The organism is Peristeroidobacter soli (genome assembly GCF_004138485.1).
Lineage (GTDB): Bacteria > Pseudomonadota > Gammaproteobacteria > Steroidobacterales > Steroidobacteraceae > Steroidobacter > Steroidobacter soli.
Window position 1 is genome coordinate 820,997 of record NZ_ML142848.1, and the last position, 461,373, is coordinate 1,282,369.

The window sequence follows — 461,373 nt, forward strand, 5'->3', positions numbered from 1 at the left end:
AGCCGTTTGTGGGTCGCCGCCCCGAGCTGGCGATGATTCTCGCATCGCTGGATCGATGCATGTCGAGCCGACATGGCCGTGCCATCGTGGTGCGCGGTGAAGCGGGTATCGGCAAGACGCGACTGGTCGATGCGGTCCGCAGTACCGCCGTCGAGCGCGGCGTCGGCGTGCACTCGGCACAGATCTTCGATTTCGGCCAGTCTCCGGGCCGGCGCCCGATCACCATGCTCGCTCTGAGTCTGCTCGGCATTCGTGCCGACGCGCCCGCTACCGAACGCAAGGCGGCCGTGCAACGAATGGCGGCATCGCGAGGCGGCAATATCGATCAAATCATTTTCCTGAGCGACCTGATCGATGCGCCGCTGGATCCGGAGCTGGCGGCACTGGAAAAAGCGATGGAAGTCGCCACGCGTCAGCGAGGCCGCACGCTTGCACTCGCGCAGATCATTGAAACGGCAGCACAGCGCTCGCCACAATTGCTGATCGTCGAAGATGTGCACTGGGCGGACACCGATGAGCTGGCGCGACTCGGAGAGATCGCAGCCGTGGTCGCGAACTGCCAGATTCTGTTCATCATGACGACGCGCCCCGAAGGCGATCCGATCAGCGCGAGCTGGCGCGCTCGTGCGCGCGGTTGCCCGGTAACGACGGTCGACCTCGCTCCGCTGGCAGAAGACGAAGCCCAGGAGCTGGCCGCACACTATCCCGAGCTGTCGAGCGAGACGATCCAGGAATGTATCGTGCGCGCCGAGGGCTATCCGTTGTTTCTGGATCAGCTGTTGCGCTCGGCCAGTGCCGGCCAGCATGCATTGCCAGGATCGGTGCGTTCGTTGGTGCTGTCGCGTGCGGACAGCTTATCTCCGCTGGATCACCTGGCGCTCGAAGCCGCGGCCGTGCTCGGCCAGCGCACCGAACTGGCGATCATTCGCCGCATGATCGAAGACGAGAGTTACGAGCCGGAGAAGCTGATCGCCACCACGCTGGTTCGCAGTGATGGCGTCGAGCTGGAGTTTGCTCACGCGCTGTTCCGTGACGCGATTTATGAGTCGACGCTGAAATCGCAGCGACGCGCCCTGCATCGAGTCGCAGCCGCCTGGTTCGGATCACGCGATCTCTCGTTACACGCGGAGCACCTGGCAGCTGCCGATGACGACGGCGCCGCCGAGGCTTACCTAAGAGCTGCCGAGGCCGAGCGTACGTTGCTTCGTTACGAACGAGCGCTCAACCTTGCGAACAAGGCCAGCGCCGTCGCGCGCGAGCCGATGATGCTGCACAGGACGAGCGTGCTGCTCGGCGAACTGCTCCTGCATCTGGGCCGGACTCACGATGCTCTAGCGGCATTCCGGGAGGCGCTGGACTTCGCCATCGACCAGAGCGGTCATGGCGCCGCGTGGCTCGGCATTTCCTCCGCTCTGCGCATCATGGACCGCTACGAAGAGGCGCTCGAAGCATTGGAGCGCGCGCAGAACATCTTCGGCGACACCACCGATGCGCGGACCCGGGCTCGCATGAGCACGCTCCAGGGCAATCTTTATTTTCCGTTGGGTCGCTTCGATGCGTGCCTGCAGGCACACCAGAAGGCCTATCAATTTGCCCAGGAAGCAAACTCCCCGGACGAACTGGCGCGAGCGCTCGGCGGCCTGGGCGACGCTCACTATCAACGCGGCAACTTGCTGACGGCGCGCAAACATTTCGTACAGTGCGTGAAGGAAGCGCGTGAGCACGGCTTGATCGGCGTGCTGCTCGCGAACTTGCCCATGGTCGGCATTACCCAGGTCTATTGCGGCGAAGTCGCCGCCGGCCGCTCTGCCTTGCAGGAATGCCGGGAGATCGCATGCCGCGTCGGCGACCTGCGCAGCGAAATGATTTCGGTGTTGTGCCTAACCTCCGGCTTGATCCTGCAAGGTAAGAACGAGGAACGCGCCAACCTGGCCAGACAGGCGCTGCAACTGGCCAAACAGCTCGGGGCGCGCCGCTTCCATGCCGAGTGTCTGGGCATCCTCGCCAGCTGCATGAGCGAGCCGGAGAGTCGCAACGAGGCTTTGCAACTGGTCGAGGAAGGACTGCAACTCAGCCGCGAAATGGGCATGTCCTACTGTGGCGCTTCCTTGCTCGGCATATTGGCCCGACTGACGTCCGATCCGGCGCAACGCGCGGCGGCGCTGGCGGAAGGGGAAACGGTGCTGGCGTCAGGCTGCGTCAGTCACAGCTATTTCGAGTTCTACCATCACGCGATGGAAGTGAGCATCGAGCAGAGCGCCTGGCAGGCCGCGCGCCGTTACGCAAACGACCTCGCCACTTATACGGCGGCTGAGCCGCTGGCGCCGACGGATCTGCAGAGCGCGCGGGCACGCCTGTTGGCGGACGTGGGCGAGAACGTCATCACGTCACAAACGCTGCCCGAGCTCGAATCGCTCAAGCAGCGCTGTCATCACATGGACGCAGTGGCGCTCATCCCGGCGATCGACGCGGCGATCACACTGGTTGGACGAGCGCCGACAGCCTGACGCGGCCGATCAAGCCGCGTCCGCATCCGAATCCGGATCGTAGCCCAGGTTCGGCGACAGCCAGCGCTGCGCTTCCTCCAGCGAGATCTTCTTGCGCGCGGCGTAGTTCTGCACCTGATCGACGTCGATCTTGCCGACCGCGAAGTAGTGCGAGCCAGGGTGCGAGAAGTACCAGCCGCTCACCGCCGCCGTCGGATACATCGCGAACGACTCGGTGATCTTGATGCCCGCGTTCGCCTCCGGATCCAGCAGCTTCCACAGCGTCGCCTTCTCGGTGTGGTCCGGACACGCGGGATAACCCGGCGCCGGACGAATGCCGCGATAGTCTTCCTTGATCAACTGATCGTTGGTGAACCGCTCATCGGGCGCGTAACCCCAGAACTCGCGACGCACGCGCTCATGCATGCGCTCGGCGAACGCTTCGGCGAAACGATCCGCCAGTGCCTTGAGCATGATGCTCGAGTAGTCGTCGTGGGCTTTCTCGAAGCGTTCCAGATGCGGCTCGATGCCGATGCCGCCAGTGACGGCGAACGCACCGATGTAGTCGCGACGGCCGGAAGACTTCGGCGCGATGAAATCCGACAGCGCATCGTGCGACTGACCCGTCGGCTTGCCCTTCTGCTGACGCAGGAAATGCAGCCTGTGGAGCACGCGCGTACGCGACTCGTCGGTGTAGATCTCAACGTCGTCGTCATCGACGCTGTTCGCCGGGAACAATCCGATGACGCCGCGCGCGGTGAGCCAGCGCTCACGCACCACCTGCTTCAACATGCGGCGGGCATCGGCGTACAAGTTGCTGACCTGTTCGCCGACGACGGGATCGGTGAGGATGTCGGGGAACTTGCCGCCGAATTCCCATGCATTGAAGAACGGCATCCAGTCGATGTACCGGGTCAGATCTTCCAGCGAGAAATCGTCGAACGTGCGAATGCCGAGGAACTTCGGCACCGGCGGCACATATGAATCCCAACCGCCGTTGAACTTGTTCGCGCGCGCCTGAGCAATCGTCAGCTGCGGCGCCTTGATCTTCTTGCCCGCGTGCTGTTCGCGACGGACCGCGTGCTCCGCCTTGGTCTTCTCGACGAATTCCCGACGCAACGCCGCCGTGACCAATTGCTGACACACGCCGACCGAGCGCGACGCGTCCTTTACGTAGATCACCGGGCCCTTGTATTGCGGATCGATCTTCACCGACGTGTGCGCCGGCGAAGTGGTCGCGCCACCGATCAACAGCGGCTGTTCGAAGCCTTGACGCTGCATCTCGCGCGCCACGTGCACCATCTCGTCCAACGATGGCGTAATGAGGCCGGACAAGCCGATCATGTCTGCATTCTCACGCCGTGCCGTCTCGAGGATGCGCTCGGCCGGCACCATCACACCCAGATCGATCACTTCGAAGTTATTGCACTGGAGCACGACGCCGACGATGTTCTTGCCGATGTCGTGCACATCGCCCTTCACCGTCGCCATGATGATCTTGCCGTTCGACCTGGCAACCTGGCCGGAGCGCGCCTTCTCTTCCTCGATGAACGGAATGAGGTGCGCGACCGCCTTCTTCATGACGCGCGCCGACTTCACGACCTGCGGCAGGAACATCTTGCCGCTGCCGAACAGGTCGCCGACGACGTTCATGCCGTCCATCAGCGGGCCTTCGATGACGTGCAGCGGACGCTCCGCCTTCTGTCGCGCTTCTTCAGTATCGACCGTGATGAACTCGTCGATACCCTTGACCAGCGCATGCTCGAGCCGCTTCTCGACCGGCAGACTGCGCCAGGCCAGGTCTGCTTCCTTCTTCGCCCCGACTTCGCCCTTGAAGCGCGCGGCAATCTCCAGCAACCGCTCGGTCGCATCCGGGCGACGATTCAAAATCACATCCTCGACGCGCTCGCGCAGCTCGGGGTTGATGTCCTCGTAGATGGCCAGCTGACCGGCGTTGACGATACCCATCGTCATGCCTGCCTTGATGGCGTGATACAGGAACACCGAGTGCATCGCCTCGCGCACCGGGTCATTGCCGCGGAACGAGAAGGAAACATTGCTCACGCCGCCGCTGATGTGGGCGTACGGGCAGGTCCTTCTGATCTCGGCCGTCGCTTCGATGAAGTCGACGGAATAGTTGTTGTGCTCTTCGATGCCGGTCGCCACCGCGAAGATGTTCGGATCGAAAATGATGTCTTCGGCCGGGAAGCCGACCTGCTCGGTCAGAATTTTGTACGAGCGCTGACAGATCTCGACCTTGCGCTTCACCGTGTCGGCCTGACCGGTCTCGTCGAACGCCATCACGACGACCGCCGCGCCGTAGGCACGCACTTTCTTCGCGTGCTCGATGAACGCCGCCTCGCCTTCCTTCAAGCTGATGGAATTGACGATGCCCTTGCCCTGAATGCGCTTCAGACCCGCCTCGATGACCGTCCACTTGGACGAGTCGATCATGATGGGCACGCGCGAAATGTCGGGCTCGGACGCGATCAGATTCAGGAAGCGCACCATCGCGGCTTCCGAATCCAACATGCCTTCGTCCATGTTGATATCGATGACCTGCGCACCACTCGCCACCTGCTGGCGGGCGATATCGAGCGCGGCGTTGTAATCGTCCGCTTCGATCAGCTTGCGGAACTTCGCCGAACCCGTGACGTTGGTGCGCTCACCGACGTTCACGAACAGGCTGTCAGGACCGATGTTGCACGGCTCGAGACCCGACAAACGCGCGCGCTTTTCGAGCACCGGAGGCACGCGAGGCTTGACGCCCTCCACGGCTTCACGAATGTGCTTGATGTGGTCGGGCGTGGTGCCGCAGCAACCGCCGACGATGTTCACGAAGCCGCTGGTCGCGAACTCCTTGACGAGCTCGGCGGTCTCGCAGGCATGTTCGTCATACTCGCCGAAGGCATTCGGCAAGCCCGCGTTCGGATACGCGCTGACATAAACATCGGCGATGCGCGACATCTCTTCGATGTACGGGCGCAGCTGCTTCGCGCCCAGCGCGCAGTTCAAACCGATGGCGAGCGGCTTCGCGTGACGCACGGAGTTCCAGAACGCTTCGGTCGTTTGACCGGAAAGCGTGCGGCCCGACGCGTCGGTGATCGTGCCGGAAATGATGATGGGAATATCGATTCCCGTCTCGTCGATCGCCTGTCGGGCCGCATAGATCGCAGCCTTCGCATTCAGCGTGTCGAAGATGGTCTCGATCAGCAGGATATCGACGCCCGCCTCGATCAACGCACGCGCGCCGATCAGATAGGTGTCCGACAGCTGGTCGAAGTCGATGTTACGGAACGCGGGGTCATTGACGTTCGGCGACAGCGACGCCGTGCGATTCGTCGGGCCCAGCGCGCCGGCAACGAACTTCACCTGCCCCGTCTTCGCGAAATACTCATCCGCGGCGTCGCGCGCCACCTTGGCGCCAGCGAGATTGATCTCGCGCACCAAGTGCTCCATCTGGTAGTCGGCCTGCGAGGAATAGTTCGCGGTGAACGTGTTCGTCTCGACGATGTCCGCGCCCGACTCCATGTACTTGGTGTGGATGGCCTTGATGATCTCCGGCCGCGTCAACACCAGGATGTCGCTGTTGCCTTTCAGATCGCACGGCCAGTCCTTGAACCGGTCGCCGCGATAGTCGGCTTCAGTGAGCTTGTAGCCCTGAATCATGGTGCCCATGCCGCCGTCGAGCATCACGATGCGCTCGGTCAACAGACGGTGCAGAGTGGCCAGTCGTTCGGTGCGATTCATGTTTCTTGTTCCTCAACCTGCGGCGGCCTGCGCCAGCACCGGCCGCACGCCGAGCGCATGACAAATGGCATAACTCAGCTCGGCACGATTCAGCGTATAGAAATGGAATTCTTCGACGCCGTGCTTCTGCAGCTCCTGCACCTGCTCGATCGCGACGGCTGCAGCGATGAGTCGGCGCGTATCGGCGTCATCATCGAGACCGTCGAAGCGGTGCGCCAGCCAATCCGGCACGCTGGCTCCGCAACGCTGCGCCATGCGTAGCATCTGCGGGAAACGCGTGATGGGGAGAATGCCGGGGACGATACTGGCATTGATACCGGCCGCCGCGCATTGATCGCGGAAGCGCAGGAACAGACTCGTATCGAAGAAGAATTGAGTGATCGCGCGATCGGCGCCGGCGTCGATCTTCGACTTCAGATTGGTCAGCTCGAATTCCGCGCTCGGCGATTCAGGATGCGGCTCCGGATAGGTGGCCACCGAGATCTCGAAGTTGGCGACCGACTTCAAGCCCTTCACCAGATCGACCGCGTACGGAAAACCCTCCGGGTGCGGAACGTACTTCGTCGCGCCCTGCGGCGGATCACCGCGCAACGCCACGATGTGACGAATGCCGTTGGCCCAGTAGTCACGGGCGATATCCAGAATCTCTTCGCGGGGCGCGCCGATGCAGGTCAGATGCGGAGCTGCGGTCAGCGCCGTGTTCTTCTGAACTTTCGTGACGATGTTGTGTGTACGAGCGCGCGTCGAGCCGTCCGCGCCGTATGTCACGGACACAAACCGCGGCTGCAACGGCGCGAGGCGCTCCACGGACTCCCACAACGTCTGCTCCATCGCCTCGTCCTTCGGCGGGAAGAACTCGAACGACACCGTGGGTCGGCCCCGCAGCTTGCTCAAGCTGTTGGCGACCTGGTCCTTGAGCTTTTCGACTGACATGTTTCTTTCCTCAGTTCCTTTCAGTGACTCAGGCGCAGCTTCATGCCGCCGCCGTACTGCGTGCCACGCGCCGACCGATGGCCACCAGCAGATGCCCTGCTTCGGTGTCCACGGGGCGCACACGGGAAACTTCCAACCCTGCTTTGGTAAACCATTCGCGCAGAGTGGCGATGGGATTCGCGGAGGACACCGAGCTCAGCGAATCGAAGTCTTCGATGACCACGGCGCGTCCGCCGTGCTTCAGTGTTCGTGTGATTTCCGCCAGCGCCACCAGCGGACGCTCCGCGCTAGCCAGCACTCGCTCGGCGACGACGGTGTCGAACAGCGGCGCGGCGAACGGCAGGTCGTACATGTCGCCTCGCTGCAGCTCGCAATGACTCAAGCCCGCGCCGTGCACTTTCGTGCGCGCGAGTTTCAGTGCTTCGCTGGAAATGTCGACGCCTACCGCGCGGGTCGCCTTGGCGCCGAGGAGCTTGAGCATGTGACCGGAGCCGGTGCCTACATCGAGCAGCGCCCCGATCGGCTCACTCGCCAGTTCTTCGACGACGGTGGCGTCGACCAGATCCGAGCTCTTCTCGAGCGAGTCTTCGACGGCGAGATGATCCGCCGCGCGGCGGCCGCGCTCGGCGATGACTTCTTCCATCCGACGACGGTCTCGTCGGAGCACGTCATCTTCTTCGTCCACCAACGCCAGCAGCTGCCAAACCGTGTCTCGCGCCTCACCGGAGGCGGGCGCGCGGTAGTACACCCACAGCTGCTCTCGGAACCGATCCAGCAGTCCAGCGTCGCAGAGGAGTTTCAGATGCCGCGACACTCGCGGCTGACTTTGCCCGATCACCTCGCCGATCTCTCCCACCGTCAGCTCCGCCCGCGCCAATAGCGCAAGCAGCCGCAGCCGGGTGGGTTCGGCAGCAGCTCTCAGAGCAGAAACGGCAGATAAGAAGCTCGGCATTCGGGGTGTCGGCGACTTAAGGATATAAAGATATCTTTATATGGACGCGCAGCACTATACGCGAGCTCGCCCGCCAATGTCACGCTCCCAGCTCACACCTCCGCGAAGAACGCCCCACAGACCCAGCCTGAACAATGACTTAGCTCGCCCCTGAGCTGCCACGCCGGGCGTACTATCCTGGAGTAATTGGATTTTTCAGGACCCCAAAACGCCAGAAGCCGCGACCCGCGCGGCTTCTCTTCAGCTCGAATCCGACGAAAGGCTTTTTTAGGGCAACCGGCGGGTGGGATCGAAGTCCGCAACCCGGGGCGTGTTGACGAACGCCACCACCACGGTGACGACGGACAGCAGAGCCAGCAGAATTCCCTTCGACAGTTTCAGGCTGCCCTGAAACCCTTCGATGAAGGGTTGTACAACGTTCTGAATCATCGACGCACCTCCAAGACTTGCCTGCAGAAATGCACCATCCCGCCAATCAACACCACAGCGCTGAACGCGGCGTCAGCATAAACCAAGTACAGCTCCAGCTCGGTGATCAATTTGAAGATCTCATCTGGAAAAGGGTGGTGACGATGCAGCGCATGTAACACCACGGAGACCAGCCACCCCGTAGCAAACAATGCCGTAAAGATGAAGGCCGCTCCAACCAGGTGCCCGACCAGGGCCATCACAGACCACCAATAGCCGACTCGTCGCTCCCTCGCTCCCCAGTACAACTCGCCCTCTCCTCGGCTTGTTTTGAGACCTCTCGATGGCCCCAGCCTACCCCCGATTTGAGTGGCATCTCGACGCGTTTAGCGCGAGAAATCGTTGATCACAGTGATGCCCGTTCCGCGGAAGCTGTCCATGTCGGCGAGCGCGGCTGGTGCCGCGGAGAGGGAGATAGTCTTTTCGACGAGGAGTTGAGGTTGTACTCGGCCCGTGAGGATCAGGTCGAGCATGGCGTCGTAGCGATGAGCCTGCATGCCATGACTGCCCATGACTTGCAGCTCTTTCGCGATGACCAAGCCCATTGGCACCGGCGGATCGGCGTGCGCGCCGAGCACCAGGCCGACCTGGACGTGGCGACCTTGCGGACGCAGGCAGGCGATGGAGTTGTAGCAGGTGACGCGACTGCCGAGTGCGTCCATGGATACGTGAGCGCCACCGCGCGTGTGCTCGACGATGGCTGCTTTCACGTCGACGTTCGCCAACACGCCGACTTCGGCGCCGAGGCGCCTGGCGAAATCAAGTTTGCTTTGATCGATATCGACGGCGATGACTCGCGCGCCCATGGCGTTGGCGATCATGATCGCCGACAGCCCCACGCCTCCGCAGCCATGAATCGCCACCCACTCGCCAGGCTGCACGCGAGCCTGATCTACGACGGCTCGAAATGACGTCGCGAATCGGCAGCCAAGACTGGCCGCGGTGACGAAGTCGATGGCTTCGGGAAGATGGACGAGATTGATGTCCGCGTAGTCGATGGCGACGAATTCGGCGAACGAACCCCACGCAGTGAAGCCCGGCTGAAACTGCGACGCGCAGATTTGCTGCTGACCCTTCGCGCATTGCTCACAGCGACCGCAGCCACTGACGAATGGCACGGTGACCCGATCGCCCACTTTAAAACGCGCGACGTTGGCGCCGACCGCCGCAACGACGCCAGCCAGTTCGTGGCCGGGGACATGAGGGAGGCGAATATCCGCGTCGTGCCCCATCCAGCCATGCCAGTCGCTGCGACAAATGCCGGACGCCGCGACTTTGATGACCACGCCGCCCGCAGCCGGCGCAGGATCACGAACGTCGACGCAATCGAGAGCACCGCCGAACGATTCGAAGAGGACCGCTCTCACGGAAAATCGACTCAGTGCCGCCGATCGGGTGCGTCAGTGGTGGGCGTGGCCGTGCCGGCAAACAGCTGTTCGACGTCGACCGAATCGAATCGATACGCCCGATTGCAGAAGTCGCAGCGCACTTCGACGTGCCCCTGCTCCGCCAGCACCGAGCGCACCTCTTCCGCCCCCAACGCCTTGAGCATGCCGACGACGCGTTCTCGAGAGCAGCGGCACTTGAAGAACACCGGCGCGGACTCGAACATGCGCACATCGTCTTCGGCGAACAACCGGCGCAGGATGTTTCGATCGCTCAGGGTCTGCAGCTCTTCGGGCTTCAACGTGTCGCCGAGCATTTGCACCCGATTCCACGCGTCGTCGATCTCCGCCCGATTCATTTCATGCGCCCGCGAACCCACGGTGCGTGACTTCACAGAGTCATCCGACAGTCGCTGCAACAGCAGCCCGGACGCGCCATTCTCATCCGCATGCAGCCACAGCCGCGTGGGCAACTGCTCGGACGTCTCGAAATAATTGCGCAAGCAATCGGACAGACGCTCGCCCGTCAACGGCACGATGCCCTGATAGCGCTGCGAGAGGTCCTCGTTCTCGACCGTGACAGTCATGGTGCCTTCGCCGGACAGCGCGGCGAGATCGGGCTGGAATTCGGCGTCCTTGTAGCGGGCCACCGCCCGCACCCCCAGCGCATCGGAGCATTGCGCCAGCATCAGATGCATCGGCCCCTGCCCCTTCAACTGCAGGCTCAGGGTGCCATCGAACTTCATGGTGGCAGCGAGCAGTACCGAGGCTGCGACCGCTTCGCCCAGCGTGTCGCGAATGACAGGCGGATATTCCCGATGCTCGAGCAGCGCGCGCCACGAGGCGTCCAGGTGGACGATGTGGCCGCGAATCGGATAGTGCTCGAACAGGAATCTGTGCAGGCAATCGCGATCGTGCATGACAGGGACTTCGGCCGGGGTGACGGGAAGGCGGATGATGGTACTCATCCGCCGTTACATTAGCCCGCCCCGTTCATTTTCAACAGGCCGGTCGCGCTCGAAAAAATCGCCCTAGCCGGCCAGCTTCTTTTTCAACAGCTCATTGACCTGGGCCGGATCGGCCTTGCCACCGGTGACCTTCATCACCTGGCCGACAAAGAAGCCGAACAGCTTGTCCTTGCCGGAGCGATAGTCCGCCAGCTGCTTGGGATTGGCCGCCATGACCTCGTCGATGGTCTTTTCGATGGCGCCGGTGTCGGTGATTACCTTCAGCCCCTTGGCCTCGATGATGGCATCGGCGTCCACGCCGTCCGACCACATCGCCTCGAACACTTCCTTGGCGATCTTGCCGGAGATGGTCTTGTCGGCAATTCTCGCCAGCAGGCCCGCGAGGCGCGCGGCATCGATGCGCGTCCCGGTGATCTCGACACCGTCCTTGTTGAGCGCCGCCGACAGCTCGCCCATCGTCCAGTTCGCCGCGAGCTTCTCGTTGCCTTCGAGATTCTTCGACTTCAGCGACGCGAGCACCGCCTCGTAGAAATCGCCCATCTCGCGGCTCGCGGTCAGCACGCCCGCGTCATACGCGGACAGGCCGAACTTCTCGACGTAACGACCCGCCTTCTGATCCGGCAGCTCGGGCAGCGTGCCGCGCACACCCTCGATGAAGTCCTTCTCGATCACCACCGGCAGCAGGTCCGGATCCGGGAAGTAACGATAGTCGTTGGCTTCTTCCTTGGAACGCAGCGAGCGCGTCTCGCCCTTGTCGGGATCGAACAGACGCGTTTCCTGTTTGATGCTGCGACCGGCCTCGATCTCTTCGATCTGGCGCGCCACTTCGTAGTTGATGGCCTTTTCGATATACCGGAACGAGTTCAGGTTCTTGATCTCGCAGCGGGTGCCGAACTTCTCCTGGCCCTGCGGGCGCACCGAGACGTTGGCGTCACAGCGGAACGAGCCTTCCTGCATGTTGCCGTCGCAGATCTCCAGGTAGCGCACCAGCGTATGAATCTTCTTCAGGTACGCGACCGCTTCTTTGGCCGAGCGCATATCGGGCTCGGAGACGATTTCCAGCAACGGCGTGCCGGCGCGATTCAGGTCGATACCCGAAGCGCCCTGGAAATCCTCGTGCAACGACTTGCCGGCATCTTCTTCCAGATGCGCGCGCGTGATGCCGATGACCTTGACCGAGCCGTCCTCGAGCAGGATCTGCATCGAGCCCTTCTCGACCACCGGCTTTTCGTACTGGCTGATCTGATAGCCCTTCGGCAGGTCGGGATAGAAATAGTTCTTGCGCGCGAAAATGGAACGCGGCGAGATCTGCGCGCCGATTGCGAGACCGAACTTCACGGCCATGCGCACGGCTTCGCGATTCAACACCGGCAGCACGCCGGGGTAGCCCAGATCGACCAGATTCGCCTGTGCATTCGGCGCGGCGCCGTAGGCGGTCGCGGCACTGGAGAAGATCTTGCTGCGCGTGGCCAGCTGCGCGTGGATTTCCAAACCGATGACGGTTTCCCAGCTCATCATGCGTAACCCTTAGGAATGTCTCTGTGCCACAGCGTCTCGTTCTGGTAGCCGTGCGCGACGTTGAGCAATTTAGCCTCGGCGAAGTGCGGACCGATGATCTGCAATCCCACCGGCAGGCCGCCCACCGTGCCGCACGGAATCGACATGGCCGGCAGGCCCGCCAGGTTGGCACCGATGGTGTAGATGTCGTTCAAGTACATGGTGATGGGATCGTCGACCTTGGCGCCGATGTCGAACGCCGGCGTCGGCGAGGTCGGCCCCATCAGCACATCGACTTGCTGGAAGGCGCGAGCGAAGTCGTCCGTGATCAGGCGGCGAACCTTCTGCGCGCGCAGGTAATACGCGTCGTAGTAACCCGCCGAGAGCACATAGGTGCCGGTCATGATGCGACGTTTGACCTCGGCACCGAAGCCCTCGCCACGCGAGCGCATGTAAAGATCTTCGAGGCCCTGCGGATTCTCGCAGCGATAGCCGAAGCGCACGCCGTCGAAACGTGACAGGTTCGACGAACACTCCGCCGGCGCGACCACATAATAGGTAGGCACGGACAGCGGCAGATTCGGCAAGCTCACTTCGATCAGCTTCGCGCCGAGGCGCTCGTACACCTGCAGCGCCTCGCGGATCAGCTTGGCCGTCGACTCTTCCAAGCCGCTTTCGAAGAACTCCTTCAGCAGGCCGATCTTCAAACCGGCGAGCGGCCGATCGAGGCCGGCGACGTAGTCGGGCACCGGCGTGTCGACACTGGTCGAATCCCGCGGGTCGAAGCCGGCCATGTCACGCAGAACCATCGCCGCGTCCTTCGCGGTGATGGTCATCGTGCCGGCCTGATCGAGGCTGGAGGCGAACGCGATCATTCCGTACCGGGATACGCGTCCATACGTGGGCTTCAGGCCGGTCAGACCGGTGAGCGCCGCGGGCTGACGGATCGAGCCGCCGGTATCGGTCGCGGTTGCCACGGGCGCGAGTCGCGCGGCGACCGACGCCGCCGATCCGCCCGACGAGCCGCCCGGTACTTTTTTCAGGTCCCAGGGGTTTTTCACCGGACCGTAAAAGCTGGTTTCGTTCGAGGAGCCCATCGCGAACTCATCCATGTTCGCCTTGCCCAGCATGACGACGCCAGATTGCGACAACTTCTCCACGATGGTGGCGTCGTATGGCGCGACGAAGTTGGACAGCATGCGCGAGCCGCACGTGGTCAATACACCGTCGGTGCAGAAGATGTCTTTGTGAATCAGCGGCAAGCCGGCCAATGCGCCCGCCTCGCCCGAGGCCAGCAGCTCATCAGCCCGCCGCGCCGCGGCCAGCGCGTACTCCGGAGTGACCGTGATGAGCGCGTTCAGCGCCGGGTTCAAGCGCTCGATTCGCGCCAGAAAATGCCGGGCGAGCTCGACGCTGGAAAAGCGGCGCGCCCGCAATCCTTCGTTGAGCTCCGCCAACGTCAGGTGATGCAGTTCAGTCATGGGTCACTCGATCACTTTGGGCACGAGATACAGATCCGCTTCGACGCGGGGCGCGTTGCGCTGATATTTGGCGTGCTGGTCGGTATCCAGCACTTCGTCCGGGCGCATCCTTTGCACCTGATCCGCGAGCGGATGCGCCATCGGCTCGACCGCCGCGGTATCCGCGGCGTTGAGCTGCGCGACGAAGTCGAAGATCTTCGACAGGCTGTCCACATACACTGGCAGCTGCTCATCGCTGAGCTTCAGGCGCGCCAGCTTGGCGATGTTCTTCACATCGTTATCGGTAAGACTCATGGGCCGAAACTTCCGCTGAAAGACAGATGAGAAATCGCGGCCAGTGAGACCTCACGCTCGCCGCGACCTCAGGCGAAAGCGTAGCGAGGAGCAAAAAAGACCGCAAAAATCCCTGGAAAATTGCGGCGTAATCATACACCTGAAAGCTTGTGCTATGTGAAACCCGTTGCTAGAGTACCGCAACTTTTTTGCCCCTCCTTTCTCCTCGCGCCTCGACCCGTACGCTCGACGCACAACAACCATGTTTAAAAACCTACGCGGGTATTTTTCCAACGACCTGTCGATCGATCTGGGGACTGCGAACACCCTCATCTACGTGCGCGGCAAAGGCATCGTGCTGAACGAGCCTTCAGTGGTCGCGATCCGTGAAGAGCCCGGCCGGGCCGGCAAGAAGATCGAGGCGGTCGGCCAGGAAGCGAAGAACATGCTGGGCCGCACGCCCGGCCACATCACCGCGATTCGGCCGATGAAAGACGGCGTGATCGCCGACTTCACCGTCACCGAGAAGATGCTGCAGTACTTCATCGAGAAGGTGCACGGCAATCGCTTGATGCGTCCCAGCCCGCGCGTGCTGATCTGCGTGCCGTATGGCTCGACCCAGGTCGAACGTCGCGCGATTCAGGAATCGGCCGAAGGCGCCGGCGCCCGCTGGGTGCGACTGATCGAAGAACCGATGGCGGCCGCGGTCGGCGCCGGTCTGCCGGTTCATGAAGCGCGCGGCTCGATGGTGCTCGACATCGGTGGCGGCACTTCCGAAGTCGCGGTCATCTCGCTCAACGGTATCGTGTACGCCTCGTCGGTGCGCATCGGCGGCGATCGCTTCGACGACGCCATCATCAATTACGTGCGCCGGAACTACGGCATCCTGATCGGCGAGGCCACGGCCGAAAAGATCAAGATCGAAATCGGCTCGGCCTATCCCGGCCAGCAGGTGAACGAGATTTCCGTGAAGGGCCGCAACCTTTCCGAAGGCGTGCCGCGCAGCTTCACCCTGAATTCGAACGAAATCCTCGAAGCGTTGCAGGAACCGCTGGCCGGCATCGTCGGCGCGGTCAAGGTCGCGCTGGAACAGACGCCACCCGAGCTGGGCGCGGACGTGGCCGAGCGCGGCATCGTGCTCACCGGCGGTGGCGCCCTGCTGCGTGACATCGACAAGCTGCTGATGGAAGAGACCGGCCTGCCGGTGGTGGTTTCGGAAGATCCGCTGACCTGCGTGGCCCGCGGTGGCGGCCGCATGCTGGAGCTGATCGACGAGCACGGCCCTGCGCTGTTCAATCTGGAATAGCGGTGTCGGCGAACTAGCAGAGGGTTCGCCTGCGCATAACCAATGGTCACGCTGAGCTCCGATAGCCGGAACATCATTGGCCGAGGCCCGCCGCTCGGCGCCGGCTTGTTTTTCCTCGGAATTGTCTCGGTCGGCATGATGATGCTCGACCATCGCAGCAACTATCTGGAGACCGTGCGCCAATGGCTCGGCGCGGCGGCCTCGCCGGTCTATGCCGTCGTGCAGACGCCCGGCCAGGCGTGGGACTGGCTGACTGGCAGTTTCGCGGACCGCGGCCGGTTGCGCACCGAGAACAGCGAGCTTTCTGAACAGCTGCGCGAAGCACGCGTCAAGCTGCTGCAATTCGATTCGTTGCGTGAAGAGAATGTCCGTCTGCGGGCCGTGCGCGAAGCCTCGGCCGGCGTCGGCGGTCGGACCATGATCGCGGAGATCATGCGGGTCGATGTCGATCCATTCCGTCACCGCGTGCGAATCAATAAGGGCGCCGACGACGGCGTGTTCAAGAATCAGCCGGTGCTGGACGCGTTCGGCATCGTCGGCCAGGTCGTTCAGGTGGACAAGTACACCTCGACCATCATTCTGATCAGCGACGCCGAGCACGCCATTCCCGTTCAGGTGAATCGCAACGGCATCCGTTCCATCGCGGTCGGCGCGGGCGATCTGGGCAAGCTCAGCCTGCCCTACATGACCGTGGAATCGGATGTGAAGGTCGAGGACCTGCTGGTGTCCTCGGGTCTGGACGGCATTTTCCCGGCCGGTTATCCGGTCGCCCGCGTGAGCAAAGTGGAGCGCAATCCAGCCGATACGTTCGCGCTGGTGGAAGCCAAGCCGCTGGCCCAGCTCGATCGCGATCGCGAAGTACTGCTGTTGTGGGACGACACGCCGCAGGTGGAAGCACCGGGCGCGAAGCCGAAACCGGCTACAGAATCGAAGCCCGCAGCCGAAGCATCGACTGCGCCCACGCCCCCCGCGCAAGCGACGTCGGGGCAGCCGGCGCCCGCGGCTCAAGCACCGGCGCCAACGCCGGGCGCGCAGCCGCTGCCGCAGCCACAACCACCGACCGAAGACTAAATGACGCCCTTCTCTGCACTCGGGGCCCGGACCAACCATCGTGAGTGACGGTCGTATCAGTCGCCTGCGCGTCACTTTCACGGTGATCCTGGCGATCATTTTCGCGGTGCTGCCGCTGCCCGAGCCGATCAACGCGGCCCGGCCCGACCTGCTGTTGCTGCTGGTGATCTACTGGTCGCTGAGCGCGCCACGCATCGCCGGCCTGCTGTTCGCCTGGTTCTGCGGCCTGTCCATCGACGTGCTCAAAGGCATCATTCTCGGCCAGCACGCGCTGGCGTTTCTGGTGGTGGCCTACTTCACCCACAAGTTTCAGCTGCGCATCCGTATCTTTCCGCTCTCCCAGCAGACGCTCACCGTGTTTGCATTCCTGGCGCTCTATCAGTTCATCGTGTTCTGGCTGGATGGCATCATAGGCCAGCCGGTCACGACCTGGATGCGCTGGCTGCCGGTGATCAGCGGCGCGATTCTGTGGCCCATCCTGGTCGCCGGTCTGGATACCTGGAACCGGCGGAACCGTTAGCGCCCGTCCCCCTTCAGTCATGGCTCGCGCAGTCCGCATCAAGGATCATCACGCCGAAAGCCAGCTGTTCGAACAGCGGGCCATCATCGCGGCCGTGCTCATGGTCATCGCCATGGGCCTGGTGATCTCGCGTCTGGTGTGGCTGCAGGTCGTGAAATACGACTACTTCGCCGATCTGTCGCAAGGTAACCGGATCCGCATCGAGCCGATTCCGCCGAACCGAGGCCTGATCCTGGATCGCAACGGCGTACCGCTCGCGACCAACGCGCCGTCCTATCAATTGGAATTGACCAAGGAGCAGGTCCAGGACATCGACGCCACCCTGAACGGCATCGCCGAGGTGGGGCTGATCGACAAGGACAACATTCCCACCATCAAGCGCGACCTGCGCGGCCGGCGCAGCTTCGACGCGGTGCCGATCAAGCTGCAGCTCACCGAGGTCGAGGTGGCGCGTTTCGCGGCCCGGCGCCATCAGTTTCCGGGTGTCGAGATCCGCCCGCGCCTGACCCGCTATTACCCGCTGGCCGAAAGCAGCGTGCACGCCATCGGCTATGTCGGCGCGATCAGCGAAGACGACAAGAAACGTCTGAACATCGACGAGTACGCCGGCACCACGCTGACCGGCAAGAACGGCGTCGAGTACGCGTACGAAGCTCAGTTGCACGGCAAAGCGGGCATGCAACAGCTCCTGGTGAATGCCCAGGGCCGCAGCGTCGAGCGCATCGGTAACGAAGCCGCCAAACTCGAGCGCAAGGAGCCGGTGTCGGGCAACGACCTGTTCCTGACCATCGACATGCGCACCCAGCAGGCGGCGGAAGAAGCGCTGCGCGGTCAGCGCGCGTCGGCCGTGGCGATCGATCCCAACAACGGCGACGTGCTCGCGTTCGTCAGCACGCCGGCCTTCGATCCGAATTTGTTCGCTCGCGGCCTGACGCGTCCCGAGTACCTGGCGCTGACCGAAAATCCGGATCGGCCGATGTTCGACCGCGTGATCCGCGGCGTGTATCCGCCCGGCTCGACCGTCAAACCCATGATGGCACTGGCGGCGCTCGACAAGGGCGTCGTGACTCCGGAGAACACGGTTTACTGCCGTGGCGCCTATCGCATGCCCGGCGTCAGCCGACCGTGGCGCGACTGGAAGCCCGGCGGTCACGGCCCGGTCGACATGCGCAAGGCCATCGCCACCTCGTGCGACGTTTATTTCTATGGCATCGCCAACGAAATGGGCGTGGATCACATCCACGACTATCTGTCGCAGTTCGGCATGGGCACCCTCACCGGCATCGATATCCCGGGTGAAAAGATCGGCCTGCTGCCCTCGACGGAATGGAAGAAGAAGGCATTCCGTCGCAAGGAAGCGCAGATGTGGTTCCCCGGCGATACGATCAGTATCGGCATCGGCCAGGGCTACATGAACGCGACGCCGCTGCAGCTGGCGCATGCCACTGCGACGATCGCGAGCCGCGGTCATCGCTTCAAACCTCGGCTGGTGCGCGCCATTCGCAACGTGACGACTGGTGAAGTCAGCGAGCTCAAGCCGGCGGAGCTGCCCTCCCCGCACGTCCAGGATCCGCGCGCGTGGGACATCGCGATCGGTGGCATGTACGACGTCGCGAACGCTCCTTACGGTACCGCTCGTGGCGCGACAGCCAACGCGCTCTACAAGATCGCGGGCAAGAGCGGCACGGCTCAGGTGTTCACCGTTGCTGCCAACGAAAAAATGCGTAAGGCCGGCGATCTCGCCGAGCATCTGCGCGACCACGCCTTGTTCGTGGCATTCGCCCCCGTTGAAGCGCCGCGCATCGCCGTCGCCATCGTCGTCGAAAACGCTCCGGGCGGTGGCTCGGCGTTCGCCGCCCCGATCGCCCGCCGCATCCTGGACACCTATTTGCTGACGCCCGAACAGTTGGCGGAACAGGAAGCGAAAAAGAAGCCCGCCCCAGCCGCAGCGCCCCCACCGCGTCGAGGTGAGGAATGAGCATCGATACCATCGATTCATCACGCACTCAGCGCACACTGACCGGCACCGCGCAGCTCTTGCTGGCGTTGCATCTCGACGGTCCGCTGTTCATCGCACTGTGCATGGTCGGCGCGGTTGGCAGCATCGTGCTGTTCAGCGCCTCGGGCAGCAGTCTCGACATGCTCGAAGCGCAGTTGATGCGTTTCGCGCTCGGTCTGATCGCGATGATCATGCTGGCTCAAGTGCCGCCTCGAATCATTCGTAATGCCGCGCCGGTGGCCTGGGTGCTCGGCCTGCTCCTGTTGCTGGCCGTGATGTTCCAAGGCGATATCGCGATGGGCGCGCAGCGCTGGCTCGATCTGGGCTTCGTGCGTTTCCAGCCTTCCGAAATCATGAAGCTGGCGGTGCCACTGGCCTGCGCGTGGTTTCTGCATGAGCGGCCCTTGCCGCCGAGCTTCACATCGTTGCTGGTGCTGGCGCTCGGCATCGGCATTCCGACGTTGATCATCGCCGAGCAACCGGACCTGGGCACATCGCTGCTGGTCGCCGCGGGCGGCGGCATGGTCGTGCTGCTCGCCGGTCTGCAGTTCAAATACATCCTTTCCGTGGTCGGCCTGCTCGTGCCGGTCGCCATCGGCTCGTGGCATTTCCTGCTACACGACTATCAGAAACAACGCGTGCTCACGTTCCTGGATCCGCAAAGCGATCCGCTGGGCTCGGGCTATCACATCATTCAATCGCAGATTGCGATCGGCTCGGGCGGCGTGTTCGGCAAGGGCTATCTCAACGGCAGTCAGGCGCAGCTGGAGTTCCTGCCCGAGCGTTCCACCGACTTCATTTTCGCCGTGGTCGGCGAGGAATGGGGCCTGATCGGCCTGGTGACCATCATTCTGCTGTTCATGTTCGTCATCGGCCGGGCGCTGTATCTGGCCGCGACGGCGCACGACACGTTCTCGCGGCTGGCCTCGGGCAGCCTGGCGCTGACGTTCTGCGTGTATGTTTTCGTCAATACCGGCATGGTCACCGGCCTGCTTCCGGTGGTCGGCGTGCCGCTGCCATTCGTCAGCTATGGCGGTACTGCAATGGTGACCCTCATGGCCGGTTTCGGTATTCTCATGTCCTTGTGCGCGAAGCGGAAACTGGTGAGCCGTTGAGATTGAATCTGCTATCCCTTGCGCCCTTGGTCCTGTCCGCTGTTGCGTCGCCTGCGCTCGCCTTCGATATCAAGCGCCCGGAAGTCCGCTCCTTCATCGACACCATGACGCGCGAGCACGGCTTCGACAAAGCCAGGCTCGAAGCGCTGCTGAAGACCGCTGAGACCAAGCAACCCATTCTGGATGCCATCAGCCGCCCCGCCGAGCGCGTGGTGCCGTGGTGGGAATATCGCGAGCGTTTCCTCACCGACAAACGCATCAACCAGGGCGCCGACTTCTGGGTCGGCCATGGCGAGAAACTCAAGCAAATTCCCGATCCGCAGCTGGCCAACACCGTGGTCGGCATTCTCGGCGTGGAGACCTCGTTCGGTCGCATCACCGGCCGCTACAAAGTGCTCGATGCGCTGGTGACATTGGGTTTCGATTACCCGCCGCGGGGTGAGTTCTTCCTCGGCGAGCTGAAGGAATTCCTGTTGTTGTCGCGCGAAGAGAAGGTCGACCCGGCGACCGTGCTCGGCTCCTACGCCGGCGCCATGGGCGCGGCGCAGTTCATCTCCTCCAGCTACCGCAAGTGGGCGGTGGACGGCGATGGCGACGGGCATCGCGACCTGTGGCACAGCTGGGACGACGTGATCGGCTCGATCGCGAATTATCTGGTCGAGAACGGCTGGGTGAACGGCCAGCCGGTAGCGGTCGACGCCACGCTCGGCAACCCCGACCTGTCGCGGTTTGACATCAAGTTGGCTTTGAACGAAACCGTGCAATCATTACGCGACAAGGGCGTGAAGTTCGAGACCAGTCTGCCGCCGGACGCTCCGGCCATGCTGGTCGTGGGTCAGGGCAAGGACGGGCCGCTGTATCGGGTCGGCTTCAACAACTTCTACGCCATCACGCGGTATAACCGCAGTCCGATGTATGCCATGGCGGTACACGACTTGGGCGAGGCCATTCAGAACTTCATGAGGGATACCGAGAGATGAAGACGCGGGCCTGGCGACCCTCAACGTCTCATCGGCTTCCTTTCCTGCTGGCTCTGATCGTTGCCGGCTGCAGCACGCCGCCTTCGGTCATCAGTCCGCCCAAACATCCGCCGTTGCCCTCGCCCGGCCCCATACCGGCAGACATAGAAAACATTCCTGATCCCGTGCCTCGCGCCGAGCCCCGCTCGGCTCGCGGCAATCCGCCGTTCTACGATGTGCTCGGCAAGCGCTATTTCGTGCTCAACACCGCCGAAGGTTACCTGGAGCGCGGTGTCGCGTCCTGGTACGGCCCGGGCTTTCACGCCGCCAACACCTCCAACGGCGAAAGTTACGACATGTACGCCATGACCGGGGCCCACAAGACCCTGCCGCTGCCCGCGTATGTCCAGGTCACGAACTTGAGCAACGGCAAGCACGTGGTCGTGCGCTTGAACGATCGCGGACCGTTCAAGGAAGGTCGGATCATCGATCTTTCCTACACCGCCGCCGCCAAGCTCGACATGCTCAAGGCCGGCACGACGTTCGTCGAAGTGCGTGCCCTCACGCCGATGCAAAAGTCCGCACCGCCGCCGGCGCCGGCCGCCACCTCGGACTTGTATGTGCAGGCGGGCGCGTTCGGCACCGAAGCCAACGCCACCAAACTGCTCGGACAACTGCGTGCCAAAGGCATCGACAACGCGTTCGTGCGTGAGGACCAGGTCGATGGCAAGGCGCTGTACCGCGTGCGTGTCGGGCCGATTCCGAGCGTCAACGAATTCGATAAAGTGGTGAAGCGCCTGCGCATGCTGGGCTTCCCCGACGCCCGCCTCGCTGCCAATTGACATGAACTGATCCATGCCCGATCCGCTATCGCAGTGCTACCTCAATGGCGAGTATGTAGCGCTGCGTGATGCTCGAATCTCGCCGCTCGACCGGGGATTCCTGTTCGGCGACAGCGTGTATGAAGTGCTGCCGGTGTTCGGCGGGCGGATGTTTCTATTCCGCGAGCACTTCGACCGGCTGGCCCGCAGCCTGCGCGAGATCCGCATCGAGAATCCGCACACTCACGAACAGTGGCGCGGCATTCTCGAGCAACTGATCGCTCGCAATGGCAGCAGCGATTGTTACGTTTATGTGCAGGTGAGTCGCGGCGCCGAGTTCGGGCGCAATCATGCGTTCCCGGTCGTGGCGGTCCCGCCCACCGTGTTCGCGATGGCCTCGCCTCTGCCTGTGTTCACCGATGCTCAGCGTGCGGCAGGGGTATCCGCGATCACTGTCGAAGACTTTCGCTGGGGCCGATGTGACATCAAGAGCACGGCGCTGCTCGCCAACGTGCTGATGAAACAGCAAGCGCTCGACGCGGGCGCCAACGAAGCGATCATCGTGCGCGACGGCGAAGTCATGGAAGGCTCATCGACCAGCGTGTTCGTCGTGAAGAGCGGCGTGGTCGCCACGCCGCCGAACAGTCACCGCATTCTTCCGGGCACGACGCGCGATGCCGCGCTGTCGCTCGCAAACAATGTCATGCCGGCGGAGATTCGCAGGATCTCCACCGATGAACTGCGCTCAGCCGATGAGGTCTGGATTTCCGCCGCGACTCGCGATGTGCTGCCGGTGACCAGTATCGACGGCGCACCGGTCGGCAGCGGTCGCCCGGGCCCTGCGTGGCTGCGTATGGCGGATTCGTTCGTCAAGCTCCGCCAGGACCTGGCCGGCACCCCCGCCTACACGCCCTGAGCGGTGAATTGCGGCTTGACTTGACGCCTTTCAGGCCGCATATCGGGCGCCATGACCGAAACCAGCAAAGACACCCTGTTCGAGTTCCCCTGTGACTTTCCCCTGAAAGTCATGGGCCGGCATACGGACGACTTCCGCAGCATCGTGCTGGGCATCGTGCAGAAGCACGCCGGCCCCATCGAGGCCTCCAACATCGAAGAGCGGCCCAGCAGCAGCGGCAGCTATCTGAGCCTCACCTGCACGTTCACGGCGCAGAGCAAACAACAGTTGGACGAACTGTACCGCGAGCTCACGGCGCACGAGCGCGTGATGGTGGTTCTGTAAGCCGATCGTCAGTCGGCCGCGACGCGAATGACGACCTTGCCGGTCGAGCGCCGGGTGTTGAGCATGTCGAGCGCTTCGGTGAAGCGTTCCAGGCCCTCGAGCTCGGTGACGTGCGGCTTGATCTTGCCGCTCTCGAACAACTCGAACAGCGCTTTCAAGTTGGCTGCATGAAGCGCCGGTTCTTTGCGAGTGTGCGCGCCCCAGAAGACGCCGACGAGTGAGCATCCCTTGAGCAAGGCCAGGTTCAGAGGGATTGCCGGAATCTTGCCGCCGGCGAAGCCGATGACCAGATAACGCCCGTTCCAGGCCATCGAGCGAACGACCTGCTCGGCGAAGTCCGCGCCGACCGGATCGTAGGCCACATCGATGCCGCGATCGCCGGTGAATTCCATCACCTTCGCTTTGATCGTGTCCTGTGTGTAATTGAACACCGCGTCCGCGCCGTGACGCTTCGCCAGTTCCAGTTTCTCCGGCGTGCTCGCGCCCGCCAGCACTCGGGCACCGAGCGCCTTGCCAATCTCGATCGCGGTCAAGCCAACGCCGCCCGCGGCGCCGAGCACTAGCAATGTTTCTCCGGGCTGAATGTTTGCTCGTTGCACCAACGCGTGATACGTCGTGCCGTAGTTGACGAGAAACCCCGCGGCCGCGGCCATGCTCATCGAGCCGGGCAACGGTATCAGCGCGTGCGAGGGAGCGACGCATTCCTCGGCGAGACCGCCCTGCCCTGCCATCGCCAGGACTCTCGCGCCCGGTTTGAAATCCGTTACGTCGGCGGCGACTGCAGTGATCACACCGGCGACTTCGCTGCCAGGGGTATAGGGCACTTCCGGCTTGACCTGATATTTACCCGCCACCATCAGCGCATCGGGAAAGCCGAAGCCCACCGCATGCACTCGAATACGAACGTAGCCCGGCGGCAATGCCGGCGCGGGAATCTCTTTTACGGAAAGATCAGGAGGCGGCCCATAGCTGCTCAGAACGACTGCTCGCATGGCGGAACCTTGGCATGAGGGTAGCTAGCCGGCGCCGGGCGTCAGCTGCAACGATGCAAGCAACCGCGGTGACAACGCATCCGCGACTTCCTGCACACTTGCGTTCACCCCCAGCGAGCGCAGGTCGGTCACTTCCAGACCGCGATAGCCGCAGGGATTGATGCGCTGGAACGGCTGCAGATCCATCGCAACATTGAACGCGAGGCCATGATAGCTGCTGCCGCGGCGGATCCGCAGCCCGATGCTGGCAACTTTGCGTCCGTTTACATACACACCGGGCGCTTCGCGTTTCGCGACCGCCTCGATGTTCCACGATGCGAGCAGATCGATGATGGCGTTCTCCAATGCCATCACCATTTGTCTCACACCGAGCCCCGCTCTTCTCACATCGAGCAATGGATAGACGACGAGCTGTCCCGGCCCGTGGTACGTCACTTGCCCACCGCGATCGATCTGCACCACGGGAATGTCGCCGGGCGCGAGCAGATGCTCCGGCGCGGCGTTCATGCCGAGCGTGAAAACGGGAGGATGTTCGAGCAGCCAGATCTGGTCGGGTGTGTTCGCGTCACGCTCGTTGGTGAACGTCTGCATCGCGCGCCAGGTCGGCTCGTAGTCGACGCGGCCCAACCAGCGCAACACCGGCGGCGTCGCAGTCGACGTGTCGGTGGTGGCAGCTACTGTGGAATTCGACATGAGCGCGACAGTGGCGACGCCACTCGTTTCATCAGGGGTTGCCGACGGCGGGCTTCAAACCAGCGTTGTTTCTTTCCAGCGCGCGCTCGGCACGATAGCTGGAACGCACCAGCGGCCCGGACACGCATTCGAGAAACCCTTTCGCCAGCGCCCACTCGCGATATTTCTCGAACTCGGCGGGCGTCACCCAGCGTTCGATGGCCAGATGATTCGGCGTCGGCCGCAGGTACTGGCCGAGCGTGAGAATGTCGACGCCGACCGCGCGCATGTCGTCCATCGCGGTCTCGATCTCTTCGTCGGTCTCGCCGAGGCCGAGCATCAGACTGGTCTTGGTCAGCACGTCGGGACGGAAACGTTTGGCGTGACCGAGCACGGCCAATGTCTGTTCATAGCTGGCGCGCGGGTCACGCACCGGATGAGTGAGACGACGCACGGTCTCGACGTTCTGCGCAAACACTTCCAGCCCGCTGGCGACGACCGTCTCGACATCGGCCATCACGCCCTGGAAGTCCGGTGTCAGCGCTTCGACCGCGGTGGTCGGATTGAGGCGCTTGATCTCGCGCACGCTGGCGGCGAAATGAGCCGCGCCGCCGTCGGGCAGATCGTCGCGATTCACCGAGGTGAGGACGACGTACTTGAGCTTCATCAGCTGCACTGTGCGGGCGCTGTTGGCGGGCTCCTCGGCGTCTAGCCAACCATGCGGGTTGCCCGTGTCGACGGCGCAGAAGCGACAGGCGCGCGTACAAACGGCACCCATGAGCATGATGGTGGCAGTGCCGGCATTCCAGCACTCACCGATGTTCGGACACTTGGCTTCTTCGCAGACGGTCGCGAGCCGATGTTCCTTGACCGTGTTCTTCACGGAATCGAAGCCACGACCGGCGGGCATCGGGGCGCGCAGCCAGGTGGGCTTGCGACCGAACTCCACGGGAGCGGACTGGGCGGACGCCTTGATCCCGTCCTTGATGGCGCTGAAGCCCTGCGGCGTACGGTACTTGTCGCCGCTACGAACGATGGGGATGCCTTTGAATTCGGTCACTGCGGGCTCGCTTCAGGAAAGCCCCTCATGGGGGCTCGCGGGATGGAATTCTAGCCCAAAAAGAAAACCCGGCCTGGGCCGGGTTTCGAATCAGAACAGGTGCCCGGCCTTTTGGGGGCCGGGCTTTTTGACATTACGTCTGATCGTGTCGATCAGGTCGACTGGGCGCGCACGGCCCACAGGTCGGCCAGGTCGTTCCACTTCGAGGCATCCTTGACGGCGTTGAAGGCCTGCTTGGCCTGGTCCTTCTGGCCCTTCTTCAGGTAAGCCATGCCGAGGCTGATGTTGGCTTCGTCGATGTCGGTCACGCCGGTGCCGGTGCTGATGCCCTTCTGCAGCGCTGCGATGGCCTTGTCGGTCTCGCCGTAGCTCAGATAGGCCTGACCCAGCGCGACGCTCGGCTGGCCGGAGCTGGACTTCTCGGCTGCGCTGGCGAGCTGCGCGAGCTCGGCGCGGTCGGTGTCGGCCTGCTTCTTGGCCTGGGTCAACAGGCGGTCGTAGCGGCCCTGCTCGGTCTTGTCGGCGCTCTTCAGCACGCCCGCGTCCATGCCCTTCTGCATGATGCTCTGGGCTTCGCCCGGCACGCCGGCGTCGATGGCCAGCTGCGCCATTTCGACGAAGTCGCCCTTGTCCTTCAAGGTGCCGACATCGTTCATCAGGCGGTAATAGCCGAGGGTCATGCGATCGCCGCTGGCTTTACGGCGATAGATGTCGAGCAGATTCTCCCAATACTCGGGTTTGGGGTAGTAACGAACCATGGTCTTGAGCGCGTCGCCGATGCCGTCCTTGTCCTGCGGCTGCATCTTGAAGTACGAGCTCATGACGATCTGGATCCAGTTCTCGTCGGGCTTGCGGCCGGCCTTCTCGGCATTCTTGACCACGTTGCTCATGGTCGCGGCGGCGCCCTTGTAGTCGTTCAGCAGGTACTGCGACTGACCGAGCAGGATGCCCATGTCTTCGGTGTTCGGGTGCTTGTCGAGCCACTTCTTGGCCCACACCGACGCCTTGTTGTAATCCTTCATCTGGAAATACAGCTGGGCGACGGTCTTGGTGCGTTCGTCGACCTGTTCGGCCGGCATCAGACCGGAGTTCAGCATGCGCTCGAACACCGGCGCGGCTTCGCCGAACTTCTTCTGCTGGATCAGCACGAAGCCCATGAATTCGTCGATCTGGTAAGCCTCGAATGGAGTCTTCTTCTCGACCGCCGCGGCTTTCTTGATCTCGGTGAGCGCCGCGTCCCATTGCTTCTTCTGCATGGCCTCCTGAGCGGCCTTGAGCGGCACGGCGACAGCCTTGGTCGTGATCTTGTTCTGGGCCTGCTCGGCGGCCTGGGCCGCGGGGGCCAACAAAGTCATCGCGGGAACGACGGCTCCCAGGGCGAGTGAAATCGCGACGGCAATACTTCGTACTCGAGTCATATGGTTTCCCGATCTATAACTAAGGGCGAATCGACCCACAGCCACTCAATTCGTTCAATCGTTCGAGGCGGTTACGCTGCCAGGCTCAAATTATGACCGCGGTCCGGAGCATAAATTCGCTGGCCGCCGCATCCGTACGGCGTGCAAGGGTATACCGAAATCTGTGAGTCTCTGACTACAAACGGTCGGCGGCGGGAATTGTTTCGACTCCCGCCGCCTGAAGAGCTTATCCGAACGGCATCGGTCAGCCCGGGTTCATCCCGGGCTGGACGATTACTCGCCCATGAATTGTTCGTTGCCGACGAAGCCGATGCGCTGCATGCCGTTGCGCTGGGCCAGAGCCAGCACCTTGGCCACCGTGTCGTAGTTGGCACGACGGTCCGGACGCACGTGCAGCTCGGGCTGCGGGTTCTTGGCCGCTTCAGCGCGGAAGTAGCCTTCCAGCTGATCCAGCTGCACCACCGAGCCGTTCCACACCACGCTGCCGTCCCAGTCGATATCGATACGGATCGGCTCCTGCTGAACCTGATTCTCCGGGGGCGGACGGTTGGTCTGGGGCATATCCAGCTTTACCGCATGGGTCATCACCGGCAAGGTGATGATGAACATGATCAGCAGCACCAACATGACGTCGATCAACGGCGTCGTGTTGATGTCCATCATGGGTTCGTCTGAACCGCCGCCGCCTACACTCATTGCCATGGCAAATACCTCTTCTTTCTAGCGCGGCGATCAGCGCGAGTTCGCGCCCGGCTCAGTGATGAACCCGACCTTCTGGATACCGGCACGTTGCGCGGTGAGAATCACCCGACCGACGTACTCGTAACGCGTGGCCTGGTCGGCACGCACGTGCACTTCGGGTTGCGGCTTCAACACAGCGGCGCCCTTCAGACGCTCCAGCAGCGCGGCGGTGTCCGGGATCAGGGACTGGTTCCAGTAGATCTGGCCATCCTTGTTCACCGAGATATTGATGTTTTCCGGCGCGGTCTTGGTCGCCTCGTTACGGACCTTGGGCAACTCGACCGGAATGGTGTGCGTGATCACCGGGATGGTGATCATGAACACGATCAGCAGCACCAACATGACGTCCACCAGCGGCGTCGTGTTGATCTCGGACATGGCCTTTTCCTCGTCTTCCGAGGGAGCGTACATGCCTTGATATGAACTCATAACGTGCTCCGATGAAGAAAGGCCCCGGATCCTTCAGGAGATCCGGGGCCGTTCACATTACTTACGGGTCACCGCGGCAGCGGGGGCAGCGGCCGGAGCGCGGCCAGCGGCGGCCGGGAGCGGGCCGGACTCGACGCGGGCGCCGCTCACCAGGTAGGCGTGCAGGTCCGAGGCGAAGTAACGCAGCTTCTCGATGATGTCCTTGTTACGGCCGAGGAGCCAGTTGTAACCCCACACGGCCGGCACGGCGACGAACAGACCGATGGCGGTCATGATCAACGCTTCACCGATCGGGCCGGCGGTCTTGTCGAGCGAGGCCTGGCCGGCGAGGGAAATCTGGATCAGCGCGTTGTAGATGCCCCACACCGTGCCGAACAGACCGACGAACGGAGCCGTCGAACCGGTGGTGGCGAGCACCGACAGGCCGGTGTTCAGACGCTTGGTGATGGAGTCGACCGTGCGGTACAGCGACGCGGTGATCCACTCGTGCAGCGGGATCTGGTCGGTCAGGCGGCCTTCGTGATGCTGAGCGGCGCGCAGGCCGTCTTCCACCATCATGCGGAACGCGTTGTCCTTGCCGGTGAGCTTGGCAGCGCCGTCACGGATGTTGCCGGCGGTCCAGAAGCCTTTTTCGACTTCCTTGTACTGCTTGAACAGGCGACGCTGATCCCACGCCTTGGTGAGAATGATGTACCAGGACGCGAGCGACAGGATCACCATGATGATCAAGGTGCCGTGCGCGACCACCCCACCCTGCTCCCACAGTGCTTGTAGGCCGAAGGGGTTTTCGACGTTTTCGGTGTTCGGAGCTGCCATGGAACGATGTCCTCTACGATTAAATCAATGACCTTGAGTCAAAGGGGTGGAGTTTTACTTGCCGTTCTTGCCATTACGGGGGCCCGCCGGGCGGGCCCTGGTCGCGCAATACAAGCCTCAGTCCGTGAGTTTGAATGTGACGGCGAACTGCCCCCACATCGGAACCGGTTTGCCATTCTCGGTACCCGGCACCAGGCGCCAGGACCGCTTCACTTCGCGCACGGCCGCTTCGTCCAGGCGGGGGAAGCCGCTCGACTGCTTCACTTTGGCTTCGCCGACACGGCCGTTCTCGAGCACGTAGACCTCGAGGATGACAGTGCCCGCTTCGCCGGCGCGACGCGATGAAGGGGGATATTCAGGCTGCGTCAGCGGGCGACGCGAATCCGACTTCGGCGCCGTGCGCGACACGGGAGCCGGCGGAGCGGCGATCGGCGGCGGCGTGGTCGGACGCACCTGAGTGGTCTGTTGAATGGCGTTGGTCGGCGGCGCGTCCGGCGCGATGGAGATGTCGATCTCCGGCGGCGGCACGAACGGCGGCGGGGTTTCGATCTTGGGCGGCGGCGGCGGCGGCGGCTCGTCCTGCTTCGGCGCCTCTTCGATCATGCGGGTTTCGATGGGGCCCAGCACGACGTCGATGATCTGATGGGACAGGCCGGAATTCAGCAGCCAGAACATCCCGACGTGCAATCCGATGATGATCGCGAGGACGAGACCGCGGCGGGTGAAAAACGACGTGTCCGTGGCTGGTGCGTAGGGCATGCTTTGCAGCTCAACAAAAATAAAACACGGGGATCAAGATCAACCCCGCATAGTTAGTGCGCAACCGTTAGTGGTCGTTCGATGCGTATGCTCATTGGGCATACAACCCCCGTTTCTGCCGGCCCTCACTCGCGCGTCCCCATCCAGGATGGCCGGAATAAGTCCGTAAATTCCGTATTGACGCGTTGTCCTACAGACCGCAGAAACGGCGGGCAAGGTATAAAGTTTCTGCGAGGAAGGCAAGCACTCCGAAACAGAATCTACCTACTTGTAAACTAACTTTGATGATAGGAAACGCGAACCCAAAACCCCTTGCGCACCATTGATGTGCTCGCGCTGCAGGCATTGCAGCACCAGCGTGCAGGCCGCGCCGGGTTACCGTACTGGGCAACGATCACCGTAGTCGATTGTTCCACTCGATGATGAACGAGCGGCCCGGGCTCACCGTGCTCGTACGACAACATTTAGAGACAGCGCGCGCAACGAATAGTTACGCCGAGCCACGATTTAAGGCGAATTCGATGGGTATCAGCACCAGCGCCCGGCGCGGCTCGCCGTCTTCCACGTAGGGGCGGAAGGCCGCGCGTAACACGGCATCGCGCGCGGCATCGTCCAGTCGCGCGTGCCCGCTGGACGTTTCTATTTCGATGCTGCTCGCCTCGCCCTGCTCGTCGATCACTACTCGTAAGACGACCAGTCCCTGTTCTCTCAAGCGCCGTGACTGAGGTGGATAACGGGGTGAAGGCTCGCGGACATATTCAACCGTCGACACTAACTTTGGTGTGCTCCGATCGGCTGCTTGCGTGGCCGGCGGCGGCGGTGCCTGCACGGGAATCGTGATCGCGCGGGTCGACGGCGGAGCGTCGGTGGGAATGTCGATCTGGGGCAGATCGGGCATCTGCAGGATCGGTTGCGGCGTTACCACGGCGACCTGCGGCAACTCCCTGCGTTGCGTGGGTTCAGGCTGAGATACGAAGGTCGCGGTCAGCGGCACTTGCGCAACAGCCAGCCGGATCTGAGGGGCGAAGGTGAGCGCCAGATAGAGTCCGAGCGCATGCACGCCGGCGATAGTGGCGGCGACACACAGTCGCCGCGAATGATCTTCTGCAAACACGGCTGTTCTCGCGCTCGAAAATTTGCTTATCGGAGGAACGACAGCGCGAATCATGCCCTGGACCCTGCTTGGTTGTAAATGAGAACCCTTCTCACTTAAAGTAGTACTCACACAACAACAGCCAGCCAGTGCCCTGCCGCCGCGTGCGTGCCGGGTCCGCCAGCCAGACGTCCAGACCATTCATATAGGGAGACTTCTAGCTATGCGCGACTTCAAGGTTGGGCGCCGCTCTACTCTTGCGGCTGCTGTATTCACCGCTCTGCAGGCTGCAGCTCCGCAGCTGCATGCCGCGGAGAGCGACCCGCAACAGATGCGGAAAATTCAGGTCGACGCGGTCGACGACGCCGTCAAGACGGATGTGGCCTCGTCACCGAAATATACGCAGCCGCTGCTCGATACCCCGCAGACCATCCAGGTGATTCCGCAGTCGGTGATCCGCGACCGGGCCGCGACCACGCTGCGCGATGTCTTGCGCAATTCGCCGGGCATCACGTTTCAAGCGGGCGAAGGCGGCGGTGGGTTGCCGGGCGATCAGAATTTCTCGATGCGCGGCTCCAGCGCGCGCAACAGTCTGTTCATCGACGGCGTGCGCGATGTCGGCAGCTACACGCGCGATTCCTTCAACATGCAGCAGGTCGAAGTGATCAAGGGCCCGACCGGCACGATGGCCGGCCGCAGCGCTACCACCGGCGCAATCAATCAAGTCACCAAGACGCCTCATCAGGGAGATTCGCAAGACTATTCGCTGGGCTTCGGCAGCGACGATTACAAACGGGTCAGCAGTGACATCAATCTCGGGCTCGGCGACAGCATGGCGTTGCGCTTGAACGCGATGTATCACGACGCCGAAGTCTCGAATCGCGACGTGGTGGAGAACAAGCGCTGGGGCATCGCGCCTTCGTTCGCGCTCGGGCTCGGCACCGCCACGCGCTTCACCGCCAGCGCGCTGTATGTCGAGGAAGACAATGTCCCCGACTATGGCTTGCCCTGGACCACGGTCACGCAGAACGGTGTGACATATCCCACCGGCGCGTATGACACGACACCCGCGGTGGATCAAAGCAACTTCTACGGCCTGAAGAATTACGACTTCGAGGACATCGAGACCAAGAGCGGCACGCTGCAGCTCGAGCACGACTTCAGCGACCGGATCACCGCGCGCAACGTCTTGCGCTACCTGGACAGCGAGCGCTCGTCCGCGATCACGGCGCCGCGTCCGCCAAACCGGCAGCTGCAACGTCGTGACATGGAGACCGAGAACATCACCAACCTCACCGATGTCACGATCGAATTCAGCACCGGCGCGATTGAACATACTCTGGTGACCGGTTTGGAACTGTCGCGCGAAACCACCGAAGGCCGCAACAGCGCGAACACGGCCAATCAGCCGCCCATCACGGATTTCTTCCATCCCGATCCGAATCAGCGCCCGCTCGGCCCGATGGCGATCAACGGCGGCAATCCGTCGCAGACGGAGATCAAGAGCATCGGTCTGTACGCCGTCGACACCATCAAGCTCACCGAACAATGGGCGATCACCGCGGGCCTGCGTCGTGACGACGTGGACGTCGACTATGAATTGCGCAACTTCGCGACGCGCGCGGTGACCGAATCGTTGTCGCGCTCGGACACCGAGATCACGTATCAAGGCGCAGTGACGTTCAAGCCTGTCGAAGCAGGCACGCTGTATGTCGCGTACGGCACTGGCTTTGATCCCACGGTCGATGCAGGCACCACCGGCTCGGGGCTCAGCAGTGCGCCGACCCAGGCAAATAACGTCAGATTGCCGCCCGAAGAAAGCAACAATCTGGAAGCCGGCGTGAAATGGGAGCTGCTGGACCGGCGGCTCGCATTGAACGGCGCGGTGTTCCGCACCGAGAAGAAAAACCTGCGCACGCGCAATCTCAACACCGATCCGTTCATTCTCAACGGCAAGCAACAGATCGAGGGTGTGGAGCTGTCCGCTTCCGGCCTGATCACCGATGCGTGGTCGGTATTCGCGGGCGCGAGCTTCCTCGACACCGAATACAAGCTGTCGCGTAACGCTCTGGAGCAAGGTCAGGAGCTGCCGCTGGTGCCGGAGGTCTCCGCCAACGCGTGGACGACGTATGTCTTCCCGTTCGGCCTGACCGTCGGCCTGGGCGTGCAATACATCGACGACATGGTTCGCTCGCGGAGCGCGACGCTCGGCACGCTGACGGTCGACGGCGTGACGCTGTTCGATGTGATGGCGACTTACACCATCAATGACAAGGTGTCGCTGCGGCTCAACGTGCTCAACCTGAGTGACGAGGAATATGTCGACCGGTTTGGCGGCGGTCACTATGTGCCCGGCGCGGGTCGAGCCGCGCAGCTCACCGCGTTCCTGAGCTTCTAAAAAATCGAGGGGTGAGCGCGGATGTCTTTTCGAGGCGACTCAATGTCGCCTCGAACCGCGCGAACGCCGGTACACGGACGCAACGGCTGGTAAACGCTTCAGGGACGACTACTCGAGAAGACCTTCATGCTGTTACATGTCCCCAACGTTCTCACCGCCGGGCAGGTCGCCGAATGCCGTCGCCAGCTCGACGCGGCCGATTGGATCGACGGCCGCGTCACCGCCGGCCATCAATCGGCCAAAGCCAAAGACAACGCGCAGTTGCCCGAAGACTCGCCGGTCGCGCGCCAGCTCGGGCAGATGATTCTGGCGGCGCTGGAACACAACCCGCTGTTTCTTGCCGGCGCGCTGCCGCTCAAGATTTTTCCGCCGCTGTTCAATCGCTACGCCGGCGGCCAATCTTTCGGCAATCACGTGGACAACGCCATCAGGCAGGTGCGCAACACTCCGCATCGGGTTCGCACCGACATCTCCGCGACATTGTTTCTTGCGTCACCGTCCGAGTATGACGGCGGTGAGCTGATGATCGACGACACCTATGGCTCACACAGTGTGAAGCTGCCGGCGGGCGATCTCGTGCTCTACCCTTCCACCAGCTTGCATCGTGTGCAGCCGGTGACGCGGGGCGCGCGGATCGCGTCGTTCTTCTGGATTCAAAGCATGGTGCGCGACGATGGCGAGCGCACGCTATTGTTCGATCTGGACTTGGCCGTGCAACGCCTGGGGGGCGACGTGCCCGGTCATCCGAGCGTGGTGCAGCTCACCGGCATCTATCACAATCTGCTGCGACGCTGGGCCGACGCATCCTGATCGATCCGCTGCAGCTGTTGGGGCGTGCCGACGTTGTGCCACACGCCCCGGTACAGCTCGCCGCTGACCCGATTCTGTCTGATCCAGTCGAACATCAGCGGCGCGAGCGGAAACTTGCCAGGCGCTGAGGCCGCGAAGAACTCCGGCCGCATCACGCCGATGTTGGCGTACGTGTAACGCTCGCCACTGTCGGTGAGCCGATCGCCCGCGAGACCGAAATCGCCGCGCGCATGAAAGTCCGGATTGGGCACGAGCACGAAGTGCGCCATGTCGCCGGCCGCAAGTCTTTTCATGACGTCGCCAAGCGGATACTGGGTCCACACATCGCCGCTGACGACGACGAACGGATCGGTGCCTGACGGGCCCGCGAGCAGCGGCAGCGCCTTGAACACGCCGCCGCCGGTTTCCAGCGCGGCGTCGCCCTCGTCGCTGTAATGAATGCGCACGCCGAACTGCGAGCCGTCGCCAAGCGCCGCGCGAATCTGTTGCCCGAGCCAGGCGAGATTGATGACGATCTCACGCACCCCGGCGGCCGCCAGGGCCTCGATGTGATACTGGATCATCGGCTTGCCAGCCACGGTCAGCAGCGGCTTGGGCGTGTGGTCCGTCAGCGGACGCATCCGCTCCCCCCGTCCGGCCGCGAGAATCATCGCGCGCATGAAGCTGTCCTACAGTCCCGCCATCGCCGGGACGATGCGCTGTTCGATGAAGCCGGTGAGGAAGTCCAGGTCGCCGTAATTCTTCGTGACCTGCCTGACATAACTCAGCGTGCGCGGCAGATCCTTCAAGTACCCGGACTTGCCGTCGCGGTGATACAGGCGCGCGAAGATGCCGAGCACCTTGAGCTGACGCTGCACGCCCATCAGATCGAACCAGCGCTGGAACTGCGCGGGATTGCTGCCCACGTCGACACCGCTGCGCTGACCCACGTCGCGGAAATGTTTGATCCACGCATGCACGCGCTCGAGCGGCCATTGCACATACGAGTCGCGGAGCAGTGACACCAGATCGTAGGTGACCGGCCCCAATACCGCGTCCTGGAAGTCCAGAATGCCGGGGTTGGCACCGTGCCCGCCTTTATCGCGACTCACGCCATCGGTGACCATGAGATTGCGCGAGTGATAGTCGCGATGAACGAACACTCGCGGCTGTTGCAAGGCTTCGGCGACCAGCGTGTCGAAAGTGTTGGCGAGCCCGACCACCTCGGTCTCGCTCAGCTGCAGGCCGAGATGCTTGATACAGAACCATTCAGGAAACAGCCCCATCTCACGACGCAGCAGCGCGTCGTCATAGGGCGGCAGCTGCGCGGCGTGTTGACCGGCGCGCGCTTGAATAGCGACCAATGCCTCGATGGCCTCGCGATACAGCCGCTCGGCATCGGCGCCGGCGTCCAGGTCGGCCAGATAGGTGCGCGACCCCAGATCGGTGTTCAGCAAGAAGCCGTTGGTGTCGTCCCGATGCAGCACCTTGGGCGCATTCACCCCCACATCCACCAGCATGGCGGCGACGCGGATGTAGGGCCCCATGTCCTCCTTACCGGGCGGAGCATCCATGGCAATCCAGGTTTGCCCCTGGCGCGAAACACGGAAATAGCGACGGAAGCTGGCGTCGGCGGAGGCCGTGGTCACCGTGAAATCGCGCGCACCGAACAGCCCGGCGAGCCAACGCTCGAGCTGTTGCAGACGCAGGTCGGAACCATCGTTTGAAAGTGAGGACACGCGGGACGCTGCTCCAATTCTGGTGTGGGACGTAAATAGACGGCCAGCGAAGAACGGCGCTCATTATAATCGCCCCCCGATGCACCGAACTGCGACACCCCTAACAAGCCTTTCAATTGCAATCGCCGCAGTGCTGGCTGCCTCGTCGCTATCGGGCGCGGCATACGCGGCCGACCCTGCAAAGACTGCAGAGCCGGCGGCCTCGCAGGAAGCGCCCAAGTGCCCGGCCCCGAATACGCCGGCCAGCACCTCGGCGAATCGCCGCGAGGTCAAGGCGCCGGCACCACTGCCCGAAGACGTCGAGTTCGAAGCGGACGGCGCCGAAGGCACCCGCGACGGCAATCTGAAACTCACCGGCAAAGTCGAAATCCGTCAGGGCGAGCGCCGCATCGAGACCCGCGACGCCACCTACAACACGCAGGACGAGAGCTTCGACGTCACCGAGGGCGTGAAGTACACCGATGGCGCAGTCACCGTGCAAGGCCAGGGCGCGCACGTCGATCGTGCCGGCGGCGCGGTCTTCGACCATGCCGAGTTCGAGCTGGCGGATCGTAATGCGCGCGGCTCGGCCGATCGTATCCGGGCGACTACCGAGGGCACGCTGTCGCTCGACAAAGTCAGGTACACGACCTGCCCGCTCGGCAACGAGGACTGGATGCTCACCGCGTCCGACATCGACATCAGTCAGCGCGCCGGTATCGGCATCGGCCGCGGCGTGCGTCTGGACTTCAAGGGCGTGCCGCTGCTGTACACGCCGTTCATTTCCTTTCCGGTCGGCAACGAGCGCAAGTCCGGGTTCCTGTTTCCGACCATCGGCACCTCCTCGCGCAGCGGTTATTCGCTGTCCGTGCCGTGGTACTGGAACATCGCCACCAACTACGACGCGACCTTCACGCCGACCTACTTCAGCAAGCGTGGCCTGAAGCTCGACAGCGAGTTTCGTTACCTGAACCAGGCCGGTGAAGGCCAGCTCGAAGTGCAGTATCTGCCGGACGACAACCAGTTCGGCGCCGAGCGCAGCCTGATCCGCTTCGTCGATCAATCCGATTTCACCAGCCGCCTGCGCCTCAACGTCGACGCCGCCAACGTCAGCGACGATGAATGGTTCGAGGACTTCGGCATGGGCCCCGAAGGCACCAGCGTCACGTACCTGAACCGCTCGGCCAGCCTCACGTATCTGGACGATCGCTGGCTGGCGATCCTGCACGCGCAGAACTTCCAGACCATCGACTTCGCCACCGACAACCGGATGCCGATCGCGCCGGTGGATCGCCCGTACACCATGCTGCCGCAGATGGCAGTGCGCGCGAACTTTCCCGATCAGCCGTTCGGACTCACCTACGGCATGGATTTCGAGCTGGTCAACTTCCAGCACAACGTCGAGAGCCTGAACACCGGCTGGCGTACCGACTTCGCGCCGGAAGTCCGCATGCCGCTGCGAGGCGCCGGCGTCTATCTCGAGCCCTCGGCGAGCTGGCGCTACACGCGTTATCAACTCGACCAGTCGGTGCCGATCACGGACAGTCTCGGCAACACGATCAGAACCGACGATGCATTCACGCGCTCGGCGCCGGTGCTGAGCGTCGACGGCGGCATGGTGTTCGAACGCCTGTTCGGCTCGCGCAAACAGCGACTCAGCACCATCGAGCCGCGCTTCATGTATTTGTATGTTCCTTATCGCAACCAGGACAACCTGCCGGTGTTCGACACCGAGCTGGCCGATCTGAATCTGGTGCAGCTGTTCCGTACCAATCGTTATATCGGCGCGGACCGCCTCGGCGACGCCAACGAAATCGCGATCGGCGTCACCTCGCGCTGGCTCGACGCCGACACCGGCGAGCAGTACATCGCCGCGACCATCGGCCAGGCGTATTACTTCGACCAGCCGAAAGTGACCTTGCCCGGCGAAACCCAGAACGACACGGAGACCTCCGACATCGTTGCCGAGCTCGATCTGCGGGCCTACGGCAATTGGAACATCCGCGGCGGCATCCAATGGGATCCGAGCGAGACGCGCTCGGAGCGCGGCCAGCTGGCGCTCCAGTACAAGCCCAGCTACGACCGGGTCATGAATCTGGGCTATCGGTTCCGTCGCGACCGGCTCGAGCAGGTCGACGGCTCGGTGGCCTGGCCGATCAGCAAGCAATGGAGCGTGTACGCCCGCATGGTGTATTCGCTCGAAGGCCATGCCATCGACCCCGCCGCCCAGCCCACCAACGGCTCGCAAACCGTCGACGAAAAAGGCGTGATCGACCAGTTCGCCGGCCTGGAGTATCGCTCCTGTTGCTGGCGTTTCCGCGTGGTCGGGCGCCGCTATGTCAGCGACCGCACCGGCGACCTGGACACCAGCGTGCTGTTCCAGCTCGAACTTAACGGCCTGTCGAATGTCGGAGTGGGGGCCGATACTTTTCTGGAACGGTCGATTCGGGGATACTCCGTCGATTCCCCTAAAGATGAATGACGCCCCGCCCCGGCGGGACGCCCCAGTGGCCTAACCCTGGTTGAGCATGAAACTCCGTCCTACCCGCAAAGTTACTAGCGCGATCCGTGGCTGCCTGCTTGGCCTGAGCCTGTTGGGGCTGGCCGGCGGCGCCCTCGCCCAGACCCGTGAGCTGTCCAGCAACGGCGTCCTGCTCGACCGCATCGCCGCCGTGGTCAACGAGGGCGTGGTGCTGAACTCGCAGCTCGATGAGCAGACCGAGGAGATCACTGCCCGGCTGCGTCAGCAAAACACCGAACTGCCGCCGCGCAACGTCCTGCGCCAGCAGATCCTCGAGCGTCTGGTGATCGAGGAGATCCAGATGCAGCGGGCCAACAAGCTCGGCATTCAGGTTTCCGACGAAATGCTGAACGGCGCGCTCGACGATGTCGCCAAACGCAACAACATCGGCTTCGCCGACCTGCCCCAGGCGCTGTCCCAGCAGGGCATCGACTACCGCACGTTCCGCGACGAGATCCGCCGCCAGATGACTCTGCAGCTGCTGCGTCAGCGCGACGTGATCGGTCGTATCAATATTTCGCCGCGCGAGCTCGAGCAGTTCATGACCCGCCAGCAGGCCGCGCCGGACAAGAATGCCGAATACAACGTTTCGCACATTCTGATTTCGGTGCCGGTGAGCGCGTCGCCGGAGCAGATCGAAGCCCGTGAAAAGCGCGCCAAAGAGGTTTACGACAAAGCGGCTGGCGGCGACGATTTCGCACAGCTCGCGGTCACCTACTCCGACAGCAGCACCAACATCGAAGGCGGCGCGCTCGGCTGGCGCCGTGGCACGCAGCTGCCGTCCATCCTCGCCGAGAACATTGCCAAGATGAAGCCGGGCCAGACGGCCCAGCCGATTCGTACGCCTGCCGGCTTCCATATCTTCCGTCTGAATGAAGTGCGCGGCGGCGTGCAGCAGTCGGTGGTGGCGCAGGTGCATGCACGTCACATCCTGCTCCGGACCACCGAGCTGGAAGACGATCAGACCGTCGAGCAGAAGCTCAACAACATTCGCACCCGGGTGATCGACGGCAAGGAAGACTTCGCCGCCATCGCCGCGGTGACGTCGCAGGACCCAGGCTCGGCCGCCGACGGTGGCGATCTGGGCTGGGCCGGTCCCGGCAGCTTCGTGCCCGAGTTCGAAAAACAGATCGACGCGCTGAGCGAGAACGAGATCTCCAAGCCGTTCAAGACTCAATACGGCTGGCACATCGTGCAGCTGCTCGGTCGCCGTCAGCACGATTCGACCGACGATCTGAAGCGGCAGCGCGCGTTCGCCGAACTGCGTGAGTCCAAGGCCGAAGAAGAAACCGAACTGTGGCTGCGTCGCCTGCGCGACGAAGCGTTCGTGGAATACAGGATGTGATGGCACATGCCGGCGCGCGCCTACCGAGGCTCATCGTAACTTCGGGTGAGCCAGCGGGCATCGGGCCGGATCTGTGTCTCGCCATCGCCGCGCGCGATTGGCCTTGCGATGTCGTCGTTGCCGCCGACATCGAGCTGTTGAAACAACGCGCTCAGCAGCTGCGACTCAGCATCCGACTCCTCCCCTATGTCAGCAGCACCGTGGTGCCGGCTCATCAGCCCGGCACTTTGCGTGTGTTGCATGTACCGACCGCTGCGCCGGTCGAGTCCGGCAAGCTGAACGTCGCGAACGCGCGTTATGTACTGAACCTGCTCGACGCCGCCGCTCAAGGCTGTCTCACTGGCGAGTTCGACGCGATGGTCACCGCGCCCGTGCAGAAGAGCGTCATCAACGACGCGGGCGTGCCGTTCTCGGGACACACGGAATATCTCGCTGAACGAACCGGCGGCTCACATCCAGTGATGATGTTGGCCACTGATACTCTGCGCGTCGCGCTGGTTACGACACATCTGCCGCTGCTCGACGTGAGCGCGGCGATCACCGAAGACACGCTGACTCGTGTCATTCGTATTCTCGATCACGATCTGCGCACCCGCTTCGACATCGCCGAGCCGCGCCTGCTGGTACTGGGATTGAATCCGCACGCAGGCGAGTCGGGCCACTTGGGTCGCGAAGAAATCGAAGTGATCGAGCCCACACTGAAACGGTTACGTGCGGAAGGATTGCATCTCATCGGGCCGGCGCCCGCGGACACCGCTTTCACTCCTCACATGCTCCAGCAGGCCGACGCCGTACTCGCGATGTTTCATGACCAGGGCCTGCCGGTCATCAAATACGCCGGCTTCGGCGACTGCGTGAATATCACCCTCGGCCTGCCCATCGTGCGCACCTCCGTCGATCATGGCACCGCGCTGGCCCTGGCCGGCACGGGCCAGGCCGACGACAGCAGCCTGGCCGCAGCGATGCAGATAGCGCTTCGAATGACCCATGCACCAAGCTCGCAAACGATTCGGCCAGCACTTCCTGCATGACCCGGGCGTGATCGGGCGCATCGTCGCCGCGATCGCGCCTCAGCCGCAGGATCGCATGGTCGAGATCGGGCCCGGCCTGGGTGCGCTCACCGTGCCGTTGCTGGCCCGCCTGAACGAATTGCACGCCGTCGAAATCGACCGCGACGCGATCCGGCATTTGCAGGAAATCACCGGCAACGACCCGCGCCTGCATATCCATTCGGCCGACGTGCTGGAGTTCTCGTTCGCTCATATATATGAAGGCGAGCGACTGAGACTGGTCGGCAACCTGCCCTACAACATTTCCACGCCGCTGCTATTTCATCTGATCGCACAGCGCGAACGCATTCTGGACATGCACTTCATGCTGCAAAAAGAGGTGGTGGACCGAATGGCCGCGGCGCCGGGCTCGGAGCACTACGGCCGGCTGACGGTGATGCTGGCTCCATGGGTGCGCGTCGAGCCCCTGTTCGATATCGGCCCCGGCGCGTTCAAGCCGCCGCCGAGAGTGGTGTCCACCGTGGTGCGACTGACACCCCATGAACAGCCCCTGGCCATCGGCGACCCCCGACATTACTCGACCGTGGTCGGCGCGGCTTTCTCCCAGCGGCGCAAGACCCTGCGCAATTCGCTCAAATCTTTCCTGGACGCCGAAGACATCGTCGCGGCGGGCATCGATCCGGGCTTGCGCGCCGAGGTGCTGTCGCCGGCCCAATTTGTCGCGCTGAGCAGCCGACTGGCCGCCAAGCTCCTATAATCGACCCGGCCTTCGTTGGCTATGGAGGGGACTGCAATGCGCGACTACAAGAACATCCTGCTCGTGGTCGACCTGTCCGACGACAGTCAGATCATCGGTGAACGGGCCAAGGCCATCGCCGCCTGTTATCAATCCGAGATCACGCTGCTACACGTGGTCGAATATGTCCCGGTCGAGCCCATGGGCGAAGCACTGTTGCCGACGGTGCAGATCGAAGGCGAGCTGGTGGAGCGCGCCAAGCTGCGGCTCGCCGAGCTCGCCACCCGGCTGTCACTGTCGAATAGCCGACAGTTGGTCGAGACCGGCGGCATCAAGAGCGAAATCATTCGGGCCGCGCAGCGTCTTCACAGCGATCTCATCGTGCTCGGCAGCCGCGAGCGGCACGGTCTCGCGATTCTGCTGAACTTCACCGAAGACACCATCCTGCACGCGGCGCCTTGCGACGTGCTGGCGGTCCGGCTGCACTAAAGCGGACATAAGATTCGGACAGCACCGGTCGGCCCGATTTTTCCGGCAAGATCCTAGCTCGGGACTGCTAGAATCGTTCCGGCTTAGAGCCAGTCATCCGGATATGACAGACACCACGCCCCCCAAAAGTCGCGCTTCCTCCAGCCATCCGGTGCGCGATGCCGATCCCACATCCGCCGCGCTTCATAAGATTCGCGTCGACGTGAGCGCCAACTATGTCGGCGAACAGTCCAAGCCGGACGAGGGGCACTATGCCTTTTCCTACACCATCACCATCCGCAACGAAGGCCAGGTGCCAGCGCGCCTGCTGACGCGTCATTGGGTGATCACCGACGCCAACGGCAAGGTGAAGGAAGTGCGCGGCGAGGGTGTGGTGGGCGAACAGCCTTATCTGCTGCCGGGCCAGGGTTTCCGTTATTCCAGCGGTGCCGTGCTGGAAACGCCGGTGGGCGCCATGCAGGGCAGTTATCAGATGCTCGCGGACGACGGTGCCCACTTCGATGCGCCGATCGCGCCGTTCACCTTGGCCATGCCAGGGCTGCTGCACTGAGCGACGCAGCCCATGGCCGTCTATGCCATCGGCGACGTTCAGGGATGTGACGAAGAATTCTCGCAGCTCCTGACCCGACTCAATTTCTCCCCGTCGCGCGACACGCTGTGGCTGGTCGGCGATCTGGTGAATCGCGGACCGCGCTCGCTGGCAGTGTTACGTCGAGTGAAAGCGCTCGGTAACTCCGCAATCAGCGTGCTCGGCAATCACGATCTGCATCTGCTCGCGCTGGCGCTGTCGCCGACCGAGCCGCTCAAATCCAAAGACACGCTCAAAGAAATACTCGCCGCGCCCGATCGCGATGAGCTGCTCCACTGGCTGCGCCATCGCCCGATGCTTCATCACGATGCCAGGCTCGGTTACACGATGGTTCACGCCGGGCTGCCGCCGCAATGGGATCTGAAGCTCGCACAGTCGTGCGCGCGCGAGCTCGAAGAAACATTGCGCGACGAGCACAGCTGTCGCGAGCTGTTCGCGAACATGTATGGCGACAAGCCGGATCGCTGGTCGGAGGATTTGCAGGGCATCGAGCGCCTGCGCTTCATCACCAACTGCCTCACACGGCTGCGCTTCTGCCGCGCCGACGGGCGTCTGGATCTGAAATTCAAAGGCGAAGTGAAAGACGCGCCGAAGCATCTGATGCCGTGGTTCCAGGTGCCCGACCGACGCTCGCGCGAGGCTCGCATCGTCTGCGGTCACTGGTCGGCTCTCGGTTATCACGATGCCGACGGGGTGCTCGCGATCGACACCGGCTGCGTGTGGGGCGAGAAGCTCTGCGCGGTGCGGCTCGATCAATCCCCGCCCGCGCCGGTATTCGTGGCGTGTTACTCGTCGGGCCTCAGGGCCGGCAACGACTAAGTCCCCTGTTTGGGTTCCGCTGCGTCGGGCTTGGGAATTTCGATCAGCGCCTCGACTTCCAAGCGCGGCTGCCCCATCGTGAGTTGATTCGGCGAGCACTGCACGTCGTCGCGCACGATGCGCACGGCCAGCTTCGGCAGCACCTTTTTCTGCAGCTCGTCGATCAGCTCGCAATCGCCGGGTTGCAGATCCAGACGGCCGCGGGTCAGCGACACCGGCCGCCACTGGGCCGGAAATTCCTCGAGGCTGTCGAGCGGATGATCGCTCTTCTTGCCTCGGACCCGCTGCGCCAGCTCGCGCACACTCTTGTTCTTGTCCCGCTCGGCCAGCGCCGCTGGCGTCGCCTCGACGGGACTGATGACTTGCATGACCACCCGAGGCATGCGCGCCACCGAGGACGGACATTCCGCCGAGCGCACCTTGACTCTCGCGTGCACCCCGAGCTCGCGCATGATGCGCTCGATCTTCGCTTCCAGGCTGGTACAGGAATAGAACGTGGTGAAACTCTGGAAATAGAAGCTGATTTCCTGCTGCTTCCAGATGGATTGCACCGGGTCCGCGCCCTTCATCTGCGTATCGGGCGTGGCGGCCTGCCCCTCGGCGACTCCGGTCGCGGGCAAGCTGAATAGCAGCGCCAGCCACAATAGTGGCGCTGAAGTTACGCATTGACGCGTCATGAGCGGTGTCCTCCGCATTGGCCGACAAGCATGGTCTGTGCCCGCGCCGGACGCAAGGTATACTGGCCACCCGCGGAGAACCCCAGCATGAGCCCGCTCAAAGCCTTCAATTTTCGCGACTGGATCGACAAGCATCGCGAATACCTCAAGCCGCCGGTCAACAACCGGCTGGTGTTTCGCGACTCCGAGTTCATCATCATGGTGGTCGGCGGCCCGAATTCGCGCACCGATTATCACGAGGATCCGGGCGAGGAGTTCTTCTATCAGCTGGAAGGCGACATGACCCTGCGCACCATGCAGGAGGGCGCTCGGGTCGACATTCCGATCCGCGAAGGCGAAATCCTGCTGCTGCCGCCGCGCGTTCCGCACTCCCCGCAACGTCATGCGAACACGGTCGGCCTGGTGATCGAACGCAAACGGCGGCCCGAGGAACAGGACGGCTTTCTCTGGTTCTGCGAGCACTGCTCCTATCCGCTGCATGCCGAGTACCTGCACGTCAGCGACATCGAGAAGCAGTTGCCGCCGGTGTTCGAGCGTTTCTACAACTCGCTGGAAATGCGGACCTGTCAGGCCTGCGGCGCGGTCGCGCACAAGCGCTGATCAGCATCGTTCGATGCGTGACCCGTCCCCTGCTGCCAGTGCGCTCGCTGTCGAAATCGGCGGTCGACGTTGGCACGTCGCCCTCGATGGTCAATACCGGGGCCACGACATCTCCATTCCGTTGCGATTCAACGAAGCTCAGCCGACTTTCTTCGGCGCGGCGGCCGCGAGCGCTCAACCGATAACGGCCGGTTCGTTCGTCGGCGATGTGCGCCATGGCGGCAGCTGCAATTGCTCCGTTCATACGCTGGCACCTCATTGCAACGGCACGCACACCGAGTGCGTCGGTCATATCACCGCGGAACGCTTGAGTGTGCGCGATCTGGCAGTCCGGCATTTCAGCGCGGCATTGCTGATCTCCGTCACACCTGAGTCATCTGCTGAGATTTCCGGTGATCGAGTGATCTCCCTGGCCGCGCTGAGCAAAGCCGTCGGCACCGCGACGCTGAGCGACTATCAAGCGCTCGTGGTGCGAACGCTGCCGAATGAATCTTCCAAGCTCACCTGCAATTACGACGCTGGCCCGATGCCGCCATATTTCACGATCGAAGCCATGCACCACATCGTCGAGCAAGGCATCGATACGTTGGTCGTCGATCTGCCCTCGATAGATCGCGCCCAGGATGGCGGCAAGCTGGCCAATCACCGGGTCTTCTGGGGCATGCCCGCGGGCAGCACGTCCGCTGCGACTGTCACTCGCAAGCACGCCACCATCACGGAAATGGCATTCATCGACGATGCCGTCGCCGACGGACCGTATCTGCTGAACCTGCAGGTCGCCCCGTTTGTCATCGACGCCGCGCCTGCGCGACCCATTTTGTTGCCTCTGTCACCCGCATGAACGTTCCCGTCGAGCGCACCTTCGCCGAACAGCAGGATGCCGCCGATCCCTTGGCCTCATTGCGCGCCGAGTTTTTCATTCCTCAGCGCGAGCGTGGCGGCGACAGCGTTTATCTGTGCGGCCATTCGCTCGGCCTGCAGCCACGCGGCGTGGCCCGTGTGCTCAATGAAGAACTGAAGCATTGGGCGGAGCTTGCGGTCGAGGGGCATTTCGCCTCGTCGCGTCCGTGGCTGCCGTATCACGAGCAGCTGACGAATTCGCTGGCGAAGTTGACAGGGGCGCAGCCGCTGGAAGTCGTCGCGATGAATTCGCTGACGGTGAACCTGCATCTGATGCTCGCCAGCTTCTATCGCCCACGCCCTGGACGCGCTGCCATTCTGGTCGAGCAAACGGCATTCCCGTCGGATCAGTACGCCGTCGCCTCGCAGATCAAATATCACGGCTTCGACCCGAACACCGCGCTGATCGAAATTGGTCCGCGAGCGGGTGAAGACGTGCTTCGTACCGACGATATTTGCTCGCTGATCGAACGCGAAGGTCAGCGCATCGCCACAGTGATGTTGCCCGGGGTGCAGTACTTGACAGGTCAGCGCTTCGACATCGCAGCGATCACTCGTTGCGCTCGACGACAGGGCTGCACTGTCGGCTTCGACCTCGCCCACGCCATCGGCAACGTGCCATTGCGCCTGCATGATTGGGACGTCGATTTCGCGGTGTGGTGCAGTTACAAATATTTGAACGCCGGGCCCGGTGCGATCGGTGGGTGTTTCGTCCACGAACGTCATGCCCGCGCGCTGGACTTGCCCCGCTTCGCGGGCTGGTGGGGTCACGACAAGCAAAGCCGATTCCAAATGCCGGCCACTTTCCAACCCATTGCAGGCGCGGAAGGCTGGCAGCTGTCGAATCCTCCGATTCTCGCCGCCGCGCCGCTGCTCGCTTCGTTGCCGCTGTTCGATGCGGCGGGCATGGACGGGCTGCGAGCGAAGTCGCTGCGCCTGACGGCTTATCTGCAATCGATCCTTGAAGCACGCTTGTCCCAGTCGCTCACCGTGACGACGCCGAGCGATCCCGAGGCTCGCGGCTGTCAGCTTTCGATTCGTTTGCGCCGCTCTTCGACTGAGGCGCGCGCCGCATTCGATGCACTCGCGGAGCAAGGCATCTTCTGCGACTGGCGCGAGCCCGACATCATCCGCGTCGCGCCGGTGCCGCTCTACAATTCGTTTCTCGATGTGTGGCAATTCGTCGCCGCGCTGGAGCAAGCGCTGCAATGAACGACGGTGGACGTAACGAACCGATAACCGTCGTCGGCGCAGGGCTGGCCGGCACGCTGCTCGCCATCATCCTGGCCCGTCGCGGCCACCGCGTGCGCTTATATGAACGCCAGGACGACATGCGACGCGTCCTGCTCGACGCGGGCCGCTCCATCAATCTCGCCCTGGCGGCGCGCGGCATTCGAGCGCTGGAGCTCGCCGGCGTCATGCGGCAAGTGGAGCCCGAGCTGGTGCCCCTGCCCGGCCGCATGCTCCACGATCTGAGCGGCGGACTGACCTTCGTGCCTTACGGCCAGCGCCCCGAAGAAGTCATTTATTCCGTGTCCCGGCCTGGATTGAACCGCATTCTGCTCGATGCCGCCGAACAGGCCGGCGTCGAGTTGCTGTTCCGTCATGCCGCGGTCGGTGCGGACTTCACCCGCAAGCAAGTCGAGTTCCAGGATCCGTCGGGTCGGGCGCACGACATCGCGATGGAGCACGTGTTTGCGACCGATGGCGCCGGCTCGATCTTGCGCCGGACGATGGTGGAGCAGCTCGGCATCGCCTGCACCGAGGACTTGCTGAAGCACGGCTACAAAGAGCTGACGCTGCCGCCCTTCCCGGACGGCCGCCCGCGAATCGACAAGCATGCCCTGCACATCTGGCCGCGCGGCGGCTTCATGCTCATCGCGCTTCCAAACATCGACGGCAGCTTCACAGTCACGCTGTTCCTGCCGCTCACTGGCCCGGAGAGCTTCGAGACGCTGACGTCACCGGTCAGCATCGAAACCTTCTTCGCTACGCACTTCCCCGACGTGCGACAGCTGATGCCGAATCTGGCCGCGGAGTTCCTCCAGCATCCCACCGGCATCATGGGCACGGTGCGCTGTCAGCAATGGTCTTTCGAAGATCGTTTGTTGCTGATCGGCGATGCCGCTCACGCCATCACGCCGTTCCATGGTCAGGGCATGAATTGTTGTTTCGAAGACTGCAGCGAGCTCGACGCGCTCCTCACCGGCAGTGACAACTGGGCGCGCAGCTTCCGCGAATTCGAGACAGCGCGCCTGCCCAACACCAATGCCATCGCCGACATGGCCATCGAGAACTATCTGGAGATGCGCGATACGGTGCGCGATCCGAAGTTCCATCTGCACAAAGCCCTGTCGCTCGAGCTGGAGCGCCGGCATCCGACGCGCTTCGTGCCGCGCTATTCGATGGTCATGTTTCGAGACGACATTCCTTACTCAGTAGCGTTCGAACGCGGCCGCATTCAAAGCGAAATCCTGTTCGCTCTGACTCAGACGGCCGACACGCTCGCGGCCGTGGACTACGATGCCGCCGCGCGACTGATTGAAGCGAGATTGCAGCCGCTCGGCTGACTATCATCTGTGCCGGCGTCCACGCGCTGGACTGTGCATTTACGTCCAGCCGCGCTGCGCTTACAACAGCGCATCCGCTACGAGGTTTGAGCCATGCGCAGCCTGAATTTCCGCATCGTCAACGTGTTCACATTCAACGGTGGCACGCTCACCGGCAATCCGCTGTGCGTCTTCGAAGATGCCACCGGGCTGGACACCGGGACCATGCAGGCACTGGCACGCCAGTTCAATTTATCTGAAACGACATTCATTCAACCGTCGAGCTCGGCCAATGCGCACGTGCGTATCTTCACGCCGAGTTACGAAATGCCATTCGCCGGTCATCCCACGCTCGGCACCGCGTTTGTTTGTCGGGAGCTGGGCCTAGGCGGCGATCGACTGCGTCTGGAAATGACAGCCGGCATCATTCCGGTCGAAGCAAAGGCCAACCGCTGGACATTGCAGGCCAACGCGCCGACCTGGCGCGCGTGCGAAGCGTCGCGTGAGAAGCTGGCGGCGATGCTCGGGCTCGAGGTCGGCGACATCGGCGAGCAACCGCTCTGGGTGAAGGCAGGCAAGGAACAGCTGATCATTCCTTTGACCAGCGAGGCCGCAGTGCGCCGCGCCACGCCTCGGCCCGATTTGTTTGGCGCGGTTCGCAGCGAAGATGGCCACAGCATGGCCTATATCTTTGCGCCACCCGTCGGCGGCCGCACCTTGTCCCGTTTCTTTTTCCCGGACGGCCCAGCCATCCTGGAAGACCCCGCCACCGGCTCGGCCACCGCGAACTTCGGTGGCTGGTGGGTTGCCACCGGTCAGGCCCTGCCCTGCCAATTGCAAATATCACAAGGCGAGTACGTCGCACGGCCCTCCACACTATTTCTGCACGTGGACCAGGAACGGCGCATTTTTGTCAGCGGCGAAGTCGTGGAGATCGCCCGCGGCACGCTGAATTTTTGACCTCGACGCGGCGATTCTGCCGCCATCTACGATTACTTCCTGATTGGCAAGTGCTTGCACTGTGCCTAAGGTCATGACCGACTGAATCTCGGTAGCGCCTGGGGAATGTAGATGCCAGAGGTCGGATCAGTAATAACGCGTACTAAAAACGACTGGTTGGCCAAGGTCGCACGCTCATGCTGAGCACCTCGTTGTTACTTCCCGATAGCGCATTGGGCGCCGGCGTGAAGTGCGACGCATGGCCGGCCTGGCAACGCTTCAAGCTGCTGTACCTGAGTCACGACGGCCGGATCATCGACGCCAGCAGCGAGGCGCAGATCACCACGTCGGAAGGCCAGTCGTCCGCACTGTTCTTCGCTCTCGTCGGTAACGACCGCGAAGCATTCGACCGCATCCTGCGCTGGACCCATAACAACCTTTCCGGCAGCCAGCTCGAAAGATTACTGCCGGCACGGCGCTGGGGCCGCGACCACGACGGTGCCTGGCGCGTGCTCGACAGTCACTCCGCGACCGATGCCAATCTTTGGATCGCGTACACACTCGGCGAAGCGTCGCGGCTGTGGAACGAGCAACGCTACGCGAGCCTGGGCGCCGACATCGCAGAAAACATTCTGAGACAGGAAGGCGGGCGACTGAACCCCCGCGACCTGCCACTGGTCGTAATCCGCGGACTGCAGCGGCAGACCAAGGATCCGCTGTGGACCGAAATCGAGAGGTTTGCCGAGCAAGTCATCCTTGGCTCGACTCTCGACGGATTCGAGTACGACACGATCCGCATCTATCTCTGGGCCGGCATGTTGCCGGCCTCGGATCCGACGCGCGACAAACTCCTCGACGCATTGAAGCCAGCGCTCGAAGACGTCGCCAAGCGCGCCGCGCCGCTCGAAACGGTGGGCCCACCCGGCGGCTCAGCGGCGCTGTTACCCATGCTGGCCAACGCCAGAATGACCGCCACTCTACAACTGCATCGGCAGAGAGCCGCCGACGGCTCGTTACAAGACAATCAGAGCCATTACAGCGATGCCTTGGCGCTGTTCGGATTGGGCTGGCTGGAGCAGCGCTATCGTTTCAATCGCTCCGGCGTGTTGACCGTGCGCTGGACTCCCGCCTCCGATCGAACGCATTAGCCCTGGCGCGAATACGATGGACCGGAAGTAGCGAATAACCCATTGCGGGCGCGGGCAGCGCGCTATTCCGGTGCGGCGAGGATTGCCGCCGCATGCTGGATTTTCAAAGCCCCGCCCACATACGGGAACCATCCACGCTCGCGGGACATCTATCCCTCGATGTTGTAATGATGAGTGACCACACTGCCGTCGCTCACCCATTGACGCCCGGGTAACTCACGATGACGTCGCGCTCTTCTGGTGCAGCTGTCGCCTCGCATTACGACGACATGCCGTTGTCACTGGTGCTGTTTCGCTACCTGTGGCCCTTCTGGTTGTTCAAGGACGCCAGCCGTGGCGATCGCATGACGCGCGCGGCCGCATATCGCCACAACCGCAGTATGCGAATCTATCTGCCCGGCTATCTGATGAAATGGATGTTCAGTTGTGTCACCGCGTTCGCCATCACCTCGGGTTTCGGCTCGCTGTCGACGGCGCAGGCCGCGGGCACCACGGATTCGCTGGACGTGTTCGCCATCATTGCCGCCGGCTGGGGCATCATTTTCGCGTGCAGCATGTGCGTGCTGTTCGTCACCAGCTACATCTACCTCTACTTGAGCCGCAACGACGCCTGAGCCCCTGCCGCAGCTGATCGTCTCCCGAAAATAAGCTAGTCTTGCCCGAAATCGGGCAGGATTGTTGGGAAATGACGCACGAGTCGGCAGACTTCGCCTCCGCACCGGATTCGAAGGGGGCACAGGACGACATGGGCGAGTTGGTCGACTATCTGGCCCGCTCCAGCCGCCTGACGCCCCAGGAAGCGGCCCGGCTGGTCAATGAAGTCCTGGCCTTCATGAGCGAAGTGCCCGAGGACTTCATCCGCCGCCGCCATCTGGCCCTGCAATCCCAGGGCCTTTCGAACCGTGCCATCTATCTGCAGATCAGCGACGAGCTGGCCGCGCGACGCTTTCGCGCGCCGGAGTTCAGCGAGCGACAGATCCGCAGAATCATTTACGGTTGATTTGCTTCGGACGGGTCTACTCATGTGCGGCATCGTCGGTTACATCGGCAAGCGCGAGGCGGCGCCGATTCTCGTTGAAGGCCTGCGACGGCTCGAATATCGCGGCTACGACTCGGCCGGCATCGCCTGCGCACGCAACGAGAAACTCGCCGTCTTCAAGAGCAAAGGCAAGGTGCGCGATCTCGAACGAGCGCTGCCGGAGCGACTGAAAGGAACGACCGGCATTGCCCATACCCGCTGGGCCACGCACGGCGAGCCTAGCGATCGGAACGCGCATCCGCATACCGATACCAGCGAGCGCTTCGCCATCGTTCACAACGGCATCGTCGAGAACGCCGCACAGCTGCGCTCAAAGCTTCAAGCCAGCGGCGTGAGCTTTCGATCGGACACTGATTCCGAAGTGCTGGCGCACCTCATCGCCGCCATGCCCGCCGACAGCCTGGAAGGGCGTGTGCGGGGCGCGCTGCGACTCATTACCGGCACGTATGGACTGGCCGTCATCGACGCCGAGCGGCCCGACACGATCGTGGTCGCACGCAATGGCAGCCCGGTCGTGCTCGGTATCGGCGAGCGCGAAATGTTCGTTGCCTCCGATCCCTCCGCGCTCGTGCGACACACGCAAAGCGTCGTGCATCTGGACGATGGCGAAGTGGCGGTGGTTCGCGCCGACGGCTTCGAAACATCGACGCTCGATGGCGGCGCCACCGCCAAGAAACCCTCGACGATTCCCTTCACCGACGAATCCTTCGACAAGGCAGGCTACTCGCACTACATGCGCAAGGAGATCGCCGAGCAGCCCGAGTCGATCCGGCGCACGCTGAGCGGCCGGCTCGATACGCGCTTCCAGACAACTCACATCGGTGGCTTGGAAATGGCGGCTCGGGAGCTGCTGGAAATCCGCCGGGTGAAGATTCTCGGCTGCGGCTCGGCGTATATCGCCGGCTGCTTCGGCGCGCATCTGATCGAACAATTGGCTCGCGTGCCGGCGCATGCGGAGCCGGCGTCCGAGTTTCGTTATCGCAATCCTGTGATCGAGCAGGACACGCTGTACATCGCGGTGTCTCAATCCGGCGAGACCTTCGACACGCTGGCGGCCGTGCAGGAAGTGAAACGCAAAGGCGGCCGGGTGCTCGGCATCGTCAACGTCGTCGGCAGCACGATTGCCCGCGAATGCGGCCGCGGCATCTATTTGCACGCCGGGCCGGAGATCGCGGTCGTATCGACCAAGACCTTCACCTCCACCGCCGTCGCCTTCGCACTGCTCGCCATTCACCTCGGCCGCATTCGCGACCTGTCCACCGCACACGGCGCCCGTCTTCTCAAAGCATTGGAAGCGCTGCCATCGCAGGTGGAAGAAATCCTTGCGATGGAACCGCACATCGCAAAGTTGGCGAAGCAATTGGCGGCCCACGAAAGCGCCTATTTCGTCGGCCGCGCCGCCGGCCATCCGGTCGCGATGGAAGGCGCATTGAAGCTGAAGGAGATCAGCTATATCCACGCCGAAGCCTATCCGGCCTCCGAGCTGAAACACGGCCCGCTGGCTCTCATCAGCCCACAGACACCCACCGTCGTCATCATGCCCCGGGACGATCTGTTCCCGAAGAACATCTCCACCCTGGAAGAAATCCGCGCCCGCAGCGGCCAGATCTACGCCATCACCCACCGCGGCGATCCCCTACCCGTCGCAGTCAACGGCACCATCGAAGTCCCCAAGTCCGAGCCCGAGCTCGACCCGCTGCTATTGAACATTCCTCTGCAATTGCTCGCCTATCACGTGGCACTCACCAAGGACCGGAATATCGACCAGCCACGGAATCTGGCGAAATCGGTGACGGTGGAATGAACCAACCAATGTTATTGGCGACTGCGCGCAGCGCACTACTTAGGCCACGCTCACAGCGACTTCATGAGGCCGAAGAGGAATCGGGACTGAGCGTCTAACAATTTCGGCGCGACGCGCCGATCTATTCATCCGGGGAGTATCCCGCCACGGAGATCGATGATGCTCAAGAACCTGACCATTCGCACGCGCCTGCAATTCGCCTTTGGCGTCGTTTGCGTGCTCATGGTGATCGCTGCCGTCGCCGGCGGGATCGGGACGCGCAATATTGTCGCGACCGCCGATCGGACCATGCACGGCGAGTTGCGGCTCGCGCAGCTGGCGACCGAGCTCAGGGTCGATGTCTTGCAGCTGCGCCGCTTCGAAAAGGACGTCTTCATCAATATCGAAGCGGCGACCAAGGTGCAGGACTATCGCGACAAGTGGGCGCAGGCCCTGCGGGATGCGCAGCAGGCGCGCAGCGAAGCCCTTGGACTGGCGAGCGACCAAACGCGTGCGCCATTGATCCAGCTCGAGAAAGAGCTGGAAGGGTACGCGACCGGCTTCCAGAGCACGCTGGCGGAGATTCAGTCGGGATCGCTGCAATCCACGGCGCAAGCCAATGCAGCCATGAGCAAGTACAAGCAGTCCGTCCATCAGGTCGATGAACTCGTCCTCCAGATCGTGACCGCCGCCAATGAGGAAGCCGGCAAGGTCGATGCCGTCATGACAGATCAAAGCGACGCGGTCATGACCACCTTGATCGGACTGACCGTCGTTTCTTTGTTGTTCGCGGCGGGACTGTCGATCGTCATCACCCGGGGCATCGTCGGCCCGGTCCGCTCGGCGGTGCAGCTTGCCCGCAGTGTCGCCGACGGCAAGCTCGGCCACGACTTCCAGATCAACGGCCGCGACGAAGTAGCGCAGCTGTTGCACGAGCTGGGCCGCATGGACAGCAAGCTCTGCGAGATCATCGGCGAGGTGCATGTCGGCGCGGGCAAAGTGCGCTCGACCGCCGCCGAGCTCGCGGAGAATAACGACCAGCTCTCGCAGCGAACGCAAGGCCAGGCCAGCTCGCTGGAGGAAACGGCAGCGGCCATCGAGGAAATGACCGCCGCGGTCAAAGCGAACGCGAGCAGCGCCACCAATGCGAGCGGCCTGGCGCGTAGCGCCAGCGATGTGGCGACCGCCGGCGGGAAAGTGGTGACATCGGCGGTCGATGCGATGTCGGCCATCAACGACTCCAGCCGTCGCATCGCCGATATCATCACCGTCATCGACGAGATCGCCTTCCAGACCAACCTGCTCGCATTGAACGCCGCGGTCGAAGCCGCGAGGGCGGGTGAGATGGGTCGCGGATTCGCGGTCGTTGCCAGCGAAGTTCGCAGCCTCGCTCAGCGCAGCGCCGATGCCGCGAAAGAGATCAAACAACTCATTGGCGACAGCGTGGAGAAGGTCCGCACCGGCTCGCAGCTGGTATCGATGTCGGGCGAGCAGTTACAGCAGATCGTCGCAAGCGTTCGCCGTGTCGCCGGCGTCGTCGATGAAATCGCGAACGCCAATTCCGAGCAGGCGTCGGGCGTGTCGGCGCTGAACGACTCGGTCGCGCAGCTCGATCACATCACTCAGCAAAACGCCGCGGGCACGGAAGAGATCGCCGCCGCCAGCAAGATGCTGCATGAGCAGTCGGAGCGGCTGGCAGCCACGGTCTCTTACTTCTCGATACCGCAGCAGCCCCTGAGTGTCGGCCAGCAGCGCCCGCAGACTAGGACATCGCCTGCAGCCAGCCTCAACGAGGAGCACGAGAGCGAAGCGCGCTACGGCACCTGAGCCGATGCGTCGTCTCAGTGACAGACCTTGTTTCTTCCGGTCCGCTTCGCCTTGTAGAGCATCTCATCGGCGCTCTTGTATAGATCCGCGAGCGACATGCTTTCTTGCAACGAACCGGCGCCGACCGAAATGGTGACGCGGATACTCTTGTCTTCAGCGACGAACGCGTGCGCTTCAACGAGCGAGCGCAACTCCTCGCCGATCTTCGCCGCGTTGTGCAGCGAGGTCTCCGGCAGAATCACGCAGAACTCTTCGCCGCCGTAACGACCCAGCCGGTCGCTGGGACGCAACCGTCGCTGCAGAATGCCGGCGAGACCGCGCAGCACCGAGTCGCCCGTGAGGTGGCCGTGGGTATCGTTGATGCTCTTGAAATGATCGATGTCGAGCATCAGCACCGACAGCTCGCGGCCGTGCCGGCGCGCGCGGGGAATCTCTTCTTCCAGCAGCGAGTCGAGCCGCTTGCGATTGGCGAGATCGGTGAGGCCGTCGGTGACGGCCATGCGATGGATGATCTCGTGATACTGCAGCTCGATATCCGAGCCGGACAGGTATTTGAAAATCGTGTCGCCGATCTTCAGGCGATCGCCCCGCTGCAGCTGACGTTCGCGGACGGTATGGGCGTCGTCGTTGATGAAGGTGCCGTTGGTGGACACCAGATCGACGACGAACAGGTTGCCGCCCCGCTGCTCCAGGCGGGCGTGCCGGCGGGAGACGCAGTCGCTCGGCAGGACGATGTCATTGTCCCGGCCGCGACCGACCGTGGTCTCGGACTTGTCGAGGACATAACGTCGCCCCAGGTCGGCCTGCACGGGCGCATGGATGACGACCAGGCACGCCTCACCGGGCCGCCTGACGCGCAGCTCATCGAGCCCCGTGACCCGGGTTTGTACGTCGTAATCGTGGTCCACGGCGCGCAAGATACTGTGCGCAGTGAGGAAACGTCCAGCTGGCCCGCCGGGCGAGCCGACCGGCGGTGAGCTAAAAATTGAATCCAGGCTTGTGGGGCAACAGACCGCGCACCTCGGCGTCTTTCAGCTCGCGCCATTGCCCTGTTTTGAGCCCGTCCAATGTCAAATTGATGATCCGGACACGTTGTAGCCGCAACACTTTGTAGCCGAAGAACGAGCACATGCGCCGGATCTGGCGGTTCAGGCCCTGGGTCAGGACGATCCGGAAGGTCGCCGGCGCGACCCGTGTGACTCTGCAGGGCCGGGTGACGGTGCCGAGAATCCGCACCCCGCTCGCCATGCCATTGAGAAAGATCTCAGTAACGGGCCGGTCCACCGTCACGACATATTCCTTTTCGTGGGCGTTCTCGACGCGCAGGATCTCGTTGACGATGTCACCGTTATTGGTCAGCAGGATCAGCCCTTCGGACTCCTTGTCCAGGCGGCCGATGGGAAAAATCCGTTCCCGATAGTTGACGAAGTCGGTGATGTTGCCGGGAATCTCGCGGTCGGTGGTGCAGATGACGCCGACCGGTTTATTCAGCGCCAGATAGACATGCTTCTGCTCGCCGCCGACCGGCTTGCCGTCGACACAAACGACATCGCCCTCCTTGACCTGGGTACCCAGCGTCGCGACCGCGCCGTTGATGGTGACCCGCCCCGCCTCGATCCTGGCGTCAGCCTCACGCCGCGAGCACAACCCGGTCTCGCTGATGAACTTGTTCAGCCGCATGTCACATCAGGCGGACGGGATGAACTCGTCGTCGCCCTGGTGCTCGCGCTCGAACATCAAGAACTCGTGATAACCGCAGCGGTTGCCGTACGGATACTTGCGGCACACGTTCGGCCGCGCTTCATACACGGTGCAGCGGCGCTCGTCCGTATCGAAGAAGCGGCAGATGGTTTTGTAGATGTGATCCTTCTGATGCCGCAGGATCTGCTCGTCCACTTCCTTGGTCTTGTAGTTGTAGGTGAACTTCTTCTTGGCCTCGGCATGCGACAGGCCGAAATGCTTCGCCAGGCGCGCGATATCGTGCTCGCTCACCGCGATACGCGAGTGGCTGCAACAATAGCCGGGACAGGTCGCACAGTCGTAACGCATCTTGGTCATGGGGCGACCCTCTCCAGCGTGCTGAAGGTAAAGGCGTGGGCGTGGCGCTCGTCGGCCGGATGATACTCCTTCGCGACCTCGCGCCACTGCTGTTCCTGCAGCGTAGGAAACACCACATCGCCGTCGACGCTGGCATGCACGCGCGTGAGATGGATGACCTGCACCTGCGGCAGGACTTGTCGGTAGATGTCGGCGCCGCCGACGATCACGATCTCCGGCGCCGGCCGCGCGGCCGCAATCGCCTCATCGATCGATGTCACGACGGTGCAGCCCGGAATTTCCAGCCCGGGTTGGCGCGAGATCACGATGTTCAGTCGACCCGGCAGCGGCCGACCGATGGAATCGAACGTCTTGCGCCCCATCACGATGGGTTTGCCCAGACTGAGCGCCTTGAAGCGTTTCAGATCGTCTGGCAAGCGCCACGGCAGCTGATTGCCGCTGCCGATGACGCCGTTCTCGGCCACCGCCACGATGATGGAAAACTTCAGCTCCGTAACACGGCTGCTGAATATCTTGTGATCGGACGTCATCGAGGCATCCCGGCGCGTTTACTTCCGGGCCTTTTTCTTGGCCTTTTTCTTCGCCTTCGCGTCGCGCAGGTCGGTCGGCTCCTTGTCCAGCATGGTGCCGCGGCATTTCTTGGCGCCGCAGCGGCAGGCGTACAACGCCAGCTCGGCCGGATCGTCGGTGCTTTCCCAAGTGAGCTGATAGTCGTAGCCCAGCTCCTCGCCCGGCTTGATGTTACGGATGGCGTCGATGAACACGCGGCTGTTCTCGATCACCGTCTCGCAATTGGGATTGCAGCTGTGATTGATGAAGCGCGCGTCGTTGCCGTCCACGCCGGCGTCGATCACGGTGCGATTGCTGGCGATGAACAGGAAGGTGTGACCGTCGTCGTCGCCCTTCTTCTCGTAGCGGGCATCGGCCTCGCCGTGAGAAATGCGCTCGCCGAGATATTCGATGACGCGCGCGCCCTTCTTGATGGGCATGATCGCGTACACGCCGCGACCATGAATCGGCGAGTTGCGGGCTTCGACCAGCGGCGAGTTCAGCACCACCGGCTTTTTCTTGGCGGCAGGTCTCCTCGCCATCCCGCGGGATGACCCCGGCCGCGCTCCTTGCGTCGCGCCGCCTTTGGGCCGTCGGGTGGATTTGCTGGACGAGCGAGTCTGGGTGCGCGACTGAGTGCGACGGTTCTTCGTAGCCATTTAGACAGCGATGGGCGCTTTGATGGAAGGATGAGCCTGGTAATCGACGATCTGAAAATCTTGGTATTCGTACTCGAAGATCGAAGGCGGCTTGCGCTTGATCACGAGCCTGGGCAACGGCAACGGTTCACGGCGCAGCTGTTCATCGGCCTGCTCGAGATGATTCAGATACAGATGACAATCGCCGCCGGTCCAGATGAACTCGCCCGGCTCCAGATCGCACTGCTGCGCGAACATGTGCGTCAGCAACGCATACGAGGCGATATTGAACGGCACGCCGAGGAACACATCGGCGCTGCGCTGATACAGCTGGCACGACAGCTTACCGTCGCCCACCCAGAACTGAAACAACGCGTGACACGGAGTCAGCGACATCTGCTCCAGCTCGCCCACGTTCCAGGCGTTGACGATGATGCGACGGGAATCGGGATTGCGACGGATCAGATCCAGCGTGCGGCTGATCTGGTCGATGGTCTTGCCGTCCGGCGCCGGCCACGAGCGCCACTGCTTGCCGTAGATCGGGCCGAGCTCGCCGTTCTCGTCGGCCCACTCGTCCCAGATCGACACGCCGTGCTCGTGCAGATATTTGACGTTGGTGTCGCCCCTCAGGAACCACAGCAACTCATAGATGATGGACTTCAGGTGCAGCTTCTTGGTCGTGACCAGGGGAAAACCCTGGCGCAGATCGAAGCGCGCCTGATGACCGAAAACCGACAGCGTGCCGGTGCCGGTGCGATCGGTCTTGCGCAGACCGTGCTCGCGGATCTGCCGGAGCAGCTGCAGGTACTGGATCATGACGCGGTCGCGAGCTGCTTGGCGCCGTAGTTGCCGCTCGCCTGCTGGCTGCGATACGCCCAGACCATCACGATGGCGCCGAGGACAATCATCGGCAGCGACAGAATCTGCCCCATGGTCACCCAGTTGAACAGCAGGTAACCGCGATTCTCATCGGGCACTCGCACGAACTCCACGGCGAAACGGCACACGCCGTACACGATCAGGAACAAACCGGTCGGCGCCAGTCTCGGCCGCGGCGTGCGCGTGAACAGCCACAGGACCACGAACAACAGCAGTCCTTCCAACAGACCCTCATAGAGCTGCGATGCATGGACATGCAACACGCAAGGATCGATGCCAAAGCGCTGACACAGGCGCTGAGCTTCGGCAGCCTGCACGGGATACAGCGGCGCCGGATCGACCATGAATCCCCAGGGCGCGTCGGTGGGCTTGCCCCACAACTCGCCATTGATGAAGTTACCGATGCGACCGGCGAAGATGCCGACGCCGGGCAGCGGCGCCAGAAAGTCGAGCACGTCGGCAAAGCGGCGCTGCCGCTGCCGGGCGAACAACATCGTCGCAAGGATCACGCCGATCAAGCCGCCATGGAACGACATGCCACCTTCCCAGATGCGGATGATGGTGAGCGGATCGGCCATCACCTGTTCACCGCCGTAGAACAGGATCCAGCCCAGCCGACCGCCGAGGATCACGCCGATGGCGGCGAAGAAGATCAGATCGTCGACTTCGGCCGGTTGCCAGGTCGAATCGGGGCGAGCTGCGCGCCGACGCGCCAGCCACCAGCCGGCCGCGAAGCCAATGACATACATGAGCCCATACCAGCGCACGGCCAGCGGGCCCACCGAGAAGATGATCGGGTCGATCGCGGGGTAGGGAATCATGATCGGCGAGTATACCAATGCCCGGCGGTGGGGCCCGACTCCGCCCGCCCGGTGCTTTTAATCGGTCACGACCCGACAGAAGTACGCCTTCAGGTAGCGCGTCTCCGGGATCGCAGGGTGGATCGGATGATCCGGCGCCTGGCCCCCGACTTCCACCACCTGCGCGAACCGGCCGAGATGACGCGCGCCCCGCTGGATCGCGGTCAGCAGGTGATCCGGCTCCAGGTGATAGGAACAGGAGCACGACACCAGGATGCCGTCCTTCTCCAGCAACTGCATGGCGAGCTGATTGAGCCGCTTGTACGCCGCTTCACCCTTGGGCACATCTTTCTTGCGCTTGATGAACGCCGGCGGATCGATCACCACCACATCGAAACGACGGCCCTCGGCATGGAGCTTTTCCATCACGTCGAACGCATCGCCCTTGAGCACCGCGGGCTTCAGGCCGTTGGCGGCGGCGCTCGCCTGCAACTGCTCCAGCGCGGACGCCGATGAATCCACGCAAGTGACTTCGGTCGCGCCCGCCTTGAGCGCGCCCAAACCCCAGGCGCCGAGATAACTGAAAACGTCGAGCACACGCGCGCCGCCGACGTATTTGCGCAAGGCCAGCCGATTCGCGGCCTGATCGAAGAACCAGCCGGTCTTCTGCCCGCTGCCCAGCGGCACCTGGAAGCCCACGCCGCCCTCTTCCACGACCACGAACTGGGGCGCCTCGCCGAATGCCGTCTCGACGTAATGCGGCAGGCCCTCCAGATCGCGCACGCCCGCGTCGTTCTTCCACACCAGCGCCGTGGGGTTGATGACCTTTTTCACCGCCGCTTCGATCTGCGGCCGCAACGCTTCCATGCCCGCCGTGGCGATCTGACCGACGATCACGTCGCCAAATCGATCCAGGACCAGGCCCGGCAACGCATCGGATTCGCCGTAGACCAGCCGGTAGAACGGCTTGTCGTAGAGCGAGTGACGCAGCGATTGCGCCACCTGCAGACGATGCACGAGCAGCGACTTGTCGGGCGGATATTGCGGGCTGCGGCCCAGGATTCGGGCGCTGATCAGCGAATGCGGATTCACATAGGCATAGCCCAGGAACTTGTCGCGATCGGAGACGATCCGGCACAGCGCGCCCGGCTTGAAAGCCGTCAGCGGCGTGCGCGCAGTGTCCACTTCGTTGGAAAACACCCACAGGTGGCCAGCGGCTAGACGACGATCCTCGCCCCGCTTCAGGCGCAACTCCGGCAGCTCAGCGGGCGTAGAGGACGTGGGGGTCGGTGTATCGGGGGAGGTGTTCATTTAAAGTGGGCGCATTCTATGCACGATTCAACACATCGCAACCGTCTCGCTCAGGAGACGAGCCCCTACCTGCTGCAACACGCCGCCAATCCGGTCGACTGGCATCCCTGGAGCGAGCAGGCTCTGGCGCTCGCCCGGCGCGAGAACAAGCCGATTCTACTGTCGATCGGCTATTCCGCCTGTCATTGGTGCCACGTCATGGCGCACGAATCCTTCGAGGATCCGGCCAGCGCGGCGCTGATGAACCAGCTGTTCGTGAACATCAAGGTCGATCGCGAGGAGCGGCCCGACCTGGACCGCATCTACCAGATCGCGCAACAGATGCTGACCCAGCGCGGCGGCGGCTGGCCGCTGACGATGTTTCTGTCCCCCAAGGACCAGCGTCCCTTCTTCGGCGGCACTTACTTTCCCAAGCAAGCGCGCCACGGCCTGCCCGCCTTCACCGACTTGTTACGACGCGTGGCGCAGTTCTATCGCGAGCGCGGCGACGACATTGCCCAGCAGAGCGAAGCGTTACAGCAAGCGTTCGATCAACTGCACTCGCCGCCCGCATCGGACGACACGGCGTTGACGTTGGCGCCGGCCCAAGCCGCACGCCAGCAGCTCGCCGGCGCCTTCGATCCTGAATTTGGCGGCTTCGGGGGCGCACCGAAATTTCCCCATCCGACCAATATCGAGTTCCTGTTGCGCCAGTGGCGCGCCACCGCCGGCGCCGAAGAGCCGGATCTGCACTCGCTCTACATGGCCACGCTGACCCTCAAGCGCATGGCCGACGGCGGCATCTACGATCATCTCGGCGGCGGCTTCGCGCGCTACAGCGTCGATGCCTACTGGATGATCCCGCATTTCGAAAAAATGCTTTATGACAACGGGCAGCTGCTGCGCGTCTATGCGCACGCCGCGTTGGCCACCGGTGAGCCGCTGTTCAGCCGGATCGCCAGCGAAACCGCCGACTGGATGATTCGTGACATGCAAGCGCCCGAAGGCGGTTTCCGGGCGGCGCTCGACGCCGACTCGGAGGGTCATGAAGGCAAGTTCTACGTGTGGCAGCCGAAGGAAGTGGCGCAACTGCTCGACGCGGACGACTACGCGGTGTTCGCACGCCACTTCGGTCTCGACCGCCCGGCGAACTTCGAAGACCAGGACTGGCATCTGCACGTATTTCGGTCGGAAGACGATATCGGCGCCGAGCTGGGCCTCGAGCCGGCGGAAGTCACTCGACGCCTCGAGCACGCGCGCCGCGTTCTGCTCGAAGTGCGCAATCGCCGCGTCTGGCCGGGGCGCGATGACAAAGTGCTCACCTCATGGAACGGTCTCGCGATCAGCGGCCTTGCGGTCGCGGCTCGTGCATTACGCCGCCCCGATCTGGCCGACGCCGCGGCCGGCGCGGTCGATTTCATTCGCCAGCAATGCTGGCGCGATGGCCGGCTGCTCGCGACATTCAAGGACGGCCGTGCGCGCTTCGCCGCTTATCTCGACGACTACGCATTCCTGCTCGACGGTGTGCTGGAACTGCTGCAAACCCGGTGGCGCAGCGAGGATCTGAAGTTCGCGACCGGGCTGGCCGAAGCGCTGCTGGTCCATTTCGAGGATCGCCAGTCCGGTGGTTTCTTTTTCACGGCGGACGATCACGAGCAGCTCATGCATCGCTCCCGTTCGTTCAGCGACGAAGCGCTGCCGGCAGGCAACGCCGTCGCGGCCCAGGCGCTCACGCGTCTGGGTCTGTTGCTGGGCGAAACCCGATTTCTGGACGCGGCGGCGAGAACGTTGCGCGCGGCCTGGCCCGCCTTGCAGCACTATCCTCATGCTCACACGGCGCTGCTGGTCGCGCTGGAAGAGCATCTGGAACCGCCCGAGATCGTCATCGTGCGCGGCGAGCGCGAGGAAGCCGAGAGTTGGCGCGACGAGCTGGCAAGAGTCTACGCGCCGAGACGATTGGTATTCGCTATCGCAGCGGATGCTTCAGGACTGCCGGCCGCGATTGCGGATAAGAAACCTCAGCCGGAGACCGCCGCGTATGTGTGTCGTGGGATGACTTGCTCGGCGCCGGTGCGCTCGCTGTCGTCGCTGGTGGCGCTGACTCGGAGCTGAGGCCGGGCCGCGCCGCGTCTGAATTCAAGTTTATTTCTTTTCTTTGGCGCGCTTCTTCGCCTGCTTCATGTGGCGGGAGCGCTCGATGCCGGCCATTTGTTTGGCGCGCGCCGACTCGATCGCCGCGTTGAGCGCGCGCCCGCCCCAGATCTTCAGCAGCTCGGCGTCGTTGACCACGTCCTGCGGCACTTCGTGATGATCGGTGGTGAGATCGAACGCGTTCGGATACGGCTTGAACTGCGGCATGCCCCGCGCGACATAATCGTCGAGGTTGCTCTTATCGGTGTGCAGGTACAGCTTCTCGCCCATCACGATGGCGAGCAGACGGTCGTCGATGAACACACCGACGCCGCCGAAAATCGCACGACTGGAGATTCGCCCGAGCGGCGCGAGTTGTTCTGCGACGTAACTGGCCAGGCTCGACTTGACCCGCATATCGAGCTACTCACTCTTCCTGATTGCTTCCAAGCAGCGCAGAGTTTACATCGCGAACCTCTACTGTAAACCCGCGATCGTCACTAACTGGCGACACTGTGCGCCAGTCCGCCAAAAAAACGCCGGGGCGGCAGAAAAAGTTATACGGCCGCGCCGAGGCGTCCCAGGTGCTGGCGAATTAAGTCACGCAACGGCGCGTGCGCCCGGCCGTCGAATGCCGGCGCTTGCTGCCAGTCATAACCCCAAGGATTGGCGGTGCGCATGGCCTCTGGCTCGTCGACGAAGCGCGGATGCACGTGAGCATGTAGAGCGGGCTCGACGTTGCCGAAGATCGCATAGTTGATTCGCAGCGCGCCGGTCGCGGCCAGTACGGCGTCGCCCAGCAAGCCGAGCTCGGCAAGGAACAAATCGCGGTCGGCCGGTTTCAGTGCGTTCAGATGCGGCACGACTGGATCGGGCAACAACAGACAGTAGCCCGCGAGCACTTGCCGCTGTCCCATCACCGCCCATCCAGAGCGCAGACGCGCAACCACGGTCGGGTCGTTACCGGTGCGGCAACTCTCGACCAGGCGATGAATGGCGGTGCTCATTTGCGAAACACGAAATAAACCGCCCCCATCATGCAGAGCGCCGCCCACAGGTAATCGAGCTTGAGCGGCTGACGCATGTACAACATCACGAACGGCACGAACACCGTCAACGTGATCACTTCCTGCAGGATCTTCAGCTGCGGCAGGCTCAGCACGGTGTAGCCGATGCGATTCGCCGGTACCTGCAACAGATATTCGAACAGCGCGATGCCCCAGCTGATCAGCGCCGCCACGATCCAGGGCTTCTGACTCAGCTCCTTGAGATGGGCATACCAAGCGAACGTCATGAACACGTTCGACAGCGTCAGCAACAGGATGGTCCGGAGAACCGGGCTCATGACGTTTTGATAGGGGTTTGGGGCACGTCGATCTTGCGTAGACGGGGCGGCGAAGCGCTGGTGTCCCGCTGTAGCACGAAATCGAACTCGTCGACCCGGGTGCACAGATCGAAATCGCGCTCCGGCGCCCAGTCGCACGCCGGATCGAAGAACTTCACGGCGCTGGACACTTTCCGCAGCTGCTCGCGAATGCCACTGACCGGCATCGGCTCGCCCAGCAAGCGAGACCGCAACAGCTCGGCGCACAGATCGTCTTCGTCGCAGTTCTCCCGCGCCTCGTGACCCATGCGAACCAGCGTCACTACTTCCGGCCGAAGTGCCTGGAGGTAGCGAACGATGGCCCCCGCATTGACCAGCGCGCCGGTGAGCGTCTCCACCGAAGCGGGCACGCTGGTGAATCCCTGCGTTCCGGCGTGAGTGGTGTGAATGATGGTGCGACCGGCAACGTCGAGCTTTTCCAGGTCGGCGGGAGAATTGCCGGAGTCGAATCCGGGCAACGGGCGCGCGTGGCGCTCGCCGATCAGCAGCCAGTCCGGATGCTGCCGCTTGAGCTCGCGCGCGTAATCGACTTCGGCGACGGGAATGACGGTCGCCGCGCCACGCGAGAACGCGTACGCGGCGACCGAAAACGCTCGGAACACATCGATGACGACGGCCACGCCCTGCGCCGACTGCGCACCGGCGACGTGATCTACTACGGTGACCTGCAAGCGGCGACCTCGTTCAGGCCGCCGCGCTCAGGCGGCGCGGCCTCGACCGCCAGCAGCCTTGCGCTGCAGGCGAACCACACGTCGCGCGTCGGCGGTCTCGTTCATCACGACGACCTTGGCGCGCTTGAAGAAGTTGAAGTCCGTGGCGCTGGCCCAGGTGTAGGCACCCATCATGCGGCCCACCACCAGGTCGCCCATCTCCAGCTCCGGCAACATGATGCATTCGTCGATCACGTCGATGGAGTCGCAGGTCGGCCCCGAGAGCACGCTCTCGTGCAGCTCGCCACCTTCGCGCAGCACCGACACCGGGTACTTGGCATGGTCGAACATCTGGCCGCTGTACGAACCGTACAGGCCGTCGTCCAGGTAGTACCACCAGCGACCGTCGCGCTTGGCCTTGCCCATCACCGAAGACACGGCGATAGCGGCAGGCGCGGCGATGAAGCGGCCCGGCTCGGCAATCACGCGGACGTGCGGCGGCAGCTTGGCGAGCGCGGCGCGGATCGGACGGCAGAACTCGTCGATCGGCGTAACCGCGTCGTTGTACGACACCGGGAAACCGCCGCCGATGTCGAGCACGTCGAGCGACGGCAGGCCCGCCAGCACGGCTTCCGCCATGATGTTGGTGCATGCCTGGACCGCTTCGACGTACTTCGCCGGGTCGGTCGCCTGAGAGCCGACGTGGAAGGACAAGCCCTTCACGCGCACGCCGAGGCGGCGCGCCTGCTCGATCATGCCCAGCACATCGCCAGGGGCGCAGCCGAACTTCTTCGACAGGTCGACCACGGCGTTCGGGCTGCGGAACGACACACGGATCAGCAGCTCGGCACGCTTGCGGTAGCGCACGAACTTCTTGACCTCTTCCGGGTTGTCCGCGACGAACGTGGTGACGCCGTAACGGAGCGCGTCACGGATGTCGCTGTCACGCTTGATCGGGTGAGTGTGAATGCAGCGGCTCGGGGCAATCCCCTGCTGCTTCACGAGCTCGACTTCGCCGGTGGTGGCGAGGTCGAAATAAGCACCTTCGTCGCGCAAGCAGGACACGACCGCGGCATGCGGCAGCGGCTTGAGCGCGTAGTGAAGATCTACACCCGGCAGCGCGGCCTTGAGGGCGCGGTACTGGCGGCGCACCTGCTCACAGTCCACCACCAGCAGGGGCGAACCAAAGCGGGCGACCAGCGCACGGATTTCGGTTTCCGTCAGCGTGGTGGAATCGAAGGAGTGGGCCGGAGAAACGGCGAGCGATTGCTTGGCTGCGCGGGGCAACACCTGTTGGGCACCTCTCAAAAAGCTGCGAACACTTAACCAACCAACAAGAGCGACAGATTTCTTGAACGTCTGAAGCTCTCACAAGTTCTGGTCGAGCGGCACTGCAGCTTACGCGTGGTGCTCTCTTACACAGGGCGACGCGAAATTTATCAAAAATGTCCGGCGATGCAAGAAGCGCGTCACAGTTTTTATCCCCGCGGGCGAAAAAAATCCGGACGCGCGACCCAGCGCACGGGCTCGTGCACAGCTCGATGGCTCTCTTACGTACGAAACGCAACCCAAGAAATGCCACGACTACCAGGCTCATACCCGACGATCCAGCATCGACGTAGCATTTCGTGAGCGCCGTTTTGACCGTTCAGGGAACTCGATAAATCCTAGCTTCCGTACACCACATGACCGCGACGACCGACACGCGCAGAGAGCTGGACGCGCTGCTGAAAAGCCGCGTACCGCTGATCGTCATCGAAACGCGCGACGAGCCGCGCGCCGTCGCCCTCCTCGCCTCGCTGGCACCTCAGCCCGCGAGCAAGGTGCACACGCCAGTGTTTCAGTGGACTGTCACGGACGGTTTGCGCCGGATCGATCTAAGTCTGGTCACTCCGCCGCAACACAATGACGATCCGACCGCATTGTTAAAAGGAATGCGCGCGACGGCGATGGGGGGCGTGTACATCCTGCTCGACTTCCATCCGTTCCTTGCCGATCCGGTGAACGTGCGACTGCTGAAGGACATCTGTCAGGACTACGACCGCGTCGCTCGCACCGTGGTGCTGATCAGTCACGAAATCCAGCTGCCGCGCGAGCTCGATCACTTGTGCGCGCGGCTCACGCTGGCATTTCCCGACCGAAACGAGCGCCTGGGCATCGTCGAGCGGGTCGCTTCGGAGTGGTCGAGAACTTACGGTCAGCGCGTAAAGACAGATCGCAAGTCTCTGGAACTGCTCGTGGAAAACCTCGGCGGACTGTCCACCGGCGACACCGAGCGACTGGCGCGCAAAGTCATTTTCGACGACGGCGCGCTGTTGCCGACGGATCTGCCGGCGGTGATGCAGGCGAAATATGAATTGTTAAACCGCGGCGGCGTGCTCGCGTACGAGTACGACACCGCGCAGTTCGCCGATCTCGGCGGCATGTCGCGGCTGAAGGAATGGCTGCGATTGCGGAAACCGGCTTTCGACGGCAGCGCGCCTCAGCTCGAGGCGCCCAAAGGCGTGCTGCTGCTCGGTGTGCAGGGCTGCGGCAAGAGTGTCGCGGCGAAAGCGGCCGCCGGCATCTTCGGCGTGCCTCTGCTCCGCCTGGATTTTGGCGCCATCGTGAACAAATACATCGGCGAGTCGGAGCGGAACCTGCGCGAATCGCTGACCACCGCGGAGACGATGTCCCCGTGCGTGCTGTGGATCGACGAGATCGAAAAAGGCGTCTCACTCGGCGACAGCGACAACGGCACCTCCCGGCGGCTCCTCGGTACGTTCCTTACGTGGCTGGCGGAGAAGAAAACGCGCGTATTTGTCGTGGCGACCGCGAACGATATTTCGTCGCTGCCGCCGGAGTTGGTACGAAAGGGCCGTCTCGACGAGATCTTTTTCGTCGACCTGCCGAGCGCCGCCGTCCGCGAGGACGTCCTGCGCATCCACGCAAAGAAGCGAAGCCTCACGCTCGCCGACAACCACGTGCGACAACTGGCCACGGCGTGCGAAGGTTTCTCGGGTGCGGAAATCGAGCAGGCCGTCGTGTCGGCCGTATACGCCGCTCACGCGAGCGGTGCGCCTGCCAGCGGTCAGCACATCCTTCAGGAGATTCGCGCGACCCGCCCGCTCTCGGTGACGATGGCGGAGAAGATTTCAGAGCTGCGATTGTGGGCTGCGGAGCGCACCGTTCCGGCCGAATAGTCGTCAGCGGCTGACACGCTCCGTTATTCGAGTGCCGTCAACGGGCGAATGGGACTGAGTTCCCGGATGAACAGCAACGCGTCATAGGCGGAACCCGGCCTCAGCTCTGAGTAATAACTCGTGCCCTGCCAATAGCTGCCGCGGAACGATTGATCACGATCGAACCACCGACGCCCCAGCGCCTGCGACTGGGAACGCAGATCGAGCGTGAACGACGGCAACCCCGTTGCCGCCAGTACCTCGTTCACGCTGCCAGCCTGTGACGCCGGCAGGATGACTGTCCGATTGCCGCCGTCCTGTATCTGGCCTCGATCATGAACCGAGCCGATCACTCGCAACTCATCTCCCAGCACCCGGCGAAGGTATTGTCCGAGCGAGGCAGGCTCGGCGCCCGCCGCGAGGGCTTCAGCTCGCAGATGGCCGTTGTGGACGAATACGAGCACTCGCGCCCGCGGCCCGGACTCGTGCAGCACCTTCAGCACATTGCCGCCCATCGTGCCGGCCAGATTCTCACCGCGCTTCGGATCGGGCGTCGGCCCGGGGAAGGGATGGCGCAGGTCCATGCCGTAAAAGTGAATACGCCGCGACGGCTCGCAAGCGGCGTTGTAATTGCGCATCCACTCCAGCAGCTGGTAATTCTCCAGCAGCGGTCGCTCGCGCCACGAGAACGTGCGGTTCGCAGAGAACACCCCCTCGACGGCTGCATCGCTCAACTTCCCTTCGCCCTGCACGTAAGCGTCGGCCAGTTGCGCGTGCACCGGGTGCGTCTCGGCCACGATCGCCGTGAAGCCGAGCTCCTCGACGAGATACTGAAACACACGATTCCTGACGATCAGAAATTCGTGCGCACCGTGCGTGCCTTCACCCAAACCCACCACGCGCGCCGAACCCACAATGCGAGTGAGCGCCCCCAGATCGTTGGCCGTCAGAGCGTCGATGTCTGGCGGCAGCGCGACGGCATGCGCCGCGGCCCAGGCGGTCGCTTCGTTTGCTTCGGCCGGTGTCGCTGCCGCGGCTGACGCCGGCTGCCAGCAAGTCAGCAGCGACCATGCCAGTAGCCAGGCACCTCTCAAGGCAGCACCGGTAACACCAGGCGCGAGGAAAACTCGGCCGAATCGCTCTGCACGTACACGCGGAGGGATGACCTTTCCTGCGGGTGTCACGCGCGACGACAGCTCAGCCCGGAGGGCCGCCCTCTTCGCCAAAGTCGGCAACCCAGGCAGCGATGTCCTGGTCGTAGGTGACGATGTTTTCGGCGCTGGCCGAGCGACGCAGCCGGTCGCGCACGGCGTCCCACTTCTCGCCTTCCGGGACTTCCTCGACCAGGATGATCTTCGCCGACGCCTTATCGAGCGTGCGCAGATTCGCGTACAGATTGCGCGCGTAGATATCCGGGCGGATACCGGCGTTGATCCACGTCATGAACGGATTCGCCGTGCCCGGCGGCCGTTGTGCCAGCACCGCGACTTTCTCGTGATTCGCGGTGAACTCGTTCATCACCGTCTCGAGCCGACGGCTCGGCACGACGTTCACCGGCGTTGCCGGCGAGTAATGCCGCGACGTCGAGCCCGGCACGCGCGGCGTGCTCGGATTCGCCCCGACCTGGATGGTCGGCACGACCGCCTGGAGCTGCGACAGACTGATGCTTCCCGGGCGCAACACTCGCGGACCGTCAGCGAGGCAGCTGACGATGGTGGATTCGAGACCGACTTTACAGTCGCCGCCGTCGAGCACGAACTTCAGCTCGTCGCCGAACTCTTCGCGCACGTGCTCCGCCCGCGTCGGGCTGACGTGACCATATTTGTTCGCCGACGGTGCAGCGATGCCGCCGCCGAACGCGTTGAGCAGTTGCTGCGCGACCGGATGATTCGGCACGCGAATCGCGACTGTGTCCTGCCCGCCAGTAATCACGTCGTTGACGGCCGGCGCGCGCTTCGCCACCAGCGTCAGCGGGCCCGGCCAGAATGCATCGGCGAGCTTCTTCGCTTCCGGCGTCATGTCGCGCACCCAGCGCTGCAGATAACGCGGGTGATCGATGTGCACGATCACCGGATGCGTCGAGGGCCGACCTTTGACGCGGAAAATCTTACGCACTGCGTCCGGGTTGTTGGCGTTCGCGCCCAGGCCGTACACCGTCTCGGTAGGAAATGCCACGAGCTCGCCGGCGCGCAGCGCTTCGACGGCCTCCTGGATTTCCTGTTGTAGAACTCGTCCTATAGCCATGGGCGCAATGATAGCAAGAGGGCTCCGGCCTTATTGTCGCGCGCGACGAACGGTCTTATTCGAGTGCCGTCCGGGTCCAGCCTTGCGCCGTCCGGCGCAGCTCGTAGGTCGGCCAGAAGCGCTTGTCGAGCTTCAGTGTCATGACTTCGACCGAGCCGTTCCAGGTCACAGTCCGCAGTCTGAGCGAGCTGCGGTCCTCGCGGCCACTGACGGCCTGGATGAACTGATCCAGATCGGCGACAGGCTTGCCGTCCACCTCGACGATGCGCCGGCCGGCCCACAGCTGATAACGCGTCGCCGGCGAGCCGTACGAGAAGTACGCGACGAACACGCCGTCCGGCTCGATGCCGCGCTGAGCCGCCAGTGCACGATGCGGCTTCTGCAACACCGCGCCGGCCCACACGACGATGCGATCGAGATCGCGGCCGCCGAGCTCCACCGTCGGCACATCGATGGTCTGCACGCCCTTGTCGCGCCAGACGGTCACTTTCACCGCCGGCTTCTGCACGCTTCGCTCCACTTCACGGAAACGATTCACGATGGCGCCATCGATATCCAGAATCAGATCGCCCGAGCGCAACAGCCCGTCCGCCGGCGAGCCGCCGACCGTGCGCACCACGCTGAGCACCTGACGGCGCTCCGGGCTGTGTTGCTCCAGACGGCGGATCCAGTCATCCGGCAAATCCTGCTTGCGGGCGACCGCCAGCGGCACCGGCTGCAGCTCGGCTTCCAGCGAATGTAACGCACGACCCTCGCGCAGTAACGGCAACATCTCCTGCACCAGCTCGGCCGAGATGCCGCGATTCTCCTGCGCAATCTCACGACCGGCTTCATAAGCGAAGCTGGCCCACGTCGCGATCACGGCGCCGCTCTTGTCGACCAGTACACCGTCGTAATCGGCCGGTCCATTGACCAGGGAGATGGTTTCGAGATTCGACTCACGGAACTGCAGCGTGCGCGACAGTGGGAATCCCACAGGGTCCACCGAGGCGACCGTCGCCGAGCGCGATTGCACCTTGCCATCGACACGCATGCCGACCGCCCACACTTCCTGACCCGGCTGCACATCCACCGCCTTCAAGGTCGCGGCCTTCGCTGGCGTCGCACCGATCAGCTTCGGGTCATACGAAATCGCGGCGATATTGTGCAGCGGATGGATATATTCCACTCGACCCGGCACTTCGATCGAGCCGGCGAACGTGATGCGCACGTCGCCCAGCGGCGCCGGCACAGTGTTGCGATCGACGATCACCAGGCCGCGCTCGGCATCGACGATCAGGCCCGTGCCGTAATAGCTGCGCTCGGTGATGCCCGACACCGAATACGGCATGTCGAAATTCACCAGCACCAGCGACGGCGCGAGTTTGTTGATCAACGGGTCGCCGGTCTTTGCGAACGTCGTCGTGGCCGGATCCGGCGCCTTCGCGAGACCGTCCGTTCCCCATGGGGTGCACGGCCAGGTGCCTTGCTTGTCGTCACGCTTGCAGACGCGCGCCGGGAACCAGCGGCGATCCATACGAATGCTTCGCCACTGCGCGGTCTTCGGATCGTCGATCGTGAAGAAACGCAGCGTCACGCGCTCGCCGTCACCGAGCTTCGCGAGCACTTCTTCCAGATCGCCCAGACCGCCGATCTCCTTGCCGCTCGCCTCGCTGATCACAGCGCCGCGAGGCACGCCCGCGGCGCCGAGTGAGTAGCCGGGATTGGCGACATACACGCCCTTGATCGGCACATTGATGTGACGCGCCTGCTGCCAGGACAGGTTGTGAACGACCGCGTCCCCGAACTCCAGGAACTCATCCGGCATCACTTCATACATGTCCTGGATGGGCAACTCGCGCTCGAACGCCTGGCCGCCGCGCTCGATCGACAGCTTCACCGTCTTGCCGACGCCGTCATCCAGCGTTGCGGCGAGCAGTGAGAAATCCGCGGTGAGCTGGCCGTTGATACGCACCAGAACGTCACCGGGCTCGAGCACGTTCTCGGCCTTCGAGCCCTTCTGCACTTCCGACACCACCAGCATGCCGACCGTGTTCGGAAACTTCTTGCGCACCTCGATTTCGGACTCGTTGCGCAGACCAAGCCGACGCACTTCGTCGAACGGCGTGTAGACGAACACCGTCTGCAGCGTGCCGCGAGCGACCGACTTGTTCTTCTGAATCGCTTCCAACGCGCGCGTCACGCGATCCAGCGGCAAATAGAAACTGGAGGCCGCGGCCGAGCTGCCGCCGGCATTGAGCGCCAGCACACGACCGTCGATGTCGATCACCGGCGAGCCCGACGAGCCACCCGAGGTGCTCGACGCCGCCTGGTAATAGAACGTGTTGAAGTCGTTGTACTTGCCGAGGCCGTAGTTCGGCGCCTCGCGATCCAGGCGCGCCAGCGTGCCGGCCAGGATGGAAAGCTGTTCGCCGGCATCGTTGCCGATGACCCGGATCTCACGTCCCACCTGCGCACCCTGCGGGAACAGCTTCAACTCGGTGGGCTTGATGAACCGCAGCTTCGAGGGGTCGTAACGATAGAAGCCGAAGTCGTGCACCGGATCGCGATACACCGGATACAGCGTGACTTCCTCGCGGTTCAGAAACACCGCGGTGGCGGTCACCGGGCCAGGCGTCACGACGTGACGATTGGTGAGAATCAGGCCGCGCTGGGCGTCGACCACGAAGCCGGTGGCCTGGCTCGACATATTCCATTCGGTATCGAAGGCGCGCGCCAGATCGACCTGGATGGTGACCACGCCGCTGGCGACGCGCTCCAGCGTGCGGGTCCAGCGTGAATCCTCGACATCGGGAACCGGCACCGCCGCGGGCGGCACCGGCGAGCCGGCAGCGGGCGCCGATCCGGGCGCCTGGGAATACGAAGGCAGAGCAGTGAGCAGCAGCAGTCCGGCAACGGCGAGAGTTCTATGCATGAGTGAACCGCGTTCGAGGCTGTTGAAGGAGCCGCGACCGGAGGGTTCACTCGAGCCGGGCTCGTTCAGCCCAGCAGCAGGAACCCCCAGATCACGATCAGGACGCCGAAGGATAACAGCACGGCGGTCGAGCCGACGTCCTTGGCCAGCCCGGACAGCTCGTGACGCTCCAGGCCGATCCGGTCGACCACGGTCTCGATGCCGGTGTTGAGCAGCTCCACGATCAATACCAGCAGGACCGAGCTGATCAATAAGGCCTTTTCGATGGGCGTCTTACCCAGGTAGAAGCCCAGCGGCAGCAACACCACCGCCAGGGCCACTTCCTGCCTGAACGCCGCTTCGCTGCGGAACGCGCCCCGGAAACCCTTCCATGAATTGACGAATGCGAGCAATAGCCGGCGCATGCCGGCCAGCTTGGGGCGCTCTGTTATTGTCATTCAGTGCTTCTCATGCCGTAGGTCAGATCGAGTTGCTTGGCGGCGCGCACGTCATCCAGACGACGAACCGGCAAAGTATACGGAGCGCCCTTGACCTTGGCCGCATCCTGTTCGGCCTCGGCCTGAATCGCGATCAATGCGTCCACGAAACCATCCAGCTCCTCCTTGGCCTCGGTCTCGGTGGGCTCGATCAACAGGCACTCCGGCACCAGCAGGGGGAAGTACGTGGTCGGCGCATGGTAGCCGTAGTCGAGCAGACGCTTGGCGAAGTCCATGGCGTTCACGCCCAGCTCCTTGGCCTGGCGCTTCATCGTGATGATGAATTCGTGGCTGGCGCGACGCTCCGGGTAGGCCGCATCGAAACCCGCCTTCTTCAAGCGAGCCAGCAGATAGTTGGCGTTGAGCGCCGAGAACTCCGCGACCCGGTGCATGCCTTCGCGACCGAGCATGCGCATATAAACATACGCACGCAGCAGCACGCCGGCGTTGCCCATGAACGCGGACAGGCGGCCGATGGTCTGCGGCACGTCCTTTTCATCCAGCCAGCGATAGTTGTCTCCATCCTTGCCCACGGTCGGAATGGGCAGGAACGGCAGCAACCGCTGACCGACGCCGACCGCACCCGAGCCCGGACCGCCACCGCCGTGCGGCGTGGAGAAGGTCTTGTGCAGGTTCATGTGGATCACGTCGAAGCCCATGTCGCCCGGACGCACCTTGCCGAGGATGGCGTTGAGGTTGGCACCGTCGTAATAAAGCAGGCCGCCGGCATCGTGCACGAGCTTGGCGACCTCCTGAATGCGACGTTCGAACACGCCGAGGGTCGAAGGATTGGTCAACATGATGCCGGCCGTCTTCGGACCCAGCGCGCCCTTGAGCGCATCGATGTCGATGTCGCCATTGGGCAGCGAAGGAATTTCGACCACCGTGCAACCACACATGGTCGCGGTCGCCGGATTGGTACCGTGCGCGGCATCCGGCACGATGATCTCGGTGCGCTCCAGATCGTTGCGAGCCTTGTGATAGGCACGAATCATCGCGACGCCGGCAAACTCACCCTGCGCGCCAGCCATCGGCGTGAGCGACACGCCTTTCATGCCGGTGACATCCTTGAGCATTTCCTGCAGCTCGTACAGGCACGCCAGGAAGCCCTGACTCACCGAGTCCGGCGCCAACGGATGACGTCCCAGGAACTCCGGCAGCATCGCGAACGCATTACACGCGCGCGGGTTGTACTTCATCGTGCACGAACCCAATGGATAAAAATGGGTATCGATCGAGAAGTTCAGCTGCGACAGCCGAGTGAAGTGACGCACGGCCTGCAGCTCGGAGACTTCCGGCAGCGCGGCGCGCTTGCGACGACGAAACTTCTCCGGCACCTGGGCGGTGGCACCTTGCGGATACTGGCCGACGGCGCTGCGCCCGGTGCGCGAATGTTTGAAAATCAAAGGTTCAGAGATGTGGCTCATCGGTTGCGCTCCACAACGCCGGTCACAATGTCGGTAAGGGCAATGGCATAGGTATCCAGGTCTGCGTCGGTGCGCGTTTCCGTCGCACACACCAGCAGCGCATTGCCCAGTTCGGGATAGAGATTCGACAAATCCAAGCCACCGACGATATTGCGTTCAGCCAAGGCGTCGAGCACCTCGCGCACCTTGACCGGCAGCTGTAACACAGCTTCATGAAAACGGTAACCGTCGAAGGCCAGTTTCACGCCGGGGATGCGCGTGAGCTTCTCGATCAGCTTGCTGGTCTGCCGTTGCGAAGTCGCCGCCACGGATTCCAGACCGGCCGCGCCGAGCAGCGACATGTGAATCGTCGCCGCCGTCACCAGCAGACCCTGGTTGGTGCAGATGTTCGAGGTCGCCTTGCTGCGGCGGATGTGTTGTTCACGGGCCTGCAGCGTCAGCGTGAAGCCCTGCTTGCCGTCCAGATCGACGGTGCGACCGATGATACGTCCCGGCATCTGACGCACGTGTTCCATACGCGTGGTCATGAAGCCGAAGTACGGGCCGCCCGACGACAGCGGCACGCCGAACGGCTGGCCGTCGCCGACCACGATATCGACCCCCTTCGTGCCCCACTCGCCCGGCGGCTTGAACAGCGCCAGCGACAGCGGATTCACCACCGCGATGACCAGCGCATTGTTGGCGTGCGCCCAGTCGGTGATCGCATCGACATCTTCCATCTGGCCGAAGAAGTTCGGCTGCTGGATCACGACGGCGGTGAGATCTTCGCCCTTCAGCGCTTCGAGCGTCGAGAACTGCAGCGTGCCCTTGCCGGACTCATACGGCAGCACCGTGAAGCTCAAGTTCTGACCTTCGACGACCGCGCGCGAGACCGACAGATACGTCGGGTTCAACGTCGACGGCACGACGATGCGAGCCGACTTCGACTTGCGATGCGCGCGCACCGCCATCAAACAGGCTTCGGCGAGCGCCGATGCGCCGTCGTAGAGCGACGCATTCGAGACTTCCATGCCCGTCAGGCTGCTCATCATGGACTGATATTCGTACAACAGCTGCAGCGTGCCCTGGCTCGCTTCGGCCTGATACGGCGTGTACGCGCTGTAGAACTCACCGCGCGTAACGATCGCCCAGACGGCAGCGGGAATGTGATGCTCGTAAGCGCCGGCGCCCAGGAAATTCAGCGGGCGACCGTCCTGGCTGGCGCGCGCCTGCATGAGGCGCCCGACCTCCATTTCGCTCAGTGCGTCGGGAATCGCGGCGAGCGATTTGATCCGCAGCGCCGCCGGGATTTCATCGAACAGCGCATCGATGCTGGGCGCGCCGATGGCGGCCAGCATTTCGCTGATCTCGGTTTCGGTATGTGGGATGAACGGCATGGCGGCACTCAGTGGGCAGCGTCAGCGACGACCTTCTCGTAGGCCTTGGCATCGAGCAGCTGTTGCAGCTCGCCGTTGTTGCTCGGCTTGATCTTGAACAGCCAGCCGGCGCCGTACGGATCGCTGTTGACCAGCTCGGGCGAGCCGCTCAGCGCATCGTTCGCGGCGATCACTTCGCCGGACAGCGGGCTATAGACATCCGAGGCGGCCTTGACCGACTCGACCACGGCGGCGGCGCCACCCTTGCTCAGCGACTTGCCCACTTCCGGCACTTCGACGAACACCAGATCGCCCAGCGCGCCCTGCGCATGGTCGGAGATGCCGATGGTGACGGTGCCGTCGCTCTCGACGCGCGCCCACTCGTGGGAATCCAGGTATTTCAGATCGGCGGGAATGTTCGACATGACGAGGTCCTCAATAACAAAGCGAAAATAAAATCAGAAAAGCTCGAATATTCGAAATCTGGCATACGGCCCGGACGCCGGGGCGCGTTACGAGACCAGCGGCTTGCCGTTGCGCACGAACGGAAACTTCACGACGCGGGCGGAGAGCAGCTTGCCTCGAATGTCGACTTCGACACGATCGCCGGTCGCCACCGGCACGCGCGCGAAGCCGATGGATTTCTCCATGGTCGGCGAGAACGTGCCGCTGGTGAGCTCGCCGTCGCCGGCGGCAGTCACGACGCGTTGATGACCCCGCAGCACGCCACGCTCGTCGAGAATCAGGCCGACGAGCTTGCGCTTCACACCCGCCGCGCGCTGCGCATCGAGCGCGGCGCGGCCGACGAAATCGCGTTCCGGCGGATCGAATGCGACGGTCCAGGTCAGACCGGATTCGAGCGGCGACTGGTTTTCATCCATGTCGTTGCCATACAGATTCATGCCCGCTTCGAGACGCAGCGTATCGCGCGCACCGAGACCGCACTCCGCGACGCCGGCCGCTTTCAGGTCGCTCCAGAATTTCGGCGCTTCGCCGACCGGCAACATCACTTCCCAGCCGTCTTCGCCGGTGTAACCGGTGCGGGCGATGAAGTATTGACCAAGCTCGCGGCCCACGAACGTCTTCAATTGCAGCGCTTCGTCGGCGTGCTTGCCGATCAGCGTCGCGGCCTTGGCACGGGCATTCGGCCCCTGCACGGCGATCATCGCCAGATCGGTGCGCGGCTTGATGTCGACGCCGAACTTGTCGGAGAAGCGCTTCAGCCAGGCGATGTCCTTGTCGCGCGTGCCGGCATTCACGACCACGCGGAACCAGGATTCGTTGATGAAATAGACGATGAGGTCGTCGACCACGCCGCCCTGCTCGTTGAGCATGCAGCTGTACAGCGCTTTGCCCGAGTCCTTCAGCTTGGCGACGTCATTGGCGAGCAGATAGCGCAGGTAGTCACGCACGCGCGCGCCGGTGACATCGGCGATCAGCATATGTGAAACGTCGAACATGCCGGCGTCGCGACGGACCGCGTGATGTTCTTCGATCTGGGAGCCGTAATTGACCGGCATGTCCCAGCCGCCGAAATCGACCATGCGGGCGCCGGCGGCGACGTGTGTGTCGTACAGGGGAGTCTTGAAGCCCATCGAATGCTCCGGATTGGCCGAGTTGAGTCAGGTAAAAAGGTTCGCGCCGAACGGCTGACCGTTCAACGCCCCTCTGTCCTGTGACCTGAGAGATCCGGTCCCCACTTGCAGTGAGACACCTCTCCCCTTCGGTGAACTGCCGACGTCGGCAGCTACTCTCCAGAGCCCTTCGAATGAGCCGCGGCCGCAAGGCCGTCGATTCACAGGGGCACGCCGTTCATTTGCCTGAGCGTTTCCGGGCGGTTGCGCCTTCGGCGGCGGGGTGGTTCCCGCTCTCTCCGGCCGTGCCTTGCGATGGGTGCGCGTATGGTAGCCGAACGCGGCGCCCGGCGCTCAATGGATGTGCGCTCGAAGCGTTACAATGTCCCCATCTATGCGCCCCACCCGACGTCACTCCATTCCCGTTCGTATCGGCTCTGTCACTGTGGGCGGCCCCGCCCCGGTCGTCGTGCAATCGATGACCAACACCGACACCGCCGATATCGAGTCCACGACCCAGCAGATCAAAGCCTTGGCGCGCGCCGGCTCCGAACTGGTGCGCGTTACTGTTAACACGGATGAGGCCGCCGCCGCCGTCCCGCACGTTCGCGACCGGCTCGCACGGATGGGCATTCACGTGCCCATCGTTGGCGACTTCCATTTCAATGGTCACAAACTGCTAAAGGCGCACCCGGCCTGCGCCGAAGCGCTGGCGAAGTACCGGATCAACCCCGGCAACGTCGGTCGGGGCAGCAAACGCGACCCGCAGTTCGCCGAAATGATCGAAGTCGCGATCCGCAACCACAAGCCGGTGCGCATCGGGGTGAACTGGGGCAGCCTGGATCAGGATCTGCTGACCCGGCTCATGGACGAAAACTCCAAGTCCGCCGATCCGATGGACGCTCGCGATGTCACGCGCGAGGCGCTGGTCGTGTCCGCGCTGGAATCGGCCAAACGCGCCGAAGAGCTGGGCCTGGGCTCGGATCACATCGTGATCTCGTGCAAGGTCAGCGGCGTGCAGGATCTGATCTCTGTGTATCGCAATTTGGCGAAACGCTGCGACTACGCGCTGCACCTCGGCCTCACCGAAGCCGGCATGGGTTCCAAAGGCATCGTCGCCTCGACTGCCGGCATGGCGGTACTGCTGCAAGAAGGCATTGGCGACACCATTCGCGTGTCGCTCACGCCCGAGCCCAACGGCGATCGCACCACGGAGGTCATCGTCGCGCAGGAGATCCTGCAGACCATGGGGCTGCGCTCGTTCATGCCCATGGTGGTCGCCTGCCCCGGCTGCGGTCGCACCACCTCGACGTATTTCCAGGAACTCGCCCAGAAGATCCAATCTCACATTCGTCATCAGATGCCGGAATGGCGCAAACAATTCGTCGGCGTCGAAGACATGACCGTGGCGGTCATGGGCTGCGTGGTCAACGGCCCCGGCGAGAGCAAGCACGCCAACATCGGCATCAGCCTGCCCGGCACGGGCGAGCGGCCGGTGGCGCCAGTTTATGTGGACGGCGAGAAGGGCCCCACGCTCAAGGGCGAGCACATCGCCGAAGAGTTTCAGTCGCTGGTCGAGGAGTACATCGCCAAAACCTACGCGCGCCGGGAGCCCGCATGACGGCGCTCACTGAACAACGCTGCAAGCCCTGCGAAGGCGGCGTCGCGCCGCTGTCGCCGAGTGAAGCCCAGGCGTTGATGAATCAGCTGAACGACGTTTGGAAACTCGCCGCCGACGGCCGTAGCATCCGCGCCGAATGGAAGTTCCGTAACTTCTATCACGCGATGAGCTTCGTGAACGCGGTGGCGCACATCGCCAATGCCGAAGATCATCACCCCGACCTGGAAGTCGGCTACGGCTATTGTCGGATGACCTATAACACTCACGCCATTGGCGGGCTGTCGCAGAACGATTTCATCTGCGCCGCCAAGGTGGACGCTCTACCTCGGACTTAGCTGGAGAATCGAATGCGCCGCGTTACGATGGGTCGCCTCCTGGCATGCATCGCCGCCCTCTGCTATGCCGCCAGCGCTGCGGCGATTGCGGTGCTCGATCTGACGTACGACGCGCCGAAAGATCAGCTCGTCATGACCATCGCCTATCGCGGCACCAATCCGGATCATGAATTCCGGGTGCAATGGGAAACGTGCGCAAAGCTCGATGACGAACGGATGCAGATTCTCGGCGTGCTGATCGACGACCAGCCCAACGATCACGCCCGTCAGGAATTCTCAAAGCCGCTGCGCATCGATATGCGCAACTTCAGCTGCCGGCCGGCCAAGGTGACGATCAAGACCTCGGCGGGCTTCTTCACCTCGGTGGATGTCCCGGCGCCGAAAACCAAGTGGAGCCCGCCTCAGCCCGGTACGGACCCGCGTAACGCGCCGTAACTAGGGCCTGTTAACAGGCCCTAGGCGACGCTGGCAACCGTTTGCGTCGCGAGCACCGGCCCGACGGGATGACAAAACTCACGCTGAGCGAACGCGATGCGCTCGGCGGCGGGGGCCGAAAAATTGGCGCGCTCGTCGCAGATCTTCAGACGACGTAACAATCCCTGCCGATTGGCGATCTGAATCGCCAGCCCCGGCCGGGCATTGAGCTCCAGCACCAGCGGACCGAGATCCCGATCGAGCACGACGTCGACGCCGATGTAGCCCATGCCGGTCAGCTCGTAGCAGCGCGCCGAAATATCCAGGATGACGTCCCAGTCCGGAATCTTCAGCCCCGAGATCGCGTGGGTCGTATCCGGGTGATGAGTGACCACCTGCGTTCCAACCACGCCATCCAGAGTCACCCCGGAGGCCAGATCGATGCCCGCGCCGACCGCGCCCTGATGCAGATTCGCTTTGCCGTGCGACTGACGCGTCGGCAGACGCACCATCGACATGATCGGAAAGCCGCGATACACGATCACCCGAATGTCCGGCACCCCCTGATAGCTGATGCGCTCGAACAGCGGCGAGAAACGCACCATGTATTCGACGATCACCACGTCCTGCACGCCGCCCAGACTGAACTGGCCATTGATGGCGTTGGACAGGTGATGAGACAGGAAGTCGTCGTCGAGCAACGTACCGCTGATGGTTCGATAACGGTGCGAGCTGCGCCCGGAGATCACCACGATGCCGTCGCCCGCGCTGCCATGGGCCGGCTTCAAGGCGAATTCCGGATGATCCTTCACGATCTCCGGCAGCCGCCGGATGTCGTGCTGAGTCTCGATCACCCCATACAACTGCGGAACCGCGATCCCCGCCGCCAACGCCAGCCGTTTGGTTTTCAGCTTGTCGTCGACCAGCGGATACAGCCGCCTCGGATTGAATCGCAGGATGTAGTCGCCGTTGCGCTTGTTCAGCCCAAGCACGCCTTCGTCGGCCAGCCCGCGATACCGGCCAAACATTACGGCCCGCTCCGCGACGGCGCCAACGCCTTGAAGCGCCATAGCTCCAGCAATCGATAGCCGGTGTAGCGGCCGGCCAGGATCGACACCGCGATCACCAGCAACAGCAGCTCGGGGAACACGAAGATCAAGTGCTCCAGCCACGCGATGCCCATGACGACATACGCGACCGCCGCGACCAGCAAGCTGCCGATACCCTCCTGGATGGCTTCCGAGGCGCCACGCTCTTCCCAGACGATGGACATGCGCTCGATGGTCATCGACAGAATGACCATGGGGAACAGCGCGATCGACAGGCCCGGCTGCAACTCCAGCTTCTGACTGAGCACACTGATCCCCATCATCAACAACACGACCACCGTCAGCACGGTCGTCAAACGCGGCACCAGCAGCAACCGCAGCTTTTCCAGATAGAACCGGATCAGCAGTCCCAACGAGACGATGACCGCGAACAGCACGATGCCCCACAGCAGCCGGGTCTCGCGAAAGGCCAGCGCGACCAGCACCGGCATGAACGTGCCGAACGTCTTCACGCCGATGAAGTTACGCAACAGCATGATCACCAGCGCGCCGATCGGAATCATCATCAGCACCGCATAGACCGCCTGCGTCGCGATGGGCAGCGAGAACAGCGAGAAATCCATGGCGTGCGAGCCAGTCAGTTCGGCGCGACGTTCCGCGACCACGATCGAGTCCAGCAGGTTCTGCTGAACCGCGAGCGTCACATCCAGATTGCCGCCGCCCTCGAGGCTGGCGATCGGCTCATCGCCACGCCACCAGATCAGGAAATCCGGCGGCAGCCCCTGCTCCAGCGTCTTGGGATCGAAGTACAGCCACTGCACGCCGTCATGCACTTCCAGCAGCTGTTGAGATTGCACCGGGCCCGTCACGCTGCGCAGTTGAATGCCATGGGCGATGCGCGCCGGGATCTGAGCACCTGCCAGGAAGATGGTCGCCAGCTCAGCCGCATCGGCATTGGCGCTGCCACGACTCATGAACAGGCTGACGTACGGATCGCGCTCGGCGTGATTGATGTGACGAAGCAACTCGGTCGTGAAGCTCGCCACGTCCGCCGACTGCCGCCGCACTTCGGCGATCAAACCCTCCATGGCGATACGCGACGGCTCATCGAGCACCGGCCGTTCAGGAAACGGCGGGGTCGTGTCCTCGGCGATACGGCTGGCATCGCGATACACCTGCGCGCGGTAGTACAGCGTCTGCGGACCACTCGCCTCACGCAGCGTCCATTGCGATTCACGGCCTGCCGGCGCGCTGCGGGTCGCATGACCGAAGCCTCGCGAAATGAAATTCTCATCCAGGATGGAGAAGCCCGGCGTCAGATTGGGAATGCGCAAGGTCGCCTTCACCGCCGCCGGTCCCGGATCGAAGCGCACCGCCGCCTCGACGGTCCAGACGCGCGTCTGTTCCTGCGGCTGCAGCGGGAAGCCGAGCACTTGCGACTTGTACGCGAACAGCGTCAAGCCGATCAGCGCCAGCACCGCTGACAGCACATAGATGTGACGATTGTTCATTCGATCAGGCGGGCGGAATCTTCGCTCTTGATATCGACCAGCAAATCCACGGGAACCGTTGCGCACCGGCCAGCTGCAGCCACGTCACCATGCTCGACCAGCAACGCCAGCTCCAGTGCGCGACCCAGAGTCATCGCCACCCGGCGGGCGTTGGCCTGCAGGCGGCGCGGGTCGTCATTGTGACTCAACCAGCTCGACACGTGCTCGACGGCGGCCAGTGCCTGCTGTCCGACCTGGGTCAGGCGCTCCTCATGCTGAGCGGAGATACCCTGCTGAATCCGCTGTCGCAATGCCGGCAATCCGGCGCTGAGCTCTCCACGCAGCACTGTATCCAATGCCAGCACGTTCGTGGTCCCTTCCCAGATCGGCAACACCTGGGTGTCCCTTAGCAGCAGCGGCAGACCGGTATCTTCTACATAACCGGCACCGCCGAAGGCTTCTATGCATTCGCTCACAACGTTGACGGCTTGTTTGGCGGTGAGCAGCTTGGCGATGGGGGTGATCAGTCGCAGCAGCGCCTTCTGAGCATCGTCGAGCTCGCCGGCCTCCTGTCGCCCGATCAGCTCCACCAGTTCGAAGGCCAGCAGGAACGCCCCTCGCGTTTCCGCTTCCAGGCCGGCGAGCGTATCGACGTGCAACGGCAGCTGGTCCAGCTTCGCACCGAACGCGCGCCGCTGACTGGCATAAGCACGCGCCAATGCCATTGCCCGGCGCATGAAGCTGACCGAAGTCACGCTGTTCCAGGCGCGGGTCACGGTCAACATGGGCTCGATGTTTCGAGTGCCATGTCGCGTATCGCCGACCAGCACGGCGCGCGCACCGTCCAATGTGAGCTCGGCGGTCGGGACCTTGCGCGTGCCCAACTTATCTTTCAAACGCTCGACGCGGATGCCGTTCAGGCGGCCCTCGTCGTCGTGCGTTTCGACGTAGAACATGGCGAGACCGCTGCCGCCGGGACCGTTGCCTTCGGGACGCGCGAGCGTGAGCGCCATTTGTGACGTGATGGCCGAGGTGAACCACTTCTTGCCAAACAAGCGCCAGCCACCGGACTCATCGCGCACAGCGCGAGTCAACGACGCACCGACATCGGAGCCGCCGGTCGATTCGGTCATCCATTGTCCGCTGGTCCAGGCCTGCGCCGGATCGCGACTGGTCAACCGGACGAGCGCGCGCTCGATGAGTGCCTGGTTGCCGGAAACGGATAACGTACGGGCGGCACCATCGGTCATGGCCAGGGGGCAGGTATAAACATCGGACGACGCATGGAACAGATACACCGCCGCGAACTGATGGATCCGGGAGAAGCGGCCGTGACGGCGTTCATAGGGAATCGCGATGAGCCCGTGACTCGCCGCGATGTCGGCGGCCCGGCGCCACAGCGGCGAGACCTCGATACGATCGACGCGATTGCCCCAGGCATCCCACTGCGTGAGCGTCGGCTCGTTGAGCCGGTCCTGCAACTGCAGTCGATACAACTCGCCGCCGGCCAGCTCACCGAGCTCGGCCAGTGACGGCTCGATCTGCGCCAGCATCCCGACGGGCAGGCGCCGCTGCAAATAGCCACGCAAAAAGGCATCGTCGCCATACTGGTTGCCCAGCACCGGCGGGGCTTGGATGAAGAGCGTGCTTTGCATCCCCCGGCCTCCAATGTCCCTTCAGCTCAACGATGCGAGCGAACCAACGCCGGCGCCGCCCCGCCAATGCCGAGCGCACGCCCCATCAGGAAACGTTTGGCGAGCATGCTGCCGTCCAGGATGCTCAAGCCGGTGCGACGCGCCCAGCCAAGCGTATCGGCGCGACTGCCAAACAACTTGTTCAAGCCATCGACCAGTCCCAATGCCACGGCGTTCTCGCTCTTGCGCCAGCGCTCGTAGCGACGCAGGACCCGTCGCTCCCCGATAGCGACCGGCGCAAGCCCGGCGTCCAGCTGCTCCGCCAGCACTTCGATCAACGCGGCGCTGTCCAGAAACCCCAGATTCACACCCTGCCCCGCCAATGGATGAATGGCGTGAGCCGCATCCCCGACCAGCACGAAGCGCTCACGGCAATACTCCCTGGCGTGGGTGAGCCGCAAAGGAAATTGACCTCGCGGCCCGGCCAGCTCGACTTTGCCAAGGAGGTTGTCGATAGCTTGCGCCAATTCATTGGCGACCTGCTCGGGAGCTGCGGACACCAGACGTTCGGCGTGCTCGGGCGTGGTGGTCCACACGATGGAACTGCGCCCGTCCGCGAGCGGCAGGAATGCGATCGGTCCATCGGGCAAGAACCGTTGCCACGCCGTTCGGGCATGCGGATGTTCGGTGCGCACGTGAGTCACAAAGGCACGTTGGTCGTAATCCCAACCGCGGGTCTCGATGCCAGCCAGCTTGCGACTCAATGAACCGGAGCCATCGGAGCCGACGATCAGCGCCGCCTCGATACGACGACCGTCGCTGAGAATCGCCGCGGCATGGTCGTCCTCGAACTCCAGACCGGTCAGCTCGCCACGGAGCAACGTCACCCGATTGCGAAAAGCGGCGCAGTCATAGATCGACCACAGCACGCGGCGGTTCTCGACGATGTAGCCGAGATTCGGCTCGCCCGATTCGCTCGCGGAGAAGTGAATCGACCCGGGGCCGCGCGGCTTGCCCTCAGCGTCCCATACGCTCATGTCATCGTACGCGCAGACGTGCCGGCCCGGTATCAGCGGCCATGCACCGATCTCGCTCAGGATGCGCTCAGAAGCACGTGAGATGGCGGAGACGCGCAGATCGATGTCGTCAGCCGCATCGGGCGGTGGCATGGTCGGCGGGTTCGCCTCCAGCACGGCGATGCGCAGGTCGGCGAACTGACGATGACTGGCGGCTAAAGCGGCGACACAGGCGCCGACCATGCCGCCGCCGATGATCAGAATGTGGAAGCCTGTTTTCATCCCTTGCTCAACGGCGCGCCGCGTGCCAGACGTGGCACTCGACCGGCGGCTCCCAGCGACAACTGCGACAATGCATCCTTCGCGGCCGGCATGAGATCGAACGCCAGCATGCCCGCGTTACGCAGCAGCTTGATCGGACCCAACGGCTGCGAGAACAACCTCACCAGGCCATCGGTGAAGCGCACGATGTTGCCGCGATCGGCGGCTCGCCATTCACGATAGCGTTGCAGCCACAAGCCATCGCCCGCGTCGAACTCACCGCCGGCTTGCGCGAGCCCGTCGGCAAGCACCTCGGCAAGGCTCACGGCATCGCGCAGGCCGAGGTTGAATCCCTGGCCCGCGATCGGATGCAGCGTCTGAGCCGCGTTACCGACAATCGCGAGACGCTCGGCGACGTATTCGTCGGAACGAGTCAACGACAACGGGTACAACTGACGTTGTCCCACCCGCGTGAAACGGCCGAGGCGGAAACCAAACGTGTCCTGCAAGCGCGCGAGGAACTCGGCATCGCTCAGGGCCGTCATTTCTTTGGCGGTCTCGGGACTGAAGGTCCACACCAGCCCCAATCGGCCTTCGGTCAACGGCAGCAGCGCGAGCGGCCCCGCATTGGTGAAACGCTCGTACGCGACGTGATCGTGGAAGTGCTGGGAGAGCACGTTGCTGACCAGCGCGACCTGCTCGTAGTCCCAGGTGCTCGAGCCGATGCCCGCCGATTGCCGCACGGTGGAACGAGCACCGTCGGCGGCGATCGCCAGCTTCGCCTCGACGATACGCACGCCGTCGTCCATCGCACATTCGATGCGCCGGGCGTGCGGTTGCAATTGCATCGACTGAACTTTGGCCGGTGCGAGCACGGTGATGGACGGTTCCGCCTGCAACCGCCGCCACAACGCCGCGCCCATCACGCGATTGACGACCACGTAGCCCAGCGAGCTCAGTCCCTGTTCCCTGGCATCGATCCGCGTGAAGCCGAAGCGGCCTTGATCGGAAACATGAATGCGCCGGATCGCGGTGGCCTCGCGTTCGATCAACGACCACACCCCGAGCGCTTCGAAAATGCGACGACTGCCGTTCGATATCGCAGTGGTGCGATCGTCGAAGCTCGGTTGCTCGACGGCACCGAACGGCGCCGCCTCGATCAGCACGACTTTGAGCCGCAGCTTCGCCAGGGCGAGCGCCAGGCTCGCGCCGACCAGTCCACCGCCGGCAATGGCGACGTCGACGGTCGAGGCGGGGGCGTGCGGGTCGCTCATGCGTTCATCAGCTTTTCGATGCCGTCGGCGTCCTTGACCAGGCCCGCCGTCAGCACCTCGTTGCCGTCCTTGGTTACAACCACGTCATCTTCGATGCGCACGCCGATGTTCCACCAGCGCTTCGACACCCCCTTGCTGCCAGCCGGAATATAGATGCCGGGCTCGACCGTCATCGCCATGCCGGGCTCCAGCACGCGCCATTGATCGCCGATCTTGTAGTCGCCGACATCGTGCACGTCCATGCCCAGCCAATGACCGGTGCGATGCATGTAGAAACGGCGATACGCGCCTTCCTTGATCAGATTGGGCACCTTGCCCTTCAGCAGGCCGAGCTTCACCAGGCCTTGGGTGATCGCTTTCACGGCGGCCTCGTGCGGCTCGTTCCAATGATTTCCCGGCCGGGTCTTGTCGATCGCGGCATGCTGAGCCTCCAATACGACCTCATACACCGCCCGCTGCTCCGGCGTGAACCGGCCGCCGACCGGAAAGGTGCGCGTGATATCGGACGCATACAGCTCGTATTCGCAGCCGGCGTCGATCAACAGCAGGTCGCCGTCGCGCAGTTCTTCCGAATTCTCGTGATAGTGCAGGATGCAGGTGTTCGCACCGCCGCCGACGATGGGGTGATACGAGATGTCCGCGTCGTTCATCCGGAACTCGTGGAGCAGCTCGGCCATCACCTGGTATTCCTTGCGACCCGGCTCGACGAACTGCATCGCGCGTCGATGGGCGGCCACCGCGATTCGGGCCGACTCGCGCATCGCCTCCAGTTCGGGGCGCGATTTGTATAGACGCATGTCGTGCAAGAGATGATCCAGCGCCACGAACTCCTGCGGCGGGTGGATGCCGGTGCGTGCCTGCGACTTGAGCGAGTTCACCCAGCCGATCACGCGCTGATCGAACTCCTGATGCAGTCCCATCGTGTAGAAGACGCGGTCACAGTTCTCCATCAGTCCAGGAAGGATGTCGTCGATGTCGTTGATGGGGAACGCATCGTCAGCACCGTAATCGCGCACAGCGCCTTCCGGCCCGGCACGTTTGCCATCCCATGTCTCGCGCGTCAGGTCGCGCTCGCGAGTGAACAGCACATACTCGCCGTGGGCGCGTCCCGGTATCAGCACGGCCACTGACTCCGGCTCGGCGAAGCCGGTGAGATAGAAGAAATCGCTATCGGGCCGATAGTGATAACTGACGTCGCTGTTGCGCGTCTTTTCGGGAACGGCGGGCAGGATGGCGATGGCGCCGCGGCCCATCATTTTCATGAGCTGCCGGCGCCGGCGGGCGAATTCGTCTTTGCGCATGAGCTACGCTGGTTGGATTAGTGCAGAGGGCCGGGATCGGGGTGGGTGTCGTCGTCGTCCAGTTCGAGGTCGCTGTCCGCGCCGGTCTCGATGCGATGGACGGCGGCGGGAATCAGTTCGTCGTGGATCAACTGCACGCCGACGCGCACGTACTCGACCACTTCGGCATAGGCTTCTTCTTCGCTCTCGTTGCCGTCGCCTTCCAGCTCGACGCTGGCGCGGCCGATGTGCGTGAGGTCGTTGAGAATTTCGTTGACGTTGCCGGGCAGCTGTTCCTGCTTCAGCGCCATCTTATTGGCTGGTCCGGCGGTGCCGAATCCATACAGGAAGCCCTGGCACCACTGCGACAGGCCGGCGGCGCGCGTGGCCAGCGAAACATCGTCGTCGGGCAACAGCGCTTCGAATTCCATGTCTTCGCCGCGCAACGCATTGAGCGTGTCGGCGTACAACAGACGCAACGCCTGCTGACTGTCCTCGTCGTTGCGCTGATCGGCGTCGGGAATGATTTCTTCCAGCCAGCGCTCCATCGAATAGTGGGGCGACGTGCACAGCGCGCCGACCAGACAACCGTGGGCTTCCGTCGCCGGCACCGACGAGTCGAGCCCTTCCAGGACGCGAGCGACTTCCGCGAATGTGACTTGCAGCATCGCGTGTATCTTAGCACTGTGCCCCCTGTGGCATTGAGCCGCTCCATGGATTTGACGGATTTCGGCCCTGGTTTGACCGGTCGGAGGGCGGGACGCATAATCCGGCGCATGAATCCACTTTCGTCCACCGGCGCCTCCCGGGCCGTCGTCGATCAAGAGCTGAAACAGCTCGAACGGCGTGTGGACGAGCTGGTCGCGCTGGTCTCCCAATTGCAGGAAGAGAACCGCGCCTTGCGCCAGCGACAGGATTCGATGATGACGGAGCGTGCCACGCTGCTACAGAAGAATGAGCAGGTGCGCGCGCGGGTCGAAGCGATGATTGGCCGCCTGAAGGCGATGGAGCACAACGCATGAGCGACCGCATGGTCCGTGTCAGTGTGCGAATCCTGGAAAAGGAGTACCAGGTCGCCTGCCTGCCCGAAGAGCGTTCCGAATTGCTCGACTCGGCGGAATTTCTCAACGGCAAGATGCGCGACATCCGCGACGCCGGCAATATCGTCGGCCTGGACCGGATCGCGGTGATGGCGGCTCTGAACCTCGCGCACGAATTGCTCAAGCGCAATCGTAACGAGGCCATCGAGAGCGAAGTCAGCGAGCGCGTCAAGCAGATGCGCGAGCGGGTGGAATCGGCATTGAGCCGAGGACAGCAATTGCCGCTGTAGGCATTGAAACCCGACGCTCCGGCCCGGATATGGGGTACGGATGAACTTGGGGCTGCGGATGCGCGTTACGGACGCAGACTCAGAATCGATTTTGTTATGGCGCTGCCTGCGGTGTTCGACATGTGTCGGGTTACCTCTCGACCCTAATGTTAATACCCCCGGGATTCGGCGACGTGGTAGCGGTGTGCAAGTCCGTCTCGAACGGAAAGCCTTAGCTGCCACAGCTGCGTCCCACCTATTGCTCCGTGTCGAGAGCAATGGCTCATGACGGCACAGGCGGGTAGCGCCTCCTCTCCTTCCTCCGGGCCGGCGGCACTGCTGGAACGACAGCAACTGCGCCGGCACATGCGGCAACTCCGTCGCGCGCTCTCGCCAACGACACGTGACGAAGCGCATCGGCAATTCGCCCGCTTCCTCAGCGGCTCGCATCGCTTGCGCCCGCGACAACGGATCGCGGTGTACTTCGCGTACGGTCACGAAGCGGACCTGAGTCACGTGATCGACATCGCACGCCGGCGCGGTTGCCTGCTCTACCTACCGGTCATCACAGACTTTCGTCGTAGCCGCATGCGCTTCGTGCGCTATCGAACCGATAGCGTGATGCGCGTAAACCGGTACGGCATCGCCGAACCCGATCCGCGTCATGCCGAAGTCATTCCGGTGCGCCAACTCGATCTGATCCTGCTGCCGCTGGTCGCATTCGACGAGCGCGGCTGGCGGCTCGGCAGCGGCGCCGGCTTCTACGATCGCAGCCTGCATCACTTGCGCGAAGGACGCCGCTGGCGGCGACCGACGCTCATCGGCGTCGCTTACGAGTGCCAGCGCGTCGCGCGACTGCAGGCCGATCGCTGGGACGTGCCGCTCGATGGCATCGTGACTGAACGGGGACTGCATTGGTTCGAGCGGCACCCTGCTACGCTCTGATCATTCACTCACGGAGTCGCCATGAACTACTGGTTGATGAAGTCCGAGCCCTCGGTGTTCGGCATCGAGCAACTCGCCAAGGCCAAGAACAGCACCACCGGCTGGGATGGCGTGCGCAATTTCCAGGCGCGCAACTACCTCAGGCAGATGCAGCAGGGCGACCTGGTGTTCTTCTATCACTCGAGCTGCGAAATCCCTGGAATTGCAGGCGTTGCCGCCGTACAACGCGAGGCGTATCCGGACCCGACGCAGTTCGAGAAAAAGAACGATCACTACGATGCGGCCAGCGATCCGGACAACCCGCGCTGGTACATGGTCGACGTGAAGCTCGTCAGGAAGTTCGACAGGGTCATCGCGCTCGATGAACTGCGCAAGCATGCCGACGGCAAGCTCAAGGACATGATCGTGCTCAAACGCGGCAACCGACTGTCGATCACACCGGTCAGCAAGAGCGAATGGAGCTTCATCGAGTCGCTCGAGCGAGCTTCGAGATGAGAGGGAGCACAACAAAATTGCACGCGCCTCTTGCTTGCCATTTTTAATTTATGTATATACTGCGCCCGGACTAACTCGACATGGAGATCTAGTATCATGGCAACGAAAGCAAAGAAGTCTGCGAAGAAGAAAGGCGGCAAGAAGAAGGCTGCCAAGAAGAAGTAAGTTCTTCTGAGTAGATGATGATGAAGACTGTGCCCGCGAAAGCGGGCACAGTCGTTTCCGGAGCCTGGAAAAATAGGTCTTTCAGCGCATCCACCCCAACGAGCCGCACACCATGAACGCCGACCAACTCAAGCAGCAAGCCGCCCTCGCCGCCCTCAGCCACGTGCAGGAGGACGCCATCCTCGGCATCGGAACCGGGTCGACGGTGGATCTGTTTATCGATGCGCTGGCTGCGCAAAAGCTGCGCATTCGAGGCGCGGTATCCAGTTCGGAGCGCTCGACGACGCGGTTACGCCGGTACGGTATCGATGTGCTCGACCTCAATACGACGGGTGAGCTGGACCTCTACATCGATGGTGCGGACGAGTCGGATCGTCACCGACGCCTGATCAAGGGCGGTGGGGGTGCATTGACCCGCGAGAAGATCGTTGCCGCCGCATCGCGGCGCTTCATCTGCATCGCCGATGAATCCAAACTCGTCGGCGTGCTCGGCAAGTTCCCGTTGCCGGTCGAAGTGATTCCGATGGCGCGCTCGTACGTCGCCCGACAATTGGTCGCGCTGGGGGGACAGCCGGTCTATCGCGAAGGCTTCGTCACCGACAACGGCAATCAAATCCTCGACGTGCATGGTCTGTCCATCGTCGATCCGGTCACGATGGAGAGCGACATCAATCAGCTCGCCGGCGTGGTGACCGTCGGTCTGTTCGCACGACGGCCGGCGGATCTGCTGATTCTCGGTTCGCCTAGCGGCGTGCAGACGATTTGAACGAGCCGACCGCGGACAGGATCTCCGTGACCAGCTTTGGACCGCGATAAATGAGGCCGGTGTAGATCTGAATCAGATCCGCACCGGCCTGCAAGGCAGCAACCGCCGCCGCACCTGAATCGATCCCACCCACCGCGATCAGCGGCACGTCGTTGCCCAGATGCTCACGCAAGACGGGGATCGACTTCAGCGCCAGCGTACGCATCGGCGCGCCGCTCAATCCACCTTGCTGCTCACTGTTCGGCACACCCTTCACCACATCGCGAGTGATCGTGGTGTTGGTGGCGATCACACCGTCGATGCGCAGCTCGCGAACCAATCCAGCGATCGCGGCGAGATCTTCGCTCGCCAGATCGGGCGACACCTTCACCAATATCGGCAGCGCTCGCCCCGAGCTTGAGGTCAATTGCACGCGAGCTTCGAGAAGAGCATCGAGGATGGGACGCAGTTGATCGACTTGCTGCAGCTGTCGCAGGTTCGCAGTGTTCGGTGACGAGACGTTCACGGTCACGTAGTCGGCGTGCGGAGCGACGACGCGAAAACATTCGACGTAATTTCGCGCGGCATCTTCGAGTGGCGTGGTCGCGTTCTTGCCGATGTTGATACCGCACGGTCCTTTGAACTTGCGCTGCGCCAGACGATGCGCAATCGCCTCGGCCCCTTCATTCGGAAAGCCCATGCGATTGATGAGCGCATTCACTTCAGGCAGTCGAAACAGACGCGGCCTCGCGTTACCGACTTGTGCCTGTGCCGTCACCGTACCCGCTTCGATAAAGCCAAAACCGAGTGCACCGAGCGCGTCGATGTGCTTCGCGTTTTTATCGAGTCCCGCGGCCAGACCGACGCGATTCGGAAAGCGCAAACCCATGAGCGTTACGCCCTCCTCCGGCCTCGACTCATGCGTGCCGAGCATGCCCAGCGAGTGGGCCATCTCGAGCATGGCGAAGGTCACTTCGTGCGCGCGCTCACCCTCGAGGGAGAAGAGGATGGGACGGATGAATGGGTAGAGGGTGTTGATCATTGCTGGCACGCCGGAGGGACTGGGCACCGGCCAATTATCGGGTTTATCCGCCAGCTTTGTACGCCGCTAACATCGACTCGTGGTTTTATTTCCAATTCGGATTGTGGTTGAGTTTCGCGCCGTACGGCCACGCAAGCACCTGCTTGGAATCGGTGGACCGTTTCGCAAACCACCCCGCGGGCAAGTCGCGGCGTGAGTTTCCGCAGTCACAACAGCGCGGCAAGGCGGCGTGAGTTACCAGCCGAAGTCACCCGACCAACTCCGAGAAAGCTTAGCCGGCGCGTGCGTGGTGCCGAGGCCATCCCCAAAAAGCAAAAGCCCGCCGAGAGGCGGGCTTTGCGTGTTGGTTGGGGGACTAGGATTCGAACCTAGGTTGACGGAGTCAGAGTCCGTAGTCCTACCGCTAGACGATCCCCCAATAATCCCAGGACCGCGGTTAGCGCTTCGAGAACTGGGTTCCGCGACGGGCCTTGCGGAAACCGACCTTCTTACGCTCGACTTCGCGGGCGTCGCGGGTCACGTAACCGGCGTCGCGCAGGGTCTTGCGCAGCGTCTCGTCGTACTCCATCAACGCGCGGGTCAGACCGTGACGGATCGCGCCGGCCTGGCCGGTGATGCCACCGCCCTTGACCGTCACTTCCACGTCGAAGGTGTTGTCCATGCTCACGGCTTCCAGCGGCTGACGCACGATCATGCGCGCGGTCTTGCGGCCGAAGAACTCATCCAGCGTGCGGTTGTTCACGCGGATGTTGCCGGTGCCCTTGCGCAGGAACACGCGGGCAGTGGAGGTCTTGCGGCGGCCGGTGCCGTAGTTGGTCGAAATGGCCATGTGATACCTGAATTAAATCTCGAGGGCCTTCGGCTGCTGAGCGGCGTGCGGGTGCTTGTCGCCCGCAAACACGTGCAGCTTCTTGAACATCGCGCGGCCGAGCGGGTTCTTCGGGAGCATGCCCTTGACCGCGAACTCGATGGCGCGCTCGGGGTGCTTGTCGAGCAGCTTTTCCAAGCTGGTGCTCTTCAGGTTACCCATGTAGCCGGTGTGGTGATGGTAGAACTTGTCCGTCAGCTTGCGCCCCGTCACGCGGACCTTGCCAGCGTTCAGGATGACGATGTGATCGCCAGTGTCGCAGTTGGGCGTGTAAGACGCCTTGTGCTTGCCGCGCAAACGCGAGGCAACCTCGGAAGCCAGACGGCCCAGGGTCTTGCCAGTCGCGTCGACGACGAACCAGTCACGACGGACCGTTTGCGCATTGGCGAAGACGGTACTCATTGAAATCTCCGGGAAAACTTATGCGCCCCTGCCAGCCAGGGGGCGAAAAGGCCGGCAAGTCTAATGGACACCTGAGGCCAATGCAAACGCTTAGAAGCGTTGATTTACGGCAGGATTCCCCTAGCCCTCGCCGGGCACCCCGGAGGCCGGCCGGCCGCGGGGGACATATATAATGAATCCCCATGGAATCCTCGAGCCACGCCGAGCCGACCGGCCGCCGTTATACCCTCCTCGACCGCCTGCTGCAGCCGGCCGATCAGACGCTGCGGACCCTGTTCGCCAGCCATGTCGCGGCCCGGCCGAATCCTGCCGACAACCAGCCCGAAACACCCGAAATTGCCGACAACCCGGCCAACCGCCGCCATGTGGCCGCCCTGATGCGGATCAATCATTCCGGCGAGGTGGCGGCGCAGGCCCTCTACCAGGGACAGGCGTTCACTTCCCGGGCCGATGCAACCAGGGCATCACTGATGGAAGCGGCTCGCGAGGAGACCGACCATCTGGCCTGGTGCGCCGATCGCATCCGCCAGCTGGGCGGCCGGACCAGTGTGCTGAACCCGCTCTGGTACGCGGGCTCTTTCACCATCGGCGCACTCGCCGGGCTGGCGGGCGACAAGGTGAGCCTGGGATTCGTGGCCGAGACCGAACGCCAGGTGGTGGAGCATCTCGACGGACATTTGCAACGTTTGCCGGCAGACGATGCGCGCACCCGCGCCATCATCCAGCAAATGAGCGCCGACGAAGAACGTCATGGACGCAATGCTGAACTGGCCGGTGGTGCGGCGTTGCCGGGGCCGGTGCGAACGATGATGAAGCTCACCGCCAAGGTGATGACGCGGATCTCGTACTGGCTGTGAGAGTGTGATCGGGTCGACACATTGAGCTGAACGACATTGATCCTGCCGTCAAATAGTCGACGTAACGATTTGCCGTGCAAGCAAAAGCTTGCGATGTAGGGTCATACTGTATTAAAAGTCGCGGCAAGACATATTGTCGTCAAGTCATCCCACTAAAGTCATTTAGTTACAAGCACAAGGCGAATAGGGGCGGGTTATGGAAGAGGGCGCAAGGCCATTGAGCGATATTCCGGCGATCAACCGGTTCCTGAGCTACTGCCGGATTCGCACGGTGCCTTCCAAGACCGTCGTCATCCACGCCGGCGACCTGCCCGATGTGCTGTATTACATCGTCAGCGGCTCGGTCGAAGTGATGATCGAGGACGAGGAAGGCAACGAGATGGTGCTCGCCTACCTCAACAAAGGGCAGTTCTTCGGTGAGATGGGCCTGTTCTACGAACAGCCCACCCGCAGCGCCTGGGTCCGCACGCGTCAGCAGTGCGAGCTGGCCGAAATGACCTATCCCCGCTTCCGTCAGCTCGCGGCCGAAAGCCCGGGCCTGGTGTTCGAGCTCGCCACCCAGCTCGCCACCCGCCTCGATCGCACCAATCGCAAGCTCGGCGACCTGGCCTTCGTCGACGTGACCGGCCGGGTCGCGCACGCCATCATGGATCTGTGCAGCGAGCCGGACGCGATGACTCATCCGGAAGGCATGCAGATCAAGGTGAGCCGTCAGGAGCTGTCGCGCCTGGTCGGTTGCTCGCGTGAAATGGCGGGCCGCGTGTTGAAGGTGCTGGAAGACCAGGGCCTGCTGCGCGCTACCGGCAAGACCATCGTCGTGTTCGGCGCTCGCCCGAAGATGAAGACCAAGCCGCCGCTGGCCGCCGCCGCGGGCCGCGCTGGCGCCGCTACCGCGGGCACGTCACCCGCGAATCGTCGTACCGATGATGACGACGAGGACGATGAAGACGACTTCGACGACGAGGACGAGGAATAGAACCTCGCTTCAGTCGCGAGACGACTCACTGAAGGCCGCGCAAGCGGCCTTCAGCGTTTCTGGCGCCCGCTACTTCGCAGCCTTCGCGATCTCGGCTCGCATGTCTGAAATCGTTTTGCGGTAATCCTTCGAGCCGAAGATCGCCGAGCCCGCCACGAACGTATCCGCACCGGCAGCCGCGATCTCGCCGATGTTGTCGACCTTCACGCCGCCGTCGATCTGCAAGCGAATATCACGACCGCTCGCGGCGATCATCTCGCGCACCTTCTTCAGCTTGCCCAGCGCAGACGGAATGAATTTCTGTCCGCCGAAGCCCGGGTTGACCGACATCAACAAAATCATGTCGACCTTGTCGAGCACGTAATCCAGCACATTCAACGGCGTCGCCGGATTGAGCACGATGCCGGGATGACAGCCATGCTCGCGAATCAAACCGAGAGTGCGATCGATATGCTCGCTCGCTTCGGGATGGAAGCTGATCCACGATGCGCCCGCGGCCGCGAAGTCGGGAATGATTCGGTCGACCGGCTTCACCATCAGATGCACATCGATGGGCGCGGTGATGCCGTGCTTGCGCAGCGCCTCGCACACCAGCGGCCCGATGGTGAGGTTGGGCACGTAATGATTGTCCATCACGTCGAAATGAATGGTGTCGGCACCGGCGTCCAGCACGGCCTTCACCTCTTCGCCGAGGCGAGCGAAATCGGCGGAGAGAATCGAAGGAGCAATCCAGGGTTGGTGTGTGGGCATGGCGGAAACCTCGTGATCTATCGCATCGCGCGTGCTTCACGCAGCACTTCGTAAGCAGCGCGAACTTGCCGGGTTTTTTCCTCGGCGACTTTCATCATCGACTCCGGCAGGCCGCGCGCGACCAGCTTGTCGGGATGATTTTGATTCATCAAGCGGCGATATGCCTTCGTGACTTCGGCATCCGACGCCTCGGCAGTAACACCCAGCACTTCGTAGGCCTGCGCGACTTTGTCGACTCGGGGGCGCGCCTCGGGCGGTTGACGGGACGACTGCTGCATTCGCAGAAGCGCCTCCATCTGTATCACCTCGTAAGCCGACACGCTCAACGTCGCCGCGACTCGAGCCATCACCTGGCGCGCGGCCGGCGTGAAGCTGCCGCTCCACAATGCGGTCTGCAATTGAATCTGGATGAACATGCGCAGCACGTCGGGGCGGTCGGCCAGCTTGCGGCGCAGCTGTCGCAGTGTCGCCTCCAGCGGAAATTCCTTTTCCTTGCCCTGCGTGAACATCTGGATGGCGAATTCGACTTCGCGATCGCCGAGCCGGAATTCGGCCATGATGGCGCGCGCGGCGCGGATCTCACTTTCCGAAACGTGTCCGTCGGCCTTGGCGATGTGGCCCATGACCTGGAAGGTGGCGCGGAAGAACGCTTCCTGCGCGCCCATGCCGGCCATCTGGGCCGTGGCCGCGTCGTCCTCGCTGTTGCCCAGGCTGCCGGCAAGACCACTCTCGGCCTGCGCGTCGAACAGGTGACCGATGAAGGTGCCGAACAATGCGCCGACCGGACCCGCGGTCACCCCGCCGATCAGCGCGCCCAGTGCTTTACCTTGCCAGAACATCGATGCTTGAAGCCCTCCTCACCCGCTGCGACAATCCACAACTTGGTGACAATGGCCCATTTTGTGGATTCGTCACCTGGCGATATGTTAGCAGCTCGTACCCGCTGCGATTCGTCCGACGGTCAACAGTGTTTTTCCTCTCATTTTTCATCGAGTAATCCAGTGACTCAGCCCTCCCCGCCCATGCACGAGTCGCGCTTGAGCGGCCTCCAGCGCATCTATCAGGGCAAAGTCCGCGACATCTACGCCATCGACGACCGGCAGATGCTGATCGTCACCACCGACCGCCTGAGCGCGTTCGACGTGGTGCTGCCCGACCCGATTCCGGGCAAGGGCGCGGTGTTGACCAAGATCTCGCGCTTCTGGTTCGACCGCACCAGGCACATCGTGCCCAATCACATCCTGGACACGCCGCTGGAGAGCGTGGTCACCGACCCGGCCGAGCGCGCATTGATCGCCGATCGGTACATGATCGTGAAGCGCCTCAAGGCGCTGCCCATCGAAGCGGTGGTGCGCGGTTACATCATCGGCTCGGGCTGGAAGGACTACCAACAGAGCGGCAAGGTGTGCGGCATTCAGCTGCCCGAAGGCCTGCGACAGGCCGATCGTCTGGCCGAACCGCTGTTCACGCCGGCGACCAAGGCCGAGATCGGCGAGCACGATGAGAACATCGATTACGACCGCGCCGTCGCGATCGTCGGTCGTGGCCTCGCCGAACAAGTGCGCGCCACCGCGCTCGCGTTGTATCGCTTCGCCACCGAATACGCACTCACTCGCGGCATCATCATCGCCGACACCAAATTCGAATTCGGCATCGACGACGCCGGTCATCTGACCCTGATCGACGAGGCGCTGACGCCCGACTCCTCGCGCTTCTGGCCCGCCGACACCTATCGGCCGGGCACCAGTCCGCCGAGCTTCGACAAACAGTTCGTGCGCGACTACCTGGAAACATTGACGTGGGACAAGCGCGCGCCCGGACCGAAGCTGCCGCCCGAGGTGGCGCAGAAGACCGGCGAGAAATACGCCGAAGCGCTGCGTCGCCTGACCGCATAGGGCATGACTTCGAGCCGGTTGCATGCCAAGAACGATCGCACTGATCTATCTGGCCGCTGGCGCCCTCTGGATCTTCCTGACCGATCGCTGGCTGGAATGGCTGGACCTGGATCCGCACACGCTCCAGGTCCTGCACACCGCCAAGGGCTGGCTGGCCATTCTCGGCTCGGCCGTACTGCTGTACATCCTGCTTCGACGACACAAGCGGCGCGATGACGCGGCGGTCTCCGCGCTGCTCGAATCACAGCGCGAAGTGCAGCAGATCAATGCCGACCTGGAAAAGCGCGTGGCGGAACGCACGCGTCAGCTGCAAGCCGCGAATCGCGAGCTGGAATCGTTCGCTTACGCCGTCTCTCACGATCTGCGCGCGCCGCTGCGCAGCCTCTCCGGCTTCAGCCAGATCCTGCAAGAGACCGCATCGGAACAGCTGGATGAAAAGTCGCTGCACTATCTGCGACGCATTCACGACGCCAGTCAGCGCATGTCCGGCCTCATCGAGGCCCTGCTCGGCTTGTCTCGAATCAGTACCGCCGAGCTGGCGATCCGGCCGGTCAATTTCACGCAGCTCTGCACCGATGCCGCCGCGGCGCTGCGCGCGAAGTTCCCGGATCACAAGGTGCAGGTCGAGATCGCACCCAACATGCACGTCGAAGGCGATGCCCGCCTGCTTCGCATCGCCATGGACTGCCTGCTCGCCAACGCCTGGAAATTCACGATCAAAGCCGCGCAACCGATGGTGACGGTCGGCGTGCAAACTGGCGTGACCGGCGGCCACATCTACTTCGTGCGCGACAATGGCGTCGGCTTCGATATGGCGTACGCGAACAAATTGTTCGTGCCCTTCCAGCGATTGCATCCGGACGCGGAATATCAGGGCAGCGGCATCGGCCTGGTCACGGCCCAGCGCGTCATCGCGCGCCACAGCGGCCGCATCTGGGCCGAAGCCCAGGTCAACGAAGGCGCGACGTTTTATTTCACCATCAACGCGCCGCTCGCCCCGCCTGCCAGGCCTTGAAGATGGCGTGAATCTCGTTGATGCCGTCGGTCAGCGCCGCCGGCCCCGGCTGCAAAATGATCGGTGACTTGATCTCGTGCAACTGCGCGTCGGCGACGGCCGGCACGCTGCTCCAACCCTCGCGCGCAACGACGTTCTCGGGCCGGAACTTCTTGCCGCACCAGGAGCCGAGAATGATATCGGGCGCACGACGCACCACCTCCTGCGGATCGGCGATGATCCGATGCTTCGCCAGCGACTGGCGCGAATTGTCTTCGAAACAATCGTCACCGCCCGCGACGCCGATCAGTTCCGAGACCCAGCGGATGCCTGAAATCATTGGCTCATCCCATTCCTCGAAATAAACGCGCGGCCGAGCGGTGAACTGCGCCGCCGAGGCGCGGACACTTTCGAGGTTGGCCGCGAGCCTGGTGCACAGCTGCGCCGCCTTGGCCTCGCAACCGATCATGCCGCCGAGAATGCCGATCATGCCGAAGATCCCGGCGATGTCGCGGTGATTGAAAATGTGAACGTTCAGCCCGTGCCGCACCAGGTCGGCGGCGATGTCGGCCTGCAGATCGGAGAAACCCAGCACCAGGTCGGGATTGAGCTCACGGATGCGATCGACCTTGGCGCTCGTGAACGCCGACACCTTCGGCTTCTCCTTGCGAGCGCGCGCCGGCCGCACGGTGAAACCCGAAATGCCTACGATGCGCCAGTCCTCTTCGAGCAGGTACAGCGTTTCGGTGGTCTCCTCGGTGAGGCAGACGATGCGGGAAGGAAAATTGCCGGAGGTGTAGTTCACTGCGCCAACTCGATAAACACTATAGGCACATGGACGTGCCTCGCCGCCACAGGCGGCGGGCGACGGACAAAAATCACATTTTTTGGCCGGTCGCCGCGCGCGTCGTGACAGGAGTCCGATCGCGCGCAACAATATGCCATGATCGCGCCGTTGCTAGCTCGCCTGGAACATTGGCTGTTCGAGCCGCCGGAATCCATCATCGGCCGGCCGCTGTGGAAACTTACGCGCATCCTGCGCTATCCCTACGCGCTGATCCGCGATATCGCCCTCGGCGAGCTCACGCTCCGCGCCATGAGCTTGGTGTACACGACGCTTTTGTCGATCGTGCCCATCATCGCCCTGTCCTTCTCGGTGCTCAAAGGCCTGGGCTATCACCGCGAGCTCGAGCCGGTACTGTACAGCTTCCTGGAGCCGCTCGGCGACCGCGCCTACGAGATCACCCAGCAGGTGATGGCTTTCGTCGACAACGTGCGCGGCGGCGTGCTCGGCTCGATCGGCTTGATCTTCCTGCTCTACACCTTGATCTCGACCGTGCAGAAGGTCGAGGAGAGTTTCAATTTCGTGTGGCGCGTCGAGCAGCCCCGCAGCATCGGACGCCGTTTCAGCGAGTACCTGAGCGTCATGGTGGTCGGGCCGGCCGTCATCGTCGCGGCGTTGGGCTTGATCGCAACCCTCGGCAGCACCAGCTTTGTCGAAACGCTGTCGCACTATCGCCCCTTCGACACCGTGCTGCTGATCCTGGGCCGCATCACGCCCTATCTGCTGGTCTCGGGCGTGTTCACGTTCATGTATGCCTTCGTGCCCAACACCAAGGTGCGATTGCGGGCAGCTTTGATCGGCGGTGTCGCAGCCGGTGCCGCGTGGGCCTTCAGCGGCATGGTGCTGACGCAGTTCTTTTCCCACGCGTCGACCACCATGGTCATCTACGCCGGCTTCGCCATCGTCATCGTGGCGCTCATGTGGCTGTACATTTCCTGGCTCATCCTGCTGCTCGGCGCACAGCTGTCGTTCTATATCCAGAACCCGCAGTACCTGCGGCCCGGACGCGGCGTGATCGCGCTGAATTCGAGCATGCGCGAGCGGGTGGCGCTGTCCATCATGTATCTCATCGTCAACGACTACCGGACGGCCCAGCATCGCTGGACGTCGAATCGTCTCGCCGACCATCTGGATCTGCCGGGCGCGGCGCTGACACCGATCCTGGACGCGCTCGAACATCGCAAGCTGTTGCTGATCGCGGAAGATGACAGCTGGGTGCCGGCACGCGATCCGCATACGATCGAATTGAATGATGTGCTGGATGCCGTGCGCCACGACACCGCGGGCCCGCGCCTCAGCAAATGCAGAGATATCGCACCGGCGGTGGATGCGGCGAGAGTCGCCGAGCAGGCGCTACAGAACAGCTTGAAGGGAAGAACAGTGGCCGAGCTGGTTGAACAACAACCGCCCGTCGGTCATCACTCCCACAACCAGCACGCGCCCGGTCAACACGCCTCGAACCAGGCGTAACTCACTCGCCCGCGATCGTCATCTTCTCCAGCAGCACCGACCCGGTTCGAATGCCGCCGCGCGCATCGACGTCGTTGCCGATGGCGACGATCTCCCGATACATGTCCTTGAGGTTGCCGGCGATGGTGATCTCGTTCACCGGATATTGAATCTCGCCGTTCTCGATCCAGAAGCCGGCGGCGCCGCGCGAGTAGTCGCCGGTGACGCCGTTGATCCCCTGCCCCATCAGCTCGGTCACCATCAAGCCGCGATTCATCTTCTTCAGCAGCGCCTGAAAGTCATCGGAGCCGTGCGACACGATGAGATTGTGAACTCCGCCCGCATTGCCCGTGGTACGCAACCCGAGCTTGCGCGCCGAATAGGTGCTCAGGATGTATCCAGTGAGCACGCCATCCTTGATCAACTCGCGATCGCGCGTGACCACGCCTTCGCTATCGAACGGCGAGCTGGCCATCGCCTTGGGAATATGCGGCCGCTCGGAAATCTGCACCCACGAGGGGAAGATCTGTTGACCCGCCGCGTCGAGCAGGAACGATGCGCGTCGATACTGACTGCCACCGCGAACCGCGCCGAGGAAATGCCCCATCAGCCCGCGAGCCAGTTCGGGAACGAACAGCACGGGTGCAGTGATCGTCGGCAGCTTCTTCGCGTTCAACCGGCGTAACGCACGAGCCGCGGCCGTCTTGCCGATCGACTCGCCATCTTCCAGCTCGCGCCAATCGCGCACCGAGCTGTACCAGTAGTCACGCTGCATCTCGCCGTCATCCTGCGCGACGACGACACAGCTCAAACTGTGGATGCTGCTCGGGAAGCCACCGAGGAATCCCAGTGAATTGCCGAATACGCGCAGACCTTGATGACTCGACAGCGTCGCGCCTTCGGAATTGCCGATGCGCTTGTCCGCGTTGAGCGCGGCCGCTTCGCAAGCCACCGCCAGATCGCGCGCCGCGTCCGGCTCGATGCCCCACGGATGTGACAACTGCAGATCCGGAAACTCACGCGCCAGATCTTCCGGATCGGGCAGACCCGCGCACTCATCTTCCGCCGTGAAGCCAGCGATGCTGAATGCCTTGGCAACGGTCTCGCGAATCGCTTGCGGTCGCAGGTCGGCGGTGCTCGCCGTGCCTTTGCGCTTGCCGCGATAGACGGTGATGCCCATCCCGCGATCACGCTGATACTCGAGCGTTTCGACTTCGCCCAAGCGCGCCGTGACTGAAAGCCCGGTGTCGACACTGATGCCGACTTCGGATTCGGTGGCCCCCAGCTTCCGGCCCTCCTCGATCGCTAGGGCGACCAGGTCCTGCAGGTCCTGTTGCGAGTGGCTGAGCTGGGTGGAGGGAGTGCTGGGAACTTGAGCCATGGCCGGAGTGTATCAGTCAGGGCACACCGACCGGAGTTGGTAGCCGCCGACTTGCATGGGGACCGCCGGGCACGCATCCTTGCGCCCCCAGAAACGGCCTGTCCTGACATGACCGACGACGCCGATGACGACGGCTCCTACGACGAGCGCCCCAGTAAAAGCCTGCGCAAGCGGCAGAGCGACGACCTGCAGCAGCTCGGCGAAGCGCTGATCGAGCTGTCCGACAGCGAGCTGGCAGCCCTGCCCCTGCCCGAGCAACTGCGCGACGCCGTGGAGCTGGCCCGTCGAATCACTGCGCACGGCGGCCTGTACCGGCAGAAACAGTACATCGGCAAGTTGATGCGCAAGCTCGACGCCGAGCCGATCCGCGAGGCGCTGGAGGCCAAACGCACCCGGGAGCGGGTCGAGGCCACCCGGTTTCATCGCATCGAGCAGTGGCGCGACCGCCTGTTACGAGAAGGCAGCGACGGCATCGCCGCGTTCGCCGCCGAATTCCCGCACGCCGACAGCAAAGCCATCGGCAAGCTGACCGAGCGCGCCCGCAAGGAACAGCAGCAGACCTCGCAGAAAGTCACGCCCGCCGGGCGCGAGCTGTTCCGCGTCTTACGCGACGCCCTGTCGAACGCAGCCCCCTGATACAATCCTCCTTATGAAACCGCTAGTTGGCATCATCATGGGCTCCAAGTCCGATTGGGAGACTTTGCAGCCCGCCGCGAACACCCTGGAGCGCCTGGGGATCGCATTCGAGACGCGCGTGGTCTCGGCCCATCGCACCCCGGACTTGTTGTTCGAGTACGCGGAGACGGCGCGAGAGCGCGGCCTGGAAGTCATCATCGCGGGCGCCGGTGGCGCCGCCCATTTGCCGGGCATGACCGCCGCCAAGACCAGCCTGCCCGTGCTCGGCGTGCCGGTGCAGTCGAAGATGCTCTCCGGCATCGATTCATTGCTGTCCATCGTGCAGATGCCCGCCGGCATTCCGGTCGGCACGCTGGCGATCGGCCAGGCCGGCGCGACCAATGCAGCGTTGTTCGCCGCCTCGATCCTCGCCAACAAGTACGAGCCGGTGCGCACCGCGCTCGACCAGTTCCGGGCCGACCAGACCGCGACCGTGCTGGCCAATCCCGATCCGTCCCTCACTGCCCTGTCCCGGCCATGAAAATCGGCATCATCGGTGCGGGCCAGCTGGGACGCATGCTGGCCCTGGCGGGGTATCCGCTCGGCTTGCGGTTCGTGTTCCTCGATCAGAGCAGCGACGCGCCCGGCGGTCAGGTCGGCAAGATCATTCCCGGCGCGTTCGACGATCCGGACAAGCTCGCGGAGCTGGCGGAGGAAGTCGATGTCGTGACCTTCGACGTCGAGAACGTGCCGGTCGCGGCGGTCGAACCCATTGCCAGCAAGAAACCTTTCCTGCCGCCGGTGAAGGCACTCGGCGCTTCGCAGGATCGCTTGCACGAGAAAACATTGTTCCGGCAGCTGAAGATTCCGACGCCGGAATTCATGGCGGTCGACTCGATCGACGATCTGCGCGCGGCCGTGGAAAACATCGGCCTGCCCGGCGTGCTCAAGACGCGGCGTCTCGGTTACGACGGACGCGGTCAGTTCTATTTGAAGAAACCCGCGGACATCGAAGCCGCGTGGCAGACGCTCGGCACCGTGCCGTTGATCTACGAAGGCTTCGTCGATTTCACGCGCGAGGTGTCCATCATCGGCGTGCGTAGCACGCGTGGCGAAACATTGTTCTATCCGTTGTCGGCGAACACACATTCACAGGGCATTTTGCGCTATTCAATCGCGCCCTATCGAAGTGCCTCGCTGCAGAAGCAGGCGGAAACATACATGCGCCGCCTGTTGAAACATCTGGATTACGCCGGGGTACTCACCATCGAGTTCTTCGTGCGCGGTGGCAAGCTGATCGCCAACGAGATGGCGCCACGCGTGCACAACTCGGGGCACTGGACCATCGAAGGCGCGCAGACCAGTCAATTCGAGAATCATGTACGCGCCATTCTCGGTTTGCCGCTCGGAAGCACTCGCCCGAACGGGCACTCGGCCATGATGAACTTCATCGGTAGCATCCCGGAGCTCGGGAACATTCTCCGGGTGTCGGGCGTACACTTCCACAGCTACGGGAAAGAACCGCGGCCCAACCGCAAGCTCGGACATTGCACCATCAACGCCCCATCGCCGGCCGCCAGGGATCGGGCATTGCAACAGTTGCTCCGGCTGAAGATGTAACTCGAGCGGACCGCTGGTCAGCGCCGGAGTGGCAATCGCCAGATTCTGGTGAATTGACGGTGGGATTTTTGTGTCCGGCTACGGTTCTCCGTAAACTTGCCTCGCCTGACAGGTCTGCCGACCCAGATACCCCAACTGCATGTATCTAGAACTGTTCAAACTGCACGAGTTGCCGTTCCGGCTGACCCCGGACCCGCAGTTCCTGTACCTGTCCAAGCACCATGCGCGCGCCAAGGCGTACATGGAGTCCACCATCTGGTTCACCGACGGTTTCGTGGTCATCACCGGCGAGATCGGCTCGGGCAAGACCACCCTGATCGAGACCTTCCTGAAGGAGCTCGAAAAGGACGTGGTGGTGGCGCAGATCAATCAGACCCAGGTCACCGCCATCGAATTCCTGCAGAGCGTGCTGGTGCAGTTCGGCTTTTCGCCGTTCAAGATGAAAAAGGCCGAGCTGCTCGCCACCCTGAACGAGTTTCTGGTCGAGCAATACGCCAACGGCCGACGCGTGCTGCTGATCGTCGACGAAGCCCAGAATCTGTCAAACAAGGTGCTGGAAGAGATCCGCATGCTGTCGGGCGTGGAGACCACCAAGGAAAAGGTCCTGCGCATCATCCTCGCCGGTCAGCCGGAGCTGAACGACAAGCTCAACGCGCCCGGGCTGGTGCAGCTGGCTCAGCGCATCCGCCTGCGCTTCCACCTGACCGCGCTGTCGAAGACCGATATGGCCGCGTACATCCAGCATCGTCTGGAAGTGGCGGGCTCGCAGGGTCGGCAGATTTTCGATCCCGAAACATTCTCGTTGATCTATCGCTACACCGGCGGCGTGCCGCGTCTGGTGAACACGCTCGCCGACACGGCGATGATGGCGGCGTTCGCACAGGATCGCCCCACGGTCAGCGTCGACGATGTGAAAGCCGCCGTCGAAGAATTGCAGTGGGTGGAATACGCCGAGCGTTCCGTGAAGTTGCAGGCGCTGCATGGCATGCCGGGCAGCATGAACGGCGGAATGCACGGTGGCATGAACGGCGGCGAAGAAACATCGACCGGCGCGCGTCGTATCGTGCTCGGCCGCATCCTGGTCGGCTTCAACGGCCAGACCATCGCCGAACGCGAGCTCACCCCGGGCCGGTTCATCATCGGCCGCACGCCGGACAACGATCTGCAGATCGACAGCAAGTTCATCAGCCGTCATCACGCGCAGATCATCACTTCGATTCATACGTCGGTGCTCGAGGATCTGAACAGCACCAACGGCATCTACGTGCGCTCCAAGCGCGTCCGCCGCCGCATGCTGAACGACGGCGACGTGGTGCAGATCGGTCAGCACGAGATCATGTATTTCGACGAGCGCACCAATCGCAGCCGGACGGCGTTCCACGACCTGGACGACGACGCGCAGCCCATGCATGACGGCCCGGATCGCGGTCACGCCGCGACCCTCGCGCAGGACGACGGCACCTCACTGGAGGAACGGGCGGAGCGCGAGGAAGAAGAGGAAGAGCAGCGGGCGAATGAGTTCGGCGGCGGCCGCTAGCGGCGGCCGTTCAGATCTTGTCGTCGAGCGAGCGGCTGTCGTATTCGGCCTGCTTGGTCCGATAGTCCTTCCGGCGCAGCCATAGCACCAGCCCGCCCATCAGGCTCAACGCGCCCACGGCCAGCAACACACTGGGCCAGGCTTTGGCCTCGACCACCCAGGCCGCGGCCAGCAAGGCGATCCCCACCAGCATATACAGGTAGGGCAGCAGCTCGTAGACAGGACGAGAGATCCACATAACAAAGAGTCACAGCCGGCGACCGCAACATCGTAACAGCGCAAGGCCGCCGGCGGGAGCACCGCCCCAGATACATGGACGTACCCCGCCGCCGCAGGTGGCGGGCGAGCGGCAAAAGTCACGCCTTTTACCGCCTCACCACGAGGGTCGTGGCAGGGCTCGGCGGTGCCTCCAGCGAAGCACTGCTTCGCTCCGCCGAGGGGGTGTACACCGATGTATGCGCTGGGCCTACGCGGAGCAGGGACTGCGCAGCGTAATGCCCGATCCCGAGTTATTGAGCAGTGCCGCCGACGGTCAAGCCATCGACCCGCAGGGTCGGCTGGCCGACGCCCACCGGGATGTCCTGCCCTTCCTTGCCGCAGGTACCGACGCCCTCGTCCAGCTTCAGATCGTTGCCGACCATCGACACCCGGCGCATGACTTCCGGCCCGTTGCCGATCAGCGTGGCGCCGCGCACGGGCGCGCCCAGCTTGCCGTTCTCGATCAGATAAGCCTCGCTGGCCGAGAACACGAACTTGCCCGAAGTGATATCCACCTGACCGCCGCCGAAGTTGCGGCAATACAAGCCCTTCTGCACCGAGCCGATGATTTCCTGCGGATCGTGCTTGCCCGCCAGCATGTATGTATTCGTCATGCGCGGCATGGTCATGTGCGCGAACGACTCGCGACGGCCATTACCCGTCGGCGCGACACCCATCAGTCGCGCATTCAGCTTGTCCTGCATGTAGCCGCGCAGGATGCCGTTCTCGATGAGCGTCGTGCACTGAGTCGGCACACCCTCATCGTCGATGTTCAACGAGCCACGACGCGAGCCGAGCGTGCCGTCATCGACGATGGTGCACAGCTCGGACGCGACCTGCTCGCCGATCTTGCCGGAGAACGCCGAAGTCCCCTTGCGATTGAAGTCGCCTTCCAGACCGTGACCCACCGCTTCGTGCAACAACACGCCGGGCCAACCTGGGCCGAGCACCACGGTCATCGTGCCCGCGGGCGCCGGGACTGCGTCGAGATTCACCAACGCGCCGCGCACCGCTTCGTGCACCAGTTCTTTCCAACGATCCTTTTCCAGGAACTTGGCGAAGCCATAACGACCGCCCGTGCCCGCGTAACCCTGTTCGCGGCGACCGTCCTTCTCGACGATCACAGAAACATTCATGCGCACCAGCGGCCGCACGTCGGCGGCAACCGTACCGTCGCTCGCCATCACCAGCACGACTTCATGCGCGCCGGACAAGCTCGCCATCACCTGCGTCACGTGCGGATCGAGCCGACGCGCTTCGCGATCCACACGCTCGAGCAATTGCACCTTGTCGGTGTCGCTCAAACCTTCGAGCGGATCGAACGGCAGATACAACTGATGGCCGGCGGTCGAACGCCAGGCCTGCATGGATTTGTTTGCTCCGCTGCGCGCGATGGCGCGCGCGGCCAGCGAGGCTTCGGTCAGCGCCGGCAACACGATCTCATCCGAGTACGCGAAGCCCGTCTTCTCACCCGCGAGCGCGCGCACGCCGACGCCCTGCTCGATGCTGTGCGAACCGTCTTTGACGATGCCGTCTTCGAGCGACCACGACTCTTCGCGACTCAACTGAAAATACAAATCCGCGTAGTCGACGCTGTAGCCCATCACGCTGCCGAGCACGCTGGCGATGCGCTCGTCATCGAGACCCGAGGGCGCGAGAATGGCCTGACGCGCCACTTCCAGCGGCTGCGAGGCGTTGAAAGCCTTGGGCAACTCCAGATGCAGACGATCGTGAACGGCGGTAACTGTGGTGCTCATGCGCGTGAGGGTTCCTCGTGATCGGTCCGCGGCATCAAAGAGTGGGCGCGATTGTAAAACGCCGGTGCGACAGCGCCGGGAATCGTTCGCGGAGTTCTTGTTGGACAGTGCGGTCGATTTCGGCCACTGCAAGGCCGGGACCGGCGTCGGCGACGCGAGAAAGGACCTGGCCCCAGGGATCCACGATGAGCGAGTCTCCCCAGGTCTCCCGCCCATTGGGGTGGATGCCACTTTGCGCTGGGGCCAGGACGTAGCACAGATTCTCAACTGCCCGCGCACGCATCAACAATTCCCAATGTGCCTTACCCGTGGGTGCGGTAAACGCTGAAGGCAGGCTAAGGATTTCCGCCCCCTGCGCCTGAAGCACCCGAAATAATTCAGGAAAGCGTACGTCATAGCACACCGCCATGCCGATCCTGCCACAGGGGGTAGAGATGACCTTTGCCTGATTGCCAGGCGCGACAGTGGCGGATTCCCGATAGCGCTCATCGCGGGTCGGCGCCTCGCGATTCGGAATGCCTACATCGAACAGATGAATCTTGTCGTAACGGCCGACGCAGCGACCGTGATCGTCGAACAGCAGCGACGCGGCCGCGACCCGATTGGGCTCATTCTCGACGCGCAGGGGAATCGTGCCGCCGATGATCCACAACCCCAGCTCACGCGCGCAGTGGCCCAGGAACGCCTGAATGGGCCCCTCGCCGGGTGTTTCAGCCACCGCGACCTTTTCGGCCTCCTTGCGGCCCATGATGGCGAAGTTTTCAGGCAGCGCGGCCAGCGTCGCGCCCTCGGCGCGCGCACGCTCCAACAAACTGCGCGCCATCGCGAGATTGGCTTCGACCTCGGGCGCCGAGGTCATTTGCAGGACAGCTGCTCGAAATGTGTTGTCAGTCACCCGTCACTTCCGCTTTGGCATCCGCCGCGTCGACACGTTCGACCACGGGGGCATCCCAAGGTCCGGTGATCCGATAGTAGCCGCGGGTGATGCCCTTGAGGGGCTCCTTGAAGACTTGCGAGAACAGCAACACCGCCGCGCCCACCACCGGACCACCGGCGAGCGCGCCGGCGACCGGCAACGACGCGCCGAGATTCCCCGTTACAACGGCCGTTTGGTCGTAATCGCGTGTGCCAAGACCGGTGCGACCCGCGATGCCGATCTCGGCGGCGGGGCCTCTCAGCAACAGGTTGTTGGTGTAAGCATTGCCGTCGCGCAATTCGAAATCGCCGCGCACGGTGTCGAACGCCAGACCTTTCTCGGTGAGATCGCTGAAGTCCAACGCCAGGCGACGCGGCAACGCGCCGACACTGAACAATCCCAGCACGCGACCAGCGCCCGGCTGCAAATTCACGATCTGCCCGGTTTCGGCCTCGATGCGGATCGCACCCGATGCGTGCTCGAGAATGTTGCTGTCGTAGCCGCCATTCCACGCCAGGTCCGCCGTGATCGCGCCACGCTTGGCTTCGAGGAACGGCGTGTAGTTCAGCGCTTTCAACGTCGCCGCAACATCTTTGCTTTCGATGGATGCGTCCAGCGTGGAGCGCGGACCATCCACAGTCTTCAACCATTCTCCCTGCGCTTCGCCACGCACGGACTCGGCGAGGACGGTCGCGTTGTCGAAACGAATGCCTTGCGGGACTCGCGTTGCTTTCAAATCGACTGCGCCAACGGTGCGAGTGCCGAGAAGCAGGTTGCCCACGTAGATCTGCATGTTCGGCAGAATTCGTGGGTCCAGGTCTTGGTCATCAGCTTTCCTGGCCGCATCTGGCTGCTCTTCGTTCGGCACTTTGTCGATGACCAGGCGCTCCATCGTCGCGCGCAGCGGCTGCGTTCCCGTGAACACTTCCGGAATCAACACCTGGCCCGTGGCACTGTCGCCGCTCACGTCGACCCGCCAGCCACTCTGAGTCGATTGCAACACGCCGCGCAGATCGGGGAAGCGATAGCCGAACATTTGAAAGTCGGCGACTCGCACATTCGCGGCCTGCAGATAATCCGACAGCTTCGGACCGTCGTCGTTGCGTGCCGGGGCACCGGGAGCCGGGTCAGGACCGCGCAGCGCGAGCCAGTCATCCAGAACGAAACGTTGCACATTGCCTTCGATCCGGAACCCGCGATGACTGGGAAGCGCGGGCGCAATCGCGTCGGCGCGTACACCGCCACGATCCAGCGTCCAACCATCATCAGACGCACGCAGCCGGATCAACGCTCTCAGGTCGCCGTAGGCGGTACGCGACACCAGCTGTTCATCGTCGATGTCCAAAGCCACTTGCAACGGCCGCTCATCGGCCACGGCCTTGCCGACGGGCTCCGGCAAAATGATTGCCAGCCCACGCAGATTGGAATCGATTTTGATGTTGCGACGCTGAGCGGCTGCGCTGTCGCCGCTCGCGATCGGCATGCTCACGTGATAATCGCTGGCGCCACTGAGTTTCACCGTGGCCGGCAACGAGAACAGCGAGTGCAGTTCGGCGGCCTCCGCGTGACCCTGTGCATCGAGCTGCGAGGCATTGGCATTCTGCTGCTCGATCTTCACGCTCAGCGGCCCGCCGAGGAACCGGCCTTTCAGATCCGCCTCGGCGATCAATGAATTCTTGACCGTCAGCTCGCCGGTCAGCGACTGCACCGGAGCGGAAATCTTTTGCATCGTCACGGTGGCATCGGCAAAGCGCGCCGTGACATCGATCTTGCGATGGTCGAGATTCTTCAGCGGCAGTTCCAACCGCACATCGGCGCTCATCGGACCACGTCCGCCCAAGCGCGCGAATGTTTCGCCGAGTCTTGGACCGATCGGGCTGGCCTTCACGAACGCCAGGCCCGCATCCAGATCGCTGGCGGCCGCCGCCTTGATCGACAGCTGATTCTGTCTGAAATCCGGAATGTCGGCCGTCGCCTGGCTCATGCGCAGGTCGCCGATCATGGCGGAGGTCGCATGCACTCGCATGCCTTGATTGCGGAACTCGACTTCAGCCATCAGATCGCGCGCCGGCTGCCAGCCTTCCTGATAATCGAACAGCGCGTTCTCGACCTGGGCGCGCGCCAGGAAGGTTCCTTCATTCTTACGGAACGGGAACTGACGCATCGGGCCTTTGTAGGTGAACTCGGCGGTGGCGATCCGGCCGTCGACCAGCGCGTGATCGAACCACTCCAGCGTCTTCGGTCCCAGCTTGTCGGCCGGCAGATATTTGTGAGTCGAGCCGACTTTGAGATCTTCGCCCTGCGCGAACAGATCCATGACCGGCGACGTGCCGTCGCTGGGCAAGGTCAGATGCATGCGCGCCACGGCGCGACCGTCATCGCCCTGCACCCGGAACTGATCGGTGCTCACGATCAGACCCGCATCGGTTCGCTGCCACGACAGCACCCCTTCGGCGGAGGACGCCACCAGCACATCACGAAACGTTCGCGGCAGACTGAACTCGATGACCTTGGACGCGAGCCGCAGCTGACCTGCGTGATCGTTGAGATCCACGCTGCCGGTGATGCCCGTGACGCCCGGTGCCTGCAACACCGGCTCGATTCCAATGTTGTCGAGCTTGGTTTCCAGCGAGTAAGTGACGGGCACATCCGGCGCCGTGCGCGCGAACGAAAACTTCACATCCGTCAACGCGCCTCTGGCCTGCATCGCGCGCACCCGCGCCAATGCCTCGCTTTCCGGCGCGTAGGCCAGCCAGGGCCAGATGTTCGCCAGCACGATGCGATCCGCTTCGCCGCTGACCTGGAGCATGCCTCGATCGTTGCGCGACCAGCGCGCGGCGATCTTCTTTGCCTGCCACGACGAGTCGCTGCGAATCGCGTCCACATCCGACAGCGTGACGCTCCACTGGTTGTCGGCCTTCTGGGCATTCAGGGCGAAGGCCAGTCGCGAGTAGCTCAGGATTTGTGGCGCGACCGGCGCGGGTTCTTCTGCAACCACCGCCGGCTCGGGCTCGATCGGATGTTTCGGCGCCGGTTTCGGTGGATCGTCACTCGACACGAATGGCACGAGCGGCGCTGCCTTCGGCAACGGAGTCGTCCACACCGGCAGCTCCGTGGTGAGCTGGCCCACATCGACAGCCGCCGACAGCTGCAACAGCTGCGCGCCTTTCAACGTGCCGCTCACCCGTAACGCGCCGTGGCCACTCTCCGGAGCCGGCCAGGCATCGGGCAACAAATCGGCCCAGCCGGCCAGATCCAGCTTCTGTCCTGCGACGTTGAACGTGGACAGCAATGTGCTGGAGTTTTCGAGCGCGCCTTCGGCCGTGGCGCTGAATTTCAATTCCTCGCCCAGGGTCTTCGGCAAGGACGCCGTGCCCTTCAAGTCCATCGAGTCGGTGCTGCGCTTGAGCTCGAAACTCACGCCCGACAACGACCACGGGCCTCGGCCGGTGATCGCATCCCGGAACGAGACCACGGCGTCGTGCACGACGAAGCGGCCGGTCGGTAATTGTTCCAACGAGATCGGCTTGATCTCGCGTTCGGGCAGCGCGCTTTGCCCGAGCAATTGAATCTTGCCTTCGGTGGTGCGGATCAGCGCGATCTGCGGCGCCTCGAGCGAGAAGCGCCCGCCGGTGATACGACCGTTGGCGATGGAATTCCAGAGATCGAAACCGACGCTGCCCCGGCGCGCAACGAACAAGGTTCGCGTGCGATCCGGCGTGCGCACCACCGCGTCGTCGAACACCAGCTCCGGACCATACAGCCGCAGCCGCGCGCTCAAGGATCGGAACTCGACGATCAGTCCGCTGCGCTCACCGATCCAGTCCTGCAGTTGTACTCGATATTCCGGCACGCGCCCGACGATGAAGCCGAACGTCGCGAACAACAGGCCCACGATCATGGCCAGCACCACCAGAGTGCCGAGCAGCCATTTGAGAATTTTACGTGGGCGGGACATTACTCAGAAGGCATCACACTGCAATCACATCAACACCACATCGTACTGATCCTGCTGGTACAGCGCTTCGGTCTGAAGACGGATGGGCTTGCCGGTGTGCACTTCCAGCTCGGCCAGCGCCGCCGACTCCTCATCCAGCAGCCGTTCGATCACATCCTGGTGCGCCAGTACCATCAGTTCCTGGAACTGGAATTGACGCGACTGTCGCAGAATCTCGCGGAAGATCTCGTAACAAACTGTTTCGGTGGTCTTGACGAAGCCGCGCCCCTCGCAGGTTGGACACGCCGAGCACAGCATATGTTCGAGACTCTCGCGGGTGCGCTTGCGGGTCATCTCGACCAGGCCCAGCGGCGACACCGACGAAATGTGATTCTTGGCATGATCGGCGGCCAGCGATTTCTCCAGCGCCTGCAGCACCTGCTTGCGATGCTCCTCTTCCTCCATGTCGATGAAGTCGATGATGATGATGCCGCCCAGATTACGTAAGCGTAATTGACGCGCGATCGCCACGGCCGCTTCCAGATTGGTCCGGAAAATCGTCTCTTCGAGCGAGCGCTGGCCCACATAGGCGCCGGTGTTCACATCGATGGTGGTCATCGATTCGGTCTGGTCGAAAATCAGATGGCCGCCGGATTTCAGCGGCACCTTGCGCTCCAGCGACTTCTGTATCTCGTCCTCGACGCCGTACAGATCGAAGATCGGGCGTTCGCCGCGATACAGCTCGATGCGTTCGGTCATCTCCGGCATGAAGGTGCGGGCAAATTCGATCATGCGCTGATGCGTCTCGGGTTGATCGACACCGACGTGCTCGATGCCGCTCGATACCACGTCGCGCATGACGCGCACCGGCAACGGCAGATCCTCGTGCACCAGATTGCCCGGCTTCGCCGCCGCCGCTTTCTCGCTGAGCACGCTCCAGAGCTTTTGCAGAAACATCATGTCGGCGCGCAACGCGTCCGGGGTCGCGCCCTCAGCAGCAGTACGCACGATATAACCGCCAGGTTCATCGGCCCGCACGAACAGGTTCGCGGCCTCGCGCAGCCGCTGCCGCTCAGCCTCGTCTTCGATGCGTGCCGAAATTCCGATGCCGCGGCCCTTGGGCATATAAACCAGATACCGTGACGGAATCGTGATGAACGTCGTCAGACGGGCGCCCTTGGTGCCGAGCGGATCCTTCAGCACCTGGACCAATATTTCGCCCCCTTCGCTGACCAGAGTCTGAATATCCGGCGTCCGGCCCTCGTCCACCGGCAGATCGGGGCTGCCGTTTTCACCCACCGCCGGATGCACGATGTCGGAGGCGTGCAAGAACGCGGTGCGCTCCAGGCCGATATCGACGAAGGCCGCCTGCATGCCCGGCAGCACGCGGGATACACGTCCCTTGTAAATGTTGCTGATGAGGCCGCGCTTGTTGGCCCGCTCCAGAAAGATTTCCTGCAGCACGCCGTTTTCGACCAGGGCGGCGCGCGCCTCGCGGGGGCTGATGTTGATCAGGATCTCGGCCGTCATCCCTGAACCTCGCTCGCGTTTCTGTGCGCGCTCAGCAATTCGGCGGTCTCGAACAGCGGCAGGCCCATGATGCCGGAGTAACTCCCAGCGATGTGCCGGATGAACACGGCGCCGCGCCCCTGGATGGCATAGCCACCCGCCTTGTCGGCAGGTTCCCCCGTGCGCCAGTAGGCCCTTATCTCCGCCTGTGTCAGTTCACGGAACGTGACATCGCTGATGCTCAGGCGCACCTCGCTGCCGCTGTCGCTGCGGACCGCGACGGCCGTGTGCACCTGATGAGTACGCCCGGACAGCAATTGGAGCATCCGGACACAGTCATCTTCGTCGGCCGGCTTGCCGAGGATGCTTTGATCGACGACGACAGTCGTGTCCGAGCCGAGCACGGGCAGGCGCCGCTCTTTGGGAAGGCTGCCCCAGAGGGTGTCGGCCTTCAGGGCGGCGAGCCGTGTGACATATTTTTCCGGCGCCTCGGCCCCGCTCACGGACTCGTCGACGGCCACCGGCGCGACCCGGTGCGCGACCCCGATCTGAGTCAGCAGTGCGCTACGGCGTGGCGACGCCGAGGCCAGATAGATCAACGGCTTGGCGGATGAATTTGGGGTTTCTGACATGCGCCGAAGGATACAGGATGAGCTACCTCCTGTACCCTCGAACGGTGCCGGTCAGAATTGCTGGTTGGCCAGGAACACGTCCAGGTCGGCATCCGAGAAAAACACCAGCGACACCTGCTCGATCGCATCGGCTCTCGCCAGCCCCTCGCTGATCGCGGTCGACGCGATCGCCGCCGCCTCGTCCTTCGGATAGCCATAAGCACCGGTGGAAATCGCCGGAAACGCCACCGAGCCCAACGAATGGCTGGCCGCGATCGCCAGGGACTTCTTGTAGCAGGACGCGAGCAGCGTATCGGGCTGCTGATCCCGGCCCCAGACCGGCCCGACGGTATGAATCACGTAACGCGCCGGCAGCTTGCCCGCCGTCGTCAGCACCGCTTCGCCCGCCGGCAAGCCGCGCGGATAACAGGTTTCCCGCAGCTCCTGACAGGCCCGCAGGATCTCCCCACCGCCGCGTCGATGAATGGCGCCGTCGACGCCGCCACCGCCCAGCAACGAGGAATTGGCCGCGTTCACGACCGCATCGACGGGCAGCCCGGTGATGTCGCCGGTGCGCACCTCGACCCGCCCCCCCAGGAATGTGTGACTCATGTTGGCCTCCGGACGGTCCTCCCCACGCACCCAGCGCAGGGCTGCGGCCGGCTCCTCGAACATGCGCAACTTTATGTCAGAGCCGACGGCTTCACTGATCAGAATCAGCACGTGCGCGGCGGCGGCGAGGTTGCCGGGCTTGAAAAGTGCGGCCCAGCGCACTTCGCAAGGAACCGCAATGTGCACCAGGTAGTCGCGGCAACGCTGGATTTCGCTGTAATCCCAGTTGCCGTACGCCTCGCGGTAGTCGGCGATGGCATGCATGCCCGGGACATATTCCGGATCGGCTCGTGCCTGATTCAGCAACTCCATCAACGAATCCGCCGTCAACTCGCCCCAGACTTTGAGTCTGATCAGGTTCGCGCCGGCGTCGATCGAGTAGCTGGACTCCATGACTATCGCCATAACTTCGATCCCATCCTGGCCAATGCCGTGGCCGCTTCCTATCATAACCTCGTCACGTACATTTGCGACTGTGCCGTGGCAATGGATGTGCTGAGGGAATCAACTTAGGATGTTTTATACATCGATGCTACCGATGTCGAGTCAACCGTTCGCGCACACGAATACGAGCAGGGTCACGGATGCGCCCAGAGGATAAAAAATCTCCCGGCAGTCGGCAGCGCACGGCGTTTCCGGTCATCCCCGGCTATCGCTTTCTGCAGACCATCGCGCGCTCGCCGAAGTCCGAGGTGCACGTCGCCTTGTCGGTGGAGTTGGGTCACAACGTGGCGGTGAAGGTGCTGCGCACCGGACCGCTGTCGACCCTCGAAGCCGGCGAGGAAGAACGCTTCGATCGCGAGCGCGAACTACTGATGCGCATCAAACATCCGGCCATCGTCGATGTTTACGACTGGGGGCACGGCGAGGACTTTCGTTACATCGTCACCGAATATTTCCCGGGCGGCAGTCTGGAATTGCGGATTCGCAACCTGATGACAGCGACAGACAGCGTGGACATCTTTCTGCAGATCGCCGCGGCCCTGCAGGTGGTGCACGCCGCCAACCTATGTCATCGCGACCTCAAGCCCGCCAATGTGATGATGCGTCCCGACGGGCGCATCGTGCTCATCGACTTCGGGCTGGCCAAACATTTGGGCACAGCGCACACCAACGCGGGTGAAGTGCGAGGCTCGCCCTATTACATCAGCCCGGAACAGGCGGAAGGCGCCGAGGTCGATCAGCGCAGCGATATCTACAGCCTGGGCATCATGTTCTACGAAATGCTGACCGGTCAGCGGCCCTTCAGAGGAACCTCGGTGATTGGGATCATACAATCACATCGCAACGACCCGATTCCGGTGTTGCCGGAGCCGCTGAGTCGTTTTCAACGCTTGATCGATGGGATGCTGGCGAAGGAACCGTCCGAACGATTCCCCACTGTGGCGTCGGCGGTTGCGGAGATGGCCCGGCTCAAAGTCTGAGCGTCAGGCCCGATGGTACGGATGACCTTTGATGATCATCACCGCGCGATACAGCGCCTCGGCCAACACGACGCGCGCCAAAGCATGAGGCAACGTCAGCCCGGACAGCGACCATCGAAACTCCGCCCTCGCATCAACCTCCGGCGCCAACCCCTCCGGCCCACCGATGCAAAACACGACGTCGCGACCGTCCCGCGCGCGAGTCTGGAGAAACTGAGCGAGCTGCTCACTGGAAACGTTCTTGCCGCCAACCTGGAGGGCCACGACGTACGCGCCCTGGGGGATGGCAGCGAGCATCTTCTCGCCTTCCCTGGCGATGGCTTGCGCCGGGGGGCTGGACCCGGCGCGCTGGCCGAGCGCGATTTCTTTTAGTTCGAGCTTGTAATCGCGCGTGAACCGGCCCGCGTAGTCCTCGAAACCGGCGTTGACCCAGTCAGGCAGCTTCGTCCCCGCTGCTACTACGATCAGCCGCATGAGTGGTTCACAAACCTGGGTTCAAGCGCTCTGCTCGGCCGCCTCACGGCGCGCGGCGCTCACGTCCCACAGGCTCTCGAGCCGATAGAACTCACGCACCTTCGGCAACATGATGTGCACGATCACGTCGCCCATGTCGACCAGCACCCACTCGCCATCGCGCTCGCCCTCCACGCCCATCGGCCGGAAGCCGGCCTTCTTGGCATGCTCGACCACCCGATCGGCGATCGAACGCACGTGACGATCGGAGTTGCCGCTGGCGATGATCATGGTGTCGGTGATGTCGGTGAGCTTGGTCACCGCCAGCACTTTCACGTTCACGGCCTTCATCTCATCGAGCGCATGCTCCACGACCGAAACCACCGGCTGCTGCTTCGCCGCCGTTACAGCGGGAGCCTTGCTCGCGGCGGCCTTCTTCTTGGCAGCGGGAGCCGGGCCTTTACTCGCCATCTTCTTACGGGCGGTGCTCAGCTTGGTCACATTGGCAGGCGCCTTGGAAGGTACCTTCTTCTTGGCGCTGGAGGGTCGGGAAGTTTTTTTCGCTCGCTTGACGGCCATGCTCACCTCTTGGGTTGCGACTTGTAACAGCCGGTCTGCTCGATGATCGCCCGGACCGAATCGGGCATCAGGTAACGCGGATCGCGACCCATCGCGATCAACTTGCGCACCTCGGTGGATGAAATTTCCAGCTGCGTCACCGCGTGAATGTAGATGCACCCGGCGCGTTGCTCGTGCAGATCGTTGATGCGGCCCGTGCCGCGATCCACCAGCAGCTCGCCCAACGGGCCCATGCTCGGCGCGCGCCAGCCGGGACGATGCGCCACGACCAGATGCGCCAGCTCCAGCAGTTCACGCCACTGGTGCCATTTCGGCAAGCCTAGAAATGCGTCCATGCCGACGATCAGACACAGCGAGTGGTCGGGAAAGTCCGCTCGCAAGGTCCGCATGGTATCGACCGAATAAGACAATCCTTCGCGCCGGATCTCGCGATCGTCGACGGTGAAGCCCGGCTGACCTTCGGTGGCGGCCCTGACCATGGCGAGGCGCTGTTCGGCGTCCGCCACGGTCGTATCACGATGCGGCGGCGTGCCGGCCGGCATGAAGCGCATCTCGTTCAGTCGCAGCGCTTGCAGCAACTCAAAGGCGGTGCGCAGATGACCGAAATGAATCGGATCGAAGGTGCCGCCGAAAATACCGATCGTCGTCATGATGAAAGCGTCATGCAGGTCAGGCGGCGGTCGCGAGCCTGAGGCCGGCGAGCCCCGCCACCAGGCGTTCGAACTCCAGCCACGGATCGCTGCGGATCACGCCCTTGATCATGCGATCGGCGCGTTCGGCGCTGAGCAACAGCTCGCGCACGGTTTTCGGCTTGAGTCGTGACAAAGCCTGTTTCATCGCTGGCTGACGATTGCGCCACACGTAGAGTGCATTCATGGCGCTGTCGGCGCTCTGGCCCCGACGCATCAGGTGCTGGCAGCGTGCGATCCATTGCAGATCTTTGTTCAGGGCCCAGAGCACGATGGGCGGCTCGATATCTTCGCCACGCAAGCCTTCCAGCACGCGCAGCGCTCGAGCGACGTTGCCTTTCATCGCCGCGTCACCCAGTTGCAGGACATCGAAGCGCGCACTGTCGGCGACTGCATCGACGATCGTATCCGCAGTGACCGGGCCCGGCGGCAGCAACAGCGCGAGCTTTTCGACTTCCTGATGCGCGGCCAGCAGATTGCCTTCGACGCGCTCGGCGAGCAGCGTCGCCGCCTCGCTATCGGCTTTGAGATTCTGTTTGGCGAGGCGTTCGCGAATCCATGCCGGCAGGCGCGCCAGCTCCAGCGGCCAGATCTGCACGACCACGCCGTGCTTCTCGATGGCGCTGACCCAGCGCGAGTTCTGTACGCGACCATCCATCTTGCCGGTGATGATCAGCACCAGGTTGTCGGCCGACGGCTCGGTCGCCAGCTCGATGATGGCATCGGCGCCCTGCTCGCCCGGCGTCGGATTGGTCATCCGGATCTCGATGATCTTGCGCTCGGCGAACAGCGACATGGCCTTGCTGTTGGAAAGCAACGCCTGCCAGTCGAAGCCGCGCTCGACCACGTTCAACTCGCGCTCGGTGAAACCCTGGCTGCGGGCACGCGCGCGCACGGCATCGGCCGCTTCGTTGACCAATAGGGGCTCGTCGCCAGAGATCAGATAGACAGGCGCGAGCCGCGACAGACTGGCCGCGAGTGTTTCGCCGGAGAGCTTCACAGCGTAGCGCCGGAGCACCGGCGTGAAGTTGCGGCGGACACGGCAGGAAGGATCGAAAACACTCGCGCCAAAATAACTTGCGCCTGAATTGCGGGAGGAACGCGGACTGATTGCGATGGCGGCGATTATGGCCCAAGCCGGTCGCGAAGCGCCAGTTGCGGCGGCCGTTGTATCGCCCCCACAACGGTGCTTTTACTCAGGATTCGGTCAGGACCCGCTGGTATTGTGCTTGGCAAGAGACAGGTCCTCCGTTAGCTTACGCGGCTGAGGGTGTTGCAAACCCCTCGAGTTTCTGACCAGCACATGTCCATTTTCCACCTGGCACGCAATCCACCAGCCTGGCTACGAGCGGCGCTCGTATGCTTGCTGTTGGCGTTTGCCGTGGATTCGATCGCGCACGTCGTCCATCAGCACGACGACACGGTCAAAACAGTCGGCGCTCACGGCCCGGCGTGCGGCTACTGTGCCGCCTTCGACGGGCTGATCGATGCCCCCAAGCAAAGCTACGCCGCCGTCAACGCCGTCACCGTCGTTACTTATGTAGCGCCGGTTGCCGATGTTTCAGTTTCCTTCCGCCCCGCCGTCACCGCGCAGCCGCGCGGCCCGCCTCGATAACTCGCAGTCCCTTAGTCATTCCTCGCCCTGACCGGTGAGGTCGTTGCTCGTGCGATCGAAGTCCACAACACCGGACCGTCGCGCGAGTCGCTGCAGTTATTCAGGAATGTTTGTCATGCGCCGTTCTCATTTGTTACGCGTAGCCGTGGCCGCGTTGATGGTCAGCCACGCCGCTTTGTCCCAGGAATCCAAGACCGAGGAAGTGGTGGTCACATCCTCGGCGCTGCGTGAAAACCCACTCGATGTCGCGCAACCCACTTCGGTCATGTCGGGCGACGATTTGCGCCGTCAGATCGCCGGCAGCATCGGCGAAACCCTGTCGAGCCAGTTGGGCGTCAGCTCGACCTACTTCGGCCCGAGCGCCAGCCGGCCGGTGATTCGCGGTCTGGCCGGAGATCGCGTGCAGGTCCTGCAGGACGGCCTGGCGTCGCTGGACGTTTCCAGTCTCAGCCAGGATCACGCCGTCACGCTGGAAACGGTGGTGTCGCAGCAGATCGAGATCGTCAAAGGTCCGGCCGCACTCCTGTACGGCAGCGGCGCCTCGGGCGGCCTGGTGAATGTCGTCAGCACGCGCGTGCCGACCGAAGTGCCGGCGCAGCCGATCACTGGCGCCGTCGAAGTTCGTGGCGATACCGCCAGTGAAGAGCGCACCGGCGCTTTCAGTCTGGATGGCGGCGCGGGCAACTTCGCTTTCCACGCCGACTACTTCGATCGCGAGACCGACGACGTGGAAATCCCCGGCTTTGCCCAGTCCGACGCCCTGCGCCGTCAGCTGATCGAGGCCGGCGAAGAGCCGGACGACATTCGCGGCCACATTCCGAACACTCAGGGTGAAGCGAGCGGTGGCGCGATCGGCGGCTCGTACATCGGTCAGCAAGGGCTCGCCGGCCTGTCCTATAGCCGTTACGAAACCACCTACGGCATCCCGGGCGAGGCAGAGGCCTTCATCGACATGAAGCAGGATCGCTTCGACGGCAAGGCGGAGCTCGACCTGGAAGGCACGATCAAGAAGCTGCGTCTCACCGGCGCGTACAACGACTACACCCACACCGAGTTCGAAGCCCCCGGCGAACCCGGCACCGTGTTCAACCAGAATGCGTACGAGCTGCGCTTCGCCGCCGATCACGAGTTCGGCAACGGCTGGCGCGGCACGACCGGCCTGCAATACGTCGACGTGGACTTCGAAGCCATTGGCGAAGAAGCCTTCGTGCCCAGCTCCACGACGCAGACGTTGAGTGTGTTCGCGTTCGAAGAGCATCACTTCGAGAGCTGGACGATCGAGCTGGGCGCGCGCGCCGAACAGCAGAAGATCGACGTGAACGCAGCTCTGCCCGACTACGACGAGACTGCCATCAGCCTGTCCGCCGGCGCCGTGTGGGACTTCGCGGAAGATCACGCCCTGGCGCTGAATCTGACCCGCACCCAGCGCAACCCGCAGGCGGCCGAGCTGTACGCCGACGGTCCGCACATCGCCGCGCAACGCTACGAGGTCGGCGATACAAATCTGGATAAGGAAACCTCAGTCACGGCCGACCTGTCGCTGCGTCATACGGGCGACAACCTCAGCTGGGTGGTGAGCGCCTTCTACAACGACTACACCGATTACATCTACGCCTCGCCGACGGGCGATATCGAAGACGATCTGCCGGTGTACGTCTATCTGCAGGACGGCGCGAAATTTCATGGCTTCGAGGCCGAGGTGAACGTGCCGCTGCTGGATGACGGCAATCGCCATCTGGGACTGCGGCTCGCGTCCGACTATGTGCGGGGCAAGCTCGATAACGGCGAGGATCTGCCGCAGATTCCGCCGCTGCGTTTCGGCGCCGGCCTGCACTACGACCAGGATGCCTGGCACATCGGTGCTCAAGCGTTCTACTACAGCAAGCAGGACAAGGTCGCGACCAACGAGCTGCCGACCGACAGTTTCGTGCTGGCCGAAATGGATGCGAGCTATCGGGTGCCGGTGGGATCGACCAGCGTGTTCCTGTTCCTGCGTGGTACGAACCTGCTCGACGAAGACGCGCGCCAGCACGCGTCGCCGCTGAAGGACATCGCACCGCTTGCCGGCCGCTCGTGGCACATCGGCGCGCGCGCGGAGTTCTGACAATCTAGAAAGGGGACAGATTTATAATCTGTCCCCTTCCGGTGGTAGTCGTTACGCAGCCTCGGCGTAAGACTCTTGCTGTTCACCATGACTGACGCTCGGGCCCGCAACGTACGACGCGCGGCCCGATGAACCAAACCGGAAGAACGACACCAGTTCCTGCAACCGCTGCGCCTGCTGTTGCATGGACTTCGCGGCCGCGGCGGACTCTTCCACCAACGCCGCGTTCTGCTGGGTCGCCGTGTCCATGTTCGCGATGGCGTGATTGATCTGATCGATACCGGTCGACTGCTCGGAGGTCGCCGCCGCGATCTCGGCGACGATGTTCGTCACCTTCGCCACGCCACTGACGATATCCGCCAGCGACTTGCCCGAATTACCGACCAGTTGCGAACCCGAGTCGACCTTGCCGACCGAATCGCTGATCAAGCCCTTGATCTCACGCGCCGCCGTGGCGCTGCGCTGAGCGAGGCTGCGCACTTCACCGGCCACGACCGCGAAGCCGCGCCCCTGCTCACCCGCGCGGGCCGCTTCCACTGCTGCGTTCAACGCGAGCAGGTTCGTCTGGAACGCGATCTCGTCGATCACGCCGATGATGTCCTCGATACGTTTGCTGGACGAAGTGATCTCACCCATCGCACCGACCGCGCGCTGAACGGCCACACCGCCCTGGTCCGCCTGCGTGCGCGTGTTCGAGGCGATCTGATTCGCATGTTTCGCGTTCTCGGCGTTCTGTTTCACCGTCGCGGTCATCTCTTCGATGCTCGCGGCGGTTTCTTCCAGCGCCGCAGCCTGCTCCTGCGTGCGCTGACTCAGGTCGTCGCTGCCCTGGGAGAGCTGACTCGCGGCACGATCCACTTCGGCGGCGCTCTCGCTCACTTGCGACATGGTCTCCATCAACTTCGTGTCCATGTCCTTCAGGCTGCGCAGCAGCGCTGAGATCTCGTCGCTGCCGCTGGTATCGACCTGATTGCCCAGCTCACCGCGGCTCACGCGACGGGCCAGATCTTCGGCGCGCGCCAGGCCGCTGGAAATATGCTTCGTCAGCAACACCGCGAACCACACCGCCACCACCAGCGCGGCCACGAAACAGCCGAGCATGACGTTGCGATCGCGGTTCAATTCGCCCTGCGCGCGCACGATCATTTCAGCTGCGGCCGCCTCACGCGCCTTCGCCAACTGCTCGGTCGTCACATCCATGCGATCGATCACCGGCTCGATGGCATCGATACGAATCTTCGCGGCAGCGTCATAGTCACCCGCCAGCAGCAAGTCGATTTCTTTCTTGCCGGCGTCGACGATGGCGGCGCGCTGCGACTTGATGTCCTCGAGCAGGCTGCGCTCCCGGTCGCTCAAGGGATATTTGCTGAACAGCTCGGTCAGCTCGTTGATCCGGGCGCGATTCTGCTTGACCTGCTCGTAGTTCTTTTGGGTGAACGCCGGATCACGATGCGCGTAGCCTTCGAGCCGGTATTGCTGACTCTGCAGCGAGCGCTGGTAGATCTCGTTGATCTGGGTGATGGGCACGAGGTTCTCGGCCTGCAACTGCTCCATGCGCAGCGAGCTGGCGTTGAACGCGCTGAGCGCGACACCGCACACCACCAGCATGGCGACAGCCAGTACGCCCAGATTCACGTACATCCGGGTTTTGATCGTGAGCATCGACATGGACTTTCTTGCCTGTGTTGAGAAACGGGGCGTCCCGCGAGCAAACGCCGGCCGTGGCAAAATGCGGGATATGTCCGACTTATCGACCGATGCCGGCCGGGATGCAGCGTCCCGACATCGATTCAGGGATTGCCTGAAGCGCCACTGGGGCGATGGTCTATGATCCCGGCCACGGTACCGGGGCCTGAAGGGGGAATCGATTTGTCTCTTTTTAGTGCGTCCAGCGCCGCTCTATTGGAGCGCGAGCAACGCCGTTTCATCTCGGAGCATCCCGAAACCCTACGTCGCGACAAGGCCTTGCGACAGCATTGGTTGAATGGCGTGCCCATGCATTGGATGACGGACTGGCAGTTGCCGGCGCCGTTGATCCTGCGGGAAGCCTCCGGATCCACATTCACCGACGTCGACGGACGCAGGTATTCCGACTTCTGTTTGGGCGATACGGGCGCGATGTTTGGTCACTCCCCACCCGCGGTCGCGAATGCGTTGAAACATCAAGCGTCGCACGGCTTGACCTGCATGCTGCCCACGGAACAAACCGCACGTGCCGGTGAGCTGTTGGCCGAGCGCTTCGACCTGCCCTATTGGCAAATCACTCAAACAGCGACCGATGCGAATCGCGCGGTATTGCGTTGGGCTCGTGCGCTGACAGGTCGCAAACACATTCTGGTGTTCGACGGTTGCTATCACGGCTCGCTCGAAGACACCCTCGTCCGACTCGACCACGGCAACGTGGTCACGCGGCCAGGACAGATCGGTCAGGTCGCCGACTTCGCATCCCATGCACGCGTAGTCGAGTTCAACGATCTCGCCGCGCTCGAAGCGGCGCTCGCGGACGGTGAGGTCGCCTGTTTGCTCGCCGAACCTGTCATGACCAACGCCGGCATGGTGTTGCCACGAGACGGCTTTTGGACGGAGGCACGCAAGCTCTGCTCTCGCTATCAGACCCTGCTCGCCATCGACGAAACTCACACACTCAGCAGCGGTCCGCGCGGACACGCGCATCGGCTCGGACTCGCGCCTGACTTCTTGATCGCCGGCAAGGCCATCGCCGGCGGCATGCCAACCGCCGTCTACGGCTTCACTGCCGAGCTCGCGAAACGGATGGAACATCTGCTCGAAACCAAGCCCTCGGGCCATTCGGGTATGGGCACGACGTTGGCCGCGAACGCACTCGCAACCGCTGCGCTCGTCGCGTGCTTGCAGGATGTGATGACGAACGCTGCCTACGCTCACATGCTCACGCTCTCCACAGCGCTGGCGGACGGTTTGACGAAGCGCATCACCGAACGCGCCCTCCCCTGGCATGTCACGAGCGTCGGCGCACGCAGCGAGTTGGTTTTCACGCCGACGCCAGCACGGACCGCACGCGAGTCCCTGGCGGCCGCAGCGCCGATACTCGAACGTCTGTTGCATCTTTACCTGCTGAATCGGGGCGTGCTGGTCACGCCGTTCCACAACATGATGCTGGTGAGCCCCGCGACCACCGCCGACCAGGTGCAAGCGCTGCTCGAGCACTTCGATGAGTTCCTGCATGAACTTCGATAACACCGCAGCCAGAACGTTTCTCGACGCGCACCCCGACGTGGCAGCCATCGAGCTGCTGATCACCGATCCCAACGGCGTGCCCAGAGGCAAGCTGATCGCGCGCGAAGAACTGCTCTCGCTTTACAACGACGGTCGCTGCGTCGCCGGCTCCATTCTCGGCCTCGATGTCACGGGTGAAGATGTGGAAGCGACCGGGCTGGTCTGGTCGGTGGGCGATGCCGATCGTATCTGTCGCCCCGTGCCCGGCACGCTGGTGCGAGCGAATTGGATGTCTCGCCCCGGCGCGCAGGTGCTGATGACCATGTACGAAGCCGATGGCCGCCCATGCACTGCCGATCCAAGACATGCATTGGCTCGCTCGGTACAACGGTTACAGCAACTGGGATTGCGAGCAGTGGTTGCCGCCGAGATCGAGTTCTATCTGGTGGCGAGAGACGCGCAAGGAAAACTCGTGCCCGCCCCGGGACTGTTATCACAACGCGCCCCGCAACGACTCGACTCCTATGGCCTCGGCAAGCTGCAGGACATGGCACCGCTCTTCGACGACATCTATGCCGGTGCTCGCGCGCAGGGACTGCCGCTGCGAACACTCATGTCTGAGTATGCTCCGGGCCAATACGAGATCACTCTGCTCCATCGCGACGACGCGTTACGCGCCATCGACGATGCGATCCTGTTCAAGCGCTTGCTCCGCGCCACTGCTCTGAAACATGGGCTGACCGCCTGCTTCATGCCAAAACCTTTCGCGGATCAGGCCGGCAGTGGCATGCACATGCACGTCAGCGTACAGGACGAGAACGGCAACAACGCATTCGCCGCCGACGATCCTGCCGGCACGCCGCTACTAAGACACGCCATCGGCGGACTGCAAAAGACCATGGCCGAGAGCATGCTGATATTCGCGCCCAACGCGAACTCGTATCGGCGCTTCCGTCATCACAGCTACGCGCCGATGGCACCGACCTGGGGCATCAACAATCGGTCCGTCAGTTTGCGCGTCCCGGCCGGTCCTCCAGCAAGCCGGCACATCGAACATCGGGTCAGCGGTGCGGACGCGAATCCCTATCTGGTCGCGGCGACCGTGCTCGCCGGCGTGCATGCCGGTATCACTGCCAAGCTCGACCCGGGTCCACCCATCACCGGCAATGGCTACGAGAGTGGTATCGCCGCCTCACTGCCGAGAGATTGGCTGGGCGCAATCAAAGCCGCCGACGACTCGATGTTCCTGCGCGAAGCGCTGGGCGAGGAATTCCTGCGGGCTTATCTCGCGATCAAGACCCAGGAATGGGACAAGTACAACGCGCTGGTGCCCCCGACAGACCACGACTGGTACCTCGATAGCGTATAAACTGCGCCGATGCGTTTCGATTTGACCGATCTCAAGCTGTTCCTGCACGTCGTCGAAGCCGGCAGCATCACCGCCGGCGCGGAGCGCATGCACCTCGCCGTCGCCGCCGCCAGCACTCGAATCCGTAACATGGAAATCGAGCTGGGCACGCCGCTGCTGAACCGCGAACGCCAGGGCGTTCATCCGACGCCCGCGGGCCGCACGCTGGTTCATCACGCACGCCAGATGTTGCAGCAGGCGGAGCGCATGCGAGCCGAGCTGGGCGAGTACGCCGACGGGCTCAAAGGTCACGTACGGCTGCTCTCCAACACCAATGCGCTGACCGAATTCCTGCCCGAGCCCCTCAGCAATTTCCTGACCTCGCATCCCCAGGTGAACATCGATCTGGAAGAGCGCTTGAGCGACGAGATCGTCGCCGCGATCGCCGACGGCAAGGCCGACATCGGTATCGTCGCCGGCACCGAGGACGTCACCGGCCTGGAAGTCTTTCCGTTCCGCGTCGACCGGTTTGTTCTAGTGACCGCGCCCACCCATCCGCTCGCCGCGAAGAACAGGATCGCGTTCGCCGACGCCCTCGACAGCGATTTCGTCGGGCTGGATCGTTCCAGCTCACTGCAACGATTCCTGTCCGAGAAGGCCGAACGCATCGGTCGCCGCCTCAAGCTGCGCGTGCAGCTTCGTAGCTTCGACGCCGTGTGTCGCATGGTCGAAGGCAACGTCGGTATCGGCGTCGTGCCGGAGACCACTGCCGCACGCGCCATGCGTACGATGAAGTTGCATGTGATCGAGCTGAGCGACGATTGGGCGCCGCGTAATTTGATGATCTGCGTGCGCAGCCTGCGGGATCTGCCGATCTATGCGCAGGACCTGGTGAAGTCGCTCGCGCAGCCGCTCGATATGGAGATGTGGGTCGCGAAGGCTTAGGCCGTCACAGCGACTGGCCGCTCCGCCCGGCTGGTGATCCACACGCCGAACATCACGACCACCCCGCCGACAATGGCCCGCGCCGACAGCGGGTCGCCCAGCACGACTACACCGGTGAGCACGCCGACGATGGGAATCAGGTTGGTGTAAACGCCGACTTCGCTCGCATCGAGGTGGCGGAGCGACGCGTTGTACAGCAAATACGCAACACCTGAGGCGATGCCGCCCAGATAGAGCAGCTCCACCCAGCCGATCAGTGGCAACGGCGGCAGCCCGTCGCCGGCGAGGTTCGCGGTGACCACTTCGTAGCCGGCCAACGGCAGTAATAACAACGACCCCGTGCCGGTCACCGCCACGGTGATCACCAGCGAATCGAAACCGGCAGCGCGTTTGGCGAGCGCGGTATACAGCCCCCAACACACCACCGAAGCAAACATCAGCAGGCTGCCGAACAGACTGGACTCGCCGCCGTCCGAGCCGCTGCCCGAAAAGACGATCAGTACCCCGCCCACCGACATCGCGATACCCAGCCAGCGCAGCGCCGTGGCCCGCTCCCTCAACCACAGCACCGCGACCAGCGCGGTCATGGCGGGAATGGACGCCTGAACCAGCGCGCCCTGCGAAGCCGACACGGACATCATCGCCATGTTGAACACGAGGTAGTACAGCGCCACGCCGATAAAGCCCATCAACCAGATGGTCGGCCACGGCAGCCGCAGTCCCGGGGTCTTGCGGGACAACGCAAAGGGCAGCAACACCAGGGTGCCGACGATGACGCGCACGAAGGCCACCGTGAACGGCGGCCACACCGCGATCAGCTCCTTGGTCACCATGAAGGTACTGCCCCACACCACCATGGTGAGCACCAGCAACAGCATGGATCGGGTGTGGGTCGCTAACGGCATACGCCATTCTCGCACGTGCGACGCTTCCCTATCTGCTCGCGACAGCCGAGAATTGATCTGTCTAAAGTTGGTCTCCCCGGAGCATTGATGGCTACCAAGAAGCGCAAAACGACCCGGCGCTCTGCCCGCCCCGCCCCCGCCAGCAAACAACGCAATCACGCCCGGCATGCCGTGCTCGCCAAGCGCAAGCGGCCGGCCAAGGCGAAGACCGGCGGTGGCTTGCGCACGTTGTATCCCGCCATCAAGCCCAATAAGAGCGGCATGTTGCGCGTCTCGGATACCCACGAGATCTATTACGAGGAATGCGGCAACCCCAAGGGCAAGCCGGCCGTGTTCGTGCATGGCGGCCCGGGCGCGGGTTGTGACAATCGCGCGCGCAGCTTCTTCGACCCCGATGCCTACCGCATCATCCTGTTCGATCAGCGCGGCTGCGGCCGGAGCAAGCCGCACGCCAGCCTCGAGGACAACACCACCTGGCACCTGGTCGAGGACATGGAGAAGCTGCGCAAGCATCTCGGCATCGACAAATGGCTGGTGTTCGGCGGCTCATGGGGCTCGACGCTCGGACTGGCGTATTCACAAACCCATCCGGAACGCGTCAGCGAGATCGTTCTGCGCGGCATCTTCACGCTGACCCAGTTCGAGCTGCGCTGGTTCTATTTCGAAGGCGGCGCGAGCGCCCTGTTCCCGGATCATTGGCAAAACTATGTGGCCGCCATTCCGCCCGCCGAGCGCGGCGACATGATCGAGGCGTTCTACAAGCGACTGACCAGCGACGATCGCGACACCCGGGTGAAAGCCGCCCGTGCCTGGTCGATCTGGGAAGCCGCGACCAGCTATCTGCACATCAACGAAGAGAACCTGCACAAGTGGAACGAAGAGGACTTCGCGGTGGCCGTGGCGCGCATCGAATGTCACTACTTCGTGAACCGCGGCTTCCTGGAAACCGAAGATCAGCTGATCAAGAACGTGGACCGCATCCGTCACATTCCAGCAGTGATCGTGCAGGGTCGATACGACGTGGTGTGCCCGATGCAAACCGCCTGGAAACTGCATCAAGCCTGGCCGGAGGCGGACTTCCAGGTCTCGCCGGACGCGGGTCACTCAGCGTTCGAGGCCGGCAATACACATCGGCTGATCGAAGCGACTGATAAATTCAGATAGTTCTTCTGCGCCAGGTCGGCCGCGCGTCGTCGTCGATGACGCCGCGGTCGACCAGCCAGGCGCGCGCATCGTCGGCGTCCTGCTCGAACCACGCGCGTGCGGAGCCGAGACGGAACGTGTAGCCCCACGCGTCCATGTCATGAAACATGCGCTCGCGACCGACGCCCGGCAGCTCGCCGGCCAGCACGATCTGTAAATAACAAACGCCGTTTTCTTCGTCGTAATCGCCGCCCGCGTCCTTGTCCAGTTGCTCGCGGCGCGAGTCGTCCATGCAAATGAAATGACCGGCTTCGTGAAGTAACGAATGCAGTGGCGTATCGGCGCGCCAATAAATCTTCGAGCCGACCAGCCCCGCCTCGCTGTCGCCCCAATAGGAACCCGGGATGGTTTCCTCGGCACCGAGCGCCACGCATTCCATGCCGTAACGATCCAGAAGCCCCGTCACGACGTCGACGCCGACGTCAGTGACCTTCAACACCTCTGTCATCAGAGCGCAGCCAGACGTCTCACGACCTGACCCGCCAGATCTCGAGCCAGTGCCTCGCGCAGAACCGCCTGTTCCTTTTGCTTGGCGAGCACGGCGGTTTCGTCGTAGCTGTAATCGCGGGTCAGCTCGAGCTTCTCCGGGGCGATCAGCTCCTCGGTGCGGCCGTTGACCGAGTACTCGATGGAATAGAACACCTCGTATTCCTCCGGCGTGTTGCGGCCGGACACGGTGAGCACTCGCTGCCCGCTCACATCCTTGATGATCTTCACGACCGCGGTCGCTTCGTCCTCATTGTTGGTGAGCCGCGCCCCCGAGGCTTGCAGACTCTCGCGCAACGCCCGGTGGAAATCGGTGTAGCGATCCTTGGTATCGACATAAGTGGTCGCCATGACCGACGACAGCTTGGTCGTGCCCTGCAGGCGCCAGCCGCACCCCGCCAACGACGAGGTCAGGCAGAGCGAAACCAGCAACCAGCAAAGACGACGGGCGGAGGCAGAAAGCGTCACAGGCACTCTCGCGGGAGCGAAACAGGGCCGACATGTTCGCGGGCCCTGGCTTCCGGGTCAATCTGCGCCGGTCAGCGGGCTGCGGTGAACGGCTGGCTCGCGCGCATGGCCGCCGGGCTTTTGAGCACGCATTCGCTGTCGACCACGTAACCGTGACGGCAGACGATGCCCGCGTGCGTGGCCACACTGCGCTGAACGGCAGCCAACTGCTCATTCCCCGAATGGCCGGGGCAGCCCCGGCAATGCTCGGCCACGTTGAGCATTTCGTTCGCGTCGGCCGGCGAGCTGTCATTGCCATCCCGCTCCAGCGCCGCGACGCCATAGCTGAAGGCCAGCGGCACCGAAGCACTGGCGGCATAGCGGGTCAGCCCCACCATCATGCGGTCCTTGATGAGCGGCGCCTCGGTGACGCCCGCCTCGGGCAACACCACCGCGAACACCGCCCCCACCGGCGACTCCATGCGAGCAATCCAGTCCACATGCGCGCGAACCGAGGCGTCGATCGCCTGGACCACGCACTTCAATGTCGTTGCATCGGGCACGCTTTCATCGACAGGCGCACCTTCGATCCGGGCGCCCACGGTCATCAGCGCCAGCTGCCGGCCATAACGCTGACCGCGACGAATCTCTGACAGCAGTCGGGTGTGCAATTCGCTATGTGAGAACGCACCGGACTCGACATCGATGCTCACCGATTGCTCCATCACCGCTTCCTGCGCCTCGCGCAGCGAACGGCGCAACGCCAGCGTGTTGAACGCGGCGTAGATGCGGGCGAACAATTCGGGATCGGAAACTTTCTTGGTGAGATAGTCGTCGACGCCGGCGACGTAGCCCTGCTCGAAGTCAGTGCTGGCGTCGCGCATGGTCAGCATGATTATGTAAGTATCTTCGGTACCGCGCGCGCGCAGCGTCTGCGTCAGCGCCAGACCATCCATCACCGGCATGTGCCAATCGGTGACCACCAGGGGATACCACTGACGGTCGAGCACATCGAGCGCCTCCTGCCCATTGGAGGCATGCTCGACTTCAAAACCGGCGGCAGTCAGCCGCCTCGTGATCAACTCGCGATCCTGCTCGTCGTCATCGACCACCAGGATGCGTGACGGCAACGCTCGCTGCAGTACTGACAGCCGCGTTGCCATGACACCCGCTTTCATCCGCTTATCTCTCGAGACCGTACAAGATTTGCACTACCCGCGTTGCTTTATCATTCACGCGTTCAGGTGGCAACCACGGTTTGTACGTTTACTCCCTATAGCTGGGGTCGATGCGGTCCATTTTGCGCAACAGCGCGGGCCAGACCAGCCCGGTGCCGGCGCCGCGAGTCACCTGTTTCATGTATTCGGGCACGGTGGCGAGCACGCTCTCGGGAATTTCTATCAGCTGCGAATTGCCGCCGGCGGCTTGCGCCATGATCTGGATTTCACAGGCGCGCTGCAGACTGAACATCATCATGAAAGCGTCGGAGACGATGCGGCCGACGGTCAGCAGTCCATGATTGCGCAGGATCATGTGGCGTGCAGCGCCCAGATGCGCCTGCAGACGTCCCTTCTCTTCCGGATTGAGAGCGATACCTTCGTAATCGTGGTACGACAAACTGAGCAGGATCAGCGTCGCCTGTTGTGAGATCGGCAACAACCCGTCCTTCTGCGCCGAGACCGCGATACCCGCCATCGTGTGGAGATGTAAGACACAACCGGCGTCTTCACGCACCTGGTGAATGGCGCTGTGAATGGTGTAGCCGGCGGGATTGATCTCGTAAGGGCTCGGCAATGTTTTGTTGCCGGACAAATCGACGCGCACCAGATTGGACGCGGCGACTTCCTCGAACATCAAGCCATAGGGATTGATCAGGAAGTCATGCGTGCCCGGCACGCGCGCCGAGATGTGAGTGAAGACCAGATCGTCCCAGCCGAAATGCGCGACCAGACGATAACAGGCGGCCAGATCGACGCGCGTCGCCCATTCCTCGGCCGACACCTGTGCACGCACGTCCGCGACGGCACGTTCTGCAGCTGACATATGCGATCCCCCCGATGTATGTCATCGAGGCTACGCCGGCGCCACAAGCCCCCGCAAGTCTCCCGAGCGGAGGCCGTGGTTCACACCACCACGTTGACCAGCTTGCCTTTCACTACGATCACTTTGCGGACCGGCTTGCCTTCGATCCACTTCTGCACAGTGGCGTCGGCCAGGGCGGCCTCGCGGATCTGTTGCTCGGTGGCGCTCGCTTCGACGGTCACCTGGCTGCGTAATTTGCCGTTTACTTGTATGACGACGTCGATGCTGTCGCGAACCAGCGCGGCGGCATCGGGCTGCGGCCAGGAGTGATCGATCAGCGGATCGGTATGACCGAGCGCCTGCCACAGCACGTGTCCGGCATGCGGCACGATGGGCGACAACATCTGCACGACGAACTCGAGCGCTTCCTGGCGCACGGCCCGACCTTGCGGCGTCTGGTCCTCGAACTTCGACAGCGTGTTCATGAATTCCATCACCGCGGCGATGGCGGTGTTGAACACGCGACGACGGCCGAGGTCGTCGGTCACCTTTTGCAACGTGCTGTGCGCGGCACGGCGCACGTTACGCTGCTCGTCGGTCAGCTCGCCGGACACCTTGCCACTCACCAGACCCGCGGTGACATGCTCGTGCACCATGCGCCACAAACGACGCATGAAACGCGACGCGCCTTCGACCCCGTCGTCCGACCATTCCAACGTATCTTCCGGCGGCGCCTTGAACATCATGAACAGGCGCACGCTGTCCGCGCCGTACTGTTCGACCAGCTTGGTGGGATCGACGCCGTTGTTCTTGGACTTCGACATGGTGCGCATGCCTTCCCACTCGACCGGCTTGCCGTCCGAATTCAAGGTGGCGCCGACGCGCGCGCCCTTCGCGTCGACCTGCACGTTCACATCGACTGGATTGAAATATTCGATCGCGCCTTCCCCGGTGCGACGCGAATAGATGTCGTTGAGCACCATGCCCTGCGTGAGCAGGTTCTGGAACGGCTCCTTCACTTTCACCAGCCCCATGTCGTGCATCACGCGCGTCCAGAAACGTGCGTACAACAAGTGCAGAATCGCGTGCTCGATGCCGCCGATGTATTGATTGACCGGCGACCAATAGTTGGCGCGCTCATCGACCATGGCTTTGTCGTTCTTGGCGGAAGCGAAGCGCAGGAAGTACCACGACGAATCGACGAACGTATCCATCGTGTCCGTCTCGCGCCGCGCCGGGCCGCCGCACCGGGGACATTTGCAATCGAGGAACGACGGCGTCTTGTTGAGCGGATTGCCGCTGCCATCCGGCACCAGACCCTCGGGCAACACCACCGGCAGATCCTGTTCCGGCACCGGCACCACGTCGCACTTCGGGCAATGGATCAACGGAATCGGGCAGCCCCAATACCGCTGACGCGAAATACCCCAATCACGCAGACGCCACTGCACGTGCTTCTCGCCGTAGCCCTTGGCACTGAGATCGGCGGCGATGGCGTCGATGGCCGCCGCGTGCTCCAGACCGTCGTACTTGCCGGAATTGATGAGCACGCCGTACTCGCCATACCAGGATTGCCACTCGGCCACGGAGAACTTCGCGATGCCCCCCTCGAGGACGTGTCGATCTTCCGGGCGAATCGGATCGCGCACGGTGTCGTTCGACTGGGCGACGCCGTCTCGCAGCGCGCGGCGATGCGCGTTGCTGGCCGCAGGCTCGATCACTTGTTTGATCGGCAGGCCGTACTTCAACGCGAACGCGAAGTCGCGCTCGTCGTGCGCCGGCACGCCCATCACGGCGCCTTCGCCGTAAGTCATGAGCACATAGTTGCCCACCCACACCGGCACTGGTTCGCCTGAGATCGGATGCTTCACGAACAAGCCGGTCGGCATGCCCTTCTTTTCCATCTGCGCGATCTCGGCTTCCTGCTCGGTGCCGAGTTTGCATTCCTCGATGAAGGCAGCGAGCTGAGGATTCGACTGCGCGGCGTACGTCGCGAGCGGATGCTCGGCGGCGACGGCCACGAACGTCACCCCCATGATGGTGTCGGCGCGCGTGGTGAACACGCTCAGCAAACGTTGCTCGCCCTGCAATTCATACGGAAAGCTCAGGCGCACGCCTTCGCTGCGACCGATCCAGTTCGCCTGCATGGCGCGCACGCGCTCGGGCCAGCCCGGCATGTCGTTCAGCGCGTCGAGCAAGTCGGGCGCGTAGGCGGTGATGCGCAGGTAGTACATCGGGATCTCGCGCTTCTCGACCAGCGCGCCGGTGCGCCAGCCGCGGCCGTCGATCACCTGCTCGTTGGCGAGCACGGTCTGATCGATGGGATCCCAGTTCACGATGCCGGTTTTGCGATAGGCAATGCCCTTCTCCAGCATCTTCAGGAACAGCCACTGGTTCCAGCGGTAGTACTCGGGCTGGCAGGTCGCCAGTTCGCGATCCCAATCGAGCGCAAAGCCCAGCGACTGCAGCTGGCGCTTCATGTAGGCGATGTTCTCGTAGGTCCACCTGGCCGGCGGCACGCCATTCTTCATCGCGGCGTTCTCGGCCGGCAGACCGAAGGCGTCCCACCCCATGGGCTGCAGCACGTTGTAGCCCTGCATGCGCAGGAACCGGGTGATCACGTCACCGATGGTGTAATTGCGCACATGCCCCATGTGCAGCCGGCCACTGGGGTACGGAAACATGCACAGGCAGTAATAGCTGGGGCGGCTCGGATCTTCCTTGACGGCGAAGGCCTGGCGGTCGGTCCAGAAAGCCTGCGCCTCGGCCTCCACGGCGGAGGGTTCGTATTGGGACTGCATCGTTATGGGCGTATTGGGGCCAGGAGGCCCGGTTGAAAGGCGCGAAGGATACCAGAGGCTCACCCCGCGGGCCGGAAGACCCAGGGGGTGGGTCTTCCGCCCTCAATCCATCCCACGCAGGGTAAACCGGAACTCCGCGCCCCGGCCGGGGCTGGCTTCGGCCCAGATGGTGCCGCCATGGCGCTCGACGATGCGGCTGACCGTGGCCAACCCGATGCCGGTGCCCTCGAATTCGTCCTGCCGGTGCAACCGCTGGAACACGCCGAACAGCTTGCGGGCATAACGCATGTCGAAGCCGACGCCGTTGTCCCGCACGTAGATGTACCGCTCGCCAGGCGCAGCCGTCGTGCCGGTGTCGCCCTCGCCGACCACGCCCGTGCCGACCTCGATGACGGTCTTGGCGCGCGGCCGGGAGTATTTGACCGCATTGCCGATCAGGTTCGCGAACACCTGTTGCATCAACTCGGGATCGCAGCTGACGGCGGGCAAGGGATTCAGGTGCCATTCGATGTCACGGCCCTGCGCTTCCTGACTGGCGCGATCGACCGCGTGCTTCACCAGGCCGTCCAGCTTGCACGGCTCGCGACGCATCTCGACATGACTGACCCGCGACAGCGCCAGCAACCCGTCGATCAGCGCGCTCATCTCCTTGGCGCCGCGCTGAATCTGTTCCATGTGAATGGTGGGCTCGCGCGCACCCGGCGGGCCTTTGTGCTCACGAAGCATCTGCACGTGCGCATGAATCAGACGCAGCGGCGCGCGCAGATCGTGGGCGACCGAATAAGAGAACGCCTCGAGCTCGCGATTGGCGATCTCCAGCTCGGCGGTGCGCTCGGCGACGCGTTTCTCCAGGTCCTGATTCAAGCGCCGGATTTCACTTTCCATCTCGGCGCGCCGGTCGATTTCATCCTGCAGCGCCTGATGCTGAAGCGCGTTCTCATAAGCCACGGCGACCTGGGCCGCGATGGCGCGCGCCACCGCCAGATCCTCCTCCGTGAATCCCGGCAGACCGATCCGGTTCAGCACACACAAATAACCATAGGATTTGGTGACCGACGCGATCGGCACGCCCAGCATGGAAACAAACTCGCCGCGCTGAGTGACTGCGTCCGCGGGGAGGGATTCATCCGGCGACATCGGATAGAGCGCCGAACCACCGCTCTCCAGGGACTGCACCAGATCGCGATACATGCGCGAGCCGAGCAAACGTTCCATTTCCTCGCCGGCCAGGCCGCTCGACGTGGTCACCTGACGCGAGCCGCTGTCGCCCACGATCACGAGCTGGGCCACTTGCGCAAGCAGAATGTCGCGCGCGGCGTCGCAAGTGGATTCGAGAATCACGGCAGGATCGGTTTGACCGAACACTCGACGGCTGAATGTCACCAATGCGCTCAATCGTTCCTGAGCACCGCCGTTCACGGAAAGCGCGGGGGGCTGCTGCGTTCCGCCGGCCGGCTTGGTTGCCAGCGCGGCGTTCACGGTCTCGCGCACGATCTCCAGATCGTACGGTTTGGACAGCGTGCTACGAACGCCCAGCGACCGGGCCATCTCGCGCACTTCACGTTCATGATAGGAGGCTGAACAGAAAATCACCGGCGTGCCGGACATGCTCTCGTCCTGGCGCAGCTTGCGCACCAGTTCGTAACCGTCCATGCGCGGCATGACGATGTCTGTAATGAGCAGGTCGGGATGCTCGGTACGCAATAAATGCAAAGCTTCGATACCGTCGGCGGCTTGCAACAGGTCGTAGTCGCCATCCGCCAGCGACAGCATCAGCAGCTCGCGCGCCTCCGCATCGTCTTCCGCGACCAGTATTTTTCCGCCCTTTGCCACGTCCCGTTCCCCGCGACCAAATCTGTGGCCATCGTTGAAATGAAAATCGCCACACGCTGGCGTCCCTCGCCAGCGAACGCAATCAGTACGTTTCACCGCACAACGGCGTTCCTCATCCAAACCCTTTATACGCGGATAGGGCAATCCCTCAAAAGCAGGGGAACGTGAGTCTGTTCACCTGTCCCAGAAAGACCCACCCCCTGACCCCCTCCCGTGCCGGGAGGGGGAATTCAATTTTTGCTCCCTGCGGGAGCACGGCTCATTCGGAGTTGCCCCCACCGCGGATTATTCAGACTGTGCGCGCCAGCAGCTGCCGATTCGAAACATCCATCGGGGGCGAAATCGCGCGCACTTGTTTCGTTGTGAATCAGAACTCCTGCCAGGCGCTGTCGTCGCCGCTGGCTTTGGCCATCGGCATGGGCGCCGGGGCCGGGGCCGGGCGAGCTGCCGGCTTGGCAGCGGGACGCTTGATCGCCGGACGCGCGATCGGGCGCACCGATGCAGCCGGTTTGGTCGACGCGATTCTGCTCGCGATCGGCGACTGATTGCCCGCCGTGCGGAAGAACGAAATCTCCGTCACCAGTTGCTGAGCCTGCTGCTCCATGGACTTGGCCGCCGAGGCCGCCTCTTCCACCAGCGCCGCGTTCTGCTGGGTCGTGTCGTCCATCTGTGTGACAGCATTGTTCACCTGATCGATGCCCTGAGCCTGCTCTTCGCTGGCGGCGGCGATCTCGGCGACGATGTCGCTGACTTTCTTGACGCTGTCCATGATCTCGCCGAGCACCTTGCCGGACTCGTCGACCAGCTCGCTGCCGCTGCGGACCTTTTCCACCGAGTCGCCGATGAGATCCTTGATCTCCTTGGCGGCCGTGGCGCTGCGCTGAGCGAGGCTGCGCACTTCGCTCGCCACCACCGCGAAGCCACGCCCCTGCTCGCCGGCACGGGCTGCTTCGACAGCCGCGTTCAACGCGAGCAGATTGGTCTGGAACGCGATCTCATCGATGACACTGATGATGTCGGCGATCTTGCGGCTGGAGTTGTTGATCTCCGCCATCGCACTGACCGCACGCGACACCACTTCGCCACCGCGCTCGGCCTGACCGCGAGCACCGCTGGCCAGCTGATTCGCCTGCCGCGCGTTATCGGCGTTCTGTTTCACCGTCGCGGTCATCTCTTCCATGCTCGATGCGGTTTCTTCCAGCGCCGATGCCTGCTCCTGCGTACGCTGTGACAGATCGTCGTTACCGCGCGAGAGCTGCGATGCCGCGCCGCCGACCGCGTCCGATGCGCCACGCACGCTGCCGACGATCTCGTGCAGCTTTTCATCCATACGCTTGAGCGCACCGAGCAGCACGCCGAATTCGTCACCACGGCTGGCGTCGATCTTGTGACCCAGATGACCGTCGGCGATGTTCTCGGCGACACTCATCGCCGTGCCGAGGCCCGACATGATGGCGCGCATCAGCAAGAGAGCGAACACGCCGGCGGCGGCGAGAGCGAGCACGATCGCGCCGATCATGATGGCGCGGTTGTGACTGAAATCGTCCTGCGCCCCTTTGAGAGCTTCTTCGGCGCGCTTGAACTGATGAGCCGATGCCACGGTGAGCGCGTCATCCAGGGCATCGAATGCCGGATCCATTTTCTCGACGATGATCTTTCCGGCCAGTTCGTCGTCGTTGGCAGCGACGGCGGCTTCGAACTCGGCGACCAGCGGTTTCAGCGTCTCGTGGGCTTGCTTGACCGCTGCGAATTTCGCCCGTCCTTCCTCGGTGGTCTGCTTGTCGCCGAAGTCCTGCATCATCTGATCGATGGTCTGCAGGTTCTCCTTGCGCTGCTGGTTGTAGCGTGCGATCGCGGCGGGATCGTCGGCCAGCACGGTCAACGAGACCAGCGCCTGCCGGTCGAGCTCGCGGGCCCGCAACTCGCCCAGATCGCCCATCACCAGCACCCGGCGCTGATACATGTCGTCGAGATCGGCGATGACGCCGTTCATGCCATACAGACCGAGGCTGCCGACGATGACCATGGAGGCCGCCAGCACCAGCAACGTGCCGATAATACGCGTGCGAATACTTAATGACCCAAAGCTCATACGAATCTACCAGTGAGTATTTCCTTCGGGTCTATCGACCTTACAGGCCTGACATTGAATACCGGAAGCGCCAAATCAGGGTGCGCCGAGTAGTGCGCTGCGAGTTACCCCGATGACGGATCGAGGCGCGCAAATGAAAACGCCCGGAGGTTCCGAGGAACCGCCGGGCGTGGAATAGCGAGGAAATATCTGTTCAGTCGCCGAGCGCGGTGCGCAGCGCGCTGATCTCATCGGCGCAATCGCGCATCACGTGCACGCACTTCTCGTTGTCGAGGCCCAGGCGCCAGAACGATTTCACGCCCTGCATGTTGAGCTCCAGATCGGCCTCGTGACCGAAGAAGCCGGCCATCATCACCGCCACGGTCAGCACGTCGGTCACGTCGCGCTCATCGTTGATGCGTTCGATGTTCTCGTGCTCGCCGATGGCTTCGGCGATGTGCTCGGGGAAACCCCAGTTCTCCACGATGGCCTTGCCGACGTTGGCATGCCAGTCGCGCATCAGCTGTTGCAGCGTCTGCGGTTCCTTGAAGAACGGATGTTTGTGAGCCCGCGCCAGGATATAGATCTTGCCCACGTTGTGCAGCAGGCCCGCCAGCATGGCTTCATCGGCATTGACGCTGGTGCGCGAAGCAACCGCATAGGCAAGCGCGGCCACGGTGGTCGCTTCCTGCCAGAGCGCTTCGAGCTCCTTGGAAATATGTTTCAGCTCGCTCGCCTTGCGCAGCTGCGCGATGGCGAACGACACGGCCGCGGTACGCACGTTGTTGTGACCGATGCGATTCACCGCGGTCTTCAAATCGGCTACGGAACGGCCGCTGCGATTCAATGCGGCCGAGTTGGCGAGCGTGAAGACGCGGGCCGCGAGACCCGCTTCGGAGCCCACCACGCGGGCGATCTGTTCATTGGAAACATGCTCGTCCGCCAGCACCTTGCGCACGCGCACGGCGACGTCGGGGAACGACGGCAACTCGACCTTGCCGGTGGAAACCTCGGCGGCCAACTCACTCACGAACGCGAACGCGGAGGCATGATCGGTGCCGGCGGTCATCTGAGCTTGTTGGGCGGCCTGGTAGGCGTTATGTGGGGTGCTCATGGTCGCGGTTGTGGCAGTCGGGCGGAATCTGTACAAACTCTACTGCGACGTGCTTCTCACGATCTGCGGCGCTGTTGGCATTTCTGAGCACCGCTGTACATATTTCTCGGCTAACCGTGCGCCAGCTTGCCGCTCGGCTGATCCGCGGTGAGCTGCAACACCTCGCCGGCGACCCGATGCAGAGGCAACACGTGCTGGGCGGCGCCCATTTTCACGGCGGCGCCGGGCATGCCCCAGACCACGCTGGTGGCCTCGTCCTGGGCAATGGTCGACGCACCGGCGTCGAGCATTTCTTTCAGGCCCCGGGCGCCGTCGTCGCCCATGCCCGTGAGAATCACGCCCACGGCGTTCGGGCCGACGTTCTGCGCCACCGAGCGGAACATCACATCCACGCTGGGCCGATGACGGTTCACATGCGGACCGTTGCTCAGTTTGCAGCGATAGCGCGCGCCGTCCCGTTCGATCAACAGGTGCTGATCGCCGGGCGCGATGTAAACGTGACCGGGAAGAATGTACTGACCGTCGCTGGCCTCGCACACCGACATCGGCGAGCAACGATTCATGCGTTCGGCAAACGGTTTGCTGAAAGCCGCCGGGATGTGCTGAGAGATGACCACGGCCGGTGCGTCCGGCGGCAACGCTTCGAGCACTTCGCGAATGGCTTCGGTACCGCCCGTCGACGCGCCGATCGCAATGATTCGATCGGTCGTGCGCAGGAAACGTTTACCGGAGCCAGCGGGCAACACCGCATCGGCACTGTGGCGCTGTTCGGTGTGCAGCGACGTGGCCACTGCCGGCCTCGGCGTCGACACTCGGGCGTTGACGCGAGCCTTGGACGCGACCTTCACTTTCGCGATCAGCTCGTCGGCATATTTCTCCAGGCTGCCGGCCAGGTCGACCTTCGGCTTGGTGACGAAATCGATCGCGCCCAGTTCCAGCGCGCGCAAAGTGACATCGGCGCCCTGCGCAGTCAGTGACGACACCATCACCACCGGCATCGGCCGCAACCGCATCAGGTTCTCGAGGAACGTGACACCGTCCATGCGGGGCATCTCCACGTCGAGCGTGATGACGTCCGGATTCAGTTGTTTGATCTTCTCGCGCGCCGCGTACGGATCGGTGGCGGTGCCGACGATCTCGATGTCGCGATCCTTGCTGAGCATTTCGCTCAGCAGCTTTCGCACCAGAGCCGAGTCGTCGACGATCAGGAGTTTGATAGCCATAAGGGTCGGACCGGTCCTCAGAACAGATCGATCTCGCCGGCCACTGGCGTCTTCTCCAGGCCCTTGAGGAGTTGTTCGTCTTGCGATGCCACGTCCCTGGCCACATCCCTGCCATGACTCGAGGTCAAATGGCGCACTCGAACGCGGCCAGTCAACGGGAAATACTGCACGTGACGCGGGCAGGTATCGCCCACGTCCTCGGACGTCACGCGCAAGCCTTCCTGCTTGAGGAACTCGCGCACGAAAGTCACATTGTGATCGCCGACATCGGTCAGCGTCTTCAGCACGCGGCCACCGCCGAAGATTTTCACTTCGAGATCGGCGCGCGTGCCGCCGGCCTTCAGAATGCGGTTGATCAATTGTTCCATCGAGGCGCTGCCATAACGGGTGGCGCGGCCGGCGGCGCCGGTCTCCCACGTGTCGTGACCGTTGCCGCTCGGCCGGGGCAGCATGAAATGATTCATGCCGCCGATGCCGAGCTTGGAATTGCGGATGCAGGCCGAGACGCACGAGCCGAGCACCGTGTCGAGCACTTCATCGTGAGTGGTCACGTAGAAGTCGCCCGGCAGCAGCTTGGCGATCACCTGGCCCTGCGGATTGGTGTAACGGCGAATGTTCTCGAAGCCCGGCAACACTTTCGCCAATGCTGGTTTCTCAACCATTGGCGCCCCCGTTGCGGCGGTAGATGGTTTTGCCAACCAGCTTGAAGGGCGCGGAGCCTGCATGAATGGATTCCGAGTGGCCGATACACAGGTAACCGCCGGGCGTCAGCAACTCGCTGAAGCGGTTCACCAGCTTCTCGCGCGTCGGTTGGTCGAAATAGATCATCACGTTCCGGCAGAAAATCACATCGAATGGACCTTTCATCGGCCACGCGTGCAACAGGTTGAGCGCTCGGAACGTAATCATCGATTTGAGATCGTGCTTGGCGACGGCGCAGCCTTCATGCTCGCCCGCGCCTTTCTGCCAGAAACGCTTCAGCCGCTCCGGCGAGACACTCGACATGCGGTCGAGAGGATAGATCCCCGCCGTGGCGGCAGCGACCACGTCGCTGTCGATGTCGGTGGCGAGAATCTTGAAGTCGTAACGTGGCGAAGACGGCAGCACTTCGTTCGCTACCATGGCGATACAGTGCGGCTCTTCACCGGTGGAGCAACCCGCGGACCAGATGCGAATCCGGCGCGAAGCGGCGTTGCGCTTCATCGCTTCGGGCAGCATGTACGAGGCCAACGCCTCGAAATGATGGTTCTCGCGGAAGAACGAGGTGACGTTGGTGGTGATCGCGTTGATCAGTCCGACCAGTTCCTCGGGACCGGCGTCGCGCAGATATTCGCAGTAGGACTCGTAGCTCGGCAGTCCGAGCTCGCGCAGGCGTCGCGCCAGTCGCCCCTGCACCAGCTGGCGCTTGTTGGGGCCGAGCACGATGCCGGCGTTCTCGCCGACCACGTGGCGGATGAAGTCGAACTCGGCGTCGCCGAGCTGAGGTCCATAGTGCGCGGAGTCGGCGGAAGGAGCGGATGAAGCTGGAGTCGGCATAGGGACGGATTCGGCGTGTGACCAACGGCTCGCAAGGTGGCCCCTCGCGAGCCGTTACTCACATTCATCGTAAGAAAGTTTGTTGATCAATTTGCATGTTTACTGTCATCAACTTTGATTACCGAAGCATTCCGTTCAGTAGTTCGATGGCTGATGTCAGGGTAGTCGATCAATCAACGCTTCCTCAGGCTGCTGGGCTCAGTGCCACTCCCGTGACATCCGCGCCGATCAGTTGATCGATATCGAGCAGCATTACCATGCGGCCCGACACAGAAGCCAAACCCTCGATGAACTCAGTGCTGACGTGCGCGCCGAACTCCGGCGCCGGCTTCACGTCGCTGGCGGCCACGTCGATCACGTCGGAAACACCATCGACCACCACGCCGAAGTCGCGACGGCCAGTGGCCGACTGCACCGTCAACACGATGATGACGGTGAGCGGGGTGTATTCGGCATGCTGCAGGTTGAAGCGCATGCGCAGGTCGACGATCGGCACGATCGAGCCGCGCAGGTTCAACACGCCGAGCACGTGGCTGGGCGCCTGCGGGATGCGCGTAACCGGCTGCCAGCCGCGAATTTCCTGAACTCGCAGGATGTCCACGCCGTAAGTTTCCTCGCCCAGCGTGAACGTCAGCATCTGGTTGGAACCGGCAGCGGCGGCATCGATCTGCGCGGCAACTTGATTGGTCATGAAACGGGTCTCCTGCTGTCTGTCGCGTTCGACCCCGGCAACCGGCCGGCGTCAGTGACAGCGCTCAATTTATGTATCGGCGTTTATCGGTGCGGGATGAGTAAGACATTCGCTGCATCGACCGTGCGCCGGCTCCGGGCGCTCCCACTTATGTCGTGGGGCGCCCGGCGCCGACTGTTAGAAATCGCTCCACTGGCTGTCATCGCCGCTGGCGCGGGCCAGGGGCGCCGGGGACGAAGCAACCGCCTTGGGCTTGCTCGCCAGGCCCGCCTTGCGGACGGCCTGCGGACGCGGACGCGTGACGGGCTGAGCCTGGCGAACGACCTCGGGAGCCGCATGCGAATGCGAGCCCGAACCCGTGATGCCGCTGCCGTCGGCGCGACGGAAATAGCCGATCTGGTTCACCAGCGTGCCGGACTGCTGTTCCATCGACTTGCTGGCCGCGGACGCTTCTTCCACCAGCGCAGCGTTCTGCTGCGTGACGTTGTCCATCTGGCTCACCGCGTTGTTCACCTGCTCGATGCCCGCCGATTGTTCTTCGGACGCGGCCGCGATCTCGGCGACGATGTCGGTGACTTTCTTGACGCTTTCCATGATCTCGGACAGCGTCTTGCCGGACTCGTCCACCAGCTCGGAGCCGACCTTGACCTTGTCGACGGAGTCGTTGATGAGGCCTTTGATTTCCTTCGCGGCGCTGGCGCTACGCTGCGCGAGGTTGCGCACTTCGGTCGCGACCACCGCGAAGCCGCGGCCCTGTTCGCCGGCACGCGCCGCTTCGACGGCCGCGTTCAACGCGAGCAGATTGGTCTGGAAGGCGATCTCGTCGATGACACCGATGATGTCGGCGATCTTGCGGCTGGAGTTGTTGATCTCGCCGACCGCGGCGATCGCACGCTGCACGACTGCTCCGCCCTTTTCGGCCTGTTCGCGAGCACCCACCGCCAGCTGATTCGCCTGACGCGCGTTGTCCGCGTTCTGTTTCACCGTCGCGGTCATCTGCTCCATGCTGGAAGCGGTTTCTTCCAGAGCGGCCGCCTGTTCCTGCGTACGCTGCGACAGATCGTCGTTGCCATGTGACAGCTGACGAGCCGCCGCGCCGACCGCGTCCGCGCTGCCGCGCACGCCGCCGACGATTTCAACCAGTTTGCCGTCCATGCGCTTCAAGCCTTCGAGCAGGCGACCCAACTCATCGCTGGTCTCGACACGCACATCGTTGCCCAGCTCACCGCTGGAGATCCGGTCGGCGATGCTCACCGCCGTGTTCAATGTGCTGACGATGGAGCGGATGATCAGCCAGCCGAGCAGACCGGACAGGCCGATGCCGACCACGATGGCGCCGATGATGAAGGCGCTGGATTTCTTGAACGACGCGTCCGCTTCGGTGCGCATCACCTGCGCCACTTCGATCTGCGTCTTGAGCAGATTGTCGCCGGCGGTGTTGAGCTTCTCGTAGGCCGGACGGGCCTTCTCGATCAGGGTGCTTTCGGCGGCGCTGAAGTTGCCGGACTGCGCGGCGAGCATCGCCTCCTGCACCAGCCCGAGCACATCGGCGCCGTTGGCGCGGAACTGTTCGACGATCTGGCGCTCCTTGTCGGTCAGCTCGGTGGCGTCGAGCTTGGCGAGCAGCTCTTTCACTTCGCCCTGACGTTCCTGGAGCAGATCGAGCGCGGCCTTGACCGCGGCGCCATCCTGACGGATGACCACTTCCTCGGCCTTTTCGAGCACCGCGCGCTCATGAGTCTCGATGGTGCCGACCCAGCCCGTGGGCATGAAGCGATTGGAGAAAATCGCATCGAGGTCGGCGTTGGAAGATCTAGTGCCGCTCAAGCCGATGCCGCCGACCAGGATCATCACGACCCCGGTCAACGCCAAGGTCGCGAACAGCTTGGCCTTGACCGAAATATTCCACGTGTTCATACGATCGATTCCTTAGCTCGCTTTTGAGCCCCAACTTGCTTTTGTGAACCCCAGACAAAATCCTTGGCGGGCGCCCGGACAATCCGTTGGGCGCACCGGCTCCCCGCTGCCCGGTGTCAGGCAGCCAGCCTCTGCGTCGCGACCCGGATCAGACCCGGCACGTCGAGAATCAATGCCACGGCGCCATCGCCCAGGATGGTTGCGCCCGACACGCCGTCGACTCGACGGAAATTCGTTTCCAGAGATTTGATGACCACTTGCTGCTGACCGAGCAGGTCGTCGACGAACAAGCCGACTTTGCGGCCCTCGCCTTCCACGACCATGATCAACCCTTCGTGCAGCTGGGTCGTGCGCGGCTCGACGCCGAACACTTCATGCAAGCGCACCACCGGCACGTAGCCGTCGCGGAACCAGAACACTTCGCCCGAGCCTGCGACGCGGTTCACCATGCCCTGCTTCAACTGCAGCGACTCGATGATGGTGATCAGCGGCACGATGTAGGTTTCGGTGCCGACCGCAACCGACTGACCGTCGACGATCGCCAGGGTCAGCGGCAGCGTGATGATGAAGCGCGAGCCCTTGCCGTATTCCGAGCGCACTTCGATCGTGCCGCCCAGCTCCTTGATGTTCCTGCGCACCACGTCCATGCCGACGCCGCGGCCGGAAATGTCAGTGGTCTGCTCGGCGGTGGAGAAGCCCGCCATGAAAATCAGCTCGTAGATCTGGTCGTCGGACAGCGTTTCGTTCGGGCCGATCAGGTTGCGCTCGCGCGCCTTCTTCAGGATGCGGTCCTTGTTCAAGCCGCCGCCGTCATCGCCCACTTCGACGGTGATGGCGCCGCCCTTGTGATACGCGTTGAGGAATACGGTACCGGTCTGTGGCTTGCCCGCGGCAGAGCGCACGTCGGGCATTTCGATACCGTGATCGACGCTGTTACGCACCAGGTGCACCAGCGGATCGCCGATCTTCTCCATGACCGTCTTGTCGAGCTCGGTCTGGTCGCCGGTCATTTTGAGTTCAACGTGCTTGCCGAGACGACCGCTCAAATCGCGCACCATGCGCGGGAAGCGGCTGAACACGAAGCTGATGGGCAACATGCGCACGCGCATGACGCTTTCCTGCAGCTCGCGAACGTTTCTTTCCAGCGTCGCCAGGCCCGAGCGCAACTGCTCGGCGGCATGGCCGGTGAACTTCGAGCCCAGCTGAGTGAGCATGGACTGCGTGATCACCAGCTCGCCGACGGTGTTCATCAGCTCGTCGATTTTCTCGGTGCTGACGCGGATCGAGCCGCCGTCGGTGGCACCGGCCTTCGGACCTTCGTGAACCGCTGCGGCAGCGGCCGGATGCGGCGCTTCCTTCGGCGCTTCGGCCGGCTTGGCGTCCGCGATATTCACGACGTTCGAAGGCTTCGCTTCCGACGCGGGCGCCGCAGTGGCGGCCACAGGCGCTGCAGCCTGCACCGGCACTTCTTCTTCGGTGATCTGCAGATCGCAATCGCCTTCGGCCCAATCGAACACGCCATTGACCACTTCGCGGGCGGCGTCGGTGTCGAGGGTCAGATCCCAGGCGAGATAACAGGATTCCGGCTCCAGCGCTTCGAGCGACGGCAACGCGTTGCCATCGAGCTTGACGCTGAGCTCGCCGATCTCGCTCAGCTCACGAATCATGCGCAACGGATCGTTACCGTGCACGAACAGCTGCGGGTACGGACGGAAGCTGATGCGCCAACGATGCGCGACGCGCGGCTTCGCCGCTTCGACGGCGGCGGGAGCCGGAGCGGCTGCGACGACCGGAGCGGGAGCAGGCGCGGCGGCCGGCTGATTCTTCTGTGCGATCGCCAGCTCCAGATCGAACTGCAGATCGGCGACGCGCTGCGCGTCGATCGGTTCCTTACGCTGCACCGAGCGGAGCATTTCGCGCATCACGTCCACTGACTTCAGCAGCAGATCGGTGACGTGCCGCGTCACCTGCATGCGATTGCCACGCAGCTCGTCGAGCAGGGTTTCGCAAGTGTGAGTGAACGAGGCCACTTCGGAGAAGCCGAAGGTCGCGCTGCCCCCCTTGATGGAATGAGCGACGCGGAAAATCGTGCCGATCAGCTCCGGCTCGGGCGCGCCGAGATTGAGCTTGAGCAGGGCGGCCTCCATCGAGTCGAGCGCTTCGAAGCTCTCCTCGAAAAAGGCGTCGTGAAATTGGGCGAGATCGATGGCCACTCTTGTTTACCTCAGCACGCGATGCATAGTCGCCACCAGTTGCGCCGGATCGAAAGGTTTCACGATCCAGCCGGTGGCCCCGGCGTCCTTACCTTCTTTTTTACGGTCCGGGCCCGCTTCGGTGGTCAGCATCAGAATGGGGATGTGGCGATAGGCGGATTCGGCGCGCAGCGCGCGAATCAACTGGATGCCATCCATCACCGGCATGTTGACGTCCGAGAGCACCAGGTCGAAACCCGATTGGCGCGCGATGTCGAGCGCTTCCTGGCCATCGCTGGCGGAAGTCACCTCGAAGCCCGCGCTGCTCAGCGCGATGCGCACCATGTCGCGCATCGAAGGAGAATCGTCGACGGCCAGTATCCGCGTCATGCGGCAACTCCTTTTGTCTCGAAGCCGAGCAACTCACCGACGCCGAGCAGACGCACTGCATCCTGCAGCGCCTCCGACTCGCCACGCCAGGCGACGCTCTGGTTGCGACCGCTGCGATCGCGCACGAAGGCGCACAGCAACTGCATGGTCGCGGTATCGACCCGTTCGACGGCGCTCACGTCGAGGGTCACGGCGTCGCCGTGATTCGAGAAAGCGCACAAGGAAGTCTTGAGGGCAGCGGCATCTTTCACGCTGCAGTTGGAAGCCAGCACCACGATGGGATCGCCAACGACGGCGGGCTCGGAAGATTCAGTGACAGCCACTTCGGCAATGACCTCGGCAACGGACGTTTCTTCCGTCGCCACCTCGGCGACGGCTTCGGCAGCCTGCTCAGTGGAAGCGTCGGCGATCGGCTCGACGGCGGCTTCGGCAACGACAGTCTCTTCAGCAAGCCCGGCGGCGACTGCGGCGACCGGCTCGCTGGCAACATCGGCGACCGCCTCGGCCGCGACGGCCTCGGCAACCTGCTCGACCGACGCATCGACCACCGACTCGGCGACCAGCGCTTCGACCGCGGTCGGGCTCAATTCAACGGCGCATTCCATCGCAGCCTCGGCAACGACCGGCACGTCAGCGCTCGCAACGTCCACGCCCGTCGCCTCGGTGACCGATGCGGCTTTGGCTGAACGTTTGCGCTTGCTTGTTTTCATGACGCTGCTTGTGGGTCGTAGTACTGATTTCACAGATTCGGGATTCATATCGGCATATGAGGGGGCGGCTTTAGGTGAGCTACGTCGCACTACTTAACCGTGGCCGGCTAAAGCTCGGGGATTCCCTGCCGTTAAATTGGTGAAGCAGTTCACGTTGGCACCGAACTCGCACGAGTAGCCCTGTCATGCGTATCGACCTGGTCGACTTTCGCACTACCAGCCCGGCCGGGAGCACCAGCCCCAGCCTGCTGTCGGAGTGGCGCGTTGGCGCGCTCCTGCAGGCTATTGCCGTGCGCGACGCCGCCAGCGGCCAGCTGTACCTGGATATCGGCGGTCAACGGCATAACGCCCGTCTCGCCAACGGCAACGGCGCTGGCCCGGCCAACGGCGAAGTCCTCAATGTCCGGGTGCTGCGTAACAGCCCGGTGCTGGCGTTGGAAACTCTCTCCTCTTCCGCAGCGATCGGCGCCGACGCGGATACCGCTGTCGTTTCCGATGCCATGCGTCGTTTCGTACCTCGTCAGGAAAGCCCCGCGCTCATGCTCGCCAATCTTTCCTGGCTGGCCCAAGGAAAAAATGTGGGCAAGAATGGCTTCGACGAACTGCCGAAGGCCGTGACGCAGGCCGCCGCTCAGCTCTGGCAGTCTTTGCCAGATGCGGAATCCCTCGGCGACCCGAAAACGCTGGCGAATGCCATTCTGCGCTCCGGCACTTTTCTGGAAGCGAATCTCGCCGATGTGTCGGGGGGAACGACCGAGCCGAAAGTCCTCGTCAATGATTTGAAAGCGTTGATGCTCACATTGAGCCGTACGCTGCGCGATAGTGGTGCGCGTCCGAATGCAGCTCGTTCGGATATCGCGATGGATGCCGCCCCTCCGAGCGCTCGCGGGCCGTTGACCTCGCTGAACGCAGCGCCGGCCACCTTCTCGATGATCGACGGGGCCGAGCAGCAGCTCAATGAATTGTCACGTCAGACCGAGGGTGCCATCGCGCGTCTCACGACGACGCAGATCACCAACACCGCGCCGGACCCGGCGATGCAGTCGATGCTCATCGAGCTGCCGGTGCGCCATGACGATCGGGCCTCCATGCTCCGTCTGCGCGTCGAGCACGACGAATCCCGCAAGCGTCAGGGCGGCGGCGATTCGTGGAGTGTCGAAGCCGCCATGGATCTTGGTCCGGTCGGCGCGTTGCATGCGAAAGTGACTCTGAGCGGTCATCGCGTCGGCGTGCAACTGCGGGCCGAATCGCCTGCCATTGTGAATGCGCTGTCCGCGCATGCCGGCGAGCTCGAAGCCATCCTGCGCGACGCAGGCCTCGAGATCGATCGAATCGTTTGTTTGCACGGCATGCCCGTTGGCGACACCGGTGCGCGGGCCGCGCGCTTATTGGACGTACGCGCATGAACGAACGTCCCAAGCCACCGATCGCCGTTGCGCTCCACTACAACGTCAATGGCGGTGGCGCGCCTCGCGTCGTCGCCAAAGGCGCCGGTCAGATCGCGGAAAAGATCGTCGAGACCGCTCGCGAACACAACGTCCCCTTGCAAGAGGACGCGGCGCTCGCCGGCGCGTTGTCTAAACTGGATATCGGACGGGAAATTCCCAAGGAACTGTACGTGGCGGTTGCTCACGTACTCGCGTTCGCCTGGTCGATCGCGGGCAAGAGCCCGCCGCCGGCGAGCTCGTCACGTCCGGAAGATCAGACTTCCCAGACCGCGCGACTGCCGGCGCTGAGTTACTCGCGGTTCAGCTGACCACGCTCAACAGCGAGCCACGCTTGCGGCCAGTGATCTGCGGAGCCGGCGCCTGCTGTTGCGGAGCCTGAGCAACCTGCTGCTGTTGACGAGCCTGCCAGGCAGCCACTTCCGGCTGTGACTTGGCGGCGTGCAGACGAGTCAGCAGCTCGGCTTCATGACGAGTGATACCGCAGTTCGACACCAGATCTTCGACGGCGGAGCCGTTCTTGGCCATGCGCAGCGCCAGGTCGTACCCACGCGCCTGAGCAGTGGCGACGGCAGCCGGCAGTTGCGGACGGCGCGAGTCCGTTTCGGCGCGCTCGCTCATCGCTTCGATGCGCGCGCTCATGACCGTCACGGTCTCGTGCAGGGTGCGCATTTCGGTGAAAGCGCGATCGAGCTGATCCCGCAGCGCCTGGGAATCCCGCTCATCGGCCCGCCGCCAGCGCGTGAACGCCAGCGCGAAAATCCAGAACGCGCCGATCAGCAGCACGGCACGGCCGGCGATCAGCACGGTTTCCAGCGAGGGATTGGGCAGAATTTCAAACATCGCGACTCCCGTCAGATGGCGTCAAACCTTTGGCGCGCGCCGCAGGTCCCGACAGGATAGGAGCAGGATGCGTGCCACCGGCCCGCGCCCGGGTCCGGCCGGGGCAGCTGCAAAGTCCGCTTTTGCGAACCGGTTAACGTTCTGGGGTAAACGGCCTCGCAAGCGTCCAGCCGCCCGACCTCATCCCGGGCCGGCGTGGCGCCATCGAGGACGCTGCCTATTCGCTGGCCCGGCCGGCCGCCTCACGGACTTGCTGAAGTTCCCGACGCATGAAGGCAAAGTTCGACTGGCCCGCGTGCTTCTCCATATGAGCCAGCGCGGCGTCGATCAACTCGACGGCCCCCTGACTGTCACCCATGCGCAGCTTCAGACGCGCGCTGTCCGACGCCAGTTGCAAGTAATCCAGATCGAATTCTTCAGGCACCTCGAGCGCGCCATGCTGAGCCAACGCCCCACGCGCCGTGGGCAAATCGTTTTCGGCGAGCGCCACGTCGATGAGAGCGGCGAGATAGGAATCCGCCTTCTGCGCAGGCACGCCATAGAACGGCGGCAATTCGGGTACATGGGTCAATTCGGCTTTGGCGGCCGCGACCTTTCCCTGCGACGCCAGCGCGCGGGCACGCACGGCCAGATATTGAACGCCGTTGGGAACGAAGCGTTTGCCGAACTCCAGCCACTGTTTCCGATACGGCTCGAGAACGGCCAGCGCCTGATCGGCATGCCCTTCCTCCAGCAGCCCATGCGCCTTGTACACGGCAGTATCGAACTCGACCGCGGTCGGATTCGCGACATGCTCAGGCGTCAGCACCATGTCGAAGTACTCGTGCGCCTGTTTGATCCTGCCCGCCTGATGCAGCGCCTGACCGTACAGACCCAGATGAATGCGCGTGTAGATGGAAACGTCGCCGGCATGCTGACGCAACAGCCCGATGCCTTTCTCGTAGTCGCGCAAGGCATCGTCGACCCAGCCCAGCTGCATCTCACAAAACGCCGCCCACGCGTAGCTCGCGCCCAGATCGCTGTAGGCCTGCAGGCCCGATCGTTGAAACACATCGATGGCGGCCTGGAAATACTCGACGGCCGTGTGCATGTCGCCCTGCGTCCGGTGCAACTGACCGAGCGCATACACCGAGTTGAAGTGGCCGGGATCGTTGGGATACCGCGTCTTGAACAGATCCACCGCCGCGGACATGAGCCGGATCTCCCGCATGGGATCGGTGGAGAACTGCGCGATCGTCGTGCCGAGCGCGCGAGCTCGCAGCAGCGAGGTGTGATCGTTGCGGGCATCGAGCACTCGCAAAGCCTCGTCACGACTCTCGCCCGCCTCCTCGCCCCGACCGAGCAACCGGCCTGAATAGGCGACGCCGATCAAAGCATCGACGTAGGCGTCGCTATTGGTGAGATGCAGCTCGCGCGCGATCTTCACCGACTCGCGCGACAACGCACTGGCCCGCTCGAACTCGTTGATATCGAGCAGCAGCCGCGCGACGGTGTTCATGACTTCCATGCGCACCGCCGGCGTGTCCTTGAACTCGTGCAGGACTTTGTCACCCGCCGCCACCAGCAGCTCGTGCACAGGCATGTTGCGGGCCTTGAGCGCGTCGGGCTGCAAACGCGTGTTCTTTTCGAACAGGGCGGTCATGAACGACTGCACAGCGCGCGTCTTTCTGACTTCCTCCTGAGCGATCAGCGTCTGCTCGGCCGCGATGCGCGCCTGCCATGTGGTAGTCACGATGCCGGCAACCAGCGCGAGCGTCGCCAGCAACGCTGCCGTCACCGCATATTTGTGACGACTCATGAACTTGCTGGCGCGGTATCCCAGCGAATCGCCGCGTGCCCGCACCGGCATGCCATCGAGATAGTTGCGCAAGTCTTCAGAGAACTGACCGACGCTGGCGTAGCGCCGCTCCGGCTCTTTGCGCAAAGCCATCAACAGCACGTTATCGAGATCGCCCTGTAACGCGCGTCGCACTCGTTTGCGGGCGAACTGCGTCTGCGGTGCTGTCTCGCCCGCTGCCTGCCGCACGCGGGTTTCATTGACAGCCGTGCTCGGCTTGCTCGGTGCGGAGTCGCTGAGAATCTCGACCGCCCGCTCGGCGGCATTGTCTTCGCGATACGGACTGCGACCCGTCAACAGCCGATACAGCACCACACCCAGCGAATAAACATCGCTGGCGGTGGTGATGGGATCGCCGCGCACCTGTTCCGGGCTCGCGTACTCCAGCGTCATCACGCGCACTTGAGTCGCCGTCATGTCCGAGGCCGTCGTGGCGGGCTCGGTTTCGAGCAGCTTGGCGATGCCGAAGTCCAACAGCTTCACGGTGCCTTCGGCCGTCACCAGGATGTTGCCGGGCTTCAAGTCCCGATGCACCACCAGGCGCTGGTGAGCGAAGCTGACCGCCGCGCAGACCTGCAGGAACAGCCGCACCCGCTGCTCGACGCTGAGCTGCCGCTCTTCGCAATACACGTCGATGGGCTGACCGGCGATCAGCTCCATCACCAGATAGGGCACGCCCTCGTCGGTTGCACCCCCGTCGATCAGACGCGCGATATTGGGATGCTCGAGCTGAGCGAGGATCTGGCGCTCGGAACGGAACCGCCAGGCGACCCGGGAGGCATCGTGATCGACGCGCACCAGCTTGATGGCCACGCGCGATTGGTAGTGATCGTCGGCGCGCTCGGCCTGATACACCTCGCCCATGCCGCCCCGGCCGATCAACTCGATGAGGCGGTACGGCCCCAGGCGCGATCCGATGCGGAGCTTGGGAAAGATGGGTTCGGTCGACATGCAGCTCGAAAGCGGGCTTTTCTTTTGACCGCTATTCTGCATGAGTTCCGCGTCCCCTTGCGCAGCGCACCCTTAAAAAATCGACAGCGCCGGATTTCTTTACGTTATCGGCCCAGCGTCAGCGGGTAGACCCCTAACATCACCCGTTCGAAGTGCTGTTTGACCGCGTTGTGACAGCGACAGGCGCGCCGTTCGAGCCCGGCCTGATCGGTGATTCGCAAGCCGCCGCGACGGGTCTGGATCAGACCGTGTTGACGAAACACCTGTAGCAGCCGGCTGGCATAGTTTCTTCCGATGCCCACCATCGCGGCCAGCTGTGCATGAGTCAACGGCAGGTCCCGGTCGTCGCGCCGGTCCATCGCGTCGATGATCCATTTCGCCAGCCGCTGTTCGATGGAATGAGCGGCGTTGCAGGCGGTGGACTGAAAGATCTGCGCCAGCAGGCAGTCGGCGTAGCGGGCGAACAGATGCGCGGCGTATCGCGATTGCTGCTGGACCGCCTGCAGGTCTTCCAGACGCATGCGCAGGAACGGTCCGCCGAACTGCACCACGATACGAGTGAACGCCGGCACGTCGCCATGACTGACGATGCCGCCGACCGCCCCCTCCTTGCCGACCAGGACGGTCTCGATCTCTTGCCCTTCCTCGGTGACCACCCGGAATGATGCGACGCTCGGGCCACAGGGAAAATAAACGGTGCCCATCGAATCGCCCGGGCTGTACAGCACTTGATTGGCATGCGCGCCGAACCAGTCGGTGTGCCGTTGAAACAAGGCGAAATCCGGCTCGCTCAGCAGCCGCAACAGATGATTGTCCGGTCGTTGGTACGCCGTCATGACCCCCTTCCCCTACCCTTCGTTGTCAGAAAGAACTGTACAATTTTGTACGCAGCTGCACGCCATGCACTTCGTGCCTGAACACTCTTAGAATCGAGCCATGACCAGTCCCGGCTCATCGATCGGCCCCCGCGTTGACCTCACCAATTGCGACCGTGAGCCCATTCATCTGCTCGGCGCCATTCAACCGTTCGGATTCTTGCTGGCCGTCTCGACGCCCGATTGGTTCGTGCAGCGCGTATCCAGCAACGTCGCTGACTGGCTGAAAGTTGCACCGGCCGAGATGCTCGGCCGTTCGCTGCTCAATTTCATGCATGCCGAGGCCATCCATACGCTGCGCAATCAGCTGCACATCGTGAACATGACCGGCACCGCCGCCCGGCTGTTCGGCATTCATATCGACGACTCGAACCGCCGCTTCGACGTGGCCGTGCACACACTGGACGGCACGGTGCTGATCGAATGCGAGCCCAGTGTCGCCGACAGCTCGGTAAATGCGAGCGCGCTGGTTCGAGGCATGATGAATCGCGTGCAGAGCATGCGAGATCCGCGCACGTTGAGTCGCGTCGCTGCCCGGGAGCTGCGGGCGTTGACCGGCTTCGATCGGGTGATGGTGTATCGCTTCGCCCATGACGACTCCGGCGAGGTCATCGCCGAATCGGCCCACGCCGGCGTCGACTCGTTCCTCGGCCTGCACTATCCGGCCAGCGATATCCCCCGCCAGGCGCGAGTGCTGTACGAGCGCAACTGGCTGCGAATCATCCCCGACATCGAGGCGTTGCCCTCGCCCATCGAGCCGACCCTCGATGCCAGCGGCAAGCCGCTCGATCTGTCGCAGAGCGTGTTACGCAGCGTGTCGCCCATCCATATCGAATATCTGCGGAACATGGGCGTGCGCGCCTCCATGTCGGTGTCGATTCTCAGAGAAGGACGGTTGTGGGGACTGTTCGCCTGCCATCACTATGCTCCGCTGCACGTCAGCTTCGAGCGGCGCACCGCTGCCGAGCTGTTCGGACAGATGTTCTCGCTGCTGATGGAGAACCGCGAGCGCGAGGCCGAGAGCGGTTATGAAAATCGCGCCCGCGAGCTGCACGATAGATTGGTACAGGACATGGTGGGCGAAGAGAACCGCGCCCAAAGCATCACCCGACACCTGGACGACATCGCCGACCAGCTGACCTGCGACGGCATCGGCCTGTCGCTCGGCAGCCAGGTCACATTGCACGGCATGACGCCGGAGCCGCAGCAGTTCGCTGGATTGATCCAACACCTGCGCACCTCACTCGCCTCCGCGGAGAACTACGCCACCAACGAAATTCGCGCGGTCTATCCGCAGGCGGTCAAGTTTCAGGAACGCGCCGCCGGCATGCTGGTGATGCCGCTGTCCAGACTGCCGCGCGATTATCTGGTCTTCTTCCGGCGCGAAGTGGCACGCACGGTGAACTGGGCCGGCAATCCAAACAAGTCGGTCACCGCGGGCCCGCTCGGCGACCGGCTGACACCTCGCAAGAGCTTCGAGCTGTGGCGCGAGACGGTCACCGGTCAATCGGTGCCGTGGTCGCAGGTGGATCGGCGCATCGCCAACGGTCTGCGCGTCAGCCTGCTCGAAGTGATCCTGCGCCTGTCCGATCAAACCGAGGAAGAACGGCGCCGCGCGATGCAGAGACAGGATCTGCTGATCGCCGAGCTGAATCATCGCGTACGAAACATCCTGAGCCTGATCCGCGGCCTGATCAATCAAAGCCGCGATCCCAATCTCACGTCCGTGCAATTCATGGATGTGGTGGGATCTCGAATTCAGGCATTGGCTCGCGCGCACGATCTGATCACCGCGGACCAATGGGGGCCCGCGCTGTTCAGCGCAATGGTGGAATCGGAAGCCGCCGCTTACTTGAACGGCGGCGCCAAACGAGTGCAACTCGTTGGCCCCGACGCTCGCCTGCTACCGCAGGCATTCAACGCCGTGGCGCTGGTGATGCACGAGCTCATCACGAATTCGGCCAAGTACGGCGCACTGACCGACCGGCGCGGCACGGTCACTATCGAAACGCGGCTGGACGATTCAAACAACTTCATCATCGACTGGCGCGAGCGTGGCGGCCCGCCGGTACAGGCGCCGAGCCGTCGCGGCTTCGGCAGCGCCGTGATCGAACGCACCATTCCCTTCGATCTGAAGGGTCAGGCGCAGGTCGATTTCGAGCTGGCGGGCGTGCACGCCTGTTTCCTGATTCCCGGCGACTACGTGCGACGCATCGACAAGACCTCGGCACAACCCGAGACAGCGCCGCCGGTCGCGCCCGAAGACATGCTCATGCCCACGGACATCCTGCTGGTCGAAGACAACTTCATCATCGCGCTCGATGCCGAAGACGCGCTGCGCAGGGCCGGCGCTGGTGAAGTCCGCACGGCGAGCAGCGTCAACGCCGCACTGGAAATGATCGACGAACGCACGCCGGAATTCGCGGTGCTGGATGTGAATCTGGGCATCGAAACCAGTTTCGAGATCGCGAACCGGTTGCTGGTGCTCGGCGTGCCGTTCGCGTTCATGACCGGCTACGGCGAGAATGAGTCCTTCCCCGACGAGCTCGCGCAGGTGCCTCGCATCCGCAAGCCCTTCACGCATCAGAGTCTTGCCGCCGTGCTCGGCCGGCGACGTTGAGCCTCAGCCCGCGAACTCCAGCGCGAACAGCTTCACCTGATCCTTCTCCGCCATCTCGATGAAACGTTGGAAGTGCATGCCGCACTTCTGCAGCACCTGGATCGAGCGCTCGTTGTCGGGTGAAGTGATCGCGAGGATGCGCGGCAGGCGATGCTCGCGATGGCCGTACTTGAGCACAGCGGCCGCGGCTTCCAGCGCATAGCCCTTGCCCCAATGCTCCGGCAGGAACGCATAGCCGATGTCCGGGTCCGGCAATGTGTCCCGTTTCAGCAAACCGCACGAGCCGACTGCCTCGCCGGTACTTTTCAACTCGACGCAAAACATGCCGAAGCCGAAACGCTCGTACATGTCCAGTGGCCCGGTGCGTAGATAGTTGCGCGCATCGTCCAGATTGCGCACGTGCTTATCGCCGATGTAGCGCAGCCATGCCGGCTCGTTGACCAGCCTGAAAATGAATTCAGCGTCGTCGAGCGTCAGCCGCCGCAGCACCAGCCTGTCAGTTTCCAGAACACGCATGGCATCCCCCGTCAACTGCAATGAGACGATGCTACAGGCTTTCCAGAACCTGCATCAATTCGCTGGCGGTATGGGTCCAGGAGAACTGCTCGGCGCGTACCAGGCCCGCCGCGATATTGGCCTGGCGCAACTGCCGGTCGTTGAGCAAGCGATCGATGCCCGCAGCGATCGCATCGACCGACTCCGGATCGACCAGCAGCGCGGCATCCCCGGAAATCTCCTTGGTGCCGAAGCGATCCGAAGTGAGCACCGGACAACTGCACGCCATGGCTTCCATGATGGGCATACCGACCGACTCGTACAACGACGGCAACAGCAACCCCTCGGCCATCTGATAGAACGCCGGCAGATCCTGGTTCTCGATCCAGCCCGGCCACTTCACCCATTCGGAAATATTCTGACGCCTGGGCTCATCCAGCTCGTGCGCGGACAGATAGCGATTGCCGCCCCCGGCGATCACCAGCGGGATGCCTTGCGCCGGACCGACCTTGGCGTAGGCCTGAATCAAGCGCGTGAAATTCTTCGGTGGATAGACCGCGCCACAGTACAGCAGGAAACGCGGCGGCAACGAGAATCGCTGACGGACCTGTGCCAGCTGTTCCGGCGACAGTCGCGTACGAAAGCCCTGGTTCAGTCCGGAGTAGATGGTGTGAATCCGCTCGCGCGGCACCTGCAGATACTTCTGCAAATGATCCGTCGTCACGGCGGACACCGAGATCAACGCGTCGGCCTTGGCTGCGTAGCGCGGCACGAGATAGCGATGACTCATCCGATCGAGGAACGCCGATGCCTGTGGCATCGCGTACCAGTCGAGCCCATGACACACCCACGACGTCTTGCACCTGGCGCGCAGCGGAATCGAATACTTGGGATTGAACAGCACGTCGATGCCGAGCTCAGCCACCGCGCGCGGCACCTTGATCTGATCCCAATACAGAATCGGCCCGCCCTCCAGCAGCACCTCCTGTACACCGTCGAGACCGCTGTAAGTGCCGAGCCGCTGCCGATTCCGGAACAGCAGCACGATCTCATGTTTGCGATTGATTTCGATCAGCGAGCGCACCACTTCGCGGGTGTACACCTTCACCCCGCCCTCGTGCTGATCGAAGTGACGCAACATGATCCCTAAGCGCATGACATCAACTCATCGTGTCTCAATGCCGACGATAAGCAGCGAACTGCTCACGATACTGAGGCAATGACGTCGCATAAAACGCTTCGGCGTAACCCTGGAAGCCCGGCGGATTCATCAGCCCCGCCGAGCGGTGTGCATTCAAGCCGATACTGGCATGCAGGTAATCGCATTGTTGCAATTGGCTGCGGTACTCCTGCAACGCCTGTTTCTTGGTGTCGATGGTGCTATCGATCCGCACCAGGCAGTTCGGGAACAGCGGCGTCCACACTTCATAGCCCATGCACTGGAATTGCAGCGGCGTGCCCGCAACCGCATCGAGCAACACCCGACTCGCGGCCCGGTGATCCGGATGCTCTTCCAGATAGAACGGCAGATAGACGATCTCAGGCCGATGTTTCAACAGCACGTCGCGCAACTGCTCCGCCGCCCGGTCGCATTTGTCGAGCGCGCCGTCCTCCGCGTCCAGGCAAACCATGCGACCGATGCCGAGCCGCTGTAGCGCCGCCCGTGCCTCAGTGATCCGCAATTCGATGAGCTCCCGCTGCTTTCGCTCTCGCTCTTCGCCATACAACGTGTTTACCTCACTGCTGCCGTTGCGCCCATCCGTGAGAAACACCACTGTAATCTGCGCTCCCCGTTGTGCATGCAGAGCCAACGTTCCACCGCAGCCAATCGTTTCATCGTCCATGTGGGGCGCGAGGACCACGATCTTTTCCGCGCCGGGCTGCCACACCATGGCCGAATGGTTGTAGACGCCCGAGACCTGCAGCAGTCCAGACGATTGAAGATAAGGTCGCGCCGCGCGACTCAGTCGTTTCAGCAGGGCCTTGGTCAACTGTTTCATGTCAGACCGGGAGCGTAGCTGCGCCGACGCAGCGCGCCGGCTAAATTGCCGAAATAGAGCAGGTCCACCAACAGATAAGAACCCACCAGCGCGGCGATGGTCGCGCCGATACCAAACACAGGTGTAAAGCCAACCGTCAGTAGCACACAGACCAGCGTGCCCAACGTAATTCGAACCGCGCGCGCCACATTCAGATTCGCGGCCAGCATCAGGCGACCAAGCACGATTTCCAGGCCTTGCGCAAATACGATAGCGGCCATCGCCGCGATGATCGTTTCAGAACCCGCGAAGCGCTCGCCGAGCACCGGCACCAGCAACGGCGGCACCAGCAGATACATGGCCAGCGCCAGCACCACCGCGAGCACCGAGCCGATGATCAGCCCCTGACGTGCCAGTCTTTGAAATCCCACCGGATCCGCGAACGCCAGGCACAGCCGTGGATACACGGCCACGCCGATGAAGACCAACGGCAGACAGGCCACCTCCACCAGCTTGAGTCCAGTGGCGTAGACACCCGCAGCGGCTTCTCCCAATTGCAGCGACAGCACGATCACGCCAATCCTATTCAACAACTGCCCCAGCAGCCCCACTGCCGCGAACGACCACAACCGCCGCGTCCCTTCCAGCACATTCCGAGCGTCGAAATTCGGCAGCAGACGCGCCTCGAACGACGACGCCGAGCGCAACGCCAGCGCCAGCATCAACACACCGCCGGTGGCGAACGCCACCGAAGCGGCGTGCAGCGACCACTCGAACGCCCAGATCAGCAGACCGGTGATGACAAAAGCGAAGCCCCTGCCGAGCAGATTGATGAACGCCGGCGGCAACATCTGTTGCTGAGCCATGGCCGGCACGAACAAAGTCGCCGAGAACGCGGCGCCCAACTGATAGATGGTCATCGAGACGATGATCAGCAGCGTGGTCGCTCTCGGCTGCGTGATCAATAAGTAGCCGAGGAGCACCAGCATCACGACGACAGCGATACAGACCTGCGAGCCGAGCAGATTCGAAATCAGCGCCGAGCGCCGCTCGACCGGCAGGCGCGAATACTCGCGCACCCCGAACTCATCGATGCCCAGCGTTGCCGCGTAGTAAACGAGGCCGGCCAGCGCGAAACCGTAGCCGTACTCGCCCATGCCCTCCGGACCGAACCGCCGGGACACGACCAGAAACAACAGAAAATTGAGCAGGTCCGCGCCAATCCGGCAGGCGAGCAGCGCAAAGGCATTGCGCCCGGTGTTGTACCCCGTCGACGAGGGGGGAGGAGGTGCAGTCATGGACCCGCTTTAAGGCGCTGCAGCGCCTGTCCGTTATTCCGCGGATTCGAATCGCGGATCTGGCAGATAACGCGCCGCGTCGGCAGCGGTTCCCAGAAGCGCTGTTACGGAAAGTTTATCTGGCCGCCGGAGGTGCAGGTGGCTCGATGGTCTGCGCGGTGGTCACGGCAGGCTCGGGTTGCGGTTGGACTGGTGGCTGCGGCTGCGACAGCTGCGGTGGCGCCTCGTCCGGCTGGCCCCGCTCGCGTCCATACTCGCCTTCGGGATTGCCGCTGCCGCTCAAAATCACCAGCAGCACGCGACGATTCAGATTGCGATTCTGCTCGGTGTCGTTGGGATACGCGGGACGAAACTCGCCCAGGCCGACGATCGCCAGACGATGCGGATCCATGCCGGCGTCGGTGAACAGGTGAACCACGCTGGCCGCGCGCGCCGCCGACAGCTCCCAGTTCGAGGTGAACGCGGCGGACTTGATCGGCCGGTTGTCGGTGTGGCCTTCGACGCGAATCGCGTTGGGGAACGGCTTCAAGGTCAGCGCCAGCTGATTCAGAATGTTCTGCGCCTCCGGCGACAGCTTCGCGACGCCGCTCGGGAACAGGATGTCGGTGCGGATCTCGACCTCCACCCACACGCCATGACGGCGCACCACGATCATCTGATCGCGGATCAGCTCGCTCATCGCGTTCTCGACTTCGGCGGCGACGTTTTCCAGCTCCGCCACCGCCGAGGCCGAATGTTCGGCTTCGTATGCATTGTCCGCCGCGTGGCGAGTGCCCTGACTCTGATCGGCAACTTGCAACGGCGAAGGCTCCAGCATGCTGCGCGGCTGCCCGCTCAGCATCGCCTGCTGCACGATGGTCATATTGATATCGGCGCCCGAGCCGACGCTCTTCTCGCCGACTTGAATCGGTTGCAGCGTACGCGGTGAGCCACGGAACGCGGCCACGAGCGAGTCGGACAGAATTCGATACTTGCCCTCGTTGACCGAGGACATGGCGTACATCACCACGAAGAACGCCAGCAGCAACGTCACCAGGTCGCCATAGGGAATGGCCCACGCTTCGTGGTTGGCATGCTCTTCGTGCTGGTGACGGCGGCCCATGATGTTTGTTGGGCTCGCTTAGTGCAGATAGCCCTGCAGCTTGGCTTCGATGCTGCGCGGGTTCTCGCCCTGCGCGATCGAGATCATGCCTTCGATCACCATCTCGCGCGTCTGGCTCAGGCCCTGGATCGAGACCTTGAGCTTGCTCGCGACCGGCAGGAAGAACAGATTGGCGAAGCCGATGCCGTAGATGGTTGCAACGAACGCGGCCGCGATGCCGTGGCCGAGCTTGGCCGGATCGGCGAGGTTTTGCATCACCGCCATCAAACCGAGCACGGCACCGATGATGCCGAGCGTCGGCGCATAGATGCCCATGCCTTCAAACACCTTGGCGGCGCGCGTGTCAGCCTGCTCACGCGTATGCAGGTCCACTTCCATGACACTGCGGATGATCTCCGGCTCGCTGCCGTCGACCACCAGCTGCAAGCCCTTGCGCACGAACTCGTCGCGCTCGCGCTCGATCAACGACTCGAGGCCCAGCAAGCCTTGCTTGCGAGCCGTGTTGCTCCACTCCACCATTTTCTTGATCATGGTGTCGCGCTCGACCACCGGCGGGCTGAACACCCACGGCAGGATCGACAGCGCCCGCTTCATCACATGCAGCGGAGTTTGAATACAGATCGCGGCGATCGTACCGACGATCACGATCATGAAAGCCGCGCCCGACAATAGCGAATGGATCCCGGCGCCCTTCAGCACGGCGCCGATGAGGATCGCACAGGCCGCGAGCACCAGGCCGATGAGCGAAAGAATATCCATGGGGCGAGAGCGTCTTCCTTCTAACTGTCGTCGCTGCGAGCCGACTGATCGCCCTTGAACAGTCGGCGCCGCTGGCAGCTACTACATTCCTGAGTTACATGCCCAGGCCGGCGAGTAGCGAATCCACGTCATCCTGGCTGCTGGCCGAGGGGCCGTTGTCGACACCCGGCACCGCCGGACCGAAGCCGCGGGACATGCCGTCGCTGGGCGCGGGCTTCTCGACCGGCAACGCGCCCGGGCCCGTGCGCGACAGACGTACCAGATCCACCAGCGCGGTCTCGAGCTCGGCGACCAGCTTCATCACGCCGCGAATGATCTGACCCGACAGGTCCTGATAGCCCTGAGCCATCAGCACCTCGGTGAGATTGCCGCGCACTTTATCCATATCGGCGCGCGAGGCCACGAGAAACGCGTCCATCTTCTGGATCATCACGCGGAATTCTTCGATCTCGATCTTGCGGGCGCGGAACCTGGCCCACATTTCGTTGATGTCGCCGGCGCTGCGCGAGGTGCGCTCGGCCAGCGGACCACACTGCTCCACCAGGTCCATGGTGCGATGAGCGGCTTCGTCGGTCATCTTCAACACGTGGTCGAGGCGTGCGCGTGCATCCGGCACTTCTTTTTCGGCCAGATCCACCAGCCGTGAGTCGACGCTGAAACGATCCAGCGCGGATTGCAGATCGCCGGTCAGCTTGCGCAGCTCGGAGAACAGCGTGCGTTCGCGCTTGTGCACGAGCAGATCGAGCTCGGAAAGAAACAAATGCTCGTCGCCGGCGGCGAGCGCGCCGGCCAACGTGGCAATGCTCGATCCGTAGTCTTTGCGTAGCGCTTCGATGCCTGAAGTCATGATGGTCAGCTCAATGTTCGCTTGTGGGCGTGCGCGCGGGATCAGGCCGCGCGCTGCTCCAGGATCTTGTCGATCTTTTCCTTGAGCGTAACCGCGGTGAAAGGTTTGATGACGTAGCCGTTCACGCCGGCCTGCGCCGCTTCGATGATCTGCTCACGCTTGGCTTCCGCGGTCAGCATCAACACCGGCAGCTTCGCCAGCTTCGGATCCGAACGCACGGCCTTCAACAGGTCCAGGCCGGGCATGCCGGGCATGTTCCAGTCGGTGACCAGGAATTCGATGCCGCCCGCCTGCAGGATGGGCAGCGCGGTCTGACCGTCGTCGGCCTCCTGCACGTTCTGGTAACCCAGATCGTTCAACAGATTCTTGATGATTCGCCGCATGGTCGAGAAGTCGTCGACCACCAGGAACTTCATGTCTTTGCTCACTTCAGCTCACTCCTATCTCAGATCCGGCTCTCGACGCGGTCACGCCAATCCGACAGCCGAGCCTTCAAACGTACCAGCGCCTGTCCGTGCAGCTGGCAAACCCGCGATTCAGTCACCTTCAACACCGCGCCGATCTCTTTCAGATTCAGCTCGTCGTCGTAGTACATCGACATCACCAGGCGCTCGCGCTCCGGCAGCTCCTTGATCGCGCCCGCCAGCGCCGAGCGAAAACCGTCTTCGGTCGCATCGAGGAACGGATCCGCGCCCTCGTCCTCCACGCGCCCCAGCAACGACTCCTCGTCACCGGTCGAATCGTCGAGACTCGCGACCCGGCAGCTCGCCGCGTCCTGAGCGATGCGGTGGTACTCATCGAGCGACACACCCATCTTCTCGGCGACCTCGACATCGCGGGCTTCGCGACCGAACTCCGCCTCCAGCTCACGCACGGCCGCGGCCGCTGCGCGCGCCTTGCGATGAACCGAGCGCGGCGCCCAGTCCAGCTTGCGAAGCGCATCGAGCATCGCGCCACGAATGCGGATACCCGCATACGTTTCAAAACTCGCGCCGCGATCCGCCGTGTAGTTGGATGCAGCTTCCAGCAGGCCGAGCATGCCGGCCTGGATCAAATCGGAGACTTCGACCGAAGCCGGCAGGCGCCCCGCCAGGTGATAGGCGATGCGCTTGACCAGTTCGGCATGACGGACGACCAACGCATCGGTCTTGCTGGGCGCGGTGGTTGCGCCCTGATAAGCACGCAAACCGCTCATTTCACCACCTCCAGGCGGACCTGGGGACGGCGCACCAGCCGCTCCACGAAGAACTCGAGGTTGCCTCGCGGCCCCTCCGGTACAGGCCACTTATCGGCCTTGAGCGCCAATTTCTTGAATGCACGCGAGGCCGGGCTGGCGGGGAACGCACTCACGACGGGACGCTGTTCACGAATCGCCCGGCGCAAATAAGGGTCTTCAGGGATTTCCCCAACGTATTCCAGGGTGACATCCAGGAAACGACTGGTGACCTTCTGCAACTTCTCGAACAACCCCGCCCCTTCGCCCGGCGCGCGGGCCATGTTTGCTACGACTTGGAACTTGTTCACACCGTGGTTGCGGCTCAGCACCTTGGCGAGCGCGTACGCGTCGGTCATCGAGGCCGGTTCGTCACATACAACTAGCAGCACGTGCTGCGCCGCTTGTGTGAACTGGACCACACTATGAGCAATGCCCGCGGAGGTATCGACGATCAACGTGTCGAGCCGCGTGCTGATGGCACTGAACGCCTGCACCAGACTCAGATGACCCGCGGCGGAAAGATTAGCCAGCTCGGCCACACCCGAGGCACCAGGCACCACCTGAATGCCATGCGGCGATTCCAGGATGATTTCTTCCAGCGTGCGCTCGCCGTTCAAAACGTGGGCCATCGTGTAGCGCGGCGACAAGCCGAGGAACACGTCGACGTTGGCCAGGCCCAGATCGCCATCGAGCAACATCACGCGACGGCCGGCGCTCGCCAGCGCCGTGGCCAGATTCACCGAAACGCTGGTCTTGCCCACGCCACCTTTGCCGCCGGTGACTGCAATCACCTGCACCGGCCCGGGATTCGCGGCTCGCTGCAGACCGATCGATTGAATGGATTCCATAGATACTTCGTCAAAGATGAGAAATTGAACGGGTCATCAGCTTCATGCGATGGCGTGCGCCACGGTGCCGAATCGGCGACGTAACAAATCCTCATCCGCTGAGGCGCCAGACTTACGAGACAATTCGACGGCACGCGCGATCAACTGATGCGCGCGCGCGGGAGCCAGATCTTCCGGAACACGCTGGCCTTCGCTGACGTAGGTCACCGGCAGGCGGGCGCGAATCAACGTGGAAATCGCACCGCCGAGGCTGGTCGCTTCGTCCAGCTTGGTGAGCACGCAAGTGGTCGGCTTCGCCGACGCAAAACGCGTGACCGCTTCTTCGATCGCCCCGGCCTGCGCGGAGGCGGACAACACCAGCGTCGTTTCCATGCGCTCGCTCGCTGCAGACAGCAGCTTCAACTCCTGCTCTAGCCGCGGATCGCGCGGACTCAGGCCGGCCGTGTCGATCAACACCAAACGTTTGTCGGAGAGATGGTCGAGCACGTCGGCGAGCTCGGCCGAACCATCGAGCGCATACGCCGGCACGCCGAGCAGGCGACCGAGCGTTTGGACCTGTTCCTGCGCACCGATGCGAACGGAGTCGGTCGAGATCAGCGCGATGTCGCGCGGGCCATGACGCATCACCCAACGAGCCGCGAGCTTCGCGATCAGCGTGGTTTTGCCCACGCCCGTCGCGCCGACGAGCGCAACGACACCGCCGCCATCCATCCACCGCTCACCACCGGTCGTTTCGATCTTGCGCGCGAGCAGCGCCAGCGCGAGACGATTCGCTTCGGCCAGCTCCAGACGCGTCGGCATCTGAGTGACGATTTCAGTCGCCAGCTCCTGCGCCAGACCGAGCTGCGTCAGCTGCTTCAACAGTTCAGTCTGAATCGGCGAACGGCGGGAGAGATCGTTCCACGCAAGCGTCGCCAGCTGCGTTTCCAACATGCGGCGCAGAGTGCGGAGCTCTTCGTTGACGTCGCTGTTGGCGTCGATCAGATCGAGGCGGGAGAGATCCATATCACGCGCCGACTCAGCTTCGACGGCGTAACGACCTCGGTCATTGGATGCCGACGTTTCAGCTGCGTAGCGAGCGCGATCGCTGGAGCCCTGAGCCTCAGCTTGGTTTCGAGCGCGGCCAGAGGCCTGCGCTTCGGACGCGTAGCGAGCGCGCTCGTTAGCGCCCGCGCGATTCCCCGGCGCACGCTCGGCCGCCGCGTGACGCTGCGCGCCTTCATCGCTCTCCTCCATGTAACGATTCGTCTGCAGAGCACGCTCGCTCGTGCGCGCCTGCGCCGGCTGCGACGCGAACTGGCGCGTCAGCTCGGCACGCTCGCTCATATATTCATTGGCCGGCGCATTCTGCGTGCGGGGCTTCGTCGCACCACCGAACAACGCTGGGTCATGCTGAGCAGCGCGCGCAGGCGCGGTCTGAGAAACATTGCCCTGAGCCTGTGCCTGGCGACGCTCGGCACCGTACGTGTCGACGAGACCGCTATCGACCGCCAACTGCTCGGTCGCCGCGTCTTCACCTTCGTAGTCGACGGCGGCGACGACTTCGACGCCGCCGGGCACACGTCGGCTCGACAAAATCACCGCGTCGGGACCCTGCGCATCACGCACCTGGCGCAACGCTGTCCGCATGTCTTCGGCACGATATTGTTTGATCTTCATACCTTGCTAACTACTCTCAGCGACCCACCGCAGTGACCAAGCGGACCTTGCGGTTGTCCGGAATCTCATTCCACGCCAGCACGTGCATGTTCGGCACGATCGAGCGCATGAAGCGCGCCAGCGTCTGCCTCAGCTGCGGCGGCACCAGCAGCACCGCCGGCTCACCCGTCAACTCCTGACGTTGCGCGGCTTCCGCCAGACGACGCTGCATCCGTTCCGCCAGGCCCGGCTCGAGGCCCGGCGTCGCGGCGTTGGTACCCGACAGCGAATTCGTCAACAGCTGCTCCAAGTCCGGCTCCAGCGTGATGACCGGCAACTCGGTGGCCATCCCCGCGATGTCCTGCACGATCTGCCGACCGAGCGCGACCCGAACCTGCGACTGCAACTGCACCGGATCCTGGGTACGCGCGGCGTGCTCCGCCAAAGTTTCGACGATCGTGCGCATGTTTCGGATCGGAACTCGCTCTGCCAACAGACCTTGCAAGGTACGGACCACCGTGCCCAACGGCAGCAGTCGCGGAGTGAGATCTTCGACAAGTTTTGGAGCAGTTTTTGCGAGCGTGTTGAGCAAGTGTTGCACTTCCTCATGGCCGAGCAGCTCATGAGCGTGGGTCTGAATCACATTGCTCAAATGCGTGGCAATCACGGTGCTGGCATCGACCACCGTATAGCCGAGCGTCTGCGCGTGATCGCGCATGGAAGGCTCGATCCACACCGCTTCCATGCCGAAAGCGGGATCGCGCGTCTCGATGCCGGTCAGCCGACCGAACACCTTGCCCGGGTTGATGGCGAGCTCGCGCTCGGGATAGATCACGCCATCGCCCACCGGCACGCCCGCCAGATTGATGCGATAGGAATTCGGCGCCAAGTCGAGGTTGTCGCGGATGTGTACGGTTTGTACCAGGAAGCCGAGATCCTGCGTGAGCTTGCGACGGACACCGCGGATGCGCGCGAGCAGATCGCCGCCCTGAGCTTTGTCGACCAGCGGCACCAGTCGATAACCGACTTCGAGTCCGATGATGTCGACCGGCTGCACGTCATCCCACGTGAGTTCCTTCGACTCCGATGCCGCCGGCGGCGGAGCAGCCGCAGCTGCAGCCGCGGCTACCTCTTCTTCGGACGGCTGTTCCTTGGCGCGCTTGTTCAACATGTAAGCACCGCCACCGCAGAGCGCAGCCATCATCAGGAACGGCAGGTTCGGCATGCCCGGGATGATGCCCATCACGCCGAGCAAGCTCGCAGCGATCGCCAGCGCCCGCGGCTGACCGAACAACTGCTTCGACAACTCGCCGCCCATGTCCTGCGCACTCGAAACACGCGTCACAATGATCGCGACCGCGGTCGAGAGCAGCAGTGCCGGAATCTGCGCCACCAGACCGTCACCGATAGCGAGCAGCGTGTAAGTCCGGGCCGCATCGCTGAAGGCCATGCCGTGAGCCATCATGCCGATGCCCAGGCCGCCCAACATATTAATGATCAGAATCAGGATGCCGGCCGTCGCGTCACCGCGCACGAACTTGCTGGCACCGTCCATCGAACCGTAGAAGTCCGCTTCCTGACGCACTTCGCCGCGACGAGTGCGCGCTTCTTCCTGCGTGATCAAACCGGCGTTGAGGTCGGCGTCGATCGCCATCTGCTTGCCGGGCATCGCGTCCAAGGTGAAACGCGCGGTCACTTCTGAGATACGACCCGAACCCTTGGTGACGACGATGAAGTTGATGATGGTGAGAATTGCGAACACGATCACACCGACGGCGTAGTTGCCGCCGATCACGAACTCACCGAACGACGCAATGACCTTACCGGCGGCGTGCCCGCCCGTATGACCGTGCAGAAGCACCACACGCGTCGACGCAACGTTCAACGCCAGGCGGAGCAACGTCGCGAGCAGCAGGACCGTCGGAAAAATGGCGAACTCGAGCGGCCGCTGCACGTAGAACACGACCATCACGACGATCAACGACAGCGCGATGTTGAACGTGAAAAGCACGTCCAGCGCGATCGGCGGCAGCGGCAGGATCACCATCGCCAACGTCGCCAACACGCCCACCGGCACACCGATGCCGGAGCGCAGTAGCGCTTTCAGGTCGAGCTTGGAGCTGGTTGCAGAGGCTGTGGCCATTCGTCGTCGTCAAAAATCCGTTGCCTGATCCGCTGCGTCGGTATTCCGGCGCACGCCCTATAGGGTGCAACTCCCGGACCACGGGCCTCACCGCCCGGCGGGCGTTGGTCACAGTTTGGAAAGGTGCCGCTAAGGGGGCGGCCTGGTGGGCCGATAGCGGCCGGCGGTGGGAATGGGGAGTGTGACGGGGATCACGGAGCGCGGTGACTAGGAGCGCACTTGCCAGACGGCTGGATCGCGACGTACGTGAAACACCGCGAGCACAACCAGACTGGTTCCTCTCACCCGAAAGTTATTCGCCGGACGTCAGCGAGGACTCGAGGAAACGGCTCGAATCTATCAGGTCGATCCGGTCGACGGTAGTTCCACCCACCCCGCCACACATTCAAATGAAAAGCCCGCCTTGCGGCGGGCGGGGGAAATCCTACTGCCGACCAAAGGGGCGGACTCAGACTTCGAAGCGAAGTTTGGAGCACACCGGTGCGCATCAACAAGCCTCACAGTGACCCCTAATTTTCCTTCAGCACCCCGCCCCAGCTCGCCGGATCGACGTCCGAAACAGTCTGCGAGAACGTCCACACATAGCCAGCGAGGTCCTGCGCGGAGTACTGCCGCTCTCCATAGGGGTAGTCCGTCGGCTCGCTGATGATCGTCGCTCCGTGCGCCTTCGCACGTGCGAAGTGCGCGGCGGCGTCGGCTACTCGGATCATCACGGAGAAGTTGGCGCGCGACGCCTCACTAGGCGCGCCACCCGCGATGACGACCGCGCCCGACTCAGCATGCAGTTGCACGCGGTGAGATCCTACGAGCAGACGCTCTCTGAATCCGAACGCAGCGCAGAGCCACTTACTCGCCTCGACCACATCGGGATAAGCCAGCACCGGAATGACGCCGCTGGACGGCATCGAGCGGTTCTCTAACATAGGACTGACCTCAAGCCTGTCGCTCGCAATCATAGCGCCAAGTTACACCTCGATGTGCAAGTGCGTACGAGAGAAACTCGTGAGCAGCAATCTCCGCGGAAACATCGACTGTTAAATTCGACAGCGATCTCACCAAGCGAAAGACTCAGATTGCAAACCAAGCTCCGGTGGCGCTCCTCCTGACGAGATCCCTTTATCTCGCACACATTGCATTCTTGCCACGGATACCATCCTCGCCAGCAAGGAAGCACCTGAGAGGAGTTCTGATGCCGAAGGATAGAACGGTCGCGCTCGCACCTACCGAACGCATTGCGCAATCAATCATCGTGCTGCGCGGTCAGCGCGTACTGCTCGACAGCGACCTCGCAGCGCTATACAAGGTTGAAACGCGACGACTCAACGAGCAAGTCCGCCGAAACAAGGTTCGATTTCCCGCGGACTTTATTTTCGAAGTGACGGACGATGAGTTCGAAATCTTGATGTCGCAATTTGCGACATCAAGATGGGGCGGCCGCCGCAAGCGGCCATTCGCCTTCACTGAGCACGGCGCCATCATGGCTGCAACAGTTCTCAACAGCCCACGGGCAGTCGCCATGACAATCCACATCGTGCGCGCCTTTTTGCAGCTGCGTCACCTGCTCGCGTCCAACAAACAACTCGCGGAAAAGTTCGCTCAACTGGAAAGAAAGGTATCGACGCATGATCAGGCGATCGTCGGCATTCTCAAAGCGATTCGCGAACTCATGCGCCTGCCCGAGCCAAAGAAGCGCCCCATCGGCTTCACTGCCAATCTCGACGAATAGGCTCATCTGCTCCAAGAATAAAATTGACGCACCACGACACGTCATAACCAGGAAATATTTCAAACAAATGACCTTCTTCGCGAGGGAAAACTGTGACGATTGTCGCTCTACATATTAGGAACATCAGCTTCACCACGGAAGGAGGTTCTGCAGTTCCAAGGAAGCGCGAGTCGTGCACGGATGCACACGATAATCACGAGTCGGACATGGAGTTGTCAGTGACATCGCCGCTCATGACCGAGCGAGCTCGCGAAGCTTCCGGAGTCGAAATCGAACCGCTCCCACGGCTCGTGACGGCTTCTCACACAAGGAAAGTGACAAAAAAAATAACAGGAGGAAGTCAGCACACGCATGCCACGCCAAAGCCAGGACGGCGAAGTGACATGCAAACGCACTACTCACCTTGAGTCCCGCCGCGGGTTGCCAGGGAGCAGCCCGCGGCGATTGCATTCGCGTAGCAATCACTGACTGACGCATCACAACACGTCATAACTCGAAAATATTTCAAACAAACCACGCTTCACGCGAGGGAAAAGTGTGACGTTTGTCGCTCTATATAAATAGGAACAGCCGTTTTATCAGGGAGGGAAATCAGCTGTTCCACGGAAGCGCGAGCTGTGCAGGGACGCACACGATGATCGAAAGTCGACAGGGAGTTGGCATCGACACATCGCCGCTCAGGAACGAGCGGGCTCGCGAATCTTCCTGAAATCCACCATGAATCACGGAATCCGCTGCAGCTCCTCCGATCCCCCGGGATTGTAGTAGGGATCGTTGGTGCCAAGGTAGTCGCCGCCATCGGTGCGTATCACACGGTCGTATTCGATCGAGCCCCGCACGGTGCCGCCGCCGGCGGGATCGGCGTATGTGTTGTAGCCACCGATCGCTTCGAGCGTGCGCCGTTGAATGCGGTCGTCGGTGGCTTGGGAGCGATGCCAGCCTTCCGAATAGATCTGTGCCACTTCCCGACTGGTCTGCATGGCAATCATCGAGCGCTCGCGAGCGCCGCGGGCGTTGATCTTGGCCATCTCATTGGCGTGCCACGAATCGATGCGAGCGCGTTGCGCGCGAGCGATGCGATCGGCCGCCTCCTTGCCCGCCTGGTTCGCCATCGCCACCCACTCTCGGTCGATCTTCACCGATCGGCGGATCTGCTCCGCCACCGAAGGATCGAGCCGGCCCGCCGGCGCGCGCATCGCATACACCGCGGGCGTGGCGATCGCCACGTGCCCTTGCAGTTGTGAAATGCTCAGCATCGCGGCCAATACCTCCCGAAACTCCACCCCGTCGCGTTGATAGGCAATCAGCAGCTCGCCGGCCTCGAAGTGAGCTTGCCCGCCGGGCTGTTGAACAGCCTGTGACTCCTGGGCCATATCCGGTCGATCGCGATACTCGAGGATGCGCACGGACGGATAGCGTTGCGCGACGATTTCCAGCAACTCGCGCGGCGAGCGGACCGGCAGCACGGGGCAGGGATAAAACTGATTCTCCGTGCCTTGCAGCTGCCACGAATAGCCGGGCAACAGCTCGAACTCGCTGCCGTCGTCGGAGCGGGCCAGCCACTTCGCTCGCAGGTAATTGCTGACGCACTCACCGCTACGATCCCAGCTCATGCCGCCGTGTGTCTGCCAGCCTTCGGGAACATTCACCGTGGCCGCAACGATGGGCTGGCCGAAACCGGTTTGATCCATGATGGCGGCGGGTTCCATCGCACCGGTCCACGCACGATCCCCCGCCTCCGCACCACTCAGCGCAGGCAACGTATCGTCCGAGGCTCGCGAACCACAGCCGCCAAGCGCGAGCGCCACGATGCCGCCGAACACAGCCGCCTTCGATGCTTTGATGCTCATTTGTCTCCCCCGAATGGTGGTGATGATCGAGCCGGAGATCGGGTCTGCCCGATGCTCGGCCGGCCACGCCTCTCCCAGCGGTCGAGGAGTGTCCGTGTCGCTGGATGCGCAAAACGAGGGGAAATCGGCTCACACAAAAATTGCGGCGGGCCGCGATGAGCCGAATCGGAGGCGTTTTACGCCTCTGGGAAGATCAATCGGAATCCTTCAACGCCTCATGCAACCACACGCGTGCCGCCTGCCAGTGGCGCTTCACAGTCGCGGGCGACATCTCCAGCGCCCGAGCCGTCTCCTCGATGGTGAGCCCGGCGAAGTAGCGCAACTCCACGATGCAGCCCTTGTCCGGATCGATCTGTTCGAGGCGAGCCAGCGCGGCGTCGAGTCGCTGCACGTCGACGCCGCCGCTGTTGTCAGCCACGTCGACACCGCTCAGCGTGATCTGCTGGCCGCCGTCGCGCTTCGCGGCGCCCCGCTTGCGTGCATGATCGACGAGAATCTCACGCATCAGCCGGCCGACGATACGAACGAAGTGCGAGCTGCAGCGCCAATCGATGCGCTCCACGCCACTCAGGCGCATGTACGCTTCGTTCACCAGCGCGGTCGGCTGCAGGGTATGGTTGCGACGTTCGCCGGCCAGCTCACGGCTGGCGAGGGCACGCAGCTCAGGGTAGACGGCGTCGATCACCCGATCGCGGGCGGACAGGTCGCCCTGGCGCCAGTCGGAAAGCAATTGAGTAAGGGCGATGGTCACGCCGGCGAGTCTAGCAGCGCGGCCCCTCGGAGCAGGCGGGAGTAGTTCAAGAATGGCCAATGACGAAGGCGAGGTCCTGCGCTGGTTCGAGCGTGCTCTGGAGCGGCCCGCCGCCGAACGCTACGACTGGTTGGTGGATCAACATCTGCCGGACTGGCTGCGCCGGCGAGTGGAACGTTTGCTCGAAGCCGATGCCGAGATCGACAGCCAGTTCCTGGAACCCACCCCGGCGTGGCCGGACTACGGCGCATTCCCGCAAATAGGCGAATGCCTCGGCAACTACGAGTTGGTGCGACAACTGGACGCCGGCGGCATGGGCGTCGTCTTTCTGGCGCGGCGCGCCGACGCTACTTTCGAGCAGCAGGTCGCCATCAAGGTGATCCGCCCCCTGCACCTGGAGAGCGCGCCCGCCCTCCGCCGGCGCCTGATCGAACGCTTCGAGAATGAGCGCGCCCTGCTCGCCCGCCTCGATCATCGCAATGTGGCGCGCATTCTGGACGGCGGCAGTACCCGCTCGGGCATGCCCTACCTGGTGATGGAATATGTCGACGGCCCTTCGCTGATCGAGTACTGCGACCGCAATCGTCTGGACGTGCGCGCGCGGGTCGCCCTGTTTCGTAAAGTGTGCGAAGGCGTGCAGGACGCTCATCGACACCTCATCGTGCATCGTGACCTCAAGCCGGAGAACATCCTGGTCGGCGCCGACGACGAACCGCGCCTGCTGGACTTCGGTATCGCGCGCACGCTGGAGAAGCAGGATCGGGATTTCAGCGGCGTGACTCACCTGACGGCCATGACCCCGGCTTACGCCAGCCCCGAGCAAGTCCGGCGACAGCCGCTGACCACCAGTTCCGACGTCTATTCGCTGGGCGTCGTGCTGTATCAGTTGCTCTCGGGAAAGCGCCCGTACGAGCTCGCCGAGCTCACACCGACGCAAGTCGAGCAGGTCGTCTGCTACAGCACGCACGAACCTCTGAGGAAATCTCTGCGACAGGCGCCACTGTCCGAAGCGGAGCGGGATACGCGTGCCGCTCAGCTATCGACGGATCTCGATCGCATCGTGGCCAAGGCCATGCATCGCGACCCCGAACGTCGCTACGCGTCGGCGCGCGAGCTGGCGGACGATCTGCAGCGTTATCTCAGCGGCCGGCCGGTGGCCGCGCATCCAGATTCCATGTGGTATCGAGCACGCAAGTTCGTCGGCCGCCATCGCGTCGGCAGCGCGGCAGCGGTGGTCGCGACGCTCTCGGTTCTCACAGCGACGGGGATTGCGTGGTGGCAAGCCGACGCGGCCCGCCGCGCCGCCGCCGATACCCGGCTGATCAACCAGTTTCTGCTCGATGTGCTGCAGATGTCGGACCCCTTCGACGCCGGCAGCGAACTGACGCTGAGCCGGGCGTTGGATCAGGCGGCCTCCGGCATCGACGAGCGCTTCGCCGGTCGGCCCGACCTGAGCGCCGAGATTCGATTCGGTATCGGCTACAGCATGCTCAGCCGCTATCGGCTCGAGGCCGCCGAGCGACAGCTGACGCAGGCATTGGAGGAGAGCCTGGCGCAATTCGGGCCCGAGGACATTCGAACGTTGCGCGTACTCGACGGCATCGCGGGTCTGCGGCAGGAACAAGGCCGCATCGACGAAGCTCGGACAGCTTACGAACGAGTCATCGCCACCGTCGAGGCCACGCATCAGACCGGCGATCCGTTGTATGTGACGCTGCTCGGCAATCTCGGCAACCTGCATCTGGTCCAGGAACAATATCCGGAGGCCGAGCGCTGGCTGCTGCGCGCGCAAGCAGCCATCGACCAACGCAACGACGGCCTGACACTGGATCGCGCCAATCTCTACAACAATCTCGCACACGTTACGCACGGAATGGAAGACTACGAGCGTGCGGAGGCGTTCTACGTCCGCGCGCAAGCAATGTATGAGCAGTTGTTTCCCAATGGCAACCCGGACCTGGCGAGCCTGCTCAACAACCACGCACTGCTCGCGGAAGATCGAGGTCGCACGGCAGAGGCACTGAGCCTGCATCGTCGTTCGCTCGAGGTGCGTCGTCGCGTGTTCGGCAGCGAACATCCGATGGTCGTGGTCGCGCTCGCCAATGTGGCGCGCAACTCGACCAAGATCGATCCGCCGCAATCGCTCGCCATGGCGCAGGAGGCCGCCGACATGGCAGATCGCGTCTACACCGAGCCGGCGAGCCGCCATGCGTCGGTTTATGCAACGCTGGCCGAAGCGCGATTGGCAACGAGCGACCTGGATGGCGCGGTCGAAGCGCTCACGCACGCCATAGCGCTACTGGAAAAAGTAACGGCCCCTCCCCCCAGCGTGGGACGCTATCTGGAACGCGTGCGCGTGGCGCTGTGCGAGCAGCATCGCACGGCCCGCATTTGCGCTATCGAGCAAACGCACTGACGATTGTCGGTCGGGCACCCGCAGGGGTGCCCGACCTCGCCTCCCACGGCGTTAGAAGTTGACGCGCGCGCCGACGCCAATCGTACGAGGACGCAGCGTGGTCGCCGACGACTCGCCTGAGGTGCGGGAGAAGTCCAGATAGGGCGACTCGTCGAGCAGGTTGTTGACGAACAGCCGGTACTGCCAGTCGCCGCGGAAGATCGTGAAGTTGAGATTCACGATGTCGTACGAGCCCTGGATCTGCGTGATGTTGGGCACATTCGCCGACGTGCCGTTCGGATACGACACCAGCATGGTCGTATCGAACTGACGCAGGCTCGAATCGCGATATTGATACTCGGCGCGAATCGTCGCATCCATGGTCTCGCTCAACCGGAACTTGTAATCGCCGTACAGGTTGCCCATCCACTCCGGCGTGTCGAGCACGGACTGACCGACCTGCGCCGAAACGCCAGGCGCGGATTCAGTGATCTCAGCATCTGTGTAGCTCGCAGTACCGCCGATCGTCAGCGCATCGGTCACCGCAGCTTCGATCGCAAGTTCCGCGCCCTTGATCTCCGCCGCGCCAACGTTACCGACGAATTGGAATCCGCACGTCGGCAAGTTCACCTGCTGCTGAATCTTGCTCCAGTCCGTGTAATACACCGCCGCGTTCACCGTCGCGCGACGATCGAGCACCTGATTCTTGCTGCCGACTTCATACGTCCACAACGTATCCGGCCGATAGCTGTCCGGCACGCGATCGATACCGAGACGCTCGAAGTCCGGCGCGCACAACGGGCTGTTGGTGTTGAAACGATTCGGTCCGCCCTGACGGAAGCCCTTGCTCGCCGTCGTGTAGAGCAGATTGTCCGGCGTGGCCCGCCAGGTGAGCGAGACTTTCGGTGTCAGGCCGTCTTCGCTGCTCTTCTTGTTGTCGACGGTGCTGGCGCCGCCGTTGAAGATGCCGTCGAACTCGGCGTTGACCGTCTGATCCTGGTCGAAGTAGCGCAGGCCGACCGTCAGGTCCAGGTTGGAAAGAATCTCGAACGTGAGCTCGCCGAACGCGGCGAACTGTTTGCTGTCGGTGCGCTGATCGCCGAAGTAAGTGACATCGGTACCCAAACCGAACGGCACGCCGGCCCCCACCGTGGTCACGACCTGCAACAGCTCATCTTCCTGATCGGCGTAGTACAAGCCGCCCACCCACTGCAGACGGCCGCCGATCGCTTCACCCGACAGGCGCAATTCCTGCGTGAACGTCTTGGTGGTCGTATCGGAAGTGTTGTAAGAGTCGTACGGGAAGAACGCGCCCGCCAGGTTGCCGATGAACAGCGAGTAGTCGCGATCCCAATTCACGTCGCGATCGACATAGGCACTGATCGAGGTGAGGGTCGCGCCGCCGAAGTCATTGGTGATCGTGAGGCTGTAGATGCCCACGTCGTCCTTGGTCGGCTGGGCAAAGCGATACGACGCCCGATATTCCGGCAGGTTGGTGAAGAAAGTGTCCGTACCGTCCTTGTCGCTTTTCTGGAAGAACACCGCCGGCACGATGGTCAACGTATCCGTCGGCGTGTACTTCGCGGACAGGCGCACTGAAAGCAAGTCGCGCTCGTTGCTATCGTCCTGACGGAAATTGCTCAACGTCGAGTAACGGGTCGGCTGGATCGCCGCGGGCGGGTTGGTCGTGCTGCGCGTCCAGACTTCAGTATCGCCGTTGGGAACGTTGTCGACGTAGCCGCCGGTCTTGCGATAAGACACGCCACCGCGCACCGCCAGCTTCTCCGCGACGAGCGGAATGTTTGCGACGCCTTCGGCTTCATAAGAAATATCGCCACCGCGCGTGCTCGACATGCCAGCCGCTGTGGAGAACGACGTCTTATCGATCTCAGCCTGACGGCTCACGTACTTGATGGCGCCGCCCATGGCACTGCCACCGTACAACGTGCCCTGCGGCCCCTTCAGAACTTCGACCCGTTCGAAGTCGAAGAACGCCGGATCGATGGCGCCCGCGAAGCCGGTGGAGATGGACACGAGCGAAATGTCGTCGAGATACACGCCCACCGTCGGGCTCGACGCCTCGGTGCTGATGCCACGAATCGCGTAGCGGCTCTGGCCGGGCTCGGTGCCGGCGAAAGAAACACCTGGCACGCTGCGTAACAAGTCCTGGAATTGCGTGATGCCCTGCTGTTCCAGCTGCACGCCCGAGACCGCAGTGACCGCCATCGGCACCTCCTGCAGTTTCTGTTCGCGCTTCTGAGCGGTGACGACGATTTCCTCCAGCCCTTCTCCGGCAGCGCTTTCCTGAGCGAAAGCGTGCAACGGAATCGTGCTGGCAAGGACCGCCGCGCTCATCGCGGCGGCAAGATGAGTTCGGTTGTTCACTGGCGATGACCTCGGGATGGATTTATCAGAATGCGACGGGGTTGCCGTCTGCCTTATAGGTGCGTCCCTGCTTCATCACGAACGAAATCCGCTCGAGCAGGCGAATGTCGGTGAGCGGGTCGCCTTGCACGGCGACAATGTCCGCGAAATGACCGGGCTGCAGCGTGCCGATGTCCTTGCTGCGATCGAGCAGATCGGCCGCGTTCTGGGTAGCCGCGCGAATCGCTTCGAACGGCGGCACGCCCGCCTCCACCATGTAGCCGAACTCGCGAGCATTGCGACCGTGCGGATACACACCGGAGTCCGTGCCGAATGCGATCGGCACACCGGCCTTCCAGGCGCGGCCGAGTGCGGCCACCATGAGCGGGCCGATCTCGAGTGCTTTGGCCTGCACGGACGGAGGGAAGAAACCGGGCGTCTTCGCGGCCTCAGCAACAGACGCGCCGGCGATAACAGTAGGAACCAGGTAGACGTGATTCTTCTTCATGAGCGCGTACGTCTTCGGCGTGAGATACGTGCCGTGCTCGACTGAAGAAACACCCGCTGACACCGCGATATATGCACCCTCATCGCCGTGCGCGTGGGCCGCCACTTTCAAGCCGTGACTCTTCGCGGTCTCGACAATCGCCTGCAACTCGGGCGATGTGAACTGCGGGCCTGAGCCGTGATCGGCAACTGACATCACACCGCCGGTTGCCGTGACCTTGATGACATCCGCGCCGCGCTTGATGGCGATCCGCGTGCCGCGAATGGCGCTGTCGACACCGTCGACGACGCCGTCGGCTTCCGTCGGATGGAACAACTCTTCCCGATATCCCGCGGACGGATCACCATGGCCGCCCGAAATCGACAACAAATTCGTGGCAACGAGCATGCGAGGTCCCGGCACGTCGCCGCGCTCGATGGCGTTCTTGAGCGCGACATCGACCAGATGCTGACCGCCAAGATCTCGCACCGTCGTGAAGCCGGTCATCAGCACGGTCTTCGCGTTACGCGCGGCTTTGTAAGCAATGTCACCGTCGGTGTCGACGAACTTGCTCAGATAGGCGCCCTTGCCAAATTCCATCGTGAGGTGGGTATGGCTGTCGATGAAGCCGGGCAGGCAGGTGGCCTTACGCAGATCGATCGTCTGCGCGCCGGCCGGTGCGGCTGTGAAGCCGCTGTCGACGCGGACCACGCGGCCTTGTTCGATGACGATGGAACGTTCGGATAGAGGTTGAGCCGACGCGGCCGGATCGATGAGCGTGCCGCAATGGACAACGATGCTCGAAGCCGGCTCGGCTGCGTGCGCGACGCCGCCAATCAACAAGCCAATAGCGGCACGAACCAGCAAGGAAAGAGGACGGATGGGTTGGCTCATGAATCTCTCAACGATAGCCCGCAGGCCCTCAGCTCTTCGCCTTCAACGCTTCGACGGCACTATTCGCGCACGCGGCGTCTTGATCCGGATGTCCGCCCGACACCCCCACTGCGCCCGCAACCGCTTCAGCGCTGCGAGCGAACGGCACGCCGCCTGGAATCGACGTCAGCTCCATGGTGATGAACGCATCGCGCGTGCCCGCATCACCTTGCACGATCGGCGACAGCACCGCCGTCGGCGCTCGCGTGCGAATCGACGTCCGTGCTTTGAGCAACGCTGCGTCGACGGCCACGGGCATCGCCCCGTCCTGTCGCTTCGATGCGATCAACGCGCCGCTCGCGTCCACGACGACCACGCTCACCGGCGGCATTTTGTTAGCAGCGGCGTATGCGAAGCAGCTGGCGATCATTCTCTCGGCCGAAGCAAGTGCGGAATCGGCGGCGAGTGCGGAGGGCCCGGCGCACAACACGCAGGCAGCCAGTAACGTTCTCAGGCGTGACATCAGTGGGCAGCTCCAGTGGAAGCGGTAGCCGGCGAATGACCCGGCGCAGACTTGGAAGAATTGGGCAGCTCAGGTGCAGTAGCCGGCACGTGAGGCGCGGTCTGCGGCGCATGGGGCGCAGACTGAGGAGCGTTCTGCTCCTCATACGCGCTCCACGCCGAGTCGACGAGGGCCGCGCGAATCTGCTGAGCCTGCGCGGACGTGAGCAAGTTCGCGAACGAACCCATGCCTTTGGAAGCGCGCACGCCCTTCAACACGATGTCTTCGAATTCCTGGTGAGTCTGCGCACTCATCCAGCGCAGATCGGGAATCGCGCCCGGGCCTTCGTTCGCATGACAACGCGCACAGTTGCGCTTCAACAATTCGTTGCCGGTCTCGATGTCCGCAGCCGAACCGAAACGCTCCACCGACGGGCGCGGAACAGAAGAAACATGCTCCTTCTCGGCCGGCTTCGGCACCGGGCCGCCGTCGATCTTGAATGTCACGATGCGCCCGGCATTGCCATAGCGTTCGGCAGCAGTGCCGACGGGATGCACACCACCGAGCGCGCCACCGTAGCCGGCCATCACCGAAACGTACTGAACGCCGTCGAGCTCATAAGTCATCGGCGCAGCCATGATGCTGGTGCCGATGTCGATGGCCGCGAGCGGATGACCATCGGTCGCGCGATAGACGTGCAGCGCGCCGGTCGACTGGCCCTGGAACACCAGATTGCCCGACGTGGTCATCACGCCGCCGCCATTCCAGATCGCGTTCATCTGGCCCACCCACTGGCCGGACGTTTCAACTTCCCACACGACTTTGTTTGCTACCGGATCCCAGGCGCGCAGGAAGCCGCGAATGGTCGTGTCGGGCTGGCCTTTGCCCAGCTCGGACAACGGCGGCAGATGTTTCGCCGCCGGCCCTTCCAATCCCCAATTGCCCGCGTGCGCCGCCGGGAACGCATACATCGCGCCGGCATTGGCGCCACCCTTGGCATAGACAAACGGCTCGGCAGGAATCCAGAACACCGCGCTCGCTTCCAGCGTCGGGATGTAAACCAGCCCCGTCTCCGGGTTGAACGCCATCGGATGCCAGTTGTGGCCGCCCGCGGGCGAAGGAAACACCAGCTTCGGACCGTTGCTGTAATCGGCCAGCCCCGTTTCGATGGCACGGCCGGTTTGCTGATCGACGCCGGACGCCCAATTCACCGGCACATAAGGCCTGGCGGAGAGCAGCTCGCCAGTCGCGCGATCGAGCACATAGAAAAAACCATTCTTCGGTGCCTGCATCAGCACCTGACGCGTCTGCTCGCCGATCTTCAGATCGGCAAGGATCATCTTCTGAGTGGCGGTGTAGTCCCACTGATCGCCGGGCGTGGTCTGGTAATGCCAGGCCATCCGGCCGGTCTTCGGATTGATCGCGAGAATCGACGCAACGTACAGATTGTCGCCGCCGTTCGGGCTACGCAGCTTGCGCGGGTACAACGCGGAGTTGCCGACGCCCACGTACAGCAGATCGAGCTTGGCGTCGTAGGCCATGCCGTCCCAAACGGTGCCGCCGAGGCCGACATCAAAACGTGACTTGGGATCCCAGGTCTTCGCGGCCGCTTCCAGCTCGGGATGTTCGAACGGCCCGGTCGAGCTGCCCGGCACGGTATAGAAGCGCCACGCCAGCTCGCCGGAGCTCACCTTGTAGGCAGTGATGTAGCCGCGCGCATCGAGCTCGCCGCCTGAATTGCCGATGACGACGACATCACCCGCGACGTACGGCGAGCCAGTGACGGTGTAGCCGCGCTCGTGGTCGACGATCGTATCGGCCTGCCACAAGACTTTGCCGTCCTTGGCGTCGAGAGCCGACAACCGGCCGTCGATGGACGCCGTGAATACGCGCCCTTCCGCGAACGCGAGGCCGCGGCTGACGATGCCACAACAAACTTTGCTGGTGATGGAGTTGTCGACCTTTGGATCGAACACCCAGCGGCGTTGCCCGGTGCGTGCATCGACAGCGTGCACGAATCCCCACGGCGCGCTGGCATACATCACGCCGTCGACCACGACGGGCGTGGCTTCCTGGCCGTGCGTCGTTTCGAGATCGTAATGCCAGGCGAAGCCGAGCCGGCCGGCATTGGACTCGTCGATCTGCTTCAGCGGGGAATGATAAGTCTGGGCCTCGTCGTGGCCGCCGGTCAGCCAGCCGGCGTCCGCCGACGCCGATGCTTTCGGAGCCGCGGCCTCATGTTTGGAGCAGCCGGATGCCAGCAGGCCCAACACAGCCACGGCGGACCACGCACGCCACGCATTGCTCACTAGCCGTTCTCCCGAATCGATCCCCAGTGACGGTGTTTTACGCGATGTCGGCCGGCCCGGCTTACGCGATCCTCACTAAGTCATTCGAGATCGTCACTATCGGGCGGTAGCTCGGAAAAGTCGCGCCTTTTGCCGGGCGTATCGAAAGGGCCTCGGCCGCTTTCGATCATCGAGCCGGCAATGCTCGGGCTTCGCTGGGGGAATGGCCGAAGTAGCGGTGGAATGCCGAGCTGAACGCGCCGGTCGAGGAATAGCCGACCGACAAAGCGACCTCTGAGACATTGAGGCTGGATTCGCGCAGCAGGCGCCGCGCTTCATTCATCCGCAAGCCGCTGGCGAAGTCGAAGATGGACACGCCGAACAGCGTGCGAAAGCCGGTGCAGAGCTTGTTGCGATTGAGCCCGAACTCGCGGGCCAGGTCCTCGATGCGGGTGCCTTCCATGAAACCGGCTTCCAGGCGCTCGCGGACCTGTTGCAGCTGGCGCTTGTCCCGCTCGGTCAGCCGGACCGACGAACCCCGGGCCTCAGCCGGCGACACCAGGTGCTCCACGACGGTATGGATGAATTCCAGCGCCTTGGCTTCCAGAAACAACTTACGCATCGGGCCGGAGCTGCGACAGCCGAGAATTTCCCGGGCGAGCCGGATCTCATCGGGCGTCGGTACGGCGGTGGCCAGGCGTGGGGAATAAGCGTACCGGCTGATCACGTCTTCGAGCGCGACCGGCACATTGGTGCTACCGGTGTCGAGGTATTCGAGGAACCGCTGCCGCTCCATGGCGACCGTGATCGACACTTCCTCGTGATGGGCGAAGATGTGGTCGATCTTGGGCAGGTCGCGCTCGTGAAGCAGGACGGCGGTGGCCGTGTCGTCGAGGGCCAGCATGTCGTAGCCGTCGAAGGTCAGCGAGCGCCGACCCGACAGCCGGACATGGAATTTGATCATGTCCTCGCCGTGGATCAGGCTATCGAAGCGCTCGCGCAGGCGGTAGTTGTCGATAGAAAGCCACAGCCGGCCGAAATCCACCAGTTCCGACGTCCCCGTGCCCGGCATGTCCAGGGTCGGCGGCACGAACGTGGCGGGTAATGACAGCGGCGGCTCGGTCATGGCGACCGAGTCTATGCCATTACTCTTCGACCGTCACATCCGGCCGCGGCGGCGGCTGGAAGCCGGAACGTTTCGCGACCCGCAGCTGGAAGACGTAGGTCAGGACCTGAGCGACGGCCTGATAGACGGTGGAGGGAATCTCGCCACCAATATCGACGTTTCTATACAACACACGGGCCAGCGGCGGCGCTTCGAAGATCGGCACGTTGTTTTCCGCCGCGATCTCACGGATACGGGCGGCGACCAGGTCTACGCCCTTGGCGACGACGATCGGGGCGCGCATGCGGTTCTCGTCATAACGCAGAGCCACGGCGAAGTGCGTCGGGTTGGTGACGATCACGTCCGCCTTCGGCACGTCCTGCATCATGCGCTGGCGGGCCATCTGCTGTTGCAACTGACGGATGCGGCCCTTCACTTCCGGCGAGCCCTCCGATTCCTTGTGCTCTTCGCGGATTTCCTGGCGGCTCATCTTCAACTGTTTGGCGTACGTATACAGCTGATACGGCACGTCGATGCCGGCGATGATCAGCAAGCCGGCCGTAATAGATATGAGTGCCTTGCCGGCCAGGGTGATGGTGTGAGCAATGGCCTGGTCGAGCGGCTCCTGACCCAGACCGAGCAACAGATTGACGTCCTTCCAAAGCACGATCACGGCGATCAGACCGACGATGCCGAACTTGGCAAGCGCCTTGACCAGCTCGATCACGGCGCGCGAGGAGAAGATGCGCTTCACGCCTTCCAAAGGATTCAAGCGATTGAACTGCGGCGCGAGCGCTTCGGTACTGAACGACCAACCGCCGAGTGCGAGCGGCGCAAGCAGCGCCGCGAGACAGATGATGCCGAGCACGGGCGCGCACATCTTCAATCCATCGATGGCCGCGCTGGTCAGGGAGGGAATCATCTGTGACGAATCCAGCGCCTGCTCGCGAGTCAGCGTCAGGCTGCGTTCCATGAAACCAAACATCTTGGCGGCGATCCGATCGCCCATCATGTATAGCGCCGCCGCGGCCGACATGGTCACCGCCGCCGCGCTCAACTCCCTGGATCTGGGGATCTGGCCTTTGCGCCTCGCATCCTCGAGGCGCTTGGGAGTGGCACTTTCGGTTTTTTCCTGTGCGTCATCACCCTCTGCCATACGTCACCCCTATGGCGAGATTCTGAGCAGCGTACGGATGACTCCGAACGCCGCTTCGAGTGATTGATTGAAAGCGACCAGCACCGAGGGCAGGCCGACGTACATGATCACCAGGCCGGAGATCAGCGTGATCGGGAAACCGACCGCGAACAGATTCAGCGTCGGGGCGGCGCGGCTCATCACGCCGAACGCCAGGTTCACGACCAGCAGCGCGGCCATGCCGGGCAACGCCACGACCAACGCGCCCGCGAACAGCTGACTACCCCACTCGCCCAGGCGCCAGATCATCTCGCTGTTGAGCCCGGTCATGCCCACCGGCAAGGTCGTGAAGCCTTGCACCAGCAGTTCGATCAGCACCAGATGACCGTTGATCGCCAGGAACGTCAACGTCACCAGAATCATATACATCTGACCGAGCACCGGCGTGCTCACACCGCGCAGCGGATCGACGTTGAACGCGAAACCCAGACCCATCGTGTTGGCCAGCAACTGGCCGCCCATGGCGAGCGCATCGAAGATCAGCTGCAACGCGAACGCGCTGGCGAAGCCGATCAACACCTGATGCAGGGTCACGATCACGGCGGCGAACGAAAACACTTCGACGTTCGGCGCCGGAATCAGCGGCGCGACGATGAACGTGATCGCGCCGGCCAGAAACAATCGCACGCGCGGCGGCACGAAGCCGGCACCGAAGATGGGCGCCATCATGAAACAGGCGCCGATGCGCAGGAACGGCCACAGGTACTGCGCCAGCCAGGCTTCGAGCTGTCCCGTGGTGAGATTGATCATCGGCTTGCGTCGTCAGCCAATGAGACCGGGAATGCTCTCGAACAGCTCGCGCGTGTAGCCGACGATGAGCTTGAGCATCCAGGGGCCGGCGATCACCAGCGTCGCCGCCATGCCGAGCAGCTTGGGAATGAACGACAGGGTCATTTCGTTGATCTGAGTCGCCGCCTGGAACACGCCGACCAGCAAGCCGATCGCCAGCGCGGCGAGCAGCAGCGGCGCCGCCAGCAGCATGGTGATCTCCAGCGCGTGGCGGCCGATCGTCATGATGGTCTCGGGCGTCATGTGTAGAAGCTCGCTGCCAGCGTGCCCATGATCAGGCTCCAGCCATCGACCAGCACGAACAGCATCAATTTGAAGGGCAAGGAGATCAGCACCGGCGACAGCATCATCATGCCCATGGACATGAGCACGCTGGCCACCACCAGGTCGATGATCACGAACGGAATGAAGATCAGGAAGCCGATCTGGAACGCCGACTTCAGCTCGCTGGTCGCGAACGCCGGCACCAGGATGCGCAACGGCACGTCCTCGGGCTTGTCGAAGCCCTGGCCGCCGGAGATGCGCACGAAGGTCGCGATATCGCTTTCGCGCGTCTGATCGAGCATGAACTTCTTGAGCGGCTCCACGCCGGTGTTCATGGCGGTGGTCGCGTCGATCTTGCCTTCCATGTATGGCTGCACGGCCTGCGTGTTCACCTGGTCGAGGACCGGTCCCATCACGAACAGCGTGAGAAACAACGACAGACCGATCAACACTTGATTCGGCGGCGCCTGGCCGGCGCCCAGTGCCTGACGCAGGATGGCCAGTACGATGACGATGCGCGTGAACGCCGTCATCATCAGCACGATGCCCGGCAACAGCGTGATCGCCGTCATCAGGATCAGGATCTGCAAGGTCAGCGAATATTGCTGACCGCCGCCCGGCGCGGTGGAAACAGTGACCGCCGGAATGCCCTGAGCAAAAGAAATGAACGGTGCGAGCAGCAACAGCGCCGCCAGCGCATACCGCGCGAGCCCCCGGCCGCGCAGCTTGTCGAAAGCTCGCATCACAGCCCGAGGCTCCGCTTCAGGATGGTTTTGAAATCGGTGGGGTGCTGCGGCGTCGAGCCGTCCGCTGCAGGAGCCGGAACTGACGGTGTCTGCGGCGTCACGGGTTCATCGAGAACGTGCAACGTGTTCACGCGGCCGGGAGCCACGCCGATCAGCAGCTGTTGCTTGCCGACCTGCACGAGCACGACGCGTTCTTTCTGACCGACGACGACCTCGGTGACCACCTGAAGCGCGCCGTTACCAAACTTGCCGAAGCCCCGCAGACGACGCGTCACCCAGGCGGCGGCGAACACGACGCCCAACACGAGCAACAACGACAGCGTCACTTGAGTCAGACTGCCCGCGCCGACGGCGGCGGGTGCCTGGGACGCTTCGGGAGCCGCGAATTTCTCGGCGGCGAACACCATCGGCGCGGCTAGACACAGAACGCCGATCACGGCCGTGACGGCCAGACCTCGAAGTGCCACGCCACGAATGACGGACAGCATCAAGGTGCGCGGCATGAGAACTTTCGCCTGACTCACTTCGACTCGACTCACTTCAGCTTGCGGATGCGCTCGGACGGGGAGATCACGTCGGTGAGACGGATGCCGAACTTCTCGTTCACGACCACGACTTCGCCGTGCGCGACCAGCGTGCCGTTGACGAACACGTCGAGCGGCTCGCCGGCGGCGCGATCCAGCTCCACCACCGAGCCCTGGTTGAGCTGCAGCAGGTTGCGGATCGGGATGCGCGTGCGGCCCACTTCCATCGACAGCGTGACCGGCACGTCGAGAATGACGTCCAGATTCACATCGCCGGGCACGCCGGTCGGAATGCTGGCCTCGGCCGCGGGCGGTTGGGTGGCGGCGTTGCGCTGACGCTGCTCCTGTTCCAGCAGCTCGGCAAACTGGGCGGCCTGGGCCGCCTCCATCGCTTCTCTACTCATGCTCATGGTTTCAAGCCTTCGCGTTCAGAACGTCCAGCAGCCGCGGACGCACACGGGAAATACGATCTTCGATCTGCACGGCCTGCTGGCCGTTGGAAACACCGAACTTGCCCCGGAAGATGGGCACGTCCTCGGCCATGATGGTGGCGCGACCGTTGAAGTCGCACGGCAGGATGTCGCCCGCCTTCAGATCCATCAGCTGGCGCATGGTCAGCTTGGCACGGCCTAGAAGTGTCGTTAATTCCACGTCCGCGTCCTCGATCTCTTCCTTCAGCGCGCTGACCCAGCGCTCGTCGTGCTCGACGCGATCGCTCGCCACGCCGGCGTCCAGCAACTCGCGCAGCGGCTCGATCATCGCGTACGGCATGGTGATGTGAATGTCGCCGCCACCGCCGTCGAGCTCGACGTGGAAGCTGGTGATCACCACGATTTCGGTCGGGCTCACGATGTTGGCGAAGTGCGGATTGATTTCGGAGTTGACGTACTCGATGTCCAGGCGCTGCACGTGCGACCAGGCTTCCTTCAGATCGGCGAACACGTGTTTGAGCAGCATGTGAATGATCCGCTGCTCGGTCGCGGTGAACTCGCGACCTTCGATCTTGGCGTAACGGCCGTTGCCGCCGAAGAAGTTGTCGACCGTGGTGAACACCAGTTTCGGATCGAGCACGATCAGGCCGGTGCCCCGCAGCGGCGCGATCTTCACCAGATTCAAATTGGTCGGCACGTGCAACGAATGCACGTATTCGCTGAACTTCAGCATCTTCACCGGTGCGACCGCGACCTCCGGGGTCCGGCGCAGCAGGTTGAACAGGCTGATACGAAACAGGCGCGCGAACCGCTCGTTGATCATCTCGAGCGTGGGCATGCGCCCGCGCACGATGCGCACCTGGTTCGAGAAATCGTAATTGCGCGCCTCGCCGGGCGCGATCGGCGCTTCAGTCTTGACCGCGCCGCTGTCTACGCCATGTAGCAGGGCATCGATTTCATCTTGATTTAGAATGTCACTGCCGGACATGTCTCAATCTCTGTGGTTACTGCATCACGAAGCTGGTGAAGTACAACTGCTCGACGTTCTCGGCCTTGCCGCCTTCGGCCGCGATCACGTCGGCCACTGCCTTGAGCGCCTCGGTGCGCAGCTGCTCCTTGCCTTCACGCGAGCTCAGCGTCTCGAAGGTCTGGCCCCCCAGCAGCATCAACAGGTCGTTGCGCAGCTTCGGGTCGTGCTGCTTGATCATCTCGGCGGTCGCCGGATCCCGGGTCATCACTTCGACGCTGACCTGGAGGAAACGCATCATGCCTTTGTTCTGGAAGTTGACCACGAACGGCGGATCGAACTTGCTGTAGATGGCCGGCAGCTTCGCGGTCGGCACGGCGGCGGCTTCGGCGTGCTCTTCCTTGCCCTTCTTGGCGGTCATGAAATACACGCCACCGCCCGCTGCTCCCGCAGCGAGCACCGAGCACAACACGATCACCAGCATTTTGGATTTGCCGGGAGGCGCCGCAGGAGCGTCACCAGCAGGAGCGTCAGACATCGCGCATTTCCTCGAAGACTTCGTCGCACGCCGGTTAAAGAGCAAGCCACGTGCCACGCCCTGCCCCGAGCATGCAAGTGATTAATTCAAAAGGGAAATACGCGAAAAACACAGTGTGAACTGCGACACACCGCAAGTGCGCGACAGAATCCTGACGCGGGCACTTGAGCAGCACGTCACAGTTACCTGCCAGCTCGGCTCCGCCAGTGTCAAAGGCTGGACGCTCGCTCAGCCGTCCATCGGATGCAGCGGCGTGCGTAAAGTCAGCTGATAGAACGCCAGATCCAGCCAGCCGCCGAATTTGAAGCCCGACTCACGGATCGTGCCGGCGTGCACGAAGCCGAGCTTCTCATGCATGGCGATGCTGCCGGCGTTGGTCGCATCGATGCCGCCCACCATCACGTGCAAATCCTGCGCACGAGCCGCCTCTATCAGACGTTTCATCAGCGCCAGACCGAGACCCTTGCCTCGGTGATCCTGGTGCACGTACACCGAATGCTCGACGGTGTACTTGTACGCCGGACGCTCGCGGAACACACCGTACGTGGCGAACCCCATCAGTGTGCCCTGCTCGTCCTCGACGCCGATGACCGGATAGCCCTTCGCCTCCTTGGCCTTGAACCAGGTCACCATGCTGTCTGGTGTGCGCTCGACATACTCATAAACCGCGGTGGACGTGCGGATCTGCTCGTTGAGGATGTCCAGAATCGCCGCGCCGTGGTCGGAAAGAGTGCAGGTCAGGAACTTCATCGCTCGCTCCTCATCGGTCACGCGCTACGCGCCGTGATCCCGTAGCCCAACCATGCAACCAGCAAGCCAAGGACGATGCTCACGACCACGTTGGCGATCGCGACGCCCGCCTCGCCCCGCTTGAACAGCAACAGCGTCTCCAGGCCGAACGCCGAGAACGTGGTGAACCCGCCCAGGATGCCGGTGAACAGGAACACGCGCTCCTCCGGCGTGAAAAAGTCCTGCTTCACGGCCATGCCTGCCAGCAACCCGGCGATGAAACAGCCGATGACATTGACGGCGAGCGTGCCGATGGGAAAGCGCCAGTTCGGCGTCGCGTGCAACACCCAACCGGACAGCTTGAAGCGCGCCATCGAGCCGAGGGCGCCGCCTAGCGCGACGAGCAGGATCTGTTTCAATTTGTCACCTCGCCAGCACGATATCGCAGCAGTTGCTCTTTGAATATCTGGTGTAACCCTTCGACCCGCCGCTCGCGTCCAACCCGACGGACCGAATCATTGACGTCGAGGCAGCGATGTTTCAGCAGTTCACGCAGGCAGCGGCTGGCGCAATTCTATTCGCTTGCGGATGGTTGAGCATTACGAGTTGCTACGCCGGCGAAGACGGCTACATCACGACCGCCGCTGGCGAAGACGCCATCGGCCGATCCACGAGAGCCGCGCTTCAGGGAAATGGGAAGCTCGCAGCGTCGGTCCTGCTGGGCGTGCCGAGGAATCACTTCGCCGGCAAGGACATCGCCTATCGCCGATGCATGCTCCAGCGCTTCGGCGCGAAGTCCTCGGCGCCCTCTCGCCCGGACGTGGGCGATCCTTTCGTCAGCAAGGTCCTCGGCCTCTATCAGACGTATTGGTGGCGCGCGCTGATGGCGCCTACCGACCGCGATAGTCACGGCCGCCAGCTCCAGCGCGATCTCAGCGCGTTACTTGGTGAGCCGGACACGATCGACGACTGGGGCCTCCTCGATGAACGTGTCGCTCACGAACTGCGAGCACGAGGCTACTACTCTCAGCTCGGCAACACGCCGCCGCTGCGAGAGCTCATGATCTGGCGGAAACAGGACTCTTCGCAGCGCGAAGTTCAGCTGCCGGAACGCACTTATCCTGTGAAGCTCGAAGTGCTGAACGACTTCGTGACACGCGGTTGGAGCGCATTTGCACGTTGCGATCGAGGGTCGAACGGCGGCTGGGCCACCGATGAGCGCTTGTTCGCCGTCGGTCCCGCGTTTCCTCTTGGCCTGGACAGTGAAGCGTTCCGCGCCAGTTTGCTGGGCCATGAAACTCAGCACTTCGCGGATCTCCAACAGTTCCCCGCGCTCCAGCCCTGGGAGCTTGAATATCGCGCCAAGCTCGCCGAGCTGTGGATGTCGCGAGACTCGCTGCAGTTCCTGCTCAGCAAGTTCAACAGCGATCAAGGCGACGACCAGGGCGTGCCGCATCTGTTCGCGAACAGGCAAGTGATGCGGGATCTGCACGCGCACCTGGCCGAGAACGGCGTGAAATGCAGGCGCGATGACTTGTTCGACGTCGATCCCGATCGGCTTCGCGCAGCAGCCGTGCAGGTATTGAATCGAGACACGCGCGTTCGGGAATATGCGGCCAGCCTGGCCGTGACGAACCCGGCCAAGCCCGGCAAATGACCGCCGATCAGCGCAAAGCCCAGGCCAACGCGTCCTCCAACCGGTCGTTTCCCCAGAACAACTCGCGCCCGACGACGAAGGACGGCGCACCGAAGATGCCGCGCTCCATCGCTGCCGCGGTCTGAACTTTGAATTTGTCCTTGGCGAGCTGAGTTTGTGCCGTCGCCAGCAGGGTTGCAGCGTCCTGACCTGCTTGCGTCAGGCATCGCGCCACGACGTCCGGATTGGAAATCTCCGCGTCATCGGCAAAGTTCGCGCGATACACAGAGCGAACGAACTCTGGCACCCATGCCTCTTCCGAATGCGCACACACCACTCGCGCGGCAAGCAGGCCATTGCGCGGGAATTTGCTCGGTCTGCGCAACGGAAGATTGAGGCTCTCGCAGATGCGCTCCATGTCGCGCCACATGTAGCGGCCCTTGGCTTCATAGATATTGAATGGCGAATCGTTCCAGCCTTGCTGCTGAAAGATCGGCCCCAACAGGAAGGGCCGCCACGCCACCTGCACACCGCGCTCCGCCGCGAGCGCCTCGATGCGCATCGCCGCCGGATAGGAATACGTGCTCGCGAACTCGAACCAGAACTCGACCTTCATGCCGCCTCCCCCTTCTGAGCAGGCGGACATGCTAACCGACCCCGCCGCCCGAGCACGAGCAGGAACAACGCGAGCACCCAGTGAAAGGCGACTGGAATGCCGCCAGCGTCGATGACGTTCCCAGCGCCGCGCTGGAACTGCACGATCAACCGCAACAGCATCACTGCGAAATACACGACCGCGATCCGGCGTAGCCACAACTGCCCATTGCCCCGTGCACGATGCCCCGCCTGCATCTCGCGCATCACGACGGCCGACATGAGCATCAGAAGCGCGATCTGCAATGGCAGCAGGATCGGATAGGGAATCAGACCCGAGTACCAGTCGTGCATCGATGGCAACCAGGGCGGTGCCAGCAACAGTACCTCCAGCTGCCCCAACACGCGCAGCAAGAACAACGCAACGCAGCTCCACAGCACGACGATTCGCCCCGAACTCGACTCGAGCACGCGCGCGATGCTCATCGCGCCCCCGCGAATTGATCCCGGTAGTGCCGATACCAATCGCTCTGGAACACCTCGCGTGGATCGAAGCGCCTCTTGGCGGCGAGGAAATGCTCGAACGTTGGATAGCAAGTCCGCAATTGATCGGCCGTAGCGTGCCGGTGGTACGTGAGGAAGTAGCTACCGCCATGCTGAATGGCGATGTCGATCAACCGTCGAAATGCCTCCGCTGAAGCAGCCAGACCGCGCGGATCATGATCGACGTGCAAATTGAAAATCACACAAGCGAAGCGCTCGCGAGCCCAGGCGATCAAGGTCTCCGTATCCGGCTCGATCAAGCGCACGGTACCGTAAATGAAATCCACCCGGTGCCTGAGAAAGTCCCTGCGCACATCCAGCATGAACGCAGTCAGCCGTTGCCGCGGCACATACAACTCCGTGATCATCTCCGACCCGGGGACCTGCGGCAGCAACGCCTCATCGAGCTTGCCGTGATAGTCATCCAGGTACACGCTCAACTGATGCGTATCGCTCCAGTAGATCTGCCCTGACGACTGCAAATAGAAGTCCGCGAATTCATTGAACGCACGCAACTTGTTGCGATGAGCGAGGTACAGGAGCCGGCGCCAGTCCGCGGGTGACAATCGAATCTGGTTCGGCGGAATCGGTGTATCGGGCGCGACCGGCCGATAACAGGAGAAAACGCCGCGAGACAAAAATCCGCGATCCTCCGGCGCGCTCGAGAATTGGAAGTCGCCGTAGAGATAGCCTGCGTCGATGCGCTCCTGAAAGCGCTCCATGATCTGCTCGATCCGCGCGAGCTCCACGACGCGCTCGACCTTCTGCCGTGGCACCAGACGCAACTTCACCGAAGTGACGACACCGAACAATCCATAGCCGCCGACGATCAGCCGAAACAACTCGTAATTGCGCGTCCGGCTGCATGCCACGACCGAGCCGTCGGCCAGCACCACTTCGAGCGCTTCGATGTCGTTGACGAACGGCGCGTACGACAGCCCTCGTCCATGAATGTTTGCAGCGACGGCACCGCCGAGCGTCAGTCGATCCGCGCCAGTTTGCTTCTGGCGAATACCCCACGCGCTGGCGCCGTCGCGCTGCTCGATCACGTAGTGCCGCATCAAATCCGGCCAGGTGATGCCAGCCTCGGCGTGAATGATGCCGCGCTCCCGATCGAAGCCGAGCACCTTGTTCATGGATCGCATGTCGAGCAGCCAGGCATCCGTCGCGAACTGCTGGCCGCCCATGGCGTGACAGGAGCCGGCGACACTCAAGTGTTCGCTCGTCTTCACGGCACGAACCACATCCTCCACGCAGCGAGGAGTGAGACGGCCGAGCACACTCGTCGCATTGAGATGAGAGTGCCTGTCGTTGCAGAGCTCACGATGCCAGGAATCGATCGAGGTCAGCGCGTTCATGCCGTTCAGGTCCGTGTTGCCAGGAATGGGGCAAGCGTGCTGATCGACCCCCGGAATCCGCAACCAGGCTTGCGGAAGTATCGGGATTCGATACTCTGGGCCTCACCCGGCCAGACTGGAACCAGAACCGATGAGCGAGTGCGCGCAAATCATTGCCGTGTTGAAACGCAGCCTGAAGGCGCGAGGCACGACCTATCGCGACCTGGCCACGGCGGTGGGCCTGAGCGAAGCATCGATCAAACGCATCTTCGCCGAGGAAACGTTCTCACTGGCGCGGCTGGAGCAGATCTGCACGGCGCTGGGATTGAGCATCATGGAAGTCGCCAGAATGGCGGCCCAGCAGACCACGCCCGGCGGCCAGCAGCTCAGCATCGAACAGGAGGAAACACTGGCCAGCGATTCACGCCTGCTCGCCTGCTTTCATCTCCTGCTCAACGGACGCGAGACCCCGGCCATCGCCAGCGAGCTCGATCTGCCGGAGCGCGAGTTGCGTCGCCTGCTGGTGAAGCTGGATGCGGCCAGGCTGATCGAGCTACAGCCCAAGATGAAAGTACGGCTGCGCACGTCGAATGTGATTTCCTGGCGCAGTCACGGGCCGGTGCGCCGGCTCTATGAACAGCAGGTAAAAACGGAATTCCTGCAGTCCGATTTCAACGGCCGGCACGAGTCGATCAGCTTCGCCTCGGCGGAGTTGTCCGAGGCCTCGGCGAAAATCCTGACGCGTAAAGCCGAGCTGCTCGCGCGCGACTTCGCGGAACTCGCCGCGCTCGACTCGGGGCTGCCGGACAAGGACAAGCGCAGTATGGGCCTGCTGCTCGCCCTGCGCCCGTGGGTATTCTCGATGTACGACGGGCTGCGAAAGAAAGGTTAAGCGTACGCGTCGAGCAAGCCGAGCCGGACTTGAGCCGCCGACACGGAGGTCACGCCCTCATCGCCACCAAAGCCCGACGCTGACGACGAAGATTGCGGCGTCGGATTCTGCTGCTGACGCGGCGGCTCACGAGAAACGTTGGCATCCGCCAGCGACAGGCCCGTCGACGCAAACATTTCACGCAATCGAGGCAATGCGTTTTCGATGGCGTTGCGCGTATCGACATGGGCAGCACCGAACTGCACCGATGCCTGATCGCCATTCATCGTGATCCGCACCTCCAGCGGGCCGAGATGTTCCGGCGACAACCGCAGCGACGCCGTGTGCTTGCCCTGCTCCACCATCATGGTCATGCGCGAACCGATCTCATCGGCCCACTGCGCAGTGCCAACAGGAACGTTCACCGGGCGAGCGTGTGCGGAATCGGCCTGGCGCAGCGGCGACACGTTGTCGGCGGGCAATTGAGGAATCTCGAACTTGCCCTGGCCCGCTCCGTCCGGCTGAATCAGATCGGTGAGCAGCTGCGCTTCGGGAGCGACCGTCTCCTTCGACTTACCCAACCCGCCAGCGACACCTAGCAGCGCGCCCGCTTCGGCCCCGAGGTCAGGTTTCACTTCGGTCGGCATCACGGGCAAGGACAACGGCATCATGCCGATCATGTCGGTGGAGTCCGGATCGGTGTCCAACTCTTCCGTATCTTTGCTTGCGGGCAGCGCAGGCCCTGTCTGCATTGCTGTCGACGCAGGCGTCGGTGCGACCGCGCCGGCGAGCTGACCCAGCATCGACATGAAATCCACTGAAACACTCGACGGCGCGGCCGACGCCGACGTCGCGGGCGCAGCGGCAGCGGGTGTGGAAGTGCTGGCGACTGGCATGGGACCACCTGAAGAAGGAACACTGGGCGTCATGGTCGGATCAAGGTCTGGGAATCTTGCGTTGGGCGCGCTCGTCGCTTTCGCGCTGCTCGCGCCGTTCTGTCACATGGCGCTCTTCGGCCTGCCAGCGCTCGACCACGTGGCCCAGCGCCTTGGAACGTCGCAAAGCTTCCTGCCACTTTAAGCGCTCGGCCTCATGTTCGGCGCGGGCACGGGTCACAAGCGCCTGCTGCTGCTTGATGGCCTCGGCCAATCTTGCGAGAAAAGCCTGGTAATCGCGCATCTCCATGACGCCGATGCCGGTCGCGGCACGCTGCTGGAAGCCCTGTTCGTACTCGGCCTTGTAGCGCACCAGCTCGTCGAGTTTCTTATCGCCGTCCAGCACTCGTTTTTCGAACGTGGCGACGCTTCGAGCCAGCCGCTGCTGCGCCTCCTCGACGATGTGCTGAACCGGTTCGAGTCGTTTCGCTCGGGTCATCTAGTTCAACCGCCTACCAATGCCTGCAACTGCGCGAGGCTGGTGCGGTAGTCGACCGACTCGTGCACGTTCTGCTGGAGGAACTTCTGCATCGCCGGCCAGGCGGCGATTGCCGCGTCGATGCGCGGATCGCTGCCTTTGTTATAGGCACCGATCGCGATCAGGTCGCGGTTTTGCTGGAAGGTCGATAACGCCTGTTTGAACTGACGCGCCATCTGCGTATGTTCGTTCGGCACGATCTCGTGCATCACGCGGCTGATGGACGCTTCGACGTCGATGGCCGGATAGTGGCCAGCTTCGGCGTAACGACGGGTCAACACGATGTGGCCGTCGAGAATCGCGCGAGCCGAGTCGGCGATGGGATCCTGTTGATCGTCGCCTTCGCTCAGCACCGTATAGAACGCGGTGATCGAGCCCGACCCGCTGTCGCCGTTGCCGGCGCGCTCCACGAGCTGCGGCAACTTGGCGAACACGGACGGCGGATAACCTTTGGTGGCCGGCGCTTCGCCGATCGCGAGGCCGATCTCACGTTGCGCCTGAGCAAAGCGCGTGAGTGAATCCATGATCAACAACACATTCTTGCCTTGATCGCGGAAATACTCGGCAATCGCCGTTGCGCGCCACGCGCCATGCAAACGCATCAGCGGCGGGTTGTCCGCCGGCGACGCGACGACGATGGAGCGCGCCAGACCTTCCGGTCCGAGAATGCGTTCGACGAATTCTTTCACTTCGCGACCACGCTCGCCGATCAGACCGACGACGATGACATCGGCCGTCGTGTAGCGAGCCATCATGCCGAGTAGCACGCTCTTACCGACGCCGGAGCCGGCGAACAAACCGATACGCTGACCGCGACCGACGGTGAGCAACGAGTTGATGGCGCGCACACCGACATCGAGCGGTTCCTCGATGGGTTTACGCATCAGCGGATTGATCGGCGCACCGATCATGCGAATACGATCTTCACAATCCAGCGGCCCGAGGCCATCGAGCGCGTTGCCCGCGCCATCGATGATACGGCCCATGAGCTGCGGCCCGACAACCGCCGTGCCCGCACCTGTGCGAGGTACGACACGCGCGTTCGGTTTCAAACCATGAATGTCGCCGGTCGGCATGAGATATAAACGGTCGCCTGAGAAGCCGACGACTTCGGCTTCGACGCTGTGGCCGTTCGAGCCCAGCACGTCACAACGATCGCCGATCGCGGCCTGACAACCCGCGGCTTCGAGCGTGAGACCGATCATGCGAGTGAGCACGCCTTCAACCGGCGGCGGCTCCATTTTCTCGACGACTCGAGCGGCTCGCTGGAGCTGCCTGGCCCAGTTCGCGCCACGCTTGAGCTGCAGAACCGGAGCGTCCTGCGGCCCAAGGTCCGCGCCCGATGAATTCCCGCGTGAGGCCGCGCTGTTCATACCTGCCCCGCTTTGGCGTCGTCGCCAAACATGTCGGCAGACGCGCCGGCGTCAGCGGACGCTTCGTCGCCGCGCACGGCCGTCGCGCGTTCGTCACCCAACAGAGCGCTAATGACGCTGCCGATCCGTGTTTCCAAACGCGCATCGATCTGCGCCGTCTCGGTCGAGACTCGGCAACCACCGCGCCCCATGACCGGATCCTCAGCAATCGTCCAGGCGCGCTCGCCAACGGGCGCCGCGAGTTTCTCGCGAACGACCGCCGCATCTTCAGGATGTAAATGAACCCGCACATCGCGAGCCGACGCCGGCAACAGCGCCACGGTCTCACGAATGATCGCGATCACTTGACTCGGATCGATGCGCAGCTCACGACGCACCAGGTGACGGCCGATGCTCAGCGCGAGCTGCAACAGCTGATCCTCCACTTCGGGATCGAGCTCGTCCAACGGACGCGCCAATGAATTGATGATGGAGTCGAGACGCTCGATGCGCGTCTGCAGCTGTTGAAGCTGCGGACGCATCTCGCGCTCGACCGCGGCCAGCGCCTGGGCGCGACCTTCTTCCTGGCCCTTGGCGAACGCTTCGTCGTACGTGCGCTGTTCGAGATCTTCCAGCTCCTGCACGGTCTTGCCGGGGCGACGCCCCTGCACGGCCGCCTGCATGCTGGTGATGCTCGGCAATTCGTAGCGCGGCGGGCTCGTCATACGAACTCTTCACCCTTGCCGCCGAGCTGGATGGTGCCGGCTTCGGACATCTTACGAACCTGCAACAGAATTTCCTTCTGCGCGGCTTCCACTTCGGACAAGCGCACCGGACCGCGCGACTCCAGATCGTCCTTGAGCATTTCGGCGGCACGCTGCGACATGTTCTTGAAGATCTTCGCCTTGAGATCGTCCTCGGCACCTTTCATGGCGAGCAGCAGTTTCTCGCCCGGCACGGCGCGCAACACTTCCTGCATGCCACGATCGTCGATCTCGACCAGATCGCCGAACACGAACATCAGGTCCTGGATCTTGCCGCCGAGCGAGTCGTCCACCTTGCGGATGTTCTCGATCAGCACGCTCTCCTGGGTCGAATCCAGGAAGTTCATGATCTGCGCCGCCGTCTTGATGCCGCCGATGACCGACGTCTTGAGCGCGCCGGTCTTGCCCGCGAACTGTTTCTCGATCACTTCGTCGAGCTCGTGCAACGCCGTCGGCTGAATGCCGTCGAGCGTCGCGATACGCATGATCACGTCCGCGCGCAGCCAATCCGGGAACTGCGACAGGATCTCCGCCGACTGATCGGCATCGAGATACGCGAGCACGATGGAAATGATCTGCGGATGTTCCTGACGGATCAGCTCGGCGACCGCGCGCGCGTCCATCCACTTCAGCGCCTCCAGACCCTTGCTGGAGCGGCCGAACAGAATACGATCGATCACGCCGCCGGCCTTGTCTTCGCCGAGCGCGCCGATCAGCACCTTGCGCAGATAGTCGTCGACGCCGATGCCCAGCGCGGTCTTTTCCTCGAGCTCCTTGGTGAAGCCGGCGAGCACGTCCTGCACTTCCTGACGTGAAATATTCTGCAGCTGGGTCATGGCCCCGCCGATGCGCTGCACGTCTTTGGCGCCCATGTGCTTCATCACTTCGGTGGCTTCCGCCTCGCCGAGCGACAGCAACAGGATGGCGGCACGCTCAGTGCCGTTGCGCTTGGGTTCCTTATCTTTACTCATCATCGCCGACCCACGTCTTCACCAGCTGCGCCACACGAGCGGGATCCTGCGCCACCAGAGCGCGGGCTGCCGCGATCTGTCCGTCATAATCGAGCGGTGCCGCCAGGCTGCCATCGGCGGCGAGCGCTGCCGGCGCTGCCATCGCCATAGCGACTGGATTCACCTGCTGCACTTGAGCCTGCTTGTCGTCCTTGTCCTTGCCCTTCTTCTCGACCTTCGGCGGCACGCCCAACAAGCTGCGAAGCATCGGTCGCAACACCGCGAACACCAGCACCAGCAGTGCGATCAAACCGACCAGCAACTTCGCCATGTCGCGCATCAGCGGCTGTTCCCACAGCGGGATCTTGTCCGGCACGATGTCTTCCGGCTTGGTCTCGCCGCGGAACGACTGATTCACGACGCTGACGCTGTCACCGCGCTGTTCGTTGAAACCGATCGCGTCCTTGACCAGCTTGGTCATATTCTCGATCTGCTCCGGCGTGATCGCCGTTTCAGTGACCTTGCCGTCCTCGCCGGTCGCTCGCAGGTTGTCCACCAGCACCGCCACGGTGAGGCGCTTGAGACGGCCCGCCGGCGACCTGGTGTAAGCCACCGTGCGATCGATTTCATAATTGCGAGTCGCCTGCTTGGACGTGTTGTCCGGCGGCGCGACGGTCGCGGCACCGTTTGCATTCCCGTTCGCGGCGGCCGCGGCGCCAGTCGCGCCGGCCGGCGCCGGAGTCGCGCTCGCACCCGGCGGCAGCGCAGTGCCCGGCTGCGGCGGCTGATTGCTCAACGCCCCCGGCACACCCTGCGAACCTGCACCGTTACGGCTCGACTCTTCCGATGTCTGCTCGCTGCGAACGATCTGGCTTTCCGGCCGGTACTGCTCACGAGCTTCTTCCGTCGTGGACATCTCGACATCGGCGACGACCTGCGCACGTACGCGATCGCTGCCGACCAGCGGCGCCAGCAACTGCTGAACTCGCTGCGTGTAACGATCTTCGAGCTCGCGCGCGATTTCCATTTGCTTCTCGCGCTCGGCCACTTCGGTGTTGGTGCCATTGGGAGACGACAACAGGCGGCCCTGTTGATCGACGACCGTGACCTGCTCCGCTTCGAGTTCAGGAATGCTGGACGCGACCAGATTCACGATCGCGGTGACCTGCTCCGACTCCAGACGACGGCCCGGCTTCATCTGCAGGAACACCGAGGCGCTCGGCTTGCGACGATCGCGAACGAACGCGGACTGACGAGGCAACGCGAGGTGCACGCGCGCACCCTCGACGGCCTGCAGATTGGTGATGGTGCGAGCAAGCTCGGTTTCCAACGCGTGCTGATAACGCGCGCCTTCCATGAACTGACTGACGCCGAAGCCCGGATCCTTCGACATGACGGAGAAACCGCCATCGCCTTCCGGCAGACCCTGACCGGCGAGTTTCAAGCGCGCGTCGTGCACGCGATCGGCGGGCACAGTGATCGTGCCGCCGCCTTCGAGCTTATAAGGAATGCCGTTGGTATCCAGCGCCTGCGCGATCTGCGCGGCATCCGACTGACCGAGACCGCCGTACAACAAACTGTAGGTCGGCTCCTTCGACCACAGAACGATGCCGACACCGGCGGCCACTGCGGCTGCGATGCCAATCAGGAGCACCAGCGGCTTGAAAGCCGGCGGAATGAGCGTCGGCCGCGGCGGCTGTGCGGGCGTCGACGTCTCTGCCGGCATGCCAGCCGACATCTGCGCAGGCGACGGCAATGCTGCTTCAGCACTCATGCTTTACCCCGAATACTCCACTCATGTCGCATAACAAACCTTGGCTCTGCCTATTCATTAGTCACCAGTCAGGAGTCACTTCTAAATAGGCATGTTCATGATTTCCTGATACGCGCTCACGAAGCGGTTGCGCACTTCGGTGACCGCGCGGAAGGAAACACTGGCCTTCTGCATTTCCAACATCACTTGCGGCAGCTCGATGCCGGGCACGCCCTGCTCGAACTTGGTTGCCAGATCCGAGGCGCGAGCCTGCGTCTGGTTGACCGAATCCAGTCCTTGTTTCAACACATTCGCGAACGAGTTGGTCGGCGACTGAACGGCGCTTTCCACGCCCGCCACTTTGGCAACGTCGTTCGTCGGAGCGCCGACGCCACCGCCGACCCCCTTGATCTGCGACTGCATGGCGCGGATCTGCGAGAGCACGGCGTCGATCTGTAATGAAGACATGTCTGCTTACCTCAAGCCGCCGGAACCACGAAGCCCGCCTCGCGCAGACGCTGCAACTTGTAACGCAACGTGCGGGGACTGATGCCGAGGCGCTTCGCGGCCGCCTGGCGATTGCCGCCATCCGAGCGAAGCGCATCCAGAATCAGATCGCGCTCGGCGCTCGACAACGAATCCGAGAGACCGCCTTCAGCAGTACCGTTCCTGCGAACGGTCTCCTGCGCAAATGGACGCTGAGGCGCGGCCACGAAATCACGAACCGTCTGACTCGCAGCGGCCAGCGCGGCCGGCAATGCATCCAGACCTTCGATTTCGAGATGAATGTGCTCCGGCTGGATCACCGAGCCATTGGCGAGAATCAGAGCACGCTGCATGACATTGTCCAGCTCGCGCACATTGCCCGGCCACGGATACAACAACAGCATGTGAGCGGCATCGGCGCTCAGCGCCGGAATACGCTCACCGGCGCGGCAGCGAGCAGTCAGCAAACGCATCGCGAGCGGGAGCACGTCGTCACGACGTTCACGTAACGGCGAGGTCTGCAAAGGAAACACGTTCAAACGGTAGTAGAGATCTTCACGAAAACGACCGGCGGCAACTTCGGCACGCAGGTTGCGGTTCGTGGTCGCGAGGACGCGCACATCCAGCGCAATGGAAGAACGACCGCCGAGACGCTCCACTTCGCGCTCCTGAAGAACGCGCAGCAGCTTGGCCTGCAGGCCCAGCGGCATCTCGGTCACTTCGTCCAACAGCAGCGTGCCGCCCTGCGCCTGCTCGAACTTGCCGGCGTGGCTGGCATGCGCGCCCGTGAACGAACCCTTCTCGTAGCCGAACAGAATGGCTTCGAGCATGTTTTCCGGAATCGCCGCGCAGTTCACCGCCACGAAGGCTTTGGTGGCGCGCGTCGAATGACGATGAATGAAACGAGCCAGCACTTCCTTGCCGGTGCCCGACTCACCGGCGATCAGCACCGTGCAGTCGCTGGCGGCGACGCGTCGGGCCAGGTCGGCCAGGCGGCGCGACGTATCGGCAATTGCAACCATGTCGTCCGATGACGAGAGCGCCGCGCGCGGATCGGACACCGCAACGGCGTCGTCATTGACCGCCTGCTGGGTGCTCACGTCGTCGAACTCTGTTTGTGACACTGCGCTCATTCGTACGGATCTCTGTTTGCCACCCCAGAGGGAGCAAGTTCTGTTCCAGGGCCGTAGCGGAGAGGTTTTGCCGGTGAATCCTGTGGAGCCCATCACACCGGCAAAGGTTTGCCGCGGCAATCGCGCCCAGCCGCGCGTTGAGCTGGGCCGCGTCCGTCAAAGTTCCGACGCGGCGGCCTCGTTGAGCATGTGGAATTTGCGCAGCTTCTCGACCAGCGTGGTACGACGCAGTTTCAACAGACGCGCCGCATGCGCGACGGTGCCACCGGCACGGGTCAGCGCTTGCTGGATCAGATCGCGCTCGATGGTGAAAAGATGATCACGCAGGTCGATGCCTTCGGCCGGCAGTTGCACGACCGCGGCCCCGCTCGGCTCGCTGGACAGCATGGACATGACTTCCCGGTCCTCGTCCAGCGCCTCTTCGGCTTCCAGCTCGGACTCCAGGGTCTCGACCGGCACCTGCAGATCGGCGCTCAGGTCCAGTTCGGCGAGCAAATCGGCCGGCCGATACTTCAGCGGCAGATCGGCCACGTCGACCGAGCGATTCGGGCAAAGAATGGACAGACGCTCGATCAGATTGCCGAGCTCGCGCACATTGCCGGGCCAGGGATAGTGGCTCAGCACCTTGAGCGCCCGGCTGGTCAGTTCGACTCGGCTGCGCCCCTCGGCGACGTTCCGATCGGAAAAGTCCCGCACCAGCATCGACAGGTCCTCCATGCGGGTCCGCAGCGCCGGCATTTCGATGGGGAACACGTTCAAGCGATAGAACAGGTCCTCGCGGAACGTGCCCTTGGTGATCGATTCCTCGAGGTTGCGGTGAGTGGCGGCGATGATGCGCACGTTGCAGCGGATCGGTGTGTGATTGCCGACGCGCTCGAATACCCGTTCCTGCAACACCCTCAGCAGCTTCACCTGCATCGGCAGACTCATGTCGCCGATCTCGTCGAGGAACAGCGTGCCGCCCTCGGCGATCTCGAAGCGGCCCTTGCGAGCCGCGATGGCACCGGTGAAGGAGCCTTTCTCGTGTCCGAACAGCTCGCTCTCCAGCAACTCCGCGGGGATGGCGCCGCAGTTGATGGCGACGAACGGACGCTGGCGACGCGGACTCGCCTCATGGACGGCACGAGCCGCCAGCTCCTTACCGGTGCCCGACTCGCCCAGGATCAGCACGCTCGAGTCGTGAGCGGCGACCTGGCGAATGAGGCGCGTGACATCGCGGATCGCGGCCGACGAGCCGGTAGGCATGGCAACGTCGCTGATCTCCGCCGGGGCAACCTGTGCCGGCATGCGCAAGGCCGTGCCCAGCACGGAATGCTTGAACGGAAATGTGAGGCGCTTCACACGAGCGACGCCAACCGCGGCGATCAATTGATCCGCGACGGTCGAAGAGCCGTACGCCACCACCGGGATGTCGCTCAGCTGCTCGCGCAAGGCGGCGCCCAGCTCGACCCAGTCGCAGTCGGCGACATCGCCGACCAGCAGCGCCGGGGGATTGTTCGGGGTTTGAATCACGGCGCGCATCAGGGCGCAATGATCGATCAGCAGCGGCTCGAGACTCAGTTCACGCAAGACGTCCGCGACTTTTTCTGCCCGCCCAGAGTCGCTGTCGTATACGACGGCCTGCTGGATGGTCAGGCTTCTCGCCTGGGTGTCGTTCAAATTCATTCCGTCGCCTCGCGCCGAACGCGTCAGTATTTTTGTAAAACCTGACGGGCATTCTGTGCTTGGGAATGAACGGCTCTATCAGGCTAACCCTGAACGCCACGCGTGCGTGAACTGCTGCCAGAAATTTGGCGCCCGGCTCAGGGAGGAGCTGAGTAAACCATGGTGCCGACCGCAAGAAAATGCGCACTGGCGCGCACTTTCATCGCGCCTGAGCAGTACCGATACTGCGTCGGACTATTGGCGCGCGCAAAACGAGTGCGACCTGCGTCACACTCCAGGACCTGACAACTCTTGCAATCTCAACAAGCAAGTAAATCTTGCGGGGCCTCCCCCAATGATCGGCGGAAGGCCCACAAGCTTGAGCACTAACTGCCCGGCTGCGCCGGCGCGATCTCCTCGAACCACGCATCGATCCGCTCCACGAGGTCGCGAGCATTGGCCGGACTGCTGATGGCGTGCCCCTCACCCCAATACCGGACGAAGCGAGCCCGCTTGCCCTGACGGTAGAGCGCACTGAAGAACTCCTCGCCCTGCTGAAGCGCCACGTAGTCCATGTCGCCCTGGACGATCATGAGCGGCGTCTGCACACGGTCCACCGCGAAGTAAGGACTGTTGCGTAGGTAGCGATTCAAGTCCGCCCACGGCGGCGATCCCATGCCGGTCTGTCCGCCCTCCGTCATCGCCATCTGGTTCGCGTACTCCGGCGCGTAGTCGGTGTAGCGGAACCTCGCATCGAACTGTCCGTACAAGCTGATGAGGTTGGACAACCCCGCCAGCGATACACCGGCGGCGAAGCGCCTGGTCTGAGTCAGCAACCCGTAAGTGGAATAGCCGCCGAAGCTGGCGCCCATCACGAACAGGCGTTGCGGGTCGGCGATGCCGAGCTCGACCGCCTTATCCACCGCCGGCAACACGCCGTTGGGCAGTTTCAGCATGGGATCCTCGACGGTGCCGAGCGGTTTGAGCGGCATGCTCGGCAGCAGCACCGCATAACCACGCGCGGCCCAAATGTGCGCGCTGTACTGCGAGATCCAGCGACCGAACTTCAGACTCTCGGGCGGCACTTCGGAGAACATCTGGCCGGCGTAGACCGATGTGATCATCGGATAGCGACGGCCAGGCACGTAGCCCACGGGCATGAGCACCCAACCGCGCAGCTTCTCGCCATCCAGACTCGTGTACTCGATCGATCGCTGCTCGGGTTTGGCGATGTCGCGCAGCCAGCCATTCGCATCGATCAGCGTCGACGTCGCGCCGTTGCGATCCACCAGCGACAGACGCAGGCCATCGCCAGGATTGGCTTGAAACACGGTGCGCCCGCTTGCCGGCGCGAAGCTGAGCAACTCCGCGCCGGCTTCCGGCGTGGCCAGCGCCGTTCGCTTGCCCGATGCCAGGTCGAGGTGCTCCAGCGTGAGTGCCGTACCTCGACGAATGCTCACGACCAGATCCCTGTAGACGGTTCCCGGCACCGCGTACTCGCGCTGGCCATCGTTGGTGGTTGCGGGCCAAACGATCTCTTCGATCTTGTCGCCAACGATTCGAGCCGGCGGCGCGTCCAACTGGATGCGCCACAACTCGCCCTCCACCAGGCCGACGAACGAGCGGCGCGACGTTTCAGGCCACAACTGCACCGGCACTCGGGTCATCGCGGACGTGAGATTGCGGCGCTTGCCATTCGAGCTCACCAGCCACCAGTCGCGGCGTGCATCGGCCGCCGGGGACCGGTCGTTTGCTCGCTCGACCCCACGAATGAGCAAAGAGCCCTGCGCCGTCCATTCGATTTGCGGCGGGATCCACCACGAACCCACGGTGCCCAGATATAGCGAACCCAGATCGACAACATCGAGCGTGCCTCGACGCGGGTCCGCGATGTACAACTGCTGCAGGCCATCGCGAACATTCTCGAAACCGAACATTGCGAGCCGATTGCCATCGGGCGACCAACGCAGCGAGCCGTACTCCAGATCTCGCGCAATCGACTCAGCGCTCAATACGCGACGACCCGCGCGATCGACGACATCGAGCGTATAAGTTCGATTCACATCCTGCTTGACCGGCTTGTCGATACGCGGTGGGGTGACTCCCACTTGCCTTGCGTAAGCGATGTAGTCGCCGCGCGGGGATGGCGATGGGGCGATGGAGGTTGCGTCCGCCAGGACCAAAGCTGCGCCGCTCACCTCGAAACGCACCAACTGACCTTGGGGTCGCTTGCTGATATCGATGGGAACGCCGCTCTCCAGCACGCTCGCCGAGGTCTGCTCGCCCAGTACGGTCCTGGCCCATTGCGTGGTCGCGATTCGCTGCGTCTTCTGCTCGACATCGAGGCCGATGGGCCGCTCGCCCGCGGGCAGCAACGGGCAGATGAGATGAGTCGCATCCAGCCAGATCTGCGGCGCGCGGCGGACGCTCGAGTCGGAATTGACGCCGCGTTCGCTCAAGCGCTGCAGCGTTCCGGTCTGGCTGTCCCAGAGCCACAGCCAGATGTTGTCGCCCACTATCGGCCCGCGCGTGGACAGCATCGCAATGTAGCGACCGTCCGGCGACCAGGCCGGAGCGAACCAGCCAGAGCCGTCCCCGGCGCCTCGGGTGATGTTGATTGCCTCGGTCGCGCCCGGGCGTTTCAGCCACACGTCGCCGAGCTGGTTGTTATATAAAAAATCGATCCTGAAGTTGCGCGAGGTTGCCCGTGGCCGGGTGCGAGTAAACGCAACGGTCTTGCCGTCCGGAGACACTGCCACCGGGCCGCCGTAGTAAGTGCCCGAGCCCTCGAGCTGAAATATATCGTCCACGGCCAGCCCGCGCTCGGCGGCTCGAACAATGCCGGATGCAGCGAGCACGGCCGCCAGGAGCAGCAACGATTTGCAGCGGATCATGGGTCGGTGCTCCGTCATTTGCCCGAGCCGCCAAACTGCTTGGCGATGTCCACGAAGAAATAACGGCCGATCGCGTTCGCATTGGTGCCGTCGAAGTCATAGCCATAGTAGTTGACGAAAGGCGGCGCCTCGTCGGTCAGGTTCTGCACGCCCACGCCGATGCGCAGCCCACTCAGCCAGCCGGCCCGCCGGTCGGTGACGTACTGCGTGGACAGATCGATGGTGGTCCACGAATCGATGGGCGCCTCGAATCCCGGCCGCGTGTCCCGATAGGAGTCCACGTAGTTCACGAATACGGTGGCGCGCAGATTGCCGCGACTCCAGCCGATCGAGTTGCGAAGTTTCAGATCCACCGGCAGATGCAACTCGTTGAGTCCCTGTCGCAGCGGCGACTCTTCGGTCAGCTGTTCCTTTTTGCGGAACAGATACGTGCCGCCGAGCCGGATGTTGAAATTGCCCAGCGCGGTGACCAACGCATAGCCCAATTCGAAGTCGAGCCCGCTCTGCTCGACGCGGGCGACGTTCGCCAACTGGTTGTGGATGATGGCGCTGACATTCGCGGCCGGCTGCAACACCTGACCAGTGCTGATCCGCAGACGCGGATCGTCGTAGTAGGACTGCACGACCGCATCGTCGGGGTCGCGCTCGATGAAGTCGCGATATCGTTCCTCGAGCAGGAACACGTCGTAGATCGAGCCGGCCACCGGCGTGGCGATCCGATGGTCGATCTGCAAATCGAAATAGGTGAGCGTGGCCGAAAATCCTGGCAGCGCTCGCGGCGTGAAATCCAATCCCGCGGTCCAGCTCTCGGCCTTTTCGGCACGCAGGTCGCTGTTGTTCCCGCTCAGCATGATGAGCGGCGACTGGCCAGTCGGCGAGCGCGGATCCGTGACCACGTAGTAATAAGGTGTCACTGGCACCGAGACTTCGCTGGTCTCGTACAGACTCGGCGCGCGCATCGAGGTGCCATACGTCGAACGCAGGTTCAGCCCTTGCGCCGGCGACCACAGCAGGCCCAGCTTCGGATTCGTGGTCGAACCGAAGTCGCTGTAGTGGTCATAGCGACCCGCCAGCGTCAGCTCGAGACGCTCCAGGCCCGTATGCCGATTCGCTTCGCCCACGAAAGGAACCAGCACCTCGGCGAATGCGGCGGACACGTCGCGGTCGCGTGCCCCGCCGGTGGGCGCGGACGTGCCGGTCGAATCGAATGTTTCGTGACGTAAATGCACGCCCGCGGCCAGCTTCACCTGCCCGCCCGGCAACGCGAAGATCGCGCCATCCGTTTTTGCGTCGAGCGCCTGCACCGTCGTGCTCATATCGACGAGCCCGAGGCGCACATTGTTACGAATGGTGGGTTGGCTGGTGGTACTGACGCTGTAGGACCCCGCCACTTCAGCCGCCCAATCATTCGGCAGTTGCATCAGCAATGCGCCGGTGCCGCCGTACTGTGTCACCTCCACCGGCAGGGCGATCAGGGTCAGGCCGGAGTGATACGACAGATCGCTGCTGCGTTGGGTGTACATGCCGTCGGCCACGAGCTGCACGCGGTCGGTGAGCGATTGAGTGAGCGACACGAGCCCACTGTGCCGGCGCATCTCCGGAACGAGCGCCATCTCCTGAACGCTGGCGTTGCGCGTGATCTCACGTTCCTTGGTGAGCAGCGAATCCCGGTCGGAATACTCATACGTCGCCAGCACGCCGCCGGAATTCCACTGTGTGCCGAACGTCTGCCCGAGCCGGCGCTCGGCGCTGCTGCCTTCGGTCACGTCGCCATAGCGAACCCGGGTCTCGGCGCCTTCATAGTCCCTTCGCAGCACGATATTGACGACACCGCCGACCGCATCGGCGCCGTAGATCGCCGAGGCGCCATCGGTCAGCACGTCGACCCGCTCGATGGCGGCCAGCGGAATCATCGACAGGTCCACCGAATCGCCGATGCCCGCCGCCGCCAGGCGACGGCCGTTCAACAACGTCAACGTGGAATCGCTGCCGATGCCACGCAGGTTGGCGCCGGAGGAGCGGCCGAAGTTGTAATTGGAGGCTTCATCGCCGACCGTGGCGCCCATGGTGAGCTCGGAAAAGCCGCCACCGAAGTTCTGCGGCAGGCTTTGAATGAGCTGCTGTGTGCTGGAGAACCCGGAGTCTTCGATATCCTCGCGGCTGAAAACCAACAGGGGCGCGGCACCGGTGGCGCCGCGAATGTGCGAGCCGGTGACGACGATTTCCTGAATGGCGCCGGCGTCCGACGTCGTCACGGGCTTGCCGCGAATCGCCACCGTATTCGCGTCGATGACGTCGTAGTTGAGCTGGGTGCCCTTCAGCAATGTATCCAGCGCATCGCGTGCGACCCGCTCGCCATTCACACCGGGCGTCGAGCGCCCCTCCAGCACATCGGCCGAGCCGGTCACCTGCACTCCGGATTGCTCCGAATAGCGCAGCAGTGCCGAAGACAACTCCTGCGGCTCGATGGCGAACTTGATCCTGGACGCCAGATCGGCGGCCGCCGGCACCGGGTGCAGGCTGGCCCCCAGACACAGCAGACCGATGGCGAGACCTGTTTTAATAGTCATGCAACTCCCCAGTGATATTCCCGGGGACTAGACGAATGGCGCCGCCGATAGTGAACTGAAAAACGATGCCGCAAAAGAGAGTTCCGGAATGCCCTCGCCATTCGTCTAGCCCCCGATGAACGACGGAAACTTCAGCTCCGACGAATCCGAGAGCGGACCGGGAGATGCGCCCGACGCGCGCTCCCAGCGCGTCGAGCGGCTGTTCCGGGAACACAACGAGGCGCTGATCCGCTTTCTCATGTCTCGCATGCGCTCCTACCACGAAGCGCGCGAAGTGGCGCAGGAAGCCTATGTCCGCCTGCTGAGCCTGGACGATACCGGCGCGGTCAGTTATCTCCGCGCGTTTCTGTTCAAGACCGCCGCCAACATCGCCATCGACCGACAGCGGCGCGATCACTCTTATGGCCGCGTCGATGAATTGCCGCTGTTCCAGGAATTGACTGAGCAACGCACTCCGGAGCGGCGGGTCGCGGGCGAGCAGACACTGGCACGCCTGCAGCGGCTCATCGCCGCGTTGCCGGCCAAATGCCGCGAAGCCTTCGTGCTTCATCAGTTTCACAACATGAGTCCAGCGCAGATCGCTCAGCAGATGCGCGTTTCCGAGCGCATGGTCCGCAAATACATCGTCCGTGCCCTCGCCCACTGCCGGGCTGGCTTGGACTCGACTGGAGGATCAGGGAATGATTGAGCAGACAGGCGCCGATCAGGATCGCGCGCATCTGGCAGCAGCCGAGTGGCTGCTGAAGTTGCAGGATGCGGACGTGCCGGTCGAAGAAGTCATGGCCTGGCAGCGCTGGGTGCAGGCCGATCCAAAGAATCTGGCGGCGTTCGAGCGCATGCAGGAGATGACTCTACAGTTGCGCGCTCTGCAAACACCGGCACGGGCCGGACGCCTCGAGATGGCGCTGGACAGTTACGACGGCTCGGTACCGGTGTCGCAATGGCGTCCACGACGACACGTCATCTTCGCCGCGGCGGCCGCGCTGCTGATCAGCGTCGTTATCGCGTGGCAAGCAACGACTCTGCAACGAGGTCCTGTCGATGTGCTGGCGACGGCCGTCGCCGAGAATCGCATCGTCACGCTCGCCGACGGTTCCACCGTCACCTTGGGCGGCAAGACTCAACTCGAAGTTGCATTCGATCCCAACGAACGACTCGTGACGTTGTCGAACGGCGAAGCCTTGTTCCGCGTGGCCAGGGATGCCCAGCGTCCGTTCAAGGTCCGAGCCGGCGACGCGACGGTGATCGCGCTCGGCACCGAATTCAATGTTCGCCACGGCGAGCGGCAGATCGTGGTCTCGGTGCTCGAAGGCAAGGTACGGGTCGAGCCGACGCCCGGCATCGTGCCGCTGGCGATACGCAGGCCCTTTCAGCCGGCATTGAAACCGGTACAGGTGACGGCCGGAGAACAATCGATCGCGACCGACGCGAGCATCGGCGATGCCGAGCGATTGACCGACCCGGCGTCTGTCGTCTCCTGGCAGAAGGGCCGGCTGGCATTCCGTCGTCAGCCGCTGCGCACGGTGCTCGAAGATGTGAATCGCTATACGCCCAAACCCATCGTGCCGGCGGACGACACGGTGGGCGCTTTGCGCATCACCGGCACCGTCGACGGCAACAACGTCACTGGATGGCTGGCGAGCCTGGAAAACGTGTTTGAATTACAAGCGGTGGAGGATGCCGATCGCATCGTGCTGCGACGTTCGGAAACGCCGCGGCACCGATGAGTCATTTCTTCGGCTGACGCACGCCGGCGACCTGACGCCGATGCTTGCGGAAAGCGAGCTTCTCCAGCAGATCGGAGATATTTTCGCCCGGCGGCACGAAGCGCACCTTGACCTTACCGTCAGGGCTTACCGAAGCGATCCGGCCGAACAGCCGCAACGGATCGGCGACGCAATCGCGCAAATAGACTTCGAGCACACCCTGATTGCCCAACGGCGGGAATGGCGAAGTGCCCTGGAACACACCGCCGAGCGCGTTGAAGCGCACCGCCGCCGGCTTGGGGCGCGGACGGCTGGCGATCAGCAGCGCGCCGACCATGTCCAGCAGCAGGTTCATTTTCATTTCCAGCCGCATGATGTCGGCGGCGTGAGGCGAATTGTCGTCCGGCTTCTCGATCTGACCGTGTTCGTCGAGCGCCGCGACCGCCTGCAATACGCGCAGGTTGCGGTCGGCGAAGCTGCCGACGACGGCCGGATCGAAAGGTTCGGGCAATGGCCTCCAGGCCACCGGCAATACGTCTTCGTAGGCCAGCTCTTCGTACAGAATGACCGTGTCCAATCCTTCATACATAGCAGCTACCTGCTCTGTTTGAGCAGCTCCAACATGCTGTCCACCGCGGCCGAGTCTGGCGTGTCCACCACGCCGTTCGCAACCGTTCCCTGTGTCGTCGTATCGAAGTGAGGAAAGACATTCGCGGGGGCAATCTTTGCCACCGCCGCATCCGATTCCGCCATCGCCTGCTGGAGCGCGCCCAGCCACTGACGGTCCTGTGGCGACGCGGACGCCGACAGGTTGTTCAACAATTCACGGCGCTCCTGCACCGTCTTGGGCACGTCCTGCCACTGGCCGGTCATGGCCTGCTGGACGAGCTTGTGGGTGGCGGCCAGTACGCCGTCGGCAATGATCGAGCTCATCGGCCACGACCCTCCGGAGCAATCGCCAGCCACGCACCGCGGATCTCATGCAGCAGCAGGCTCACTTCGTCGAGCATCTCCACCTTGTTTTCGGTGGTGGCGAGCAGCAGGCGGCGGCACATGTAATCGTACAGCTCGGCGAGGTTGGCGGCGATCTGTCCGCCATTGCGCAGATCGAGACTGTTGCGCAGCTCGCCGATGATGGACATGGAACGATTGATCAGACGAGCCTTCTCGGACGTCTCGTTCCGCTGCATGCAACCACGCGCGGTCGAGATGCGCTCCAGGGCGCCGTCCAGCAACATCACGATCAGGCGATGCGGGTCCGAAGCCGCCACACCACCATGCGCAGCTGCGCTCTGATAGGCGGCGAGATTCGAAGACTTTGCGTAACCCAGCATGCTCATGCTCCATCAATCCTTGAAGGGGGTAACGGCGTCCGCGGGGGTTACTTGAGGCGTCCAAACCTCAGAGTTTCCACGCGTCAACTTCAATTCGGCGACCAGCTCGGCAACGAATCGATCTGCTGCGACAGGTACGCCGACGTGGACGACAGACTCGACAGCAGGGTGTCGAGCCGGGTGAACTGTTTCAGATACGTCTGCTGCACTATCTGCATGCGCAGGTCGATGTCGTCCTTTTTCTTGGTCAACGCTTTCTGCTCGGCCTGCAGGGCCTTGTTGCGCGTATCGATGGCGGCGCCGTTGGCGAGACGATCGGTGATCTGGGAGTACAGCTTCGCGGCCACGCCGGTCTCGGCGTTGCCGAACAGACGCGCCACGCCGTCGAAGTCGCTGGACAGTGCGGCATCCAGCTTGGTGTCGTCGATGGACAGCGTGCCGTCCTTCGCCGAAGAAGTGATGCCGATGGACGCGAGCGTCTGCACGGCCGCGCCGGCTTCGGCCACCGGACTCGACAAAGTGCGGCGGATCTCGGTGTCGACGCCGGTCAGAATCGAATCGCCGAGCATCGGACCGCCAGTCTGCGAGGCGGAGTCGTAGCCGCCGAGGCGGGTCATCATGCCGCGCAGAGTGTTGTACGCGGTGACGAACGACTTGATCTTGTCCTTCGCCGCGCTCTTGTCATAACCCACTTCGATACCGACCGTCGTGCCCGGCTCGGCCGAAGCCAGGTTCAAGGTCACGCCGTCGATCACACCGGTCAGGGTGTTGGTCTCGCTGGTCGTCGCATAGCCCGCCACATTCACCAGTGCGTCCTGTGCCGCACGCAGCTGGGTGTAGTTCGCCGTGTTGGTGGTGGTGTACTCGAGCGCCGACAGCGTGCCCGCCTGCGTCACTTGAATCGCGTTGGCGGCACCGGTCTTGGTCGACGTGAGCACCAGGTGCGCGCCGTCGGCTGCATTGATGATCGAGGCGCTGACACCGGGATTGCTGGTGGACGAATTGATGGCGTTGCGAATGTCGGCGAGCGTGTTGGCCGGATCGGCGATGCCGACGCTGAAGCTGGTGGCACCGAGCGAAATCGTCAGCGTGCCGGAGCCGACCACCGTGGTGGCACCGCCGGCGAACGCCGTCGATGAAATCTGCTGCGAGCTCGCCAGTTGCTCGACTTCGATATCGTAGCGGCCCGGCGCGGCAGTGGCCGTGGCGGTGGCGGTCACGATGTCCGCATCGGTGCTGGTCGTGGAACGACCGCTGAACACGTTGGTGGTTTTCAGTCCGTTCAACGCGCCCTGAAACGTCGACAGCGCACCCAGCAAGGCGCTGGTCGCGGAGATCTGCAGCGTGTTCTTGGAAACAGCACGCGCCAGCTGATCGTCCAGCGGTTTGCGCTCGGCCGCGACCAGCTGGGACACCAGACTGTTCACGTCGATCGACGAGCCGCCCACCACGCCTGAAGTTGCCATCGTCTGTTTCCTTGTTCCGTTACACGGTCTGATCGATCAGACCGGTGTGCGCCTTGCCGCCCAGGTTGTGCGCCAGGCGCATGATTTCTTCCGAGGGGATCTGCCGGATGGTCTCGCCAGTGTTCTTGTCCTTGACCGTGACCACCGTGCGACCGCTGTCCTCGTCGATCCGAAATTCCAGGTAACGATTCATGCTCTGCATGTATGTTTCCAGCTGCTGAGCCGCGCGCTTCACCTCTTCGGTGGAAGGCTCGGCCGGCTGGCGAACGGGCGTCGCTTCGGCAGCCGCGGTCGGCTGCGGAAATGACGGCGAGCGGGGAGATCTTGCGATCTCCCCGCCCGCTTCGACCTGACTTGCGTCAAGCCTGCTCATCATTCACTCCGTGGAGTGCTCATTAGCCGCGGAGCAGCGAGAGCACGTTCTGCGGAGCCGAGTTCGCCTGCGCGACCATCGCCGTACCTGCCTGCTGCAGGATCTGCGACTTGGTCATGGCGGCCGTTTCAGACGCGAAGTCCGCGTCCTGAATTCGGCTGCGCGAAGCAGTCAAGTTCTCGGCAGTGGTCTGCAGCGAGGCAACGACCGACTGGAAGCGGTTCTGCGTGGCACCGAGCGAAGCGCGAGCGCCGCTGATCTGGCCGAGGGCGGCGTCGATCGAGGCCAGCGCGTTACGCGCATTGTCAGCAGTCGTCACGTCGATCGCGGAGATCGCAGTGCCGCTCGGGCCGACGCCGATGGCGGCGTTGCCCAGACCCGTGGTCGCCGTGCCACCGAAAGTGATCGCCGTGACGCTGCTCGGAGCGACATAGTCGATATCGAACGTCGCGGTGACCGCGGTGGTCAGGCCGCCGAGGCCCACGTCACCCAACGTCGAACCACCGGCAGCGGTGAAGTTCGTGATGGAGATGTTACGACCGTCGGCCGCCGTCAAGCGCAGACCGGTGCCCGTATCCGTCGCCGTCACGCCCGTGGCGGCCGACTGTGCGTTGATCGCGGCGAGCGAGTTGGAAATGTTGCTGGCAGCGCTGGCCGAAGTGGCCACCGAAATGTTGATGCCGTTGAGGCTGAACGTCGTGGTGCCGGCACTGGCCGCAGCGGCGCCCGTCAGGGTACCGGAGGCAACCGTAGCGTCGGCATGCGCGGTCAAGCCGGTGATGCCCTGCGAGTTGATCGCGTTGACCAACGAGCGGGTGTCGGAGAACGTCGCGCCGCCGCCAATGTTGACCGCACCGCCGCCGGTGTCGACCGAGAACGTACCGGCGGCGGTAAACGTCTGGTTCTGACGTGTGACGCCGTTGAACGCACCGAGCGCCGCCGAGCGGGCATTGGTGATCGAAGAGACCGTGATCTGGTCGGTGGCGGTCGCGTTGGCGCCGACCTGGAAGGTCTGAGCCTGGAACGAGCCGTCCAGCAGCTTCACGCCGTTGAACGAAGAGGCCTGCGCAACGCGGTCGATTTCTTCCGCGAGCTGCTGCACTTCGGCGTTCAAGGCAGCGCGGTCGGAGGCGCTGTTGGACGCGTTGGCGGACTGCACCGCCAGTTCGCGCATACGCTGCAGGTTGTTGCCGATCTGCGAGAGGTCGCCTTCGGCCGTCTGCGCAAGGGAGATACCGTCGTTCGCGTTACGAGCAGCGACCGTGAGGCCGTTGATCTGCGAGGTCAGACGCTCAGAGATGGCGAGACCGGCGGCGTCGTCCTTCGCGCTGTTGATGCGCAGACCGGAAGACAGACGCTGCAGGGAGGTCGCCAAAGAATTGGCGGATGTCGACAGGTTACGCTGAGCGTTCAGCGACATCACGTTCGTGTTGATTACAAGTGCCATGAAACAAACTCCTGGTGATTACGTTGCCGTAAGACCCCAAGTCTTCCGGCTTGCATCTCAGCACTGACGGCGTGATGTGCGCCGGACTGCTGTTCAAGTGCTGTATCGGTGCGACCACCTGGAACTTGAGTGGGTGTTACCACATCGATGAAAAGTGAGCACTCGGTCACGGACAGCGGCTTAACAGTGGCGAGCAAAGGGTAAAAAGCCTACGCAGCAACGCTCTGACACATGATCGAAAGCGGCCGAGGCCCTTTCGATCAGCGCTATCAACTCAGATAGTTGAACAGCGACAGATTGGAGATCTTGCTGTAGGACAGCTGCGCCGCCTGCAAGCCCACCAGTTGTTGATTCATTTTGGTGAGCGCCTGCGCATAGTCCAGATCGCGCAGATCGGACAGCGCGCTGGCCGTATCGATATCCATCGATTCGCGCGAGGAATCCGCGGAATCGAGCCTCGCGAGCCGGGTGCCGACTTCAGCGCGCACGCCGAGGAAATGATCGCTCGCTTGATCCAGCTGTTGTAACGAACCGGAGAGCGTCGAGGTCAGTTTGGCGTTCGCGGCGGCGTTGCCCGCCGGCTGCCGCAGCAGATCGACGACGTTGCCGATCGTTTCGAAAACGCTTTCGCTGCGGCTGCGGTTCACGGTGAAGGTATCGCCCGTCGCGGGCGCGCCCGAGACAGTGACGTTCACGCCGTTGAATGTAATGGCGCTGCCGGCGGTGTAAGTGCCGGTCTGCACGACGTTCGCCGGCGTGGCACCGTCGGTGATCTGATAGGCGGTCGGCGATGTGAAAGTGATGGTGTAGTCGTCCGGCACCCAGCTGGCCCGATCCACCACCGAGCCCACGTCGATCGACCCCGAGCCGGTGTTGCTCATGTTCACGGCGGTCGAGAACGTGCCGTTGCCTTCGGGAATGTTCATGAACACGTCGTAGCCGTTGTGACTGTCGGCCATGCGCTGCGTGCTGGAGATCTGCAGCTGCCGCGAGCCCTGATCGGCCACGTAGCTGATCGCCGAGCCCGAGCCGCCCGCGAACGGCTGCGTCCTGGTCGAATAGCCCGAGAACAGATATTCGCCGTTGCCGTCCTGACGATTGGCGATGTCCTGGATTTCGTCCAGACGTTGCGCCAGCTCGGTCGCGATGGACTTGCGATCGGTGTCGCTCAACGTGGCGGTGTTGCCCGCCGACACCATCAGCTCGCGCACGCGGCCCATCGCGTTGCTCATATCGACGAACGCCTGCTCCTCGAGATTCAGACGATTCTTCGCCAGCGTGCTGTTCTTCGCGAACTGCTCCGACTCGGACTGCGAGCGCTGCAGTTCCTGGATGTGCACGTAGGCGATCGGATCGTCGGCCGGCGTGGTGACGCGCAAGCCGAGCGCCATCTGGTTCTGCAGCTTCGCGAGCCCCGACTGCTGCTCCAGCATCGCGCTGAGCGAGCCCATCGAAAAACCGAGAGTGGACATACGCATGTTCAAACCTCTTCTCGAGCAGCCGTCCCTGGAACGTTAGCCAGCCGTTACATCCGTGTACCGGCGTTCGCCCGGACTCACCCGCGGGTCGCCTGGAGCACGGACTGGAAGCAGCTGTCCGCGACTCGAATCATTTGCGAGATGGCCATGTAGGCCTGCTGAAAGCGCAACAGGTTGGCGGCTTCTTCGTCGAGGTTCACGCCCGACACCGCCTGCATGGATTCGGTCGCTTCTTCGGCAACCACTTTTTGCGCGGCGGCCGTCACTTGCGCCGCATTGGTCTTGACGCCGATGTCGCCGACGAACTGACCGATGCCCTGCGACAGCGAGGTGGTGCCGTTATTCATCACCGGCTCGTTCATGAGACCGGCGAGCAGCAACATGTTCCGGTTGTCGCCGGTGCCGGTGCTGTTATCTCCGACAGTGAATGTATCGCCCGCTGCCGGCGTGCCGCTGACCTGCACGCGCCAGCCATTGGCGTCGATGTTCGAACCCGCCGTATAGGTGTACACGGTCGGATCGCCACTCACCGTATAGGTCGTGGCGCTGGTGAAAGTAATGGTCGCCGCCGTACGCAACGCTGGGTTGGTGGGATTCAACACCTCGCCCGCGGTGATCGTGGCGCTGCCCTGATTGCCGGTGCCGGCTTGAGCACGGATGGGAGCGGCCGCCGCGACCTCGGCCGGATCCGTGACCAGCACCTGCATCGAGCTGACCGCGCCGGCGGTCGGCATGATCTTCAAGCTGTCGCCGACGCCCGCCGTGCCGCTCACCACGATCGACAAACCATCGGCCACGAACGGATCGCCCGCCGTGCCCGTACCGCTCATCGGCACGGTTGCGCCCGTAGCCGCGTTCCGCAAGCTCCAGCCACCGGCGGTATTGGTGAGAATGTAATCGGAGTTCGTCAGCGCGCCCGTGCTGGTGCGCGTGACGGTCGCACTGGAATTGCCCGTGTTGTTTGCATGCGGACGAACCACGACATCGCCGACGGCGAAGAAATCGCCGCCCATGTTGCCGTTGAGGTCCATGCCGGCGTTGTGCTGCTCGTTCATCACATCGGCCAGCGCGACGCTGATCTTGCCGATGGTGTTGCGCGCCGGATCGAGCATTTCAGTACGAAAACTGAGCAGGCCGCCCAACGTGCCGCCCGAGAGCGAGCTGGTGATATCGATGGTGCCGACGCTCGACTGCACGGCCAGGCGCTTGCGCGTCGGATCGTACGGATCGCTGGTGGCGACGACTTTGGCCGGATCGCTGCCGACCACCAGCGGCTGGCCGTTGCCGATGAACACGTTCATCTGATTGTCGTCGGTCTTCACGACGTTGACGTTCACGTGCGTCGACAGCTGGTCGATCAGACGATCGCGCTGATCCAGCAAGTCGTTCGGCGCCTGACCGCTTTGCGCATAACCGCTGGCGATCTGTTTGTTGAGGTCCGCGATGCCCCTGGCAAGCGAGGTGATGGTATCGGCCTCAGTAGAGATCGACGCATTCACCTGGCTGTCCAGGCTCTTCAAGCTCGAGTCGTAGCTCTTCAAACGATCGACCAGGCTGCCCGCCTCGCTCAGCATCGTCTGGCGCGCGGCCGTGGAATTCGGCGCGTTGGCAACGGACTGCAAAGCGTTGACGAACTTCTGCATCGTGGCGCTCAAGCCCGTGGTCGAGTCACCGAACAGATTGCTGACGCGCGCGGCCTGGCTTGCATACGTATTCGATTGGTTGTAAGCGCTCGACGCGCTACGCGCCTGGTCGGACAGGAAACTGTCGTAGGCGCGATTGACGGCGGCGACATCCGCGCCGCTGCCGACCCAGTTGCCGCCGAGGAACTGCGGCGTGCGGGTCTGGAAATCCGGCAACTGCCGGCTGTAGCCCGGGGTGTTGGCGTTGGTGATGTTGTGGCTGGTCACGTCCAGCGCCCGCTGGAACGCGAGCAGGCCGGAAATGCTGGTATTTAACAGGTCTGCCATGACTTCACCGGAACAGCGGTTGCGGGCCCATCAGATCAAAACCGACGCAGTCCGCCGCTACCGCCGTTTGTCGGCGAGAGCGAGGCGAACTTTAGGGAGTTGCCTGAGGCGTTGTTAGTGAGCGCGCGGACTTCGTCGGCCACGGCGACGATCTTCTGCGCGTAGTTCGGATCGGTGGCATAACCACCGTCCTGCAACGCCGAGGCGAAGGTGGCCACATCACCACCCGCGCCTCGGGCGTTTTCATACCGAGGGTTGTTGCCGATCAGTTGGGCATAATCGTTGAAGCTGTCCGCTGCAGACGCGTATGCGCGGAAGCGCTCGACCTTGCGCACGGCAACGCCATCTTCGAATTCCAGCGTCGTCACATTCGCGGTCGCGCCATCCCAGCTCGAGCCCGCTTTGATCCCAAACAAATTGAAACTGGAGCCGTCCGAGTGGTTCGGCACCGCGCGGCCCCAACCTGTTTCAAGCGCGGCCTGAGCGACCAGCGCACTCGGATCGACGCCGAGCGCCTCGCCTGCCTGCTGCGCATGCGGCCACATCATCTTCACGAAATCTTCTTTCGACTGCGCCAGTGGCTGATGATCGGCCGCGGCGGAAACATTCTGCGTGGCCGACGGGAACTGCGCTTTGGATGCAGCTTCGTTCGCCGCAGCCGCGTCCATGCCTTTCACCATGCCCGACGTCGCCAGCTGGCGCACCAGCACGTCCGCAAGCCCCAGGCCCTTGCCCTTGGACAGCTCCATCGAAATCTGGTCGTCGAACATGTCCTGATAGAAATCGCCCTGCTGGCTGGAAAACATCGAGCCCTCGCTGAAGCTGCGATTCGCATCGCGCATGCTCTTCAGCATCATCTGGGTGAACAGGCTCTCGAACTGCTTGGCCGCCTGCTTGAGCGTCGCCACGTCCTGCGACTTGGTGGCGTCATTGCGCAACGACGCCAGGCCGGCGAAGTCGAAGGAAGCATTGATGGGCGCGGTCATTGGTGGCGCCCCTTTAGATGACGATCAGCTCGGCGCGCAGCGCGCCTGCTTCTTTCAGCGCTTCGAGAATGGCGACCAGATCGCCAGGCGCCGCGCCGACTTGATTCACGGCACGCACGATCTCATCGAGGTTGACGCCCGCGTTGAAAACAAACATGCGTGCCGCGCCTTGCTCGACTTTGATGTCGGAACGCGGCGTCACCACGGTCTCACCGTTGGACAGTGCGTTCGGCTGGCTCACATCGTTGCGCTCGGTGATCGTCACCGACAGCGAGCCGTGAGCCACGGCCGCCGGCGTCACGCGCACCAGCGAGCCGATCACGACGGTGCCGGTGCGGGAATTCACGATCACACGCGCCGGCGCTTCACCCGGCTGAATTTCGATCGCTTCGAGCGTCGAGAGATAAGCAATGCGCTGGCTGGAGTCCGTCGGCGCCTGCACTCGCACCGAAACCGCATCCATGGCGCGAGCCGTGTCTGGACCGAGCATCTTGTTGATGCCGTCGGTCAAGCGCGCAGCGGTCGTGAAGTCCGGCGTGTTGAGATTCAACGTGACATACGGCTCGCTCGCGAAGTTGCTCGCGACGGCGCGCTCGACTGAAGCACCGTTCGGGATGCGGCCGGAGCTGGGAACGTTGAGCGAAATACGCGAACCGTCCTTGCCCTGCACGCCGAAGCCGCTGACCACCAGGCTGCCCTGACCGATCGCGTACACCTCACCGTCGATACCGCGCAGCGGAGTCATCAACAGGCTGCCGCCGCGCAGGCTGGTCGCGTTGCCGATGGAGTCGACGGTGATATCGATCGTCTGACCGGGCTTGGAGAACGCCGGCAGATCGGCACGCACCGTCACGGCGGCAACGTTCTTCAGCTGCGGATTCACGTTCGCCGGGATGGTCACGCCGAACTTCGCCAGCATGTTACGAATGCTTTGAATGGTGAACGGCGCCTGGCTGGTCTGGTCGCCGGTGCCGTCGAGGCCCACCACCAGACCGTAGCCCACCAGCTGGTTGCCACGTACGCCCGCGACCGACGCCAGATCTTTGACGCGCTCGGCCCTGGCCTGCGTCGAGACGAACATCGCCGGCACGACAAACATCGCGGCCGTCGTCAACGCGGTCAGTACTTTTGTGAGCTTCATCACGCTTGGTCCCGTACCTTTCAATATCTGGGCGCCGTTGATCAGAACGGCAACCAAGGGATATTGAAGAATCGTGCCAACAGGCCCGGCGTGTTCGCGTCATTGAGCGCGCCCTTGCCGCCGTAGCCGATCTGCGCGTCGGCAACCTTCAAGGATGAGATGGAGTTATCAGGATCGATGTCGATCGGGCGCACGATGCCCTGAATGCGCACGTACTCGCGGCCCTGGTTGATTGTGATCCATTTCTGACCTCTGACCAGAAGATTGCCGTTCGGCAGCCGCTGCGCCACCGTGACTGTGATGTCGCCCACAAGTCGGTTGCTCTGGCTGCTGTCGCCGGCGCCGTCGAACGACGATTTATTGTCGACCGACATGTTCAGCACCTCGGTGCCGTTGACGGTCACCGGCCGGCCGGCAATGGTCGGCCCCGGCATCGCCACGTTGGTGGCCTTGCTGGTGGTGGTGCTCGAGGACTTGGTGGCGTTGGTGCTTTCGTTGAGCTTGATGGTCAGCGTATCGCCCACGCGGCGCGCGACCGAGTTCTCGAACAGCGCAACGTCGTGACCCACCTGATAGATGGCGCCATTGCCGCTCTCCTGAGTCGGCGCCGGCTCGGGCCAGGTCGCGGAATAATCCGGTTCCTTCGGCGGGGTCACGCAGCCGCTGAGAGCAAATGCGGCCGCGACCACCACGAACAGGTTACGCACGGTGACGTTGATCATTGCTCAGTCGCTTCAAAGATTGTTGGTCAGATACTGGAGCATCTGATCGGTGGTCGAGATCGCCTTCGAGTTCATCTCGTAAGCGCGCTGGGTTTCGATCATGTTCACCAGCTCTTCCACCACGTTGACGTTGGAGGCTTCGAGCGCGCCCTGCTCGATGTAACCCAGGCCGTTCAAGCCCGGCGTGCCGGTCTGCGGCGTGCCGCTCGCGGCCGACTCGACCAGCAGGTTCTCGCCCTTGGGCTGCAGGCCCGCGGGATTGATGAAGTCCACCAGCTGCAGCGTGCCGATCTGCGTCGGCGCGGACTGACCCGACAGCTGCGCGGTGACCACACCATCCTTACCGATGGTGATGCTCTGTACTCCGTCGGGAATCGTGATGCCCGGCTGCACGCGATAGCCGGCGGACGTGACCAGCTCGCCTTGCGGATTGAGCTCGAAGTCGCCGTCGCGCGTGTAGCCCATCGTGCCATCGGGCAACAGCACCTGGAAAAAGCCGCGACCGTTCACAGCAACATCGAGGCTGTTGCCAGTGGTCTGCATGTTTCCTTGCGTGTACTGCTTCTCCGTCGCCACGACGCGGACACCCGTGCCGAGCGACAAGCCCGTCGGCGCAACCGTGTCCTGCGAGGTCGAGCCGCCGACCTGACGCACGTTCTGATACAGCAGGTCCTCGAACACAGCGCGGCCCTTCTTGAAGCCGGTCGTGCTGACGTTGGCGAGGTTATGAGAGGTCACGGACATGCGCGTCTGCTGCGCATCGAGTCCGGTTTTGGCGGCCCATAAAGCTGGATTCATGATGAGTACCTGAAGAAGTGACTGGTAACTGGTGGCGGATTACATGCCGCCACGGAGCAGCTGTGCCGAAGTCGCCGCATTCTCTTCGGCGGTGCGCATCGCTTTGACTTGCAGATCGAAACGACGCGCCAGCTCGATCATGTTGACCATGGCGTCCGCCGTGTTGACGTTGCTGGATTCGAGCGAGCCGGTCGCGAGTTTCACGTTCGCATCCGGCGGCACATCGACGCCGGTGGAGCTGCGAAACAAACCGTCCTCGCCGCGAACCATGTCCGCATCCGGCGGATTCACCAGCTTGATGCGGCCGATCATCGCGGTGGTTTCCGCGCCCTGGCCCAGCGGAATGACGGAGATGGTGCCGTCGGCACCGATAGTCAGCGACGTGTTCGGCGGCACGCTGATCGGACCGCCCTCACCCATCACCTGATGGCCCGCACCGGTCAGCAACATGCCGTTCGTATCGACGCGCAGGTCGCCGGCACGCGTATAAGCCTCACGCCCATCCTTGCCCAGCACCGCGATCCAGCCCGCGCCGTTGACACCCACGTCCAGATCGCGGCCCGTCGACATCAACGAGCCCTGCGTCGGATCCCAACCCGTGGTCGAGTTGGTCGCATAGGCGCGCGAGGTATATCCCGTCCCGGCCACGTTGCGCGTTTGAAACGCACTCATGTCGGCGCGAAAACCGGTCGTGCTCGCGTTGGCGAGGTTGTGGTTGTTCGCGGTCTGGGCGCGCAAGGTCTCCTTGGCGCCCGACATCGAGACGTACAGAAAGCGGTCCATTAGTTACTCGATCTCACTTGCGTGAGAGTTGGCGAATATTGACCTAGCGAATATTGATGATGGTCTGCGTGATCTGGTCGGCCGTCGAAATCATCTGCGAGTTGGCCTGGAAATTACGCTGCGCCGTGATCATGTTGACCAGCTGCGCGGTGATGTCGACGTTCGACGCTTCCAGCGCGCCCGACTGAATCAGACCGAAGCCCGAGTTGCCGGCCTGGCCGTTCAACGGCTGACCCGAACCAAACGTCTGCGCCCAGGTGGTGTCGCCGAGCTGCTGCAACCCCTGCGGGTTCTGGAAGTTCGCGATCGCGACCTGACCGAGCTGCGTCGACTGACCGTTGGTGAAGCGGGCCTGCACCACGCCGGTGGAATCGATGTCGATACCGATCAGGCGGCCGGTGGTGTAACCGTCCTGCGTGATCGAGGTCATCGTGAACGTATCGCCGTACTGGGTCGTGCGGCTCAGATCCATGGTGATGTTGAGCGGCGCCGCGCCCGTCGACAGACCCGCGGCCGCGTCATAGGTCGGCAACACGAACTGGCCGTTGGCCGGCGTCGTCAGATTGCCGTTCTGGTCATACACCAGATGCTGCGTGCCGGACGGGTTGCCGTCGATGGTCATGTGCATGTCCCATTCGTTGGTCGCCGTCTTCACGTAGTACATGCTGGCCGTGTGCGCCGCGCCGAGCGAGTCGTACACAGTCATCGAACGCGCAGTGTTGTAGCTGGTTTCATCGGACGCGCTGAACGGCGTCGTGGTCGGCACCGTCGCCGCGGACGGCAGATTGAAAATCGTCTCGACTTCCGACGTGGCGGCCGGCGAGCTCTCGCTCGTCACCAGCCGCAGATCGGTCATGGTGCTGGTGTTGAAACTGCCGTTGGCTCCCGCCGGATACACCTGCAGGCGCTGAGCCTGGCTGTTCACGACATAGCCGTCGTTGTTGGGACGGAACGCGCCGGCACGGCTGTAAACCGTGGAGCCGCCGTCGCTCAGGATGAAAAAGCCCTGGCCGCTGAGCGCCAGGTCCATGCTGTTGTTGGTGGTATTGATGTTGCCCTGGGTGAACTGCTGCGCCACCGAGGCCACCTTCACGCCGTTACCGGTCGCGTTGCGGTTGACGCCGTACGGAGAGACAGCAAACAAATCTGCGAACTCGGCGCGCGACTGCTTGAAGCCGGTGGTCGAGGAGTTGGCGATGTTGTTGGCGGTGACGTTCAAGTCCTGCTGAGCCGCATTGAGACCGCTGAGCGCGATACCGAAAGACATTTGAGTGACTCCTAAGACGAAAAACTACCAACCGAAATTTCGACGACCCTGAACTCGATGACACTACCGGTCGTAAGACCAACTCAATCGAGATGCTTGGCGAAGTGTCATGATTCGGCTGCGAGAAAGTGGCAAGCCCGTTAACTGAAATCTGTTACTGCACGCGACGCACGTCGGCCATCGAGATCGAGCCGAGCGTCGGAGTATTCAAAGAGAGATTGTTGCCGGAGGCGTCCAGGCTGACGCTGGACACGCGTCCCGCCATCAGCACCTCGAGCGATCCGCTCTGGCCGCGCACGTTGGCGACGGCTTCGATGTCGTACGTATCCGATTCGGCCTGGGTGCCGTCGCTGCGCAGGCCGTCCCAAGTAAAGTTCTGCGTACCTTCGGCGGTCTCGAGCTGAATCTCGCGCACTACGGTGCCGGCCGAGTCGGTGATGCGCAGTTGCAAGGATGTCGTCCCGGCCGGAACGTCGACCTGGCCGCTGACCGTGCCGCCCTGGGTATGTTCGAAGCTGTCGGCCGAGGCGAGGATGTCGCGGCCGATCATGGTCGAGCCGTTCAATGTCTGGGTCGAACGCAGCGACGCCGCCAATGTTTCCAGCGAGGTCTGCATGCCCTGCACGCCCGACACCGTGCCGAACTGCGCGAGCTGCGAGATGAACTCGGTGCCTTCCAGCGGCTTCAACGGATCCTGATTCTTCAACTGCGCCGTCATCAGCGTCAGGAACGAATCGATGCCGAGCGTCTGATCCTTCTTCTGCTTGGCCTCGGCCTCGGCCTGCGCCTGCGCGGCCCAGTTCTGGATCGGATCGGTAGCAATAGCCATGTCATCAACTCCGGAGATTTCTATCTATTACGAGCCGAGCCGCAACGTGGCCAGCATCATTTCCTTGGCGGTATTCATCACTTCGACGTTGTTCTGGTAGGAACGCGACGCCGAGATCATGTCGGTCATCTCTTCGACCGTGTTCACGTTGGGCGCGTACACATAACCATTGGTGTCGGCGAGCGGATTGCCCGGCTCGTAGCGGGCGCTCGGCGCTTCCGGATTCTCGAAGATGCCTTTGACCGCCACGCCGGAGGACGACGCGTCCTTGCCGAGGCCGTTCTTGATGGCTTCGAACAACGGATGCTTGGCCTTGTAGACCTGATTCGGATCGCCGCTGACGCTGTCGGCGTTGGCGAGGTTGCTGGCGGTGGTGTTGAGGCGCACCGACTGCGCGCTCATGCCGGAGCCGGCGATGTTGAAAATGTTGAAAGAGGACATGTGTCGTTACCTCTTATTGACCCGTGATGGCGGTCATCAGGCCGCGGAACTTCGAGTTCAGGAACTGCAGGGTCGCCTGATAGCGAACCGTGTTCTCGGCGAACTGGGCCTGCTCCATCTGCGCATCGACGGTGTTGCCATCGAGCGAAGGCGCGAGCGGGTTGCGGTATTTCAGTTCAGGCGCCGGCGAGCCGTTGACCATCTTGGGCCCGATGTGCCCGGCATTCGTGGTCTGCAGATGCACCCCCGGCTGCGCGTTGCCGCCTGCCTGAGCCAGCGCTGCTTTGAAATCGATGTCACGAGCGCGATAGCCGGGCGTGTCGGCATTGGCGAGGTTCGCCGCCAGCAATTCGGTCCGCTGCGAGCGCAGCGTCAGCGCCTGCGCGTGCACTCCCAGATGTTTGTCGATTGCGCTCGTCATGATTGCATCCGCCAGAAAACTGTCTGCGAAAGTAGTTAGCAAGGCGCGTGCCACCTTCTCTCGAGCCGCGTCATTCCTCGGCTCGCCGCTGCTCGCGAGCATTAGCAAACAAAAAAGTCGCGACGTGGATCACGCGACGGTGGCAACGATTTGCCGCCCCGGCAGAGCTGAGGACACTGACACGTCGGTAATTCGCGCCGCCGACGTTGCGTCAGCTCGCGTCGCTGAGCGGAGCGTCCGGTGGCTGGCGCCGCGCGAGGTGACGTCCCTCCTCCCGGCACCGTGCTCCCCTGCTGCCTTCGCTATCGCTCGTCCCGTTGGTCCCGTCCCTGGGCGCACTGCTACGAAAAAGTCCCTCTTTTTCGAAGCTGCCGGAAGGAGGGACGTCACCTCGCACGACGCCTATAGGTCAGTAGTAATGGCAAGCGTCCGGAGGCGCATCGCTTCAATGCCCTATTGGTAGTAGCTGCCGTACGGAGGAAGAGACGTCACCTTGACTCCTATGGATCAGCGGCAACCGCGCCACTCCGTCCTCTTGCCAAACCTCCGGGCGAAGCAAGCAGGTCGGCGGCCGACGGGCCGCTCGACCGTCTGGCCGGTCGGGGCGTGTGCATTTCGGCGTCCGGCTGATTTGTTGGCTGCGTCACAGTTCGTACCATCAACCCGGCGCGTTCTGGGGCGCGCACGATTTGTGGCATTTCACTTGCTTTGTTTCAGGCAGCGTCAATGAGACGACTCTCGGCGGTTTCGATAGTGAGCAGCTTTCGTTCTTATATAGGTGCCTCGATGGGCGCCATTGCAGCTCTGGCCTTCGCGGCACACGCGAACGCCGCGGGCGTGCAGACCATCGATTCGATTCGGGCAGCGGCTGAGCAGTTCGTACGGTCTTCCCTGCCGGAAAAATCCACCAAACATTTCGTCACCGCCGGCAACCTCGATCCGCGGCTGCGGCTCGATGAATGCGCGTCCCCGCTGGAGGCCTTCTCGCAAGGCACAGCGATGAATACCGGTCGCATGACCATCGGCGTGCGCTGCCCGTCCGCGAACCCGTGGACGATTTATGTGCCGGTCAGCGTCGAAGTCGAAGTTTCCGTGCTGGTGCTGAGAAGGCCGCTGTCCCGGCGCTCGCGGGTCGAGCTCGCCGATGTCGAGCCGCAGGTCCGTCGCCTGCCCGGGCTGGCGTCAGTCTTCATCAACGACGTGGGCAGCCTGCAGGGCCATCGCCTGAAGCGGTCGCTGCCCGTCGGCACTGCGCTGACGGTCGAGATGCTCCAGCCGGACGTGCTGGTTCGTCGGGGTCAACAGGTCACGTTGATTGCCGCTAACAGCAGTGTGCAGATTCGCGCCCAGGGCCAGGCGCTCACCGAGGGCGCCGTCGACGAGCGCGTGCGGGTCCAGAATGTGAGCTCGCTCAAGGTTGTGGAAGGTGTAGTGGAAAGTGATGGAGTTGTCAGGGTCGGGCTGTGAAAAACCGCGCGAAACCGCGGCGGCTTTCTGACACTGGGGTTTTCCCTGCGTCGCGAAACGGCGCCAGATTTGTCAGAAGCTGGCCGAGTGTGCCGCGAGTCCCAGAAACTCCCGGTGAAAACGAGTTTTGTGTCGCTGCTGACGGGTTACAGGAGTGTGCCGAGCCGAGTTGATTTGACCTATTGTCACGCCGGGTTTTCGCGCACTTGAGTGAATCCCCTAAGGCACCTCTGAGGCCGTGACCGATGAGGGTGCTAAAGTTCTCAGAATTGCGGCCGTTACCCTCTTCGAGCGGTGCGACGTTGTTGTCGAAAGCCGCAACCGGAGAAAGGACGTGACTACCAAAATCACTGGCTATCAGAACACCCCCGTACAGGTGGGCACCGATAAGTCGGTGTCGCGCGTGAAGGATGGTGCTGCGAGCTCCGCCGAAGTGGCGAGCAAGCCGGCCAACCCCGTGCAGATCACTGACCAGGCCCGCCAGCTGGCGGCGCTGGAGCAGACAGTGAACAGCGTCCCGGTGGTGAACGAGGCGAAAGTCGCGCGCATCCGCCAGGCGATCGAAGACGGTAGTTACCAGGTGGTGCCGGAGCGCATCGCCGACAAGCTGCTCCGCATGGATCGCGATTTAGGCGCAGTGCAGAGCTGAAGCGGAGTGTTTCAGATATAGACGAGGAGTGAGATTCGTGGATCCGGTTGTCTGTCGCGATACGCTCGACAAGTTGATCGCCGAAGAATCGAGCACGCTGGACCAGCTGCATCAGCTGCTCGAGCGTGAGCATGAATTTCTGGTCGCCAACGACGTGGACGCGCTGGAGCGCGCCGGTCATGCGCGTCAGAACTGCATCGGTACGCTGATGCGTATCGAAGACGACCGCAAGGCATTGTGTCGGGCACTGAACGTGCCGACCGACAATCACGGTCTCGATCGCGTCCTGGCGTGGTGCGATCCCACCAAACAATTGCGTCGTCGCTGGAAAGAACTCGGCGAACGCGCCGACCGCTGCCGGACTGCCAATGATCGCAACGGCGCCCTGGTCACTGCGCGCATGAGTCGCGTGCAAGGCTTGTTGGACATCGTCACGGGTCGCGCCGGTCAGCCCAAGACTTACGGCCGCCAGGGCGCTTTCCAGAATCAGCCGCGCACCGGCCGCGTCATCGTCTCTGTCTGATCCTGAAATCACCGGCCGCGCCCGCGGCCAGGTGATGTTTCCTCATCCGTTCAGTTGATTCAGGTCGACGGCTCTCTCGGGAGCCGGCGGCCTGTCGCTATTTGCAACGACGTCGCCGAGCCGCAGCAGGATGCTCGCGGTGAGCTTACTGCCCTCCTCTTTCACCATGCGCGAGACCGCCAGGTTCAACAGCGCATTGGCGATGTATTCCCGCTGCGCCATCGGCACGTCGCGCAGCGAGCTCTGAATCCGATGCATCACCGATTGCAGCTGCGCCACTTCCACGCCGCGATCGTCATCGGTCATTACACGAGTCAAACAACGGCGGGACACGACTGCGTTCATCACTAGGCTCCGTTGACTCAGGACACGAAATGCAGCGCCTCGACCCAGGCTCGCACACCGACAATCGCGGCGAGCACGGCGCTGACCAGAGAAGGGAAAGCAGGCAGAGGCACGCGCAACCAGCGTTGACGCGGCGAGGCGGAATAAACGAGCGCGGCGGCCAGCATCCAGGTGGCGAGCGCAAAGATCAGCATCCAAACATCCGTTGGCACAGCGACCTCGACTACGCCGATGTTTGTTTATTCGGCGGCGCGATGTGAAGGAGCTGGCTGCGCCGCTCTCGGGGGAGGAGGCAACGGCGCTGGCGGGCGAGATCGCATCGCCCTTCGGGCTCGCGATCGATTCATTTCAGGAACAAGCTCACCTGAGTCCCGAAGGACTCACGTGACCGGGCGATCCAGCACTGAGTCCCGCGGAACCCGGTGACCGATCGCTTCAGCGAGCGGTCACTTCGTGAGAATCAACTTGTTACTGTGAGTCACACGCAGACGGTAATAACCGCCGCTGTGCTCGATCAGGATTTCCCGCGCCTTGCCGAAGAGCTCTTCGGAACGCAGTAAAGGAATCGCCGGCAAACGAGCAAGCTCGGTGGCCGGCGATCGAACCTCCGCTGGGCGGAGAGGGGTTTTGGATTGTGTGTGCAGCATGGATGCAAATGATAATGACTCTCATTAATAGTGCAAGCGTCTATTGGACTTTTTTTGATCCGTGCCGTTTTGTACCTATGCCAGCGGCTGGCTCAAGGCAACGCGCCCATGTCTTTCAAGGCGTTACGTATGACAGCCAGATTTTGTGAGCTGGCCGTCTCGCCCTTCTCCGCCACCTCGTCCGCCTGCGCGAACAGCGGATGGAACAGGCCGAGCTTGTCGACCGGCCCCTTCAAGGTGACCTCGCCCTGCTTCACGAAAATCTGCGACCACTCATCGCGCACCTGATCCCAGAACTGTTTGGTGCGCTCGTAATAAACATCGGCCTGCGCGAAGTCGGCGTCACGAATTCGCTCGTAACGAGCGACACCATATTCGCGCGCGACATACGGCTGCGACGGATCGATCGCACGCGCCGACGTGAGCACCGTCTTCAAATTGTTTTCTTCTTGAATCCATCCCGTCGGCGAGATGGTGTGACGATTGGTGCCGACCAGCACCTGATAGTCGTCGCGCACGCTCCATTCGCGTCGGGGCAGCGGCCGCCAGGTCTCTGCGCTCAACCAGGAAGAGAAACTGCCTGAATGTTCCCAACGCCCGACGCTCGCGTAACGCGGCGACTCGTCGACTTGATAAACCGTCTGCAACCAGACGCCTTTGGCATCGGCGGCACTGAGCTTGCGACGTTGCCAACGATCGCGACCGCGGTACTCGACGATATTCGCGGGCTGGTATTGCCAGTCCTGACGCCAATGTTTGGTGACCATGGGCTCGCTGATCGAGCCGTCCTTCTGCACGATGCGCATCTCCAGGATGTGCACCAGGCTGATGTTCTTGCCGTCGTCGCTGTCGACGTAAACCTTTTCCGTGCCCCACGATTGATAAGGCGCGTTCGGTTTTTCCAGCGTTTTGAAAGGCACGACTTCGAGGAAGTCGAAAGTGACTCGATAGGTCCCGGCCATGGCGAGAATGGCGCGACGGTCGCGCTCCAGATCGGTCAAGCCGGCCGCGCGCAAATCTTTCCATGCTTTGGAGGGCTCGAGATCGAGCGTGACTGGCGCGCCTTTCGTCGTGCCACCTCGCGGAGCTGGCACGCCCGCTTCCAAAGGCCACGAGAATGTATAGCGCGCTGGCGCCGACGCTTGCTGTGGTTTGCCCGAGTACTCGTCGGCGCCCGACGCCGCACTAACGAACAGCGTCGCCGCGATGGCGGCGACCCAACCTTCCACTCTGATCATGACCGACTCCTGAACGCACTAGCTTGGATCCGACGTGGTCCTGGCGGTCCCGTCAGTGTAAGCGAGCGGCGTTCCAGAGTTGGAGCGTCAGCACTCCGGCAGGTTGACGGCGAGACCGCCCAGCGAGGTTTCCTTGTAGGAATCCTGCATATCGGCCCCGGTCCGCCGCATGGTCTCGATCACCTTGTCCAGTGTGACGTGGTGCGAACCGTCGCCCATGAGCGCGAGGCGTGACGCGTCCACCGCCTTCACTGCGCCGGTGGCATTGCGCTCGATACAAGGAATCTGCACCAGACCGCCGATGGGATCGCACGTCAGACCGAGGTTGTGCTCCATACCGATCTCGGCCGCATTCTCGATCTGCTGGTTGGTACCGCCTTGCGCTGCCGCGAGGCCAGCAGCGGCAATGGAACACGCGACGCCGATCTCGCCCTGACAGCCCACTTCCGCAGCGGAGATACTGGCGTTCAGCTTGTACAGCGAACCGATCGCGCCGGCCGTCAGCAAAAATGTATGACGCCCTTCGCGCGTACCATTACAGAAACGATCGTAATAACGCAGTACAGATGGCACGACCCCGGCCGCACCGTTCGTCGGCGCAGTGACCACTTTGCCACCCGCCGCGTTCTCTTCATTGACCGCGAGCGCCCACACGTTGATCCAGTCCATCGCGATGAGGCCGTCCGAGCTCTGCGCCTGTTCGCGCTTTTCCAGCATGCCGCGCAACTTGGCTGCGCGACGCTTCACATTCAAACCGCCCGGCAATATGCCTTCCTGCCGCAGACCGCGATCGATGCAGGAATTCATGGCCTCGGCGATGCGGTCCAGCCGGGCGAGCACTTCCTCGCGAGTCTGGGTCGCGCATTCATTGCGCATCATCACTTCGGCGATCGTCAGACCATTGCGCTCAGCGACCTCCAGCAACTCCGCCGCGTCGGAGAACGGCAGCGGAACGGTGGTTGCGGCCATCGCCGTCGCAGGCGCCTTGGCTTCTTCGTCGCTGACGACGAAGCCACCGCCGACGGAATAGAAAGTCGCCTCGCGCAACAGCTCGCCGCCGGCATCGCGCGCGAACAGCGTCAACGCGTTCGGGTGATACGGCAGGCTTTCTTTGTATTTCCAGTGGATGTCGCGCTCGATGCGGAAGTCGATCTCATGACTCCCCGCCAGCTTCAGCTTGCCGTGCTGACGAACGTCTTCGATGAGCCCGGCCGCCGCATCGGGATCGACTTGCGCAGGCAACCAACCCGCGAGGCCGGTCGTGACAGCGGTATCAGTGGCGTGGCCCTTACCCGTCAGCGCCAGTGAACCATAAAGATTCACGGTGACCTGGGCGACTCGCGCCAGAATTCCCTGCTCATCCAGCGACTTCGCGAACCGGCAGGCAGCGGTCATCGGCCCCATGGTGTGGGAGCTCGACGGCCCGATGCCGATTTTGAACATGTCGAAGACACTGACGGTCGCTGCGCTCAAGAGACACTCTCGTTCAACGGTAAAACCCGCGAATAGTAAACGTACGGCCTGCACGGGGGTGTTGCCGGCGGACACATTAATTGATTCTTCGGGGCAATTTCGAAATTTTCAGCAAAGGACTTGCCAATGAGAATTATTCTCATACACTGCCAACCTATCCTCCTCTCATTCAGTGTCGCGCGCGTCTGTGATTTCACCGGATCTTGCAGTGGTTGCTCATGGCTGAAGCCCTCCGTGCCTCCTCCGCCCGAGCGCAAAAGGCCCGCGCGTTCTGGCTGAAGCACCTTCATCAGTGGCACTGGATGAGCGCGGCGATGTGCCTGGTCGCGATGCTGCTGTTCAGTGTCACCGGCTTCACGCTCAACCACGCTTCGTGGATTGGGGCGAAGCCCAAGGTCACGACCCAGACGGCGGCCCTGCCGGCACCGTTGCGCGAGCAATTGAAGAAGACGCGGGAGTCTAGTGGCGATGACAAGGCCGCGCTCCCGACCGAAGTAGCGGATTGGCTCGACCAGACATTGACGGTGCGAGTCGAGGACCGCGAGACCGAATGGTCGGACGATGAAATCTATGTGTCGCTGCCGCGCCCCGGCGGCGATGCCTGGCTGACGGTGAATCTGGAGGACGGCGAAGTCACGCACGAGCTCACCGATCGCGGTTGGCTGTCGTACTTCAACGATCTGCACAAGGGACGCAATGCCGGCGCCGCGTGGAGCCTGTTCATCGACGTGTTCGCCTTCGCGGTGCTGGTGTTCGCAATCACCGGACTGCTGCTGTTGAAGATGCATGCGGGCAATCGTCCCGGCACCTGGCCGATGGTGGCGCTGGGACTGGTGCTGCCGCTGCTGCTGGCGATTTTGTTTATTCATTGAACGATGGGAATGGACATGAGAACAATCACCAAGCTGGCCAGCGCCATGCTGCTGATCGGATCGAGCTGCGCGGCGTTCGGGACCGAGTTGAATCTCAAGCTGACGATTCCGCGTCCGGACGTCGCCGAATATCACCGCCCATACCTCGCGGTGTGGGTGGAGAATCAGGATCAAAGCGCCGCCGCGCAGCTCGCCGTCTGGTATCAGACCGACACTAAAAAAGAAGACGGCACGCAGTGGCTGAAGGATCTGCGTCAATGGTGGCGTCGTGGCGGCCGTGAGATCCAGATGCCGGTCGACGGCGTTACCGGCGCAACCCGCCCCGCCGGTGAATACACGCTGAGTTTCAAGAACACGGACAAGCAACTCGCGACGCTCGCGCCCGGCAAATACAACGTCGTGGTCGAAGCCGTGCGCGAAGTCGGCGGACGCGAGCTGCTGCGCGTGCCGTTCGAATGGCCCGGCACTCGGAAACAAACGGCGACGGCTCAGGGCAAGTCCGAGCTCGGCGCCATCACGCTCAACATCACTCCATAACTCCTTCGCGAGGAAAACCATGAGAACCGCACTTCGCGCCATTGCCGCCACCGCCGCCCTGCTCGCTCCGTTCGCGAGTCATGCGCACAAGATGTGGCTGCTGCCCTCCGCTACCGTGTCGACTGTCGATCAATGGATCACCGTCGACGCGGCGGTCTCGAACGATCTGTTCTATTTCAATCATGTGCCGCTGCGCCTGGATTCGCTGGCAATCACCGCGCCCGATGGCTCGAAAGTCAACGCGGAGAATCCGTTCACCGGCAAATATCGCAGCGTGTTCGACGTGCAGCTCAAGCAGAACGGCACGTACAAGGTCGCGCTCGTCAACAACGGCTTGTTCGCGAGCTACGAAGAGAACGGTCAGCGCAAACGCTGGCGCGGTAACGCGGAGAAGTTCGCGAAAGAAGTCCCCGCCGATGCCAAGAACCTGGAAGTGAGCGAGTCGGTCGGCCGAGTCGAGACCTTCGTCACCGCCGGCAAGCCGACCGAAGGCGCACTGAAGTCTGCCAACGTCGGTCTCGAACTGGTGCCGCTGACTCATCCGAACGACCTGTACGCGGGTGAAGCGTCGAAGTTTCGTTTCTTGATCGACGGCCAACCCGCCGCCAATCTCGAGGTGGTCGTGCAGGCCGGCGGCACCCGCTATCGCAACGACCAGGAAGAACAGAAGCTCAAGACTGACGCCAAAGGCGAGCTGGCCGTGAACTGGCCGACGCCCGGCATGTACTGGCTCGAAACCGGCTCGGAAGATCAGAAGACATCGCTCAAGCAGGCCAAGCAGCGCCGGTTGAGCTACGTCGCGACGTTCGAAGTATTGCCGCAGTAAGGCGGAATGTCCGGGATTCTCGACGGCCTCAGCGACGCACGACTGTATTCAGCGTGCGTCGTTGTCGTTTTGTATCTCACCACCTGCGCGTATTTTCTCTGGCCGCGACGCCGGCCCGCCCTGGTCGCCACTGGCGGCGATCCCACGCTGATCGCGTTCGCCAGCCAGACGGGATTCGCCGCCGAACTGGCGAATCGAACCGCACAATCGCTGCAAGCCGCCGGCGCGCCCGTGATGCTCGCGTCGTTACAGCAGATCGACAATCGGATCCTGAAGCAAACCAGGCACGCGCTATTCGTCGTCAGCACGACCGGCGAAGGCGACGCACCGGATCCCGCCGCCGGATTCGTTCGAGATGTGCTGGATGGCGCCGTGCCGCTCAAGGAGCTGAGCTATGGCGTGCTCGCACTGGGCGATCGCGAGTACGACAACTACTGCGCGTTCGGACATCGCCTCGACCAGTGGCTGAGGCATCAAGGCGCGACCGCCTTGTTCGATGTGATCGAAGTCGACAATGGCGACGAAGGCGCGCTCCGCCATTGGCAGCATCAGCTCAGTGTGATGAGCAACAGCCCCGACCTGCCTGATTGGGAAGCTCCGCGCTACGATCGCTGGCGCCTCACCGCGCGCCATCACATCAATCCCGGCAGTGCGGGTGACGCCTGTTTTCACATCGAACTGCGTCCGCAGACCACAGACGTCAAATGGCAGGCGGGCGACATCGCCGAGATCGATCCGCGCAATTCAACCTGGGACGACAAGCGCGAGCCGCTGCCTCACCGCGAATATTCCATTGCGTCGTTGCCCACCGACGGCGCGATTCATTTGCTCGTACGGCAGATGCGCCGCCCGGATGGCGAGCCCGGCCTGGGTAGCGGCTGGCTGACGGCTGGCGCGAGAGTTGGAGATGACATTGCTGTCCGCGTGCGCCCCAATCCCAATTTTCACGCGCCTCAAAGCAATGTACCCCTGATCCTCATCGGCAACGGCACCGGTATCGCGGGCCTGCGAGCATTGCTGAAGGCTCGTATCACCGAAGGTCGCCACCGCAACTGGCTCATCTTTGGCGAGCGCAACCTCGCGCACGACAGGTTCTACGGCGAGGAGATCGAGCGGTGGCGCGCCAGCGGACAATTGGAACGCGTCGACCAAGTGTTCTCGCGCGATCAGGCAGAGCGGCGCTACGTCCAACACGGCGTAGTCGAGTGCGGCGACGAATTGAAACGTTGGGTCAGCGACGGCGCGGCGATTTACGTGTGCGGCAGCTTGCAAGGCATGGCGCCGGCGGTCGACGCCGCACTCTCGGAAGTGCTCGGCGCCGACCTGCTCGAAGAACTGGCGATCACGGGCCGCTACCGGCGCGACGTCTACTAAAGCCCCCAGCCGCGATGATTCGGATACGGCGCGCGCTCGCCGGCGTATCTCAGGCCTTTCACGCAGCGGATGATCCACCAGATCGCCAGCGCGATCAGGATCGGCACGCCGATCAACACCCAGGTCAGCACCACACCGATCGCGCCGACCACCAGGCCGAACCAGAACGTGCGGATCTGCAGCTCGTAGTGCGTGCGCAGCCACTCCGGCGCGTCGTCCTTATAGACGTAAGCCATGATCACGCCGATCAGCGCCGTGACGCCTGAAATCAATGCCAGCAAATAGAGCACGTAGATGACGTTGACCATCGACGTATTCGCCGAACTGTCGCTAACGCTCTGATTCACGGTGGACTCCCAAGCCTCACGCTAATATGAAAATTGTGCGACCGGTCACGCTCCCGCTCAACCGCATTCACCGGCAAATAGCCGCGACTGGCCCGGATTGCTGCCGGCGGGGAATCAATTACATGCCATTCGCCACGATGATGCCACGCGCACGACGGCGTAGTCTGCACTCACAGTTTGAAGCGAAAGGCGAGGAGATAGTCCATGCTCGATTTCGAAGACGACAAGGTGGTGCACATGCCGACCGGTGTGCAGACGACTTCGCCGGAAGCGGCAAAGACGCTGGAACAGGCGTGGCAGCGCCGTCGCGCCGAGCTTGCCGATTGGGCGCCGTCCGCCGGCTGGCTCACCGATCGTCGTGACGTGCGACATCTCGGCCGCGTCGGCGCCCGCTGAGAATCCAACCTCAACCGACCGGCGCGACCACGAACGATGGATCGAGCTCTTTAGCCCAGGCCAGTAAGCCCCCTTCCAAATCAGCCACATTTGTCATCCCGGCGCGCGTGGCGACGGCCGACGCGGTCAAGCTACGCCCGCCGCTGCGACAAATGAAAACGACCAGCTGATCGCGAGGAATTTCGGCAAGCCGCCGCTCGACTTCGCCAACGGGAATGCTCACCGCTCCCGGCAAATGCGAAGCGCGGAATTCGTTCGGTGATCGCACATCGACGATGGCGACTTTCCCCAACAGCTCTCGCAACTCCAGCGGCGACAGGCGCCGCGTCACCTCGGCACTGCAGGCCTCAGCCAGATCCGCTGGCTCATGAATCGTCGGATGATCGCCGCAGACCGCGCAGTCCGGGCGCCGCGTGAATCGAAACTCGCCGAAGCGCATCGCCAACGCATCGTAGGTCAACAGCCGGCCGAGCAACGGCTCACCGACGCCGACGATCACCTTGATCGCTTCGGTCGCCTGAATCGTGCCCATCACCCCCGGCAACACACCGAGCACACCTGCCTCAGCGCAGTTCGGCACGAGACCATCGGCCGGCGGCTCGGGAAACAAACATCGATAGCAAGGTGCCTGGCCCGGTATATACGTCATGGCCTGCCCTTCGAACCGGTGGATGGCGGCGGAGACCAGCGGCTTGCGCAGAATCACGCACGCATCGTTGGAAAGATAACGTGTGTTGAACCGATCCGTGCCATCGAGCACCACGTCGTACTTACTGAAGATCTCGCGCACATTCGCGGCACGCAGCTCAACAGTGTGCGACACCAGCTCGATCTCAGGATTGAGCGCGAGCAAACGTTCCTTCGCGACCTCCGCTTTCGGCCTGCCGACGCTCTGCGTGTCGTACAGCACCTGTCGCTGCAGATTCGAGACATCCACCCGGTCGTTGTCGATCACACCGATCGTGCCCACGCCCGACGCCGCCAGATACAACGCCGCTGGCGAACCCAGGCCACCGGCGCCGACCAGCAGCACTTTCGCGGCCTTGAGTTTTTCCTGGCCTGGAATACCGATCTCGCGCAGCGCCAGGTGGCGGCTGTAACGCGCGAGATCCGCTGGAGATAACGAAGGAGTCGACATCGCTCGACCATCACACTTGCCACCAGCCCTGTCAACCGCGAACCTGAACCGTTGCTAAATGCAGAAAGCGGCGTGTCATGGATTGCGCGCTTGATGCACCGACAGGCAGCTCTTTCGGCCGGCCTGTTGAAGCTCACCGACAGCGCGCTCGATAATTCTCGCGCAGCGGGCTGACCCATTAAGCCCGGCACCAGCACGAACGGACGCTGACTGACACGGACCGGAGCAGCCCAGATGGCTTTTCTCGTTGTATCCTCGATGCAGCAATACGGTGCCGGAGATCACCGATGAGTGCCAGCAACCCCCTGGTCGCAGCGACGTCAGCACCGCCGCGCGCCCACCGAACCGTCAACGCGAACATCAATAACTTCTCCGCCGGCCTGACCCGCATCGATCCCAGGCCCTACGCGATCGTGTGCATGCATATCGGCCCGTCGGTGGAAGTGACCTGCGACCGCGGCGGCAAACTGCGTCACGGCCGGGAAGTCGCGGGCGATCTGGATATCATTCCGGCGCACACGCCGGCCGCATGGGAAACCAAACAAAGCGGCACCACGCTGGTCATGCGCGTGCCCGATGAACTGCTCCGCAATGTCGCGATCGAGCTCGACATGGATCCCTCCAACATCGAGATCGCCGACCGCTTCCAGTTGCGCGATCCGTTCATCGAACACATCGGCTGGGCCATCAAGGCCGATCTCGAATCGGGCGGCGCGGGCGGACGTTTGTTTCGTGAAAGTCTCGGCACCGCACTCGCCGCGCGGCTGCTTCAACGTCACAACCGCCGTTCGCTGCCGATGCGCGATCCGAAGGGCGGCTTGAGCGCGTGGAAACTCAAGCTGGTGATCTCGCACATCGAGGACAACCTGGAAAGCGAGCTGTCGCTGGCGGAAATCGCCAAGGTCGCCGGTGTCAGCGTGTCGCATCTGAAGACGCTATTCCGGCGCTCGACCGGCACGCCGGTGCATCAATACATTCTGCGCCGGCGTGTGGAGCGGGCGAAGTTGCTGCTACAGGATGAGTCGCTGTCGATCGCGCAGATCGCGTTCGCCACCGGCTTTGCACATCAGAGCCATCTGGCCCGTCACATGCGCAAGATTCTGGGCGTCACGCCGGCAGCGGCGCGGCGCGATCTGGCGCGTCCGCATATGGCGGAGCAGGCGGCGAACGTCTGATCAAGCGGTCACGTCTACGCGCAGCTGCAGCTCGGCGATCATCTGCTCGCGCATGATGAACTTCTGAATCTTGCCCGTGACCGTCATCGGGAACTGCTCGACGAACCGAACGTGCGTCGGTACTTTGAAATGCGCGATCTGATCGCGACAGAACAGCCGGATCGCATCGGCATCGCACGGTTCAACGCCTTTGAGCTTGATCCAGGCGCACACCACTTCGCCATACCGCTGATCCGGAATGCCGAACACCTGCACGTCTTGAATCTGCGGATGGCGGTACAGGAACTCTTCCACCTCACGCGGTGAAATGTTCTCGCCGCCACGAATGATCAGATCCTTCACGCGACCGGCGATGTTGCAATAACCCTGGGCATCGATCACCGCCAGATCGCCCGTGTGCATCCAGCCTTGTTCGTCGACGGCCTGACGCGTCTTCTCGGCGTCATCCCAATAGCCGGTCATCACGCTGTAGCCGCGAGTCAGCAACTCGCCGCGCTCGCCTCGCGGCACCACTCGGCCATCGATATCGACGATCTTCACTTCCAGATGCGGATGAATCCTGCCGACCGTGGACACGCGACGCTCGATGGAATCGTCATTGCGGCTTTGGAAACTCACCGGGCTGGTCTCCGTCATGCCGTAAGCGATGGTGACCTCGCGCATGTGCATGTCAGCGATGACGCGCTTCATCACTTCGACCGGGCACGGCGCGCCCGCCATGACGCCGGTGCGCAGCGAACTCAAGTCATACTGCTGAAATTGTGGATGATCCAGCTCGGCGATAAACATCGTCGGTACGCCATAGAGGCCCGTGCATTTCTCGGCCGCGACCGCTTCCAACACAGCGCCGGGATCGAACGCCTCGGACGGAAAGATCATCGCCGCACCGTGCGTCACGCAACCAAGCACGCCCATCACCATGCCAAAGCAGTGATATAGCGGCACGGGAATGCACAGGCTGTCCTCGTGCGAGAACGCCATGTGACTCGCGACGAAGTAGCCGTTGTTGACGATGTTGTGATGAGACAGCGTCGCGCCCTTGGGCAGGCCTGTCGTGCCACTCGTGAACTGAATATTGATGGGATCTTCCGGCTGCAACAGCGAACGCAGCTCGTTCAATCGTTCGCGTTCAACGTCGGTGCCCAAGGTTTCGACCACGCGGAACGGCATGAAGCCCGGCACACGCGCATCGTCGGTGAGAATCACGGTACGTAACGTCGGCAGCCGCGCGGACTGAAGATCACCGACCGCGCTCGTCGCCAGCTCCGGCGCGAGTTGCCGAAGCATGCCGACGTAGTCGCTGCTCTTGAAGTTGGGCGCGAGTATCAACGCCCGGCAGCCGACTTTGTTGAGCGCGAACTCCAGCTCCGAGATGCGATAAGCGGGATTGACGTTGACCAGAATCAAGCCGGCCTTGGCCGTCGCGAATTGGGTGAGCACCCATTCATACCGGTTCGGCGACCAGATGCCGACCCGATCGCCCGGCTGCAGGCCCAGACCGAGCAAGCCGGCGGCGAAGCGTTCCGCCGCTTCGTTCAGTTCGCGATAGGTCCAGCGGATGTTCTGATGACGGACGATCAGCGCCGGCCGCTCGCCCCAGCGACGCGCCGCGTCCTCGAGCGCCATGCCGACGGTTTTGTAGAGCAGCGGCACCGACCCGGTGCCACAAACGTAGCTCAGCTCCATGGATCCCCCAGCGAGCTCGCGGCCCGCCAATCTACATATCTGATTTCACGAGGCAGTCGAGACGAAGCGTGCGTGCTCTCGATCTTTACGAACCTCATCGCCACGGAATACCTGACCGCTCATGGCCACGTACACCCCCGGGGGTAAGGTCTGCACCGCTGCGAAAGCCATCCCCAGGTTGAACATCGCATCGCTTTCCGCGAAACGGGCCGGCGACAGCGCGCCGGTGAAGACGATGGTCTTGCCGGCGATGGCTTTGAGCACCTGGGCCGAGTCGGTCATGGTGTCGGTGCCGTGCGTGATGACGACCCGATCGGTGTCGAGCGCCGCGACCGTCTCGTACAGCGCCCGGCGATCCTGGTCGGTCAGGTCCAGGCTGTCCTTGCGAAACATCTCGACCACGCGGAACGGGCGCGTGACATTGGCCACGTCCAGCATCTTCTTGACCATGGGCTCGCCGATCTTGTACGCGCTGAGGGCGTCGAAGTAGGCCTTGTCGATGGTGCCGCCCGTGGTTATGACCACGATGGGTGCGATGACTTTTTGCATCCGGGCAAGATACCAGCCTGGCGGGTGGACCATAAAGACCCCCATGAACCCGCTTCACGAGTCCATGCGTTACAGTCGCCCCGCGTTTCAGGTCTTACAGGAGACGGCGATGGAATTCAGGCAATTGGGCGCATCGGGTTTCAGGGTCCCGGTGTTCAGCCTCGGCACCGGCACGTTCGGCGGCAAAGGTGAGTTCTTCAAGAGCTGGGGAGAGAACGACGCCCGGGAGGCGACCCGGCTGGTCGACATCTGCCTGGACGCCGGCATCAACATGTTCGACTCCGCCGATATCTACTCGGGGGGTGCCGCAGAAGAGATCCTGGGCGCGGCCATCAAGGGCCGGCGCGATCAGGTCATCATTTCCACTAAGGCCACCTTCCGCCACGGCAAGGGCCCGAACGACGTGGGCTCCTCGCGCTTCAACCTGGTGCGCGCGGTCGACAAGGCGCTGAGCCGTCTGGGAACCGACTACATCGACATCTTCCAACTGCACGGCTACGACGCGCTCACTCCGGTCGAAGAGACGCTGCAAACCCTCGACGACCTGGTGCGCGCGGGCAAGCTTCGTTACACCGGCGTCTCGAACTTCTCCGGCTGGCACTTGATGAAGTCGCTGGCCGCCTCGGATCGCCATGGCTGGAACCGCCACGTCGTGCACCAGGCGTATTACTCGCTGATCGGCCGCGATTACGAATGGGAGCTGATGCCGCTCGGTGTGGAGCAGAAAGTCAGCGCCATCGTCTGGAGTCCACTGGGTTGGGGCCGGCTGACCGGCAAGATCCGGCGCGGTCAGGGGCTGCCCGAAACTTCGCGCCTGCGCTCGCAATTGAGCATCGACAAAGGACCGCCGGTCGCGGACGAGTATCTTTACAAGGTCGTGGACGCGCTCGACGAAGTGGCGAAGGAAACCGGCAAGACGGTGCCGCAGATCGCTCTGAACTGGCTGTTACAGCGACCGACCGTTGCGAACGTCATCGTCGGCGCCCGCAACGAGGAGCAGCTGAAACAGAACCTCGGCGCGCTGGGTTGGAATCTCACGGCCGAGCAGGTGAAGAAACTGGATGAGGCCAGCGCGACGCCGCTGGCCTATCCGTACTGGCATCAGCGCGACTTCAAGGAACGCAATCCGCCGCCAGTCTGATGGGCCCTGACGACGGGCACGCTCAACGCGTGCTCGTCGCCGCCGTCTTTTGATAGCCAGGTCCACGCACGACCTGGCCGGGCTTCGCGCCGGTGTGCTCGCCGTCGCGAAGCACCTGCACGCCATTCACGAAGACGTGTTGCACGCCGGTCGCGTACTGATGCGGCTTCTCGAAGGTCGCGTGATCCTGGATGGTCTTCGGATCGAACACCACGATGTCGGCGAAGCATTCCTTCTTCAGACAACCGCGATGGGTCAGCTTGAACGTCTCGGCCGGCAGGCTGGTGAGACGACGGATCGCATCCTGCAGCGTCGTCACTTTCTCATCGCGAACATACTTGCCGAGGAAGCGGGCGAACGTGCCGTAGGTACGCGGATGCGGATTGCTGAGCAGGAACGGGCCTTCCGGCGCCGAAGCTTCCGCATCCGAATCGATGTTCACCCAAGGCTGCGACAGGCCGAGCTTCACATTCTCTTCCGACATCAGGAAGTAAGCGGTGCCGACGCGCGTGTGATCTTCGATGACCAGATCGATCGCCGCATCTTCCGGCGACACGCCCCGCATCCTGGCGACTTCGGCCAGCGTTTTGCCGGTGAGCGGCTTGAGCTTGTCCGTCTTGAAACCGATCAACAGCACGCGACTGGCATCGCCCGCCCCTTGCAGCAGGCTTTCGAAGTCGGCGTTCGGATCGCGCATTTCCTTGAGCACACGCGCGCGGATCTCAGGCTTCTTCAAGCGCGCGACCCAATCATCGATACCGCCTTCCTGTACCCACGTCGGCATGGCCGCATCGAGGCCAGTGGCGCCCGCCGTGTAGGCATACATATCGGCGGTGATCTTCTGACCGGACTTGCGAGCGGCTTCGATCTTGTCGATGGCCTGCTGCATCTTCGGCCAGTTCTTCTTGCCCGCGGCCTTCAAGTGATAGACCTGCGCCGGCACCTTGGCTTGCTTCGAGATCAGCAACAGCTCGTCCAGCGCTTCGAGGAACCGGTCGCCTTCGCTGCGCATGTGTGAAATGTAAGCGCCGCCAAATTCACCAGCCGCCTTGGTGATCGCGATCAGCTCGTCGGTCTTCGCATAGTTGCCGGGCGCGTAGATCAATGAGCTGCCGACGCCGAGCGCGCCTTCGCGCATCGCCTGACGAACCAGATCCTGCATCCGCTTCAGCTCTTCCGGCGTGGGCGCGCGGTTGGCGAAACCGATTTCGTGCTGCCGAACCGTGGCCGCGCCGACGAACGAAGCGATGTTCGGCGAAATGCCCTTCTTCACCAGGAAGTCCAGATATTCGCCGAGCGTGGTCCAGCTGATGTCGTAGCGGATATCGCCCTGGGTCTTGAGCATCTCGTCGCGAATCGTGGCGTTGACCGGCCCCATCGAGGTGCCTTCGCCAAAGATCTCCAGGGTCACGCCCTGCTTGATGTCGCTCATGCCGCGACCGTCGTAAATCAACGATTCGGTGGCCCAGGACAGCGTATTGATGAAGCCCGGCGCCACCGCCAGCCCCTTGGCATCGACAGTCTGCTTGCCCTGGTAATCGGCGAGCTTGCCGACCGCGACGACACGGCCATTGCGTACCGCCACCGAACCTTGGACGGGATTGCCGCCGCTGCCGTCGTAAATCACGCCGTTGTTGATCAGCAGGTCGACTTGTTCGGCCGCCGAGGCCGCGGTCGTCAGGCCGAGGCATAGGACGATCTTCGCGATGACGAGAGGCTTGAGACGCACGATGGCTCCAAACGATGACGAATGGGGGAAGCGACCCTAGCGCAGATCCGCGCTTGTCGCACAGAGATTCACAACCTGAGCTACAAGGAAGACCATCCCGGGGCCCGCTTCCTGCAAGACCGCCGCGACCACAGGCTCAGCTTTCGAAGACCCTCTCCAGCACGCCGGCCAGTTCCTCCACGGTATCGGGCTTGAGCACGAGTTCGCGGACGCCAACCTGCTTGGCGATCACGCGATCCTCGGCGCGCACGTAGCCGGAGGTGACGACGACGGGCAGGTCGGCACGAACTTCTCGAATGGCCTGCGCGACGTGGAAGCCCGACATGCCCGGCATGGACAGGTCGGTGACGATTACGTCGAAGGCGGCCGGCTGTTCACGCAAGGCTTGCAAAGCCTGCTCGGCGTCGGTGAAGCCGGTGACTTGATAGCCGGACTTCTGAAGCATGCGAATCATCAGATAGACGAGCGCGTCCTCGTCGTCGATATACATCACACGCCGGCCGCGCCCTTGCGCTGGCGGGGTGGCGACCACTGGCTGGGTCGGCGACGGGGCCGCATCGACGGCTGGAAAATACAGTCTGAATGTCGCACCTCGTCCGGGCTCGCTGGTTGCAAGCACCGATCCTTCATGGCTGCGCATGATGCCGTCGACCACGCTGAGCCCAAGCCCCGTGCCGCGCCCCACCGGCTTCGTCGTGAAGAACGGATCGAACACGCGATCGAGCGTGGCCTTGTCCATGCCACTGCCCGTATCGGTCACGGACAACCGCACATAGCGACCGGCTTTCAATTCCGGCGTCAAAGTCCCGCCTTGCGCGACATGCACCTCGTCGAGCGCCACGCTGATACATCCGGCCGCGCCGTCGCCGATGGCATGTGCCGAGTTGGTCACCAGATTGATCATGATCTGATGAATCTGGGTCGCATCGGCCCGCACCGACGGCAACGCTGCGGCGAAATGGGTGTTGATCTCGATCATCGCCGGCAGCGTCGCACGCAACAGCTTGATTGCATCCTCCACCGCGGGCTGCAGCTGAAGCACTTCGCGACGACAATCGTTCTGCCGGCTGAAGGTCAGAATGCGATTGACCAGATCGGTGGCCCGCGCAGTGGCCTTCGCGATCTCGGCCAGGTTGTTTTGAATCGGATGCTCGGGCGCCAGCTCCAGCTTCGCCAGACGCGTGTTGCCGGCCACCGCCAGCAGAATATTGTTGAAGTCATGAGCGATACCGCCGGCGAGCGTGCCCAGCGCTTCGATCTTCTGCGCGTGATGCAAGGCATCTTCGGCGTTCCTGCGCGCCGTGACATCGATCGTCGCGCCGATCATCCGCGTGGCGACGCCCTGCTCGTCCCGCTCGATCTGCCCGTTGACGTCGACCCATTGCGAGACGCCGTCGGGACGGAGCAAACGAAACTCCAGCGAGATCTCGCGCGCATTGCCCTTGATATGTTCTTCCATGGAGCGGCCAACCCACTCCCGATCTTCCGGATGCAACAGCGCCGTTGCCGTGGCGATAGGCAATATTCCGTGATGACGACGCTGCCCCCAAAGTTTGTACATCGCGCTGTCCCACCACACGGTGCGCTTGTGCAGGTCCCAAACCCAGGTGCCGATGCGCCCCGCTCTCACCGCCGCCCGCAATCGTTCCTCACTGTGTCGATTGCGAACGTGCGACACATGACCGCTACGGTGATGCCCGGTTCGCGGCCTGACGGCAATCAGCGTGCATCGCGCATCGCCGGCCTCGACCGGCAGTTGGATGAAGCGCAACGGGAAGGTGCTGCCATCGAGACGATGTCCGGTGGCGCGTCGACGGGTCGCGAGCGACTCACCGCGATCCAGGGGGCGCCATGCTGGAATCAACTCATCGATCGCGAACTGAGTCAGATCGCGCTGCTCGTAGCCAAACAATCTGGCGGCGGCACGGTTGCCCGCGGTGATGTGTCCATACTCGTCGATCAATACCGCCGCCGCCGGCCAATGCGCCAGCGTCAGTCGCACGATCGTCGAGCCCAATCCCTCTTCCCCAGTCTGGTCGTCACCGTCCCTGTGTGGCGACTGTTGCCGCGGCTGGCCACCACGGCGATTCGCCCGAACGGATTTCACAGGTCACCTCTGCGGGCCTGATCGATTAATTATTCCTGAAACATCGAAGCCCCACCCGACTGCTGTCGGATGGGGCTATCTGTTTCTACTACGCTACGCAACAGCGCGCACGTAGGAATTACCGTCGGACGTTATTGCCTGTCCGTCTCAGGACAATTTCGCATCGATCAGCGCTGTCAGATCCGCCTTGCGCGGCAGACCGACTTTCTGACCGACCACTTCGCCACCCTTGAACAGCAGGACCGTCGGCACGCCACGGACACCGAAGCGATACGCCGTCTGATTGTTGGCATCGACGTCGATGGTCTTCACTGTCAGACGACCGTCATAATCGCGCGCGATGTCTTCGATCATCGGCTTCATCGCCTTGCACGGACCGCACCAGTCCGCTTCGAACTTCAGCAGCACCGGACCCGCGGCGGACAGCACCTGCTCGTTGAAGCTGGCGTCCGTTACCGCGACAAACTTCCCATCGCTCATGAACCTCTCCTTCTCGGAGTGTGACCTTGGTGAGCCAACATGCGCCCGAGGGCAGTCACGGGCAATCGCCATTGGCAATCCCATCAATCGACAACTTCGATGGCGCTTGCCATCATGGGCTTCCTTCACCACCGAGTTGCGCCGTTGAGCCTGTGTCGTGCCGATAAGTTCCTGCTGGCCAGTGCGGCTGTAACCCTCGGCTCCGCCACGGTTTTCGGCCCCGGTGCGCTGGGCCTGGGAATGCCGCTGAGCGCCTATGCGCTGCTGGTGGCGGACGGCATCTTCCGCCCTGCCTCCTCGCTGCTGTACCCGACGCTGGTCCGGGGCCGAACCGACCGGCCGCGAGTGGCACTCACTTTCGATGACGGGCCCGATCCAGAGGTCACCCCCGCCGTGCTGGATTTGCTCGCGAAGTACCACGCCCGCGCGACGTTCTTCGTCATTGGCCGTTATCTGGACAAACATCGGGCGTTGGGCGAGCGCATGCATCGTGAAGGCCACGAGATCGGCAATCACTCCTGGCATCACTCGCCGTTTCAGAATTTCTATCCGGCCTCCGGGCACGGCGTCGAAATCGATCGTTGCTCACAGCTGATCCAGGCGGTGACGCAATCGAAACGCGAGCCGTTGTATCGGCCGCCGGTCGGCTTGAAGAGTCCCGGGATGTCACGCGCGGCTCACAAGCGCAAGCTCGAGGTCGTAGCGTGGTCCATCCATTCGAGAGACACCATGGCGCGCGATCCTCACGCGGTCGCGAACGGCGTGGTGAATCGCGCCCGACCAGGAGATATCGTGCTACTGCATGACGGGCACGATCGCGAGAACCATCATCGCCCGCTGATTCTCGAAGCGCTGCCATTGTTGTTGGAAGGGCTGCGCCAGCGCGGGCTCGAATCGGTGACGGTCAGCGAGCTGTCGAACGAAACTCAGCCGGCGACACCCGCTCCCAACGGCGCCAGACTCGCCGCAGATGATGCGCGGAGCTGAAGCCGCTGCGCTCGGCGACCCGCTCCAACGCTAAATCACTATTCGCGACCATTTCTCGCGCCACCGCCACGCGAAGGCGCTGCACGTAATCGAGCGGCGAGCATCCTGCGTGCTCCGCGAACAGCCGGCCGAGATTTCGAGCGCTCATACAAGCAATCGCAGCCAGCTTTGAAGAGGACCAGTCCGCGGCGGGATTGCGAGCAATCGCATCCTGGACTTTGTGAACCGCGGGATGAATGTGATTTCGGTGCATGACCCACGCCGAGAGCTGCGGGTCGGCGGTGGTCCGCCTCATGTAAACGACGAGATCGCGTGCCACAGCCACGGCAATCTTGTGACCCAATTGCTGACCGATCATGTGCAGCACGAGGTCGATGCCTGACGTCACGCCGGCACTCGTCATGACATGACCGTCCTCGACGAAGATCCGATTGCCGTGCACCGTCGCACTCGGCTCGATCCTGGCGAGCTCACTGACCAGATCGTGGTGTGTCGTGCACTCACGCCCGCGCAACAGCCCGGCGTTCGCAGCCACCAGGCTGCCCGAGCAAACACACATCAATGTCACCGTTTCATTGCGAGCGATGACCTGCAGCCACCGGGTCAGTTGCTTGAACGGTTCCGATTCCAGATCGAACGCGGCCGTCGTGACCCCCGCGACGACGACAATCGCATGGTCCGGCACGGTGGCCGGCAACGGCTGCAGCTCGCAAAGCTGCAGCCCGATGCAGGAACGCAATGAGGAACTGCTGCCAACGAACTGAAGATCGTAGCTGCCGGGCACGAGCTTGGTGGCCAACCGAAACGCTTCGGCCGCACCGGCCACGTCGAGCAGCACGACCTCAGGCAACAGCGCGAACAGCACCGTCCTCATGCGTTGGTCCTCAGATCACTACGGCTTCCGAGTGCTGAACCTGGGCAAACCGGCCTTGCAGTACCAGCTCCGTGCGGTCGCGAATCTCGGCCGGCGTATACGTGCGGCCCGATCCAGACACCATGGGAAAAGTCAGCGTGGCATCCATGGCGTACGTGACACTATAGCCGAGATCCGACGCATGACGCGTGGTCGTCTCACAGCACTGCTCGGTGCGGATGCCCGTTACGATCAGCCGGTCGACGCCATGAGTGCGTAGCCAGTAGTCGAGACTCTTGCCGTTCTTAGTGGTCGCGAACATGGCCGAATGCACGGCCTTGGTGAACACTTCGGTGGGCCGGACCTCCAGCTGCGGCAATGTCTTGATCAGCCCGGACTCCTGCGAAAATGGATTTTCCGCGCCTTCCTCATCGACATGGAATACCTGCAGCACCGGCAGTCCCGCCTTGTGGGCACGGTTCACCAGCTGCTGCAGACTCTGGACGAACTCAGGCAGCTCGGCGTCGTTCCAATACGGACGGCGGGTAAACGACTGCTGCACATCGATGACGAGCAACGCGGACTTCATGACCACTCCTCCAGGACAACGTGAGCGCATGGTGCGCGCCACGTGGTCCGGGGACGAGAGCCGCCGTCGACAGGCAGCGGTCAAAAACGGCCAGCAGGCCCTGGCTGCCGATCATGACCGGTAGGCTTCGCGCCCCACGCCCTGAATGGGAATGCCCTGCGATTTCAGTACTTCGTGCTGAAGCGCGTACATGGCCGCGGCCGCCTCGTCGATGGCTTTCACGAACGCCAGCGAGCCTTGCAGGATGGGCGCAAGCCGGGCCTTGTCCTGAATGCGAGCGGGCGGATATTCGTGCTCGACGACCAGATAGGTCTTGGCCGGATCGATCGACAGCAGCTCACGCGCGGCGAGCTGATGATCGAGCCAATCGACACTGCGGTTCTGCAGATACGCGAGCGGATCATGACGTGCCGTGCCCGGCAGCTCGTGCTCGCACAGCACCGTTTGTTTCTTCCACGCATTGCCTTGATCGGCCGGATTGGGCGATGGCTTGCCGTCGATCCAATCGCCCCGCTGCAGGGTCTGTCCGCCGTAACCCCAAGCAGCGACGCCGCGCGAATCCACGACCTGACCTTTGACGTGAAATCCGCCGATGAGAAACGCGTAACCCGAATCCTTGAGATATTGAAACAGCGAGCGCGTGTCCTGCCCCATCAGAATCGCATGCGATGGATCGTAGTGAATGCGGAACTGATCGCCGACGCCATGCCGCTCACAAATCCGATGTAACGCAATCCACGGGCCGGGCGCGTAGGCGATGTTGTTGTGCCAGCGATCGAGCACATTCCAACCGGGCATGGGACATTGCTCGACCCGATAGGTCAGGCCGCGCGCCTTCGCTTCCTTGAGCAATGGAATGAACGCCTCTTCGAACATGATGAGGTTCTGATCCATTTCCAGCTGCGGATTGCGACCGACGAAACCGCACACCGCGTCCGTGCCCAACAGCACGGCAGCATCGAACACGCGCAACATGAAGTCATATTTCTTGCGACGTGCCGCGGGGTCGGCCACCAGCATGTTGTCGAAGTAACCGAGATCGGACAGGCCGACGCCGGTTTCCTTCATGGCCGCCAGCACGCGAGCCGCCCGTTGTTTGTTGAAGGGCTGACGCAGATCCAGCGTGTTCGCCACGGGGTCGAGCATGGCCTCGGCCGGCACATCGCTTTCGGTGGGATGCAACGCCGACGACAGCTGAATGTTCGGCGAGCCGATGTCGCGAGCAAATTGCAGCCACTCTTCGATGGCCAGATCCGGATCGGCATCCCGCCGCTCCCGAGGCGTCAACTCCTGCAACGCCGCAGTCAGGATGCTGAGCTTCATGGGCTTGGGGGCAAAGGCTGTGGTGCTCATGCCCCCGAGTGTGGCAGATCCTGTAACCGTTTACAGCGGCCTGCGGGGCCTGCGGCCGGCAGTGTCCCGGAGGTTGGATAGCCAGAGGCGGTGGTGTCAGCCGGAGGCGATGGGAGTAGCCGAAGGCAGCGAGCACCGGCCGAAGGCAGTGGCGTCAGCCGAAGGCAGTGGACGCTGGCCGAAGGCCGTGGCGTCAGCCGAAGGCCGTAGCGCTAGTCGAAGGCGATGGGGCTAGCCGAAGGCGGCCTGGTATTCCGGGGGCTTGAACCCGATCAACAGCTTGGCCCCCTTCTCCAACACCGGCCGCTTGATCATCGACGGCTGCGCCAGCATCAACGCAATGGCCTTGCGCTCGTTCAAATCGGCCTTGTCCGCGTCAGGCAATTTACGAAACGTGGTGCCGGCCCGATTCAGCACGGTCTCCCACCCCGCCTTCTTACACCACGCTTCCAGATGCTCGCGGTCGATGCCCGAAACCTTGTAGTCATGAAACTGGTACTTCACCCCGTGCTCATCGAGCCAGGCGCGCGCTTTTTTCATGGTGTCGCAGGCTTTGATGCCATAGATCGTCGTTGTCATTCAGAAATTGTACTTCACACCGAAGCGCACGGTACGCGGCTCCTCCTGCTCGCCATGAATCAGGGCGCTAGCGCCGACCGCCCGGGCGTGCGCGACGACGACTTCTCAGCGATCCAGGCCTGCACGCGCTTGCTCACGACATCCAACGGCAGCGCTCCGCTGAGGAGCAGCTTGTCGTGAAACTCGCGCACATTGAAGTTCTCCCCGAGCGCCTCCTCCGCATCACGACGCAGACCTCGCAGGCGCAGCTCACCGATCTTGTACGCCAGCGCCTGGCCCGGCCAGGAGATGTAACGCTCGAGCTCCGTCTGGATGTTGTGAGGCGCGAGCGCCGAGTTCTCGGTGAAGCAGCGACGCGCCTGCTCAATATCCCACCCCAGCCAGTGAATGCCGGTGTCGGCCACCAGGCGGCAGGCTCGCCACATTTCGTAGGAGTAGCGACCGAAACGCTCGTACGGATCGCGATAGATCCCCATCTCCTCGCCCAGGAACTCCGAATACAGCCCCCACCCCTCGACGAACGCCGTCGGGCTGGTATTGCGACGGAAGTACGGGATGCCGCTCAGCTCCTGAGACAGAGCGATCTGCAGATGATGGCCCGGCACCGCCTCGTGCACGGTCAGCGCCGGCAGCTCATACAGCGGCCGCTGATCCAGATGCGAGGTGTTGACCATGTACCCGCCCGCCTGCCCCTGCTGCATGCTGCCGACCCAATAGCGACCGGTCGTATAACCGTCCGCGATATCCGCCGGCACCGGCCGCACGCCATAGGGCAATCGCGGCAGCGTGCCGAACAGACGCGGCAACTGATCGTCGGAGCGCTTGGCGATCTCGCTCGCCTTCTCCATCAGCTCTTCCGGTGTCTTGGCATAGAAGCGCGGATCGGTGCGAAGCATTTTCAGAAAGTCCGCGAAGCTGCCCTTGAAGCCGGTCTCCGCGATGGTCTGCTCCATCAGCCCACGAATGCGGGCAACTTCCGACTGACCCAGTTGATGAATCTCATCCGGCGTCATCTGCGTGGTGGTCTCACGCCGCACGAAGAATTTGTAGGAGCTCTCGCCGTTCGGAACCGTTCGCCACGCAAGCTTCGGCCGCGCGGCGCGCAGATAGTCCTTCTCCATGAAATCGGCAAATTTCTTCTGCGCCGGCAGGATGCGATCGCGCACGATCGCGAGCGCCTTGGTGCGATATTCCTGTTGAGCCGCGGCCGGGATGCTCGACGGCATGCGCGCGAACGGCAATAACAGCGAGCTCTCTTCCGGCTTGGTGTTCGCCACCTTGCGAGCCACTTCGAGCACGCGATCGGCCACGATACGCGGCTGCGTGTATTTGGTCTTGATGCCTCGCTGCAGATTGGCGAGGTTCTGCTCGTAGTACGCCGGCGTCGCTTCGAGTCGAGCGAGCCATGCATCCGCGTCGTCACGCGAACCGATCGTGGTCGTGCGCGCCAGATAGTCGAGCAATGTATGAAAGCCGCTGTCGTTCTCGAACGGGATGCGCGGCAGATCGAGTGTGAGTTGTTCCGAATGAAGCACGACGACGCCAGTGAGCAACTGATGATTCAACGCCGCGTCTTCGGACAAGCCCGAGGTGTCGATCGCCGCGAGCCGCTCCCCGATGCTCTTCAGCTGCTTCGCATTCGCCGCTTGTGTCTCAGGCCGCACATCGGGAAGCCGTCGCAATGCCCCTCGATCTCCTTCCTGCCCCGCGCTCACCGGATCGTCCTTCCGGATCAACTGCTCGTACTCCTCGATCAGTGCGCTCAAGCTCGACTCGGGCGTCTGCGCACTCACCACAGAGCACGACAGCAGCAGAGCCAGACAGCTCAGCAAGGACGCGGGACGGAACATGAAACCCATGAGGCCCTCTCCATAGGATTTGGAAGACGGCATCTTGGGCCGCCGGCTCATGAAATTAAAGAGCCGCGGCGGCGAGAGACAGTTAGCGAGGCGCGGCCAGCTCGGTGGAGCCCAGACCACCGCGGAGCACGCTGGCATTGAAGCCGCGTTCCGCAAGAATGTAGGCACAAGCCGAGCTGCGACGGCCGGTGTCGCAGCAAACGATGTAATGACGATTGCGATCCAGCGCTTTCATTTTCAGGCGCAGCGAATGCAACGGAATGTTGATCGCGCCTTCGGCCCGGTAGTGCTCGAACTCCGACGGCAGGCGCACATCGATCCACTGCCCTTCTTCCCTGGCGACGATGCGCTTGGCGCTCTCATAGTCGACCCAGTCGAGCAGCGGCTCGTGCAGCAGCTTGCGGAAATCGTCCTTGGCCAGCCGCATCAGCACGCCATCGGTCACCATGGTCACGGTGGCGTTGCGCTTCACGTCGGAGATCAGCGCTTCTTCACCGAAGGTATCGCCCATCTTGAGCTCGGCGAGCCGCACGCCATCCTTGTTGAGCGGCGTCTCGCGCGCGACCTGGCAGATGCCTTTGACGACCACATAGAAATAATCGCCGATATCGCCCTGTTTGATGACCACCTCGCCGGCGCGGCAATCGATCCGCTGCAGGCGCATGAACACGGCCTGGATGTTGGCCGGCGGAATCTTGTGAAACGCCTTGGTCTGCAACAGCGCGGTCATCCAGTCGTCCGGACCGGGCGCGTTCTCGTCCAGGCCGTTCAACTCCAGCACCTTGTAGGCACCGGTCTGGTCGAGCGTGACCGCGACGTCCAGGAATTCGCTGTCGATCTGGAAATATTCGATCCGGTCGGAAGTGACCACCGCCGAATAGGGCCGCGGCAGCTGATGCGCCAGCGGGCTCTTGGATTTGGGCGTGCCGCTCCTCACCGAGCCGACGATCTCACCCTCGGCGAGCAGGTCGATCGAGCCGCTGATCAGATAGAAGGTCTGCTTTTCCTCGTCGCCTTCGGTGAACAGCAGCCGACCCTTGGGCGCCTGGCGCCGGGTCATCTTCCGGGCGAACACAGCCACGCTTTCGGGCTTCATGCCGTCGAACGGCGCGAAACTCCGCAGCAGGGCCAGCTCTTTGGGACTCCCGGATACTTCCATGGCCAAGATCTTGTTATTTGACCTGACCGAGTATTAGGCAGCCGCCTTAGGTAATCCGCGATGTATCTCACAACTGAGCGGGGCATGCCGTCCGGACAGCGCCCGAACGTCAACATTCTGTCGGTGCTGCTACATTCGCTGATACCAGGCCGCGGGTAAGCCCCGTAGCAACCACGCCATCAGCCGCCAGCGCCGGGTCACATAGGCGTGCCGCTTCCGGCCACGGATGGCAGCCAATATCTGTTCCGCCGCCTTCTCGGCCGGAGCCACCCAGAACAGCCCCGGCCCCTGCGCCATGGCGGTCGCCACGAAACCGGGCTGGATATCGGTCACCGTGATCGGCAGGCCGTTGCGATGGCAGCGCTGCCGGATGCCTTCGAGATAATTGGAAACAAACGCTTTGGACGCGTTGTATGCCGGCGCGGCCCGACCGCCACGCAGGGCCGCTATCGATGAGATGCCGACCAGATGTCCCGAGCCCCGCTGTTCGAGCGCGTGAATGGCTGCGTTCACCATGGCGGTGAAGCCGAGGACATTCACTTCGATGGTGCTTCGTTCTTGCGACCACTCCAGAGTCGGATTGATATACCCCACGCCGGAGCTGACTACATACAGCTCTACATCGCCCACCTCGGCAGCGAGCTCACGCAGCGCCGACATGGCGTGTTCAGGCTGGGCAATATCGATCACTTTGGTGAACGCGGCGTCGGGCAGGCTGGAGCGAATGCTCTCGAGCAGATCGCCACGACGCGCGGCGAGGCCGACTCGATAACCCTGGCTGGACAGACGCCGCGCCAGCGCGGCCCCGATGCCCGAGCTGGCTCCGATCACGATGGCACCCGGCATGAGACTCCTTTTGAACTTAATTACTTGTTTTTCCGGGCTGCCCGGACGTCCAGGCAACGTATCGAAGCTGTTCACCTTGAGTTCACCCCAGGGAACGGATCATGCTCACAACCGTTCTAAACGGGGGTGGGCAACATGATTTCGGGTAACGCCAACCGCCGACTCACGGATCGATCAAGCGGCCAACTCACAGGTGGCAGCAAGGTGACGAATTCCCTGACACAGTGGCTGACGGGACTCGCGAGCAGCGCGGTCTTGCTCGTCGCTTTCGGCGGCGTCGCGCGAGCCCAGGAGCCCGTGGTCGAGCCGGAACCCGTTGTCGAATCTTCCGACGATGGGGCGCCCGTTGTCGAACCTGTGGTCGAGCCACAATCCGCCACTGAGTCTTCCAGCCGCGGCACCGCCGTGACCGACCCGCCGAGTCGTGTCGCCCGCCTCGGCTATGTCGATGGTGAAGTCACCGTCGCGCCGGCCGGCACCGAAGAATGGGCCGAGGCCGCGCTCAACCGTCCGTTGACCAGCGGCGATCGACTGTGGGTCGAAGACAAAGGTCGCGCCGAGCTGCAGATCGGCTCCGCGGCGGTGTATCTCGATGGTGACACCGGCTTCGGTTTCATCGAGCTGGACGACAACGTGCTGCAAGCGAGCCTCACTGAAGGTGCCGCCACCATTCGCGTGCGCCGTCTCGCCCAAGGCGAAACCATTCAAGTCGAGACGCCGCACTCCACGGTGTATTTGAATCGCGTCGGCGAATATCACATCGAAGTCGACAAGGCGGCCGATCGCACCATCGTCAAGACCCGCACCGGTGAGGCCGAAGTTAGAGGCGGCAACAAGGAATTCACGGTGCGCGCCAATGAACGCGGCGTGTTCACTGGCTTGGAAACGCTCACCGGTCAGATCGAGCCGCTCGGTCCGCGCACCGCATTCGAGAACTGGGCGAACGATCGCGACGGTCGCAACGAGCGCTCGAAGTCGGCGCAGTATGTTTCTCGCGACGTGGTCGGTTACGAAGACCTCGACGACAACGGCACCTGGATCAGCGAGCCCGAGTACGGCTACGTGTGGCGACCGACCTATGTTGTGAGCGGCTGGGCGCCGTACCGCTACGGTCGCTGGGTGTATGTGTCGCCGTGGGGCTATTCGTGGGTCGATGACGCTCGCTGGGGCTACGCGCCGTTTCACTATGGCCGCTGGGCCTACATTCGCAGCAGCTGGTGCTGGGTCCCCGGCCCGCGTCACATTCGCCCCGTGTATGCGCCGGCACTGGTCGGCTGGGTCGGCGGCCCGGGTGTGGGCATCTCCGTCTCGTTCAGTAACGTCGGGTGGTATCCGCTGGGACCTCGCGATATTTACTATCCGGGCTACCGGCACACGCCGCGGTACATCCGCTACGTGAATGTTTCCAACACGGTTGTGGTCAACAACAACTATTTCTACGGCGGCCGGCGCGCTCCGCCGCCGCACTTCGACTATCACCGTTATCCGGGCGCCGTGACTTCAGTATCGCGCGATTACTTCGTCGGCGGCCGACGCATCGGCGATCACTGGGTGCGGCCAAGCGACCACGACATGCGCAGCTGGCACGGCGTGCGTGAACCACCCGCCATCGCGCCATATCGCGAAAGCGTGCTCGGTGGACAGGTCCGTCAGCCGCCACGCGATGCCAATCGGTTCAACATGGGCCGCGGTGACTACTACGCCGGTCGCGTGCCTTTCCATCGCGAACGCAGTGCCATCGAATCGAACGGCGGCCGACCGGTCGGCCGCTCCGAGCTGCTGGACCGCCAGGACGGCAATCCGAAACGTGGCGGCGATTTCCGTGCGATCCGCCCGGGCAGCGGCCCCGATATCAAGCGCACCGAGCGTGACCAGGCGCTGGGCATCAACGGCAACAATCGCCCTCGCGAACTGAATAACGACTCGGTGCGCGAGTGGCAAACGCGTCGTGACCGCGAGGATCGCAACGACAACTCGTCGTCTCGCCCCGGCAATAACTTCTCCACGCCTTCGCCTCGCGCCACCGAGCGCACTCGCGACGATGTTCGCGATCGAGTGAGAAGCATGCCGGCGGAAGAGTCGTCGAACATCCGTCGCAACGATCACATGCAACGCGTGCCAAGCAACGGCTATCAGCAGAACGGCAACGGCTTCTATCGCCCCAACGACAGCGTCCAGGACCGGTTCCGCGATCGCGAGCAATCTCGCAGTTCCGGCAGCTCGGGCGGCACCCGCGTCGAGCCGCGCCAGTACAGCCAGCCTCAGCCTCGCGTTGAGCCTCGCCAATACAGCCCGCCACAACCTCGCAGCGAACCGCGCAACTACTCTCCTCCGCCAAGCCAACCGCGGCAGCAGGAGCAGCCTCGCGCCCAGCCGCAGCCCTCACGTCCGTCCCCGTCAAATAGCAACAACGGCGGTGGTGGCGGCGGCGGAAAAGGCGGTGGCAATCGGCCGTGGAATACGCCGAAGGAACGCTGAGGAATCAGCGTTCCGCTCGTTCGCAAGGCTCGTGTTGCGACAATATTCGTAACACGTTACGCTAATTAAATGGCGAAGAAACGCGCTCGGGGCCGTCCGTCGACAGGATCAGCGATGTCCGCTGCCGAGCGGATGCGTCGTCTGCGCGAACGAAAAAAAGCCGCCGGACTGAGACCCGTCGTCGCCTGGGTTGCCGCGGAATCCGCTGCGCCGGCGACCTACTCGTCACATCGCCTGCTGGAGGCTCGCAGCCTCGCGATGCATGCGGTCATTGCTCGAAAGATCGAGCGCGATCCGAAGCTGTTGCAAGTTGCCCGAGGCAACGTCGAACGCTGGAGCGCCCAGCGAAATGACCAGCGACCAGCATGGCTGGACGAATGGCGCGAACTTTTGAATCAGCCGTGGGCGAACATCGCGGCGCTCATCACCGAGCCCAGCGAGAACGGCGCGCGGCTGCGCCAGTCTTCCCCCTTCGCTGGGATACTCACCAACCAGGAACGATGGCGCATCCATGAAGCGTTCCGAGCTTGAGCACATCATCCGGGCGGCGGGTTCGATCGCCAACGACTCGGAAATCGTCGTCATCGGAAGTCAGTCGATCCTCGGACAGTTTCCCAACGCTCCTGCGTCTCTGCTGGTCTCAGCCGAAGCCGATGTGTTCCCGATGCACCATCCACAGCTGTCGGATCTGATCGACGGCAGTATCGGCGAGGGTTCACCCTTCCACGAAATGTATGGTTACTACGCCCAGGGCGTCGACGATAAAACCGCGACGCTGCCCGGTGGCTGGCGCGAGCGACTGATACGAATCAACAATCCGAATACGGTGGGCGTGACGGGCCTGTGTCTCGAGGTTCACGACTTGGCGATTTCGAAGTATGTCGCCGGAAGGGAAAAGGACCGGGAGTTCACCAAGGAACTCGCGCACCATGGGATGACTCAGCGCGCGACCTTACTCGCTCGGGAGCGCGACACCGACCTGCCCGCCGAGCTGAGGAAGATAGTGAAGGCTCGAATCGACAGAGATTTCAAAGAACCCACGAAATGACATGGGCCGAAGCGAGACTTCGGCCCATGCGTGTGAGAGAGTTCTTATTTGCGTTTCAGGGCCGCGGCGAACGCATCGGCCATCGCGCCGGCACCCACCGACTCTTCGCGACGCGGCTGCTGCTGTTGACGCGGCGGCGGGCGTGAGTCGCGGTCGCGGCGGAAGTCGCCGGACGAGTTGTCACGCACGCGCTGAGCGGACTCGTCGAGGCGCATGGTGAGGGCGATGCGTTTGCGCTGCTGGTCGACTTCCAGCACTTTGACTTTCACCACGTCGCCGGCCTTCACCACTTCGCGCGGGTCCTTGACGAACTTGTTCGACATCATGGAGATGTGCACCAGGCCGTCCTGATGGACGCCGATGTCGACGAACGCGCCGAACGCGGTGACGTTGGTGACGACGCCTTCCAGGATCATGCCCTGGGTCAGATCCTTCAGCTCTTCCACGCCGTCCTTGAACGTCGCGGTCTTGAACTCGGGGCGCGGGTCGCGGCCCGGTTTCTCGAGCTCCTTGAGGATGTCCTTCACCGTCGGCAAGCCGAACTTCTCATCGGTGAACCGGGCCGGATCGACTTTCTTCAGCGTGGCGCCGTCACCCAGCACTTCCTTCACGGGTTTCTTCAAGTCCGCGATGATGCGCTCGACCACCGGATACGCTTCCGGATGCACCGCCGACATATCGAGCGGATTGTCGCCATTCATCACGCGCAAGAAGCCGGCGGCCTGCTCGTATGTCTTGTCACCGAGACGCGGCACCTTCTTCAAGCCGGCGCGATTCGCGAACACGCCGTGCTCGTCGCGATAACGCACGATGTTTTCGGCGAGCGTCGAGGACAAACCGGAGATGCGCGCCAGCAAAGCGGCGGACGCGGTATTCACATCGACGCCGACGGCGTTCACGCAATCCTCGACGACAGCGTCGAGGCTCTTGGCGAGCTTGGTCTGACTCACGTCGTGCTGATACTGACCGACGCCGATGGACTTCGGATCGATCTTCACCAGCTCGGCCAGCGGGTCCTGCAGACGGCGCGCGATGGAAACAGCGCCACGCAAGCTCACGTCCAGATCAGGGAATTCCTTGGCCGCAAGTGCGGAGGCTGAGTACACCGAAGCGCCCGCTTCCGACACGACGATCTTCGTGAGCTTCAGATCCGGATGCAGTTTGATCAACTCGCCGGCGAGCTTATCGGTCTCGCGCGAGGCGGTGCCGTTGCCGATGCTGACCAGATCGACGTTGTGCTTCTTGGCCAGCAACGCCAAGTGAGCAATCGTGCGATCCCACTCGTTACGCGGCACGTGCGGATAAACCGTTGCGGTCTCTAGCAACTTGCCGGTGTGATCGACGATGGCGACTTTCACGCCCGTGCGCAGGCCCGGGTCGAGGCCCATGGTGGCGCGCGGACCGGCCGGAGCAGCGAGCAACAGATCGTGCAGGTTGTGCGCGAAGACGCGAATCGCCTCTTCTTCCGAACGCTCACGCAACGCCGTCAGCAGTTCAGCTTCCAGCTGCCACGCGAGCTTGACCTGCCAGGTCCAGCGAACCGTCTGCAGCAGCCAGGCATCGGCGGGCTTCTTATGATCGGCGATGTTGAAACGAGCCGAGATCTTCAGCTCGCACGCATTGAACGGCGCCGGCCCCGTCGCGGGCGGCGGCTGCATGTCTTCAGGCAGCTTCAGGGTGACCTTGAGCAGCTCTTCCTTGCGGCCGCGGAACAGCGCCAGCGCGCGATGCGACGGCACGGTCTTGATCGTCTCGCTGTACGCGAAGTAGTCGCGAAACTTGGCGGCCGGCTCTTCCTTGCCTTCGGCAACGGTTGACACAACGACACCGTTGTCCTGCAGGTGGGTACGCAGGTTGTTCAGCAACTCGGCGTCTTCGGCGAATTGCTCGATCAGAATGGTACGCGCGCCTTCGAGCGCCCCCTTTACGTCCGCGACGCCCGGGTTGTCGTCGCCCTCGGCGTTCTTGAACGCAGGCTTCAGATACTTCGCGGCCTCGGTCTCGGGCACCAGCGAGTGATCGGCAAGCAGTGCCGCAGCCAGCACATCGAGCCCGGCCTCGCGCGCGATCTGCGCCTTGGTACGACGCTTGGGCTTGTACGGCAGGTACAAGTCCTCCAGGCGCTGCTTGGTGTCGGCCGCCTCGATGCTGGCACGCAGGGCAGGTGTCAGCTTTTTCTGTTCATCGATGCTCGCGATGATGGCCGCGCGGCGCTCTTCCAGCTCGCGCAGGTAGCCCAGCCGCTCCTCCAGAGTACGCAACTGCGTATCGTCCAGGCCCCCGGTCGCTTCTTTGCGATAGCGCGCGATGAACGGCACCGTCGCGCCTTCATCCAGCAGCGCCACGGCGGCGACGACCTGCTCTGGTTTGGCCGACAATTCGGCGGCAATGCGGGATTGAATCGACGGCAGCGGCATCAGGTCCGGTCCACAGAGCGAAAACGAAGGCGCGCACTATGAAGAACGAGCCCCGCCGCCACAAGGCTTGAGATTCCGACGGGACTGGTCTAAGCAAATTCCGCCATGCCCCGCCTGAATGGACACATGCAGCCGGGTTCCGGCTTCGGGTTCAACAACGAGGGCGGGAGCATCACGCTCCCGCCCTGTCTGCGTCAGAACTTCTGCCCGAACTTCACGCCAATCGTGCGCGGCTGATTGGTGACGATGTAGGGCTTGGTGCACATCTCCTCACGACACTGCGCAAAGCGCGTGATGTCGGCACGCTTGTCGAACGCGTTGTTCAGAAACACCTGGGCCGTCCACGACTCCTTGCCGAACCCGAAGCTGAAATCGGCCAGACCGTACGCGCGGTTCTTGCCGAGGATCCCTTCGTCGAACGTCGTGAGAGCCGCGCGGCTCTCGGACTGATAGACGAATGCGGCTTGCGCGAAGGCGTCGAACGAGCCCATCTCGAAACGATAGCGGCCGGTGAGATTCGCCTTGTAGTCGGGCACGACCGGCAGCGTCGTCCCGTCGCTCGCGCCGCGCAGCACGTCGGGACCGCCATAAGGGTCCGGCGCGAAACACTGATTCAGCGGCAACGGCTGCCCCGCTGCGTCGAGCAATTCGCAGAAGTCGCCACGCAATTTGGCGTCGAGCACCGACAGACCGCCCGAGATCAAGAAACTCTCGGTGGCCGCGAACTCCACATCCGTCTCGATACCTTTGATGCGCGCGCCGCCGGCGTTGGTGATATTGGTGAGACCGTTCAGGCCGGTGAACGAGAACTGGAAATCGTCCCAATCGAGCATGAACAGCGCGCCGTTGAAGCGCAGCCGGTTGTCCATCCAGGTCGTCTTCCAGCCCACTTCGTAGTTCTTCAGATAGTCGGCGTCGTACGGCGGGAACGTGCCGCGACGATTGACGCCACCGGGCCGGAAGCCCTTGGAGTACGTCACGTACACCATGCGTTCGTCATCGAACTTGTAAGTGAGATTGACCTTCGGCGTGATGCCATCGTCCTTGACGGACTTGTCGAGGTTCTTACAGGGCGCTGTGCTGACCGCGTGATAGGGGACCCAGCCGGAGCGATCCCCGACGTCATCGCCAAGCAGGCCGCTGCAAAGCGCCTCGCCGTTGGTACCGCTGCTGCTGTAGCCCTCGCCGTAACCGAAGAAGCCCGCCAGCGAGTTTTCGGCTTTGAACCAGCGCGCACCGCCGGTCAGCGTCAGCTTCTCGGTGATGTCGAAACTGAGCTCGCCGAACACCGCGTAGTCGCGATCCACCCGCTTCTGTTCCGTCAGCCAGATCGTGTCGGGCCAGTCGGTCACTTCGTAGACCGGGGTCAGGTTGTCGATCTTGTAGCGCTGCTCGATCAGGTGCTGCTGGCGCTGATAGAACAAGCCACCGACGAAACGCACCCGCTTGTCGCCAGGCGTCGACAGACGGAATTCATGGCTTTGACGCTTGTAACGATCCTTGCCCTGGATGTACTGCGTCGGCTCGATGGTGTCGCCCGCATCGTTGTACACGGTATAGCCGTACGAGATGTCGTAGAACAACGAGTAATCCGAGTAGTCCTGCTCGGTGTCCACATTGCGCTTGAGATAAGAGCCTGCGTACACCACGTCGAGATTGGCGATCTTGCCTTCGACCGTGAGCGCAGCTTGCGTCCAGCGATCGTCGGAAGTTTCCGGCCGATAACGCGCCACCTTGAGATCGCCCAGACTCGGATCGTAAGCAAACGCGCCGTTCGCTTCCTGCTGCTGATGCATCAACGTGGGCGTGATGGTCCAGCTGTCATTCAGATCCACACGCAGGGCGGCACGCGCGCCGTAAGTCTCCACATCGTTGTAATCTTTCTTGGCGCGGTCGGCGTTGTTGATGGTGATGTCGGCGGTGGGATAGAAACGATCCCGCGCGACATTGCTGATATAGCCCGCGTCGCGCTTGCCCCAACCGACCAGTCGGATCGCGGCATTTTCGCTCACCGGCAGATTGGCGAAGCCCTCGGCGACATAGCCGGCCTCGCCATCGAGCATGTTGCCTTCGATGTCGTAGCCCGCCACGAACTTCGATGGATCCGGTTTGTTGGTGATGATACGAATCGTGCCCGCTTGCGAGCTGGCGCCGTAGAGCGTGCCCTGCGGCCCGGCGAGCGCCTCGACCCGTTCGATGTCATAAACGTGCACGTCGAGCGCGCCCTGAATCGTGGTGATGGGCTGCTCGTCGAGATAGATACCCACCGAGGGCATCGAGCCCGAGTGGTTGCCGTTGTCGCCGCTGCTGACGCCGCGGAAGAACACTCGCGAGAAGCCGGGGCCCAGCGAGGTGTAGGACAGGCTGGGCAGAAACTTCGCGTAATCGGCGAAATCGGTGACGTGCAACTCTTCGAGCTTGGCGGTGCCGAGCGCGGTGATACTGACCGGCACCTCCTGCAGATTCTCCTGCCGTTTCTGAGCGGTGACGATCACCTGTTCGAGCACCGCGCCTTCGTTGGCCTGTTGCGCCGACGCCTGCGACAGCGTGACGGACAACGCGGCAGCCAATGGAACCGACATCGATCTTCGGCGACCTTGCCGAGGTTTGTGAGCATGCAAGCGACGATCAACCATCTTGCTCTCCCCATGTTGTAGGAACCGCGGGATACGACTCGAGCACCGGCCCGAGCGCCCGCTTCAAAGGATCCAGCCAGGATTCATAGTGTTGCCAGTGATCGACACCGTCGCGATAGATGGGACGGCGCACCTGCTCCGAGCTCGCCGTGCGTACCGCGCGATCGTTCTCATAGAAACGCAGACAACGCTCATCGAACGGCAGACCGCAGTAGTCGAGCAGCCGTCGCACTTCATTCTCGGTGTCATCGACCAGGGTCTCGTAAATCACCCGATGCACGCGCCCCGGCAACACCGCGTCGAAATGCGCCATCAGCTCGACATAGTCGCGGTAATAGCGACCGATGTCTTCGAGCCCATAAGTGAAATGCTGGCCGCGCGCGAAATGCTGCTTGAAGCCGGAGAAGCAGCAGCCCAACGGATGACGCCGCGCGTCGATGATCCTGGCCCGCGGCAGGATGAGCTGAATCAAACCGATGTGCGCGAAGTTGTTCGGCATCTTGTCGATGAAAAACGGCGCGTCGGTCTTGCGCTGGATGCGAGTATTCGCGATGTATTCATCGCCGAGCTCGCGCAGCTGATCGGCGGAAAGCTCAGCCAGCACTTCGGGGTACTTCGACGCCTCGGTTCGCGCTCGACGGCCTCCCAGCGAGCGCGACAGGTCGATGATGTCGGGCAATTCCATCGTGCCTTCGACCAGCGGATGACTGGACAGGATCTGCTCCAGCAACGTCGAGCCCGCGCGCGGCAAGCCGACGATGAAGATGGGATCCGGCGCGGCCGAACCCCAGCCGTCGCGTGCGGCGAAGAACCCGGGCGTGAACAACTGTTTCGAACGCTGCGTCTTCTCCGAAGTCTCGTCGGCGTCGTACTGGACCATCTCCCGCCGCAGCCGATTGCCCTGCTCATAGTGCTCGAACGACTTCGGGTAATCGTGCGCGTCCTCGAATGCCTTGCCGAGCGAGAAATGAAAGTGGAAGCGATCCTCGTCGCCGAGCTCGTTTCGTTGCAGTTGCTCCTGCATGCCCGCGACCTCCCGATCGCTGAAACGAAATGTTTTCAGATTCGCCAGACTCCAGTACGCCTCGCCGAGCTGAGGCGACAGCTCGATGGCGCGGCGATACGTCGTTACGCATTCGCCCTGCCGACCTGCCGTCTTCAGCGCGTGGCCATAGCTCATCCAGACCTTTGCGTTACTTGGATACTCCTTGACCACACCGGCATAGATCTTCAGCGCGCGATCGTAATCTCCGACCCGGCCCAATACGGCGGCCAGCAGATTACGAAATCCAGGATTGCGCGGGTCGGCGGCGAGCAAGCGGTCGAGCTGCTGCAGCGATTGGGCCAGCTTGTTCTGTCGCTGCAGAACGAACGCGTAGTTGTGACGCGCGCCGAGAAAACTGGGCGCCAGCTCGAGGCACCGTTCGAGCAGGACTTCAGCGTCCGCATAGCGCCCGAGCCGTGCGGCCACTTCGGCGAACATGCGAATCGCCGCGACATCGGTGGGATGCTGCTTCAAATGCTCACGAAGCAACGCTTCGGCGACCGCTATGCGGTTCTCCGCAAGCGCGACGCCCGCTTCGAGCAAGCGGGGATCGCGTGTCGAGAATCGAATGTGCTGAGCGTACGCGTGGTCGGCGCCTGCGGCGTCGCCGGCGGCGGTGAGATGGTCGGCCAGCGTTCGCCACGCGTCGGGCAAATCAGGCTGCAACTCGACCGCCCGGCGCAAGGCCGCGATCGCCTCGTCGCCCTGGCCATTGGCGCTGTGTGCAAGGCCCAACAGAAACTGTGCCAGCGGTTGTCGGGGAATGACCTTTAAAATCTCCCGCGCCTGCTCGGCGGCCGCAGACGGGTCATGATCCAGCAAATGCCGGGTATGCGAGAGGGCGATCTCCAGGGTTCCTACTGGTTCTGGTGTTGCGCTCATTCGTCAGCTGGCCAGTGACAACGCAATGTCCCCGCTGTGATCATAACGCCGCTGACACCTGTTACTGCAAATGCATTGAGACTCTTCATGTCCGCGACCCCATTCAGCTTCCGACTCGAATGCATCAAAAGTCCCGTTGGCGACATGCTGGTGGTGGCGGATGAGCAGGAGCGCTTGCGCGCGCTGGGCTGGGTCGATCTGGAAGCTCGGCTGCAACGGACGCTCGCGGTGCTGTACGGTGACGTGAAACTCCAGACTCAGCCGGTGGCGCCCGCGATCACAGAAGCCTTGCTCGGCTATCTCGAAGGCAAGTTGGATGCCATCGATTCGATTTCCGTGGAAACCGGCGGCACGGCCTTTCAGCGCTCGGTGTGGCAAGGTCTGCGCAGCATTCCGGTCGGCACCACGATGAGCTATGGCGACTTCGCCGCGCGCATCGGTCGCCCTAAAGCCGTGCGCGCCGTCGGTCATGCGAACGGCTCCAATCCCATCTGCATCGTCGTGCCGTGCCATCGTTTGATCGGCGCCGACGGCTCGCTCACCGGTTACGGCGGCGGCCTGCCCCGCAAACGCTGGTTGTTGAATCACGAAGCAGCAGCGCAAGGCAGGCTGATCTGATAGATTTTTGCGCTTCGATTTTTCGCCGCACGGATATCACAACTAATGCAGCAGCACGCTCATGCGCGCGGCGCCTCGCGTCGCCCGGTCATGATTCCTTTGCTGGGGTTCTTGCTGAGTGCCTGCGCGACCGCGCCGCAGTCGCAGACACCGACGCCACAAGCAACCCCCGCTCCATCGACACCCGCACCGTATACATCGACGTATCAAGCGCCGGCATCCGGGCCGACACTGATTCGCGGTGCAACTGTGCTGACCGGCACAGGCACGCGCATCGACAACGGCGACGTGCTGATCGTCGACGGCAAGATCTCGGCGGTCGGTACACAACTGACCGCGCCCGCCGGCGCCAGGGTCATTGCAGCGAACGGTCGCTGGGTCACGCCCGGCTTGATCGACGTGCATTCACACCTCGGTGTGTATCCCAGCCCCAGCGTCGACGCGCACAGCGACGGCAACGAAATGGTCGACCCGGTGACCGCGCAAGCGTGGGCCGAACACGCCATCTGGCCACAGGATCCCGGTTTCGAAACTGCGCTCCAGGGCGGCATCACCACCCTGCAGATCCTCCCGGGCTCGGGCAATCTCATCGGCGGTCGCGGTGTCACTGTGAAGAACGTGCATACCACGACTTATCAGGCCATGAAATTTCCCAACGCTCCGCAAGGCTTGAAGATGGCCTGCGGCGAGAACCCCAAGGGCTTCTATGGCGGCAAGGGTCAGGCGCCGATGACCCGCATGGGCAATGTCGCCGGCTATCGCCAGGCATTCGCCGATGCGCAGGCCTATCGTGAGGAGTGGAACAAATATCGCCGCGAGCTGGCCGAGTACCAAAAGAAACAAAAGGGCGAAAAAAAGCCGGACGACAAGCCGCCCTCACCGCCCAAGCGCGACCTGAAGTCGGAAACGCTGGTCGGCGCCATGAATGGCGAGATCCTGGTGCACATCCACTGCTACCGCTCCGACGAGATGGCCATCATGATCGACCTGGCCAGGGAGTTCGGCTTCAAGATCGCCGCGTTCCACCACGCCGTCGAGGCCTACAAGATCGCCGACGTGCTCGCCAGCAACAATATCTGCGGCGCCGAGTGGGCCGACTGGTGGGGCTTCAAGATGGAAGCCTTCGATGGCGTGCTGGAAAACATCGCGCTCACCGACATGCCCAAGAATGCCTGCGCGATCGTCCACTCCGATTCGGCCGAGGGTATACAACGACTCAACCAGGAGGCCGCGAAGGCCATGACCTATGGCAACCGCATGGGCCTCGCCATCTCGCGCGAGCATGCGATCACGTGGCTCACGTCGAACGCCGCGAAGGCGCTCGGCATCGACAAAGTCACCGGCACGCTCGAGGCCGGCAAGATGGGTGATGTGGTGATCTGGAACAGCGATCCCTTCAGCGTGTACGCGCTCGCCGAGCAGGTGTTCATCGATGGCACGCTGGCCTACGACCGCGCCAACCCGGCGACCCAACCCGCCTCGGATTTCCTGCTCGGCCAGTTTGAGACCGCTGTGAAAGGGAGCGCACAATAATGAAAGCTCTGATCGCCTCCGTGCTGGCGCTGAGCGCCAGCAGCGCCGCCCTCGCGCAGGATGTTTTGATTCGTGGCGCGACGGTCTATACGTCCACCGCCAAAGGCACGCTCACCAACACTGACGTGCTGATTCGCGACGGCAAGATCCACTCCATCGGCAGCGGCCTGTCCTCCAACGGCACCGTGATCGATGCCAAAGGTCGCGCGCTGACGCCGGGCATGTTCGCCGGCCTCAGCACCATCGGCATCCAGGAAGTCTCACAAGAGTCGACGACCGACGACGCCTCCATTGGCCTCGGCGCGCCTGCATATGAGATGCAGTGGCGGCCGGAGTTCGACGTGTCCGCCGCGTACAACGGCCGCTCCGTGCTCGTGCCGGTCACGCGCATCGAAGGCATGACCTGGACCGTGCTGAATCCCGGCATCGCCGGCAGCGGCAACTTCCTCGCCGGCCAAGGCGCGGCGGTGACGCTCGATGGTCGTCAGGACGCCGTGCTCGATGGCAGCCGCTCGCTGTTCATCAATCTCGGCGGCGGAATGAACTCACATTCCGGCGGCAGCCGCGCGGCACAGTGGATGGTGCTCGAGCAGGCCGTGCATGAAACGCGCAATCGCGTCTCCGATCAGAAGACGCTGATGCATCCGCTGGGTCGCGAAGTGTTCGCTCGTTATCTCTCCGGCGGACGGGTGATCTTCAACGTCGACCGCGCCGGCGAAATCGTCAAGACGATCGCGTTCGCCAAACGTTACGGCATCAAGCCGGTGATCGCCGGTGGCGCGGAAGCCTGGGTCGTGGCCGATCAACTCGCTGAAGCCAAAGTGCCGGTGATCCTCGACGCGCTCAACAATCTGCCGAACTCGTTCGACCAGATCGGCTCGCGCCTCGACAACGCAGCGCTGCTTTACAAAGCCGGCGTGAAGCTAACCTTCACTCAGTTCGAAGACAGCCACAACGCTCGCAAGGTCCGCCAGACCGCCGGCAACGCCGTCGCGCATGGCATGCCGAAGGAAGCGGCGATCACCGCGCTGACCGCCGACGCCGCCGAGATCTTCGGCCTCGGTGCGACTCGGGGCCATATCGCCGCCGGCCAGGTGGCCGATGTGGTGCTTTGGAGTGGCGACCCGCTCGATGTCACCAGCCTCGCCGACCAGGTCTGGATCGCCGGCCGCCCGATCGACATGCGCTCACGCCAGACCGACCTGCGCGATCGCTACTTCGAACGCCTGAAGCGCGCGACCGCGAACTGAGCGGTCAACCTCGCGGGCCGTGGTGCGTTGATGGGAGGAAGCGTTGGGTTGTACCAGCGCTTCCCCCGGATACTGAGGAACGCACCATGCCCCGCTTGTTTGTATCGACCGCCCTGCTGATTCTGTTAAGCGCGCCCGCCATGGCGCAGATGCGCGGTGAAGGCATCTTCGAACGCGCCGACACCAACCACGACGGCTCCGTCACCCGCGAAGAATTCCTCGCCGCCCGCGCCGCGCAGTTCGCCAAATTCGACCGCAACTCCGACGGCTACATCGACAGCGCCGACGTCCCCGAGCGTCTCGCCAAGCGTCGCGGCGGAGATTTCCTCGCGACCCAGTTCGATGCCGATGGCGACGGCAAGGTGAGCAAGGAAGAATTCGTGAACGGCCCGACCACGCTGTTCGACCGCGCCGACACCGACAAGAACAACGTGCTGGACGCGAAGGAACTCGCCGCGGCGAAAGAGCTTGCTAAAGAGAAAGGCCAGGAGTGGCGCAGTCGCAAGAATCAATAAACCAGTTCTTACGTCAGCCGGTACCTCCAAGATATCGGCAGCGCCAGGGGTGGGTATCTTCTCCCGGCAGATTCGAGGTACAGGGACGTGTCCTCGCATCAGCGCACACCAACCCGCTGGCACGGAACTGTTCCGCCTGCCGCTGCCGCTCATCGCCCGCCGTCATGCCGAACGCCGCACCAGCCCCGCTCATGGCCACGATACCGGGAGGTTTAACGTCGAGTAACGTCATTGGAAACAGCAAATAACTGGGGGAGGCAGGCGCGATTCACGACTGTGTGTCGTGCCCGCTAGTTTGCACGATGCGCCCGGCGCCATGGGGTAACGTGTGGGTTATGAAACAGTCCCAGCAGTTCTCTGCATCGTTCGCGGACGCCGTCTGGCCTGCAGACAGTGGGCATTTGGCATTCGGCCAATTGGCGCGTATAGTTATGCCACTTGGCATAAGTGAACCACCCATGACCGAATCAGTACCGAGGGTCGCCGAGGTACTCGGCGGCGTCAGCGTCCTCGGAGAGCAGCCGAAGAACACCGACGCTTGGATGACTATGATCGAGACCGGGCTACCTGCAGCCGCCGCGGAGGCGCTCAAGGAAGTCGTGGGCCTGGATGATCCAAGCCTGGCCGTAGCGCTGGGTGTCAGCATCCGCACTCTTGCACGCACGCGTGCCGTCCGAGGACGACTTGATTCTGTAGTCAGCGATCGCCTGTATCGACTGGCACGCCTCGTAGCCATCGCACGCGTGGTACTGGAGCACGACGATCAGGCCGTGTACTGGCTCACCCATCCGCAGCCCGGTCTTGGCGATCGCCGCCCCATCGACTTCGCGCGGAGTGAGCCTGGCGCACGGGAAGTCGAGAATCTGCTGCTGAGAATCGAGCACGGCGTCTATTCGTGAGCGTGTACACGTTCCGGCTGGTCAAGGCCAAGCACGCGGCCACCGCCTTCTCAGGCGAAGGCGCGCGGCTCGCCGGTGGCCGTTGGAATCGTCCCGGAACGTCGCTCGTCTACACCAGCGAATCCTTGTCGCTCGCTGCGCTGGAAACATTCGTGCATCTCCAGCCGGTCGACAAACGCATTCGCTACGTCTGGTTTCGTGTGATCGTTCCCGCGAATGTCGCTATCGACAAGTTGCCGTCACTGCCGAAGACGTGGCGCGATTCGCCGCCAGGTGAAGCAACTCAATCCGTTGGCAGTCGCTGGTCGAAACAGGCGACGGCTGCCGTCCTGCGAGTCCCCTCCATCCTCGTGCCCGGCGAGCACAACCTGCTTCTGAACCCCCAGCATCCCCAGTTCAGGCGATTGAAAATATCCGAGCCCGAGCCGTTCGAATTCGACGGACGACTCTGGAAAGCCAAGTAGTCCCCGGAAACAACAAGGGCGCCCGAAGGCGCCCTCTCTCAATCGAACCAACCGCCCCGACCGATCAAGTCGCCTGCACGGCGATCAGCCGCACGCGCAGGTACTGCTGACGCAGCGACTCTTCGAGCTCGCGCACGCGCTGGGCGAGCTCGGTGTGCTCGATGTGGTCGATGACGGCCTTCTTGGCGGCTTCGACTTTCTTCTGTTGCAGCATGGCCCAGTGAGCCAGCGTTTCCTTGAAGTGAGCCATTTCGGTTTCGAGCGACTGACGCAGGGCGGCCAGGCGGCCGTGGTCCTGGCACTGGCCGAGGTTCTCTTCGGCTTCCTGCAGCTGACGTTCGACCAGCGCCTGGCGGATCTGGAACTCGGGGACGCGCTTCAGGGAGCGGGCCAGGCCGACGAACTTGGCGGCGCAGATCAGCCACTTGGTCGGATCCCACTGGTACCAGCGGATGCCATTGCGGTAGTCCCACTGAAACAGGTGGTGATAGTTGTGATAGCCCTCGCCCCAGGTGAACAGCGCCAGCACGCCGTTGTCGCGGGCGGTGTTCTCAGTGGTGTAAGGACGGCTGCCCCAGAAGTGGGCCAGCGAGTTGATGAAGAACGTGCAGTGATGGCTGACGACCAGGCGCAGGAAGCCGCCGAGCAGCAGGCTGCCCCAGATGTTGCCATTCATCCAGCCCAGCAAGAGCGGCAGACCGAGGTTCATGGCCGTGGCGATCAGCACGTAATGCTTGTGCTGGAAGGCCACGATCGGATTGGCTTCGAGATCCTTGGCGTTACGGAAGTCCTGCTTGCCGCTCTCGTAGTTACGGAGCATCCAGCCCATGTGCGAGAACCACAGGCCGCGCTTGGCCGAGTACGGATCCTGATCCACGTCGTCCACGTGGCGATGGTGCACGCGATGAGACGACGCCCACACCAGGATGCTGTTCTGAAGCGCCATCGCGCCGAACAGCATGTAGAAAATCTGTAGAGGTTTGGACGCCTCGTAACTGCGATGCGCCCACAGACGGTGGTAGCCGGCGGTGATGGACATGCCGTTCAACGCCCAGAGCACGAAGAAGCACGCCCACTCGAAGCCGTCGAAACCGAACTTTACCCAGTACCACGGGAGCACCGTCACCACCGGAATGGTAGTGAGCACAAACATGATGAGCGCGGGCCAGTTGACGGGCGCGCGGTTCGGCATGGAATCAGCGGTCATCGGTACTCCGTCGAAAGCTTGAGGCTCGATCCTAACAGGGGCAGGCGGGAATTTCCGCGCAATAATGTCTCAGACCCACCCGGCCCGTACTTCGTGCGAAGTACCGGCCAGTTTCAGGGAATTCCCTAGGTTTCCGAGCCGAATCTGTGACTTAGCGCTCAGCCAGCGCTGCCACCAGGGCGCCGCGGGCGGTGGCTGTCAGTGGATCGCTGGCCATGCGCACCTCGCCGATCTGGAACGGCCAGGAGCGGCGGCGCAAGGCCTTCTCGAAGCGGTCCCGGAAGCCATTGGGCTTGGAGGTGCCGCCAGCCAGAATGATCGGCATGGGCTGATCGTTCCGGGGCAGTTTGGGGGTCTTCTGCACGGCCTTGCCCAGCTCCTCGACCAGCTGCTCGATCAGCTTGTCGTAATAGATGTGCAGCGCCTTGTCGATCTTGTCGCCACCCTCGCGGGTCAGGTCCAGCGTCTCTTCCTTGATGGCTTTGACGCGGGTGGCAGGCTCGTTGACGACCGCGCCGACCGAGGCGTCGATGAAGTCACCGCCGTGCGCCAGGCTCATGGTCAGCGACGGAATCGACAGGTACGAGATGGCGACGTTGCACATGCCGCCGCCGCAGGAGATGCCGATGCCGGTAAATCCTTCCTTCGCAAGCTCGGCCAGCACCACCGCCAGGCCTTCGTTGACCGCCAGCGGCGTGTAGCCCCGGCCCTTCAGATAACGCTTGATGGTTTCTTCGTGATAGGTCAGCTCATGACCCGTCTCGGGCGCGGCGGCCGGCACGGAGAACGCCAGCAATTCGCCAGGATTCCGGGACTGAGGCACCAGCGTGCTGAGCACGGTCTCGAGCACGTGAGTGGCCTGCGGCTCGCTGGGATTCAAGATGCCCTTGGCCATCGGCCGGCGCACGTTGGCGTTGAAGATGTGCGCGAACTTTTCCGAAGCGTCGCCGTAGACGATCAGCCGGTCGTTCTCGCGATAGAACGGCGTGCGATTCGCCTTCAGCCCTTGCTCGTGCAACGCCGAGTACGGCACGTCGAAGAATGCGTTGAGCTGCGAATCGGTGGTCGGTGAAATGTTGTCGCCGCGCGCGGAGACCACTTTGCTGGTGCCCACGTCGAGGCCGATGCGAGTGCGAGTACCGCTCTGGCTCTGGCCAGTGTGGCTGCCCGAGCCCGACGATTCCGAGCCGTGATCGTTACGATCGTCCATAGCGTTACCCTCTTGTGTCTGCCGTCTGTAAAACCGCTGTCTACCGGTTGCGATTGGCCAGGCCAGGCTCGTCCCCGGCCGGCGTCGGAAGTTCCGCGCGCCAGCGGCGATATTCCGCCTGGCGCTCGTGCCGTAAATCATCCAGAGAGATCGCGCGCTGGCGAGCCTCACCGGCGAGCTGCTGCTCGGCCGCGATCAACCCGGGCCAGCGCTCGCCCATCGTGCGCAGGAATTCACTGTCGTAAGTGAAGCCGAACAGCGCCACGCTCGGCAGCGGCTGCGCATACAAGTCCGGCAAGCCAAAGGCTTTGAACGGAAACCCCCGCGCCCAGTCGAGGTGATATCCAATCAAGCCCCGCTTCGGCGACACGCTCGCGAGCCCGTGCGTCACGCACATCTCCGGCGCGATCGCGAATCGCTGCCGCAGGTAATGAGTGAGATTGCGACCGGCGATCAGCTGAGCGCGCGTGATGGGCAACGTGCGCCCGCCCTCCCAGCGCGACTCGAACGATACCCCGAGGAATGCCGAATTCAGATCCAGATAAACCTCGTCGCCGCGCGCCCACACACCGTGTCCGGCATGATTCGCCCGGCTGTCGTCATCGACGATGCGATACACGCGGCCGAAGCGATCGATCATGTAGTTGTAGGCCTGCTCACGCTTCACGAAGCGGAGCAACGCTTCCGAACCCTTGCGCAATTCTTTCTCGTAGCCCGGCTCGAGCGGCCACAGGTCGCTCTCCGAGGTATGAAACAGGATGCCGATGGGACGATCGAGCTTGGTAGGTAACAACTTGCCATCGCGAGCGTGCACGCGATAGTCACGTGGCGTGCCCTTCACCGTGTACGCGGTCTCGATGCGCAAACCGTTGCTATACAACTCCCAGTCCGGCCCGCGATCCGCGAGCCATAGCATGCTGGGCACGATACCCACATCGTCATCAGCCAATGATTCGGCGACCGGCGGCTGATTGACCGGCGTATTTTCTTCGACTGGCGCGGGCGTGGTCAGCGTCGTCGGTACGGAAAGCGGTGCGGTCGTAGCTTCAATCGCAGTGGCATTCGCTTCGGTGGAAGAACCCACCGACGCCACTTGCTCAGGCTCACTGCGCCATCGATTGACCTGCCAGGCGACGATTGCAACGAGCACAGGAACAAACAACATCGCGGCCGCCGACGCGCCAACGACAACGCGACGCGCAGTCTTTCGAGCCGCGAGCGTGCGCTCCGCAATCTCTTCATCGGCATCGGCAACGGCGTCGAGCGCGCGCAAACCTTTCAATCGATACCAGGCGCGACGCGCGGGAGGAATGGGCACGAGCTGCACGAGTGCGCTCTTGTCACCGTCTTCGTTGAGCGCCTTTTGCAAATAGCGCAGCTTGACGATGGGATCGTCAATGTCATCCGTGATGCGTGTCAGCTCCTCGCCGCACTCACGGCTCACGGGCGGCCGCTCACGCCGATAGCGCTCCGTGGGCGAGCCTCTCGCTGCAGCCGTCATGGGCCGGCCATCCATCCAACGAAAACAATGGGATGCACGTTATGCCTGCGAACATTCTGCGTTGCAATCAGGGATTACAGTCGCGTTATGTCCGGCGAACCAGTACCTGGTTCACGGTCCCGCCAATTCCATGGCGGTGAGCACTCCAGAAATCGCGGTTCGCGAGCCGTTAGCCGCATATCGGCACGCGCGCGGCAAGCACCAAAAGCAGCAGCGATGGCAATGCGGGCCAAAGAGCCCACCGACGCGATGACCAGCGCGCTTCGACAAATGCCGTACGGCCTGGATAAGGATGAGCTTGATATGCGTGTTCGTCGGTGAGGTTGTAGACGCCCAGCGCGATGGAATCGCTGGCAGAGCGACGCTGAACGCCGTCTCCAACCCTCGGGCTCTGACCCGGGCGACGTTCTGAACGTTGGTGACATTCGAAGTCACCGTGAGTTCGTCTGACTGAAGATGCTGTCGCGCACGTCGTCCTGGAACAGACTCGCCCGCAACTTGCCCCAGCTGAACCAGCGCTCGACTGCAAGCAGACACCACCCAAGGTGAGACAGATTGCCCAACCTCACGAAGGTACTCGGCCGAGACGTTAGGTACATGGATGCACCCCGTCGCCGCCGGCGACGAGCGGCCGGTAAAAGTCACGCCTTTTGCCGGGCGCACGCCGGGCGGGGCAGGATGCCCCGATCCGGCGTCGTCAAAAAGGGCAGTACCCTTTTAGAGCAGTCTCTTTTTGAGCATTTTTTCTCTGCTCGTCGCTGCTTAGGATGCGTCCCATCGAGAACACTGATTGGGGAAGGCAATGGATACCGAGATCTGCGAGCAAGCCGATATCTACGAACAAGTCCGAGAGGCAGTGCGGCAAGCCGTAAGCGATACGCTGGCCCGGATCGCTACCCGGGACGATCTGAACACCCTGCTGCTGCAACTCATGCCGACCCCGGCGGCCGCGCCACGCCCGTCCACCCCTCCCAGCCCGGTCCGGCTGACGGCGCGCGAACAGGAAATCCTCGAGCGCATCACCGCCGGCGACAGCAACAAAGAAATCGCCCGGGCCTTCGATCTCAGTCTGCATACGGTGAAACGTCACGTCGCGAACATTCTGACCAAGCTCGGCGTCAGCTCGCGCGTGCAGGCGGCCACCTGGAAGTACGCGCGCCACTGATGAGATCGCCTTCGGCCATGTTGTCCCCGGAGCACATTCTGCGGACGGGCTTCGGGTTCCGCGCTTCGCAGACGTTGCTGTCGGCGGTCGCAGTTGGCTTGTTCACCGAGCTCGGCAAGGGGCCGCGCTCGAACCGTCAACTGCGCCGCTCGCTCGGCTTGAAACAGAGCGCCGTCGCCGAGCTGCTGGAGCCGCTCGTGGCGCTGGGTTTTCTGGAACGCGAAGGCGACGATGCCGGCGCCGTGTACGTCAACAGTAGGGAGAGCGGTCATTTCCTGGACCGGAACAGTCCCAGCTATCTCGGCGACGTGCTGTTACAGAACGCCCAACCCAAGGCTGCGCGACGGAAATCCTCGGCGACGGGGCTGATGACGATTGCCGCCTTGTTGCTGGCCGACCGGTTCGACTTCTCCGGCTATGGATCGATGCTCGACCTGGGCAGTACAGGCGGCCTGCTGGCGAGGGCCCTAGCCGCCCGACACGCGCACCTGGATTGCACGAGACTCGCCCTATCCGGCACCGCCGGCACCTTGCCTCGCGCCGATGTCATCGTCATGCCAATGATCCTCCGGCGTTTCGACGAAGCCGATCGAACGCGGCTCATCAAGCGCGCTCATCAGGCGCTGGCACCCGGCGGCTGCCTGATCGCCATCGAACTTCTGACCGGCGAGGATCGGCGTCGGGGCTCGTCCCTGGTCGCACTGCTGGGCGCCGACTCCCATCGCAACCGGGCACTCAGCTGGTCGGACCTGGATGACAGCTGTCGTGCAGCCGGCTTCGCACGCACCGAATTGTTGCCGCTGATCGGCCCGCTGACCGCGACCCTCGCCTACAAGCCGCCGAAACATTGAGTTGTCGGCTAGAATCCGGGACCAAACTCCAGCCCAAGGTCCCCGTCCCAGAGATCCATGGCCCGCAGCGACCCTCCCCGCGCCATCTCCCGTTTGCGTCATCGCCCGGTTGCGCGACGGGATGTCGACGAGTGTTTCGAGCTGCTGCCGCCGTGGCTCGGCGTGGATCAACAGCAAATCGCGGAAATCCGCCAGGTGTGGGACTGGCTCATCGACGAGCCGTCGCTGCTCTCGGGCATCATCGAGGATCTGGCGCTGCCGCCAGGCAAGCGCATCCAGGCGTCGGGCGTCACGCTCATCGTGCCGCGAAGCCTGGTGCAAGCGCTCGATCTGGACGGACAACCGCGAGCATTCATCACCCGGCGCATCTATAGCGCGCTCCGGGACGGCAGTTTCAAACCCATGACCAATCGGGAGATCGGCATCGAGAATGCCCGCGGCGATCTGACGATGATGATCCTGCACTTCTCCCAACGCGATCACGACATCGGCAATCCGTACGTCCAGGACGTGATTACGATGGCGAACGACACGTTCCGCACCTTTCATGACGGTTTCAATCTGCGCGCCGTGTACTACGAGACCGGTGAGATCAACGACCTGGTCGCCGAGGCGTCGGGCTTCATCCGGCGCCAGTACGCCGATCAGGCGGAGCTGCAGAAGTTGCCGCGCGAACATCAGCCGGCTTTCTTCGGTCTGACCCGCGAGCAGGCCAAAGGCCTGCTGCCCGGCTCGCCGGCTCGCAATTGTTTCCAGAATCAACCGCCGCTGTTTACGTTCTCGGCATCGCAACGCCGCCTGCTGTGGTTCGCCTTGTTCGACGACTCCGACGATGCGCTGATGCCGTTGCTCGATGTGTCGGTGCACGGCCTGAAGAAACTATGGCGTGGCATCTACGAGCGCATCGAAGACCGCATGCCCGAGTTCTTCGGCGACACCAGCGGCAGTGACGAAGGCAAGCGCGGCCCGGAAAAGCGCCGGCAAGTGCTCGCGTATGTGCGCCAGAGGCCCGAAGAACTGAGACCCTGGTCCGCTACCGATTGATCGTCTGCGACATGCACTGAAGTGCATGGCTCCCCTCTCAGCGCCGGCATAGCTCCTCCGAGCGATTCGACACCCGGCGCGCACCCGGAAACTTCGCGTCCATCGATCACCGCGGAGTCATCTCATGTTCAAGCGACTTTCCATTCTCGCCTGTCTGGCGCTCTCCCTGTCCGGCTGCATCAGCTCGGTCGACGCTGCCACCCTGCCCATGCCTACTGTCGAATATTCGGCGGATCGCATCATCGAAACCTCGCAAGGTTCGTTCGAAGGCAAGATCTTCGCCGCCAGGGACAAGGAGCGCACCGAGACCAGCATGCAAGGCATGCAGAGCGTGATGATCCTGCGTAAGGATCAGCAGCTGGGCTGGATGATCATGCCGGCGCAGCGCATGTATCAGAAGCTCGACTACAAGCAGGCCCAGCAGCAGAGCGGCTCGCAGCCCAGCGACGTGGAGATCACCGAAGTCGGCAGCGATACCGTCGAAGGCATCGCGGCCACCAAGTACAAGATGATCATGAAGGACGGCAGCGCCGGCGGCTTCCTGTGGATCACGCCCGAAGGCATCACGGTGAAGATGGACATGCTGTCCAAGGACGGCCGCGACAAGAACCGCACCACCGTCACGCTGAAGAACCTGGTGATCGGCCCGCAGGACGCCGCTCTGTTCGACCCGCCCGCCGACTACAAGGCCATGCCGTCGTTCGGTGGCGGCATGAAAGGCCTGTTCAATCGCTAACGCGCGTACGTCATCACATCAGGTGCAATCATGAAATCTCGACATCTCGCGGTGGCTGTGCTCGTCGCTACCTCTTTACTCACTAGCGCAGCCTTCGCGGACTGCGCCGGCGATGGCGTCGCCGACAAGAAGCGCTCGTTTCAAAAGGCACAGACTTTCGAGCACGACGGCAAGAAGGAACAGGCGTTGTTCGCTTATCAGGCGGCGCAGGGCTATGCGTGCGAACCCAACAATCCGTACGAAATGGACGCGGCGAGACGCGCCGCGCCGCTGGGCCTGGAGCTCGGACAGGCCGCCGAGAAGAAAGGCGATCTGGCGCGTGCCTTTCAGTTGTATGAGGCCGGCGGTCACTTTGCTCACGCCGATCGGGTGTTCATCGAAACCATTCGTGCCGAGGACGCTCCGCAGGCGTATCAACGGGCGCTGGAGCACTATCGAAATCGCGAAGGCGGCGCGTTCGTCAGCAACCATGCCGCCGCACTCAAAGTCACTGGCAGCTACGAGGTCGATCCCAAATACATGGCTGAAGTGATGGCTATGCCGAAGCGCGGCGTCGAGCGGGCGGCGGAAAAGGAGAAGGCGGCGTTCAACGAGCAGTTCTTGCGCGAGTACGTGCAGCTGATTCAGTCACAGCCGGACGACCCGAGCGACTTCGCAGCTCTGCAACGCGCGGGAGACGCCCAGACGGCGTTCGCGAATAAGTGGCCTGACCAGGATCCGATGAAAACGTCGCGCGATGCGATTCAGGCCATGCGCATGTGGGGTCTGAATGGCAACGACGAAGCGCTGAGCAAGGCGGTCGACGGTCGCGTGAAGTCGTTGGTCGAACAGCGGGCAACGCTGCTGCGTGACAAGTTCTTCAATGCGCCGAAGTTGCTCGGCGATGCGATGGACTTCTATCGCGTGCTGGGCTCGGACGCCGGCGTCGGCGGCAAGATCAAGGCGATTCGTTCGCAGGCCAGGCAGCTCGCGGCGCAGGCGGATGCGAAGCAGCGATATGGCTTGGCCGCTGAGTACTACAACATCGCGGGAGATGATGCCGCGGCCGATGCGTCCCGACAGAAACAGCAGCAGTTGGCGATGCAGAAGATGCAGCCGTCGATCGATGCGGCCCAGAAGCAAGCCGAGGAGTTGCAGAAGCAGTTCAGCGATCCGAAGGCGGTGGAAGCGATGCGCAAGCAAGCTGAGGCCGCGCAGGCTGCGATCCAGGCTCAGCAGAAAAAGCAGCAGAAGAACGGCGATAAGAAAAAGAGCGCGGAGGAGTTGGAGAAGGAGTTGGGAATGTAACAACTCAAAGGGTTGCCGGCTCGGCCTCGGCGGGGCAGCCCGGCCTGCTGAGCCGAATCCACTCGTAGCACGCCGCTCGCGTCGCAGTACTAATTGCATCGCCCGGCTCCGCCGGGCCGATGCGACTCCATCAATGAACCACCGGCTTCAATCTCCAGGCAACAGTAGCCTGTATCCGACCCCTGCCTCAGTCAACAGGTACTGCGGCCGAGCAGGATCCGGCTCGACTTTGGTCCGCAGGTTCTTGATACAAACTCTCAGGCTCCGGGTATCGCCATGCTTATCCGGCCCCCACGCCTCGTTGATGAGCTGCCGCTGCGTGACGATCATGCCGGACTGACGCGCCAGACTCTCGAGCACGCGATACTCGAGCGGCGTGAAATGCACGTCCCCCTTCGGCCCGACCGCCTGCCGCCGGGTCAGATCGAGCGAGATCGAGCCGATCTGCAAGTTCGGCACCTGCTCCGCCCCACGAACGTTCCGTCGCAACGCCGCCCGCACGCGCGCCAGCAACTCCGGCGCGCTGAACGGTTTGGTGACGTAATCATCCGCTCCCGCATCGAGCGCCTCGATCTTCTGCGACTCCATGGTGCGTGCCGACAGCACGACCACAGGCACCGGCGACCACTCACGAACCGATCGAATCACCTTGAGACCATCGGCATCCGGCAACCCCAGATCCACCAGCAACAAATCCGGCTTGTGAGTTCGCGCCTCGACGATCGCCCGTGCCGCGGTTTCGGTTTCAATGACTCGATAGCCCGCCGTCTTCAGCAGCGTGCGCAGGATGCCGCGAATGTCCGGCTCATCTTCGACGATGAGGACCTGATGGAGAGCCTGCGTCACGAGCTGCCCTCCTTCAGCGGCAAAGTGAAAACGAATCGCGCCCCGCCGCCCGGCCGCGCGCCGGCGGTAATATCGCCCCCATGAGCGCGAACGATCGCGCGACAGATCGCGAGCCCCAGCCCCGCGCCAACCGTCGCGCCCTCGTCGTTGCCTCGCTGAAACTTGTCGAACAACCGGCTCGCCTCTCCTGCAGGCAATCCAGGACCTGAATCGTCACAAGTGACAGCCACCGCGTCGTCGCGAACCACGGCGGAGATCGTCACCGATGTCTCGGGCGGCGTGTACTTCACCACGTTTTCCAGCAGATTGACGAAGACCTGCACGATCAAATTCGCGTCGACATGAACCGGCGGCAGATCGGCGGGCAGCTGCGACGTGACCTCATGCGAGCCGAGCCGCTCCTGCATGCGAATCAGCGCAGTGCCGAGCAGATCATCCAACGTCTCCCATTCCCGGCGCAGCGCGACCTGCCCGGACTCGAAGCGCATCAGGTCGAGCACGTTGGAAACCAGGTCCGTCATGTCACGTGCCTTGGACTCGATGGACCGCGCCAGCTTACGGCGCACCGCCGTGTCCAAATCATCGCCCTGCTCCACCAACGTGCTACTGGCACCTGCGATCACTGCGAGCGGCGTACGCAAGTCATGCGAGATGGAGGCGAGCAAGGTATTCCGCAAGCTCTCGGTTTCAGCAGCAACGCGTGAGGATTCCGCAGTTTCGGCGAGCTTGCCCCGCTCCACCGCCAGACCGATCTGCGCAGCGAACGTTTCCAGCAAACGCCGCTGCTCAGGCAACAGGACACGACGCCGGTTCTGAGGCAGCACCGCCAGCACCCCGAGCTGCTGTTGCTCACTCCCTAGCGGCAGATACAACGCGGGAGCGGCGGGCAACGTATCCGAGTCGAGCCCGGCGCGACGCCCATGATCGAGCACCCACTGTGCAATCGACAGATCCGCACCTCTGAGCGAACCCGCTTCAGGCACTTCGCGCGGATGTTTGAGCTTGCCGGCGGCGTCCGGCAACAAGACCACGGCCTGACATTGAAACACTTCGGCGACGTGACGAACCGCAACGCGCGCCATCTCGGCAATACCACGCGTCGCCGCCAACTCGCGACTCATCGCATACAACAGATAAGTCCGCCGTTCACGCGCGCCTGCGACGCGAGTCTGCTGCCGCACGCTCGCCATGAGATTCGCGATCACCAGCGTCACGATCAGCATCACCGCAAACGTCACGACGTACTGCGCGTCGGCAACCGAGAACGTGAAATGCGGTGGAACGAAACAAAAGTCGAACGCGAACACGTTGGCGATGGCCGTCAGCACGGCTGGCCCGCGCCCGAATCGAACGCCAGCGATGGTCGCGCCAAGCACATAGACCATCACGATGTTCGCCGCCTCGAAGCTGTCCTGCATCGAGAACCCGATCAGCGTGCAAATCAACGTGGTGGCCAGCGCCCACGCGTAGCGATCCCAATGCACGGGCATCGCCATTTCCGGCACATCGGACCGCTCGACCGCCACTTGCTTCGGCGAATCCGCGGGCGCAATGGTGATCACATCGAAGCCCTTCGCCTTGCGCGCCAGGGCCGTTGCCGTGGACGCCCGCAACAAAGCTCGCCAGCCCCGCCGCTTCGGCGCTCCAACGATCACGCGAGTGGCATTGCGAGTGTGCGCATACTCGGTCAATGTTTCAGCGGCCGTCGGGCCGTCGAGCGTCACCGTCTCCGCGCCCAGCGACTCTGCAAGACGCAGAACGTCGATGCGACGATTGCGCTGATGTTGTGACAGGCGCAGCAGCTCCGGCGTCTCCACATAAACAACCGACCAGACGGCATCGAGCGCGTCCGCCATGCGTTTGCCCGCTCGCACCAACTGCTCGGCCTGCTCATCCGGCCCTACGGCGACGAGCAGACGATCGCGCGCCATCCACGCGCGTGAGGCACGATCCAACGAAGCGGTTGCGCGAGCCGAAGCGTCGACACGATCGGCCATGCGACGGAGCGACAGCTCACGTAACGCGATCAAGTTGGATTTGCGGAAGAAACGATCGGCCGCCGTGCGCGCTTCTTCCGGCAAATAGATCAGACCTGCCTGCAGCCGGCCGAGCAGGTCGTCCGGCGGCAGGTCGATCAGCTCGACTTCATCGGCTTCGTCGAAAATACGATCGGGAATGGTCTCGCGCTGACGCACGCCGGTGATCTGCGCCACCAGATCGTTCAGACTCTCCAGATGCTGGACATTGACCGTGGTCCAGACGTTGATGCCCGCTTCGAGCAGTTCTTCGATGTCCTGCCAGCGTTTCGCATGGCGGGGCGGCGGATCGCCGTCGATGAGATTGGAATGCGCCAGCTCGTCGACCAGCGCGATGGCGGGCCGGCGTTTCAGCGCGGCGTCGAGATCGAACTCCTGGCGGACCAGCCCGCGATAACGGACCGGCAAGGTGGGCAGTTGCTCCAGGCCCTCGCGCAGGCTCTCGGTTTCGGCTCGCCCGTGCGGCTCGATATAACCGACCACCAGATCGGCGCCGGTCTCACTGACCCGATGCGCGGCCTCGAGCATCGAATAGGTCTTGCCGACCCCGGCCGAACCGCCGAAAAAGATACGCAGCTTGCCGCGCCTGGCGCGAGCTTCCTGGTCGTTGACGGCCGCCAGCAATTGGTCGGGATCGGGGCGCATGCCCGATTTGAGCATGCCACCCCGGTCGCCAGATAGACCAAACGTGTGAGGATTAGCCCGGGCAGCGTGACGCAGAAACGCTGTGAAGGGCATCCCGCGGGAGGGCTGCGCCCGGCAACTAAGACGCTCGGCTCTCGCTGACGGCAGCAACCGGGCTGTCTTCGGCACCGGGGTTGCGCAGCTCGCCTTCCCACTTCGACACCACCGCCGTCGCGACGCTGTTGCCGACCACGTTGGTCGCGGAACGGCCCATGTCGAGGAAGTGATCGATGCCGAGCAACAGCAACATGCCGGCTTCGGGAATATTGAAATGGGGCAGCGTCGCCGCGATCACGACCAGCGACGCACGTGGCACGCCGGCAATGCCCTTCGACGTGAGCATCAGCACCGCGACCATGACGATCTGCTGACCGATGCTCATCTCGATACCGTACACCTGCGCGATGAACATGATCGCGAACGTGCAATACATCATCGAACCGTCGAGGTTGAACGAATACCCCACCGGCAGCACGAAACTCGCCACTCGATTGCTACAACCAAACCGCTCCAGCTCTTCCAGCGTCTTCGGATAAGCCGCCTCGGAGCTGGCGGTCGAGAACGCAAGGATCACCGGCTCACGCACACGCCGCACGAGTTGGGTGATGCGCGGCCCGATCACGACGCCGCCGGCGATGACCAGCACCAGCCACAGGATCGCCAGGCCGAGATAGAACTCGCCGATGAACAATCCATACACGCCGATGATGCCCAGCCCCTCCCTGGCGACGGTGTTCGCAAGCGCTCCGAACACCGCGAGCGGCGCAAACAACATCACGTAACCGGTGACTTTCAACATGATGTGCGCGACCACGTCGAGCACTTCGATGACCACCTTGCTCCGCTCGCCCAACGACGCCATGGCGGTGCCAAAGAACAGCGAGAACACCACGATCTGCAGAATCTCGTTGCGTGCCATCGCATCGATGACGCTGGTCGGAATGGTGTGTTCGATGAAGATCTTCAACGACAGCGCATCGCCCTTCACGCCCGACGTCGCATTCGCTTCGGGAATCGGCAAGTGCATCGCTTTGCCGGGCTCGAACAGCTGCACCAGGATCAAGCCCAAGGTCAGCGAGATCACCGAAGCCCCGATGAACCACGCCAGCGCCTTACCGCCGACCCGGCCCACGGTTGCGATATCGCCCATCTTCGCAATGCCGACCACCAGGGTGGCGAACACCAGCGGCGCGATGATCATCTTGATCAACCGTAGGAATACGGTCGGCAGCAGCGATGTGAGTTCGGCGTAGCCGGCGCTCGACTCCGGGAAATACGCGTACGCGATGTAGCCGCTGAGGATACCCAGCACCAGACCGATAATGATCCAGCGAGTCAGGCGATTCGGCATGAAGATCCTTTAGACGGCAACCAGCAACGCAATGCCCAGCGCGATGCGATACCAGGCGAACACAGTGAATCGATGTGTCTGGATATATCGCAGCAGCCACTTCACCGCGATGAACGCGACGATCGCCGACACCACGAACCCCACCGCCAGGTCGCCCCAGTTCTCGTTCGCGAGCTGACCGTCTTCATACAACTTGAGCAATTCGTAAGCCGTCGCGGCGAACATGGTCGGAATGCCGACCAGGAACGCAAAATCGGCCGCGGCCGAACGCGACGTCATGCCGGCGAGCATGGCCGCGAAAATCGTCGCCGCCGAGCGCGACGTACCAGGAAACACTGCCGCGAGGATTTGCGCCAGACCGACCCAAGTGGCCACGCTCCAACTCAGCGTGTCACGGACCGGCTGCCGGCTGGCGTAAGCCTCGACCGCGAAAATCACGATGCCGCCGACGATCAGCGCCCAGGCAATCGGCGCCACCGTATCGGGAAGTTCCAAGCCGAGCTTCTTGGCGATCAGGCCGCCGATCACGGTGACGACGAACGCCCAGCTCAGCTTGTACAGATAATCGCGACTGACGGGATCCTTGAGATGGGTGACCAGATTCCACAACCGCTCCCAATAGATGAAGACCACCGCGAGAATCGCGCCCGCCTGAATGGCGACCGTGAACAGTTCCGAGCGCCGGCCCAGCCAGTGCTGCGCGATCAACAGATGACCGGTGCTGGAAATGGGCAGGAACTCGGTGATGCCCTCGATGATCCCGAGCAGCAGGACCTGTAAAAAATTATCCACTCGTCCCCATCAGCATTCAGTGGCACATCGGCCCATGATACTGGCGCGACGCAGCCGGGGACAGGGCCTGCGGGTTCACGAACCATGCATCCGGGCATTAAGTTTCGGCCACCCGCCGGCAACTGCCGTATTTACACTGAAGTCAGCAACTGGCGACAGGACTTGGACAGGTTTCAGCCGCGGCCCGAATTGAACTCGCGCATCCAGGCATGCAGCTCGGCACGACCGGCCTCGCTCAGACCGATCATGATGTCGGCGAACACATCGTCACGCTCATCCTGACCCAGTTTGAATTTGGCCCGTACGTTGCGAACCCTGGCGCGAAAGCCGATGACGCGCTGGGCCAATGAACCATAACGCGCGCCCATGTCATCCACTTTCCATGCAGCTGCCGTCGACGAGCGCGGCGTTTGCTTTTCCATCGTGTTCACGAGCTCACGCAGATGGGCTTCGATGGCTTCGGGCTGCTCGAAGAATTCCACGTCGACGAAGAACTGCACGCTGGCGTAATTCCAGGTCGGCGCCTGGGTCTTGTCCTGCATCCACGACGGCGAAATATAGCCATTCGTGCCCAGCACCAGCATCACCGCCTTGGGATTCTGCATCAGCAGTTTGTATTGATCGTTGGAGCGCGCGAAATGCCCTTCCAGCACGAGGTGGCCGTCGGCATCGGCTGCCGCGAGGATGGGCAGCAACGTCGAACGGTAGCTGTCTTCCGCGACCGAACCGGACACCACCCAGGCGAGCGGCTGCTGTTGCACGAGACGTAACAGATCCGCGTCGGAGCGCGGCGCGAAACGATCGACCTTGGCGTTCATGGTGCTGGGGCCCTGATGAAAGTGCGCAATGCTATTGGCCGCCGCGACCGGCAGCTTTGCTATGCGGATCATTTATTACAGCGCGCGGGCCACACGCGCTACGTATAAGCGGATCACATCTATGACTCGCCACCTGCGGTGGCGGGGTACATCCCTGTACCCGGACGTCAGCGCTCCGATTTACGCAGCGGCCAGAGTCCGGCCGCCAGGAGCAGGAAACTCACAATGATGACGGGCCAGTTACCGACCTGCGCATAAGGCGTCAGCCCGACGCGCGGCTGCACATCGCCGGTCAACACGCCCGGCTTGAAGCGAGGGAACGTTTTCTCGATCGCACCGTTGGCCGCGATGATCGCGGAGATGCCGTCATTCCCCGCACGCAGCAGCTGCCTGCCTGCCTCGAGCGCGCGCATGCGACTGATCTGCAGATGCTGATGGGCGGCAGTGGAATCGCCGAACCACGCATCGTTAGTCACATTCACCAGTAGCGTCGCGGTCTTGAGGACTTCGAGCTGATCCGAGGCGTAGGCGTCTTCATAACAAATCGTCAGCGCCAGCTTCTGACCGGCGGCGTCGAGCGGATCCTGATTCTCGACCCCGGCCCGGAAACCGCTGTACGGCAGATCCATGCCGCGCAGCCAGGAGGTGATCCACTTCGGCAGCTCCGGGAAATACTCGGTGAGCGGCACGAGCCTGCGCTTCGCGTACCACTGCGGCTCCTTGTCGAGCGCCAGCACCGCGTTGTAATACACCTGTTCTTCGAAGTCGTAACGCGCCTGGCCGAGGACCAGGGCCGAGCCCGCAGCGTGCGCGGCCGTCCACTCCTCGCTCAGCACATCGGTCAGCTCATGCGACAGACCGGGCAATGCCGCTTCCGGCCAAATGATCAGCTTGGTGCCGAGATGCTCGCGAGTGAGCTTGCGATACAGCTCGATGGTCTTGTCGCGCTGGTCCTCTTCCCATTTCATTTCCTGCGGGACCGCGCCTTGCACGATGGCGACGCTGATGGGTTCGCCGATCTTTTGGGTCCACTCTTTGTTGTGAACCGACAGACCGATCAGCCACACGACACCGATGACGCTGGCCGCCGCGATGCGCGTGTTCTTGTTTCCAAGCACCAGCGCGGCGACGGCACCGGCGCATAGAGTCACAGCCAGACTGACGGTGTAAACACCACCCACCGGCGCGAAGCCCGCGAGCCACGTATCAGTTTGTGTGTAGCCGAGCGCGAGCCAAGGAAAGCCGCTGAGAAACCAGCCCCGGAACCATTCGAGAATGACGATGGCCGCGGGCAGCACGAGCAACCAACGAACCCAGCCCTGTGCCGGAATCCAGCGCTTCAAGGCATAGCCGACCAACGCCGTGTACGCCGACATGATGGCGACCAGCGCCAGCATCACGAACATCGTCAACCACATCGGCGCGTGACCGATGGTGTGAATGCTGTGATACAGCCAGTACGTGCCGGCGAGATACGTGCCGGCGGTAAACAAGAAGCCACGCTTGGCGGCCTGCTTCGGCGTCGCGTCTTCCCAGGCGAGGAACAGGAACGCGCAGCAAAGCACCGCTAGCGGCCAGATATTGAACGGCGCGAACGCGAGCGACACCGCGGCGCCGACCGGCAAGGACGCGTGCGTGTAGAACTTGAAGGCTCGCACGCCCGGAGCGTGTTCCTTTTCGAGCAGCGGCATTGCCGCCATTTCTCCCTTCGAAGTGTTCACTTGGATGCGCTTGTCGGCTGCCGATACCCGCCGCGCAGCGTAGCATTGCTCGAGGTCATGACAATGACGAATGACAGGATCGATCGTGCCAAGCCGGCCCCGCCCATTTCATGCTTTGCCGGGCGATTTCCGCCGGTGCCTGTACCCGCCGCATTCGAGCGCCTGTCCGGCACATCGCAGCGTCCTCGTCCACCACCGGACCGGCGCGCACCCGATCAATCGTCTTTCGGTTCGATATCGCGCGGCGTGATCACACGCAGCAGGTCGAGGCGGCGGCGATCGGCGCGCAGTACTTTGAATTCGAGCCCGCCGAGCGAAAAAGATTCACCGCGCCGGGGCAACCGGCCCAGGCTGCTGATGGCCAGGCCACCGATGGTGTCGAACTCTTCGTCGCTGAAGTCGGTGTTGAAGTAGCCGTTGAACTCATCGATGCGGGTCTGCGCCTTGACGGTGAACTGCCGCTCGCCTTCCTTGCGGATGTCCAGGTCGTCGTCGGTGTCGTACTCATCGCCGATGTCGCCGACGATCTGCTCGAGCACGTCTTCGATGGTCACCAGGCCGGACACGCCGCCGTACTCGTCGACCACGATGGCCATGTGATGATGGCTGACGCGGAATTCCTTCAGCAGCACGTTGAGACGCTTACTCTCCGGAATGAACACCGCCGGACGCAGGCATTCCTTGATGTCGAAGTTGCCGCGGGCACCGTCGGCGAAATACCGCAGCAGGTCCTTGGCGAGCAGTATGCCGGCGATCTGATCGCGATCGTCGCCGATGACCGGATACCGCGAGTGGCCGTGCTCGACCACCATCGGCAGGATCTCCTCCGGCGGATCGTCACGATTCACAATTATCATCTGCGAGCGCGGCACCATGATGTCGCGCACCTGCAGCTCGACGACCCGAAACACCCCCTCCAGCATTTCATGCGCGTCGGAGTCGATGATGCCCCGCTCCCGCGCCTGCCCCAGCACTTCGTTGAGATCTTCCAGATCGCGCGGCTCGCCGCTCAGTGAGCCGGTGATCCGTCGCAGCCAGCTGCCGGTGTGACTGTGCTCTTCAGGCATAAGGGTTGTCGTATCCGAATTGCGCCAGAATCTTCACTTCACGGGCTTCCATCGCCGTGGCGTCACGATCGTTCTCGTGATCGAAGCCCAACAGATGCAGCACGCCGTGGACCACCATGTGGGCCCAATGCGCCTGCGCCGGTTTGCCCTGTTCCTTCGCCTCGCGCGCCACCACGGGCGCGCAGATGGCGAGATCACCGAGCTCGGAAAACTCTTTGGCAGGAAATCGAGTCGGCACGCCGTTCTTGCCCGGCGCGAGCGCCGCGGCCGGAAACGACAGCACGTTGGTCGGTTTGTCTTTGGCGCGCCAGGTACGGTTGAGACGGCGGCTCTCGGCGGCGCCGACGACGCGAATAGTGAGCGCGAGATCGCGGTCGTCACGGGGCAGATAGGGGGCGCAGGCAGCCTGCGCCCACCGGTTCAGACTCCGGGCATGCGGTACGCCGCGACGCGAACTTGCCACTTGCACGGTCACGGCCAATTTCAAGCTCCGTCGCCTCCAGGCCGGTCGGGAGCGGCCGCCTGTTTGCGTTCGTACGCCTGCACGATCCGCTGCACCAGCGGATGCCGGACCACGTCACGCGAGGTGAAGTGGGTGAAAGCGACGCCGTCGACGCCCGGCAGCACGTTCATCACATGCCTCAGCCCCGACAGCTGCTGCTTGGGCAGGTCGGTCTGGGTGATGTCGCCGGTCACGACCGCCTTGGAACCGAAGCCCATGCGGGTCAGAAACATCTTCATCTGCTCCACCGAGGTGTTCTGAGCTTCGTCCAGAATGATGAAGGAGTCATTAAGGGATCGGCCGCGCATGAACGCCAGCGGCGCGATTTCGATCACCTGGCGCTCGATGGCGCGCGCCACGCGGTCGAAGCCCATCATGTCATACAGGGCGTCATACATCGGCCGCAGATACGGATCCACTTTCTGGCCGATATCGCCGGGCAAGAAGCCCAGGCGCTCGCCCGCTTCCACCGCCGGACGCACCAGCACGATGCGACGGACGCGATCCGTCTGCAGCGCCTCGACCGCGCAGGCCACGGCAAGATAAGTCTTGCCTGTGCCCGCCGGCCCGATGCCGAACGTCAGATCGTTGGTGTGGATGTTATGCAGATACTGTCTCTGATTCGGCCCCCGCCCGCGGATCCCGCCGCGTTGGGTATGAATCGTCACCTCATCCGACGGACGAGGCGCGACCAATACTGGCGCCGTTGTCGCTTCTTCCATGCCTGCCTCCTGCACAGCCAAGTGCACACGATCCGGTGTGATTGCTTCCTTCGACGACAGATCGAACAAACGTCGCAGCACCCGCTCGGCCGCACTGGCCGCGGCCCCGGGGCCGGACACTTCTATGTGACCGCCACGACGATGCACCTGCACGTTGAACCGCTGCTCGACGTGCCGTAGGTTCTCGTCCATGGGGCCTACGAAATTGGCGAGCCGGGCGTTGTCCACTGGCTCGAACGCGAGCTCGCGCGTTGCGATGGATGCGTTCAATTGCGACCCACGCGCGCTCACTGAGTAGCCACGGCAAACTCCGCCGCGGCCGGGATGGAAGAAGTGTCGCCCGCGCCAACCAGCCGGCCACGCAGCGAATTCGGCATGGCTTCGGTGATCAACACATCGGCGAATTGATTGATCAGCGAGTGCGGGCCATCGAAGTTGACCCAGCGCATGTTCTCGGTCTTGCCGGCAATCTGTCCTTCGTGTTTCTTCGCGGGCCGCTCGACGAGCACACGCTGCACCGTGCCGACCATGCGACGACTGATCTCCAGGTGCTGCTGATTGATCCGCGCCTGAAGAATCTCCAGTCGCTTGTGCTTCTCTTCCTGAGAGACATCGTCCGGCAGCGACGCCGCCGGCGTACCGGGGCGACGGCTGTAGATGAAGCTGAAGGACTGATCGAAACCGACGTCGGCGATCAGGTTCATGGTCGCTTCGAAATCTTTCTCGGTCTCGCCGGGGAAGCCGACGATGAAATCCGACGAGATGCTGATGTCCGGGCGCACCGCGCGCAGCTTGCGGATCTTTTGTTTGTATTCGAGCGCAGTGTAACCACGCTTCATCGCCATGAGAATGCGGTCCGAGCCGGCCTGCACCGGCAGATGCAGATAATTCGCGAGCTGCGGCACGTCGCGATAAGCCTCGATCAGCGAGTCCTTGAACTCCACCGGATGTGACGTTGTGAAGCGGATGCGCTCGATGCCCGGCACGTCCGCCACGCAATAAATCAACGTACCCAGATCGCAAGGCGTTCCATCGTCCATCGGGCCGTTATACGCGTTGACGTTCTGGCCGAGCAGATTGATTTCCTTCACACCCTGATCGGCGAGCTGACGGATCTCCGTCATCACCGACTCGAACGGACGGCTCACTTCCTCGCCGCGCGTGTAAGGCACGACGCAGAAGGTGCAGTACTTGCTGCACCCTTCCATGATGGACACGAAGGCGGTCGCGCCTTCCGAGCGCGGCGCCGGCAGGTGATCGAACTTCTCGATCTCCGGAAAGCTCACGTCGACCACCGAGCGGCCGGCCGAGCGGATCTCGTTGATCATGTCCGGCAGCCGATGCAGGGTTTGCGGCCCGAACACCAGGTCGACATAGGGCGCGCGCTTGGTGATGCCGTCGCCTTCCTGACTGGCCACGCAGCCGCCCACGCCGATCAACAGGTCCGGCTTGTTCTTTTTCAGCTGCCGCCAGCCACCGAGCTGCGAGAACACCTTCTCCTGCGCCTTCTCGCGCACCGAGCAGGTATTGAGCAGCAACAGATCGGCCTGGGCCGGGTCGTCGGTCGGCTCGTAGCCCCCTGCCTCGCGCAGCACGTCCACCATGCGGGCGGAGTCGTACTCATTCATCTGGCAGCCGAAGGTGCGGATAAAGACGCGAGGCATTGGGTAGAACGGGCGGACGAACGCAAGCTATGAGGGCTGACAAGGATAAGGGCGCCGCCGGGGCTTTTCCACCGGCGCACGCAATTCGGGGCCCGGCAGCACAGTTGGCTGGCGGGCCCCGAGAGGTAGGGGCAATCTTTTGTTAATTCAAGAGCATGGCAACATTCGCCAGCCCCATTCCGGTGCGCTTCAGAACGGAATGTCGTCGTCGAAGCCGCCGCCACCGCCGTCATCGGCCGGCGGAGGCGCCGAACGCTCGCTCTGCTGGGGACGGGACGGGGCACGACGCGGCTGTTCGTCGTCGCCGCCAAAGCCGCCGCCACCCCCTCCACCACCGCCGCCTCCGCCACCACCCCGGCCGCCGAGCATCTGCATGTTCTGGCCGATGATTTCGGTGGTGTAACGGTCCTTGCCTTCCTTGTCCTGCCACTTACGGGTGCGCAGCGAGCCTTCGATGTAGACCTGCGAGCCCTTGCGCAGGTACTCCGCGGCGATCTCGCCGAGCTTGTCGTAGAGGACGATGGCGTGCCACTCGGTGCGCTCCTGCATGTCGCCGGTCTGCTTGTCCTTCCAGGACTCGGAGGTGGCGATGCGGATGTTGGTGACCGCCTTGCCGCTGGGCATGTAGCGCGTGTCGGGATCCGCTCCCAAGTTGCCCACCAGAATGACTTTATTGATACCGCGCGCCATGACAGCGAACCTCGAATTCAGTGAAGGCGGGGATTGTAAACGCGGTTGGCCAGGCTCGCAGGACATTCTCGACAGCCAAACTGGCAGTTATTCAGCCCCCCGCTACCGCCCGATTCGTGCTTGGCGACGCTGTGCCGGCCGCAGGCCAATTCCTGCCGTTGGCTGACCAGGTTTTGCTCCAACTTGGCCGGCTCCGTATATTGAACGATCCCCTTTTGACGCCACGTACGGTAGCCATGCCTTCCATCGTCATCCGCGGCGCCCGCACTCACAACCTGCGCAACATCGACCTCGAGATCCCGCGCGACAAGCTCATCGTCTTCACGGGCTTGTCGGGCTCGGGCAAGTCGTCGTTGGCGTTCGACACCATCTACGCCGAGGGCCAGCGGCGCTATGTCGAGTCGCTGTCGGCCTACGCGCGGCAATTCCTGTCGATGATGGAAAAGCCCGACATCGATTCGATCGAGGGCCTGTCGCCGGCCATCGCCATCGAGCAGAAGTCGACCAGCCACAATCCGCGCTCGACCGTTGGCACGGTCACCGAGATTTACGACCACCTGCGCCTGCTGTTCGCGCGCGTCGGCACGCCGCGCTGCCCGGATCACGGCGTCGATCTCGCCGCGCAGACGGTGAGTCAGATGGTCGATCAGGTGATGCGCCTGCCCGAGGGCACGCCGCTGCTGCTGCTCGCGCCGATGATCGATGAACGCAAAGGCGAGCACGCTCAGGTGTTCGAACAACTGCGCGGCCAGGGTTTCGTGCGCGCGCGCGTCGACGGCCACGTCGTCGAACTGGACGCCGTGCCAAAGCTCGACCCGAAGAAAAAGCACAGCATCGATGCGGTCGTCGACCGCGTGAAAGTCCGCCCCGACGCGGCTCAGCGCCTGGCGGAGTCCTTCGAAACGGCGCTGCGCATGGCAGACGGCGTCGCGCGGGTTTCGTTCATGGACGATCCGAAGCGTGAAGAACTGGTGTTCTCCGATAAGTTCGCCTGCACGGTCTGCGGTTACAGCATCGCGGACCTGGAGCCGAAGCTGTTCTCTTTCAACAATCCCGCCGGCGCGTGTGCCACGTGCTCGGGCTTGGGCGTGCAGCAGTTCTTCGATCCGGCGCGCGTGATTCATCATCCGAATTTGTCGATTGCCGGTGGCGCGATTCGCGGCTGGGATCGGCGCAACGCTTATTACTTCGCGTTGATGCAATCGCTGGCCAAACACTACAAGTTCGACGTCGAGAATCCTTGGGAGGATCTGCCTGCCAAGAGCCGAAAGGTCGTGCTCTACGGCAGCGGCGAAGAAAAGATCGACTTCAAATACGTCAACGCTGCGGGCGGAACGCTGCGTCGTTCTCACAAATGGGAAGGCGTGATTCCGAATCTCGAGCGGCGCTATCGCGAGACCGAGTCGGTCGCGGTTCGCGAGGAGCTTGCCAAGTACCTCAGCAATCAGCCCTGCCCCGATTGCGGCGGCACGCGTTTGAATCGCGCGGCCCGCAATGTGTTCGTTGCCGAGCGCAGTCTGCCGGAGCTGGCCAGATTGGCGGTCGCAGATGCGCTGAGCTTCAGCTCGGATCTGAAGCTGGAAGGCTGGCGCGGCGAGATCGCGGGCAAGATCATCAAAGAGATTGGCGAGCGATTGCGGTTCTTGAGCGATGTGGGGTTGGATTATCTGACCTTGGATCGCAGCGCCGACACGTTGTCCGGCGGCGAGGCGCAGCGCATTCGGCTCGCGAGTCAGATCGGCTCGGGGTTGGTTGGCTGTATGTACATTCTCGACGAGCCTTCGATCGGCTTGCACCAGCGCGATAACGATCGACTGCTGCTGACGTTGAACCGGCTGCGCGATTTAGGAAACACCGTGCTGGTCGTCGAGCACGACGAAGATGCGATTCGCCATGCCGATCATGTGGTCGACCTCGGCCCGGGCGCGGGCGTGCACGGCGGCCAGATCATCGCTCAAGGCACGCCGGCGGAGATCGCGGCGGATGCCAATTCGATCACGGGCCAGTACCTGTCCGGCAAGCGCGGGATTGCGATTCCGGCGATTCGCACGCCGGTGCAGGCGGAGCGTCATCTGCGCGTGGTGAACGCGCGCGGCAATAACTTGAAAGGCGTGACGGTCGATATTCCGCTCGGGGTGATGACGTGCGTGACCGGCGTGTCCGGCTCGGGCAAGTCGACGCTCGTGAACGACACGCTGTATCAATTCGTCGCGCGACAGCTGAACGATGCCTCCACCGACCCGGCGCCCAGCGACGGTGTCGAGGGCCTGGATGAGATCGATCGAGTCATCGATATCGACCAGAGCCCCATCGGCCGCACTCCGCGCTCCAACCCCGCGACGTACACGGGCCTGTTCACGCCGATTCGTGACATCTTCTCCGGCGTGCCGGAAGCGCGCGCTCGTGGCTATGAAGCGGGACGATTCAGCTTCAACGTCAAAGGCGGCCGCTGCGAGGCCTGCCAGGGCGACGGCGTGATCAAGGTCGAGATGCACTTCCTGCCCGACGTGTACGTGCCCTGCGATGTCTGCAAAGGCAAGCGCTACAACCGCGAGACGCTGGAGATTCGTTACAAGGGCAAGAACATCAGCGAAGTGCTGGAGATGACGGTCGAAGACGCGCTCGAATTCTTCCGCCACGCGCCGGTGATCGCACCGAAGCTGCAGACATTGATGGATGTCGGCTTGTCCTATATTCGCCTGGGTCAGAACGCCACGACGCTATCAGGCGGTGAGGCTCAGCGTGTGAAGCTGGCGAAGGAGCTGTCGAAGCGTTCGACCGGTCGCACGCTTTATATCCTGGACGAGCCGACGACCGGCCTGCACTTCTTCGACATCGAACAATTGCTGGGCGTGTTGCATCGTCTGCGCGATGAGGGCAACACGATCGTGGTCATCGAACACAACCTCGACGTGATCAAGACCGCGGATTGGATCATCGATCTGGGACCGGAAGGTGGCGGCGGTGGCGGCACGATCGTGGCGACCGGAACGCCCGAGCAGATTGCTCAGGTGAAGGGGTCGTACACCGGTAAGTATTTGCAGCCGATTCTGGAGAAAAAGAAGCCGGCGGCGGTTCGGAAGCGGGCGTGACGCCGCAGCCGACCCTGGCAGTCGCTACGGCTCATTCTCCACTTGCGGCCAGATGAGGTTCAAAATCCCGGCCACGGCGAACCCGATCACCGAAACGACAAAACATCCCATGGCCGCTATGGTGGCGGTGAACGACGCACCAAAGTCCATATCCCCTCCGACCGGTCCGGTGGCCATGAAGTTTGCGCAGAACACAAACAACAGCACCGCCACACAGCCCCCTGCCACGCGAAGGAATCGATTCCGCCACCAGATCCACAACGCCGCGCAAATCAGCGATGGCACGGCCAGCGATGCATAGCCTCCCAACGAAAGCTGGAACCGGGCATCCACGCTGGCGTAGCGCGCCCCGAGCGCAACAAGGCACGCCGCCGAGGCAAGCGACAGCAGAGCGATGAATGCGCTGTAACGCGACAACCTGAAACTCATAAATCTCGTTGAGCGGGTCTCAACCATTACAGACCGTCCTGATGCCCCATGAGCGTCTGGCTCAGCGCCGGAATCTCCAGCTCGAGATCGCCACCCGGCTGATGATGTCGCTACTCAAACTGCCGAGCTGCCCGTGCTGCTTTCGGGATAGGAAGGCAACCCGTCTGCGAAGATCACCCAGCTTACGTTGTGGCTCAGCCACGAGTGATGCGTTGGAGGATACTGGTTCGGATCATCTAGCGTGCACGTAGCAACGTCGATCTCTCCCGGGCACGATGCTGACCGATAGGTCAAAGGAGTGCCGCACGCCGGGCAGAATGTTCGCTCAACCGGATCGGATGACGAGAACCTTGCCGGCTCGCCTGTCATGAAACTGAAGTGGCGCTCCTCAACGGTGATCCAGGCGACGGCCGGCGCTCCGGAAATGCGCCTGCAAGTCTGGCAGTGACACACCATGCTGCCGATGGGCGGCGCCGACAGCCGGTATCTCACTTTGCCGCAGAAGCAACCGCCTTCAACGTCGACGCTTTCCATGACTCCCTCAGGCGTTAGTGGCGCGCTCAGTACCTCGGAATACTCACATAGATAGTGTATGTGCCACTCTTGGGATCACACAAATGGCTGTCGGCCTTCATCGGAGTCATAGGCTGCGTCGTCAACTGTAGACCCAGACGAGGATGATTCTCCCGCACGAATTGCTGCGCGGACTGTTCATCCATTGCAAATTGCAGCCGCATCGTCCCGTCCTCCATCGTGTAGGCGAGGTCTCCAACATAGTTCACCACACCCGGTTTCGCCTCGAACGTCGGTGACACTGAATCTCGGCACGGCCCGAAGTAAGTGCGGGTCGTCGGAAAAATCAGCGAGACACCGAGGCGCTCTTCCGGACGCGTCGCCTTCACCTTGACGAAGACATAACCCTGCTCTGGAAACGCGTTTACCTCCGGCACATCCAGTCGAGGCCTTCGCCAGGTATTGTCGTGCACGGGTCCACGCACCAGATGGATTCGACTCTCGGGCCGAAACCCAAGCAGCAGAATCGCCTCGTCGCTTCTCAGACGCACGGACGAATCGGATTTGATATTGCTGACGCCGCAGGCGCTTACAGTCAAAAGAAGTAGGACAACACTCAATATACGTTTCATGTTTATATCGTTCCGCTGATGAACATTCCGGTGCGATGCTATCGCGGCCGCTGGATGGGGCCGACGTCCATGCCGTCATGATAGCGTGCGCCGAAGAACTATTGAGATCGCTCGGCCGGTAACGACCACGGTGGACCTTTGGTGCACCGGAGTACGAGACTGCGCCTGCCCAGGATGAAGCAACTCATCCGTCGCAACAGACCGGCAGCCAGGAAGCCGAGATTGCCGCGCACCGTCAGGGACCAGCGATCGTTGGTCCCGAAGAAGCCGAAGCAGATCGACGACGGCCCTTCGATCTCCAGCTCCTGGATGAACCCGAAGTAGTCCGGTGTAGTGGCACGATCCAGCACGGCGCCGCTGGCGTCCAGCAGATAGAACCAATGACTGGTCCCGTCGAAATAGTCGTAGCTGACGATGAGCAGATAGCCTGCGTCGCACTGAAATTGATGTCGCAACTCGTCGCCGCAAATGACTCCGACGGAACGACCTTCCATCAGCAGAGGCCGGAGGTGATCCAACAATACTCCCCCGGCTGGAGTTGAACCTAATGCGAACCGGTGCGTTGCTTTCATGCCGTACGAGCCATCAAGACTTCGCTTCGACCTTTCCGCGGAAACGTACCACCGCCCGGCCGCCGACCAGGTAGCCGATCAGAGTGGAGACGAGCCAAAGCAGCTGCACCACCCACTTACCGTTCTGAAGCCCGAGCGCCCGGCTCAGAGCTTCGAGGCCGACGATGCATGCCGCGCAGCTGATGAGAGCAATGACATAGACGCCCATCCATTTGACGAAGCCGAGCGCAACGCCTTGTCTCGCCTGTCTTCGCCACAGCACGACAACAATGATCAGCGCAGGCAGTACGGCCTGGGCCGCGTAATAGATTGGATCTGACATCTGAAGCTCTACAACCGCCACAACGGCTTGGATCGCTTGAAGCGCATCATCGGTGTGCATACCTGCTTGGTTACTGACAAATATCGCTCACCAAAATCTCCACCAGGGTCTCGCCGCCTGAGGTGACGATTTCCTGGCCTCAGCTTCTCCGTCATCACTCCCACGCGCGAGCGCCGAGTAATCAGCTCGACCAGCAACGGCGATCGCTACCGCGGTCGAAACAATAGGCAGCTCATCGTGCAGAGACAATCCGAAAGCCCGCATCAGTTGCTCTGTTTCCTTCATGTAGTAGCTTTCAACAGCCATGCCTTCTTCTTGCGGGAGGCGCGCGCCGGAGAAAGCGAGCTGCCCATCAGTGTTCTGAATCATTCGCCGCAGCTGCCCGGACTCGTAGCTCGAGAAGTACGCGCATCCGCCGGCGGTTTCGACGATGAAGGAAACGACCGAGCCGAACCGGACGCTCAGTTTCTCGAGGGCTGCCTCGTCTCCGGGAAGGACGAAGCTGAAGTCCATGAGGATGGCCCAAGGCCCGTCCTGGCACAGCACATAGGCCTCGACTCCTTGATTGTCCTTGGTCCAATCGGCCGCCGACACAAAGCGCTCGTGGGCGCTCTTCCAGGACCAAACGTCGTCGACATTGGCGAACCCCTCGGCGGAATCGACAACCTCCAATTCTGGCCAGGTCTCCGAAAAAGCAGCCCTGAGCTCAGACAGCGACGTCTTCGCGGCGATGAGTCCGAAGTGCATGCCCATAGGTTTGCCTACTCCGCGAGAAACAGCGAATCGGTCCGAACAAATGCGCCCATGTGACGTTTCCGCGGAAACGTCAGGCAGCAGTTCTATTTCAGAATCCAGAACATCGGCGACCCACTTCACGGTGCCGTCGGAATTGATGCAGAAGACGATCCCCATCGACTCGCCATTCGGGCCGGTAAAGCCCTGATCGGGCTGTACGATGTCACCTATGGCGGGCAAAGATGACCCGTCGCCAAGCGTCAGGTCCACGCGATCCAACGGAATGTTGCTGATCGACCTGGCTTTCGGTGGGCGAAGCGCGCGCCCGTGACAACCTCGCTCGGCGCCACTCACTTCGCGTCGTAACACGTCTTTGACTCCGACTCGCTTTCCTTGAGCTCGAGACATAAGTTGTGGGTGGCCCACAGCACACAATCCTCATCCTTGTCGCCGAAACACATGACCGCGGCGGGCTGGTCGGTCGACTCGAGGAACTTCAAGTCGACGATGGCGACCAGATCGACCCTGCTGGCGGCATTGGCGATAGCCATGACAGTGCGAGCAAGCTGCCGACCGGAGCTTGGAATCCGGTGCGCGAAGTTTGATTCGCGTTTTTCATCGCCCGCCCCCAGGCACAGCGTCCGTGTGCCAGTGGCGATGAGGATAGACGAGCGGCACGAGCGCGCGCCACCAACGTGGCGAACGCAGCTGGAGCGTCGAATGTCAAATGCCGGGGTCAGCGCACCCGCTGCCGATTCGTCGAAATGAAGGTCTGGTGCACCTCGCCGTGCGCCACTTTTTCAGCGAACTTGCCGCCGGTGTATTCCGTCAGGATGGCGCGCCAGAAACCGACGGCAGCTTTGTTGTGGAGGAATTCGGTGATCTCCCAGCTGCCGGCGAAGCGGTTGAAGATCAGTTGAGCGGCGTCGCGGCCGACGCCGAGGCGGCGGGACTTCAGGGCGATGAAGAATTCGGCCATGCGGAAGTCGACCTGGTCGCGGCGATTCCGCGGCGGGCGGCTGACGAGCGCGAAGCCGGCGGGGTGGTCGTCTTTCAGGATGATCAGGGGATAGGAGCTGTCATCGGCGAACCACCGGGCCATCAGTTCCGTCTGCACCTCACGGGTGGCCGGGAACACGCCGGTGTTCATGCTCATTTGCGACAGGTCTTCGAGGTACTCCGGGTATTGAGCCTGGATCCATTGACGGTCGCGGGGAGAGTTCAGGGCATCGCGAATACTGACGGGCACGGCTTGCTGGCGAGTCCCTTGCCACCTCCGAGTTCTAATTCCGCGAGTACGGTACTGAAAAAGCGGAGCCGGCGATATCGGTGATCCCCGCGGCCGAAGGATCCGGGCGATCCTCAAAACAACACCGGGCGGAAAGCCCGCCCGGTGTTGGTGGGAACGGATGTTGCCATCCGCTCCTCAAGCTCGGTGACCGAGCCTGGCTCGATTACTGAGCCGGGGGCGGCGTGGTCTCGCCAGCCGGCGGCGCAGTGGCGGCGTCAGCAGGAGCTTCGGCCGGAGCGGCGCCTTCAGCAGGAGCGGCAGCAGCGTCGGCAGGAGCTTCGGCAGGAGCCGGAGCGGCTTCGGTCGCGGCAGGAGCAGCGGCGTCGGCCGGAGCCTCTTCCTTCTTGGCGCAAGCAGCGAGCGACAGCGACAACGCCAGAGCGGCGAGGATCATCTTTGTGTTCATGTGAACGATCACCCCAATGTGATGTAGGTTGATTGAACAGCAACGGATCAAGTGGCTCGCGCCACCATTCCCATGCGGCGGCGGGAGTCTAAGATGTTTCAGTTTGCTTTGAAACAGTCATGCAACATCCGATCGATCACGTCGCCGCATAAAGACAAATCACAAACACCATGAAAACCAGAGCCGCGCGCAGCGCCGCGTCGATGTCATTGATCTGTATCGTGCTCAGCGCGTGCAGTTCGACAGAACATCGGGTCGTTGACGAAATAGTGACATCCTGGCGCGAACAGCGCTCGCTGCCCAACATTGACGAAACGTTGACAATCGATTCCGCGTATCGCGTGCAAACGCGCAGCGTGCGCGAGCGATTGCATGGCGAGAGTCCGGCAGGATTCAAAGCGGGACTCACATCCGCGCCCGCGCAAGCACGTTTCAAAACCAACGATGCGGTAGCGGGCGTGCTGTTCAAGGGAGGAGCAGTGCCTTCTACGAGCACAGTGAGCTTGCACGCAATGCGTGGTCTCTTCATCGAAGTCGAAGTGGCGATGCGCATCGGTACGCCGATCGACAAACCACTCGCGGACGTCGCAGCACTGCGCACACACATCGATGGCGTCGGCCCCGCGATCGAGCTTCCCAATCTCGACTACGCGCAACCGCCATCGCTCGATGCCGTCGACATCGTCGCCACCAACGTCGCGGCAGCGAAGTACATCGTTGGTGAATTCGCTTCGCCTCAACAGCGCGATCCGAATGCGACCGACGTTCGCCTGGTGTGCAACGACAAAGAAATGCTCACCGGCAAAGGCACCGACGCGCTCGGCGATCAGTGGCGCGCGGCGTTGTTCCTGGTGAACAAAATGGTCGCGCAAGGATGGACGCTGGAGCGCGGGCAGATCTTACTCACCGGCTCGCTGGGTCGGATGGTTCCCGGCACGACGGGGCACTGTGTCGCCAGTTACCATGCGGGCCAGACGCAATGGGCGCAGCTCGAGATCAACGTAACGCCATGAACGCCCCACTGAAATCCTCATACACGGCGCATCTGCAAATCCAGCGCCGCCACACCGACGAGGCGCTCGCCGCCACCGGCTTCGACGCGGTGGCGATCTACGCCGGCGGTCATCACATGCAGTTCCTGGATGACCAGCCCTACCCGTTCAAGCCCAATCCCCACTTTCGGCTGTGGACACCGCTGGCGGAACCGGTCGACTGCTGGATCGTGTATCGGCCCGGGCAGCGCTTGCAGCTCGTGTTCCTGCAACCGGTGGACTACTGGTACCAGCCGCCCGAGATGCCGAACGATTTCTGGACCGATCAATTCGACTTCAAAGTCATTCGTGAAGCATCGGCAGCGAAAGCGCACATTGCTGGCGTGGGTCGCTGTGCATTCATTGGTGAATGGCGCGACGAATTTACCGATTGGGGTTTCACCGGACGCAATCCCGAGCCGCTCATGCATCGCTTGCATTACGTGCGCGCGTTCAAGACGGAGTACGAGCTCGAATGCATGCGTCGTGCGTCTCGCATGGCTGCACGCGGGCACAAAGCCGCTGAAGCGGCGTTTCGAGCTGGCGGTTCGGAGTACGACATCAACATGTCGTATATCCGTGCGACGGGACAAACGGAGAATGAACTGCCCTATCCCAATATCGTCGGGCTCAATGCCAACTCGGCGGTACTGCATTATCAGAATCAGGAACGGACGGCGCCTGCGCAGTCGCGTTCGTTTTTGATCGATGCGGGGGCGCAGTTTCATGGTTACGCAGCTGATGTCACGCGCACTTACTCGCGTGAGAACGATGACTTTGCGGCGTTGATCAAGGCGATGGATGACGAGCAGCAGGGTCTGTGTTCAGAGGTGCGTGCTGGCGTTGATTACGCCGATATTCATTTCAGTGCGCATCGGCGCGTTGCGAAGATTCTGCGTGAGTTTGGAGTGATCACGGCCGCGCCGGAGGAAGCGCTGGCGAGTGGACTGAGCAGCGTGTTCTTCCCGCACGGCGTCGGTCACTTGCTGGGACTGCAGGTCCACGATGTCGCGGGTTTCACTGTGACGCCGGATGGCCAGCAGAAGGCGCGTCCGCAAGGACACCCCTATCTGCGACTGACACGGACGTTGCAGCCGGGCTGCGTCGTCACGATCGAGCCGGGGTTGTACTTCATCGATCAATTGCTGGAGAAGGCGCGCACGTCGCCGCTGGGCAAGCAGATCAACTGGGAAACGGTGGCGCAGTTCAAGCCGTTTGGCGGGATTCGCGTCGAAGACAACGTCGCCGCGACGACGGGTGAGCCGGAGAACTTGACGCGTCCGGCGTTCGCCGCCGTGAACTAGAGCCGTCTTGCACGGGGAAAGCGTAGACGAGCGATACGCAGGCGTCGGCACGATACGTAAGCGTCAGCGCGACATGCGAGCACCAGTGCGATACGCAAGCGCCAGTGCGACACGTGAGCGCCAGCGGAGCGCAGGCGTGCCCCGCGAAGCGACTGCCGCGCAACGCAGGGTCGGCGCAAAGCGCCAACCCGCGTCAGCGACACCTCAGCGCTGCTGCTGTTTGAGCAGATCGCGAATCTCTTCGAGCAGAACTTCCTGGCGAGGCGGCGGAGGCGGCACTGCGGGAGCGGCGGGCTTGGCTTCCTCGGCGCGACGCAGGCGGTTGATCAGCTTCACGATCATGAAGATGGCGAAAGCCACGATCATGAAATCGAACGTCGCTTGCAGGAACACGCCATAGCGGATGGTCACCGGCTCCACGCCTTCCCGAATCGTCGGTAAGGTCACCGCGAGCTTGGTGAAATCCACGCCGCCGATGAGGTAGCCGAGCGGCGGGGTCACCACATCGCTGACCAGCGAGCTGACGATCTTGCCGAACGCGGCGCCGATGATGATACCGACGGCCATGTCGACCACGTTGCCCTTGACGGCGAATTCCCGGAATTCCTTGACGAAGCTCATAGCCACCTCGATTGGAGTTGTTAGCGCAACGAACGATACGCCAACCCAGGTGACAATTAGAAGCCGCCAGGTCAGCCGATGGAGCCGGCATGGGCCGCGACCGACGCAGCTCAGGGACAGATTATAAATCCGCCCCCATGACGAGCTGACGATCAGAAGCCGCGACGGCCTGGCCGGGGAACGGATTGAAGTCCGCTAGGGCCTGTTAACACTCATTGGATGGGCTGCGTTGCGCCTCCAATCGCCTGCAGCAAGGCGCAAAGCGCAGCCCATATGTCGATATGGGCAAGCTTTGTAACGCAGCGGCAGGCGATTCGAGGCGCAACCCGTTTAATGAATAAATATCCTTAGATGGGACGAGCTATTGCGGTTCAGGACGTCGTTGCTCCTCCCTTATGTGCAGAGAGCACACGGCGCTCGTCCCGCCTAGCCCTGAACCGCAATAGCTCGTCGCAGCCCATCCAATGAGTGTTAACAGGCCCTAGGTCAGCCGGTTGATGCCGTTATACGCCGCCACCCGGTACGCCTCGGCCATGGTCGGATAGTTGAAGGTGGTCTGGGTGAAGTAACGAATGTCGTTGTTCGGGCCGGCCATCACCGTCTGGCCGATGTGCACGATTTCCGAAGCGTTGTCGCCGAAGCAGTGGACTCCCAGCACCTGCATGGTCTCGGCGTGGAAGATGATCTTCAGCATGCCGACGCGCTCGTCCGTCATCTGCGCGCGCGCCAGGTTCTTGAACGAGCAGTGACCGACTTCATACGGCACCTTCGCTTCCTGCAGCTCGCGCTCGCCGCGACCGATCGAGGAGATCTCAGGGATCGTATAGATGCCGCTCGGGATGGTCGCGGTGCTATGGGGCGGAATGGAGGGATCGAGCATGTGCTGAACGGCATGCGAGCCCTGCACATACGCGGCGCTGGCCAGCGCCGGCGGTCCAGTAATGTCGCCGACGGCGTAAATGTGAGGCACGGCCGTCTGGTAGTGCTGATTCACTTCGATCTGGCCACGGCTGTTGGCCTTGAGGCCGACAGCATCGAGCTTGAGCTTGTCGGAGTTGCCGGTGCGGCCGTTGGCCCACAGCAGCAGATCCGATTTGATCTTGCGGCCCGATTCCAGATGCAGGACCACGTCGCGCTCGCGGGCTTCCAGTGCCTTGAACTGCTCGTTATGACGAATCACGCAGCCCTGTTCGCGCAGGTGATATGACAAAGCCTCGGCGATCTCATCGTCCAGGAAGGACAACAGCCGGTCGTGAGTATTGACCAGCGTCACCTTCGCGCCTAAGTTGATGAAGATCGAGGCGTACTCACAACCAATGACTCCCGCACCATAGATGGTCACGGAGAACGGATGCTGGTCGTAGCGCAGGATGGAATCGCTGTCTCGAATGCGTTCGTGGCTGAAGTCCACTTCGGGTGGATGGTACGGCCGCGACCCTGCCGCTATCACGATGTTCTTGCCGCTGACGCGCGTCGGCTTGCCGGTCGACGGCTGGATCTCCAGCGTGTTGGCGTCCACGAAGCTGGCCTCGCCGAAAAACACCGGAATCCGGTTCCGTTCATAAAAGCGCCGGCGGCTCGCCACCTGGGCCTCGATGACCTTGCCCGCCGAAGCCAACAGCTGCGGGTAGGTCAGCTTCGAGGCGTCGTGAAACTCGCGGAGCAGCGGGTTGCGCCTCAGGTCGTGGAGGATCTTCACCGCATGACGCAGCGCCTTGCTGGGGATGGTGCCCCAATGGGTACAGCCGCCGCCCACCTCGAAGTAGCGCTCGACGATAGCCACGCTGCGATGATTCTTGGCCGCCGTGAGCGCCGCGCCCTCGCCGGCGGGACCGCTGCCAATAACCACGAGATCGAATTGTTCGGTCGCCATGCTCGGTACCAGACTCTGATTCAAAGACTCCAGGCCGGTCCTGCGCATCCATGCGCCCCCGGCATTCGGGCGTCCTGCCCAGCACCGCGCATCATCCCCGACTCGTTGTCGACGAACAACAGTTCAGTACTGCAGAACGCAACAACCACGAGCCCGGCTCGGCCGACACCTGGGGCTAGCCCGGACTGCATGGCGCAATCCCCGAATATCCCGGCCTGCAGTCGCCATGTTTGAATCATTTTGGTGCTTTTGCGAACGTTGCTTTTACGCAAAGTCTCTTTCGCTGGCGCGCCGAACTCAGTTAGTCTTCGGGTGCTGAGTAACAGCAGCGGGCCAGTGAGCCCCGCCATGACAAAGTTCTGAATCTGGTTGGATCTAAACAAGGGGGATCCATGAAAGATCGAAGTGAGCGGCTGCGCCGTGCAGTGGTGGGTGCACTGGCTCTGGTGACCTTGCCTGCGCTGGGCCAGCAGGCATCGGAACCTCAAGAATCACGCACCATCGACACGATCATCGTCACTGCGCAGAAACGCGAACAAAGCCTGCAGGACGTGCCGATCGTAGTGACCGCCGTGTCCGAGCAACTGCTGAAGGACACCGGCGTCAAGGACATCAAGGATCTCACCATCCTCACGCCTGGCCTGCTGGTGACGTCGACCTCGAACGAGTCGGTCACCACCGCTCGCATCCGAGGCATCGGTACGGTGGGCGACAACGCCGGCCTGGAATCGTCGGTCGGTGTGGTCATCGACGGCGTGTATCGGCCGCGTAACGGCGTCGGCTTCGGCGACCTCGGCGAGCTGGAACGCATCGAGGTGCTGAAAGGCCCACAAGGCACGCTGTTCGGCAAGAACACCTCGGCCGGTGTGATCAACGTCGTCACCAAGCGGCCGTCGTTCGACTTCGGCGCCGACGTCGAGCTCACCGCCGGCGATTACGGCGCGATGGAAGGCGCGGCATCGGTGACGGGCCCGTTCTCTGAAAAGGTGGCCGGTCGTTTGTATGTAGCCTCGCGCGAGCGCGACGGCTATCTCGACATCGTGCGGGGCCCTGGCCCGCGCACCGACGACGAAGACGTCGATCGCAAGTTCACCACCGCGCGCGGTCAATTGCTGATCAAGCCCAGCGACGCGCTGGATATTCGCTTGACGGCCGACTACACCGATCGCGACGAGAACTGCTGCGCGGCTCCGCAAGCCATACTGACGCCTGTCACCGGCGTGCTCACGGTGCTGAACGCGTTGCAGCCGGGCTCATTCCGCAATCCCGCCGATCCGTTCGATCGGGTCGCCTACTCCAATCGCTCCACCAAACAGGAAGTGACCGACAAGGGCGTGTCGATGGAGCTCAATTGGGATCTCGCCGGCCTCGGTGGCGCGACGGTCACCTCGATCACCGCGTATCGCGATTGGGAAACCATCAACGGCCAGGACGCCGACTTCACCACGGTCGACATCCTGTATCGCAACCCCGACGGCAACTTCGGCAACGAGTTCAAGCAGCTCTCGCAGGAATTGCGTCTGGCCGGCGAGAGCGACAAGCTCAGCTGGCTGGTGGGCCTGTTCTACGCCGACGAAGACCTGGACTCGCGCGACCAGCTGATTCAGGGCACGCAGTTCCAGAATTACTTCGTCGGCTTGACGGGTGGCCCGACCGCGAGCCCGCTGGTCACGCTCGGCATCCTGACGCCCGGCTCGTATCCGGCCAACGCCGCGACCAAGGACGTGTATCAGCAGAATTCCAAGAACTGGGCGCTGTTCACCAACAACAGCATCCGCTTCACCGACGCGCTGGAACTGACGCTGGGTCTGCGCTACACGGATGAGTCGAAGGACCTCGACTCGCATTATCAAAACCTGCACGACGGTCTGGGCTGCACCCAGCTGCGCGCCAACGCCACGCTCCGCAACGCTGCGATCGCCGGCAGCTCGGGCGCGCAGACCATCTACGGCATCGGCTGTAGCGTCACCTACGCCGATCCGATCTTCGGCAACGTCCAGACCAAACAGTCGCTCGACGAAGAACAATGGAGCGGCACCGCCAAGCTCGCCTATCGCTTCACCGATGAAGTGATGTCGTATCTGTCGTACGCGAAGGGCTACAAGGGGGGCGGCTTCAATCTTTATCGCGAGCGCAACGGCGTGTTCCTGTTACCGGTCGGCGCGCCTGGTGGCCCGACGGTCGACACCGACACTCACTTCGAGAAGGAGACCGTGGACTCCTACGAGTTGGGCGTGAAGACACAGTGGGCCGGCAACAGCCTGCTGGTGAACGGCGCGGTGTTCTACCAGGACTACAGCGACTTCCAGCTCAACACCTTCACCGGCCTGCAGTTCATCGTGACTTCGCTGCCGCAGGTCGTGTCGCAGGGTGTGGACGTGGACTTCGTATGGTTCACTCCGCTCGAGCAGCTGAGCCTGCAAGGTGGCGTGACCTACGCGGAAACGACCATCGAGGACTTCGGCGGCCCGGCCAACCTCGCGTTCTTCCGTCCCGAGCGCAAGGACGACACGCTGTCGTTCGCACCGAAGTGGTCGTCGAGCCTGTCGGCGACTTACGACCAGCCCATCGGCAACAGCCTGCTCCTCCGCGCCAATATCGGTGCGCGCTACACCTCGGAGTACAACACCGGCTCGAACCTGGATCCGCGCAAGATGCAGGATGCAATGACGCTGGTGAACGCACGCCTGGGCTTCGGCGCTGCCGACGAGAAATGGATGGTCGAGCTGTGGGCGCTGAACGTGACCGACGAGGACTACTACCAGGTGCTGTTCGACGCCACGCTGCAAGGCTCGTCGACCGCTCCGAATCGCTCCGAAAGCACGCTCAACGGCTTCCTGGGCGCGCCTCGGACTTACGGTGTGACGGCCCGGTTCAAGTTCTGATAGCAACGACGAAGACTCTCGCAGGAGTCGGGGCGGCTTGGGCTCAACCAAGCCGCCCTTTTCTTTTACGAAGGATCGGGCATCCTGCCACGACCTCGCCGCCGCCATGGCGGCGGGCTCACCTGTTCGGGCTTCGATTCAATATGAAACACCTGCTATCGACGGTCCTGGCGCTGTTCGTTCTGGTTCAACCGGCCCGCGCCGAATGGATGGAGCGCGTCGAGGACGGGATCATGGGGACGCGCATCACGGTGGAGCTGTGGGCTACCGACGAGGCGCAAGGCAACGCCGCCATCGAGGCCGTGCTCGCGGAGATGCGGCGGGTCGATCAGGCGATGAGCACCTACAAGCCGACCAGCGAGCTGTCCATCGTCAATGCGCGCGCGGCGCAGGAGCCGGTCAAGGTTTCGCCCGAGCTGTTCGATCTGCTCACCACGGCGCTCGAGTATTCGCGCATCACCGACGGCGCGTTCGATATCACTTACGCGAGCGTCGGCTACATGTATGACTTCCGGAAACATATCCATCCGGATGAGAAACAGATCGCCGCCGCCTTGCCGGGGATCAACTATCGACACCTCGAGCTGGACAAGAAAAACAGCACGGTGCATTTCGCCCGCGCCGGCATGCGCATCGATCTGGGCGGTATCGGCAAAGGTCACGCAGTCGATCGAGGCATCGCCATTCTTCAGGCGCGCGGCATCGACCATGCCCTGGTGACCGCCGGCGGTGACAGCCGGATCATTGGAGATCGCTTCGGTCAGCCTTGGGTGGTGGGCATCAGGCATCCCGATCGCAAGGATGAAGTGATCGCGCGGATTCCACTGGAAGATGCGGCGCTGTCAACGTCGGGCGATTACGAACGTTACTTCGATGAGGGCGGCGTGCGCTATCACCACATCATCGACCCGAAGACCGGTCACTCCGCCAGCAAAGTAAGAAGCGCGACCATCATCGGGCCGACGGCGACGCGCACCGACGGGCTCTCCAAAACGGCCTTCGTGCTGGGGCCGGAGAAGGCCATCGAAATCTACAACCGGCTGGAAGACATCGATGCCGTGCTGGTGACGCCGGAAGGCAAAGTGCTGTACACCAAGGGCCTGGAGCCACCGAAACAATGAGACGCCGTCAGTTCTTCGCGAGCACTTCGACGTCCGGATACTTGCCGTAGCACGGGCAACGCTTGACGGCTTTCGAGAGCGCGCGCCGCGCCTTCTCCATGTTTTTCTCGAGCAGCCACGCTTGCGTCACGCGCAGCAGCGCCGTCGGTTCGCTGCTGGCCTCGTACGCTTCGTCGAGATCGCGATCCAGCGATGCCATCACTGCCTTGGGCGGACGCTTCGGATCGAGCTGCGACAACGTCAGGTAATAGTAGGCTCGCGCGCCCTTGTCGCCGGTCGTGCCGTTGCCCATCAGGAAGTCGCGCTCCACGATATCCAGCGCCTGCACATACGCATCGATGGCTTTCTGGCGGTCACCGGCGTGTCGATAGGAATCGGCGAGCGCGCCCCACATCTGATGAATCTCCGCGCTGCCGCCGGCCCGCGCCATGTCGAGCGCCGTCTGGCGCAGGCGCGCCGACTCGGAAAAATCCTTTAGATAGTAATAAACCAAGCCGAGAAACTCGGTGCCGGCATACGACGCCGGCGCCATCTCTCGCGCCTTCACGTAGAGAGTGCGGGCCGCCTCGAAATCGCCTCGACAGAAATACATCGTGCCGAGATTGGTCGTCACATACTCGTTGGACGGATCCAGCTCGTAAGCCTTTTGCAAAGCCGTGATTGCGGCATCGAGCGTGCCGATGCCGGATTCATACACGCCCAGCCACATGTACGGCTTCCAGAAGGCCGGCGTGATCCTGGTTGCTTCGCGTGCATGCTCCAGCGAAACGTCGGCCCATTGCTGTTCGCCGGTACGCCGCTGCATTTCGAACTCGACGTTGGCGAGTGCGAGCACGATCTCCATATCGTCGGGCTCCCGCTCTCGCGCTTTCGCGAGCATCGTCATCGCCTGTTCCGCGCGGCCCGATCGATTGAGAAACGCGGCCTGCGCACGAACGACTTCAGGAGCTTCCGGCGCCAGCTGGGCCGCGCGAATACAGGACTTCTCGGCATCCGCGAGCTGGCGCTCTTCGCTGTCGATCCAGACCGCATCGAGGATGACTTCGCAAAGGCCGGCATGAGCGGCCGCGTAGTTTGCGTCGTGACGAAGGGCTGCGTTGAAGTTGCCGGACGCACGGCGCAAGTTCAGCTCGCTCGGCGCCTGATCCATGAACCAGCGAGCACGCAGATATTCGTCTTGAACCGGCGCCAAGGGAAAGTGCGCTGGCGCGCGGGCGTCGCCCGCCGGCAAGCCGAACAACCGATGAACGGCGGAAGTGACGTGATCGGCGACGGAAGCCAATTTTCGAGCGCGGCTGGACGCCGGCAGGCTCTCGGCCCAGATCTGTTCTCGCCGTCCGCGAGCGTCGACGTAGGCGTAGACACGCACCGCCAGCAACTGACCGACCTGAACCACTTCGCCGTCGATCAGCGCGTCAACCCGGAAACGTTTGGCCAGCTCGGCGCGATCCTCGTTGCCGGTGATGGCGGGCAAGGCTGCCGACGCGACGCCCAGCGTGCGTTCCAGGCGTTCGCGAACCAGGACGGCCAACTCGCCGTCCGGGTCGTCCTTGAACTGGGTGATCGCGACTTTGAAGCGCCCGAAGCGCGGCTCCAATGGGGCGGCCTTCGTCTCCTCGGCCACGGATTCGCCGCCGGCGCCGCGCGCGAATAGATACCAGAGACCGCCGCCGATGACGCTGGCCAGAACAACGCAGAGCACGACCAATGGGGCGACGCTCCGCCACTCCCACCCATTCGGTGTTTTCACCGAGGTGACCGGAGCCGGCGCAACGGATACATCGGCAGCTTCGAGCGAACGCTCCGGCGCAGTCGATCCGACATCGGCTTTCGCGGCGCCAGCTTCTGTCTCATCGTCATCGGCGGTGAGATAGAGCAGATAGGCCTCGGTCCCGAGCGCCCGCGCGAGGCGTTCGAGCGTGGCCGGGTCGACGGGCTGCTCCCGAAACACGCGGTTCACCACATCCTTCGGTGCCGCGTCGAGCCCTTCCAGATCGGCAATGCGCTCGGCCAGAGCGGCCTGGGTTTTGAAGCCGGCAGCCGTCAATGCCCGCGTGAGCTTCTGGCGCGATGCCCGGACGCCCCGCCGGCGACTGCGTGGATCGCTTTCAGTCATGGGACAACATTCTTCTCGAACTAGGGGCGCATCTTAACCAGCGTTAAGTGGCGTTAACCACCCGCTTCTGTCGACGCGTGTAACCAATTGTTCGAGCAGTGTGGCGGCATGCATCCCACCCTCGCGTGTTCCCTCGTGCTGCTGGCATCGATCTCGATCGGCGGCTGCGCCCGTGCCCCGGTCGGCATCTATGCCGACGCCAGCGGTGCCACCCGCTACGAGTTCAGATCCGACGGACAGGTCTTCATCTCCGTGCTGGGCACGACTGTCAGTGCCGCCTACGAAGCCAACCGCGACCGCATCCTCGTCAGCGGTCCGCAAGGCACGGTCGTACTGGTGCGCAAAGCAGACCGCCTGCAAGGACCGATGGGATTGGAGCTGCTGCCCCAACCCAAGCAACCCGCCGCCCCGCGCCGTGGCTAACGAACGTTGCCGCACTGAGCGACGGCGGCGGCGCCCGAGGCGGGCAGCCGTTGTTGGAGCACGCTTTCCAGGCATCGCACCCAGTGCTGCATGCTGGCCGCCGGCTGATCCAGGCAGCTCTGCTGGGCTGGCAACCGCCCGGCGATCTGCTGGCCATACACCGTTCTCAAGCAATTGACGTACGGCTCGTCGATGCGCGCGGTGGCGGGATCTTGTGTGACTGGAGCGGTCGAGGAGGCGCAGGAAGCCGGCGTCCCCGGCACGACCACGCCGCCGACCTCAGGACACGCGAACGGCTTGAGGGTCTGCTCCATCTGGCGCCAGAACTGGCCGGGCGCGCTCGACAGACAGCCCGCGCCCTCGCCGGGCTCGACCTGCCGTCGCAGACAGCTCTCCAGCTCGTTCGGCTCGTTCTTGTTCACCACGCAAACGTTGGCGATGCGGGTCACCTCAGCGCCACCGCTCCGGCCGGCCGCTTGCCACAAGCAGGCGATGCGCTCGGTCTGCGCATCGCCGGCCGCGCGCAGCGGCGCTTCGAAGTACTTGCACAGGTCGCTGATGCCCTCCACCGGCATGTTCTCGCAGACCAGATTGAATTTGTCCCCGGACGACGTGTTGTTCCAGATGTCGCGACCGGCGCCGAACAGATCGGAGAGCCAGCCGGTGAAACGGTTCCAGGTGCGCGCCACGGGCCACGTCACGTTACGTCGCCACGCGTCGCTCGCGGCATCGCCGGCAGCCGAAGCAACGCTGCCGGTGATCTCGGCGACCGCCTGGCCCGCCAACTCCGGAGCTCGCTTGATGCAACTGCCGCCGGCGCCGAACAGCGTGAACACCACCGCGACCAGCAGGATGAGTTTGATCAGGCTCCAGGCCGCGCCTCCGCGGCTGTGTTCGCGGCTCGTCATACAATGTTTCTTTTGTAAGTTAATTCGACAACCGTCGGGCACGACGGGCTACGGTCTGTGCCGACGGGCACCGATATTGTATTTTTTCAGTTCACGCGACAAGCGATGAATTGCGGGAGAGTTCTCATGTATCGCCACCAGGCGGCCACCCGGGCCGTCGTCATTGTATTCACAACGCTGGTTGCGTGGTTATGGGCCGCGCCGTCCGCGCATGCGCAATCGTTGTTCGCCAACCCGGTGGCGACCCAGATCGCGAAGAAACAGGTCGAAGCGCAGGAGCTGCGTTTCCTGTTGCAAACCAAGCAGATCAGCGCCCAAGACTATGAGGCCCGGCTGCAAAGTAACAAAGCGCAGATCGCGTTGTTACAGAAAGTGGTCTCGCGCATGTCCAAGGAACAACAGGCGGACGTCCGTGCCCAGACCAAGGCGGCCTACAACGACGGTATGGCGCAATTGAAGGAGTATCAGAAGCAGTACGTGGCACAGCAGCGCCAGCTGCAGGCCGAAGAACGGCAACGGCAGGCCGACGAAAAACGCCAGGCACAAGTAGCGGCCCAGGAACAAAAGCAGCTGGAACGCGAGGAACAGCAGCGTCAGCAACAAGCCGCGCGTGAAGCACAAGCTGCCGCTCAACGACAGCAGGCAGAAGAACGCCAAGCGCAGGCAGCGGAACAGAGACGTTCGCAACAAGAGGAACAGCAGCGCCAGGCAGCCGAGCGACAGGCTCAACGCGAAGCGCAGCTCGCGGCCCAGCGTGAACAACAGGCAGCGACGCCAGTTCAGCAACCCCGCACCACGCCCTCGCCGCAAGTCGCCGCCTCGAAACAAAAGCAGGCGCCGCTCGCTCCGCCAGTATTCGCGCCGCCGCCTGAATCGTCCGGCTTCAACCTCGCTTATCTGTGGTTGCTGTTGATTCCAGTCGCCGGCGGCGCTTGTTTCATGTTCGTGAAGAGGCGCAAGCCGGCGCGCGCGGAGTTGTCGGCGCTCTCGGAGGAAGCAGGTTTCTCGGCGCTGCCCGAATTCGCTGCCGTGAAAGTGACGGCGACGCAACCCGCCCCATCAGTCGCAGCCGCCGCGGTGCCGACCCAATCCGGCGCCAGCGCCAAGGATCGTCTGCTCGCGCAACAGCGCGCGAAATATCAAGCCGCGATCACGGCGGCTACCGATCAGCTGACTCAAACGCAACTGGCCTTGCAGGAACGCGCGGCAATTCCGGAGGCCATCCGACAGGATCTGCGTCGTATCGCCGCCATGGTTCAGAACACGGCCAGCCAGCTGATGCGCGAACGTTATGCCAGCGTGCCCAAGGCGCTGCGCAATGCCGTCGTCCTGATGCCTTTCTTCCGGCGCTTCAAGCGCGCTGGCGGCGGCATGAAGATCCTGATGTTGATCGGCCTGGTGTGGCTGGCGATGACTCTGCGCGCCGTCGCGCTCCAGACCAGCATCGTGATTCCGATCCTGATCTATGCGCTGGTGCTGGTGCCCATCATGTTCTTCTTCGAGCGGCGCGCGCAGATCAAGGCGCCAGTCTCCGCCTTGCAGAAGAGCGCGGCCACGCTGAAACATCCGATGCTGACTTACTGCTATCCGGAGCAGGCCGCCAGCGCTCAGGGCACTTATCAATCGCTGCGAGTGAATGCAGCTCCGGAGCGCACAGTGCTCGAAGACGTGCCGTTCGCACAGTTGCCGAACGATGTGAGCCCGCCGCCCGGCGGCTTCTTCCTCGCGTTCGGCGATATCGCCACGTATCGGCTGAACATCAGCGGCACGCTCGCCCTGGTCGATTCCAAACAAGGCAACGATCTGATGCGCCTGTACGGCGCCGTCTGGACCGAAGCGCTGACCAGACACGCCGGCGAGCTCGCGCCATTGCTCCAACACTTCACGCAGTACGGCCAACTGAAGTGGACCGAACAGCAGCAGCGCCAGGAGATCCCGCGACTGGAGAATCTGCTCGCCAAGGTGCGGCGGCTGGAGCAGATCTGGCGACCGGTGTACACCGCCGAAAAAGTGTTCGAGTTCCTGATCCGCCGCATCGATCTGTTCAACTTGCGTGACCGGGCCACGCCGCCGGGCCTGTTGCTGTACGGCTATGCCGGCAATGGCAAGGAATTTCTCGGCCGCAGGATCGCGGATTCCGTGTTCGGCCAGTTCGTGAAGCCGAGCGCCGAACAACTCGCCTCCGCCAAGGACATCAAGGAACTGTGGAGCGCGCACACGGGACGCGGCCCCACCGTGCTATTCATCGATCATGCGGATCACGTGTTTGCACGCCCCGGCTCCGAGCACGACAGTGCCGGCACCAAGGAAGCAGTCGCGGCGTGGCTCGAGCAATGGAGCAAACATGAAGCCGCGCTCACGAATGTCTGGGTCGTGCTGAGCGCGCAGAGCGAACAGAACCTGCATCCGCGCATGCTTGCTCAGCTCGGCAGTTCCAAGATCGAGATCGTCGCCCCCGACGCGGCGGGTCGTCAGATGGTGCTGCAGGCTGCGTGCCTGGAAAGCGAGTTGCCGGGCAAGCCCCCGCAGTGGGTCGCCGAGGGTGCCAGCGGTGCTTCCATTCGCGAGCTGCGCGAAATCGTGCGCGAAACCAAGGTGCATTCGGTGCCCGACATACCCACCGATGAGCACTGGCGCGCTGCCGTGCGCACAGTGCGCGGTTCGGATGCGTCGTTCCGCGATGAAAGCAAAACCTGGAACCGGCTGGTGCTGCCGCCGGAGATCAAACAAGAGCTGCAACACGCTGCGCGAGTGTTGCGTGAAGCCGATCGCTATAAAGGCAAGGCCGACATTCCCAACATTCTCTTGTTCGGTCCGCCCGGCACCGGCAAGACCGACATCGCGCGCACCATTGCCAATGAAAGCGGCGTGAAGTTCATTGAAGCCAAGACCGCCGACCTCAAGGCGCAGTACATGGGGCAATCGGCGCATTTGGTACGTGAACTGTTCAATCGCGCCCGCGCCAGCGCGCCCTGCGTGCTGTTCATCGATGAGATCGACGCCGTGGCGGTGAAGCGCGGCTCGGGCGATGCGTACACCAACGATATCGTCACCGAAATGCTGGCGCAGATGGAAGGCGCTCAGAAATCCGATCGCCCGGTGATCGTGCTGGCCGCGACCAATCACAAGGAACAGATCGATCCAGCCATCCTGCGGCGGTTCACTTACGAGTTCGAGATTCCGCTGCCCGACGAGGCCGCGCGCGCCGAACTGCTCAAACGTTTCATCGCCGAGCGCCCGCTCGACCCGGCGCTGGACGTCGAAGAGATCGCCGCGTTCCTGGCCAAGCGACTCAACCGCAAGAGCGGCAGCGATCTGTCGATGCTGGTCAAGCGCGCCATGCAGCGTGCCGTGCGCGTCAGCAACTCGCCCGACGATGTGCGCCTGACTCGCGAGCTGTTGCTGGAAGAAGCGATGCCCAAAGGCAAGGAAGTCACCGATCAGGACTTGCAGCGTATCTGGAGTCAGATCGTGCTCAAGCCCGAGGTCAAGGAAGATCTGCTCGACAAGATTCGCATGTTCAACCGCGCCGACAAGGCGGCGCCCAAAGGCCTGCTGTTGTACGGGCCGCCGGGCACGGGCAAGACGGAGATCGCGCGCCGGATCGCCGACTCCGCGAGTTGTTTCTTCATGTCGCTCAAGGGCCCGGATCTCAAGGCGGGTTATATCGGCCAGAGTGGCGAGCGGGTCAAAAAGATCTGGGAACAGGCGCGCAGCCGCGGTCGCTGTGTGATCTTCGTCGATGAGTGCGAAGGCGTGTTCGCGCGCCGGGGCGGGAGCAACTCCGACTCGGCCTCCGAAGAGCTGGTGCAGGCGTTCCTCGCCGAATGGGATGGCGTCGGCACCGAAGACCAGCGCGTGTGGGTGATCGGTGCCACCAATCGCCGCGACCTGCTCGACGACGCCATCGTGTCGCGCTTCGGCGCGGACGTGCAGATCGATCTGCCGGGCGCGCCCCAACGAATCGAGATCCTGCGCCTGGAAATGGCCAAGCTGGAACGGCCGATGGAAATCCCCACCTTCCTCGGTCAGGCCACCACCGGTCTGTCCGGTCGCAACCTGGCGCGCGTCGCCAGCGACGTGTGTACGCTCGCCAGCAAGAGCGGAGGTGTGATCACTGAAGCAATGTGGCGCGAAGTGTTGAATCGTCACGTCAAGGCCGGCAGCGAAGCCGTCGATGAATCGGCGCGCTGGGATTCGCTGATCCTCGCCGATGAAACCCTGGCGAAGCTCAAAGGCGTATGCGAATCGTTGCGACACGTCGAAACATTGCGCGCGCAGGGCGTGCCGCCGCCGAAGGGCGCATTGCTCTACGGTCCGCCCGGCACCGGCAAGACGCAGATCGCGCGCACGCTCGCGAACGAGAGCGGTCTGCCGTTCATCGCCGCGTCCACCGCCGATCTGAAAGCAGGCTTCACGGGTCAGTCCGGCCAGAAAGTTCGCGAGCTGTTCGAGCGCGCGCGTGGCAAGGCGCCGTGCATCCTGTTCATCGACGAGATCGACGCAGTCGCTCCAGCACGTGGCGGCGCCAACGCCGACCAGTTCACCATCGAGATCGTCAATCAGCTGTTGCAGGAGATGGACGGCGTCAAGAAGACCGACCGCCACGTCTATGTGCTGGCGGCAACCAATCGACCCGAGGCGGTGGACGACGCGGTCCGTTCACGTCTGAAGGAAACCATCGAGATCCCGAATCCCGATGCCCGCCTGCGGCAACGTTTGTTCCGCGTGTTCCTCGACAAGCTCAAGACCGACTTCGACATCGACGAGATGGCGGCGGAGCTGGCGCGACGGACCAACAACATCGGCGGACGCGCCATGTCGGCGATCGTCGAGAACGCGTCGCAAGAGGCGGTCAATCGCGCGATCCGTGCCGGCACACCTGACAAGGTCGTACTGACTCGCGACGACCTGCTGCGCGAAGTCACTCCGCGCGGCAGGGAAGTGAGCGAGGCGGACCTGGCGAAGATCTGGGAGCGCATCGTGCTGGCGCCACAGATCAAGAGCGATCTGCTCGACAAGATCCGTCTGTTCAACGCCGCCGACAAAGCCGCCCCCAAGGGACTGTTGCTGTACGGACCGCCGGGCACCGGCAAGACCGAGATCGCACGGCGCATCGCCGACTCGGCGAGCTGTCAGTTCATGTCGTTGAAGGGCCCCGATTTGAAAGCCGGCTATGTCGGTCAGAGCGGCGAGAAAGTGAAAAAGATCTGGGAGCAGGCGCGCGGGCGCGGGCGTTGTGTGATCTTCGTCGACGAATGCGAAGGCGTGTTCGCGAGGCGCGGCGGCAGCAACGCGGATGCCGCGTCGGATGAAGTCGTGCAGGCGTTCCTGGCCGAATGGGACGGCGTCGGCACCGAGGGGCAGCAGATCTGGGTGGTGGGCGCCACCAATCGTCGCGACTTGCTCGACGACGCCATCGTGTCACGCTTCGGCGCGGCCGTGCCGATCGACCTGCCCGGCCCTGCGGAACGGTTACAAATATTGTCGTTGGAACTGGAAAAACTGGAGCGACCGAGTGCCGTTCCGGAATTTCTCGGCCAGGCCACGACAGGAATGTCGGGGCGCAATCTGTCGCGGCTGGCCAGCGAAGTGTGCACTCTCGCGAGCAAGGATGGCGGTCAGCTCACCGACGAATTGTGGCGCGAAGTTCTCAAACGCCACACGCAAGCGAGCAGCGAGGCCGTCGATCAAAGCGCGCGCTGGAGCTCGCTGGTGCTCGGCGATGACATCCTCGACAAGCTCAAGACCTTGTGCGAGTCGTTACGTCACAGCGAGGAATTCGCGGCCCAGGGTTTCGATATTCCCAAAGGCGCGCTGCTGTATGGGCCGCCCGGCACGGGCAAGACGCAGATCGCACGCACGCTGGCCAATGAGAGCGGCCTGACTTTCATCGCCGCGTCGACGGCCGACATGAAGGCCGGCTTCGTCGGGCAGTCGGGACAAAAGGTGCGCGAGCTGTTCGAACGTGCGCGCGGCAAGGCACCGTGCATCCTGTTCATCGACGAGATCGAGTCGGTTGCCTCGGCGCGCGGCGGCAGCAATGCGGATTCGTTCACCGGCGAGATCGTCACTCAGCTGCTGCAGGAAATGGATGGCGTGAAAAAATCCGAGCGCCCGGTCTTCGTGCTGGCCGCGACCAACCTTCGCGAACAGATCGATCCGGCGGTGCTGTCGCGCTTCGAGGAACAGATCAAGATCGGTCATCCCGATGCCGAACAGCGCAAACATCTGTTCACGTTGTTCCTGGGCAAGCTGCCGGCCGAGTTCGATCGCGCGTCGGTGGCGACGGAACTGGCGCAGGCCACGCACGACATCGGCGGGCGTGATATTCGCAACATCATTCAGAAGGCGTCGCAGAAGGCGATCCGGCGCGCGGGCGGCAATCCCAAGAACGTGAAATTGACACGCGAAGATCTGCTGAGCTCGCTGCCCACGCCGCCTCGTTCCGGCTCGCCGTCGCGGCCGGCTCAATCCCCGACGCCATCGGAGCTGAGACCATGATCGTCGCATCGGAGCAGTGGCACTCATGAATCAGCAACGACCTCCGCAATCGCCCCAGCAGCAACGGTCGCAGACGCAATCGCGACCCGCGCCCGCGTCCACACCGACCGCGCCGGCAGCCGCTGATGTCACGAAGGCGGCGATGCCGCCGCCGGCATCGGCACCAGCGGCACCTGCCGCGAGCGGGCCAGTCGCCATCGAGCCTGTCGAAGGAGCAAACAACGATGCGTCGTTGAACTTCGAATGGCGCGTGGTGGAACTGAGCGGGAATCGATCCTTCGGCTGCACGGTGAGCAGCGCGGCCGGTCATCCGATCAGCGTAAGGATCGAGCAGCTCTCGTATCAGAAAACATTGCGCGAGGACGGAGCGATCACGATTGCCGTGATTCCCGCGGGCCCAGCCGGCACGCCGGGAAAATTGACCGCCCGCGACGAAGCCACCGGTGCGACGGCGGAATTCACCTGGCAATGGCAACCTATCGGCAAGTCGAGCGGCGGTTCCGCGCTTGCATCGAAGCTGCTCAAGAAAGCAGCGCCGGCAAATGCTCCAGCCACGAAACAGGCGACGCGAAACGCGAAAGCAGCGGCTAAGAACAAGGCCGGCTCGGCAACCACCGCGTTCTTCGGTCAGCAGGCCAGTGGCCGACGCTTCGCGTTCATCCTCGACATGTCCGGCTCCATGGCGGGCACGCGTTGGGCGACGTGCACACGCGAGCTGTTCGCGTCGCTGCAGGCACTCACTTCGCAGGCACAGTTCTTCGTCGTGCTGTTTTCTTCCAGCGTCGCCGAGCCGCCGGGTCAGTCCGGCTGGATGGATGCGAGCGCGGACAACATCGCCTCGGTCGTCAACTGGATCTCCGGCATCCATCCCGACGGCGGCACGTATCCGAAGCCGGCGTTCGAACGCGTCTTTTCGCTGGGCGGCAAGCCCGACGCGGTTTACTTTCTCACCGACGGCGAGCTGTACGACTTCACGCCGTCGGACGCCCAACGATTGCGAGACGGCGGCAGCACGTCGCTGTGGGGCTCGCTCGCGAGGTTCTTTTCTTTCTCGGGCAACGACAACGAAAGCACCGGCACGGTGATCAACACGATCTCCCTGGACGACCGTTCCAGCAGCAAAGCGCTGGAGACGATGGCCGAGGAGTCCGGCGGGCAGTACCTGCACATCTCATCCAGCGACACGCCCGATCCGGAAGCCGGCGCCTAACCGGGACGAGAGCCATCCCGGGCGGGCCGTCGTCACCATCGCTTCGGCAACCATCGTCTCAACAGAAAAAGGCCCTGAGCTTGCGCCCAGGGCCTTTTGTTTCGTCGGCGCACGCCGCGTCAGGCGCGGCGCAAGCTCACTTCTTCGCGGCTGCTTTCTTCTTGGCAGCGCCGCCGGCCTTCTTCTTCGGCGCGGCAGTCTTCTTGGCAGACTTCTTCGCGGCGGCAGCCTCGACCTTCTTCGCCTTGGCGGCGGCCTTGGTCTCGGCCTTGGCCTTCTTCTCGGCCTTCTCAGCGTCGGACTTCACGGCCTTCTTGGTCACGCGCTTGGAAGCGGCCTTCTTCTTGGAAGCAGCCTTCTTCTTCGGTGCGGCCTCTTCGCCTTCGGTCGACGGAGCGGCTTCGGCATCGGCCAGCTCTGGCTGATCCAGCAGCTGCATGAGCGCCATCTCAGCGGCATCGCCCGGACGCGGGTTCATGCGCAGGATGCGGGTGTAGCCGCCCGGACGCGTCTGGAAGCGGGGGCCAAGCGTTTCAAACAGCTTCACGACCACTTCGGCGTCGCGCAGCAGGGAGAACGCACGGCGGCGGTTGGCATCGCTGTCGTCCTTGCCGAGCGTGATCAACGGCTCGACCACACGACGCAATTCCTTGGCCTTCGGCACCGTGGTGCGGATGGTCTCGTGACGCAGCAGCGAGGCCGCCATGTTACGGAGCATCGCCTGGCGATGCGGGGCATTGCGGCTGAGCTGCCGGCCGGAGAGTTGGTGACGCATTGTTCTAGGTCCTTACACAGAACCGGGGCTCACATCGTGAGCCCCGGGTTTAGTCTTTAGATGACGTCTCTATCGTCATCGCGCTTGAGGCTGACCGGCGGCCAGTTGTCCAGGCGCATGCCGAGCGACAGGCCGTGGCTCTCCAGGACTTCCTTGATCTCGGTGAGCGACTTCTTGCCGAGGTTCGGAGTACGGAGCAGCTCCACTTCGGTCCGCTGCACGAGATCGCCGATGTAATGGATGTTCTCGGCCTTCAAGCAGTTCGCGCTGCGAACCGTGAGCTCGAGCTCGTCCACCGGACGCAACAGGATCGGATCGAACTGCTGCTCGGCAGCCTTCGACGCGCCCTCGTCCTGGCCCTGCAGATCCACGAACACCGACAGCTGATCCTTCAGGATCGAACCGGCGCGGCGAATGGCTTCTTCCGCATCGATCGTGCCGTTGGTCTCGATGTCCAGGATCAGCTTGTCCAGGTTCGTGCGCTGCTCGACGCGCGCGCTCTCGACCGTGTAGGTCACGCGGCGGATCGGGCTGAACGACGCATCGAGCTGCAGACGGCCGATCGGGCCGCTGGACTCTTCGAACGTGGCGCGCTGGATGGCCGGACGGTAACCGCGGCCGCGCTCCACTTTGAGCGTCATATTCAGTTCACCAGCCTTCGTCAGATTCGCGATCACGAGGTCGGTGTTCAGCACTTCCACGTCGTGGTCGAGCTGGATGTCGCCCGCGGTCACGGGGCCCGGGCCCTTCTTGTGGAGGCGCAGCTCGGTCTCTTCACGCGCGTTCAAGCGGATCGCGACCTGCTTCAGATTCAACAAAATGTCGACGACGTCTTCCTGCACGCCCTCGATGCTGGTGTACTCATGGAGCACGCCATCGATCTCCGCTTCGGTGATCGCGCAGCCCGGCATGGAAGACAACAGCACGCGGCGCAGGGCGTTACCCAGCGTGTGTCCGAAGCCGCGCTCAAACGGCTCGATCACGACTTTCGCCTGCTTGGCGGTCGTGGGAGTCACTTTGACGACGCGAGGCTTCAGGAATTCGCCAACGGATGCCTGCATGGACCATTCACCTGTTTAGGTAAGTGTTGGGGATAAATCAGATATCGATCCCCGGAAGATATGGGCTGGAGGCGGATTTAACATCCGCCCCCAACGCAAACTTATTTCGAATACAACTCGACCACGAGGTTCTCGTTGATCTCGGGCAGAATCTCTTCGCGGTCGGGCAGCTGCTTGAACGTGCCGGTAAATTTCTTCTCATCGACCTCAACCCATGCCGGGAACCCGACCTGGGACTTGATCTGCAACGCGGTCTGGATGCGCAGCTGCTTCTGCGCCTTGTCACGAACCGCGATCACGTCGCCGGCGCTGCACTGGTACGAAGGGATGTTCACCACTTCGCCATTCACCGAGATCGACTTGTGGCTGACCAGCTGACGGGCTTCGCTGCGCGTGGCGGCGAATCCCATGCGGTAGACCACGTTGTCGAGACGGCCTTCCAGGAGCTGCAACAGGGTCGAACCCGTCGCGCCCGGACGACCGGTGGCCTTGATGTAGTAGTTGCGGAACTGTCTTTCAAGGACGCCGTACATGCGGCGCAGCTTCTGCTTCTCGCGCAGCTGCAGGCCGTAGTCGGACAAACGACCACGACGCTCACCCTTGATGCCGCCCGGCGGCACTTCCAGCTTGCACTTCGATTCCAGCGACTTGACGCCGCTCTTCAAGAACAAGTCGGTGCCTTCGCGGCGGGACAGCTTGCACTTCGGACCAAGATAACGAGCCATGCGACTTCCTTAGCGACGCGTCAGACGCGGCGCTTTTTGGGCGGACGGCAGCCGTTGTGCGGGATCGGCGTGACGTCGGAAATGTTTGTAATCTTCAGACCGCAGGCGTTGAGCGCGCGGACAGCGGACTCGCGGCCCGGGCCGGGGCCCTTGACGCGCACTTCCACCATCTTCACGCCGTGCTCCTGAGCGGCGGTGCCGGCCTTCTCGGCGGCAACCTGTGCGGCGAACGGCGTGCTCTTACGCGAACCGCGGAAACCGCAACCACCGCTGGTCGCCCACGACAGGGTGTTGCCCTGACGATCGGTGATCGTGACGATGGTGTTGTTGAACGACGCGTGCACGTGGGCAATCGCATCGGTCACATGCTTTTTGACCTTCTTGCGAGCGCCACCCTTGGCGCCGCCCTGGCCCTGTTGCTTCTGTTCAGCCATAACTATCTCTTAGGCCTTGCCGGCCGGGGTGTTCATCTTCACCGCCGCCTTACGCGGACCCTTACGGGTGCGGGCGTTGGTGCGCGTACGCTGACCACGCAGCGGAAGGCCACGGCGATGACGGATGCCGCGGTAGCAACCGAGGTCCATCAAACGCTTGATGTTCATGGACACTTCGCGGCGCAGGTCGCCTTCGACGGTGAGCTTGCCGATCGCCGAACGCAGCGCAGCCACTTCCGCGTCGGTGAGGTTCTTCACCAGCGTGTTCAGCTTGACGCCCGCGGTCTCACAGGCCTTCTGAGCCTGAGTGCGGCCAATACCGTAGATATGTGTGAGGCCAACCCACACATGCTTGTTCATCGGAATGTTGACGCCGGCAATGCGAGCCATCTGCGGACTACTCCCCGCGACGAAAAGCGCGGAACTTTAAACTAAAAAACCCAGTAACTCAATGCTTTAAAAAGATCTAAAGCGCGTCTCGAGCAGCCGTCCCTGGAGCCTCGGCCAGCCCGTACCTCCGTGTACGGTCGTTCGGCCGGCGCGACGACACGTTAAGTGTCCTCGCGAAGACATCCGGCCTCACCCCTGACGCTGCTTATGTCGCGCGTCGGAGCAGATTACGTACACCACGCGGCGGCGGCGCACGACCTTGCAGTTCTTGCAGATCTTCTTGACTGATGCACGGACCTTCATGACTCACTCCCGCGGATCGCTCACGCGCCCGCCATCAAATGCTGACTAATTCTGCTGACCCGGGCGGCCGTAACCGCGCAGATTGGCCTTTTTCATCAGGCCCTCGTACTGGTGCGACATGAGGTGTGCCGCGACCTGCGCCTGGAAGTCCATGATCACCACCACCATGATCAGCAGCGAGGTACCACCGAAGTAGAACGGCACGCTGAAGCGCGAGATCAGGAACTCAGGCAGCAAGCAGACGATGGTCACGTACAGCGCACCCCACACCGTCAACCGCGTCAGCACCTTGTCGATGTACTCACCGGTCTGCTGACCCGGGCGGATGCCCGGAATGAAGGCGCCCGACTTCTTCAGGTTCTCCGCGGTCTCGCGCGAGTTGAACACCAGCGCGGTGTAGAAGAAGCTGAAGAAAATGATCAGACCGCCGTACAGGATCATGTGTGCCGGCTGACCCGGGGTCAGCGCCGCGGACACGTTCTGCAGCCAGGCGAAATTGCCCGAGCTGCCGCCCCAGCTGGCGATCGTCGCCGGAAACAGCAACAGGCTGGAGGCGAAGATCGGCGGAATCACGCCCGACATGTTCAACTTGAACGGCAGGTGAGTGCTCTGACCGGCGTACAGACGACGGCCCTGCTGACGCTTCGCGTAGTTCACCTGGATACGACGCTGGCCGCGCTCCACGAACACCACGAACGCGGTCACCGCGATCACCATGATGAACAGCACCAGCGCCAGCGCCGCGTTGATTTCACCGGTGCGCACCAGTTCCAAAGTACCGCCGATAGCCGCGGGCAAGCCCGCCACGATACCGGCCAGAATGATCATCGAAATGCCGTTGCCCAGACCGCGCTCGGTGATCTGCTCGCCCAGCCACATCAGGAACATGGTGCCGGCGATCAGCGTCATGGTCGCGACGAACACGAACTGCGGACCCGGCTGCAACACCACGCCCTGATTCTGGAACGCGATCGACGCCGAAGCGCCCTGCACCGCCGCCAGAATCACCGTGCCGTAACGCGTGTACTGCGTCAGCTTGCGACGGCCCGACTCGCCTTCCTTCTTGATCGCGGCCAGCGACGGCACGACCACCGCCATCATCTGAATGATGATGGACGCGGAGATGTAGGGCATGACGCCCAGCGCGAAGATCGACAGGCGTTGCAGCGCGCCGCCCGAGAACATGTTGAAGATGTCCAGGATGGTGCCCTTCTGCTCCTGGAAGAAGCGGGCGAGCGCCACCGGGTCGATACCCGGCGCTGGAATGAACGTGCCGATGCGATACACGATCAACGCGCCCAGCAAGAAGAACAACCGCTGTCGCAGCTCTGCGAAGCGGGTCATCTCGCCGAAGGCGGACAGAGACGCAGCGGTGGCGGGTTTGGTGGCCACGGAGTCCTTGTCGTTCAGTGAATCGTTACGATCGCGGCGTCAGAGGCTGCTTACTTGGCAGCCTCGAGCGCTTCGATCTTGCCGCCAGCCGCCTCGATGGCAGCCTTGGCGCCCTTGGTCAGGTGCACGCCCTTGATGGTCACGGCGCGGCTGATACCACCCGACAACACGATGCGTGCACGCTGGGCGAACTCCGGCACCAGGTTGGTGGCGCGCAGGACGTCCAGATCAATGACGTCGCCTTTGACCTTTGCAAGCTCCGACAGGCGCACTTCGGCGACGGTCGGGGCAATCCTGGAGCGGAAGCCGAACTTCGGCAGCCGGCGCTGGAGGGGCATCTGGCCGCCTTCGAAGCCGACCTTGTGATAACCACCCTTACGGGCGCGCTGACCCTTCACGCCGCGGCCGCAGGTCTTACCCTGGCCGGCGGAAGCGCCGCGACCGACGCGCAGACGCGTCTTCTTGCTGCCCGGAGCGGGCGAAATTTCATTGAGGCGCATGGTTTCGGTACTCATTAGCCCTTCACCTCTTCGACTTTCAGCAAGTGGCGCGAGGCGCTCAGCATGCCGCGAATTTCCGGCGTGTCCGACACAGTCACGGTGTCACGAATCCGGCGCAGACCCAGACCGCGCACGGTGGCGCGATGAGCCTTGAGCTGGCCGAAGACGCTCTTCACGAGCGTGACCTTGTAGCCCTTGTTGCTTGCCATGACGACTTCCTACTTCTATGAGGGCGCGTGAGTGATCGCCGGGCTCAGCCCAGGATCTCTTCCACGCGCTTGCCACGCTTCGCCGCGATGTCATCGGGCGACTGCGCGCTGTTCAACGCATTCATCGTGGCGCGCACGATGTTGATCGGGTTACGCGAGCCGTAGCTCTTCGCGAGCACGTTGCGCACGCCGGCACACTCGAACACGGCGCGCATGCCGCCGCCCGCGATCAAGCCGGTACCGTCGGCGGCCGGCTGCATGAACACGCGTGTTGCGCCGTGACGGCCGTGCACCGCGAAGTGCAACGTCGCGTTCTTCAGCGACACGTTCGACAGGTTCTTGCGGGCCGCCTGCATCGCCTTCTGGATCGCGACCGGCACTTCACGCGCCTTGCCGTAACCGAAGCCGACCTTGCCGCGTCCGTCGCCGACCACGGTCAGCGCGGTGAAGCCGAACTGACGGCCACCCTTCACGACTTTGGCGACGCGATTCACCGCGACGAGCTTTTCGATGTACTCGTCGCCCGCCTGGTTCTTTTCAACTCTTGCCATGGGTGTCTCTCTTAGAATTCCAGACCGTTTTCACGCGCGGCATCGGCCAGCGCCTTGATACGACCGTGGAACTTGAAGCCGGAACGATCGAAGGCCACTTTCGTGATGCCCTTCGCCTTGGCACGCTCGGCAATTGCCTTGCCGACGGCGGCAGCGGCAGTCGAATTGCCGGTGCCTGTCAAACCCTCGCGCACGTCCTTCTGCAAGGTCGACGCCTGCGCCAGCACCTTCGACTCGGTGTCGAAGATCTGCGCGTAGATGTGCTGAGACGTGCGATGCACCGACAGCCGCAGAACCTTCAGTTCGCGGATCTTGGCGCGAGCGCGGATCGCGCGGCGCAGTCGTTGAGCATTTTTGTTCATAAATAAAATCTCTAAAAAGTAACCGTTGCACCCTGGTATTCCATTCGGAACCCAGCGGCGCCGATGTTTACTTCTTCTTGGCTTCCTTCAGTTCGATCTTCTCGCCGGCATAGCGCACGCCCTTGCCCTTGTACGGCTCCGGCGGACGGAACGCGCGGATGTCGGCACAGACCTGGCCGAGCTTCTGCACGTCCGAACCCTTGACCAGAATTTCGGTCTGGCTCGGCGTTTCGATCGTGATGCCCTCGGGCGCCGTGTAGACGACCGGGTGCGAGAACCCCAGCGTGAGGTTCAGGTTCTTGCCCTGCGCAGCGGCGCGGTAACCGACGCCGACCAGCTCGAGCTTGCGCTCATAGCCCTTGCTGACACCGAGCACGATGTTCGCCAGGTGCGCGCGCGTCGAGCCCGCGACCATGTCGGCTTCGCGACCGTCGTTGGCCTTCTCGACCTTGAGCGTCGAGGCGTCCTGCACCACTTTCACCAAGCGGGCATTGAGCGCGAGGCTCAGCGTGCCCTTCGCGCCTTTGACGCTGATGGCGTCGGCGCTGATGGTGGCGGTCACGCCTTGCGGCAGTGGGACCGGCTGTTTTGCTACTCGAGACATTGCTGTGCGTCCCTATTAGGAAACGACGCAGATGACTTCGCCGCCGTGGCCCGCAGCGCGTGCCTGGCGATCGGTCATCACGCCCTTAGACGTGGAAACGATGGCAATACCCAGTCCGCCCAGGATGGAAGGCAGCTCGTCCTTCCCCTTGTAGACGCGCAGGCCGGGGCGGCTGATGCGCTCCAGGCGGTCGATGACCGGGCGGCCCTGGTAGTACTTCAGCTGTACCGCCAGCGTCGGCTTGCCCTCGACGTCGGTTGCGGAGAAATCTTCGATATAGCCTTCGTCCTTCAGCACCTTGGCAATCGCGACCTTCACCTTGGAAGTCGGCGCGTTGATTTCGGCTTTGCCAGAAGACTGCCCGTTACGAATACGGGTCAGGAAGTCGGCGATCGGATCCGTCATGCTCATTTATGCGTGCTCCAGAGGTACCAGCTGTTACCAGCTGGCCATGCCGAGGCCCGGAATTTCGCCGCGCATGGTCGCTTCGCGCAGCTTGGTGCGGCCCAATCCGAACTTGCGGTAGAAACCGCGCGGACGGCCGGTGATTGCGCAGCGATTACGCTGGCGGCTCTTGCTCGAGTCGCGCGGCAGAGCCTGCAACTGAGCGACAGCAGCTTCGCGTTCTGCCGGCGTGGAAGTCGGCTTGCGAATGATCTCTTTCAGCTTCGCGCGCTTGGCGGCGTAGCGCTTGACGAGCTTCGCACGCTTTTCTTCGCGATTGACCATCGATGTCTTGGCCATAACCTAACTCCCGCCGTTACTTGCGGAACGGAAAATTGAACGCTTCCAGCAACGCGCGGCCGGACTTGTCGTCCTTGGCGGTCGTGGTGATCGTGATGTCCATGCCCCGGATCGCATCGATCTGGTCGTATGCGATTTCCGGGAAGATGATCTGTTCCTTGACGCCGAAGTTGTAGTTGCCCTGGCCGTCGAAGGAGCGCGCGCTCACACCGCGGAAGTCGCGGATACGAGGCATCGCGATGCTCACCAGACGATCCAGGAACTCATACATGCGCGCGCCGCGCAGAGTCACCTTGGCGCCGATCGCGAGACCGTCGCGGACCTTGAAGGTCGCAACCGACTTGCGCGCGCGCGTCACCAACGGCTTCTGACCGGTGATCTTGGTGAGATCGCCGACCGCGTTGTCCATGATCTTCTTGTCCGCGACCGCTTCGCCGACGCCCATGTTGACCGTGATCTTGGTGATCTTCGGCACTTCCATGACGTTCGCGAGGCCCAGCGTCTCTTTGAGCTGGGACACGATCGTGTCGCGGTAATACTGTTCGAGTCTTGCCTTAGCCATCTTCGTTTAACCTTTGTGGACCCGCTCCGACGCCCATATCTATGGACATTAGGCGTCGACGGTTTCCTTGTTGGACTTGAAGAAGCGCACTTTCTTGCCGTCGGCAAGCGTACGGATGCCCACGCGGTCACCCTTCTTCGTCACGGGATTCCACAACGCCACGTTGGACAGATCGATCGAGGTTTCTTTCTCGACGATGCCACCCTGCACGTTACGCTGCGGGTTCGGCTTGGTGTGCCGCTTGACCATATTGATGCCCTCGACGACCACGCGGCCTTCGAGAACTTTGGTCACCGTGCCACGGCGGCCTTTGTCTCGGCCGGTGGTCACGACGACTTCGTCACCCTTACGAATCTTGTTCATGACCCAACTCTCAAAGAACTTCGGGAGCCAGCGAAATGATCTTCATGAACTGCGCGGTACGCAGCTCACGAGTCACGGGTCCGAAGATACGGGTGCCCACCGGCTCCAGCTTGTTGGTCAGCAACACCGCGGCGTTGCCGTCGAAGCGGATCAGCGAGCCGTCGGCACGACGCACACCGAACTTGGTGCGCACCACCACGGCGTCATAGACCTCGCCCTTCTTCACTTTGCCGCGCGGGATCGCATCACGGATGCTGACCTTGATGACATCGCCGACCGTCGCATAGCGACGCTTCGAGCCACCGAGCACCTTGATGCACATCAGGCTGCGGGCACCGCTGTTGTCAGCGGCATTCAACAACGTGCGCATCTGGATCATGGCGCGGCCTCCACGGCTTCAACCTGCACGGCGCGCTGGACGATCTTCACCAGACGCCAGGACTTGTGACGCGACAGCGGGCGGCACTCTTCGATGGCCACGGTGTCGCCTTCACGGCTTTCGTTGTTCTCGTCGTGAGCGAGAAACTGAGTCGAGCGGCGCTGATACTTGCCGTACTGAGGGTGCGGCACATAGCGCTCGACAGAGACCGTGATGGTCTTCTGCATCTTGTTGCTGACGACCTTACCGGTCAGCTGACGCGCAGCCTTGGTCTTAGCGGTGCTCATGTTTACTTACTACCTTTGGCGCGGCGCTGTTCGCCAGCCACGGTCTTCAAGCGCGCGATGTTGCGACGGACCTTGCTGAACTGGTCCGGCTTCGCGGCCTGGCCGGTGGCGCGGGCCATGCGGAGATTGAACTGTTCGCGACGCAGCTCCAGCAGCTCTTTCTGCAGGTCGGCGGGCGATTTGGCGCGCAATTCTTTGGCGGTGCTCATGGTCTATCTCTTACCGGACCTGGCGGGTCACGAACTGCGTGTCGACCGACAGCTTGGAGGCAGCCAGACGGAACGCTTCGCGAGCGATGCTCTCGGTCACGCCTTCCATCTCGAACAGCACCTTGCCCGGCTTGATCTTGGCGACGTAGTACTCGACGTTGCCCTTACCGGAGCCCATTCGGACTTCCAGCGGCTTCTTGGTGATCGGCAGGTCCGGGAACACACGGATCCACACCTGACCGCCACGCTTCACGTAACGGGTCATGGCACGACGCGCGGCTTCCAACTCACGCGCAGTCATGCGCGCGCGGCTGGTGGCCTTCAGGCCGTAGTCGCCGAAGGCGACATAGTTACCGCTCTGCGCGAGGCCGGCGTTGCGGCCCTTGAACGCCTTGCGGTACTTAGTGCGTTTGGGTTGCATCATGATCGGTTACCTCAGGCAGTGGCTTCAGCAGCCTGCGCCTGGCCTTCAGCCGACTCAGCCGGCTGTTCCTGCGTGTTGAACACTTCGCCCTTGAAGATCCACACCTTGACGCCGATGACGCCGTAGTTGGTGCGGGCTTCGGCGAGACCGTAGTCGATGTCCGCGCGCAGCGTGTGCAGCGGGATGCGGCCTTCGCGGTACTGTTCGGTACGTGCGATTTCGGCGCCGTTCAAGCGGCCCGCAACACGTACCTTGATGCCCAGCGCGCCGATGCGCATGGTGTTGGTCACGGCGCGCTTCATGGCACGACGGAACATCACGCGACGCTCGAGCTGCTGAGCAATGCCTTCGGCAACCAGCATCGCATCGAGCTCGGGCTTGCGGATCTCGGCGATGTTGATGCGCACGTCGGACGTCGGCATCTTCATCAGCTTCGAGACCTGACCGCGCAGCTTCTCGATGTCCTCGCCCTTCTTACCGATCACGATGCCGGGACGCGCGGTGTGAATGGTGATGTTCACTTTGCGCGCGGCGCGTTCGATCTGAATGCGGCTCACCGACGCTTCGGCCAGCTTCTTCTTCAGCAGCTCGCGCACCTGGAAGTCGGTGTACACGTGCGACGGAAAATTCTTGGTCGAGGCATACCACTTCGAGGTCCACTCACGGGTGATGCCGAGGCGGAAGCCGACCGGATTGACTTTTTGACCCATGGTTCTTACTCGCTCTTACCGTCGCCGACCGTCACGATGATGTGACTGTTGCGCTTCCAGATCCGATTGCCGCGGCCCTTGGCGCGCGCGTGGAAACGCTTCAGCACGGGGGCGGTGTCGACAGTGACGGTCTGCACCTTCAGCTCGTCCACATCCGCGCTCAGGTTGTTCTCGGCGTTGGCCACGGCCGACTCGAGAACTTTCAACACGAGGCGCGCGCCCTTCTTCGGCGTGTACTTCAGCGTGTTCAACGCGAGGCCGACGGGCTTGTCGCGGATCAAGTCCGCGATCAGGCGGCACTTCTGCGGAGAAATGCGCGCGTACTTCAGTTTGGCAGCGACTTGCATTGCAATTACTCCGCCGAGCTCTTCTTGTCGCCCGAGTGACCCTTGAAGGTACGCGTCGGTGCGAACTCACCCAGCTTGTGACCGACCATGTTCTCGGACACGAGCACGGGAATGTGCTGGCGGCCGTTGTGCACAGCCAGCGTCAGGCCGACGAAATCCGGCAGGATCATCGAACGGCGCGACCAGGTCTTGATCGGACGACGATCGTTCTTCTCGGCGGCGACGCGCACCTTCTTGGCGAGGTGCAAGTCGACGAACGGACCTTTCTTTACGGAACGAGGCACGTTGCTATCCTCTTAAGCTCAATTACGGCGGCGGATGATCATGCCCGCCGTGCGCTTGTTACGACGCGTCTTCTTGCCCTTGGTGTTCCAACCCCATGGGCTCACCGGATGCGGATTACCCTGGCCGGACTTACCTTCACCACCACCGTGCGGGTGATCGACCGGGTTCATGACCACACCGCGCACCGTCGGGCGGATGCCGCGCCAACGGATCGCACCGGCCTTGCCGTAGCTGCGCAGGTTGTGTTCGCCGTTAGAAACTTCACCGATGGTCGCGCGGCAGTCGACGTGCACCTTGCGCATCTCGGTGGAGCGCAGACGGATCGTCGCGTACATGCCTTCGCGAGCAGCCAGCTGGGCCGAGCCGCCGGCGCTGCGAGCGAGCTGCGCGCCCTTGCCGGGCTTCAGCTCGATGCAATGAATCGTGCTGCCGATCGGAATGTGGCGCAGCTGCATCGCGTTGCCAGCCTTGATCGGAGCTTCGGCGCCCGACATCACGGCATCGCCAGGAGCCATGTCCTTGGCCGCGATGATGTAGCGACGCTCGCCATCCTTGTACAGCACGAGCGCGAGATGCGCGGTGCGGTTCGGATCGTATTCGATGCGCTCAACTTTGCCGGCGATGCCGTCTTTATCGCGCAAGAAGTCGATGACGCGGTACTTCTGCTTGTGACCGCCGCCCTGGTGGCGCACGGTCTGACGGCCGAAGTGGTTGCGCGCGCCGGTCGAGTTCTTGTGCGTGACCAGCGACGTCTCGGGACCACCCTTGTGCAGGTGATCGCGCGAGATCTTCACCTGGAAGCGGCGGCCCGGCGAGGTCGGTTTTGACTTGATCAATGCCATGACTGATTTCCTGATGTTGCCGGTGGGCCGTTAGGCCTCGGTACCGGTCAGGTCGATGCTCTGACCCGGGGCCAGGCGCACATAAGCCTTCTTGTAGTCCTGCCGGCGACCGAGCCGCTGGCCGAAGCGCTTCTGCTTGCCGCCGACGTTCACGACGTTCACGTCCGCCACTTTGACTTCGAACATCAGTTCGACCGCGGCCTTGATGTCGCTGCTGGTGGCATCGCGACGCACGCGGAACACGAATTGGTTCGCCGTCTCGGCGATACGCGCGCTCTTCTCGGACACATGGGGTCCGAGCAGCACGTTCATCAGTTTTTCCTGACTCATGCGAGCCTCTCTTCGAGCAGGCGAACGGCACCGACCGTCGCGAGCACTTGGTCATGACGAGCGAGGCTCAGCGGATCGAGCGCGCTCACCGGCAACACGTCGACATACGGCAGGTTGCGCGAGGCGAGTTCCAACTTCTCGTCGAAGGCCTCGACCAGCACCAGCACGTTGTCGCCCTGGTTCAGTTCCTTGAGCTTCTGCAGCAGCAGCTTGGTCTTCGGCGCTTCCAGCTCGATGCCGTTGACGACCTGCAAGCGATCGGTACGGGCCAGCTGCGACAACATGGCCTGCAGACCGGCGCGATACATCTTGCGATTCACTTTCTGCGCGAAGTCACGCGGCTTGGCGGCGAATGCGCGACCACCACCAACCCAGATCGGGCTGCGGATGGAGCCGGCACGCGCCTGACCGGTGCCCTTCTGGCGCCACGGCTTGATGCCGCCGCCGCGCACTTCGGCCTTGGTCTTCTGCGCTTTGGTGCCCGCACGACCGGCCGCCATATAGGCGACGATGATCTGGTGCACCAGGGATTCGTTGTACTCGCGGGCGAACGTCGTGTCGGAGACCTGAACGTCCTGAGCCTGCGCGCCTTTGCTGATGAGTTTGAGGTTCATGGGCGACTACTCTTACTTCTTCGCCGGAGCAATGCGCTTGCGGCGCAGTTGCGCAGCAGCCTTCACCGACGGACGCACGATCACCTGACCGCCCTCGGCACCCGGAACGGCACCGCTGATCAGGATCAGGTTGCGCTCGGCATCGACGCGCACGACCTTGAGGTTCTCGATGGTGCGACGGACCTGGCCCATGTGGCCGGACATGCGCTTACCGAGGAACACGCGACCCGGGGTCTGACGCTGGCCGATGGAGCCAGGCGAACGGTGCGACACGGACACGCCGTGCGAGGCCGGCAGACCGCCGAAGTTGTGGCGCTTCATGGTGCCGGCGAAGCCCTTACCGATGGTGGTGCCGGTCACGTCGACGACCTGGCCCACTTCGAACGCGTCGACCTTGAGCTCGAAGCCCGCGGCGACATCCTTCAGGTCCTCGCCCTTCAAACGAAACTCGACCAGCTGCTTGCCGGGAGCGACTTTGACTTTGGCGTAGTGACCCGTGAGGGACTTGTTGGTATGCGACGCCTTGCGATCGCCGACCGCGACCTGGATGGCGCGATAGCCATCGGCTTCCAGCGTACGAACCTGCGTGACGCGGTTCGGCACGGCTTCGATGACGGTCACAGGAACGGCTTCACCCGCTTCCGTGTAGACGCGCGTCATACCCGCCTTTCGACCGACCAGACCCGGGGTCTTGGCAGCGCTCATCGTGATTCCTCGTTAATTACGGCGACACCGCCTGCCCCGGCTCATGACCGGTTCAGTGCGACACCGCGCTGATCCAACGCCCGCGACTACGATTGGCCGCGAACGGTAAAACTGACTTCTGCAGTGAAATCGGCGACGGGAGAATTCGAGGGGAACGACCGGAGACTTCCGATCATGCCGCTCGAGCGGTACCCCGTCAGGGCCAGACCTCGGCGCAAAGAGGCGCGCATTATAGTCAGGTAGACCGACTTTGCAAGCGCCTTGCTGACTTACGCCAGCTTTTCGTCCCTGTCGCCGGTTGCCGGCCTTTCCCGTGCTTGCCGGCATAACCGGCCGCTTTCCTTTGATTTTAGTTGCGGGCTTCGCCCGCGCCCAAAAGGAGAGCCTTTCCTTGAAGCTGCCGGCGCAGTTTGCCAGCGGCTGCGCTTGCTGCGGCTCCGACGCTCTTCGCTTACTACGGCGCCAGCGGCTGCGGTCCCTACGGCGCCGGCGGAGCCGGCTGCCTTCCTTCCCGGGTTTGCGGGCGAAACCCGCAAACAAAACACACTCTGCTCGCGAGGAGCGCCGGCGTCAGCCGGCGACCCGAGCGAACTCTTAGTTCAGCTTGATCTGCACGTCCACGCCGGCCGGCAGTTCCAGCTTCATCAGCGCGTCGACGGTCTTGTCCGTCGGGTTCAGGATGTCCATCAGGCGCTTGTGGGTGCGGATTTCGTACTGGTCGCGCGCGTCCTTGTCACCGTGCGGGGAGACCAGCAGGGTGAAGCGCTCCATCTTGGTCGGCAGCGGCACCGGACCCTTGACGGTGGCACCCGTGCGCTTGGCGGTCTCGACGATTTCGCGCGCCGAGTTGTCGATCAGACGATGATCGAACGCTTTGAGACGGATGCGGATGTTCTGGTTCGTTGCCATGGTTGCAAATCTCTTGAAACGCCGGAGGGTTGGTTCCGCCGGCGCCCGTTAAATTGATTACTTGATGATCTTGGCGACGACGCCGGCGCCGACCGTCTTGCCGCCTTCACGGATGGCGAAGCGCAGGCCTTCTTCCATCGCGATCGGCGCAATCAGCTCCACCACCATCTTGATGTTGTCGCCGGGCATGACCATTTCCACGCCTTCCGGCAGCTCGCACGCACCCGTCACGTCCGTCGTACGGAAGTAGAACTGCGGACGATAGCCCTTGAAGAACGGCGTATGACGACCGCCCTCTTCCTTCGTCAGCACGTACACCTCAGCTTCGAACTGCGTGTGCGGCTTGATCGAACCCGGCTTGCACAGCACCTGGCCGCGCTCCACTTCTTCGCGCTTCGTGCCACGCAGCAGCACGCCCACGTTGTCACCCGCCTGGCCCTGGTCCAGCAGCTTGCGGAACATTTCCACGCCCGTGCAGGTCGTCTTCGTCGTCGGACGGATGCCGACGATTTCAACTTCGTCGTTCACCTTCACGATGCCGCGCTCGATTCGACCCGTCACCACCGTGCCGCGGCCCGAGATCGAGAACACGTCTTCCACCGGCATCAGGAACGCGCCGTCGATCGCACGCTCCGGCACCGGAATGTACTTGTCCATCTCCGCCACCAGCTGCACCACCGCCGGCACGCCGATCGGGCTCTGATCGCCTTCCAGCGCCTTCAGCGCCGAACCCTTCACGATCGGGGTCGTGTCGCCAGGGAAGTCGTACTTGCTCAACAGCTCCCGCACTTCCATTTCCACCAGCTCGAGCAGCTCGGCGTCATCCACCATGTCCGCCTTGTTCAGGAACACCACGATGTACGGCACGCCCACCTGGCGGGCCAGCAGGATGTGCTCGCGCGTCTGCGGCATCGGGCCGTCAGCGGCCGAGCACACCAGAATCGCGCCGTCCATCTGCGCCGCGCCAGTGATCATGTTCTTCACGTAGTCGGCGTGGCCCGGGCAGTCCACGTGCGCGTAGTGACGCGCATCCGAGGTGTACTCCACGTGCGCCGTCGCGATCGTGATACCACGGGCGCGCTCTTCAGGCGCCTTGTCGATCTGGTCGTACGCCTTGAACTCACCGCCGTGCTTCTCAGCCATCACCTTCGTCAGCGCGGCCGTCAACGTGGTCTTGCCATGGTCGACGTGGCCGATGGTGCCTACGTTCACGTGCGGTTTGGTGCGTTCAAATTTCTCTTTGGCCACGGCGGCGTTCCTCTATCTATAACTTTAAAAAGCTGACGATGTCTGTTGCTGGCGCACGAATGCGTGGCGTCAGCCCTTCTTGGTAATCACATTGGCGACGTTGGTCGGCACTTCCATGTACTTGGCGAACTCCATCGTGTACGTGGCACGGCCCTGGCTCATGGAGCGCATGGACGTGGAGTACTGGAACATCTCGGCCAACGGCACTTCCGCCGTCACGACCTTGCCGGAGATGGAATCTTCCATGCCGACGATCTGACCGCGACGGCGGTTCAGGTCGCCCACGATGTCGCCGTAATAATCTTCCGGCGTCACCACTTCCACTTTCATGATGGGCTCGAGGATCACCGGCTTGGCGGCGGACATCGCGTCCTTGAACGCCATGGAGCCTGCGATCTTGAACGCCATTTCGTTCGAGTCGACGTCGTGATACGAGCCGTCGAACAGCGTTGCTTTGACGTCCACCACCGGATAGCCGGCTAGAACACCATTCGCGGTCGCTTCCTTGATGCCCTTTTCGACCGCCGGGATGTATTCCTTCGGAACCGCACCGCCGACGATGCCATTGACGAATTCGAAGCCCTTGCCGGTCTCGTTCGGCTCGAGCGTGATCCACACGTGTCCGTACTGGCCGCGGCCGCCGGACTGACGCACGAACTTGCCTTCCTGGTCGACCTTGGCGCGGATGGTCTCGCGGTAGGCGACCTGGGGCTTGCCCACGTTCGCTTCCACCTTGAACTCGCGCTTCATGCGATCGACGATGATTTCCAGGTGCAGCTCGCCCATGCCGGCAATGATGGTCTGACCGGACTCCGGATCGCTCGACAGACGGAACGACGGGTCTTCCTTCGCCAGGCGCTGCAGGGCCAGGCCCATCTTCTCCTGGTCGGCGAGCGTCTTGGGCTCGACCGCCACCGAGATCACCGGCTCGGGGAAGTCCATCTTTTCCAGCTGGATGGAATGATCGGGGTCGCACAGCGTGTCGCCCGTGATCACGTCCTTCAGGCCCACGGCAGCGGCGATGTCGCCGGCGCGGACTTCCTTGATCTCGCTGCGCTCGTTGGCGTGCATCTGGAGCAAGCGGCCGATGCGCTCCTTCTTGCCCTTGCCCGGATTGCTCACGGTGTCGCCGGAGTTGAGCACGCCGGAGTACACGCGGAAGAACGTCAGGTTGCCGACGAACGGATCGTTGAGGATCTTGAACGCGAGCGCCGAGAAGCGCTCCTCGTCGCTGGCCTTGCGCGTGCCTTCCTTGCCATCGGGCAGCAGGCCTTTGACCGGCGGCATTTCCACCGGCGAGGGCATGAACTCGATGATGGCATCGAGCATCGCCTGCACGCCTTTGTTCTTGAACGCCGAGCCGCACATGCAAACCACGATCTCGTTACGGATCGAACGTTCGCGCAGGCCCTGCTTGATCTCGTCTTCGCTGAGCGTGCCGCCTTCGAGATATTTGTTCAGCAATGTCTCGTTGGCTTCGGCCGCGGCCTCGATCATCTTGGCGCGCCACTCCTCGCACTGCTCCAGCATGTCGGCGGGAATATCGCGGTGCTCGAAGCGCGTGCCCTGGGTGGCGTCGTCCCACCAGATCTCCTTCATGCGGATCAGATCGACCACGCCGACGAACTTGTCTTCGGCGCCGATCGGCAGCTGAATCGGCACGGCATTGCCGCGCAGGCGCTGCTGGATCTGCTCGACACAACGCAGGAAATTGGCGCCGGCGCGGTCCATCTTGTTGACGAACGCGATGCGCGGCACTTTGTATTTGTTCATCTGCCGCCAGACCGTTTCGGACTGCGGCTGCACGCCGGCCACCGCGCAGAACACGGCTACGGCGCTGTCGAGCACGCGCAGGCTGCGCTCGACTTCGATGGTGAAGTCGACGTGGCCCGGGGTGTCGATGATGTTGATGCGATGTTCGGGGAAGTTGTTTTCCATCCCCTTCCAGAAGCAGGTCGTGGCGGCGGCGGTGATGGTGATGCCGCGCTCTTGCTCCTGTTCCATGTAGTCCATGACGGCCGCGCCGTCATGCACTTCACCGATCTTATGCGATACGCCCGTGTAAAAAAGAATGCGCTCGGTCGTCGTCGTCTTGCCCGCGTCAATGTGGGCAGAGATGCCGATGTTCCGATAGCGTTCGATGGGCGTAGTACGGGCCACTAGGGTCTCTTAAATTCCGATGATTCTGGCGGGGTCCCCGCGAAATCGCTCCACAAACCGGTCCAGTTAGCACGGAGCTCACGCGATTTCGTGGGGTGCCCTTTACCAGCGGTAGTGAGCGAACGCCTTGTTCGCTTCCGCCATACGATGCGTGTCTTCACGCTTGCGCACAGCCGAACCACGGTTTTCGGAAGCATCGAGCAGTTCGGCGGCGAGGCGCTGAGCCATCGACTTCTCGCTGCGCGCCGAAGCGGCTTCGATCAGCCAGCGCATGGCCAATGTCTGGCGGCGAGCCGAGCGAACTTCAACGGGCACCTGGTAGGTGGCACCACCGACGCGGCGGCTCTTCACCTCGACCGTCGGCTTCACGTTGTCCAGCGCCTGGGTCAGCAGCTCGATCGACTGCTCGTTCGGCTTGCCGGTCTTCTCGGTGATGCGATCGACCGCGCCGTACACGATCTTTTCCGCGACCGACTTCTTGCCGCGCTCCATGACCATGTTGACGAACTTGGCCAGCAGCAGGCTGTTGAAACGCGGATCGGGAAGAATCGTGCGGGTCGGGGCCGAGGCTCTACGAGACATGAGGTACTACCTTCAAAAATTTCGAGGGTGGGTGGCGCCGGTTATTTCTTCGGGCGCTTCGCGCCGTACTTCGAACGGCCCTGACGGCGGTCGTTGACGCCCGCGCAGTCGAGGGTGCCGCGCACCGTGTGATAGCGCACACCGGGGAGGTCTTTCACACGACCGCCGCGGATCAGCACCACCGAGTGTTCCTGCAGGTTGTGGCCTTCGCCGCCGATGTAGCTGATGACCTCGAAGCCATTGGTCAGGCGCACCTTGGCGACCTTACGCAGGGCGGAGTTCGGCTTTTTCGGCGTCGTGGTGTACACGCGCGTGCAGACACCGCGCTTCTGCGGGCATGCGGCGAGCGCGGGCACCTTCGTCTTGTAATTCGGCGAAGTGCGCGGCTTACGGACGAGCTGACTGATACTGGCCATAACCTAATGATTCCTAAAGAGAACACGAAGCCGCCTAGCTGTTCGCTAAGGCGGCCTGACTAAATCCGGGTGACTGGCGGGCGGAGGATGGTCGACGCCGGCCAAATCAAAGGCGCGGGATTGTAGGAATGTGACCCTGCAGTGTCAACGGCTTAGAGCCCCGGACACGTCGATTCTCACGGGAAAGGGGAGGGTTGACCCTCCCCCGGCCCAATTCCTTACTCCGCGTCGGACGAGGCCTCCGCCGATTCCTCGGTATCCACCCCACCACCGCCCATATCCATGAAGCCGCGACCCGTGCCGGAATCCCGGCGACGGCGACGCGAGTGGAAGAACGAGCCCGTACCCGCCGGGATGAGCCGGCCGACGATGACGTTCTCCTTCAAGCCACGCAGGTCGTCCTTCAGACCGCGTACGGCCGCTTCGGTCAACACGCGGGTGGTCTCCTGGAAGGAGGCCGCGGAGATGAACGACTCGGTCGCCAGCGACGCCTTGGTGATACCCAGCAGCACCGGCTCGAGGCGCGCGGGAATCTTGCCCTGCTCCTCGATGCGCTCGTTGACATCGGTCACGCGGGCGCGATCCAGCTGCTCGCCGCGCAACAGGACGGTGTCGCCCGCATGGGCGATTTCGACCTTACGCAGCATCTGGCGGATGATCACTTCAATGTGCTTGTCGTTGATCTTCACGCCCTGCAGCCGGTACACGTCCTGGATTTCGCGGACCAGGTAGTTGGCCAGCGATTCCACACCCTGCAGGCGCAGGATGTCGTGCGGGTTCGGCTCGCCGTCGGCGATCACTTCGCCGCGCTCCACCTGCTCACCTTCGAACACGTTCAGGTGACGCCACTTCGGAATCAGCTCCTCGTGCTTCTCACCCTGCTCGTCGGTGATGATCAAGCGGCGCTTGCCCTTGGTCTCCTTGCCGTAGCTCACGGTGCCCGAGTACTCGGCGAGGATCGCTGAGTCCTTCGGCTTGCGGGCTTCGAACAAGTCCGCGACGCGCGGCAGACCGCCGGTGATGTCGCGGGTCTTCGACGACTCTTGCGGGATACGCGCGATAACGTCGCCGACCGATACCTTGGCACCGTCTTCCAGGCTCACGATGGCGCCGGTAGGCAGCGCGTACACGGCCGGAATGTCGGTGTTGGCGAAGGTGACTTCCTTGCCCTTGGCGTTGACCAGGCGCACGACCGGACGCAGGTCCTTGCCGCCCGAGCTGCGCTGCTTCGGATCCATCACGACGGTGCTGGACAGGCCGGTCACTTCGTCGACCTGGCTCTGCACGGTCACGCCGTCGATGAAGTCCTGGAACTTGATGAAACCCGCCACTTCGGTCACGACCGGGTGGGTATGCGGATCCCAGGTCGCCACGATCTGGCCCGGCTCGATCGGATCGCCGTCCTTCACCGTGATCACGGCGCCGTACGGGATCTTGTAACGCTCACGCTCGCGACCGAACTCGTCGATCACGCCGAACTCACCGGAGCGCGAGGTCGCGACCCAGTGGCCCTTCTCGTGGTGCACGGTCTTCAGGTTATGCAGACGCGCGGTGCCCTTGCCCTTCGTTTCCACGGAGTTCGCGGCAGCCGCTCGAGACGCCGCACCACCGATGTGGAACGTACGCATCGTCAGCTGAGTACCCGGCTCACCGATGGACTGAGCGGCGATGACGCCGACCGCTTCACCCATGTTGATGCGATGACCACGCGCGAGGTCGCGGCCATAGCACTGCGCGCACACGCCGTAGCGGATCTCGCAGGCGATGGGCGAACGTACCTTCACCTGGTCCACGCCCTCGGCTTCGAGCAGCTTGACCAGCTTTTCGTCGATCAGCGTGCCGGCGGCCACGACCACCGACTCGCCGTTCGGCTTCATCACGTCTTCCGCGGCCACGCGACCCAGCACGCGCTCGCCCAGACCTTCGACCACGTCGCCGCCTTCGACGATCGGAGCCATGGTCAGGCCGTTGTTGGTGCCGCAGTCCTCTTCCGTGACCACCAGGTCCTGCGCCACGTCGACCAGACGCCGGGTCAGGTAACCGGAGTTCGCGGTCTTCAACGCGGTGTCGGCCAGACCCTTACGAGCGCCGTGCGTCGAGATGAAGTACTGCATGGCGTTCAAGCCTTCACGGAAGTTCGCCGTGATGGGCGTCTCGATGATGGAGCCGTCCGGCTTGGCCATCAGGCCGCGCATACCGGCGAGCTGACGAATCTGGGCCGCGCTACCGCGGGCGCCCGAGTCGGCCATCATGTAAATCGAGTTGAACGACTTCTGCGTGACCGTCTGACCCTTGGAGTTGACGACGTCTTCGACGCCGAGCTTGTCCATCATGGCCTTGGCCACCTGATCGTTGGTACGCGACCAGATGTCGACCACCTTGTTGTAACGCTCGCCGTTGGTGACCAGACCCGAAGCGTACTGCTCCTGAATCTCCTTCACTTCACGCTCGGCGCCACCCAGGATGCGGCCCTTCTGCTGAGGCACGACCATGTCGTCGACGCCGATCGACACACCGGCGCGCGTCGCGTACGCGAAGCCTGTGTACATCAGCTGGTCGGCGAACACGACGGCTTCCTTCAAGCCGACGCTGCGATAGCAGAGGTTGATGCAGCCGGAGATGGCCTTCTTGGTCATATCGCGGTTCACGACATCGAACGACATGCCCTTGGGCACGATCTCCGACAGCAGCGAACGACCGACGGTCGTGTCGACGACGCGCGTGCGAGGACGGAAGTTGCCTTCCTCGTTCTTCACGTACTCGACGATGCGGACCTTCACCTTGGCCTGCAGGTCGGCATGGCGGCTCTCATAGGCGCGATGCACTTCCTGCACGTCGGTGAACATCATGCCCTCGCCCTTCGCGTTCACGCGCTCGCGGGTCATGTAGTACAGACCGAGCACCACGTCTTGCGACGGCACGATGATCGGGTCGCCGTTGGCGGGCGACAGAATGTTGTTCGACGACATCATCAGCGCGCGGGCTTCGAGCTGCGCTTCCAGCGACAACGGCACGTGCACGGCCATCTGGTCGCCGTCGAAGTCGGCGTTGAACGCGGTACAGACCAGCGGATGCAGCTGGATCGCCTTGCCTTCGATCAACACCGGCTCGAACGCCTGAATGCCCAGACGGTGCAGGGTCGGCGCGCGGTTCAACAGCACGGGATGTTCGCGAATGACTTCTTCGAGAATGTCCCACACTTCCGGACCTTCACGCTCCACCATGCGCTTGGCGGCCTTGATGGTCGAAGCTTCGCCACGCAGCTGCAGCTTGGAGAAGATGAAGGGCTTGAACAGCTCCAGCGCCATCTTCTTCGGCAGACCGCACTGATGCAGGCGCAGGGTCGGGCCCACCACGATCACGGAACGACCGGAGTAGTCGACGCGCTTGCCGAGCAGGTTCTGACGGAAGCGGCCCTGCTTGCCCTTGATCATGTCGGCCAGCGACTTCAACGGGCGCTTGTTCGTGCCGGTGATGGCGCGACCGCGACGGCCGTTGTCGAGCAGCGCGTCCACCGCTTCCTGCAACATGCGCTTTTCGTTGCGCACGATGATGTCCGGCGCGTTCAACTCGAGGAGCCGGCGCAGACGGTTGTTACGGTTGATGACGCGGCGATACAGATCGTTCAGATCGGACGTCGCGAAGCGGCCGCCATCCAGCGGCACCAGCGGACGCAGATCCGGCGGCAGCACCGGCAGCACGGTCATGACCATCCACTCCGGCTTGTTGCCGGACTCGATGAACGACTCGAGCAGCTTCAGGCGCTTGGTGAGGCGCTTGATCTTGGTCTCGGAATTGGTGCCGAGGATCTCTTCGCGAACCTTGAGCACTTCCTGCTGCAGGTCCAGCGACTTCAGCAGCTCGTACACGGCTTCGGCACCCATGCGGGCATCGAACTCGTCGCCGTGCTGCTCGATGGCTTCCAGATACATTTCGTCGGTCAGCAACTGACCGCGCTGCAGCTGGGTCATGCCCGGCTCGATCACCACGAACGCTTCGAAATACAGCACGCGCTCGATTTCACGCAGCGTCATGTCGAGCATCAGACCGATGCGCGACGGCAGCGACTTCAGGAACCAGATATGAGCGGTCGGGCTGGCGAGCTCGATGTGGCCCATGCGCTCACGGCGCACCTTGGACTGGGTCACTTCGACGCCGCACTTTTCGCAGACCACGCCGCGATGCTTCAGGCGCTTGTACTTGCCGCACAAGCACTCGTAGTCCTTCACCGGTCCGAAGATCTTGGCGCAGAACAGACCATCACGCTCAGGCTTGAACGTGCGGTAGTTGATGGTTTCCGGCTTCTTCACTTCGCCGAACGACCACGAGCGGATCATTTCGGGCGAAGCGAGCCCGATCCGGATGGAATCGAAGTTCTCGACCGGAGTGTGCTGCTTGAAGAGCTTTAGCAAATCTTTCATGTCATCACCTATTTGAGTGTGCAGAAGAGGAATGAGTAAGCGCTTGCGCGATTACTTGTCGCTCTCCTGCTCCAGCTCCATGTTGATGCCCAGCGAACGGATTTCTTTCACCAGCACGTTGAAGGACTCGGGCATGCCGGCCTTCATCTCGTGGTTGCCGTCGACGATGGCCTTGTACATCTGCGTGCGGCCGTTCACGTCGTCGGACTTGACGGTCAACATTTCCTGCAGCGTGTACGAGGCGCCATACGCTTCCAGCGCCCAGACTTCCATTTCGCCGAAGCGCTGACCGCCGAACTGCGCCTTGCCACCCAGCGGCTGCTGCGTGACCAGCGAGTACGGGCCGGTCGAGCGGGCGTGCATCTTGTCGTCGACCAGGTGGTTGAGCTTCAGCATGTACATGTAGCCCACCGTCACCTGACGCTCGAAGCGCTCGCCGGTGCGACCGTCGAACAGCGTCGTCTGGCCGCTGGCCGGCAGATCCGCCAGCTCCAGCATGCGCTTGATTTCCTCTTCGGCCGCGCCGTCGAACACCGGCGTCGCCATCGGCACGCCGTGCCGCAGGTTGCCGGCCAACGCGATCACTTCATCGTCGGTCAGCGAAGCGATGTCCGCCTTCTGGCCGCCCGACTTGTTGTAGACCTCGTCGAGGAAGCCGCGGATCTGCGTGGCGCGCTCGGCGGCCATGCCATCGAGCATGCGGCCGATCTTGTGGCCGATGCCCTTGGCGGCCCAGCCCAGGTGCGTCTCGAGGATCTGACCGATGTTCATACGCGAAGGCACGCCCAGCGGGTTCAGCACGATGTCGACCGGCGTGCCGTGCTCGTCGAACGGCATGTCTTCGACCGGGATGATGGTGGAGACCACACCCTTGTTACCGTGGCGGCCGGCCATCTTGTCGCCCGGCTGCACGCGACGCTTCACGGCCAGGTACACCTTGACCATCTTCAGCACGCCCGGAGCGAGATCGTCGCCCGCGGTGATCTTGGCGCGCTTCTCGTCGAAGCGCTTCTCGAACTCCTTGCGCTGCGCCTTCAAGCGCTCGGCGGCGCGTTCGACCGCGGCGTTCTCTTCATCGTCCTGCAGACGGATTTCCAGCCACTGCTCGCGCGGCATGCTGGAGAGATACGACTCATCGAGCACGGTGCCGGCCTTGAGCTTCTGCGGGCCCGCCGAAGCCGGCTTGCCGAGCAGCACGGCCTGGATACGCTGGAACAAGTCGTCTTCGAGAATGCGGCGCTGGTCTTCCAGGTCCTTGCGAACCTTCTCCAGCTCCGACTTCTCGATCGACAACGCACGGCTGTCCTTCTCGACGCCATCGCGCGTGAACACGCGCACGTCGATCACGGTGCCGTCCATGCCCGGGGGCACGCGCAGCGAGGTGTCCTTAACGTCGGATGCCTTCTCACCGAAGATGGCGCGCAGCAGCTTCTCTTCCGGCGTCAGCTGAGTCTCGCCCTTCGGCGTGACCTTGCCCACCAGAATGTCGCCGGCCTTCACTTCGGCGCCGATGAACGCGATGCCGGCTTCATCGAGCTTGGCCAGCGCGATGTCGCCCACGTTCGGAATGTCGGCGGTGATTTCTTCAGGACCCAGCTTGGTATCGCGGGCCACGCACGTGAGTTCCTCGATGTGAATGGTCGTGAAGCGATCGTCATGGACGACGCGCTCCGAGATCAGGATCGAGTCTTCGAAGTTGTAGCCGTTCCAGGGCATGAACGCGACCAGCAGGTTCTGGCCCAGCGCCAGCTCGCCCAGGTTGGTGGACGGGCCGTCGGCCAGCACGTCGCCGCGCGCGATCACGTCACCCGCCTTCACCAGCGGACGCTGGTTGATACAGGTGTTCTGGTTGGAACGCGTGTACTTGGTCATCGAGTAGATGTCGACGCCGGCTTCCGAAGCCGACGTTTCGGCATCGTGCACGCGAACGACGATACGCGAGGCGTCGACCGAGTCGATCACGCCACCGCGACGCGCGACCACGGTCACGCCCGAGTCGATCGCCACAGCGCGCTCCATGCCGGTGCCGACCAGCGGCGTCTCGGCACGCAGCGTCGGCACAGCCTGACGTTGCATGTTCGAGCCCATCAACGCGCGGTTCGCGTCGTCGTGCTCGAGGAACGGAATCAGCGAGGCGGCCACCGACACGATCTGCTTCGGCGACACGTCCATGTACTGAATCTTGTCGGGCGAGGACAGCATGAACTCGTTCAAGTGACGGCACGACACCAGGTCGTCGGTGAACCGGTTGTCCTTGCCGAGCACCGCGTTCGCCTGCGCGATCACGTACTGACTTTCTTCGATGGCCGACAGGTAGTCGATCTCTTCGCCGACCACGCCGTCCACGACCTTGCGATACGGCGTTTCGAGGAAGCCGTAGTCGTTGGTGCGCGCGTACACGGACAACGAGTTGATCAGACCGATGTTCGGACCTTCAGGCGTTTCGATCGGGCAGACGCGGCCGTAGTGCGTCGGATGCACGTCGCGCACTTCGAAGCCGGCGCGTTCGCGCGTCAGGCCGCCTGGGCCGAGCGCGGACACGCGACGCTTGTGCGTGACTTCCGACAGCGGGTTGTTCTGATCCATGAACTGCGACAGCTGCGAGGAGCCGAAGAATTCCTTCACCGCCGCCGCGACCGGCTTGGCGTTGATCATTTCCTGCGGCATCAGGCCTTCGGACTCGGCGAGCGTCAGGCGCTCCTTCACGGCGCGCTCGACGCGCACCAGGCCGATGCGGAAGGCGTTCTCCGCCATTTCGCCGACCGAGCGCACGCGACGGTTGCCCAGGTGATCGATGTCGTCGACCTGGCCGTTGCCGTTGCGGATGTCGCACAGCTCCTTGATGACCGAAATGATGTCCGAGGTATCGGTGTACTTCTCGACCAGCTCCTTGGAGAACTCGTCGGTGCGCTTCGCGAAGTGCGCGGCGTCGTACAGGATGCCCGGGCCGACGATCTCTTCACGATGCACGCGACGGTTGAACTTCATGCGGCCCACGGCCGACAGGTCGTAGCGCTCGGCATTGAAGAACAGGTTCTGGAACAGGTTCTCGGCCGCGTCCTTGGTCGGCGGCTCGCCCGGACGCATCATGCGATAGATCTCGACCAGCGCCTCCAGACGGGTGCGGGTCGGGTCGATGCGCAGCGTATCGGAGATGTACGGGCCGCGATCCAGATCGTTCACGTACAGCGCACGGATTTCCGTGACGCCGGCTTCGATCAGCTTGTCGATCACGGTGACGGTCAGGATCTCGTTGGCCTTGGCCAGGATCTCGCCGGTCTCGGTGTTGAACACATCGTGCGCCAGGATCTTGCCGACCAGATATTCCTTCGGCACTTCCAGGCTGGTGACGTTCTTCTGCTCGAGCTGACGCACGTGACGCGCGGTCACGCGGCGGCCTTCCTCGACGATGACTTCGTCGCCGATCTTGATGGTGAACGACGCGGTCTCGCCGCGCAGGCGGGCCGGGATCAGTTCGAATTCAATTTTTGTCTTCGACAGCCGATAAGTGTTCTTGTCGAAGAACATGTCGAGCATCTGCTCTTCGGTGTAGCCGAGGGCGCGCAGGATGATGGTGACCGGCAGCTTGCGGCGGCGGTCGATACGCGCGAACACGCAGTCCTTCGGGTCGAACTCGAAATCGAGCCACGAGCCGCGATAGGGAATGATGCGCGCGGAGAACAGCAGTTTGCCCGAGCTGTGGGTCTTGCCGCGGTCGTGGTCGAAGAACACGCCCGGCGAACGGTGCAGCTGGGACACGATGACGCGCTCGGTGCCGTTCACGACGAACGTACCGTTGTCGGTCATCAGGGGCATTTCGCCCAGATAGACTTCCTGCTCGCGGATGTCCTTGACCGTCTTCTTGGTCGGGGTCGACGTCTCTTTATCGTAAACAACCAGGCGTACCTTCACTCGCAGCGGGGCTGCGTAGGTGAGGCCGCGCATCTGGCACTCCTTCACATCGAATACCGGATCGCCGAGGCGATAGCTGACGTATTCGAGAATGGCGTTGCCGGAGTAGCTGGTGATCGGGAACACGCTCTTGAAAGCGGCGTGCAGGCCCGCATCCGCCCGAGCCATCTCAGGCGCGTCGGCTTGTAGGAACTTGCGGTACGAGTCGAGCTGAATCGCCAGCAGGTAGGGCACCTCGAGGATGCTCTCCCGCTTGCCGAAGTCCTTACGGATACGCTTCTTCTCGGTGAACGAATAGGCCATCTGGGTCACCCTTGCCGAATCTGATTAGAGAGTTCAGGGCTTCGAAACTGAACTGGGGAGGCCACCCGACGTTGGGCCGCCGCCACAAAAGACAATAGGAAAGCACGGCGGACGGAGCCCGCTCCGCCGCCGCGCCTTCCAGGTACCGGTAAAAGTACGCTCAACAAAACTCCGGATGCGAGATTACTTGATCTCCGCAGCGGCGCCGGCCTCTTCCAGCTTCTTCTTGATCGAGTCCGCGTCGGCCTTCGGCACGCCATCCTTGACCACCGACGGCACGCCTTCGACCAGGTCCTTGGCTTCCTTCAAGCCCAGGCCCGTGATCTCGCGGATGACCTTGATGACGCCGACCTTGTTGGCGCCGAAGCTGGTCATGGTGACGGTGAACTCGGTCTTCTCTTCAGCGGCCGGGGCAGCAGCGCCACCAGCAGCCGGAGCAGCAGCAACGGCGACGGCAGCAGCGGCGCTCACGCCCCACTTCTCTTCCAGCGCCTTGACCAGGTCGACCACTTCCAACACCTTCAGGTTGGACAACGCGTCGATCAGTTCTTCCTTCGAAATAGCCATTTGAGTAACTCCAAAAATTAGATGATGTAACCGTAATCGAATCGGGCTGGCTTACGCCGCCGGTGCTTCGAGCTTGTCCTTGTGCGCAGCCAACACACGCACGAGCTGAGCGTGCGGTTCGTTGACGGTGCGGACCAGCTGACCGAGCGGGGTCGTGAGCAATCCCAACAGGGTTGCGCGAGCCGCATCGAGCGTCGGCAGGCTGGCGACACGGTCGAGATCCTTCGCGGTCAGCAACGCACCGCCGAGCGACACTACAGTCGGCACCAGCTTGTCGTTTGCCTTGGCAAAGTCCTTGACCAGCCGGGCAGCGGCACCCGGGTCATCCTTCGAGAACGCGAGAACCAGCGGACCTTTGAGGCTCTTGCCGACCACTTCGAACTGAGTGCCGGCGATAGCCTTGCGGGCCAACGTGTTCTTCACCACTCGCAGGTAGACACCGGATTTGCGGGCCTTGGTCCGCAGATCGGTCATCTGCGAAACCTTCAGACCGCGGTATTCCGCGGCCACCACGGACTGCGCTGTTGCAGCTACCGCGGCGACTTCGGCTACCAGCGCCTTCTTGTCATCGAGTCTGAGCGCCATGATTTCCTCCTGGCGTGAAGAGCGTTAATACGAACGGATGCGCCTCCTTTCGCATCCACCCTGGTCGCCTTTTCCTCGTTGCCGGGGAAGTACGACCTGACGGCGCCCTTCAGCGGGAAATCATCGCCGTGAGGCGATGACGACCGATTCGGGTAACACCATCTGCGCAGGCATCATTAAGGACTCACATCCACCTGCGGTCTTCGATGTGGCCAGCCTTGCGGCCGGCTTCATCAATCAACAGCGAGCCCCCACCGCGAGGTGAGCACCCGCTCGGAAACAAATTACAGCGACAGCGACGACTGCTCGACCGGCACACCCGGACCCATCGTCGAAGACACGGAAATCTTCTTCAGATAGATGCCCTTGGCGGCCGCCGGCTTGGCCTTCTGCAGGTCCGCCAGCAACGCTTGCAGGTTTTCCTTGAGCTTGGCCGCGTCGAAATTCGCCTTGCCGATCGTGCAATGAACGACGCCAGCCTTGTCGGAGCGGTAACGCACCTGACCGGCCTTGGCGTTCTTCACGGCGTCGGCGACGTTCGGGGTCACGGTGCCGACCTTCGGGTTCGGCATCAGGCCGCGAGGACCGAGGATCTGACCGAGCTGACCGACCACGCGCATCGCATCCGGAGAAGCGACCACCACGTCGAAGTTCATCTCGCCGGCCTTGACCTTCTCGGCCAGGTCTTCGAGGCCGACGATGTCGGCGCCGGCGGCGCGGGCCGCATCCTGGTTCTTGCCGGAGGTGAACACGGCGACGCGCACCGTCTTGCCGATACCGTTCGGCATCACCGTCGAGCCGCGGACCTGCTGGTCCGACTTCGAGGCATCGATGCCGAGGTTCACGGCCACGTCGACCGACTCGGCGAACTTCGCCTTGGCGAATTCCTGCACCAGGCCCAGGGCCACATCGATCGGATACACCTTGCCCGGCTCAATCTTGCCCGACCAGGCCTTCAAACGCTTAGCTACGAATGGCATGTCACACGCCCTCCACGTCAACGCCCATGCTGCGCGCAGTGCCCGCGACGGTGCGGACAGCGGCTTCCAGATCCGCGGCCGTCAAATCCGGCTGCTTGATCTTGGCGACGTCTTCGAGCTGCTTGCGGCTGATCTTGCCGACCTTGGCGGTATTGGGCGCGCCGCTGCCTTTCTCAATGCCGATGGCCTTGCGGATCAGCACCGACGCCGGCGGCGTCTTGAGAATGAAGGTGAAGCTGCGATCGCTGTAGACAGTGATCACAACTGGGGTCGGCAACCCCTTTTCCAAGCTCTGCGTCTGCGCGTTGAACGCTTTGCAGAATTCCATGATGTTGACGCCCTGCTGACCCAGCGCCGGACCGACCGGTGGGCTCGGGTTCGCCTGGCCTGCAGGAATCTGCAGTTTGATATAGCCAGTGACTTTCTTGGCCATGATGCTCTCCGGGTGCAAACGCCACTCTTACGAGCAGCTCCCCATCGTGTTTTCAACCAGGAACGCCGCAGCGTTCCGCCAAATCGTCAGGCCTTCTCGACCTGACTGAAATCCAGCTCCACGGGCGTCGAACGACCCAGGATCTGCACCGCCACCTGCAGGCGGTTCTTTTCGTAATTGACCGACTCGACCACGCCGTTGAAGTCGTTGAAGGGGCCGTCGATGACGCGCACCACTTCGCCGGGCTCGAACAGCACTTTGGGCTTCGGCTTGTCGATGCCTTCTTCGACGCGCCGGAGGATGCTCATCGCTTCCTTCTCGGTGATCGCAGCGGGCTTTTCCGGCGTGCCGCCGATGAAGCCGAGCACCTTGGGCACTTCCTTCACGAGGTGCCAGGTGGTCTCGTCCATCTCCATCTGCACCAGCACGTAGCCGGGATAGAACTTGCGCTCGCTCTTGCGCTTCTGACCGTCGCGCATCTCGACCACTTCTTCGGTCGGCACGAGGATCTCGCCGAACTTGTCCTGCAGGCCCTGCATCTTGATGCGGTCCTTCAGTCCTTCGGCAACCCGATGCTCGAAATTGGAATAGGCGTGTACCACGTACCAGCGCAAAGCCATGTCAACCTCCGCGCCCGGTCAGCCACTTCGTCAGGAAGCCGAGCAGCGTGTCCACGCCCCAGAAAAACAAACCGAGCACGACGATCATGACGAACACCACCAGGGTGACCTGCCAGGTCTCCTGGGTGCTCGGCCAGACCACCTTGCGAAGCTCGACGCGCGAGCTCTGCACGAACTGCCAGAAGGTCTTGCCCTGATAGGATTGCAGACTGACCAGCGCGCCCACGACCAGCGAGGCCAGCACGATGATCCAACGCAGCCAGATCGGCAGGTCGGACAGCAGATAGAAGCCCGCGATGCCCGCCGCCAGAATGACGACGCCCGCAGCGAGCTTCAGCGCGTCCAACGCTGTGGCGTTTTCCTGTACTTGGTCAGTCATTTCTCACTGCGCATGTCTGGCAGGCCAGGAGGGAATCGAACCCCCAACCTGCGGTTTTGGAGACCGCCGCTCTGCCAATTGAGCTACTGGCCTAAGACTGTTCAATTACAAAAAGGGTTAGCTTCCAACCGGCGGCTATCAACGCCACCGCGCTACCCCGTAATACTGCGGGCTTTAGCCCGCTCAAACTCACAACCCGGCCGGCGACTTTAGCAGCCGCCGGCGGGAATGACTGACTTACTTGATGATCTTGGCGACGACGCCGGCGCCGACCGTCTTGCCGCCTTCACGGATGGCGAAGCGCAGGCCTTCTTCCATCGCGATCGGCGCAATCAGCTCCACCACCATCTTGATGTTGTCGCCGGGCATGACCATTTCCACGCCTTCCGGCAGCTCGCACGCACCCGTCACGTCCGTCGTACGGAAGTAGAACTGCGGACGATAGCCCTTGAAGAACGGCGTATGACGACCGCCCTCTTCCTTCGTCAGCACGTACACCTCAGCTTCGAACTGCGTGTGCGGCTTGATCGAACCCGGCTTGCACAGCACCTGGCCGCGCTCCACTTCTTCGCGCTTCGTGCCACGCAGCAGCACGCCCACGTTGTCACCCGCCTGGCCCTGGTCCAGCAGCTTGCGGAACATTTCCACGCCCGTGCAGGTCGTCTTCGTCGTCGGACGGATGCCGACGATTTCAACTTCGTCGTTCACCTTCACGATGCCGCGCTCGATTCGACCCGTCACCACCGTGCCGCGGCCCGAGATCGAGAACACGTCTTCCACCGGCATCAGGAACGCGCCGTCGATCGCACGCTCCGGCACCGGAATGTACTTGTCCATCTCCGCCACCAGCTGCACCACCGCCGGCACGCCGATCGGGCTCTGATCGCCTTCCAGCGCCTTCAGCGCCGAACCCTTCACGATCGGGGTCGTGTCGCCAGGGAAGTCGTACTTGCTCAACAGCTCCCGCACTTCCATTTCCACCAGCTCGAGCAGCTCGGCGTCATCCACCATGTCCGCCTTGTTCAGGAACACCACGATGTACGGCACGCCCACCTGGCGGGCCAGCAGGATGTGCTCGCGCGTCTGCGGCATCGGGCCGTCAGCGGCCGAGCACACCAGAATCGCGCCGTCCATCTGCGCCGCGCCAGTGATCATGTTCTTCACGTAGTCGGCGTGGCCCGGGCAGTCCACGTGCGCGTAGTGACGCGCATCCGAGGTGTACTCCACGTGCGCCGTCGCGATCGTGATACCACGGGCGCGCTCTTCAGGCGCCTTGTCGATCTGGTCGTACGCCTTGAACTCACCGCCGTGCTTCTCAGCCATCACCTTCGTCAGCGCGGCCGTCAACGTGGTCTTGCCATGGTCGACGTGGCCGATGGTGCCTACGTTCACGTGCGGCTTGGTACGTTCAAACTTCTCTTTGGCCACAGCGGCGTTCCTCTAGCTAGAAGTCACTTATTCGAATGGCGTTGACAACAAACGATGGAGCTCACGACCGGGATTGAACCGGTGACCTCGTCCTTACCAAGGACGTGCTCTACCAACTGAGCTACGTGAGCGCCCTTCAAAACCGGGACGTTCCCTTCTCTATCTTCTTATATCCGCACGACTCGACTCATCGCGGTACGCGCAATGGAGCGGGTGATGGGAATCGAACCCACACCATCAGCTTGGAAGGCTGAGGTTCTACCATTGAACTACACCCGCATGAGGAGTGGTGGAGGGGGTAGGATTCGAACCTACGAAGGCATAAGCCAGCAGATTTACAGTCTGCCCCCGTTGGCCGCTTGGGTACCCCTCCGCGGACATAAGAGCCGGGCATTCTCTTCGCCGAACTATGGAGTGTCAACAGCCAACGAGAACTGTTTGACGCCTCGAAGCAAAATTCTTGGCTTAAGTCATGTCCTGAAGCGCCGATACAGGGCCCGTCGGCGTCATTCAGGCGCCGTCCCGTATTGAAACGCAGCCCATGGACACTGGTTATGCTGCCCTCGGACCTCGAACAACGACTCAAAGCGCAGGTCGATTTTCCCAGCCCGCCTCAAGTGGCGACTGAGATCATCGCGCTCGCGCGCGATCCGGACATCGAGATGGCCAAGGTGGCCACCGCCGTCGGCCGGGACCCGGCCATGACGGCCAAGATCCTGCGCATCGCGAACTCGGCATTTTACGCACAACGCCGTCCAAGCCAAAACTTGCGACAGGCGCTGGTCATCATCGGCCTGAATGCCGCGCTAACCCTGGCGCTCAGCTTCTCGCTGGTGAACTCCATGCGCGCTTTGCGCGCAACCGGCATCGATTACAGCCGCTTCTGGCGCCGCGCGCTGCTGGCCGCGACCGCCGCCCGCGCCTTCAGCGAAGCCGCCAAAACCGGGCATCCCGAAGACGTTTTCCTGTCCGCCATGCTCCAGGACATGGGCGTGCTGGCCCTGGACCGCGCCGCGCGCGACTTCTACAGCCAGCTGCCCCAGAAATCGACGCATGCCGACTGGGTGGCCTACGAAATCGCCAAGCTGGGTAAGGACCACTCCTACTACACTGCGATGATGCTGCGCGCGTGGAACCTGCCCGAGCGGCTGTGCAAGCCGGTCGAGGCCAGCCATTCGCCGCAGATGTTCGCCTGGACCACCGAGGAAGGTCAGTTCGCGCGCTGCGTCGCGCTGGGCAGCGACCTCGCCGAAGCGGTGCTGTCCTCAGATCAGGCCAGCTCGGTGCCGGCGCTGGCCCAACGGGCGCATCGCCTGTTGAGCATGAGCCACGAGCACTTCAACGAGGTTGTCGCGCGGATCCTGGCGCTGATTCCCGAGACGGAAGCGCTGTACGAGACCAGCATTCTCGAGTCCGATGACGCCGAGAACCTGCTGGCCGAGGCGCGTGAGCTACTCGCAGTCAGGAATCTGCACGCCTTGCAGGAAGTCACTAACCTGCAGGCCACGACCAGCGCCCTGCAGACGCGCACCGAGGAGGCCGAAGACTCGAGCCGCCGTGACCCGCTCACCGGCGTGCTCAACCGCCCGTGGCTCGATCGCATGCTGGATCGCGAGTTCACGCAGGCCGTGGTGTTCGGCCGCGACCTGAGCGTCGCGCACATCGACCTCGACCGCTTCAAGCTCGTCAACGAAAAGTTCGGCACGCCTGTGGGCGACAAGATTCTGCACAGCTGCGCGCAAGCGATTCAGGCCGTTATCCGCGGCAGCGATCTGGTGGCGCGCTTCGGCGGTGAGGAATTCATCGTCGTATTGCCAAGCACCGACCGCGCCATCGCGCGACAGGTCGCTCAACGCATTCTGGCGGCGATTGCTGGCCAGGATCATGGCGGCGACGGGGCCTCGGGCGCGCATGTCACGGCGTCGATCGGTGTCGCGACATATACGACCAACCAGCGCTTCCCCAGCACGCTCGCCTTGCTGGAAGCGGCCGACCACGCGCTCTACGCCGCGAAGCTCTGCGGCCGCAATCGCGTGGAATGCTACGACGAACTGCCGACCTCGCGCCGAAGTCCGGTCGCCGCTCGGACCTAACGAGCTACCGCTGGGGCCAGGTCGACCAGCTCGACCCGGCTCGCGTCGAACGCCTCTCCCAGGAACCGGCTGCCCACGCGTGCAAAACGCTCCGGGCTGTCCGTCGCCTGCAAGATCGGCGCGCCCCCCGGTCCGGTCGTATTCAACAATCCACGATCGATTAGTTCCGCCTGCACCGCCCGCGCCGTCGTTTCCGCCGAATCGACGATCGTGATCTGCGGCCCGATGACCGCACGCAACGCTGATGCGAGCACCGGGAAGTGAGTACAGCCGAGCAGCAACGTGTCGATCCGCGGGTCGTCACGAAACAACTCGTCAACATAACGATGCGCGATGGCCTCAGCGATGGCGCCGTCGGTCCACCCCTCCTCCGCCAGCGCGACGAACAGCGAGCAGGCCTGCGCCTTCACTTGCGCCGTCGGCTCCAACCGAGTGATCGCCCGTTGATAGGCGCCACCTCGCACCGTGCCCTCCGTCGCGAGCACCGCGATATGTCCACTCTTCGACGCCGCGCACCCCGCGATCGAGCCCGGCTCGATCACACCAATGACCGGCATCGGGGCGAACCGCTCGCGCAGCGGCTCGACCGCGACTGAAGACGCAGTGTTACACGCGATCACCAGGTACTTGATGCCCTGCCTGACCAGAAACTCCGCGGCCTGGATCGAATAGCGCAGCACCGAGTCGCCGCTCTTCGTGCCATAGGGAAGTCGTGCAGTGTCGCCGAGATAGATGAATCGCTCGTTCGGCAGCCGTTGTCGAAGCGCGCGGAGCACTGTCAGCCCGCCGACACCGGAGTCGAACACTCCGATGGGGAGCGAATTCGCTTTGCTCGAAGCCGGGAAACTGCTCACAGATGCCTGTTCCGCGAGGCGAGCAGCCGCCGACGAATCCAGCGTGGCCGCTGGCCACGAACTTCAGGCCGTATTTCGTCAAGCGTCAGCGGGGACACCATGCTGTTTGACCTAGGGGAATACATCAGTAGAACGAGGGTGGATATTGTGCAGGCGACATTGTGCCGTCCCAAATCGCCGATGAGTCTACATAACACCTCATCAACGGGCTTATCACGCGTCATCGAGCGCGGCATAATGATCGCGCAAAGATCGCATCGGGGAGTTGAGCATGGAGCGACGTCTCCATACACGTCATAGAGCGAGAACCGCCGTCTACGTTTCCGTCCCCGGACGCCCCGGCAAGCTGTGCCGCGCACGCAATTTGAGCGCGAACGGCGTGTTCATCGAGACCGAGAATCTGGGATTGAAAAAAGGTGCGACAGTGCACCTCGCGTTCGCCATCAATCTCGGCGTCGTCACCAAGATTCATCGCCGTACCGCCATCGTCGCGCACGTGTCCAAGGGTGGCACGGGCTTGATGATGGAAAGCCTCACCGGCACGCGCTGATTAAATGCGGGATCGGGCATTACGCTGCGCAGTCCCTGCTCCGCGTAAGCCCAGGGTGTACATCCCATATACACCCGCTCGGCGGAGCGAAGCATGCTTCGCTGAAAGTCACCGCCGAGCCCTGCCACGACCCGCATGCGAGCTGACAAAAAGGCGTGACTTTTTGTCGCTCGCCGCCGCCGATGGCGGCGGGGTGCATCCATGTCCCCATTAATCCCCTTTCAAACCCATCTCATCATCTCGTCTGCGTAGTCATTGCGTGCATGTCCGCCGCAATGGTCCGCGATGCGCCGAACAGCGATCCCGAGCACAACAGCATCAGCACCGGGATTACATACATCGCGCTGTGCAGACCCGCCGCGCGGAATTGTGCTTCCATTTCCGTCGCGCCGGCGGTCAGCATCGCTTGATGCGCGAAGTGATCGCTCAGCGCGCCCATGATGGTCGAGCCGAAGCTCGCACCTAATACGTACATCGCAAAGAAGTACAACGACACCGCCGTGCCGCGCAGATTGGGCGCGACCACATCTTGAATCGCGCTATACACGGTCGAGTAATACGCGAACGACAGCGCGCTCGACGTGCCCATCAGAATCGTGAACACGATCACGCCGCCCTTAGGCTGCTGAAGCGCCGTGAACACACACGGCGCCGCGAGCAACAACGCGAACGCCGCGACCAGCGTGCGACCATTCGACCTCGTCACACGCAACCGATCGCCGAGCCAGCCCCCCGCCAACAAACCGATCGCGCCCGTGAGCCCCAACGACACGGCCGAGATGGTGTTCGCATCCTGCAAACCGAGCTCATGGAACCGTTGCAGGAACGGCGTCTGAAACACATTCACCGCGTAGCTGTTGAAGTTGAACAGCAACCCGGACAGCACAATCCACCACATCGTCTTGATCCGCAGCACACTGCGAAAGGGCGAACCCGGCAGCGCCAGCGAAGTACGCTGCTCGATGGCACCGCGCGGTGGCTCTCGAATCAAGAGCGCGAGGCCTGCGAGGATCAAGCCAGGCAAGCACGCCACGAAAAAGGCCGTGCGCCATCCCCAGTGCTCGCCGATGTATCCCGCCAGCATATAAGCCGCGAACAATCCGAACGGCAGACCGAGCATGAAGATCGCCATTGCGCGCGCGCGACGCTCGGGTGGATACAAATCGCCGATCAACGATTGACCCGCCGGCGCGCAGCTCGCCTCGCCGATCCCTACGCCGATGCGCGTGAGCAAAAAGGATGTGTAGTTCCACGCCAATCCTGACGCGGCGGTAAGCACGCTCCAGAACGTCACACCGATTGCGATCAAGCGGGTCCGCAGCCAGTTGTCAGTGAGCCGCCCCAGCGGCACGCCCACGGCCGCATACACGAGCGTAAATACCGTGGCGACCAGGCCGAGCTGCGTATCGTTCAGCCCGAATTCGATCCGGATCGGCTCGCCCAGCGCGCCGGCGATCTGCCGATCGAAAAAATTCATCAGGTTGATGCCGAACAGTACCGTCAGTGCGAAACGCGCATTCCTCTGCTGTTCGGTCACGACGCCCCCGTTTATCGCGAGTTATTGGTATTGGCTCGCGAGCGTACCATCGAGGCCCGCAGCCGGGTGGGCAAAGAATTGTGGAACGGCGGCCTCACATCGTGTGCCAAAGCCGGAACGAGGATGCGATGATGCCGGGGTGACAGCCGCTCCCGTTTCCATGACCCGCAATGCCCCCGCCGACGGCGCCGACCTCGCCGCCGCGCTCAAGAGTCGCTTTGGATTCAGCTCGTTCCGCCCCGGCCAGGAAGCCATCGTGCGCGATGCGCTGGCCGGTCGCGATCTGCTGGCCATCATGCCCACCGGCGGCGGCAAGTCGCTGTGCTTCCAATTGCCCGCGGTTCTGCAGCCTGGCATCACATTGGTGATCTCGCCGTTGATCGCACTGATGCAGGACCAGGTCCGGCTGCTCCAGGACAACGGCATTTCGGCGACGTACATCAACTCCAGCCTCGAATCGAGCGAAGTGAGCGCACGCCTGCGCGGCGCGGCTCAAGGCGAATACAAACTGCTGTATCTCGCGCCCGAGCGTTTGTTACAGCCGGGCTTCTTCGATGGCGTGCTCGCGCGGCTGGACGCGGGCCGCGGCATCACCGCGTTCGTGGTCGACGAGGCCCATTGCGTGTCCGAATGGGGCCACGATTTTCGTCCGGAATATCGACAGCTCGCCGCGCTCCGGCGACGCTACGAGAATGTTCCGTTGTTTGCATTCACCGCTACCGCGACACCGCGCGTCCGTCAGGACATCATCAATCAGCTGGCGCTGCACGATCCGGCGGTTCATGTCGCGAGCTTCAATCGCCCGAATCTGTATTACGGCGTGCGGCCGAAGAACAAGCGCACCTACGACGAGTTGCTGGCGCGAGCGCGCGAAGACAGCGCGGGCATCGTGTATTGCCAGTCGCGCAAGCGCGTCGACGAGCTCGCGTTGCAGTTGCAATCGGACGGCATCGACGCCCTGCCCTATCACGCCGGCCTGGATGCCGAGCAACGCCGTCTCAATCAGGAAGCTTTCATCCGCGACGACGCGCGCGTGATGGTTGCGACCATCGCTTTCGGCATGGGCATCAACAAGCCCGACGTGCGCTGGGTGATTCACTACGACCTGCCGCGCACGCTGGAAAGTTATTATCAGGAATCGGGCCGCGCCGGACGCGACGGCGATCCGGCCGAATGTATTCTGTATTTCAGCGCCGCCGACATTCGTACCGCCGAGTTCCTGATCCAGCAAAAGGTGGATCCCGAGACCGGCGAACCGCTCGAGGACGAGCAACGCCTCGCCCGCCAGCAACTGCGCCAGGTGCTCAACTACGCCGAGTCGACCGAGTGCCGGCGCGGAATCCAGCTTCGATACTTCGGCGAAGTGCTTCCCGATTCGTGCGGAAACTGCGACAACTGCCGCAACCCGCGCCAGCAGCAGGACCGCACGATCGAAGCCCAACAGTTTCTGTCGTGCATCGCGCGGCTCGCGCAGCGGCGCGAACGCTTCGGTGCCGCTTATTTGATCGACATCCTGCGCGGCAGCCAATCTCAGCGCCTGATCGACAATGGACATGCGCAGCTCAGCGTCTACGGCATCGGCAAGCAGCACAGCGTCGACACGTGGCGCGGCGTGGCGCGCGCCCTGCTCCATCAAGGGCTGGTCCAGGAGACGCAGGACGGCTATTCGGTGCTATCGCTCAACGCGGTCAGCTGGGAAGTCCTGCGCGGGGAACGCAAGGTGTATATCGCCGACGCACCAGCGGCGTCACGGCGCAAGTCGGATGCGTCCGGCGGCGCCGACGACCTGCACGTCGCCGATCAGCCGCTGTTCGATAAGTTGCGGGCCCTGCGGAAGAAGCTGGCGGACCAGAGCGGCGTACCGCCCTACGTCATATTCCACGACGCCACCTTGCGTGAGATGGTGCGCCGGGCGCCGGCCACCCTGGCAGAATTTGCCAATATCCCCGGGGTGGGTCAGGCGAAACTGGCACGCTACGGGCAGCTGTTCACGGATGAAATCCGCTCCGCCCGCTCCCGTACTTCCACGACCTAGTTGTCACTCATCCAATGCCCCGGCTTCCTTCACCGGAGCATTTCGACCAGTGGCCAATTTGCCGAGACCTGGGAACTCGGGTAATCGGAGCTTCCGCAGGTATAATCGCGCCGCCCCCGCGAGGCCGCCGGAGGCGCGACCCCCGTTACTATTGCTTACTGAGATTGCTTCGCTTTGACAGTCCAGAGACGACCGATGTTCATTCATGCCTCGGGTGAGTACTTGCCGGAACGGGTCGTTGACAACGACTACTTCGCGCGGCTGACCGGCCGGGCCTCGCCGTGGTTCGAGCAATTGACGGGCATTCGTCAACGCCGCCGCGCGGGTGAAGGCGAGAACGCCAATTCGATGGCGATCGCGGCCGTCAAGCATCTGCTGCGCACGGGCGACGCGACGCTCGACGACGTCGACCTCATCATCGGCGCTTCCTACACCCCGTGGGACACCATCGGCACCATCGCCCACGTGTTACAGCGCGAGTTCTCGCTCGCCAATGCGCGTGCCATGTATTTGTCCACGGCCTGCTCGTCTTTCATCGACGCCATCGACATGGCATCGGCCTACTTCGTCTCCGGCCGCTCGCGCAAGGCGCTGATCGTGGCCTCGGAGCACAACAGCCTCTACTCCTCCGATGGCGACGAGAAATCCGGTCACTTATGGGGCGACGGCGCGGCCGCCCTGATCCTGGGCGACACGCCGGGCAAGCTGCAGCTGGAAGTTCTGGACACACACACCGTCGGCCTCGCCGATCGCGGCAAAGGCCCGTTCGGCATCACCATGGTGCCGAGGGACGGCGGCTTGGTCATGCATCATGGCAAGGATATTTTCGTGCACGCGTGCCGGGAAATGGCCGGCATGGCGCGGCTGCTCCTCGAACGCAACAAGCTCACGGTGGGCGATGTCCGGCTGGTCATTCCACACCAGGCAAACAAACGCATCATCGATAGCGTGGCCAACGACCTTGGCCTGCAGCCGCAACGAGTGGCGCTGACGATTGGCGAGCTGGGCAACACCGGCTGCGCGAGCGTGGCGATCACGTTGCATCGTTACGCCCACAAGCTCGAGCCGGGTGAATACGCGTTGCTGATCGCGTTCGGCGGCGGCTATTCGGCAGCCGGCGCGCTGGTTCGCCGGGTTCCGTAAATCGATCTACGGTCGCGCTCGCTCAGAGCGCGACGTGCTCGCCGAATTTCGGCGGCTTCAAGATCAACGCGTCGCACGGCAACTTCTCGAGCACATCCTCGGCGGTGCTGCCGATGAAAATCCGCTTGAGGCCGCTGCGTGCGATCGCGCCCATCGTCATCACGTCCGCATTGATCCGCGCCGCCGCCAGCGGCAGCACTTGAGCCGGACCGCCCAGCTCGAGATGAATGTTCTTGGGCGCGACGTTGTAATCGCTGACCAGCGCAGTCACCAGCTCGCGACGATTCTTTTCCTCGAGCGCCAGCTCTTCCGGCGTCGCCGCGGCCACCATCGGCGGGTTCACCGCCGTCGCCGCGCCGATGATGGCCATCGGCAAATAAACATGCAGTACGTGCAGCTCGCCGTTCAATCGCTGCGCGACCAACGACGCGTGCTCTACGATCCAGTGATCGAGCATTTCCGGCTTGTCATTGACATGACCGGGATCGACCGCCGCCACGATGCGCGGCACCTCGGCCCATTTGCCACCTTTGGTCAACAGCAGCGGCACGGGGCAGCCGCGAATCAGCTGCCAATCCGTATTGGTCAGAAACGTTCGCTGAGCGAGCGAATGATGATGCGTGTCCTTGACCACCAGATCGGCATTCGTGTGTCGAATGCGATCGATCAATCCGACGTGCAGCGGATCGGCACAAGCGGTTTCAGTCGTGACATCCAGACCGCGGGCACGCAGCGGCGTGGCCAAGGCCTCCAGCTCACTTTTGAAATTGATCGGCAATGGCGCGCCCGGGTTGTCGCGCACGTGTGACGACAATCGCATCTCACGCGCCGCCTTGGTATCGCAGGCGAACAGCTCCAGTCGCGCATTGAACTTCTCCGCGAGCAACGCGGCTTTGTCCACGGCCGGGTGTTCGGTCGCGGTGGGGTCGACGATCGCTAGAATCTGCTTGATGTAATTGGTCACATGCGGGCCCTCGGGATCAGTCTCGAATCGCAGTGTGTCGCCCGGTATCGGGACAACCGCGTAACCGCTCCGGAGAAGCCCGGCGCTTTCAGACAGCGCCGCCGGTCATGCTGCGGCGATCGGTACCAGCGCCGCTGGAGAGCTCATCGATCGCGTCGAGCAATGCCGAGGTGTCGACCGGCTTACTCAGAAACCGACAATTCGGCACCGGCGTGCGCAACGAGCGCAGCACCGACGGCAGATCGCCGCTGAGCACGACACCGGGCACGTCGTAGCCCAGACGCTGGCGCAGGCGGGTCAGCAACTCCAGCCCGGTGTTGCGACCGTCGAGATGGTAGTCCGCGACAATCACATCGCCGCGCTGGAACTTCCCGAACAGCACCTCGGCCTCGGCGGCCGACGGCGCGCTCTCGACATGAAAGCCTTCGAAACGAAGGAACAGCTCGGTCGCCAGGCGCACGCCATCGTTGTCCTCGACGAGCAGGACTCGGGATCGACGCGTCGCGCCGCCGGCGGGTTCCACAGCGGCCGTCGAATCCGCTCCCGCGGCGATTGCGGTCAGATACTGATTTGGGATGCTGATGACCGCCTGCGTGCCCTCGCCGACTCGCGAGCGGATGCTCACATTGAACCCCAACAGTCGCGCGACTTCCTTGACGATCGCCAGGCCGAGCCCCACGCCCATGCGCTTCGCACCTTGCGTGTCGACCTGATAGTACTCATCGAAGATCCGATCCAGCTTGTCGGCCGGAATGCCGATGCCGGTGTCGCTCACAGTAATCGTCAGCGCGGCGGAGCCGGTCACGCAGCTGACCTTGACCTCGCCCTGATCGGTGTATTTCAACGCATTGCCGACCAGGTTCTGCAGCAGCTGATAGAACAGGGTGCGATCGGTCGAGACCACCAGGGACGCCGGCTCGACGCGAAACGCGATGCCCCGCGCCTGCGCCACCGACTCGAACTCGGTGTTGAGCTGATGAAGCGTGTCGGTGAGCGGCACATCGGCGAGCTGCGGCTCGATCGCGCCCGACTCCAGGCGGCTGATGTCGAGCAACGCGTTCAGCATCCGGGTCATGCCTTCGATCGCCCGCTCCTGCTGCTGTAACAGCTCGCGCAGATCGGGTCGCGAGATCTTGAGCATGGCCGCGTTCAGCAAGCGAATGGTTTGAATGGGCTGGCGCAGGTCATGACTGGCGGTCGCCAGGAAGCGACTCTTGGCGCGATTGGCCCGATCCGCCTCTTCGCGCGCGGCAATCAATGCTTCATTGATCTGCTGCCGTTCCGTGTTGTCGCGGATCGCGGCGGCGACGAACAGCCGCTCACCGATTTTGAACGGCGCCAGCCGGATACCGGCTGCGAACTCGCTGCCATCGGCGCGACGGGCATACAAATCCGCGATACGAGCGCCCATCTCGCGATTGCCGGGCTTGCTCAAGTACGCGGTCAGATGACTGACATGCTTGCCGCGCAGGCGCTCGGGGATCAGCGTCTCCAGCGGCTTGTCCAACAACTGTTCGAGCGCATAGCCGAACAGCTCGGTGACCGTCTCGTTGGCGAAACGGATACGGCCGTTGGCATCGACCACGATCAACGCGTCGGGCGAAGAGCGCAACAGGTGCTGAGTGATATCGTTGAGCTGGTCCATCATGTCTGGCTCTTCACAGACTGAAAATTATGCCGCTTTTCACGCCCGTAGGACATCGATGCCAACCACGACGCCCAAGCTCTAAGGGACGGGCGTAGTCGCTTCCGTGGAAGTCGCGGGTGTGCCGGGCAGGGGTTGCGGGCAGTCTGCGACCCATATGAAACTCCCGGAATCATGGCAATCCCGCCCCGTCTCCGTTCCGCCCCCGCCCGGCGAGGCAGTCATGGCCGCTGACGGCGACCCGTCCGGCGGGCCGGCGACGTCCCGGCTGCTGGAGCAATTGATGCAGATTGCCCGCACCTCGGCGCTGGAAGAAATGGCCAGCGGCTTCGCGCACGAGCTGAATCAGCCCATCGGCGCCATTGCCACGTTCGCGCAGGCTGCCGAGCGCATGCTGTCGCGGCCCGAGCCGATGACGGCGCAGGCGCTGGATGTCCTGCGTCACATCAGTAACGAAGCGCTCAATGCCGGTCAGGGCATCCGTCGCATCCGTAAGTTGTTCAATGATCACGCCGTGGCCCGCGTCAATTGCGCCATGTCCGACGTGATCGCCGAGCTGATGCCGGTGCTGGAGCTGCTCGCCAGCCGGGCGGGCGTGCGTCTGGAAATCGTCATCGACCCGTCGCTGCCCGCGGTCTCGGTCGACCGCCTGCGCATTCAGCACGTGCTCTACACACTGGTACAGAACTCGCTCGAAGCGCGCCGTCCCGCTCAACAGCCGGCCCGCGTGCGCATCGAAGTCACCGGCGACCGCTACGCCGTGACGACGGCCGTCATCGACAACGGCGTGGGCCTGACGACCGAGGCTCGCGCGCAATTGTTTCGACCGTTTTTCACCACCAAGGATCAGGGTACGGGCTTGGGCCTGGCGTCGAGCCGCGCTATCGTTGAAGCACACGAAGGCGCGATCGGCTGCGACGATGTCGAGGGCGGTGGCGCTAAATTCTGGTTCCGGATACCAGTGTCGATCTCCTAGCGTATGACCGCCAACAAAACGCCCGTTCGCAAAAAGCCCACGGTTTACATCGTCGACGACGACGACGGCATGCGTCGCGCCTTGAGCGTGCTCATGTCGACGGTGGGTTACAACGCCGTCAGCTTCGAGCGGCCCGCGGAATTCCTGCAGAAGCTGGATCCGAATCAGCCGGGCTGTCTGGTGCTCGACGTGCGCATGCCGGAAATGAGCGGGCTGGAGGTCCAGCAGCAGCTCAACCGCAGCGGCTCGATGCTGCCGGTGATCCTCATGACCGGGCACGGCGACATTCCGATGGCCGTGCAGGCCATGAAAGATGGCGCATTCGATTTTCTACAGAAGCCGTTCCGTGACCAGGACCTGCTCGATCGCATCAACGGCGCACTGAAACAGGACGCCGAGAATCGCGAGACCGTCGAGCGTCACGCCGACCTCAAACGCCGCAGCGAATCGCTCACCCCGCGCGAGCGCGAAGTGATGGCGCTGGTCGTCGATGGCCGCGCCAACAAAGTGATCGCCATCGACCTCGGCCTGAGCGAGCGCACCGTCGAAATTCACCGCGCCAATGTCATGGAAAAAATGCAGGCGCGCTCGGTGGCGCATCTGGTGAAGATGCACCTCACCCTGAATGGTGAAACTCTGGGCAATGGCTGACGATCAGCTATGCTGTGCTCGAGGAGTCACCATGTCAGTTGCCACGCGCGAAGATCCCACGCTCAGTCCTGAATATCTGACACGGCTGGACGCCTACTGGCGGGCCGCGAACTATCTCGCGGTCGGTCAGATCTATCTGATGGACAACCCGCTGCTCGAGCAGCCACTGCAGTTGTCGGACGTCAAGCCGCGCCTGCTGGGCCACTGGGGCACGACCCCGGGGCTCAACTTCATCTACGCGCATCTGAACCGTGTCATACGCAAGTATGACCTGGACATGCTGTATGTGGCGGGCCCGGGCCACGGCGGGCCGGCGCTGGTCGCGAATGTCTATCTCGAAGGCACGTACAGCGAGTACTACCCGAATATTTCCGAAGACAAGGACGGGATGCGCAAGCTGTTCAAACAGTTTTCGTTTCCCGGCGGCATTCCCAGTCATGTCGCGCCGGAAACCCCGGGCTCGATCCACGAAGGCGGCGAGCTCGGCTACGCGCTGTCGCATGCCACCGGCGCGGTACTCGACAATCCCGATCTCATCGTGACCTGCGTGGTCGGCGACGGCGAGGCCGAGACCGGCCCGCTCGCCACCAGCTGGCACTCGAACAAGTTTGTGAATCCCGTGCGCGATGGCGCGGTGCTGCCCATTCTGCATTTGAATGGTTACAAGATCGCCAGCCCGACGGTGCTCTCCCGCATCCCGCACGAAGAGCTGCTGCAGCTGATGAGCGGTTACGGCTACGAGCCGTTCGTGCTCGAACAAGCCGACACGCCGGCGGCAACCCACCTCGCCATGGCGAAGACCCTGGACCGCATGATCGAGCGCATTCGCGAGATTCAGGCGGACGCGCGCCAGAACGGTTTCCGTCAGCGTCCGCGCTGGCCGATGCTCATCATGCGCACGCCGAAAGGCTGGACCGGTCCCGAAGCAGTGGACGGCGTGCCAGTGGAGAACAGCTGGCGCTCGCATCAAGTGCCGCTCGCGCAGCTGGCGGAAAAGCCCGATCACTTGAAGCTGCTCGAACAATGGCTGCGCAGTTACAAGCCCGAAGAGTTGTTTACCGCAGAAGGCAAGTTACAGCCGCAACTGCGTGAGCTCGCGCCGGTCGGCAAGCGCCGCATGGGCGACAACCCGCACACGAACGGCGGTCTGTTGCTTCGCGAGCTGCGTCTGCCCGATTTCCGCGAGTACGCCGTCGAACTGCCCTCGCCAGGCGCGCGCACCGCTGAAGCCACGCGCGTCCAGGGCACGTTCCTACGCGACGTGATGAAGATGAATATGGATTCGAAGAACTTCCGGCTGTTCTCGCCGGACGAGTTCACGTCGAATCGCTGGGGCGATGTGCTGCAAGTCACCTCGCGCATGCTGGCCGCGGAGATTCTGCCCACGGACACCAGTGTCGCGATGGATGGCCGCGTCATGGAGATGCTCAGCGAGCATCAATGCCAGGGCTGGCTGGAGGGGTATCTGTTGACGGGCCGGCACGGCTTCTTCAGTTGCTACGAAGCGTTCGTGCACATCGTCGATTCGATGTTCAATCAGCACGCCAAGTGGCTCAAGACCTGTAACGACATTGCCTGGCGCCGCCCCATTGCTTCGTTGAATTATTTGTTGACATCGCATGTCTGGCGCCAGGACCACAACGGCTTCAGCCATCAGGACCCGGGCTTCATCGATCATGTGGTGAACAAGAAGCCCGAGGTGGTGCGCGTGTACCTGCCGCCCGACGCCAACACCCTGTTGAGCGTGACGGACCATTGTCTGCGCAGTCGCAACTACGTAAACGTCGTCGTGTGCGGCAAGCAGCCGCAGTATCAATGGCTGTCGATGGACGCGGCCATCAAACATTGCAGCGCCGGTGCCGGCATCTGGGATTGGGCCAGCAACGATCAGGACAGCTCGCCCGATATCGTGATGGCCTGCGCCGGCGATGTGCCGACGCTGGAAACATTGGCCGCGGTGTCGCTGCTGCGTGAGTGGGTGCCGTCGCTGAAGATTCGTTTCGTGAACGTCGTCGACATCATGACGCTCCAGCCGGAGCGCGAGCATCCGCACGGCATGAGCGACAAGGAGTTCGACGCCATGTTCACGACGGACAAGCCCATCCTGTTCGCCTTCCACGGCTATCCCTGGCTGATCCACCGCCTCACCTATCGCCGCAAGGGCCACGACAACCTGCACGTGCGCGGCTACAAGGAAGAAGGCACGACGACCACGCCGTTCGATATGACGGTGCTGAACGACCTCGACCGCTTCCATCTCGCCGAAGCCGCCATCGACCTGGTCCCGAGCCTGGGCGCTCAAGCCGGCCACTTACGCCAGCGACTGCGCGACAAGCTGATCGAGCATCGCGAATACATCTGCCGGCACGGAGAGGATATGCCGGAGGTTCGGAACTGGCAGTGGAAGGTGAAGTGAGAGCCCGCGCGGCATAGACCACGTACACGACTTGATGATCCTGCGCAGCGGTCCGGCACCTGCCCCGACCGCCGCATCGGGCCTTCGGCCCGGCAGCGCCTATCGGTTCAGGGCCGGCAGCTGCGCGTGCAGGAACCAGCGGTCGAGCACGACATTGCGTGCAAACCACTGCGTTTGCATCAGCGCGCGAGCCAGGCCGAGGCGCAATTTCGAGGGCAGCATCGCCAGCGCGGGCGCTTCGCCCCGCTCGCCGAAGCGGGCACGAAGGGCGGCTTCGTAAGGTGACAGCCGCTCGCGACGATAGTCGCGATCAGCGGCGACCGCGTTAGCGGCCGCCATCAATCCCGACTCGATCGCCGGCCGAATGCCCTCGCCGCTCTGGGTATACGCAAGGCCGGCGGCATCGCCAATGATCATCACGCCATCGTCCATCACAGGCCGATTGCCGTGCGCGTATAACAAATAGGCGTGCCCTTTGAACTTGCCCGGCAAGTCCGCCGGAATGCGCCCCTGCTCAGCCAGCGAGCGAGCAAACGTCTGCACGTGCTCAGCGAGCCGATGATTGCCTTCGCGACCCAAGCCGACGTTCAGATAGTTGCCCTTCCGGAAACACCAGCCATACCCCTTCAGGTCATCGCAGAAATACAGCTCCGGCCGCTCGCCAGTCACCGCACATCGAGCCGCCTGCGAGTCATTCAATTCGAACTCGATCTCTTGTGCACTGATGGCCCGCTCTTCCTTGCCCAGGTGCGCGCCAAGAAAGCGCGCCACCGGACAAAAATGACCGCCAGCTCCGATCACCAACGAAGCGGCAATCTCACCGTTCACGAGCCAGCGATCGCCCTGCCGCTCCATCGACTTCCACGCCTCGCCCATGCGCAAGCGCGCACCACTACGCTCCAACAAATAATGATCGAACTCACAACGCCGGATGCCGTAGCTGACGATCTTGCCGTAGCTCACGGACGCATTGGCTTGCTCGCCCATCCCAGTGATGAATGAATCGATGGGCTGCAAAACACGCCCCTGCCGATAGTCGTCGACATCGAGGTCCAGCTCCTGCACGACCTGCGGCGTAATCCACCCCGCGCACACCTTGTCCCGCGGGAATGTGCTCTTGTCCATGATGAGCACATCGAGCCCGGCCTTCCTCAGCGCCCGTGCGCACGTGGATCCGGCCGGGCCGCCGCCGACGATCAGCACATCACAAGTATCCGCACTCATGGGTGATACAGGTGCTCGCGCGTCATGGGAATCTTGTTGTTGGTGCCGGCCGAGAACACCACCTGAAACAGCTGCATCTCACCGGTGATGAACGCGGCACGCGAACCGGCCAGATACAGGCGCCACATTCTCACGAAGTTCTCGTCGAACATCCTGGCCACTTTATCGCGCGACTCTTCATACAACCGCCACCACCAATCCAACGTCCTGGCGTAATGCAGGCGAATGTTCTCCACATCCAGCACCGAGAAACCGGAGTCCTCGAAGATATCCATCATCTGTTTCAGCGACGGCGGATTGGCGCCCGGGAAGATGCGCCGGTCGATCCAGCGATGCATGGGCTTCCAGCGATTGCGACCGATGGTATGAATCAGCCCCAGCCCTTCGGTCTTCAGACAGCCGCGAATGACCTCGCCCAGCCCGGGGTAGTTCTCGACGCCGACGTGCTCCAGCATGCCGACCGAGACGAATGCGTCGTACGCGCCACGAATGTTTCTATAGTCGTCTTCGACGAACTCGACATGGCTCTCCAGTCCCTGAGCCTTGGCCCGTTCGCGCGCAAATGCGATCTGCTCGCGCGAGATATTGAACGCCCGGACTTTCACGCCGTGGTGACGCGCCATATACAACGCGAGCCCGCCCCAGCCACAACCGGCTTCGACGACCGTCATCCCCGGGCGCAGCTGTAACTTGCGGCACACATGCTCCATCTTGGCGTTCTGCGCTTCATCCAGCGTCGCGTCGGGCGTCGGGAAGTACGCGCAGGTGTACGCCATGGTCGAGCCCAGCCACAGGGAATAGAACTCGTTACCGATGTCGTAGTGATGATGAATATTCTCGCGCGAGCCATGCAACGTATTGGACGGCCGGCGGTGCAACCATTGCCCGACGCGTCGCAGGGCCGAGATGGAATTGCGGCCCGGATGAGCCCCGCCTTGATACAACACTTCGATGAGCCGGCCGAGATCGCCTTCGATCGGCAACTGGCCGGAGCTGTACAGCTCGCCGAACTGCAGATCGGGATCCCTGCACAGACGCACCAACGTGGATCGATTCGGAACATGCAGCGTCGCCACCGGCTCGTCGGCGCCCACGCGCTCGCCATTCCAAAGTGCAATCTGAACCGGCGGATCGCCGAATGCATGTAGCAGTGCACGTAGCATGCGGCCTTCGAGGGAGAGCGCTTGCGCCGGCGGGGTGGGTTGAGCGGAGGAATCATGCCGCGCGGGACCGGGTGGCGCACTGTCCGCCACGCGATACGCAGTCATAGGCCGCTCTCGAGAGGTCTGCATTGTTGTCTCCGCCCCCGCTGGCAGTCGCCGACCTTTATATTGGGATTTTTTCTATTCGATGCAAGCGTCCGGGCGCATTTGACGAATCGCTGCCCGGTTGTCGAAAGAATTGCTGCGAACTGCCGGCAAGGATTACACCCTGCCAGCATCCCCGGACTACCCCGCAGACCTTGCGTGGACCTCCGGAGCGCGCACGCCCGGCCCGCCTCTTATAAATACCGCCAGACAAAACGAATGAATCGGCCGAAGGTTCGGCCTGAATGACGACAAGGTGTGTGCCATGAGACTCGCTGCTGCAATTCTTTCCGCATTGACCCTGACCACCGCGCTCCCCACCCAGGCCCAGGAGGCCGGCGATTGGATCTGGCGCGTGGGTGTCCACAACGTGCGTCCCAAATCGGACAATCACGATCTGGTCAACGTCGACGCCGCTGCCCAGCTGACCTTCAATGCAACCTATATGCTCGCGCCCAACTGGGGTGTCGAGGTGCTCGCGGCCCTGCCGTTCGAGTCCGACATCAATCTGAACGGCGGTTCCCGGGTGGCCAAGACCAAGTACCTGCCGCCCACCGTCAGCCTGCAATATCACCTCAATCCCAACGGCGCGTGGCGTCCCTATGTGGGCACGGGCCTGAACTACACCCTGTTCTTCGACGAGAAGACCCGGGGCGCGCTGAACGGCGTCAAGCTGGAGCTGGATCCTTCCTGGGGTCTCGCGGCCCAGGTCGGCCTGGATGTGGATATCGGCTCGAACTGGTTCGTGAATGCCGACGCGCGCTGGTTCGACATCGACACCGACGCCAAGGCGAACGGCGCCAGCCTCGGCACCGTCGAGGTCGACCCATTGGCTTTCGGCCTGTCCATCGGCCGTCGCTTCTGACGCGCACAGCGTAGGTCCGCGAATGAAACTGGACGCTGCACTGATTCGTCGTTATGACAGCCACGGACCGCGTTACACGTCCTATCCGACGGCGGTTCAGTTTCATTCCGGGTTCGATGAGCAGAGTTACCGGCGCGTCGCGTTCCTGAGTAACGCCGGCGCGCCGCGGCCGCTGTCGATCTACGTGCACGTGCCGTTTTGTGCCAAGCCTTGTTTCTACTGTGGCTGTAACAAAATCGTCACCCGCAATCCGGCGCATGCTGAACAGTACCTGCAACGGTTGCGTCGTGAGATCGAACTGCAAGGCGCGTTGTTCGAGCGGCGGCGGAATGTGCGTCAGATGCACTTCGGCGGCGGTACGCCCACCTATCTGACGATGGCTCAGCTCGGCGGCGTGTTCGATCATCTGGGCAACCATTTCAGCATCGATCGCTCCGAGCGCCGCGAATTCTCCATCGAGATCGATCCCCGCACGCTCGACGCGAACACCCTGCCCGCGCTCGCAGGCTTGGGATTCAACCGGCTCAGTCTCGGCGTTCAGGACTTCGATCCCCGAGTGCAACAAGCGGTCAATCGCGAGCAAAGTCCTGAGCAAATTGCCGAATGCATGGCTCAGGCCCGCGCGCTGAACTACCGTTCGGTGAGCTTCGATCTCATTTACGGCCTGCCCCTGCAAACGGTCCAGAGCTTCGGCCAGACGCTCGATACGGTGATCGGGATGCGCCCGGATCGCATCGCCGCTTACGGCTACGCTCACATGCCTCGCCTGTTCAAGGCGCAGCGGGCGATCCATGCCGGGCAGCTGCCCGACTCGGAAACGCGCATGCAGTTGCTCGAGCTCACCGTCGAGCGGCTGACGGACGCAGGCTACGTCTACATCGGCATGGATCACTTCGCCCTGCCCGACGACGACCTGGCGCGCGCCATGCGCGACGGCAGCCTGCATCGTAACTTCCAGGGATATTCGACTCATGGCGATTGCGATCTGATCGGACTGGGCGTCAGCTCGATCGGCGCGGTCGGCAACTCTTATTCGCAGAATCGCAAGGATCTGTCCGGCTACTACGCCGCGCTCGATCAGGGCCGGCTGCCGGTGGATCGAGGCATCGCGCTGAGCGTCGACGATGTATTGCGCCGTGAAATCATTCAGCGACTCATGTGCAAGGGAGAGCTGCCCCTGCGTGAGATCGAAGCGCGCTACGCGCTCGATTTCAGCAGCTATTTTGCCGGCGAGCGGGTCGCGCTGAGTGCACTGGCCGAAGACGGGCTGATTACCAGCGATGCCGATACCATCAATGTGACCGAACGCGGCCGCGCGCTCCTGCGCACCATCGCCATGGTCTTCGACGCGTATCTGCCGCGCGCCGCGAGCACGCACTTCTCCAAGGTCATCTGATCGCCCGATCAGGCAATCCCTTAGCTACGCGCTTCGCAGGACGCGAAGGGCATGATCGCGTTCGACGTTGCCCGGGCGTCGAAATGAGAACCAGTCGGAATTCGCAGCCTTTATCAGGCATCCCACTCAGGGCTGGTGCGCAGTCTCTCTCGGGCTCTCCGTAATTAGAAAAAAAGTGCTGCAAGGTACCTTTGTTACGCCGACACAAACACCGTAACGAGGCTCCTTAATGTCCGCGAATGTTTTGCCCGCCAGCGCCGCGATACCCGTCGCGGACACCGAGGCGCGCGCCACTTACAACGACAAGGTCGTTCGCCAGTTCGCGATCATGACCGTCGTTTGGGGCATCGTCGGCATGGCAGTGGGCGCGTTCATCGCCGCTCAGCTGCTGTGGCCGGCGTTGAACTTCGACATTCCCTGGCTCACCTACAGCCGCCTGCGTCCGTTGCATACGAACGCCGTGATCTTCGCGTTCGGTGGCAGCGCGCTGTTCGCCACCTCGTACTACATCGTGCAGCGGACCTGCCATGCGCGACTGTTCTGCGACCGGCTCGCGTCGTTCACGTTCTGGGGCTGGCAAGCGGTGATCGTCGCCGCGGCCATCACGCTGCCGCTGGGCATCACTCAGAGCAAGGAATACGCCGAGCTGGAATGGCCCATCGATCTGCTGATCGCGATCGTGTGGGTGTCGTACGGCGTGGTGTTCTTCGGCACCATCGTCAAACGCAAGGTGAAACACATCTACGTCGCGAACTGGTTCTTCGCCGCGTACATCATCACCATCGCGGTCCTGCACATCGTCAACAACATCGCGATCCCGGTCTCCCCCACCAAGTCGTACATCGTTTATTCCGGCGTCGTCGACGCGATGGTGCAGTGGTGGTACGGCCACAACGCGGTGGGCTTCTTCCTCACCGCCGGCTTCCTCGGAATGATGTACTACGTCGTGCCCAAGCAGGTCGGCAAGCCGATTTATTCCTATCGGCTGTCCATCGTGCACTTCTGGGCGCTGATCTCCATCTACATGTGGGCCGGCCCGCATCACCTGCACTACACCTCGCTGCCCGACTGGGCGCAGTCGCTGGGCATGGTGTTCTCGCTGATCCTGCTGGCGCCGTCGTGGGGCGGCATGATCAACGGTCTGATGACCATGTCGGGCGCGTGGCATCGCCTGCGTACCGATCCCATCATGAAGTTCCTGGTGGTGTCGCTGTCGTTCTACGGCATGTCCACCTTCGAAGGCCCGATGATGTCCATCAAGACCGTGAACGCGCTGTCGCACTACACCGATTGGACCATCGGTCACGTGCACTCCGGCGCGCTCGGCTGGGTCGCCTTCATCAGCATCGCGGCGATGTATCAAATGATTCCGCGACTGTTCGGCAAGCAGCAGATGTGGAGCTCCAAGCTCATGGACGCGCACTTCTGGATCGCCACCATCGGCATCGTGCTGTACGTCACATCGATGTGGATCGCCGGCGTGATGCAGGGCTTGATGTGGCGCGCGGTGAACGCCGACGGCACGTTGACCTACACGTTCGTCGAAGCGCTCAAGGCGACCTATCCGTACTACGCCGTCCGGTTGCTCGGTGGCCTGATGTTCCTGAGCGGCATGTTCCTCATGGCCTACAACGTGTGGCGCACCGTGCGCGACACGCAGCCGGTCGACGCGCCTGTGCTCGCTCCCGCTACCAGTCATTGATCGCTCGCAATCATGAAACACGAAACCGTTGAAAAGAAGATTGCCTTGATGGGCGGGCTGATCGCGCTGGTGATCAGCGTCGGCGGCCTGGTGGAGATCGCGCCGCTCTACATGCAGAGCTCGGTGATCGAGCCCTCGCCCGGCATCAAGCCCTACTCCGCGCTCGCGCTCGAAGGTCGCGACGTGTACGTGCGCGAGGGTTGTTACAACTGCCACTCGCAGATGGTGCGGCCGTTGCCGGCGGAAACCGAGCGCTACGGTCACTACTCGATCGCCGGTGAAGCGGTGTACGACCATCCGTTCCAGTTCGGCTCCAAGCGCACGGGCCCGGATCTCGCGCGCGTCGGCGGTCGCTACACGGATGAATGGCATCGCATCCATCTGACCAATCCGCGCGACGTGGTGCCCGAATCGAACATGCCCGGCTTCCCCTGGCTCGCCGAGCGCACGATCGATCCGGCCGGCACCCAATCGAAGATGCAGGCGCTGCAGAAGATTGGCGTGCCCTATACGGCCCAGGAAATCGCGGATGCGCCGGAAGCCGTGCGTAACCGCACCGAGATGGAAGCGCTGATCGCCTACATGCAAGGCCTGAAGTTTTATGGCGAGCCCAAGGCCGCCGCTGGATCCGCGAAGGGGCAGAAATGAACATTGAACTGAACATGGGCCTGGTGCGCGGGCTGCTGACGCTGATTTTGTTTCTTGCCTTCATGACCCTGTGGGCCTGGGCCTGGAACAAGAACCGCCAGCCTGATTTCGACCGTATGGCGAATCTGCCCCTGGAAGATCAAGACTCGAACCCGGAACAGCCGCGATGATCAGCCAACCCGCCAGTCTTTTTATCGTCGTCTTCACCGCGATCAACATCGTCGCCTGTCTGTGGCTGATGTGGTGGACCGCACGCACGCGCGTCGCCCCGAGCTCGCATGAGCAGTCCGCCGAGAGTGCCGGCAAGACCGGCCACGTGTGGGACGGCGACCTGGAAGAACTGAACAATCCGCTGCCGCGCTGGTGGCTGGGCCTGTTCATCATCACCATCGTCTTCGGTGCCGGCTATCTCACTTTCTATCCCGGCATGGGCAACTTTGCCGGCACCTCGAAGTGGAGCTCGGTCGGTGCTTATGAAGAGCAGGTCGCGCGTCAGCGCGCGGTGTTTGAAGAGAAGCTCGCCACGTTGAAAGACAGCTCGCTGAAGGAACTGGCCAACAACGGCAGCGCCATGGCGACCGCGAAGAACTTGTTTGGCGCCAACTGCGCCGGCTGCCACGGCTCGGATGCTCGCGGTGCCAAGGGCTTCCCCAACCTCACCGACAAGGACTGGTTGTGGGGCGGCGACGAGCAGCGCGTGCTGGAGACCATCGAGCAGGGTCGTCACGGAATAATGCCGGCCCTCGGCAGCGCGCTCGGCGAGCAAGGCGTAAAAGAAGTTGCCTCGTATGTCGTGAGCTTGAGCGGCGGCAATGCGCCGGCCGACTGGGTCGCCGCCGGCCAGCAGCGTTTCGCGATGCTGTGCGTCGGTTGCCACGGCGTGGACGCCAAAGGCAATGCGATGCTCGGCGCACCGAATCTCACCGACAACGTCTGGCTGCACGGCGGTGACTTCGACACCGTGCGCGCCACCATCACCAACGGTCGCGACAATCAGATGCCCGCTCACAAGGAACTGCTCGGCGACACCAAGGTGAAATTGCTCGCCGCTTACGTGCTCAGCCTCAGCGAGCCCGAAATGCATGTCGCGAACTGAGCAGCCCATGCAGTCCCGCTGGCCGCACTTCCTGGAGGACCTGGGAGTGCTGCTGTGGGCTTCGTTTCTCGCGGCATGTGTCGCCACGCTGGTGTTCTTCGGATTCTTCGACCCACAACTGCTCGTGGATGATGCCGCGCCGCCTGCGTGGCTGGCCGATCGTCGCGCCGGCTACACCGTCGGCTTTTTCTTTTTCTGGATGATGTCCGCTATCGCCAGCTTTCTCACCGCCTACCTGATCGAGACTCGAAACGGCGCGGCGGACAGGGAACCCCGATGAACCCCGCGCGCGCTCCGCAACCCGTCAGCAATGACGGCGGCCTTTATATCGCCCACCAGAAAGTGTATCCGCGTGAAGTCGCGGGGCGCTTCAACCGCCTGCGCGTCGCCGCCACCATCGCGCTGCTCGGATTGTTTTATGCGATGCCGTGGCTGCAATGGGACGGCCGCCAGGCGGTGCTGTTCGATCTGCCGGCCCGCAAGTTTTATATCTTCGGCCTGACGTTCTTTCCGCAGGACTTCTTCCTGCTGACCTGGCTGCTGATCATCGCGGCCTTGTCGCTGTTCTTCTTTACCGCCCTGGCCGGCCGCCTGTGGTGCGGCTTCGCCTGTCCGCAAACAGTGTGGACTGAAATCTTCGTCTGGATGGAACGCTGGACCGAAGGCAATCGGCAGCAGCGCATGCGGCTCGACAAGTCGGCGTGGTCCCCTGAAAAAGTGGCGCGCAAGGCCGCCAAGCAAGTGCTGTGGATCACTTTCGCGCTCTACACCGGCTACACCTTCGTCGGCTACTTCACGCCGGTGCGCACGCTGACAGGCTCGGTGCTGACAGCAACCGTCGGTGGCTGGGAACTGTTCTGGATTCTGTTCTACGGCTTCGCCACCTACGGCAACGCCGGCTACATGCGAGAGCAAGTCTGCAAGTACATGTGTCCGTATGCGCGCTTCCAGGGTGCGATGTTCGACCGTAACACCCTGGTTATTTCTTACGACACCAAGCGCGGCGACCCGCGCGGCTCCCGCGCGCGCAATGTCGATCCGAAGAGCAAGGGTCTTGGCGACTGCATCGACTGCAAGCTGTGCGTGCAGGCGTGCCCGACCGGTATCGACATTCGTCAGGGCTTGCAGCTCGAATGCATCGCCTGCGCCGCGTGTATCGACGCGTGCGACGACGTGATGGACAAGATGAACTATCCGCGCGGCCTGGTTCGCTACACGACCCAGAACGCCATGGATAACCAGCCCACTCGCGTCATCAGGCCGCGCACCATCATTTACGCCACAGTGCTGCTGGCGCTGGTCGTCGGATTCGGTGTGGCGGTCGCGAATCGTCATCTGGTCGAGATCGACGTGCTCCGCGACCGCAATGCTCTGTACCGCTCCATCGAGGGCGGCCGGGTCGAAAACGTCTACACCGTGCGTTTCATCAACAAAGACACGCGTGAGCACGCGCTGCGCATCGGCGCCGAAGGCATCGACGGCCTCACTGTCGACACCGATCGCGACTTGCAGCGAGTCGGCGCTGGTGAAGTCGTGAGTGTCGCGGTCCGTGTGCGAGCACCGAGCAACGCGATCAGCGGCGGCCGGGACATCCAGATCGTGGTTCATTCCGACGATGGCGCCATCGAAGCCAAGTCCAAGGCGCGCTTCATCGCTCCGGTGGCTCGATGAACATCTGCTTCCACTGCGGCGAGCCGCTGCGAGGCTCGACGCTGATTGCACGCGTCGAGCAGCGCGACGAGCCTGTGTGTTGCAGTGGCTGTCAGGCCGTCGCCGAGCTGATCGCCGGCACCGGCCTCGGTGATTTCTATCGCTACCGCGACGGCAGCTCCGTTCGCCCCAGCGAAGGGACTCAGACGGACAAGTGGCGGGTCTACGCCGATCCGCAGTTCGCGGCCCAATTCACCCAGACCGCGCCGGGACAGACATCCGTCACGTTGCTCATCGAAGGCCTGCGCTGCTCGGCGTGCAGCTGGCTGATCGATCAAGTGTTGCGTCGACACGCTGGCATTCACGATGTGAGCGTGAACGCCGCGACGGGCCGAGCGAGCGTTATCTGGGACAGCACGAAGCTGAACCTGGCCGATGTCATGCGCACCATCGCGCAGCTCGGGTATGTGCCGCATCCGGTCACGGATGAAACCGTCACTCGGGCGTTACGCCAGGAGCGACGCGACAACCTCAAACGCCTGGCGGTCGCGGGCTTCGGCATGATGCAAGTCATGATGTTCGCCGTCGCCGTCTACTCGGCCCAGCTCGCGAACGAAGTCATGGAGCCGTCGCTGCTGAACTACTTCCGCTTCGTCAGCCTGCTGGTCGCGACGCCCGTCATGTTCTACGCCGGCGCGCCGATTCTACTGAGCGCCTGGAACAGCTTGCGAAGCCGCTCGATCGGCATGGACGTTCCGGTGAGCATCGCACTGGTGCTCGCTTATGGCGCGAGCGTCTGGAACACGTTCAACGGCGCCGTCGGCGAGGTGTACTTCGACTCGGTCACCATGTTCATTTTCTTCCTGACGCTCGGCCGCTTCGTGCAGATGAGCGTTCGTCAGCACACCGCCGGCGTCACCGACGCCTTGGCGCGGCAGTTGCCGTCCATCGCTCACCGCATCGACGCGGACAGGATCGAAGATGTGCCGGTGACCTCGCTGCGTGTCGGCGACCTGATCCAGGTGCGCCGAGGCGAGGTGCTGCCGGCCGACGGCCAGCTGCTCGATACCGAAGCTCACATCGATGAAGCCATGCTGACCGGTGAGTCGCTGCCGGTCCGGCATCAAGTGGGCCAGCGCGTAGTGGCGGGCACCATCAACGTCGACGGTCCGATCAGCATCAGGATCACCGCGCTGGGTGGAGACACGGCGCTATCTCACATCGTGGCACTGATGCAGCGAGCGCAAACCTACAAGCCGGCGCTGGCTCGCAATGCCGACGCCGCTGCCGGCAAGTTCCTTGGCTATGTGCTGATTGGCGCCGGACTCACCTGCGCGGCATGGCTGGCGATCAACCCGGCGCAGGCATTCGCTGCCACGCTGGCCGTGCTCGTTGTCGCCTGTCCATGCGCCTTCGCCATCGCCATGCCGGCGGCACTCGCCGCTGCGACGGCCAGCCTCGGACGCCACGGCATCCTGCTGACCGATCCCGATGCGCTCGAAAGCCTGGCGAAAGTGGATCACATCGTGTTCGACAAGACCGGCACGCTGACTCGCGGCGAACTGCACGTTTCCAAGTGTCTCTCCATGGGCGGTCTCAACGACTCTCGATGCCTGCAGATCGCGGCACTGCTCGAACGAGCCTCCGAACATCCGCTGGCCCGTGCGTTCGTGCCCTATCTCGACCAGGGGACCGTCGACGATCTGCGGACCGTCGCAGGCCGCGGCGTAGAGGGACGAATCGACGGCCGCCTGTATCGCATCGGCACCCCTGCCTTCGTCGCGGAGCTCCGCCAGGAACAGCAGCAGTCATCGTCGCCGGCCGAACTGATTGGCAGCGTCATTGCACTCGGCGATGAGAAACGCGCGCTCGCATGGTTCGAGCTGACCGACTCGCTCCGACCGGCCGCGGCCAGCGCCGTCAACCAGCTGCGCTCGCTGAACATCGAACCTCAGATTCTCAGCGGCGACGCTCATGGCGCCGTCCAGGCCGTCGCTCAGCAGTGCGGCATCGCCGAATCCTTCGCGCGGCGCACGGCGAAAGAGAAGCTGGCGCACGTGCTGAATCTGCAGAAAAACGGCAAGCGCGTTGCCGTCATCGGCGATGGTGTCAACGACGCGCCGGTATTGGGCGCAGCCAATGTTTCCATCGCGATGGGCCGAGGCGCGGCGCTGGCTCATGCCAGTGCCGGATTGGTGCTGGTCAGTGACAATCTGGCCGCGCTTCCGGAAGCCGTGCTGCTCGCACGTCGCACTTTGCGAATCGCGAAACAGAATCTGCTGTGGGCCGCGATCTACAATCTAGGCTCGATCCCGCTGGCTGCGCTAGGCTTCATTCCGCCGTGGCTCGCGGCGCTGGGCATGTCGCTCAGTTCGGTCGCTGTAGTATTGAATTCAACTCGACTGTTGCCGCGGGCGACTCGCAAGACGACGCCACCGGCCATGACATCCGCTCACCTGCGGGAGACGACGGCATGAGCATTCTGTTCGTTCTGATTCCGCTGAGCCTGGCGCTGGTGGTGTTCGCCGGCTGGGGCTTCTTCTGGGCCGTCAACACCGGTCAGTTCGACGATCTGGAATCGCCGGGCTGGGACGCGCTGCGCGACGACGCGCCGCCGGCGGAGAAACCGAACCTCGATGGCTGACGCGACCGACGCCATCAGTCTGTCGGCTGCGTTCATTGCCGGCGTCGCCGGCAGCGCTCATTGTTTCGCCATGTGCGGCGGCTTGGCGGGCGCGCTCGGCATGCGAGCGCGCACTACCGCGACGACTCCTCGTAGCGCGTTCACCAACGCGCTGTCCTATCACGTCGGCCGGCTGAGCGGCTATGCGATGGCTGGCGCCATCTGCGGCTTGATCGGCGCCTCGCTGCAAGCGGTGCTCGATCTCGCCAGCATCGGAGCGACGTTACGCGTCGCCAGCGGCGTGCTGTTGATGTTGATCGCCTTGCGAATGCTGTCGCCGTGGAATCCGCTGCGATGGCTGGAAACGTTGGGTGCAAAATTCTGGCGTCGGCTGCAGCCGTTCACCCTCGGCACCGGCAAATTGACCGGTCACACCCACGCCATCGCGCTCGGCTTTCTGTGGGGCTGGCTGCCGTGCGGCCTGGTCTACTCGATGTTGTTGTTCGCGGCGTTCAGCGGCCACGCCTTGAATGGAGCGGCGATTCTATTGGCGTTCGGTCTGGGCACGCTGCCGTCGATGCTGACCAGCAGCGTGCTCGCCTCTCAGATGCAACGTTTCCTCAAGAGTCGCTGGCCGCGATTTGCCAGCGGCACGCTACTGCTGCTGTTTGGCGCCTGGATGATCTGGGTGTCGATACCCGCGGGCGGCCACGCGCATCATCATTGATTCAATCGAGCCAGCGCCGCTTCGAGATTCTCACAGAAGTTCTCCGGACCGATCAGAGCGACGATGCCGGCACGACGCAGTTTGCCGGCCACCCGTTCATTGGCGCCGGTCAACATCACGCGCACCTTGCGTCGCTGCAGACCGCGGATCACTTCCTCCAGCGTCTGCAGCCCGGTGATGTCCATGAACGGCACCCAGCGCAGCCGGATGATGAGCACTTCCGGATCGGTGCCGGTGCTGGCCAGCGCCCGCTCGAAATTTTCCACGGCGCCGAAAAAGAACGGTCCTTCCACCGCGAAGGCCAGCACGCCCGGTGGAAAACTCAGCCCCCGATGCGCGAACTCGCGGCTCAGGTCCTGATGGGTCTGCTGTTGCACTTCCACGCTGCTCGACATCCGGCGCAGGAAATGCAGCGTCGCGACGATCACACCGATATTGACGGCGACCACCAGGTCCACGAATACCGTGAGTCCAAACGTCACCAGCAGCACGACCACGTCGGCCGGCGGTGCCCGTCGAACCATTTTGACGACGTGGCTCGCCTCGCTCATGTTCCAGGCGACCACGAACAGAATGGCCGCGAGTGCAGCCAACGGGATGTGCACAGCCAAGGGCGCGAGCGCGAGCACGATCAGCACCAGCGTCAACGCATGCGTGATGCCGGCGATCGGGCTGGTACCGCCGTTACGAACGTTGGTCGCCGTTCTGGCCAGCGCGCCGGTCGCGGCGAAACCGCCGAACAACGGCGCCGCGATGTTGGCGATGCCCTGTCCGATCAGCTCCTGATTCGAATCGTGACGAGTGCCGGCCATGCCGTCCGCGACCACGGCGGATAGCAGCGACTCGATAGCGCCGAGCATCGCGATGGTAAACGCGGGCCCGATCAGCTCGATGACACGGTCCACCGTGATTGCCGGCATGTGCAGCGCAGGCAGGCCGCGTGGAATTCCGCCGAACGCCGAGCCGATGGTGGCCACGCCTTCGATATGAAACATCGCCTGCACGATTGTGGCGAACAACAGCCCGAGCAGTGGTCCTGGCACACGCTTCAGAGCGGACACCTTCGGCGCGAACAGCACGATCAGCAGCGTCCCGGTCGCCAGCGCGGTCGTGCCGAGCTGTGCTTGTGGAAGCACCTCCAAAGTGTGCCAGAGCTTCTGATGGAAGTGCCGCCCCTCCACCACCGGCAGGCCGAAGAAGTCGTGCCACTGACCTATCCAGATGACGACGGCGATACCGGCGGTGAAGCCCAGGATCACCGGATCGGGAATGAACTTGATGATGGCGCCGAGCCGGGCAAGACCGAGCAGCAGCAACATCACGCCCGCGAGCAGCGTGGCGATTTGCAGGCCGTCGATGCCGTGCTCGGCGGTGATGCCCGAGAGGATGACGATGAACGCGCCGGTGGGTCCGGCGATCTGCAAGCGGCTGCCGCCGAACACCGATACCAGCAGTCCGGCGACGATGGCCGTGTACAGGCCCTGCTCGGGCTTGGCGCCCGAGGCGATCGCGAACGCCATGGCCAGCGGCAGGGCCACCACGCCCACGACGATGCCGGAGACGATGTTTCGTGCCCAGTGGGCGCGCCCCAGCAGGCCGGCGCGCTGTGCCTCCAGAATCGCAATCATCGAGAATGTTCCCTGAATCCCAGGCAAGGGATGCCCCGCAAGATTATGCGGCAGCGCCTCGGCCAGCAAACAACCAATGCCACGGATTCCATAGGTGTCAGTCCCTAGTGACGCGCCCGCTGCTCGTGCGGGACCCTCGTTCAGGCATGAGGCGGATGCCTAATCCCGGCTCGGACCGGCAATTCATGATGATCCGTTGTGACAGCGGCACACGCCATTGCCGCGCATCTGTCCGATAGTAGGCACATGCCATTGTCCGCTTTCATCGGCGCCGGTTCGCTCTCTCAGCGACGGCGCGCGCAAATGCAGGGCAAGCCCCTGCCCCGGACCTGGTACCGGCCCCTGCAGTTGCTGTGCTCGTTCCTGGCTCGTCCCTTCGTGGGCGGGCTGCGCGGCCGCGTGCACGAGCTCGAAAGCGAGCTCGACGTGCTCAACAGTTGCAGCATCGTGTCCACCACCGACGGCGGCGGCCGCATCACCCATGTCAACGAGCTGTTCTGTAGCGTCAGCGGCTACTCGCGAGAGGAGCTGATCGGCCGCAATCACAACGTGATCAACTCGGGCATTCACCCCCGCAAGTTCTTCATGAACATGTACCGGAACATCGCCACCGGTCAGCCCTGGCGCGGCGAGATCTGCAATCGCGCCAAGAACGGCGAAGACTTCTGGCTGGACATGACCATCATCCCGACCACCGACGGCTCCGGCCGGGTGGTCCGCTACACGTCGGTGTGCATCGACATCACGGAACGCAAGCAAACCGAGGAGACGCTGGCTCGATTGCGTGAGCGCCATGCACTGGCCATCGACGGTTCCGGCATCTGCCTGTGGGATTGGGATCTGGTGCGGAACTCGGTGGAGCTCGACGGCAACTGGGCCGCGATGCTCGGCTATGCCAGTGAAGAAGTGGCGCACACCTCGCCGGACTTCTGGAATCGCAACATGCATCCGGACGACCTGGCCAACAAGCTGCATCAGATCGAACGGCACTGCCAGGGCGAAACGGCGTACTTCGAAAGCGAGGCACGCATGCGTCACAAGGACGGCCACTGGGTGTCGCTGCTGATTCGCGGCGCGGTCAACAAGCGCGATCCGAACGGACTGGCGCTGCGACTCTCGGGCACGGCCATCGAGATCTCACAGCTCAAGCAGGCCGTGCGTCAAGCGGAGCAGTCCGAGGCACTGCTCAAGACCGTCATCGACCTGCTGCCGCAGCGGGTGTTCTGGAAGGATCGCGAAGGCCGCTTCCTCGGCGCCAACCGGAATTTCAAATCCGATGTGGGCGTGGAGAACATCGTCGGCAAGACCGATGGCGAAGTCCCCTGGGCCGGCGCGCAGCCCGACGGCACTCAGGAACGGCACATCATGGAACATCGCCAGCCCGTGCTGAACCACGCACAACAGCTGACCCTCGGCGACCACATCGAGTGGCGCACCACCAGCAAGGTGCCGCTCATCGACGCGCGCGGTGAGGTGTGGGGCGTGTTGGGCACGTATCAGGACATCACGCCGTACAAGATCGCCGAAGCCGAGCTGATCAAGGCGCGCAACGCCGCCGAGGACGCGAGCAAGGCCAAGAGCGAATTCCTGGCGACCATGAGCCACGAGATCCGCACGCCGATGAACGGCGTGATCGGCTTCACCGAGCTGCTGTTGCAAACGCCGATGAATGCCGAGCAACAGTCGATGGCCAGCACCATCCGCGATTCCGGCCGGGCGCTGATGACCATCATCGACGATATTCTGGATTTCTCGCGCATCGAGGCGGGCCGGGTGTCGCTCGAGCTGTCCAAGGTCGATGCGAAAAAGATCGCGAACGACGTGCTCGCGCTGTTGCGTCCGCGCGCAGCCGAGAAACAACTGGAATTCGACGTGCAGTGGCCGCCGGGCCTGTCCGCCACGGTGCTCGGCGACGCCGGTCGCGTGCGTCAGGTACTGGTGAATCTCGCCTCGAACGCGGTCAAGTTCACCGAAGCCGGTCGCGTCACCATTCGCGCCGTGGACGCCGACGGCATGTTGCGCCTGGAGGTCGAAGACACCGGCATCGGCATCACGCCCGATCAATTGTCTCGCCTGTTTTCCAAGTTCACCCAGGCCGACTCGTCCACGACTCGCAAATACGGTGGCACGGGGTTGGGCCTGGCGATCTCCAAACAGCTGGTGGAATTGATGGGCGGTCAGATCGGCGCGCACAGCCAGTCCGGCGTCGGCTCGACGTTCTGGTTCACGTTGCCGACGGCTCAGCGCAGCGAGCTGACCGCGACGAACCGGGTTCTCAAACTGGATGCGCGGCTGGAAGCGGGCGAGCAGCAGCCTGCGAGTACGTCACAGCCGCGAGTTCTGGTGGTCGAGGATCATGCCGTCAATCGCATGCTCGCGACCCGCTTGCTGGCCAGGCTCGGCTGTGAAGTGGAAATCGCCGAGAACGGTGTGATTGCCTGCGAGCGCACCTTGCAACAAACCTACGATCTGATCTTCATGGATTGTCAGATGCCGGAGATGGACGGCTTCGAAGCGACGCGCGTCATTCGCGAGCGGGAGCAGGCCGCCGGCCGACATACGCCCATCGTCGCACTCACCGCCAATGCCATGAGCCAGGATCGCGACCGGTGTCTGCAGGCGGGCATGGATGACTACATCACCAAGCCCTATTCCGTCACCGACTTCGAGCGGACCTTGCAGCGCTGGTGCAGCCCTCAGGCGTTGCCCGCGATGGGCATGGAGAAATAAACCGTCGCCCCGCGCCCTTCGGCACCCTCCGCCCAGGTGCGGCCGCCGTGACGCTGCACGATACGTCGCACGTTCGCCAACCCCACGCCCGTGCCTTCGAAGTCCTTCTCCGCATGCAGGCGCTGGAACACGCCGAACAAACGATCGGCATATTGCATGTTGAAGCCGACGCCATTGTCCTTGACGTAATAAACGACTTCATCGGTACCGACGTCGGCGCCGATCTCGATCTTGGCCGGATCCCGCGGCCGCGTGTACTTCACGGCGTTCGCCAGCAAATTCACCCACACTTGCTTCATCAGCTGCGGATCCCCCACGGTGTCCGGTATGGAGCGCCGCTGCCAATCGATGTGCCGATCGTTCAACTCCGGCCCCAGCTCCTGGAAGGTTTCGTCGATCAGGTCGTCCATGCGAATGCGTTGTCGATGCATGGCGGCGCGTCCGATACGTGAGAACGCCAGCAGATCGTCGATCAGCCGTGTCATGCGCAGGGCCGCCTTCTGCACGGTCTGGACGTGCCGCCGTTCTTCCGGGTTCAGCTTGGCGCCGGCCGACGCTTCGAGCATCGACACATAGGAATGAATGTGACGCAGCGGCATGCGCAGATCGTGCGAGACCGAATGACAGAACGATTCGAGGTCGGCATTGGCGGCCGACAGATCGTCGTTCTTCTCGCGCAGGGCACCGTTCAACTCCGTGACCTGCTCGGCGATGCGGACACGTTCGTTGATTTCCTGCTGCAGCTCGTAACGCGCCTTGTCCAGTTCGACGAACACCGCCACTTTCGCGCGCAACACCTCCGGCTCCAGCGGCTTCATCAGATAATCCACCGCGCCCGCCGAGTAGCCGCTGAACACCATCTCCGCCGTACGCATCATGCCGGTGAGAAAGATGATCGGCGTGGCCCGCGATCTTTCGCGTGCGCGAATCAACGCCGCGGTTTCGATGCCGCTCATGCCCGGCATCTGCACGTCCAGCAGGATCACGGCAAAGTCGTATTCCAGCACGCACTTGAGCGCCTGCTCGCCGCGCCGGGCCGTGATCAGATTCTGGCCCAGCCCTTCCAGCACCGCTTCCAGCGCGTCCAGGTTCGCCTGCTCGTCGTCCACCAGCAGGATGTTCGATTTGTAAACCCCTTTGCCCATCACCGAAATCCTCCGTTTCCCCGCCTCGCCGCTCAACACACCTTGCGATACAGGCGGTGACGCCGCGACAACAATTCATAGTGCGATTCATGCCGGGTCAGATGCAGCGACTCACTCTGGCCCAGCCCCAGAAATCCCAGTCTCACCAGACTGTCGCTCAGCAGCTGATGCACGCGGTAACGCAATGCCTCGTCGAAATACATCATCACGTTGCGACAGAAAATCACGTGGAACTCATTGAACGAGGCATCGCGCGCCAGGTCGTGACGAAACACGGCGATCCGATCCAGCACCGCGGGATCGATCACGGCCGCAGTCTTGCCGCGGCTGTAATAGTCGGACAGCGCGCGTATGCCGCCGGCCGCGCGATAGTTCTGTTCGTACTCCTCGAGCGCCGCCAGCGGCAGCACCCCGGCGCGAGCCTGCTCCAGCACGACCTCGTTGAGATCGGTCGCGTAGATGCGGCAGCGGTCGTACAGGCCTTCCTCACGCAACAGAATCGCCAGCGAATAGGCTTCCTGTCCGGTGGAACAGCCGGCGACCCAGAGCCTGGGATACGGATACGTGCGTAACAACGGCACGACGCGCTCACGAAACAAACGAAAAAACGACGGGTCGCGAAACATGGTCGTCACCCGCAGCATGAGCCGGTCGAGCACATGCGACAGAAAGCGCGGGTCGTCACGAATGCGATCGCTCAGCTCTGCGATGCCCGACAGGCCTTCGCCGCTGATCAGGCTGCGCAGGCGCCGGGTCAACGCGCGCTTGCCGTAACCGCTCAGGTCCACGCCGCTGAGATCGAACAGCCGGTCGAGGAACTGATGCAACTCTGGTCCGGCGGCATCATGACCGTGCGTATCCACCGGGCTAACGCTGTTTGTACAGCCACACGCGCAACATGGAGCGCAGCTGATCGAGATCCACCGGCTTCGCCAGGTAATCCGACGCGCCCGACTTCAAACACTCCTCACGTGCCCGCGCCATGGCCTTGGCGGTCAGCACGATGATGGGCAGGTTGGCGTGCCGTTCGATGCGGCGGATGCGGCGGATCGCCTCGAAACCATCCATCTCAGGCATCATCACGTCCATCAGCACCACGTCGAAATGTTCCGGCGACTGCATGATCTCGATGGCGGCCGCGCCGCTCTCCGCATAACGAACGCGCATGTGATGGCTCTCGAGGCCGGCGGTGATGGCGAAAATGTTCCGGACATCGTCGTCCACGACCAGCACGCTTCGTCCTCGCAGCAGCGGATCTTCCTTGCGCGCACGCTCCAGCAACTGGCGTCGCGATTCGGGCAGGCGCGCCGCCGGGTAATGCAACAGCAGCGCCGTCTCGTCCAGCAAGCGCTCAGGCGAGCTGGCGTCCTTGATGATGATCGCTTCGGACACCGCGCGCAGTTCGGTCTCTTCGGTACGCGACAGCGGCTTACCGGTATAGATCACCACTGGCGGGGAATTCTTACCGAGCCGGCGTTGCATGGTCGCGATCATGTCGGCGCCGCTCATGTCGGGCAGCATCAAGTCCGCGATGATGCAGTGGAAGCGACCTTCGTTCAGCGCCTGCAGCCCCTCGGCCGCCGTTCCCTTGGCCACGATTTCGACGTCGGTGGCGCTGAACAGCTCGACCACTGCCAGGCGCTGACGCTCGTCGTCCTCGACGATCAACAGCCGCCGCGCTGGATTGTCGAGCAGCGCCAGCGTCTCGCCGAGCACGCCGTCCAGCATCTCGCGCGTGACGGGCTTTTGCAGGAACGTCAGGGCACCTTGCATGAGCGCGCGCTCGCGCTGGTCTTCCACCGAGATCACGTGCACCGGGACATGCCGCAGCTCCGGATCATGTTTCAAACGATCCAGCACCGCCCAGCCGTTGCTGTCCTTGAGCAGCAGATCGAGCGTGATCGCACTCGGCTTGAAACGCCGCGCGGCGCGAATCGCTTCCTGCGCCGAGCGCTCGATGATGACTTTGAAACCTTTCTCACGCGCGAAGTCGGCCAGCACCGCGGAGAAACTGCGATCGTCCTCGATGACCAGCAGAATGCGGTCGTCGGGCGCGAGGTTGGAGCGATCGTCGTCGGCGACTTCCGCCGGGTCATCGAACGCATCGATATCGGAAAGATTCGACTCCTCCACCACCGCACGCGGCGTGAGCCGCGCAACCGGGGGCGGCGGTTCGTGCGCTTTCACAGCCGGTGCCTCGGGCGCCAGCGTCGCCGGTAGGTACAGTGAGAAAGTACTGCCCACGCCCGGCTTGCTCTCGAGCGTGAGCGCGCCTTGTAACAAACGGCTCAACTCGCGACTGATGGACAGTCCCAACCCGGTGCCGCCATACCGCCGCGCGGTACCGGCGTCCGCCTGTTGGAAGGCTTCGAACACAATCTCGCGACGATCCTCGGGAACGCCGATGCCTGTGTCGATGACCCGGAAGGCAACGACGGCATCGGCGTTCGCCAGTCTCGAAACATGGCTGCCCCATCCTGAAGTCACGCGTTCGATCTTGAGCGTGACGCCGCCCCTGGACGTGAACTTGAAGGCATTCGACAACAGGTTGCGCAGGATCTGTTGCAAGCGCCGGCCGTCGGTCACCAGCGTCGCCGGCACATCCGGGCCGACATCCACAGTGAACTTGAGATGCGCGCTCTCGGCGACATGATCGAACGCCTGGCGCATCTGATAGGTGATATCACCGATACGCACCTGCGCGACATCGGCCGTCACCGTGCCCGATTCGATCTTCGCCAGATCCAGGATGTCGTTGATAAGCTCCAGCAGATCGTTGCCGGCGCCGTGAATGGTATTGGCCCGTTCGACCTGCTTCGGCGTCAGCGTGCCTTCGTTGTTCTCGGCCAGGATCTTCGACAGGATCAACAGGCTGTTGAGCGGCGTGCGCAGCTCATGCGACATGTTGGCGAGAAACTCGGACTTGTACTTGGAGCTGAGCGCCAGCTGCTGCACTTTATCTTCCAGCGCCAGGCGCGCCCGGTCCACTTCCTTGTTGGCGCGCTCCAGCGCCTCCCGCTGCTCCTGGAGCACCGTCGCCTTCTCCTCCATCTCGACGTTGCTCTGCTGCAGCTCCTCGTTGACCTGCTCCATTTCCAGATTGGCCTGCTGGAGCTCGGTCTGCTGCTCGCGCAGCTTCTCCGACATCTCGGTCGCTTCTTCCAGCAGTTGCTCGGTCTTTCGTGCTTCCTGCAAGACGTGCAATACGGTGCCGTAGCTGTCGCAGAAGCGGCGGAGCAATGTGAGTTGAGGCGCGGAGAAGCCGCTCAGCGTGGCCAGTTCCAGTACCGCTTTGACCTTGCCCTCGAACACTGCAGGCATCACCACCACCTGCGCCGCCTTCGCCTGACCGAGCGCCGAGCTGACGCGCAGATAATCTTCCGGCACTTTATCCAGCACGACGCCGTTGGCGTCGCGAAAGCATTGACCGATCAAGCCCTGGCCGCGGGCGATCCGCTGCGGTGGATGCTCGCTGGCGTAGCTGGCCTGTAGTTCCAGCGTGTCGGAGGTGTCCGTGTCCGGAACATAGATCAGCGATTGCTTCGCGCCGACCAGAACCGCAAGTTCCGATAGCAGCTTCGCGCCCAGCTTGGCCGGATCGCGAGCGCCCTCCAGCAGACGTGACAGGCGCGCCAGACTGGTATTCATCCAGTCCTGTTCCGCCAGCGCCAGCTCACGGGCGGCGATCTGTGCGCCCATGTGATTGAACACCACCGCCAGCCGCCCCAGCTCGTCATCGCGCACGACCTCGACCGCTTGCTGATATTCGCCTCGCCCGATACGTGCAGCGCCCTCCGACAGCGCCGCGACCGGACGCAAGATGCTGCGAGTCACGAGCCAGCCGACGAAGGTAATGAGCAGTACTGCCCCAAGCGAGCCAAAGGTAACGACGTGCCGTGTCAATTGCTCAGCTACGGCCGCACTCGAACGGCGTTCCGCCAGCAAATGCCCCTCTTCCGCATCGATCGCCCTGGCCAGCTCATCGACCCGACTCATGATGGCATTGCCGCTCGTGACCGTCGCATCGGCATCCGTGCGCCGCGGATCGAACAACTGCCGCATGGCTTCGAAACGTTGCCGGACGACCGGGACCAGCGTGCCCAACAACTCCTGTTGCCTGGCGTTGTCCTGGGTCAACGACCTGAGCTCGGCGAGAGTGCGCTCGACATCGACGAGCGTGGTATCGAACTGCTCGCGGAACACCGGTTCGCTGGTCAGTTTGAAACCCCGCGCCGCCGCCTCCGCCTGTCGGATCAGGCCAAGCGCGCGCTCATTCGCGTTGAGCACTTCCAGTGAATGTTGTACCCACTGTCGTTCTTCGCCCGCCGCTTCGAGCCGTGAATTCACTGCCACGCTGAACACCGCCAGCAACAGCAGCGCAACGCCAAAGCCCGCGCCGATGCGCACACCGATAGGCAGTAAAGAGCGACGGGCGGGTTCTAATGGAATGGCGGCAAGCGGCGGCCTGCTATCGATGCCAGCCGTGGCGCTGGAGTCCATCCTGAGGGCAGGGTCAGCCAGCCCGGTCTGTCCAAACGAGCTGGCGTGCATGTTCCAGTAACTGTTGCAACATCGGCAGCGGCCGCAATCTAATATCGTATGTCGCGCAGGACGATAGATACCCCGGCTACCTGGAGCAATCGGTAGTTAACGCGCCTACAGCATTTGATACCGACGACCGATGGGGCCGACCGACGCCTTGCACCGATCATTGCCATGTCGTGAACCGTTGCCGCGCCAACGGTGGTAACAACAACAAAATGCCGTCGGATGCCTAGTTTTCCTGGAGCGATGTAAACTGCCGATGCGTGACCGGACATCAGGGAGAGGTGGGGGGATGAATAAAGCGATGCAGCCGATCGTCCATATCCTGGACGACGACGACGAGGTCCGCGATGTGCTGACGGCGGTCGTCCAGGCCGCCAATCATGTCGCCCTTTCTTACAGCCGACCTTCTCAGTTCCTGGAGAAGCTCGATCCTTCGCAGCCGGGCACGCTGATCCTGGACGTGCGCCTGCCGGAAATGAGCGGGCTGGAATTGCAACGTCATTTGAACCGCATCGGCTCCATCCTGCCGGTGATCCTGATCACCAACCACGCCGACATTCCCATGGTGGTCGAAGCCATGCGCGAGGGCGCGTTCGACTTCCTGGAGAAGCCGGTGCGACACCAGGATTTGATCGAACGGGTCAACGCGGCCATCAAGAAGGACGCGCAGAATCGGGAGAGCATGCGCCGGCATGCCGACATCCGTTCGCGATTCCTCACGCTCAGCGCCCGTGAGAAAGAAGTCCTGCAGCTGGTGGTGGACGGGCGCGCCAACAAGGTGATCGCGCTCGATCTGGGGCTGAGCGAGCGCACCGTCGAGGTCCATCGCGGCAACATCATGGACAAGATGGGAGCGCATTCGCTGGCCCATCTGGTCCGCATGCACATGATCATTCAGTCCGGCCTGGGCAACGCCTGAGTTCCCTCGCCTGCCGCCCGCCTGGTGAACGCCTCGCCGACGGATGAGGCGTTCCCTCAATTCCCCGGGAATGTGCGCTCCGAGGCTGCCGGACGCAGCGCTGTGATGTTGAATCGCGCCACTCGATTCGTTCCCTGGCTTCGACCTGTTCCAAGTGGCTTCCGGCTCCCCTACCAGACTCCTGATCGGCATCTCCTCGGCTTGCATCGTGCTCGCGGTGACTCTGGCCGTGGCCGCGAAACTGTTCGTCAGCCGTTTCGACACCATCGAAGACGCGCGCACCCTGGAGAAGGCGGAGCAGATCGTGCAGGCGGTGGATGCCGATCTGAATCAGCTGGCCATCAGCACGCGGGACTATGGCCAGTGGGATCTGATGTACAGCTACATCCAGCATCCCACCCGGCAGTTCGTCGAGGAGAACTTCACTCCCGACTCGCTGGCCAGCATGGAAGTGGACATGGTCGCGATCCTGGCTGCGGACGGCGAGCTGCTGTTCTCGGCCGAATTGCTCGAAGACGAACGTCGGCTGCGGCCGGGACCGCCCGGGCTGCTGCAATTCGTCAGTCATCTGCGTGGCGAACGGCGCGACTGGCACGACCGCGCACCGGTCCAGCGCGTCGTCGATACGCCACGCGGCCCGATGGCGTTTTCCATCGTCGAGATCAATCGCTCCGACAAGAGCGCCCCGACCGGCGCGCTGCTGCTGTTCGCCCGCCATTTCGATCCGGATGAAATCGAGCGCATCACGCAGACCAGCCAGCTGCCGGTGACCATGACCCGCGTCGCAGGCGACGAGCTCGAGTACGCCCGGCTGCCCGACCAGGTGCGCGAGTGGGTCGCGACCGCCGGCAGCCCGATGACTTTCGGCACCAACATCGATGACGGGCGGGCAGTCAGTTATGCACTGCTGCGAGACATGCACGGCAAGCCGGTCGCTTTGCTGAGCGCGCCAAGCACTCGTGATATCGCGACACTCGGCCGTCGCACCACGTTGCTGCTGATCGGCACCATCGCGCTGGTGCTGATCGCCTGCGTCGCCTCGCTGACCTTCCTGGTTCTGCGACTCAAACAAAGCTGGGAGCGGCAGGTCGCGGCGGAGCTGCGCCATCGCCAGACGCTCGATCACGTCGGCGAGCATGACTCGCTCACCGAGCTGCCGAATCGCGTGTACCTGCACAAACGTCTGCCGCAGCTACTGAATGAAGCAACGGACAGCGGCCGACCGCTCACCCTGTTGTATGTGGACCTCGACCATTTCAAACACGTCAACGAATCGCGCTGTCACGGCATCGGCGATCAATTGATCAAAATCGTCGCACAGCGACTCCAGGCTGCCACCCGCCCGGCCGACATCGTGATTCGCTCCGGCGGCGACGAGTTCGTGGTCGTCGCGCCGATGCTGGAGAGCATGCTGGAGATTCGCGCGCTGGCCAGCCGGCTGCTGCGAGCGTTACGCGAACCCATTCCGTTGAACGACGTCACCGTCGCCATGACCGCGAGCATCGGCGTCGCGGTTTATCCGCACGACGGCATGGATGCCGAGGCGCTGCTGAAACACGCCGACATCGCGTTGTATCGTGCCAAGGAGCTCGGCCGCGACAACTTCCAGCTGTTCGACGCGAAGATGAACACCGAACTGGCCGAGCACGTCGCCATCGAACAGGCGCTGCGCCGGGCCATCGGCACCGACCAGATCCATCTGGAATTCCAACCGCTGGTGGATCTGCAGAGCGGCCGGCTGACTTCGTTCGAAGCGCTGGCACGCTGGCGGCATCCGGAGCTCGGCACCGTCTCGCCGGGACGCTTCATTCCGGTGGCGGAAAAGAGCGGCCTGATCGTACCGCTGGGCGAACAGATCCTGCAGATGGTCATCGAACAACTGCACGACTGGCAACGAGCCGCAGTGCCGCTGGTGCCGGTGGCCGTCAACGTCGCGCCATTGCAATTCGAGCGCAGCGACTTTCCGACCCGTTGTCACGAGCTGGCGCTACAACACGATCTCGATCCCAAGTGGCTGTCGTTCGAGGTCACCGAGTCGGCCTGGCTGCAGAACTCGACCAAGAGCGTGGTGATGATCGACACCCTGCGCCACGCAGGCTCGCGGGTCTATCTGGACGACTTCGGCACCGGCTTCTCGAATCTGAGCTACCTGAAACATCTGCCCATCGACGCGGTGAAGATCGACCAGGCGTTCGTCAGAAACATCACCGTCGATCCGGGCGACGCGGCCATCGTGCGCGGCGTGTTGGCCATGGCCAAGCAATTGAACATCGACACCATCGCCGAAGGCATCGAGACCGCCGAACAGCTCGACTGTCTGCGCGAGATGGGCTGTCATCGTGGCCAGGGTTATTACTTCAGCAAACCGATCCCGGTCGAGCAATGCCGCGCGTTGCTGGAAGAAATGGACGAGATGCGCCGCTTCACCGAAACCGTCAAGGCTCGCGCGCTGCACGCGCTGCAGGCTCATGCGCCCGCAGCGTAACTCGTCGGTACGGCCTGACCGCGACGAATCCAGACATCGCCGCTCCACAACTCGAACACCAGCACGCGGCTGCCATAGCCGCCGGTATGCTCGGTTGAAATAATGAAGCCATGGTCGGCGAGCAGGGCTCTGCCCGCCGCGATATTCCGACTCGACACTTCGCGCACATCGGTGGGCGGCCGATGGGCATCGTTGGCGCCGGCGAACATGGAACCGCCGCCGAACAATTTGACGATGTAGTCCCTGGGCTGCGTGCCAGCGTTACGCAGCTCACGAAGAAACATCTGCATTACTTCGTCGGCGTAGTTTCCTTCCACCGCCGCGGCCGCCGTCCCTCCCGCGCCTCGGTGGGGCAGCATGTAATGACACATGCCGCCAATTTTCCGCCGCGGATGCCACATCGTGATCGACACGCACGAACCCAGCACGGTACGAATCTTGGTGTGACCGCCACCGAAGTAAAACTGCCCGATGTTCAGGACCACCTCGGTGACCTTGGGAGCATTCAACATGACAAGCACCGGCACATCGTCGTCAGCATGACGATGCCGTGTGCATACAGCTACCAGGCAATGCCCCAACCCCGCCTGGGATTTTCGCGTCAGTCGCCTGATACGATCCCTTACGTGAATACAAAGGACCTCCCCGCAACAAACATCATGCGTCGCAATGAAGAGGTTTTCTCACAAAGGAGGTGCTATAACTTGTGTTAACAAAAATCAGCAAAAAAGCCTGGCGTGCGCCGCGCCGATTGCTCCTTGGGACGATTGCAACCCTTAAGCGGACCTGCGTATAGATGCGGACATCGGGCCATGGGCGGCCTGCATAGACTGCTCGCAAAATCCAGGGTGCAGCGAAGCCGATCGGAACTCGAGGCGCGCGACGAGGAGATCCCCTGAACAACAAACATGATGTTTCCTCACTGACCTCGGCCGCCGTCATGGCAGTTCGACCCGGCCCGCCGCTGGCCTTGATGCCGTTCGCTCGAGCGATCGCCGCGCTGTGCGTCGCCGTCGGCGTCACTGCTCTGATCGGCTGGTGGCTGTCATTCCCCATCCTGCACAACCTCGTGCCCGGCCTGGGCACGCTCAAACCCAATACCGCACTGTGTTTCGTGCTCGGCGGACTGTCTCTCGCCGGTCTGGCCGCGCACTCGCGCCCCAACGGCGGCGTATTCAGCCGACTGTTGATCAGGCTTCAGCCGATTGCGGCGACGTTGTTACTTCTGGTCACCGGTACCACCCTGTTCAGTTATGCCGTGCGCGCGCCCGTCGGCATCGATCTGCTGCTGGTACCGCACGATCCACCGAATCGACTGAGTCTGTTTCCCTGGCGCATGTCGCCCATCTCCGCCATCAGCTTCAGCCTGCTGGCGATCACCATGCTGCCGTGGCCGGCCCGCTTGACGCGGCTGTGGCTGGCGATGGAAGTGATGGTGCTGCTCATCTCGGTGAGTGCATTCATCATGGTGCTGGGCTACGCCTATGAAGCGGCGTCGCTGTACTCGCTGCCGGGTTTCTCAGTCGTGGCATTGCATACAGCGCTCGGCTTGCTGGTACTCACAAAGGCGGTGCTGACGGTTCATCCCCGGTTCGTGCTGGCGGCTCAGATCATGGCGCCGGATCAGGCGGGCGCGGAAACACGCCGCCTGCTGCCGGCCGCCATCGCTCTTCCCTGCATCATCGGCTGGTTGCTGTTGCAAGGTCAGCGGCGCGGCTTCTACGACGCCGAGCTGGGGCTGGCGATGTTGACGGCGGTCAACATGCTGGTGTTCTCGATGCTGATCTGGTGGAACTCACACATCGTCCGCCGCAGCGACCAGGCGCTGCTCGCTCATCTGCGTCGCGTCGAGGCGGTCGCCGAGCTGGATCGAGCCATTCTCGGCATGCGTTCCACCCGGGAGATCGCCGGCAAGGCGCTGGATCATCTGCGGCGAATGGTGCCATGCGCCGGGGCCAGCGTGATCGTGTTCGATCGTCACTCCAGCGCGCATCGCCTGCTGGCTGCCGGCACCTGTGGCGCCACGAACTTCATTCCTCGCGTGCATTCGGTCGCAAGCTATGAAGAAGCATTACGAGACGTGGGCTCCGGCCAGGCCATTCTGTTGGGTGAGTTGCGTGCTGTCGACTCGAATACGGAACTGCTCGAGGAGTTGCGCCGGGCCGGCGTCGTTTCCTATGCGGGACTGCCCTTGCGGGGAGAGCAGCATCTGCTCGGCATGCTGGAGCTGATCGACGCACGTCCGCATTGTTTCAATGACGAACACATCCAGGCGGCACACAGCATCGCCGATCAGCTCGCCATCGCGCTCCAACAGGCGCTGCTCCGGGAAGACATCGAGCGGCACACTGCCTCGCTCGAGCGGCGCGTGGCGGAACGGACGCGCGAGCTACAGGCGATGAATCAGGAGCTGACCTTCGCCAACCGCGACCTGGAGGAGTTCACCGCTTCGGCCGCGCACGATCTGCGGGCGCCGCTGAACGGCATGGCCGGCCATTGCGGCCTGTTGCAGGCGATGATCGAACAACATCCCGACGCAGCAGCCAGCCGTCACATGGAGCGCATCGACGCCTCGGTGCGACGGATGAACGACGTCATCGACGGCATGCTCGGGCTCGCCCAGCTGACCAAAATCGAGCTGACCCGTCGGCCGGTCGATCTGAACCTCGTCGCCAGCGAAGTGATTCAGGAACTGCAGCAGCAATACCCCGACCACCGCGTGCGCTTCCAGATCGACTGCGGCGCGCCGATCTGCGCCGACCCACGCCTGATGCGCAGCCTGCTGGTCAATCTGTTGGGGAATGCCTGGAAGTATACGACGCACACCGACTTCCCTTCAGTGACCCTCGTGCGTAAAGAAGACCCGGGCGGCCCGCTGTTCGTGGTCCGGGACAATGGCGTGGGCTTCGACATGAACTTCGCCCAGCATTTGTTCGAGCCGTTCCGCCGGATGCATACGCTGTCCGAATTTCCGGGCGTCGGTATCGGGCTCGCGACGGCCGCGCGTATCGTGCAACGTTACGGCGGCAGGATTTGGGCGGACAGCACCGTGGGCCAGGGCTCGTCGTTCCATTTCACGCTGCCCGAAGCGGCAGCGACCCACGACGAGCCGGTGACGACGGATTAGAACTCGTGCCAGTCGCCGCCGCTGGCCTTGGCCATCGGCGCCGGAGCAGCCTTGGCTCGCACCACCGCTTTCGGTGCCGGCTTGCGCATCGGTTTGCCGATCGGCTTGACCGTGGCAACCGGACGCGACGCGGCCACCGGCGCCACCGCATGCGATGTCACATTGTCGGCGGTCCGGAACTGCCCCACCTGCGCGACCAGGCCCTGACCCTGCTGTTCGAGCGACTTGCTGGCGGCCGACGCCTCTTCCACGAGCGCCGCGTTCTGCTGCGTCATCGAATCCATGGTCGAAACCGCGTTGTTCACTTGATCGATGCCCTGCGCCTGCTCTTCGCTGGCGGCGGCAATTTCGGCGACGATGTCGCTGACCCGCTTCACCGACTCCATGATGTCGGCGAGCGTGCGACCCGATTCATCGACCAGCTCCGAACCGGCACGCACTTTGTCGACCGAATCGTTGATCAGATCTTTGATCTCCTTGGCGGCGCTGGCGCTGCGCTGAGCGAGGCTGCGCACTTCGGAGGCGACCACCGCGAAGCCGCGCCCCTGCTCGCCCGCACGCGCCGCTTCGACAGCCGCATTCAACGCCAGCAGATTGGTCTGGAACGCGATCTCGTCGATCACGCCGATGATGTCCGCGATCTTGCGGCTGGAGGCATTGATCTCGCCCATCGCGCCCACTGCACGTTGCACGACCTGCCCACCTTTTTCGGCGTGCGAGCGCGCGTTGGTCGAAAGCTGATTGGCCTGACGCGCATTGTCGGCGTTCTGTTTCACCGTCGCGGTCATCTCCTCCATGCTCGAGGCTGTTTCTTCCAGCGCGGCCGCCTGTTCCTGGGTGCGCTGATTCAGATCGTCGTTACCGCGAGCGATCTGCAACGCGCCGCTCGACATGGACGCCGACAGCGTCTTGGTGGTCGAGATGATGTTGTGCAGCTTCTCGATGAAGCCGTTGAGCGAGCGCGAGATCTCGCCGAACTCGGCGGACATCGGCGGCAGTTGATAAGTGAGATCGCCATCGCCGGCGCGCAGATCCTCGGTGGCCCGCAACACCTGACGCAACGGGTTGACGATGCTGCGAGCGATGGCAATGGCCATCATGATCGACAGAATCACCGTCAACGCACCACCGCCGATCAACACCGAGTTGGCAAACACCCGCGCTGCTTCGGCGGCGGCGGCGCGCTCCTCCAGCAGCCTGGCTTCGATGTCGCCGAGCTCGTCGATGATGGTGCGCATGCTGTCCATGCCTCGCTTGCCGCGGGCTTCGCGCTCGAAAGCGACGATGTCCGCCATGCTCGCCTCGCCAGTGATCACTTTGCGTCGCAGACCGATCGCGGGCTCGAGGGCCTGGCCCACCCATGCCTGCTCAGTCGTGCGCAGCTGTTTGAGCTTCTCCCTGACGTGCTCATCCAGCGTCTTCTCCTCGGCCGCCGCGAGATGCTTGTCGAATTCCGTCCGGCCCTGGTTGAAAGGCTCGAGGAAAGTATCGACACCGGCGAGCAGAAAGCCCCGGGTACCGGTTTCCATGTTGACGAGCGCATCGCTCAGACCGTTGATCTCCTCGATAACGTCATAGGTGTGAATGTTGGCGCGCTGGGCGTCGACCTGCTTGTTCTGGCTGACGGTGGCGACACTGATCAGCGCCACCAGGATGGCGATGACGATCGAAAAGGCGGCGATCAGGCGCGCGTTGATGCTGAGTCTGGACAGGCCCACAGGGACTCCGAGGTATGAGCACAGTTCTGCGTAGCTCGATATATCGGTCGTCCGCGGCGGGCCTTGACCTGAGCTGTAGTGATTCGGGGACGGCCTTACTTCCTACCAACGCAGGATGTCCACCGAGGAGCGGGAACTTCTACAATCAAGTGCTTATTGCTTGACTTGCGCAATCGGCCCGTTCCGCCCATGTGACAGCTCATCGGCGGCCCTCCAGCTACCGAGCGCAAGTGACTGACACCACACAAAAAGCATATGGCGCGCCTGCACCAAAATGGGGCACGCGCCCCAAAGTTAACGGTAACGGCAGCGACTGGAGCTACCATTCGCCCCCGCCGATGAATCCGTTTCTATCCAACACCCTGGAGGGATCATGACCGTCTTGCGAAATACCGCAGGTGATCCGGCCAAACAGCAACAAGCCATCGAAGCCCTCGCCAAGGAAAGCGAGACCTCAATCGAACACGTGCGCGAGCTCTACGAAATCGAACATGCTCGCCTGAATTCGCAAGCTCGAGTGAAGACTTTCGTCTCCGTGATCGCGACGCGCCTGGTGCGCAACACGCTGCACGCAGAACGTACCAGCAGCTGAGCTGAGCCGTCTTCCGGTCGCTCGGTTGTCATCGAGCGATCATCGAATCGAAACCTGCGTTGAACTTCGCCGGCGTATCTGTAGGCCGGTTCGAGCGCCCATCGAGTCAATTGTAAGAATGCGGCGCCGAACTCCCTATCCATTCGCAGGAGAGTTCAATGCCACGTTCTTTGCAATTGGCCGCGCCCGCGGCTTTGCTGGCGGCACTTTGTTCCTTTGCCGCGCTCGCCGGTGACTACGGTCGCGGCGACGACTACGGCGATCGTCACGACGACAAAGGCTCGCGCGGCACCGTGCAACTCGGCGACCGCCCGTTCTTTCTGATCGACGGTCTCGACGACAGCCGCCTCAAGGACAAGCTGCAGAGCTGCAAGGCCGGCCCATTCTACCAGTCCAGTTTCTCCATCGCCCATCGCGGTGCCCCGCTGCAGTTCCCGGAGCACACTAAGGAATCGTATGAAGCCGGCGCACGTCAGGGCGCGGGCGTGGTCGAGTGCGATGTGACTTTCACCAAGGACGGCGAGCTGGTGTGTCGTCACGACGAGTGCGATCTGCACACCACCACCAACATCGTCGACACCGACCTGAACGCCTCGTGCACCGTGCCCTGGGCTCCGGGCGTCACGCCGAAGTGCTGCGCCAGTGACATCACGCTCGCTCAGTTCAAGACGCTGAAGGGCAAGATGGATGCGTCCAACCCGAGCGCCACCACGTCGAAGGGCTACCTCGGCGGCACCGCTTCGTTCCGCACCGATCTCTACAACAGCCGCGGCACTCTGCTGACGCTGAAAGAGAGCATCGCGCTGAACAAGAAGCTCGGCGTGAAGCACACTCCGGAACTGAAGGCCGGCAATCCCGCGCGCCTGCAGACGGTGTTCGGCGGCCAGGAAGGCTACGCGCAGAAGATGATCGATACGTTCAAGGCCGCCGGCGTGAACCCGAAGGACGTGTATGCGCAGTCGTTCGACGTGCGCGACGTTCTGTACTGGATCAAGAACGAGCCGCGCTTCGGTCAGCAGGCCGTGTACCTCGATGACGTCGATCCGTCGTCGCCGGGCTTCCCGCGCCTGACGGTGGAAGAGCTGAAGCAGCTGAAGAAGCAGGGCGTGAAGATCATCGCTCCGCCGATCGGCGTGCTGCTGGCGGTGAACAGCAACGACGAGATCGTGCCGTCGCAGTACGCGCTCGACATCAAGAGCTTCGGCTTCGACATCATCACCTGGTCGTTCGAACGTGCCGACCTGCGCAACGGCGGCGTCGGCGCGGGCTTCTACTATGCGTTCGATCCGACCGGCCGTGCGCTGAAGAAAGACAGCGACATGTACAAGGCGCTGGATGTACTGGCCCGCAAGGTCGGCGTCATCGGCATCTTCTCCGACTGGCCGGCGACCGTCACCTACTACGCGAACTGCATGGGATTGAAATAATCCCGAGACCAGAATGGCAAAAGCCGGCGGCACTCGGGCCGCCGGCTTTTGTTATCGACTGATTACAGACGCGGCGTCTTCTGGCCCTGACCGCGAACCAGATTGTTGCCGACCTCGCTGACCATCACCGTCGCCAGCGTTTCCTGATCGCTGTTCGCGTCGATGGTCGCGACGTGATAGATCTCGCAGGTCGCCGCCTCGTGCGTCAGGTCGAGCACGCCATAACCACGACGGTTGAGATTGATGTACTTCAGGTGCGGCGACACGAAGCGCAACTGCCCCGCCAGCGCATCGGCGAGCGCATCCGGCACCGAAAGCGCTCATTGTTCTAGCTCCTGCGGCTGGGGCCGGTCCTGCGCTCCCGGCATTCGGCGTCCTGCCCAGCACCGGGACCTTCGACGCTTTGCAACCTGACGGCAAATCGGCCGCCGCGCGAGCTGCATTTCATGCAACACTGGTTCGAGCGCACGCTGCCCCATCGAAGAGCGCGCTCTGTTATTCATGGCGGTCGTTCAACTTCGTGAAATCCGATATGAAGCCATTCGTCGCCCTGCTGCTCGCCGTTCTCACTCCCTGGTCCGCTGCGCAGGCCTGGTCCCGCCCGGGACACATGGTCACCGCCGCGATTGCGTATGACGAATTGAGTGCGCAGGACCGACGAGTCATCGACAGGATCGTCGCGTTGGCCGAGAAACATCCGGATCGCGGCGCCTTCGAGGTCGCCGTTGGCCGTGCCACCGGCGACGAGCGCGGTCGCCGCCTGTTCCTCGAGCTCGCCCGCTGGCCGGACGACGCCCGCGGCAGCATTCACGATCATCCGACGTGGCACTACTGGTCGCGCCCCATCGTCGACAAATCGTCGCCTCCCCCACAGGTCCCTAAAGATGTCCCCCAGGGTTCGGCCAATGAAGCATTTGCACTGAACCTGAGCGTCGCCTCCGATTCACGCGCTGCAGCCGGAGAACGCGCAGTCGCGCTGGCCTGGATATTCCATCTGGTTGGCGACATGCATCAGCCCTTGCATAGCGTGTCGCAGGTATCGAAACGTTTCCCGGAAGGCGACCGCGGCGGCAGCCTGCAATTCGTGCTCGATCCGGTCGACAAGGCGCCGGTCTCCTTGCACTGGTACTGGGACGACCGGGTCAGTCGCGACGGCGAGCCCGAGCTGGCGCTGAAGAACGCCGAAGATCTCATGCGTCGCGTACCGCGCACGCAGTTCATGCTCCAACCGTTCAGGAGCGCCGCGGAGTTTTCGGAATGGGCCAAGGAGAGTTATCAGCTCGGCGACGCCGTCGCCTACGGCCCGGAACTACGAGCCAGCGATGCCGCGAAAACCGCGCCGGAACAGTCCAAGAGTTACCTCGATCAATCCCTGGAAGTCGCGGAACAGCGGCTCACATTGGCCGGCTATCGGCTCACCGAGGTACTGCGCTGGGTGTTCCGTAACGAGCGCTGATTCCGTCATCCAATTGCAATACAAGCGGTCGATCCGAAACTCGATCTGGTTCTGGAGCGGTTCATCGACGCCCCCAAGCGCCTGGTCTGGGAAGCGCTGACCCAGCCGGAACATCTCAAGCAGTGGTACATGCCCAAGCCCTGGGGAGTCGTTGCGAAGTGCGAGCTGGACGTGCGACCGGGCGGCATGTTCAGCATCGACACCGCAGCGACCGAGGGCGGCGAGGCGTTGCCCAATCTCGGCTGTTTCCTGGAAGTCGTGCCGATGGCACGACTCAGCTGGACCTCCATGCTGTTCCCTGGCTATCGCCCGGCCGTGTTCGATGACATTCCGATCACTGCCATCGTCACGCTGGAAACCGTGGGAGCCGGCACTCGCTACGTCTTCACGGCGCTACACCGGGATGCAGCCGACTTCGAAAAAAACAAAGCTTCGGGCTGGCAACAGGGGACCGAAATCGCTCTCGATCAGTTCGTAGCCCACGTGATGTCGATGAAATAGCTCCGGGCGACTTCAGTACGGTCGAAAATCGCCCGAGGCGACCGCCGTCGCACGATACGAGGGAGCAGCCGCACTCCGGCTGTTGCCACGCATCGGCGAGTTGACCGCACGACGCTCGCGAGAGTTGCTGGCGTCATGTCTATCCGACTTGGCCGGAGCGTGATCGCCAACGTCGAAGAACGCCACCGAGTCCTGCAACTGCGCCGCCTGACTGGACAGTTCTTCGGACGTAGCCGCCAGCTCTTCGGAGGCCGAGGCATTCTGTTGCGTGGCCATGCTGAGTTGATCCATGGCGGCGCCGATCTGCTTCACCGACTCGGTCTGCTCCTGTGACGCAGCGGTAATCTCCTGCACGAGATCGGAAGTGCGCTGGATCGACGGAACGATTGCGCCCAGCAATTCGCCGGCGTGTTCCGCGGTCGAGACGCTCTTGCCGGCGAGCTCGCCGATCTCCTTCGCCGCCTCCTGGCTACGCTCGGCAAGCTTGCGCACTTCGGACGCAACTACCGAGAAGCCCCTGCCATGTTCGCCCGCGCGTGCCGCCTCGATGGCCGCATTCAATGCCAGCAGATTGGTCTGATAGGCAATGTCGTCGATGATGCTGATCTTCTGTGCGATCTGTTTCATCGCGGCGACCGTCTGCGTCACCGCCTGCCCGCCTTCACCGGCCTCCTTGCTGGCCTTGGTGGCCATGCCGTCAGTGACTTTGGCGTTGTCGCTGTTCTGGGCGATCGACGCCGACATGCTCTCAACCGATGAAGTCGTCTCCTCCACCGAAGCCGCCTGTTCGGTAGCCGACTGCGACAGGCTCTGCGCCGTCGCGCTCACGTGGTTGGCGGCATCCGTCAGCGAAGCCGCAGCCGCGCGCACCTGCTCGATAATGGAGGCCAACTTGTCGCAACTTGAGTTGGCGTCGTTCTTGACCTGGTTGAATGTCCCCTGCGCCTCGCGAGTAATACGTTGGGTGAGATCGCCGGCCGCGAGGCCAGAGAACACACGACCCACATCCTCGATGATGGCAGCCAGCTTTTCGCTGGTGGCATTGGCATCCGCCTTCACGGCGCCGAAGACGCCCGTGTAATCGCGCGTGATGCGTTGGGACAGATCACCCGCCGCCAGCGCGCCGAACACACGGCCCACGTCGGAGAAAATGACGGAGGTCGTTTCCATCAGGGAATTGACGCCCGCACACAGCGATGCGATCGGCCCACTCTTGCCTTCCAGCGGAATCCGTTGCGACAGATCGCCGTCGCGGGCGGCGGAGGTAACCACCTGCGCCTGTTCGACGGCGTCACGCAACATGCGATTGGCATTGATCTCGGCCGTGATGTCGGTGGCGTACTTGACCACTTTCACCGGCTTGCCGTTCACATCCATGATCGGGTTGTAAGCCGCTTGAATCCAGATCTCTTTGCCGCCCTTGCCGATGCGTTTGTATTGACCGGTGTCGTACTCGCCGCGCCCCAGCTTCTCCCAGAACAGACGATATTCCACGCTGCCGCGATAGGCGGGATCGACGAACAGCGAGTGATGCTGTCCCTTGATCTCTTCCAGCGAATAGCCGAGCGTGGCCAGGAAATTGGCGTTGGCGTGCAGGATGCGCCCATCGAGCGAGAATTCGATGACTGCCTGCGCCTTGCTGATGGCGGCCAGCTGTCCTTCGAAATCCGCGGCGCGCTCCTTGGCGGCCGTGATGTCGGTGGCGAACTTGATGACCTTATACGGCTTGCCATTCCCATCGAGGATCGGGTTGTACGACGCCTGGATCCAGACTTCCTTCCCGCCCTTGCCGATGCGCTTGTACTGACCCTGGTCGAATTCGCCCCGATTCAGTTTGTCCCAGAACTGACGGTACTCGAGCGAGTTGGCATAGGCCGGGTCGGTAAACATGCTGTGATGACGGCCCTGCACTTCCTCGAGCCGATAGCCCAGGGTGCGCAGGAAATTGTCGTTCGCATGCAGGATGGTGCCGTCGAGCTTGAACTCGATCGTGGCCTGCACTTTATCCAGCGCGGCCAGCCGGCCCTGCATCTCGGACAACTCGCGCGCGCGCTCCAGCGCCGCTTGCCGTTCCTGTTCCGTGGGACCGAGCGCAAGCACATTACGCAACCACGACTTCGAAGCGTTCACACCTATCTCCTACGCAAGTTCGCGGAGCACATCTACGTCCTGCGCGCGGCGCTCCTTCGACGTGTAACGACTCGGTTTCCGCGCCCTGAATAGGGCTGAATCGATTTTGCGGGAAGCACTTAGCCCTCGGTGCCATTGCGACTGAGAGGGAACGGCTTGAACCATCCCCAGCAGCAACTGCCTGATGACGGGATTAGGCATCGGCCTGATGAGGCGTGTATGAGGCGTCTCACAGCAACGCTCGCTGACGTCGATCTTGAGGTACTGCAAAATTCCTCGCGGGCGGCCTGGCCGAACTCAGAAAGCAATGGCCGGTGACTTCGAGCTAAAATGTCCGTCAGATCCGCGACCTCGACCTCGAATGCAACTGATCGCCACCTGTCCCGAAGAAACCAAACCGGCCCTGGTTCTCGAGCTCGAAGCCCTGGGCGCGCTCAACATCGCGCCCGGCTATCGCGCCGTCGGCTTCGAGGCGAGCGACGCTCTTCTTTATGAGCTGCACCTCAAACTGCGAACGGCGAGCCGCATCCTGAAAGTCATCAAGGAAGTTCCGGCCAAGTCGCCGGAGATGCTGCGCTCACAGGCCCGGCGCATTCATTGGAATGAGCTGTTCGACGCGCGGCATGGCTTCATGGTCGAAAGCCAGGGTGACGACGCGGATAAGGCCGGAATGGCCCCGAAGCAAATCATCACCCAGGTGCGCGAGAGCATCCGCGACGTCTTCGAGCGCGCCCAAGGCGTGGCACCGGTCGTCGATCGAAGTGAGCCGAAGGTCGTCGTCGTGGCTCATCTGAGACACGGCCGCTGCATGCTGAGCTTCGACGTCTCGGGCAAGTCGTTACACAAGCGCGGTTATCGCGAACAGGGCCATCCGGCACCGCTCAAAGAAACGCTCTCCGCGGCGATCCTCATCATGGCGGGTTACGACGGCAGCCAGGCATTCATGGATCCAATGTGTGGCAGCGGCACGATTGCCATCGAGGCCGCGATGATGGCGGTCCGCAAGGCGCCACAGATCCATCGCAAGAAAGGCGAATTTCATTTCGAATGGCTCAAGGATTTCGATCGCGATCTGTGGCGCGCCACTCAGGATCGCGTGCGCGCCGAAAAACTGGAGGCCCCGGCGGCACCGGTCGTCGCTTCGGACATCAACCCCACCTATGTGGCGATGGCAAAGAAAAGTGCACTGGACGCGCGCGTCGAGCGATACATGACTTTCAACACGGGCCGCTTCCAGGATGCCGAGCCACCCGCACCCAGCGGAATCCTCGTGACCAATCTGCCGTATGGCGAACGCATCGGCAGCAGCGAGGGCGACATCGTGCAGCTGTACGAAGAAGTGGGCGACACCCTGAAGCAGAAGTTCAGCGGCTGGCAGGCCGCCATCCTGGCCGCCGCCGCCTCGCCCTATAAAGCGATTGGCCTCAAACCCAAGCGCACGATCTCCCTCATGAACGGCAGCATCCCCTGCAAGCTGCTGTTGTTTGATCTGTACTCGGGATCCCGTCGCGCTGTTCAACCGTGAACCGCGAGCAACCCATATCGCACGCCGGCCGCTATGAAGTGGTGGTACGCGATGGCATCGGCCGTATTCGCGATACCGTCTCGGGCGAGGTGATGCACTCGGTGAACGATCCGGCCGAGGAAGCGCACGCCCTTTATGTCGAGCAATCGCGACTGACGGAAAGATTGCGGGAGCAAAACACCGAGCCACTCGTCGTGTGGGACGTCGGCCTCGGCGCAGCGGCCAACGCGATGGCCACCATTCAGGCCGCCGAAGCGATGAATGTCGCCGATCGCGGCCGGCGGTTACTGCTGATCAGTTTCGAGAACGACTTGGACTCCCTCAAACTGGCGTTGGGTGTTCGTCAATGGTTCAAGCACCTCAACCACGTTGCGCCGGAACAATTGCTCACGAAGGACCGATGGGTGAACCGGGACGACTCGATCGAGTGGCGATTGCTTCAGGGGGATTTTGCGACCCTCAAATTCGCTGCCCCGCCGCCGGATCTGATCTTCTTCGATCCATTTTCATTCAAGACGGATAGTGAATTGTGGTCCGTGGCATCGTTCCACGAGCTGCTTCAAACATGCAACGGTCGCGCGACAGAATTATTCACGTACACCTACTCCACCGCCGTTCGGGCGGCGATGCTCGTCGCGGGTTTCCACGTGGCCAAGGGATGCGCGACCGGACCGAAAACAGAAACGACCATTGGTTTGTCGCCGCTCGCTGCGCGAGGCAATCACCGCCGGGAATTGCTCGGCGCAGCTTGGTTGCTTCGATGGAGCCGCAGCGGAGCACAAACGCCTTTCGGCGTGAGTGGAGACGATGAATCGTGGCGTGCAGCGGTGACTGGGCATCCGCAGTTTCAGTCGACTTGAGAAGTGGATGCCGCGGCCCATGAGCCGCGACACCCGCGCTGACTCAGCGAGAGGCGCCAGGCGCCGGCGTGTTGAGCAACTGCTGTTCCCAGAGATATGCAATGCCACTACCAGCGGCATGCTGCTTGAGAACCTCGGTCAGCTCGGCGGCGTGGTCGGTCCGCGCCCAGTCGCGCTGCCATTCGGCCGCCAGTGCCAGCCAGGTCATCATGTTCGCGCCGGCCGCGATCATGCGTTGAATGGCGACCTCGTGCGCTTCGACCGACGTAGCACCGGACGCATCGGTAATCACCGTCACATCCCAGCCTTCGCCCAGCGCCTGGATCACCGGCATCGCGACGCAGATCTCGGTCCACAGGCCCGCGATGATCAGCTGCTTGCGACCGGTCGCCTTGACCGCATCCACCACTTTCCGATCCTCCCAGGTGTTGATGAACGTCCGGTCGATCACTTGCTGACCGGGGAATACCTCCGTGATCTGAGGGAAGATGAGGCCGCCCCGCTCGGCGATCACGCTGGTTAGAATGGTGGGGACGCCAAACGCCCTGGCGGCCTTCGCCAGCGCGGTGGAATTGTTGACCACCATGTGCGGATCGTGGCTGTTCAAATTCGCGAGCTGGTAGGGCTGGTGGTCGATCAGAACGAGTACCGAATCTTCAGGTCGAAGCAGCGAAGCGAGGCCATTGCGAAAGGTCATGACTACATCCATTGATGCTGAGGTTGGTTTCCGGGAGCGCGGTGCCGACTGGGGCGCCGCTGGTGGAAAACGGACCTTGCCATTCACCTCCCTGCCGCGGTAGTCACGTTTTGTGCCACGCTGTGTCGCCTGATTGGGAACGCCGAATTGGATATCGAAGAGCTGCGGACATTTGTAGAAGTTGCTGACGCTGGCGGCGTTTCGCCCGCCGCCCGCCGGCTCGGCGTCGCCAAGTCCATCGTGAGTCGACGACTGCTCCGTCTCGAAGCGGAGCTCGGCGTCCAACTCCTGGCGCGAAACACCCGCGGTGCCGCCCTCACCGAAGCCGGACTTACGTTTCGAGACCATGCAGCCAGAGCGTGCGCTGAAATCGATGCGGCCCGGGAAACCATCCTGCCGACAGGCGACCTTCGCGGACGCTTGCGAATCGCCGCGCCGCTCTCTTTCGGCCCAACCCACTTTGCTGCCGTTCTCGCGAAGATGGCGCAACGTCACCCGCAGCTTCACATTCATACTTATTACAGCGATCGTTTCGTCGATGTCGTCGCGGAGGGTTTCGATTGTGCGATCCGGGTCGGCTATCTCCAGGACTCCACCTTGATTGCACGATGCGTCGGGCCGCTCTATGGGAAGCTGGTCGCGAGCCCCAACTACATCAAAGCGCACGGTTCGCCGGAGACGCCGGAAGATCTCGCCGCTCATGAAGCCCTCATGCAAGGAACAGAGAGCTGGCAGTTCATGGATGGCGAGAATATCGTCACGGTTCATCCACGAGGACACTTCAAAGCCGACAACGGCACCGCGCTCCTTGCCGCGGCCGTTGCAGGGCTCGGCATCGCTTATCTTCCCAATGGACTCACCGATGAGTACGTGACATCCGGAGCGCTGGTCCCAGTCATGACGCGCTATCCGCCGCCACCGGCAGGTATCTATGTCATCCGCCCGCCGGGGAGCCATCCGTCACGAAAGGTACGCGTGCTCACGGAGTTGCTGATCGAATGTTTTGAACAGTCGGCGCACGAACCCCACTAATTTTAAAATTCAGGGCGCAACCGCAGCCTGTTTAAGAGCACACTCTCCCCAGCTCAAAACGTCTCCAACCTTTGAGCGCTCCTACTGAACCTTTCTGTCGAGAGTGCAATGCATGAAACGTCGCAACTCACTCAAACCCACCGCAGACCCTCGCGCGCTCTACACAGCAACGGACGCCGCGACACCACCGCAGACGCTGGACGAAGCCATCGAACGCGTGCGCTCCCTCCTGCTGGAGGTCCGCGCGATGCTCCATTGCTTGTCCGAGGTACTGCAGTACTCGGATGACGATGACGGTGTCCTGCACGCGGAAGTCGCAGACGCAGCGGCGCGATGGATCAACGACTCCGCGGCAGATCTGGATATGGTGAAGCTGCGGCCGCTGATTGCGGCGATCAGAAAGCGGGAGGATGAGTCGGGGTCGGGTGGCTGTGGTTTGTATCAGCGCCTAAGTGCATGAGTTAACGCCAGATTGACCAGGAGATATGCTTGCCTTACTCTGCGTTCCCGCGCATATCCATAACATCCAAGAGCGCCAACGAATATCAAGCGGCCAATCCGTTTGGCTGTCTCCTTCGGGAACAGAGCAAGCGGTGCGGCCCCTTTCTTTGCGGTGCTCCGAGTGTGGCAACCTGCTAACTCAAGCGCACAGCCTCCAAATACTGTAACGCTGTTCATTGCCCAAGCCTGGCATGAACTGCTCAACCCGCAGACTCCTGATACGTTCCAGGCGCGTGTGCTCGATTTGCCCATGCTGATTGATGAGCTGTCAGGAGTCGCCGAGCTGGCACGTGAAGATGAGCGCTGGTCAAACTACCTGCCAGCGATCGCAGCCGAGATAAAGGACAACCGACAGCAGGAGGCACCCTATCTCGCGCGAGATTCCCGCCTTGCCTCCGCCATCGACGCGGTGATCGCTACTATCGATTCTGACACCAGGTCCCCGAACGTCCTGCGCGAACGATCTCAAATCGCCCTGACTCTCCTGGGTGACGTGCAAGCGCGGTGGCAGAAACACGCGCTTGAACTGGCGGCCGGCGACGGCCACCAGAAACAACTCTTGCTGCATCGCCTGTCAACGTTAGCGACGCATGTCCTGGACCGAGGGCTGGAGGAAGAGTCGCTCGCAAAGATTCATGGCGACAACTGCAGGGGCACTCCAGCTCCATTTGTTGAATCAGCCACGGGCTGCACGAGCGCCGGTCCGCGTAACTACACCTGCCTCCTCGCACTTTACGGAAGCCGGAGTGACCTCGCGGCTCTCATCGCCAATTCAAAGTTCACGCAGGTCGGCAAGGGCGCGGGAATTCGTCACGACGAGACATCGAAGCACTGGCATCAGGAGTACGGCGATCTATTCTTCGTCAGCTTTCCGTGCAGCGCGGTCTCGCGACGGATGGCTGCCGAACAATCTCTCCAAGCTATATCGACATTGCTGAATGTCCAGAATCTTTACCACAACAGCGCTGACTTCAGAGCCGGAGCGAGGGTACTCGTCTACGACCAGAACTACAGTGCGTTTTCCGTCGAAGTGAGTCCTGAAAAGCACTTCGGTCTCTTTCCGCGATCCGAATACCGGCGACTCAGCCGCGAAACCTACGCGCGAGTCGGACACCGCCTCGACGGACGCATCTCCAATGCACTGGAGTGCCATGCGTTGGCTCTCAGCGCCGATCATCCGAAAACAGCCATCATCAATCTTTGGACCGCTCTGGAAACCATCACAGGATTCTTGGGAGCCAAAGCGACCGGCGCGCGAGTAGCCGATTGCATCGCGCCCATCATCGCGAGGCGTCGGGTCGATAAAATCGCCACCTACCTGGCGCTCTCGGTTCATTCGATGGCGCAATGGGATGGACGAGGCATCGATTCAACCTTCCTGCCGGCCTCATCGGAGAAATTCGTCGCGCCGGATGACATCCTTCGAGCGGTCACTGGGAAAGCAAACAATCCGGCAGTAGAGTACTTGCTGCAGAGAAGCGCCGAATATCCGCTGCTGGTGAACCGCTTGTTCACAGTCTGGCAGCAGTTCCACGACCCCAAGGCTCTTGCGGGGTCGCTTGCACAGTCCAGGAAAAGAGTCGAATGGCAGATCTCTCGTATCTATCGTGCTCGAAACCTGTTGGTTCATCGTGGCGATCAAAGCAGGTACACGTGGAGGTTACTGCGCAACGCGCACTACTATGTTTCGTCTACCATCAGTCGCGTGCTGCACGATCTTCGTGATCAACCGCGCTGGACGGTCGATACATCGCTCGTGCATCAACAGCAACGCTACGACTACCTCCACGACCAGCTATTCTCCAAGCAGGGCGCAACGATTGTGTTTTCTGACCTGCTTCTGCAAAAGACCCGCAATTCAGACACGAAGGTCTGGGCCTGATTCCCAGCCGAAAGACTCGAGGCAGCTGCATAAAAATCAGCGAACCGGCCCATCCCTGCGCAAAATCTCCTCATCCGACTCTTGTTATGCTCGATCCAAAGCAGGGAGATGGATCGATGATGAAATACCTGGCGCTAGCGTTCGTTCTGTTCGCGGGCCCGACGCCTGCGCGGGCGACGTGGTCGGTAATCGCGCTGGATGCGCGTAGCGGTCAGGTGGTCATCGCGTCGGCGACCTGCGTTCGGCAAGAGGCATTTCCGAAGCGCGAGCCCAGCGCTGCGCGCGACTTGATGGATCTGCAGGCGGTGATCGTGCCCGGCGGCACGCTGCTCGGCGATCAAGTGGTCTATCTGGCCGCGCTCGCATTCACCCGCGCCACCGGCACGCTAGCCGATCGCGTCATGGCCGCGATGGAAGCGGCGGACGCCAACGGCGGGGACCACCGCTGCAATTGCGGATCGAACCCGATGGACTTCGTCCCCTGCGACAACAAGACGGCGCATGTTTCCTACATCGCCATCGCGGAGAAAGACGACCCGCAGGGCGTCACTCACAACGATGGCAAATACTTTGCGTACATCAGCGTGATGGATAACGACATCAAGCGCGGCGAAAGCGGCAACCCGGTACGCACGCTTCGTATGCGCTACGACGCGTGGGTGAAATCCGGCTCGCCGCGACTGGCGCCACCGCCGCCGACGCTGTATCAACCGAAGACCTGAGACGCGAGGCTAGCCGCCCGCCGGCAACTGCGCCCGGTTATCTGGAACGCGCCGGTACGCCGACGCATCCAGACGAGTTGGAAAGCTCACATCATCGCATCGTGTTTTTTATGGGGACGATTGGGCAAGCCGTTGCCAGATGAGCGCCTGCGTCGAAGCAATGAATGGAGACAATCGGCATCTCCCCTCCCAGCGATCAGCGCGCCCCATTGAGACAGCGCTTCAAGGCATCCCGGGCCGCGAGTCCCGAGTGCCAGGCGATGTCCGCAATGGACTGCCCCTGGTACTGCACCTCAAAGCTCCAGTTGTCCTCCATACCCGCCATCAGTGCATCGATGCTCGGTACGGCAAACGCAATCATCGGCCGCGCAGTCGCGCCCACAGTCATGAACACTGCGTTCAGCGTTGCGGGGGCCTCGTTGCCCTGCTTCAAGGTCACCAACACTTTCTGCCCGGCTTGCAACTTGGGAAACTGGTGATCGTCCATCAATGGCGCGAAGGCAAGTAGGGCTCCGCGGTAGTCCCCGCCCGGCCCGAACAACGTCACTGTCATGCCTTCCTTGAACGAGTCCTCGCCACCGACCTGAGGCTCGCGCTTGGCGCGAAGAAACGTCGCGGCGCAGAACTCTCCGGCTTTCGCCTGGGAGTTGGCCTGCATGAACTCCCACCACCCGGCGAGGATTTTTTCCCGGTACTGCCGCGCTTCTTCTTTATTGAGCTCGAGGATGCGCTTGGGGTCGAGTTGCTTCTGCGACTTGTCCATCACGGAACCGAGCACATCGAAAGCCTCCGCCGGCGCGGGCGCCGCTCCCTGACAGGGAGCGGCGACGAGGGCGGCCAGCATGCCCGTGGCCCACAGGAGTTTTCCGAGCATCGTTGTTTCGCCGGTCATCGCGACGCCTCTTTCGCCAGATCGTCACAAAGCATTCGCTGTCTGCCCAATCCCGCGTCCTCATAAGTCGATCGCACCAGGATGTCGTCGACCAGCCAGGCCCCGGCGCCGTCCTGTTTGGTTTTGAATTCGACGAAACACTCCGCATACCCGCCGGCCTCGCCACCGATCACTGCCCCTTGCGCGCCGATCACGGTCACGCCCGGCTTTTCCCAGTACTTCGTGTAGCGCAGAAACCGGCTGTCGCCGGCTTGATTGAAATCGGGATTGCCCATGACCTTGACCACGTCTTCCTCGGGCCTGCCTTTCCAGAGAATCAAGAGATTGGATTCGATCGGGGTGATCTTCTTGCCGTCGGGGCGGGTGGTATTCTTTCTGGCCGCCATTTCCGCCTGACTCTTCTTGATGCCCGCCAGCAGGCTGTTCTTGGCCGCTTCGATGGTGGGGGCAGCACTGGCCTGCATTTCCTCGAGCTTCCGCAGGGCCGCCGCCTTTTCCTCCTCGGTGGGCTTTCTGCTCCATTTACCGCTGGGATCCGGCCGCTTGCCGGCGACGACCTGCTCGTACCAGAACTGGTTCCAGGCGAAATCCAGAAACTCCGGCGCAAGCGTCGCGCCGATCAGCGCCATGTCGGAGGGCAAGCCGAGCCGGGCAATCTTCTCCCCGAAGCCCTTGAAGTCGAAATCCTCGCCCTGGATCGACTGGTGCAAGGCCTGGTCGATGTCGATGTGGTTGCAGGCAATGGCGCCGGCCCGGGACAGCATGGTGGCATCCGAGGTCTTCCAGTCGCTGACGGGAACAGGTTCGGATTGCAGATCCGAGCGCCGCAACTGGTAGCTCCCAGGCCCGATGCGGAACGTCACCGCGTCGCCCGCGCGGACCTTCTGCTTATTGGCGGTCAGCTTGTAGCTCGACATATCCATCGAGTACGCCGCCGGACACTGAAACTGCAGTTTCATGTGGACGAACTCGGGCTTCTTCGCGCTCTCATACACCGCGGTGACGTCGAGCTCACGGGTTTCGATCGGCCCCATGATCTGGTCGGGCGGAGTGCGATTGGTGATCGTACGCAGGTCCGCGAAGTACAGTTCGCGGTCACCCACCTCGCCTTGATATTGCAGAATGATCCCGAAAGCGTGCGCCTCTAATGGAAGCAGGAGCGAGGCCACTGACAACAGAAACACCCTGCGCATCGTCTTCACGCACTTTCCCCCTCACGGCAGTACCGGTCAACGCAATCAAAAACCCGGATTACAGGGCAACCGCACAGAATCGGGTAGCTGTCAGATCTTACAGGCCGCTGTCGCAGCCGATTCAAAACGGATGCGGATTGATCAATCCGCGCAGGATGGCGCGTGCGATGGCGTGCTGGCGGTTGCAGACATCCAGCTTGATCATGGAGTTATTGAGGTGGAAATTGACGGTACGCTCCGACATGCGGAGCAGCTGGCCGATCTCCCAGGAGGTCTTGCCGTCGGCAGCCCATCGCAGGCATTCGGCCTCGCGTGGGGTCAACACTTGCGGCGGTTCGGAGTCCGTGCTGACCAGCACGCGACGTACCGCTTCATGCACATGCCCCGCCAACATTTGCACGAAGGGCAAGGCCTGCCGCGTTATTTCCCGCGCTCCGGCATCGTTGCGATCGACCGAAAAACTGAGGATGCCGAGTTCGCCGTGAGGACTGTGGATGGGCATGCTGATGCCGGACCTGAGACCGAAGTCGGCGGCTTCGTTCATGACTTGCGAGGGCAGCGACCGCGGCTTGTACGCCAGGGCGTGCCACTCGACGGGAACGACATGCTGAGCGCAGTGGATGACCGCCGGGTCGCTCGCGGCATAGCCGCTTTCCCAGTAGTGGTCGAGCCACGCATCGGGATAGCCCTTGAGCATGATGACGCGCGCCTCGGCGAATTGGGTCGGAATCCTCAGCGCGTAGACGAAGAAATTGAATCCCAGTTGTTTGGCGTACGAGGCGCACAGCGCGGTGATTTCTTCGATGCCGTCGACTGACGAAAAGCGTTGTGAGGTGTCGTGGAAGAAATTCATCGGTCAGCGGTTCTTCACCAAGCCCGCCACAAACTCCTGCACCGACATCTTCTCCAGCCTCCCCCGATCCGCGAACATCGCCTTGATCGCCTCAGCCTGCTTCGGCGCGAACAGCTCCGTAACGGCCGCCTCGAACTTCTGCACGAGCACTGGCATGCCCTCCGCACGACGCTTGCGATGACCCAAGGGATAGTCGACCTGCACCCGCTCCGTGCGAGTCCCATCCTTGAAGAACACCTGTACCGCATTCCCGATCGCCCGCTTATCCGGCGCGTAGTACTCCTCCGTGAAGGTCGTGTTCTCACTCACGACCATCTTCCCTCTCAACACATCGATGCGCGGATCACTCGCCACAGCATCCTCATAGTCCGACGCCTGCAGCCGGCCGAAGATCAGCGCAATCGCGGTCATGTACTGAATGCAGTGATCGCGGTCGGCGGGATTGTTCAGAGGCCCGGTCTTGTCGATGATGCGGACGCCCGACTCCTGCGTCTCGATCACCACGCGTTCGATATTCTCGATGTGACGTTTCACCTGCGGGTGCAGCTTCATCGCCGCTTCAACGGCTGTCTGGCCGTGGAACTCCGCGGGGAAGGAAATCTTGAACAGGATGTTTTCCATCACGTAGCTGCCGAAGGGCTGAGGGAACGACAGCGCCTTGCCCCTCATCAACACATCCTGGAATCCCCACGTCGAGGCCGTGACCGCCGATGGATAGCCCATCTCGTCCACCATCGCCATCAACGCATGACGCACAGCCCGGCTGGTCGCATCACCCGCCGCCCAGCTCTTCCGCGATCCGGTATTCGGAGCATGTCGATAGGTCCGTAACGCGCCGCCATCCACGAACGCATTGGAAACCGCATTGATCACCTGTTCACGTGAGCCGCCGAGCATGGCGGTAGTCACAGCAGTGGACGCAAGGCGAACCAACAGAACGTGATCCAACCCAACCCGATTGAAACTATTCTCCAGCGCACCGACCCCCTGGATCTCATGCGCCTTGATCATCGCCGTGAGCAAGTCTCTCACGCGCAGCGTCGTCTTGCCCTGCGCCCCGCTCCGGCGAGCCAGGAAATCAGCGACTGCGAGAATGCCGCCGAGGTTGTCGGAAGGATGGCCCCACTCCGCGGCCAACCAGGTGTCGTTGAAGTCGAGCCAGCGAACCATCGAGCCGATATTGAACGCCGCCTGCACCGGGTCGAGCTCATAGCTCGTGCCCGGCACTCGCGAGCCGCCGGGCATCACCGCGCCCGGCACCACCGGCCCCAGCAACTTCGTGCACGCAGGATACTGCAAAGCCTGGAAGCCGCAGGCCAATGTATCCATCAAGCAGTAGTAAGCGGTCTCGTAAGCCGCTTCGCTGTCGATCTGATACGACAGCACGTACTCGGCGATCGCGGTGAGTATCGGATCCGGCGCCGGACGTTGCGCCGACTTGAGATCGTGATGGGCCATTACTTCCTCTGATCCAGCGGCACGAACTTCAGATTCTCCGGGCCGGTGTAATTCGCGCTCGGGCGGATGATCTTGCCGTCCTCGCGCTGTTCGATCACGTGCGCGGCCCAGCCGGTCGTGCGGGCGATGACGAACAACGGAGTAAACATCGCGGTCGGCACGCCCATCAGGTTGTAGGAGACCGCCGAGTACCAGTCCAGGTTCGGGAACATGTTCTTGATCTCTCTCATCGTCTTTTCCAGACGCGCGGCGACGTCGAACATCTTGCTGTCGCCCGCTTCCTGCGCCAGCTTCTGGGCGACGTTCTTGATGACCTCGTTGCGCGGATCGGAGATCGTATAGACCGGATGACCGAAACCGATGATCACTTCCTTGTTCGCCACGCGCTTGCGGATGTCCTCATCGGCTTGTTCGGGCGAGTCATAGCGCTGCTGGATTTCGAACGCGACTTCATTCGCGCCGCCGTGCTTCGGCCCGCGCAAGGCGCCGATCGCGCCCGTGATGGCCGAATACATATCCGAGCCGGTGCCCGCGATGACGCGAGCAGCAAACGTCGACGCGTTGAACTCGTGCTCGGCATAAAGAATGAGCGACGTATGCATCGCATGCACCCACTCACGCGACGGCGTCTCCTGATGCAACAGATGCAGGAAGTGACCGCCGATCGAATCGTCGTCGGTATCCACATCGATGCGACGACCGTGATGGCTGTAGTGATACCAATAGGTGAGCATGGAGCCGAGGCTGGCGATGAGCCGGTCGGCGATATCACGGGCCGCTGCAGCCGCGTGATGTTCGGGCTCCGGAAGAATGCAGCCCAACGTCGACACACCGGTACGCATGACATCCATCGGATGAGCGCCGGCGGGAATCTGCTCGAGCACCGACTTGAGCGCGGCAGGCAGGCCACGCAGACGTGACAGCTTCGCTTTGTAGCCGGCGAGCTCGGCGTGATTCGGCAGTTTGCCGTGAATCAGCAGGTACGCGATTTCCTCGAACTCGCAGCTCTTGGCGATATCGAGGATGTCATAACCCCGATAGTGCAGATCGTTGCCGCTGCGGCCGACGGTGCACAGTGCGGTATTTCCAGCAGTCACACCGGACAGTGCGACGGATTTCTTCGGCTTGAAACCTGCGTTCGAAGATGCTTCGGTCATCGCGAGCCCCCTGACGATTGCTCTGAATAAATTCCCTGGCGAGCCGCGCTGGAAATGCGCAGAGCGCAGCACTGCCGCTACTTTGCCACACTGGCCAGTCCGGCACGTGCGAACAATGGGGTATTGCCGAAGCCGCCGGCCCGGAGGGCTCGGCGGCGGCAAACTCAGGCTTGAGGCGCGGCGGCCTGTACCGGGCCGGCGAGGTTCTTCAGCGGCACCGTTTCGTCGGCGAGTGCGGCGGGATCGAAGGGTTTACAAGCCGCCACCATGCGCTTGGCGACCATGAATTCCTGGGCGCGATTGACGGCGTCGACGGCGATCAGCCGGCCTTGCTTCAAATAGAACGCAGCGAACGACTTGTTCTGCATCGAGCCACGCAGCACGAATTGATCGTAGCCTTGCGACAGCCCGGTCATTTGCAACTTCAGATCGTACTGATCGGACCAGAACCAGGGCACCGAGTCGTAAACTTTCGGTTTGCCGGCAAGCGAACCCGCGGCAACGCGCGCCTGCTCGACAGCATTCGGCACCGACTCCAGACGAATGCGACGTCCGCAGAACACGCTGGGATGACTCGTACAGTCACCGGCCGCAACGATGTCCGGATCGGACGTGACCGCGTACTCGTTGACGACGATGCCGTTGTCCACCTCCAGACCAGCAGCCTGCGCCAGTTCGGTGTTCGGCAACAAGCCGATACCGACGACCACGAAGTCCGCCGGAATCACCACACCGCCCGTGCAATGAACCGCAGTCACCGCGTCGCCCGCTTCGTTGAAGTCGAGGCCGGTCACTTCGATGTTGGTGCGCAGATCGACCCCGGCATTGCGATGGATCGTCTCGTAGAACTCCGACATCTGCGGCGCCGTCACTCGCGCGAGCACGCGCGGCAACGCTTCGAGCACGGTGACCTTCACGTCGCGAGCAATTGCCGACGCGGCAACTTCCAATCCAACGTAACCGCCACCGATAACGACCAGCCGCTGCCCTTCCTGGAAGCGCTCGCGAATCGCCATCACGTCATCGATATTGCGCAGGTAATGGAAGTTCCTGGTCCGCTCGGCGCGAGCCGCATCGCTGATGGTCATGCGACGGGCGCGACCGCCGGTGGCCAGGCCCAGCTTGGAATACGTGACTTCACGACCGTCATCGAACACCAGCTTCTTGTTGGCCCGATCGATGCGCTCGACGCGGCGGCTCAACAGCAAGCCGATGTTTGCTTTCTCATACGCAGCCTGTTGCCGCAGATACAGCGCCGTCGCCTCGCACTCGCCTTTCAGATAGGCCTTCGACAGCGGCGGGCGCTGATATGGCAGATACGCCTCTTCGCCGATGACCGTCAGCGGCCCGGCATAGCCTTGTTGACGTAGCGCGAACGCGAGCTCGCCGCCGGCATGACCCGCGCCGACGATATAAATGTGATCTTCAGTGTGCGTATCGGACATCATTCTTCCGGAGCGAGGATCACGCGCAGGCCGTCGTGTTCCGGCTGCAACTGGATCTGACAGGACAGACGCGAATTGTCCTGGCGGAACTGCAGCTCGGCGAGCAGATCGCCTTCATCGCTCTGACGCTCCGGCAGCTTCGCCACCCATTCCGGGGCGATGTAGACATGGCAGGTGGCGCAGGAGCACATGCCACCGCAGATTGCGCTGACGCCGTAGTCCAATTCGCGCAGCGTTTCCATCAAAGAGCCCTGCGGCGCCGTCTCCACCTCATGCTCACCGCCATTGCGGTCCACCACGCTCAACCGAATACTCATTCAAATGCTCCAGCCCGACCCAGACCCCGAAACCGGGCGGCAATTGTGCCATTTCACGGTCCGGAACGGCTCACAACTTGCCAAAAGACGCGGCGAATTCCAGCACTTCACGGGCCAGCCGGTGCTTGTCCCCCGCTGTCTTCATCAGCGTGGCGGTCAGGTGCGTGGCGACGCCGATTTCCGGCGCCAGATGCGCTTCGGACTGGTCGAGCACGAAGCCGTCGATGATGCCTTCGTAGAAGCGGGCAATGGTCGCGGACGACGGTTCCAGCTGCAACTCGCCCATGATTTTGCTGGTCGGGCCCTTCACCGCCAGGCCGTTGACCAGCGGCGAGACCGCGATCACCGGCGCTCTGGCCTCCACCAACAACTCGCGCCACGCGGGCATTTCCAGGAACGGCGCGATGCTCAGCCAGGGATTCGACGGACAGATGACGATGGTCCGCAGCGCCGGATCTTCCGCCACCTGCCGAAGGATAGGCACGAGCTGCGCGTCGGCCGCGCCCGCATAAGCGAGGCCCTTCACCACCGGCTCACAGCGTCGCGCGACGAAATAGTGCTGAAAATCCAGCGTCCCTTCGTCGGTGATCACCATGGTTCGCACCAGATCGTTCGACATTGGCACCACCCGGCTCAGGATGCCGAAGTGACGCGCGAAGTCGGTGGTGATGTTGGACAGCTTTTCGCCAGCATTCAGACGACGCGTGCGCTCGATATGGACCGCCAGGTCCTTGTCGCCGAGCCGGAACCAGCTCTCGCCGCCGAGCCGCTCTATTTCCGCCATGAAATGCCAGCTCTCGTTGGCGCGCCCCCAGCCCAGCTCGGGGTTCGCCAGGTCGGCGAGCGTGTAGAGCATGGTGTCGATGTCGGGCGAGATCGACAGGCCCAGATGCTCGAAATCGTCGCCGGTGTTGACCGCGACGGTCAGCTCGCCCGGCGGCAGCACATGCTGTAAACCCACGGCGAGCTTGGCCCCGCCGATGCCTCCTGACAGCGCCAGTACCTGAGTCATCGGAACAGATCCTGATCCTTGGACCGGAGCAACGCCGCCGCGTTACGTTCAGTCGCCGTCCATTGCAGTCCTCGTGCGATTACCACTGGAGTTCCCTCGCTTGCTTCACCCATGACCAACGCGGCGCCGGCGGCGACGGCGTCGGCCAAGCCGACCTCCGTCATTTCCAGCACGCGACCCTCCCGGTCATATTCGCCGCGACGGTCGATAATGGATGGCAGTCCGGCCGCTCCGATGGCGACATTGACGACGCCGTTGCGCCAGGCCCGGCCAAAACTGTCGCTGATCAGCACCGCCACCGGTACTTGCCAACGCGCCATCAGCTCGCTCCGCAAACGTTCAGCGGAAGCGTCCGGATCCTGAGGCAGCAATAACACTCGATCCCGGGCGGCGCCGGGAACGTTCGATCGATCGACGCCGGCATTGGCCATCACATGACCGAGCCGGTGACGAACGATGAGCACATTGGGCACGGCTCGCATCACTTCCTGTGACTCCGACAGCACGACTTCGACGAGCTTCGCATCCTTGCGCGTCTGCGCTGCCAATTCCAACGCGCGAGCCGACGGCGTGATCGTGCGCAAGTCGACGGTGCGGCCTTCGGCTTTGGAAACAATCTTCTGTGCAACGACGATCACATCGAACGGCGCGGGCACCAGGCCCGCACCCTCGACAGCCGTGGCGATCGTCTGCGACAGATCCCGACCCGCCTCGATTTCGGGCAACCCCGGCAAGGCGGTGAAGACAACGGATTTCACGCGATGAATCAGCGGCCCGTGAATTGCGGAGCGCGCTTCTCGAAGAACGCTTGCACGCCTTCGTCGAAATCCTGGCTGTCGATGCAGCCCCGTTGAATCTCACCTTCCTCGCGGATCGCACCAGCGAGATCCAATGCGTGCGCGCGACGAAGCAGCTGCTTCGTGCCCGCCACCGCCAGCGGCGGAGCGTCGGCCAGTTTCTCCGCGAGCGCGATGGCCTGATCGAGCAACTCCGCATCAGGCACAACTCGATTCGCCAGGCCCAGCTCGACACAGCGTGCCGCAGGAATGCGATCGCCTATCAGCGCCAGTTCAAAGGCGAGCCGAGTACCGACGCGCTCCGCGAATTGCCACGTGAGACCGCCATCGGGCACCAGTCCGATTTTCGCAAACGGCAATTGCACGAATGCTTTCTCGCCCATCACCAACATGTCGCACGCGAGCGCGTAGCCCGCGCCGATGCCGCTGGCGAAACCATTGACCGCGCCGATGACCGGCTTCGGCAACTGGGCGATGGCAAGAATGCCGGGCGCGAATTCCTCATCGATCATCGCCTGCACTTTCGCCCCCACGCGCGGCAAGCTGCCGAGATCGGCGCCAGCGCTGAAGCCGCGCCCCGCACCGGTCAGGACCACGGCGCGAATGTGTTCGGCGGCCGCGATCTTTTTGAAGGCATCGATCAGGCCGACACGCATCTCATGCGTGAACGTGTTCAGCGCATCGGGACGATTCCACGTCACAAGCGCCACCCGGCCGCGCTCTTCGTACAGGACTTCGCTCATAGCTCTCCCCTTCAACAGCACGGCAGGATGGCGCGAACCCGTGCGTCGTGCAACAGGATGACGGCTAAGGTTTAGGGGTATTGCCTATTTCGAACGGGGATCGCGGACTTCGGGCTGGGACGGAACGCCCGCGCGCACGCGCGCCACTATGTCGCACATCCAGTCGTGCAGATTGCGACGTAATGTTTCCGCACCGACAGTGTCTCCATGCACGACAGTGGCGAATGCGCGCCCCTTCAGGTGACCAATACACGGGCGTGACGATCATCACTTCATGCGCCGCGACCCAGCGCGGATAGATTTCGTTCATCCAATCGTCGATCCGGCCGAGCGAATGATTGGGATAGCACGAGCACGGCCAATGGCACAACGGCAGCGCCGTCGACACACAGGCCTTGCACGGATAAATGGCGGGTCGCGCCACTGCTCAGCAATATCCGAGTCGGGCCCTTCGCGTCTTCGTGCGAGCGCTGCGCTTTGCGAATCTCAGCGCGCGCCTGCAACCATTGTTCGGATAGCTGATATTCCGGATTCTCGAACTCGGGCCCGGCGGCGCGAGTGCGAGGAGCCTTACGGCCTTCGTGATACGCCTGCCACGCGATGTCCGCCAAGGCGTCGATGTCTTTCGAGCCCTCGAACGCAAGATCGTAACAGCGCTGACGGAAACGGTCGCGGAAGGTGTGCTGGTCGATCTGCGCCGACACGCCGAGTCTTCTCGGCTCCGGCACAACGGGTTCTTTGCAATCATCGGCTTCCTGCAGAAGAATCATCCCGACAGCCTGCCAAGAAATTCGCGCATCGCTGGAGAGCGACAGCGCCAACGAAAGAACGCTCGACGCCCCGATCGAGCGCGCCGCCGTCAACTCTTGATTGGCACCCACACTTCGAGACCGCCCTGCCCGGTCTTCCCATCGAACTCGGGGCCGTACACTTCGAGCGGCGGCGCATCGGCCGCTTCGTGGCCCGACTCCGGCGATGCCGGCGAGCAGTAACGCCTTCTTGTTCGAAATGCGGCGGCTCGAGCTTGGGAAGATGCTGATTGGTCATGGCGAGGGCTCCACGATGGCGCCCGCGCCTCGCATGATGGATCTTGCGGTCAGCGCGCCGGCGCCTTGGTCAGTGCCTGGTCCAGGATACCGCCGTCGGCAAAGTGAGTCTTGATGATGTTGTCCCAGCCGCCGAACACTTCCTCGACCGTCACCAGTTTGATCTCCGGGAACTGCGCGGCATATTTCTTCGAGACGTTGGCATCGCGGACGCGGTTGTAGTGTCGGGCAATGATGTCCTGGCCGGCCGGGCTGTAGAGATACTTCAGATAAGCAGTCGCGGCTTCGCGCGTCTTCTTGCGATCCACGACCTTGTCGACCACCGCGACCGGAAAATCGGCGCGCAGGCTCATGGACGGAACCACTTCCTGCAAATTGCTCTTGCCGTACTCGCGACGGATGGCGGTGATTTCGCTCTCGAAAGTGACCAGCACATCGCCGATATTGCGTTCGATGAACGTCGTCGTCGCGCCGCGTCCACCCGTGTCGAACACCGGCACATTCGCCAGCAAGCGGGCCACGAAATCCTTGGCCTTCGCTGCATCACCTTTGTTCTGCGCCAGCGCGTAAGCATACGCGGCGAGATAGGTGTAACGGCCATTGCCCGACGTCTTGGGATTCGGAAACACCACTTGAATGCCGGGCCTGGCGAGGTCGCTCCAGTCCTTCACCTGCTTGGGATTGCCCTGGCGCACCATCAACACCGGCAGCGAATAGAACGGCGATGCATTGTTCGGCAGCCGCTGCCGCCAGTCGGCACCGACCAGACCGGCCTTGTGGAGCAGATCGATGTCGGTGGCCTGATTGAACGTCACCACGTCGGCGGGCAAGCCGTCGGCCACCGAGCGGGCCTGCTTGGAAGAGCCGCCATGGGACTGACGGATCTTGAAGGTCTGGCCGGTCTGCTTTTTCCATTCAGCAACGAAGGCGGGATTCACATCCTCGAACAGCTCGCGCGCCACGTCGTAGGAGGCATTGAGCAGTTCCTGCGAAAACGCGGCGGGGGCCAGCAGCAATCCGGCCAGCGCCAGCCAGGGGCGAACGTTCCTACGCACTGCCATCGATCCTGAATGAGGGGGCAGCGATTCTGCAGGGAGCGCGCCGGCTGTGTCAGTAACGACGCGGTGATAAGGAAGTTATCGGCAGTTATGAGAGCAACGAGGCGGCGTCGCTGTCGACGCCGCCTCTCGGGCCGAATGGCCCCATCACGACTACTGATTCGGCGGCGGCGGCGTGGTGCCTTCAGCCGGCGGCGGAGTCGTGGTGGCATCCGGCGGCGGCGGCGTTTCGGACGGCGTCGGGCTCGGAGCCGGTTCAGCCGGGCTCGGTGCTGGCGTCGTCATCGGCGCGCTATCGGCCGGCGGCGAGGTCATGTCGGAGTTGTCGTTCTTTTTAGCGCAACCAGCCGCGAACACCACGGCGGTCACAGCGAGCAAAGTAAAGACACGCATGTCTCATCCTCCAGAATGTTTCCGATGATCGGCGTCCCCTACTAAGCGGTTTGCCTTCGGGATGGTTCCAAAACCGTCCGCGGCTCGATGAATGTCAATGTTTCGTCAACACAAGTTCATGCGTCGACCAAGGCCGTCTCTCTATAATGCGCAGCAAATACCAACCTGCGAACAAAGGAACTGACTCAATGCCCGCGTCCGCCCGCGCCATGGTTCACGCCTTCCTGGAGCGCGAGTTCATCCGGCAGGTGGAATTTCTTGCCGAGTTGGTGCGCGTGCCCAGTGACAATCCTCCCGGCGACTGCTCGCCTGCCGCGGAGCGCGCGCACGAATTGCTGGAAGGTCTGCTCGATCTGGAAGTCGAAATGGACGTCGTGCCCGAGGCGGTCGCTAAGGCGAATGGAATGATCTCCGCGACCAACCTGATCGTGCGCCGGCGTTTTGGCCGTGGCGGCGCGACCATCGCGCTCAATGCGCACGGTGATGTAGTGCCACCGGGCCAGGGCTGGACCCGCGATCCTTACGGCGCGGAGATCATCGACGATCCCGATCACGGGCTGGTGATGTTTGGTCGCGGCGTTGCGGTGAGTAAATCCGACTTCGCGACTTATACATGGGCCCTGCTCGCTCTGATTGAACTGGAGAAGCACGGCGTGCCGCTCAACGGCGTGGTCGAGCTGCACTTCACCTACGACGAGGAAGTCGGCGGCAATCTCGGGCCGAAGCGTCTCTTGCAACAGCATCTCAGCACGCCGAGCCTGGCGATCTGCGCCGGCTTCTCTTACGCGGTCACCAGCGCGCACAACGGCTGTTTGCACCTGGAAATCGTGGTGAATGGCAAGTCGGGTCACGCGGCGATTCCCGCCACGGGCGTCGACGCGCTCGAAGCGGCGACCGATATTCTCAACGTGCTCTATTCACAGCGAGCCGAGCTGTCGCAAAAGCAATCGAAGGTGCGCGGCATCGAGACGCCGACGCTGACCATCGGGCTCATCCAGGGCGGCATCAATACGAATGTCGTGCCCGACCGCGTCACGCTTCGCCTGGATCGCCGCACGATCCCGGAAGAGTCGGCCGAGGAGGCGGAATCACAGCTACGTGCGTTGATCGAAAGCGCGGTCGCGCAGCGTCCTGGCATCACTGTGGAAATCAAACGCGTCATGCTGGCGGAGCCGCTGCTCGAACTGCCCGACGCCGCGCGCATGATCATCGCCCTGCGTACGCACGCGGAAGAAGAGTTTGGCGTCGCCATCCCAGTGCAAGGTGTGCCGCTCTACACGGATGCGCGACACTATTCCTCAGCCGGCATTCCCACCGTGCTCTACGGCGCTGGCCCTAAAACGCTGCAGGATGCGAACGGTCACGGCGCGGACGAATGTTTGCGTCTCGACGATTTGAGAAAAGCGACCGCGGTGATCGCACTGACGCTCGCGGACTTGATGAAGGGCCACTAAGCCCTGGTTCGCGCCGTCGGCAAAAAGAAATCTTCGCCGACCGGCTTGTTCGCCAGGATCTCTTCACGCGTCAGTCCCTGCACTTCGTGCGGGAACACCAGCCACTGATCCGTCTCGCGAATGTAATAGTCGGGTCGCAACGAGCTGGTGTTCCGCGTGGGCTTGTAATAGACGGTCGCGATCCTCACCTGGTCCGGCATGTTGCGTCGACAGCGACGCTGCAACTCCGCGACCACGGCTTCGAGACTGCGCCCCGAATCGAACACGTCATCGATCACCAACAACTGGTCCTCGAAGCTCAACTGCGACACCAGGTAGTCGATCGCATGCACGCGCACTGTCTTCGATTGCCGGTCGATGCCTTGGTACGAGGAGGTGCGGATCGCGATGTGATCGCACTCGATGCCATTGAACTCCAGCACCTCCTGCACCGAGATGCCGATCGGCGCCCCGCCGCGCCACACGCCCACCAGGAACGACGGCCGGAAGCCGCTGCGGACGATCTGAACCCCCAGCGCCAGTGAGTCCCGCAACAGGGAATCCGCCGAAATATAGGTTTTTTCCATCGCCGCATCATACACGCGGGAGCCAACTCGCTTACACTGTCGACCTGATTCCGTAGACGAGGTTGACAGCATGAACTGGCTCGAACGCGACGCCGCCGCCGTATGGCATGGCTTTACCCAGATGGATTGCTATGTGGCCAACAGCCCGGTGATCGTGGAACGCGGCGAGGGCCGCGAATTGATCGATGTCGACGGGCGCCGGTACCTGGACGCGATCTCCTCGCTGTGGGTCACCACGCTGGGCCATCGCGTGCCGGAGCTCGACCAGGCATTGCGCGAGCAGCTGGATCGTGTCGCTCACTCCACCATGCTGGGCAATGGCAATCGGATCGCCATCGAGTTCGCCGAAGCGCTCGCGCGTGTCGTGCCGGTCGATCGCGCACACACTTTGTTCGCCTCAGACGGCGCGGCCGCCGTCGAGCAGGCGTTGAAGATCGCGTTCCAATACTGGACCAACAAAGGCGAGCAAGGACGTACGACGTATCTCGCATTCGGCGACGGCTATCACGGCGACACCATCGGCTCGCTGTCGTTGGGCGGCGGCGGCTTCGGCACGGAAATTTTCGATCCGCTGCGCTTCCCCGTGATCCGTGCTCCCGCATTCACGGAGCCCGGCGCTCTGCATAAGGCCGCGCAACTGGTTCGCGAACATCACCGCAAGCTCGCGGCGGTTGTGGTCGAGCCTCTGGTCCAAGGCGCGGCCGGCATGTCGATCGCGCCGGCGGCCGATTTCGCCGAGCTCGGCAAGGCCTGTCACGAAACCGGTGTGCTATTGATCTGCGACGAAGTCGCGACCGGCTTCGGCCGCACCGGCACGCTGTTCGCGTCCGAGCAATGCGGCTTGCGACCCGACTTGATGTGTTTGGGCAAAGGCATAACCGGAGGTTATCTGCCGATGTCGGCGACGGTCGCCTCACAGCGCGTATTCGCTGCATTCCTCGGCCCCGACTTGAGCGAGAAGACGCTGTATCACGGTCACTCGTACGGCGGCAACGCGCTCGCCGCGGCCGTCGCGCTCAAACACTTACAGATGGTTACGTCGTTGCCCGTCCTTGACAACGTCCGCGAGCGCTCGTCACAGCTGCGCGCTGAGCTCGAGACGCGCATTCGGCCCTTCAAGCGCGTCAAGGACATTCGCTTGCAGGGTTTGATGGGCGCGGTCGAGCTGGATACCAGCGGCGATCCCAAATTCGCGCGCCGGGTTTGTGCCGCAATGGTCAAACGCGGGGTGCTGTCGCGTTCCATGGGCCCCGTTGTGACAATCGTTCCGCCGCTGACCATTACCGCAGAGGAGATCGAGCGCATCGTCGTGGCACTCGCCGCCGCGCTGGAGGAAACAGCGTGAGCAACTGGAATACCTGGGCGGAGCGCGAGCTGGCCGGGCTGCGCGCCATCAACAGATACCGCGAGACGGTGCCGTTCGATGGGGACGGCCCGGAGGGCAAACTGAGAGATCGTCGGCTTGTTTCTTTTGCGTCCAACGATTATTTAGGCCTCGCTTCGCACCCGCAGGTCAAGCTCGCTGCCATTGCAGCGATCGAACGCTTTGGCACGGGTGCAATGGCCTCACGCCTGATCGTCGGGACCCGCAGCTTGCACGTCGAATTGGAATCTTTACTCGCCGAGTGGAACCTTACGGAGCGCGCACTCGTGTTCCCTTCTGGATACGCGGCGAATCTTGGCGTGCTCACCACCTTGGGCGAAACGGACGTGACGCTGTTCAGCGACGAACTCAATCACGCGTCGATTATCGATGGCTGTCGTCTGGCCAAAGCTCGCTCTTTGATTTACCGTCACCTGGATCTGCAGCACCTGCAGACCTTGCTTGGACAGACTCCAGGTCGGAAAATCGTGGTGACTGAATCGGTGTTCTCCATGGACGGCGACACTGCGCCCCTGCCCGCGCTCGCACAGTTGTGCAGCGAGCACGGGGCGTTGCTCATATTGGATGAAGCGCATGCCGCGCTCGGCCCGAAGCTCGCGCCGACTCGTGATTTAGAGGTATTGCACGTCGGCACCCTGTCGAAGACGCTGGGCTCGCTGGGCGGCTTCGTCGCCGGCTCCAGCCGCCTGATCGAGCTGCTGGTCAATCGCGCCCGGAGTTTTATCTTCACCACCGGCCTGTCACCCGCCGACACGGCGGCCGCGGCCGCGGCGGTGCGGATTTGTCGCAGCCAGGAAGGCGATCATTTGCGAGCGCGTTTGCGACATCTCATCGATATGATCCGGCCCGGCCATCCGTCGGCCATTGTGCCCATCGTGCTCGGCGAGGATGCGGCCGCGCTGGCCGCGGCAGCCGAGTTGCGAGAAAGCGGCATTCACGTGCCGGCAATTCGCCCACCGACGGTGCCGAAAGGAACTGCACGCCTGCGCGTCGCGCTGTCCGCATCGCATACCGAAGCGATGGTCAGGAACCTGCAAGCCGCGCTGGGCAAACTTGACTTTGTTAATTCGAACTACGCCAAAGACGCATGACTGAGACTGACTCCAGACCTTCCCTATTGATTGGTGTGATCGGGACGAGCACGGAAGTGGGAAAGACCTGGGTAACCGCCCAACTCCTCGCCACGCTGAAACTGCGGGGCACGCGAGTTGCCGCACGCAAGCCGGTGCAATCGTATGGTCCGGACGAAATCGACACCGATGCCGCTCGGCTCGCGGGCGCGAGTGGCGAGGAAGTAATCGACATCTGTCCGGCACACCGCTGGTATCCGATCGCGCTGGCGCCGCCGATGGCGGCTCACGCACTGGGGCGAGGCCCGGTGTGGCTGTCGGAGATCATCGAGGAGATCCGCTGGCCCGCGGATGTGGACATCGGTTTCGTCGAGACTGTCGGCGGCGTGCGCTCGCCGCTGGCCTGCGATGGCGACAGCCTCGATTTATTGAATCGCCTGGGGGTGGACCGGCTGTTGCTCGTGGCCGATGCGGAGCTCGGCACCATCAATGCCGTGCGCCTCACCCTCGCCGCGGTGGGCCCCACTCCCACCGTCGTCTATTTGAATCGCTTCGATCCGGACAACCGGCTGCACCAGCTGAATCGAAACTGGCTGGTCGAGCAGGACAAGCTCACCGTGATCACCGACGTGCATTCGCTGGCGCGCGCCATCGAAGACGTCTGCGAAGCGGCCTGACGATCACAGCTCGGCGCGAACGCCGACGCCAGCCTCGCGAGCGCGCCGATAAATGGCATGGGCCGCGGCCAGATCCTGAGCCGCGATGCCCAACGACTTATAAACCGTCACCTCGAACTCATCGGTGCGCCCCGGCACGGTGCCATTGAGCACTTCGCCGATTTCGCCACGAATGTGCCTGGCGGCATTCGTGCCCATCGCTCCCAACAACTCGCCCGCCTGAGCCAGCGCCGAGCCGCGGAAGTCGACGAAGAAACTGCTTCGCAAGACCAACGCATCGTCGACTTCACGCGCGGCGGCGGAGCTCGCGCCGACCAGATTCACGTGCGCGCCTTGTGCGATCCATGCGCCCTCGACGATCGGCTCGCGTGCGCTGGTGGTCGTGCAAACCAGATCGGCGCCCAGCAATGCATCGCGAATGGTTGCGTAGACTTCGATACGAGGCATGCCCGGCGCCAGCTCGCGGTCGGCGAACGCGTACGCCTTTTCTTTCGAGCGGCCCCAGACCCGCACCGAACGCAGCTTGCGAACCAGACTGATCGCATGCAGATGCGCGGCTGCCTGTTCGCCGGTACCAATGATCGCGAGATCGCAGGCATCGTCGGCGGCCAATGCCTTGGTCGCCACCGCTGTCGCCGCCGCAGTTCGCAAGCCAGTGATCGATGCGGCATCGATGATGGCGAGCGGCACGCCTTCGTGCGCCTCGAACAACACCACCACGCCCATGTGAGACGACAGGCCTCGTTGCGCGTTGGCGGGATAAACGGCGATCACTTTCGCGCCGATGCTGGCGGGCTCGTCGAGATAGCCCGGCATCACCGCCAGAATGTTCTGAGTGCCCGGCGGCACGCACCCGATGCGCAAGGGCAACTGAGCCCCGCCGCGCGAGACTTCCCGCATGGCGCTTTCGACGATGGGAATGCAGTCCTGCATCGGCAACAACCGACGTACGTCGGCGCCGCTGATGACCAGCACGGGGGTGGAGGCTGTATGACTCATTTGTTGTATTCGCGAGAGACCGGAAACGTCACGCTGTATTCACGCAATCCAGCCACGAGTAACGCCAGGCCCTCGGCGAGCTCCTGATGTGATTGGCCATATCCCACTCTGATATGACCGGGCGCGCCGAAGAATTCACCCGGGGCCAGCGCCAGCCGTGAGCGGTCCCACATCCAGGAAGCGAAACGACGCGTATCGCCGACATGAGTCAGACGAGGAAAATACATGCAACCGTAATCGGGCACGGCGCCCGTGATCAGACCTTCGGTTTGCAACTGCGAGACTGTTTCCAACAGCAAAGGTCGATTGCGCGCCAGCACCGAGCGCCAATGCGATTCATACCCGATCGGCTGCTCGAGGATCAGCGCCGCGATGCCATGCGTGAATTTGGAAGATCCCGACTCGAACTCGGCATACACCGGCCGCAAGCGCTGCAATTTGCTTTCAGCCGCAATCATCCAGCCGCATTTCAAACCATGCAGGCCATAGACCTTGGTCAGGCTGTTGACGCTGATGAAACAGGGATCGAGCTGCGCCGCAGGTGCGGGACGCACACTCGCCGGCAGGAAATCGCCGTACACCTCGTCGATCAGCACCGTCACTTCCTGTTTGTTCGCAACCCGAGCGATGTCACGCAGCGTCGCTTCATCGAAGTAAGCGCCGCTCGGATTGTGAGCATTGCTCAGGACGATGAGCTCGGTGTTCGGCTGAATCAGCGCCGCCAGCTGGTCGATATCGACACCGAAGTCCGGCGCCACGCGCGGCAGAAAGCTGATGCTCGCGCCGCGACTCTTGGCGAAGCGCGGCAGCAACTCGAAGTAAGGCCGTTCGATGATGACGTGCGCACCGGGCTTCAGGAACGCGGTGTACACGTGCCAGATCGCGGAGGTGCAGCCCGTCGTGGCCAGGATGCTGCGTTCGTCGACGCCGTAGCGCCTGGCGATCGCACCGATGAGCAGCGGGCTGCCCCAGCCGAACGTGCTCCGAAAAGGAGAAGGCCGCCCTGATTCGAAGGCACAGCGGGCCTGTGCATATAACAGCGACGTCGGCTCCTGCATGGTGCTGTCGAACAGCAGCCAGCCACGCTCGCCCGACGACAGCAGCGCCGACAGCTCGCGATACCAACCGACGTAGTCGGGGTTGGCGAACACGGCGCTGGCGGAAGCTCGCGGCATGGCCGATCCGGCGTCCGGACCGGAAGCTGATTCGTTCCCTGGCGGGCCGTCCGGCCGCGCCGATTCCTCTTGCAAGACCTGTCTCCGCACGCAAGCCCGGGTTCATTGTCCGATCGCCCCCGGGGCATTTCTTTTCGTTGTGCTCCACCGGGGCGCCCCGGCAGGGATTGTTCATGCACGCCCCGCCCGTTCCTCTGCCGACCTATGCACCCCGGGCGTCGGCTCGACACCGACAAGGGCAAGAAATTGCTCCGCTCGCCAAACCGGCGGTCAGGATCAGGAGAAACAATAAGACGGTGCGCCTCAAGGGCTCCATGCTCCGGAAAATGGCAGACGTCGCGAACATCCTATGCGGCGGCGGCGGGTATTTCTTTTCATTCCACGCGCAGTCACCCCCAGGTGAAGCATGCGTTATACTCCAGCGAGCCTGCTCGGAACATAAGCTATGCCATCCGAACTCGACACCATCGATTTGAAGATCCTCAATCTGATGCAGCAGGACGCATCGCTGTCGACCGCGGAACTGGCCGAACGAGTCGGCCTGTCGCAGTCGCCCTGCTGGCGCCGCATCCAGCGCATGCGTGAGGAGGGTTACATCAAGTCGCAGGTGGTCATCGTCGACCGCCTCAAGCTCGGCTATCACATGCAGATGTTCGCGCAGGTCAAGATGACGCGGCTCAGCGAGTCCGAGCGCGCCGACTTCGTGCGCCAGATCCAGGGCATCCCGGAAATCCTCGAGTGCTACACGGTGTTTGGCGAAATGGACGTGATGCTGAAAGTCATCGCGCCCGACGTGATGTGGTATCAGGAGTTCATCTTCTCCACGCTGCTGAAGCTGCCCGGCGTGGTGGACGTGCGCTCCATCGTCACGCTCGTCGAAATGAAGAGCACGACGGCGGTGCCGCTCAAGACCAGGAAGCCTCGATGAGCCTCACCCGCAAAGCCCGTCGGTCGCTGTGTTCAATGATATGAATGATATTGACCGGCTGCTGGAAGTGCTGCCGAAGAAGCCGAACTGAAGAGGCCTCGGTGGCTCGCAGCGCCATAGAGTTCGCCCGCTCCCGGAGAGCCAAGCTGCAATTGAAAGCTTTTCTCCTTCTGAAAAGGAAAAGAACTTTTATTTAAAATTTGAATCCCCCTCCCGTTCACGGAAGGGGGCCAGAGGGTGGGTCTTCAGCTCAAAGTATTAAAGCTTCGCCGGGTCCGCATCCAGAATCGACGCCGCACCCTGCTTCACGACGCGCACCAACGTCTGCGCCTCCGGCAACAAATTCGCCGCATAGAACCGCGCGATCTGTTGCTTGGCCGTAAAGAACTCCGGATCTTCCGACGCCTGACGAACCGAAAGGTCGTGCGCCTTGGCCGTGAGCCAGCCACCGATCGCGACGCCGCCCAGCATCAAGTACGGCACGCAAATCGCCAACGCCCCTTCCGGATCCTTCAGCACCGCCGCCGTCGCTTCCTTCAACGCCGCGACACCTTCCAGCGCCGCTGCCTTGCTCGCGACGACACCGGCATCGCTCGACGAAATCTTCTCGAGCTCCGCCTGCATGTCAGCGATCAGCGCATTCATGGCGGCGCCATTGTCGCGACCGACCTTGCGGCCGACCAGATCGCCCGCCTGAATACCCGTGGTGCCTTCGTAAATCGGCGCGATGCGCGAGTCGCGCAGGGTCTGAGCGGCGCCGGTTTCTTCGATGAAGCCCATGCCACCGTGGACCTGCACACCCAGCGACGCCATCGTCACACCGAGCTCGGTCGACCAGGCCTTCACGATCGGAATCAGCAACTCACCGCGGGACTGCGCCTTCGTCTTCTCATCGCCCTCCGGCAGATGCTTGCCCAGATCGAGCTGCATCGCTGCGTACAGCGCCACTGCCCGGGCAGCATCCGTATAGGCCTTCTGAGTAAGCAGCATGCGCTTCACGTCGGGGTGATACGCGATCGGCGCCGTCTTCGAGCCTTCCGGCACATTCCGAGCCTTCGGCTTGCCCTGAACGCGAGTACGCGCATATTCGAGCGACTGCTGGTACGAGCGCTCGGCGAGCGCGTAGCCTTCCAGGCCGACGGACAAACGCGCGGCGTTCATCATGATGAACATATATTCGAGGCCGCGATTCTCTTCGCCGACCAGGTAACCCACCGCGCCTTCCTTGTCGCCATACGACAGTACGCAAGTCGGGCTGCCGTGAATGCCGAGCTTGTGCTCGATGGAAACAGTGCGCACGTCGTTGCGGGCACCGAGGCTGCCGTCGTCGTTGACCAGCACCTTCGGCACGATGAACAACGAGATGCCACGCACACCGGCCGGCGCGCCTTCGATGCGAGCGAGCACCATGTGAATGATGTTCGACGTGTAGTCGTGATCGCCGTAGGTGATGAAGATCTTCTGACCGTAGACCCGATAGCGATCGCCCTCACGCGCGGCGCGCGTGCGAATGGCGGCGAGATCCGAACCGGCCTGGGGCTCGGTCAGGTTCATGGTGCCGGTCCATTCGCCGCTGATCATCTTCGGCAGGTACTTTTCTTTCTGTGCCTGCGAGCCGCACTGATTGATGGCTTCCACCGCGCCCTGCGTAAGCATGGGGCAGAGCTTGAACGCCAGATTCGACGAGGCCCACAGTTCCTCCACCGCCGTGCCCAGCATGATGGGCGCGCCCTGGCCGCCGAACTCCGCCTCGGCGCGCAGCTGCGTCCAGCCGCCTTCGACGAACTTGGCATAAGCCGCCTTGAACTCGGCCGGCATACGCACGCCTTGCTCGGTCCACTTCGCACCGACTCGGTCGCCGATGCGATTGATCGGATCCAGCACCCCTTCCGCGAACCGCGCCGCCTCGTCCAGCACCGCGTCGGCAAACTCGGTGGAATAGTCAGGCAGGTCGGACAGTCCGACCAAACGTTGGTCGCCGACCAGCTGATGGATCGCGAAGCGCAGTTCTTTGAGAGGTGCTTTGTACATGGAAGTCAGTGTCTTAGCTGATCGGGTTACATGCTGCGCCGATACTGCCCGCCGACTTCGTACAGCGCGCGGGAGATCTGGCCCAGGGAACAAACTTTAACCGCGTTCATCAGCTCGGCAAAGACATTCCCGCCGGAGGTGGCCGCATTTTGCAATTTACGCAGAGCATCGACGCTATGCGCCGCGTTGCGCTGCTGGAAGGACTTCACGGCCGCGACCTGGAAATCCTTCTCTTCGTCGGTGGATCGGATCAACGCCACGCCCTTGGCCGCCTCATCCGCATCGGTGCTGGAAAGGAAGGTGTTCACACCGATCAGCGGCAGCGAGCCGTCATGCTTGCGCTTCTCGTAGTACATGCTCTCTTCCTGAATCTTGCCGCGCTGATACATCGTCTCCATGGCGCCCAGCACGCCGCCGCGCTCGGACAGCGATTCGAATTCCTTATACACGGCCTCTTCCACCAGATCGGTGAGCTGCTCGAGGAAGAACGAGCCCTGCCACGGATTCTGGTTGTTATTCAGGCCCAGCTCCTTGTTGATGATGAGCTGGATGGCCACCGCGCGACGCACGCTCTCTTCCGTCGGCGTCGTGAGCGCTTCGTCGTAAGCGTTCGTGTGCAGCGAGTTGCAGTTGTCGAACAGCGCGTACATCGCCTGCAGCGTGGTACGAATGTCGTTGAACTGTATCTCCTGCGCGTGCAACGAGCGGCCCGACGTCTGAACGTGATACTTCAACATCTGGCTGCGCGGACCGGCCCCATACAGATCGCGCATGGCGCGAGCCCAAATGCGACGGGCAACGCGGCCGATCACCGCGTACTCCGGGTCCATGCCGTTGGAGAAGAAGAACGACAGGTTCGGCGCGAAGTCGTCGATCTTCATGCCGCGAGCCAGGTAGTACTCGACGATGGTGAAGCCGTTCGACAGCGTGAACGCCAGCTGGCTGATCGGATTCGCGCCCGCCTCGGCGATGTGATAGCCGGAAATGGACACGGAATAGAAGTTCCGCACCTTGTTGTCGATGAAGAACTGCTGCACGTCGCCCATCATGCGCAGCGCGAACTCGGTGGAGAAGATGCAGGTGTTCTGCGCCTGATCTTCCTTGAGGATGTCGGCCTGCACCGTGCCGCGGACGAGTGACATTGCCTCGGCCTTCAGCTTCGCGTGCTCTTCAGCGCTCAACACGCCGGGAACAATCAGCTGATCGCTGGTGAGACCCAGCAGTGCGATACCGGAGCCATCGTGACCTTGCGGCAGGTCGCCATTGTAGATGGCGGGGTGGTCGCCCTTCAGCTCGGCAATGCGCTTCTCAGCCGCTTGCCAACGCCCTTGCTTGCGCAGGAAACGTTCGACGCGCTGATCGATGGCCGTGTTCATGAACATGGCGAGCAGCATCGGCGCCGGGCCATTGATGGTCATGGAAACGGACGTGGTCGGCGCGCACAGATCGAAGCCGGAATACAGCTTCTTCATATCGTCGAGCGTCGCAATCGACACGCCCGAGTTACCGGTGCGGCCATAGATGTCCGGACGCGTGTCCGGATCTTCACCGTACAGGGTCGTCGAATCGAACGCCGTCGAGAGACGCGTCGCGCCGTGACCGCCGGCGAGATAGTGGAAGCGACGGTTGGTACGCTCCGGCCCGCCCTCGCCCGCGAACATGCGAATCGGATCTTCTTCCTCGCGGCGATACGGATACACGCCACCGGTGTACGGATAGCTGCCCGGCAGGTTCTCGGACAGGATGAACTGCAGCGTTTCGCCCCAGTCCTTGAAGCGCGGCACGGCGATCTTCGGCATCGGATTGCCGCTCAACGACGTGACGTAATTGTCGCCAGTCACGTTCTTGTCGCGCACCTTGTACGAATACTTCTCGTCGGTGACGCCCTTGACCCGCTGCGGCCAGCGCTTCAGCTCGCCGACACCCTCGGCGCCAACTTCATCGAGCGCTTTGTTATATGCGGCGCGCAGCTCGCGACGAGTCGCGTCGATGGATTGATCGTTGAGATCCGCCTCGGGGAATCGATCCAGCGGCCCCGGCAGACGCGCGTCATGCAAAGCCCGCAACGTCTCATACACGCCGGACGCACGCCGAGCCGCATCGACCATGCCATCGATATTCGAGCGGACCTTGCGGCCCGCGCCCGCGATCTCGGCGAGGTAGCGGCTGCGTGTGCCCGGAATCAGCGGATCGCGCGACACGAACTTGATCGGCCCCACATCGCCCGGCGACCACTGCCGGTCCTGCAACTCCGGCCGCCGCTCGTTGACTAGCTGGCACAGCCGCGAGAACAGATGATTGACGCCAGGATCGTTGAAGCGGCTGGCGATGGTCGGAAACACCGGCAATTCTTCGTCCGGCAGACGCGCCCGATCGGGATGATTGCGACGCCACTGCTTGCGCACGTCACGCAAGGCATCTTCGGCGCCGCGCTTCTCGAACTTGTTGAGCACCACCACGTCGGCGAAATCCAGCATGTCGATCTTTTCGAGCTGGCTGGCCGCGCCGTATTCGCTGGTCATCACATAGGCCGACACATCGACCATGTCCGCGATCTCGGTGTCGGACTGACCGATACCGGCGGTCTCGACGATGATCAGATCGAACTGCGCGAGTCGCAGCAGGCCGATGACATCCTTCAGTACCGCGCTGGTCGCGAGGTTCTGGCGACGAGTCGCGAGCGAGCGCATGAACACGTTCGGCGCGGCGAGCGAATTCATGCGAATGCGGTCGCCCAGCAACGCGCCACCGGAACGACGACGCGTCGGATCCATCGCCACGACCGCGATGTTTCGATCCGGAAAGTGACGCACGAAGCGCTGGAGCAACTCGTCGTTGAGACTGGATTTACCGGCACCGCCCGTGCCCGTCAGACCGATGACCGGCGCGCCACCCTGCACCTTCGCAATCGCCTTGCGGATCTCCTGACCGGCCGCGTCCTCGGCGCTGGTGCCTTCCAGCAGAGAGATGGCCTGCGCCAGATGATGATGATCGCGCGGGTCCAAGGAGGCGCCGGCACCGAACGCATAGTTCGGCTTGGCGGAAGCGGCGACGCGCTTGAACACGTCGTCGATCATTCCATCCAGGCCCATGCGGCGGCCGTCTTCGGGCGTATAGATCTTTTCGACACCGTGCTTTTCCAGCGCCGCGACTTCATGCGGAGCAATCGTGCCGCCCCCGCCGACGATGACCCGAATGTGATCGACGCCCTGTTCGCGCAGCATGTCGACCATGTAGGCGAAATATTCGTTGTGTCCACCCTGGTAGGACGACACGGCGATGCCGTCCGCGTCCTCCTGAATCGCCGCACGCACGATGTCGGCCACGCTGCGGTTATGACCGAGGTGCACCACCTCCGCGCCATGCGCTTGCAGGAGGCGGCGGATCATGTTGATCGCGGCATCGTGACCGTCAAACAACGACGCGGCGCTGACGAAACGCAGCGGGTGCGCCTCGGGGCGGGTCGCCCGGTTGTCGGCACGGAAAGGCAGGACAGCGGCTGTATTCATGGTCGCCTCGGGGCGAAGCTGGGCATTTCGGGGCAGAGTAGAGTCAGGGAACATCTGTTCAATGGTCACTTCCGTCGACCTTCGCTCGACGAAGCATTTCAACCAGTTGCAACCTTACGAAACCGGGGAGTCGATCAATCAACGCTTCCCTAGACTCTAATTTACCCGCGAGTATATTTAGCCCGACCCCGCCGGGTCAATCAGGCCCACGGCCCGGCCAGCCTCAGGCTATGATTCAAGGCCTTACCCAAGTCAGGAGCAGCTCCCCGGTGGCAGGTCGACAGGCGCGCAAGAACTCTCCGCAACGGGCCGCGGGCCCGGCCCTCTGGGCTTCGGTCGGCGCGCGGGTCCGGGATCGGGAGCGCAAGCGGGACGCGGTCATAATGACGGCCGCCCGCGCCTTTCGGGAGCGCGGTTATCACAACACCTCCCTGGACGACATCGCCCGCGAGCTGAACGTCACCAAGCCGACCGTCTATCACTACGTCGAGAACAAGGAACAACTGCTGTTCGAATGTTTTCGTGCCGGCCTGAAGCTGATCATGGACGGCATCGAGGAACAGCGTGAATCGACGACCACCGGGCGCGAACGCCTGGCCGCGGTGATCGCCCGTTATGCGGAAGCCATCACCTCGGATTTCGGCTGGTGCATGGTGCAAGCCGAAAACCAGGACCTCAGTCCCACCATGAGCCGCAAGGTGAAGTCGCTGAAATCGGAAATCGACCAGGGCATTCGCGCGCTGATCCGTGCCGGCGTGTCGGACGGCTCGATTCGTGAGTGCGATGAGAAGATGACCGCGTTCGCGCTGGCGGGTGCGCTGAACTGGATCGCTCACTGGTACCGCAGCGACGACAAGCTCGCCGCCGCCGAGATCGCGCTTCGGTTCGTCGATCTGTTCGAGCTGGGCCTGCAGCCGCGCTGAGCAGGTGCCTTCGGCGACCAGCAGCGTAAATTCAAGCCTATCTCGCGCGGTTCGGCGTACCACGCTCGGCAACCGCCTTATCGAGAGCAACTTGTAACTTGCCGAGCGTCTGGACCATACGCGGTTGATCGACGTTGCCGCTGGCAACGAAGCTTGCAGCCATCCGCTCCAGCTCGCCCGCATGACCGCTGATCTCATTGAACTGCAACATCGCCCCGCTGCCGTGCATGCGATGGGTCACCGATTCGATTTCGCGAACCACGTCCAGATTGCCGCTCGCGGCAGTGTCGATCAGAGCTCGCAGCTCCACGACTTCCTTGGTGACGCGCTCCAGATACCGTCCCGCGATCTGGACCATCTTGGCGCGCAGTTCTTCGGGGCCGGTGGACATTACAAACCTTCCCAGATGGACAACACATGCTCGGCGAGCAGCATGGGATCGAAGGGTTTGGCGATGACCGCCGCGGCGCCGAGCGCTCGAAAGCGCGCCACTTCCTGCGGCATGGCCTTGGCGGTCATGAATATCACTGGAATGGATTGCAGCTCGGGCTGACTGCGCATCTGCTGCAAGGTCGTCGGCCCATCCATGTTCGGCATCATCACATCGAGCAACACCAGATCCGGCTTGCTCGCTTGCATGCTCTGTAGCGCACGCGTGCCCGAGTCCGCCGTGTTCACCGACAGCGTCGGCATGAGCCCGAGCGCCATCTGCACGATCTCGCGAATATCCGGCTCGTCATCGACGTACAGGATCTCGCGCAGGCTGTCTCTGTTCATTGATGGCGCGCCTCTGCATGAGCGTGCGACGAGATCGAGCTGAGCGCGAGAGGCGAATCGCTGTCCAGACACAGGGTGTAGCGATTGCGCCCGTCTCGTTTACTTGCATACAGACAATGATCGGCGATTTCCAGCAGCCCCTTGAAGCTCAGGTCGCTGGTCAGCATTTGCGCGGCTTCGGCGCCGCCGATGCTGATGGTCACGGGGATCGTTCCCACCGAAGTCTCGATGGGCGATTCCGCCAGACCCGCCACCAGCCGATGAGCGACGATCTCGGCACCGCGCAGATCGGTATCGATCAGCACGACCAGAAATTCCTCGCCGCCGTAACGGCCGATCCAGTCGCATGCCCGCGGCAACAAGTCTCGCAGGCGGCGATAAGCACTACGCAGCACTTCGTCTCCGACGGCATGACCGAAGCGATCGTTGATGCGTTTGAAATAATCGATGTCGAGCAACAGCACCGACACCGGATGATTGAAACGACGCGTACGCTCCAACTCCAGCGACAGCTGTCGTTCGAGATAGCGCCGGCTATAGGCACCGGTGAGCACGTCGGTGTTCGCCATCTGCCGCTTTTGATCGAGTGCGCGGCGCAATGCCTGCTCGAGACCGACGATGCGCCGGGCATTGCCAAGCCGTGCAATCAGCTCGGGCGTCGAGATGTTCTTCTTGCCCAGATAATCGTCCGCGCCCGCTTTCAAGCCCGAGACGATATCGGCGTCGCCGTTCTGCGCCGTGAGCAGGAAAATATATAAATAGCCGGGATACTGTCCCTCGCGCGCCCGCTTGCACAGCGTGACGCCGTCCATGCCGGGCATGTTGCGGTCGGTGATCATGATGGGGCAGAACTCGTGATCCAGCAGCTTCAAAGCCTCCTCGCCGCTGGCAGCCACCGCGGTCTCGTAACCCGCTTCCTGCACGACCGTGACCAGATAGTCGCGTGCCTCTGGATCGTCATCGACGATGAGCACGCGCACCTCGGGCTGCAATGCGCTCAGCTCAAGCGTCAGCGTCTGCTCGAATACGCTGGGATCGGATGGCATGATGGATCAGCTGGCTTCGGTGCGCCGTTGCGAGGTCGCAGTCGGCGCGACGCGCGCGCCCGCCTCCGCCTCACGCAATAGCGCTTCAATGTTCGAAACGATTTGTTGTGAAGGCTGTGTTTCTTGACCGGGCGTAAACGATGAGCAGCCCACGCGGGCCGTGAACGATTCGAGCGGGGTCAACAAACGCGCCGCCAACGTGGCGCTCAAGCGAGCCCCGACGCCGGCCGCGCCGGCGCCATTGGTCTCGGGCAGAAGGACGGCAATACGCTGCACGCCATCGCGTCCTCGATAGCGGGTCGCGAAATCGATATCGACTCGAATGGCGTCGCTCACGATCGCCACCGCCTGCGCCAACGTATTCGCCACCGGCGTGCCGCTCTCCGACTCGAGCTGCAACACCAGCACCGCCAGATTGCGACCATACCGCGCGGCGCGCTTCACTTCAGCTCGCATCCGGTCGGCCAGCACGCCGCTGGCCACATCGCTCACCAGGCTGGCGCCCTGTTGTTCTCTCACGGCATGTAGGGCTTGCCGCATCTCGACCGCCCGGAAGGCCGAGCGAATGGCAGCGACCACCTTCGCATCCGGCGCCCGCTTGCTCAGATAATCGTCCACGCCAGCAAAATACCCCCGCTCGTGCGAGCTGTCGTCGTCGAGCACTGTGAGCATGATGATGTAAGTTTCACTGTCCCCCTGGCCGCGCAGACTCTCCGTGAGACGAATGCCATCCATGCGCGGCATCTGCCAATCGGTGATCACCACGGGGAACGATTGAGTCTGCAACAGCTCGAGCGCGGCGCTGCCGTCGCTGACGGTATGCGTCTCGAAGCCGAGCGACTTCAGCCGGTCGGCCATCAGCTCCAGCTCGAGCTCGTCGTCGTCGACCAGCAATATGCGTTGAGGCGCCCGGCCCGCAGCCGCTGTCACAGATGCGTCATGAACGTTGCTCATGTGAGCGATGGCTCGAAGTTTGTGAGAATTTTCCGGTAGCTTGGACCCGTGCGCCGCGGCATGAGATCAGGTACCCCATGCCGTGTGCATGAGTGATTCCCGCAATCCCCGGCGAACATGAAGTCGATAGCAAAGGCGCGTATAGGCGCGTGCTGTCATAAACGTATTAATCGGGTCTGCCCATGGACCGACACGATCAGACGGAACAACTCGTAAGAGATGAACAGTTGCAGCTCCTGTTTGCGGGGCTGCCGTCCTCTTTGCTCGCCACCCTGCTACTGCTGACACTTACCGTCGCGGTCACGCATCTTGCCGGCTCCATTCACATCTATCCAGCCAGCGTGGGGATTCTGCTGGTCACAGCCGCGCGCTTCGTTCTCTGGCTGATGCATGGACGCCATGCCAATCGTGAAAACATTGCATGGTCAACGCTGTTCTTTATCGGCTCGGTCGCGGCCGGCGCGGCGTGGGGTTTCGGCGCCGTCGTCGTGTTTCCGGTTGGCGATGTCACCGCGCAGGCATTTGTCGCTTTTGTGATCGCCGGCGTATCGGCCGGTGCCGTCGCCACGCTGGCGGTCGAGAAATGGACGGCGCTCGGTTTCGTGTTGCCCTGTGTGGTGCCATTTGCGGTCAGGCTGCTGCTGGAGCCCGGCGCGTACAGCACCACGATGGGCGTGATGGTTGCGATCTATGCGGTCGTGATTTCGGCGTCCGGCATCCGACTGAGCCGGCACATCAGCGAGAACATCGTGCTTCGCTTGCAGGCGAGCGAGCAGCAGCGCAAACAAGAGCGCTCCGAACGCGCCCTCAGCCTGGCCAATCATCGCTTGCGGGATTTCATCGACGCCGCCGATCACGTCGCCATCGTCGCGCTCGACGATCACGGCATCGTCACCATGATGAATCGGGGTGCCGAGAAAATGCTCGGCTATTCCGAGCAGGAACTGGCCGGCAAGCTGACGCTGGAATTGCTGCTCGATCCCAAGGAGGTGCAGGACGTCGCCAACGAGCTGAGCAGCGCAGGCCGCCGCTTGTTCGGCCTGCATGCCTTCCTGCAATACAGCCGCGAAACCGGCTCGTTCCGCCGTGAGTGCGTGTTCATCGGCAAGAACGAACAGCGCGTGCTGGTGGATCTGGTGTTGACGCCCACGCACGGCGACGGCGACGCCACTGCCATCACCGGCTTTCTGGCCACCGCCACCGATATCAGCGAACGCAAGCGGGCCGCCGAAGCGCTGATCCGGATGAATCAACGCTTCGTGCTGGCCGCGCACTCCGGTGGCATGGGCATCTGGGACTGGGACGTCGCGGCGGATACGCTCACCTGGGACTCGCGCACCTACGAAATCTACGGCGCGCCTCGCGATGTGAAGCCCGACATGAATTACATGCTTCGCACCGTTCACCCGGATGATGTGGAGCGAGCGCGTGGCGAGCTGGTCGCCGCTCTGAGCGGCAAACAGCCACAGCTGCGCACCACGTTCCGAATCATCTGCCCCAGCGGCGAGGAACGCATCGTCAGCGCCTCCGGCTTGACCTTGCGTGACGCGAACGGTCGCGCCGTTCGCATGACCGGCTTGATCTGGGACATCACCGAGAGTCAGCGCGTCGAGCGCATGAAGAACGAGTTCGTGGCGACGGTCTCGCACGAGCTGCGCACGCCGCTGACCTCGATTCGAGGTTCGCTGGGTCTGGTATCGGCCGGCGTTGCAGGTAAGCTGCCGGAGCGCGCCGCCGGCCTGATCAGCATGGCCTTGAACAATTGCGAGCGCCTGACGCTGCTGATCAACGACATTCTCGACATGGAAAAACTCGAATCCGAGAAACAACGCTTCGAGGTGCGACGCATGGAGGTGAGTGAGCTGGTGAAGCGTTCCATGGAGGACAACACCGGCTTCGCGCAATCGCTCAGCGTGCATTTCGTTACGCCCGAACCGCTGTGTCGCACCGAGGTGCTGGTCGACCCGGGCCGGTTCCTGCAGGTGATGGCGAACCTGTTGTCGAACGCCAGCAAATTTTCGCCCGCCGGCGCCACCATCGAAGTCGCCGCCCGCTGCCAGCAGGGCCGCGTACGCGTTTCCGTCCGCGACTACGGCAAAGGCATTCCGCCGGAGTTCCAGCCGCGGATCTTCCAGAAGTTTTCTCAGGCCGATTCATCGGACTCGCGCAGTCGCGCCGGCACCGGCCTCGGCCTCGCGATCAGCCGCGCCATCGTCGAACGGCTCGGCGGTCACATCGGCTTCGACACCGGGCCCGGTGGTACCACGTTCTATTTCGAGCTGCCCGAGGCCGACAGCGTCGCCGCGCAGGCCGTGGCTCTTCAGCAGTCGAAAGTGTCATGAGCCCGCAGCGCCGGCCGTTGCGTAATAGCGATATCGTCGCGATGCTGCTGATCGCACTGGGCGTGCTGGTCGCCGGCGGCTGGCTGACGGGCAAGCCGCTGACCATCACGGTGGGCCTGGACAACATCGGCATGACGATGAATGCGGCCGCCAGCTTCATCATGGCCGGCCTCGCCTTGATCGTCTCGCGGCCAGCCGCACGACTCGGGCTTGCGGTGCTGCTGGCTATTCCCAGTGCGCTCACCTTGTGCGAGCACTTGTTCCAAGTCGACCTGGGCATCGATGACCTGCTCGGTCACTCGTGGATCCTGCACGCCGCGCCTCATCAAGGCCGCATGGCGCCGCAAGTAGCCGCCGCATTCGCCTTCGCGGCGGCCGCGCTCGCTCAACTCGCCCGTCCGCAAGACGGCCGTCTGCATTGGCTGGCGCCGCTGGCCACGGGCGCGGTGTTTTTGATCGCAATGGTGTCGCTGTTCGGCCGCTTGCTCCGGCTCGACATCATTTATGACTGGCACTACGCGACGCGCATCGCGCCTCATACCGCCGCCGGCTTGCTGTTGCTGTCGCTCGGCCTGGCGCAGATGACGTATCGACGCTCGTTCGACAAGACCGACGATGTCTCCAACGATTCGCGTCGCATTCTCGCGGTCAGCACGGCGGCGATGCTGGCGATCACCATCACCTGCGCGGCGGTGTGCTTCGCCGTGGTCGTGCGTCACAGTCACGATCTGCAACAGACGACGTTGGCTCGCGAGCTGCGCAATCAAGTGGACCTGATCAGCGCCGAGATCGCCAGTGAACGGCAGGAAGGCGAACGCGTGCTCGCGAGCCAGTCGTTGGCGCAGATCATCGCCCACAACTCGCCTGAGGTCAGCCTGGTCAAATTGCGCCAGAGTCTGCAGGGCTGGGCCGAGCGGCGGCTGCCGCTGAGTCGCGGCCTGCAGGCGCTGGATCTGGCCGATGCCGATGGCAATTCACTGTTGCAGTCGGGCTCGTTCGGCCCGCCGCCCAGCAGCGTCGTGCGCCTCGACAACCAGGCGCGGATCGAGATCGGCAACGAAGCTCATCTATCGATCGAACGGCCGACGCTTCCGGATGCCTCCGGCCGCAGCGGTTTCATCAGAATGCAATTCGCACTGCCGCGTCTGAACGCTGCCTTGTTGTCCGATCGGACGACCCGTGAATTCGATACGTCCATCTGCCAGGCCCTCAGCGCCAAATCGATGCAATGTCTGAGATTGGCATCTTCACCGCTGGCGAGCTTGCCCATCGCACGCGACACCGCAGGCCGCGCCGGCGCGTTGAATCTTGCGCTCAACGGCAAGAGCGGCGTGACCTTGGGCGCCGAACCCAGTGGCGCTCGTTTCTTCGCGGCGTACGGCCCGATTCCCGGCACGCCGTTGGTGACCACGCTCACGACGCCGCTCGATTCGCTCTACAGCGACCTGCGTCAGCGTTTGAACATGCTGTTGTTGCTGATGATCGGTCTGGTCACCGCGGCCGCCTGGTTGCTGCGCTGGCAGATCGCCCCACTGCTCATCAAGGTCACCACCGCACGCTCGCGTGCGAACGACAGTGCCATGCATCTGACCGCGATCATGAACACCGCGGGCGACGGCATCATCACCGTCAATCGGGTCGGCACCTTGTTGTCCGCCAATCCCGGTTTTGGCCGGCTGCTGGGCTCGGAATCGAGCGAGCTGGTCGGTCAGAACCTCACCCGTCTGTTGCCAGGACTGCAGTTGCTGGTCGACGGGCATGGCATGTACTCGCTGGCTCATTGCGCCGGCGAGCCCGCCATGGAATTCCAGCGCGAATCCGCCACCGGCGAAACGCTGTACCTGCAAGTGGAGTTTGCGTGGCTCGATCCAGCCACGCGCAGCACGCTCGTCGCAACGGTTCGCGATCTGACGTTGCTCAAACGCGGCGAGATGGAACTGCGCGAGACCCACGAGCGACTGCAAGACAGCGAACGTTTGTATCGCGATCAGGCGACGCGGCTCGCGACGCTGTTCGATAGCGTCGAGGACGCCATCGTCGTCATCAACGACAGCGGCAACATCGAATCCTGGAATCATGGGGCTGAGCAGCTATTCGGCTACAGGATGGAAGACATCCTCGGCAAGGACGCGCGCCTGTTGCTGCCCGAACCGCACGCCTCGCAGCTGTCGCGCTATATACAAACCCGCGAGCGCGTGAAGACCGGTCGCATCGAGATGGAAGGTCGGCATGGCAGCGGCCGGATCGTTCCGATCGAGGTATCGATTCGCGAAATGATCATCAACGACGAGCGGCTGCACGTGGCCGTGCTCCACGACATCTCCGTGCGCCGCGAAGTTGAGCGCATGAAAGCGGAGTTCATCTCGACGATCAGTCACGAGCTGCGCACGCCGCTCACGTCCATCGCCGGCTCGCTCACCCTCATCTCCGGCGGCGCCGCTGGAGAGATCCCCTCGAAAGCCGCACGACTGGTCGGCATCGCGCGCCAGAACAGCGAGCGGCTGATCCGCCTGATCAACGACATTCTGGATCTGGAAAAAGCCGAGGCCGGCAAGCTGGACTTCTCATTGCAGGTACGCTCGCTGCGCATGGAAGTTGCCTCGGTGGCCGAGTTCAACCGCGGCTTCGCGCAAGGACTGGGCGTCGCCATCGAGCTGGAGGACGGCGAGGATGCCGACGTGCTCATCGACAGCGACCGGCTCACTCAGGTTCTCACCAACCTGATCTCCAATGCCGCGAAGTTCTCACCGCCCGGCGGTGTCGTTCGTATTCGTATCGATCGCGAGAAGCCCTTCGATGTGCGCGTGACCGTCAGCGACAATGGTCCGGGCATTCCGCCGGAGTTCTGCCCGCGAATCTTCCAGAAATTCGCGCAGGCGGATGCATCCGACAGCCGCGCCAAGGGCGGCACGGGCCTGGGCCTGTCGATCGCCAAGACCATCACCGAAAAACTCGGCGGACGCATCGGCTTCGACACCGTCCCCGGCAAGGGCACCAGCTTCTACGTGATCCTGCCGGTCCACAGCCAGAGCCGCATCGCCGGGCACAGCAAGCACGAAGATATGTTGGCCGACTTCGAGCGCTCCGCACTGCCGCCGCGCAGTGAGATTCTGCCGCACGTCCTGCACGTCGAAGACGACCAATCGCTCTCCACCATCGTGCGCGAGGCAATGTCGCGCAATGCCGTTGTAACGTCAGCCCGATCGGTCGCAGCCGCTCGTCTGCAACTGGCCGAGAAACATTTCGATGCCGTGATCCTCGATGTGAGTCTGCCCGACGGCTCGGGCCTGGACCTGCTGCCCGTAGCAGCGCGCGCCGGCAAGCGCCCTCCAGTAATGGTTTCGTACACCGCTGATGAGCCGTCGCGGGCTTTGCGCAACATCGTGGATGCGGCGCTGGTCAAGTCGCGACATTCGGTCACTCAGCTGATGGTCACGGTGCTGGCGCAAATCGAACGAGCCGAGACTCGCGGCGCCGAAACTGTTCGGGCGAGCTAGCGCTCCGCCTCATCGCTCAGAAGCCGGATTCCAAGCATCCGCCCCGCCTCGGCGGCGGACAGCACTTTCGTATGCGATTGCCGCTTGCTCATCGGCGATTGCGCCGGAAATCGCTCAATAAATTGCCACCGGAAGACTCGATCTCATGTTCGGGCCCCGGATCGGGTTGGCGTTAGACTAGGGCCTGCCATTCGTTAGGAACTGCCGTCATGACCTCCGCCAAACCCTTCGCGCCCGCCTGCGAACGCAATCGAGACCCCATTCTCGACGTCCTGCGCCAGTATTTTTCCGATCGGCGGCGCGTGCTGGAGATCGGCAGCGGCACCGGTCAGCATGCGGTCCACTTCGCGCCGGCGTTTCCCAACGCAGTCTGGCAAACATCGGATGTCGCGGAGAATCTGCCAGGCATTCAGCTGTGGCTGGATGAAGCCGCCCTGCCGAACCTGCCGACGCCACTCACGCTGGATGTCACAGGCGACTGGCCGGACGCGCGCTTCGACGCAATCTTCAGCGCCAACTCGCTGCACATCATGCCGTGGCCGGCGGTGGAACAGTTCTTTGCCGGCGTCGGTCGCGTGCTGGAGCCCGGCGGCATCCTGGCCGTCTACGGGCCATTCAACTACCACGGCAGCTACACGAGCGACAGCAATCGCGAGTTCGACGGCTGGCTGAAACAACGCTCGGCACTGAGCGCCATTCGTGATTTCGAAGCCGTCGACCGCCTGGCTCAGGGCATCGGCTGCCACCTCGTGAAGGACCACACGATGCCGGCCAACAATCGTTTGCTGGTATGGCGCCGGTCCGACGCGTGAGGTCTCGTCATAGACTCAGCACTGTTGCCACCCCTGCCAGCTCTGCGTCCTGTAGCCTCGACTCAGATATCGAACTTCACGCCCTGAGCCAGCGGCAAGCGCGTTCCGTAGTTGATCGTGTTGGTCGCGCGCCGCATATAGGCCTTCCAACAATCCGAGCCGGCTTCGCGACCGCCGCCCGTTTCTTTCTCGCCACCGAAAGCGCCACCGATCTCGGCGCCCGAAGGGCCGATGTTGACGTTGGCGATACCGCAATCCGAACCGAGCGCCGACAGGAAATATTCCGCCTCGCGCAGATCGTTGGTGAAGATGCAGGACGACAGGCCCTGCGGCACTTCGTTGTGCCGCTGAATGGCTTCCTGCAGGTTGTCGTACTTCATCACGTACAGAATCGGCGCGAACGTCTCACGACGCACCACATCGTCCTGCGACGCCACTTCGACCAGCGCGGGACGAACGTAATAAGCATCGTCGCCCAACTCCGGCGCGACGCGCTCGCCACCGACCACCTTGCCGCCGATCGCCGCCGCCTGCTGAAGCGACTGCTGCATGGCCTGATAGGACTGCTTGTCCACCAGCGGGCCGATCAGAACATCCGCGCTCCGCGGATCGCCAATCGCCACTGACCCATAGACTTTCTTGAGACGCGCGACGCAATCGCCGTAGACAGCCGAGTGAACGAACAGCCGGCGCAGCGTCGTGCATCGCTGACCCGCCGTGCCCATCGCACCGAAAGCGATACCACGCAGCGCGAGATTCATATCAGCCGTGGGAGACACGATCGCCCCATTGTTTCCACCCAGCTCGAGAATGGCGCGCGCGAAGCGTGCAGCGAGTTTCGGCGCCACCGTGCGGCCCATGTGCGTCGAACCCGTCGCGGACACGAGCGGCACGCGCGGATGATCGACCAGAACTTCGCCGACCTCACGGCCACCGATCAGCAGCGTCGACAACCCGTCCGGTACGCCACCAAACTTCGCAGCGGCACGTTCGAACAGCGTTTGCACAGCGAGCGCGGTCAGCGGCGTCTTCTCCGACGGCTTCCACACGACGGAGTTGCCGCACACCAGCGCCAAAGTCGAGTTCCACGCCCACACGGCGACCGGGAAGTTGAACGCCGAGATCACACCGACGACACCCAGCGGGTGCCAGTTCTCCATCAAGCGATGATCGGCGCGCTCGGACGCAATCGTGAGACCGAACAGCTGACGCGACAGACCGACTGCGTAATCGCAAATGTCGATCATCTCCTGCACTTCGCCCTGTCCTTCAGAGATGATCTTGCCCGCTTCGAGCGTGACGAGACGTCCCAGATCCTCACGTGCCGCGCGCAACTCTTCACCAAACAAACGCACGAGCTCGCCGCGCTTCGGCGCGGGCACCGAGCGCCACTCGAGGAACGCGCGATGCGCCCGTTCGATCTGCTCGCTTGCTTCCTGAGCGGAGCACTCGCGCAGACGGCCGACGATCTGGCCGCTGATCGGCGAACGCGCTTGCAAGGTGCCGCTGTTGAAGCGTTCGGCCGGCACACCGAGGCGTGCGAGCGTGGCGGCGACATCGTCGATGACGTTGATCTGGGTCATGGTTGGGCTCATTTTGGCGCGTACGCACGCCCGAAGCGATTCGCCAGGAACGTATTCAGATCGATATCTTCCTGCCGGATGAAGCCGCGATCCGCGATCTTGCCGGTGGCAAGCAGATCGAGCACGCCCGTGATCCCCGCCGCCGTCGTGATCTGAATCGCACTACGCATCACGCCGCCAACCTCGGCGCTGTAGATCTTGTTCGCGTACGTATCCTGCACCAGCTGACCATTGCGCATGCCGCTGACCGTCACGAACACGATGACCACGTCCTGCAACGTCGCCGGCAGCGCGTTCTCCAGGATGTCCTTGAGCACATCGCGACGATCGCGCAGACGCAGATCGTTCAACAGCGCCTTCATGATGGCGGCGTGACCGGGATACCGGATCGTGCGGTAGTTGAGATTGCGCACCTTGCCGCTCAAGGTCTCGCACAGCGAGCCCAGACCGCCGGAGGTGTTGAACGCCTCGTAAGTCACGCCGTCGAGCGAGAACTCTTCGAGCTCTTCCATCGGCGGCACTTCGCGACGCTCGCCGTTGACGATGGCTTCGCAGGGCTCGCAGTACTCGTTGATGAGCCCTTCGGTGCTCCACGTCAGGTTGTAGTTGAGCGCGTTCGACGGGAACTTCGGCAGCGCGCCGACGCGCATGCGAACGTCGTGCAGCGTATCGAAGCGACGGATCAGATCGTAAGCGGCGATGGTGATGAAGCCCGGCGCGAGGCCGCACTGAGGAATGAACGCGGTCTGCGCGCCCTCCGCCAGCTTCTTCACCTTGCGCGTGGTCGCCACGTCTTCGGTGAGATCCAGATAGTGAGCGCCGGTCTCTTTGGCCGCGACGGCAATATCGCCCGTCAGATTGAACGGCACCGCGCTCAGCACGGCGAAGCTGCCCTTGAGCAACGCGCTCAGCTCGCGCGGATCGGTGACGTCGACCGCCTTGGTCTCGATCGCTGCGTTGAGGCCGCTGAAGCGACCCACCTGCCGGTCGGCCAGGGTGACGCGATAGTCGCCGCTAGCGGCGAGCATATCGGCAATGGTGACGCCAATCTTGCCGGCGCCTGCGACCACGATGTGTTTCATGGCGGGCATTGTCGGCAAGGCCCCGGTCGACGGGTATTGCCAAAGCGCCGAGCTGTCGGCAATGTTTCGGCGTTTTGTCGGTTCCCTTCGTCATTTCGCCGAGACACCGCCGTTTTCGCATGAAGCCCCGCCCGCAACCGCTCGATTCCGTCGACCAGCAACTCATCGCGCTGTTGCGCGAGAACGCTCGTGCTCCGACCGCCGTCCTCGCCCGCAGTCTCGGCCTGTCACGCACCACCGTGCAGAGCCGGCTGGAGCGGCTGGAGCGATCCAAGGTCATCACCGGCTATTCGGTGCGGCTCTCGGAAGCTCAGGAACGCGGCGCCGTGCACGCCTACATCATGATCACGGTGAAGCCGAAGCACGCCAGCCAGGTCGAACGCGAGGTGCGCAAGCTGAAGGACGTGCGCGTCCTGCAAGCGGTCAGCGGCGCCTTCGACCTGATGGCGCTGGCCGTCACCGATTCGATCACCGACATGGACGAGTTGATCGACTCCATCGGCGAGCTCGACGGCGTCGAGCGCACCACTTCATCGATCGTGCTGTCGACCAAGTTCGAGCGCTGAAAGCTGCCAGTTCTTTGGGATCTGAGCGCCTTCGCCCGACAGCAATGCCTCGAGCTTGCGCCCCGCCTCCGAGCTGTATATACAGCCAGACATGGACCTGGAGACCAAACTCGCCATCCTGGCCGACGCCGCCAAGTACGACGCCTCATGCGCCAGCAGTGGCGCGCCCAAGCGCAGCGCGGCTCCGGGCAAAGGCATGGGCTCCACTACAGGCATGGGCATCTGCCATAGCTATACACCCGACGGCCGCTGCGTCTCGTTGCTCAAGATCCTGCTGACCAACTTCTGTCTGTACGACTGTCTCTATTGCATCAACCGCCGTTCGAGCGACATTCCACGAGCGCGCTTCTCGGCGCAGGAAGTGGTGGACCTGACGCTCTGCTTCTACAGGCGCAACTACATCGAAGGGTTGTTCCTCAGCTCCGGCATCATCCGGACCGCCGATTACACGATGGAGCAACTGGTCGAGGTCGCGCGCACGCTGCGAGAGGAACACGAGTTTCGCGGCTACATTCATTTGAAGACCATTCCGGAAGCGAGCCCCGAGTTGGTCGCAGCCGCCGGCCGCTATGCCGATCGCTTGAGCGTCAACATCGAATTGCCCACGCGCGAGGCGCTGACGACGCTGGCACCGGAGAAGAGCGATGTCTCCATCAAGCGCGCCATGGGTGAGATTCGGCTCAAGCTCGACGAGAAAGCGGACGGTGGAGCAAAGGCGCCGCGCTTCTCACCGGCAGGTCAGAGCACGCAACTCATCGTCGGCGCCGACGAAAGCTCCGATGCCTCCATCATGGAGACGGCGGACACGCTGTATCGCTCGTACAAGCTGCGTCGAATCTATTACTCAGCTTTCAGTCCGATTCAACGCACGTCCGCGCTCCTGCCCAACAAAGCGCCACCGCTGATGCGCGAGCATCGGTTGTACCAAGCCGATTGGCTGATGCGTTATTACGAGTTCTCGCTGGGTGAGCTGTCGCAGGCCATGCCGGGCGGGAAGCTGGACTTGAGCGTCGATCCGAAGACCACCTGGGCGCTGGCGAATCGTCACCAATTCCCGGTGGACGTGAACACAGCCGACCGGCATCAACTGCTGCGCGTGCCGGGTCTCGGCGTGCGCGTGATCGATCGCATCATCAGCTCACGCCGGCATCGTAAGCTGCGTTACGAAGACCTGAAAACGCTCGGAGCGACACTGAAGCGCGCCCGTCATTTCATTTGCACGGCTGATTATCGGCCGCAACAAAGTGATCGCAGCTCCGACGGCCTGCGACATGCGTTGATCTCGGCTCCCGAACAGCAGTCATTGTTCTGACCATGTATTCGGCCTGCGTCCAAGAGTTCACGCAGTGGCGCGAGGTGGCGCGCCCACTGTTATCCACCGGCACTGTTCCGGAGGACATGGAGTGGAAACTGGGCCGACACTTCGAACCTCTGGCGCCTTCCCTCACAGCACCGACACCGTTGCGACTGTCGCGTCAACTGATCGAGCTATTGGAAACCATCAGCTGCTATCGACACGACGGCCGCTGGGACTTGATGTATCGCCTGGCTTGGCGTTCGTTACGGCAGCCGCACTTATTGGAGGACGCCGCCGATCCCGACGTTCACCGCGCCATGCAGATGGCCAGCGCCGTGAACCGCGAGATCCACAAGATGCACGCGTTCGTTCGCTTCCGCGAAATGACCGACGAGCAAGGCGAAAAGAAATATTTCGCGTGGTTCGAGCCCACGCACCAAGTCCTGCGCCTGGGCGTGCCGTTCTTTTGCAAACGCTTCCCGAACATGGAATGGATGATCGCCACGCCCGACGGCACCGCGCTGTGGCGCAACGGCGAGCTGCGATTCATCGAGACGCCGGACAAGTCGACGCTGCCCAAAGCGGATGCGCACGAAGGACTGTGGCGCACTTACTATCGAAACATCTGTAACGTGTCGCGCATCAACCCGCCAGCCATGCGACGCGAGATGCCGCAGCGATATTGGCGCAATCTGCCGGAGTCGGTCGAGATTCAAACGCTGTTGCGCGACGGTCAGTCGAGCTTTGCTCAGCGCCAGCGTGAAGCCATGGATCTGGAGCTCGCCAAAGCGCGAGCCATGCAACGCGCGTTGGCGGATCTCCCGGATCACTCTGGCGGCCCCTCGGCGTGTCGTCGTTGTGACATCTGGCGTCACGCGACTCAAGCCGTGCTCGGTGAAGGCTCGACCTCGGCATTCATCATGCTCGTCGGCGAACAGCCCGGCGATGAAGAGGATCTGCGCGGTCGGCCTTTCGTCGGTCCCGCTGGCCGCGTGCTCGATGAAGCATTGAAAGTCGCCGGACTGGAGCGCGGCGATCTCTACGTCACCAACGCCGTCAAACATTTCAAATGGCAACCACGCGGTAAGCGCCGGCTGCACCAGCGACCAGCCGCAAGCGAACTGGCTGCCTGCAACCATTGGCTCGATGCCGAGGTCTCGCAAGTCAAACCTCGCATCATCGTGGCGCTTGGCGTATCGGCACTACGCGCCGTCGCGGGCCTGACCGACTCGATCGAATCGGCTCGCCAGCTGCAGATTCCTCACGCGAGCGGAGCGCAGGTTGTCTGTACCTATCATCCGTCAGCGATCCTCCGCGCCGATCCTGCAAACGCAGATCAACTGCGCACCCACTTGGTGGACGATTTGCGTCGTGCCCGGGAACTTGCCGCGTGACCGTACGCTTCCTCTAAGATGTCCGCCGCCCCGCCACCGCTTGTGACCGTCACAGAGAACGGCCTGTATTGCCCGGCCGGTAGATTCCACATTGATCCCTGGCGGCCAGTCGAGACCGCTGTCATCACGCACGCCCATGGCGATCATCTGCGCCAGGGCGGCACGCGGTATCTACTCGCCGAACCTGGCCTCGCAATCGCGAGCCATCGCCTGGGCGCGGATCATCAGCCGACGCCGGTGAAATACGGCGAGCAACTGCAACTCGGCGCAACGACGATCTCACTGCACCCGGCCGGCCACATTCTCGGCTCGGCGCAGCTGCGCATCGAGCATGAAGGACAAGTGTGGGTCGTGTCCGGCGACTACAAGCGACAGCCCGATCCAACCTGCGCGCCATTCGAGCCACTGACCTGCGACGTATTCATCAGCGAGGCCACGTTCGCCTTGCCGGTGTATCAATGGCAGCCAACCGGCGAAGTGATCGAAGAAATCTTCCACTGGTGGCGAGCCAACAGGGAGCGCGGGCTCGCGTCCGTGTTGTTCTGTTACGCGCTCGGCAAGGCCCAACGCGTGTTGGCAGAACTGCGAGCATTCACCGACGAGACGGTGTACTTGCACGGCGCCGTGAATGTGTTGACGGACGTCTATCGGCAGCAAGACATCGAGATGCTCCCGACGATGCCCGTCACCGGCGAAAAGAAAACGGACTATCGCGGCGCTTTGATCATCGCTCCGCCGAGCGCCGCCGGCACGCCGTGGATGCGACGCTTCGGCGATCATTCCAGCGGTTTCTGCTCCGGCTGGATGCGAGTGCGCGGCAATCGACGGCGGCGTGGCTATGACCGCGGCTTCGTACTTTCCGATCACGTCGATTGGCCGGGCCTCATCGATACATTCAAGAGCACTGGCGCGAGCAAAATCCTGCTGACTCACGGCTACTCCGACGCTCTCGCTCGCTACATGAACGAGCTGGGCCTCTCCGCTGGCGCGCTTCAGACAGCGTACGGCGACGAGGAGCAGCAATGAGAACCTTCGCCGCGCTGTACGAAGAGCTCGACACGACGCAGTCGACCAACCTCAAAGTCGCGGCGATGTCCCGCTACTTTCGCGAAGCACCGCCCGCCGACGCGGCGTGGGCGACGTACATTCTCTCGGGCCGCCGGCTGAAACGTTTCATCGGACCGGCGCTGTTGAAACGCTGGTTGATCGACGAGGCCGCGCTGCCGGAGTGGCTGATCGATGAATCCTACAATTCGGTCGGCGACCTGGCCGAAACCATCGCGCTACTCACGGCTGGTACAGCTCACGGCGAAGCCGGCACTGACGATATCGCCCTCGCCGACTGGATCGAGGACCGCCTGTTGCCATTGCGCGAGGCGGAGGAAGACGTGCAACGCCAGACCATCACCGGCTGGTGGCGCGAGCTGCCTTATCGACAATGTTTCCTGTTGAATAAACTGCTCACGGGCGAGTTGCGCGTCGGCGTGTCGCAGCTGCTGGTCACACGAGCGCTCGCTGATGTCACCGGCATCGAACGCACCGAGCTAGCCGGTCGATTGATGGGCGACTGGCAGCCCGGCGCTCTCTTCTGGCAAGCGCTGCATGCGGCCGAGAGCCCGCGCACCGATCCTGCCGTTCCGTATCCTTTCTTCCTCGCGTCGCCGCTCGAAGGCGAACCGGGTCAACTC

At 62.8% G+C, this 461,373-nt stretch carries 420 protein-coding genes, 5 tRNA genes, 1 other RNA gene, 7 pseudogenes and 2 riboswitches (2 of these 435 only partly in view); of the genes and pseudogenes, 146 read left to right on the forward strand and 287 right to left on the reverse strand.

The window, feature by feature from the left end:
• Positions 1-2,507: the 3' portion of a BTAD domain-containing putative transcriptional regulator gene (locus EKO19_RS03185; protein WP_129774950.1), read on the forward strand. 1,372 nt of this gene lie to the left of the window's left edge; 2,507 of the gene's 3,879 nt are visible here — the last part of the coding sequence; its start codon lies off the left edge, out of view; it ends in the stop codon at positions 2,505-2,507.
• 9 nt (positions 2,508-2,516) lie between these two features.
• Here the strand turns inward: EKO19_RS03185 and metH are convergent, their stop codons facing one another.
• From metH to gatC, 10 genes are all read right to left on the reverse strand, one after another.
• The gene (gene metH, locus EKO19_RS03190) at positions 2,517-6,236 is read right to left on the reverse strand and encodes a methionine synthase (protein ID WP_129774951.1); all 3,720 of its coding nucleotides are present in this window, start codon (positions 6,234-6,236) and stop codon (positions 2,517-2,519) included.
• 12 nt (positions 6,237-6,248) lie between these two features.
• Positions 6,249-7,169 carry a methylenetetrahydrofolate reductase gene (metF, locus tag EKO19_RS03195; protein WP_129774952.1) on the reverse strand — a complete coding sequence of 307 codons (921 nt, stop codon included), beginning with the start codon at positions 7,167-7,169 and terminating at the stop codon, positions 6,249-6,251.
• Between the two features lie 40 nt (positions 7,170-7,209).
• Positions 7,210-8,121 (reverse strand): ArsR/SmtB family transcription factor, encoded by a 912-nt coding sequence (locus EKO19_RS03200; RefSeq protein WP_129774953.1) that lies wholly within the window; start codon positions 8,119-8,121, stop codon positions 7,210-7,212.
• A 267-nt stretch (positions 8,122-8,388) separates the two neighbouring features.
• The gene (locus EKO19_RS38155) at positions 8,389-8,550 is read right to left on the reverse strand and encodes a hypothetical protein (RefSeq protein ID WP_157995102.1); all 162 of its coding nucleotides are present in this window, start codon (positions 8,548-8,550) and stop codon (positions 8,389-8,391) included.
• Complete coding sequence (locus EKO19_RS03205) at positions 8,547-8,789, reverse strand: hypothetical protein (RefSeq protein WP_129774954.1); 243 nt, start codon at positions 8,787-8,789, stop codon at positions 8,547-8,549. Before EKO19_RS03205 ends, EKO19_RS38155 begins: the two co-directional genes overlap by 4 nt.
• 126 nt (positions 8,790-8,915) lie before the next feature.
• On the reverse strand, positions 8,916-9,956 hold the full coding sequence (locus EKO19_RS03210; RefSeq protein WP_129774955.1) for a zinc-dependent alcohol dehydrogenase family protein: 1,041 nt from the start codon (positions 9,954-9,956) through the stop codon (positions 8,916-8,918).
• 11 nt (positions 9,957-9,967) lie between these two features.
• Complete coding sequence (hslO, locus tag EKO19_RS03215; protein WP_217705103.1) at positions 9,968-10,942, reverse strand: Hsp33 family molecular chaperone HslO; 975 nt, start codon at positions 10,940-10,942, stop codon at positions 9,968-9,970.
• A gap of 63 nt (positions 10,943-11,005) precedes the next feature.
• Positions 11,006-12,457, reverse strand: coding sequence for an Asp-tRNA(Asn)/Glu-tRNA(Gln) amidotransferase subunit GatB (gene gatB / locus EKO19_RS03220; protein ID WP_129775973.1), 1,452 nt, complete (start codon positions 12,455-12,457; stop codon positions 11,006-11,008).
• Positions 12,457-13,911, reverse strand: coding sequence for an Asp-tRNA(Asn)/Glu-tRNA(Gln) amidotransferase subunit GatA (gene gatA / locus EKO19_RS03225; protein ID WP_129775974.1), 1,455 nt, complete (start codon positions 13,909-13,911; stop codon positions 12,457-12,459). The genes gatB and gatA overlap by 1 nt, the downstream gene beginning before the upstream one ends.
• Positions 13,912-13,923: 12 nt before the next feature.
• Positions 13,924-14,214, reverse strand: a complete 291-nt coding sequence (gatC, locus tag EKO19_RS03230; RefSeq protein WP_129774956.1) for an Asp-tRNA(Asn)/Glu-tRNA(Gln) amidotransferase subunit GatC — start codon at positions 14,212-14,214, stop codon at positions 13,924-13,926.
• A gap of 241 nt (positions 14,215-14,455) precedes the next feature.
• On the opposite strand from gatC, the gene EKO19_RS03235 reads away from it, so the two are divergent.
• From EKO19_RS03235 to EKO19_RS03275, 9 genes are read left to right on the forward strand one after another with little or no spacing between them, the layout of a single operon-like run.
• Positions 14,456-15,499 carry a rod shape-determining protein gene (locus EKO19_RS03235; RefSeq protein ID WP_116812772.1) on the forward strand — a complete coding sequence of 348 codons (1,044 nt, stop codon included), beginning with the start codon at positions 14,456-14,458 and terminating at the stop codon, positions 15,497-15,499.
• 42 nt (positions 15,500-15,541) lie between these two features.
• Positions 15,542-16,570: a rod shape-determining protein MreC gene (gene mreC, locus EKO19_RS03240; RefSeq protein WP_129774957.1), complete on the forward strand. Its 1,029-nt coding sequence runs from the start codon at positions 15,542-15,544 to the stop codon at positions 16,568-16,570.
• Between the two features lie 40 nt (positions 16,571-16,610).
• Positions 16,611-17,090, forward strand: a complete 480-nt coding sequence (mreD, locus tag EKO19_RS03245; RefSeq protein WP_157995103.1) for a rod shape-determining protein MreD — start codon at positions 16,611-16,613, stop codon at positions 17,088-17,090.
• A 19-nt stretch (positions 17,091-17,109) separates the two neighbouring features.
• Positions 17,110-19,068, forward strand: coding sequence for a penicillin-binding protein 2 (gene mrdA / locus EKO19_RS03250; protein ID WP_129774959.1), 1,959 nt, complete (start codon positions 17,110-17,112; stop codon positions 19,066-19,068).
• Positions 19,065-20,204 carry a rod shape-determining protein RodA gene (rodA, locus tag EKO19_RS03255; RefSeq protein ID WP_129774960.1) on the forward strand — a complete coding sequence of 380 codons (1,140 nt, stop codon included), beginning with the start codon at positions 19,065-19,067 and terminating at the stop codon, positions 20,202-20,204. The genes mrdA and rodA overlap by 4 nt, the downstream gene beginning before the upstream one ends.
• Positions 20,205-20,206: 2 nt before the next feature.
• On the forward strand, positions 20,207-21,184 hold the full coding sequence (gene mltB, locus EKO19_RS03260; RefSeq protein WP_217705104.1) for a lytic murein transglycosylase B: 978 nt from the start codon (positions 20,207-20,209) through the stop codon (positions 21,182-21,184).
• Positions 21,181-22,005 (forward strand): septal ring lytic transglycosylase RlpA family protein, encoded by an 825-nt coding sequence (locus EKO19_RS03265; RefSeq protein ID WP_129774961.1) that lies wholly within the window; start codon positions 21,181-21,183, stop codon positions 22,003-22,005. The genes mltB and EKO19_RS03265 overlap by 4 nt, the downstream gene beginning before the upstream one ends.
• A gap of 13 nt (positions 22,006-22,018) precedes the next feature.
• The gene (locus tag EKO19_RS03270; protein ID WP_129774962.1) at positions 22,019-22,900 is read left to right on the forward strand and encodes a D-amino acid aminotransferase; all 882 of its coding nucleotides are present in this window, start codon (positions 22,019-22,021) and stop codon (positions 22,898-22,900) included.
• Positions 22,901-22,951: 51 nt separating this feature from the next.
• On the forward strand, positions 22,952-23,224 hold the full coding sequence (locus EKO19_RS03275) for an HP0495 family protein (protein WP_129774963.1): 273 nt from the start codon (positions 22,952-22,954) through the stop codon (positions 23,222-23,224).
• Between the two features lie 8 nt (positions 23,225-23,232).
• Here the strand turns inward: EKO19_RS03275 and EKO19_RS03280 are convergent, their stop codons facing one another.
• The 9 genes from EKO19_RS03280 to EKO19_RS03320 all read right to left on the reverse strand — a co-directional run bounded on the left by EKO19_RS03280 (position 23,233) and on the right by EKO19_RS03320 (position 31,225).
• Complete coding sequence (locus tag EKO19_RS03280; protein WP_129774964.1) at positions 23,233-24,216, reverse strand: NADPH:quinone oxidoreductase family protein; 984 nt, start codon at positions 24,214-24,216, stop codon at positions 23,233-23,235.
• Positions 24,217-24,240: 24 nt separating this feature from the next.
• The gene (lipB, locus tag EKO19_RS03285) at positions 24,241-24,909 is read right to left on the reverse strand and encodes a lipoyl(octanoyl) transferase LipB (protein ID WP_129774965.1); all 669 of its coding nucleotides are present in this window, start codon (positions 24,907-24,909) and stop codon (positions 24,241-24,243) included.
• Between the two features lie 31 nt (positions 24,910-24,940).
• On the reverse strand, positions 24,941-25,948 hold the full coding sequence (gene lipA / locus EKO19_RS03290) for a lipoyl synthase (protein WP_129774966.1): 1,008 nt from the start codon (positions 25,946-25,948) through the stop codon (positions 24,941-24,943).
• A gap of 152 nt (positions 25,949-26,100) precedes the next feature.
• On the reverse strand, positions 26,101-27,366 hold the full coding sequence (locus EKO19_RS03295) for a tetratricopeptide repeat protein (RefSeq protein WP_129774967.1): 1,266 nt from the start codon (positions 27,364-27,366) through the stop codon (positions 26,101-26,103).
• Positions 27,367-27,639: 273 nt separating this feature from the next.
• Positions 27,640-28,068 carry an ExbD/TolR family protein gene (locus EKO19_RS03300; protein WP_129774968.1) on the reverse strand — a complete coding sequence of 143 codons (429 nt, stop codon included), beginning with the start codon at positions 28,066-28,068 and terminating at the stop codon, positions 27,640-27,642.
• Between the two features lie 30 nt (positions 28,069-28,098).
• On the reverse strand, positions 28,099-28,536 hold the full coding sequence (locus tag EKO19_RS03305; RefSeq protein ID WP_129774969.1) for an ExbD/TolR family protein: 438 nt from the start codon (positions 28,534-28,536) through the stop codon (positions 28,099-28,101).
• 57 nt (positions 28,537-28,593) lie between these two features.
• Positions 28,594-29,352: a MotA/TolQ/ExbB proton channel family protein gene (locus EKO19_RS03310; protein WP_129774970.1), complete on the reverse strand. Its 759-nt coding sequence runs from the start codon at positions 29,350-29,352 to the stop codon at positions 28,594-28,596.
• Positions 29,353-29,469: 117 nt separating this feature from the next.
• Positions 29,470-30,111, reverse strand: coding sequence for an energy transducer TonB (locus tag EKO19_RS03315; RefSeq protein ID WP_129774971.1), 642 nt, complete (start codon positions 30,109-30,111; stop codon positions 29,470-29,472).
• 490 nt (positions 30,112-30,601) lie between these two features.
• The gene (locus tag EKO19_RS03320) at positions 30,602-31,225 is read right to left on the reverse strand and encodes an energy transducer TonB (protein WP_157995104.1); all 624 of its coding nucleotides are present in this window, start codon (positions 31,223-31,225) and stop codon (positions 30,602-30,604) included.
• Positions 31,226-31,427: 202 nt separating this feature from the next.
• On the opposite strand from EKO19_RS03320, the gene EKO19_RS03325 reads away from it, so the two are divergent.
• Entirely contained in the window at positions 31,428-33,602 is a 2,175-nt protein-coding gene (locus tag EKO19_RS03325; RefSeq protein WP_129774973.1) for a TonB-dependent receptor, read from the forward strand.
• A gap of 126 nt (positions 33,603-33,728) precedes the next feature.
• On the forward strand, positions 33,729-34,412 hold the full coding sequence (locus EKO19_RS03330; RefSeq protein ID WP_129774974.1) for a Fe2+-dependent dioxygenase: 684 nt from the start codon (positions 33,729-33,731) through the stop codon (positions 34,410-34,412).
• On the opposite strand, the gene murU is transcribed toward EKO19_RS03330, so the two are convergent.
• Both murU and EKO19_RS03340 read right to left on the reverse strand, forming a co-directional pair.
• Positions 34,376-35,071, reverse strand: coding sequence for an N-acetylmuramate alpha-1-phosphate uridylyltransferase MurU (gene murU, locus EKO19_RS03335; protein ID WP_129774975.1), 696 nt, complete (start codon positions 35,069-35,071; stop codon positions 34,376-34,378). The two genes, EKO19_RS03330 and murU, sit on opposite strands and share 37 nt — an antisense overlap.
• 9 nt (positions 35,072-35,080) lie before the next feature.
• Positions 35,081-36,130 carry an aminoglycoside phosphotransferase family protein gene (locus EKO19_RS03340; protein ID WP_217705105.1) on the reverse strand — a complete coding sequence of 350 codons (1,050 nt, stop codon included), beginning with the start codon at positions 36,128-36,130 and terminating at the stop codon, positions 35,081-35,083.
• Positions 36,131-36,260: 130 nt separating this feature from the next.
• On the opposite strand from EKO19_RS03340, the gene EKO19_RS03345 reads away from it, so the two are divergent.
• The 7 genes from EKO19_RS03345 to EKO19_RS03375 all read left to right on the forward strand — a co-directional run bounded on the left by EKO19_RS03345 (position 36,261) and on the right by EKO19_RS03375 (position 43,618).
• On the forward strand, positions 36,261-38,591 hold the full coding sequence (locus EKO19_RS03345) for an LPS-assembly protein LptD (protein ID WP_175596944.1): 2,331 nt from the start codon (positions 36,261-36,263) through the stop codon (positions 38,589-38,591).
• A 46-nt stretch (positions 38,592-38,637) separates the two neighbouring features.
• Complete coding sequence (locus tag EKO19_RS03350; protein ID WP_129774977.1) at positions 38,638-39,975, forward strand: peptidylprolyl isomerase; 1,338 nt, start codon at positions 38,638-38,640, stop codon at positions 39,973-39,975.
• A complete protein-coding gene (gene pdxA / locus EKO19_RS03355; protein ID WP_129774978.1) occupies positions 39,975-41,006 on the forward strand; it encodes a 4-hydroxythreonine-4-phosphate dehydrogenase PdxA in 1,032 nt (343 codons plus the stop codon). The genes EKO19_RS03350 and pdxA overlap by 1 nt, the downstream gene beginning before the upstream one ends.
• Positions 40,963-41,742 (forward strand): 16S rRNA (adenine(1518)-N(6)/adenine(1519)-N(6))-dimethyltransferase RsmA, encoded by a 780-nt coding sequence (rsmA, locus tag EKO19_RS03360; RefSeq protein WP_129774979.1) that lies wholly within the window; start codon positions 40,963-40,965, stop codon positions 41,740-41,742. Before pdxA ends, rsmA begins: the two co-directional genes overlap by 44 nt.
• 36 nt (positions 41,743-41,778) lie before the next feature.
• Complete coding sequence (locus EKO19_RS03365; protein ID WP_157995105.1) at positions 41,779-42,210, forward strand: universal stress protein; 432 nt, start codon at positions 41,779-41,781, stop codon at positions 42,208-42,210.
• A 103-nt stretch (positions 42,211-42,313) separates the two neighbouring features.
• Complete coding sequence (apaG, locus tag EKO19_RS03370) at positions 42,314-42,760, forward strand: Co2+/Mg2+ efflux protein ApaG (RefSeq protein WP_129774981.1); 447 nt, start codon at positions 42,314-42,316, stop codon at positions 42,758-42,760.
• Between the two features lie 12 nt (positions 42,761-42,772).
• The gene (locus EKO19_RS03375) at positions 42,773-43,618 is read left to right on the forward strand and encodes a symmetrical bis(5'-nucleosyl)-tetraphosphatase (RefSeq protein WP_129774982.1); all 846 of its coding nucleotides are present in this window, start codon (positions 42,773-42,775) and stop codon (positions 43,616-43,618) included.
• Here EKO19_RS03375 and EKO19_RS03380 read toward each other — a convergent pair.
• The gene (locus EKO19_RS03380; RefSeq protein ID WP_129774983.1) at positions 43,615-44,295 is read right to left on the reverse strand and encodes a hypothetical protein; all 681 of its coding nucleotides are present in this window, start codon (positions 44,293-44,295) and stop codon (positions 43,615-43,617) included. The genes EKO19_RS03375 and EKO19_RS03380 overlap by 4 nt on opposite strands.
• Before the next feature lie 87 nt (positions 44,296-44,382).
• Between EKO19_RS03380 and EKO19_RS03385 the strand changes: the two genes are divergently transcribed.
• The 10 genes from EKO19_RS03385 (at position 44,383) to EKO19_RS03430 (ending at position 55,080) form a co-directional block, all read left to right on the forward strand.
• Positions 44,383-44,895, forward strand: coding sequence for a 3-hydroxyanthranilate 3,4-dioxygenase (locus EKO19_RS03385; protein WP_129774984.1), 513 nt, complete (start codon positions 44,383-44,385; stop codon positions 44,893-44,895).
• 13 nt (positions 44,896-44,908) lie between these two features.
• Positions 44,909-45,736 carry a cyclase family protein gene (locus tag EKO19_RS03390; RefSeq protein ID WP_157995106.1) on the forward strand — a complete coding sequence of 276 codons (828 nt, stop codon included), beginning with the start codon at positions 44,909-44,911 and terminating at the stop codon, positions 45,734-45,736.
• Positions 45,733-47,007: a kynureninase gene (gene kynU / locus EKO19_RS03395; RefSeq protein WP_129774986.1), complete on the forward strand. Its 1,275-nt coding sequence runs from the start codon at positions 45,733-45,735 to the stop codon at positions 47,005-47,007. The genes EKO19_RS03390 and kynU overlap by 4 nt, the downstream gene beginning before the upstream one ends.
• Positions 47,004-48,365 carry an FAD-dependent oxidoreductase gene (locus EKO19_RS03400; RefSeq protein ID WP_129774987.1) on the forward strand — a complete coding sequence of 454 codons (1,362 nt, stop codon included), beginning with the start codon at positions 47,004-47,006 and terminating at the stop codon, positions 48,363-48,365. The genes kynU and EKO19_RS03400 overlap by 4 nt, the downstream gene beginning before the upstream one ends.
• Positions 48,366-48,458: 93 nt before the next feature.
• Positions 48,459-49,304, forward strand: a complete 846-nt coding sequence (locus EKO19_RS03405) for a PhzF family phenazine biosynthesis protein (protein ID WP_129774988.1) — start codon at positions 48,459-48,461, stop codon at positions 49,302-49,304.
• A 176-nt stretch (positions 49,305-49,480) separates the two neighbouring features.
• On the forward strand, positions 49,481-50,431 hold the full coding sequence (locus tag EKO19_RS03410) for a glycosyl hydrolase family 8 (RefSeq protein WP_129774989.1): 951 nt from the start codon (positions 49,481-49,483) through the stop codon (positions 50,429-50,431).
• 221 nt (positions 50,432-50,652) lie between these two features.
• Complete coding sequence (locus tag EKO19_RS03415) at positions 50,653-51,045, forward strand: hypothetical protein (RefSeq protein WP_129774990.1); 393 nt, start codon at positions 50,653-50,655, stop codon at positions 51,043-51,045.
• 71 nt (positions 51,046-51,116) lie between these two features.
• Positions 51,117-51,431 (forward strand): hypothetical protein, encoded by a 315-nt coding sequence (locus EKO19_RS03420; RefSeq protein WP_217705106.1) that lies wholly within the window; start codon positions 51,117-51,119, stop codon positions 51,429-51,431.
• Between the two features lie 22 nt (positions 51,432-51,453).
• Positions 51,454-53,274: a glutamine--fructose-6-phosphate transaminase (isomerizing) gene (gene glmS / locus EKO19_RS03425; protein WP_129774991.1), complete on the forward strand. Its 1,821-nt coding sequence runs from the start codon at positions 51,454-51,456 to the stop codon at positions 53,272-53,274.
• Between the two features lie 156 nt (positions 53,275-53,430).
• Positions 53,431-55,080: a methyl-accepting chemotaxis protein gene (locus EKO19_RS03430; protein ID WP_129774992.1), complete on the forward strand. Its 1,650-nt coding sequence runs from the start codon at positions 53,431-53,433 to the stop codon at positions 55,078-55,080.
• Positions 55,081-55,094: 14 nt separating this feature from the next.
• Here EKO19_RS03430 and EKO19_RS03435 read toward each other — a convergent pair whose 3' ends face one another.
• From EKO19_RS03435 to EKO19_RS03470, 8 genes are all read right to left on the reverse strand, one after another.
• Complete coding sequence (locus EKO19_RS03435) at positions 55,095-55,988, reverse strand: GGDEF domain-containing protein (protein ID WP_246038848.1); 894 nt, start codon at positions 55,986-55,988, stop codon at positions 55,095-55,097.
• A gap of 70 nt (positions 55,989-56,058) precedes the next feature.
• A complete protein-coding gene (gene rluF, locus EKO19_RS03440; RefSeq protein ID WP_129774994.1) occupies positions 56,059-56,760 on the reverse strand; it encodes a 23S rRNA pseudouridine(2604) synthase RluF in 702 nt (233 codons plus the stop codon).
• A 6-nt stretch (positions 56,761-56,766) separates the two neighbouring features.
• Positions 56,767-57,138, reverse strand: coding sequence for a YkgJ family cysteine cluster protein (locus EKO19_RS03445; protein ID WP_129774995.1), 372 nt, complete (start codon positions 57,136-57,138; stop codon positions 56,767-56,769).
• Positions 57,135-57,668, reverse strand: a complete 534-nt coding sequence (folA, locus tag EKO19_RS03450; protein ID WP_129774996.1) for a type 3 dihydrofolate reductase — start codon at positions 57,666-57,668, stop codon at positions 57,135-57,137. The genes EKO19_RS03445 and folA overlap by 4 nt, the downstream gene beginning before the upstream one ends.
• An 18-nt stretch (positions 57,669-57,686) precedes the next feature.
• Positions 57,687-58,229 (reverse strand): SET domain-containing protein, encoded by a 543-nt coding sequence (locus EKO19_RS03455; RefSeq protein WP_129774997.1) that lies wholly within the window; start codon positions 58,227-58,229, stop codon positions 57,687-57,689.
• A 117-nt stretch (positions 58,230-58,346) separates the two neighbouring features.
• Complete coding sequence (gene thyA / locus EKO19_RS03460) at positions 58,347-59,141, reverse strand: thymidylate synthase (protein WP_129774998.1); 795 nt, start codon at positions 59,139-59,141, stop codon at positions 58,347-58,349.
• Positions 59,138-60,025 carry a prolipoprotein diacylglyceryl transferase gene (lgt, locus tag EKO19_RS03465; protein WP_129774999.1) on the reverse strand — a complete coding sequence of 296 codons (888 nt, stop codon included), beginning with the start codon at positions 60,023-60,025 and terminating at the stop codon, positions 59,138-59,140. Before lgt ends, thyA begins: the two co-directional genes overlap by 4 nt.
• A gap of 57 nt (positions 60,026-60,082) precedes the next feature.
• Entirely contained in the window at positions 60,083-61,315 is a 1,233-nt protein-coding gene (locus tag EKO19_RS03470; protein WP_129775000.1) for a class I SAM-dependent rRNA methyltransferase, read from the reverse strand.
• An 18-nt stretch (positions 61,316-61,333) separates the two neighbouring features.
• Here EKO19_RS03470 and EKO19_RS03475 point away from each other — a divergent pair, with 18 nt between their 5' ends.
• The gene (locus EKO19_RS03475; protein WP_129775001.1) at positions 61,334-63,406 is read left to right on the forward strand and encodes a thioredoxin domain-containing protein; all 2,073 of its coding nucleotides are present in this window, start codon (positions 61,334-61,336) and stop codon (positions 63,404-63,406) included.
• 30 nt (positions 63,407-63,436) lie between these two features.
• Here EKO19_RS03475 and EKO19_RS03480 read toward each other — a convergent pair whose 3' ends face one another.
• The 5 genes from EKO19_RS03480 to EKO19_RS03500 form a co-directional block, all read right to left on the reverse strand.
• Complete coding sequence (locus EKO19_RS03480) at positions 63,437-63,841, reverse strand: TfoX/Sxy family protein (protein ID WP_129775002.1); 405 nt, start codon at positions 63,839-63,841, stop codon at positions 63,437-63,439.
• Between the two features lie 140 nt (positions 63,842-63,981).
• The gene (locus EKO19_RS03485) at positions 63,982-64,431 is read right to left on the reverse strand and encodes an HIT family protein (protein ID WP_129775003.1); all 450 of its coding nucleotides are present in this window, start codon (positions 64,429-64,431) and stop codon (positions 63,982-63,984) included.
• Positions 64,428-64,769 carry a DMT family protein gene (locus EKO19_RS03490; protein ID WP_129775004.1) on the reverse strand — a complete coding sequence of 114 codons (342 nt, stop codon included), beginning with the start codon at positions 64,767-64,769 and terminating at the stop codon, positions 64,428-64,430. The genes EKO19_RS03485 and EKO19_RS03490 overlap by 4 nt, the downstream gene beginning before the upstream one ends.
• Positions 64,766-65,479 (reverse strand): 2-phosphosulfolactate phosphatase, encoded by a 714-nt coding sequence (locus EKO19_RS03495; protein WP_129775005.1) that lies wholly within the window; start codon positions 65,477-65,479, stop codon positions 64,766-64,768. The genes EKO19_RS03490 and EKO19_RS03495 overlap by 4 nt, the downstream gene beginning before the upstream one ends.
• Before the next feature lie 27 nt (positions 65,480-65,506).
• The gene (locus EKO19_RS03500) at positions 65,507-66,745 is read right to left on the reverse strand and encodes a type III PLP-dependent enzyme (protein ID WP_407676635.1); all 1,239 of its coding nucleotides are present in this window, start codon (positions 66,743-66,745) and stop codon (positions 65,507-65,509) included.
• Between the two features lie 398 nt (positions 66,746-67,143).
• On the opposite strand from EKO19_RS03500, the gene EKO19_RS03505 reads away from it, so the two are divergent.
• Positions 67,144-68,640 carry an AAA family ATPase gene (locus tag EKO19_RS03505; protein ID WP_129775006.1) on the forward strand — a complete coding sequence of 499 codons (1,497 nt, stop codon included), beginning with the start codon at positions 67,144-67,146 and terminating at the stop codon, positions 68,638-68,640.
• Between the two features lie 23 nt (positions 68,641-68,663).
• Here the strand turns inward: EKO19_RS03505 and EKO19_RS03510 are convergent, their stop codons facing one another.
• From EKO19_RS03510 to gcvT, 8 genes are all read right to left on the reverse strand, one after another.
• Complete coding sequence (locus EKO19_RS03510; RefSeq protein WP_129775007.1) at positions 68,664-69,713, reverse strand: erythromycin esterase family protein; 1,050 nt, start codon at positions 69,711-69,713, stop codon at positions 68,664-68,666.
• Positions 69,714-69,816: 103 nt separating this feature from the next.
• On the reverse strand, positions 69,817-70,863 hold the full coding sequence (locus EKO19_RS03515) for an L-threonylcarbamoyladenylate synthase (RefSeq protein ID WP_129775008.1): 1,047 nt from the start codon (positions 70,861-70,863) through the stop codon (positions 69,817-69,819).
• A gap of 55 nt (positions 70,864-70,918) precedes the next feature.
• On the reverse strand, positions 70,919-73,777 hold the full coding sequence (locus tag EKO19_RS03520) for a trypsin-like peptidase domain-containing protein (RefSeq protein WP_129775009.1): 2,859 nt from the start codon (positions 73,775-73,777) through the stop codon (positions 70,919-70,921).
• Between the two features lie 65 nt (positions 73,778-73,842).
• Complete coding sequence (locus tag EKO19_RS03525; protein ID WP_129775010.1) at positions 73,843-74,214, reverse strand: diacylglycerol kinase; 372 nt, start codon at positions 74,212-74,214, stop codon at positions 73,843-73,845.
• Complete coding sequence (gene gcvPB, locus EKO19_RS03530) at positions 74,211-75,680, reverse strand: aminomethyl-transferring glycine dehydrogenase subunit GcvPB (RefSeq protein ID WP_129775011.1); 1,470 nt, start codon at positions 75,678-75,680, stop codon at positions 74,211-74,213. The genes EKO19_RS03525 and gcvPB overlap by 4 nt, the downstream gene beginning before the upstream one ends.
• On the reverse strand, positions 75,677-77,056 hold the full coding sequence (gene gcvPA / locus EKO19_RS03535) for an aminomethyl-transferring glycine dehydrogenase subunit GcvPA (protein ID WP_129775012.1): 1,380 nt from the start codon (positions 77,054-77,056) through the stop codon (positions 75,677-75,679). The genes gcvPB and gcvPA overlap by 4 nt, the downstream gene beginning before the upstream one ends.
• 8 nt (positions 77,057-77,064) lie before the next feature.
• Complete coding sequence (gene gcvH / locus EKO19_RS03540) at positions 77,065-77,460, reverse strand: glycine cleavage system protein GcvH (protein ID WP_129775013.1); 396 nt, start codon at positions 77,458-77,460, stop codon at positions 77,065-77,067.
• Between the two features lie 87 nt (positions 77,461-77,547).
• Positions 77,548-78,630, reverse strand: a complete 1,083-nt coding sequence (gcvT, locus tag EKO19_RS03545) for a glycine cleavage system aminomethyltransferase GcvT (RefSeq protein ID WP_129775014.1) — start codon at positions 78,628-78,630, stop codon at positions 77,548-77,550.
• Between the two features lie 63 nt (positions 78,631-78,693).
• Positions 78,694-78,803: riboswitch (glycine riboswitch) on the reverse strand.
• A 31-nt stretch (positions 78,804-78,834) separates the two neighbouring features.
• Positions 78,835-78,922, reverse strand: a riboswitch (glycine riboswitch).
• Between the two features lie 69 nt (positions 78,923-78,991).
• Between gcvT and ispG the strand changes: the two genes are divergently transcribed.
• The 3 genes from ispG to EKO19_RS03560 are packed head-to-tail and all read left to right on the forward strand — an operon-like array spanning position 78,992 to position 81,000.
• Entirely contained in the window at positions 78,992-80,230 is a 1,239-nt protein-coding gene (gene ispG / locus EKO19_RS03550) for a flavodoxin-dependent (E)-4-hydroxy-3-methylbut-2-enyl-diphosphate synthase (RefSeq protein ID WP_129775015.1), read from the forward strand.
• Positions 80,227-80,565, forward strand: coding sequence for a 4a-hydroxytetrahydrobiopterin dehydratase (locus tag EKO19_RS03555; protein ID WP_129775016.1), 339 nt, complete (start codon positions 80,227-80,229; stop codon positions 80,563-80,565). The genes ispG and EKO19_RS03555 overlap by 4 nt, the downstream gene beginning before the upstream one ends.
• Before the next feature lie 12 nt (positions 80,566-80,577).
• The gene (locus EKO19_RS03560; protein ID WP_129775017.1) at positions 80,578-81,000 is read left to right on the forward strand and encodes a hypothetical protein; all 423 of its coding nucleotides are present in this window, start codon (positions 80,578-80,580) and stop codon (positions 80,998-81,000) included.
• A 20-nt stretch (positions 81,001-81,020) separates the two neighbouring features.
• Here EKO19_RS03560 and EKO19_RS03565 read toward each other — a convergent pair whose 3' ends face one another.
• Genes EKO19_RS03565 through EKO19_RS03595 form a run of 7 tightly spaced genes read right to left on the reverse strand, consistent with a single transcriptional unit; the run spans position 81,021 to position 89,651 of the window.
• A complete protein-coding gene (locus EKO19_RS03565) occupies positions 81,021-82,007 on the reverse strand; it encodes an alpha-L-glutamate ligase-like protein (protein ID WP_129775018.1) in 987 nt (328 codons plus the stop codon).
• The gene (locus EKO19_RS03570; protein WP_129775019.1) at positions 82,007-83,539 is read right to left on the reverse strand and encodes an inactive transglutaminase family protein; all 1,533 of its coding nucleotides are present in this window, start codon (positions 83,537-83,539) and stop codon (positions 82,007-82,009) included. The genes EKO19_RS03565 and EKO19_RS03570 overlap by 1 nt, the downstream gene beginning before the upstream one ends.
• On the reverse strand, positions 83,536-85,173 hold the full coding sequence (locus EKO19_RS03575) for an acyl-CoA dehydrogenase family protein (protein WP_129775020.1): 1,638 nt from the start codon (positions 85,171-85,173) through the stop codon (positions 83,536-83,538). Before EKO19_RS03575 ends, EKO19_RS03570 begins: the two co-directional genes overlap by 4 nt.
• 26 nt (positions 85,174-85,199) lie before the next feature.
• The gene (locus EKO19_RS03580) at positions 85,200-86,450 is read right to left on the reverse strand and encodes a UbiH/UbiF/VisC/COQ6 family ubiquinone biosynthesis hydroxylase (RefSeq protein ID WP_129775021.1); all 1,251 of its coding nucleotides are present in this window, start codon (positions 86,448-86,450) and stop codon (positions 85,200-85,202) included.
• Positions 86,447-87,703, reverse strand: a complete 1,257-nt coding sequence (gene ubiH / locus EKO19_RS03585) for a 2-octaprenyl-6-methoxyphenyl hydroxylase (RefSeq protein WP_129775022.1) — start codon at positions 87,701-87,703, stop codon at positions 86,447-86,449. Before ubiH ends, EKO19_RS03580 begins: the two co-directional genes overlap by 4 nt.
• Positions 87,700-89,004: a Xaa-Pro aminopeptidase gene (pepP, locus tag EKO19_RS03590; RefSeq protein ID WP_129775023.1), complete on the reverse strand. Its 1,305-nt coding sequence runs from the start codon at positions 89,002-89,004 to the stop codon at positions 87,700-87,702. The genes ubiH and pepP overlap by 4 nt, the downstream gene beginning before the upstream one ends.
• A gap of 17 nt (positions 89,005-89,021) precedes the next feature.
• Entirely contained in the window at positions 89,022-89,651 is a 630-nt protein-coding gene (locus tag EKO19_RS03595) for a UPF0149 family protein (RefSeq protein WP_129775024.1), read from the reverse strand.
• Between the two features lie 108 nt (positions 89,652-89,759).
• Between EKO19_RS03595 and EKO19_RS03600 the strand changes: the two genes are divergently transcribed.
• The 6 genes from EKO19_RS03600 (at position 89,760) to rpiA (ending at position 92,663) form a co-directional block, all read left to right on the forward strand.
• Positions 89,760-90,005 (forward strand): TIGR02449 family protein, encoded by a 246-nt coding sequence (locus tag EKO19_RS03600; protein ID WP_129775025.1) that lies wholly within the window; start codon positions 89,760-89,762, stop codon positions 90,003-90,005.
• Positions 90,002-90,313 (forward strand): cell division protein ZapA, encoded by a 312-nt coding sequence (locus tag EKO19_RS03605; protein ID WP_129775026.1) that lies wholly within the window; start codon positions 90,002-90,004, stop codon positions 90,311-90,313. The genes EKO19_RS03600 and EKO19_RS03605 overlap by 4 nt, the downstream gene beginning before the upstream one ends.
• A 100-nt stretch (positions 90,314-90,413) precedes the next feature.
• Positions 90,414-90,600, forward strand: a non-coding RNA gene (gene ssrS, locus EKO19_RS03610) — 6S RNA.
• Between the two features lie 46 nt (positions 90,601-90,646).
• Positions 90,647-91,237 (forward strand): 5-formyltetrahydrofolate cyclo-ligase, encoded by a 591-nt coding sequence (locus EKO19_RS03615; protein WP_281281034.1) that lies wholly within the window; start codon positions 90,647-90,649, stop codon positions 91,235-91,237.
• A 21-nt stretch (positions 91,238-91,258) separates the two neighbouring features.
• Complete coding sequence (locus tag EKO19_RS03620; RefSeq protein WP_129775028.1) at positions 91,259-91,732, forward strand: EVE domain-containing protein; 474 nt, start codon at positions 91,259-91,261, stop codon at positions 91,730-91,732.
• Between the two features lie 277 nt (positions 91,733-92,009).
• Positions 92,010-92,663 (forward strand): ribose-5-phosphate isomerase RpiA, encoded by a 654-nt coding sequence (rpiA, locus tag EKO19_RS03625; protein ID WP_129775029.1) that lies wholly within the window; start codon positions 92,010-92,012, stop codon positions 92,661-92,663.
• Here the strand turns inward: rpiA and EKO19_RS03630 are convergent.
• From EKO19_RS03630 to rplM, 4 genes are all read right to left on the reverse strand, one after another.
• Positions 92,641-93,684, reverse strand: a complete 1,044-nt coding sequence (locus tag EKO19_RS03630) for a quinone-dependent dihydroorotate dehydrogenase (RefSeq protein ID WP_129775030.1) — start codon at positions 93,682-93,684, stop codon at positions 92,641-92,643. The genes rpiA and EKO19_RS03630 overlap by 23 nt on opposite strands.
• 344 nt (positions 93,685-94,028) lie before the next feature.
• Positions 94,029-94,102: transfer RNA gene (locus tag EKO19_RS03635), tRNA-Gln, on the reverse strand.
• A gap of 18 nt (positions 94,103-94,120) precedes the next feature.
• Positions 94,121-94,513, reverse strand: coding sequence for a 30S ribosomal protein S9 (rpsI, locus tag EKO19_RS03640; protein ID WP_129775031.1), 393 nt, complete (start codon positions 94,511-94,513; stop codon positions 94,121-94,123).
• 12 nt (positions 94,514-94,525) lie between these two features.
• On the reverse strand, positions 94,526-94,954 hold the full coding sequence (gene rplM / locus EKO19_RS03645) for a 50S ribosomal protein L13 (protein WP_129775032.1): 429 nt from the start codon (positions 94,952-94,954) through the stop codon (positions 94,526-94,528).
• A gap of 182 nt (positions 94,955-95,136) precedes the next feature.
• Here rplM and coq7 point away from each other — a divergent pair, with 182 nt between their 5' ends.
• Positions 95,137-95,811, forward strand: coding sequence for a 2-polyprenyl-3-methyl-6-methoxy-1,4-benzoquinone monooxygenase (coq7, locus tag EKO19_RS03650; RefSeq protein ID WP_129775033.1), 675 nt, complete (start codon positions 95,137-95,139; stop codon positions 95,809-95,811).
• A 196-nt stretch (positions 95,812-96,007) separates the two neighbouring features.
• A pseudogene (gene crp, locus EKO19_RS03655) lies at positions 96,008-96,643 on the forward strand (cAMP-activated global transcriptional regulator CRP); the annotation flags it as partial.
• Positions 96,644-96,856: 213 nt separating this feature from the next.
• Here crp and rpe read toward each other — a convergent pair.
• Both rpe and djlA read right to left on the reverse strand, forming a co-directional pair.
• Positions 96,857-97,537 carry a ribulose-phosphate 3-epimerase gene (rpe, locus tag EKO19_RS03660; protein ID WP_129775035.1) on the reverse strand — a complete coding sequence of 227 codons (681 nt, stop codon included), beginning with the start codon at positions 97,535-97,537 and terminating at the stop codon, positions 96,857-96,859.
• Positions 97,538-97,554: 17 nt separating this feature from the next.
• The gene (djlA, locus tag EKO19_RS03665; RefSeq protein WP_129775036.1) at positions 97,555-98,376 is read right to left on the reverse strand and encodes a co-chaperone DjlA; all 822 of its coding nucleotides are present in this window, start codon (positions 98,374-98,376) and stop codon (positions 97,555-97,557) included.
• A gap of 183 nt (positions 98,377-98,559) precedes the next feature.
• Here djlA and EKO19_RS03670 point away from each other — a divergent pair, with 183 nt between their 5' ends.
• Both EKO19_RS03670 and EKO19_RS03675 read left to right on the forward strand, forming a co-directional pair.
• The gene (locus tag EKO19_RS03670; RefSeq protein ID WP_175596997.1) at positions 98,560-99,432 is read left to right on the forward strand and encodes a phosphoribosylaminoimidazolesuccinocarboxamide synthase; all 873 of its coding nucleotides are present in this window, start codon (positions 98,560-98,562) and stop codon (positions 99,430-99,432) included.
• Positions 99,433-99,454: 22 nt separating this feature from the next.
• Positions 99,455-100,447, forward strand: coding sequence for a sensor histidine kinase (locus EKO19_RS03675; protein ID WP_129775038.1), 993 nt, complete (start codon positions 99,455-99,457; stop codon positions 100,445-100,447).
• Here EKO19_RS03675 and EKO19_RS03680 read toward each other — a convergent pair.
• Positions 100,413-101,231, reverse strand: a complete 819-nt coding sequence (locus EKO19_RS03680) for an ABC transporter substrate-binding protein (protein WP_129775039.1) — start codon at positions 101,229-101,231, stop codon at positions 100,413-100,415. The two genes, EKO19_RS03675 and EKO19_RS03680, sit on opposite strands and share 35 nt — an antisense overlap.
• 138 nt (positions 101,232-101,369) lie before the next feature.
• Here EKO19_RS03680 and EKO19_RS03685 point away from each other — a divergent pair, with 138 nt between their 5' ends.
• Complete coding sequence (locus EKO19_RS03685; protein ID WP_129775040.1) at positions 101,370-102,740, forward strand: YihY/virulence factor BrkB family protein; 1,371 nt, start codon at positions 101,370-101,372, stop codon at positions 102,738-102,740.
• Position 102,741: 1 nt separating this feature from the next.
• Here the strand turns inward: EKO19_RS03685 and pmbA are convergent, their stop codons facing one another.
• Positions 102,742-104,100, reverse strand: coding sequence for a metalloprotease PmbA (gene pmbA / locus EKO19_RS03690; protein WP_129775041.1), 1,359 nt, complete (start codon positions 104,098-104,100; stop codon positions 102,742-102,744).
• Between the two features lie 108 nt (positions 104,101-104,208).
• On the opposite strand from pmbA, the gene yjgA reads away from it, so the two are divergent.
• The 4 genes from yjgA (at position 104,209) to EKO19_RS03710 (ending at position 107,872) form a co-directional block, all read left to right on the forward strand.
• On the forward strand, positions 104,209-104,736 hold the full coding sequence (yjgA, locus tag EKO19_RS03695; protein WP_129775042.1) for a ribosome biogenesis factor YjgA: 528 nt from the start codon (positions 104,209-104,211) through the stop codon (positions 104,734-104,736).
• A gap of 13 nt (positions 104,737-104,749) precedes the next feature.
• A complete protein-coding gene (purE, locus tag EKO19_RS03700; protein ID WP_129775043.1) occupies positions 104,750-105,256 on the forward strand; it encodes a 5-(carboxyamino)imidazole ribonucleotide mutase in 507 nt (168 codons plus the stop codon).
• The gene (locus tag EKO19_RS03705) at positions 105,253-106,335 is read left to right on the forward strand and encodes a 5-(carboxyamino)imidazole ribonucleotide synthase (protein ID WP_129775044.1); all 1,083 of its coding nucleotides are present in this window, start codon (positions 105,253-105,255) and stop codon (positions 106,333-106,335) included. The genes purE and EKO19_RS03705 overlap by 4 nt, the downstream gene beginning before the upstream one ends.
• 139 nt (positions 106,336-106,474) lie before the next feature.
• Complete coding sequence (locus EKO19_RS03710) at positions 106,475-107,872, forward strand: AAA family ATPase (protein WP_129775045.1); 1,398 nt, start codon at positions 106,475-106,477, stop codon at positions 107,870-107,872.
• A 10-nt stretch (positions 107,873-107,882) separates the two neighbouring features.
• Here EKO19_RS03710 and EKO19_RS03715 read toward each other — a convergent pair whose 3' ends face one another.
• The 7 genes from EKO19_RS03715 to EKO19_RS38795 form a co-directional block, all read right to left on the reverse strand.
• Positions 107,883-108,110, reverse strand: coding sequence for a hypothetical protein (locus EKO19_RS03715; RefSeq protein ID WP_129775046.1), 228 nt, complete (start codon positions 108,108-108,110; stop codon positions 107,883-107,885).
• Positions 108,111-108,381: 271 nt separating this feature from the next.
• Positions 108,382-109,887 (reverse strand): metalloprotease TldD, encoded by a 1,506-nt coding sequence (tldD, locus tag EKO19_RS03720; RefSeq protein ID WP_129775047.1) that lies wholly within the window; start codon positions 109,885-109,887, stop codon positions 108,382-108,384.
• 34 nt (positions 109,888-109,921) lie between these two features.
• Positions 109,922-110,782, reverse strand: a complete 861-nt coding sequence (locus EKO19_RS03725; RefSeq protein ID WP_281280993.1) for a carbon-nitrogen hydrolase family protein — start codon at positions 110,780-110,782, stop codon at positions 109,922-109,924.
• Positions 110,775-114,761 carry a YhdP family protein gene (locus EKO19_RS03730; RefSeq protein WP_129775049.1) on the reverse strand — a complete coding sequence of 1,329 codons (3,987 nt, stop codon included), beginning with the start codon at positions 114,759-114,761 and terminating at the stop codon, positions 110,775-110,777. Before EKO19_RS03730 ends, EKO19_RS03725 begins: the two co-directional genes overlap by 8 nt.
• Before the next feature lie 24 nt (positions 114,762-114,785).
• Positions 114,786-116,270: a ribonuclease G gene (gene rng / locus EKO19_RS03735; RefSeq protein WP_129775050.1), complete on the reverse strand. Its 1,485-nt coding sequence runs from the start codon at positions 116,268-116,270 to the stop codon at positions 114,786-114,788.
• On the reverse strand, positions 116,267-116,881 hold the full coding sequence (locus tag EKO19_RS03740; RefSeq protein ID WP_129775051.1) for a Maf family protein: 615 nt from the start codon (positions 116,879-116,881) through the stop codon (positions 116,267-116,269). Before EKO19_RS03740 ends, rng begins: the two co-directional genes overlap by 4 nt.
• A 51-nt stretch (positions 116,882-116,932) precedes the next feature.
• The gene (locus tag EKO19_RS38795; RefSeq protein WP_217705108.1) at positions 116,933-117,877 is read right to left on the reverse strand and encodes an O-acetyl-ADP-ribose deacetylase; all 945 of its coding nucleotides are present in this window, start codon (positions 117,875-117,877) and stop codon (positions 116,933-116,935) included.
• Between the two features lie 179 nt (positions 117,878-118,056).
• Here EKO19_RS38795 and EKO19_RS03750 point away from each other — a divergent pair, with 179 nt between their 5' ends.
• Entirely contained in the window at positions 118,057-118,896 is an 840-nt protein-coding gene (locus EKO19_RS03750; protein WP_129775052.1) for a serine/threonine-protein kinase, read from the forward strand.
• A gap of 3 nt (positions 118,897-118,899) precedes the next feature.
• On the opposite strand, the gene rlmH is transcribed toward EKO19_RS03750, so the two are convergent.
• Genes rlmH through holA form a run of 4 tightly spaced genes read right to left on the reverse strand, consistent with a single transcriptional unit; the run spans position 118,900 to position 121,617 of the window.
• Positions 118,900-119,370 carry a 23S rRNA (pseudouridine(1915)-N(3))-methyltransferase RlmH gene (rlmH, locus tag EKO19_RS03755; RefSeq protein ID WP_129775053.1) on the reverse strand — a complete coding sequence of 157 codons (471 nt, stop codon included), beginning with the start codon at positions 119,368-119,370 and terminating at the stop codon, positions 118,900-118,902.
• Positions 119,371-119,391: 21 nt separating this feature from the next.
• On the reverse strand, positions 119,392-119,928 hold the full coding sequence (rsfS, locus tag EKO19_RS03760) for a ribosome silencing factor (RefSeq protein WP_246038822.1): 537 nt from the start codon (positions 119,926-119,928) through the stop codon (positions 119,392-119,394).
• Between the two features lie 2 nt (positions 119,929-119,930).
• A complete protein-coding gene (nadD, locus tag EKO19_RS03765; RefSeq protein WP_129775054.1) occupies positions 119,931-120,578 on the reverse strand; it encodes a nicotinate-nucleotide adenylyltransferase in 648 nt (215 codons plus the stop codon).
• A gap of 19 nt (positions 120,579-120,597) precedes the next feature.
• Positions 120,598-121,617, reverse strand: coding sequence for a DNA polymerase III subunit delta (gene holA, locus EKO19_RS03770; RefSeq protein ID WP_157995107.1), 1,020 nt, complete (start codon positions 121,615-121,617; stop codon positions 120,598-120,600).
• Between the two features lie 303 nt (positions 121,618-121,920).
• Here holA and EKO19_RS03775 point away from each other — a divergent pair, with 303 nt between their 5' ends.
• Entirely contained in the window at positions 121,921-122,232 is a 312-nt protein-coding gene (locus EKO19_RS03775) for a hypothetical protein (RefSeq protein WP_129775056.1), read from the forward strand.
• Between the two features lie 115 nt (positions 122,233-122,347).
• On the forward strand, positions 122,348-124,336 hold the full coding sequence (locus tag EKO19_RS03780) for a TonB-dependent receptor (RefSeq protein ID WP_175596945.1): 1,989 nt from the start codon (positions 122,348-122,350) through the stop codon (positions 124,334-124,336).
• Between the two features lie 51 nt (positions 124,337-124,387).
• Here the strand turns inward: EKO19_RS03780 and EKO19_RS03785 are convergent, their stop codons facing one another.
• Positions 124,388-126,004: a methyl-accepting chemotaxis protein gene (locus EKO19_RS03785; RefSeq protein ID WP_129775058.1), complete on the reverse strand. Its 1,617-nt coding sequence runs from the start codon at positions 126,002-126,004 to the stop codon at positions 124,388-124,390.
• 159 nt (positions 126,005-126,163) lie between these two features.
• On the opposite strand from EKO19_RS03785, the gene EKO19_RS03790 reads away from it, so the two are divergent.
• Genes EKO19_RS03790 through EKO19_RS03800 form a run of 3 tightly spaced genes read left to right on the forward strand, consistent with a single transcriptional unit; the run spans position 126,164 to position 129,824 of the window.
• Positions 126,164-127,552 carry a transaminase gene (locus tag EKO19_RS03790; RefSeq protein ID WP_129775059.1) on the forward strand — a complete coding sequence of 463 codons (1,389 nt, stop codon included), beginning with the start codon at positions 126,164-126,166 and terminating at the stop codon, positions 127,550-127,552.
• Complete coding sequence (locus EKO19_RS03795) at positions 127,539-128,900, forward strand: glutamine synthetase family protein (protein ID WP_129775060.1); 1,362 nt, start codon at positions 127,539-127,541, stop codon at positions 128,898-128,900. The genes EKO19_RS03790 and EKO19_RS03795 overlap by 14 nt, the downstream gene beginning before the upstream one ends.
• 9 nt (positions 128,901-128,909) lie before the next feature.
• The gene (locus EKO19_RS03800; protein WP_129775061.1) at positions 128,910-129,824 is read left to right on the forward strand and encodes a LysR family transcriptional regulator; all 915 of its coding nucleotides are present in this window, start codon (positions 128,910-128,912) and stop codon (positions 129,822-129,824) included.
• Here the strand turns inward: EKO19_RS03800 and EKO19_RS03805 are convergent.
• The gene (locus EKO19_RS03805; protein WP_175596946.1) at positions 129,821-130,729 is read right to left on the reverse strand and encodes a DMT family transporter; all 909 of its coding nucleotides are present in this window, start codon (positions 130,727-130,729) and stop codon (positions 129,821-129,823) included. The genes EKO19_RS03800 and EKO19_RS03805 overlap by 4 nt on opposite strands.
• Positions 130,730-130,990: 261 nt before the next feature.
• On the opposite strand from EKO19_RS03805, the gene pip reads away from it, so the two are divergent.
• Positions 130,991-131,893: a prolyl aminopeptidase gene (gene pip / locus EKO19_RS03810; protein WP_407676636.1), complete on the forward strand. Its 903-nt coding sequence runs from the start codon at positions 130,991-130,993 to the stop codon at positions 131,891-131,893.
• On the opposite strand, the gene EKO19_RS03815 is transcribed toward pip, so the two are convergent.
• From EKO19_RS03815 to EKO19_RS03890, 16 genes are all read right to left on the reverse strand, one after another.
• A complete protein-coding gene (locus EKO19_RS03815) occupies positions 131,886-132,380 on the reverse strand; it encodes a hypothetical protein (protein WP_129775064.1) in 495 nt (164 codons plus the stop codon). The two genes, pip and EKO19_RS03815, sit on opposite strands and share 8 nt — an antisense overlap.
• Positions 132,380-132,886 (reverse strand): LPS-assembly lipoprotein LptE, encoded by a 507-nt coding sequence (locus EKO19_RS03820; RefSeq protein WP_157995108.1) that lies wholly within the window; start codon positions 132,884-132,886, stop codon positions 132,380-132,382. The genes EKO19_RS03815 and EKO19_RS03820 overlap by 1 nt, the downstream gene beginning before the upstream one ends.
• A gap of 71 nt (positions 132,887-132,957) precedes the next feature.
• On the reverse strand, positions 132,958-134,043 hold the full coding sequence (locus EKO19_RS03825; protein WP_129775066.1) for a response regulator: 1,086 nt from the start codon (positions 134,041-134,043) through the stop codon (positions 132,958-132,960).
• 88 nt (positions 134,044-134,131) lie between these two features.
• Positions 134,132-134,908 (reverse strand): class II aldolase/adducin family protein, encoded by a 777-nt coding sequence (locus EKO19_RS03830; protein ID WP_129775067.1) that lies wholly within the window; start codon positions 134,906-134,908, stop codon positions 134,132-134,134.
• Positions 134,909-134,988: 80 nt separating this feature from the next.
• A complete protein-coding gene (gene leuS, locus EKO19_RS03835; protein WP_129775068.1) occupies positions 134,989-137,688 on the reverse strand; it encodes a leucine--tRNA ligase in 2,700 nt (899 codons plus the stop codon).
• A gap of 102 nt (positions 137,689-137,790) precedes the next feature.
• On the reverse strand, positions 137,791-139,521 hold the full coding sequence (locus EKO19_RS03840; protein WP_129775069.1) for an ATP-binding protein: 1,731 nt from the start codon (positions 139,519-139,521) through the stop codon (positions 137,791-137,793).
• A gap of 367 nt (positions 139,522-139,888) precedes the next feature.
• On the reverse strand, positions 139,889-141,613 hold the full coding sequence (locus EKO19_RS39425) for a methyl-accepting chemotaxis protein (RefSeq protein ID WP_129775070.1): 1,725 nt from the start codon (positions 141,611-141,613) through the stop codon (positions 139,889-139,891).
• A gap of 193 nt (positions 141,614-141,806) precedes the next feature.
• Positions 141,807-142,706 (reverse strand): HDOD domain-containing protein, encoded by a 900-nt coding sequence (locus EKO19_RS03850; RefSeq protein ID WP_129775071.1) that lies wholly within the window; start codon positions 142,704-142,706, stop codon positions 141,807-141,809.
• A gap of 110 nt (positions 142,707-142,816) precedes the next feature.
• Positions 142,817-143,929, reverse strand: a complete 1,113-nt coding sequence (locus EKO19_RS03855) for a protein-glutamate methylesterase/protein-glutamine glutaminase (RefSeq protein WP_129775072.1) — start codon at positions 143,927-143,929, stop codon at positions 142,817-142,819.
• 17 nt (positions 143,930-143,946) lie between these two features.
• The gene (locus tag EKO19_RS03860) at positions 143,947-144,591 is read right to left on the reverse strand and encodes a chemoreceptor glutamine deamidase CheD (RefSeq protein ID WP_129775073.1); all 645 of its coding nucleotides are present in this window, start codon (positions 144,589-144,591) and stop codon (positions 143,947-143,949) included.
• Positions 144,584-145,465, reverse strand: a complete 882-nt coding sequence (locus tag EKO19_RS03865; RefSeq protein ID WP_129775074.1) for a CheR family methyltransferase — start codon at positions 145,463-145,465, stop codon at positions 144,584-144,586. The genes EKO19_RS03860 and EKO19_RS03865 overlap by 8 nt, the downstream gene beginning before the upstream one ends.
• A gap of 184 nt (positions 145,466-145,649) precedes the next feature.
• Positions 145,650-146,156 carry a chemotaxis protein CheW gene (locus tag EKO19_RS03870; protein ID WP_129775075.1) on the reverse strand — a complete coding sequence of 169 codons (507 nt, stop codon included), beginning with the start codon at positions 146,154-146,156 and terminating at the stop codon, positions 145,650-145,652.
• A 177-nt stretch (positions 146,157-146,333) separates the two neighbouring features.
• Entirely contained in the window at positions 146,334-148,073 is a 1,740-nt protein-coding gene (locus EKO19_RS39430) for a methyl-accepting chemotaxis protein (RefSeq protein ID WP_129775076.1), read from the reverse strand.
• 116 nt (positions 148,074-148,189) lie between these two features.
• The gene (locus EKO19_RS03880) at positions 148,190-150,286 is read right to left on the reverse strand and encodes a chemotaxis protein CheA (RefSeq protein ID WP_129775077.1); all 2,097 of its coding nucleotides are present in this window, start codon (positions 150,284-150,286) and stop codon (positions 148,190-148,192) included.
• A 6-nt stretch (positions 150,287-150,292) separates the two neighbouring features.
• Entirely contained in the window at positions 150,293-150,655 is a 363-nt protein-coding gene (locus EKO19_RS03885) for a response regulator (protein ID WP_129775078.1), read from the reverse strand.
• Positions 150,652-151,365 (reverse strand): STAS domain-containing protein, encoded by a 714-nt coding sequence (locus tag EKO19_RS03890; RefSeq protein WP_157995109.1) that lies wholly within the window; start codon positions 151,363-151,365, stop codon positions 150,652-150,654. Before EKO19_RS03890 ends, EKO19_RS03885 begins: the two co-directional genes overlap by 4 nt.
• Before the next feature lie 185 nt (positions 151,366-151,550).
• Between EKO19_RS03890 and fliK the strand changes: the two genes are divergently transcribed.
• Together fliK and EKO19_RS03900 are read left to right on the forward strand one after the other, a co-directional pair.
• Positions 151,551-152,771, forward strand: a complete 1,221-nt coding sequence (gene fliK / locus EKO19_RS03895) for a flagellar hook-length control protein FliK (RefSeq protein WP_129775080.1) — start codon at positions 151,551-151,553, stop codon at positions 152,769-152,771.
• Positions 152,768-153,121 (forward strand): EscU/YscU/HrcU family type III secretion system export apparatus switch protein, encoded by a 354-nt coding sequence (locus tag EKO19_RS03900; RefSeq protein WP_129775081.1) that lies wholly within the window; start codon positions 152,768-152,770, stop codon positions 153,119-153,121. Before fliK ends, EKO19_RS03900 begins: the two co-directional genes overlap by 4 nt.
• On the opposite strand, the gene EKO19_RS03905 is transcribed toward EKO19_RS03900, so the two are convergent.
• The 3 genes from EKO19_RS03905 to EKO19_RS03915 form a co-directional block, all read right to left on the reverse strand.
• Positions 153,114-153,653, reverse strand: coding sequence for a DUF2802 domain-containing protein (locus EKO19_RS03905; RefSeq protein WP_129775082.1), 540 nt, complete (start codon positions 153,651-153,653; stop codon positions 153,114-153,116). The two genes, EKO19_RS03900 and EKO19_RS03905, sit on opposite strands and share 8 nt — an antisense overlap.
• Positions 153,654-153,870: 217 nt before the next feature.
• Positions 153,871-156,441, reverse strand: coding sequence for a serine/threonine-protein kinase (locus tag EKO19_RS03910; protein WP_175596947.1), 2,571 nt, complete (start codon positions 156,439-156,441; stop codon positions 153,871-153,873).
• A 104-nt stretch (positions 156,442-156,545) separates the two neighbouring features.
• Positions 156,546-157,277 (reverse strand): Crp/Fnr family transcriptional regulator, encoded by a 732-nt coding sequence (locus EKO19_RS03915; RefSeq protein ID WP_129775084.1) that lies wholly within the window; start codon positions 157,275-157,277, stop codon positions 156,546-156,548.
• Between the two features lie 100 nt (positions 157,278-157,377).
• On the opposite strand from EKO19_RS03915, the gene EKO19_RS03920 reads away from it, so the two are divergent.
• Complete coding sequence (locus tag EKO19_RS03920; RefSeq protein ID WP_129775085.1) at positions 157,378-159,936, forward strand: HWE histidine kinase domain-containing protein; 2,559 nt, start codon at positions 157,378-157,380, stop codon at positions 159,934-159,936.
• A 3-nt stretch (positions 159,937-159,939) separates the two neighbouring features.
• Here the strand turns inward: EKO19_RS03920 and EKO19_RS03925 are convergent, their stop codons facing one another.
• The 13 genes from EKO19_RS03925 to EKO19_RS03985 all read right to left on the reverse strand — a co-directional run bounded on the left by EKO19_RS03925 (position 159,940) and on the right by EKO19_RS03985 (position 173,184).
• The gene (locus tag EKO19_RS03925; protein WP_129775086.1) at positions 159,940-160,452 is read right to left on the reverse strand and encodes a GNAT family N-acetyltransferase; all 513 of its coding nucleotides are present in this window, start codon (positions 160,450-160,452) and stop codon (positions 159,940-159,942) included.
• A gap of 31 nt (positions 160,453-160,483) precedes the next feature.
• Entirely contained in the window at positions 160,484-161,587 is a 1,104-nt protein-coding gene (locus tag EKO19_RS03930; protein WP_129775087.1) for a glycosyltransferase family 4 protein, read from the reverse strand.
• Positions 161,588-161,606: 19 nt separating this feature from the next.
• Positions 161,607-162,431 (reverse strand): PIG-L deacetylase family protein, encoded by an 825-nt coding sequence (locus tag EKO19_RS03935; protein WP_129775088.1) that lies wholly within the window; start codon positions 162,429-162,431, stop codon positions 161,607-161,609.
• Positions 162,428-163,708, reverse strand: coding sequence for an oligosaccharide flippase family protein (locus tag EKO19_RS03940; RefSeq protein WP_129775089.1), 1,281 nt, complete (start codon positions 163,706-163,708; stop codon positions 162,428-162,430). The genes EKO19_RS03935 and EKO19_RS03940 overlap by 4 nt, the downstream gene beginning before the upstream one ends.
• 115 nt (positions 163,709-163,823) lie before the next feature.
• Entirely contained in the window at positions 163,824-164,810 is a 987-nt protein-coding gene (gene motD, locus EKO19_RS03945) for a flagellar motor protein MotD (RefSeq protein WP_129775090.1), read from the reverse strand.
• 18 nt (positions 164,811-164,828) lie between these two features.
• Positions 164,829-165,569 (reverse strand): flagellar motor protein, encoded by a 741-nt coding sequence (locus EKO19_RS03950; RefSeq protein ID WP_129775091.1) that lies wholly within the window; start codon positions 165,567-165,569, stop codon positions 164,829-164,831.
• A 94-nt stretch (positions 165,570-165,663) separates the two neighbouring features.
• The gene (locus EKO19_RS03955) at positions 165,664-166,416 is read right to left on the reverse strand and encodes a protein phosphatase CheZ (RefSeq protein WP_129775092.1); all 753 of its coding nucleotides are present in this window, start codon (positions 166,414-166,416) and stop codon (positions 165,664-165,666) included.
• A gap of 41 nt (positions 166,417-166,457) precedes the next feature.
• Entirely contained in the window at positions 166,458-166,832 is a 375-nt protein-coding gene (locus EKO19_RS03960; RefSeq protein ID WP_129775981.1) for a chemotaxis response regulator CheY, read from the reverse strand.
• A 29-nt stretch (positions 166,833-166,861) separates the two neighbouring features.
• Complete coding sequence (locus tag EKO19_RS03965) at positions 166,862-167,611, reverse strand: RNA polymerase sigma factor FliA (RefSeq protein ID WP_129775093.1); 750 nt, start codon at positions 167,609-167,611, stop codon at positions 166,862-166,864.
• On the reverse strand, positions 167,608-168,480 hold the full coding sequence (locus tag EKO19_RS03970) for a MinD/ParA family ATP-binding protein (RefSeq protein WP_129775094.1): 873 nt from the start codon (positions 168,478-168,480) through the stop codon (positions 167,608-167,610). Before EKO19_RS03970 ends, EKO19_RS03965 begins: the two co-directional genes overlap by 4 nt.
• Positions 168,481-168,522: 42 nt before the next feature.
• Entirely contained in the window at positions 168,523-170,139 is a 1,617-nt protein-coding gene (gene flhF / locus EKO19_RS03975) for a flagellar biosynthesis protein FlhF (protein WP_129775095.1), read from the reverse strand.
• A gap of 16 nt (positions 170,140-170,155) precedes the next feature.
• The gene (gene flhA / locus EKO19_RS03980) at positions 170,156-172,261 is read right to left on the reverse strand and encodes a flagellar biosynthesis protein FlhA (protein WP_129775096.1); all 2,106 of its coding nucleotides are present in this window, start codon (positions 172,259-172,261) and stop codon (positions 170,156-170,158) included.
• A gap of 509 nt (positions 172,262-172,770) precedes the next feature.
• Positions 172,771-173,184 (reverse strand): VOC family protein, encoded by a 414-nt coding sequence (locus EKO19_RS03985; protein ID WP_129775097.1) that lies wholly within the window; start codon positions 173,182-173,184, stop codon positions 172,771-172,773.
• A 266-nt stretch (positions 173,185-173,450) separates the two neighbouring features.
• On the opposite strand from EKO19_RS03985, the gene EKO19_RS03990 reads away from it, so the two are divergent.
• On the forward strand, positions 173,451-173,987 hold the full coding sequence (locus EKO19_RS03990; RefSeq protein ID WP_129775098.1) for an ORF6N domain-containing protein: 537 nt from the start codon (positions 173,451-173,453) through the stop codon (positions 173,985-173,987).
• A 722-nt stretch (positions 173,988-174,709) separates the two neighbouring features.
• On the opposite strand, the gene EKO19_RS03995 is transcribed toward EKO19_RS03990, so the two are convergent.
• Complete coding sequence (locus tag EKO19_RS03995) at positions 174,710-175,837, reverse strand: hypothetical protein (protein WP_129775099.1); 1,128 nt, start codon at positions 175,835-175,837, stop codon at positions 174,710-174,712.
• Between the two features lie 193 nt (positions 175,838-176,030).
• Positions 176,031-176,588, reverse strand: a complete 558-nt coding sequence (locus EKO19_RS04000; protein WP_217705111.1) for a sigma-70 family RNA polymerase sigma factor — start codon at positions 176,586-176,588, stop codon at positions 176,031-176,033.
• Between the two features lie 52 nt (positions 176,589-176,640).
• Between EKO19_RS04000 and EKO19_RS04005 the strand changes: the two genes are divergently transcribed.
• Positions 176,641-179,004: a serine/threonine-protein kinase gene (locus EKO19_RS04005; RefSeq protein ID WP_175596948.1), complete on the forward strand. Its 2,364-nt coding sequence runs from the start codon at positions 176,641-176,643 to the stop codon at positions 179,002-179,004.
• A 51-nt stretch (positions 179,005-179,055) separates the two neighbouring features.
• On the opposite strand, the gene EKO19_RS04010 is transcribed toward EKO19_RS04005, so the two are convergent.
• The 15 genes and pseudogenes from EKO19_RS04010 to crcB form a co-directional block, all read right to left on the reverse strand.
• Positions 179,056-181,368 carry a TonB-dependent receptor gene (locus tag EKO19_RS04010; protein WP_129775101.1) on the reverse strand — a complete coding sequence of 771 codons (2,313 nt, stop codon included), beginning with the start codon at positions 181,366-181,368 and terminating at the stop codon, positions 179,056-179,058.
• Positions 181,369-181,393: 25 nt separating this feature from the next.
• Positions 181,394-182,728 (reverse strand): metal-dependent hydrolase family protein, encoded by a 1,335-nt coding sequence (locus EKO19_RS04015; RefSeq protein ID WP_129775102.1) that lies wholly within the window; start codon positions 182,726-182,728, stop codon positions 181,394-181,396.
• Positions 182,729-182,756: 28 nt separating this feature from the next.
• Positions 182,757-183,230: a GlcG/HbpS family heme-binding protein gene (locus EKO19_RS04020; RefSeq protein ID WP_129775103.1), complete on the reverse strand. Its 474-nt coding sequence runs from the start codon at positions 183,228-183,230 to the stop codon at positions 182,757-182,759.
• On the reverse strand, positions 183,230-185,518 hold the full coding sequence (locus EKO19_RS04025; protein WP_129775104.1) for a PQQ-dependent dehydrogenase, methanol/ethanol family: 2,289 nt from the start codon (positions 185,516-185,518) through the stop codon (positions 183,230-183,232). The genes EKO19_RS04020 and EKO19_RS04025 overlap by 1 nt, the downstream gene beginning before the upstream one ends.
• A 166-nt stretch (positions 185,519-185,684) precedes the next feature.
• Positions 185,685-186,623, reverse strand: coding sequence for a helix-turn-helix transcriptional regulator (locus EKO19_RS04030; RefSeq protein ID WP_129775105.1), 939 nt, complete (start codon positions 186,621-186,623; stop codon positions 185,685-185,687).
• Between the two features lie 19 nt (positions 186,624-186,642).
• Positions 186,643-187,758 (reverse strand): flagellar biosynthesis protein FlhB, encoded by a 1,116-nt coding sequence (gene flhB / locus EKO19_RS04035; RefSeq protein WP_129775106.1) that lies wholly within the window; start codon positions 187,756-187,758, stop codon positions 186,643-186,645.
• A gap of 9 nt (positions 187,759-187,767) precedes the next feature.
• Complete coding sequence (gene fliR, locus EKO19_RS04040) at positions 187,768-188,547, reverse strand: flagellar biosynthetic protein FliR (protein WP_129775107.1); 780 nt, start codon at positions 188,545-188,547, stop codon at positions 187,768-187,770.
• A gap of 12 nt (positions 188,548-188,559) precedes the next feature.
• Positions 188,560-188,829, reverse strand: a complete 270-nt coding sequence (gene fliQ / locus EKO19_RS04045; RefSeq protein WP_129775108.1) for a flagellar biosynthesis protein FliQ — start codon at positions 188,827-188,829, stop codon at positions 188,560-188,562.
• Entirely contained in the window at positions 188,826-189,593 is a 768-nt protein-coding gene (gene fliP, locus EKO19_RS04050) for a flagellar type III secretion system pore protein FliP (RefSeq protein ID WP_129775983.1), read from the reverse strand. Before fliP ends, fliQ begins: the two co-directional genes overlap by 4 nt.
• On the reverse strand, positions 189,593-190,135 hold the full coding sequence (fliO, locus tag EKO19_RS04055) for a flagellar biosynthetic protein FliO (RefSeq protein WP_129775109.1): 543 nt from the start codon (positions 190,133-190,135) through the stop codon (positions 189,593-189,595). The genes fliP and fliO overlap by 1 nt, the downstream gene beginning before the upstream one ends.
• A pseudogene (fliN, locus tag EKO19_RS39725) lies at positions 190,132-190,386 on the reverse strand (flagellar motor switch protein FliN); the annotation flags it as partial. The gene fliO and the pseudogene fliN, both read right to left, overlap by 4 nt.
• Before the next feature lie 148 nt (positions 190,387-190,534).
• Positions 190,535-191,539 carry a flagellar motor switch protein FliM gene (gene fliM / locus EKO19_RS04065; RefSeq protein ID WP_129775111.1) on the reverse strand — a complete coding sequence of 335 codons (1,005 nt, stop codon included), beginning with the start codon at positions 191,537-191,539 and terminating at the stop codon, positions 190,535-190,537.
• Positions 191,540-191,555: 16 nt separating this feature from the next.
• Positions 191,556-192,056, reverse strand: coding sequence for a flagellar basal body-associated FliL family protein (locus tag EKO19_RS04070; protein ID WP_129775112.1), 501 nt, complete (start codon positions 192,054-192,056; stop codon positions 191,556-191,558).
• A 228-nt stretch (positions 192,057-192,284) separates the two neighbouring features.
• Positions 192,285-192,806, reverse strand: a complete 522-nt coding sequence (locus tag EKO19_RS04075) for a GNAT family N-acetyltransferase (RefSeq protein ID WP_129775113.1) — start codon at positions 192,804-192,806, stop codon at positions 192,285-192,287.
• A 17-nt stretch (positions 192,807-192,823) separates the two neighbouring features.
• On the reverse strand, positions 192,824-193,204 hold the full coding sequence (crcB, locus tag EKO19_RS04080; protein ID WP_129775114.1) for a fluoride efflux transporter CrcB: 381 nt from the start codon (positions 193,202-193,204) through the stop codon (positions 192,824-192,826).
• 116 nt (positions 193,205-193,320) lie between these two features.
• Here crcB and EKO19_RS04085 point away from each other — a divergent pair, with 116 nt between their 5' ends.
• Positions 193,321-194,442 (forward strand): hypothetical protein, encoded by a 1,122-nt coding sequence (locus EKO19_RS04085; protein WP_129775115.1) that lies wholly within the window; start codon positions 193,321-193,323, stop codon positions 194,440-194,442.
• 7 nt (positions 194,443-194,449) lie between these two features.
• On the opposite strand, the gene EKO19_RS04090 is transcribed toward EKO19_RS04085, so the two are convergent.
• From EKO19_RS04090 to EKO19_RS04100, 3 genes are read right to left on the reverse strand one after another with little or no spacing between them, the layout of a single operon-like run.
• The gene (locus EKO19_RS04090) at positions 194,450-195,037 is read right to left on the reverse strand and encodes a 2-hydroxychromene-2-carboxylate isomerase (protein WP_129775116.1); all 588 of its coding nucleotides are present in this window, start codon (positions 195,035-195,037) and stop codon (positions 194,450-194,452) included.
• Complete coding sequence (locus EKO19_RS04095; RefSeq protein WP_129775117.1) at positions 195,034-195,501, reverse strand: hypothetical protein; 468 nt, start codon at positions 195,499-195,501, stop codon at positions 195,034-195,036. Before EKO19_RS04095 ends, EKO19_RS04090 begins: the two co-directional genes overlap by 4 nt.
• The gene (locus EKO19_RS04100; protein ID WP_129775118.1) at positions 195,498-196,916 is read right to left on the reverse strand and encodes an FAD-binding oxidoreductase; all 1,419 of its coding nucleotides are present in this window, start codon (positions 196,914-196,916) and stop codon (positions 195,498-195,500) included. The genes EKO19_RS04095 and EKO19_RS04100 overlap by 4 nt, the downstream gene beginning before the upstream one ends.
• Before the next feature lie 130 nt (positions 196,917-197,046).
• Here EKO19_RS04100 and EKO19_RS04105 point away from each other — a divergent pair, with 130 nt between their 5' ends.
• A complete protein-coding gene (locus EKO19_RS04105; protein WP_129775119.1) occupies positions 197,047-197,787 on the forward strand; it encodes a helix-turn-helix domain-containing protein in 741 nt (246 codons plus the stop codon).
• Here the strand turns inward: EKO19_RS04105 and EKO19_RS04110 are convergent.
• The 11 genes from EKO19_RS04110 to EKO19_RS04160 form a co-directional block, all read right to left on the reverse strand.
• A complete protein-coding gene (locus tag EKO19_RS04110; RefSeq protein ID WP_157995110.1) occupies positions 197,784-198,662 on the reverse strand; it encodes a flagellar hook-length control protein FliK in 879 nt (292 codons plus the stop codon). The genes EKO19_RS04105 and EKO19_RS04110 overlap by 4 nt on opposite strands.
• Before the next feature lie 40 nt (positions 198,663-198,702).
• Positions 198,703-199,140 (reverse strand): flagellar export protein FliJ, encoded by a 438-nt coding sequence (fliJ, locus tag EKO19_RS04115; RefSeq protein WP_129775121.1) that lies wholly within the window; start codon positions 199,138-199,140, stop codon positions 198,703-198,705.
• 5 nt (positions 199,141-199,145) lie between these two features.
• Positions 199,146-200,420 carry a flagellar protein export ATPase FliI gene (gene fliI, locus EKO19_RS04120; protein WP_246038851.1) on the reverse strand — a complete coding sequence of 425 codons (1,275 nt, stop codon included), beginning with the start codon at positions 200,418-200,420 and terminating at the stop codon, positions 199,146-199,148.
• A 128-nt stretch (positions 200,421-200,548) separates the two neighbouring features.
• The gene (locus tag EKO19_RS04125) at positions 200,549-201,256 is read right to left on the reverse strand and encodes a flagellar assembly protein FliH (protein WP_129775123.1); all 708 of its coding nucleotides are present in this window, start codon (positions 201,254-201,256) and stop codon (positions 200,549-200,551) included.
• Positions 201,253-202,266: a flagellar motor switch protein FliG gene (gene fliG, locus EKO19_RS04130; RefSeq protein ID WP_129775984.1), complete on the reverse strand. Its 1,014-nt coding sequence runs from the start codon at positions 202,264-202,266 to the stop codon at positions 201,253-201,255. The genes EKO19_RS04125 and fliG overlap by 4 nt, the downstream gene beginning before the upstream one ends.
• The gene (fliF, locus tag EKO19_RS04135) at positions 202,259-204,019 is read right to left on the reverse strand and encodes a flagellar basal-body MS-ring/collar protein FliF (protein WP_129775124.1); all 1,761 of its coding nucleotides are present in this window, start codon (positions 204,017-204,019) and stop codon (positions 202,259-202,261) included. Before fliF ends, fliG begins: the two co-directional genes overlap by 8 nt.
• Positions 204,020-204,100: 81 nt before the next feature.
• Positions 204,101-204,466 (reverse strand): flagellar hook-basal body complex protein FliE, encoded by a 366-nt coding sequence (gene fliE, locus EKO19_RS04140; protein WP_129775125.1) that lies wholly within the window; start codon positions 204,464-204,466, stop codon positions 204,101-204,103.
• 11 nt (positions 204,467-204,477) lie between these two features.
• Positions 204,478-205,617 (reverse strand): sigma-54 interaction domain-containing protein, encoded by a 1,140-nt coding sequence (locus EKO19_RS04145; RefSeq protein WP_281280994.1) that lies wholly within the window; start codon positions 205,615-205,617, stop codon positions 204,478-204,480.
• A 156-nt stretch (positions 205,618-205,773) separates the two neighbouring features.
• On the reverse strand, positions 205,774-207,282 hold the full coding sequence (locus EKO19_RS04150) for a sigma-54 interaction domain-containing protein (RefSeq protein WP_175596949.1): 1,509 nt from the start codon (positions 207,280-207,282) through the stop codon (positions 205,774-205,776).
• Positions 207,283-207,647: 365 nt separating this feature from the next.
• Complete coding sequence (locus EKO19_RS04155; RefSeq protein ID WP_175596950.1) at positions 207,648-210,155, reverse strand: S9 family peptidase; 2,508 nt, start codon at positions 210,153-210,155, stop codon at positions 207,648-207,650.
• Positions 210,156-210,169: 14 nt separating this feature from the next.
• Complete coding sequence (locus EKO19_RS04160) at positions 210,170-212,725, reverse strand: TonB-dependent receptor domain-containing protein (protein WP_129775127.1); 2,556 nt, start codon at positions 212,723-212,725, stop codon at positions 210,170-210,172.
• A 115-nt stretch (positions 212,726-212,840) separates the two neighbouring features.
• Here EKO19_RS04160 and EKO19_RS04165 point away from each other — a divergent pair, with 115 nt between their 5' ends.
• Positions 212,841-213,413, forward strand: a complete 573-nt coding sequence (locus EKO19_RS04165) for an RNA polymerase sigma factor (RefSeq protein WP_129775128.1) — start codon at positions 212,841-212,843, stop codon at positions 213,411-213,413.
• The gene (locus EKO19_RS04170) at positions 213,406-214,452 is read left to right on the forward strand and encodes a FecR family protein (protein WP_129775129.1); all 1,047 of its coding nucleotides are present in this window, start codon (positions 213,406-213,408) and stop codon (positions 214,450-214,452) included. The genes EKO19_RS04165 and EKO19_RS04170 overlap by 8 nt, the downstream gene beginning before the upstream one ends.
• A 1-nt stretch (position 214,453) precedes the next feature.
• Here EKO19_RS04170 and EKO19_RS04175 read toward each other — a convergent pair whose 3' ends face one another.
• From EKO19_RS04175 to flgB, 17 genes are all read right to left on the reverse strand, one after another.
• Positions 214,454-215,020 (reverse strand): PilZ domain-containing protein, encoded by a 567-nt coding sequence (locus tag EKO19_RS04175; protein ID WP_129775130.1) that lies wholly within the window; start codon positions 215,018-215,020, stop codon positions 214,454-214,456.
• Between the two features lie 5 nt (positions 215,021-215,025).
• Positions 215,026-215,364 carry a hypothetical protein gene (locus EKO19_RS04180; RefSeq protein WP_129775131.1) on the reverse strand — a complete coding sequence of 113 codons (339 nt, stop codon included), beginning with the start codon at positions 215,362-215,364 and terminating at the stop codon, positions 215,026-215,028.
• On the reverse strand, positions 215,361-215,771 hold the full coding sequence (fliS, locus tag EKO19_RS04185; RefSeq protein ID WP_217705112.1) for a flagellar export chaperone FliS: 411 nt from the start codon (positions 215,769-215,771) through the stop codon (positions 215,361-215,363). Before fliS ends, EKO19_RS04180 begins: the two co-directional genes overlap by 4 nt.
• A gap of 83 nt (positions 215,772-215,854) precedes the next feature.
• Entirely contained in the window at positions 215,855-217,231 is a 1,377-nt protein-coding gene (gene fliD, locus EKO19_RS04190) for a flagellar filament capping protein FliD (protein WP_129775132.1), read from the reverse strand.
• A gap of 19 nt (positions 217,232-217,250) precedes the next feature.
• Positions 217,251-217,604: a flagellar protein FlaG gene (locus tag EKO19_RS04195; protein ID WP_157995111.1), complete on the reverse strand. Its 354-nt coding sequence runs from the start codon at positions 217,602-217,604 to the stop codon at positions 217,251-217,253.
• Between the two features lie 22 nt (positions 217,605-217,626).
• The gene (locus EKO19_RS39435; protein WP_129775134.1) at positions 217,627-219,051 is read right to left on the reverse strand and encodes a flagellin N-terminal helical domain-containing protein; all 1,425 of its coding nucleotides are present in this window, start codon (positions 219,049-219,051) and stop codon (positions 217,627-217,629) included.
• A gap of 269 nt (positions 219,052-219,320) precedes the next feature.
• Positions 219,321-220,529 (reverse strand): flagellar hook-associated protein FlgL, encoded by a 1,209-nt coding sequence (gene flgL / locus EKO19_RS04205; RefSeq protein WP_129775135.1) that lies wholly within the window; start codon positions 220,527-220,529, stop codon positions 219,321-219,323.
• Positions 220,530-220,606: 77 nt separating this feature from the next.
• Positions 220,607-222,499 carry a flagellar hook-associated protein FlgK gene (gene flgK / locus EKO19_RS04210; RefSeq protein WP_129775136.1) on the reverse strand — a complete coding sequence of 631 codons (1,893 nt, stop codon included), beginning with the start codon at positions 222,497-222,499 and terminating at the stop codon, positions 220,607-220,609.
• Positions 222,500-222,534: 35 nt separating this feature from the next.
• Entirely contained in the window at positions 222,535-223,485 is a 951-nt protein-coding gene (flgJ, locus tag EKO19_RS04215) for a flagellar assembly peptidoglycan hydrolase FlgJ (protein WP_129775137.1), read from the reverse strand.
• Positions 223,486-223,498: 13 nt separating this feature from the next.
• The gene (locus EKO19_RS04220; RefSeq protein WP_217705207.1) at positions 223,499-224,584 is read right to left on the reverse strand and encodes a flagellar basal body P-ring protein FlgI; all 1,086 of its coding nucleotides are present in this window, start codon (positions 224,582-224,584) and stop codon (positions 223,499-223,501) included.
• 83 nt (positions 224,585-224,667) lie between these two features.
• The gene (gene flgH, locus EKO19_RS04225; RefSeq protein WP_129775139.1) at positions 224,668-225,348 is read right to left on the reverse strand and encodes a flagellar basal body L-ring protein FlgH; all 681 of its coding nucleotides are present in this window, start codon (positions 225,346-225,348) and stop codon (positions 224,668-224,670) included.
• A gap of 12 nt (positions 225,349-225,360) precedes the next feature.
• Positions 225,361-226,146, reverse strand: a complete 786-nt coding sequence (gene flgG, locus EKO19_RS04230; RefSeq protein ID WP_129775140.1) for a flagellar basal-body rod protein FlgG — start codon at positions 226,144-226,146, stop codon at positions 225,361-225,363.
• A 39-nt stretch (positions 226,147-226,185) separates the two neighbouring features.
• Positions 226,186-226,929: a flagellar basal-body rod protein FlgF gene (gene flgF / locus EKO19_RS04235; RefSeq protein ID WP_129775141.1), complete on the reverse strand. Its 744-nt coding sequence runs from the start codon at positions 226,927-226,929 to the stop codon at positions 226,186-226,188.
• Positions 226,930-226,972: 43 nt separating this feature from the next.
• Positions 226,973-228,196, reverse strand: coding sequence for a flagellar hook protein FlgE (flgE, locus tag EKO19_RS04240; RefSeq protein WP_129775142.1), 1,224 nt, complete (start codon positions 228,194-228,196; stop codon positions 226,973-226,975).
• 154 nt (positions 228,197-228,350) lie between these two features.
• A complete protein-coding gene (locus EKO19_RS04245) occupies positions 228,351-229,025 on the reverse strand; it encodes a flagellar hook assembly protein FlgD (protein WP_129775143.1) in 675 nt (224 codons plus the stop codon).
• A gap of 27 nt (positions 229,026-229,052) precedes the next feature.
• Entirely contained in the window at positions 229,053-229,466 is a 414-nt protein-coding gene (gene flgC, locus EKO19_RS04250; protein WP_129775144.1) for a flagellar basal body rod protein FlgC, read from the reverse strand.
• 13 nt (positions 229,467-229,479) lie between these two features.
• Positions 229,480-229,887, reverse strand: a complete 408-nt coding sequence (gene flgB / locus EKO19_RS04255; RefSeq protein ID WP_129775145.1) for a flagellar basal body rod protein FlgB — start codon at positions 229,885-229,887, stop codon at positions 229,480-229,482.
• Between the two features lie 753 nt (positions 229,888-230,640).
• Between flgB and flgA the strand changes: the two genes are divergently transcribed.
• The 3 genes from flgA to EKO19_RS04270 all read left to right on the forward strand — a co-directional run bounded on the left by flgA (position 230,641) and on the right by EKO19_RS04270 (position 232,526).
• Positions 230,641-231,354: a flagellar basal body P-ring formation chaperone FlgA gene (gene flgA / locus EKO19_RS04260; protein WP_157995112.1), complete on the forward strand. Its 714-nt coding sequence runs from the start codon at positions 230,641-230,643 to the stop codon at positions 231,352-231,354.
• 334 nt (positions 231,355-231,688) lie between these two features.
• On the forward strand, positions 231,689-232,003 hold the full coding sequence (gene flgM / locus EKO19_RS04265; RefSeq protein WP_157995113.1) for a flagellar biosynthesis anti-sigma factor FlgM: 315 nt from the start codon (positions 231,689-231,691) through the stop codon (positions 232,001-232,003).
• Between the two features lie 37 nt (positions 232,004-232,040).
• Entirely contained in the window at positions 232,041-232,526 is a 486-nt protein-coding gene (locus EKO19_RS04270; RefSeq protein WP_157995114.1) for a flagella synthesis protein FlgN, read from the forward strand.
• A 42-nt stretch (positions 232,527-232,568) separates the two neighbouring features.
• On the opposite strand, the gene EKO19_RS04275 is transcribed toward EKO19_RS04270, so the two are convergent.
• The 5 genes from EKO19_RS04275 to EKO19_RS04290 all read right to left on the reverse strand — a co-directional run bounded on the left by EKO19_RS04275 (position 232,569) and on the right by EKO19_RS04290 (position 236,229).
• A complete protein-coding gene (locus tag EKO19_RS04275; RefSeq protein ID WP_129775149.1) occupies positions 232,569-232,871 on the reverse strand; it encodes a hypothetical protein in 303 nt (100 codons plus the stop codon).
• A gap of 17 nt (positions 232,872-232,888) precedes the next feature.
• Positions 232,889-233,065: a hypothetical protein gene (locus EKO19_RS38160; RefSeq protein WP_157995115.1), complete on the reverse strand. Its 177-nt coding sequence runs from the start codon at positions 233,063-233,065 to the stop codon at positions 232,889-232,891.
• A 252-nt stretch (positions 233,066-233,317) separates the two neighbouring features.
• Positions 233,318-233,446 carry a hemin uptake protein HemP gene (hemP, locus tag EKO19_RS39080; protein ID WP_246038825.1) on the reverse strand — a complete coding sequence of 43 codons (129 nt, stop codon included), beginning with the start codon at positions 233,444-233,446 and terminating at the stop codon, positions 233,318-233,320.
• Between the two features lie 164 nt (positions 233,447-233,610).
• Entirely contained in the window at positions 233,611-234,756 is a 1,146-nt protein-coding gene (locus EKO19_RS04285; protein ID WP_129775151.1) for a DUF6607 family protein, read from the reverse strand.
• Between the two features lie 87 nt (positions 234,757-234,843).
• Positions 234,844-236,229, reverse strand: a complete 1,386-nt coding sequence (locus EKO19_RS04290) for an L-serine ammonia-lyase (RefSeq protein ID WP_246038826.1) — start codon at positions 236,227-236,229, stop codon at positions 234,844-234,846.
• Positions 236,230-236,447: 218 nt separating this feature from the next.
• Here EKO19_RS04290 and EKO19_RS04295 point away from each other — a divergent pair, with 218 nt between their 5' ends.
• The 4 genes from EKO19_RS04295 to EKO19_RS04310 are packed head-to-tail and all read left to right on the forward strand — an operon-like array spanning position 236,448 to position 239,838.
• Positions 236,448-237,101, forward strand: a complete 654-nt coding sequence (locus EKO19_RS04295) for a PepSY-associated TM helix domain-containing protein (RefSeq protein WP_129775152.1) — start codon at positions 236,448-236,450, stop codon at positions 237,099-237,101.
• Between the two features lie 24 nt (positions 237,102-237,125).
• Positions 237,126-237,638: a DUF2271 domain-containing protein gene (locus EKO19_RS04300; RefSeq protein WP_407676637.1), complete on the forward strand. Its 513-nt coding sequence runs from the start codon at positions 237,126-237,128 to the stop codon at positions 237,636-237,638.
• Between the two features lie 19 nt (positions 237,639-237,657).
• Positions 237,658-238,464, forward strand: coding sequence for a DUF4198 domain-containing protein (locus tag EKO19_RS04305; RefSeq protein ID WP_129775154.1), 807 nt, complete (start codon positions 237,658-237,660; stop codon positions 238,462-238,464).
• A gap of 6 nt (positions 238,465-238,470) precedes the next feature.
• Entirely contained in the window at positions 238,471-239,838 is a 1,368-nt protein-coding gene (locus EKO19_RS04310) for a sulfite reductase subunit alpha (RefSeq protein ID WP_129775155.1), read from the forward strand.
• Here the strand turns inward: EKO19_RS04310 and EKO19_RS04315 are convergent.
• Complete coding sequence (locus EKO19_RS04315) at positions 239,835-240,185, reverse strand: DUF4870 family protein (protein WP_217705113.1); 351 nt, start codon at positions 240,183-240,185, stop codon at positions 239,835-239,837. The two genes, EKO19_RS04310 and EKO19_RS04315, sit on opposite strands and share 4 nt — an antisense overlap.
• A 204-nt stretch (positions 240,186-240,389) precedes the next feature.
• On the opposite strand from EKO19_RS04315, the gene EKO19_RS04320 reads away from it, so the two are divergent.
• Complete coding sequence (locus tag EKO19_RS04320) at positions 240,390-240,581, forward strand: hypothetical protein (RefSeq protein ID WP_129775156.1); 192 nt, start codon at positions 240,390-240,392, stop codon at positions 240,579-240,581.
• A 10-nt stretch (positions 240,582-240,591) separates the two neighbouring features.
• Here EKO19_RS04320 and moeB read toward each other — a convergent pair whose 3' ends face one another.
• Positions 240,592-241,719: a molybdopterin-synthase adenylyltransferase MoeB gene (gene moeB / locus EKO19_RS04325; RefSeq protein ID WP_129775157.1), complete on the reverse strand. Its 1,128-nt coding sequence runs from the start codon at positions 241,717-241,719 to the stop codon at positions 240,592-240,594.
• A gap of 287 nt (positions 241,720-242,006) precedes the next feature.
• On the opposite strand from moeB, the gene EKO19_RS04330 reads away from it, so the two are divergent.
• Entirely contained in the window at positions 242,007-242,894 is an 888-nt protein-coding gene (locus tag EKO19_RS04330; RefSeq protein WP_129775158.1) for a helix-turn-helix domain-containing protein, read from the forward strand.
• Here EKO19_RS04330 and EKO19_RS04335 read toward each other — a convergent pair whose 3' ends face one another.
• The gene (locus EKO19_RS04335; RefSeq protein ID WP_129775159.1) at positions 242,895-244,580 is read right to left on the reverse strand and encodes an AMP-binding protein; all 1,686 of its coding nucleotides are present in this window, start codon (positions 244,578-244,580) and stop codon (positions 242,895-242,897) included.
• Between the two features lie 45 nt (positions 244,581-244,625).
• Positions 244,626-245,129 (reverse strand): asparaginase domain-containing protein, encoded by a 504-nt coding sequence (locus EKO19_RS04340; RefSeq protein ID WP_129775160.1) that lies wholly within the window; start codon positions 245,127-245,129, stop codon positions 244,626-244,628.
• A 109-nt stretch (positions 245,130-245,238) separates the two neighbouring features.
• Between EKO19_RS04340 and EKO19_RS04345 the strand changes: the two genes are divergently transcribed.
• Positions 245,239-246,270 (forward strand): aldo/keto reductase, encoded by a 1,032-nt coding sequence (locus tag EKO19_RS04345; protein WP_129775161.1) that lies wholly within the window; start codon positions 245,239-245,241, stop codon positions 246,268-246,270.
• Positions 246,271-246,292: 22 nt separating this feature from the next.
• On the opposite strand, the gene EKO19_RS04350 is transcribed toward EKO19_RS04345, so the two are convergent.
• From EKO19_RS04350 to EKO19_RS04360, 3 genes are all read right to left on the reverse strand, one after another.
• Positions 246,293-247,999, reverse strand: coding sequence for an N-acyl-D-amino-acid deacylase family protein (locus EKO19_RS04350; protein WP_217705114.1), 1,707 nt, complete (start codon positions 247,997-247,999; stop codon positions 246,293-246,295).
• 136 nt (positions 248,000-248,135) lie between these two features.
• A complete protein-coding gene (locus EKO19_RS04355; RefSeq protein WP_175596951.1) occupies positions 248,136-250,016 on the reverse strand; it encodes a hybrid sensor histidine kinase/response regulator in 1,881 nt (626 codons plus the stop codon).
• 237 nt (positions 250,017-250,253) lie between these two features.
• Positions 250,254-250,586 (reverse strand): thioredoxin family protein, encoded by a 333-nt coding sequence (locus EKO19_RS04360; protein WP_129775164.1) that lies wholly within the window; start codon positions 250,584-250,586, stop codon positions 250,254-250,256.
• A 99-nt stretch (positions 250,587-250,685) separates the two neighbouring features.
• Here EKO19_RS04360 and EKO19_RS04365 point away from each other — a divergent pair, with 99 nt between their 5' ends.
• Positions 250,686-251,573, forward strand: a complete 888-nt coding sequence (locus EKO19_RS04365) for a polysaccharide deacetylase family protein (protein WP_157995116.1) — start codon at positions 250,686-250,688, stop codon at positions 251,571-251,573.
• On the opposite strand, the gene EKO19_RS04370 is transcribed toward EKO19_RS04365, so the two are convergent.
• The 7 genes from EKO19_RS04370 to EKO19_RS04400 all read right to left on the reverse strand — a co-directional run bounded on the left by EKO19_RS04370 (position 251,491) and on the right by EKO19_RS04400 (position 258,811).
• Positions 251,491-252,447, reverse strand: a complete 957-nt coding sequence (locus tag EKO19_RS04370; protein ID WP_129775166.1) for a GlxA family transcriptional regulator — start codon at positions 252,445-252,447, stop codon at positions 251,491-251,493. The two genes, EKO19_RS04365 and EKO19_RS04370, sit on opposite strands and share 83 nt — an antisense overlap.
• 10 nt (positions 252,448-252,457) lie before the next feature.
• Positions 252,458-253,015, reverse strand: coding sequence for a cysteine hydrolase family protein (locus tag EKO19_RS04375; protein ID WP_129775167.1), 558 nt, complete (start codon positions 253,013-253,015; stop codon positions 252,458-252,460).
• A gap of 111 nt (positions 253,016-253,126) precedes the next feature.
• Entirely contained in the window at positions 253,127-254,368 is a 1,242-nt protein-coding gene (locus EKO19_RS04380) for a sugar phosphate isomerase/epimerase family protein (RefSeq protein WP_129775168.1), read from the reverse strand.
• Between the two features lie 231 nt (positions 254,369-254,599).
• Complete coding sequence (locus EKO19_RS04385) at positions 254,600-254,947, reverse strand: ArsC family reductase (protein ID WP_129775169.1); 348 nt, start codon at positions 254,945-254,947, stop codon at positions 254,600-254,602.
• A 59-nt stretch (positions 254,948-255,006) separates the two neighbouring features.
• Entirely contained in the window at positions 255,007-256,806 is a 1,800-nt protein-coding gene (locus tag EKO19_RS04390) for a DUF885 domain-containing protein (protein ID WP_217705115.1), read from the reverse strand.
• Positions 256,807-256,888: 82 nt separating this feature from the next.
• Positions 256,889-257,965 (reverse strand): cyclic nucleotide-binding domain-containing protein, encoded by a 1,077-nt coding sequence (locus tag EKO19_RS04395; protein WP_129775170.1) that lies wholly within the window; start codon positions 257,963-257,965, stop codon positions 256,889-256,891.
• Between the two features lie 129 nt (positions 257,966-258,094).
• Positions 258,095-258,811 (reverse strand): SDR family NAD(P)-dependent oxidoreductase, encoded by a 717-nt coding sequence (locus tag EKO19_RS04400; protein WP_129775171.1) that lies wholly within the window; start codon positions 258,809-258,811, stop codon positions 258,095-258,097.
• 204 nt (positions 258,812-259,015) lie between these two features.
• Between EKO19_RS04400 and EKO19_RS04405 the strand changes: the two genes are divergently transcribed.
• From EKO19_RS04405 to EKO19_RS04415, 3 genes are all read left to right on the forward strand, one after another.
• On the forward strand, positions 259,016-261,289 hold the full coding sequence (locus tag EKO19_RS04405) for a DUF6600 domain-containing protein (protein ID WP_129775172.1): 2,274 nt from the start codon (positions 259,016-259,018) through the stop codon (positions 261,287-261,289).
• A 114-nt stretch (positions 261,290-261,403) separates the two neighbouring features.
• Positions 261,404-261,820 (forward strand): antitoxin MazE-like protein, encoded by a 417-nt coding sequence (locus EKO19_RS04410; RefSeq protein ID WP_217705116.1) that lies wholly within the window; start codon positions 261,404-261,406, stop codon positions 261,818-261,820.
• Positions 261,801-262,337 carry a DUF6036 family nucleotidyltransferase gene (locus tag EKO19_RS04415; protein ID WP_129775174.1) on the forward strand — a complete coding sequence of 179 codons (537 nt, stop codon included), beginning with the start codon at positions 261,801-261,803 and terminating at the stop codon, positions 262,335-262,337. Before EKO19_RS04410 ends, EKO19_RS04415 begins: the two co-directional genes overlap by 20 nt.
• Before the next feature lie 44 nt (positions 262,338-262,381).
• Here EKO19_RS04415 and EKO19_RS04420 read toward each other — a convergent pair whose 3' ends face one another.
• The 3 genes from EKO19_RS04420 to EKO19_RS04430 all read right to left on the reverse strand — a co-directional run bounded on the left by EKO19_RS04420 (position 262,382) and on the right by EKO19_RS04430 (position 269,317).
• Complete coding sequence (locus EKO19_RS04420; protein WP_129775175.1) at positions 262,382-264,754, reverse strand: Tex family protein; 2,373 nt, start codon at positions 264,752-264,754, stop codon at positions 262,382-262,384.
• Between the two features lie 194 nt (positions 264,755-264,948).
• Entirely contained in the window at positions 264,949-267,336 is a 2,388-nt protein-coding gene (locus EKO19_RS04425) for a TonB-dependent receptor (RefSeq protein WP_129775176.1), read from the reverse strand.
• Between the two features lie 46 nt (positions 267,337-267,382).
• A complete protein-coding gene (locus EKO19_RS04430) occupies positions 267,383-269,317 on the reverse strand; it encodes a tetratricopeptide repeat-containing sulfotransferase family protein (RefSeq protein ID WP_129775177.1) in 1,935 nt (644 codons plus the stop codon).
• Positions 269,318-269,404: 87 nt separating this feature from the next.
• On the opposite strand from EKO19_RS04430, the gene EKO19_RS04435 reads away from it, so the two are divergent.
• The 7 genes and pseudogenes from EKO19_RS04435 (at position 269,405) to EKO19_RS04460 (ending at position 274,596) form a co-directional block, all read left to right on the forward strand.
• A complete protein-coding gene (locus EKO19_RS04435) occupies positions 269,405-269,935 on the forward strand; it encodes a methylated-DNA--[protein]-cysteine S-methyltransferase (protein ID WP_129775178.1) in 531 nt (176 codons plus the stop codon).
• Between the two features lie 189 nt (positions 269,936-270,124).
• Positions 270,125-270,725: pseudogene (locus tag EKO19_RS39730) on the forward strand (amidohydrolase); the annotation flags it as partial.
• Positions 270,726-271,093: 368 nt separating this feature from the next.
• On the forward strand, positions 271,094-271,468 hold the full coding sequence (locus EKO19_RS39735) for an amidohydrolase family protein (protein ID WP_407676638.1): 375 nt from the start codon (positions 271,094-271,096) through the stop codon (positions 271,466-271,468).
• Positions 271,468-272,718, forward strand: a complete 1,251-nt coding sequence (locus EKO19_RS04445; RefSeq protein ID WP_129775179.1) for an amidohydrolase family protein — start codon at positions 271,468-271,470, stop codon at positions 272,716-272,718. The genes EKO19_RS39735 and EKO19_RS04445 overlap by 1 nt, the downstream gene beginning before the upstream one ends.
• Positions 272,719-272,804: 86 nt before the next feature.
• Positions 272,805-273,233: an EF-hand domain-containing protein gene (locus tag EKO19_RS04450; protein ID WP_129775180.1), complete on the forward strand. Its 429-nt coding sequence runs from the start codon at positions 272,805-272,807 to the stop codon at positions 273,231-273,233.
• A gap of 458 nt (positions 273,234-273,691) precedes the next feature.
• On the forward strand, positions 273,692-274,132 hold the full coding sequence (gene parS, locus EKO19_RS04455) for a type II RES/Xre toxin-antitoxin system antitoxin (RefSeq protein ID WP_157995117.1): 441 nt from the start codon (positions 273,692-273,694) through the stop codon (positions 274,130-274,132).
• Complete coding sequence (locus tag EKO19_RS04460) at positions 274,129-274,596, forward strand: RES family NAD+ phosphorylase (RefSeq protein ID WP_129775182.1); 468 nt, start codon at positions 274,129-274,131, stop codon at positions 274,594-274,596. The genes parS and EKO19_RS04460 overlap by 4 nt, the downstream gene beginning before the upstream one ends.
• 64 nt (positions 274,597-274,660) lie before the next feature.
• Here the strand turns inward: EKO19_RS04460 and EKO19_RS04465 are convergent, their stop codons facing one another.
• The 4 genes from EKO19_RS04465 to EKO19_RS38555 all read right to left on the reverse strand — a co-directional run bounded on the left by EKO19_RS04465 (position 274,661) and on the right by EKO19_RS38555 (position 279,113).
• Positions 274,661-275,803, reverse strand: coding sequence for an acyl-CoA desaturase (locus tag EKO19_RS04465; protein ID WP_129775183.1), 1,143 nt, complete (start codon positions 275,801-275,803; stop codon positions 274,661-274,663).
• A gap of 151 nt (positions 275,804-275,954) precedes the next feature.
• Positions 275,955-277,013 (reverse strand): cell division protein FtsA, encoded by a 1,059-nt coding sequence (locus EKO19_RS04470; protein ID WP_129775184.1) that lies wholly within the window; start codon positions 277,011-277,013, stop codon positions 275,955-275,957.
• A gap of 40 nt (positions 277,014-277,053) precedes the next feature.
• Positions 277,054-278,514 carry a peptidoglycan recognition protein family protein gene (locus EKO19_RS04475; RefSeq protein WP_157995118.1) on the reverse strand — a complete coding sequence of 487 codons (1,461 nt, stop codon included), beginning with the start codon at positions 278,512-278,514 and terminating at the stop codon, positions 277,054-277,056.
• Positions 278,515-278,945: 431 nt separating this feature from the next.
• Positions 278,946-279,113 carry a hypothetical protein gene (locus EKO19_RS38555; protein ID WP_175596952.1) on the reverse strand — a complete coding sequence of 56 codons (168 nt, stop codon included), beginning with the start codon at positions 279,111-279,113 and terminating at the stop codon, positions 278,946-278,948.
• 203 nt (positions 279,114-279,316) lie between these two features.
• On the opposite strand from EKO19_RS38555, the gene EKO19_RS04485 reads away from it, so the two are divergent.
• The 5 genes from EKO19_RS04485 (at position 279,317) to EKO19_RS04505 (ending at position 283,597) form a co-directional block, all read left to right on the forward strand.
• On the forward strand, positions 279,317-279,679 hold the full coding sequence (locus tag EKO19_RS04485; protein WP_129775186.1) for a response regulator transcription factor: 363 nt from the start codon (positions 279,317-279,319) through the stop codon (positions 279,677-279,679).
• A complete protein-coding gene (locus EKO19_RS04490; RefSeq protein ID WP_129775187.1) occupies positions 279,679-280,530 on the forward strand; it encodes a methyltransferase family protein in 852 nt (283 codons plus the stop codon). Before EKO19_RS04485 ends, EKO19_RS04490 begins: the two co-directional genes overlap by 1 nt.
• A gap of 57 nt (positions 280,531-280,587) precedes the next feature.
• The gene (locus EKO19_RS04495; RefSeq protein WP_129775188.1) at positions 280,588-281,574 is read left to right on the forward strand and encodes a hypothetical protein; all 987 of its coding nucleotides are present in this window, start codon (positions 280,588-280,590) and stop codon (positions 281,572-281,574) included.
• Positions 281,575-281,698: 124 nt separating this feature from the next.
• Positions 281,699-282,310, forward strand: a complete 612-nt coding sequence (locus EKO19_RS04500; protein ID WP_129775189.1) for a DUF4412 domain-containing protein — start codon at positions 281,699-281,701, stop codon at positions 282,308-282,310.
• Between the two features lie 30 nt (positions 282,311-282,340).
• Positions 282,341-283,597: a hypothetical protein gene (locus EKO19_RS04505; RefSeq protein ID WP_129775190.1), complete on the forward strand. Its 1,257-nt coding sequence runs from the start codon at positions 282,341-282,343 to the stop codon at positions 283,595-283,597.
• 147 nt (positions 283,598-283,744) lie between these two features.
• Here the strand turns inward: EKO19_RS04505 and EKO19_RS04510 are convergent, their stop codons facing one another.
• From EKO19_RS04510 to ssb, 11 genes are all read right to left on the reverse strand, one after another.
• Positions 283,745-284,443 (reverse strand): response regulator, encoded by a 699-nt coding sequence (locus EKO19_RS04510; protein ID WP_129775191.1) that lies wholly within the window; start codon positions 284,441-284,443, stop codon positions 283,745-283,747.
• A complete protein-coding gene (locus EKO19_RS04515) occupies positions 284,440-287,139 on the reverse strand; it encodes a sensor histidine kinase (protein WP_217705118.1) in 2,700 nt (899 codons plus the stop codon). The genes EKO19_RS04510 and EKO19_RS04515 overlap by 4 nt, the downstream gene beginning before the upstream one ends.
• Positions 287,140-287,242: 103 nt before the next feature.
• Complete coding sequence (locus EKO19_RS04520) at positions 287,243-288,514, reverse strand: dicarboxylate/amino acid:cation symporter (protein WP_129775192.1); 1,272 nt, start codon at positions 288,512-288,514, stop codon at positions 287,243-287,245.
• A gap of 9 nt (positions 288,515-288,523) precedes the next feature.
• A complete protein-coding gene (locus EKO19_RS04525; protein ID WP_129775193.1) occupies positions 288,524-289,306 on the reverse strand; it encodes an undecaprenyl-diphosphate phosphatase in 783 nt (260 codons plus the stop codon).
• Positions 289,307-289,479: 173 nt separating this feature from the next.
• On the reverse strand, positions 289,480-290,196 hold the full coding sequence (locus EKO19_RS04530) for an FMN-binding negative transcriptional regulator (protein ID WP_129775194.1): 717 nt from the start codon (positions 290,194-290,196) through the stop codon (positions 289,480-289,482).
• A 95-nt stretch (positions 290,197-290,291) separates the two neighbouring features.
• Positions 290,292-291,815 (reverse strand): apolipoprotein N-acyltransferase, encoded by a 1,524-nt coding sequence (gene lnt, locus EKO19_RS04535; protein WP_157995119.1) that lies wholly within the window; start codon positions 291,813-291,815, stop codon positions 290,292-290,294.
• A 245-nt stretch (positions 291,816-292,060) separates the two neighbouring features.
• Complete coding sequence (locus EKO19_RS04540) at positions 292,061-292,912, reverse strand: HlyC/CorC family transporter (RefSeq protein ID WP_129775196.1); 852 nt, start codon at positions 292,910-292,912, stop codon at positions 292,061-292,063.
• Complete coding sequence (gene ybeY, locus EKO19_RS04545; protein ID WP_129775197.1) at positions 292,905-293,399, reverse strand: rRNA maturation RNase YbeY; 495 nt, start codon at positions 293,397-293,399, stop codon at positions 292,905-292,907. Before ybeY ends, EKO19_RS04540 begins: the two co-directional genes overlap by 8 nt.
• Positions 293,396-294,406: a PhoH family protein gene (locus tag EKO19_RS04550; protein ID WP_246038827.1), complete on the reverse strand. Its 1,011-nt coding sequence runs from the start codon at positions 294,404-294,406 to the stop codon at positions 293,396-293,398. The genes ybeY and EKO19_RS04550 overlap by 4 nt, the downstream gene beginning before the upstream one ends.
• Positions 294,407-294,423: 17 nt before the next feature.
• Positions 294,424-295,800, reverse strand: coding sequence for a tRNA (N6-isopentenyl adenosine(37)-C2)-methylthiotransferase MiaB (miaB, locus tag EKO19_RS04555; RefSeq protein ID WP_129775198.1), 1,377 nt, complete (start codon positions 295,798-295,800; stop codon positions 294,424-294,426).
• A gap of 189 nt (positions 295,801-295,989) precedes the next feature.
• The gene (gene ssb, locus EKO19_RS04560) at positions 295,990-296,490 is read right to left on the reverse strand and encodes a single-stranded DNA-binding protein (protein WP_129775199.1); all 501 of its coding nucleotides are present in this window, start codon (positions 296,488-296,490) and stop codon (positions 295,990-295,992) included.
• Positions 296,491-296,726: 236 nt separating this feature from the next.
• On the opposite strand from ssb, the gene uvrA reads away from it, so the two are divergent.
• Complete coding sequence (gene uvrA / locus EKO19_RS04565) at positions 296,727-299,582, forward strand: excinuclease ABC subunit UvrA (RefSeq protein ID WP_129775200.1); 2,856 nt, start codon at positions 296,727-296,729, stop codon at positions 299,580-299,582.
• Between the two features lie 24 nt (positions 299,583-299,606).
• Here the strand turns inward: uvrA and EKO19_RS04570 are convergent, their stop codons facing one another.
• The 10 genes from EKO19_RS04570 to EKO19_RS38560 form a co-directional block, all read right to left on the reverse strand.
• Positions 299,607-300,011, reverse strand: coding sequence for a hypothetical protein (locus EKO19_RS04570; protein ID WP_129775201.1), 405 nt, complete (start codon positions 300,009-300,011; stop codon positions 299,607-299,609).
• A gap of 114 nt (positions 300,012-300,125) precedes the next feature.
• Entirely contained in the window at positions 300,126-300,545 is a 420-nt protein-coding gene (locus EKO19_RS39740) for a GFA family protein (RefSeq protein ID WP_129775202.1), read from the reverse strand.
• Positions 300,546-300,571: 26 nt separating this feature from the next.
• Entirely contained in the window at positions 300,572-301,156 is a 585-nt protein-coding gene (locus tag EKO19_RS04580; protein ID WP_129775203.1) for a hypothetical protein, read from the reverse strand.
• 98 nt (positions 301,157-301,254) lie between these two features.
• Positions 301,255-301,674 carry a hypothetical protein gene (locus tag EKO19_RS04585; protein ID WP_129775204.1) on the reverse strand — a complete coding sequence of 140 codons (420 nt, stop codon included), beginning with the start codon at positions 301,672-301,674 and terminating at the stop codon, positions 301,255-301,257.
• Positions 301,675-301,741: 67 nt separating this feature from the next.
• Positions 301,742-302,110 (reverse strand): hypothetical protein, encoded by a 369-nt coding sequence (locus EKO19_RS04590; RefSeq protein WP_129775205.1) that lies wholly within the window; start codon positions 302,108-302,110, stop codon positions 301,742-301,744.
• Between the two features lie 27 nt (positions 302,111-302,137).
• Positions 302,138-303,055 (reverse strand): hypothetical protein, encoded by a 918-nt coding sequence (locus EKO19_RS04595; RefSeq protein ID WP_129775206.1) that lies wholly within the window; start codon positions 303,053-303,055, stop codon positions 302,138-302,140.
• A gap of 80 nt (positions 303,056-303,135) precedes the next feature.
• Complete coding sequence (locus EKO19_RS04600) at positions 303,136-303,336, reverse strand: hypothetical protein (protein WP_129775207.1); 201 nt, start codon at positions 303,334-303,336, stop codon at positions 303,136-303,138.
• A 185-nt stretch (positions 303,337-303,521) separates the two neighbouring features.
• Positions 303,522-304,034, reverse strand: a complete 513-nt coding sequence (locus EKO19_RS04605) for a GNAT family N-acetyltransferase (protein ID WP_129775208.1) — start codon at positions 304,032-304,034, stop codon at positions 303,522-303,524.
• A gap of 205 nt (positions 304,035-304,239) precedes the next feature.
• A complete protein-coding gene (locus EKO19_RS04610) occupies positions 304,240-304,482 on the reverse strand; it encodes a hypothetical protein (protein ID WP_129775209.1) in 243 nt (80 codons plus the stop codon).
• 136 nt (positions 304,483-304,618) lie between these two features.
• The gene (locus EKO19_RS38560) at positions 304,619-304,789 is read right to left on the reverse strand and encodes a hypothetical protein (RefSeq protein ID WP_175596953.1); all 171 of its coding nucleotides are present in this window, start codon (positions 304,787-304,789) and stop codon (positions 304,619-304,621) included.
• 10 nt (positions 304,790-304,799) lie between these two features.
• Between EKO19_RS38560 and EKO19_RS04615 the strand changes: the two genes are divergently transcribed.
• Positions 304,800-305,495: a 2-keto-4-pentenoate hydratase gene (locus EKO19_RS04615; RefSeq protein WP_175596954.1), complete on the forward strand. Its 696-nt coding sequence runs from the start codon at positions 304,800-304,802 to the stop codon at positions 305,493-305,495.
• A complete protein-coding gene (gene pepQ / locus EKO19_RS04620) occupies positions 305,492-306,817 on the forward strand; it encodes a Xaa-Pro dipeptidase (protein ID WP_129775211.1) in 1,326 nt (441 codons plus the stop codon). Before EKO19_RS04615 ends, pepQ begins: the two co-directional genes overlap by 4 nt.
• A 204-nt stretch (positions 306,818-307,021) precedes the next feature.
• Here pepQ and mscL read toward each other — a convergent pair whose 3' ends face one another.
• Both mscL and sthA read right to left on the reverse strand, forming a co-directional pair.
• Positions 307,022-307,438, reverse strand: coding sequence for a large-conductance mechanosensitive channel protein MscL (gene mscL / locus EKO19_RS04625; RefSeq protein ID WP_129775212.1), 417 nt, complete (start codon positions 307,436-307,438; stop codon positions 307,022-307,024).
• A gap of 481 nt (positions 307,439-307,919) precedes the next feature.
• Positions 307,920-309,311: a Si-specific NAD(P)(+) transhydrogenase gene (sthA, locus tag EKO19_RS04630; RefSeq protein WP_129775994.1), complete on the reverse strand. Its 1,392-nt coding sequence runs from the start codon at positions 309,309-309,311 to the stop codon at positions 307,920-307,922.
• A 392-nt stretch (positions 309,312-309,703) separates the two neighbouring features.
• On the opposite strand from sthA, the gene EKO19_RS04635 reads away from it, so the two are divergent.
• Both EKO19_RS04635 and EKO19_RS04640 read left to right on the forward strand, forming a co-directional pair.
• Entirely contained in the window at positions 309,704-312,196 is a 2,493-nt protein-coding gene (locus EKO19_RS04635; RefSeq protein WP_129775213.1) for a TonB-dependent receptor, read from the forward strand.
• Positions 312,197-312,339: 143 nt separating this feature from the next.
• The gene (locus EKO19_RS04640; RefSeq protein WP_129775214.1) at positions 312,340-313,317 is read left to right on the forward strand and encodes an FAD:protein FMN transferase; all 978 of its coding nucleotides are present in this window, start codon (positions 312,340-312,342) and stop codon (positions 313,315-313,317) included.
• A gap of 7 nt (positions 313,318-313,324) precedes the next feature.
• Here the strand turns inward: EKO19_RS04640 and EKO19_RS04645 are convergent, their stop codons facing one another.
• Entirely contained in the window at positions 313,325-315,433 is a 2,109-nt protein-coding gene (locus tag EKO19_RS04645; protein WP_129775215.1) for a tetratricopeptide repeat protein, read from the reverse strand.
• A gap of 87 nt (positions 315,434-315,520) precedes the next feature.
• Here EKO19_RS04645 and EKO19_RS04650 point away from each other — a divergent pair, with 87 nt between their 5' ends.
• A complete protein-coding gene (locus EKO19_RS04650; protein ID WP_129775216.1) occupies positions 315,521-315,856 on the forward strand; it encodes a hypothetical protein in 336 nt (111 codons plus the stop codon).
• Here EKO19_RS04650 and EKO19_RS04655 read toward each other — a convergent pair.
• A complete protein-coding gene (locus tag EKO19_RS04655; protein ID WP_129775217.1) occupies positions 315,853-316,764 on the reverse strand; it encodes a hypothetical protein in 912 nt (303 codons plus the stop codon). The two genes, EKO19_RS04650 and EKO19_RS04655, sit on opposite strands and share 4 nt — an antisense overlap.
• A gap of 126 nt (positions 316,765-316,890) precedes the next feature.
• On the opposite strand from EKO19_RS04655, the gene EKO19_RS04660 reads away from it, so the two are divergent.
• Both EKO19_RS04660 and EKO19_RS04665 read left to right on the forward strand, forming a co-directional pair.
• Positions 316,891-323,268 carry an AAA family ATPase gene (locus EKO19_RS04660; protein WP_175596955.1) on the forward strand — a complete coding sequence of 2,126 codons (6,378 nt, stop codon included), beginning with the start codon at positions 316,891-316,893 and terminating at the stop codon, positions 323,266-323,268.
• 25 nt (positions 323,269-323,293) lie between these two features.
• Positions 323,294-324,478: a vWA domain-containing protein gene (locus EKO19_RS04665; protein WP_129775219.1), complete on the forward strand. Its 1,185-nt coding sequence runs from the start codon at positions 323,294-323,296 to the stop codon at positions 324,476-324,478.
• A 382-nt stretch (positions 324,479-324,860) separates the two neighbouring features.
• Here EKO19_RS04665 and rplQ read toward each other — a convergent pair.
• From rplQ to EKO19_RS04890, 45 genes and pseudogenes are all read right to left on the reverse strand, one after another.
• Positions 324,861-325,253 (reverse strand): annotated as a pseudogene (gene rplQ, locus EKO19_RS39085) (50S ribosomal protein L17); the annotation flags it as partial.
• A 56-nt stretch (positions 325,254-325,309) separates the two neighbouring features.
• Positions 325,310-326,314 (reverse strand): DNA-directed RNA polymerase subunit alpha, encoded by a 1,005-nt coding sequence (locus EKO19_RS04675; protein WP_116808871.1) that lies wholly within the window; start codon positions 326,312-326,314, stop codon positions 325,310-325,312.
• Between the two features lie 101 nt (positions 326,315-326,415).
• A complete protein-coding gene (gene rpsD, locus EKO19_RS04680; RefSeq protein WP_129775221.1) occupies positions 326,416-327,039 on the reverse strand; it encodes a 30S ribosomal protein S4 in 624 nt (207 codons plus the stop codon).
• 20 nt (positions 327,040-327,059) lie between these two features.
• Entirely contained in the window at positions 327,060-327,473 is a 414-nt protein-coding gene (gene rpsK, locus EKO19_RS04685; RefSeq protein ID WP_129775222.1) for a 30S ribosomal protein S11, read from the reverse strand.
• A gap of 9 nt (positions 327,474-327,482) precedes the next feature.
• Positions 327,483-327,863, reverse strand: coding sequence for a 30S ribosomal protein S13 (gene rpsM, locus EKO19_RS04690; RefSeq protein WP_129775223.1), 381 nt, complete (start codon positions 327,861-327,863; stop codon positions 327,483-327,485).
• Positions 327,864-328,052: 189 nt separating this feature from the next.
• Positions 328,053-328,166: a 50S ribosomal protein L36 gene (rpmJ, locus tag EKO19_RS04695; RefSeq protein WP_116808875.1), complete on the reverse strand. Its 114-nt coding sequence runs from the start codon at positions 328,164-328,166 to the stop codon at positions 328,053-328,055.
• A gap of 45 nt (positions 328,167-328,211) precedes the next feature.
• The gene (gene secY, locus EKO19_RS04700) at positions 328,212-329,510 is read right to left on the reverse strand and encodes a preprotein translocase subunit SecY (protein WP_129775995.1); all 1,299 of its coding nucleotides are present in this window, start codon (positions 329,508-329,510) and stop codon (positions 328,212-328,214) included.
• 98 nt (positions 329,511-329,608) lie between these two features.
• Positions 329,609-330,058, reverse strand: a complete 450-nt coding sequence (gene rplO, locus EKO19_RS04705; protein WP_129775996.1) for a 50S ribosomal protein L15 — start codon at positions 330,056-330,058, stop codon at positions 329,609-329,611.
• Between the two features lie 14 nt (positions 330,059-330,072).
• Entirely contained in the window at positions 330,073-330,267 is a 195-nt protein-coding gene (gene rpmD / locus EKO19_RS04710) for a 50S ribosomal protein L30 (RefSeq protein WP_129775224.1), read from the reverse strand.
• A gap of 44 nt (positions 330,268-330,311) precedes the next feature.
• The gene (gene rpsE, locus EKO19_RS04715; protein WP_129775225.1) at positions 330,312-330,818 is read right to left on the reverse strand and encodes a 30S ribosomal protein S5; all 507 of its coding nucleotides are present in this window, start codon (positions 330,816-330,818) and stop codon (positions 330,312-330,314) included.
• A gap of 11 nt (positions 330,819-330,829) precedes the next feature.
• A complete protein-coding gene (rplR, locus tag EKO19_RS04720; protein ID WP_129775226.1) occupies positions 330,830-331,180 on the reverse strand; it encodes a 50S ribosomal protein L18 in 351 nt (116 codons plus the stop codon).
• A 67-nt stretch (positions 331,181-331,247) separates the two neighbouring features.
• Positions 331,248-331,784 (reverse strand): 50S ribosomal protein L6, encoded by a 537-nt coding sequence (rplF, locus tag EKO19_RS04725; RefSeq protein WP_129775227.1) that lies wholly within the window; start codon positions 331,782-331,784, stop codon positions 331,248-331,250.
• A gap of 15 nt (positions 331,785-331,799) precedes the next feature.
• Positions 331,800-332,195 (reverse strand): 30S ribosomal protein S8, encoded by a 396-nt coding sequence (rpsH, locus tag EKO19_RS04730; RefSeq protein ID WP_129775228.1) that lies wholly within the window; start codon positions 332,193-332,195, stop codon positions 331,800-331,802.
• A 27-nt stretch (positions 332,196-332,222) separates the two neighbouring features.
• On the reverse strand, positions 332,223-332,528 hold the full coding sequence (gene rpsN, locus EKO19_RS04735) for a 30S ribosomal protein S14 (protein ID WP_129775229.1): 306 nt from the start codon (positions 332,526-332,528) through the stop codon (positions 332,223-332,225).
• Positions 332,529-332,544: 16 nt separating this feature from the next.
• Positions 332,545-333,090 (reverse strand): 50S ribosomal protein L5, encoded by a 546-nt coding sequence (gene rplE / locus EKO19_RS04740; protein ID WP_129775230.1) that lies wholly within the window; start codon positions 333,088-333,090, stop codon positions 332,545-332,547.
• 48 nt (positions 333,091-333,138) lie between these two features.
• On the reverse strand, positions 333,139-333,453 hold the full coding sequence (gene rplX, locus EKO19_RS04745) for a 50S ribosomal protein L24 (RefSeq protein ID WP_129775231.1): 315 nt from the start codon (positions 333,451-333,453) through the stop codon (positions 333,139-333,141).
• A 10-nt stretch (positions 333,454-333,463) separates the two neighbouring features.
• Entirely contained in the window at positions 333,464-333,832 is a 369-nt protein-coding gene (rplN, locus tag EKO19_RS04750; RefSeq protein WP_129775232.1) for a 50S ribosomal protein L14, read from the reverse strand.
• Positions 333,829-334,119, reverse strand: coding sequence for a 30S ribosomal protein S17 (gene rpsQ, locus EKO19_RS04755; protein ID WP_129775233.1), 291 nt, complete (start codon positions 334,117-334,119; stop codon positions 333,829-333,831). Before rpsQ ends, rplN begins: the two co-directional genes overlap by 4 nt.
• A gap of 2 nt (positions 334,120-334,121) precedes the next feature.
• On the reverse strand, positions 334,122-334,328 hold the full coding sequence (rpmC, locus tag EKO19_RS04760; protein WP_129775234.1) for a 50S ribosomal protein L29: 207 nt from the start codon (positions 334,326-334,328) through the stop codon (positions 334,122-334,124).
• Positions 334,329-334,338: 10 nt separating this feature from the next.
• The gene (gene rplP, locus EKO19_RS04765; protein WP_129775235.1) at positions 334,339-334,752 is read right to left on the reverse strand and encodes a 50S ribosomal protein L16; all 414 of its coding nucleotides are present in this window, start codon (positions 334,750-334,752) and stop codon (positions 334,339-334,341) included.
• Positions 334,753-334,763: 11 nt separating this feature from the next.
• Positions 334,764-335,462 carry a 30S ribosomal protein S3 gene (gene rpsC, locus EKO19_RS04770; protein WP_129775236.1) on the reverse strand — a complete coding sequence of 233 codons (699 nt, stop codon included), beginning with the start codon at positions 335,460-335,462 and terminating at the stop codon, positions 334,764-334,766.
• 5 nt (positions 335,463-335,467) lie between these two features.
• Positions 335,468-335,809: a 50S ribosomal protein L22 gene (gene rplV / locus EKO19_RS04775; protein ID WP_129775237.1), complete on the reverse strand. Its 342-nt coding sequence runs from the start codon at positions 335,807-335,809 to the stop codon at positions 335,468-335,470.
• A 5-nt stretch (positions 335,810-335,814) separates the two neighbouring features.
• Positions 335,815-336,093 carry a 30S ribosomal protein S19 gene (gene rpsS, locus EKO19_RS04780; protein WP_129775238.1) on the reverse strand — a complete coding sequence of 93 codons (279 nt, stop codon included), beginning with the start codon at positions 336,091-336,093 and terminating at the stop codon, positions 335,815-335,817.
• An 18-nt stretch (positions 336,094-336,111) separates the two neighbouring features.
• Positions 336,112-336,936, reverse strand: coding sequence for a 50S ribosomal protein L2 (gene rplB, locus EKO19_RS04785; protein ID WP_129775239.1), 825 nt, complete (start codon positions 336,934-336,936; stop codon positions 336,112-336,114).
• A gap of 30 nt (positions 336,937-336,966) precedes the next feature.
• The gene (gene rplW, locus EKO19_RS04790) at positions 336,967-337,266 is read right to left on the reverse strand and encodes a 50S ribosomal protein L23 (RefSeq protein WP_129775240.1); all 300 of its coding nucleotides are present in this window, start codon (positions 337,264-337,266) and stop codon (positions 336,967-336,969) included.
• Complete coding sequence (rplD, locus tag EKO19_RS04795; RefSeq protein WP_129775241.1) at positions 337,263-337,880, reverse strand: 50S ribosomal protein L4; 618 nt, start codon at positions 337,878-337,880, stop codon at positions 337,263-337,265. The genes rplW and rplD overlap by 4 nt, the downstream gene beginning before the upstream one ends.
• Before the next feature lie 12 nt (positions 337,881-337,892).
• A complete protein-coding gene (gene rplC / locus EKO19_RS04800; protein WP_129775242.1) occupies positions 337,893-338,585 on the reverse strand; it encodes a 50S ribosomal protein L3 in 693 nt (230 codons plus the stop codon).
• A 594-nt stretch (positions 338,586-339,179) separates the two neighbouring features.
• Complete coding sequence (gene rpsJ / locus EKO19_RS04805; RefSeq protein ID WP_129644601.1) at positions 339,180-339,494, reverse strand: 30S ribosomal protein S10; 315 nt, start codon at positions 339,492-339,494, stop codon at positions 339,180-339,182.
• A 57-nt stretch (positions 339,495-339,551) separates the two neighbouring features.
• Complete coding sequence (gene tuf, locus EKO19_RS04810; protein WP_129775243.1) at positions 339,552-340,742, reverse strand: elongation factor Tu; 1,191 nt, start codon at positions 340,740-340,742, stop codon at positions 339,552-339,554.
• A 69-nt stretch (positions 340,743-340,811) separates the two neighbouring features.
• Positions 340,812-342,902 (reverse strand): elongation factor G, encoded by a 2,091-nt coding sequence (gene fusA / locus EKO19_RS04815; protein WP_129775244.1) that lies wholly within the window; start codon positions 342,900-342,902, stop codon positions 340,812-340,814.
• Between the two features lie 102 nt (positions 342,903-343,004).
• Positions 343,005-343,484 (reverse strand): 30S ribosomal protein S7, encoded by a 480-nt coding sequence (rpsG, locus tag EKO19_RS04820; protein WP_116808904.1) that lies wholly within the window; start codon positions 343,482-343,484, stop codon positions 343,005-343,007.
• Between the two features lie 41 nt (positions 343,485-343,525).
• Positions 343,526-343,900, reverse strand: coding sequence for a 30S ribosomal protein S12 (gene rpsL / locus EKO19_RS04825; protein ID WP_129644597.1), 375 nt, complete (start codon positions 343,898-343,900; stop codon positions 343,526-343,528).
• A 218-nt stretch (positions 343,901-344,118) separates the two neighbouring features.
• Entirely contained in the window at positions 344,119-348,321 is a 4,203-nt protein-coding gene (rpoC, locus tag EKO19_RS04830; protein ID WP_129775245.1) for a DNA-directed RNA polymerase subunit beta', read from the reverse strand.
• A gap of 51 nt (positions 348,322-348,372) precedes the next feature.
• Positions 348,373-352,536, reverse strand: coding sequence for a DNA-directed RNA polymerase subunit beta (rpoB, locus tag EKO19_RS04835; RefSeq protein ID WP_129775246.1), 4,164 nt, complete (start codon positions 352,534-352,536; stop codon positions 348,373-348,375).
• 183 nt (positions 352,537-352,719) lie between these two features.
• Positions 352,720-353,103 (reverse strand): 50S ribosomal protein L7/L12, encoded by a 384-nt coding sequence (gene rplL / locus EKO19_RS04840; RefSeq protein WP_129775247.1) that lies wholly within the window; start codon positions 353,101-353,103, stop codon positions 352,720-352,722.
• A 51-nt stretch (positions 353,104-353,154) separates the two neighbouring features.
• Positions 353,155-353,688: a 50S ribosomal protein L10 gene (gene rplJ, locus EKO19_RS04845; protein ID WP_129775248.1), complete on the reverse strand. Its 534-nt coding sequence runs from the start codon at positions 353,686-353,688 to the stop codon at positions 353,155-353,157.
• Positions 353,689-353,972: 284 nt separating this feature from the next.
• Positions 353,973-354,668, reverse strand: a complete 696-nt coding sequence (gene rplA / locus EKO19_RS04850; RefSeq protein ID WP_129775249.1) for a 50S ribosomal protein L1 — start codon at positions 354,666-354,668, stop codon at positions 353,973-353,975.
• Position 354,669: 1 nt separating this feature from the next.
• The gene (gene rplK / locus EKO19_RS04855) at positions 354,670-355,101 is read right to left on the reverse strand and encodes a 50S ribosomal protein L11 (RefSeq protein WP_129775250.1); all 432 of its coding nucleotides are present in this window, start codon (positions 355,099-355,101) and stop codon (positions 354,670-354,672) included.
• A gap of 86 nt (positions 355,102-355,187) precedes the next feature.
• A complete protein-coding gene (gene nusG, locus EKO19_RS04860; RefSeq protein WP_129775251.1) occupies positions 355,188-355,721 on the reverse strand; it encodes a transcription termination/antitermination protein NusG in 534 nt (177 codons plus the stop codon).
• Between the two features lies 1 nt (position 355,722).
• Positions 355,723-356,100, reverse strand: coding sequence for a preprotein translocase subunit SecE (gene secE / locus EKO19_RS04865; RefSeq protein WP_129775252.1), 378 nt, complete (start codon positions 356,098-356,100; stop codon positions 355,723-355,725).
• A 17-nt stretch (positions 356,101-356,117) separates the two neighbouring features.
• Positions 356,118-356,193, reverse strand: a tRNA-Trp gene (locus tag EKO19_RS04870).
• A gap of 144 nt (positions 356,194-356,337) precedes the next feature.
• On the reverse strand, positions 356,338-357,528 hold the full coding sequence (gene tuf, locus EKO19_RS04875) for an elongation factor Tu (protein WP_129775243.1): 1,191 nt from the start codon (positions 357,526-357,528) through the stop codon (positions 356,338-356,340).
• 55 nt (positions 357,529-357,583) lie between these two features.
• Positions 357,584-357,659: transfer RNA gene (locus tag EKO19_RS04880), tRNA-Thr, on the reverse strand.
• Positions 357,660-357,733: 74 nt separating this feature from the next.
• Positions 357,734-357,807 (reverse strand) — tRNA-Gly (locus tag EKO19_RS04885).
• Positions 357,808-357,815: 8 nt separating this feature from the next.
• Positions 357,816-357,901 (reverse strand) — tRNA-Tyr (locus EKO19_RS04890).
• Between the two features lie 181 nt (positions 357,902-358,082).
• On the opposite strand from EKO19_RS04890, the gene EKO19_RS04895 reads away from it, so the two are divergent.
• The gene (locus EKO19_RS04895) at positions 358,083-359,621 is read left to right on the forward strand and encodes a sensor domain-containing diguanylate cyclase (RefSeq protein WP_129775253.1); all 1,539 of its coding nucleotides are present in this window, start codon (positions 358,083-358,085) and stop codon (positions 359,619-359,621) included.
• Here EKO19_RS04895 and murI read toward each other — a convergent pair.
• Positions 359,618-360,475: a glutamate racemase gene (gene murI, locus EKO19_RS04900; RefSeq protein WP_129775254.1), complete on the reverse strand. Its 858-nt coding sequence runs from the start codon at positions 360,473-360,475 to the stop codon at positions 359,618-359,620. The two genes, EKO19_RS04895 and murI, sit on opposite strands and share 4 nt — an antisense overlap.
• Positions 360,476-360,746: 271 nt before the next feature.
• On the opposite strand from murI, the gene EKO19_RS04905 reads away from it, so the two are divergent.
• Positions 360,747-361,025: a PilZ domain-containing protein gene (locus EKO19_RS04905; protein WP_116808918.1), complete on the forward strand. Its 279-nt coding sequence runs from the start codon at positions 360,747-360,749 to the stop codon at positions 361,023-361,025.
• 235 nt (positions 361,026-361,260) lie between these two features.
• Here the strand turns inward: EKO19_RS04905 and EKO19_RS04910 are convergent, their stop codons facing one another.
• Positions 361,261-362,562, reverse strand: coding sequence for a spinster family MFS transporter (locus EKO19_RS04910; RefSeq protein ID WP_217705119.1), 1,302 nt, complete (start codon positions 362,560-362,562; stop codon positions 361,261-361,263).
• A gap of 139 nt (positions 362,563-362,701) precedes the next feature.
• Between EKO19_RS04910 and recQ the strand changes: the two genes are divergently transcribed.
• Both recQ and EKO19_RS04920 read left to right on the forward strand, forming a co-directional pair.
• Complete coding sequence (recQ, locus tag EKO19_RS04915; RefSeq protein ID WP_246038829.1) at positions 362,702-364,597, forward strand: DNA helicase RecQ; 1,896 nt, start codon at positions 362,702-362,704, stop codon at positions 364,595-364,597.
• Between the two features lie 195 nt (positions 364,598-364,792).
• Entirely contained in the window at positions 364,793-365,740 is a 948-nt protein-coding gene (locus EKO19_RS04920) for a 3-oxoacyl-ACP synthase III family protein (protein ID WP_129775255.1), read from the forward strand.
• Positions 365,741-365,762: 22 nt separating this feature from the next.
• Here EKO19_RS04920 and EKO19_RS04925 read toward each other — a convergent pair whose 3' ends face one another.
• Together EKO19_RS04925 and EKO19_RS04930 are read right to left on the reverse strand one after the other, a co-directional pair.
• Entirely contained in the window at positions 365,763-366,704 is a 942-nt protein-coding gene (locus EKO19_RS04925; RefSeq protein WP_129775256.1) for a universal stress protein, read from the reverse strand.
• A gap of 88 nt (positions 366,705-366,792) precedes the next feature.
• Entirely contained in the window at positions 366,793-368,352 is a 1,560-nt protein-coding gene (locus EKO19_RS04930) for a hybrid sensor histidine kinase/response regulator (protein ID WP_129775257.1), read from the reverse strand.
• 220 nt (positions 368,353-368,572) lie between these two features.
• On the opposite strand from EKO19_RS04930, the gene EKO19_RS04935 reads away from it, so the two are divergent.
• From EKO19_RS04935 to EKO19_RS04945, 3 genes are read left to right on the forward strand one after another with little or no spacing between them, the layout of a single operon-like run.
• On the forward strand, positions 368,573-369,325 hold the full coding sequence (locus EKO19_RS04935; RefSeq protein ID WP_175596956.1) for a sensor histidine kinase: 753 nt from the start codon (positions 368,573-368,575) through the stop codon (positions 369,323-369,325).
• A 3-nt stretch (positions 369,326-369,328) separates the two neighbouring features.
• On the forward strand, positions 369,329-369,976 hold the full coding sequence (locus EKO19_RS04940; RefSeq protein ID WP_129775259.1) for a response regulator transcription factor: 648 nt from the start codon (positions 369,329-369,331) through the stop codon (positions 369,974-369,976).
• A gap of 31 nt (positions 369,977-370,007) precedes the next feature.
• On the forward strand, positions 370,008-372,392 hold the full coding sequence (locus tag EKO19_RS04945; RefSeq protein WP_129775260.1) for a phosphoketolase family protein: 2,385 nt from the start codon (positions 370,008-370,010) through the stop codon (positions 372,390-372,392).
• A gap of 99 nt (positions 372,393-372,491) precedes the next feature.
• Here the strand turns inward: EKO19_RS04945 and EKO19_RS04950 are convergent, their stop codons facing one another.
• Both EKO19_RS04950 and EKO19_RS04955 read right to left on the reverse strand, forming a co-directional pair.
• Complete coding sequence (locus tag EKO19_RS04950; protein WP_129775261.1) at positions 372,492-373,616, reverse strand: NAD(P)/FAD-dependent oxidoreductase; 1,125 nt, start codon at positions 373,614-373,616, stop codon at positions 372,492-372,494.
• The gene (locus EKO19_RS04955; RefSeq protein ID WP_157995120.1) at positions 373,613-374,884 is read right to left on the reverse strand and encodes an SAM-dependent methyltransferase; all 1,272 of its coding nucleotides are present in this window, start codon (positions 374,882-374,884) and stop codon (positions 373,613-373,615) included. Before EKO19_RS04955 ends, EKO19_RS04950 begins: the two co-directional genes overlap by 4 nt.
• A 304-nt stretch (positions 374,885-375,188) precedes the next feature.
• Between EKO19_RS04955 and EKO19_RS04960 the strand changes: the two genes are divergently transcribed.
• From EKO19_RS04960 to EKO19_RS05010, 11 genes are all read left to right on the forward strand, one after another.
• The gene (locus tag EKO19_RS04960; RefSeq protein ID WP_129775263.1) at positions 375,189-375,788 is read left to right on the forward strand and encodes an OmpW/AlkL family protein; all 600 of its coding nucleotides are present in this window, start codon (positions 375,189-375,191) and stop codon (positions 375,786-375,788) included.
• Between the two features lie 22 nt (positions 375,789-375,810).
• Positions 375,811-377,184 (forward strand): oxygen-independent coproporphyrinogen III oxidase, encoded by a 1,374-nt coding sequence (gene hemN, locus EKO19_RS04965; RefSeq protein ID WP_129775264.1) that lies wholly within the window; start codon positions 375,811-375,813, stop codon positions 377,182-377,184.
• Positions 377,185-377,413: 229 nt separating this feature from the next.
• A complete protein-coding gene (ccoN, locus tag EKO19_RS04970) occupies positions 377,414-378,886 on the forward strand; it encodes a cytochrome-c oxidase, cbb3-type subunit I (RefSeq protein WP_129775265.1) in 1,473 nt (490 codons plus the stop codon).
• Between the two features lie 12 nt (positions 378,887-378,898).
• The gene (gene ccoO, locus EKO19_RS04975) at positions 378,899-379,534 is read left to right on the forward strand and encodes a cytochrome-c oxidase, cbb3-type subunit II (RefSeq protein ID WP_129775266.1); all 636 of its coding nucleotides are present in this window, start codon (positions 378,899-378,901) and stop codon (positions 379,532-379,534) included.
• Positions 379,531-379,704 carry a cbb3-type cytochrome oxidase subunit 3 gene (locus EKO19_RS04980; protein WP_129775267.1) on the forward strand — a complete coding sequence of 58 codons (174 nt, stop codon included), beginning with the start codon at positions 379,531-379,533 and terminating at the stop codon, positions 379,702-379,704. Before ccoO ends, EKO19_RS04980 begins: the two co-directional genes overlap by 4 nt.
• Positions 379,701-380,630, forward strand: a complete 930-nt coding sequence (gene ccoP, locus EKO19_RS04985; RefSeq protein WP_129775268.1) for a cytochrome-c oxidase, cbb3-type subunit III — start codon at positions 379,701-379,703, stop codon at positions 380,628-380,630. The genes EKO19_RS04980 and ccoP overlap by 4 nt, the downstream gene beginning before the upstream one ends.
• Positions 380,631-380,637: 7 nt before the next feature.
• Entirely contained in the window at positions 380,638-380,910 is a 273-nt protein-coding gene (locus EKO19_RS04990) for a hypothetical protein (RefSeq protein ID WP_129775269.1), read from the forward strand.
• Positions 380,907-382,301, forward strand: a complete 1,395-nt coding sequence (ccoG, locus tag EKO19_RS04995; RefSeq protein ID WP_129775270.1) for a cytochrome c oxidase accessory protein CcoG — start codon at positions 380,907-380,909, stop codon at positions 382,299-382,301. Before EKO19_RS04990 ends, ccoG begins: the two co-directional genes overlap by 4 nt.
• Entirely contained in the window at positions 382,298-384,757 is a 2,460-nt protein-coding gene (locus EKO19_RS05000; protein WP_129775271.1) for a heavy metal translocating P-type ATPase, read from the forward strand. Before ccoG ends, EKO19_RS05000 begins: the two co-directional genes overlap by 4 nt.
• Complete coding sequence (gene ccoS / locus EKO19_RS05005) at positions 384,754-384,924, forward strand: cbb3-type cytochrome oxidase assembly protein CcoS (protein WP_129775272.1); 171 nt, start codon at positions 384,754-384,756, stop codon at positions 384,922-384,924. Before EKO19_RS05000 ends, ccoS begins: the two co-directional genes overlap by 4 nt.
• Positions 384,917-385,630, forward strand: coding sequence for a sulfite exporter TauE/SafE family protein (locus EKO19_RS05010; RefSeq protein ID WP_129775273.1), 714 nt, complete (start codon positions 384,917-384,919; stop codon positions 385,628-385,630). The genes ccoS and EKO19_RS05010 overlap by 8 nt, the downstream gene beginning before the upstream one ends.
• Here EKO19_RS05010 and EKO19_RS05015 read toward each other — a convergent pair.
• On the reverse strand, positions 385,624-387,258 hold the full coding sequence (locus tag EKO19_RS05015) for a SulP family inorganic anion transporter (RefSeq protein WP_129775274.1): 1,635 nt from the start codon (positions 387,256-387,258) through the stop codon (positions 385,624-385,626). The genes EKO19_RS05010 and EKO19_RS05015 overlap by 7 nt on opposite strands.
• 246 nt (positions 387,259-387,504) lie before the next feature.
• On the opposite strand from EKO19_RS05015, the gene EKO19_RS05020 reads away from it, so the two are divergent.
• Positions 387,505-389,988 (forward strand): PAS domain-containing hybrid sensor histidine kinase/response regulator, encoded by a 2,484-nt coding sequence (locus EKO19_RS05020; RefSeq protein ID WP_129775275.1) that lies wholly within the window; start codon positions 387,505-387,507, stop codon positions 389,986-389,988.
• Here the strand turns inward: EKO19_RS05020 and EKO19_RS05025 are convergent.
• From EKO19_RS05025 to EKO19_RS05035, 3 genes are read right to left on the reverse strand one after another with little or no spacing between them, the layout of a single operon-like run.
• Entirely contained in the window at positions 389,955-391,133 is a 1,179-nt protein-coding gene (locus EKO19_RS05025; RefSeq protein ID WP_129775276.1) for a sensor histidine kinase, read from the reverse strand. The two genes, EKO19_RS05020 and EKO19_RS05025, sit on opposite strands and share 34 nt — an antisense overlap.
• 32 nt (positions 391,134-391,165) lie before the next feature.
• Complete coding sequence (locus EKO19_RS05030) at positions 391,166-391,996, reverse strand: CheR family methyltransferase (RefSeq protein WP_129775277.1); 831 nt, start codon at positions 391,994-391,996, stop codon at positions 391,166-391,168.
• Positions 391,997-392,000: 4 nt separating this feature from the next.
• Entirely contained in the window at positions 392,001-395,633 is a 3,633-nt protein-coding gene (locus EKO19_RS05035; RefSeq protein ID WP_217705120.1) for a response regulator, read from the reverse strand.
• A gap of 337 nt (positions 395,634-395,970) precedes the next feature.
• Between EKO19_RS05035 and EKO19_RS05040 the strand changes: the two genes are divergently transcribed.
• Both EKO19_RS05040 and EKO19_RS05045 read left to right on the forward strand, forming a co-directional pair.
• Positions 395,971-396,600: a response regulator transcription factor gene (locus EKO19_RS05040; protein WP_175596957.1), complete on the forward strand. Its 630-nt coding sequence runs from the start codon at positions 395,971-395,973 to the stop codon at positions 396,598-396,600.
• A gap of 208 nt (positions 396,601-396,808) precedes the next feature.
• Positions 396,809-399,085: a putative bifunctional diguanylate cyclase/phosphodiesterase gene (locus EKO19_RS05045; protein WP_129775280.1), complete on the forward strand. Its 2,277-nt coding sequence runs from the start codon at positions 396,809-396,811 to the stop codon at positions 399,083-399,085.
• Here the strand turns inward: EKO19_RS05045 and EKO19_RS05050 are convergent.
• The gene (locus EKO19_RS05050; RefSeq protein WP_129775281.1) at positions 399,067-399,597 is read right to left on the reverse strand and encodes a chemotaxis protein CheD; all 531 of its coding nucleotides are present in this window, start codon (positions 399,595-399,597) and stop codon (positions 399,067-399,069) included. The two genes, EKO19_RS05045 and EKO19_RS05050, sit on opposite strands and share 19 nt — an antisense overlap.
• Positions 399,598-400,025: 428 nt before the next feature.
• Here EKO19_RS05050 and EKO19_RS05055 point away from each other — a divergent pair, with 428 nt between their 5' ends.
• Positions 400,026-402,212 carry a sensor histidine kinase gene (locus tag EKO19_RS05055; RefSeq protein ID WP_129775282.1) on the forward strand — a complete coding sequence of 729 codons (2,187 nt, stop codon included), beginning with the start codon at positions 400,026-400,028 and terminating at the stop codon, positions 402,210-402,212.
• Here the strand turns inward: EKO19_RS05055 and EKO19_RS39440 are convergent.
• Entirely contained in the window at positions 402,209-403,930 is a 1,722-nt protein-coding gene (locus EKO19_RS39440; protein ID WP_129775283.1) for a methyl-accepting chemotaxis protein, read from the reverse strand. The two genes, EKO19_RS05055 and EKO19_RS39440, sit on opposite strands and share 4 nt — an antisense overlap.
• Before the next feature lie 373 nt (positions 403,931-404,303).
• On the opposite strand from EKO19_RS39440, the gene EKO19_RS05065 reads away from it, so the two are divergent.
• Positions 404,304-404,522, forward strand: a complete 219-nt coding sequence (locus tag EKO19_RS05065; RefSeq protein WP_129775284.1) for a DUF3562 domain-containing protein — start codon at positions 404,304-404,306, stop codon at positions 404,520-404,522.
• Positions 404,523-404,680: 158 nt separating this feature from the next.
• Positions 404,681-405,949 carry a glycerophosphodiester phosphodiesterase family protein gene (locus EKO19_RS05070; protein ID WP_129775285.1) on the forward strand — a complete coding sequence of 423 codons (1,269 nt, stop codon included), beginning with the start codon at positions 404,681-404,683 and terminating at the stop codon, positions 405,947-405,949.
• A gap of 62 nt (positions 405,950-406,011) precedes the next feature.
• Here the strand turns inward: EKO19_RS05070 and EKO19_RS05075 are convergent, their stop codons facing one another.
• Positions 406,012-406,260 (reverse strand): hypothetical protein, encoded by a 249-nt coding sequence (locus EKO19_RS05075; RefSeq protein ID WP_129775286.1) that lies wholly within the window; start codon positions 406,258-406,260, stop codon positions 406,012-406,014.
• Positions 406,261-406,481: 221 nt separating this feature from the next.
• Between EKO19_RS05075 and EKO19_RS05080 the strand changes: the two genes are divergently transcribed.
• Positions 406,482-407,405 carry a S1/P1 nuclease gene (locus EKO19_RS05080; RefSeq protein WP_129775287.1) on the forward strand — a complete coding sequence of 308 codons (924 nt, stop codon included), beginning with the start codon at positions 406,482-406,484 and terminating at the stop codon, positions 407,403-407,405.
• A 12-nt stretch (positions 407,406-407,417) separates the two neighbouring features.
• Positions 407,418-407,906 carry an SRPBCC domain-containing protein gene (locus tag EKO19_RS05085; protein ID WP_129775288.1) on the forward strand — a complete coding sequence of 163 codons (489 nt, stop codon included), beginning with the start codon at positions 407,418-407,420 and terminating at the stop codon, positions 407,904-407,906.
• A 12-nt stretch (positions 407,907-407,918) separates the two neighbouring features.
• Here EKO19_RS05085 and EKO19_RS05090 read toward each other — a convergent pair whose 3' ends face one another.
• The gene (locus EKO19_RS05090) at positions 407,919-409,937 is read right to left on the reverse strand and encodes a methyl-accepting chemotaxis protein (RefSeq protein WP_456107271.1); all 2,019 of its coding nucleotides are present in this window, start codon (positions 409,935-409,937) and stop codon (positions 407,919-407,921) included.
• 460 nt (positions 409,938-410,397) lie between these two features.
• Between EKO19_RS05090 and EKO19_RS05095 the strand changes: the two genes are divergently transcribed.
• Complete coding sequence (locus EKO19_RS05095; RefSeq protein WP_175596958.1) at positions 410,398-411,561, forward strand: THUMP domain-containing class I SAM-dependent RNA methyltransferase; 1,164 nt, start codon at positions 410,398-410,400, stop codon at positions 411,559-411,561.
• Entirely contained in the window at positions 411,558-412,421 is an 864-nt protein-coding gene (locus EKO19_RS05100; protein WP_129775291.1) for an MnmC family methyltransferase, read from the forward strand. The genes EKO19_RS05095 and EKO19_RS05100 overlap by 4 nt, the downstream gene beginning before the upstream one ends.
• A 43-nt stretch (positions 412,422-412,464) precedes the next feature.
• Here the strand turns inward: EKO19_RS05100 and EKO19_RS05105 are convergent, their stop codons facing one another.
• Positions 412,465-413,118, reverse strand: a complete 654-nt coding sequence (locus tag EKO19_RS05105) for a hydrolase (RefSeq protein ID WP_129775292.1) — start codon at positions 413,116-413,118, stop codon at positions 412,465-412,467.
• 147 nt (positions 413,119-413,265) lie between these two features.
• Here EKO19_RS05105 and EKO19_RS05110 point away from each other — a divergent pair, with 147 nt between their 5' ends.
• From EKO19_RS05110 to EKO19_RS39745, 5 genes and pseudogenes are all read left to right on the forward strand, one after another.
• On the forward strand, positions 413,266-414,150 hold the full coding sequence (locus EKO19_RS05110) for a LysR family transcriptional regulator (RefSeq protein ID WP_129775293.1): 885 nt from the start codon (positions 413,266-413,268) through the stop codon (positions 414,148-414,150).
• A 112-nt stretch (positions 414,151-414,262) separates the two neighbouring features.
• Positions 414,263-414,610: a hypothetical protein gene (locus EKO19_RS05115; RefSeq protein WP_129775294.1), complete on the forward strand. Its 348-nt coding sequence runs from the start codon at positions 414,263-414,265 to the stop codon at positions 414,608-414,610.
• Between the two features lie 162 nt (positions 414,611-414,772).
• Positions 414,773-416,533, forward strand: coding sequence for a hypothetical protein (locus tag EKO19_RS05120; protein WP_129775295.1), 1,761 nt, complete (start codon positions 414,773-414,775; stop codon positions 416,531-416,533).
• 116 nt (positions 416,534-416,649) lie between these two features.
• Complete coding sequence (locus tag EKO19_RS05125) at positions 416,650-417,255, forward strand: DUF1028 domain-containing protein (RefSeq protein ID WP_157995122.1); 606 nt, start codon at positions 416,650-416,652, stop codon at positions 417,253-417,255.
• A 29-nt stretch (positions 417,256-417,284) separates the two neighbouring features.
• Positions 417,285-417,393: pseudogene (locus EKO19_RS39745) on the forward strand (LysR family transcriptional regulator); the annotation flags it as partial.
• Positions 417,394-417,451: 58 nt separating this feature from the next.
• Here the strand turns inward: EKO19_RS39745 and EKO19_RS05135 are convergent.
• The 14 genes and pseudogenes from EKO19_RS05135 to EKO19_RS05200 form a co-directional block, all read right to left on the reverse strand.
• Positions 417,452-418,129, reverse strand: a complete 678-nt coding sequence (locus EKO19_RS05135) for a hypothetical protein (RefSeq protein ID WP_129775298.1) — start codon at positions 418,127-418,129, stop codon at positions 417,452-417,454.
• Between the two features lie 14 nt (positions 418,130-418,143).
• A complete protein-coding gene (locus EKO19_RS05140; RefSeq protein WP_129775299.1) occupies positions 418,144-419,070 on the reverse strand; it encodes a hypothetical protein in 927 nt (308 codons plus the stop codon).
• A 391-nt stretch (positions 419,071-419,461) separates the two neighbouring features.
• Positions 419,462-420,193, reverse strand: a complete 732-nt coding sequence (locus EKO19_RS05145) for a helix-turn-helix transcriptional regulator (RefSeq protein ID WP_129775300.1) — start codon at positions 420,191-420,193, stop codon at positions 419,462-419,464.
• Positions 420,194-420,196: 3 nt separating this feature from the next.
• Positions 420,197-421,651, reverse strand: a complete 1,455-nt coding sequence (locus EKO19_RS05150; RefSeq protein ID WP_129775301.1) for a bifunctional 2-methylcitrate dehydratase/aconitate hydratase — start codon at positions 421,649-421,651, stop codon at positions 420,197-420,199.
• On the reverse strand, positions 421,651-422,808 hold the full coding sequence (prpC, locus tag EKO19_RS05155; protein ID WP_129775302.1) for a bifunctional 2-methylcitrate synthase/citrate synthase: 1,158 nt from the start codon (positions 422,806-422,808) through the stop codon (positions 421,651-421,653). Before prpC ends, EKO19_RS05150 begins: the two co-directional genes overlap by 1 nt.
• Positions 422,809-422,972: 164 nt before the next feature.
• The gene (locus EKO19_RS05160; RefSeq protein ID WP_129775303.1) at positions 422,973-424,253 is read right to left on the reverse strand and encodes an NAD(P)/FAD-dependent oxidoreductase; all 1,281 of its coding nucleotides are present in this window, start codon (positions 424,251-424,253) and stop codon (positions 422,973-422,975) included.
• Positions 424,253-424,570, reverse strand: coding sequence for a 2Fe-2S iron-sulfur cluster-binding protein (locus EKO19_RS05165; RefSeq protein WP_217705122.1), 318 nt, complete (start codon positions 424,568-424,570; stop codon positions 424,253-424,255). Before EKO19_RS05165 ends, EKO19_RS05160 begins: the two co-directional genes overlap by 1 nt.
• 70 nt (positions 424,571-424,640) lie before the next feature.
• Positions 424,641-425,582 (reverse strand): 2-phospho-L-lactate transferase, encoded by a 942-nt coding sequence (gene cofD / locus EKO19_RS05170; protein WP_129775304.1) that lies wholly within the window; start codon positions 425,580-425,582, stop codon positions 424,641-424,643.
• Positions 425,579-426,340 carry a coenzyme F420-0:L-glutamate ligase gene (gene cofE, locus EKO19_RS05175; protein ID WP_129775305.1) on the reverse strand — a complete coding sequence of 254 codons (762 nt, stop codon included), beginning with the start codon at positions 426,338-426,340 and terminating at the stop codon, positions 425,579-425,581. Before cofE ends, cofD begins: the two co-directional genes overlap by 4 nt.
• 8 nt (positions 426,341-426,348) lie before the next feature.
• The gene (locus tag EKO19_RS05180; protein WP_129775306.1) at positions 426,349-427,122 is read right to left on the reverse strand and encodes an enoyl-CoA hydratase/isomerase family protein; all 774 of its coding nucleotides are present in this window, start codon (positions 427,120-427,122) and stop codon (positions 426,349-426,351) included.
• 153 nt (positions 427,123-427,275) lie between these two features.
• Positions 427,276-427,814: pseudogene (locus EKO19_RS05185) on the reverse strand (hypothetical protein); the annotation flags it as partial.
• 167 nt (positions 427,815-427,981) lie between these two features.
• Positions 427,982-428,095: pseudogene (locus tag EKO19_RS39750) on the reverse strand (AraC family transcriptional regulator); the annotation flags it as partial.
• A 123-nt stretch (positions 428,096-428,218) separates the two neighbouring features.
• Positions 428,219-429,229 (reverse strand): sulfate ABC transporter substrate-binding protein, encoded by a 1,011-nt coding sequence (locus EKO19_RS05195; RefSeq protein ID WP_129775307.1) that lies wholly within the window; start codon positions 429,227-429,229, stop codon positions 428,219-428,221.
• 150 nt (positions 429,230-429,379) lie between these two features.
• The gene (locus tag EKO19_RS05200) at positions 429,380-429,619 is read right to left on the reverse strand and encodes a hypothetical protein (protein WP_129775308.1); all 240 of its coding nucleotides are present in this window, start codon (positions 429,617-429,619) and stop codon (positions 429,380-429,382) included.
• 188 nt (positions 429,620-429,807) lie between these two features.
• Here EKO19_RS05200 and EKO19_RS05205 point away from each other — a divergent pair, with 188 nt between their 5' ends.
• The gene (locus EKO19_RS05205) at positions 429,808-431,073 is read left to right on the forward strand and encodes a M20/M25/M40 family metallo-hydrolase (protein WP_129775309.1); all 1,266 of its coding nucleotides are present in this window, start codon (positions 429,808-429,810) and stop codon (positions 431,071-431,073) included.
• On the opposite strand, the gene EKO19_RS05210 is transcribed toward EKO19_RS05205, so the two are convergent.
• Entirely contained in the window at positions 431,070-431,639 is a 570-nt protein-coding gene (locus EKO19_RS05210; protein WP_129775310.1) for a phosphoribosyltransferase, read from the reverse strand. The genes EKO19_RS05205 and EKO19_RS05210 overlap by 4 nt on opposite strands.
• Before the next feature lie 70 nt (positions 431,640-431,709).
• Here EKO19_RS05210 and bioA point away from each other — a divergent pair, with 70 nt between their 5' ends.
• Genes bioA through bioD form a run of 3 tightly spaced genes read left to right on the forward strand, consistent with a single transcriptional unit; the run spans position 431,710 to position 434,770 of the window.
• Entirely contained in the window at positions 431,710-432,984 is a 1,275-nt protein-coding gene (gene bioA / locus EKO19_RS05215) for an adenosylmethionine--8-amino-7-oxononanoate transaminase (RefSeq protein WP_129775311.1), read from the forward strand.
• The gene (locus tag EKO19_RS05220) at positions 432,981-434,114 is read left to right on the forward strand and encodes an aminotransferase class I/II-fold pyridoxal phosphate-dependent enzyme (protein WP_129775312.1); all 1,134 of its coding nucleotides are present in this window, start codon (positions 432,981-432,983) and stop codon (positions 434,112-434,114) included. Before bioA ends, EKO19_RS05220 begins: the two co-directional genes overlap by 4 nt.
• Positions 434,111-434,770, forward strand: a complete 660-nt coding sequence (bioD, locus tag EKO19_RS05225) for an ATP-dependent dethiobiotin synthetase BioD (protein WP_129775313.1) — start codon at positions 434,111-434,113, stop codon at positions 434,768-434,770. Before EKO19_RS05220 ends, bioD begins: the two co-directional genes overlap by 4 nt.
• Before the next feature lie 3 nt (positions 434,771-434,773).
• Here bioD and EKO19_RS05230 read toward each other — a convergent pair whose 3' ends face one another.
• Both EKO19_RS05230 and EKO19_RS05235 read right to left on the reverse strand, forming a co-directional pair.
• The gene (locus EKO19_RS05230) at positions 434,774-435,769 is read right to left on the reverse strand and encodes an ornithine cyclodeaminase family protein (protein WP_217705125.1); all 996 of its coding nucleotides are present in this window, start codon (positions 435,767-435,769) and stop codon (positions 434,774-434,776) included.
• A complete protein-coding gene (locus EKO19_RS05235) occupies positions 435,766-436,944 on the reverse strand; it encodes a pyridoxal phosphate-dependent aminotransferase (protein ID WP_129775314.1) in 1,179 nt (392 codons plus the stop codon). Before EKO19_RS05235 ends, EKO19_RS05230 begins: the two co-directional genes overlap by 4 nt.
• Positions 436,945-437,389: 445 nt before the next feature.
• On the opposite strand from EKO19_RS05235, the gene EKO19_RS05240 reads away from it, so the two are divergent.
• Positions 437,390-437,872 carry an Lrp/AsnC family transcriptional regulator gene (locus tag EKO19_RS05240; protein ID WP_129775315.1) on the forward strand — a complete coding sequence of 161 codons (483 nt, stop codon included), beginning with the start codon at positions 437,390-437,392 and terminating at the stop codon, positions 437,870-437,872.
• 258 nt (positions 437,873-438,130) lie between these two features.
• Here EKO19_RS05240 and EKO19_RS05245 read toward each other — a convergent pair whose 3' ends face one another.
• On the reverse strand, positions 438,131-439,903 hold the full coding sequence (locus tag EKO19_RS05245; RefSeq protein ID WP_129775316.1) for an acyl-CoA dehydrogenase: 1,773 nt from the start codon (positions 439,901-439,903) through the stop codon (positions 438,131-438,133).
• 26 nt (positions 439,904-439,929) lie between these two features.
• Positions 439,930-443,412, reverse strand: a complete 3,483-nt coding sequence (locus EKO19_RS05250; protein ID WP_129775317.1) for a methylmalonyl-CoA mutase family protein — start codon at positions 443,410-443,412, stop codon at positions 439,930-439,932.
• A 383-nt stretch (positions 443,413-443,795) separates the two neighbouring features.
• Between EKO19_RS05250 and EKO19_RS05255 the strand changes: the two genes are divergently transcribed.
• Positions 443,796-444,335 carry a TetR/AcrR family transcriptional regulator gene (locus EKO19_RS05255; RefSeq protein ID WP_175596959.1) on the forward strand — a complete coding sequence of 180 codons (540 nt, stop codon included), beginning with the start codon at positions 443,796-443,798 and terminating at the stop codon, positions 444,333-444,335.
• Between the two features lie 37 nt (positions 444,336-444,372).
• On the opposite strand, the gene EKO19_RS05260 is transcribed toward EKO19_RS05255, so the two are convergent.
• Genes EKO19_RS05260 through EKO19_RS05275 form a run of 4 tightly spaced genes read right to left on the reverse strand, consistent with a single transcriptional unit; the run spans position 444,373 to position 447,112 of the window.
• A complete protein-coding gene (locus EKO19_RS05260; RefSeq protein WP_129775319.1) occupies positions 444,373-444,726 on the reverse strand; it encodes an Hpt domain-containing protein in 354 nt (117 codons plus the stop codon).
• Complete coding sequence (locus tag EKO19_RS05265) at positions 444,726-445,112, reverse strand: response regulator (RefSeq protein ID WP_129775320.1); 387 nt, start codon at positions 445,110-445,112, stop codon at positions 444,726-444,728. Before EKO19_RS05265 ends, EKO19_RS05260 begins: the two co-directional genes overlap by 1 nt.
• Complete coding sequence (locus EKO19_RS05270; protein WP_129775321.1) at positions 445,109-446,158, reverse strand: diguanylate cyclase; 1,050 nt, start codon at positions 446,156-446,158, stop codon at positions 445,109-445,111. The genes EKO19_RS05265 and EKO19_RS05270 overlap by 4 nt, the downstream gene beginning before the upstream one ends.
• 6 nt (positions 446,159-446,164) lie before the next feature.
• Entirely contained in the window at positions 446,165-447,112 is a 948-nt protein-coding gene (locus EKO19_RS05275; protein WP_129775322.1) for a response regulator, read from the reverse strand.
• A 182-nt stretch (positions 447,113-447,294) separates the two neighbouring features.
• Here EKO19_RS05275 and EKO19_RS05280 point away from each other — a divergent pair, with 182 nt between their 5' ends.
• From EKO19_RS05280 to EKO19_RS05290, 3 genes are all read left to right on the forward strand, one after another.
• Positions 447,295-449,454 (forward strand): ATP-binding protein, encoded by a 2,160-nt coding sequence (locus EKO19_RS05280; RefSeq protein WP_129775323.1) that lies wholly within the window; start codon positions 447,295-447,297, stop codon positions 449,452-449,454.
• Positions 449,451-452,951, forward strand: coding sequence for a PAS domain S-box protein (locus EKO19_RS05285; RefSeq protein ID WP_129775324.1), 3,501 nt, complete (start codon positions 449,451-449,453; stop codon positions 452,949-452,951). Before EKO19_RS05280 ends, EKO19_RS05285 begins: the two co-directional genes overlap by 4 nt.
• 209 nt (positions 452,952-453,160) lie before the next feature.
• Positions 453,161-453,763 (forward strand): DUF938 domain-containing protein, encoded by a 603-nt coding sequence (locus EKO19_RS05290; RefSeq protein ID WP_129775325.1) that lies wholly within the window; start codon positions 453,161-453,163, stop codon positions 453,761-453,763.
• Positions 453,764-453,825: 62 nt separating this feature from the next.
• On the opposite strand, the gene amaB is transcribed toward EKO19_RS05290, so the two are convergent.
• Together amaB and EKO19_RS05300 are read right to left on the reverse strand one after the other, a co-directional pair.
• Complete coding sequence (amaB, locus tag EKO19_RS05295) at positions 453,826-455,346, reverse strand: L-piperidine-6-carboxylate dehydrogenase (RefSeq protein WP_129775326.1); 1,521 nt, start codon at positions 455,344-455,346, stop codon at positions 453,826-453,828.
• Positions 455,347-455,354: 8 nt separating this feature from the next.
• Positions 455,355-456,428, reverse strand: a complete 1,074-nt coding sequence (locus EKO19_RS05300; RefSeq protein ID WP_129775327.1) for a saccharopine dehydrogenase family protein — start codon at positions 456,426-456,428, stop codon at positions 455,355-455,357.
• Between the two features lie 119 nt (positions 456,429-456,547).
• Between EKO19_RS05300 and EKO19_RS05305 the strand changes: the two genes are divergently transcribed.
• The 5 genes from EKO19_RS05305 to EKO19_RS05325 all read left to right on the forward strand — a co-directional run.
• Entirely contained in the window at positions 456,548-456,994 is a 447-nt protein-coding gene (locus tag EKO19_RS05305; RefSeq protein ID WP_129775328.1) for an Lrp/AsnC family transcriptional regulator, read from the forward strand.
• A gap of 91 nt (positions 456,995-457,085) precedes the next feature.
• On the forward strand, positions 457,086-458,306 hold the full coding sequence (locus tag EKO19_RS05310) for a putative DNA modification/repair radical SAM protein (protein WP_129775329.1): 1,221 nt from the start codon (positions 457,086-457,088) through the stop codon (positions 458,304-458,306).
• 2 nt (positions 458,307-458,308) lie between these two features.
• Entirely contained in the window at positions 458,309-459,685 is a 1,377-nt protein-coding gene (locus tag EKO19_RS05315; RefSeq protein ID WP_129775330.1) for a UdgX family uracil-DNA binding protein, read from the forward strand.
• An 18-nt stretch (positions 459,686-459,703) separates the two neighbouring features.
• Entirely contained in the window at positions 459,704-460,711 is a 1,008-nt protein-coding gene (locus tag EKO19_RS05320) for a ligase-associated DNA damage response exonuclease (protein ID WP_129775331.1), read from the forward strand.
• A protein-coding gene (locus EKO19_RS05325; RefSeq protein WP_129775332.1) for an ATP-dependent DNA ligase crosses the window boundary here: on the forward strand, positions 460,708-461,373 show its start. Its footprint extends 957 nt past the window's final position; the window shows 666 of its 1,623 coding nt (coding positions 1-666); it begins with the start codon at positions 460,708-460,710; its stop codon lies beyond the right edge, outside the window. Before EKO19_RS05320 ends, EKO19_RS05325 begins: the two co-directional genes overlap by 4 nt.

Coding starts and splice junctions, on each gene's coding strand:
- EKO19_RS03670 (WP_175596997.1), top strand. CDS start 98,560: ATGCACGAGTCGCGCTTGAGCGGCCTCCAGCGCATCTATCAGGGCAAA.
- lipB (WP_129774965.1), bottom strand. CDS start 24,909: ATGTCGAATTCCACAGTAGCTGCCACCACCGACACGTCGACTGCGACG.
- EKO19_RS03385 (WP_129774984.1), top strand. CDS start 44,383: ATGAGCCCGCTCAAAGCCTTCAATTTTCGCGACTGGATCGACAAGCAT.
- EKO19_RS04160 (WP_129775127.1), bottom strand. CDS start 212,725: ATGACTATTAAAACAGGTCTCGCCATCGGTCTGCTGTGTCTGGGGGCC.
- EKO19_RS05200 (WP_129775308.1), bottom strand. CDS start 429,619: ATGCGTGTCTTTACTTTGCTCGCTGTGACCGCCGTGGTGTTCGCGGCT.
- EKO19_RS38155 (WP_157995102.1), bottom strand. CDS start 8,550: ATGATTCAGAACGTTGTACAACCCTTCATCGAAGGGTTTCAGGGCAGC.
- ccoO (WP_129775266.1), top strand. CDS start 378,899: ATGAAACACGAAACCGTTGAAAAGAAGATTGCCTTGATGGGCGGGCTG.
- rpsM (WP_129775223.1), bottom strand. CDS start 327,863: ATGGCTCGCATTGCCGGCGTCAACATTCCGATGAACAAGCATGTGTGG.
- EKO19_RS05195 (WP_129775307.1), bottom strand. CDS start 429,229: ATGGCAGTGCGTAGGAACGTTCGCCCCTGGCTGGCGCTGGCCGGATTG.
- rpoC (WP_129775245.1), bottom strand. CDS start 348,321: ATGAAAGATTTGCTAAAGCTCTTCAAGCAGCACACTCCGGTCGAGAAC.
- EKO19_RS39740 (WP_129775202.1), bottom strand. CDS start 300,545: ATGGAAAGCGTCGACGTTGAAGGCGGTTGCTTCTGCGGCAAAGTGAGA.
- EKO19_RS03580 (WP_129775021.1), bottom strand. CDS start 86,450: ATGAAAACAGGCTTCCACATTCTGATCATCGGCGGCGGCATGGTCGGC.
- pepP (WP_129775023.1), bottom strand. CDS start 89,004: ATGCGCAAAGACGAATTCGCCCGCCGGCGCCGGCAGCTCATGAAAATG.
- fliR (WP_129775107.1), bottom strand. CDS start 188,547: ATGATCAATCTCACCACGGGACAGCTCGAAGCCTGGCTGGCGCAGTAC.
- miaB (WP_129775198.1), bottom strand. CDS start 295,800: ATGCCTCGCGTCTTTATCCGCACCTTCGGCTGCCAGATGAATGAGTAC.
- EKO19_RS03790 (WP_129775059.1), top strand. CDS start 126,164: ATGATCCCGGCCACGGTACCGGGGCCTGAAGGGGGAATCGATTTGTCT.
- EKO19_RS04675 (WP_116808871.1), bottom strand. CDS start 326,314: ATGCAGGCATCCGTTGGCGAATTCCTGAAGCCTCGCGTCGTCAAAGTG.
- EKO19_RS04905 (WP_116808918.1), top strand. CDS start 360,747: ATGGAGCGACGTCTCCATACACGTCATAGAGCGAGAACCGCCGTCTAC.
- EKO19_RS03275 (WP_129774963.1), top strand. CDS start 22,952: ATGACCGAAACCAGCAAAGACACCCTGTTCGAGTTCCCCTGTGACTTT.
- EKO19_RS04085 (WP_129775115.1), top strand. CDS start 193,321: ATGTTTCAGCAGTTCACGCAGGCAGCGGCTGGCGCAATTCTATTCGCT.
- EKO19_RS05055 (WP_129775282.1), top strand. CDS start 400,026: ATGGCAGTTCGACCCGGCCCGCCGCTGGCCTTGATGCCGTTCGCTCGA.
- gcvPB (WP_129775011.1), bottom strand. CDS start 75,680: ATGAGCCACATCTCTGAACCTTTGATTTTCAAACATTCGCGCACCGGG.
- EKO19_RS05000 (WP_129775271.1), top strand. CDS start 382,298: ATGAACATCTGCTTCCACTGCGGCGAGCCGCTGCGAGGCTCGACGCTG.
- ccoP (WP_129775268.1), top strand. CDS start 379,701: ATGATCAGCCAACCCGCCAGTCTTTTTATCGTCGTCTTCACCGCGATC.
- EKO19_RS03485 (WP_129775003.1), bottom strand. CDS start 64,431: ATGAGCACCGCCATTCATCGCCTGGTCGAGAGTTGCCGCACCGGTAAC.
- EKO19_RS03515 (WP_129775008.1), bottom strand. CDS start 70,863: ATGGCTATAGGACGAGTTCTACAACAGGAAATCCAGGAGGCCGTCGAA.
- EKO19_RS03630 (WP_129775030.1), bottom strand. CDS start 93,684: ATGATCAACACCCTCTACCCATTCATCCGTCCCATCCTCTTCTCCCTC.
- EKO19_RS03575 (WP_129775020.1), bottom strand. CDS start 85,173: ATGCAAAGCACGCTCTTCATCCAAGCCCCGCCGGTGCTGGGCAACCAG.
- EKO19_RS04395 (WP_129775170.1), bottom strand. CDS start 257,965: ATGGAAGTATCCGGGAGTCCCAAAGAGCTGGCCCTGCTGCGGAGTTTC.
- EKO19_RS03470 (WP_129775000.1), bottom strand. CDS start 61,315: ATGAACACCTCCCCCGATACACCGACCCCCACGTCCTCTACGCCCGCT.
- folA (WP_129774996.1), bottom strand. CDS start 57,668: ATGACGTCCGATCACAAGATATTCAGCAGCCGTGTTACGGAGCTGAAG.
- EKO19_RS05070 (WP_129775285.1), top strand. CDS start 404,681: ATGCCACGTTCTTTGCAATTGGCCGCGCCCGCGGCTTTGCTGGCGGCA.
- uvrA (WP_129775200.1), top strand. CDS start 296,727: ATGCCTTCCATCGTCATCCGCGGCGCCCGCACTCACAACCTGCGCAAC.
- murU (WP_129774975.1), bottom strand. CDS start 35,071: ATGCGCGCGATGATTCTCGCGGCCGGACGGGGGGAGCGGATGCGTCCG.
- EKO19_RS04465 (WP_129775183.1), bottom strand. CDS start 275,803: ATGACCGCTGATTCCATGCCGAACCGCGCGCCCGTCAACTGGCCCGCG.
- EKO19_RS39430 (WP_129775076.1), bottom strand. CDS start 148,073: ATGAACACGTGGAATATTTCGGTCAAGGCCAAGCTGTTCGCGACCTTG.
- rplM (WP_129775032.1), bottom strand. CDS start 94,954: ATGAGTACCGTCTTCGCCAATGCGCAAACGGTCCGTCGTGACTGGTTC.
- EKO19_RS04015 (WP_129775102.1), bottom strand. CDS start 182,728: ATGAGCCAACCCATCCGTCCTCTTTCCTTGCTGGTTCGTGCCGCTATT.
- EKO19_RS03910 (WP_175596947.1), bottom strand. CDS start 156,441: ATGTCGACCGAACCCATCTTTCCCAAGCTCCGCATCGGATCGCGCCTG.
- EKO19_RS03930 (WP_129775087.1), bottom strand. CDS start 161,587: ATGCGCTTAGGGATCATGTTGCGTCACTTCGATCAGCACGAGGGCGGG.
- EKO19_RS05180 (WP_129775306.1), bottom strand. CDS start 427,122: ATGAGCGAAGTCCTGTACGAAGAGCGCGGCCGGGTGGCGCTTGTGACG.
- EKO19_RS04330 (WP_129775158.1), top strand. CDS start 242,007: ATGAGTGCCAGCAACCCCCTGGTCGCAGCGACGTCAGCACCGCCGCGC.
- EKO19_RS03935 (WP_129775088.1), bottom strand. CDS start 162,431: ATGAAACAGTTGACCAAGGCCCTGCTGAAACGACTGAGTCGCGCGGCG.
- EKO19_RS05235 (WP_129775314.1), bottom strand. CDS start 436,944: ATGCCGCGAGCTTCCGCCAGCGCCGTGTTCGCCAACCCCGACTACGTC.
- lgt (WP_129774999.1), bottom strand. CDS start 60,025: ATGATTCCCTACCCCGCGATCGACCCGATCATCTTCTCGGTGGGCCCG.
- EKO19_RS03800 (WP_129775061.1), top strand. CDS start 128,910: ATGCGTTTCGATTTGACCGATCTCAAGCTGTTCCTGCACGTCGTCGAA.
- EKO19_RS03685 (WP_129775040.1), top strand. CDS start 101,370: ATGATCGCGCCGTTGCTAGCTCGCCTGGAACATTGGCTGTTCGAGCCG.
- EKO19_RS03300 (WP_129774968.1), bottom strand. CDS start 28,068: ATGGCAATGAGTGTAGGCGGCGGCGGTTCAGACGAACCCATGATGGAC.
- EKO19_RS04655 (WP_129775217.1), bottom strand. CDS start 316,764: ATGACGAGCCGCGAACACAGCCGCGGAGGCGCGGCCTGGAGCCTGATC.
- EKO19_RS04195 (WP_157995111.1), bottom strand. CDS start 217,604: ATGAGCAGGCTTGACGCAAGTCAGGTCGAAGCGGGCGGGGAGATCGCA.
- EKO19_RS03560 (WP_129775017.1), top strand. CDS start 80,578: ATGCGCCGCGTTACGATGGGTCGCCTCCTGGCATGCATCGCCGCCCTC.
- EKO19_RS04415 (WP_129775174.1), top strand. CDS start 261,801: ATGAAGCGTTCCGAGCTTGAGCACATCATCCGGGCGGCGGGTTCGATC.
- EKO19_RS05255 (WP_175596959.1), top strand. CDS start 443,796: ATGACGGCCGCCCGCGCCTTTCGGGAGCGCGGTTATCACAACACCTCC.
- EKO19_RS04360 (WP_129775164.1), bottom strand. CDS start 250,586: ATGAGCGATGGGAAGTTTGTCGCGGTAACGGACGCCAGCTTCAACGAG.
- EKO19_RS04430 (WP_129775177.1), bottom strand. CDS start 269,317: ATGAGCGCAACACCAGAACCAGTAGGAACCCTGGAGATCGCCCTCTCG.
- rplB (WP_129775239.1), bottom strand. CDS start 336,936: ATGGCATTGATCAAGTCAAAACCGACCTCGCCGGGCCGCCGCTTCCAG.
- EKO19_RS04590 (WP_129775205.1), bottom strand. CDS start 302,110: ATGCACACCGATGATGCGCTTCAAGCGATCCAAGCCGTTGTGGCGGTT.
- EKO19_RS04170 (WP_129775129.1), top strand. CDS start 213,406: ATGATTGAGCAGACAGGCGCCGATCAGGATCGCGCGCATCTGGCAGCA.
- EKO19_RS04105 (WP_129775119.1), top strand. CDS start 197,047: ATGAGCGAGTGCGCGCAAATCATTGCCGTGTTGAAACGCAGCCTGAAG.
- gcvH (WP_129775013.1), bottom strand. CDS start 77,460: ATGTCGAACATTCCCGCCGATCTGAAATACCTGGATTCCCACGAGTGG.
- EKO19_RS04380 (WP_129775168.1), bottom strand. CDS start 254,368: ATGAGCACCACAGCCTTTGCCCCCAAGCCCATGAAGCTCAGCATCCTG.
- EKO19_RS03850 (WP_129775071.1), bottom strand. CDS start 142,706: ATGAGCACCCCACATAACGCCTACCAGGCCGCCCAACAAGCTCAGATG.
- pepQ (WP_129775211.1), top strand. CDS start 305,492: ATGAACGCCCCACTGAAATCCTCATACACGGCGCATCTGCAAATCCAG.
- rplV (WP_129775237.1), bottom strand. CDS start 335,809: ATGCAAGTCGCTGCCAAACTGAAGTACGCGCGCATTTCTCCGCAGAAG.
- EKO19_RS04420 (WP_129775175.1), bottom strand. CDS start 264,754: ATGCCGCTGCCGTCGATTCAATCCCGCATTGCCGCCGAATTGTCGGCC.
- apaG (WP_129774981.1), top strand. CDS start 42,314: ATGACAGACACCACGCCCCCCAAAAGTCGCGCTTCCTCCAGCCATCCG.
- EKO19_RS05270 (WP_129775321.1), bottom strand. CDS start 446,158: ATGCCATCCGATCCCAGCGTATTCGAGCAGACGCTGACGCTTGAGCTG.
- prpC (WP_129775302.1), bottom strand. CDS start 422,808: ATGACCGAAGCATCTTCGAACGCAGGTTTCAAGCCGAAGAAATCCGTC.
- EKO19_RS03310 (WP_129774970.1), bottom strand. CDS start 29,352: ATGGCAGCTCCGAACACCGAAAACGTCGAAAACCCCTTCGGCCTACAA.
- EKO19_RS38160 (WP_157995115.1), bottom strand. CDS start 233,065: ATGCTGATCTTTGCGCTCGCCACCTGGATGCTGGCCGCCGCGCTCGTT.
- EKO19_RS04950 (WP_129775261.1), bottom strand. CDS start 373,616: ATGAGTGCGGATACTTGTGATGTGCTGATCGTCGGCGGCGGCCCGGCC.
- moeB (WP_129775157.1), bottom strand. CDS start 241,719: ATGTCGACTCCTTCGTTATCTCCAGCGGATCTCGCGCGTTACAGCCGC.
- ccoN (WP_129775265.1), top strand. CDS start 377,414: ATGTCCGCGAATGTTTTGCCCGCCAGCGCCGCGATACCCGTCGCGGAC.
- bioA (WP_129775311.1), top strand. CDS start 431,710: ATGAACTGGCTCGAACGCGACGCCGCCGCCGTATGGCATGGCTTTACC.
- EKO19_RS39425 (WP_129775070.1), bottom strand. CDS start 141,613: ATGAGCTTTGGGTCATTAAGTATTCGCACGCGTATTATCGGCACGTTG.
- ubiH (WP_129775022.1), bottom strand. CDS start 87,703: ATGAGCGACCCGCACGCCCCCGCCTCGACCGTCGACGTCGCCATTGCC.
- rplP (WP_129775235.1), bottom strand. CDS start 334,752: ATGATGCAACCCAAACGCACTAAGTACCGCAAGGCGTTCAAGGGCCGC.
- flgL (WP_129775135.1), bottom strand. CDS start 220,529: ATGCGTATGTCCACTCTCGGTTTTTCGATGGGCTCGCTCAGCGCGATG.
- rplL (WP_129775247.1), bottom strand. CDS start 353,103: ATGGCTATTTCGAAGGAAGAACTGATCGACGCGTTGTCCAACCTGAAG.
- EKO19_RS05240 (WP_129775315.1), top strand. CDS start 437,390: ATGCCATCCGAACTCGACACCATCGATTTGAAGATCCTCAATCTGATG.
- rsmA (WP_129774979.1), top strand. CDS start 40,963: ATGCACCAAGCTCGCAAACGATTCGGCCAGCACTTCCTGCATGACCCG.
- EKO19_RS04930 (WP_129775257.1), bottom strand. CDS start 368,352: ATGATGGACCAGCTCAACGATATCACTCAGCACCTGTTGCGCTCTTCG.
- pmbA (WP_129775041.1), bottom strand. CDS start 104,100: ATGGCTCAAGTTCCCAGCACTCCCTCCACCCAGCTCAGCCACTCGCAA.
- rsfS (WP_246038822.1), bottom strand. CDS start 119,928: ATGGCCGTCAAGCGAGCGAAAAAAACTTCCCGACCCTCCAGCGCCAAG.
- EKO19_RS04515 (WP_217705118.1), bottom strand. CDS start 287,139: ATGCTCAAATCGGGCATGCGCCCCGATCCCGACCAATTGCTGGCGGCC.
- EKO19_RS03480 (WP_129775002.1), bottom strand. CDS start 63,841: ATGCGGGTCAAGTCGAGCCTGGCCAGTTACGTCGCAGAACAACTCGCG.
- EKO19_RS04610 (WP_129775209.1), bottom strand. CDS start 304,482: ATGAACACAAAGATGATCCTCGCCGCTCTGGCGTTGTCGCTGTCGCTC.
- rplX (WP_129775231.1), bottom strand. CDS start 333,453: ATGAACAAGATTCGTAAGGGTGACGAAGTCGTCGTGACCACCGGCCGA.
- EKO19_RS04110 (WP_157995110.1), bottom strand. CDS start 198,662: ATGCCAGTCGCCAGCACTTCCACACCCGCTGCCGCTGCGCCCGCGACG.
- rodA (WP_129774960.1), top strand. CDS start 19,065: ATGAGCATCGATACCATCGATTCATCACGCACTCAGCGCACACTGACC.
- EKO19_RS05165 (WP_217705122.1), bottom strand. CDS start 424,570: ATGAGTATTCGGTTGAGCGTGGTGGACCGCAATGGCGGTGAGCATGAG.
- lnt (WP_157995119.1), bottom strand. CDS start 291,815: ATGCCGCTGCTCGAAAAGGAACACGCTCCGGGCGTGCGAGCCTTCAAG.
- EKO19_RS04400 (WP_129775171.1), bottom strand. CDS start 258,811: ATGCCGGGTGCCATCGTGATCGGAGCCAGCTCGGGCATCGGGGCCGCG.
- EKO19_RS05040 (WP_175596957.1), top strand. CDS start 395,971: ATGAATAAAGCGATGCAGCCGATCGTCCATATCCTGGACGACGACGAC.
- fliE (WP_129775125.1), bottom strand. CDS start 204,466: ATGTCTTCATTACAGATCGACGCCGTGCTCTCGCAGATCCGCGCCATG.
- EKO19_RS03270 (WP_129774962.1), top strand. CDS start 22,019: ATGCCCGATCCGCTATCGCAGTGCTACCTCAATGGCGAGTATGTAGCG.
- EKO19_RS03305 (WP_129774969.1), bottom strand. CDS start 28,536: ATGAGTTCATATCAAGGCATGTACGCTCCCTCGGAAGACGAGGAAAAG.
- EKO19_RS05135 (WP_129775298.1), bottom strand. CDS start 418,129: ATGCTCGGAAAACTCCTGTGGGCCACGGGCATGCTGGCCGCCCTCGTC.
- EKO19_RS03410 (WP_129774989.1), top strand. CDS start 49,481: ATGCTGAGCACCTCGTTGTTACTTCCCGATAGCGCATTGGGCGCCGGC.
- EKO19_RS04295 (WP_129775152.1), top strand. CDS start 236,448: ATGGCTGAAGCCCTCCGTGCCTCCTCCGCCCGAGCGCAAAAGGCCCGC.
- EKO19_RS04340 (WP_129775160.1), bottom strand. CDS start 245,129: ATGCAAAAAGTCATCGCACCCATCGTGGTCATAACCACGGGCGGCACC.
- EKO19_RS03555 (WP_129775016.1), top strand. CDS start 80,227: ATGACGGCGCTCACTGAACAACGCTGCAAGCCCTGCGAAGGCGGCGTC.
- EKO19_RS03950 (WP_129775091.1), bottom strand. CDS start 165,569: ATGGATATTCTTTCGCTCATCGGCCTGGTGCTCGCGGCCTGTGCGATC.
- EKO19_RS04435 (WP_129775178.1), top strand. CDS start 269,405: ATGTCCGCGACCCCATTCAGCTTCCGACTCGAATGCATCAAAAGTCCC.
- EKO19_RS05090 (WP_456107271.1), bottom strand. CDS start 409,937: ATGCAGGGCCGGCTGGCCGCGCTGGATAAAGTGCAGGCCACGATCGAG.
- EKO19_RS04305 (WP_129775154.1), top strand. CDS start 237,658: ATGAGAACCGCACTTCGCGCCATTGCCGCCACCGCCGCCCTGCTCGCT.
- EKO19_RS03830 (WP_129775067.1), bottom strand. CDS start 134,908: ATGTCAGCTGCAGAACGTGCCGTCGCGGACGTGCGTGCACAGGTGTCG.
- EKO19_RS03325 (WP_129774973.1), top strand. CDS start 31,428: ATGCGCGACTTCAAGGTTGGGCGCCGCTCTACTCTTGCGGCTGCTGTA.
- EKO19_RS03200 (WP_129774953.1), bottom strand. CDS start 8,121: ATGCCGAGCTTCTTATCTGCCGTTTCTGCTCTGAGAGCTGCTGCCGAA.
- EKO19_RS03315 (WP_129774971.1), bottom strand. CDS start 30,111: ATGCCCTACGCACCAGCCACGGACACGTCGTTTTTCACCCGCCGCGGT.
- EKO19_RS03705 (WP_129775044.1), top strand. CDS start 105,253: ATGAAAATCGGCATCATCGGTGCGGGCCAGCTGGGACGCATGCTGGCC.
- EKO19_RS05145 (WP_129775300.1), bottom strand. CDS start 420,193: ATGAATTTCTTCCACGACACCTCACAACGCTTTTCGTCAGTCGACGGC.
- rplA (WP_129775249.1), bottom strand. CDS start 354,668: ATGCCATTCGTAGCTAAGCGTTTGAAGGCCTGGTCGGGCAAGATTGAG.
- EKO19_RS03995 (WP_129775099.1), bottom strand. CDS start 175,837: ATGAGCATCAAAGCATCGAAGGCGGCTGTGTTCGGCGGCATCGTGGCG.
- secY (WP_129775995.1), bottom strand. CDS start 329,510: ATGACCCGCTTCGCAGAGCTGCGACAGCGGTTGTTCTTCTTGCTGGGC.
- EKO19_RS05265 (WP_129775320.1), bottom strand. CDS start 445,112: ATGAACAGAGACAGCCTGCGCGAGATCCTGTACGTCGATGACGAGCCG.
- EKO19_RS03445 (WP_129774995.1), bottom strand. CDS start 57,138: ATGACCAAGATGCGTTACGACTGTGCGACCTGTCCCGGCTATTGTTGC.
- EKO19_RS05115 (WP_129775294.1), top strand. CDS start 414,263: ATGAAACGTCGCAACTCACTCAAACCCACCGCAGACCCTCGCGCGCTC.
- EKO19_RS04310 (WP_129775155.1), top strand. CDS start 238,471: ATGTCCGGGATTCTCGACGGCCTCAGCGACGCACGACTGTATTCAGCG.
- EKO19_RS03675 (WP_129775038.1), top strand. CDS start 99,455: ATGCCAAGAACGATCGCACTGATCTATCTGGCCGCTGGCGCCCTCTGG.
- rpsC (WP_129775236.1), bottom strand. CDS start 335,462: ATGGGTCAAAAAGTCAATCCGGTCGGCTTCCGCCTCGGCATCACCCGT.
- rplC (WP_129775242.1), bottom strand. CDS start 338,585: ATGAGCGCTGCCAAGACCCCGGGTCTGGTCGGTCGAAAGGCGGGTATG.
- fliM (WP_129775111.1), bottom strand. CDS start 191,539: ATGTCCGGCAGTGACATTCTAAATCAAGATGAAATCGATGCCCTGCTA.
- fliQ (WP_129775108.1), bottom strand. CDS start 188,829: ATGACGCCCGAGACCATCATGACGATCGGCCGCCACGCGCTGGAGATC.
- flgH (WP_129775139.1), bottom strand. CDS start 225,348: ATGATCAACGTCACCGTGCGTAACCTGTTCGTGGTGGTCGCGGCCGCA.
- bioD (WP_129775313.1), top strand. CDS start 434,111: ATGACTGAGACTGACTCCAGACCTTCCCTATTGATTGGTGTGATCGGG.
- EKO19_RS05065 (WP_129775284.1), top strand. CDS start 404,304: ATGACCGTCTTGCGAAATACCGCAGGTGATCCGGCCAAACAGCAACAA.
- EKO19_RS03885 (WP_129775078.1), bottom strand. CDS start 150,655: ATGACGCGGATACTGGCCGTCGACGATTCTCCTTCGATGCGCGACATG.
- rpsK (WP_129775222.1), bottom strand. CDS start 327,473: ATGGCTGAACAGAAGCAACAGGGCCAGGGCGGCGCCAAGGGTGGCGCT.
- EKO19_RS04370 (WP_129775166.1), bottom strand. CDS start 252,447: ATGAGGACGGTGCTGTTCGCGCTGTTGCCTGAGGTCGTGCTGCTCGAC.
- EKO19_RS03565 (WP_129775018.1), bottom strand. CDS start 82,007: ATGTTTGGCCGGTATCGCGGGCTGGCCGACGAAGGCGTGCTTGGGCTG.
- flgG (WP_129775140.1), bottom strand. CDS start 226,146: ATGAATCCAGCTTTATGGGCCGCCAAAACCGGACTCGATGCGCAGCAG.
- EKO19_RS04980 (WP_129775267.1), top strand. CDS start 379,531: ATGAACATTGAACTGAACATGGGCCTGGTGCGCGGGCTGCTGACGCTG.
- secE (WP_129775252.1), bottom strand. CDS start 356,100: ATGACTGACCAAGTACAGGAAAACGCCACAGCGTTGGACGCGCTGAAG.
- EKO19_RS03965 (WP_129775093.1), bottom strand. CDS start 167,611: ATGAGCGGTTTGCGTGCTTATCAGGGCGCAACCACCGCGCCCAGCAAG.
- flhF (WP_129775095.1), bottom strand. CDS start 170,139: ATGAAGATCAAACAATATCGTGCCGAAGACATGCGGACAGCGTTGCGC.
- parS (WP_157995117.1), top strand. CDS start 273,692: ATGACCGAATCAGTACCGAGGGTCGCCGAGGTACTCGGCGGCGTCAGC.
- EKO19_RS04175 (WP_129775130.1), bottom strand. CDS start 215,020: ATGTATGAAGGATTGGACACGGTCATTCTGTACGAAGAGCTGGCCTAC.
- EKO19_RS03815 (WP_129775064.1), bottom strand. CDS start 132,380: ATGACAGAGGTGTTGAAGGTCACTGACGTCGGCGTCGACGTCGTGACG.
- fliI (WP_246038851.1), bottom strand. CDS start 200,420: ATGGAGCCGCCGCCGGTTGAAGGCGTGCTCACTCGCATGATCGGTCTC.
- EKO19_RS03985 (WP_129775097.1), bottom strand. CDS start 173,184: ATGTTAGAGAACCGCTCGATGCCGTCCAGCGGCGTCATTCCGGTGCTG.
- EKO19_RS05275 (WP_129775322.1), bottom strand. CDS start 447,112: ATGAGCAACGTTCATGACGCATCTGTGACAGCGGCTGCGGGCCGGGCG.
- EKO19_RS04580 (WP_129775203.1), bottom strand. CDS start 301,156: ATGAAACGTATATTGAGTGTTGTCCTACTTCTTTTGACTGTAAGCGCC.
- EKO19_RS04425 (WP_129775176.1), bottom strand. CDS start 267,336: ATGTCGGTTCCATTGGCTGCCGCGTTGTCCGTCACGCTGTCGCAGGCG.
- EKO19_RS03600 (WP_129775025.1), top strand. CDS start 89,760: ATGAATCCACTTTCGTCCACCGGCGCCTCCCGGGCCGTCGTCGATCAA.
- EKO19_RS05020 (WP_129775275.1), top strand. CDS start 387,505: ATGCCATTGTCCGCTTTCATCGGCGCCGGTTCGCTCTCTCAGCGACGG.
- yjgA (WP_129775042.1), top strand. CDS start 104,209: ATGACCGACGACGCCGATGACGACGGCTCCTACGACGAGCGCCCCAGT.
- EKO19_RS04220 (WP_217705207.1), bottom strand. CDS start 224,584: ATGTTTGTCGTGCCGGCGATGTTCGTCTCGACGCAGGCCAGGGCCGAG.
- EKO19_RS03990 (WP_129775098.1), top strand. CDS start 173,451: ATGCCGAAGGATAGAACGGTCGCGCTCGCACCTACCGAACGCATTGCG.
- EKO19_RS03420 (WP_217705106.1), top strand. CDS start 51,117: ATGACGCACGAGTCGGCAGACTTCGCCTCCGCACCGGATTCGAAGGGG.
- fliJ (WP_129775121.1), bottom strand. CDS start 199,140: ATGACCCGAGCGAAACGACTCGAACCGGTTCAGCACATCGTCGAGGAG.
- EKO19_RS04935 (WP_175596956.1), top strand. CDS start 368,573: ATGGCCGCTGACGGCGACCCGTCCGGCGGGCCGGCGACGTCCCGGCTG.
- rplR (WP_129775226.1), bottom strand. CDS start 331,180: ATGAACAAAAATGCTCAACGACTGCGCCGCGCGATCCGCGCTCGCGCC.
- EKO19_RS04570 (WP_129775201.1), bottom strand. CDS start 300,011: ATGAGTTTCAGGTTGTCGCGTTACAGCGCATTCATCGCTCTGCTGTCG.
- leuS (WP_129775068.1), bottom strand. CDS start 137,688: ATGCAGTCCCAATACGAACCCTCCGCCGTGGAGGCCGAGGCGCAGGCT.
- EKO19_RS04485 (WP_129775186.1), top strand. CDS start 279,317: ATGGATACCGAGATCTGCGAGCAAGCCGATATCTACGAACAAGTCCGA.
- EKO19_RS03525 (WP_129775010.1), bottom strand. CDS start 74,214: ATGACAATAACAGAGCGCCCCAAGCTGGCCGGCATGCGCCGGCTATTG.
- EKO19_RS03920 (WP_129775085.1), top strand. CDS start 157,378: ATGACCAGTCCCGGCTCATCGATCGGCCCCCGCGTTGACCTCACCAAT.
- EKO19_RS04990 (WP_129775269.1), top strand. CDS start 380,638: ATGCAGTCCCGCTGGCCGCACTTCCTGGAGGACCTGGGAGTGCTGCTG.
- EKO19_RS05250 (WP_129775317.1), bottom strand. CDS start 443,412: ATGAATACAGCCGCTGTCCTGCCTTTCCGTGCCGACAACCGGGCGACC.
- EKO19_RS03870 (WP_129775075.1), bottom strand. CDS start 146,156: ATGACCAATCAAGTTGCCGCGCAGATCGATGCCGCCGCTGCCGGTTCC.
- mscL (WP_129775212.1), bottom strand. CDS start 307,438: ATGAGCTTCGTCAAGGAATTCCGGGAATTCGCCGTCAAGGGCAACGTG.
- EKO19_RS03925 (WP_129775086.1), bottom strand. CDS start 160,452: ATGCGTGTTCTGGAAACTGACAGGCTGGTGCTGCGGCGGCTGACGCTC.
- EKO19_RS04445 (WP_129775179.1), top strand. CDS start 271,468: ATGAAAGCTCTGATCGCCTCCGTGCTGGCGCTGAGCGCCAGCAGCGCC.
- motD (WP_129775090.1), bottom strand. CDS start 164,810: ATGGGCCGCCGTCACCAGCACGAAGAGCATGCCAACCACGAAGCGTGG.
- rpe (WP_129775035.1), bottom strand. CDS start 97,537: ATGCCCACACACCAACCCTGGATTGCTCCTTCGATTCTCTCCGCCGAT.
- EKO19_RS04960 (WP_129775263.1), top strand. CDS start 375,189: ATGAGACTCGCTGCTGCAATTCTTTCCGCATTGACCCTGACCACCGCG.
- EKO19_RS03265 (WP_129774961.1), top strand. CDS start 21,181: ATGAAGACGCGGGCCTGGCGACCCTCAACGTCTCATCGGCTTCCTTTC.
- rpmJ (WP_116808875.1), bottom strand. CDS start 328,166: ATGAAGGTCCGTGCATCAGTCAAGAAGATCTGCAAGAACTGCAAGGTC.
- pip (WP_407676636.1), top strand. CDS start 130,991: ATGTTGCGCGTCTCGGATACCCACGAGATCTATTACGAGGAATGCGGC.
- rpoB (WP_129775246.1), bottom strand. CDS start 352,536: ATGGCCTATTCGTTCACCGAGAAGAAGCGTATCCGTAAGGACTTCGGC.
- EKO19_RS38555 (WP_175596952.1), bottom strand. CDS start 279,113: ATGTACCTAACGTCTCGGCCGAGTACCTTCGTGAGGTTGGGCAATCTG.
- gatC (WP_129774956.1), bottom strand. CDS start 14,214: ATGAGTCTTACCGATAACGATGTGAAGAACATCGCCAAGCTGGCGCGC.
- EKO19_RS04540 (WP_129775196.1), bottom strand. CDS start 292,912: ATGCCTGAAGAGCACAGTCACACCGGCAGCTGGCTGCGACGGATCACC.
- flhA (WP_129775096.1), bottom strand. CDS start 172,261: ATGGCCACAGCCTCTGCAACCAGCTCCAAGCTCGACCTGAAAGCGCTA.
- ccoS (WP_129775272.1), top strand. CDS start 384,754: ATGAGCATTCTGTTCGTTCTGATTCCGCTGAGCCTGGCGCTGGTGGTG.
- EKO19_RS04155 (WP_175596950.1), bottom strand. CDS start 210,155: ATGATCCGCTGCAAATCGTTGCTGCTCCTGGCGGCCGTGCTCGCTGCA.
- nadD (WP_129775054.1), bottom strand. CDS start 120,578: ATGACGACGATCGGTATTTTCGGCGGCACCTTCGATCCGATTCATTTC.
- fliD (WP_129775132.1), bottom strand. CDS start 217,231: ATGGCAACTTCAGGCGTGGTGGGCGGCTCGTCGATCGACGTGAACAGT.
- rpsD (WP_129775221.1), bottom strand. CDS start 327,039: ATGGCTCGTTATCTTGGTCCGAAGTGCAAGCTGTCCCGCCGCGAAGGC.
- EKO19_RS05245 (WP_129775316.1), bottom strand. CDS start 439,903: ATGTACAAAGCACCTCTCAAAGAACTGCGCTTCGCGATCCATCAGCTG.
- EKO19_RS05285 (WP_129775324.1), top strand. CDS start 449,451: ATGAGCCCGCAGCGCCGGCCGTTGCGTAATAGCGATATCGTCGCGATG.
- EKO19_RS05310 (WP_129775329.1), top strand. CDS start 457,086: ATGGACCTGGAGACCAAACTCGCCATCCTGGCCGACGCCGCCAAGTAC.
- EKO19_RS04005 (WP_175596948.1), top strand. CDS start 176,641: ATGGCCAATGACGAAGGCGAGGTCCTGCGCTGGTTCGAGCGTGCTCTG.
- EKO19_RS03365 (WP_157995105.1), top strand. CDS start 41,779: ATGCGCGACTACAAGAACATCCTGCTCGTGGTCGACCTGTCCGACGAC.
- flgC (WP_129775144.1), bottom strand. CDS start 229,466: ATGTCCTCTTTCAACATTTTCAACATCGCCGGCTCCGGCATGAGCGCG.
- EKO19_RS05050 (WP_129775281.1), bottom strand. CDS start 399,597: ATGTTGAATGCTCCCAAGGTCACCGAGGTGGTCCTGAACATCGGGCAG.
- EKO19_RS05300 (WP_129775327.1), bottom strand. CDS start 456,428: ATGAAACACATCGTGGTCGCAGGCGCCGGCAAGATTGGCGTCACCATT.
- EKO19_RS05095 (WP_175596958.1), top strand. CDS start 410,398: ATGCAACTGATCGCCACCTGTCCCGAAGAAACCAAACCGGCCCTGGTT.
- EKO19_RS03295 (WP_129774967.1), bottom strand. CDS start 27,366: ATGACTCGAGTACGAAGTATTGCCGTCGCGATTTCACTCGCCCTGGGA.
- rpsN (WP_129775229.1), bottom strand. CDS start 332,528: ATGGCCAAGACATCGATGGTCAATCGCGAAGAAAAGCGTGCGAAGCTC.
- EKO19_RS03890 (WP_157995109.1), bottom strand. CDS start 151,365: ATGAAAACAAGCAAGCGCAAACGTTCAGCCAAAGCCGCATCGGTCACC.
- EKO19_RS04090 (WP_129775116.1), bottom strand. CDS start 195,037: ATGAAGGTCGAGTTCTGGTTCGAGTTCGCGAGCACGTATTCCTATCCG.
- EKO19_RS03865 (WP_129775074.1), bottom strand. CDS start 145,465: ATGCCGACTCCAGCTTCATCCGCTCCTTCCGCCGACTCCGCGCACTAT.
- EKO19_RS03205 (WP_129774954.1), bottom strand. CDS start 8,789: ATGGCCCTGGTCGGGCACCTGGTTGGAGCGGCCTTCATCTTTACGGCA.
- EKO19_RS04450 (WP_129775180.1), top strand. CDS start 272,805: ATGCCCCGCTTGTTTGTATCGACCGCCCTGCTGATTCTGTTAAGCGCG.
- flhB (WP_129775106.1), bottom strand. CDS start 187,758: ATGGCAGAGGGTGATGACGCACAGGAAAAAACCGAAAGTGCCACTCCC.
- thyA (WP_129774998.1), bottom strand. CDS start 59,141: ATGATCCAGTACCTGCAGCTGCTCCGGCAGATCCGCGAGCACGGTCTG.
- EKO19_RS05315 (WP_129775330.1), top strand. CDS start 458,309: ATGTATTCGGCCTGCGTCCAAGAGTTCACGCAGTGGCGCGAGGTGGCG.
- EKO19_RS03350 (WP_129774977.1), top strand. CDS start 38,638: ATGAAACTCCGTCCTACCCGCAAAGTTACTAGCGCGATCCGTGGCTGC.
- EKO19_RS05320 (WP_129775331.1), top strand. CDS start 459,704: ATGTCCGCCGCCCCGCCACCGCTTGTGACCGTCACAGAGAACGGCCTG.
- EKO19_RS03710 (WP_129775045.1), top strand. CDS start 106,475: ATGTATCTAGAACTGTTCAAACTGCACGAGTTGCCGTTCCGGCTGACC.
- EKO19_RS05010 (WP_129775273.1), top strand. CDS start 384,917: ATGGCTGACGCGACCGACGCCATCAGTCTGTCGGCTGCGTTCATTGCC.
- EKO19_RS04410 (WP_217705116.1), top strand. CDS start 261,404: ATGTCCGCTGCCGAGCGGATGCGTCGTCTGCGCGAACGAAAAAAAGCC.
- EKO19_RS05290 (WP_129775325.1), top strand. CDS start 453,161: ATGACCTCCGCCAAACCCTTCGCGCCCGCCTGCGAACGCAATCGAGAC.
- EKO19_RS04490 (WP_129775187.1), top strand. CDS start 279,679: ATGAGATCGCCTTCGGCCATGTTGTCCCCGGAGCACATTCTGCGGACG.
- EKO19_RS05150 (WP_129775301.1), bottom strand. CDS start 421,651: ATGGCCCATCACGATCTCAAGTCGGCGCAACGTCCGGCGCCGGATCCG.
- EKO19_RS03620 (WP_129775028.1), top strand. CDS start 91,259: ATGAACTACTGGTTGATGAAGTCCGAGCCCTCGGTGTTCGGCATCGAG.
- EKO19_RS03960 (WP_129775981.1), bottom strand. CDS start 166,832: ATGAAGTTCCTGGTGGTCGACGACTTCTCGACCATGCGGCGAATCATC.
- fliF (WP_129775124.1), bottom strand. CDS start 204,019: ATGAGTGCTGAAGCAGCATTGCCGTCGCCTGCGCAGATGTCGGCTGGC.
- kynU (WP_129774986.1), top strand. CDS start 45,733: ATGAACGTTCCCGTCGAGCGCACCTTCGCCGAACAGCAGGATGCCGCC.
- nusG (WP_129775251.1), bottom strand. CDS start 355,721: ATGGCTTTGCGCTGGTACGTGGTACACGCCTATTCCAATTTCGAGCAT.
- EKO19_RS04470 (WP_129775184.1), bottom strand. CDS start 277,013: ATGGACGATCGTAACGATCACGGCTCGGAATCGTCGGGCTCGGGCAGC.
- fliK (WP_129775080.1), top strand. CDS start 151,551: ATGCGTATCGACCTGGTCGACTTTCGCACTACCAGCCCGGCCGGGAGC.
- EKO19_RS04530 (WP_129775194.1), bottom strand. CDS start 290,196: ATGATCCGCATAGCAAAGCTGCCGGTCGCGGCGGCCAATAGCATTGCG.
- EKO19_RS03825 (WP_129775066.1), bottom strand. CDS start 134,043: ATGAAAGCGGGTGTCATGGCAACGCGGCTGTCAGTACTGCAGCGAGCG.
- EKO19_RS03595 (WP_129775024.1), bottom strand. CDS start 89,651: ATGCTGCAAGTCACATTCGCGGAAGTCGCTCGCGTCCTGGAAGGGCTC.
- flgJ (WP_129775137.1), bottom strand. CDS start 223,485: ATGACCGCGCCCATCAATGCTTCCTTCGACTTCGCCGGCCTGGCGTCG.
- metF (WP_129774952.1), bottom strand. CDS start 7,169: ATGTCAGTCGAAAAGCTCAAGGACCAGGTCGCCAACAGCTTGAGCAAG.
- rpmC (WP_129775234.1), bottom strand. CDS start 334,328: ATGAGCACCGCCAAAGAATTGCGCGCCAAATCGCCCGCCGACCTGCAG.
- rng (WP_129775050.1), bottom strand. CDS start 116,270: ATGACGGCCGAGATCCTGATCAACATCAGCCCCCGCGAGGCGCGCGCC.
- EKO19_RS03380 (WP_129774983.1), bottom strand. CDS start 44,295: ATGACGCGTCAATGCGTAACTTCAGCGCCACTATTGTGGCTGGCGCTG.
- rpsQ (WP_129775233.1), bottom strand. CDS start 334,119: ATGAGCACCGCTAAGACCAAGGCTGCGCGTCAGCTGACCGGTAAGGTC.
- rplE (WP_129775230.1), bottom strand. CDS start 333,090: ATGGCTAAGGCAAGACTCGAACAGTATTACCGCGACACGATCGTGTCC.
- rplJ (WP_129775248.1), bottom strand. CDS start 353,688: ATGGCGCTCAGACTCGATGACAAGAAGGCGCTGGTAGCCGAAGTCGCC.
- EKO19_RS03855 (WP_129775072.1), bottom strand. CDS start 143,929: ATGGCTATCAAACTCCTGATCGTCGACGACTCGGCTCTGGTGCGAAAG.
- EKO19_RS03605 (WP_129775026.1), top strand. CDS start 90,002: ATGAGCGACCGCATGGTCCGTGTCAGTGTGCGAATCCTGGAAAAGGAG.
- EKO19_RS03375 (WP_129774982.1), top strand. CDS start 42,773: ATGGCCGTCTATGCCATCGGCGACGTTCAGGGATGTGACGAAGAATTC.
- flgB (WP_129775145.1), bottom strand. CDS start 229,887: ATGACGAGCGCAATCGACAAACATCTGGGAGTGCACGCGCAGGCGCTG.
- EKO19_RS03430 (WP_129774992.1), top strand. CDS start 53,431: ATGATGCTCAAGAACCTGACCATTCGCACGCGCCTGCAATTCGCCTTT.
- purE (WP_129775043.1), top strand. CDS start 104,750: ATGAAACCGCTAGTTGGCATCATCATGGGCTCCAAGTCCGATTGGGAG.
- EKO19_RS04495 (WP_129775188.1), top strand. CDS start 280,588: ATGGCCCGCAGCGACCCTCCCCGCGCCATCTCCCGTTTGCGTCATCGC.
- EKO19_RS03750 (WP_129775052.1), top strand. CDS start 118,057: ATGCGCCCAGAGGATAAAAAATCTCCCGGCAGTCGGCAGCGCACGGCG.
- EKO19_RS04665 (WP_129775219.1), top strand. CDS start 323,294: ATGAATCAGCAACGACCTCCGCAATCGCCCCAGCAGCAACGGTCGCAG.
- EKO19_RS04945 (WP_129775260.1), top strand. CDS start 370,008: ATGTCAGTTGCCACGCGCGAAGATCCCACGCTCAGTCCTGAATATCTG.
- EKO19_RS03740 (WP_129775051.1), bottom strand. CDS start 116,881: ATGTCAGAAACCCCAAATTCATCCGCCAAGCCGTTGATCTATCTGGCC.
- metH (WP_129774951.1), bottom strand. CDS start 6,236: ATGAATCGCACCGAACGACTGGCCACTCTGCACCGTCTGTTGACCGAG.
- EKO19_RS04020 (WP_129775103.1), bottom strand. CDS start 183,230: ATGTCACGCCTGAGAACGTTACTGGCTGCCTGCGTGTTGTGCGCCGGG.
- EKO19_RS04180 (WP_129775131.1), bottom strand. CDS start 215,364: ATGAGCTCGATCATTGCCGACGGCGTACTGGCCGCCACCCACAAGCTC.
- EKO19_RS05025 (WP_129775276.1), bottom strand. CDS start 391,133: ATGGGCAAAGGGGTTTACAAATCGAACATCCTGCTGGTGGACGACGAG.
- hslO (WP_217705103.1), bottom strand. CDS start 10,942: ATGAGTACCATCATCCGCCTTCCCGTCACCCCGGCCGAAGTCCCTGTC.
- EKO19_RS04600 (WP_129775207.1), bottom strand. CDS start 303,336: ATGGCTATCGCCAATGCCGCCAGCAGGGTCGATCTGGTCGCCATCGTC.
- EKO19_RS03805 (WP_175596946.1), bottom strand. CDS start 130,729: ATGCCGTTAGCGACCCACACCCGATCCATGCTGTTGCTGGTGCTCACC.
- EKO19_RS04645 (WP_129775215.1), bottom strand. CDS start 315,433: ATGACTGAAAGCGATCCACGCAGTCGCCGGCGGGGCGTCCGGGCATCG.
- rplW (WP_129775240.1), bottom strand. CDS start 337,266: ATGAGTCAGGAAAAACTGATGAACGTGCTGCTCGGACCCCATGTGTCC.
- rlmH (WP_129775053.1), bottom strand. CDS start 119,370: ATGCGGCTGATCGTAGTAGCAGCGGGGACGAAGCTGCCTGACTGGGTC.
- EKO19_RS39435 (WP_129775134.1), bottom strand. CDS start 219,051: ATGGCACTTGTAATCAACACGAACGTGATGTCGCTGAACGCTCAGCGT.
- EKO19_RS04335 (WP_129775159.1), bottom strand. CDS start 244,580: ATGGAGCTGAGCTACGTTTGTGGCACCGGGTCGGTGCCGCTGCTCTAC.
- djlA (WP_129775036.1), bottom strand. CDS start 98,376: ATGTTCTGGCAAGGTAAAGCACTGGGCGCGCTGATCGGCGGGGTGACC.
- EKO19_RS04070 (WP_129775112.1), bottom strand. CDS start 192,056: ATGTCTGACGCTCCTGCTGGTGACGCTCCTGCGGCGCCTCCCGGCAAA.
- EKO19_RS39735 (WP_407676638.1), top strand. CDS start 271,094: ATGCCCAAGAATGCCTGCGCGATCGTCCACTCCGATTCGGCCGAGGGT.
- EKO19_RS04345 (WP_129775161.1), top strand. CDS start 245,239: ATGGAATTCAGGCAATTGGGCGCATCGGGTTTCAGGGTCCCGGTGTTC.
- EKO19_RS04100 (WP_129775118.1), bottom strand. CDS start 196,916: ATGAACGCGCTGACCTCGATCGATTCCTGGCATCGTGAGCTCTGCAAC.
- EKO19_RS03795 (WP_129775060.1), top strand. CDS start 127,539: ATGAACTTCGATAACACCGCAGCCAGAACGTTTCTCGACGCGCACCCC.
- EKO19_RS04385 (WP_129775169.1), bottom strand. CDS start 254,947: ATGACAACGACGATCTATGGCATCAAAGCCTGCGACACCATGAAAAAA.
- fliG (WP_129775984.1), bottom strand. CDS start 202,266: ATGAGTAAAGATAAGGAACCCAAGCGCAACGGCACTGAGCGTGCCGCC.
- rpsH (WP_129775228.1), bottom strand. CDS start 332,195: ATGAGCATGACGGATCCGATCGCCGACTTCCTGACCCGTATTCGTAAC.
- fliS (WP_217705112.1), bottom strand. CDS start 215,771: ATGAGCATGCTGGGTTACGCAAAGTCTTCGAATCTCGCCGCCTATCAG.
- EKO19_RS03280 (WP_129774964.1), bottom strand. CDS start 24,216: ATGCGAGCAGTCGTTCTGAGCAGCTATGGGCCGCCTCCTGATCTTTCC.
- EKO19_RS03780 (WP_175596945.1), top strand. CDS start 122,348: ATGCGCCGTTCTCATTTGTTACGCGTAGCCGTGGCCGCGTTGATGGTC.
- rpmD (WP_129775224.1), bottom strand. CDS start 330,267: ATGGCAAGCAACAAGGGCTACAAGGTCACGCTCGTGAAGAGCGTCTTC.
- gcvPA (WP_129775012.1), bottom strand. CDS start 77,056: ATGCCGTTCATCCCACATACCGAAACCGAGATCAGCGAAATGCTGGCC.
- EKO19_RS03235 (WP_116812772.1), top strand. CDS start 14,456: ATGTTTAAAAACCTACGCGGGTATTTTTCCAACGACCTGTCGATCGAT.
- EKO19_RS04245 (WP_129775143.1), bottom strand. CDS start 229,025: ATGGCTATTGCTACCGATCCGATCCAGAACTGGGCCGCGCAGGCGCAG.
- EKO19_RS03405 (WP_129774988.1), top strand. CDS start 48,459: ATGCGCAGCCTGAATTTCCGCATCGTCAACGTGTTCACATTCAACGGT.
- rpsI (WP_129775031.1), bottom strand. CDS start 94,513: ATGGCCATTTCGACCAACTACGGCACCGGCCGCCGCAAGACCTCCACT.
- EKO19_RS03940 (WP_129775089.1), bottom strand. CDS start 163,708: ATGACTGCACCTCCTCCCCCCTCGTCGACGGGGTACAACACCGGGCGC.
- EKO19_RS03955 (WP_129775092.1), bottom strand. CDS start 166,416: ATGACTTCAGGCATCGAAGCGCTACGCAAAGACTACGGATCGAGCATT.
- EKO19_RS03570 (WP_129775019.1), bottom strand. CDS start 83,539: ATGAACAATCGTCACATCTATGTGCTGTCAGCGGTGCTGGCGCTGATC.
- rluF (WP_129774994.1), bottom strand. CDS start 56,760: ATGCGGCTGAACAAGTTCATCAGCGAGACCGGGTTGTGCTCGCGGCGT.
- rpsJ (WP_129644601.1), bottom strand. CDS start 339,494: ATGGCAACGAACCAGAACATCCGCATCCGTCTCAAAGCGTTCGATCAT.
- EKO19_RS05210 (WP_129775310.1), bottom strand. CDS start 431,639: ATGGAAAAAACCTATATTTCGGCGGATTCCCTGTTGCGGGACTCACTG.
- EKO19_RS03915 (WP_129775084.1), bottom strand. CDS start 157,277: ATGACGGCGTACCAACGACCGGACAATCATCTGTTGCGGCTGCTGAGC.
- rplK (WP_129775250.1), bottom strand. CDS start 355,101: ATGGCCAAGAAAGTCACTGGCTATATCAAACTGCAGATTCCTGCAGGC.
- EKO19_RS05305 (WP_129775328.1), top strand. CDS start 456,548: ATGAAGCCCCGCCCGCAACCGCTCGATTCCGTCGACCAGCAACTCATC.
- EKO19_RS04275 (WP_129775149.1), bottom strand. CDS start 232,871: ATGAACGCAGTCGTGTCCCGCCGTTGTTTGACTCGTGTAATGACCGAT.
- EKO19_RS03475 (WP_129775001.1), top strand. CDS start 61,334: ATGCACGATTCAACACATCGCAACCGTCTCGCTCAGGAGACGAGCCCC.
- EKO19_RS04895 (WP_129775253.1), top strand. CDS start 358,083: ATGCTGCCCTCGGACCTCGAACAACGACTCAAAGCGCAGGTCGATTTT.
- EKO19_RS03455 (WP_129774997.1), bottom strand. CDS start 58,229: ATGGCGAGGAGACCTGCCGCCAAGAAAAAGCCGGTGGTGCTGAACTCG.
- flgK (WP_129775136.1), bottom strand. CDS start 222,499: ATGGCAGACCTGTTAAATACCAGCATTTCCGGCCTGCTCGCGTTCCAG.
- rplF (WP_129775227.1), bottom strand. CDS start 331,784: ATGTCTCGAGTAGCAAAACAGCCGGTCCCACTGCCGCAAGGCGTGACC.
- EKO19_RS04520 (WP_129775192.1), bottom strand. CDS start 288,514: ATGCCGAATCGCCTGACTCGCTGGATCATTATCGGTCTGGTGCTGGGT.
- ispG (WP_129775015.1), top strand. CDS start 78,992: ATGTCCCCATCTATGCGCCCCACCCGACGTCACTCCATTCCCGTTCGT.
- rplN (WP_129775232.1), bottom strand. CDS start 333,832: ATGATCCAGATGCGCACGTTGTTGAATGCCGCTGACAACAGCGGTGCC.
- EKO19_RS03905 (WP_129775082.1), bottom strand. CDS start 153,653: ATGTTTGAAATTCTGCCCAATCCCTCGCTGGAAACCGTGCTGATCGCC.
- EKO19_RS05015 (WP_129775274.1), bottom strand. CDS start 387,258: ATGATTGCGATTCTGGAGGCACAGCGCGCCGGCCTGCTGGGGCGCGCC.
- EKO19_RS03330 (WP_129774974.1), top strand. CDS start 33,729: ATGCTGTTACATGTCCCCAACGTTCTCACCGCCGGGCAGGTCGCCGAA.
- EKO19_RS04475 (WP_157995118.1), bottom strand. CDS start 278,514: ATGACGGCTGCAGCGAGAGGCTCGCCCACGGAGCGCTATCGGCGTGAG.
- EKO19_RS04365 (WP_157995116.1), top strand. CDS start 250,686: ATGGCGCTTGCCATCATGGGCTTCCTTCACCACCGAGTTGCGCCGTTG.
- rplO (WP_129775996.1), bottom strand. CDS start 330,058: ATGCGCCTCAATGAAATTTCGCCCGCTCCGGGCAGCAAGAAGACGCGT.
- EKO19_RS04125 (WP_129775123.1), bottom strand. CDS start 201,256: ATGACGAGCCCGCCGCGCTACGAATTGCCGAGCATCACCAGCATGCAG.
- rpsL (WP_129644597.1), bottom strand. CDS start 343,900: ATGGCCAGTATCAGTCAGCTCGTCCGTAAGCCGCGCACTTCGCCGAAT.
- EKO19_RS38795 (WP_217705108.1), bottom strand. CDS start 117,877: ATGGCGATAGTCATGGAGTCCAGCTACTCGATCGACGCCGGCGCGAAC.
- EKO19_RS05140 (WP_129775299.1), bottom strand. CDS start 419,070: ATGGATATGTCGAGCTACAAGCTGACCGCCAATAAGCAGAAGGTCCGC.
- EKO19_RS03415 (WP_129774990.1), top strand. CDS start 50,653: ATGACGTCGCGCTCTTCTGGTGCAGCTGTCGCCTCGCATTACGACGAC.
- EKO19_RS05260 (WP_129775319.1), bottom strand. CDS start 444,726: ATGTCCACCGGCCCCGAAGAACTGCGCGCCAAGATGGTCCAGATCGCG.
- EKO19_RS04145 (WP_281280994.1), bottom strand. CDS start 205,617: ATGAGCGCAGTGTCACAAACAGAGTTCGACGACGTGAGCACCCAGCAG.
- EKO19_RS04075 (WP_129775113.1), bottom strand. CDS start 192,806: ATGAAGTTCCTGACCTGCACTCTTTCCGACCACGGCGCGGCGATTCTG.
- EKO19_RS04505 (WP_129775190.1), top strand. CDS start 282,341: ATGAAATCTCGACATCTCGCGGTGGCTGTGCTCGTCGCTACCTCTTTA.
- EKO19_RS04095 (WP_129775117.1), bottom strand. CDS start 195,501: ATGAGCATCGCGCGCGTGCTCGAGTCGAGTTCGGGGCGAATCGTCGTG.
- EKO19_RS03505 (WP_129775006.1), top strand. CDS start 67,144: ATGACCGCGACGACCGACACGCGCAGAGAGCTGGACGCGCTGCTGAAA.
- EKO19_RS03715 (WP_129775046.1), bottom strand. CDS start 108,110: ATGTGGATCTCTCGTCCTGTCTACGAGCTGCTGCCCTACCTGTATATG.
- gcvT (WP_129775014.1), bottom strand. CDS start 78,630: ATGGGCTTCAAGACTCCCCTGTACGACACACACGTCGCCGCCGGCGCC.
- EKO19_RS03390 (WP_157995106.1), top strand. CDS start 44,909: ATGCGTGACCCGTCCCCTGCTGCCAGTGCGCTCGCTGTCGAAATCGGC.
- EKO19_RS05280 (WP_129775323.1), top strand. CDS start 447,295: ATGGACCGACACGATCAGACGGAACAACTCGTAAGAGATGAACAGTTG.
- tldD (WP_129775047.1), bottom strand. CDS start 109,887: ATGAGCACCACAGTTACCGCCGTTCACGATCGTCTGCATCTGGAGTTG.
- EKO19_RS04320 (WP_129775156.1), top strand. CDS start 240,390: ATGCTCGATTTCGAAGACGACAAGGTGGTGCACATGCCGACCGGTGTG.
- rpiA (WP_129775029.1), top strand. CDS start 92,010: ATGAACGCCGACCAACTCAAGCAGCAAGCCGCCCTCGCCGCCCTCAGC.
- EKO19_RS03520 (WP_129775009.1), bottom strand. CDS start 73,777: ATGCATAGAACTCTCGCCGTTGCCGGACTGCTGCTGCTCACTGCTCTG.
- ssb (WP_129775199.1), bottom strand. CDS start 296,490: ATGGCGCGCGGTATCAATAAAGTCATTCTGGTGGGCAACTTGGGAGCG.
- hemN (WP_129775264.1), top strand. CDS start 375,811: ATGAAACTGGACGCTGCACTGATTCGTCGTTATGACAGCCACGGACCG.
- EKO19_RS03490 (WP_129775004.1), bottom strand. CDS start 64,769: ATGAGCCCGGTTCTCCGGACCATCCTGTTGCTGACGCTGTCGAACGTG.
- rplD (WP_129775241.1), bottom strand. CDS start 337,880: ATGAACCTCAAACTCATCAGCAAAGGCGCGCAGGCTCAGGACGTTCAG.
- EKO19_RS03400 (WP_129774987.1), top strand. CDS start 47,004: ATGAACGACGGTGGACGTAACGAACCGATAACCGTCGTCGGCGCAGGG.
- EKO19_RS05230 (WP_217705125.1), bottom strand. CDS start 435,769: ATGAGTCATACAGCCTCCACCCCCGTGCTGGTCATCAGCGGCGCCGAC.
- EKO19_RS03785 (WP_129775058.1), bottom strand. CDS start 126,004: ATGTCGATGCTCACGATCAAAACCCGGATGTACGTGAATCTGGGCGTA.
- rpsG (WP_116808904.1), bottom strand. CDS start 343,484: ATGTCTCGTAGAGCCTCGGCCCCGACCCGCACGATTCTTCCCGATCCG.
- EKO19_RS04500 (WP_129775189.1), top strand. CDS start 281,699: ATGTTCAAGCGACTTTCCATTCTCGCCTGTCTGGCGCTCTCCCTGTCC.
- EKO19_RS04285 (WP_129775151.1), bottom strand. CDS start 234,756: ATGATCAGAGTGGAAGGTTGGGTCGCCGCCATCGCGGCGACGCTGTTC.
- EKO19_RS38560 (WP_175596953.1), bottom strand. CDS start 304,789: ATGTTGGGCAGCGAGCGCTGTTCGCGCCAGGATGTCACTATTTCGTCA.
- EKO19_RS03900 (WP_129775081.1), top strand. CDS start 152,768: ATGAACGAACGTCCCAAGCCACCGATCGCCGTTGCGCTCCACTACAAC.
- sthA (WP_129775994.1), bottom strand. CDS start 309,311: ATGGCGACCGAACAATTCGATCTCGTGGTTATTGGCAGCGGTCCCGCC.
- glmS (WP_129774991.1), top strand. CDS start 51,454: ATGTGCGGCATCGTCGGTTACATCGGCAAGCGCGAGGCGGCGCCGATT.
- EKO19_RS04030 (WP_129775105.1), bottom strand. CDS start 186,623: ATGACCGAGCCGCCGCTGTCATTACCCGCCACGTTCGTGCCGCCGACC.
- EKO19_RS04635 (WP_129775213.1), top strand. CDS start 309,704: ATGAAAGATCGAAGTGAGCGGCTGCGCCGTGCAGTGGTGGGTGCACTG.
- coq7 (WP_129775033.1), top strand. CDS start 95,137: ATGGAATCCTCGAGCCACGCCGAGCCGACCGGCCGCCGTTATACCCTC.
- EKO19_RS04660 (WP_175596955.1), top strand. CDS start 316,891: ATGTATCGCCACCAGGCGGCCACCCGGGCCGTCGTCATTGTATTCACA.
- cofD (WP_129775304.1), bottom strand. CDS start 425,582: ATGACTCAGGTACTGGCGCTGTCAGGAGGCATCGGCGGGGCCAAGCTC.
- EKO19_RS04940 (WP_129775259.1), top strand. CDS start 369,329: ATGACCGCCAACAAAACGCCCGTTCGCAAAAAGCCCACGGTTTACATC.
- flgE (WP_129775142.1), bottom strand. CDS start 228,196: ATGTCTTTCGGTATCGCGCTCAGCGGTCTCAATGCGGCTCAGCAGGAC.
- EKO19_RS04165 (WP_129775128.1), top strand. CDS start 212,841: ATGAACGACGGAAACTTCAGCTCCGACGAATCCGAGAGCGGACCGGGA.
- EKO19_RS04920 (WP_129775255.1), top strand. CDS start 364,793: ATGTTCATTCATGCCTCGGGTGAGTACTTGCCGGAACGGGTCGTTGAC.
- EKO19_RS03970 (WP_129775094.1), bottom strand. CDS start 168,480: ATGGAATCCATTCAATCGATCGGTCTGCAGCGAGCCGCGAATCCCGGG.
- EKO19_RS04390 (WP_217705115.1), bottom strand. CDS start 256,806: ATGGGTTTCATGTTCCGTCCCGCGTCCTTGCTGAGCTGTCTGGCTCTG.
- EKO19_RS05125 (WP_157995122.1), top strand. CDS start 416,650: ATGATGAAATACCTGGCGCTAGCGTTCGTTCTGTTCGCGGGCCCGACG.
- fliP (WP_129775983.1), bottom strand. CDS start 189,593: ATGCGAGCTTTCGACAAGCTGCGCGGCCGGGGGCTCGCGCGGTATGCG.
- rpsE (WP_129775225.1), bottom strand. CDS start 330,818: ATGGCAAGAGTTGAAAAGAACCAGGCGGGCGACGAGTACATCGAAAAG.
- EKO19_RS04955 (WP_157995120.1), bottom strand. CDS start 374,884: ATGACTGCGTATCGCGTGGCGGACAGTGCGCCACCCGGTCCCGCGCGG.
- EKO19_RS04640 (WP_129775214.1), top strand. CDS start 312,340: ATGAAACACCTGCTATCGACGGTCCTGGCGCTGTTCGTTCTGGTTCAA.
- EKO19_RS04375 (WP_129775167.1), bottom strand. CDS start 253,015: ATGAAGTCCGCGTTGCTCGTCATCGATGTGCAGCAGTCGTTTACCCGC.
- EKO19_RS05080 (WP_129775287.1), top strand. CDS start 406,482: ATGAAGCCATTCGTCGCCCTGCTGCTCGCCGTTCTCACTCCCTGGTCC.
- pdxA (WP_129774978.1), top strand. CDS start 39,975: ATGGCACATGCCGGCGCGCGCCTACCGAGGCTCATCGTAACTTCGGGT.
- EKO19_RS03730 (WP_129775049.1), bottom strand. CDS start 114,761: ATGTCCCGCCCACGTAAAATTCTCAAATGGCTGCTCGGCACTCTGGTG.
- ccoG (WP_129775270.1), top strand. CDS start 380,907: ATGAACCCCGCGCGCGCTCCGCAACCCGTCAGCAATGACGGCGGCCTT.
- EKO19_RS03860 (WP_129775073.1), bottom strand. CDS start 144,591: ATGGTTGAGAAACCAGCATTGGCGAAAGTGTTGCCGGGCTTCGAGAAC.
- EKO19_RS05035 (WP_217705120.1), bottom strand. CDS start 395,633: ATGGACTCCAGCGCCACGGCTGGCATCGATAGCAGGCCGCCGCTTGCC.
- mrdA (WP_129774959.1), top strand. CDS start 17,110: ATGGCTCGCGCAGTCCGCATCAAGGATCATCACGCCGAAAGCCAGCTG.
- amaB (WP_129775326.1), bottom strand. CDS start 455,346: ATGACCCAGATCAACGTCATCGACGATGTCGCCGCCACGCTCGCACGC.
- mreC (WP_129774957.1), top strand. CDS start 15,542: ATGGTCACGCTGAGCTCCGATAGCCGGAACATCATTGGCCGAGGCCCG.
- EKO19_RS03775 (WP_129775056.1), top strand. CDS start 121,921: ATGTCCATTTTCCACCTGGCACGCAATCCACCAGCCTGGCTACGAGCG.
- EKO19_RS05160 (WP_129775303.1), bottom strand. CDS start 424,253: ATGTCCGATACGCACACTGAAGATCACATTTATATCGTCGGCGCGGGT.
- gatB (WP_129775973.1), bottom strand. CDS start 12,457: ATGAGCTGGGAAACCGTCATCGGTTTGGAAATCCACGCGCAGCTGGCC.
- EKO19_RS05205 (WP_129775309.1), top strand. CDS start 429,808: ATGCCCGCGTCCGCCCGCGCCATGGTTCACGCCTTCCTGGAGCGCGAG.
- EKO19_RS04150 (WP_175596949.1), bottom strand. CDS start 207,282: ATGAATTTGAACGACACCCAGGCGAGAAGCCTGACCATCCAGCAGGCC.
- EKO19_RS05105 (WP_129775292.1), bottom strand. CDS start 413,118: ATGACCTTTCGCAATGGCCTCGCTTCGCTGCTTCGACCTGAAGATTCG.
- flgF (WP_129775141.1), bottom strand. CDS start 226,929: ATGGACCGCTTTCTGTACGTCTCGATGTCGGGCGCCAAGGAGACCTTG.